This is a genomic window from Streptomyces sp. NBC_00620 (assembly GCF_026341825.1).
Classification (GTDB): domain Bacteria; phylum Actinomycetota; class Actinomycetes; order Streptomycetales; family Streptomycetaceae; genus Streptomyces.
Genome location: NZ_JAPENY010000001.1, coordinates 2,000,980 through 2,454,031, shown reverse-complemented (window position 1 = coordinate 2,454,031; position 453,052 = coordinate 2,000,980). Strand labels below are relative to the sequence as shown.

Here is a 453,052-nt window from a genome sequence, read left to right as displayed (position 1 = left end):
CGCGACTGGGGCCTCATCCTCTACGACGAGGTGCACCTGCTGCCCGCTCCCGTCTTCAAGTTCACCGCCGACCTCCAGGCGCGCCGCCGTCTCGGTCTGACCGCCACCCTCGTACGCGAGGACGGGCGCGAGTCGGACGTCTTCTCCCTCATCGGGCCGAAGCGGTTCGACGCGCCCTGGAAGGAGATCGAGGCGCAGGGGTACATCGCGCCCGCCGACTGCGTCGAGGTCCGCGTCAATCTCACCGAGACCGAGCGGCTGGCCTACGCCACCGCCGAGACCGAGGAGAAGTACCGCTTCTGTGCGACGACCGCGACCAAGCGGAAGGTGACGGAGGCGCTGGTACGGCGGTTCGCGGGGCAGCAGATCCTGGTGATCGGCCAGTACATCGACCAACTCGACGAGCTGGGCGAGCACTTGAACGCGCCCGTCATCAAGGGCGAGACGAGCAACGCCCAGCGCGAGAAGCTGTTCGGCGCCTTCCGCGAGGGCGAGATCTCCGTCCTCGTGGTGTCCAAGGTCGCGAACTTCTCCATCGACCTGCCCGAGGCGACCGTCGCCATCCAGGTGTCGGGGACCTTCGGTTCCCGGCAGGAGGAGGCACAGCGGCTCGGCCGAGTGCTGCGGCCGAAGGCCGACGGCCACCAGGCGCACTTCTACTCCGTCGTCGCCCGCGACACCATCGACCAGGACTTCGCCGCCCACCGGCAGCGGTTCCTGGCGGAGCAGGGGTACGCCTACCGGATCATGGACGCCGATGAGCTCCTTGCGGCGGACAAGGACGGCTGAGCCGCCAGCAGGGCCAGTCCCAGCAAGGGGTACGGCGAGGCCAACACCTGCTGCCACCAGGGGAGTTGCAGGTCCAGGTCGCCCTGGTGCGGGACCAGCCAGAGGGTACGGGCCGTGAAGACGACCGTCGCCGCCGCGGCCAGGTGGAGGCGGCGTTCGGCGTAGAGGACGGCGATCAGCGGTACGCACCACACCCAGTGGTGCGACCAGCTGATGGGGCAGACGAGCAGGGCCGTGGTGGCGGTGATCAGGATGCCCCAGCGGTCCTGGGGGGCGCGGCGGGCCAGCCAGAGGCCCGCGCAGGCGACGGCCACCGCGGGCAGCGCCCAGGCGAGGCCCGGCTCCCGTTCCCCCAGTGCGCGGGCGATCAGCCCCTGAAGCGACTGGTTGTCGACGATCCACACCTTGCCCACGCGCCCGGTCTCGTACAGCCGCCGGGTGAAGAAGTCGACGCTGGCGGCGGGGAGTACGAGCGCACCGAGCAGTACGGTCCCGGCGAAGGCCGACACGGCCGTGGCCGCCTCCCGTCGCCTCCCCCTGAGCAGCAGGTACGCGATGAAGAGGGCCGGCGTCAGTTTCACCCCGGCGGCGATGCCGAGCGCGATTCCCTTGCCGCGGGCGCCGGTCGGGCGGGTGAGATCCCAGAGGATCAGCACAGCCAGGGCGAGATTGATCTGGCCGAACAGGACGGTCTGGAAGACGGGTTCGAGCCAGAGGGCGAGCGCGGTGGCGGCGCAGACGGCGGGGGCTCTCGCGGGCAGGTCCGCGAGGCGGCAGGAGAGCCGGACCAGCGCGGCCAGCAGGGCCACGTTCCCGGCGGCGAAGGCCAGCTTGAGGGCGCCCAGCGGGAGCCAGGTCGTCGGTACGAAGAGGAGCGCCGCGAAGGGCGGGTACGTCGCGGGCAGCCGCCACTCGGTGACGGTGAACCCGTAGAGATCCGTGCCGTTCGCGACGGCCGCGCCCTCGGCCCGGTAGACCAGTACGTCGGCCATGGGGGCGTGCGTGACGACGCACAGCGCGGAGAAGGCGGCGAGGGAGACGATCAGCAGGGTTCGCGCGGAGGCGACTTCACTGGGTGAGCGATTGATCACGTTCCGTTGAAGCACGGAGTGACCCTAGTGTCCGGGCAGTTCGGCCCGGCGGACGGCTCACCGCTGCGGGACGGGTGTACGACTCACCGCTGCGGGTCGGTCATACGGTCACCGTCGCCGTACGCCCGCCTCCTCTCCGTACTCGCCGAGGAGGACCACGCTGAGGGCCGCACCGGCGAACACCTTGACGGCGCGCAGGGCGTCCCCGACGCGGTGGCGCTGGTGGGTTCCGGAGGCGGCGGTCGCGCCGGTGCGGACAGGGGGGCCTGGGGTGAAGGTAGCTGCGCTCATGTATCCATGGTGGAACTCGCGGTCCCGAATGGCGTCACCCCCCGGACCGAACCCCAGCGGCCCCCTCGTACACCTGCGGGCCGCCCCTCGTACGCCTCACGACGGACCCCGACCCCTAGGGCTCCTACAGGGGTACCCCTGAGGCCGCAAAAAAGGGTTGGCCCCGGCATCCCCCGCTCGCCTAGAATCTCCGCTCTTGCCCGCCTCCCCGCACGGAGCGCCGCCGTCCGGACGGAAACCGGACGGCATCCAGGAATCACCCACACCGCAGGTCTCCCGGAGGCACCCCCTTGTCCAGCCCGTCCGACCATCCGCTGCACACCGACGACCCCCTGTCCCGCGAGCGCACCCACCTCGGTGACTCGCGTGCCGCCCTGCGCGCGATGCGCGAGGACGTCAAGAACCTCGACATCAAGGACGTCACCGCGAACTGGGTGAACGCGGCGGTCCTCCAGCACCAGATCGACGAGCGCATCAAGGCCCTCGCCGACCTCAGCCACACCCCGCTGTTCTTCGGGCGGCTCGACTACCTGCACGCTCCGGGCGCCGACAAGGCGGAGGGCGCGGAGGGCGAGCGCTTCTACATCGGGCGGCGGCACGTCCACGACGCCGACGGCGATCCGATGGTCATCGACTGGCGCGCGCCGGTGTCGCAGCCGTTCTACCGGGCCTCGAAGCGGGACCCGATGGACGTCGGGCTCAGGCGCCGCTTCGGTTACACCGGCGGCGACCTCACCGCCTACGAGGACGAGCACCTCTCCGACCCCACCGAGACCGCGGCCACCAGCAAGCTGCTCCAGCAGGAGATCGAGCGCCCGCGCGTCGGCCCGATGCGCGACATCGTGGCGACCATCCAGCCGGAGCAGGACGAGATCGTACGGGCGGGACTGTCCGGCTCCGTCTGCGTGCAGGGCGGTCCCGGCACCGGCAAGACGGCCGTGGGCCTGCACCGTGTCGCGTATCTGCTGTACGCCCACCGCGAGCGGCTCGCCCGCACCGGCACCCTCGTCATCGGGCCGAACAAGTCCTTCCTGCACTACATCGAGCAAGTACTCCCCGCGCTTGGCGAGTTGGAGGTCAAGCAGGCGACGGTCGACGACCTCGTCGCCCATGTGGAGGTCCGGGGCACGGACGGCGCCACCGCCGCGGTCATCAAGGGCGACGCCCGGATGGCCGAGGTGCTGCGCAGGGCCGTCCGCTCGCATGTGACCCTGCCGACCGAGCCGGTCATGGTCGTACGCGGCTCACGGCGCTGGCGCGTCCCCGCGTACGAACTGGAGGAGATCGTCCGGGAGTTGCTCGACCGCGACATCCGGTACGGCGCCGCCCGCGAGGCGCTTCCGCAGCGGATCGCGCATGTGGTGCTGGTCCAGATGGAGCGCTCGGGCGAGGCGCCGGACGACCGGGTGCAGGACGCGGTCGCCCGCAACGCCGCCGTGAAGGCCACGGTCAAGGCGATCTGGCCGCCCGTCGACCCCGCCAAGCTGGTGCTCCGGCTGCTCACCGACGCGGACTTCCTCGCCGTACACGCGGCGGGAATCCTCGACGAGGACGAGCAGAAGGAGATCCTCTGGCAGAAGCCGGCGCGGTCCGTGAAGGCCGCCAAGTGGGCCCCGGCCGACGCCGTGCTGATCGACGAGGCGACCGACCTCGTCCAGCGGACGCACTCGCTCGGGCATGTCGTCCTCGACGAGGCGCAGGACCTCTCCCCCATGCAGTACCGGGCGGTCGGGCGGCGCTGCACGACCGGTTCGGCGACCGTGCTCGGCGACCTGGCGCAGGGCACCACGCCCTGGGCGACGCGGAGTTGGGCCGAGGCGCTCGGCCATCTCGGCAAGGGGGAGGCCGTCGTCGAGGAGCTGACGGCCGGTTTCCGCGTCCCCACCGACGTCATCACGTACGCGTCCAGGCTGCTGCCGCACATCGCGCCCGGGCTGACCCCGGTGGCGTCGGTGCGCGAGAACCCGGGCTTCTTCGACGTACGCCCGATCACGGCCACCGGTGAAGTGGTCGCCGCCTGCGAGGAGTTGCTCCGCAACGAGGGCTCGACAGGGCTGATCGCCGCGGACGCCCGGATCCCGGCGCTGGCCGAGGCGCTGACGGAGGGCGGGATCACCTACCTCGCTCCGGGCGAGGAGACGACCCTCGACACCCGCCTGACCCTCGTACCGGCCTCGCTGGCCAAGGGTCTCGAGTACGACTACGTGGTCCTCGACGAACCGCAGGCCGTGGTCGACGGCGAACCCGACGAACGCACCGGCCTGCGCCGCCTGTACGTCGCCCTGACCCGAGCGGTCTCGGGCCTGACCGTGACACACGCGGCACCACTGCCGGCCCAACTGGGTTAGGACCGGACAGCACACCTAGGGCCCGGCTACTGGTCCAGGACCCTCCGCCACTCCCCTACCGCCTCGGCCGAGACCGGCCCGGTCCAGCCGCCGGGCCGGGCGGCGCCGCCGATGTGGAAGGCGTCGATGCCCGCGGCGCGCAGCTGCGGCACGTGGTCGAGGCGCAGCCCGCCGCCCACCATGATCTGCGGCTCGTAGCCGGGTTCACCGCGGCGCGCGGCCTCGACGAGGAGGGTGGGCAGGCCGTCGTCGACGCCGTCGGGGGAGCCGGCGGTCAGGTAGGCGTCGAGGCCCGGCAGGTCCGCGAGCTGCTTGCGCAGGGCGTCGCGGTCGGCGGCGCGGTCGATCGCGCGGTGGAAGGTCCAGCGGCAGCCGTCCAGTTCGGCGACGATCCGCTCCACGGCGGTCAGGTCCACGCCGCCGTGCTCGTCGAGGAACCCGAGCACGAACTCGTCGGCCCCCGCGGTGCGCAGCTCACCGGCGACGCGTACCAGCGCGTCCACATCCCCGGCCGCGAAGCCGTCCGCGAGCCGCAGCATCACACGCAGCGAGACGTCGACGGCGGCCCGGATCCCGGCGAAGGTCTCCACGGCCGGGGTGAGCCCGTCCGCGGCCATGTCGGTGACCAGCTCGAGGCGGTCCGCGCCTCCGGCCTCAGCGGCGACCGCGTCCTCCACACCGAGGGCGATCACCTCCAGGACTGCGCGCCTACGCTTACTCATCGGACCTCTTCCCTTGGGCGGCTACAGGTCTAGTCCAATCAAAGCGTACGCGAGATCGGTTCTTCAGCCCCTCCGGGGAGGTTCCAGCCCGTCCGGCGTTTGAGGACGAGCGCGCAGCGCGACAGCGGGGTCTGGGGGCGCAGCCCCCAGGAACGGGACGGGAAGGGGCGGAGGGGGCGAACAAACCCCACCCCAGCCCACCCGGCACCCGCACAATGACCCCATGCCCGACCTCGACACCCTCCGCACCCGCTGGACCCACGCCCTGGAAGGCGCCCGCTCCCCCGGCGCACAAACCCCCGACCCCACCCCGTACGCGGACAACCTCCTCACCCGCTGGCAGGAGCCCCAGCGCCGCTACCACACCCTCACCCACCTCACAGCGGTCCTCGACCACATCGACGTACTGGAGAAGTACGCGGACGCCCCCGACCTGGTACGCCTGGCCGCCTGGTTCCACGACGCCGTCTACCTCCCGGACCGCTCCGAGAACGAGGAACGCTCGGCCCACCTGGCCGAACGGGCCCTCCCCGAAGCCGGTCTTTCCGACCCCGACGCCGCGGAGGTGGCCCGCCTGGTCCGCCTCACCGTCACCCACGCCCCCACGGACGACGACCGCAACGGCCAGGTCCTCTGCGACGCCGACCTGGCGATCCTGGCCGCGTCCCCACCGGCGTACGCGGCCTATACGACGGCCGTCCGCGAGGAGTACGCCTTCGTCCCCGCCGAGGCCTTCCGCGAGGGCAGAGCGGCGATCCTGCGCCAGCTGCTCGACCTGCCGAGACTGTTCAGAACGCCGTACGGCGAACGGGAGTGGGAGCGGCGGGCCCGCGAGAACCTGCGGACGGAGCTGACACGGCTCGGCAGCGCCCCCGGCTGAAAAATCGGGTACGTACGCGACCGCGGTCGCGCCTACCCTCACCCCATGGGAGACATGGGTGGGGACCAGGTGTCGGAGGCCGTGGCGGGCAGTGCGGCGCTGCTGCGGACGTTGAGCGGGCGGGACTGGGACGGGGTCAAGGCGGGCCGCCTGGCGTGGAGTTGCCGCGAGACCGCCGTGCACATCTGCTCCGATCTCATCGCGTACGCGGGGCAGTTGGCGGGGCGCGCCACCAAGGCGTACGTCCCGTTCGACATCACCATGGAGGACGGCACCGACAACGCGGGCGTCGTCGATGTGATCGAGACGACCGGCGCCCTGCTCGCCGCGACCGTCCGCACGACACCCCGCGAGGTGCGCGCCTTCCACCCGTACCCGTTCCGCAGCGCGAACCGCGAGGGCTTCGCCGCGATGGGCGTCGCCGAAGTCCTGCTGCACACGCACGACATCGCCGAGGGCCTCGGCGTCCCGTACGAGCCAGCGGCCGCGCTCTGCGAGGACGTACTGACCCGGATCTTCCCGCATGTCAGGCCCGGCCCGGACCACTGGCGCACCCTGCTGTGGGCGACCGGCCGCGGCGAACTGCCCGGCCGTGCCCCGGTCACCGAGTGGCGCTGGAGCAACAACCTGGTGATCGGGTCCGAGCGGCTCACGCTCCAGGGAGTCACTCCGGCGGCCGCCGCCGATCTGCGGGCGGGCGGCACGGGCGGCTTCGCGTGGGTCGAGGGCGGCCCCTTCGAGGGCACGCGGGAGGCCGCCGGGATGGTCGTGAAGGCGTACGAGGCCGGGGTGCACCGCCCCGAGTGGGGCCTCTTCGTCCTCGTACGCACCGAGGACGGCCGCGCGGTCGGCGGCATGGGCTTCCACGGCACCCCGGACGAGGAGGGCCGCGCCGAGGTCGGCTACGACCTGGCGGAGAAGGCCCGTGGCAACGGCTACGCGACCGAGGCCCTGCGCACCCTGGCCGGCCGGGCGCTCGCGCACGACGACGTGAAGGTGCTGTTCGCGGCCGTCGACCGGGACAACATCCCTTCCCAGGGCGTCATTTCACGCGCCGGGTTCACCCGGGTGAGCGAGGACGGTGAGCAGTTCGCGTACGAGCTGCGGAGCTGACTGCTCGGCGTCCGGGCGCCGACCGAAGCTACGAACTCCTCGGCCCTGCCCACCTCTTGGCCCTGCGCAACCCCGCCCCGTACAGCAGCCGCACCACCTCGCGGCTGCTGACCTGCACCGCGCCCGCGCGCACCGCGTCCTCGTACCGGTGCGAGGGGATGTCGTAGTGGTCGCGCTCGAAGGCGCGCCGCGGGGCGCCCAACTCCTCGGCGAAGGCGTGCAGTTCGTCGTACGAGACGTCGCTGATCAGGTGGGACCACAGGCGGCCGTGGCCCGGCCAGGTGGGCGGATCGATGTAGACGGTCACGAGGGCGGGGTCCCGCCGGCCGCCCCCAGCGTCCCCACCGAGGCCACCTTCACGCCCGCCTGGTGGCACACCCAGTGCGGGTCGGGACCGAGCTCGGGCTCGACCTCCAGGGCGTGCGGGTCGCCGGATTCGCAGACGGGGCACAGCGGCCAGCGCCCGTGCCGTTCGAGGAGGCCGTCCTGTACGTCCTGGGCGACGAGCCCGGCCACGTACTCCGCGCCCTCGGGCCACTGCTCGACCCACCAGCGGCGCTGCACCACCGACTCCTCGACGAGCGAGACCACGTCGGCGTCCGCGACCTCGCGCGCGGCGAGGTCGGCGAGGACGAGGGCGCGAGCCGCGTGCAACGCCTGCTCCAAGGGGCTGACGGGGCCGCTGATGGGGTTCATGCACCTATTGTGCGCACCCTTGACCGTATGCCCCAACGGAAAATATCTTTCAGTGGTGACCCGTGACGTGAAGGAAATTTTCGCCGGTGAGGCGCCGCCCGCCCCGGCCGCCCTCGCGGCCAAGGTACGGACGCTCGCCCCGTCGATGACACGCTCCATGCAGCGGGTCGCGGAGGCCGTCGCCGCCGACCCGGCGGGCTGCGCGGCCCTCACGGTCACCGGCCTGGCCGAACTCACCGGTACCAGCGAGGCGACGGTGGTCCGCACCGCCCGCCTCCTCGGCTACCCCGGCTACCGAGACCTGCGCCTCGCCCTCGCCGGGCTCGCCGCCCAGCAGCAGTCGGGCCGCGCCCCCGCAGTCACCGCGGACATCGCGGTCGACGACCCCATCGCCGACGTGGTCGCCAAGCTCGCGTACGACGAGCAGCAGACCCTCGCCGACACCGCGGCCGGGCTCGACATGGCCCAGCTCAGCGCGGCGGTCACCGCGCTCGCCGCCGCCCGCCGTATCGACATCTACGGGCAGGGTGCGTCCGGTCTCGTCGCCCAGGACCTCGCCCAGAAGCTGCTCCGCATCGGGCTCATAGCCCACGCGCACAGCGACCCGCACCTCGCCGTCACCAACGCGGTGCAGCTGCGCGCCAAGGACGTGGCGATATCGATCACCCACTCCGGCTCGACCGGCGACGTCATCGAACCTCTCCGGGTCGCCTTCGAACACGGCGCGACGACGGTCGCGATCACCGGCCGTCCGGACGGGCCCGTGACGCAGTACGCGGACCACATCCTCACCACCTCGACGGCCCGCGAGAGCGAGCTGCGGCCTGCGGCGATGTCGTCCCGGACGAGTCAGCTGCTGGTGGTGGACTGTCTGTTCGTGGGGGTCGCCCAGCGGACGTATGCGACGGCTGCGCCGGCCTTGTCGGCGTCGTACGAGGCGCTTGCCCATCGGCACAGTCCGCGGGGGCGCTCGCGCTAGCTGGGCCGGGAGACTTGATGCCGTTGGAGCGCTGCGGGCCGTCTGTGGCTGGCCGCGCAGTTCCCCGCGCCCCTGACGGGGCGCCTTACCACCCCGCGTCGAAAAGAGCAGCCCGCCATGACCTCCAACGCCAACTACCGTGACCTGCGTGCCGAGTTGGAGACGCTCACCACTGAGGCGTTCCGGCCCGAGCTGGCCGAGATCGATCAGTTGCCGACGGTTGAGATCGCCCGGCTCATGAACGGCGAGGACGCGACCGTTCCGAGGGCCGTCGCCGCGCGGCTTCCGCTCATCGCCGCCGCGATCGACGACATCACGGTGCGGATGTCCCGCGGCGGGCGCCTGATCTACGCGGGCGCGGGCACCGCGGGCCGCCTCGGTGTCCTGGACGCGTCCGAGTGCCCGCCCACCTTCAACACCGCCCCGTCCGAGGTCGTGGGCCTGATCGCGGGCGGCCCGAGCGCGATGGTCACGTCGATCGAGGGGGCCGAGGACTCCAAGGAGCTGGCCGCGCGGGACCTCACGGAACTCGCGCTGACCTCCGACGACACGGTGGTCGGCGTCTCCGCCTCAGGACGCACCCCGTACGCCATCGGCGCCGTCGAACACGCCCGCGCGCAGGGCGCGTTGACGATCGGCCTGTCCTGCAACGCGGACAGCGCGCTGGCAGCGGCAGCCGACCACGGCATCGAGGTCGTCGTCGGCCCTGAGCTGCTCACGGGCTCGACACGCCTCAAGGCGGGCACGGCCCAGAAGCTGGTCCTGAACATGCTCTCGACGATCACGATGATCCGCCTCGGCAAGACGTACGGGAACCTGATGGTCGACGTACGCGCCTCGAACGAGAAGCTCCGCGCCCGCTCCCGCCGCATCGTGTCACTCGCGACGGGCGCCACGGACGAGGAGATCGAGCAGGCCCTCGCCGCCACGGACGGCGAGGTGAAGAACGCGATCCTCACCATCCTGGGCGGCGTCGACGGGCCGACCGCCGCCCGCCTTCTGGAGGAGAGCCACGGCCACTTGCGCGCGGCGCTCGCGGCGGCGCCCCGCTGACCAGCACCCTCGGGGAGTGCGCACTCCGAACGACCCCACCGCCACCGCGGCCGCCCTGCTCCCCCTCCTCGGCGGCCCCGCGAACATCACCTCCGTGGCCCACTGCATGACCCGCCTGCGCGTGGGCCTGCGGGACCGGACCCTGGTCCAGGACGAGGCCCTGCGAGCCCTCCCCGCCGTACTCGGCCTGGTCACGGACGACGAGACGTACCAGATCGTCCTGGGCCCGGGCACGGTCGCCCGCGTGACCCCGGAGTTCGAGGCGCTGCTGACGACGACGGCATCAGCTGCAACGACAGCCGATGAACTGGCTTCGCGCGGCGCCGAGTTGAAGGAAGCGGGACGGCAGCGCAACGCCACCCCCGGCAAACTCCTGCTGCGCCGCGTCGCGAACATCTTCGTCCCCCTGATCCCCGCCCTCATCGGCTGCGGAATCATCGCGGGCCTCAACGGCCTGCTGATCAACCTGGGCCGGCTGGACGCGATCACCCCCGCCCTCGCCGCCATCGCCTCCGGCTTCATGGCGCTGATCGCCGTCTTCGTCGGCTACAACACGGCGAAGGAGTTCGGCGGCACCCCGATCCTGGGCGGCGCGGTGGCGGCGGTCATCGTGTACGCGGGGGTCGCGAAGGTGACGGCGTTCGGGATGACGCTGGCACCGGGCCAGGGCGGCGTACTCGGCGCACTGGCCGCCGCGCTCCTGGGCACGTACGTCGAGAAGTGGTGCCGCAGCTGGGTCCCGGAGGCCCTGGACGTCCTGCTCACCCCCACCCTCACGGTCCTGCTCACCGGCCTGGTCACGCTGTACGCCCTCATGTACGCGGCCGGCGAGCTGTCCTCCGCCATCGGCACCGGCGCGAACTGGCTCCTCTCCACCACCGGCGCCTTCGCGGGCCTGATCCTCGGCGGCCTCTTCCTCCCCCTCGTCATGCTCGGCCTGCACCAGGCCCTCATCCCCATCCACACCACCCTCATCGAGCAGCAGGGCTACACGGTCCTGCTGCCCATCCTGGCGATGGCGGGCGCGGGCCAGGTCGGCGCGGCCCTGGCGGTCTACGTCCGCCTCCGCCACGACCAGTCCATGCGTACGACGATCAAGTCGGCGCTCCCGGCGGGGCTGCTGGGCGTGGGTGAACCCCTCATCTACGGCGTCTCACTCCCCCTCGGCCGCCCGTTCCTGACGGCCTGCGCGGGCGGGGCGGCGGGCGGCGCCTTCGTCGGCTTCTTCGCGATGCTCGGGGACAAGGTGGGGTCGACGGCGATCGGGCCGTCGGGGTGGGCGCTGTTCCCGCTGCTGGCAGGAAGCGGGGGGCCGGCGATGACGGCCGCGATCTACGCGGGCGGGCTGCTGACCGGGTATGCCGTCGGCTTCGGGGCGACGTACGTCTTCGGTCTCGGGCCGGCTGTGAGAGGCGGCCTCGGTGCCGGTGCCGGTACTGAGGCCGGTGCCGGTGCTAGTGCTGGTGCCTCTGCCTCTGCCTCTGCCTCTGCCTCTGTCGACGGCACTGTCAGTGGTGTGTGCGACGCTTCTGACAGTCAGGAAAACGCCCGGGGAGGGAACCGAACACCGTGAACCACGCACAGCTCACCGCTCTCGGCCGCGCCCTGCGTGTGCTGGGCGAGCACGGCGACGCGCTGAACGCCGACACCCCCGACGCGAAGCTGCACGAGATCAAGGCGGACCTGAAGCGGGCCCTCGACCTGCTCGACGAGACGGTCACCACGGCCGCGCCCACCACCCGCTGCTCCGAGCACCCGAACGGCCCGGTCGACGAGGCCGCCGCCGACCTCTGCCTGCTGTGCGAGACCCGCCGCCGCGCCGCCCGCCGCTCCCAGGTGAACGGCTCCTTCTCGCACGGCCGTGGACCCGGCCCCGACGAGGCCCCCGAGCGCACGAAGTCCCGCTACGGCCTGCGCGAAGACCGCCCCCAGCCCCAGCAGCGCTGGCTCCCGGAAGTCTGGAACGGCCAAGCGTGGCAGCTCTGCGGCACCCCGCGCCGCGACCGCATCGAGGCCGAGCGCTACCTCGCCGCCGAGCGCAAGACCCCCCGCCCGGGCATGGCCTACCGCCTGATCCACGAGTTCACGGACTACGAGGTGCTGCGCATCTGGGGCACCCCCGTGAAGATCGACATCGAGCCGATGGGGAACCTGTAGACAACGCGCGCGTCGGGCGCCCTACTCCGAACTCGGCTCGGCAGCTCCGTCCGAGGTCGTTGCGGATTTCGTCTGGAGGATCTCGCGGGCCTGCTCCGCGGCGCGGGCGATGGCCTCGCTGACGAAGTCGAGGAAGCGGGCGACGTTCTCCAGGCGGGTGGCGGCCGGGGTGCCCGGAACGAGGACACCGACGCCCTGCCGTGCGATCTCGACGATCTGGGCGGTGGACCGGGCGCTGGCCATCATCGACTGGTACCAGATGTCGTCGTCGACGACATAGCGCTCACGTCGGCGCTCGTCGCGTTCCCGGCGGACCAGGCCCTGGCTCTCCAGGAACGCGATCGCCTTGGAGACGGACGCCGGGCTGACCTGGAGACGCTGGACGAGTTCGGCCGCGGTGAGGCTGCCGGTGTCGGTGACGGTGAGGCTGGCCATCACCCGGGACATCATCGTGGGCATACCCGAGCCCATCATGACGGTCGTGAACGTCTCCTCGAACTCGCGCACGGCCTCGGCATCGCGTCCGTGGGCCTGCGCCGGCGCCTCCGCACCTCGGGGCGCCGCCTGCGTGCGCCTGTGGGCACGGCGTTCAGTCGCGCGGTGGGCCACCTCGGCGCGGTAGGCGGTGGGGCCGCCGTTGCGCATCACCTCACGCGTGATCGTCGAGGTCGGGCGGTCGAGACGCCTGGCGATCTCCGCGTAGGCGAGGCCGTCGGCCAGCCCCAACGCGATCTGCTGGCGTTCCTGCTGAGTGAGCCTGCCTCCCGGCATTGCGATCTCCTTCGTTCCCCTTTGATACCTCCAGCATAGCGTTCACCTTCAATTCATTGCAACGCACAGGCGACTTTCGTTGCGTTAGCCTTGAGGATCGTTGCAACGATTTCCCGGCATTCACCTGCACTGATAGCAATTGAGCGCAACGAACACATTGAAGGATCCATGAATGCAACGTAGCTTTTCCGTCATCGGAAACGACGCGGTCCAAAGGAGCGCGCGATGCAGATGAAGGAGAGCACCATGCAGAAGTTCGACACCCCCGCCCCGGTCTCCGCCGTCCTGGACATCCCCGCCGGACGCGTCCAGTTCATCGCCGCCGACCGGGCCGACACCACCGTCGAGGTGCTGCCCACGGACGCCTCCAAGGGCCGTGATGTGAAGGCGGCGGAGCAGATCACGGTCGCCTACGCCGACGGGATCCTGCACATCGGGGCCCCGGCGGCGAAGAACCAGTTGTTCGGCGCCTCCGGATCGGTCGAGGTGACCGTCCAACTGCCCGCCGGCTCCCGCGTCGAGGGGAAGGCCTCCGCCGCCGAGCTCCGGGGCGTCGGGCGCCTGGGTGATGTCGTCTTCGAGGGCGCGTACCGCCGGATCAAGATCGACGAGGCGGCGAGCCTGCGCCTCACCGCGACCGACGGCGACGTCGAGGTCGGCCGGCTCGGCGGTCCCGGAGAGATCAGCACCGCGCGGGGCGACATCCGGATCACCGAGGCCGTGCGCGGCACGGTCGTGCTCCGCACCCAGTCCGGCGCCATCTCGGTCACGGCCGCTGCAGGCGTGTCCGCAGCCCTGGACGCCGGCACCGACTACGGCCGCGTCAGCAACGCCCTCAAGAACGACGGCACCGCCGGACTCGACATCCGCGCCACCACCTCCCGCGGCGACATCACCGCCCGCAGCCTCTAGCAGCCCGCATCCCCTGAAGGAGATCCACCATGACCAACCCGGCCATCGCCGCGAACGGGCTGCGCAAGTCCTACGGCGACAAGACGGTCCTCGACGGCGTCGACCTGACGGTGCCGACCGGCACGGTCTTCTCCCTGCTCGGCCCGAACGGCGCCGGCAAGACCACCGCCGTCAAGATCCTCTCCACCCTCATCACCGCAGACCCCGGCACCGGCGACATCCACATCGGCGGCCACAACCTCGCCACCCACCCCCAAGCCGTACGCGCCGCAATCGGCGTCACCGGCCAGTTCTCCGCCGTCGACGGCCTCATCACCGGCGAGGAGAACATGCTCCTCATGGCCGACCTGCACCACCTGACCCGAAGCGAGGGACGGCGGGTCACGGCCGAACTCCTGGAACGCTTCGACCTGGTCGACGCGGCGAAGAAGCCGGCCTCCACCTATTCCGGCGGCATGAAGCGCCGCCTGGACATCGCCATGACCCTGGTCGGCAACCCGCGGATCATCTTCCTCGACGAACCGACCACCGGCCTCGACCCGCGCGCCCGGCACAACATGTGGCAGATCATCCGCGAGTTGGTCTCCGACGGGGTGACCGTCTTCCTCACCACCCAGTACCTCGAGGAAGCCGACCAGCTCGCCGACCACATCGCGGTGCTGAACGACGGCAGGATCGCCGCCCAGGGCACCGCCGAGCAGCTGAAGCGACTGATCCCCGGCGGACACGTCCGGCTCCGCTTCACCGACCCGGCCGCCTACCAGTCCGCCGCCTCCGCACTGCGCGAGGTCACCCGCGACGACGAAGCACTGGCGCTGCAGATTCTCAGCGACGGCAGTCAGCGCGAACTGCGCTCCATCCTCGACCGGCTGGACTCGGCCGGCATCGAGGCCGACGAACTCACAGTCCACACCCCCGACCTCGACGACGTGTTCTTCGCCCTGACCGGCACCACCAAGGTCCCCAACCAGCCGAAGGAAGCAGTCTGATGAGTACCTTCTCGCTCGCCGTCCGCGACTCGAACACGATGCTGCGCCGCAACCTCCTGCACGCGCGCCGCTACCCGTCCCTCACCCTGAACCTGCTGCTCACGCCGATCATGCTGCTGCTGCTCTTCGTCTACATCTTCGGCGACGTGATGAGCGCGGGCATCGGCGGCGCCGACCGCTCCGACTACATCGCCTACATCGTCCCGGGCATCCTGATGATGACCATCGGCTCCACCGTGATCGGCGCCGCGGTGTCCGTCGCCACCGACATGTCCGAGGGTGTCATCGCCCGCTTCCGCACGATGGCCATCCACCGCGGCTCCGTGATCATCGGGCACGTCGTCGGCAGCGTGCTGCAGGTACTCGCCAGCCTGGTCCTCGTCGGTGCCGTCGGCGTGGCCATCGGCTTCCGCTCCACGGACGCAACCGCCCTGGAGTGGCTGGCGGCGTTCGGGCTGCTCGCGCTGTTCTCGCTGGCGCTCACCTGGATCGCGGTCGGAATGGGCATGGCCAGCCCGAACGCCGAGGCGGCCAGTAACAGTGCGATGCCGCTGATCCTCCTCCCGCTCATCTCCAGCGCCTTCATCCCGGCCGACACCATGCCCGGCTGGTTCCAGCCGATCGCCGAGTACCAGCCGTTCACCCCGGCCATCGAAACCCTGCGCGGCCTGCTCCTCGGAACCGAGATCGGCAACAACGGGTGGATCGCCATCGCCTGGTGCCTGGCTCTCACGGCGCTCGGCTACCGCTGGTCGACCTCGAAGTTCAACAGCGACCCGAAGTAACCGCCATGAAAGCGCGGGCCACCTCCCGCAACTCGTCCCGCCCCAGGGCGGCGTGCCCCGACACCACGTCGGAGTACGCCGCCCCTTCGGCGTACTGGGACGACTGCTTCGCACCGTGGGCCAGTCTCAGGGGAGGCGCACCTCACGGTTCCTCTCCCGTACCCGCGCCCGCAGTACCTCCCCCTGCGCCGCGGGCCTGGTCGACTCCGGCGGGCAGTCCCACTCCCGGCCCCCACCCACGGGCCGCAACTGCACCTTCCCGCCCACATGCCCCATCACCTCCCCGACCTGCCCGTCCCGTACGTCCACGACGTACGCCCCGACCGGCGGCCGCTCCCCGCGCAGCACGGACGCCAGCTTCTCGGCCGTACGTACGTTGCAGCGCCCCAGGACGACCAGAGCGAACGGCTCGTCGCTCGCGCCGGTCACGGGGTCGACACACAGGGACGGCAGAACGACACCCACGCCCGTGAGTGCGTCCCGAAGCAGGGCGACGACCTCTTCCGTCGACCGCAGCATTCCTTCACCTCCACGCAGAGTTCACTATTCGCAACACAGCGTGTCCGCCAGCCGCCTAACCTGGCCAGACAGGGCGCCCCAACAACATCGGCTGTCGGACAGGGAGTTGCCGTGGCAGGACCGAAGGACCTCGACCCGTCGTCGTCACCACGCGCGTTGCTGGGCGCCGAGCTGCGGCATGCGCGGGAGAAGGCCGGCATCAGCCAGGAGGAGTTGGGGCAACGGCTGTTCGTGAGCGGTTCGTTCATCGGGCAGCTGGAGGCGGGGACACGGCGGATGCAGCCGGAGTACGCGCGGATGCTGGACGAGGTACTGGGGACGGAGGACTTCTTCGCGCGGAACTGCGGTGCGGCGGCCAAGTCCAAGTATCCGGAGCACTTCGCGGAGGCCGCAGAGGCGGAGGCCGCGGCTACGGAGATCCGGCAGTACTCGACCATGCTCATCCCCGGGTTGCTCCAGACACCCGCGTACGCGCGAGCCGTGTGCCGCGCCTATCAGCCCACGGCGCCGGACGAGACGATCGAGGAGCTGGTGTCCGCCCGGATCGATCGGGCCCAAATCCTCGACGATCCAACAGAGCCGTTGTTGTGGGCGGTGGTTGACGAGGCCGCATTGCGCCGGGTGACGGGCGGCCGCGAGGTGATGGCGGAGGCACTGCGCCACGTCGTCGGCCTGATCCGTCGGCACCGGGTCATCGTGCAGGTACTGCCGTTCGAGGCGGGGGCACACCCAGCGATGCAGGGCCCTATCAAGCTGATGGACTTCGAGGACGCCCCTCCACTCGTCTACTTCGAGGGTGTCGGCACCGGTCGACTGGAGGACGACCCGGCCACCGTCAGGCACCACCGCCTCACCTACGAACTCCTCTCGGCCTGCGCACTGTCCCCCGAGAAGTCCCTGGCCTTGATCGAGGAGATGGCGCAGGATTACGCGCATGAGGAGCATCCCTGAGTACGACCTGGACGCGGCCACTTGGTACAAGTCCAGCTATAGCGGCGGCAGTGGCGGCGACTGCCTGGAAGTCGCCCGCTGGCGCAAGTCGACGTACAGCGGTGGCGATGGCGGCGACTGCCTCGAAGTCGCCGACGCCCACCCCACCCTCGTCCCCGTCCGCGACTCCAAAACCCCCCACGGCCCGAAGCTCGCGTTCCGGCCGGAGGCCTGGTCGGCGTTCGTCGCGGGCGTCAAGAACTCCACAGCCAAGTAATTGGCAGATGTGTCCCAACAGCCAGCCGCAAACCCGCAGGTAAAGCGGCCCCACCGTGGAACACATCTGCCAATCGCCTCCCGCCCAGGACGGCGGTCAGCCGATCAGCAGGTCCCGCTTCAGGGCGCGGAGTTCGCCCGTGTCGATGCCGAGGCCCTTCCGTAGGTAGGAGTTGAACGAGCCGTACTCCGTGCTCACCTCGGTGAAGCCGGAGTTGAGGTACTCGGGACGGACGTCGAGGAGCGGCTTGTACACCTTGGCCTGGGCGGCCGGCATCGCGGCGAGCGTGGCCGCGTTGACCGTCGCGCGGTACGTGTTGCTGGCGAGGTAGTCGTCCATCACCGTCGCGCGCGGCACGCCCAGCGCCGTGAGCAGGGCCGCGCTGGACCAGCCGGTGCGGTCCTTGCCCGCGGTGCAGTGGTAGAGCAGGCCGTGCTGGGACTCGTCGGCGACACCGGCGAACACCGCGCTGTAGGCGGCCCGCGCCGAGTCCCCGCTGACCATGAACTTCTCACCCTCCACCATCATCTCGACCGCCTCGTCCTCGGTCGTGGGCATGGTGGTGAAGGTGGCCGAACCGGCGAGCACGTCGGCGACGGTGTACGCGGCACCGGACGGCACGCGGTCGGGCGCGGACGTACGCTCGGACGCCATCCGCAGGTCGTAGACCGCCTCTATGCCGAGGCGCTCGAGCTTCGCGAGGTCGGCGTCGGTGAGCCGGTTCAGGGCGTCCGAGCGGTAGATCTCGCCCATCTTCACCCAGTGGCCGTCGGCGGTCCGGTAGCCGCCCGCGTCACGGAAGTTGACCGCGCCGTCGAGCTTGACGAGGCGGTCGGCGAGGTGGAGTGAACCGCCGCGCTGGGGCACCAGGTCGAACCACTGCCGGTCTGCGGCGGGCAGCCCGCTCACCGTGACGTCCCCGTGAGTACCGCCGCGCGCGACGACATGACCGTTGGCCCGGATGGCCACAGACCGCACGCCGGGAGCCTTCCACACGATGCGGTACGAGCCGTTGTCGTTCGCGGTCACGGTCGCGGCCGTGAAGGGGATACGGCTTGTGGCGGCCGTGTGCTTGGCCGGCGCGGCCAGGGCGGCGGGCGTGGTCAGGGAGACGGAGACAGCGGTGAGCGCGAGGGCGACACCGGCGAGCGTGAGGTTCTTCATGCGACGGATGCTGTGTGCACTCACCGACGGCGAGGTGAACGGCAAGCAGATGACAACTTCTGCCGGGATGGCAGTTTGTGCCATCCCGGCTTCCGGGCATCCGGACGGCCTGCAGAGCCCCGGGCAACGCCGGAGGGCGGCACCCCTCGGGAGAAGGGTGCCGCCCTCGACGTACAGGCAAAAAGGCAGCGGCTCAGCTGAGCGACCGCAGCGACGCCGCCTCGTACGCCCCCAGCTCTCCGAGCCGTCCGTCGAGGACCTTCGCGGCCCACTCCGGGTCCTGGAGCAGGGCGCGGCCCACCGCGACCAGGTCGAACTCGTCGCGCTCCAGGCGGTCGAGGAGGTTGTCGAGGCTCGCCGCCTGGGCGCCCTCGCCGGCGAAGGAGCGGAGGAAGTCGCCGCCGTCGAGGCCCACCGAGCCGACGGTGATGGTGGGCTTGCCCGTGAGCTTCTTCGTCCAGCCCGCGAGGTTGAGGTCGGAGCCTTCGAACTCCGGGAGCCAGTAGCGGCGGGTGGAGGCGTGGAAGGCGTCCACTCCGGCCTCGGCGAGCGGGGTCAGGAGGGCGCCGAGCTCCTCCGGCGTCTCCGCGAGGCGGGCGTCGTACGCCTCCTGCTTCCACTGCGAGTAGCGGAAGAGGATCGGGAAGTCGGGCGAGACCGCGGCGCGGACGGCGGCGACGATCTCGGTCGCGAACTTGGTACGGGCGACCAGGTCACCCCCGTACGCGTCCGTGCGGCGGTTGGTGCCCTCCCAGAAGAACTGGTCGATCAGGTAGCCGTGTGCGCCGTGCAGTTCGACCCCGTCGAAGCCGATGCGCTCGGCGGCGGCCGCGGCCTCGGCGAACGCCGCGATGACGTCGTCCAGGTCGGCCTGGGTCATCTCCTTGCCCTCGCCGGCCGTGCCGTTGATGCGCAGGCCGGACGGGCCGACCGCGGGGGCGTCCGCGAACGGCGGCTCACCCGCGCTGCGCACCATGCCGATGTGCCACAGCTGCGGCACGATCTTCCCGCCCGCCGCGTGCACGGCCTCGGCGACCTTCGCCCAGCCCGCCAGCTGCTCCTCGCCGTGGAAGCGGGGGATGCTGTCGCTCTGCCCGGCCGACTCGTGACCGATGTACGTGCCCTCGGTGACGATGAGGCCCACGCCCGCGGCGGCGCGGCGGGCGTAGTACGACGCGACGTTCTCACCGGGGATGCCGCCCGGGGAGAACTGGCGGGTCATCGGCGCCATGACGATCCGGTTCGGGACGGTCAGGCCGTTGAGGGACAGGGGGCGGGACAGGATCTGGGCCGCGCGGGAGGGGGCGAGTGTCACGTGGGGGCTCCTCGGAGGGGTCGGTCGGGCATCGGTCGATCGGACATCGGTCGATCCGGCGGAGTGATGCTCATGCATATGTGCAGGTGATTAATACTGCAGATGATGAATATGTGCATGCGCATCGATCCCGCGTCAACGTCAACCGCCTCACCCGTCACCGCATTCCGGCCCCCGGCACACTGCCCCGGGTGATCCAGGACACGCAGGCACCAGGAAGACGTACGAAAACGCCCGAGGGCGGCACCCCCTGGGAGAAGGGGTGCCGCCCTCGGTACGAAGGACGGTGATCAACCGTGGCCGGAGCCGGGGTCGATCAGAAGTCCATGTCACCGCCCGGCATGCCGCCACCGGCGCCCGCGCCGGCACCGGCCTTCTCCGGCTTGTCCGCGATGACGGCCTCGGTGGTGAGGAACAGCGCGGCGATGGACGCGGCGTTCTGCAGAGCAGAGCGCGTGACCTTCGCCGGGTCGATGATGCCTTCGGCGATCATGTCGACGTACTCACCGGTCGCGGCGTTCAGGCCGTGACCGACGGGCAGGTTGCGCACCTTCTCGACGATGACGCCACCCTCGAGACCACCGTTGACGGCGATCTGCTTGAGCGGGGCCTCCAGGGCGAGCCGCACGGCGTTGGCGCCGGTCGCCTCGTCACCCGTGAGCTCCAGCTTCTCGAAGACCGAGGAAGCCTGGATGAGAGCCACGCCACCACCGGCGACGATGCCCTCCTCGACGGCCGCCTTCGCGTTGCGAACGGCGTCCTCGATGCGGTGCTTGCGCTCCTTGAGCTCGACCTCGGTGGCGGCACCGGCCTTGATGACGGCCACGCCGCCGGCCAGCTTCGCCAGGCGCTCCTGGAGCTTCTCGCGGTCGTAGTCCGAGTCCGAGTTCTCGATCTCGGCGCGGATCTGGTTGACCCGGCCGGCGACCTGGTCGGCAGAGCCGGAGCCGTCGACGATCGTGGTCTCGTCCTTGGTGATGACGACCTTGCGGGCACGGCCCAGCAGGTCGACACCCGCGTTCTCCAGCTTGAGGCCGACCTCCTCGGAGATGACCTCGCCGCCCGTGAGGATGGCGATGTCGCCGAGCATGGCCTTGCGGCGGTCACCGAAGCCCGGAGCCTTGACGGCGACGGACTTGAAGGTGCCACGGATCTTGTTGACGACCAGCGTCGACAGAGCCTCGCCCTCGACGTCCTCGGCGATGATCAGCAGCGGCTTGCCCGACTGCATGACCTTCTCCAGGAGCGGGAGCAGGTCCTTGACGTTGGCGATCTTCGAGTTGGCGATCAGGATGTAGGGGTCGTCGAGGACGGCCTCCATACGCTCCATGTCGGTGGCGAAGTACGCCGAGATGTAGCCCTTGTCGAAGCGCATACCCTCGGTGAGCTCGAGCTCCAGACCGAAGGTCTGGGACTCCTCGACGGTGATGACGCCTTCCTTGCCGACCTTGTCCATCGCCTCGGCGATGAGCTCGCCGATCTGGGTGTCGGCGGCGGAGATGGAGGCCGTGGAAGCGATCTGCTCCTTGGTCTCGACATCCTTGGCCTGCTCGAGCAGGGCACCGGAGACGGCCTCGACGGCCTTCTCGATACCGCGCTTGAGGGCCATCGGGTTGGCACCCGCGGCTACGTTGCGAAGGCCCTCGCGGACCAGCGCCTGCGCCAGAACGGTCGCGGTGGTCGTACCGTCACCGGCGACGTCGTCCGTCTTCTTGGCGACTTCCTTGACCAGCTCGGCGCCGATCTTCTCGTAAGGGTCCTCGAGCTCGATCTCCTTGGCGATGGAAACACCATCGTTGGTGATCGTGGGGGCGCCCCACTTCTTCTCGAGGACGACGTTGCGGCCCTTGGGGCCAAGGGTGACCTTGACGGCGTCGGCGAGCTGGTTCATCCCGCGCTCGAGACCGCGCCGTGCCTCCTCGTCGAACGCGATGATCTTGGCCATGTGAAGTGGTCCTCCCGGACTGGGGTGGATTGCTCCGGACCGCGCCCGCGCCCGCGACGGACGGCCTGCCTGCCTCGTGGTTCCTTGCCCCACTTGGCCTGCGGGCCTCACTGACCCGGTCCTCGTTGTCACTCTCACCTGCAGAGTGCTAACGCCAATGATTAGCACTCGCCCCTACCGAGTGCAAGCGGCTCCGGAAGATCCCCAGGTGAAACGGGGGGCGTGCACAGGCGCGCGGGCCCGTACGCACGTACACGGGAAGACACGGGGTCCCGTACGCGCGTACACGCGAAGAGGGGACGGAGCGCCGGGAAGAGGGTACGGATCGCCTGACAGAGGGGACAGACCGCCGGACAGACCGAAGGGCTCGCACCCCCTGCCGGGGATACGAGCCCTTCGTCACGTCGAACAGAACAGTCAGTCGGCGCGTGCTTCAGCTGGTCGCCAGCCGGACCATGTCCGCCTGCGGCCCCTTCTGGCCCTGCGAGATCTCGAACTCGACCCGCTGGCCCTCTTCAAGGGTGCGGTAGCCGTCCATCTGAATCGCGCTGTAGTGGACGAATACATCCGCACCACCGTCGACCGCGATGAAGCCGTACCCCTTCTCCGCGTTGAACCACTTGACGGTGCCCTGAGCCATGCCTAACTCCCCTATTACTGGCCCTTGCACAGGACCGCACTTCGCGGGCCCGGGTCAGACCTCACCCCCCAACGATTGGGGGTGTGCGCCGGAACGCGTCGACCGCGGCTGAATGTATCTGTCCAACTGCCCTCTGCAACAGGTCAATCGGACGAGAATTCTGGGCGTGACCGATCGGGAATATGCGGAGAATTCGCAAAGATTCAGGGCAAGTCGGGCCCCATAAATGCCATAAACGGCTCAAAAGTGCAGGGCACTTTGGCTACTTCTTGTCGGACTTCGGGCAAGAACTCATATGCGCCCGGCATGAAACCAACATGGAAAGCGAAGCACGTTCCCCAACTGTACCGCGCTCAACCATACAGAATTGCCCCCTCCGCTTCTCTCACGGAGGGGGCAATCAAGTGAACTCTCGGTGATTGCGATTACCCAAGGTAACTGCAATCACTGCGCGTAATGGTCAGCCTCCGGCGACGGCCGGAATGATCGAGACGCCGGCGCCGTCCGGCGTCGCCGTCTCCAGGCCCTGCTCGAAGCGGACGTCGTCGTCGTTCACGTACACGTTGACGAAGCGGCGCAGCTTGCCCTGGTCGTCCAGGACGCGGGCGGCGATACCGGTGTGGTTCTTCTCAAGGTCGGAGATGACCTCGCCGAGGGTGCCACCCTCGGCCGTCACCTCGGCCTTGCCGCCGGTGTAGGTGCGCAGGATGGTGGGGATGCGGACATTGACGCTCATGACGCGAGGCCAGCCTCTCGGAAGGAGTCCAGGTTCGGGCGGATGGTAGCGGTGAGCCCGGTGTCCGAGGCCACCGCGTCCAGGGTCTTGAGGCCGTCGCCGGTGTTGAGGACGACCGTGGTGAGGGTCGGGTCGAGCAGACCGTTCTCGATCAGCTTCTTCGCCACACCCACCGTCACGCCACCCGCCGTCTCGGCGAAGATGCCCTCCGTCTGAGCGAGGAGCTTGATCGCCTCGACGACCTGCTCATCGTCGACGTCCTCCACCGCACCGCCGGTGCGCCGCGCGATGTCGAGCACGTACGGCCCGTCCGCCGGGTTGCCGATGGCGAGCGACTTGGCGATGGTGTTCGGCTTCTGGGGCCGTACGACGTCGTGCCCGGCCTTGTAGGCCACGGACACCGGCGAGCAGCCCTCGGCCTGGGCGCCGAAGATCTTGTACGGCTTGTCCTCGACGAGCCCGAGCTTGATCAGCTCCTGCAGACCCTTGTCGATCTTCGTGAGCTGGGAGCCGGAGGCGATCGGGATGACCAGCTGGTCGGGGAGCTGCCAGCCGAGCTGCTCGCAGATCTCGTACGCGAGGGTCTTCGAGCCCTCCGCGTAGTACGGCCGCAGGTTGACGTTGACGAAGCCCCAGCCCTCGCCGGCCGGGTCGCCGATCAGCTCGGAGCAGAAACGGTTCACGTCGTCGTAGTTGCCCTCGATGCCGACGAGCTCGCCGCCGTACACCGCGGCCATGACGATCTTGCCCTGCTCCAGGTCGTGCGGGATGAACACGCAGGAGCGGAAGCCGGCCCGGGCCGCGGCGGCACCGACGGCGCCGGCCAGGTTGCCGGTGGAGGAGCAGGAGAGGGTGGTGAAGTTGAACGCGCGCGCGGCCTCGATGGCCTGGGCGACGACGCGGTCCTTGAAGGAGTGCGTCGGGTTGCCGGAGTCGTCCTTGACGAAGAGCTTTCCGGGGGTGACGCCCAGCTCGCGGGCGAGGTTGTCGGCCTGGACGAGCTTGGTCCAGCCGGGGTTGATGTTCGGCTTCTCGGCGACGTCCGCCGGGACCGGCAGGAGCGGCGCGTAGCGCCAGATGTTCGCGGGGCCCGCTTCGATGCGCTTGCGGAGGTCCTCGGTCTCGTAGGCCGAGAAGTCGTACGCGATCTCCAGCGGGCCGAAACACTCCTCGCAGGCGAAGAGCGGACCGAGCGGTACGCGGTGTCCGCACTCGCGGCAGGAAAGCGCGGCGGCGGGGCCCAGATCGACGGTGTTCGCGGAATCCGGGGAGGTCACGGTGTTCGTGGTGCTTGCAACTGTCTGCGCAGCCATGGAGGGGAGGCCCTTTCTCCTCATCTTCCTCACGACGCACTTCGCCGTGAGACGGATTTGGCACCTTCCCGAGCCGGGAGCCTCACCACGTCGACGTGACAAGAACCAGCTGGAGGGTTGCCGGGGCTTCAACGGGCCGTATCCCTCTGCCCCTCTGGATGAGCGGTATTCAGTTGTACGCGCAACGACCCCCGACATGCGATGGTCATCAGCGTTGTTCAAGACTGTAACCGAAGGCCTGGATGGTGGAGAGAGCCGTCCGAACCGCGAGATGACAGCGACACACCAACCGCTGGCGCGGCGACGGGCACACGCATCCCAATGAACGCAAGGGAGAGCCGCACGTGCTGGAAGACGTCGAGCGCTGGCTGAGCACGCGCTCCTGGTCCGTGAGTGACCGCCCGCTCAAGAAGTTGATAGCCGCGAAGCGATCCACCAACTCCACGGTGAGCGTGGTCCTGCCCGCGCTCAACGAGGAGGCGACGGTCGGTGAGATCGTCTCCATCATCCGCCGCGACCTGATGACGGCGAAAGTCCCCCTTGTCGACGAGATCGTCGTCATCGACTCGGGTTCGACGGACCGCACCTCCGAGGTCGCCACCGCCGCGGGCGCCCGGGTTGTTCACCGGGACGAAATACTCCCCCGCATCCCGGCCGTGCCCGGCAAGGGCGAGGTCCTGTGGCGGTCACTCCTCGTGACGAGCGGTGACATCGTCTGCTTCATCGACGCGGACCTCAAGGAGTTCTCCTCGGACTTCGTCTCCGGGATCGTGGGGCCGCTGCTCACCGAGCCCGGCGTGGACCTCGTCAAGGCGATGTACGACCGCCCGCTGAACCTGCCGGGCGAGCCCACCTCCGGCAGAACCGCGGCCGGCCAGGGCGGTCGCGTGACCGAGCTGATGGCCCGCCCGCTGCTGAACATGCACTGGCCCCAGCTGGCCGGCTTCGTCCAGCCGCTCGGCGGCGAGTACGCGGCCCGCCGCTCACTCCTCGAACAGCTCCCGTTCCCGGTCGGATACGGCGTGGAGCTCGGCATGCTCGTCGACGCCCTGCACCTCGTGGGCCTGGACGCGCTCGCCCAGGTCGACGTCGGCGTCCGCAAGCACCGGCACCAGGACGGCCAGGCGCTGGGCCGGATGTCCGCGGCGATCTACCGCACGGCCCAGCTGAGGCTGGCCCGCGGCCATCTCATCCGTCCGGCCATCACCCAGTTCGAACGGGGTGATGACGGCTTCGAGCCGCGCACGTACTCCGTGGACACGGAGGAACGGCCTCCGATGGCGGAAATCTCGGAGTACCAATCACGCAAAGCGGCGTAATCGGACGGCTGTATACGCCTCCGCCGCACCCCGTCCGTACGTTTGAGCGTTTCCGGGCCGGGCTAGGTTGAGGCGTATGGCTTCTCCGTACGGCAATCATCGGATCCTCGTCGCGTCCAACCGCGGCCCGATCTCCTACGACGTCCGCGAAGACGGCGAGCTACAGGCCAAGCGCGGCGGCGGCGGCCTCGTCTCGGGCCTGTCTGCGATCGGCCCGGACAGGGACGCCCTGTGGGTGTGCTCCGCGCTCGGCGACGGTGACCGCGAGGCGGTACGGCGCGGGGTCGGCGAGGACGGCGTGCGGATGCTGGACATCGACGCCGAGGTGCACGCGGACGCCTACAACGGCATCGCGAACTCCGTGCTGTGGTTCGTCCACCACATGCTGTACCAGACGCCGCTGGAGCCGGTCTTCGACAAGGAGTTCCGGCGCCAGTGGGCGTCGTACGAGGCGTACAACCAGTCCTTCGCGCGGGCGCTGGCCGACGAGGCGGCCGAGGGCGCCGTGGTGGTCGTACAGGACTACCACCTGACCCTGGTCCCCGGGATGCTGCGGGAGCTGCGCCCGGATCTCCGCATCGGCCACTTCTCGCACACCCCGTGGGCGCCGGTCGACTACTTCCGGCTGCTCCCCGACGACATCGCCGAACAGGTGCTGCGCGGCATGCTCGGCGCGGACCGGCTGGGCTTCCTCACCCACCGCTGGGCGTCCGCGTTCACCGCGTGTGCGCAGGAGCTGGTCGGCGGTCTCGGTGACACCCGGGTCGGGGTGCACGGCCTCGGGGCGGACGCGGACTTCCTGCGGAGGCGCTCGCACGAGCCGGATGTCGCCGAGCGCATGGCCACGCTGCGTGAGCAGATCGGCGAGGGCCGGAAGGCGATCGTGCGGGTCGACCGGACCGAGCTGTCGAAGAACATCGTGCGCGGCATGCTGGCGTACCGGCAGCTCCTGGAGGACCAGCCGTCCTGGCGCGAGCGGGTCGTGCACGTCGCGTTCGCCTACCCCTCCCGGCAGGACCTCGCCGTCTACCGCGACTACACGGCCGAGGTGCAGCGGGTCGCCGACGAGATCAACTCCGCCTACGGCACGCCCGGTTGGACCCCGGTCCTCCTCCACGTCGACGACGACTTCGCCCGCTCCCTCGCCGCCTATCGTCTCGCCGACGTGGCGCTGGTGAACCCCATCCGGGACGGCATGAACCTTGTCGCCAAGGAGGTGCCGGTCGTCTCCGACGAGGGGTGCGCGCTGGTTCTGTCCCGGGAGGCGGGGGCGTACGAGGAGCTGGGCGAGGACGCGATCGTGGTGAACCCGTACGACGTGGTGGGTACGGCGGGGGCGTTGCACGAGGCGTTGGTGATGGGAGCGGGGGAGCGCGCTGAGCGAACCAAACGGCTCGCGGCCGCGGCTACTGCTCTGCCTCCGGCGCAGTGGTTTCTTGAGCAGTTGCGGGAGTTGGAGGGGTGAGGGGTTGTTCTTCGGCTGCGGGTGCGGTGTGGCTGGTCGCGCCCCGCGGCGGAGCCGCAGATGTCACAGCCCCGCGCCCCTGGAGGGGCGCTTCAGCCGGCCGGAGCTTACTGGCTGAGCCTCTTTGCCAGTGACCTCAGTAGGTGTACGACTCCTGCTGGGCCGTCGACCACCAGGTCTGCTCTGTCCGCCAGTTCGGCGACCTCTGAGCTGCCGCTGCAGACCAGGAGGCCCGGGATGCCTTCGGAGCGGAGTTTGTCGACGGCGGCGAAGGCCGGGAGGTCGCCGAGGTCGTCGCCGGCGTAGAGGACCGACTCTGCTCCGGTCTCGCGGACGTACTCCAGGAGGGCCACGCCTTTGTCCATCCCCGGTGGGCGGAGTTCCAGGACCATGCGGCCCGGTTCGACGATCAGGCCGTGCCGGGCGGCCAGGCCGGTGAGGGGCTCGCGCAGCGCCTCGAACGCGGCCTGCGGGTCCGCCGCGCGGCGGGTGTGCACGGCGACGGCCCGCCCCTTCTCCTCGATCCAGGTGCCCTCCCAGGCGCCGAACGTCTCGAGGAACCCGGGCAGCTCGGCCCGGACGGCGGCGACGCCGGGGTGCGGGGCGGGGGCACTGACCTCGCCGCTCCTGGCGTCCCAGCGTTCCGCGCCGTAGTGCCCGAGAACGACCAGGTGCTCCAGTCCCGGCACGCCCGCGAAGCCGCCGTGCTCGACCGCGACGGCGGCCGGGCGGCCGGTGACGACCGCCACGGAGGCGACCCTCGGGGCGAGGGCCGCGAGTGCCGGGACCGCGTCGGGGTGGGCCCTGGCCTGCTCGGGGTCGGGGACGATCGGGGCGAGGGTCCCGTCGAAGTCGAGGCCGATCACTGCGTGGCCCGGCCGGGCGAGGATGGCGTCGAGGCCGTCGCGGCCGGCGGGGGTGGTGGGGGTCGGCAAGGAATCGGAATCCGCATGGCTGGCCATACGGCGACCCTATCCGCGCGGGGGCTGGCGGCGAGTTTTTTCGCCCCCTCCGCCCCTACCCGTCCCTTGTCCCTGGGGCTCCGCCCCAGACCCCGCTCCTCAAACGCCGGAGGGGCTGAATCTTTCCCCGGCCGGCGCTGAAATCTTTCGCCCCCGCGGCAGATCTTTTAGTCCTGGCCGGGGGAGATCTTTCAGCCCGTCCGGCGTTTGAGGACGAGCGCGTCAGCGCGATACGGGGGTCTGGGGGCGGAGCCCCCAGGAAGCAAGGGACGGGTAGGGGCGGAGGGGGCGAAAAACCCCTACAGCAACCCCCTCACCGCTCCCCCCGGCGGGCCTCCCGCACCCTCCGCAGCCGATTCACCGTAACCGGATCATGAGCAAGCGCCCGCGGATCATCAAGCAGCGCGTTGAGCAGCTGGTAGTAGCGCACAGGCGCAAGACCCAACTGCTCCCGTATCGCCCGCTCCTTCGCCCCGGGCCCGGCGAAACCACGGCGCTCCACGGCGAGAATGGCCCGCTCGCGCGGGTTGAGCTCCTCCATGGATTCCATGGACAGCACCGTAGTCCCCGGCACGGACACCACTACGTCGCGTTGTCCGCCGCACTCGCCTCCGCCTGCAGCGCCCCCAGCACCCCGGCAGGACTCCCGTCCGCCCCCACGGCCTTACCCATCCGCTCCTTGACGTCGGCGCTGACACCGGCCCAGGAGGTCTTGTCGACGGGGTACAGCTCGGCGGTGGGGAGTTCCTCGAGGAACGGGGCGAGATCCTGATCGTCGGTGTCGGCGGTCATGGCCTCCGAGGCGGACGTGGTGACCGGGAGCAGGTCGTACTCGCGGGAGAAGGCGAGGACGTTCTTGTCGCTGTAGACGAAGTCGAGGAAGTCGCCGACCTGCTCGGCGTGGCCGTTCTGCTTGAAGGCCATCATCCAGTCGGCGACGCCCAGCGTGGACTTGCTCTGGCCGTCGGCCCCGGGCATCGGCACCATGCCGTACTTCACGCCCTTGGCGGCGGCCATCTTCATCAGCGTGGGATGCCCGCTGAGCATCCCGACCTCACCGCGGGTGAACGCGGCGAACGCGTCCGCCCGGTTGAGCTTCGCGGGCGCGGTCGGCCCGGTGAGCCCCTTGCCGACGAGTTCGTCCTTGAGCCAGGTGAACGTCTTGACGTTCTCGTCGGAGTCGATGGCGTACGTGCCGACGTCGTCGGTGTAGCCACCGCCGCCGCTCAGCATCCACTGCATCGTCTCGGCCTGCGCTTCCTCGGGCCCCAGCGGCAGCGCGTACGGGAACTTCACGCCATCGGCCTTGAGCACCTCGGCGTCGGCCGCCAGCTGGTCCCAGGTCTTCGGCGGGGTGAGACCGGCCTGGGTGAAGAGGGTCTTGTTGTAGAAGAGCAGCCGGGTGGAGGAGGCGAACGGCAGGCCGTACTGGACCCGCTGCCGCTCCCCCGCGTCGGTGAGCTGGAGCGCGAAGTTGGCCTGTACGGGTATGGAGAGCAGTTCGTCGGCGGTGTAGAGCTGGCCCTTCGCGGCGTAGTCGGCGTACGCGCCGATCTGCGCCATGTCGGGCGCCTTCCCGGCCGCGACCATCTCCTTGACCTTGCGGTCGACATCGGTCCAGGAGTAGACGCTGACCTCGACCTTGATCCCCGGGTGATCGGCCTCGTACTCCTTGACCAGCGCGTCCCAGTACTTCTGGGAGCTGTTGGCGTCGGAGTCGCCGTAGTCGGCGGCCACCAGTCTGAGGGTCACGTCTCCGGATTCGCCGGAGTTTCCGCAGCCTCCGAGGGCGGCTGTCATCCCCAGTGCGGACACCGCCGCGATCATTCCTGTCCTACGCCGCCGCACCGCTTTTGCCCCGCACTCTGTTGACCGACTGTTCGATATCTCGACATAAGGTCTACACCACGTAAGTGGACTAGACCTCTTCCGGGTTAACGGGCCACACTGTCCCTCGTGAGACATGTCATCGCCCTCGATGTGGGCGGCACCGGGATGAAGGCCGCCCTCGTCGGCGCCGACGGCGAGCTCCTCCATCAGGCGCGCCGGGCGACCGGGCGCGAGCGCGGGCCCGACGCCGTCGTCGAGGGCATCCTCGGCTTCGCGGCCGAGCTGCGCGCGTACGGCGAACGGCACTTCGGCGAGGGAGCCGCGGCCGCGGGTGTCGCCGTCCCCGGGATCGTCGACGCCGACCGCGGCGTGGCCGTGTACTCGGCCAACCTCGGCTGGCGCGACGTACCCATGCGCGAACTGCTCGGTGCCCGGCTCGGCGGCGTACCGGTGGCGCTCGGGCACGACGTGCGCACCGGCGGCCTTGCGGAGGGCCGGATCGGCGCGGGTCGGGGAGCGGACCGTTTCCTCTTCGTGCCGCTCGGCACCGGGATCGCCGGCGCGATCGGCATCGGCGGCAGCGTGGAGGCGGGTGCGCACGGCTTCGCCGGCGAGATCGGCCACATCGTCGTACGGCCCGGGGGCACCCCGTGTCCGTGCGGCCAGCGCGGCTGTCTGGAGCGGTACGCGTCCGCCGCTGCCGTCAGCACGGCATGGGCCGCGGTCTCCGGGGATCCGGAGGCGGACGCGGCGGACTGCGCGAAGGCCGTCGAGTCCGGGGACGAGCGGGCCGTACGGGTCTGGCAGGACGCCCTCGACGCGCTCGCCGACGGGCTCGTCACCGCGCTCACTCTGCTGGACCCCCGCATGCTGATCATCGGTGGCGGTCTGGCCGAGGCCGGGGAAACCTTGTTCACACCACTGCGGGCCGCGGTCGAGCGGCGCGTCACCTTCCAGAAGCTGCCGTCCCTCGTCCCTGCGGCCCTCGGGGACACCGCCGGGTGCCTGGGCGCCGGGCTGCTGGCCTGGGACCTCCTGACCACCACCGAACCGATCGAACCGACCGACGCGACCGACCCCACTGACTCCACCGACCCCTCGGAGGTAACCACCTGATGGCCACTAGCAAGGTTTTCGCCGGTGCACAGGTGGTACTGCCCACCGGGACCGTGGACGGCGGCCGCGTGATCGTCGACGGCGCGCGGATCGCCGGGAGCGCTCCCGTGGACGCGGAGACGGTGGACCTGTCCGGCCACTGGCTCGTCCCCGGCTTCGTCGACATCCACAACCACGGCGGCGGCGGCGCGTCCTTCACCTCAGGCACGGTCGAGGACGTCCTCAAGGGCATCCACACCCACCGCCTGCACGGCACGACCACGACCATGGCCTCCACCGTCACCGGCGACATGGACGGCCTCGCCCAGCGCGCCGGACTCCTCTCCGAACTGGCCGAGCAGGGCGACATCGCGGGCATCCACTTCGAGGGCCCGTTCATCTCGCCGTGCCGCAAGGGCGCGCACTCCGAGGAACTGCTGCGCGACCCCGACCCGGCGGAGGTCCGCAAGCTGATCGACGCGGCCCGGGGCCAGGCCCGCATGGTCACCCTCGCCACCGAACTGCCGGGCGGCATCGACTCCGTACGCCTCCTTGCCGAGCACGGGGTGATCGCGGCGATCGGGCACACCGACGCCACGTACGAGCAGACGGCCGAGGCCATTGAGGCGGGCGCGACCGTGGCGACGCACCTGTTCAACGCGATGCCGGCGCTCGGTCACCGCACACCGGGCCCGATCGCGGCCCTGCTCGAGGACGAGCGGATCACGGTCGAGCTGATCAACGACGGCACGCACCTCCACCCCGCCTCCCTGCAGCTGGCGTTCCATCACGCGGGCGCCGGCCGGGTCGCGTTCATCACGGACGCCATGGACGCGGCGGGCTTCGGCGACGGCCGCTACATGCTCGGCCCGCTGGAGGTCGAGGTCGCGGACGGCGTCGCGCGCCTGGTGGAGGGCGGCTCGATCGCAGGCTCCACGCTCACCCTCGACCGCGCCTTCAAGCGCGCGGTCACCATCGACAGGCTGCCGGTCGAGGACGTCGTGGCGGCACTCTCCGCCAACCCCGCCCGCCTCCTCGGCATGTACGACAAGGTGGGCTCCCTCGAGCCGGGCAAGGACGCGGACCTGGTGATCCTCGACTCCGCCTTCGAGCTCAAGGGCGTGATGCGCAGGGGCGAATGGGTGGTGGATCCCCAACTGGGCTGATTCGCACCCTCGTCGACAGCAGATCGACAGCGTTGCGGCGTACGGCGGTTGGCCCGTGGGACTGGGCCGACCGCCGTCACGTTTGGCATGATCGAGTCTCCGGAACAACCGGCAAGCGCATTCCCGGCGTCTACTTGCTGAATCTCTTCGAGGGGACCGACGTGATCCTCACCGTCACGCTGAACACCGCCCTCGACCTCACCTATCGCATACCGTCCCTGCGCCCGCACGCCTCGCACCGGGTCACCGAGGTGACCGAACGCCCCGGCGGCAAGGGCCTGAACGTGGCCCGGGTGCTCGCCGCCCTCGGCCACGAGGTGACGGCCACGGGCTTCACGGGCGGCGCGACCGGCCGCGCGGTGCAGGACCAACTCGCGTACACACCGGGGGTGGTGGACGCGCTGATCCCGACCGAGGGATCGACGCGCCGCACGATAGCCGTGGTCGACACGACGACAGGTGACACGACTCAACTCAACGAACCCGGCCCGGCGATCACACCCGCCGAGTGGTCGGCCTTCCAGGAGGCGTACGAGGATCTGTTGCGCTCCGCCTCGGCGGTGGCCCTGTGCGGCAGCCTGCCACCGGGGGTGCCGGTGGGCGCGTACGCCCAACTGGTCCGCACCGCCCGCGCGTCGGCGGTCCCCGTCCTCCTCGACACCAGCGGCGAGCCGTTGCGCCGCGCGGTCGCCGCCCGCCCCGACATCATCAAGCCCAACTCCGACGAGCTCGCCGAACTCACCGGCTCCCACGACCCGTTGCAGGCCACCCGCGACGCCCGCCGCCGTGGCGCCCACACCGTTGTGGCCTCCCTGGGCACGGAGGGCCTCCTCGCGGAGAACACGGAGGGCCGCTGGCGGGCCACCCCGCCGCACCGCGTCCGCGGCAACCCGACGGGCGCCGGCGACGCCGCGGTCGCGGGCCTGCTGTCGGGACTGGTCGACGGCCTCCACTGGCCGGGCCGCCTGGCCCGGGCCGCGGCCCTCTCGGCGGCGGCCGTACTGGCCCCCGTGGCGGGCGAGTTCGACCGCCGGACGTACGAGGAGCTGCTTGACCAGGTCACAGTCACGCGGGACGCGAGCGCGGCCTAGCAGCCACTGTCACCAGTCCTTGACCTGGCCTTCCTTCACCCGCAGCTGGTCCAGCAGGACATTGCAGCTGTCGCCGTTCTGGCAGGAGATGGAGATCGTGTTGGTGCCCTTGGTGAGGGTGGGCCAGGAGTAGGTCGTCGTCCAGCCCTTCACGAAGTCACCCTCTTGGGCCTCGGCGTAGTTCTTCAGGTTCAGCTTGCTGCCGAACTCCTTGCCATTGATGGTGAGTGTCATCTTCTGATCGCTGCCCGGCACGCTGTAGCGCGTGAAGATGGTGTAGACGCCGTCCTTGGGAATGCCGTCGACGGTCCAGGTGACCTGGGCGCCGGCCTGGTTGAGGCCCGTCACATAGACACCGCCGTCGGACTCCGCGCCCTCGATGTCAGTGGCCGTGGTCACGCCGGTGCCGAGGTTCAGCGCCTTCGCGTCGATCGTGGTCGGCTCGAGCGTGGCCGGCTCGCTCGCCGCCTCGCTCGGCGACGAACTCTGCGAGGTCGAAGGCGTCGAACTCGCCCCGCCCGCGGCGTCCTTGTCGTCGTCGCCCGAGTCGCTGCTCAGCATGGCGATGCTGATGCCGATGACGACGGCGGCGACCACGGCGATCGCACCGATGAGGAGGCCCTTGGTGTTCGGCCCGTTCGATCCGCGGCCGCGCCCGCCGCCGTCACCGACCGGTGAGTGCCGGGTCGTGGGCGCGCCACCGGGGACGGTCTCGGGTGCGGCGTAGTTCGGGTTCGGCTGGCCGTAGGCCTGGGACTGCTGCGGCACCTGCTGGCCGTAGGCCGGGGGCTGGCCGAAAGCCTGCGGCTGGCCGTACTGCGCGGTCGGGGCCTGCTGGCCGTACGCGCCCTGCCCGCCCTGCTGCGGTCCGTTGCGGCGCTCGCCTACCGCACGCACCCTGTTGACCGAGCCCGGGTAACCGTAGCCGCCGCCTCCACTGGGCGGGGTGGCTCCGTTGGCCTGGCCATCCTCGTAGAGATAGCCGAACGGGTCATCGTCCTCGGGCGTGCTCGCGCCGTTGTTGCCGGGCGTCATCCCTTGGTCTCCTAGCGGGTGCGGTACAGCTGCGGACGGTGCAGATTCACTGCATGGATGAATGGCGAGCCTACCCGGTCTCGCTGGGCCAAACGGGTGTCCTCACCGCTTCGACCCACTGACCTGCGACTTATCCGGCCCGCCGATGTGCTTTGGGACGAGACCGTTTCTCGATGTACATCCGCTCGTCAGCGGACTTCAGCACCTCGTCCGCCGTCATGCCGCAGTGTGCCCACCCGATGCCGAAGCTGGCGCCCACCCGGACGGCCCTGCCGTCGACCCTGATGGGCGGGATGATCGCGTTCCGCAGCCGTACGGCGAGGTCCTGCGCGTCGGCCCGGCCGAGCCCGTCGGCGAGCACCACGAACTCGTCGCCGCCGAGCCGGGCGACCGTGTCGCCGTCCCGGACGACGTTGGTCAGCCGGCGCGCGACCTCGATGAGAACCTCGTCACCCGCGTTGTGCCCGAACCGGTCGTTGATCGACTTGAAGCCGTCGAGGTCGCAGAAGAGGACCGCGAGCCCCTTGGTGCCGTCGTCCGTCTCGCCCTCGGGCGCGATGGTGTGCACATGGTGGTCGAAGGCGTCGTACGCCTCGGAACTGGGCCACGGGTCGAAGCTGTGCCCGTTCCCGTCGTAGCCACCCTGGCCACCGTTCCCGTCGTACGAGCCGTGCTCGCCTCCCGGCAGCTCCGCGTACTGCTGCTGCTGCCCGTGCCCGTACGCCGCGTCCAACGACTCGATCGCGCCCGGCGGGAGGGCCTGCGGGCGCTGACAGAGGCGGGAGCTGAGCCGGGAGCGCAGCTCGGCGGAGTTCGGCAGGCCGGTGAGGGAGTCGTGGGAGGCGCGGTGGGCGAGCTGGACCTCGCGGCGCTTGCGTTCCTCTATGTCCTCGACGTGCGTGAGCAGAAACCGGGGGCCGTCTGCGGCGTCGGCGACGACGGAGTTGCGCAGGGACACCCAGACGTAGGTGTTGTCGCGGCGGCAGAGTCTCAGCTCCGCGCGACCGCCCTCCGCCGAGGTCCGCAGCAGCGTGCCGATGTCCTCGGGGTGGACCAGGTCGGAGAAGGAGTAGCGGCGCATCGCGGAGGCGGGACGCAGGAGCAGGCGGCAGAGCGCGTCGTTGGTGCGGAGGATCCGCCCGTGCTGGTCGCCGCCCATCTCGGCGATGGCCATGCCGGAGGGGGCGTACTCGAAGGCCTGCCGGAAACTCTCCTCGCTCGCCCGCAGCGCCTGCTGTTCGCGCTCCAGCCGGACAAGTGCACGCTGCATATTCGCTCGTAGACGCGCGTTGCTAATGGCGATGGCGCCCTGGAACGCGTACATCTGGAGCGCCTCGCGCCCCCACGCGCCGGGCCGTCGCCCGTTGCGCGGCTTGTCCACGGACAGGACGCCGATCAGTTCTCCGCAACTGCTGCTGCCGGAGACGCCGGGCGTGTACATCGGCGCGAAGAGCCGGTCGGCGGGGTGCCACTCGTCCTCGAAGCGGGGCGCGGGACCGTCGGTGTACCACTGCGGTACGTCGTCGTCGTCGAGGACCCAGCCCTCGGTGTGCGGTATGAACCGCAGGTCGCCCCAGGCCTCGCCCATGTTCAGCCGGCGGTCCCAGGAGGCGCGGGAGCCGACACGGCCGGTGATGAGGGCCTCGGCGGCGGAGTTGCCGGCGAGCGCGGCGACCACGAGGTCGCCGTCCGGGCGTACGAGGTTGACACACGCAAGCTCGTAGCCGAGGCCGGTGACCACTCCGTCGGCGACAGTCTGCAGCGTGTCCGCGAGGCTCCGGGCGGTGTTCATGTCCGCCATCACCGTGTGCAGCTGCCGCAGGGTCGCAAGACGGACGTAGGGCTCCGACTCGGTCTCCATTCACCCTCCCCTCGAGACCTCGCAGCAACTCCAGGGTTCTCTTCGGCGTACCTGGTTCTCTTCGTCTACCGGTTGGTAGCTTCTTGCGTAGCTTCCCAGTCACTGAATCACAGCGCGCTGCTCACTCGGTACACAGGGTCAACAAAATATGGCTCCTGTGACTCAAGTCACAGCGTAACGTGAACAATTGAGTGGAGTTTCTGCAGTTTCTCCGTGCGCCTATTGAGCGCATATTTGCGCCTATTGAGCGCATATTAGGGAGCTGTGCAAGCACTGTGAGCGATTGTGTCCGATGCGGGTACGCGACTGTACGCATTCGCTAGGTCGCCGGTCCTAGGACCCGGTTCGGGCCGGGGACCGATGTGCGGCCCCGGCACCGGAGACTAGCGTTTCGGCGTGCTCAACACTCCCCCTCCCGCTCCCCCTGCCACCCCGCCCACCTCACCCGTGCATGCTGAGGGGGTGAGCAACGACGAGTTCCGCGCCGCCATGTCCCGGCTGGCCGCGGGCGTGGTCCTGGTGACCGCGCACGAGCCTGCGCTCGACCCGGACGGACCGGGCGGCGAGGACATCGGCATGACGGCGACGGCCTTCATGTCCGTCTCCCTCGACCCGCCCCTGGTGATGGTCAGCCTGCGCGACGGCTCCCGCATGGACGACCTGCTCGCCGAACAGCCCCTGTGGGCCGTCTCCGTGCTCTCCGAGAGCCAGCGCCACATCGCGGGCCGCTTCGCCATGAAGGGCCGCATCAGCGACCGCCTCCTCTTCGAGGACATCCCGTACGTACGCGGAGAGGCGTCCGGCGCACTCCTGGTGCGCGGCTCCCTGGCGACCCTGGAGGTCCGTACGGAGCAGCGGGTGCCCGCCGGGGACCACACCCTCGTCATCGGCCGCGTACTGACGGCGGGGCTGCCGAGCGGGGACGGGGGTCCGTTGACGTACTTCAAGGGCAGGTACCGGCAGTTGGGCTGAGACGGCTGCCGGTTGTCGGCTATCGGCTATCGGCTGAGCCGGCGGGGGGCTCTAACCCCAGTCCCGCCCGTTGCGGCCGCGCTTGGTGTCGGAGCGCTGCTTCTTCTCGCGGAGCCGGCGTTCGTTGATCCCCCGTGGGATACGGGTGGCCCGGCGGGGCTTGGGCGGCGGCGCGGACGCCTCGGCGAGGAGGGAGGCCAGCCGTACGGCGGCGGTCTCCCGGTTGCGCCACTGCGAGCGGTGCTCGGAGGCGCGGACGCTGATGACCCCGTCGACGAGCCGCCCGGCGAGCCTGTCGAGGGCGCGCTCCTTCCAGACGGGCGGCAGCGCGTTGGTCTTCGCGAGATCGAACCCGAGCTCCACCTGTGTGTCGCTCGTGTTCACGTGCTGGCCGCCGGGCCCGCCGGAGCGCGAGAAACGCCACATGAGCTCGGCCTCGGGGAGGGAGACGGAGCCGCGAATGACGTAAGGACCGGACATGAGGTACATGGTCGCTCGGATGTCCGGTCCACGTCACCCGCTTTTCAGCGGCTCCTCGTCTCCTAGGTAAAGAAAGTAAAGAGGGCAGGAACCTTCGGTACCCCTCGTGGCGTTCTTAGGGGTAGATGTAGCTTCGTGCCCGTACGAAGCCCAAACGTACGAGCACTGTGCACGTACGCAACGAGGGAAGGGACTCCCAACAATGGCTGTAAGCCTGTCCAAGGGTGGCAACGTCTCGCTCACCAAGGAGGCTCCGGGCCTGACCGCCGTCACCGTGGGCCTCGGCTGGGACGTCCGCTCCACCACGGGCACCGACTTCGACCTCGACGCCTCGGCGATCGCGGTCAACCCCGAGGGCAAGGTCTACTCGGACGCCCACTTCATCTTCTTCAACAACAAGCAGACCCCGGACCAGACGATCGTCCACACCGGCGACAACCGCACGGGCGAGGGCGCGGGCGACGACGAGGCGATCAACGTCAACCTGGCGGGCCTCCCCGCCGACATCGACAAGATCGTCTTCCCGGTCTCGATCTACGACGCGGAGACCCGCTCGCAGAACTTCGGCCAGGTCCGCAACGCCTACATCCGCATCGTCAACCAGGCCGGCGGCGCCGAAATCGCCCGCTACGACCTGTCGGAAGACGCCGCCACCGAGACCGCCATGGTCTTCGGCGAGCTCTACCGCAACGGCGCCGAGTGGAAGTTCCGCGCGGTCGGCCAGGGCTACGCGTCGGGCCTGGTGGGCATCGCCCAGGACTTCGGCGTGAACGTCTGACGTTCGCTGCGGCACACCGGAGTGGTCAACGGCCGCCCGGCCGGGGAGAGTTCCCCGGCCGGGCGGCCGTGCCGTTTGCACACGGTTTCCGTCGGCTCGACAAGAACGTTCGGCACCACCAACCGGGCAGGTCATAATCTGCCCCGCGTGATCCTCGAACCCCTGGCCCTACCCCTGGCCGACAGCGCCCTCCTCGCCGAACTCACCGCCCTCTACGCCTCCAACCGTGACTTCCACGCCCTCAGCGGCGACTTCCCCGACCCGGACGACGTCCGCCCGGAGCAGGTCGCGGCCGCGCTGGACAAGGAGTTGGCCAACCCGGACGTGGAGGTTCTGCTGGCCCGCGACAGTGCCGGAGGGCGGCTCGTCGGGGTCGTGATCACCCTTGCGCACCATCCCGACCTCGGCGATCCCGACCCCTGGATCGGCCTGCTCCTCGTGGATGCGAGTGAGCAACGCCGGGGGTACGGGAGGGAGTTGGCGGGGCTCGTCGAGGAGCGGTTCCGGGGTGCGGGGCGGGTCGGTGTGCGGCTTGCCGTGCTCGACAGCAATCCCAAGGGCCTCGCCTTTTGGACCGCCCTCGGGTATGAGGTCATCGGGCGGCGCGAGGACCTGCAACTCCACCGGCCCTGTGCGGTGTTGCGTAAGACGCTGCGCAAAACGCGCCGCGCGGCCCGCGTCGCCGTCCTCGACCCCGACGGCTCCGTCTTCCTCTTCCGGCACGACAACGAGGAATTGGGCGTCCACTGGGCCCTGCCCGGCGGCGGACTCGAACCAGGCGAGAGCCCGCGCGAGGGCGCCCTGCGGGAAGTGCGCGAGGAGACCGGGTGGGCCGATCTCACCCTGGGGCCGCTGCTGTGCACGTGGGAACGCGACTTCACGCGGGCCGGGGTTCCCGTGCGCCAGCACGAGCACATCTACGTGGCTCGCGGGCCGCGTCGTGAGCCGGACACCGGCGCCGATGTCAGCGCCATGCACGCCGAGGAGGGGATCCTGAACTGGCGCTGGTGGACCCGGCGGGAGCTGGCCGACGCGACGGAGGCCGTCTGGCTGCCCCGACTGACCTATCTGCTGGACGAGTTGGACGGGCACACCACGTCGACCTGAGCGGCGCTCACGGCTTCGCCGGCTTCCCCTCTCCGTACAGCCAGCCCTCCCAGATCTCGGTGAAGTCCGCGTCCGGCGCTGACTTCTCCACGTACGCCGTGAAGTCGGCGGTGTCCGCGTTGCCGTGGCGGTGGGCGGCGGCCCAGCCCTGGAGGATGTCGTAGAAGGTGTCGTCGCCGACGGTCCCCCGGATCTTGTGGAGGACCATCGCGCCGCGTTCGTAGACGGGGCTGTCGGAGATGTGTGCCGCGCTGGAGGGCTTGGCGGGCGGGAAGGACCAGAGGGCCTCGTCGAGGTCCGGGTCGTCGTAATAGTCGCCCTGGTAGAGGGAGTTGAAGGTCTCTTCGGCGGTGTCGCCGTCGTGGTCCTCCTGCCACAGCCACTCCGCGTACGTGGCGAAGCCCTCGTTGAGCCACATGTCCCGCCAGGTCTTGGGGGTGACCGAGTCGCCGTACCACTGGTGGGCCAGTTCGTGGACGAGGAGTTCGGTGTCGGGGGCGCCGGGGAAGACCGGGCGGGTCTGGGTCTCCAGGGCGTAGTCCACGTCGTCCTGGCGGTCGACGATCGCACCCGTCGAGGAGAAGGGGTACGGGCCGAAGTTGTACTCCTCCCACTCCATGATCTCGGGGATGCTCGCGAGCGCCTTCTTGCTCGCCTCGGCCTGCGTCGGGTCGACGGCGACGATCACGGGCAGGCCGTTCTTCGTCGCGGTCCGGGTGATGTCGTACGTGCCGATCGCGACCGTCGCCACATAGCTCGCCATCGGTTCGGCGGAGTGCCAGGTGAAGGTGGCGCGGCCGTTCAGCGTCGTCTCGTCCTTCAACTCTCCGTTGGAGACGGCCTGCAGGCCCTCGGGGACGGTGACCTTGATGTCGTACGACGCCTTGTCGGAGGGGTGGTGGTTGCCGGGGAACCAGGTCATCGAGCCGGTGGGTTCGCCGAGGGCGAGGGCGCCGTCGGCCGTGCGCAGCCAGCCCTCCTCCGAGCCGTCGGGGTCGGTGAGTGTCTCGGGGGTGCCGGAGTAGCGGACCGTCGTGCGGAAGGTGTCGCCCTTGTCGAGGTCGTCGTGCGGGCGCACGGTCAGCTCGTGGCCCGCGCGGTTCCAGCGGGCGTCCGCATCCTCTCCCCCAGTTCCCCCGCTTTCGACGCTTCCGACGGTGACCTCGTCGACGTCCAGGCCCTTCAGGTCGAGGTTGAAGGCGCTGAGGTCCTGGGTGGCCTTCGCCGTGATCTCCGCGGTCCCCTTCAGGCGCTTGGTGCCCGGGTCGTAGGAGAGGGTCAGGTCGTAGTGCGTGACGTCGTAGCCGCCGTTGCCCAGCTTCGGGAAGTACGGGTCGCTTACACCGGAGGCGCCGGGCTTGCCCTGCACGCCGCCGCTGCACGCGGTGAGCGCCAGGGCGATGGCCAGGGCAAAGGGGGCGGCGGCGGAGGATCGGGGCACGTCCGTGATCCTACGAGCACGTGACACCATCACCTACGTGCTCGACATCGGCTACGCCCTCTCCAACCGCTTCCCCGACCCCCCGCAGACCGACTACCGGCGTGCGGACGTTCACGCGCTGCGCCACGACCTGTTCTGCGGGGACGTCTATCTCGCCGATGCCAAGGCGGACCGGGAGTTGTCCACAGCCTGGGGATGGGTGCCGGTGCTCGACTTCGCGTGGGCGTTGTGCGACATCGTGGAGCAGCTGGACCGGGATCCGCGGGGCAGCCGGGCCTCGCGGCCGCAGCGGGCGGAGCTGGACTTCACCGAGTCGACCGACCGGATGCTCTTCGAGCGGCGCTTCGGGTGGGTGGATGTCGAGGCCGACTGGATGCGGGTCGAGGAGGCGCCGCTCACCTTCTCGCACGCCGAGCTTCGGCGTGAGGCGCGGGACTTTCTGCACGACCTGATCGCCGACCTCGTCGACCTTCACGAAGGGCTTCGCGAGAATCCGGCGGTTTGGACGCTGGAGGCTCGGTTTCCTCGGGTGCCGTGAGGTGACGGCGGGAAGTTTGTTCGCCCCCTCCGCCCCTACCCGTCCCTTGTTCCTGGGGCTCCGCCCCAGACCCCGCTCCTCAAACGCCGGAGGGGCTGGATTGTGCCGGGCGGGGCTAGAAGTTTTTAGCCCGTCCGGCGTTTGAGGACGAGCGCGTCAGCGCGATGCGGGGGTCTGGGGGCGGCAGCCCCCAGGAAGCAAGGGACGGGTAGGGGCGGAGGGGGCGAAAAACCACCCCCTACTCCACCCGCACCCCCATCTCCGCCGCCAACACCGGCGCCAGATCAATCAGTTGCCCCGCACTGATCACCGCCCCCGCCAGCCGATCCACCCCCCGCGCGATCGTGAACTCGGCGGCCCCCCGCAGGTCGACATCCGTCAGGCTCGCCCCCGTCAGATCCGCCCCCTTCAGAACACAGTCCACAAACTCGACCCGCTCCAGCCGCGCACCCCCGAAGTCCGGCTCCACCAGCACGCACCCCTGGAACACAACGTCCTTGAGGCGGGCCTTGCGCAAGTTCAGATAGTCGATCTTGCCGCCGCGCACGAGCACCCGCTCCAGGACGGAGCCGTGCAGCTGCACCCCGCCCAGGCGCGCGTCGAGCAGCTCGACATCACGCAGCGTCGACTCGGCAAGATCGGTGCCCACACCCCGTATGCCCGTCAGAACCGAGTCCAGGAAGCGCGCGTGATGCAGCCGCGTCTCGTCGAACGCGCACCCCGTCAGCGCACAGTCCATGAACCGCGCTCCCCCGCCGTCCTGCCCGACGAAGTCCACGTCCCGGAACTCGAGACCGTCGTAATCCCCGTCGGGCTCAAGTCCGGCACCGCCGTAAGGCTCCAGGGGCGGCAGCCGCAGCTCCGGCCGCCGCGCCCCCTTGACCGGTTTCTTCGCCTCGCCCGCAGCTTTGCCCACCATGCCCCCATGGTGCACCCCACCACTGACAACAGCCCTGACCTGCCAGTACCTGCCAGTTCACCTCCCCATGTCACATTCCGGCCCCCGCAATCAGTCATCACACAAGAGAGGCAGCGCACCCGGAGCAGAGGGAGACCCCAGCCATGCCCCACATCACCGTCATCGGCGGCGGCTTCGCCGGACTCACCGCCGCTGTCACCGCCGCCGAGACCGGCGCCAAGGTCACCGTGTACGAGGCCCACCACACGCTCGGCGGCCGGGCCCGCACCTCCGAGGGCCCCTACAAGACCAACGAAGGCCCGCACGCCCTGTACAGCGGCGGCCCGCACTGGAGCTGGCTCAGGCAGCGGAACCTGCTCGGGCCGCTCGCCCCGATCCCGCCTCTGGAAGCGGCCCGCCTCAGGCTCCACCACAAGGGCGCTCTGCGCCGCACCCCGCCCTTCGCGATGCTCAAGCTCCTGCGCCGTACATCCCGACAGGCGCCCGTGGACGTCGACTTCATGACCTGGGCGACGGAACAGGCGGGCGAGGAGGGCGCTTTGGCCGCGGCGCACTACTCCGCCGTCGCCCTCTTCCACCACGACCCCGGCTCCCTCTCCGCGGCCTTCGTGCAGGAACGCCTGCGCCGTGCCACGAAGTTGCCGCCGGAGGCGCACTATCCGCGGGGTGGCTGGGCGTCCGTCATCGACCGGATGGCGGCCCGCGCCTGGAATCTCGGTGTCCGGATGGAGACTCTGTCGAGGGTCGACGCGCTGCCCCAGGACGGCCCCGTCATCGTCGCGACCTCCCTCGACTCCGCCCGCCGCCTCCTCAGGGACGACTCGCTGACCTGGACGAGCGGCCGTACCGCCCTCCTCGACGTGGCCGTCCGCACCCGGCGCGGCGACGCGTTCGCCGTCTCCGACCTGGACGCGCCGGGCTGGATCGAACGCTTCACCGCGCAGGACCGCACCCTCGCCCCGGCCGGGGAGCAGCTCGTCCAGGGGCAGATCCCGATCGCCCCGCACGAGTCCCGGGCCGACGGGATCGCCCGCGCCGAGCACCTGCTCGACCTCGCCTTCGACGGCTGGCGCGAGCGCGTGACCTGGCGGAGCGAGGCCACCGCGAACGGGCGTACCGGCGCGGTGGACCTGCCCGGCACGAGCTGGCGCGACCGGCCGGCCATCGACCGCGGCGACGGCGTCTACCTCGCGGGCGACCAGGTCGCCGCCCCCGGCGTGCTCTCGGAGGTCTCCTTCAACAGCGCGCTCGAAGCCGTGACTCTGGCCCTCAGGATCCGGGAACGCCTTGACCTCAAGCATGCTTGAGGTCAGAGGCTGGCTGTACGACGACTCCGAGGAGCTCCCATGCACGCCATCCGCCAGCACGCCTTCGGCCCGGCCGAGAACCTCTCGTACGAGCGGACCGAGGACCCCCGACCGGGCCCGGGCCAGGTCCGTATCGCCGTCGCCGCGGCGGGCGTACACCTTCTCGACACCGCGATCCGGGAGGGCCTGCGGGGCCCGCTCCCGGAGCTGCCCGCCCTGCCCACGATCCCCGGCCGCGAGGTCGCCGGAACCGTCGAGTCCCTCGGCGAGGGTGTCGCCGGACTCTGGCTCGGCAAGCGCGTGGTCGCACACCTCGGCTTCGCCCCGGGCGGTTACGCCGAACTCGCCGTCACCGACGTCGACCGCCTCCACGAGATCCCCGGCAACCTGGACTTCGCGCAGGCCGTCGCGATGATCGGCACCGGGCGTACGACGATGGGGATCCTCCAGTTCGCCGAGCTCGGCCCCGACTCCGTGGCCGTGATCCTGGCGGCCGCGGGCGGCATCGGCACCCTGCTCGTGCAGTACGCGAAACACGCGGGTGCCACCGTGATCGGGCTCGCGGGCGGCCCGGAGAAGGTGGCCCGGGTGGAGAAGAACGGCGCCGACCTGGCCGTCGACTACAAAGACTCGGACTGGCCGGAGAAGGTCCGCGCCTTCCTCGGCGGCAGAGAGGCGACCGTCGTCTTCGACGGCGTGGGCGGCGACACGGCCCGCAAGTCCGTCGCGCTCCTGGGTCCCGGCGGCACGCACCTCGTCTTCGGCTGGTCCGCCGAGGGCCTGCACAACGGCACCCCGCTGCTCGTCGAGGGCGTCTCCCAGGAGGTCCTCGGTCCCGAGATGATGCGGAGGGCGGGCGGCCCCAACCCCGTCCAGACCCTGGAACTCCGCTCCCTCAGCCAGGCCGCCGCGGGCCGTCTGACCCCGGCCGTGACACGCTTCCCGCTCGCCGAGGCGGCTGCCGCCCACCGCGCCCTGGAGAACCGGGCCACGGTCGGCAAGGTGGTGCTGGAGCCGTGAATCACCACAGGACCGGAGACAGCGACCACAGGACCGGAGACATGGGCCACAAGACCGGAGAGAGCGACCAGCGGACCGGAGATGCGATACACCCGGATTCATGGTCTTCTGACCGGGTGAACGTCACCCGGACAGGTGAACCGGGCGTACCGGCGGGCGCCGACCCCCGCCGCTGGTGGGCCCTAGTGATCATCGCTCTCGCCCAGCTGATGGTCGTCCTCGACGCGACCATCGTGAACATCGCTCTCCCCTCCGCACAGAGCGATCTGAACATGTCCGACGGCAACCGCCAGTGGGTCATCACCGCGTACACCCTGGCCTTCGGCGGGCTGCTCCTGCTCGGCGGCCGCATCGCCGACCTCGTCGGCCGCAAGCGCACCTTCATCGTCGGGCTCATCGGCTTCGCCGCCGCCTCCGCACTCGGCGGCGCGGCCACCGGCTCGGGCATGCTCTTCGCCGCCCGCGCGCTCCAGGGCGTCTTCGCCGCCGTACTCGCCCCCTCCGCGCTGTCCCTCCTCACGACCACGTTCACCGACCCGAAGGAGCGCGGAAAGGCCTTCGGGATCTACGGCGCCCTGGCCGGCTCGGGATCCGCGATCGGGTTCATCCTCGGCGGCGTACTGACCGAGTACCTGGACTGGCGCTGGTGCCTGTACGTCAATGTCCCCATCGCCGTCATCGCGGTCTTCGGCGCGTTCGCGCTGCTGCAGGACCGCCCGGGAAACAAGGGTGCGCGTCTCGACGTACCCGGTGCGCTGATGGGCTGCGGCGGCCTGGTCGCCATCGTCTACGGGTTCAGCGAGGCCCAGCCGCGAGGCTGGACGGACTCACTAGTCCTGGGCCTCTTCGCGGCGGGCGTCGTACTCCTCACGACCTTCGTGTGGTGGCAGACCAGGGCCCCGAGCCCGCTCCTCCCCCTGCACATCGTCAAGGACCGCAACCGCGCCGGCTGCTTCCTGACGATGGGGCTCGCCGTCATCGGCATGTTCGGCATGTTCCTCTTCATGACCTACTACCTCCAGGTCATCCTCGGCTACTCCCCCGTGAAGACGGGCCTGGCCTTCCTCCCCATGACGGCCGCGATCATCATCGGCTCGACGCAGATCTCCGCCCGGCTGATGAACCACGTGGCGCCCCGCACCCTGATGGTCCCCGGCATGATCATCGCCGCCTCCGGCATGCTGGTCTTCACCCAGCTCACCGTCGACTCCGCCTACGCGACCCACCTGCTGCCCGGCCTGCTCCTCACCGGCCTCGGCATGGGCCTGACCTTCATGCCGGTCTTCGCCACCGCCACCGCCGGAGTCGCCCCACAGGACGCGGGCGTGACCTCCGCGACCGTCAACACCTCGCAGCAGGTGGGCGGTTCGATCGGTACGGCGCTGCTGAACACCATCGCCACCACCAGCGGCACGGCGTACATCGCCGCCCATCTGACCGACCCCGCCCAACGGGAGCTGATCACCCGCCAGGGCATCGTCCACGGCTACACCGTCGCCCTCTGGTGGGCCGTCGCCGTCCTGCTCCTGGCCGGCCTGATCGCGGGCCTCATGGTCACCGCGAAGGCCCCCAAGTACGCGGCGACCACGGCAGCCCCGGTCCCCGAGTCAGTCCCTTGAACCAGTCGGTCCCTTGAACCAGTCGGTCCCTTGGAGCCCAGTCAGTCCCGTGAACCAAGTGTCGCGAGCGCGGCATCCGTCAGCCGGTACACCGTCCACTCGTCCTGCGGCCGCGCGCCCAGCGCCTCGTAGAACTCGATGGACGGCTGGTTCCAGTTCAGCACCGACCACTCCAGGCGCTCGTACCCGCGCTCCACACAGATCCGCGCCAGCTCGGTCAGCAGCGCCTTCCCGTGCCCACCGCCGCGCGCCTCGGGCCGTACGTACAGGTCCTCCAGGTAGATCCCGTGCACCCCGCGCCACGTCGAGAAGTTCAGGAACCACAGCGCGAACCCGACCACCTCCCCCGCCGCGTCCTCGGCGACATGCGCGAACGCGGCCGGCCGCTCCCCGAACAGCGCCTCCCGCAACTGCTCCTGAGAGGCCCGCGCCTCCTCCAGCGCCTTCTCGTACTCGGCGAGTTCACGCACCAGGGCGTGGATGACGGGGACATCGGCGGGGGTGGCTGGGCGAATCATGGCCGCAGTTTCACATACGGGCGCGGGCCGGACCCAACGGGTTTCAGTCCCCCCGGGGCACGGGGTCAGTGCCGCCCCGCCACCCGATCAGCCACCCGCGCCAACCGCGACGACTCCGCGCTGTGCGTGGTCAGTTCGCGCCGGTCGGCCGTGCGGTAGGTGGCGTACATCCCGTGCACCCCGATCCAGCGGAACGGCTCCGGCTCCCACTTGCGCACCTTGTGGTTGACCCAGGGCAGCCCGGTCAGCTCCGTGGCGCCCGACTGCCCGGAGTCCTGCTGGACGAGGTCGCGCAGGGTACGGGCGGCGAGGTTGGTGGTGGCGACACCGGAACCGACGTACCCGCCGGCCCAGCCGAGCCCCGTAGAACGGTCCAGGGTCACCGTCGCGCACCAGTCGCGCGGCACACCGAGCACGCCCGACCAGGCGTACTCCACCCCCACCCCGGTGAGGGACGGGAAGAAGCGGACGAGGATCTCGCGCAGTGCCTCGACGGTCGCCGGCTGCGTACGGCCGTCGTTGTCGGTGCGCGACCCGAAGCGGTACGGGAATCCGCGGCCGCCGAGCGCGATCCGGCCGTCGGCGGTGCGCTGGGCGTACATGTACGCGTGCGCCATGTCGCCCAGGGTCTCCCGCCCCTCCCAGCCGATGGCCTCCCACTGCTCCGCGGTCAACGGCTCCGTCGCGATCATCGACGAGTTCATGGGCAGCCAGGTCCGCTTCTGACCCTTGAGGGACGCCGTGAAGCCCTCCGTGCAGCGCAGCACGTACGGCGCCCGGACCGTGCCGTACGGAGTCACCGCATGCTTCGGCCGGATCTCCGTGACCGGCGTCTGCTCATGAATCGTCACGCCCAACGCCTCGACCGCGGCGGCCAGCCCCTTGACCAGCTTCACGGGATGCAGCCGCGCCCCGTGCGGCGTCCACGTGGACCCCACCGCGTCCGCGACCCGGATCCGCTCGGCGGTCTCCACCGCGCCGTACAACTCGCGGTCCTTCTCCCCGTACGACAACTCGTGCTCATGGAAGGCCTTCAACCGCGCCAACTGCGCCGGGGTGTACGCCACTTCGAGCACACCACCCTGGTGAACATCAGCCTCGATGCCCTCCTCGGCGGCAACCCGCACCACCTCACCGACCGTCTCGTTCATGGCCCTCTGAAGGCGTACGGCCGCCTCCTGGCCGTGCAGCTTCGCGTACCGGTCCCGCCCCGCGATGCCGTTGTACAGCCAGCCGCCGTTGCGCCCCGACGCTCCGTACCCGCAGAACTTCTGCTCCAGGACGGTGATCCGCAGGAAGGGCGCCGCCTTCTTCAAGTAGTACGCGGTCCACAGACCCGTGTAGCCACCGCCGACGATGACGACGTCCGCGGAGGCGTCACCGGGCAGGGGCTCACGCGGCGCGGGAAAGCCGTCGTCCGCGTACCAGAAGGAGATGCCACCATTGACCGTGCTGCTGCTCATGCCGGGACGCTAACCCCTGAGGGCGGCCACTGTCTCCTTCGGATTCCATGCTTTTCCGCGCCCCCTGACCAGCGGATAACAGCCCAGACCGATCAGCACCGAGGTGAAATGCCCGAGATCGGTGAAGGTACGGCCGGTCACCAGCGGCACCCCGTACACGACCAGCACGACCACCACATACGGGTACCTCCAGGGCGCCGCGATCCGGTACGTCAGCACCGCGATCACCCCCGCCAGCGCGTAACTCACCCCGATGTCCAGGGTGTTGACCGCCGAATGCGGCGCCACCCCGTGCCGGATCGCAAGGAGCAGCGCCCCCTCACTGATCAACGTCGCCAGCACATGCGCGGCCACACACACCACCAGCCACCGCGCCGTACCCAGCCAGTGCTCCGCCTGCGCATGGAACACGGTGTACAGAACGGCGTACGGCAGCCAATGCCCGCCATCGATCCACATCGCACTGGAGAAAAGCACCCGCACCGGATTGCTCGACAACTCATGGATGTTGGTGGACCGCTGCCGCAGGAACTCCTCCTCGAACTCCGGCGACATGTGGTGCATCGCCACGGTCGTGATGAAGAGGATCGCCAGCCAGATGTACGTTCCCGGGGCACGGCCGATGTACGACCGGGCGGCACGCGAAACTCGACTCATGGGGTGATTGTCGTGGTGTGGGACGTCCGGCTGCTGGAACGGGGAACGGAGTTTCTCGAGCGCTGGGGCCTCCGGCAGGAGGGCCGGCCGATGAGCGGACGGGCCTCGGTCGTCCTGCCGGTGGTACGCGCCGACGGAACCCGGGCAGCGCTGAAACTCCAGAACCTCGACGACGAGACGGCCGGTGAGGCGCTCGCCCTGCGCACCTGGGGCGGCGACGGCGCCGTCCACCTCCTCGACTACGACCCGGACTCCGGCACGCTGCTCCTGGAACGCCTCGACGAGAACCGCCCACTGGCCGCCGTACCGGATGTGATGAAGGCGACCGGGATCCTCGCGGACCTCCTCACACGGCTGACGTCCGTGCCGGCCCCCACGGGGCTGCGACGGCTCGGCGATCTGACCGCGGGCATGTTCGACCGACTGCCGGCAGTGCTCGATGCTCTGCACGACGAGGACGACCAACGGCTGCTGCGGGACTGCGCCGCCGCGCTTCGCGAGGTCGCCGACGAGCCGGGAGACCGGCTCCTGCACTGGGACCTGCACTTCGAGAACATCCTCGCGGCCGACCGCGAACCCTGGCTGGCCATCGACCCCAAGCCACTCGCCGGAGACCCCGGCTTCGAACTCCTGCCCGCACTCTGGAGCCGCTTCGAGGAGGGACACCTGCTACGCCGCTTCGACCTGATGACGGAGACGCTGGGCGCCGACCGCGAGCGGGCGCGGGCCTGGACGCTGGGGCGGGTGCTGCAGAACTCGCTGTGGCGGGTGGAGGACGGGCTCGGCTTGGTCGCGGAGCAGCTAGCCATCGCAAGGACGCTGCTGGATTCGCGGGGGCGGGGCTGACTCGGGTGGAGACGCGGCCCACTCCGTGAACTCAGAACTCCTTCGCCGGCCAGTCCAGCAACCGGGCCCCGATGACCGCGGTCTGGAGCGTGTAGCGGTTCACCGGGTCGGCCGGACTCGCGCCGGTGAGCTTGTGGATACGGTCCAGCCGGTAGGTGAGGGCACGGACGCTGAGCGACAGACGCCGGGCCGCCTCCGCGGCGACACAGCCGGACTCGAAGTACGCGGTGAGGGTGTCGAGCAGCGGCTGAGCACCGCCGCGGGCCTGCCGAAGGGGGCCAAGGGTACTGAGGACCAGGTCTGCCATGGCCTGCCGGTCGCGGGTGAGGACCGGGTAGACGAGCAGGTCGGCGGCGCGCAGCACGGGGCTGTCGAGTTCCAGGCGCTCGGCCAGGTCGAGAGCGTTCAGGGCCTCCTCGTACGAGTGGACGACCCCGCCGGGACCGGGCTGGGGCCGGCCGATGGCGACCTGCCCTCCGTCCATGACGGCGTACGCCTGCTTCGCGAAGTAGGAGAGCACGTCGTCCTGGTCGCCCGGCGCGATGCACACCAGGCGCCCGTCCTTGGTCGTCACCAGGATGCTGCGCTCACCGAACCGGCCGATCAGCGCACGCTCCACCTCGCGCGGCACGGTGTCCCCCTCGTCGTACCCGGAATCACCCTGCGCCACGGCGACGGCATGCGCGTGCGACAGACGCAGCCCGAAACGTTCGGCCCGCTCGGCAAGCAGGCCCAAGTCACTGCGCCCGTACAGCAGATCGTCGATGAACTCCCGACGCGCGGCCTCCTCCTGGCGTACGGCAAGGAGTTGCGCACGCTCATAGCCCTCGGCGACGGCATCGACGGCCTGCTCCACCGCAGCCAGCGTGCTGTCGGAAGCGGCGGCCGGCCAGTGGACACGAGTAGCGGCAAGGTGCGCAACAACGAGAGCACGCAGCCCGTACCCCGCCTCAGCCGCCCGCTCACCCAACGCCCGGCGCGAGTCCAGCTCGTCACGGGTCAGCCGACGACCGGTCGCGGAGGCATCGGCAAGGATCCGCGCATACCCGTCCAGAAACTCCTCGGGTATGCCCCGCCCCGTCATCTGCGCCCCCGGATTCCTGATGAGCCGTTGACGCCTTTCTAACGCATGGGGCTGTGGCGCGACCCGACGGGGCATGGGCTCACTGCCGGGATACGGCAGCCCGAACGGCCCCCCGGGCGACGGCAGAACCCTCACCGCCGTGCGGTACGCCGACCAACGACGACGCGATCCATCCGAGGGCCGCCTCCCATCACCCTTGCCACTCAACGGGGTTGACCCCCGGTGCCGGCGTCTCCCCCGTCGACGCTCCGGCACCGGAGGTCCATCCGTCCCCCCGTTTCTGCCCTCCCATCCTGACCCGCCACCAGCACCCGCCGCATTGCCGGAACCCGGCAGCATTTACGCGCCCTTGATGCCGGACACCACTACCTCCCAACACGACGTCAAGAACGCCCAGTCGGCAGCGAACGGGTCACGATGACTGCCGATTCCAATCTTGTGTCGCGATATCGCCCCTTGAAACGATCTCCCCCGCCGGCGACGAACAGCCGGCCACTCTTAAACCACTGGGGGATGGAACACATGAAACTGACCCGTGCGGCACTCATAGTGACCGCGGGCGCACTGGCCCCGGCCCTGCTGCTCTCCACACCGACCTTCGCCGCCGACACCACGACCTCACCCGTCGCAGCGTCGGCCACGACGGCCGCCACGGAGTCGCCGTACGACTCGATGACGGACGAGGAACTCCGCATCGAGATCGCCCGCATCCTGGCGGACGAAAGCACCGGCAAGGCCGTGGCCAGAGAGGCCCAGGAGGCCCTCGACGGCACCGCCGAGGACATGCGCTACTTCCTGGAAACGGGCCGCTGGATAGCCCAGGACGAGGACAACTCCTTCGCCATAGTCAAGATCCTGGCCGACCCCACCACCGGCAAGGCCGTACGCAGAGAGGCCAACAAGGCCCTGGACGGCACCGCCGCAGACAGGACCTACTTCCTGGAAACCGGCCGAGCACTCGCCCAGGCCGAGGACGACCGAGTAGCCATCGCCACGATCCTGGCCAACCCCAACATCAGCGCAGCCCTGCGCGCGGCAGCCGAAGAGGCGATAGAGGGCACCCCGGAAGAGATGCGCTACTTCCTGGAGGTCGGGCAGTACGAGGTGGACGGCTAGGACCTGCCCGGCCCTTCACCCGAGGCCGCCGACCACCCGTACGACAAAACAAAGGACCAGGTCAGACACCGTCTGACCTGATCCCGGGTGGAGCCCCCTGTCGGATTCGAACCGACGACCCTTCCCTTACAAGGGGAATGCTCTGGCCAGCTGAGCTAAGGGGGCACCGCGCACTACAACGCCGCACGCGAAGGCGGCTCCACTGTACACAGAGCCCGTTTCCCCAAGCCACAAGGTTCGTGACTCACACTCGCCTCGAAAAGCCGCGCGTAACCATCCGAGCACCCGTTCGTTGATCGCTCTGACGTGCTGTTCCGAAGATCGGATCGTCGGGGAGGGATTCATGGGGGAGCCGGTCGAGAAGCCGAAGCCGGAAGCGGTGAAGGGCGAGGAGGCCAAGCGCATCAAGCGCGAGGACCTCGGTATCGGCGACCGCCGTAAGCACCACACGCGCAAGGCGGCTCCCTTGAAGGCGCACGCCAAGAAGCCGGACTCCCATCACCGTCTGTACCGCTTCCGCTTCTATCCGACCGAGGAGCAGGCCGAGCAGTTGCAGCGGACGTTCGGTGCCTGCCGTTGGGTCTACAACGAGGGGTTGACCCTGCGTTCCGGGGCCTGGGAGCAGCACCGGGTAAATGTCGGTTTCGCTGAGACCTGCCGGGCCTTGACCGGCTGGAAGCGGTCGGAGGGGACGGCGTGGCTAACGGAGGTGTCGTCGACTGTGCTTCAGCAGTCGCTGCGGCATCTGGATCAGGCGTATTCGCGGTTCTTCAAGGGCTCGGCGAGGTATCCGAAGCGGAAGAAGAAGGGCCGTTCGCGGGATACGGCGACCTACGTCCGGACCGGTTTCAAGTGGGTGGAGGATCCGGAGCGGCCGGGCACGGGTCTCATCACGTTGGCGAAGCAGTCGCAGCCGTTGGACATTCGCTGGTCGCGAGAGCTTCCCTCGGGGGTTGTTCCGGTGCGTTTGTCGGTGACGCGGGATCGGGCCGGACGGTACTTCGTGTCCACGCTGGTGGAGGAGCTGTTAGAGCCGCTGCCCGCCGTGTTCGAGTCGGATTCGCGGGCGCCGAAGGCGGTGGGGCTGGATCTGGGTCTGGCTTCGCTCGTGACTCTGGACGACGGAACGAAGATCGATCATCCGCGTCTGCTGAAACGCTACGCGGAGAAGCTGGCGCGGTTGCAGCGGGAGCTGCACAAGAAGGTGAGGGGATCGAAGAACCGGGACAAGGTAAGGCGGAAGATCGCGCGCCTCTACTCGCTCATCAGTGACGTACGCAGGGACATGCTGGACCAGTTGACCACCCGCCTCGTGCGCGAGAACCAAGTGCTCGTGGTGGAGGACCTGTCCGTAGTGACTCTGTTGCGTGCGGCACGGGGCAAGGGGAGGCGGCGGAAAGCGAAGCTGAACCAGGCGATTATCGACGCCGCGTGGGGCGAGTTGCTGCGGCAGCTGCGCTACAAGTGCGAGTGGTATGGCCGGAGTCTGGTGATCGTCGACCGCTTCTTCCCGTCGACGCGACGGTGCTCCGCCTGTCATACCAAGGGTCCGAAGTTGGACATCTCGGTCCGGGAGTGGACGTGCGCCGAGTGCGGGGTCGTCCATGACCGGGATGTGAATGCCGCCGTGAACCTCCGGGACGAGGGGATGCGGCTGTACTGGCTGGTGGCAGCCGGGCTGCCGCCCGCGAAGAAGGTACCGACGGTGATCAAGGCGTCGGAGCTGGAGGACTGCTCGCTGGCCGCGTAGGAGCGGCTGGCGCTGTACGGACCGACGGGCCGTCGGCCGGAATGCCTGTGGAGCCCGTGTCAGACCGATCGGGCGCAGCTCGCCAGGGCTGTGTGTGGTCGGCAGTGGGCGATGAAGCAGGAAGCCTTGGCACAAGGTCAAAAGGACCCTGCTCTGCCCTTGGCCGAGGTGTGGTCAAAAGTGAGCTGCTCTGCCCCCTCGAAAATTTCCGCGAAATTCACAACCCCCCACCTACTGACAGAACAGGCAAACGCCGGGTACCGTCGCGGCCAGTTCACTCTTGTGGACTACACCACCGGCGTGGGTCCTCCCGTGCCGGAACACCACCTTCCACTACGGATCGTCCGGCACGTTCCTGCCGGTGAAGGGGGCCCTCACCATGGCCACTGTCTCGTTCAACAAGGCGACCCGCATTTACCCGGGTGGCGACAAGCCCGCCGTCGACCAGCTCGAGCTCGATGTCGCGGACGGCGAGTTCCTCGTCCTCGTCGGTCCCTCCGGCTGTGGAAAGTCGACCTCCCTGCGGATGCTCGCGGGTCTCGAGGACGTCAACGCCGGCTCGATCCACATCGGTGACCGTGACGTCACGCACCTGCCGCCCAAGGACCGGGACATCGCCATGGTGTTCCAGAACTACGCGCTGTACCCGCACATGACGGTCGCCGACAACATGGGCTTCGCGCTCAAGATCGCCGGCGTCAACAAGGCCGAGATCCGCCAGAAGGTGGAGGACGCGGCGAAGATCCTCGACCTCACGGACTACCTGGCGCGTAAGCCGAAGGCCCTCTCCGGTGGTCAGCGCCAGCGTGTGGCGATGGGTCGCGCCATCGTGCGTGAGCCGCAGGTGTTCCTCATGGACGAGCCGCTGTCGAACCTCGACGCCAAGCTCCGCGTCTCCACCCGTACGCAGATCGCGTCGCTGCAGCGCCGTCTCGGCATCACCACGGTGTACGTCACCCACGACCAGGTCGAGGCCATGACCATGGGCGACCGGGTGGCCGTGCTGAAGGATGGCCTGCTCCAGCAGGTCGACTCGCCGCGCAACATGTACGACCGGCCGAACAACCTCTTCGTCGCCGGGTTCATCGGTTCCCCGGCGATGAACCTCGTCGAGGTCCCGATCACCGACGGCGGTGTGAAGTTCGGCAACAGCGTGGTGCCGGTCAGCCGTGAGGCGCTGTCCACCGCGGCCGACCGCGGTGACCGCACCGTCACGGTCGGCGTCCGCCCGGAGCACTTCGACATCGTCGAGCACAACGGCGAGGCCGCCAAGTCCCTGACGAAGGACACCGAGGACGCCCCGGCCGGCCTGGCCGTCTCCGTGAACGTCGTCGAGGAGCTCGGCGCCGACGGCTACGTCTACGGCACCGCGAAGGTCGACGACAAGCCCACGGACCTGGTCGTCCGCGTCAGCGGCCGTGCGGTCCCGGAGAAGGGCTCCACGCTGCACGTCGTGCCGCGTCCGGGCGAGCTCCACGTGTTCTCGACCTCCACGGGCGAGCGCCTCTCCGACTGAGGCGGGCTGAGGCGGACCGAGGCACCGCGGCCGCAAGGCCGAGGCAAGCCACGGCCGTTCAACACCCCCGTACGGGGTGAATTCACCCAAGTTGACGAAGAGGGCCCCGCAGCCTGCTGCGGGGCCCTCTTCGATGTCGACAAATACCCCGGCAGACCGGTCATTTCGATATGTGTACGTCAACGCGGTACCCCAAATTCGCCGCTTCCCCATCCCCCGAACCGGTGACTAAATGTCGCCAAATCATCACCCCGCGCTACCCTCACTCGCGTGAAGCACTCCACCACTAACCAACGGACCCGGCGTGGCCGTGGCCCCGCCCGTCGGGTCGGCCGCACCCTCGCCCTCGTTCTGCCTGTCGTCCTGGTACTTTCCGGGACCCTCGCGGTCACCCGAGTCAACTGGTCGGGGACCACCTCGAACTCGGTGCTCACCGCCGCCGAAGCGTCCTCCGCGGATGTCTCCACTCGCGCTGTGTCCCGCACCCCGCAGGACATCCTGCGCGACAAACTCCTCCTGGAACTCCAGGAGAAGAACCCGGGCGTCGCTCTCACCCACCTCCAGGAGGCGGTGAACGGCCGCCCGTCGCTCGCGAAGCACTGCGTCTCCATCGCCCGCGCACTGGGCCGCGCCGCGGTCCGTGCGTACGGCCCGACGCGCGCCCAGTCGTTCGCCAGGCCGGTCTGCGACACGTCCTTCGCCTCGGGGGTCGCGACCACGCACTTCTGAGCCGAGGGCGACCATTCAAGTACGGCCGGTTACGGAACGGTTGGGGACCGAGGCCGCGAGCGGGGTGCGACGTACAGTTCGGGCATGACCGATCCGAACGCCGCGTCGCGCCCCGTTCAAGCCGTTGTCCTGGCCGGCGGTCAGGGCTCGCGGCTGCGTCCCTACACCGACGACCGGCCCAAGCCGATGGTCGAGATCCCCGGCACGGGGACCCCGATCATCGGCCATCAGCTGACCTGGCTCGCCGAAGAGGGCGTGACCGATGTGGTCGTCAGCTGCGGTCACCTCGCCGAGGTCCTGCAGAAGTGGCTGGACTCCGCCGACCTCCCGGTGAACGTGACGACGGTCGTCGAGTCGGAGCCCCTGGGCCGCGGTGGCGGCCTCAAGTACGCCGCCGCTCACCTCCCCCACCCGGACCGGCCCTGGTTCGCGACGAACGGCGACATCTGGACCCGTTTCTCGCTGCGCGACATGGCGGACTTCCACACCGAGCGCGACGCCGTCGCGACCCTCGCGCTGGCCCGCCCGCGCATCCCGTGGGGCGCCGTGAAGACGGACGGCTTCGGACGGATCACGGACTTCATCGAGTCCCCGCCGACCCAGTACGAGATCAATGCGGGCGTGTACGTCTTCTCCCCCGAGTTCGCCGATCTGCTCCCCGAGCGCGGCGACCACGAGCGCACCACGTTCCCGCACCTGGCCCGCGAACGCCGCCTGGCCGGCTTCTCGCTCCCGCAGGGCGCCTACTGGCGCGCCATCGACACCGCGAAGGACCTCACGGAGGCGGCGAAGGAGCTTGCGGCGCTGGGGCGTTGAGCGGCCCCTGCAGAGCTACGAGGACGGGGCCCCGCACGTGAATCGTGCGGGGCCCCGTCTTCGTACCGTCGTCCAGAGGGAGTTACCCCAGGAGGCCGCCCACCAGCCCAGGCTGCCCGGTGGAGCCGCCGCTGTCGGAGCCGCCTCCCGTCGAGCCCGAGCCGCCCGTGGAGCCGCCGCTGGACGTGCCTCCGCTGGACGTCGGGCCCGCGCTGGTGCTGGGCGCCTGGTTGGCCGGTGAGGACTGCTGGGGCGGGGCCTGGCCGCTGCTGCCCTGGGTCTGGCTGGGGCCGCTGGTGGCGGTGCCCGTGCCGGTGTCGCGGGCCGCGCCCGGCGTGGTGGCCGTCGTGTCCGGCGGGGCCGAGGCGGCGCCCTGGGTGGGTGCCTCGGAGGCCGACGGGGTGGGCTTGTCGCTGCGCTTGCCGGGCGTCTCGGGGAGCGGGGAGCCGGGCAGTTCGTTGCGCGGGGCCTCGCCGGGGCCGGGGACGACGATCCGGTCGGCGTCGCGGACGGCTCCGCCGAGGAGTGAGCCGACGAGCAGTGTGACGCCGACGGCGAGGGAGGCGATGAGCGCGCCCCTGCGCAGTACGCGACGGCGCAGGTCCCAGATGTCGGCGCGCGGTCCGAGGGTTCGCCAGGCCTCGCCTGCGAGGCGTCCGTCGACGGAGTAGACGGGGGCGCCCGCGATGATCAGCGGGGACCAGGCGGCGAGGTAGATGATGTCGGGCGCGTCGTAGGCGGGCACCGTCTTCCAGCTGACGGTGAGCAGGAGCGCGGCCGACAGGAGCGCGCCGACGACGGCGGCGACCCGCTGCCACAGGCCGAGCACCGTGAGGACGCCCACGATGACCTGGAGGAAGGCGATGACGAGCCCGGCGCCGACGGGGTGCTGGAGTGCGAACTGCCGCAGTGGCTCGGCGACTTCCCAGGGGTGCAGGGTGTTGAGCCACTTGACCATGGAGCCGCGCTCGCCGCCGTCGAAGTAGACGGGGTCGCAGAGTTTGCCCATGCCGGCGTAGATGGAGATGAAGCCGAGGAAGACGCGCAGCGGGAGGAGGACGACGCCGAGGTTCATCCGGCGGCCGGGGTAGTAGGCGTGCCGCACGGGGTCGGCGCCGTGCCGCCTGGCGGGGGTGTCGCCGTCGTCGAAGCGCTCGGGGTCTTCCTCGAACTCCTCGCCCGGGTAACCGGGTTCGTCGTACGCGCTGCCCACCGAGCGCATGTTCGGCAGCAGGCGGGTCTCGCCGGAGTCGTGGCTGCGCTGGCTGCCGACGATGGGCGTCTCGACGGTTTCGACGGTCATGTCGGCGTCGTAGTCATGGTGTTCGTCGATGCGCGGGATGACCTGGGTCGCTCCGGCGTCGCCCGCCGGGGCGGGGGCGCCGTGGCCGACACTGGTGCTCCGCACGGCTTGGAGCAGGCGGTGGGCGCCGGTGTCGTCCGGGGCGGACTTCCCGCTCCAGACGACGGGGGCGCGTCGGCGGCCACCGGTGGCGCCCGCCCCACCGGCCGCGCCCGTTCTGCCCGCCGTACCGACGGCGGCGATGCGCGCGGTGTCGTCGGTGGAACTCAAGTGCCGCGCGATACGCGGGGATTGGCTCCGCGGTGGGGCGCCTAGCTGCACGCGGAAGCTCGCATGATTGACGATGACCTGCGCCGGATCGCTCGGCACCTTCACCATGCTCAGCGCGGGAGCGTCGTCGAATCCCGACGAGCGGTCCCCCGTGGGTGTGCGGGGTGTTCTGGTGTCCACACTCATCTAACCGAGTGACGTGTGTTTAGGACACTGCTTTGACTGCGCCGATGTGTCCGGACCGCGTCAACATCAACCTGAACATCCTGATTAGCCCACGGGGGTGACTACGCGCACATGCGTTCAGGCGCGTCGCCGCGCCGCTTCGTAGAGCACAACTCCCGCTGCGACACCGGCGTTCAGCGACTCGGCGCCGCCGGGCATCGGGATCCGTACCCGGTAGTCGCAGGTCTCCCCGACGAGCCGGGACAGCCCCTTGCCCTCGCTGCCGACGACGATGACGACGGGACCGCCGAGGGCCGCCAGCTCGCCGACCTCGGCCTCACCGTCGGCGGCGAGACCGACGACGGCGATGCCCGCCTTCTTGTACGCCTCCAGGGTGCGCGTCAGGTTCGTGGCGCGGGCGACGGGTGTACGGGCGGCGGTGCCGGCGGACGTCTTCCAGGCACCGGCGGTCATGCCGGCCGCGCGCCGCTCGGGCACGACCACGCCGTGGCCGCCGAAGGCGGTGGCGGACCGGACGATGGCGCCCAGGTTCCGGGGGTCCGTGATGCCGTCGAGGACGACGATCAGCGGGTCCTCGCCGGCGTCGTAGGCGGCGGCGGCGAGGTCCTCGGGGTGCGCGTACTCGTACGGCGGTACCTGGAGGACGAGGCCCTGGTGGTTGAGCCCGTTGGTCATCCGGTCCAGCTCGGGGCGCGGCGCCTCCATGAGGTGGATGCCGCCGCGGTCAGCCACGAGCTGCAGCGCCTCGCGCACCCGCTCGTCGTTGTCGATGAACTGCTGCACGTAGAGCGTCACCGCGGGCACGCCCTCGCGCAGCGCCTCCACGACGGGGTTGCGTCCGACGACCATCTCGGACGTGCCCTTGCCGCCGCGTCCCCTGGTGGGGGCGGGACGGCGCACGGCCTGCTTGGCCTTGGCGCCGGCGATGCGGTTCTTCTTGTGCCCCTTGCGCGCCTCGGCGGGCGGGGTCGGGCCCTTGCCTTCCAGGCCCCGGCGTCGCTGGCCGCCACTGCCGACCTGCGCGCCCTTCTTGCCGGACATGCGGCGGTTGTTAGCGGCCATGACCTACCCGTCTCTACTCATTGCTCGTTGCTCATCGCTCAGGGAAAAGCGTGACGCGTGCGTACGTACGTATATGCAGTGTGCCGCCCGGAGAGCCGGGCGGCACAATCGATCAAGGTCGACGGGGGTCGACCGGGGGATGTTCAGCGTGGCCCGAGTGTCCAGCGCGGGCCCTGCGGGCCGTCCTCGATGACGAGCCCGGACTGGTTGAGCTGGTCGCGGATCGCGTCGGCGGTGGCCCAGTCCTTGCGGCCGCGCGCGGCTTCGCGCTGCTGGAGCACGAGGCGTACGAGGGTGTCGACGACGCCGTGCAGGTCTTCGCCGCGGTCGCTCTCGCCGGCCCAGTGCGGGTCGAGCGGGTCGAGGCCGAGGACGCCGAGCATGGCCCGGACCTCGGCGAGGCGCGCCACGGCGGCTTCCTTGTCGTCGGCGGCCAGTGCGCTGTTGCCCTGCCGGACCGTCGTGTGCACGATGGCGAGCGCCTGCGGCACGCCCAGGTCGTCGTCCATCGCCTCTGCGAAGGCGGGCGGAACCTCGGCGGCGGGCTCGACGACGCCCCCCGCCTTCTCCACCACTCGCTGCACGAAGCCCTCGATGCGCGCGAACGCCGACTCGGCCTCGCGCAGGGCCTCTTCGCTGTACTCGATCATCGAGCGGTAGTGCGGGGTGCCGAGGTAGTAGCGCAGCACGATGGGCCGCCAGTGCTTCACCATCTCGCTGACGAGCACCGAGTTCCCGAGGGACTTCGCCATCTTCTCGCCGGCGATGGTGACCCAGGCGTTGTGCACCCAGTACTTGGCGAACTCGTCGCCGAACGCCTTGGCCTGCGCGATCTCGTTCTCGTGGTGCGGGAAGATCAGGTCGAGGCCGCCGCCGTGGATGTCGAAGGCGGGACCCAGGTACTTGTGGGCCATGGCGCTGCACTCGAGGTGCCAGCCGGGCCGGCCGCGCCCCCAGGGCGTCTCCCACGTCGGCTCGCCGGGCTTGGCGGTCTTCCACATGGCGAAGTCACGCGGGTCGCGCTTGCCGGTCTCGCCGACGCCGGACGGCTGCTGGAGGTTGTCCAGTTCCTGGTTGGACAGCGCCAGATACCCGTCGTACGACCGCACGTCGAAGTAGACGTTCCCGTCGGCCTCGTAGGCGTGCCCGCGCTCGATGAGGCCGCGCATCATCTCGACCATCTCGGTGATGTGCCCGGTGGCGCGCGGCTCGTACGTGGGCGGCAGGCAGCCGAGTACGTCGTAGCCGTCGTTGAAGGCGCGCTCGTTCTCGTACCCGATCGACCACCAAGGGCGGCCCTGCTCGGCCGACTTGGCGATGATCTTGTCGTCGATGTCCGTGACGTTGCGGATGAACGTCACGTCGTAGCCGCGGTGCTCGAACCAGCGGCGCATGATGTCGAAGTTGAGACCGGACCGGATGTGCCCGATGTGCGGTGCGGCCTGCACGGTGGCACCACAGAGGTAGATCGAGACACAGCCCGGAATGAGCGGGGTGAAGTCACGGATCTGCCGGGCGCTGGTGTCGTACAGGCGAATCGTCACCACTCCAGGGTAGTGGGCGGTGGGTAGTGCCCCGCGACCCTTCTGGCCCATGGGGCACGTATTCGTGACATACGAGGCCGACAGCTGACTCCGTCGGAGCGGGTTCGCGCCTGTACAGCGGTTTTCGCCCCCTCCGCCCCTACCCGTCCCGTTCCTGGGGGCTGCGCCCCCAGACCCCCCTGTCGCGCTGACGCGCTCGTCCTCAAACGCCGGACGGGCTAAAAGATCTCCCCCGCCCGGGGCGAAAGATTTCAGCTCCGGCCGGGGGAAGATTCAGCCCCTCCGGCGTTTGAGGAGCGGGGTCTGGGGCGGAGCCCCAGGAACAAGGGACGGGTAGGGGCGGAGGGGGCGAAAAAACCCACCCGTCAACCCACCCGCACCACCAACGCCGTAGCCACCGCCATCAGCCCCTCACCCCGACCGGGAAACCCGAGCCCATCGGTGGTCGCCCCGGAAACCGACACGGGCGCCCCCACCGCGTCGGACAGAACCTTCTGCGCCTCGTCCCGCCGCTTGCCGATCTTCGGCCGGTCCCCGACCACCTGAACAGCGACGTTGCCGATGACGAACCCGGCCGCACGCACGATCCGGGCAGCCTCCGTCAACAGCGTCACGCCCGACGCCCCGGACCACTCCGGCCGCCCGGTACCGAAGTGCGCACCGAGGTCACCGAGCCCGGCCGCGGAGAACAGCGCGTTGCACGCGGCGTGCGCGACGACGTCCGCGTCGGAGTGCCCCGCGAGCCCGGGCCCCTCCCCCTCCCACAACAGCCCGGCGCACCACAGCTCACGCCCGTCCTCGAAGGCGTGGATGTCGGTACCGATACCGACCTGGGGCAGCAGCGGACCCCCCGGCGGCAGCCGGACGTCGGACGCTTCAGAACCCATCGTTGGCCCTCCTCCGTGCGAGAACCGCCTCCGCCAGCACCAGGTCCAGCGGCCGGGTCACCTTGAACGCCTCCTCATGACCGGGCACGACCACGACCCGCAGCCCGAGCTGCTCGACCATGCTGGCGTCGTCGGTCACGTTGTCGGTGACGGTCTCGTGGGCCCGTACGAGGGTGGCCCGGTCGAACCCCTGCGGAGTCTGCACGGCCCGCAGCCGGGCCCGCTCGGGCGTGGCCACGACGGGCTCGGGCGCGCCGGGGACGGTCGCGGGCTCGACCTCTTTGACGGTGTCGGCGAGCGGCAGAGCCGGTACGACGGCGGGGGCGCCGTCCCGTACGGCCTCGATGACCGCGTCGACCGTGTCGACGGGTACGAGGGGGCGGGCCGCGTCGTGCACGAGGACGATGTCGATGCCGGGGGGCAGCGCGTCGAGGCCGTATTTCACGGACTCCTGGCGGCTGTCTCCGCCGGGGACGACGAGGAAGTCGGTCCGCTCGGGCAGTGCGTGCGCGTCGAGCAGGGTTTTCACCTCTGCGGCGCCGTCGGGCGGGGCCACGACCACGACCAGCGAGACGGCGCGGGACGCGGCCATCGCGCGGACCGCGTGGACGAGCATCGGCGTGCCGTTCAGTGCGCGGAGCGCCTTGGGTGCGCCCGGACCGAGGCGCACGCCCCGGCCGGCGGCCGGAATCACGGCCGCGGTAAGGAGGCCCGGAGGGATGGCGGCTTCCGAAGGCGAGGGACGCGAATCGTCAGACATCGGTTCCTGTCAGGTTTGTGTGCTCGGCCGAGGTGGGTATGGCCACAGCGTGCCGGGCGCGACGCCTTGACCGGACCCTTCCGTGACATCTGGTCGAGGCAGCTGCCCGGGCCCGGCACACCAAGTGCGCGGGGCTCTGGTAATTCTGGCACCGTGCAGTTCCGGTTCCCGGACCGGGTGCGGGTACGAACATGCCGCAGCGCCCGGCGACAGCTAATGCGTCATCGGGCACCGCGGCATTTCATTGCACGCATCTCAAATTGAACTGCGCAGACTTACGCGTACGTCAAGACGGCTACGACTACCGTCTCGGCGGTTGCATACGTCGGGACGATTTCCGTCTCGGCGACTGCCGGCGTCAGGACGCGAGAACCTCGTCGAGCAGGGCCTCGGCCTTGTCCTCGTTCGTGTTCTCCGCGAGAGCGAGCTCGCTCACCAGGATCTGGCGGGCCTTGGCGAGCATGCGCTTCTCACCGGCGGAGAGTCCACGCTCGCGCTCACGACGCCACAGGTCACGTACGACTTCCGCGACCTTGATGACATCGCCGGAGGCGAGCTTCTCCAGATTTGCCTTGTAACGGCGCGACCAGTTCGTGGGCTCCTCGGCGTACGGCGCACGCAGCACCTCGAAGACCCGGTCCAGCCCTTCCTGACCGACCACATCACGCACGCCGACGAACTCCGCATTGTCCGCTGGCACACGCACCGTCAGGTCGCCCTGAGCGACCTTCAGCACCAAGTAGGTCTTGTCCACGCCTTTGATCTGGCGAGTTTCGATAGCCTCGATCAGCGCGGCCCCGTGATGGGGATAGACCACGGTGTCGCCAACCTTGAACGTCATGTGACAGGTACCCCTTCCGTGGCTATCCAGGGTAACACGGAAACGGCAGCTTCTGAATGGCGTTTTCGCAGGTCAGGGCATATCTCGGGGCTTGACAACCGCAACAGGAACGTGCTGCGAGAGGCGGGCGGAAGAGGGTATTCGCAGGTCGGGGCGGCTGTCCAGGGGAAGTGAAACGCGCACGTTACACACACCGGAAGCCCCTGACCAGGGTCTTAACGTCCCGTTTTGTCCGGCCCCAAGAGATCGACTTCCGCTACTCCGTTCGATGTCCGGAGTCGGGTACGAGACGAATCCGGAATTGATCACGGCCTTCGGTGAACTGCCGATGATCTACCGATGATCAATTTTTCTGGACCGCCGGACATTCCTTGCGCGAAATCCGCAAGCGGCAGTCGGTGGGAGTTATGTGAATGACGGACGAGTGACGGCCGAGTGCGGGCTCAAAGTAGCCGAAGAGACGGAAGAGGCGGGTGCGACGGACGGGGCGCGCGCACGGCGCACGGGAGCCCGTCGGTGCGTAGGGGCGGGTCGGGTGCGGTAGCTCAGGAACGGCTCGGTAACCTAAGGCCGCTGACAGACCCTTAGGGCGGCTTTACAACGGAGCCGTCCTGCTTCGCCCACGTTCAAGGAGTTGCCGCAGCCGTGAGCAGCAGCCTTCGACGCGGCGCTCTCGCCGCCGCCGCCCTAGCGTTCTCGATTGCCTCACTCGCCGCGTGCGCCGCCGGCAACAACGCTCAGACCCTGGAAGTGAAGCCGGACAACGCCGCGACCTCCGTCGGCGACATCAAGATCCAGAACGCTGTCGTCATCACCCAGCCGGACCTGGAGGCGACGGGGCCTGCCGCGATCTCCGCGACCGTGTTCAACAACGGTGACACCGCGCAGACGCTGGACTCGATCACCGTCGCCGACAGCGGCAAGACCGCCGAGATCAAGCCCGCCGAGGGCTCCGGCAAGCTGACGATCCCGGCCGGCGGCTACGTCATCCTCGGCGGCAAGGGCAACGCCGCCGCGGTGCTGGCCAGCGGCAATGACGCCATCAAGGACGGCAACGCCCAGAAGATCACCTTCACCTTCAGCCAGACGGGTGACGTGAACCTGCGCGCGTTCGTCATCCCGGCCGAGAGCTACTTCACCGGCTGGGGCCCGAGCGACGTGCCCGCGACGCCGGAGGCCACGGCCACCGCGAGCACCGAGCCGTCCGAGTCGGCCTCGGAGTCCGCCTCGGCCTCGGAGTCGCCGGCCGAATCCGTGTCGGGTACGCCCACCGACGCGGCCTCGGCCTCGGTCTCCGCAGCCGCCCACTGAGCCACGCACGCACGAAGGGCGGTACCCCGAGGGGTGCCGCCCTTCGTCGTGCGTCAGCAGTCGACGTACGGACTCGGTATCGGTGTCGGTTTACGGCTCGAACTTGTAGCCGAGACCGCGCACCGTGACCAGGTACCTGGGCGCCCCCGGGTCCGGCTCGATCTTCGCGCGCAGGCGCTTGACGTGGACGTCGAGCGTCTTGGTGTCACCGACGTAGTCGGCGCCCCACACGCGGTCGATGAGCTGCATGCGGGTCAGGACGCGGCCCGCGTTGCGCAGGAGCATCTCCAGGAGGTCGAACTCCTTCAGGGGGAGGTCGACCTTGGAGCCGGAGACCGTGACCACGTGGCGGTCGACGTCCATCCGGACGGGCCCGGCCTCCAGGGCGGCCGGAGTGACCTCCTCCGGCTCCCCGCGGCGGCGGAGCACGGCACGGATGCGGGCGACCAGCTCGCGGGAGGAGAAGGGCTTGGTGACGTAGTCATCGGCCCCTATTTCCAGCCCGACGACCTTGTCGATCTCGCTGTCCTTGGCGGTGACCATGATCACCGGAACGTTGGAGCGGCCGCGCAGCTGGCGGCAGACCTCCGTGCCGGGCAGGCCCGGCAGCATCAGGTCGAGGAGGACGAGGTCGGCGCCATTGCGCTCGAACTCGTCGAGTCCGTCGGGCCCGGTGGTCGCGATGGCGACCTCGAAGCCCTCCTTGCGGAGCATGTACGACAGGGCGTCGGAGAAGGACTCCTCGTCCTCGACGACGAGCACACGGGTCACGGAAGGACCTCCGGGGCAGGAAGCGGGTCATACGGGGATGTGACGGTGGTCGTCCCGTCGGTGGGCTGCTCGTCCTCTTCGTCGAGTCCGGGCATGTGGTGTGTGGTCACGCGGTCGCGGGCCGGGCCCGCCTCCGGCAGCCGCAGGGTGAACGTGGAGCCCTGTCCCTCGGAACTCCACACCGTGACCTCCCCGCCGTGCGAGGCCGCCACGTGCTTGACGATCGCGAGCCCCAGCCCCGTACCGCCTGTGGCACGGGAACGGGCCGGGTCGACGCGGTAGAAGCGCTCGAAGACACGCTCCTTGTCCTTTTCGGAGATGCCGATGCCCTGGTCGGTCACGGCGATCTCGATGAGGTCTCCGCCGGGCGCGTTCACCCGGCGCGCGGCTATGCCCACCCGGGTGCGGGCGGGCGAGTAGTTGACGGCGTTCTCGACGAGGTTTCCGAGGGCGGCGGCCAGCTGGCCCCTGTTCCCCCAGATGCTCAGGTCGGCGGTGCCGCCCGCGGCCATGGTGATCTGCTTGGCACCGGCCTGGTGGCGGCAGCGGTCGATCGCCTCGGCGACGAGTTCGTCCGCCCGTACCGGTTCGGCGTCCTCGAGGGGGTCGTCGTTCTGGACCCGGGAGAGGTCGATGAGCTCCTGTACGAGGTTGGTGAGCCGGGTGGCCTCTATCTGCATCCGGCCGGCGAAGCGTTCCACCGCCTCCGGGTCGTCGGAAGCGTCCATGACAGCTTCGGAGAGCAGGCTGAGCGCGCCGACGGGGGTCTTGAGCTCGTGGCTGACGTTCGCGACGAAGTCGCGTCGTACGGCCTCGATGCGCCGGGCCTCGGTGAGGTCCTCGACGAGGAGGAGTACGAGCCGGGAGCCCAGCGGCGCCACCCGGGCGGAGACGGCGAGGGCTTCCCCGCGTCCCGTTCCCCGCCTCGGCAGATCCAGCTCCACCTGTCGTATCTCCCCGTCACGACGGGTGTCACGCGCCATCTGGAGCATCGGTTCGACGGCGAGTTTGCCGCCGCGGACCAGCCCGAGGGCGTACGCGGCGGAGCTGGCCTTGACCACGGCGTCCGCCTCGTCCAGTACGACGGCGGAGGAGCGGAGCACGGAAAGGACCGTGTCCACGCCGGGCGGAAGCACTGGGTCCGTATGCAGCGAAGTGCGGGTAGGGCGTTTCTGGTCGCGCTCGCTCCAGCGGAACGCCAGCATGGCGATGACACCGGTAAGCACTCCGGCGATCGCTGCCGCTGCGGCGACCGCCGCGTTCACGTCCATGCCCCCAGGTTAGGCATGTCGTCACGCCAGGCCACAGCCATCCGGGTGCGACCTCGAACACTCGTCGCCCAGAGTTCACCCAGGAGCCAGGGATGGTTCATTTGGGGTGACTGAAACGGACGCGTACGAGCCCGAACGTGGGAGCGTGGGGTTCACGGGGCCTGCTCGGTGGCTATTTCCGATGGTCAGGGTCCAGCCCCCGGACCCCCGAAGCTGACGTGAGAGAGGGACAACCTGATGCGGGACGCGTACCACGAGGAACTTGACTCGATCGGCGAGGGCCTGGTCGAGATGGCCCGGCTCGTCGGGTCGGCGATCGGACGCGCCACGACGGCCATCCTCGACTCCGACCTGAAGCTGGCCGAGAGCGTGATCGCCGCCGACGAGAAGGTCGACGACCTTCAGCACGAGCTGGAGGCCCGGGCGATAGCCCTGCTGGCCCGCCAGCAGCCGGTGGCGACGGATCTGCGGATCGTGGTCACCTCGCTCCGTATGTCGGCCGACCTGGAGCGCTCCGGCGACCTGGCCCAGCACGTCGCGAAGCTGGCCCGGCTGCGCTTCCCCGAGCGGGCCATCCCGCACGACCTGCACGCCACGATCCTGGAGATGGGCCAGCTCGCCCAGCGCCTGATGGCCAAGGCGGCCGAGGTCATCATCACCAAGGACGTCGACCTCGCGCTCCAGCTGGAGCAGGACGACGACGAGATGGACCTGCTGCACCGCACGCTCTTCCAGCACCTGCTGGACGACAAGTGGAAGCACGGCATCGAGACCGCCGTGGACGTGACCCTCCTGGGCCGTTACTACGAGCGCTTCGCCGACCACGCGGTGTCCGTCGCCAAGCGCGTCGTGTTCCTCGTGACGGGCGAGCACGCGGACGAGCTCCAGCCGGACATCCAGCCCGACATCCAGCCGGTGACGGGGGTCGAAGGGGCCTGATCCCGGCGGGGTGACCTGCCTGTGGGGATCTTGCTCCCGCACTCCGGGGGCGCGTGCGAGCCTCGGTGCGCCGAGCGTGCGCCGTTGATGCACCCGCCGGAGTGGGCATGAAATGGGCGACAGGAGCTGTGCGGTGCAGCGTGCCTCGCACACCTCGTGCCTGAAGGAGGGACCCATGGCCGATTCCCCCAGCACGCCCGACCCCACACAGGACAGCGACACCCAGCAGCCCGCCGAGATCAAGAACCTTCCACTGTTCGGCGCCTGCGGCTGCGGTTCGGGGTGCGGGTGCGGATGCCAGTCCGGCAATCCCTGCCAGTGCGGCTGACCGGGTAGACACGTACGTACACCGAAGGGGTCCCGTCATCGTGACGGGGCCCCTTCGCGTTGTCCCGCGGAGAGTGCGCCGGGGAACCCCGGAAGGTGGCGGTCCGTTGCGAACTCATAGAACCCTTAAGCGAGTTGGAGTCTCTGAGTCCCACCCCCACTCTTCACGGAGGCCTGGAACCATGACCCGGAACCACCGCACCCAGCCGTCCCGGCGCGCCGTTCTCGGCGGCAGCGCCCTCGCCGCACTCGCGGTCACGGCAGGCACCGGCACGGCCAGCGCCGCCGCCCCGCAGGCCTCGTGGCCGACCGAGTTCCCGCTCCCCGACGGTTTCCTCCCCGAGGGGATCACCATCGGCAGAAAGCCGTACGCGTACATGGGCTCGCGCGCGAACGGCGCCGTCCTCCGCACCGACCTGCGCACGGGCGAGGGCAAGGTCTTATTCGCGGGCGGCACCGGCCTGGTCTCCGTCGGCCTGAAGCTGGACGACGACGGCCTGCTCTACATCGCCGGAAGCACCGGCATCGCGCGGATCCACGACTCCCGTACCGGCGAACTGGTCACCACGCACCAACTGACCGAGGCGACCGGCCACTTCATCAACGACGTCATCCTGCTCGGCGACCGCGCCTGGTTCACCGACTCGCGCGACGCAGTGCTCTACGGCGTACCGCGCGGCCGCGACGGAGCGGTCCGCGCCCTGCCGCTCACCGGCGCCTGGGTCCAGACCCCGAACGTGAACAACGCCAACGGCATCGTCGGCACCCCCGACGGCCGCGGCCTGATCGTCGTCAGCAGCAGCCCGGGCGTGCTCTACAACGTGAGCGTCAAGACCGGGTACGCCACCAAGATCACGCTGGTCGGTGCGGACACCGTCGTCAACGGCGACGGCCTCGTCCGTATCGGCCGCACCCTGTACGTCGTACAGAACCGGCTCAACATCGTCACCGTCTTCGACCTCGACACCAAGGCGACCACCGCCACCCTGCGCCGCACGATCACCGACCCGCGCTTCGACGTCCCCACCACCGCCGCCCGCTTCGGCAACCGCCTCTACCTCGTCAACGCCCGCTTCACCAGCCCGCAGCTGCCTGACACGACGTTCAACGCGGTGGCTGTCTCCCTCTGACCGGATGGCTCGGTGTGTGGCCCGGCGTTTTTTCGGGACCTGGCTCACTTCTTCTGCTGGAAGAGCCAGTCCCTGATGCCCTCGATCGTGTATGCGGCCCGCCAGGTGCAGATGTGGTTGCTTCCGCTGTCGTCCGACAGGCCGGGCCACACCACCGTGCCCTTCTTCAGCGCCACGAAATTGACCGGGGTGCCCTTGGCGCTCATCTCGGCGGCCAGGGGGGCGAATTCCGAGACGGTCGACTGGCCGTCCCACACGGCACGGCTGATCTTCGCCCCCTCGTCCGCCAGGGTGTCCATGATCCCGGTCATGCCCGGGTACGCCTTCGTGTCGCCCTGCGAGACCACGGCCCAGATCTTCTGCTCGGCCAGCGGCTTGACGGCGTCGAGGTCCTCCCACTGGCCGGCCACCAGGAACGATGCGGCGAACAGGTCGGGGTAGTTGAAGTCCAGCGCGCTCGACGTCATCGCGCCGCCGGACTGGCCGGTGGTGTAGAGCCGACCCGTGTCGATGCTGTATTTGCCCGTCACCGAGTCGATCAGGCCCTTGATGGTCTTGAGGTAGGTCGTGTTGCCGTCGCTGCCCTCGTCCTCGCCGGTGAACTGCGGTGCGAGCACGAACGACTCGTGCTTGGCCTGCTCCGTCGGACTCGCCCACACCACCGCGCCGAGGCCCTGCGTCAGCGTGATCAGCGGGTTCGAGCTGACCGTGCCGGCGTCGTGCATGAAGAGGACCATCGGATACGACCTGGTCCTGTCGTAGTTCTTCGGCACGAAGAGGTTGTACTGCAGGGACTTCCCGGTCTCGGCGTCCGTGCCGTACGGGGCGCCGGCACAGCGAGGGGCACCCCTTCACAGCAAAGGGTCCCTGCTCCGAGGACGCCGGAGGCGGGGGCCCGGGAGCCGGGTTCGCGTACGCTGCGCGCCATGGAGTGGGGGACTCTCGCGGTTGCGGCACTCGGCGCTGTCTTCGGGGTGGGGGCGACGGTGGTCGCGGACGTGTTCCGTTCCCGTCGCGAGCAGAACCAGCAATGGACCGACACCAAGCGTGCTGTCTATGTGCGCTTCCTGATGTCGCTGGCCCAGGCGCACAGCCGCATGGTGGTGGTGGCATTCCGCGAACAACCGGACGCCGTGCGCCGGCAGGCCGTCCACGACGCGTTCCACAACGATCCGCAGCAGAGCGACGCCAAATCGGTGCTCCGGGAACTGGCCATCTCCGCCCCGGATCACATCTACAGAGCCGCACAGCCGGTCTACGACCAACTCCGAATCGCCCGCGACCTGCTTGCCGAACAGCCTGTCGGCGTCGAATCCGCCGAGTACCAACAGGTCATTCGGCCCTTCTTCACAAGCCTGGAAGCCCTCCAGCAACTGATGCGGGACGACCTGAAACCGACGACATCCCGCCGTGCGGGTAGGGCCTGACTCTCTGCCACGGTTCCCGGTCACGCTCTCCGCCACGGTTCCCGGTCACGCCGACGACGCACCGACGTCCCCCAATTCACCGCGACAGGGGGGAGAGCAGCCCTCCCGGGGTGCAGCCACCCACACCCTTGATTCGGTGGGGCACTCCATGGTTCCGGCAAGCGCACCACGGCATCGTTCAACCCAACGGATCCCAAAGGCTCGCAGCCCCCATCCGGAAGGAAACGACCATGAAGTCGCTGCTGTCCGCCAAGACGAGCACCACGATGGACGTCCACCCGTCCGAGATCCCCCACGAGAGCGACCTCGCCCCGCTGCTCGCCGCCTGGGATCTGGCCCACCCGGATGTCACCGACCCCGACTGGCGACACCTTCTGGACGAGATCGCCCACCCTCGCACGACCCGGGCGTTCCAGAGCCTGGCCACGGTTGCGGCTTGAGCGCACAGCAGCGAGCCCCCCGCCAGCGAAGAAACCGCAGGCAGGGGGCTTCTTCAGCTCTGCTTACTTCTTCTTGCCCTGGGTCTTGTCGGGGATCTTGGTGAGCTGGGATCTCGCAGCTCAGGGCGGGTGCCGTGTGCGGCCGAGCTGTCGTCATTGGTCGTCGTTGGTCCCTGTCGAGCAGCCTCGGACGGCCCAGGGACGGCCCAGCTATGGAGTGGATGCGCATCCTCAAAGTGCCGGCCGCAGGCGGGTAACCAGGCACATCTGCTAAGAGGTGCGCTCGGGTCGGCCTGCGCCTCAGCCCACGACAGTCAGCCACGACGGTGGGTGCGCCGACCGAGCAGGCGCGCGTGTGCCTCGCTGTACCCCCACCGGCACCGCCATGATCCGGCCGGTGACCCGGCCCTCCCCGAGAACGAGCCGATGGCTCGGAATCAAGCACCGACACGACCGGCAGGGTGAATTACGCACTCCCGCCCCCCTTTTGGCCTCTTATCTGTATGTGCTTTATGAGGCTATTGCTAGCTTTTGAGTGGTCAATAACGGCTCGTCACCTCATCGGCAGGTGCCCGCCCCAGCGTTCCTCTGTTTTCGGCTGATTCCGCGGAACCTCGACACGAGACGCGGCTTCCGGCCCGACCGGAACTCGCTACGGGGATCGGGGATCCCCTTGTGTCGGGGCGACTGAGCTCAACGGCGACAAGAAAGGTCAGTCCATGACAGCGGCCACATCGTCCCCGCCGCCAGGCAAAATCCGTATACATCGCCGGCTCAAGGCGCGTTTCGCGCTGGTGCCCGGAGTAGTACTGCTGGCCACGGCCACTGTGGCCTTGGGCACCGCGCAGGCCGCAGAAGCCCCTGTTGACCTGGGGACTGCCAAGACCTACGCGATCCTGGCCGGTTCAACGGTCACCAACACCGGCCCCTCCGTCATCAAGGGCGACGTGGGGCTCGATCCGGGCTCTTCGGTGACGGGCTTCTCGTCGTCGACGCCCTCCGGCCCCGGACAGATCTTCGGCGACCTGAACATCTCCAACGGCGAGTCCCTTACGGCGAAGGCGGATCTGGGCATCGCCTACACCAACGCGGCCGGCCGGGGACCCGGGGCTGCCATTACGGACGACCTCGGCGGAAAAGTACTGGTACCCGGCGTCTACACGGCCACGACATCGATGGGACTCACCGGAGCCCTCACGCTCAATGCCAAGGGTGACCCCAACGCCGTCTTCATCTTCCAGGCCGGATCGACCCTGACCACCGCTACGGCGAGCAGCGTCATCCTCGTCAACGGTGCGCAGCCCTGCAACGTGTTCTGGCAGGTCGGCAGTTCCGCCACCCTCGGGACCGATTCCAAGTTCGTGGGCACGATCCTGGCCCAGGAATCCATCTCGTTGACGACCGGCGCCGAGATCCAGGGCCGAGCCCTGGCGCTGACCAGCGCGGTAACGCTGGACACCAACGTCATCACGTCGCCGACCTGCGCGACTGGCCCCACCGGGCCTGCCGGTCCCACCGGACCTGTCGGCCCCACCGGATCTGTAGGTCCCACCGGACCTGAGGGTCCCCAGGGGGACACCGGGCCCACCGGGCCTCCCGGATCTGTAGGCCCCACCGGCCCCACCGGACCTGTCGGTCCCACCGGTCCCACCGGATCTGTCGGCCCCTCCGGACCTGTAGGTCCCACCGGACCTGAGGGTCCCCAGGGGGACACCGGGCCCACCGGGCCTCCCGGATCTGTAGGCCCCACCGGCCCCACCGGACCTGTCGGCCCCACCGGACCTGAGGGCCCCAAGGGAGACACCGGACCTCAAGGCCCTGAAGGGCCGCAGGGTCCTGTGGGACCTGAGGGTGGCCACGGCGAGCACGGGGAGCACGGGGAGCACGGGGAGCACGGAGACCATGAGGAGCACGGCGGTAAGCCCCCCTGCCCCAAGCACGACGGTCCTCCCCCCTGGGAGCAGCACGACAAGGGCGGGCCGGGTAAGACGCGGGCCACGTGCGAGGGCTGAGCGAAAACACGGCCTCATCTTCTTGAGGAGAAAAGCGAGTTGAGTAAGGGGCGTCCCTCCGGGAGGACGTCCCTTACTCAAAACGAGACGGACAACGTCGAAGGGCCCCGCCGTGAACGGTGGGGCCCTTCGAGTCACGACGGGACAGACGTGCCGCAGTTGCTGAGTGGCGACAGGCGCGCCGCGAGTTGTACGGATCGCTCCTCAGCGCACTCACCAAAGCCCGAGGCGAGTCATGGACGATCAGCCGGGACGATCAGATGACGAACCGGGAGCGAGCAGTGGCCCCCGCAACGTGCCCATCGCGCCCATCGGCACAGCTAACGTCGCCGCACCTGACGGCCCAGACACAACAACAAGCCCCCTACCAGCGGACAACCCGCAGGTAGGGGGCCTCTTCAGCTCTGCTTACTTCTTCTTGCCCTGGTTCTTGACCGCCTCGATCGCCGCCGCCGCAGCGTCCGGGTCGAGGTAGGTGCCGCCCGGGTTGAGGGGCTTGAAGTTGGCGTCCAGCTCGTAGGAGAGGGGGATGCCGGTGGGGATGTTCAGGCCTGCGATGTCGGCGTCGGAGATGCCGTCGAGGTGCTTGACGAGGGCGCGGAGGGAGTTGCCGTGGGCCGCGACCAGGACCGTACGGCCGGTGAGGAGGTCGGGGACGATGCCGTCGTACCAGTACGGGAGCATGCGGAGGACGACGTCCTTCAGGCACTCCGTGCGGGGGCGCAGCTCCGGGGGGATGGACGCGTAGCGCGGGTCGCCCGACTGGGAGAACTCCGTGCCGTCCTCGAGGGCCGGCGGCGGCGTGTCGTAGGAGCGGCGCCACAGCATGAACTGCTCCTCGCCGAACTCGGCGAGGGTCTGGGCCTTGTCCTTGCCCTGGAGGGCGCCGTAGTGGCGCTCGTTCAGGCGCCAGGAGCGGTGGACGGGGATCCAGTGGCGGTCCGCGGACTCCAGCGCGAGCTGGGCGGTGCGGATCGCGCGCTTCTGGAGCGAGGTGTGGACCACGTCGGGCAGCAGGCCGGCGTCCTTGAGCAGCTCACCGCCGCGCACTGCCTCCTTCTCGCCCTTCTCGTTGAGGTTGACGTCCACCCAACCGGTGAACAGGTTCTTCGCGTTCCATTCGCTCTCGCCGTGGCGGAGGAGGATCAGCTTGTACGGTGCGTCGGCCATGCGTCCGAGCGTAATGGAAGGCTTCGTCACCTCGCGCGCCTGCCCGGAAGCCGGACAGTTGACGGCATCTGTTAATTGAGTGGCCGGGCAGGGCTGCACATTTGTAAGTTGCGCTCACTGCCCGAGCCGCTTACTCCGTGGGGTCCCGATGTCATTCGCCGTCATGAGACGCGCCGTCCGCGAGAGCGTCTCCGGGCTCCCCCGCGAGTTCTGGTGGCTGTGGACCAGCACCCTCGTCAACCGGCTCGGGGCTTTCGTCGCCACGTTCATGGCCCTGTACCTGACGCTCGACCGCGGCTACTCCGCCTCGTACGCCGGTCTCGTCGCCTCTCTGCACGGCCTCGGCGGCGTCGTCTCCTCGCTCGGCGCGGGGGTGATGACCGACCGGCTCGGGCGGCGGCCCACGCTGCTGATCGCGCAGGTGTCCACGGCCCTCTCAGTCGCGCTGCTCGGCTTCATGCAGCACCCCGTGGCCATCGCCGCGGTCGCGTTTCTGGTGGGGATGGCCTCGAACGCCTCGCGGCCCGCCGTGCAGGCGATGATGGCCGACATCGTGCGGCCCGAGGACCGGGTGCGGGCCTTCTCGCTCAACTACTGGGCCATCAACCTCGGCTTCGCAGTCTCCTCCATGGCCGCCGGCTTCATCGCCGAGTTCAGCTACCTCGCGGGCTTCCTCATCGAGGCCGGCATGACCCTCGTCTGCGCGCTCGTCGTCTTCGCGAAGCTCCCGGAGTCACGGCCGGTCCAGAGCGTCAAGGAAGCCGCGGCCGAAGACGGTGTCGGGCTCGGGACCGTGCTGCGCGACCGGCGCTTCATGAGCGTCGTCGGGCTGTCGTTCCTCGTCGCGCTCGTCTTCCAGCAGGGGTTCGTCGGGCTCCCGGTCGCGATGGGCCAGGCGGGCTTCACCCCGGCCGACTACGGCATGGCGGTCGCCGTCAACGGCGTACTCATCGTCGCTCTGCAGATCCCGGTCACCCGTTTCATCGAGCACCGGGATCCCAAGCGGCTGCTCGTCGTCTCCTCGCTCCTCGCGGGGTACGGCTTCGGGCTCACCGCCTTCGCCGGGTCGGTCGGCGTCTTCGCGCTCACCGTGTGCGTGTGGACCCTGGCGGAGATCGTCAACGCGCCCACCCAGACGGGGCTCGTCGTCCGGCTCTCCCCGGTGCACGGCCGCGGCCGCTATCAGGGCATGTACACGCTGTCCTGGGCGCTCGCCGCGCTCATTGCGCCGCTGATGTCCGGCCTGGTCATCGACCGCTTCGGCGCGGAGTGGTTGTGGGGGCTGTGCGCGGTGGTGGGGACGGTGGCGGGTGTCGGGTACGGGGTGCTGATGCGGCGGCTTCCGGCGGAGGGCGAGTGGGCCACTCCGGCGCCCGTCACCGCGAAGACCGAGGTCAGCGCGGCGTGAGGACGCGGGGGCGAGCGGGGGACGGGGCGCGCGCTCGGAGTCGGTACGGCGCGCGCACCTGAGTGCTCCGCCCGCAGCGGCTGAGTACGCGTGCTCATGCCACCCCTCCCCCGCCCCGCCACGCTGGGCACATGACGAACCGAGGAACGCTTCTGTCCGCCGCCGCCGTACTGGTCACGGCCGTACCGGTCGCCGCGTGGGGGCTGCTGGGCCAGCAGAACTCCGGAGAGCTTCCGGCGTCCCAACTCGACTACGCCTTCCAGCCGTTGGGGGTCCCGGACGGCCTGGACACCGTGCTCGGCGTGGTCGCCCTGGTGCTGGCGGGAGCCGGCGCGACGCTGCTCGTACGTGCCTCGCGGAGCGGCGGGATGGACAAGCGCTGGTGGGGGGTTCTGGTTCCGCTGGTCATGGCGGGGCTGCTGGTCGGAGTGGGCTGGCGGGTGCTGACGGCCGGTGTGATCGGCGCCAACATCGGGGCCGGTCTCGTCATCGTCTTCGGCGGTCCGGTGGTGGCGGGGCTGCTGCTGTGGGCGCTGGGCCGCGGTGTGTGGCTGGCGAACCACCGCCCGGGCCACCGTCCGGGCGGTGACAACAGGGGTGGCCAGTGGACCGGTTTCGCCCCGCGCGGCGCATAGGTTCCGCAATGCTGAGCGGTGCACACGACATGGCTCGACTCCCAGGCACCCGCGTCTCAACTCCCGTCCCGGGCTGAACACTTACGGCCCGGGACGAGTACCACCAGTACCCGCACCCGCACCCGCACGACCGCCTGATGACCGCGCCGCCCCGAAAGGAACACAGCCATGGCCACACCGCTGACCGCCGCTGAGACCCTCGCCGCGTTGAAGGCCGAAGGCCTCACCGTCCACGAGCACACCGGCTGGAAGACCCACAACCGCGACTCGGCGACGGGCAAGAAGTTCGGCCCCGTCATCGGCGTACTGATCCACCACACGGCGGGACACGACGACAGAGAGCTCTGCTTCAAGGGCAGGTCCGACCTCCCCGGCCCGCTCTGCCACGCCTGGCTGGGCAAGACCGACGGCCTGTGGCTGATCGGAAACGGCCGCGCCAACCACGCCGGCTCCGTCGACCTCGACGTCCTCAACGCGCTGCGCGAGGAGACCACGCTCCCGAAGGACAACCAGGCCAACGCCGACGGCAACGATGTCCTGTACGGCCTGGAGATCGAGAACCGCGGCAACGGCAAGGACCCGTACCCGGACGCGCAGTACCGCAAGGCCGTGCTGTGGGCCGCCGCCCTGTGCCGGGCCCACGGCTGGTCCGAGAAGTCGATCGCCGGGCACAAGGAGGTCCAGCCCGGCAAGGTCGACCCCAGCTTCGACATGGACGACTTCCGGTCCGACGTGAAGAAGCAGCTCGCGGACACACCCATCAAGACCACTCCGGCCAAGCCGGGCATCCCCAAACCGACCAAGCCCGCGAAGCCCACCAAGCCCGGCACCGGTACCGCCTCGAAGCCCCGCGTCGACCTGTCCCGTCTCATCGGCGCCGCGAAGAAGGACCCGGCCGCCAAGCAGGGCCACGTCAGCTACATGGCGGGGACGAACCTCACCGAGGCCGCCCTGGTCAAGCTCGGCTACCTCGCCAAGACCTACGCCGGCGACGGTTCCTTCGGCTCGAAGACCATCGCCGCCTACGCCAAGTGGCAGCGCCACCTCGGCTACGACGGCGCCGACGCCAACGGCATCCCCGGCAAGATCTCCCTCAGCAAGCTCGGCTCGCAGAGCGGGCTGTTCGAGGTCGTCGCCTGAAGCAGGTCGTCGCCCGAGGCAGTGCGTCGCCTAAGGACCCAGGGGGCCTCAGGGATGCATCCGCGCCCCCTTCAGCACCTTGTCCACCGCGTTCCGCGGCCCGTACACCGCGAGCCCCACGAGGTCCAGATCCCCGGTCCGCACCGCCTTCACGGCCGTGCGGTTGTCCCGGTCGTTGCCGGTGGCGAACAGGTCGGAGGTGAAGACGGCTCGCGGCAGCACCCGCGTGAGGGCCCGGCCGTGCGCGGCGGTCAGGGTCTCCTTCGAGCCCTCGAAGATCAGTACGGGCTGTCGGAACATCGGCAGGTAGGGGACGCCGTCCGCATCGGCGTACGGCTCCCCGATCACCTCGGGAACCGTCGCCCCCAGGCCGCTGACCAGGAAAGCGGTCACATTCAGTCGCTGCCAGGGCTCCAGGTCGTCCCGCAGCAGGACGGCGATCTTGGTGTCGAAACGGATGGGGGCGTTGTCCGCGGCGTTGTCGGCAGGGGTCTCGGTGCTCATGCCATCGAGACTGCCGACGTCCGTACGACGACGTCTTGTACGTTCTTTGCATGGCCCCGCAGCGCCCGCAGCACCGTCCCCCGCGCCCCCAGCGGGAGATCTCCGCGTGGCGCCCGCGCGTCCCGGGTGTCGTGGAGGTGTTCCACGCCCACTACACCGAGTACGCGTACCCGATGCATGTGCACGAGGCGTGGACGCTGCTGATCGTCGACGACGGGGCCGTACGGTACGACCTCGACCGGCATGAGCACGGCACCCCGCACGACACGGTCTCGCTGCTGCCGCCGTACGTCCCGCACAACGGTTCCCCGGTCACCGAGGACGGCTTCCGCAAGCGCGTCCTGTATCTGGACCTGAGCCGACTCGACGAGAGCCTCATCGGGCCCGCGGTGGACGCGCCGGACCTGGTGGATCCCGTACTGCGGCGCCGCGTGGGGCAGTTGCACACCGCGCTCGCGCATCCCGGGGACGAGCTGGAGGCCGAGAGCAGGCTGACCCTGGTGGGGGAACGGCTGCGCGGGCATCTGCGGCCCCACCTGCCCGGAGAGCCCTCGCGCCCCGACCGCACCCTCGCCCACCGGCTGCGCGAACTCCTCGACGCACGGCTCGTCGAAGGCATCGCCCTTGAGGAGGCCGCCCGTCTCCTGCAGGCCCATCCCGCCCATCTGGTACGGGCGTTCAGCGCGGCCTTCGGGATAGCCCCGCACCAGTACCTGATGTCCCGCCGCGTCGAGCGCGCCCGCCGCCTGCTGCTCGACGGACGGCCGCCTGGCGAGGTGGCACCGGCGACCGGCTTCTTCGACCAGTCCCATCTCACCCGCCATTTCAGGAAGTTGGTGGGAGTGCCCCCGGGGCGGTACGCGCGGTCGGGAAACAATTGAATTCCGCGGGCTCCGGTGATCGCCGTAGGCTCCCGCGCATGGACTGGCACGAATGGCATGCCGCGTACGACACTCCCGGCTCCTGGCTCGAACAGCGCCTCGCGCTCGTCCAGGAGCGCGTCCGCCTCGCCCTCGACGAGGCTCCGCCGGGACCGCTCACGGTCATCAGCCTGTGCGCCGGACAGGGGCGCGACCTGATCGGCGTACTCGCCGAACACCCGCGTCGCGGCGATGTCCGGGCGCGGCTCGTCGAGTTGGATGAGCAGAACGCCCAGGCGGCCGTGCGCGCGGCCGAGGCCGCCGGGCTGACGCAGGTCGAAGTCGTCGTCGGGGACGCCTCCTTGACCGACCACTACGCGCGCGTGGCGCCCGCCGATCTGGTGCTGCTCTGCGGCGTGCTCGGCAACCTCGCCGACGCGGACGTCGAGCGCGCGATCGACCACTGCACCATGTTGTGCCGGCCGGGCGGAACGCTGGTGTGGACGCGCAGCCGGCAGATCGAGGTCACGAGGGACCTGGTCCCGCAGGTGTGCGCGTGGCTGGAGGAGCGCGGGTTCGAGCGGCTGTGGGTCTCCGACCCCGAGCTCGGATTCGCCGTCGGGGCCCACCGGTACACCGGCGAGCCCCGCCCACTGCCGCCCGGCGAGCGGATGTTCACCTTCGTCGGGTACGACGCCCTCCACTGAGTCAGAAGGCCCGCTGAGCCTCGTACAGGTTCCGCGGGCGTACGACGTCCGTCGTCCCGTACAGCTCCACGCGCGCGTGGAGGTCGCCGGTGAAGTCGGGTATGTCGATCTGGCCGAACTCCGTCACCTCGTTGATGCCGACCGTTGCGCTGTGGGGCGCGAGGCCGTCGATCTTCATCAGGCCGGCGCGGGAGTTGGTGACGCGGATGTTCCAGTGGGTGAAGCGGGCGCCGAAGAGCGGGCCCGCCGAGTAGTCGCCGCCGTGCGTACCGGTGTTGTCGACCGTGATGTCGGTGCGGACGTTGGCGAACGGCAGGCCGCGGTGGGAGTCGAAGGTGCCCATCTTCATGTCGCCGCGGGACCAGACGTTGTACGAGGAGAGGCCTTCCACGTTGATGCCGTGGAGCTGGGTTCCGGCGGGCGCCGGGACCGTGCGCTGCTCGATGGTGAAGTCCTCGACGAGGTTGTCGTGCGAGCCCTCGCGGCAGAAGTACGGGTGGTGCGCGCCGCGGCCCGTCACGCGTGTGCGGCGCAGGGTGCAGGCGGAGGCGGCGACCAGGCCGAAGCCGTTGTCCACGTGGCGTACGACCACGTCGTCGGCCCAGCAGTCGTACGCACACTGGAAGGTGACGCCGTTGTAGCCCTTGTCCAGGAGGTGGGGGCTCTGCGGGGTTTCCACCGCTTCCAGGGTGAGGCCTTCGACGCCGGAGCCCGTCAGCGGCTCGACGTGCGTGGTCAGCCGCGGGTCCCATTCGGGGCGTACGTCCAGCGGAAGTGGCCTCTCCAGGGTGACCTTTTCGCCCTGCACGCGCGCGATGCGTACGGGCCACTCGTAGGGGACGTAACTCGTCAGCTTCGTCTTGTCGTCCCAGACGTACGCCTCGGTGCCCGGGCCGCCGCCCGACATGTGCTCCAGGAGCGTGTGGTCGGCGTCGTCGGCGAGGCGCAGGAGGACTAGTTGGCCGGGCTTCAGTTTCCCGGGGTCCGCCACGCGCACCGACCGGGAGCCCTGGCGCGCCGGTGCGAGGGTCGTCAGCGTCTGCCACTCGTCGCGCTTGTTGCCGGTCCAGCCCTCGAAGGGCCATGCCTTGGCCTTGATGGCGGTCGTGAGGGTCGTGAAGCGGTCCGTCGGGCAGAGCCAGATCAGGCCGCCGGCCCAGGACCAGGACGACTTGTCGCCGCCGTAGCGGGAGCCGTAGACGCCGATGAGCTCGGTGAGGTTCCGGGTCGCGTACAGCTTCGTCACGCCGCTGCCGGCGCCGCGCAGGACGACGTTCGAGTACCCGATGCGGATCAGGTCGTCGATGCGGAAGGTGCCGGGCGGGATGAGAACCGTGCCACCGCCGGCCTTTCCGGCGGCAGCGATGGCACGGTTGATCGCGGGGGCGCAGTCCGTGGCCCCGTCGTCCGCGACGGCTCCGTAGTCGCGTACGTCGGCCACCACGGGGCGGCGGGGGAAGCGCGCTGCCCCGGCGCGGTAGCCGGCCCTGCCGACGTACGGGATCTGCGGGTGGGTGAAGGGGGTGCGGGTGAACTCGTGCCAGAGAGCGGGGACTTCGCCCCGCTGTGATGCCCCCTGGGATGCCCTTTGGGATGCGGGCGTTGCGGCCGTCGCGGTACCGCCGGTCGCGGCTGCGGCGGCCACGGCGATGGCGCTGCCGAGCAGGCCGCGTCTGCTGACCCCCATGTGCTGGTTGCCCATACCCGCCCGCCTTCCGTCGACTTCAGCTGAAGTTCATGGATGTAAACGACGTTCATGTCTGCGTCGGCGGTGAGCATGCCACGGGGACCTCAGGCGGGGAAGGGGTCGTGCAGCGCTTGATTAGCGGATGACGGAGGTCAGTTGGCGGGACGCTGGGTCAGGTGGCTGAACGCGTCCAGGTTGCGGGTCGATTCACCGCGGGACACCCGCCAGGCGTACTCCTTGCGGATCGCGGAGGAGAAACCGAGCTCGAGGAGGGTGTTGAAGGAGCCGTCGGCGGCCTCCAGGACCGAGCCGAGCAGGCGGTCGATCTCGTCCGGCGTGACCGCGGCCAGCGGCAGCTTCCCGGCGACATAGATGTCACCGAGGGAGTCGATCGCGTAACTCACCCCGTACAGCTTGAGGTTGCGCTCCAGGAGCCAGCGGTGCACACCCGGTTCGTTCTCGTCGGGGTGGCGGATCACGAAGGCGTTGATCGACAGCGAGTGCCTGCCGGCGATCAGCGAGACGGTCGTCGACAGCTTCCGGGTTCCGGGGAGCTTCACCACGAAATTGCCGGGCCCGGGGCTTTCCCAGTCGAGTTCGGCGTCCTTGAGGACCCCCTCGATGACCTGTGCTGCCTGCCGTACATCAGCCATGGTGGGAGCGTACGCGACGCCTGTGTTCCTGCATCGCGGCCGTGTAGACGTCCGCCGTGGCCGCGGCCGAGGTGTCCCAGCCGAAGCCCATCGCGTGCCGGGCGGCGGCCCCGCCCATGCGGGCGGACAGGTCGGTGTGGTCCGCGAAATCGCGCAGCACGCGCGCGTAGGCGGCGGGATCGTGCCCCTTCACCAGGAAGCCGGTCTCCTGGTCGCGGACGGCGACGGGCAGCCCGCCGACGGAGGCCGCGAGTACCGGCGTACCTGCCGCCTGCGCCTCTATGGCGACCAGCCCGAACGACTCGCTGTACGAGGGCATGACCAGCACCGAAGCGGCCCGGAACCAGTCCGCGAGCTGCTCCTGCCCGACGGGTGGGTGGAAGCGCACGACGTCGGCGATACCCAGCCGCGAGGCCAGCTTCTGCAGTCCCTCGGGCTTGGCGAGGCCGCTGCCGCTGGGACCGCCCACTACGGGGACGACGATGTTCGAGCGCAGGTCGGGACGCTCGTCGAGCAGGACGGCGACCGCGCGCAGCAGCACGTCGGGGGCCTTCAGGGGCTGTATGCGGCCCGCGAAGAGGGGGATCAGGGCGTCCTGCGGAAGGCCGAGGCGGGCGCGCGCGGCGGCGCGGCCGTCGGCGGGGCGGAAGCGGTCGAGGTTGACGCCCGGGTGGACGACGGCGACCTTGCCGCGGTCGGCCTCGTAGTGGCGTACGAGTTCGTCGGCCTCTTCGGCGGTGTTGGCGATGAGACGGTCGGCGGCGCGCACGATCTGGGTCTCACCGATGACACGCGCGGCCGGCTCGGGGGTGTCGCCCTCGGCGAGCGCGGCGTTCTTGACCTTGGCCATGGTGTGCATCGCGTGCACGAGGGGGGCGCCCCAGCGTTCGGCGGCGAGCCAGCCGACGTGGCCGGAGAGCCAGTAGTGGGAGTGCACGAGGTCGTAGTAGCCGGGCCGGTGACCCGCCCAGGCCTGCATGACGCCGTGCGTGAAGGCGCACAGCTGGGCCGGGAGGTCTTCCTTGGCGAGGCCTTCGTAGGGGCCCGCGTCGACATGGCGCACGAGGACGCCGGGGGCGAGCTCGACGGTCGGCGGGAGGGCGGCCGTGGTGGCGCGCGTGAAGATCTCGACCTCGATGTTGATCGCGGCGAGGCGCTGGGCGAGCTCCACGATGTACACGTTCATGCCGCCCGCATCACCCATTCCGGGCTGGTGCAGGGGCGAGGTGTGCACGGAGAGCATCGCGACGCGACGGGGCCTGCGGTGCAGCCTGAGGCGGCCGGACGCCGCCGGGGAGCGACGCCCGAGCCTGCTGACGTACTGGCTCACGTGGCGGTTCCTCCTCGCTGCGGGCATGCCTGCCGGAGGATGTGGGACACCCTCCAGAGAGGGAGAACGCCGGATCCGTCCGCTCCATTTCCTCTTTGCCGAATCATTACCCCCACTCGCTCAACCGTTCGAGGATCTTTTGCGTGCCGTGGGGCGGCCGGGGGCATCGGGGCCATCCGAGTCGTCCAGGTTCTCGCGGGTTCTCGCGGGTTCTGGGGGTTATCCACAGGCCCGCACGGCCTCCGCCGCGCCCGCATACCCTCGTACGCATGACAGCCCACGCCGCGTCCCGCCCCGTGGGAACAGTGACGCGCGGGACGACCAACCCCAACCGCCTGCGCCGTATGGACCGCTGGATCGCGGCCACCCACGGAGCCGAACTGCGCCGTGCCGACGACCCCGTCGCGGTCGACCTCGGCTACGGCGCCGCACCCTGGACCGCGGTCGAACTGCTCCAGCGCCTGCGTACCGTCGCTCCACGCACGCGCGTGGTGGGCGTCGAGATCGAACCGTCCCGGGTCGCGGCCGCGCACCCGTACGAGCGCGAGGGGCTGGTCTTCCGGCACGGCGGCTTCGAGGTCCCGGTGCAGGGCCGCCCCCAGCTCATCCGGGCGGCCAACGTCCTCCGGCAGTACGACGAGGAGCAGGTCGCCGCCGTTTGGGCACGTCTGTGCGCCCGCCTCGCACCGGCGGACCCCTCGACCGGGTCGCGGGGCGGCCTGCTGGTCGAGGGCACCTGCGACGAGATCGGGCGCCGGCACGTCTGGGTCGCACTCGGCCCGGAGGGCCCGCGCACGGTCACCTTCGCCACCCGACTCGGCTCCCTGGACCGCCCGTCCGACCTCGCCGAGCGCCTCCCGAAGGCCCTCATCCACCGCAACGTCCAGGGCGAGCCTGTGCACGCGTTCCTGCGCGACTTCGACCGTGCCTGGGCCGCCGCCGCGCCCTACGCCTCGTACGGCGCCCGGCAGCGCTGGATCCGGGCGGTCCGCGACCTGACGGCCGACTGGCCGGTGACGGACGGCATATCCCGCTGGCGGCAGGGCGAAGTGACGCTGCGCTGGGAGGCGTTGGCTCCCCGGGCGTGACCTGCGGGGAACGATGGGTGTGAGCCGTTCGTCACACAGGCGGGGAGATCACGGGGAGATCGTCTTGCCGGGGCGAGGAGGGGGAAAGGGAGTTCTTGCTCGCCTCTGTCGTGTTGCGCGCCGACATGGCACGATCCCGGGGGCGTCCGTAAGTTACTGACGGTCAATCAGTTTGGGGGCGGGGAAATGGGATCCGGCAAGCGGAGCCTGACCACGGTGACCATGGCGCTGGCCTGCGCATGCGCCTGTGCCTGCGCGGTACTGGCGACATCCGGCCCGGCGTACGCGAGCCCGACACCGACTCCGACATCGACCCGGACGACGAGTCCGGATCTGTCGCTGCCCCCCACTTCGCCAACCTCCGTGAGCAACAAGGAGCTTGAAGCCGTACGCACGAAGCTGGACACCCTCTATCACTCCGCCGCGGTGGCGACGGACGCGTACAACGCGGCGGAGGAGAAGGTCAAGGAGCAGTCCGCCCAGATCGTCGGACTGGCCCGCGAGATCGTCGAGGGCCAGGAGAGACTGGACGACTTGAAGGACCTCGCGGGCGCCGCGGCCCGCGCGCAGTACCGCAGTGGCGGGCTGACGCCCGAGGCGCAGCTGTGGCTGAGCGAGGACCCGCAGGAGTTCCTGGACGGCGCGGGCCGGGTGCGCCAGGGCGAGCACGCGACCGAGGGCCTGCTCGCCGAGATGACGCGCACCCAGCAGGACTTGGAGCAGTACGCGAAGGACGCCTCCGCGCAGTGGACGAAGCTGGAGTCCAACCGCGAGGCCAAGGACGAGGCCAAGAAGAAGGTCAAGCAGCAGATCGCGGCCGCGGAGAAGCTGGAGTCCCAGCTGGAGGCGGACGAGAAGGCGCGGCTGGCGAAGCTGGAGGAAGAGGCCGCGTACCAGGCGCAGACGACCTGGCTGAACTCCGGCGTCACCCTGGGCAGCGGCGAGACGTCCGCGCAGGGCAAGAAGGCCGTGGCGTACGCGACCGCGCAGATCGGCAAGGCGTACGAGTGGGGCGCCGAGGGCCCCAAGACGTACGACTGCTCGGGGCTGACCTCCCAGGCCTGGGCGTCCGCCGGCGACGGGATTCCGCGCACCTCGCAGGAGCAGTGGAAACAGCTCACCCGCATCGACATCAAGGACATGCGCCCCGGCGATCTGATCATCTACTTCGACGACGCCAGCCATGTCGCGATGTACATAGGCGACGGCGCCATGGTGCACGCTCCCCGGCCCGGGCGCACGGTGACGATCGCGGGCGCGGGTTCGATGCCGATCCTGGGGGTCGTACGTCCGGACGCGTGACGCGTGACGCGTGACCCGTGACTCGCACGGCGATGCCGGTGTCCACCCTGACCAGCGAACTGCCCGAATTGCCCTACTCGGTGCGGCCTGTCCGGAGTGACCTGTCCCACGTGACACAGCGCACGGTTGTGTTCGCCGCGCAACCTCGGTGACGTGACCTTCGTCATCCCTGTCGGAGCCCCGTCCTGTCCAAGTGCGTTACAGGATGCGGCATATGACGGTGGCTGTTTGCCAGACCCCGTGCGGTACACCATTCCGTTACGGCACCGGCTAACGCTATGGTCCCGGTCGGTGGTGCGAGGCCTTTCGCCCCACCAGCCCTCGGGGGGAGGGAAGGAACCCAGACGATGCCCGCACCCATACCGCGGCAGAGAGCGATCCCGGCCGTGGAAAGTGGTCAGGCTCCTGCCGCCTTCTCACCCGGCGGTCCACCCGGAGTCGAACCCGGCGAGCCCGCCGGGTCGGGATCGGCGACCGGCGCCGCGGCCCCTGCCGACAGCGCCGCCACGACCCACCTGACCCTCCTGGTCATCGAGGACGACCCGGCGGGTTCGCTCAGCGTGCCCGAAATGCTCGACGCCACGGGCAAGCCGATCCGGATCCGCAGCGCCCGCAACCTCACCGAGGCCGAGCGGCTGCTCACCGACGACGTCCACTGCATCCTGCTCGACCTCGCCCTGCCGGCCCCGGGCCGCTCCCCCGAGGCCGACGACGAGCTGGCCACGCTCAAGCACGTGCTGCGGCTCGCGCCCCGGCACGCCGTCCTCGCGCTCACCGCGTCCGGGGACGCCGAGCGCGGCACCGAAGCGGTGCGCGTCGGCGCCCAGGACTACCTGTTCCGCGACGAACTGGACGCACGGCTGCTGAGCCGCGCGATCCGGTACGCGGTGGAGAGGAAACGTTCCGACAGGGCCGAGCGGCGCCTCACCGAGTCCCGCCTGCGCGCCCAGGAGAACGCCCGCCTGGAGCGGGGACTGCTGCCCACGCCGCTCCTGGAGGGCTCCCCGCTCCGCTTCGCCGCGCGCTACCGCCCCGGCCGCTCCCGGGCCCTGCTCGGCGGCGACTTCTACGACACCGTCCGTACGTCCGACGGCACCGTGCACGCGATGATCGGCGACGTCTGCGGGCACGGGCCCGACGAGGCGGCGCTCGGCGTGGAGCTGCGCATCGCCTGGCGCGCGCTGACCTTCGCGGGCCTGTGCGGGGACGAGCTGCTCTCCACCCTCCAGCAGGTCCTGGAACACGAGCGCGACAACGACGAGATCTTCGCGACGCTCTGCACGGTGGACATCTCGCCGGACGGCCGCCGCGCCGGGCTCTGCCTGGCCGGCCACCCGTCCCCGCTGATCGCCCGCCCGGGCCGCCCGGCCCAGCTGCTGCCGTACGAGAACGGCGGTCCGGCGCTCGGCCTGCTGCCCGGCGCCCGCTGGCCGCGCCAGCAGGTGGAGCTGGGCGGCGCCTGGAGCCTGATGCTCTACACCGACGGCCTCATCGAGGGCCGCATCGGCCAGGGCAACCAGCGGCTCGGCCAGGACGGCATGGTGGACATGGTCCGCCGCCAGCTCGCCCAGGGCCTCGAGGGCGAGGAACTCCTGCGCGCGGCGGTGAACGAGGTGCGCGAACTCAACGGCGGGGAGCTGACCGACGACGTGGCGGTGCTGTTGCTGGACCGCAAGCAGTAACCACCACAAGCAGTAACCGCCACAGGCCGCCGTACGACTGTTGCAACAGTCGTACGGCGGCCTGTGGCGGTCTGTGGTGTTTACCGGCCGCCGTTGTAGGGGCCGTACGGGCCGTCGCTGCTGCTTCCGCCGCGGCGGCCGCCGCCACCGCCGGAGACCTGGCGGATCGCGGGGCGTACGTCCACGAAGAAGACAATCGTGGCGACCAGGCCCGCGATCTGCAGGAAGATCATCGGGACCAGGAGGTTCACGGCGACCGTGACGCCCAGGATGATCAGCCAGAACATCTTGTTCTGCTTGTCTGCGGCGCGGTACGCGTCGTCGCGGGCCAGCGCGGCCATCACCAGTGCCACCACGGCGAGCACCAGCATGGCAAGGAAGATCACCGACATGAAGCCGCTGAATGCCGTCAACAGCACAATGCCCACCGCCCGATTCGAGTCGTCTCTACGCCACCGTACCCGGAGAACGGGCCGGGAACTCTGAGAGTGCCCGGCCCGTTGTCATCGGCTTGATGCGGCCGCTGCCGTCGGCGTGACGCCGACCGCTTGCCACCGCTGCCCACTCCCGCCTACTTCGCCGGCGGAGTGGTCTTCTTGGCGGCGGTGGTCGTCTTCTTGGCAGCCGGGGCCTTCTTCGCCGCGGTCTTCTTGGCCGGAGCGGGCTCGGCCACGACCGCGACCGGCTTCGGCTCGTCCTTGACCTCGACCGGCTCGGCCTTCGGCTCGACGGCGACGGCCAGCTCCTCGATCTCCTCGGCGGCCTCGCCACGCCAGGTCTTCACGGCCTGCTCGCCCTGCTCGGCGACCTTCTCGTATGTCTCGCGGGCCTTCACGGCGTACTCGGCGGCGACGCCGACGCTGCGCAGGGCGAGGTCCTGAGCGGACTCACCGATCTTCTTCAGGTCGGTGTCGAGCGTGCTGATGAACTCCGTCACCTTGGACTGGATCGTCTCCTGCGCCTCCTTGGCGCGGGTGGCGGCCTTCTCCTGGGCGGCGTTCGGGTCGAAGCTGCGGACCGTCTCGATCCGGGCCGGGGCCTCGGTACGGATCTGCTCCACGATCCCGGGCACCTTCTTGGCCTGCTGAACGGCCAGTTCAGCGGTGCCGGCGAGGAAGTAGAGCGGGGTCGGGTCCGTGGCGGCCTTGCGGATGTCGTCGGTGATGGCCATGCGATGGTCCTCCCGGATTCGCGTTCAGCTGAGGGTTTGGTCGGTCCGCGGGGAGACCTGCCGGTCGGCGGTGCTGCCTGCGGTGCTGGCGGTGCGTGTCGTTCGCGTCAACCGGTGTTGCGTGTGGTTCTCGGCGACCGAACTGGTGTTGCTGTGGATCTCGTCAACTGGCGGTCTGCTGCGGACCGGCATCACTGCCGTCGGTCGTGCGCGGGCCGCGGACGGCGGTGTCCGCTGCGCTCCCCGGTCCCGGGTGTTCCGCATCCGATATGTCCTGATCCAGATGTACGTCGTCGTGCCGTACGTCAGCGTGCCGCACATCGGCGTCGACACCCTGATCGCCCTCGTCCACCTGGGTGATCTCGAACCCGTTCTCCTTGCGGAAGGACTCGTAGATCTGGAGCAGCACCTGCTTCTGCCGCTCGTTCAGCGTGGGATCGGCGAGGATGACGGCGCGCGTCTCCACCTCGTCCCGGTCCCGCTCGGCGTCGAGGATGCCGGCTCGCACGTACAGCGTCTCGGCGGAGATCCGCAGCGCCTTGGCGACCTGCTGCAACACCTCCGCGCTCGGCTTGCGCAGCCCGCGCTCGATCTGGCTCAGATACGGATTGGACACCCCGGCGGCATCGGCAAGCTGCCTGAGCGACAGCTGCGCATTGCGCCGCTGTTCACGCAGATACTCACCGAGATTGCCGACGTTGAGCGATGCCATGCCTCTACCCTGCCGCACCCCTGCTAACAATTGCAAGCAGCCGCTTGCAAAAGTGCGCTACGCCACGCCGGCCGCGGTGACTCGTCACGCTGCGTGTCGTTTTGGCCGACCCGTCACGCGAAACCACCAGGGCGTCGGCCCCGAACCCGGCGCTCTACTCCTCCGGCTCCCAGGCCTGAAGCAGGTCGAAGAGACCGAGGTCGCCGTCGACCTTCAGGGAGTCCGCCGGGATACGGCCGTACACGAAGAGGACCAGCTCACTGGCCGTGCCGCGGACGGAGACGCCAGGCGCGTTCGGGCCCTCGTCGGCAGCGGCGACAGGCGTCGTGCCGGGCGCGGAGATACGGGTGGAGCGCGCGCCGTCGCCGTCGACCGTGAGGCGCCAGGAGTGGCCCTCGGTGGCGTGGAAGTCGAAGGCAGTGGGCTTGTGCGGCCAGGCACTCGTCGTTGCGACGCAGGTGGACAGGAACTCCTCGACACCGTCGAGTGCCACCTCATCCGGCAGCGGCTCCGGGGCACCCACAGTGACCTGGGCGTCGTAGGTGTGCACCGCGATCTGCTGGAGCTGGTGCCGGGCGACGGCCCCACAGGTCTGCGGCGACTGGGACGCACCCCACCACGTCCAGCAACCGCGATCCGGGCCGGCCTCCCGCAATGCGTCCAGCAGCTGCTCCATGGACTCCGCCAACCAGGCCAGCAGTGCCTCGCGCTCCCGAGGCGCAGCCGGAGCGCCCTCCGCTGCGGACTTGGCCGGAGCAGGCCCCGCGGCGACGGTGGCGGCCCAGGCGCGGCGCCCCTCGCCGATGTGCTGCGCCAGATCGAACAGCGTCCACTCCGGGCAGGTCGGCACCTGCACGTCGAGGCTGGGCGCGGAGGCGACCGCGGCGCGGAAGGCGGTCGACCGTTCGTCGATCAGTCGCAGCAGGACGGCGAACTCAGGTGTCGTTGTCACGTCGACTCTCTATCACCGTGTTCCGACAACCTGCCAGCGATTTTCACAGCCGCCGCGGCGGGCTCGCGGCACGGGCCGCGCGCCCACCCGACTCGAAATCGCCACACTCGACGCCCGAAATCGGACGGGCCCGGAATTGGGCATTGCATCAACGCCCGTACGGGCATTACCTTTACCTCCATGACTGCCGGGTCGGCCTTGCGCCGCGCACGAGTTGGGCACCCGGCCTCCGAGTGAGGCCGGGGCGGGGTAGAGCCCCGCCCGCCGTTTCTTCGCACGACATCTCCTCGTGCGAATTCTCTTCGTACGACATCTCCTCGTACGACGTCTCCTCGTGAGACTTCACGTACGACTCCTGCGTGCGACCTCTACGTACGTCCTCCACGTGCGTGCGTACGTCCTCTGCGTACGACTTCCGCCTGGGCCGCCCCCTGCGCGCAGTACTTCCTCCCCTTCGGAATTCCGCGCGCCGGCGTGCCTTTACGCACCCATTCCCACCCTCCGGGTTTCCCCCTGCCCGAAAACAAAAGAAAGCAGCGAATGCCCAACCCCTTCAATCAGCAAGTCATCGATGAATTCCGCGCCAACCACGGACGGGGCGGCGGCTATTTCGAGGGAGCACGTCTGCTCCTCCTGACGACCACCGGCGCGCGCACCGGAACCCCGCACACGACCCCCGTCGGCTACTACCCCGACGGCGGCGAGCAGGTCCTCGTCATCGCCTCGGCCGGTGGCGCGCCCCAGCACCCTGACTGGTTCCGGAACCTCCTCGCGAACCCCCGGGCGACCGTGGAGGACGGCCTCTTCACCTACGAGGCGGAGGCCGTCGTACTCGAACGCGCGGAACGCGACCGCGTCTTCGCCCGGGCGGTGGAGGCCGACCCGGGATGGGCCGAGTACCAGGCGAAGACGGACCGCGTCATCCCCGTCGTGGCTCTGCGCCAGGTCCCCCAGGACGGCCCGCCGAGCATGAACGCGGGCTCCATCGCCGAGCACCTGCAGGTCGCCCACGACGCCTTCCGGCGCGAACTCGCCCTGATCCGCGAGGAGTTCAGGAAGACGGGCGCATCCCTCGGCACCCAGCTCCGCGTCAACTGCCTCACCCTCTGCCAGGGCATGCACAACCACCACACCGGCGAGGGCCTCGGCCTCTTCCCGTTCCTCGCCGACCGCCATCCCGAACTCGCCCCGACCCTGGACCGCCTGGCCAAGGAGCACGAGCGGATCGCCGAACTTCTCGAACAACTGCGCGGGGTCATCGCTGACGGGCAGCCGGAACCCGGCCGCGTACTCTCCCAGGTGGAACACCTCACAGCCGAACTCGAAGCCCATCTGACCTACGAGGAAGAGCAGTTGATCCCCCTCCTGACCGCCGTGGGAGCGCCGGAGTGATCGCGCTCGTCACCGGCGCGAACCGCGGTATCGGCCGCGAGGTCGCCCGGCAGCTGGCCGCCGCGGGGCACACCGTGCTGGTGACCGCCCGTTCGGCGGAAGCCGCCGCCGAGGCGGCCCGGTCCGTCGGCCCGAACGCGCGCCCCCTGCGCCTGGACGTCACGTCCGAGGCGGACATCGCCGAGGCGGCACGGGACCTGGAGGCCCTCGACGTACTCGTCAACAACGCGGCGATCACGTACGACACCTGGCAGCACGCGGCCACCGCCGACCTGGACGTCGTACGCGAGGTGGCCGAGACCAATCTGTACGGTCCCTGGCGGCTGACTCAGGCTCTGCTCCCCCTCCTACGCGCCAGCCCGCACCCGCGCATCGTGAACGTCTCCAGCGAGGCCGCGTCCCTCACCGGCATGGGCGGCGGCACCCCCGCGTACTCCGCCTCCAAAGCGGCCCTCAACGCCCTCACCCGCATGCTCGCCGCCGAGCTGCGCGCCGACCGCATCCTGGTGAACTCCGTCTGCCCCGGCTGGGTCGCGACCGACATGGGCGGCCCGGGCGGGCGCCCGGTCACGGAGGGCGCCGCGAGCGTCGTATGGGCGGCCACCCTTCCCGACAACGGCCCCACCGGCGGCTTCTTCCGCGACGGTCAGCCGCTTCCCTGGTAGTCGGTCATAGTCGTCAACCGTCGGTCACCACGGCAGGGGCCGCGCGTGCACCACGTCCAGCCGCGAAACCGCCCGCGTGAGCACCACGTACAGGCGGTGCGGCCCCCGCGACTCCGCCTCCGCGACGGCCGCGGGCTCGACGGCGACGACATGGTCGTACTCGAGTCCCTTGGCGAGCGTGGCAGGCAACACCGTTACCCGGGCGCCCAGTTCATCGGGTCCGGCGGTCTCGACACCCGCGGCGCGGAGCGCCTCCCGTACGCGTACGAAATCGGCATCGGCGGCGATGACGCCGATCGAGCCCTCGTGCGTGAGCGCTCCGCGCACCGCGTCGACCGTCGCGGCGCACACGTCGGACACCTGCCTGACCCTCAACTCGCCGTCCCGCCGCAGTGATTGAGCCGGAGGTACTCCCACGTCGAGCCGTGCAAGGAGCCGGTTGGCGAGTCCGACGACGGCCTCCGGGACCCGGAAGCCGATCGTCAGGGGTACGACCGGGGCCTCCGGCTTGCCCAGATGCGCGAGCAGTTCGTCCCACTCCCGCGCCGCCCACGGAGTCGTGCCCTGCGCGAGATCGCCGAGCACGGTCAGCGACCCGAACGCCGCCCGTCGCGCGATCGCCCGGCACTCCATCGGCGACAGGTCCTGTGCCTCGTCGATCACCAAGTGGCCGTATCCCTCGGGGTGTTCGATGAGCCCGGCGATCTCGTCGAGGAGGACGAGATCGGCGGCCGACCAGCGCGCCGACTTGTACGAACGCGGCGGCTTCACCCATTGGATCGCCTTCCGCTCGTCCGGGTCCAGGAGTTCGCCGACCGCCGCCTCCAACACATCGGCATCGGTGAGGAGTTCGGCGAGAAGCTCCTCGGGCAGCACCCTGGGCCACACCGCGTCGACGTACGAGCTGACGGACTTGGCCCGCGAGATCTTCCGCACCCAGGCGTTGCTACGCGGCCCGGCGCGCCGTTCCGCCCGCTCCCGCAGCCACCCCACGACCCGCGTCCGCACCCGCTCACGCCCGACGGCGTACGGAGGTTCCTCGGCTCGTACGCCGTCCACGATGCTGCGGAGCACCTCGGCCGGAACACGCCAGTGGTACGAACCGTCCGGCACGGCAAGGGAGTCGACGGGCCCCCCGACCTTTCCGTACAGGGCCCGACGCAGCACCTGCGCCATCCGGGCGTCGTGCTTGACGACGGCGGCGCGCTCGTCGTCCTGCCCCGAGACGGGATGGCGGGCGATCTCGTCCTCCACGGTCGACTGCCGTACGCCGGTCTCGCCGAGCGCGGGCAGCACCTCGGAGATGTACGACAGGAAAGTGCGGTTGGGGCCGAGGATCAGCAGGCCGCCGCGGCGGATGCGCTGCGGGTAGGTGTAGAGGAGGTACGCGGCCCGGTGCAGTCCGACGGCCGTCTTGCCGGTGCCCGGGGCGCCCTGCACACAGACCGAGGACGCGAGATCGCCTCGTACGAGTTCGTCCTGTTCGGGCTGGATGGTCGCGGCGATGTCGCGCATCGGGCCGACCCGCGGGCGCTCGATCTCACCCGCGAGGATGCGGCTCGGCTGCTGGGGGCGGGCCTGCGCGAGGTGCTCGTCCTCCAGGCCCGTGAGGTCCGCGGAGTCCCCGAGGCTCCCCGGCGCCCAGCCGAACCGCCGCCGGACGGCGACGCCCTGCGGCGCGCGGGAACTCGCCTGGTAGAAGGCGCGTGAGACGGGGGCACGCCAGTCGACGACGAGGGGCGGGGCGGCGGGGTGCTCGGTGATCCGCAGCCGCCCGAGGTGATAGCTCTGCCCGGCATGCTCGCCGGCCGCCTCGCGCGCGCTCTCGAAGTCCAGCTTGCCGAAGAACAGTGGCCCTTCGGGCAGCTCGCGCATCTCCTTGGCCTTGCTGCGCAGCACATAGCCGAGCACTTCGGCGTCGGCACCGGAGGCGGAGACGTCCTCGCCGGTGACGACGTGTTCGTCGGCACCGGCGACCATGGCGTCGAGGGCCGCGCGACAGGTGTCGTGGTAGGCACGTTCGCGGATGAGGGAGTGAGCGAGGGCCTGATCCAGGGCAGGGTGGCGTGACGTCATTCCATCCAGGGTAGCGGAATAACGTAACCGAGTAACATTTTTTACTAGGTAACGCTAGCTGGTGGAGTGCCGGTCGCCCCCGCCTGCATCCCCGCCTCCAGCCGCGCGAACGCGCGCCGGGCCGCCGCCACGGCATCCCGCCGCACCTCCGCCACCGGCTCCCCCTCCGCGATCCGCCGCCAGTTCTCCAGGGCGAGGATGCGCTGTACGGCGATGATCTGACCGGCGGCGAGCCGGGCGTCGAGGTCGCCGCCCAGGGCCTCGGCGAGCGCGGCCTCGGAGCGCTCGACGTACGCGGACATCCGTGCCGCCAGCGACGGCGTCCCGTAGAGCAGCCGGTGGAAGGCGAGGACGTTCGGGTGATCGTTGAGCCCGGTGACGGGGTCGTCGCGACGCAGGCCGTCCAGGAAGTGCTCCAGCAGAGCGTCCGCGGCCGACTGCCCCTCCGCCCGGCCGGCGACGACCCGCGCGGCCTCCGTCTCGTGATCGGCGAAGCGGTGCAGGACCAGATCCTCCTTCGCCGGGAAGTACCGGAAGAGGGTCGGCTTGGAGATCTCCGCGGCGGCCGCCACCTCGGCGACGGACACAACGTCGAACCCCTTCTCCAGGAAGAGCCCGATCGCGATGTCGGACACGGCCTGGTACATCCGCTGCTTCTTGCGCTCCCGGAGCCCGATCTCACCCATGCCCCGAGCCTACGCACGACGCCGGCCGGCCCTTGACCTCAACCGGGCTTGAGGCCGAAGACTGCGCGGCGACAGCCCTTCTGCTTGCGATGAGGTGACCCATGCGTGCGGCACAGGTGAAGGCGTTCGGCGGGCCCGAGGTTCTCCTTCCGGTGGAGATCCCGGACCCGGTTCCAGGACCCGGCGAGGTGTTGATCGATGTCGCCTACGCGGACACGATCTTCGTAGAGACCCAGATCAGAAGCGGCTGGGGCCGGGAATTCTTCCCGGTGACGCCGCCGTACGTCCCCGGGGGCGGCGTTTCGGGTGTCGTCACCGCCCTCGGCGCGGACGTCGCCGACGAGTGGCTGGGCCGGCGGGTCACCGCCTTCGTGACCGGCAGCTACGCGGAACGGGCCGTAGCCGCGACCTCGGCCCTCTCCGTCGTACCGGACTCCCTGGACCTCCTCCCGGCCGCGGCCCTGGTCCACGACGGCCTCACCGCCACGGGCCTCCTCGAACTGACCGGCGTCGGCCCCGCCGACCGCGTCCTCGTCCTCGGCGCCTCCGGAGGCATGGGCACGCTGCTGGTCCAACTGGCCCACGCGCGCGGGGCACGCGTGGTGGCAGTGGCCCGCGGCGCGGCGAAACTCGCCCTGGTACGGGAGCTGGGCGCGGACGCGGCCATCGACGCCACCGACACCGACTGGCCCTCGGCCGCCCGGCACGCCCTCGGCGGCTCCACCCCGGCCGCCGATGTCGTCCTGGACGGCGTCGGCGGCCAACTCGGCGCCACCGCCTTCCCGTTGACCGCCGAGGGCGGCCGCTTCTCGGCCCACGGCGCCCCGTCGGGCGGCTTCTCCCCCATCGACCCGGCGGAAGCCACCCGCCGCGGCATCACCCTCTTCGGCATCGCCGACGTCCAGTTCACCCCCGCCGACCTGCACCGCTACACGTCCACCGCCCTCGCGGAGGCCGCGGCGGGGCGGCTGCGGCCGGTGATCGGTGAGGTGTTTCCGCTGGAGCGGGCGGGGGAGGCGCATGCGGCTGTGGAGGGGCGGGGGGTGGTGGGGAAGGTGGTGTTGGGGGTGTGAGGGGGCGGGCTTCGGCCTCCGTCACGGGGGTGTCACTCGCCGCCAGTGCGGTACCGCCGCCAGACTCCACAGGTCGTCGAGGTGCTTGTTCCAGGTGGCGACGACGGCTTTGGAGTCGTCGCCACCGGCCCGGGACCACACGCTGAGGTCGGTGCGGTAGCCCTTGGGGTCGTAGAACTCGGGCTCCGAACTGCGCTGCACCGTCCGGGCGATCACGTTGTAGAGACCGTGCAGCACCTGCTCCCGGTTGAAGATGCAGATCTTGTCCCTCGGTATGCCGGGATAGAGGCGGTACTCACACTCCGCACTCACCCGTCCCACTGCGGTGAGCCGCTCCGCGATCGCCGACAGCGTCTGCTCGTACTCCTGGCACTTCAGCTCCAGGCGCCTGCGGAAATCGGGATCGTCGAGCGGCGCACCGTCCGGCCCCACGCGTGAGGGAACGGTCATCGGCTGCCCGAAGTCCGGAATCAGTACCCTCACTGAGACGTGTCTTGTCGGTCCGGGATCGTCGAGAAGGCCCTCCAGCCGGTGATAGAGCTCGTTGTAGAGCGTCTCCCCGGTGTAACCGAGAAACCGGATCTCCACCTCTCGGGCACGGAACGCCTCGCTCACGAAACTGCCCAGATCCCTCGACTCGACCTGGACACGCGGTGGCAGCCGGAGCGATGTGGCCAGTTCCTTCACCGAGTCGTACAGCACATAGCCGACCAGGCTGAGCAGTGCGCCACCGAGGAACGCCTTGTCCTGAAGGGCGTCTCCGACCGGTTTGACGAACTGCGCGGTCAGCCCGGTGACAAAGATCCCGATGAGCAGAACACGCGTCACCAAAGGCTCGAACCGCGCCTGATACCGCCTCAGACGTTCACCACCGCTTTCCGCCGGACCTCGCCGCGCACCGGACATGGCCGGCCCCTCTCCCCCGAGGCCCAGCGGTCCGACGCGGCACCTCACATGCCCACGGGCAACCCGGCCTGACTAGTTGTGCCATGGTCCCCATCCGGCAACGCGCGGGCAAGATAGGGGTTCGACAGCAAACGCGTAGGCAGCCCGAGCGCTCCCTTCACCATCCGCAGGGTCATCCCGTACGAATCCACCGCGCGGCTCACGTTGGGAGCGTCGAGGCTTGCGCCTGTCACCAGGCGGTCCAGGTCCACATAGGCGGAGCGGACGTTCTCGATCCACCGGTAGAGGTGCCAGTCCCGCTCCCAGTCCTTGGTGTGGGTGGCGGGCAGCGTGCTGCTCCAGCGCTGGAGCATGCGGGCGCGGATCTCGGGCCGTGTCGGGGTGAGATGCATGTGCCTGACCAGGTCGTACAGGGGGTCCCCGACCATCGCCATCTCCCAGTCGATGATCGTGAGGGCGAGCTTGTGGTCCCCTCGCACCAGGTTCCAGGGGTTCAGGTCGCCGTGCAGCAGGGTCGACTGGCGCGGCGTCACCCGGTGACGGGCCAGCATCTCCCACAGGCGGCGTGCGTTGGGCAGCCCCAGGACACCGGCCAGTTGTTGCGTCTCCTTGGGAAGCTCGTCCACCAAGTGGACGAGCAGCTCACTCAGCCAGTCGAAGAAGTGAACGTCGTTCGCGGTGGGGTCCAGCGGCCGGTAGTCCACGACGGTCAGCGCCCGGAGCTGGTCGACCAGTCCGTCCGCCTCATGCGGCAGCAGGCCGTGCACGGGGTGGCTGGGGGGCTGGTCGCTGTCGGACGGTCCGACATATGTGTGGATCGCGAAAGGGTCCTTCGCGTGGCTGGTGCCCAGCGCCAGCACCCGAGGTGCCGCAACGTCGGCTCCTGACCGCTCGATGGCCCGCAGGACCGCGTGCTCGCTGAGAAATGTGGGTTCGCGACGGCTGACGGCAGCCACCTTGCGGCGCACCATGACGGGGAAACCGACACCCGGCACAAGCACCACCGTGTTGAGATGCGCCGTGCCCTTGAACACCTGAGCGGCCGGCGCCGCGCCCTCCGCCCGCAACGCGTCGAGCACCGCGGTGTGAGGGAAGTCGGAAGGCTCCCGCAGCCTTCCGTCGGGCTGCCAGCCGATGGCGGTGACGGCCCGGTGGTCGTCGTGCCATTCCCTCCGGGACATCTGCCATCGGCGCAGGACCCGCTCGATCTCGGCCTCGTCGGGCACGTTGACGAGGCCCAGCGGCTGGGCCGCCGCCTCCAGGGCACGACGCACCGCCTGCGTCGCCATCGCCAGGCATTTCTGGTCGAGCGACGCCTCCAGCGACTTCGCCGCACGCATCACATCCGGATACACGGACTGCGCCCGTTCAAAGGCTACGTAGTGTCGGAGATCTCTGGCGAGGCCGGCAGCCGCCGCCGGCCTCGCCGTCTGAACGGCGTCGGCCCAGGCATCGACGACCTCGTCCCACTGGGACTCCGGGTAGCGCATGCGGACGAGGTGGGTGGCCAGGTCGTGCAGCGGGTCGCCGTAGGTCGCGAGTTCCCAGTCGACGCAGATCAAGGGCGGTTCGCCACGGTAAGTGACGATCACGTTGTCGCGGTGCAGATCCGTATGGAGCAGGCTGTGCGGACGGCGTGCCATTACGGGCACCCGGTCCGCCAGCCGGACCAGGGCGTCCTCTGGGATACCCAGAGCGGCGAACAGTCCGCCGAATTCACTCCAATTGGGCCGACGGATCTGCCGGTCGGTGAGATGCGCCAGCGTACGCAGGAACCCTTGACTGTCCTTGTTGCTGCGCGGCCACCCGTCCGGGAGCGGCGGTAACACCTCCCTGCGCACCCGTGACATCTGCGCCAGGAGACCCACCATCGCCTTGACCAGTACACCGTCCACAGGCTTGCCGTTGGGGCAGATCGCGGAGAGCGGGAGGCCCTCCACATAGCTGTGCACAGCCGTGCCGGCACGGCTTGCGACGCAGCGTGGTACGTGCGGCAGAGTGCCTTCGACGGCCCGGAGAATGTCCGGTTCGCGCCACGTCCTGATGACCACCGGCAGCGCTTCCGCTCTGCGCGTCCGCACGATCACCGAGGTGCCCGGATCACAGCTCACATGGCGCGCCATGGCCTCGGTGAGCGGCAGAACGTAGTTCCGGTTGTGATGGCCGCGGCTCATCAGTCCGTGCTGTTTTGCCAGCCGTACGAACGTGTCGTAGGCATCGTTGGCAATACGTTGCTCCCTGGGCACAGGCCCGGGCGCAGGAGACGCGCCCACTGGCCACTCCTGGAAGTGAAAGGTGAGCACACCCTAGCCGGGTCGTAGATCACTCACGAGCGGAGACCGGAAGCGGTTGGTCTCAATGAGGTAACCGAGGTGTACGAGACGCCTGGGATGGGCAACCGTCGGCCGGCTCCCTCACTTCGCGAGCGCACCCCAGATCGAGTCGAACCAGGACTGCATGCTGCTGACGAAGACGCTTCCTGTGTAGTCCGGGTCTTCGGTCTTCTCATAGTGGGTCAGCGTCGCCCCGAGTCCGAGGACGTCCAGCGCCAGGACCTCCTCGCCGTCGTCCAGCTCGATGTTCCGCTCGATCACCTCGTAAGGACCGTGCAGTGCCTCGCTACCGTTGAGCAGGTAGAGCTTGAATGTCGGCGCCAACGGCACATGGCGGATCGCGACATCGACGAAGGGGACCAGCCCGTCGGCCCGCAGGTCCCGCAGCGCGCTTTTCAGCGACGCCGAATGCCGCTGGGTGATTCCGTGCAGTCGGTCCTGAAGACGCAGGTCGTCGGGAGCGCCCTTGGTACTCGGGTAAGGCAGCCTCAGCTCGCTGGACGGCAGCAGCATGCGCAGAGCGATCCGCTCGGGGGAGATCTCCCGGTCGCGTATGCGTTCCGCCTGCATACGAACGTGCGCGTCCAGGGACTCCGATGTCAGCGTGTAGACGTCCAAGGTCACTTCCGACGCTTCGAAGGCCTCGTCGATGAATGATCGCAGCGTTACGGCTTGCGCGGGGCGCGCGTTCCGCGTCCCCGACGAGTGGATTCGCTGCGCCTTGACCACCCTGGATCCACTGCCCTGCCGGGTCTCGATCCACTTTTCGTTGCGCAGCGCCTTCAGGACGCGCTGCACGGTGTCCCGGGAGACCCCGAGTTCTTCGGCCAGGAAGCGCTGAGGGGGCAGCAGGGTTCCCAACGGGTAGATGCCCGCGGCCATGCGCTCCCGCAGTATGTCCGAGACCCTCTCGAACTCTCTGCCGCCACCGTCCGCGACTCCCTCTCCGCTCACAGCTGGACCGTACCGCTTCCGGACGACGAGCAAACCAATTTCAGTCAGGTGACCGGCCCAACGCGGCCGTCAGTTAAGGGATCTACGTACACGGGCAGACCCAATTCAAGGCAACCAGTCCAATTGGTCGGCCAGTTGATCGCTTCACTGAAAGTGGCAAGAAGGGTGGGGGTCCATGCTCTTTCAACTGCTGTGGAACGCTGTCGCGGTCGCCATGACACTGGTGATGCAGTGGGCGTTCGAGGCTCTGAGGCTTTGGCTCCGCAACCGACGGTCCCAACGGCTGCGGGGCGGGAGCCCTCGACCGACGACGGAGGGCATCACCCAGCCTTCGGACGGAGGCTCGGAACCGGTCTCCGAGCCTCCGGAACACCGGCTCAGGTAGGTTCGTGGTCGCTTCGCCAGCGCGTCAACGCGGCCTCGGTCTCCAACAGACCCGGAACGGACTCCAGGCCCAACGGCTCGGCGGCAGCCGTCAGCACCCCCCGTAGCTTCCAGGCCGCCCGGCGCAGCCGTTGGCGATCGAACTCCCCCTGAGTGTCCAGGATTTGCGACGCCCGGATGACATCGGTGAACACCGACTGAGCCTTCTTGAAGTCCAGCAGCCGCGGCAGATCGTCACACCAGCCCCGTGAACTGCCCGGCCGGACCTCCTCGACAATCCCGCACCACCGCTGAACGATCAGCCGTTCCTGCGCCGGCGGATACCCCATCAGGTGCAGATGGGTGGCCAGGTCGTAGAGCGGATCGCCGAACATCGCCAACTCCCAGTCGATGGCCCAGAGTTTCCCGTCCGGGTCAACGATGAAGTTCTCGCGGTGCAGATCCGCGTGGAGGAGACAGAACGGCCGGTCCCGAAGTCCCGCCACCCTCTTCCTGAGCTGCCGAAAGGCCTCGGGGTCGAGCCCGAGATCGGCGAACAGGCCTTTGTACTCGATCAGATTCCGTTCATACACCTGCTCTTGAGTGAAACAGATGAGCCTGTCGAGGAAACCCGCGCTGTCTCCGTCCTCCGCGCGGTCCTGGGGCGTACACCTCCGCTCAACGAGCAGAGTGGACGCGGTGACAGTCCCCAACTGCCTGAACAGGCCAAGGATCTGTTCGACGAGTTCGTCCGGAACGGCTCGGCCGGACGGATGCAGCGCGCCCAGCGTCGAACCCTCGATGAACCGCTGCAGGTCCACGTCGCCGCCCATCCGGGCGACCTCGGGAATGACGTCGATCCGCCGTTGCAGCTCGTACAGCAGGCGTTCCTCCGACTCGAAGCAACGCCGGTCGAACCAGAGCAGGTTCGCGCGCGGCTCGCGGCACTTCCACCGCCCCTGGAAGCCCGTCCCCGCCTCGGCCGGCAGTGGAAACACATACGTCTCGTGGTGGTATCCGCTGAGGGGACCCTCGACCGCGTCGAGGGCAGCACTCGCGGCTGCGACACGCGGCGGGATTTCGGGCGCTTCGGGTGACATCGCCCCGTTTCTCTCTGAGACCAGTCGGCGGAAGGTGGAGGCACGCTACCCCCTCGACGTGTCGTAGCGTGTCAGAACCGTTTCGTCAGATCTTGGCCGTCACTTCAGTGAGCGATAGCGCGTCCAGAACTCAGAGTTCGCCGCGCAGCACCTGGAGTACTGGCTCGAGGGAGCCGACGATCACCTCCGCGCCAGCCTTCCTCAACTCCTTCTCCTTGGTGGCGTTACGCGCGTAGCCCAGGAACGGAACCCCCGCTTCCCGGGCGGCGAGGAAGTCCGACGGAGTGTCGCCGATCATGAGGGCGGCCGAAGGGGCGGCACCCAGGGCGTTCAGCGCCCGGTTGAGGCAGTGCGGGTGGGGCTTGAGGTGGTCCAGGTTTCGGGTGCGGCCGTAGACGTTGGGGGCGAAGCACTCGGTGAGGTCGCGGCTCTCGAGGTAACGGGCCACCACACGGGGCGAGTTGTTGGTGGCCACGGCGAGGCGGACGCCGACAGCGGTCCACGTCCGTATCAGCGGATCCGCGAACGGGGTCGGCCAGGCGGACGGCACCGCCTTGAGCTCGTGCTGGGTGAGCAACTCCTCGAGTTCGACCACCAGATCGCTGTGCGGATGCCGCTTGTTGACGACGCGAAGAACGACATGCGGGTCGGGATGGACCCGCTCCTCCTCGCTGAGCAGCCCCCGCAACCCCTGCCCCTCCAGCCACGCGACCAGATCCTTCGCCACATCCTCCGCGGAATGCCCCGCGAACAGCCGGCAGATCGGCCCGTCGAAGTCGAAGAGCACGACGCGGGCGCGTTTGATCACTTCCCGCAGGTTCTCTGTCTCTGCTGTCACCGGTTCGGACTGTGTCGTATCGGGCTGCGTCGTATCAGGAGTCACTAGGAGAGTGTCAGGTCAGTGGTGATGGTTTCCCAGAGGGCATCGAACCACTTCTGGGATTCCTCCACGAACGAGGCATCGCGATGGCCGGCCTGCTTCTCGAAGGAGAAGAGCAGCGAGGTGGAGCCGAGGGCGTCGTACATGTCGAGTACTCCGCCGGTGTCCACCGTCTCCTCGCGTCTGGTGATCATGTAGTACCCCATCAGCGCTTCCGACTCGTTGAGGAGGTACAGCTTCACCGGTGGGGTGAACGGCAGGGCGCGGAAGGTCACGCGGACGTCGATCTTGTGCGAGTGGCGCAGGGTCTGGAGGTTGTGGCGCAGGACGTGGCCCTGGGCGTTGCGCTGGGCGAGCCAGCGCTTGTGGACCGGGTCGTCGTCGGTGCGGCCCTCCACCGGGACCGGGAACGCCAGGGTGATGTCCCTGGAGGGCAGCAGGATCCGGACGTCGATCGACTTCGGGAGGATGGTGCCCTCGTGGATCAGGCGCACCGGTTCACCGAGGGCCAGCATCAGGGTCTCCGCGGTGAGGCATGCCGCGTCTATGCGGACGTGCGGGGCCGCGAACGCCTCGGCGAGGCGCGGCGCCAGGCCCACCATCGTCGTCTGGGGTTCGTCGCGGACGGCCGGCACCTCGGCGATCCGCGGCGGGCTGCCCCTGCCGGTGTTGCTGAGGAGCCCGTCGCTCTGGAGGGAGCTGAGGGCCTGGCGGACGGTGCCGCGCTCGACGCCGAACTCCTCCGCCAGCTCCGCCTGGGTGGGCAGGCGGTCGCCCGCCTTGAGGTCACCGGCGCGGATGCGGTCCCGCAGGGCGTCGGCGATGTCCTGGGACGAGAAGTTTCTGCTGCCGTTCACTGCCACGTTCTCCTGGGTCACGACCAAACGCTACAACTCCCATCCATCTATGGGGAGTTGTTTGAAAGTTGTTTATGAGTACCAGCCAAGTGGGGACAACTTAAGCATAGTTGGTTGCCAACTTGGTCAAGTTGGCGGAAGTTTTGCCTCCCCTCCTCCCAACCGGCCCGTCTCCCTCAGAAGCAGGAGGAACCACCATGCCCGTCATCGCCCTCCTCTCCGCCGTCTTCGTCGTCGGCTTCGAGCAGCTCGTCCAATGGCACTACGGCCCGTCGGGCATCGTCGGACTGCTGCTGCTCACCATCGGGATCAAGGCGAAGAGCCCCACCTGCTACTCCATCGGGGCGGTCGTGCTCGCCCTGATGGTCGCGGGACCCGCCCTCTGACCCGCGTGGATCCCAACCGGACCCACTCCCACCCGGGAGACCTCAGTTCGTGAGCACCAGCTCGGAACTGATGGTCTCCCACAGTGCGTTGAACCACAGGTGGGACTGCTCGACGAAGGTCGTGTCCCGCAGCCCGGCCCCCTGTACGAAGGGGAAGAGCATGGACTGGGTGCCCTGGACGTCGTACATCTCCAGGTGCACGTGATCGATCTCCTCCTCGCGCTTGGTGAGGGTGTAGTACGCGAAGAGCGCCTCGGACCCGTTGAGCAGGTACAGCTTCACGGGCGGCGTGAAGGGAAGCGCGCGGAAGGTGACGTTGACCTCGATGCCGTGCGTGGCGCGCAGCGCGAGCAGGTTGTGGCGCAGCACCTGGCCCTGGGCGTTGCGGTTGGCCAGCCAGTTGCGCTGGAGCCGGCCGTCGGGGGGCTGGCCCTCGGCCGTCGCCTCCACCGGAGCCGGAAAGGCAAGGGGGATGTCGCCGCTGGGGAGCATGACGCGGACATCGATCCTGGCTGGTTTTATTCGCTCGGCGTGGATCTGACGCAGCGGTTCGCTCATGGCGAGGGTGAGTGAGATCGACGTCAGGCACAGCGCGTCGATCTCCACATGAGAGGCCGAGAAGGCCTCCGTTATCCGCGCGCCGAGCGCCACCGTGGTGGGCTGCGGCGGAGCTTCGGGACCGGTCAGGACCCTGCCCAGGTCGTCCGCCACGGTCGCCGGGCTCCCCTTGGACACATTGACGAGCAGACGCTCCGACTGCAGGATGCGCAGCGCCTGCCGTACGGCCCCGCGCTCGACGCCGAACTCGTCCGCCAGCTTGGCCTGCGTGGGCATGCGCTGTCCGGCCCGCAGCTGACCGGACCTGATCCGGCTGCGCAGCTCGTCGGCCACCTCGCGGTGCGACGTCAGTGGCCGTGGCGACCTGTTCCGCCCGTTGACGGCGGCGAGTTCCTGGTCCACGACCAAACCCTACAACTTCCCGCCATCTTTGGGCAGTTACCTGATAGGTGGTTATGAGTCGACCCAACGCGGAGATAACTACCATTGAGTTGGTCACCAACTTGAGCAACATGGTCAAACTTCCCGGGGGTTGGCCGCCAGGGTCGCAACTGTCGACCAGGTGGACGGATCCCAGCGGGGGTCCGCTCGCCCCGTCCCCAAGGAGGGACCGTCATGCCGCTCATCGCCATCATCGTCGCCGCCCTCGCCATCGGATTCGAACAGCTCATCCAGTGGAAGTACGGGCCGATGGGCATCATCGCGTTCGTCGCGCTGACCGTCGGCATCAAGGCCAAGAACAACATGATCAGCGGCATCGGAGCTGTGATCCTCGTGATGCTGCTCGCCCAGTCCGGCTGAACGGGCGCCACCGCCCGGACGGTCCGGCTGACCGGGCTCCCCCCTGGAGGGGAGCCGGGAGCCCGGTCAGTCAGCACCACCCACAACCACAACTGAATAGCTACGGATCAGCACAACAGCTACGGATCAACGGCTTTCGCCCGCACGGAAGGAGCACCCGGCAGGAGCCACGGAAAAAAGCACCACCCGCACACTGGTTCAGAAGATGTCCGGGCACCACGGTCGCCTGGACGTGCGCAGCAGGGCGTCGGCCACGGAGGCGGCGCCCGCTCGTTCTTCCCGGACCCGCCCCAGCGCAGCGAGCCGTACCGCCGACTCGTCCCCGAGCCACAGCCGCGCCAACTCGCCCACGTCCAGCGTGAGTTCGGCGTTCTGCGTGGTCGGCGCGCAGGCCGCCCCGTCCGGCCCGGCGTCCAGCCGGTACCGCCCGGCGGACAGCCCGTCCCGGTCGGTCACCTCCAGCACCAGCGTCCCCGTACCGCCGTACGTACGCGCCTCCAGAGCCCGTACGACATCCAGGATCCGCACCCACAGCCAGTCCGCCTGCGTGGAGATCCTGGCCGCGCGCGGGTCGGGCAGGAAGTGCGGCAGCAGGTCGTCGGGGGACCGCCAGCCCGTCTTGACCTTGGTGATCCAGTCGATCGAGCAGAGGTACTGCCACAGGGCGCGCTCCGCCGCCGGCGTCACCGCGATCAGCCAGTTCACGTCCGCCGTGTCGTGCGGCTGCTTGTCGTGCCACTTGTCGTCCGACTCGTACGAGACGAGGCCCTCGACCTCGCCGGCCGCCGAGCGGTACACGGCGTAGAACGGCTCCGTCCACGGTGCGCGGTCCAGGATCAGCACGCCGGTGTTGGTCTGCCACCAGCGCTCGTCGCGGCTGACCGCGCCCGGCTGGGTGCGCCTGAGCCGTTCGTGCAGTTCGGGGCCGATCTTGCGGACGTCCTCGCCGTCGACGAGGTCGATACGGGCGCCGTCGGCCGGGCCCGACCAGCGGGGGTCGAGGCCTGTCCTGGGTACCTCGATGGTCCACTCGGCGGCGGTGGTGGCGGGGCCGAAGCCGTACCGGCCGTAGATCGGGTACTCGGCGGCGATGAGCGTCGCCACCACGTCGCCGCGTTCCCTGGCCGCCGCGAGGTCCGTCGCCATCATGCGGGTGAGGAGGCCTCGGCGGCGGTGTGTGGCGGTCACGGTGACGTTCGTGATCGCGTCCGCCGGGACGGGGGTTCCGCCCACCGTGGTGAGCTCCTGCGGGAACGATCTGAAGGTCGCGACGCAGCGGCCTGCGTCGAACGCGGCGAGGGTTCGCTCCGGGATGATGTACGAGCTCCGGTCCGCGATCTCGGTCTCCGTCACCGCGGGGGAGCGCAGGAAGCCGGTGTTCAGGGCGCGGATCCAGTCCGGTGTCTCGGCTTCGGTGATCGCTCGTACGTCGATGGCGTCGCGGTGGGTCATGGGAACACGCTAGGTGTACGACGGTGGGGTGTCGCGGGGATTTTTCTCGCCCCCTCCGCCCCTACCCGTCCCGTTCCTGGGGGCTGCGCCCCCAGACCCCCCTGTCGCGCTGCGCGCTCGTCCTCAAACGCCGGACGGGCTAGAACCTCAGAACGCCGCCCGCACCTCCCCCACCTCCCTCCCCCCACCCGTCAACGGCTCCCGCCCGATCCGCGTCACCACCGGTGCGTCCACGCCCAGCAACCCCAACGCCCTCGCCAGCACCGGCCCCAGTGCCCGCCCCCCGCCGTCCTCGACCTTGAACGCGAGCGCCCGCCCGTCCGGCAGGGCAACCGCCTGGACGGCCTCCGCGCCCATCTTGGACAGGGCGCCCGGCACCTCGCGCATCAGCCAGGTGTCGGGACGGCGGGTGCCGGCGACGTACTCGGGGTGGGCGCGCATGGCGTCGGCGACGCGGCGTTCCGCGGAGCCGGGGGGTGCGAGGACGAAGGAGCGGAAGGCGCGGGCCAGGCCGGTCAGGGTGATCGCGAGAAGCGGCGCCCCGCACCCGTCCGTACCCACCGCGGCGACGGACTCCCCGGCCGACTCCTCGACCACGGAGTGAATCTGCCGCTGGAGCGGGTGCCCGGGGTCCAGGTACGAGTCGAGCGGCCAGCCCCGCTGCGCGCACACCGCCAGCATCGCAGTGTGCTTGCCCGAGCAGTTCATGGTGACCCGGTCGCGTACGGCGCCCGCGGCGAGGTAGGTCTCCGCCTCCACCCGGTCCAGCGGGAGGTCCGGCGGGCACTGGAGCTGCGCGGCGGTCAGCCCGTGCTCGCCCAGCATCTTCCGTACGAGGTCGCGGTGGAAGATCTCTCCGGAGTGGCTGGCGGCGGCGAGGGCCAGGCGCTCTCCGGCGAGGTCGAGCCCGGCGCGCAGTATCCCCGCCGCCTGCATGGGCTTGTTCGACGAACGCGGGAACACCGGCACCGCCGGATCGCCGAGCGCCAGCTCGACCGACCCGTCCGCGGCCAGCAGCACCAGGCTGCCCCGGTGGCGGCCCTCGACGAAACCGGAACGTACGACCTCGGCGAGGACAGGAGGTGCAAGGGGTATGGCAGACGGCACAGGGACTTCAGGGCGGGCGGCGGACATCGGCGGTGGCCTTCCGTGACGGAGACCCGCCCCGGCAGCCGTACCGGGACAGCCCCGGGATCACCGGGGCGCCACGTCACACGAACAGGTCCGTCGTACGAACACGTCCGCCACGCGAACAGGTCCGTCACATGAGCAGGTCATCGACTTGCGCTTCGCCCTCACGGTACCTGCGGGCGATCTCGGCGCTGCAGTCGTCCGCCGTGCGCTGGAGCTGCTGGCGCCGCCGGGAGACCTGCTGCTCGTACCGCACGAGCCGTCCCATTCCGGCGCCGAGCTCTTCGTCCGTACGGGCGTCGAGGTCCGACAGTTCCACCTCGGAGAGCATGTCCGAGGCCAGCCGCCGGTACTCCTCGCCGTGCGGTGTGCCCACCGTCACATGGCGGGCCGAGGAACGGTGCCGGGCGGGCGCGTCCGTGAGGATCTCCGAGAGCCGCTCGATGACCGACAGCTCCCCCGAACCGACGACCCGCGGCTGCCCCGCACCGGGCGCCCGCACTCCCCCGCGGCGCGCCAGCTCGGCCCGCAGGATGTCGATGCGCCCCTGGAGCAGCCGCCGCACATAGCTGAGGTCGGCCTCGTCCCGCTGGGCGTCCCGGCGCAGCACGCGCAGCTCGGGCAGCCGCAGCAGGGCCAGGTCGTGCTGTGGACCTTCCGGGGACAGTGGGCTGTCGATGCGCTGGACCGGCGGCCGGGCCGTCATTCCCGTCGCCCGCTCTGTCCGTCCCGCCCGCGGGCTCGTACGGGTCAGTGACACGACCCCGGGCGGCTGCCCACTACTCGGTGTGCTCATGTGCCTCTACCGTCCCCTCGACCGGCGCGGTCCATCCCATGAATGCGCCATGGATGCGCCCATGAATGCACCGCAACACCCCGCATGGTGCCACCCCGAGTGGTCGCTATGTGACCGAGTGCCCCCGATCGGCCCCAGATGGGGGTTTGGCGAACCTGAGAAATCACACGAAGGGCCCGCACCGGGTGCCCGTCCGCGCGCACGGCATGATGGTCCGCATGCGTGCGGTGGTGCAGAGAGTGGACGGCGCGAGCGTCGTCGTCGAAGGCGAGACGGTCGGCGAGATCAGCGGCGAGGGGCTGTGCGTCCTCGTCGGGGTCACCCACGAGGACACCAAGGAGAAGGCGGCCCAACTCGCCCGCAAACTCTGGTCGGTTCGCATGCTGAGCGAGGAGCGCTCCTGCTCGGACATCGACGCTCCGCTGCTGGTCATCAGCCAGTTCACCCTGTACGGCGACGCCCGCAAGGGCCGCCGCCCCACCTGGAACGCGGCCGCCCCCGGCGACATCGCGGAGCCCCTGGTCGACGAGGTCGTCGCCCAACTCCGTTCCCTGGGCGCGACGGTGGCGACGGGCCGCTTCGGCGCGAAGATGCGCGTCTCACTGACGAACGACGGCCCGTTCACGGTCCTGCTGGAGATGTAGCCGCGGCTACGGCTCGACCACGACCTCCTGCGCCGCCGCCGTGGTGTCCGCGAGCAGCGGTGCGTCCAGCGGCACGTTCCGCTTGATGACCGCAAGGGCGATCGGGCCCAGCTCGTGGTGGCGTACGGAGGTGGTGATGATGCCGATCTTCCGGCCGTCGGGGCCCTCGTCCGCGCGGCGCAACTCGGTGCCGTGCGGCGGGAGATGGACCTCGCTGCCGTCGAGGTGGAGGAAGACGAGCCGGCGCGGGGGCTTGCCCAGGTTCTGTACGCGGGCGACGGTCTCCTGACCCCGGTAGCAGCCCTTCTGCAGATGGACCGCGCTGTCGATCCAGCCCAGCTCGTGCGGGATGGTGCGGTGGTCGGTCTCGAAGCCGATGCGCGGCCGGTGGCTCTCGACACGCAGGGCCTCGTACGCGAGCAGCCCGGCCGCCGGACCGCTCTTGGCGGCGTACGACTCCAGCTCCGTACGCGGGAGGAAGAGATCACGTCCGTACGGCGTCTCGCGTACGACGACACCCTCCGGGACCTCGGCGATGGAGCCGGCCGGCAGGTGCACGACCGCGAACTCGTCCGTCCGGTCGGCGACTTCGACCCGGTAGAAGAACTTCATGGACTCCAGGTACGCGATCAGCGCGTCCTGGCTGCCGGGCTCCACATGGGCCCAGGTCGTGGTGCCGTCGTCGACGAGGTACAGCGCGTGCTCGATGTGTCCGTGCGCGGTGAGGATCAGCGCTTCGGTGGCCAGGCCCACCGGGAGGTCAGTCACATGCTGGGTGAGCAGCAGGTGCAGCCAGGTCAGCCGGTCGTCCCCGGTGACGGTGACGACGCCGCGGTGCGAGAGGTCCACGAAGCCGGAGCCGTCCGCGAGGGCACGCTGTTCGCGGAACAGGTCTCCGTAGTGGGCGGCGACGCCTTCGTCCACGCCCTCGGCTGAGACGGCGCCGGGCAGGGACAGCAGAGGGCTCTTCATATGCCTAAGCCTACGACTTGGTATGGCAACTACCCGAGGCCGAGGTCCCGGGCTTGCTGCTCAGGTCATCACTGGCGGTGATGAGGCCCGGCTGCGTCCAGCTCTCACGCGATGAGCGCGAGGGCAGGGGCCTGTGACTCGGCCCCGCGGACCCACGCCATCCAGCCGCGATCGGCGATGTTGTGGGACGCGTTCAGGTCAGCGTGCTCAACGAAGCCGCAGGACCTGCAGGTGAAGACAGCCTGGGATGGCCGGTTGCGTTTGTCGACGTGATGGCACTGGGAGCACTCGCGGCTGGTGTTCGCCGGATCGACGTGTACCAGCGGGATTCCGGCGCGCTGGGCCTTGTAGGCGATGAAGGTGCCGAGCTGGCGAAAGGACCAGGAGTGCAGCGTGACGCGTTGGGGCTTGCGTAGCCGTGCCCGCTCGCGGATACCGCCCAGGTCTTCCAGGGCGATCCCTTGTGCGGTGCGTTGAGCCTCCGCCACGATGCTCTTGCTGATCTTGTGGTTGATGTCCCGGGCCCGGCGGGCTTCCTTTCCCGCATGCCTCTTCGCCCGCCGCTTGGCCGACTTCGTGCCCTTCTTCTGCAGCTTGGAGCGCAGCTTCCGGTCCGCCTCACGGCGCCGGTTGAGATGCCGTCCGGAGTGACGCTTGCCGGTGGAGGTGGAGGCGATGTTCACGATCCCCATGTCCACCCCGAGGAAGGACGCCGGGTGGGCGTTCACCTCCGCCTCGTCGATCTCGCACGTGGCGATCAGGTACCACTGCCCGCCTCGGTAAAGCAGGTCCGACTCGCCCTTGCGGTGCGACGCCAGGACAGCGAGCTGATCGTCCTGGCCGGTGAAGGCGAGGTTCTTCATCCGGCCGGTCACAGTCCAGAGCGAAACGGTTCGGTCGGCCGTCTGCCAGGACAGGCAGCGGTCGTCGTACGGCTGGGCCGCGTCCTTACGGAAGGAAATCGGCTTGCCGGTCGCCTTGGTATACCGCTTCGAGCTGGGCTTACCAAGGTTTCCGGCCTTCAGGTTCGCCTTCAGTGTGCCGTAGGCGTCGGCGACCTTGCGCAGCACATGCAACGCGGGCTGCGCGGACAGGCCCCGCGCCTTCAACGCCGTGTAGGCCATCACCTGCAGCCGGGCCCGGGAGGTCACCTGGTGGCCGTACGCCTGGCCGGACAGCCAGTTGGCCGCTTCATTGCAGGCGTGCAGGGTCGCCTCAAGTGCCAACGCCTGCTCGGGCGTTGGCAGCAGCTTCACCCGCACCACCAGCTTCACAGCACCCGAACCTACCGTCCGACGATCAGCCCACACTCTCAGCCCGAGAGGCTTCACCGAATCAGCGACAGCGCGAACGCGTGCACGTATTTTCACGCCGTCGGCATGGCCCAGCTTGCCCCCGGCTCGGCCGGGCCTGACACCGATGCGCGCCGCGCCCCAACTAGGGCGTTCCCTTCGGATCAGTTCGCTGACCAGATGAAGACGGCAGCGAGGTGGAGGTCGACGAGGTAGATGGTGGCGGTCTTCTCATAGCGGGTGGCCAGGCCGCGCCATTGTTCGAGTTTGTTGATGCAGCGTTCGACAGTGGTCCGCCGCTTGTAGGCCTCGCGATCGAAGGCTGGCGCGCGACCTCCGAGACGGCCGCGGCGCTTACGGCTGGCGGCCTGGTCGGCGGGCTGAGGAATCACCGACCGGATCCCGCGACGCCGCAGGTGGCAGAGGATCGCTCGGGACGAGTAGGCCCTGTCCGCCAGGACCACGACCGGTGTCGTTCGTGTCCGGCCGACTCGCCGGGGCACTCTGATCCAAGCCATGACCTGCTCGAATGCAGGTGCGTCACCAGCCTGGCCCGCGGTGATGACGAACGCGAGCGGCCGGCATTGGCCGTCGGCCGCGAGGTGGATCTTTGCCGTCACTCCGCCGCGCGAGCGTCCGAGGGTATGGTCGACCAGCTCAGCCGCCGGTGCCCCCTCATTACGGGCCCCGGCGGCGTGCTGGTGAGCGCGGACGATGGTGGAGTCGACAGCGACGACCCAGTCGACGTCGCCTTCGGCGTCAGCCTGGGCAAGGACAGCGATGAAGACCTTCTCCAGGTCCCGTCGGTGGCCCACATACGCAGCCGGTTGTGGGCGCCCTTCCACGATCCGAAGTGTTCGGGCAGGCTCATCCACGGCGTGCCCGTGCGGTACGTGAACGCGATCGCGTCGATCACCTGCCGGTGATCACGCCAACATCCTCCCCGCCAACATCCTCCCCGCCGAGGCCTCCGCTCCGGCAACAACGGTTCGACCCGCGCCCACTGCGCGTCAGTCAACGACACGTATCAACCACGATCAGATGATCAGAGAGAAAGCGTTTAGCTGCAGTCCCACATGAACCGGCCTTCAAGGTGATCGGAGCTGAGGAAAAGGAAGCCGCTTCCGTAGCCGAAGTTGAGGAAGAACGGGTCCGCCTTCGCCTCACCCCGATCCTCGAACTGGCAGAGGAACAGCCAGGAGGGGTCGATACCGAAGGCCCGGTCGTTGGGATAGACGGCCTCGCCCCCCAGAAAGTCCTTGGGCCACTCCTCCTCGGGGAATTCGGCGTCTGGGCCCTCGCCCCGCAAGTACCGGGAGCAGGCCGCGGCCTGGTTCGCTACCTCGTCGAGTTCCGGCGGCATCGGAGTCAGGTCCGTCAGCCATTCGACGGGAACTTCCTCGTAGTCCGGACCCCACCGCCACAGGGTTCGCCCCCGAGTGCTGGGGGACCCGACCGACGCGAAGGACGGTATCCGCCCACCCGGCTGGACCGGAACGACGGCCTCGCCGTCCTCCGGTGCGGTGCCGCTCATGTCCATGCCCTCCTCGTGCAGGAACAGGTATGCGAGGCGCACCTCGTCGCCTGGCACCCGGAACTGGCCGATGAACACAAGGGGCTCGCCCGAACGCGGATGCACCGGCCAGGCCGGTCCATCCAGCCAGACCGGCTGCCCTCCGAACTTCGACACCGGTTCCATGACCGGCTCGCGCGCAGCCCGGAAGGACATCCGCAGCCGCGGCAAGAAGGCTGCAACGTAGGGACCCGCGGCCTGGCCCGTCGGCTCGGAGATCATTCCTCCGACGCTACGGCACCCACCGACAGCACCCAGTCCGGGCGGTCTCCTTTGATCATGCGTGACCTGCAAGATCAGAAAGAGACGGCCGAGACGGGGCTGCCACGACGCAGCCCGGGGATGCTCGCAAGAATCATGTTGAATTCTTGAGCGAGCAGTCCTTGCAGAGGCCGAAGATCGCGAAGTGCTTCATGTCGGTCTCGAAGCCGAAGGTCGCGCGGAGCTTCGCGGTGAACTCGGCGGCGACCGAGGTGTCGGCCTCGATGACGTTCTTGCACTCCCGGCACACCAGGTGGATGTGGTGGTGCCGGTCGGCCAGGTGGTACGTCGGGGCGCCGTGCCCGAGGTGCGCGTGGCTGACCAGGCCGAGCTCTTCGAGGAGCTCCAGCGTCCGGTAGACCGTCGAGATGTTCACGCCCGACGCCGTTTTGCGCACTTCGACCAGAATGTCGTCCGGGGTGGCGTGCTCCAGCGTGTCCACCGCTTCGAGCACAAGCTGCCGCTGCGGGGTCAGCCGGTAACCGCGCTGCCGCAGATCGCTCTTCCAGTCGGTGCTTACCACGCCGCCCAGTGTAGGCCGCTGCTAGGCGGTCAGGATCTGCCGTACGCGCGTGACGATGTTCTCGAGGACGAAGGGCTTGGGGAGGAAGACCACCGGGACGTCGTGGCCGTCGTCGCGCAGGATGCGGGCGACCTCCAGGCTGTCGAAGTCCGGGAGGCGGATGTCGAGGACGACGAGGTCGGGGGGCTCGGCATACGCGGTGTTCAGCGCGGCGACCCCGCTGGCGACGGCGGTGACGTCGAAGCCGGCCAGGCGGAACGTTTCCGCGAGCAGCTCGCGGACGGCGTGCTCGTCGTCGACGACGAGCACCTTGGCGCTGGGGGCGCCGGGAGCGCCGTGGGTACTGCGGGAAACAGCTGTGGGGCCGGTCACTCCAGCAGAGTTGCCGACCCCGGTCAGAACAGCGTGAAGTTCGTCTGTGTGCTGCTTAAGAGCGCCCGAAGCCGGTCCCGGGAAGATCGCCTACTTGAAGAACGCGATGCCGTCGTCCGGCATGTCGTCCGGGAGGGCCTTGGCCCAGCGCTCGACGTCCTCCGAGGTGACGACCTTCTTCAGGTGCGCGGACATGTAGGGGCGCAGCTCGACCTCGGGGGTCTGCTTCTCGCCGACCCACATGAGGTCGCTCTTCACGTACCCGTAGAGCCGCTTGCCACCGGTGTACGGGCCCGACGCGGCGGTGCGCGCCACGGCGTCCGTGACCAGGTCGATCTGCGGCTGCTTGGCGGCCAGGTCGCCGTACCAGATCTCCACGACACCGTCGTCGCGGGTCATGACGACCTCGACCTTGCGGTTGGCGTCGATCCGCCAGAAGCCGGACTCGGACTCCAGGGGCCTGACCTTGTTCCCGTCGGCGTCGAGGACCCAGGTGTGCGAGTGGTACTCCAGGAAGTCCCGCCCGTCATGGGTGAAGGTGACCTCCTGCCCGAAGTTGCACTTCTCGGAGCCGGGGAAGTCGTGGACACCCGCGCCTGCCCAGTTGCCGAGCAGGAAGGCAATGGGGAGCAGGTCCTTGTGCAGGTCGGACGGGATCTCGATCATGAGCAGCTTTTCTTCGTGGGGGTCAGCGCTGGCCCTGGTACAGCTTCTTCACGGTCAGCCCGGCGAAGGCGAGAACGCCGACACAGACAAGGGCCAGCAGGGCTTCGAAGAATGCCTCAAGCACGGGGTGCTCCTCGGGTGACACGGTGAAGGCGGTAAAGGGCCGGGCCCCAGCTTAGACGGCTGGGGCCCGGCCTTCTCTCTCAGGTCCGGGCTCAGCCGAGCAGCTGACTCTGCAGAACCACCGTCTGCTGGAACGGGATGGCCTTCGCGGTGCCCTTGCGGGACTGCAGGACCACGGCGATGGTGTCCGCCGCCGAGAGGTACGCCTGACGGACCTGTTCGGGGCCGTACGGCTTGGTCTCCGCGTACGCGTAGCGCGTGACGTCGGGGACCTGGGCGACCTCCGCGAGACCTGCGTCCGCGCTGACCAATTCGGTACCGCGCGCCGCGTACACCGGGGAGTTGAAGCTCATGAGCTCGTTGGAGACCAGCTCGTCGGCCACGGCCGCGGTGCCGAACTGCAGCAGGTAGATCCGCGTGTGCGTGCCGTCCGGCGTGGTCCACCCGCGCGCCGCGATGTGCCGCAGCCCGTAGTCGGTCAGCAGCTGCCCGACGGAGTCCCGCTCGTACTTCGTGGAGTACTCCGTCAGGAAGGTCTTCGTCGCCAGCCAGCCGTCCTCGCCGCGCAGCGCCGCGTCGGCCTTCGCGCCCTTCGGAGCCGGGAGTACGAGCTTCCGCAGGTCGGCGTAGTGGGCGCCGGCCGTGTTCTCCTCGGCGAACGGACCCGGGCTGCCGGAGGGCAGCGGCGGCTTGCTGATCGTCGGGTACTCCCAGCGCCCGTCCGGCTCGGTCGCCAGACCCGGTACGTCGGTGCGCTCCATCCGCGTGATGCCGTACGCCGCCGAGGTACCGACCGCCGCGAAGACCACGACGGCGGCGGTCCAGCGCAGGACGGCACGGAGGACCCGGCGGTCCTTCTTGACGGGCGGGACGGGCTCGAAGACCACGGCGGGCGGTGCTTCGGGCATGGGTGGCAGGGGAGCCGGCGTCTCTGCCGGAGCCTCAGCCGACTCCTCCGCCGACGCCTCAGCCGACTCCTCCGCCGACTCCTCAGCCGGAGGCTGATCCGCGACCGGCACCTGATCCTCAACCGGCACCGGCACCGGCACCGGCACCGGCACCGACGGCTCGCCCTGCTCGCCCTGCCCTGCCTGTTCACTCTGCTCGGTCGTCATACCGCCTCCCCCGGCTCCGCGATGCGGTCGAGCTGCTCGCGCAGCAGCGCGGCGACTCCCTTGGTGTCCAGTGGCTTGACCCCGTACGCGGTGGCGCTGACCAGCACGTCACCCTGGTAGGCGGAGCAGACCATCATGTCGAGCTTCTCGTCGGAGTCCGTGTCCGGCAGGAAGCACTCGGCGTTCTTGTAGCCCTCGATCTTCGGTCCCTTGCGGGAGGTGCCGAGGGCGTCGAAGAACTCGTTCTGGAACGTCGACATGCCCCGGACCGCCTTCTTGTCCTCCATCTGCGCCAGCACGATGCTCACGGTGGAGACGCCATCGGCGTAGCTGCGCATCGCCATGCCCTTGGTGCGCTGCTTGTCGATCTCTTTCTCCAGCTGCCGCCGCTCGGAACGGGGCAGGTCGCTCAGCGCCTTCTTGCGCAGGGCGGCGGCCTGGGCCCCGCTGAGTGAGGCGTCGGAGCCGTACTCGGCGATGTCCGGACCCCGGGTCCAGCCGTCGGTGTCGTACGGCACGAGCATCGCGGCCAGTCCGGAGGCCGCCTTCGCCGTCTTGGCGTCGTCCTTCGCGGCCTTCGGGAAGGTCCAGGTGGGCGCGCCCGCGTCCCGGTCGGCGTCGCCGACGGTCACGACCGTGTACCCGGCGCCCGCGACAACGGCACCGAGCAGCACCACGGAACCGGCGACGGCGGCGATACGGCCCCAGCGCACGGGCTTCTTGCCGGGCGCGGGTTCCGGTGACTCAGGAGCGGAGTCCAGTACCTCGGGTACGGGCTCCGGTACGGGCTCCACAGGGCCGAACTCACCCACAGGCCCCGGGTTCACAGGTTGCTCGATCTGCTCGCTCACAGCCGTCCCACCTGCCGCTCGGCCAAGTCCATGATCTTCGCCTTGGAGATCGGCTTGGTGTCGTAGACCCAGATCTCCACGGCGATGTCACCGCGGTAGGCGTGCGCCTCGGCCCCGTACAACGGCAGGTAGCCGGGCTCTGTATCGGCCTTGGTGTGGACGTACGCCATGCCGTCACGTGTGCCGGGAATGGCCCAGCTGTCGGTGCCGTCCTCGTCCTGCGCCCAGTAGTGGCCGTCGTCGGCCGCCTCCGCGGCGGCGAGGTACTCCTCCTGGCGGTACTGAACGAGCCGGATGTCGACGGTGTACGTGCTGCCCACGCTCCAGCCGGTCTCGGCGACGCGCCGGAACTCCTCGCCGGCCAGCTCCTCGAAGGCGCCGTCCGGCTTCTCGAACATGTCCGCGTACTCGGCGATGTCCATCCAGCCGTCACCGGTGAGCCAGTCGGCTTCCTTCGCCCCCTTCGGCTTCGCGAGCAGCAGCTTGCGCAGGTCGCCGTCGGTCTTCACCTGGTGGTCCTGCGCGGCCGACAGGGGCTCGGGTCCCTCACCCTTGGCCTGCGTCAGCACCGGCTGCGAGAGCGACGGCAGCTTGGTGGGCTCGCGGTCGGCCTGGATCAGGAAACCGGCGCAGGTACCGGCGCCGAGCCCGAGCACCGCGGCCGCGGCGATCAACAGGGTCGTACGACCCCGTCGCCGGCGCCGCGCGGGAGCGGGCACAACCTCGGGCACCGCGGATATCCCAGGTTCTTCGGATATCCCAGGCTCTTCGGGTAGTTCGGGCACTTCGGGTACTTCCACAACGTCCCCCCACGAACGCGAAGCACGGATTCCGTATCCGCGCGCACAGGAGACTCATGGCCGGCGCCTTGGGTTGCACGGGAGCTGATCACGGTTCGGACTACCGCGCGACTACGATTCGGGCATGGCGAAGAAGCTCGTGATCAAGGTGACGGCTGGGGCCGATGCGCCCGAGCGCTGCTCGCAGGCGTTCACGGTCGCGGCGGTGGCCGTGGCCAGCGGTGTCGAGGTGTCCCTGTGGCTGACCGGGGAGTCCGCGTGGTTCGCGCTGCCGGGCCGCGCCGCCGAGTTCGAGCTGCCGCACGCGGCGCCGCTGCCCGATCTGATCGACTCGATCCTGGCGGCAGGCCGCATCACCCTGTGCACGCAGTGCGCGGCCCGGCGCGAGATCACCGAGAAGGACGTCCTGGAGGGCGTACGCATCGCGGGCGCCCAGGTGTTCGTACAGGAAGCGATGGCGGAGGAGACGCAGGCGCTCGTCTACTGAGGCGGCTGAAGCCTCGGAAGCGGCTGAGGCGGCTAGGACTGCTGAGGCGTCTGCACCCAGAGGCAGAACGGATGCCCCGCCGGGTCGAGAAGGACCCGTACGTCCTCCTGCGGCTGGTAGTCGGCCAGTCTCGCGCCCTCGGCGAGGGCGCGGGCCGTCTCCGCCGCCAGGTCGTCCACCTCGATGTCGAGGTGGAGCATCATGCGCTGGTCGCCGGGGCCCGCGGGCCAGACCGGCGGGACATAGCCGCGCGAGGTCTCGAACGCGAGCGCGGTACCGCCCTGGGGCGGGCCGATCAGCATCCAGTCGGGCTCCTCCGCGCGGACCACGTAGCCGAGGAGCCGCATGTAGAACCCGGCGAGCGCATGCGCGTCGGGGGCCTCGAACGCGACGGTGGACAGCCTCACGGGCGACATGGGTCCCTTCCTACTGGCGCCGCTTCTTCCCGTCCAGCTCGTCCCACCAGTCGTCGGACTTGGGATCACCCGAAGGGTCGTCCCACCAGCGGTCGTCGGGTCCCCGCCGGTTGGCCGCCATCGCGGCCAGCGGCGGGATCACCATCGCCACCACACACATCCCCACGGCCACGGGAATCGACCAGATCCGTACGACCGCCCAGGCCAGGACGAACAACCCGATGCACGTCCCCATCATGGCGAAGTACACGTGACGCCGTCGTGCGTACATACCTCCAGCGTAGGCCCGCGCACGCCAAAGGGCCGCCCCCCGAGCGTCCAGCCCCGGGGTGCGGCCCCTCAGTGTGTTTCGGTGCCGTCAGACGGCGATGGCGACCTCGGCGAGGCCGCCCGTCTGGGCGACGACCGTGCGGTCCGCGGTGCCTCCGGGGACCAGGGCCCGTACGGTCCAGGTGCCCTCCGCCGCGTAGAAGCGGAACTGGCCCGTCGCGGAGGTGGGGACCTCCGCGGTGAACTCACCGGTCGAGTCCAGGAGGCGTACGTAACCGGTGACGGGCTCGCCGTCGCGGGTCACCTGGCCCTGGATCGTGGTCTCACCGGGCTTGATCGTCGAGGCGTCGGGGCCGCCGGCCTTCGCTCCACACATGTTTCGTTTCCGTCCTTCAGGCCTTGACTTCGAGGGTTACTTGTTGGCGCCGAGCTCGATCGGGACGCCGACCAGGGAGCCGTACTCGGTCCAGGAGCCGTCGTAGTTCTTGACGTTCTCCACACCGAGCAGCTCGTGCAGCACGAACCAGGTGAGCGCGGAACGCTCACCGATACGGCAGTACGCGATCGTGTCCTTGGCGAGGTCGACCTGCTCCTCGGCGTAGAGCTCCTTGAGCTCGTCGTCCGACTTGAAGGTGCCGTCGTCGTTGGCGTTCTTCGACCACGGGATGTTGCGCGCGGACGGGACGTGACCCGGACGCTGCGACTGCTCCTGCGGGAGGTGGGCCGGGGCGAGCAGCTTGCCGCTGAACTCGTCGGGCGACCGCACGTCGACCAGGTTCTGCGAGCCGATGGCCGCCACGACGTCGTCGCGGAAGGCGCGGATCGCGGTGTTCTGGGCCTTGGCCTTGTAGTCGGTCGCGGCGCGCTCGGGCACCTCGACGACCAGGTCGCGGGAGTCGAGCTCCCACTTCTTGCGGCCGCCGTCGAGAAGCTTCACGTTCTCGTGGCCGTACAGCTTGAAGTACCAGTAGGCGTACGAGGCGAACCAGTTGTTGTTGCCGCCGTAGAGCACGACGAGGGTGTCGTTGCCGATGCCCTTCGCCGACAGGAGCTTCTCGAAGCCCTCCTGGTCGATGAAGTCACGGCGTACCGGGTCCTGGAGGTCCTTGGTCCAGTCGATCCGGATCGCGTTCTTGATGTGGTTCTTCTCGTAGGCGGACGTGTCCTCGTCGACCTCGACGATGGCCACGCTGGGGTCTTCCAGGTGGTCCTGGACCCAGTCGGCGTCTACCAGGACGTCGCTGCGGCTCATGCTTGTTCTCCTCCGGGGCAGTTGCGGCGGGGCGGTGCGTGTGGAGAGGGGTGCGCGGTCATGCCGTTGGCGGCTGTGCGGCGCAGGGGTGGCCCCGACGCAGGAGGTCGAAGGGCCCGGCTCGCGGAAGTAACGAAGCTTCCGCTCAGAAGGTGCGACAGAGCATGGCGGCGACGCGGCACAGGTCTACTGCCCGCCGCTTCGTGAGATCCGCCTGACGCTTCATGTGTCCGATCGTAGGGACGGACAGGCGGGCATGTCACCGGCGTGTCGGATGCTGAGACGCGATCGTCCGCAATGTGGGATGAGTGGATCGACCGGGCCGTGTCCGTACGGTTTTCGGGCGCCTGTGCCCGTGTTGTATCCGCCATCACATCTGCTGGACGGACGGGAACGTCTCGCTCTTCGGACGAACAATCCACCCCGGGGAGGCCCGGGGACCCTCCTACCCGACCAGCCTGATGTCCGAACCCTTCACCGAGATGTCGACGCCGTCCTTGGCCGCCACGACCTTGTCGAGCTGGATGCCGCCGGGCAGTTCGTCGATCTTCTGCTCGAAGTCGGTGACCGTGCGGACCGTGTCCTCGGCGAGGTCGACGCCCAGATTCGGCAGCGAGTCGGCGTGCACCTTCACCGTGTCGCCTTCGACGCTGACCGAGCTGAGCACGGAGACCGGCTGGGGCAGCTTGGTGCCGAGGACGGTCGCCTCGACGGAGACCTTGATCTTGCCGTTGCCGCCGTCGGAGAGGCCGACGACCTCGGCGGTGACGCCGGTCGTGACATCCGTGGGCCCGGACTGGGCGGCCTTCAGCAGCTCGGCGTACGAGATGGTCGCGGTGCCGGTGGCGGTGCTGGCGGTGGCGGAGCTGTAGTCGCCGCTGAAGACCACGCCGTGCATCTCGGCGTTGAGGTCGTCGATGCGGATGGAGCTGACGGCGTCGCCCGTGCCGGTCGTCGACGCCTCGTAGTCCTTGATGCCGATCTTCACGTCGTCGAACTCGCCGCCGACGACCTGGGTGAGGAAGGGGAAGCCCTCGATGGACACGTCGGGGGTGCTGGCCAGGCCCTCGGTGGTCCTGATCCGGTCCGCCGCCTCGTCCTCCGCGAAACCGACCGCCACCCGGTCCGCGATGACGAACAGGCCGCCCAGGATGACAGCGACGATCAGGAATATTCGCAGTGCGCGCATGCTCGGGGTTCCCCGTCTCGGCCAGGTCTCAACGGCCTGAGTGGCCGTCCAGCGCGAGCCTAAACCCGAAGAACCCCCGAATCGGGGGCTCTTCGGGACAGTTGTCGATCACCTGTGACGATCAGCCGGTGCCTGGAGGCTCAGCCGAAGGCGCGCCCCAGCAGGTAGACGGCCGGGGCCGCGACGGCCAGCGGAAGGGCGACGCCCGCGGTGAAGTGGACGAAGCGGGACGGGTAGTCGTAGCTGGCGACGCGGTGGCCGATCAGTGCGCAGACGCCCGCGCCGAGGCCGATGAAGGCGCCCTGCGTGCCGATGTCCGTGATCCCGCCGACCGCGATTCCGGCGCCCGTGGCGGCCAGCAGTGCCACCACGACGGAGGCCGCCGTGGGCAGCGGCAGCGCGCGGGCGAGGACCGCCACGGCGACCGCGGCGGCGCCCACCGTCACGGCGTCCGGCTCGGCGGCCAGATACCCGGTCGCGACGATCGCCAGGGCCGCCGAGGCGACGGTCGCCATCAGACCGGACATGCGGGTGTCCGCGTCGGCGTGACTGCGCAGCTGAAGCACCAGGGTGAGCAGGACCCACACGCCCAGGGTGCCGAGGATCGCGGCGGGCGCGTTCTCCCGGCCCGCGGCGAGCAGCGCCACGTCCGCCGTCAGCGCGCCCGCGAACGCCAGCGCGATGCCCTGCCGGGCCGGCCACATCCCGTTCAGCCGGAACCATCCGGCCGCGGTGACGGCCTGCAGCAGTACGAGGGGTACGACGAGGGCGTACTGCCCGACCGCCGCCGTACCGGAGAGCAGCAGCCCGAGCAGCGCGGTGAGCGCGGCGGGCTGGATCCCGGGTTCGATGATCGGCGACCGGCCCTCGGCACGGGCGCGCTGGGCGTCGGTGACGCGGGGGTTGCCGGTGATGGTCGGGGGGCCGTAGTCAGGGCCGCCGCTTCCGCTGTGGGCATGCGTTCCGCTCGGGGCGGAACGGGTGGGCACAACGGAACCCGCAGCGCCGGGCTCCCTCTCCCACCCCCCGGCCGCGGCACCGGGCGCCTCATGAGCAGAGGGCTCGGGAGCAGGCGTCCACCCGTACCCCGGCGTCTCGGGCGGCAGAGGTTGCCCTACGGTTCCGTACCCCTGCGGAGGCAGATACGCCGTGTCCGCCGCGGTCACCGGAACGTGCGCCTGCGTCTCCCAGGTCTGCCCCTCCCACTGCTGCGTGTGCTGCTGCCACTCGGGCTGCGGCGCGGGCTGCTGGGGTTGCTGGGGCTGCTGATACGGGTCGTATCCCTCGTACGGGGAGTCGTACGAAGGCTCGTACGGGGGCTCATACGGCTGGTTGCTCATCGTCTCGGTCACCCTCCTGCGAACGGCGGGAGCACCTCGACCGTGCCGCCCTCGGCCAGCCGTACCGTCTCATGCCCGCGGGTCCCCACGGGGTCACCGTCGATGAGGAACGAGCATCGCCGCAGGACGCGGGGGAGTTCGTCGGGGTGTCGCTCGCGGGCCGCGTCGAGCGCCTCGGCGAGGGTCTCGGCCTCGTACGGCTCCTCGGCGACGCCGGCCGCGGACTTGGCGGCGGCCCAGTACCGCACCGTGCCCTTTGCCATCTCGTTCCTCAGTCAGTCGCGAATCAGTGGTCGGTCGTGAATCAGTGGTCGGTCGTCAATTCAGTGGTCGCTGTGAACACGGTCAGGCTAGCCCGCGTGGGTGGCTGCCCATTCCCCGATGCGGGCCAGCAGCTCGTCGTCGGCCGCGTGCTCGGCGTGACCCATTCCCCGCTCGAGCCACAGTTCCGCGTGCCCGTCGGCGGCTTCGGCAAGCATCCGCGGGTGGTCCACGGGGAAGTAGCCGTCGATGTCGCCGTGGACGATCAGCAGCGGTGTCGGCGCGATCAGCGGGACCGATTCGACCGGGGAGGCGGGGACCGGGTCCCAGCCGCGGCCGTGGATCCGGGTGTGCAGGTAGCAGCGGGTGACGGCGCGGCCCATCGGCTGGGTTACCAGCCAGTGCACGCGCCGCATAGGGGCCGTCCCCCGGTAGTACCAGCGGGCCGGTGCGCTCACCGAAACCACCGCGTCCGTACGCGCTTCCGTACGCCCCCCGTGCTCCTGCCCCGCCGCCCCGTACAGCGCCGCGTGCCGCAGCACCACGGAACCGCCCATCGAGAAGCCGACGGTCACCACCCGCTCGTGCCCCAGTTCCCGCGCCCAGGCGACCACGGCCGCCAGATCGTGGACCTCGCGGTCGCCGACGGTGGACCGGCCGCCGGATCTGCCGTGACCACGGAAGGAGAAAGTGACGACCGCCGCATTCCGGGCCAGGGCGTCCGCCGCGCGGCGCACGTGCGGGCGGTCCAGATCGCCCGTGAAACCGTGCGCGACGACGATCGCCAAGTCACCGGATGGCCGCGTTCCAGGGTCGTACGCCGCATCGATCGTGACGTCGTCGACCGTACGCAGAAACCTCCGCAAAGGGGTGCGCCGGGTCGTCTCAAGGGATGGACGATGGGGAGATCCCGTGACTTGACCTGCCGAACCTGAGCTCATGTGGGCTATTCTGACGGCCAGAGGACTCGGGCAGAGTAGCCCCCGGGTCCTTTTGTGCTTTCTTAACCGTTGTATACGAAGCGGGAAACCGCAGGTGTACGAAGGCTACGAACGCATAGCGGCTCCCAGGGGCGCGGGAGACGCGAGTACCGAGCAGTGCCGCAAACGTCCTCGCAGGGACCGAGGAGGAACCGACGTTATGGGCGAGCGAAACGTGCAAGGCCGTAAGACGACCCAGGCAGGTGGGGCGCGATGAGTTCTCTTCTGCTCCTGACCAATGCCCTTCAGCCGTCGACGGAGGTGCTTCCCGCTCTCGGCCTGCTCCTGCACAACGTGCGAGTGGCTCCGGCGGAAGGCCCCGCTCTCGTCGACACCCCGGGTGCCGACGTCATTCTCATCGACGGACGCCGTGATCTCCCTCAAGTGCGCAGCCTTTGCCAGCTGTTGCGCTCCACGGGACCCGGCTGTCCGCTGATCCTCGTCGTGACGGAGGGCGGTCTCGCGGCCGTCACCGCCGACTGGGGAATCGACGATGTCCTGCTGGACACCGCCGGTCCGGCCGAGGTCGAGGCGCGGCTGCGTCTCGCCATGGGCCGGCAGCAGATCGTCAACGACGACTCCCCGATGGAGATCCGCAACGGCGATCTCTCCGTGGACGAGGCGACGTACAGCGCGAAGCTCAAGGGCCGGGTCCTCGACCTGACCTTCAAGGAGTTCGAGCTCCTCAAGTACCTCGCGCAGCACCCGGGCCGCGTGTTCACGCGCGCCCAGCTGCTCCAGGAGGTCTGGGGCTACGACTACTTCGGTGGTACACGGACGGTCGACGTCCACGTACGACGGCTGCGCGCGAAGCTCGGCATCGAGCACGAGTCGCTGATCGGGACCGTCCGGAACGTCGGTTATCGATTCGTTACGCCGGAGAAGGTGGACCGCCCCACGGACGAGGCGAAGGCCAAGGCGGCCCAGCCAAAGCCGGAGGATGCGGACGAGACGGCGCACCTCGACGCCGTCGACTCCGCGGAGGCCACAGCTCCGGCACAGGAAGTCGCCGTACGGCCTGCCCAGCGGTAGGTCCATCCGCGTAGACTCCGCGCGTGGCCAAGGTAACTCGGGATGATGTGGCGCGGCTGGCGGGTACTTCGACCGCCGTGGTCAGCTATGTCATCAACAATGGACCGAGGCCGGTTGCCCCGGCCACGCGCGAGCGCGTTCTCGCCGCGATCAAGGAGCTGGGGTACCGGCCCGACCGGGTCGCCCAGGCCATGGCATCGCGGAGGACCGAGCTCATAGGCCTGATCGTGCCGGACGCACGCCAGCCCTTCTTCGGGGAGATGGCGCACGCGGTCGAACAGGCCGCCGCCGAGCGCGGAAAAATGGTGCTTGTCGGCAACTCCGACTACATCGCGGAGCGCGAGGTCCACTACCTGCGCGCCTTCCTCGGTATGCGGGTCTCCGGGCTGATCCTCGTCAGCCACGCGCTCAATGACAACGCTGCCGCCGAGATCGATGCCTGGGACGCCCGCGTCGTGCTGCTGCACGAGCGGCCCGAGGCCATCGACGACGTCGCGGTCGTCACGGACGACATCGGCGGCGCCCAGCTCGCCACCCGCCATCTGCTGGAGCACGGGTACGACTACGTCGCCTGTCTCGGCGGTATCGCGGAGACCCCGACCGTCGGCGACCCGGTCTCCGACCACGTCGAGGGCTGGCGGCGCGCGATGCAGGAGGCCGGCGTCTCCACGGAGGGGCGGCTCTTCGAGGCGCCGTACAACCGCTACGACGCCTACCAGGTCGGGCTTCAGCTGCTTGCCGGGCCCGATCGGCCGCCCGCCATATTCTGCTCCACCGACGACCAGGCGATCGGCGTGCTGCGGGCGGCTCGTGAGCTGCGGATCGATGTGCCCGGGCAGCTTGCCGTGGCCGGGTTCGACGACGTCAAGGAAGCGGCGTTGACGGATCCGCCGATGACGACGATCGCGTCCGACCGGTCCGCGATGGCCCGGGCGGCTGTCGATCTTGTGCTTGATGACGGGTTGCGGGTTGCCGGGTCCCGGCGGGAGCGGTTGAAGGTGTTTCCTTCGCGGCTCGTGGTGCGGCGGTCCTGCGGCTGCGAGTAGCTCCGCTGGGGGGCGGTTTTTTGACTGCGGGTGCGCTGTGGCTGGTCGCGCAGTTCCCCGCGCCCCTGAAGGGCGCTCCCTCACCTGAACCCCTGTTTTACGGGCCCCTCGCGCCTTTATATCGGGCATACGAGCTTCTATCGGGGTTCTCAGCGGGCGCTCAGGGAGCTCTCATGATGGGGCGACAGGCTCTGTTCCATGACCGAGAGCTTCCGCCGCAGCGGCGAGTACGAGCACCCCCAGCAGGGCGACGAGTCCGGGTATGTTCAGGGCCACGAGCAGCCCGCGTACCCCCAGCAGCAGCACGCTTCCTCCCCCGTGAACCCCGAGTGGCCGCCCCCGCCGGCGCACCGGCCGGCCGAGCCCGTCGCCGTTGAGCCGGGCACCACCGTGTGGCCGGGCTCCGGCTCCGGTCAGGGTGGCGACGGCGGCCAGGGCGGGGGCGCCTTCGGCGGCTACCCCGAGCCGGCCGCGGCGAGCACCGCCGTACTCACGGCCGAGCCCGTGCCCCCCACCCACCACACCCCGAAGAAGCGCGCGAAGGGTCCGCTGGCCCTCCTCGCCGCCGTGGCGATAGTCGCCGCGGCCATCGGCGGCGGCACCGCGTACGGCATCCAGGAGCTGACCGGCAACGACACCGTGTCGAGCAGCACCAGCACCAGCGTCGTACCCACCGCCGACAAGGGCACCGTCGCCGGCGTCGCCAAGGCGGTCAGCCCGAGCATCGTCGAGATCACCGCCTCCTCGAACGCCGGTGAGGCCACCGGTTCCGGCGTGATCATCACGACCGACGGCGAGATCATCACCAACAACCACGTCGTCTCGGGCGCCTCCTCGATCAAGGTGCAGCTGAGCAACGGCAAGTCGTACACCGCGAGCGTGGTCGGCACCGACAGCGCGAAGGACCTTGCGCTGATCAAGCTGCAGGACGCGCCCTCCGGTCTGACGGTCGCGACACTCGGCGACTCCTCCGGTGTCCAGGTCGGCGACGAGGTCGTCGCGATCGGCTCCCCCGAGGGCCTGACCGGCACCGTCACCAGCGGCATCGTCTCCGCTCTGAACCGTGACGTCACCGTCTCCACGGACGAGAGCCAGAGCCAGGGGCAGAGCGGCGGCAGCGGCGGCCAGTGGCCGTTCGAGTTCGGCGGCCAGCAGTTCAACGGCGACACCGGCTCGTCCACGACGACGTACAAGGCGCTCCAGACGGACGCGTCTCTCAACCCGGGCAACTCCGGCGGCGCCCTCATCGACATGAACGGCAACATCATCGGCATCAACTCCGCGATGTACTCCGCCGCCGACGCCACCTCCAGCTCGAGCGCCGGCAGCGTCGGCCTCGGCTTCGCCATCCCGATCAACACCGTCAAGTCCGACCTGGCCACCCTGCGCGCCGGCGGCTCTGACAGCTGAGCCGCCCCCCGGCGCCGGAGCAAGGAGTTCGACATGATCCAGCAGATCAAGCAGGTTTCGCACAGCACCGTCGGCAGCGACCCGGCCGGGCTCGGCCTGGCCCTGGAAGTTGCCCGTCAGCTGCACGCGCCGGTGAACCGGGCGCCCGAGGTGTCCACGGCCGCCGCCCACCGGACCCGCCGGACCCCGGCCCGCCGCCGTACCGTCGTACGAGGCTGATGCCCCGTCCGTCCATGGGGCTGATCCTTTTCCGCCCTACGACGCAGCCCGGAAACGTGCGAGGCTGAAAGCGACCGGCCCCGTCCCACCGCACCCGAGGAACCCGAGCCCATGAGCCCCGCCGAAGGCGACCGTGAAACCCAGCGCATCCTGATCGTCGACGACGAGCCGGCTGTACGTGAAGCACTCCAGCGCAGCCTCGCCTTCGAGGGATACGACACCCAGGTCGCGGTCGACGGAGCGGACGCGCTGGAGAAGGCGACCGCGTACCAGCCCGACCTGGTCGTCCTGGACATCCAGATGCCGAGGATGGACGGTCTGACCGCCGCCCGCCGGATGCGCGGCGCGGGCACCACCACGCCCATCCTCATGCTCACCGCGCGCGACACCGTCGGCGACCGCGTCACCGGGCTCGACGCCGGCGCCGACGACTACCTCGTCAAGCCCTTCGAACTCGACGAACTCTTCGCCCGCGTCCGGGCGTTGCTGCGGCGCAGCTCGTACGCGGCCGCCGCGGTCGGTGCCCCCGAGGACGACGCCCTCACCTTCGGCGACCTGCGCATGGACCTCGCGACCCGCGAGGTCACCCGCTCCGGCCGCCAGGTGGAGCTGACCCGCACGGAGTTCACCCTCCTCGAGATGTTCCTCGCCCACCCGCGCCAGGTCCTCACCCGCGAGCAGATCCTCAAGGCGGTCTGGGGCTTCGACTTCGAACCGTCCTCCAACTCCCTCGACGTGTACGTCATGTACCTGCGCCGGAAGACCGAGGCGGGCGGCGAGCCGCGCCTTGTGCACACGGTGCGGGGTGTGGGGTACGTGCTGCGGTCGGGCGGCGCGGAGTGAAATCGGTGGTACGCCGGTTCCGGTCCCTGCCGATCCGGTCCCGGCTGGCAATGCTGGTCGCCGCGGCGGTGGCGTTCGGGGTGGCGGCGGTTTCGGTCACCTGTTGGTTCATCGTGCAGGGGAAGTTGTACGACGAGATCGACAACGACCTGGCGAAGGGGATGAGGACGCCCGGGGACCAGATCGTGGTCGCGCTCAACAACTGCACCGAGACCTCGCAGGGCGGCGGTCTCTTCGGGAACACCTACTCCCAGGTGGTCAAGGAGGACGGAACCATCTGCGTCCTCCAGGGCTCCAGCGGCAAGGTCAAGGCCACCCAGGGTGACAAGGACAAGATCAAGGACGGGAACACCGACCAGATCTACTTCCGCAACGGCACCGACGGGGACGGCGACGAGGTGCGCGTGCTGACCAAGCCGCTGGGTGCCACCACCATTGGCGGGCAGACCGGGCCCAACGTCGGGCTCGTCGTCGCCGTGCCCCTGAAGAGCACACAGAACACGCTCAACGAGCTGGCCCTGATCCTCCTTCTCGTATCCGGTATCGGAGTCGTCGGCGCCGGAGTCGCGGGCCTGGGAGTGGCCCGCGCCGGCCTCCGCCCGGTCGACAAGCTCACCGAGGCGGTCGAGCACGTCGCCCGCACGGAGGACCTGTCCATCCGTATCCCCGTCGAGGAGGACAGCGAGGACGAGATCGCCCGCCTCTCCCGTTCCTTCAACTCGATGACCGCGTCGCTGGCGAACTCCCGCGAACTGCAGCAGCAGCTCATCGCGGACGCGGGCCACGAACTCCGCACCCCCCTCACCTCCCTCCGTACCAACATCGAACTCCTGGCCCGCAGCGAGGAGACGGGCCGGGCGATCCCCCCGGCGGACCGCAAGGCGCTGCTGTCGTCGGTCACCGCGCAGATGACCGAACTGGCCTCGCTGATCGGCGACTTGCAGACGCTGTCGCGTTCGGACTCGGGGCAGCAGGCGGACCGCCTTCAGGTGGTCGCGCTCCAGGAGACGGTGGACGCGGCGCTGCGCCGTGCTCGCCTGCGCGGCCCGGAGCTGACGATCAGGGCGGACATCCAGCCCTGGTACGTACGGGCGGAGCCGTCCGCCCTGGAGCGGGCCATCGTGAACATCCTCGACAACGCGGTGAAGTTCAGCCCGCCCGGCGAGGCCATCGACGTGATCCTCAAGGACGGCGAACTCACCGTCCGCGACCACGGCCCCGGCATCCCCACCGAGGATCTCCCCCACGTCTTCGACCGCTTCTGGCGCTCCCCGAGCGCACGAGCGCTGCCGGGCTCGGGCCTGGGCCTGTCGATCGTCGCGCGTACGGTGCAGCAGTCGGGCGGCGAGGTGTCCCTGACGCCCGCCCAGGGCGGCGGCACGGTGGCGACGATCCGGCTGCCGGGGGCGCCTACGGCTCCGCCCGAGGTGTCTTAGGGTGATCTAGGCTCCCTGCCAGGGGATCTCTTCCACCACAATAATCCGCCTGACCTGCACGCCATCAGGAAGGCCGACATCGGTCTCAATGCCTCGGAAAATGAGATCTTTCGCCGTGCCCAGCTCAGCGCGTGGCTTCGACCATCTCACATACATGCGTCGGCAGTGCTTCGCAGGCAGCCAGAGCATCGAGCCGCCAGTCCATCTGCCAAAGCGGCCTCATGAACCCATCAGTCACTCGCCGAGCTCCCGTTCTCGCACCCGGTAGCGAATTTTCGCCGCCTCTTCGAGGAGCGCCTTGGCTTCGGCGATATCAGTGAACTCTGAGGCCCGGTTTTCGAGATCGTGCACGTGCGCGTCCAGCTCGGCATCGCGGGCGATGGCGTAATTCTACGTCGGCCGGGACGACAAGACGATCACCGTGAAGACCCTCGCCGACCTGGAGAAATACATGATCGCTGCAGCGAGGAGACGGGGCGCCCGATCCTCCGGCGGACCGCAAGGCACTCCTGGTCACGGCGCAGGTGATCGTTAACACACTCGACAACGCGGTGAAGTTCAGTTCCGAGGGCAGCACCGTAGACGTCACGCTCAAGGACGGCGAACTGACCGTCCGGGACCTCGGTCTGTCCATCGTGGCCCGCACGGTCCAGCAGGCCAGCGGCAAGGGTCCCTGAAACCGGCTGGGGTGGTGGCACGGTGGCTACTCTGCCGGGGAGGCCGCCGAGATCATCGTTCTGGCGTAGCAAACAAGAGCCACATTGGCTCACCCGCTGGCTCTTCACATCGCTAAGGTGGAGTTGAGGTCGAGGCGAGCGTGGCCTGTGGATTCGGGGTGGCCCAGGATCACCCATCCAACACAACCGGGGTGGACTTACCTGTTGATTATAAAGCTGTCGGCGTAGATACACATATATGGCGACCGCATCGGCGATACGGTGCGCCAAAATCTCGTCTGCCTGGATTGGAGTCCAACGACTCCACCCCTCGCCCTCCTGCTCAGGGAGCGCCGTGATCCGTACAGCCCGAACCACTTCGCAGTCGGCTGCCCTCGCCGACCACCGCCGTGCGTCCCAGACCCAACTCGACGCCCCGTACAACCCCAAGAGCGCTCGAGGGGTGCGTCGTGCCCTCTCGTCCTTGGAAAACCGGAAGGGCGCGAGGATCACATTCCAGTCCTCCATCTGACGAATTCGAGTTGACTCAGAATGAGCGGTCCGCTGGTTCCGTTTCGGCAGCTCGTCCTCAAGGTGCACAGCAGATGCGATCTGGCCTGTGACCACTGTTACGTGTACGAGCATGCCGATCAGAGCTGGACTGCACGCCCCAAAGCGATCTCGGACGAGGTCACTTCCTGGACGGCTCTGCGGCTGGCGGAACACGCGAAGGACCACGCGCTTCCCTCTGTGCAGGTCATCTTGCACGGAGGCGAGCCGTTGCTGGCCGGCCCCGAGCGGCTGCGGCGAGTCTGCGAGGAACTGCGCAAGGCCCTGCGCGAGGTGTCCGAGCTCGACCTTCGTATCCATACGAACGGTGTCCAGCTCAGCGAGCGCTATCTCGATCTCTTCGTCGAGTACGGCGTCCGGGTGGGTATCTCCTTGGACGGCGACAAGGCGGCCAACGACCTGCACCGCCGCTTCACCAACCGCCGCAGCAGTCACGACAAGGTGCTGACGGCGGTGTCCCTGCTCCGGCAGGAGCGGTACCGCCATCTGTTCGCCGGCCTGCTCTGCACCATCGACTTACGCAACGACCCCGTCGCCGCGTACGACGCGCTGGCCGCACTGGAGCCGCCGCGCATCGACTTCCTGCTGCCGCACGCCACATGGGACCAGCCGCCGCCGCGCCCCGACGGCACTCCGGCAGCGTACGCGGACTGGCTGATGGCGGTGTACGACCGCTGGGAGGCGCAGGGTCGCCCTGTGTCGGTGCGCCTATTCGACTCGGTGATCAGCACGCTCGGCGGCGGACCAAGCCTGACCGAGTCCATGGGACTGGCACCCGCGGATGTTGTGGTGGTCGAGACCGACGGGACGTTCGAGCAGGCCGATTCCCTCAAGACGGCCTACGACGGCGCCCCGGTCACCGGCGAGGACGTCTTCCACCACACCCTCGACGACGTGGCCCGCCACCCCGGCATCACCGCACGGCAGCAGGGGCTGGCGGGGCTGAGCGAGCAGTGCCGGTCCTGTCCAGTGGTGCGCTCCTGCGGAGGGGGGTTGTTCGCCCACCGCTACCGAGGCGACGACGGGAGCGAGTTTGACAACCCCTCAGTTTACTGCGCCGACCTGGAAGCGCTGGTCCGCTCGATCGACGGCCGTACGGGAGCTGGCGCCTACCGGCCGGTCGAGGGCTTCGACGCATTGGCCGACGGCACCGATGACGGTTCCGCCGTGCGGGAGTTGGCGCAGGCGCGGCAGGCGGTCACCCGTGAGCTGCTCACCCTGGTCGACCAGGAACTGGGCGAGCAGGGAGGTGAGTTGTGGGAACACTCGTGGCAGCTGGCGCTGGAGCTCGGGCGACGGGACGGCGCCGCGTTGACACCCATGCTGGCCCACCCGTATACCCGGACGTGGGTCGTACGCTGCCTCGAAGAACCGGGGCCCAATGCCGCCCTGTACGCACACCTGGCCTCGCTCGTGGCCTCCGCCGCCCTACGCTGTGGCGCCACGGACTACAGGGTCAAGGCGCCGGTGGTCGACGGATTCGCGTACCTCCAAGGGCTGGGCCGCCTGCGGATCGACGAAGCCTCGGATGAAATAGCCGAGTTGACGCCTCGCCAGGTCAGTAGAGGTGCGCCCGGCTGGGAGCCCGTGCGGTGGCTGCGGGCCGACGGGCTGGAGGTCGCGCTGGACGACCTCGATCCGTACCGCGACTCCTTCGATCGGCCGGCCTCGGCCCGGCTGACGGACGAGGAGACCGAGCAGTGGCGGCATGTGCTAGCGCGGGCCTGGACGTTGATCCGCAAGACCTTGCCAGGAGTGGCCGCGGGTATGGCGGCAGGCGTACACATCGTGACACCGCTCGCGGGCCCACCGGACCGGGCCCCGGTCCCGGAAGCGACTCAAAGCGGATTCGCCGCTCTCGGTATCGCCCTCGATCCCGATCCGACGTGGCTCGCCGTCTCCCTGGTGCGTAGGTTCCGGCTCGGAGTCCTCGACGCGCTGCTGGACGTCTGCGATCTGTACGACGAGGCCGATGTGCGTACCGGTGTTCTACTGGCCGACACCTACGCGTTGATGGCCACCAACGCGCTGTGGTCGCAGCCCGCGCCGGCGCGGCGGGTTCGGTCGCATATTGAGGAGTTGGCGGACCGGGGGGCGCTGACCCTGCTCGGGCGGCGGTTCGTGGAGGGTATGCGGCGTGGCGGATGAACGAGGGCCGGACAGCGGCCGACGTCCTCGAAGCCCTGGGCGTGCGGGCCGGGGCTACGTTGCTGGTGCATGCCTCGTTGCGTCGGGTGGGAGCGGGCGTCGACTCCGTGCTGGGCGCGCTGCTTGATGTGCTGGGACCGGAGGGCACCCTGATCTTCCCCGCGCCAACTCCTCCACGCCTCCGGCGTACCGGGAGCACACGCATGGGATGACAGACCGTCGGTTGTCCGTCTTTCACGACTCCATGCCGACCTTTGACCAGCCGCGCACCCCGTCGCAGGGCCGAGGCCTGCTCGCCAAGGCGGTTCGGTGTGGGCCGTGCGCAGTGCGCATCCTCAGACCTCGTTCGAGGTGTGAGGGCACGGGCGGTGGAGCTGCTCACGGGGCACGATGAAGATGGCCATCTGGGTGAGCGCTCGCCACTGGGCCGACTGTACGCAGCCGAGGCCCAGGTGTTGCTGATCAGGTCGGTTATGAAGTGTGCAGCACCTTCCACCTTGCCGAGTGCCGGGTTGAGAGCGCGCCCTGGCGGGAGTACCGGTGTGTGGTGCTGCGGGACGGGGAACGGCGCTGAATGTCGTAGAAGGACATCGATCCGGACAAGAGTGACTTCGGGCCCTGGGCACGGCCTTCGAGGCGTACGACGGCACTCTCCCCGACCCGGCTGTCCGGTGCGGCGAACTCGGCTGGGCCAGCGCCCGGTTGCTGCCTGTGAGGGCGGCGGTGGACTTCGGCACTGGCTTGCTGGCCTGAAATCGTCCCCCTCTCCGCGCGACAAAACCAATCACAAATGGCTCCCGGCTTCCTACACTGAGTGTCCATACCCGGTGGGATTACGGGGGCGTGGGGGATCGGGGGATCGTGTGGAGCCGAGCGAGCCATTGCGGGCGGACGCCGCCGCCCCCTACTTCTTTTTGAGTTATGCTCACGCCCCCCGGCACGGCTCTGACGAGACCGACCGGGACATGTGGGTCGACCGCCTGTTCCGCGACCTGTGCGATCACATCTTCCAGATGACCGATGTGCCCGGCGGTGCGGCCGGTTTCATGGACCGCCAGATGCGCGCGGGCGAGATCTGGACCCAGGAGACCGCCCTCTCACTGGCCCGCTGCCGGGTGTTCGTGCCGCTGTATTCGCCGCGTTACTTCCGCAGCAGCTGGTGCGGAAGGGAATGGTCCCACTTCAGCCGCCGCGCCGCCCGTCATCGCTCCGGCAGGCCAGGCACACCCAGCGCGGTGGTGCCGGCGCTGTGGACGCCTGTGCAGAGTCACCAACTTCCTCCGGAATTACGGCGCGTGCACTACGCGCACACGGAAATGGGGCCCCGCTACCACACGTACGGGCTCTACGGCCTGATCAAGCTCTCATCGTTCCGCAGGGACTACCAGCGGGCGGTGATGGAGCTGGCCCGGCGCATCGTCGACGTCGGCGACAACGTCCTCGTGGAGCCCGGGCTGCGAACGCCCTTGGACCAGATGCCGGACGCCTTCGCTCCGCAGCCCAGAACGAGCGCCCGGCGGACGCTGCGGATCACCGTGGCCGCGAGTTCCCTGAACCGGCTGCCCGAGGGGCGCAGCCCCGACTACTACGGCGGATCCGCCGTGGACTGGAACCCCTTCCATCCAGAATGCCCCACGTCGCTGGGGACCTTGGCCGCCGAAATCGCCGAACGCCTCGACTACCGGCCTGAGGTGACGGCGTTCGATGACGGGCACAGCACCGCGTCCGAACCGGCCGCCCTCGACGGCCCCGAGGTCATGCTGCTCGACCGTTGGGTGCTGCGCGACCCCAAACACCGTGAGCAACTGGGCCGGTTCGACAACAGCCACCGCCCGGCGACCGGCCTCATGGTGCCGTGGAACGACGCCGATCCCGACAGTCGTGAGGCGGAGACCGAACTGTCCGCCGAGACTGAGGCGACCTTGCCGCGCAAAATCCACCAGGGGCGGCAGATATCTCGGGCCGCCGTCCAGGGCATCCACGACCACGAGTCCTTCGGCGATCTGTTGCCGCACGTCGTGCAGTGCGCGGCGGCCCAGTACCTCAAGAACCCTCCTGTTCGTCAACCGCCCGCCCGGGGTACACCGCGCTTCCGTGTGAACTCATTCGCGGAAAGCGCCCATACGGACGAGGACAGCCCACCAGCGGTGCACAGCCCGCTCGCCGAGAAGGACGACCGCGATGATCAGCGATGACGGACGTGAGGGCGGCCACGACGGCCGAATCATCACGTTCTACTCGTACAAGGGCGGTACTGGCCGGACGATGACGTTGGCCAACACCGCCTGGATTCTGGCCGCCAACGGCAAACGCGTACTCGCCGTCGACTGGGACCTGGAAGCGCCGGGCCTGCACCGCTTCTTCCACCCTTTCCTCGACCCGGCGACCGCCGCCGCCACCACCGGCGTCATCGACCTGCTCACCGAGTACGCCTGGGCCGCCGTCGCCAGCCCGGCCGAGGCCGAGCAGCGGCCGCCGGACTGGCACCGGGAGTTCGCCCGCATCCAGCGTCACGCCGTCTCCCTGGACTGGCCGTTCCCCGGCGAGGGCACCCTCGACCTGGTCTCCGCCGGCCGGCAGAACCGCGACTACTCGGCGATCGTGTCCACCTTCGACTGGGACAATTTCTACGAGCATCTCGGCGGCGGGCTCTTCTTCGATGCCTTACGCGACGACATGCGGAGCAACTACGACTATGTCCTGATCGACAGCCGCACCGGTCTGTCCGACATCGCGGACATCTGCACCGCCCATCTGCCCGACGTCCTCGTCGACTGCTTCACCCTCAGCGGCCAGAGCATTGACGGCGCGTCGGCCGTCGCCCGCCACATCGACGAACGCTTCCGCAGCCGCCGTATCCGCATCCTGCCCGTCCCCATGCGCATCGACGAGGGCGAGAAGGAGAAGGCCGACGCCGGGCGCTCGCTGGCCCGTGCCAAGTTCGACCGGTTCCCCATCGGCATGAACGAGGCCGAACTCGCCAGCTACTGGGGATCGGTGGAGATTCCGTACCGGCCCTTCTACGCGTACGAGGAGACGTTGGCGACCTTCGGCGACGAGGCGGGGAACGCCGGTTCCCTGCTGTCGGCCTTCGAGCGGCTCACCGGGGTGATCAGCGACCAGGCCGTCACGGCGCTGCCGCGCATGGACGATGAGCTGCGCCTGCGCTACAAGCAGGCGTTCACCCGCAGCCGTTCCGCCCTCCCCAGCGACCTGCACCTGAGCTATGTCTCCGAGGACCGGATGTGGGCCGACTGGATCGCCGCGCTGCTGAACCGCGCCGGCTTCCGGGTGGTGCTGAAGCACGTTGGCAGCGAGGGTGACGGCGCGGAGAGGCCCACGGACCGCACCGTTGTCGTACTCTCCCCGTCTTACCAGCGCTCGCCGCGAGCCCGGCAGGTATGGGAGAGGGCCACCGGCGGTGATCCCTCCGGCCGCCGCCAAGTGGTCGCGGTCCGGGTCAGCGACATCCGCCCGACGCCGTCGTTCAGCGAAGGGACCTCGGTCGACTTGGTCCGCCTGGACGAGCCGCAGGCCGGTTCGATCCTGCTGCGCGCACTCGGCAAACCGGCCCTGCCCGACGGGAGCTCCGCCGGCGGCATGTCCGGAGAGGCCCGCTTCCCCGGGACCGCGCCCAAGTTCTGGAACATCTCACCGCGCAACGTCTCCTTCACCGGACGCAGCGCCTTACTGGAGTGGATGCGCGACAGCCTCGGCAACAGCAGCAACGTCACCTCGCCCCCGTACGCGCTCTACGGGCTCGGCGGAGTCGGCAAGACGCAGATCGCGCTGGAGTACGTCCACCGCTTCGGCGCCGACTACGACCTGGTCTGGTGGATCCCCTCGGAGCAGAACGAGCTGATCATCCAGTCCCTGGCGGAACTGGCCGGGCGGCTCGGCCTGCGGATCGGCGACGACGACGCGCAGGCCGCCCAGGAGGCGCGGGAGCATCTGCGCCAGTCCGGTGCGGGGCTGCGCTGGCTCCTTGTCTTCGACAACGCCGACGAACCGCACGAGGTCAGCCGGCACTTCCCCGGCGGCAACGGCCACATCCTGGTCACCTCCCGCAACCAGACCTGGGTGCAGCACGGCGATGCCCTGGAGGTTGAGCCGTTCCTGCGCGACGCAAGCGTCGAGCACCTGCTGCGCCGCGTTGCCGGCATCAGCGCCGAGGATGCCGACCGCGTGGCGGCGGCTGTCGGCGACCTGCCGCTGGCGGTGGACCAGGCCGGCGCCTGGCTGGCGGAGACCGGCACCCCGGTCGACACCTACCTGGTGGAACTGGAACAACAGGCTGAGCAGGTCCTCTCGTTCGGCCAGCCAACCAACTACCCGAAGCCCGTCGCCGCCACCTGGAACCTCTCCATCGACCGCCTCAAGGAACGCTCACCAGCCGCCGTACGACTGCTGCAACTGTGCGCCTTCTTCGCCGCCGAACCGATCTCCATGAAGCTGCTCTACGGCGACGAGATGATCAAGGTCCTGTCCCACGAGGACCCCTCGCTCCAGGAGAAGATGGTCCTCGGCCGGGTGATCCGGGAGATCGGCCGCTTCGCCCTGGCCAAGGTGGACCGGGCCACCGAGTCCATCCAGGTCCATCGTCTCGTACAGGCCGTGATCCGCGCCCAGTTGAGCTCCCAGCAGCAGGACGAGGCGCAGCACGTGGTGCACCGCATCCTGGCCGGCGCCCGGCCGACCGGGGAGGAACCGGTCGACAACCCGGAGAACCACGCCGCCTTCGCCGCCATCTGGCCGCATCTGGATGCGTCCGAGGCAAGCAGGTGCGACGAGCCCGAGGTCCGGCAGCTACTCATCGACCGGGTCCGCTACCGGTGGAAGCGCGGCGACCTCAACACCGCACTTGACCTCGGCCAGCAGTTGCGGACGGCGTGGGAGACCCAACTGACCGAGCTCCGCAGTCAGGTCACGGCGCAGGAGAAGAAGATCGCCGACGCCAGGACTCGTATGGACCCGCCGGAAAAGAGTAACTTCCAGGAACTGGCCTTCCAGGAACGCTACGTCACCAATCTCCACATACAGATCCTGTATCTGTGCTTCCAAATCTCCAATGTGCTGCGCGCCCTGGGCAAGTACGCGGAGGCGGAACAGCTGGGCTCGGACACCCTGGCCCGCCAGCGCGTCCTGCTGCCCCCCGACCATCCGCACGTCCTCATGACCACCAGCGGACTGGCCATGGACCTCGGCAGCATAGGCCGCTTCGCCGAGGCCCTGGACATGGCCATCAAGGCGTACAACGGCTTCAAGGAGAACTTCGGCGAGGACCATCCGCGCACCCTCTTCGCCAACAACAACCGCGCCGTCTGCCTGCGGCTGCTCGGCCGGTACGGCGAGGCCCGCGACATCGACCAGGAGATCTACGACCGGCGGCGCGGCGACCTCGGCGCCGAGCACCCGGCGACCCTGTTCAGCGCACAGAACCTGGGCCGCGACCTACGCGAGGTGGGCGAGTACGCCACCTCGCTCTCGCTGCTGCGCAGCAGCTACGAGGCCTACCAGCGGCTGTTCGGCGATACCTATCCCGAAACCCTGCGCACCGCCAAGAGCCTCGCTGTCTCCCTGCGCAGGGCCGGGCAGGTCGATGACGGCCGCGGCATCACCCACCAGACCCGTGAGCACTACCGCGTCCGCGAGACCCCGGCCTACACCCCCGACGTGCTGGACTGCGCCCTCAACTACGCCACCGACCTGTACGCCACCGGTGCCCCCGACGAAGCTCTCGCCCTGGCGCGGGAGATCGTGCCGCAGTACCAGCAGGCCCTCGGCGTACGCCACCCGTCGGCCCTGGCCGCCGCCAACAACCTCGGTATCTTCCTGCGCGGCTCCAGCGAGCCCGAGAAGGCCCGCCTGCTGCTGGAGGAGACCCTCGCCACCTCGCGGGACGTGCTCGGTGAGAACCACCCGTACAGCCTCTCCTGCGCGGTCAACCTCGCCAATGTGCTGGCCGAACAGGGGGAGTTCCAGCGGGCCGAGGAGCTGGAGCGGGTGGCCGTCACCGGATTCCAGCCCATCCTCGGCCAGAACCACCCCGACACCATCGTGTGCCGTGCCAACCTCGCCCTCACGCTGCGGGCCCTGGGCCGCATCCCCGAGGCAGACCAACTCCAGGAGGGCGCCCGACGCGACCTCACCCGCCTGCTGGGCGAGAATCACCCGCACACGGAGAGCGTGCGCTCCGGCAAACGTATCCACCGGGACCTGGAGCCGCTGCCGGTTTAAGCCACCACGCGCACATCCGACTCGGTGAGGTCGAAGCGCAACTGGGCGAGCAGCCGCACAGGATCCCTGCGGATGGCGACGGAGCGCTTGCGCAGACTGGCCTCCAGCCGGTCCCGGGCCGGCCAGGGCCTTGGTGTACTCGCTGACGTTCGAGGCCGCCATGCCAGCGAACCAGTCCAGCCCGTCGGCGTCGCGCGGCGCGAGGCTCACCAGCACCGCGACCCGGGTCACCCGGTGCGGCAGCAGCGCGGCGCACGCCAGCGCGTGCGGGCCGCCGCCTGAGCGGCCGACTACGGCGAAGCGTTCGATGCCGAGGGAGTCCGCGATGGCCGCGACGTCGGCGGCGACATGCGAGACGCGGCGTCCGGGCAGCCGGTCCGAGGTGCCGTAACCGGGGCGGTCGTACGTGATCATCCGCACTCGCTGCTGGTAGAGCAGCATCGGCCGGGGTGCCGGGCTGAGTCTGCTGCCGGGCGTGCCGTGCAGCAGGAAAACCGGCTCACCGTTCAGATCGCCCGTGACTTCGACGGCTAATCGGCGGCCGTCCCCCGTCTGCACCGTTTCCCGCACCCGCGGCCTCCCCTCGCGCCCCGCTCACGGTCGTGCGCCGCGTGGCTGTGCCACGAGGCATTCCCTATAGTGAACAAGATCATCCCGGTGCGGGCGTTTCGGGTGCTTCCGCACGAGTTCCCGACAGCGGTCCGGCGCGGCACAACCTCTCAACCCGGTGTGGCGCCAACGGTGGGTGTCGAGGATGATCACGCAGCATGCTCTCGGCGGGCGTGGGCCTTCTCCGCCGCTATCCGAGCAACCTGCCCAAACAGAGCAGAGTGTGCACGAGAACAAAGATCCACGGGATCACCCGCTCGCCGAACCCGAGTTCGGCGTACCGCGCCCGCCTGGAGATCTCACGTGTTCGTGTCAGATGCCCCCACTCGTCGGTGAAGACCTTGACCGGGAACTGCATCTCGATCGCGTTGATGACCGCGAACTTCGCTCGGTTCAGCTCGCGATAGCTGCGCAGTTGCATCCACCAGGTCATCGAGATCGCCACCCCCGCCAGGGCGAGTACCGGCGCAGCCCACCACGGCTCCTGTCGCAGGTTCGACAGGGAGACACCGATGACGCTGACGAAGGCCGTCTGGATGGAAAGGAAGAAGACGTTCGCCTGGCCCCGTCGTGCGGAGATTCGGTCGGCCATCTCCACGGCCAGTTTGTACAGCTCCAGGACAGACTTCGACGGCTCTCGGGCCGCCTCGGACCCGTCCCCGACCGAGGACGTGACCGGGGTGCCGGACGGTGCGTTGCGCGGCTCAGGCATCACGCCGACCATGATGACGTCCCAGACCAGCAGGCGCAGTCCGCTTCTCGGAAACCGGCCGCAGCTGACGGACTGGACACCCGGGCCGCGGGACGGACGGTCACGGTGTGGCTCGGCGACTGGACACCGATGGGCCGTCTGGCACCGGCGCGGCGAGGCCGACCCCCAGCCTCCCCACACCCCTCTCCAAGCTCTCCCACAGCCCCCCGTTACACGTTTGACGGATGGCGCGGAAGATCCTGCTGGCCGATGACGACGAGGCCGTACGAGAGGGGCTCGACAGACTGCTCAGGTTCGAGGGGTACGAGACCGTTCTCGCCGGGGACGGCCGGGAGGCCCTCGATCTGGTCGCCGGGGTGGACGGGCTGCCCGACCTGGTGCTGATGGACGTCACCATGCCGGGCCTCGACGGACTGGCCGCCACGCGGCGGATCAGAGCCTCCGGGTTCACCGTGCCCATCCTGATGATCACCGGCCGGGACGCCGTCGGCGACCGTATCGTCGCCCTCGACAACGGCGCCGACGACTACCTCATGAAGCCCTTCGCGACCGAGGAACTCCTCGCGCGGGTAAGGGCGTTGCTGCGCCGCAGCCCCGAGCGGAAGCCGGCCGCGCCGCGCCCCGGCGACCAGCTCGCCTTCGACGACGTCACCATGGATCTGCGCGCCCACACGGTGACCCGCGACGGCCGGCCCCTCGACCTCACCAAGACCGAGTACGGCCTGCTCGAGTACCTGCTCCGGCACCCGGCCAAGGTTCTCAGCCGCGCCCAGATCCTCAAGGCGGTGTGGGGTTTCGACTTCGAGCCGGCGTCCAACACGCTGGACGTGTACGTGATGTATCTGCGCCGGAAGATGGAGCACCGGGGCGGACCCCGGCTCATCCACACCGTGCGGGGTCTTGGCTACACGCTCCGGACGCCCGAGGCGTCCTCGGGCAGGTACGGGACGCCGGGCCCGACTGTGAGCCCCGGCACACGCGGCACGCTCGGGATGAAGTAGCCGCCGAGCACCGGCGTCGAGTCGGCCGGCGTCTTCACCGAAGAGCCCAGTGCCACCCCCGAGCCCCCCAGCTCCGGCGTCGCCAGTCGCGCGTACGCCCCGCGCCGCTCCATCAGCTCCTCGTGGGTGCCCTCCTCCACCAACCGTCCGCCGTCCACGACGAGGATGCGGTCGGCGTCGGGGGCCAGGCTCAGATCGTGCGTGATCATGATGGTCGTACGGCCCGCCATCAGGCGTCGCAGCGGCTGCACCACCCGGCGTGCGGCGACCGAGTCGAGGCCAGTGGTGGGTTCGTCGAGGACGAGGACGGGGGCGCCGCGCAGCATGGCGCGGGCGATGGCGATGCGCTGGAGCTGGCCGCCGGAGAGGGTGGCCGTGCCGGGTGCGATCTCCGTGTCGTAGCCGTCGGGGAGCGCGCTGATGAAGTCGTGCGCGAAGGCGTCGGCCGCGGCCCGCTCGATGTCGGCCGCGGAGGCTCCCGGCCGTCCGCACCCGATGTTCTCGCGGATCGTGCCGTTCAGGATGAGGGTCTCCTGCGGCAGCAGCGCGACGTTCTCGCGCAGGAACTCCAGGGGTACGTCGGCCAGCGGGACTCCGTCCAGGCAGATCACGCCCGAGGTGGGGTCGTAGAAGCGGGTGAGGAGTTTGGAGAGCGTCGATTTTCCGGCGCCGCTCGGGCCGGTGACGATGACGAGTTCGCCGGGTGCGGCGGTGAAGGTCACGTCGTGGAGGGAGTCGCGTTCGGCGCCGGGGTAGCGGAACGAGGTGTTGTGGAGGCTGACCCAGCCGCGTACGGGCCAGGCCCGGACGGGGTCGGCGGGGTCGGTGACGGCGGGTTCGGTGTCCAGGATCTCGGCCAGGCGCTCGGCGCCCGCCGTCGCGGCGGTGAGGGTCAGTCCGAGCTGGCCGAGGCTGCGGATCGGCGGATACAGGTACCCGAGGAAGGCGGCGAAGGCGAGCAACTGGCCGAGCGACATGCGCCCCTGGGCGATCTCCCAGACGCCCAGGCCGATCACCGCGAGCACGCACAGCGTCTCGACGACCTCGACGAACTGCTCGTACATCTCGCTCGCCCGCGCCCCGCGCACGCTGGCCCGCATCCAGGCCCGGGCTTCCGTGTCGAGCCGCTTCTCCTCGGCGCCGCGGCGGTTGTACGCCTGGGTCAGCACGATGTTGCCGAGGGACTCCTCGACGACGGAGGTGATCGCACCGTCGGCGGCGCGCTCCTCCTGGGAGGACTTCTTGATGCGGCCGGCGAAGCGGCGGGCGGCGACGAGGAAGAGGGGGGCGAGGAGGAAGGTGACGAGGGCGAGGTCCCAGCGGAGCCAGAGGGCGGCTGCGGCGTAGAAGACGGCCGAGAAGGCGGCGGAGACGGTTCCGACGACGCCGGACACGACCATCTGCTCGATGGCTTCGACGTCTCCGGTGAGGCGTTCGACCAGGTCGCCCTGGCGGTGCTTCTGGAAGAAGTCGGGGGGCAGGTCCTGGACATGCCGGAAGACGCTCGCGCGCAGCCGCAGGACGAACCTCTCGGCGGTCCACACGGCGAGCGAATTGCCCAGGTAGCCGACGATGGCGCCGAGCACGGCGACCGCGAGCCAGGTGCCGGCCGGTCCCCAGAACGCACGGAGCAGACCGCGCTGAAGTGCGTGGTCGGTGAGATTCGCGAAGAGCAGGATCGAGGCCGTCTCGGCGAGTGCGGCCACGATCACGCAGGCGATGATCAGCACCAGCCATTTACGGTCGCCGCGTGTCAGCGGCCAGAAGCGTGCGAACGCCTCGCGGACTTCCCGCATGTCGGCTCAACTCCCCTTTCCGGTCCGGAACACGACCGGGGTCTTTGTCCGAACACGGCCGAGACCCTTGTCCGGAACATGGCCGAGGCGGGGTCTCCGGGAAATTCCGGAGACCCCGCCTCGTAGCGGCTGCTAGCGGCCCTGCTGGCCCACCGGGCGCTTCGGCGCGGGCTTCTTCGTGGCCTTCTTCTTCGGAGCGGGCTTGGGCGCGGCCTTGCTGCTCTTCTTGACCGGGGTGATCTTGTGGAAGCTCATGGCGTTCTCCCTTTTTCGCTGCGATGACAGCGTGTTGAATTCCTTTTGCCGTAAGCCCTGTTCGCTTTCGACATGGAAAACACTACGGGACACCGAACCCCGAAATCGCCAATTCGCCTTAGACCTCGATGAATTGCACCTGAAAACAATTTTCAGCCCGGAGCGGGAACCGACCCACCGCTCACACAGAACTTATTACGGGCCTCACTTGGAACTTACCGAGGTAATTGCCAGGATAAAACAAAGGGGCCGGTACGCATAGGCGTACCGGCCCCACTGCTCATCTTGCTGTTCCTACTTCACGATCGTGATCCGGTTCGCGGCCGGCACCGGGTACGGCGTCGTCGCGGACGAGTTGGCCGTCAGGTAGGACTCGAAGGCCGCGAGGTCGTCGCCGCCGACGAGGACGTTGGCGCCCTGGCCGAGTGCGGTGAAGCCGTCGCCGCCGCCCGCGAGGAAGGAGTTCATCGCGACGCGGTAGGTGGCGGCCGAGTCGATGGCCGTGCCGTTGAGCTTGACCGAGTCCGCGACCAGGCGAGCCGCGCCCGTCTTGGTCAGGTCCAGCGTGTAGGTGAGGCCCGCGGAGATCTGCAGGATCTTCGGGGAGGCCTCGTTCAGGCCGCTGACCTGCTGCTGCAGTGCGGTGATCACCTGGGCGCCGGTGAGGTCGACCAGGTTCACGGTGTTGGCGAACGGCTGGACCGTGTACGCCTCGCCGAAGGTCACCACCCCGTCGCCCTCACTGCCGCTCGCCGCGTAGGTGAGCCCGGCACGGATGCCGCCCGGGTTCATCACCGCGAGGTCGGCCTCGGGATCGAGGGACTTGGCGTACGCGAGCTGCGCGTCGGCGATCAGGTCGCCGAGCGGGGACTCGGTGCCGGTGCTGGGGATCTCGCCCGCGATGTAGCCGATGGGGCGGGAGGCGATCGGGGCGGAGAGGGTCTTCCACCGGTCGATCAGGGCCGTCATGTCGGCGGCCTTCGCCACGGTACGGGTGACCACGTGGTTCGCGGACTTCACCGCGGTACGGGCGATGTCGCCGGTCCAGCGGTCGTACGTCAGCGTGGTGTCCGTGTAGAGACGGCCGAAGGACGCGGCCGAGGTGACCATGCGCGGATTGCCCGCCGGGTCGTTGATCGTGCAGGCGTACGCCTGGTGGGTGTGGCCGGTGACCAGCGCGTCGACGGCCGGGGTGACGTTCTTGGCGATGTCGACGATCGGGCCGGAGATGCCGTCACCGGCGCCGGGGCTGTCGCAGTTGTAGTTGTACGCCGTCGAGGCGGGCGCGCCGCCCTCGTGGATGAGCGCGACGATGGACTTCACGCCCTGCTTCTGGAGCTCCTTGGCGTACTTGTTGATCGTCGCGACCTCGTCGCCGAACTTCAGGCCCTTGACGCCCTCGGCGGAGACGATGTTCGGGGTGCCTTCGAGGGTCACGCCGATGAAGCCGACCTTGACGCCGTTCTTCTTCCACACCCAGTAGGGCTTGAGGATCGGCTTGCCGGTCTTCTCGTTGGTGACGTTCGCCGCGAGGTAGGGGAAGTTGGCGCCCTCGAACTCCTCGCTGTCGTTGTAACAGCCGTCCGTCGGGTGGCAGCCACCGTTCTGCAGGCGGGCCAGCTCCTTGGCGCCCTCGTCGAACTCGTGGTTGCCGACGGAGGTGACGTCCAGGTCGAGGCCGTTCAGCGCCTCGATGGTCGGCTCGTCGTGGAAGAGGCCGGAGATCAGCGGGGAGGCGCCGACCATGTCACCAGCGGCGGCCGTGATCGAGTACTTGTTGTCCGCGCGGGCCTCGCGCAGGTGGGTGGCGAGGTACTCGACGCCGCCCGCGTCGACGGTCTTCGTGGTGCCGTCCGCCTGCAGCTCGGTCACCCGGCCGGAAGAGCCCGACGGGGCCTCCAGGTTGCCGTGCAGGTCGTTGAACGACAGCAGCTGTACGTCCTGGTAACGGCTGCTGCCGGGCTTGTGACCGGCGCCCTTCTCCGTGACCTGGCCGGCGCTGGCGGGCAGCGCGGCGGCGAGGGCGCCGACCGTGGCGAGGCCCGCGGCGCCCGCGAGTATGCGATAGGTACGTCTGTGCCGGGGAGTCGGCATGGGTTCCCCCCAGGGAGGTGTGAGAGCTCCGAGAGCTGAGCGGGCTCCGGGATACCTGAGAACTCCGGGAGCCGTGCGACAGCTGAGGTCTTTGCGTGCACTTTAGAATCAACGCGCGTAGCGCAACAGGGGGTTCGTGGTTACAGACAGGTTGCCGTTGCCTCTCGATCCATCCGGGCGGCTCGCCGTACCCTCATATGCATGACCAGCGACGACACCGCACAGCCCGGCCTCTCCCGCGCCATCGAGACCTACTCCGCGCTCTCCCCGGCCCAGGCCGAGGGCGTGCTCCGGCTGCTCGCGGAGGCCGCCGCGGCCGACGGGCAGCAGGCGGTGTCCGAGCAGGGGCGCCTGTATCTGAAGGGCGGCGCGCGTCCGGGAGTACGGCATCTGCTGCTGACCCTCGGCGACGAGCTGGTCGGATACGCGCAGTTGGAGGACACCGACCCGGTGGAGGCTCCGGCCGCCGAGCTGGTCGTGCACCCGGGGCACCGCGGGCACGGGCACGGGCGGGCGCTGGGCTCCGCGCTGCTCGCCGAGTCCGGGAAGCGGCTGCGGGTGTGGGCGCACGGCGGGCACTCCGCCGCGCGGCATCTCGCCCAGGTCCTCGGGCTCACCCTCTTCCGCGAACTGCGCCAGATGCGGCGCCCGTTGACCGGCCTCGACCTGCCCGAGCCGAAGCTCTCGGACGGGGTCTCCGTCCGCGCCTTCGTGCCGGGGCGGGACGACGCGGCCTGGCTCGCCGTGAACGCGGAGGCCTTCGCCCACCATCCCGAGCAGGGCTCCCTCACCCAGCGGGACCTTGACGACCGGATGGCCGAGCCGTGGTTCGACCCGTCCGGCTTCTTCCTCGCCTTCCGGGCCGGTGAACTGATCGGCTTCCACTGGACGAAGGTGCACGCCGAGGAACAGATCGGTGAGGTGTACGTCGTCGGTGTGCGCCCGGGTGCCCAGGGCGGGGGCCTGGGCAAGGCCCTCACCACGATCGGGCTCCGCCACCTCGCCGGCCAGGGCCTGCCGACGGCCATGCTCTACGTCGACGCCGACAACAAGGCGGCCGTCACGGTCTACGAACGCCTCGGCTTCCACACCCACGAGACGGACCTGATGTACCGCAGCGAGTCCTGACCCTGGGGGTGCGGGCGGGGCTTTTCTTCGCCCCCTCCGCCCCTACCCGTCCCGTACCTGGGGGCTGCCGCCCCCAGACCCCCGCTTATCGGCCTGAACGGCCTCGTCCTCAAACGCCGGACGGGCTGAGGGGGTTAGCCCCTCCGGCGTTTGAGGAGCGGGGGTTTGGGGGCGGAGCCCCCAAGGGACGGGAATGGGTAGGGGCGGAGGGGGCGAAAAACCCTCACGCCCCGCCGACGGACCGCCGCGCCGCACCGCGGACGGGCATCACCCTGCGCCTCCGCAGGGGCTCTGCCCAGGCGGCGGCCCCCACCAGCACCGCCACGACCAGAACCCCCGCCCACCGCTCATGCGCACCGTCCCACCGCGGGTCGTGAACCGACACGACGAGCGCCCACCGGTCGGGCAGCAGCAGAGCCGCGCCGAGGCCACCGCCCAGCAGCCCGGCCGACACCCCGATCCCGGGCTCGGCCGACTCCGTGAACCGCACCGCGAGCCCCGCACCGGCCAGGGCGAGCGCGGCAACGGCGGCGGCCTCCAGGGTGACGGCGCCGACCGGCGGCCGGACGTCCTCCGGTACGAGGAGCAGCACGGCCGTCCACCAGAGCGCGGCGAACGGAACGGCGAACGCCACCCGGAGGCCGATACGCACCGGCCGCCGCGTCGGCACCGCCGCGGTGGTGTGCCGGGCCGGGTCGTCGAGGAGGAAGGCCAGGCCGAGCCCGAAGGCGAGCGCGGCGGCCCGCAGGATGTTGAGGCCGGGCCAGCTGTCGCGGGAGACCGACATCAGCCACGGGGCCCCGGCGCACAGCAGCCCCAGGACGGCACCGGCGGCAAGCGCCCGGCGCGGCAGGGAGCGCCACACGGGGTGGAGAAGGGCGCGGACCACGGCGTACGTACGCTTCCTGGACGGGCCACGGGTGCCGGGCAACGTGACCCGCGCACCCTCGCCGGGAACGGCTACTCGCACGACTCGTCCTCCGTCGTGTCCGCCGATGCCTTGGACCCGGCCGGCACTCCCAGCAGCTCGGCAACCCGGGCCAGGGACGTCTTCGGGGAGGTGAGTTCCGTCCAGTGCGACTTCACCTTGGGGATGACGCTGTAGCGGGGCTTCTGGAGCAACTCCCGTACGATCCGGGCCTGTTCGGCGCTCAAGGAGATGCTGTTCGTGGGCGCGAGGGCGAGCGCGGAACCCTCGATGCTGTCGTCGAGCCGGACGTTGCGGAACGCGGTCATCGGGTCGGAGTCGTTGCCGAGCGCCAGCCACATGACGGTGACCACCCGGGCGTCGTCGCACCATTCGCCCGCGGCCGCCTCGCTGCCCGCGACCAGGACCGAGGCGACTCCGACGGCGAACTCGGGAACCCGGTTGCCGCCCCACCGCGTGCCGACGGTCACCGTGCCCGGTGTGGTGGACGCGTCGAACGTGGCGTCGTCGGTCAGGCCGTAACGGGCGTCGATCCGCTGCCGTACGGTCAGCCGCTCACCCCCGGCGGCGCCGCCCGCGAGGGACTGGACGCGGTCGACGAGCGGGGCCCAGTCGAGGGCGGCGCGGGCATCCCACTCGGGGAAGGCGCAGTACGTCGACCTGCCGTACTCGTGGCACGTCTGGAACTTCTCCGGGCTGACGGACATCTTCGTGCGGGCCGCGAGCAGGGCGGCAGAGTCACCCTGGGACTGCCCGGCGACACCCGCGACCGTGGCGGCGAGGGTGACGGCGGTGGCCGCCTGGACGATCCGGTTGCGACCGCCGCTGACCAGGACCGCGGCGCAGATCAGCACCCCGATGAGCCCCACCAGATACAGCGCGTGCCAGCCGGCCGGGCGGCCGAGGAGTTCGGACGGGAACGGGTCGGCGCCCGTCTCGGTGACGACCGGCGACAGCCACTGCTGCCAGCGCGGGCCGCCCGTGCTGGAGGACAGCATGGTGGGCAGGACGACGGCGACGACGACGGCGAGCGGGGCGACGAAGGAGGACCGGAACAGCCGCGCGAGCAGTACGCCGAGTACGCCGGACAGGAGCACGGCGAGCGGCCCCACGGCCAGTTCGGCGGGCGAGGGGTGGCCGACGGCGCCCAGCTTGTGCCCGGCCCAGACGATCTGGACGGCGACGACGAGCGCGGTGAGCGCCGCGTACGGAACGACCGACAGCGCGTGCGCGACCGTACGCCGCCACGGTTCCATGACCAGGACGTCGAAGTGCCGGTCGGTGCCGCGCCGGTGGGAGCGCAGGACGGTCCGGTTGACGCAGACGAGCAGTGCGACGCCGAGGAGCTGCGGGGCGGCCTGGGTGGCCCGGTCGACGTCCTGGAGGGCCGGGAACTCGTCCATGCCCTCGCGGCCGTTGAACAGGTCCCAGCCGGTGAAGGCGAGGTAGAACCCGAGGAAGGCGAACACCGGTATGTGGAAGAGGAGTTGGCGCGCCTCGAAGCGGGCGAGGGCGATGACGGCCGCCGCTCTGTGCCGCTTGGCCGCCGGAGCCGGCTCCACCCCCGCGGGCGCCGCTTCCTCGACCAGTTCCGTCGTGCTGCTCATGCGGCCACCCCCGTGGTCTCGTCGCTGTCGCCCGTCTCGCCCGGTTCGCCCGTCTCGCCGTCGAGGGTGAGCAGGTAGCCGTCCTCCAGGGTCGGTTCGAGGAGGTCGGCACCCTCGGGCGGGTCGCCGACGTTGCGGAAGGAGCCGGTTCCCGTGCGCCATCCGGCGCGGGCGGCCGGGTCGCGTTCCGTGCTGCTCCACACCCGGCCCGCCGCACGTGCGGTCAGTTCGGCCGGGGTGCCCTCGAAGCGGACTTGCCCGAGGGCCATGACGATCACGCGGTGGCAGAGCATCGCGACGTCCTCGGTCTGGTGGGTGGACAGCAGAACCGTCCGCCCTTCTCCCGCCTGGGCGATCAACTCCCGGAAGCGCATGCGCTGTTCGGGGTCGAGTCCGACGGTCGGCTCGTCGAGGACGAGGAAACCGGGGTCGCCGACGAGCGAGGCGGCGAGCGCGACCCGCTGGCGCATGCCGCCGGACAGCTTCTTGATGCGCTTGCTCCGTACGTCGGACAGGTCGACGGCGTCGAGCACGCGGCGCACCTCCCGGTGCCGGGCGGCGCGGTCGGTCAGTTCCTTCAGGATCGCCACGTAGTCGACGAACTCGAAGGCCGAGAAGTCCTCGTGGAACCCCGGGGTCTGCGGCAGATAACCCAGCTCGCGCCGCAGGTCCAGGCGCCCGGCAGCGGTAGCCGGGTCGTGCCCGAGCACCGTGAAGGCACCCCGGTCGGCGGGCACGGCGGTGGCGAGCACCCTCAACAGAGTGGTCTTTCCCGCCCCGTTGGGCCCGAGCAGCCCGGTGACGCCCTCGCCGAGGCGCAGCGAGACGTCGTCGAGGGCGAAGGTTCCGCCGTAGCGGAGGGTCAGGCCGGAGGCGGAGACGGTGGGCGTCATACGTACGGCGCTCCTGTCGGAGAAGTCGGCGAAGTTCGTGAAGTTCAAGTTCGTGGGGTTCGCGAAGGGGGCGGTCATACGACGCCCCCGCCGGAGAAGGGAACGTGCGCGGGCGCCGAGTCGAACCGGTCCCGTACGAGATAGAGCAGCCCGGCGGCGACCGCGGCGACCGCCCCGGCGACCCCTTGCCCCGCGGCCGTGAACGGCGCGAGCGTGGCATGGTCGGCGGCCGTCGCCTGCGCCGCGAGGAGCAGTGCGACCCAGGCCCCGCCGACCAGTGAGGGCGCGAGGACGGGGCCGAGGCGGGGCGTCAGCGCGAGCCCGGTGCCGGTGAGGGCTAGCGCGGGCAGCAGCCAGGCGAGCGCGCGCAGCCCGTAGGTGGGCAGTGCGAGGGTGGCGAGCCCGTTCAGGCCGAGGCCGACGGTGAGGACGGCGACCGTACGGATCAGCAGCAGCCGGAACCCGTGCGTCGGTGTGACGACGGCCATCTCGTACGTCGGGTCGAGCGTGGGCCCGTACGCCAGGGCGACCCCGGCGAGCGGGAGCAGCGGTGCGAGGGCGAGGAACAGCTTGGGCGTGGCCCCGGCGCCCACCGAGTAGGTGGCCGCCACGGTCATCAGGAGGACCACGGCGACCGCGCACAGCCAGGAGCGGCGCAGCACCGGGGTGGCCGCGAGCAGTCGCGCCGTGTGGTCGGCGACGCCGACCCGCACGAGCAGCGACTCCGCAAGCCTCGGTCGCGGCGCGTCCAGCTCTGCGTCGAGCCGTTCCCAGCCGGCGTCCAGCGCGACCGGATCGCTCACATCAGCCAGCGCCTGACGGCACCGCGCGCAGGAGGCGAGGTGGGTGTCGGCGGACCAGAGCCGGGGAGGGGTCAACTCGCCCTGTGTGTAAGCCCGGAGATCGGCATCGTCCACGTGCCACTGGCCGTCGGCCTCGGGCGCAGCAGCGGTTTTCGCCCCCTCCGCCCCTTCCCGTCCCGTCCTTGGGGGCGCCGCCCCCAAACCCCCGCTCCTCAAACGCCGGAGGGGCTGAAATTTGCCGCTCATGCCAGTGCCTCCCGCAACTGCTTGCGCGCACGCAGTGCCCGCGTCTTGACCGTGCCCGGCGGGATGCCGAGCAGGACGGCCGCTTCCCGGGTGGTGAGCCCGTCGATCACCGTGGCCTGGAGGACCGCGCGCAGTTCGGGCGAGAGCCGGGTCAGGGCGCCCGCGAGGTCGCCGTGCTCGACGCCGGCCAGGACGCGTTCCTCGGCGGAGACCTCGTCGCGGTGGCGCAGGCGGGTCAGCGCCTGCCGCATCCGCCCGCGCGCCCCGTCGCCGCGCAGGGTGTCGATGAGCCGCCGGGAGCCGATGCGCCACAGCCAGCCGGCGGCATCTCCCGGGGAGCCTTCCTCCCGGTAGCGGGCGGTGCCGCGCCACACGGCGAGGAACGTCTCCTGTACGACGTCGTCGACGACCCCGGCGTCGGCGCACCGGCCGCGCAGTCGCGCGGTCAGCCATGGCGCGTACCGCCGGTACAGCTCCTCGAAGGCGCGCCGGTCCCCGTCCGCCGCGATGGCCCGCAGCAGCTCCCCGTCGCTTCTCGTTTCCCTCACGCCCCCTCATCGGACGAACCCTGCCGATCGGTTCACGCCCGCCGGAAAAATCTCGTGCTTGACAGTCATGACCATTCTGCATCACCCTTTCACTACTCAATTAGTGAAAGGGTGGTTGCCGTAGTGGTGGAGTACCGCATCGACCGGCGCAGCGGTGTTGCCACGTACGTCCAGATCGTCCAGCAGACCAAGCAGGCGCTGCGCCTGGGCCTCCTTGAGCAGGGCGACAAACTCCCCACGGCCCGCGAGGTCGTGGAGGCCACCGCGATCAATCCGAACACCGTCCTGAAGGCCTACCGCGAGCTGGAGCGCGAGGGCCTGGTCGAGGCCAGACGCGGCCTCGGCACCTTCGTACGCAAGTCACTGAGCAGCACCCCCGCCGACTCGCCCCTGCGCGCCGAGCTGGACGCCTGGGCGTCCCGGGCCCGCAAGGCCGGGCTCCAACGCGAGGACGTGGCAGCGCTCTTCACCGCCGTACTCGATGAACAGTTCACCAAGGGAGACCAGGAATGACGGACACCGCCTTGGAGGCGGCCGGACTCGGCAAGCGGTTCGGGCGGCGAGGCAACTGGGCGCTGCGCGAGTGCACCTTCCGGCTCCCCGCGGGACGCGTCTGCGCCGTCGTCGGACCGAACGGCGCGGGCAAGTCGACCCTGCTGGCCCACGCGGCCGGGCTGCTCGCCCCCACCGAGGGCTCCCTGACCGTGCTCGGCACGCACCCGGCCGCCGCCCGCGAACGCATCGCGTACGTCGCGCAGAGCAAGCCGCTGTACCCGCAGCTCACCGTCGCCGACACGCTCCGCCTGGGCCAGGAGCTCAACCCGGCCCGCTGGGACGCCTCGGTCGCCGCGCGGATCGTGGCGAAGGGCGACCTCGACCCGAAGAGCAGGGTCCGCTCCCTCTCCGGCGGCCAGCGCACCCGCGTCGCGCTCGCCCTCGCGCTCGGCAAGCGGCCCGAACTCCTGCTCCTGGACGAGCCGATGGCCGACCTCGACCCGCTCGCCCGCCACGAACTGATGGGCGTCCTGATGGCCGAGGCCGCCGAACACGGCACCACGGTCGTGATGTCCTCGCACGTGGTCGCCGACCTGGAGGGCTCCTGCGACCACCTGCTCCTGATAGGCGGCGGCCGGGTACGCCTGGCGGGCGACCTGGACGACCTGCTGGCCGCGCACACCCTGATCACCGGCCCCGCGCACTCCCCCGGCACCGACACCGTCCGCGGCCTCGCCCCGCACACCGTCGTCGAGTCCCGCACCACCGGACGCCAGCTCACCGCGCTGGTACGCCCGAACGGCCCGCTCGGGGACGAATGGCAGACCGCGGAGCCCTCCCTCGAGGAGCTGGTCCTCGCGCATCTGCGCAGCCCCGACGCGCCCACGCTGACCTTCGACGCCACCCGCACCCCCGCTCAGGAGCACGCCGCATGACCGCCGTCCTGCCCTTCACCACGACACGGGTGATGCTGCGGCTGCACCGCCCCGCCCTGTACGTCTGGGCCGGAGTGTTCCTCGTCGCCGGAGCCCTGCTGCTGTGGCTGTACGGCCCGCTCACGGACGCGGCGGCCTCGGGGTGGCGGCAGTGGAACGCCTGCTCCAAGCCCGTCTGCGCCTACGACCAGGACGCGATCCTCACCTACAAGTCGCTCTCGCAGTACATGAGCATCGCGGTGAACGTCGTACCGCTCCTCGTCGCCGCCTGGGCGGGCGCCTCGCTGACCGGCCGGGAGATGGAGACCGGCACCGCGCAGCTCGCCTGGACCCAGTCGCTCTCCCCGGCCCGCTGGCTGGCGGCCAAGCTGGCCGTCCCCGCCGCGCTCGTCACCGCCGGAACGAGTGTGCTGGTCCTGCTGCACAACCTGGTGTGGTCCAAGGGCCGCGGAAAGATCGACAACGCCAAGTCCTGGACCGACCTCCTCACCTTCCACGCCAACGGCACGACGACCGTCGCCTTCGCCCTGTTCGGCCTGGCCGCCGGCGCCCTGGCAGGCCTCGTGCTGCGCCGCTCGCTGGCCTCGCTCGTCGTCACGGTGGCGGCGACGGGAGCCGTCTGGGGCGCGGTCAGCCTGGCGCGCCCCTACCTCTGGCCTTCGGTGAGGACCGTCAGCGGCCTCACCGACGACAGCCCCAGGGGTCTCGGACTCACCGTCGACGAAGGGCTCCTCACCGCCTCCGGCGCGCGCATCCCCAACCCGTACTGCGGCAGCAGCCACGTCGCCGAGTGCGGAGACCTGTACGACCGCCTCGGCGCCGTCAGCTACTACAACGACTCCCACCCCTTCTCCCACTACTGGCCCCTCCAGCTCACGGCGACCGCCCTGGTACTGGCCCTCGCCGCAGTCGCAGTCCTGGCCGCCTTCCGTCTGCTGAAGCGGCAGACGGGCGGCGCCCCCGTCGTCACCGCCAAGGAGCCCGCATGACCGCAGTCACCACCGCGCGGCCACTCGCCGAGCGCCCCTCTCCACTCAAGCCGCGCGGCGCCGTCTGGGCGGCGCTGAAGCTGCACCGCACCCCACTGCGGATCTGGTGGGCCCTGGTCGCGGTGACCGCGGCGGGCATGCTGTGGGCGTACGCCCTCGGCGCGGACGCCGTACGGGAGTGGAGCCGCTCGGTGGCCTCGTGCGCCACGGCCACCGGCTGCGTGGACACCCTCGACGGGACGTACGAGTTCTACGACCTGGTCACCGGGCTCGCCACCTCCGCCATCGCCTACCTGCCCTACCTGGTCGCCGCCTGGGCGGGCGCCACCCTGGTCGCCCGCGACCTGGAGAGCGGCACGTCCGCCCTCGCCTGGACGCAGTCCGTCACGCCCGCGCGCTGGCTGGCGGCGCAGCTCGCGGTCCCGGCCGCTCTGATCACCGCCGGCACGACCGTGCTGGTGCTCCTGCACCGCCTGGTGTGGGCCGACGGCCGCGACCTCCTCGGCGTGGACTGGTACAACTCGGACGTCTTCCGCGCCAACGGCCCGGTCGCCGTCGGCTCCGCCCTGTGCGCCCTCGCCGTGGGCGCCCTGGCAGGCCTACTGGTGCGCCGTACGCTGCCCGCGCTGGGCCTGGCCCTCGTCGTCACCGTGGCCGTGCACACCCTCGGGGACCTGTACCGGGTGAGCCTGTGGCCGTCGGTGACCGTCACCGGGGCGGCCGCCTCCAACCTCCCGGCCGATGCGGCGCCCCTCGAACACGGCGTGATCCTCACCTCCGGCGAGCGGATCGGCAACAACCTGGCCTGCGTCGACAACGACACGGCCGTCGACCTCAACAGGTGCATGAGCAAGAACGGCATCTCCGACCTGTGGGCCACCTACCACCCGCCGTCCCACTTCTGGCCCCTCCAGCTCACGGAATCCGCCATCCTCCTCACCCTCACCGCCCTCGTCGTCTTCCTGACCTTCCGGGTCCTGAAGCGGCGTACCGCCTGACAAGCGGCCTACCGCCTGAATGCGGGGTATGGACGTGTCTCCCGGCTCCACGGACGTCCGGGAGACGCCCCTCCATATCCCGCACGTCATGTCCCCGTAACCATCGATTCAGACGACCTTGCAACGCTCGACCAATGAACCCCCCCGCCGCGCCAGAGCCTCCGCCCTCCGAGGAGAGCGAGCCCCTGCCGTCGACGGTGGACGAGCACGAGCTGGTGTTGGCGAACGGGAACATCCGCCTCGCTCCGCTGCCGTTCGCGCTCTCCGACGCGCCAGTAGCGCTCCCGGGGCGGAAGAATGGGTCCATGAACCAGCCAAGCGCCCAGGCCCCGGTCCAGCACGCACAGCCGTCCGTCGGCTCCATAGCCGCGCACCGCCCGCACACGGTGGCCGCGAACGTCTCCGACCTGGAACCGGACCTCGACGCCGACCTCGACGCGTACGAGGACACGGTCGAGGACGGCATCCAGCTGCCGCAGGGCCGGTTCCTGGACCGGGAGCGCAGCTGGCTGGCGTTCAACGAACGCGTGCTCGAGCTCGCCGAGGACCCGAACACACCACTTCTGGAGCGCGCCAACTTCCTGGCGATCTTCGCCAGCAACCTGGACGAGTTCTTCATGGTCCGGGTGGCGGGACTGAAGCGCCGCATCGCGACGGGCGTGGCCACCAAGTCCGCCTCGGGCCTGCAGCCCCGCGAGGTCCTGGAGATGATCTGGGCCCGCTCGCGCGAGCTCATGGCCCGGCACGCGGCCTGCTACCAGGAGGACGTGGCCCCCGCGCTCGCGGAGGAGGGCGTCCACCTGGTCCGCTGGAGCGAGCTGACGGAGAAGGAGCAGGCCCGCCTGTTCACCTTGTTCCGGCACCAGATCTTCCCGGTCCTCACCCCCCTGGCGGTCGACCCCGCGCACCCCTTCCCGTACATCTCGGGCCTGTCCCTGAACCTGGCCGTCGTCGTACGGAACCCGGTCAGCGGCCACCGCCACTTCGCGCGCGTCAAGGTCCCGCCGCTGCTCTCCCGCTTCCTGGAGGCCTCCCCCAGCCGCTACGTCCCCATCGAGGACGTCATCGCGGCCCATCTGGAGGAGCTCTTCCCGGGTATGGAGGTGTTGGAGCACCACACCTTCCGCCTCACCCGGAACGAGGATCTCGAGGTCGAGGAGGACGACGCCGAGAACCTGCTCCAGGCCCTGGAGAAGGAGCTCATGCGGCGCCGCTTCGGGCCGCCGGTGCGCCTGGAGGTCGAGGAGTCCATCGACCGGTACGTACTCGACCTGCTGGTACGGGAGTTGAAGATCTCCGAGGCCGAGGTGTACCCGCTGCCGGGCCCCCTCGACCTGACCGGCCTCTTCGGCATAGGGGGCCTGGACCGGCCCGAGCTGAAGTACCCGAAGTTCATCGCGGGCACCCACCGCGACCTCGCGGAGGTCGAGTCGGCGTCCGCGCCCGACATCTTCGCCGCCCTGCGCGAGCGCGACGTACTGCTGCACCACCCGTACGACTCCTTCTCCACCTCCGTCCAGGCCTTCCTGGAGCAGGCGGCGGGGGACGACGACGTACTGGCCATCAAGCAGACCCTGTACCGGACCTCGGGCGACTCGCCGATCGTCGACGCGCTGATAGACGCCGCCGAGTCCGGCAAGCAGGTCCTCGTCCTGGTCGAGATCAAGGCCCGCTTCGACGAGCAGGCCAACATCAAGTGGGCCAGGAAGCTCGAAGAGGCCGGCTGCCATGTCGTGTACGGGCTCGTCGGCCTGAAGACCCACTGCAAGCTGTCCCTTGTGGTCCGCCAGGAGGGCGACACACTGCGCCGGTACTGCCATGTCGGTACGGGCAACTACCACCCCAAGACCGCCCGCCTGTACGAGGACCTTGGGCTGCTCACCGCCGACCCGCAGGTCGGCGCGGACCTCTCCGACCTCTTCAACCGGCTCTCCGGCTACTCGCGCCGCGAGACCTACCGCCGGCTGCTCGTCGCCCCCAAGTCCCTGCGCGACGGCCTGATCTCGCGGATCAACAAGGAAGTCCAGCACCACATCGCCGGACGCCCCGCGTTCGTCCGCATCAAGGTCAACTCGATGGTGGACGAGGCGATCATCGACGCCCTCTACCGCGCCTCGCAGGCCGGCGTGCCGGTCGACATCTGGGTGCGCGGCATCTGCGCGGTCCGGCCCGGCGTCACGGGCCTGTCCGAAAACATACGAGTCCGCTCGATCCTCGGCCGCTTCCTGGAACACTCCCGGGTCTTCGCCTTCGGCAACGGCGGCGAACCCGAGATCTGGCTCGGCAGCGCCGACATGATGCACCGCAACCTCGACCGCCGCATCGAGGCTCTGGTGAGGATCACCGACCCGGCCCACCGGGCAGCCCTCAACCGGCTGTTCGAAACCGGTATGTCCGACACCACCGCTTCCTGGCACCTGGGCCCGGACGGCGAATGGACCCGGCACGCGCTCGACGCCGAGGGCCAACCCCTGCGGAACGTCCAGGAGATGCTCATTGACGCCCGGAGGCGCCGGCGTGGCACAGCAACAACTTGACCCCACCGACCCCAGCACGGCCGGGCCGGTGTCCTGTGACGCCCTGGCGGGCTATCTACGGGCGCAGGCAACGGAGTTCCTCCGTTCACTGCGCCAGCACCGGGAGACCGGCGGTGCGTCCAGCGGCTCGGACGGCTCCGTCGACGCGGCGCGCGCCCTGCGCCGCTCGGCCCGCCGGATAAGCGGTTCGCTGCACACCTTCCGGCCGCTGCTCGACGCGGACTGGTCGGAGGGCATGCGCCCCGAACTGGCCTGGCTGTCGGGCACGTTGGCGCGCGAGCACGCGTACTCGGCCCGTCTGGAGCGGCTGCTCGGCGCACTGAACCGGCTGTCAGGCCCGGGCACGCCCGCCGGTTTCCCGGCGCAGGCCGGACCGGAGGCGAGCACGGAACCCAAGGGCAATCTGACCATCGGCGCGGCGAAGGCGGGCGCCCTGCTCGACCGCCAGCTGACCCTGGCCCGCACCCGGGCCCACTCGGCCGCCCTCCAGGCACTGGGCTCCTCCCGCTTCCACGCCGTCGCGGACAGCGTCGCCGTCCTCGCCAGCGAGGTGCCGCTGACCCCGACGGCGGCCATGGCCGACCTGCGCCCGTCGGCCGCCGCCGCCGAGGGCCGCCTGATCGACGCCGTCGGCACCCTGCCGCTGCTCACCGCAGGGCACCCCTACAACGCGGAGGCCCTCGTGCACGGCCTCTCCGCCGACACCGCGCCCCAGCCGCAGGACGCCCCCTGGCACCAGGTCCGCCTGCTGCTGCGCCTGCACCGCTACGCCCGCGAGGTGCTGCACGGCGAGGAGTGCCCCGTCGACCCCCGGCTGCTCGGCGCCGGCCAGGCCCTGAACCAGCACCGGGACGCCGCGGAGGCCGCCTCGGCCGCGGCCTCGGCGGCCCGCACCCCGCGCATCGCCCCGGCGACCGCTTACGCGCTCGGCGTGCTCCACGCCGACCAGCGGCACGAGGTGGAGGCGGCGCGCTTCGCGTTCCAGCAGTGCTGGCAGAAGGAAGCGGTACGCACCCCGTAGAAGACCCGCTTGAAGGGACTGGAGGTCCGATGACCGACGACGACACCATCCAGGCGGCCGGCTGCGTCCTGTGGCGCACCTCCCCAATGGACGTACCCGGCGAGCTGGAGATCTGTCTGGTCCACCGGCCGAAGTACGACGACTGGTCGCACCCCAAGGGCAAGCTCAAGCGCGGCGAGGACCCGCTCGCCGGCGCGCTGCGCGAGGTCGAGGAGGAGACCGGGTTCCGCTGCGTGCCCGGCGCCCGCCTCCCCTCGGCCCTCTACTACGTGGACGGCCGCCGCAAGCAGGTCGGCTACTGGGCCGCGGAGGCGACGGACGGCCACTTCATCCCCAACCGCGAGGTCGACCACATCAGCTGGCTCACCCCGGACGCGGCCCGCACCCGCCTGACCCAGCCCCGCGACCGCGACTTGGTGGACGCGCTGCTGAGCGCGCTGCATCTTGCGTAGTGGTGCCGGAACGTGTGCGTAGCCGATCGATTACGTAGAGTTCCCTTTCGGGTCCCCCGGTTCGGGATCTCTCCGTGTCCTCGACGTAAGCGTTCCGTGACCTCACCGCACCGCCCTCAGGGGTTCACCCCCCGTTCACTTTTGGCCATCGGCGCCTTCACCTGATCTGCCTAATTTCGGCCTTACACGGTGCGAGGCGGCCTGACGGATGTCTCCTCCGCATCACACAGACTTCGCACGCCGCCACCAGACGGCGGCTCCTGGAAGGAACACCCGAAAAGTGAAGCTTCAGCAGCGCATGAACCGGCGGGCCCTCACCCTCGGCGCTCTCGCGGTCTCCGGCGCCCTGGCCCTCACGGCGTGCGGCTCGGACGACACCGGCACCACCACGGACTCGAGCGCCACGACCGGCGCGGCCAGCTCGATCAAGTGTGACGACGCCAAGGGTCAGCTCCTCGCCGACGGCTCCTCCGCGCAGAAGAACGCGATCGACGCCTGGGTGAAGGAATTCAGCACCGCCTGTGGCGTGCAGATCAACTACAAGGGCGGCGGCTCGGGCGCCGGCGTCACCGCGTTCACGCAGGGCACGGTCGCCTTCGCCGGCTCCGACTCCGCGCTGAAGCCCGAAGAGGTCACGGCCTCCAAGGCGGTCTGCACCGGTGGCCAGGCCATCGACCTCCCGATGGTCGGCGGCCCGATCGCGGTCGGTTACAACGTCCCGGGTGTCGACAACCTGGTCCTGGACGCGACCACCATCGCGAAGATCTTCGACAGCAAGATCACCAACTGGAACGACGCCGCGATCAAGGCGCTGAACCCCGACGCCACGCTGCCCGACCTCAAGATCCAGGCGTTCCACCGTTCGGACGAGTCCGGCACCACGGACAACTTCACCAAGTACCTGATCGCCGCGACGCCGGACAACTGGAAGTACGAGGGCGGCAAGGCCTGGCAGGCCAAGGGCGGCCAGTCCGCGAGCGGCTCCAGCGGTGTCGCCGCGCAGGTCAAGCAGACCTCCGGCGCCATCAGCTACATGGAGCTGTCGTACGCCAAGGACGGCATCGCCGCCGCCTCCCTGGACACGGGTGCCGCGGCTCCGGTCGAGGCCACCGTCGACAACGCCACCAAGGCGATCGCCGCCGCCCAGGTCGTCGGCACGGGCTCGGACCTCGCGCTCAAGCTGGACTACGCGACCAAGGCCGAGGGCGCCTACCCGATCACCCTTGTCACCTACGAGATTGTCTGCGACAAGGGCAACAAGGCCGACACCCTGCCGGCCACGAAGGCGTTCCTGACCTACATCGCCAGCGAGGACGGCCAGAAGCTCCTCACCGAGGCCGGCTACGCGCCGATCCCGGCCGAGATCATCGCCAAGGTCCGCACCACCATCGCGGGCCTGAGCTAAACCCCGACGGTGCACCGCCGCCAGGAGCCCCACATCTCGTGCGACTCCGCAGACCGGAGAAATCTGATGGATATATCGACGAAGAACGACGCCGAAGCGCCTCCGCCAACCCCCCAGCCTTCCGCGGTCGAGCAGAAACGTGCCGGCCGCGGCGCCACCCGACCCGGTGACCGGATCTTCCTCGGTCTCTCCCGCGGCTCGGGCATTTTCCTGCTGGTGGTCATGGCCGCCATCGCGATCTTCCTGACCTATCGCGCCACCCTCGCGATCAGCAAGGACGAGAGCAACTTCCTCACCACGTTCGAGTGGAACCCCACCGCGATCCCGCCGGACTTCGGCATCGCCGTCCTGGCCTTCGGCACGGTGGTCTCCTCGATCGTCGCCATGGTCATCGCGGTCCCGATCGCGGTCGCCATCGCGCTGTTCCTCACGCACTACGCCCCGCGCAGGCTCAGCGGCCCCATCTCGTACGTCATCGACCTGCTCGCCGCCGTGCCGTCCATCGTGTACGGCCTGTGGGGCGCCCTCATCCTCGTCCCGCACATGAACGGCCTCTTCGGCTGGCTCGACGACTACCTCGGCTGGACCGGCATCTTCGAGTGGCAGGGCGGCGCCCCGCGCTCGATGCTCACCGTCGGCATCCTGCTCGCGATCATGATCCTGCCGGTCATCACGAACGTGAGCCGCGAGGTCTTCCGGCAGTCCCCGCAGATGATCGAAGAGGCGGCTCTCGCCCTCGGCGCCACGCGCTGGGAGGTCATCCGCATGTCGGTGATCCCCTTCGGCCGCTCCGGCGTGATCTCCGCCTCGATGCTGGGCCTCGGCCGCGCGCTCGGCGAGACGATGGCCGTCGCCACGGTCCTCTCGCCGACCTTCGACATCCAGGCCAGCCTGCTCGACCCGGGCGGCGGCACCTTCGCCCAGAACATCGCCAGCAAGTTCGGTGAGGCATCCGAGCAGGGCCGTGACGCGCTCATCGCCTCCGGCCTGGTCCTCTTCGTCATCACCCTGCTGGTCAACGGCGCGGCCCGCGCGATCATCGCCCGTCGCAAGGAGTACTCGGGGGCCAACGCATGAGCCACACCCTGAACGCGAAGCGTCCCAGCACCCTGCAGGGCGCGACGCTGCCCAAGTGGACCCCGTGGGCGATCGCCGCGGGCTCGGTCGCCCTCGGCATCGGTATCAGCGCCGCGGCCGGGCTGGACAGCAGCGTCCAGTGGGGCCTGATGGCCGCGGTCCTCTTCGTCCTCGGGACGTACGGCATCGCCGCGCGCATCGAGGGCCGTCGGCAGGCCAAGGACCGGGTGGCGACCAGCCTGGTCTGGGTCGCCTTCATCCTCGCCGTCGTGCCGCTGGTCTCCCTGGTCTGGACGACCATCGTGCGCGGTATCAAGGTGCTCGACGTCTACTTCCTGACCCACTCGATGGGAGTCGTCACCGACACCGAGCCGGGAGGCGGCATCTACGCCGCCATCATCGGCAGCCTGGAGCAGGTCGGCCTCGCCGCACTCATGGCCGTGCCGGTCGGTGTGCTCACCGCCGTCTACCTCGTGGAGTACGGGCGCGGCAACCTCTCCCGGGCCATCACGTTCTTCGTCGACGTCATGACCGGCATCCCGTCGATCGTCGCCGGCCTGTTCATCCTGAGCCTGATGCTGCAGTTCGACATGCAGCCCTTCGGCTTCGCCGGCTCGCTCGCCCTGGCGATCCTGATGATGCCGGTCGTCGTCCGCTCCACGGAGGAGATGCTCAAGCTCGTTCCGAACGAGCTGCGCGAGGCCTCCCTCGCCCTGGGTATCCCGAAGTGGCGCACCATCCTGAAGGTGGTCCTGCCGACTTCCCTCGGCGGCATCATCACCGGCATCATGCTGGCAGTAGCCCGTATCGCGGGCGAGACCGCACCGGTGCTGCTGCTGGTGTTCGGCAACCCCTTCATCAACAACAATCCGTTCGAGGGTGCGCAGGCCTCGTTGCCGCTGTACATCTACCAGCAGTACGCGAACAGCGCCGGCTCGGGCGCGGCGTACGACCGTGCCTGGGCGGCGTCGCTCACCCTGATCGCCTTCATCATGATCCTCAACCTGGCGGCTCGCGGCATCGCCCGCTGGAAGGCGCCGAAGACAGGTCGCTGACGCGGCCATATCAGCGACCGACGTCTCCCCCTCGAAAGAAGCAGTGATTGAAATGGCCAAGCGAATCGACGTAAGCGGACTGACCGCTTACTACAGCGCCCACAAGGCGATCGAAGACATCTCCATGACGGTCGAGCCGCGCTCCGTGACGGCCTTCATCGGCCCCTCCGGCTGCGGCAAGTCGACCTTCCTGCGCACCCTCAACCGCATGCACGAGGTCACCCCCGGCGGCCGTGTCGAGGGCAAGGTGCTCCTGGACGACGAGGACCTGTACGGGAGCGGGGTCGACCCCGTCGCCGTGCGCCGCACGATCGGCATGGTCTTCCAGCGCCCCAACCCCTTCCCCACCATGTCGATCTTCGACAACGTGGCGGCGGGCCTGAAGCTCAACGGCTCCTACAAGAAGTCCGAGCTGAGCGACGTCGTGGAGAAGTCCCTCAAGGGCGCGAACCTCTGGAACGAGGTCAAGGACCGCCTGAACAAGCCCGGCTCGGGCCTGTCCGGCGGTCAGCAGCAGCGTCTGTGCATCGCGCGGGCGATCGCGGTGGAGCCGCAGGTGCTCCTCATGGACGAGCCCTGCTCGGCCCTGGACCCGATCTCCACCCTCGCGATCGAGGACCTGATCGGCGAGCTGAAGGAGCGCTTCACGATCGTCATCGTGACGCACAACATGCAGCAGGCCGCCCGCGTCTCCGACCGCACCGCCTTCTTCAACCTGTCGGCGGTCGGCCAGCCCGGCAGGCTCATCGAGATAGACGACACGGAGCGCATCTTCTCCAACCCGACGGTCCAGGCCACCGAGGACTACATCTCGGGCCGCTTCGGCTGAGCCGACGCTTCAAGAACCCCTCGCGGTGCTGCATGGCGGTGCCACCGCGAGGACGAGAAGGGCCCGCCCCCGGCTACCGGGGGCGGGCCCGCTCCTTTTCTCACCGTGTTCTTACCCCTGGATGTGCCCCTCCGCGTCCGTGCGGGCCAGACTCCGGGCTCTTCGCGCCGGGCCGCGCCAGCCGCAGGTGCAGCGGGCCAGGCAGAAGCGGCCCTGCTCGACCGTTGTAGTGCGATGTTCCTGGCTCTGGGCGATCCCGTCCTGCTGTGCCACGCCAACAACGTTACCCAAGGCAAGTGAACGGAGTGCGCACGCGTGACGAGCACCCCCACACGTCGTTAAGCGGAGCGACGGGGAGGGCCCGGGACGGACCGGCTGGGGGTCGGCAGGCGATGGTGGCGCAGGTGGAGGAGGAGCGGCGGGGCGGCCGGATGATCGTCGTGGGCGCCGCGGTGGGGCTGATGGTCTGTGTCACCGGATGCTCGGGCGGTACCGGCGTCACCGAGGACGCCCGGACCGGTGCCGACAGCGTCGAGGTGCTGCACCGGGCCGCCGACTCCCTGAGGCGGGCGGGCAGCGCGAAGACCCGTACGTCCATGGAGATGGCCACCGGCGGGACCAGGGTCACCATCCGGGGCGAGGGTGTGTACGACTTCGAGGAGCAGCGGGGCCGGCTGAAGGTACTGCTGCCGCAGGACCCCGCGGGCGCCGACGAGCACCGGCCGATCACCGAACTCCTCGCGCCGGGCGCCCTCTTCATGAAGAACCGCGGCGCCGGTGTCCCCTCCGACAAGTGGGTCCGCGTCGACACGGCCGGCCTCTCCGACGGGAACCTGGTGACGGGCGGCGCCACCGACCCGTACGCGGCGGCAGAGTTGCTGCGCGGGGCGCGGACGGCGGCGTACGTCGGGAAGACCGAGGTCGCCGGGGTTCCGGTGCGGCACTACCGCGGTACGGCCGACCTCGACCTGGCCGCGAAGAGCGCGTCGGAGGGCAACCGGGACGCGTTGAAGGCGGCGGCGAAAGGGTTCGCCAGCGCCCAAGTGCCGTTCGACGCCTACCTCGACGACGAGGGGCGGCTGCGCAAGGTCCGCCACCGCTTCAGCTTCGTCAACGGACGGCAGAAGGGCACCGTCGCCGTCGCCTCGACGACCTTGCTGTACGAGTTCGGGGTCGCCGCCGACGTGACACTTCCGGAGTCCGCGGACATCTTCGCCGGGAAGATCGCGGAGTAGGAACGCCCGACCGGGGCAGGGGCGGGCGTAGGAGGAGTTGGGGGCCGGAAATGGCCCTTCCGTGCCATGCGCGGTGTGTAGGCCGCTACCTACTCTAGGAAGTCGGTGACGGCAGGAAGAGGTGATGCACGTGGCTCCGGTCGGCGGTACTGCAGTTCAGGACCACGTGGCCCTCGCCGAGATCGAGCTGTGCGGAGACCTGATCATCGCGGCCTCGGCCGCTGACGAGGACCGGCTCAGTCTTGAGAGCATCGACGAGGTGCTGAAGGTGTCCGAAGCGCGCACCTACGAGCGTGACCATCAGCAGACAAGGGACGCGGACCTGTAGCCCGTCCCGTCCGGGCGTGGCCGGGTCCCCGCCACGCCGCCCCCCATGTACGTACCCAAGTGGGCAACCCCACATCACGTACGCAGCAGTCGTCCGATCGCCTTCGTCGCTTCCTCGACCTTCGCGTCGATCTCGTCGCCGCCCTTGACGGCCGCGTCCGCGACGCAGTGGCGCAGGTGCTCCTCCAGGAGCTGGAGGGCGAAGGACTGCAGGGCCTTCGTGGAGGCGGAGACCTGGGTGAGTATGTCGATGCAGTAGACGTCCTCGTCGACCATCCGCTGCAGACCGCGGATCTGGCCCTCGATCCGGCGCAGGCGCTTGAGGTGTTCGTCCTTCTGCTTGTGGTAGCCGTGGATACCCCGGTCGTGGTCGGTCACGACCTGCTGCACGGGTTCGCCGGAGGGCGCCGTCGCGCCGGCCTCGGTGGTCGTCATCGCGTCCTCCTGATGAGTCTGTCGGCGGTCCCGGAGGGCCCCGGGGACACCTCGGGGGATATACCGGAGGCCCTTGTCGAGATCCCGTCCGGTTCGCCGCTTACATATACCCCTGGTAGGTATATGGTATCGAACTTTGCTGGGTATAGGGCCCTTGCCCGATGGCGGAGCCGGACCCTGTGCTGATCACTGTGCCTGATGGGCGACACTGGGAGACGGCCCATTAGCCGTGGCCGGATGATGCGCCTAGCATCAGCCTGACCGAACCGAAGCACCCCGAGGACCCCAACGTGCGCTTTCGTCTGACCCCCAGGGAGACGAGCTTCTACGACATGTTCTCCGCATCCGCGGACAACATCGTCACGGGCTCGAAACTCCTCATGGAACTGCTCGGGGCGGACGCCTCCGGCCGGACCGAGATCGCAGAGCGTATGCGGGCCGCGGAACACGCCGGTGACGACGCCACGCACGCGATCTTCCACCAGTTGAACTCCTCGTTCATCACGCCGTTCGACCGCGAGGACATCTACAACCTGGCCTCGTCCCTCGACGACATCATGGACTTCATGGAGGAGGCCGTCGACCTGGTCGTGCTGTATCAGGTCGAGGAGCTCCCCAAGGGTGTGGAGCAGCAGATCGAGGTGCTGGCGCGGGCGGCCGAGCTGACGGCGGAGGCCATGCCGAACCTCCGCACGATGGACAACCTCACCGAGTACTGGATCGAGGTCAACCGCCTGGAGAACCAGGCCGACCAGATCCACCGCAAGCTGCTCGCCCAGCTCTTCAACGGCAAGTACGACGCCATGGACGTGCTCAAGCTCAAGCAGATCGTGGATGTGCTGGAGGAAGCGGCCGACGCGTTCGAGCACGTGGCGAACACGGTGGAGACCATCGCCGTCAAGGAGTCCTGACCTCTTCATGGACACCTTCGCCCTGATCGTGACCATTGGCGTCGCGCTCGGATTCACATACACGAACGGCTTCCACGACTCGGCGAACGCGATCGCGACGTCCGTGTCGACGCGGGCGCTGACACCGCGGGCGGCGCTCGCCATGGCCGCGGTCATGAACCTCGCGGGTGCCTTCCTCGGCAGCGGGGTCGCCAAGACGGTCAGCGAGGGCCTGATCCAGACCCCCGAGGGCTCCAAGGGAATGGGAATCCTCTTCGCGGCCCTCGTCGGCGCGATCACCTGGAACCTGGTCACCTGGTACTTCGGTCTTCCGTCCTCCTCCTCCCATGCCCTGTTCGGCGGCATGGTGGGCGCGGCGCTGGCCGGCGGCACGACGGTCTACTGGGACGGGGTGCTGGACAAGGTCGTCATTCCGATGTTCGCCTCGCCGCTGGTCGGCCTGGTCGTCGGCTATCTGGTGATGTGCGCGATCATGTGGATTTTCCGCCGCTCCAACCCCCACAAGGCCAAGCGCGGATTCCGTATCGCCCAGACCGTCTCGGCCGCCGGCATGGCTCTCGGCCACGGTCTCCAGGACGCCCAGAAGACCATGGGCATCGTGGTGATGGCGCTGGTCATCGCCGATGTGCAGGGGCCGGGCGATCCGATTCCCGTCTGGGTGAAGATCGTCTGCGCGGTGATGCTGTCGCTCGGGACGTACGCCGGTGGCTGGCGCATCATGCGGACGCTGGGCCGGAAGATCATCGAGCTCGATCCGCCCCAGGGCTTCGCCGCGGAGACGACGGGCGCGTCGATCATGTTCGCCACGGCCTACCTCTTCAAGGCCCCCATCTCCACGACCCACGTCATCACCTCCGCCATCATGGGCGTCGGCGCCACCAAGCGCCTGAACGCCGTCCGCTGGGGCGTGGCCAAGAACATCATCCTCGGCTGGTTCATCACCATGCCGGCGGCGGCACTGGTGGCGGCGCTGAGCTTCTGGGTCGTGAATCTGGCGGTTCTGTAGGGGAGTTTCTTCGCCCCCTCCGCCCCTACCCGTCCCTTGCTTCCGGGCTACGCCCGATTTCAGCCCGTCCGGCGTTTGAGGACGAGGCCGTCCAGGCCGAAAGCGGGGGTCTGGGGGCGCAGCCCCCAGGAACGGGACGGGTAGGGGCGGAGGGGGCGAAAAAACCCACCCCCAGCCCCACCCGACCCGCAGACGCCCCGCCGGTGGAACCCCCGAACCCGGGGACCCGTCTCCCTCCACAGAACCAAGGGGAGGCGCACATGCAACGGCGTACGTTCATAGGCGGAGCCACAGCCGCACTCGCGGCGGCAGCCACAGCCGCGTGCAACGGCAAAACGGACGCGCCCCAAGGCGCGGCCGAAACAACCGGCACCCCCATACGCACGGCCACCACCAGCACAGCAACCCCCGCCAACTGGACCGCCCTGTCCAGGGACCTGGACGGCACCCTGATCCGCCCGAACGACCAGGCCTGGCCAACCGCCCACCAGCTCTACAACACCCGCTTCGACACCCTGAAGCCCACCGCAGTCGCCTACGTCGCCCACGCAGAAGACATCCGCACCACCATCGCCTACGCCCGCGCCCACGCCATCAAGGTCTCGATCCGAAACGGCGGCCACTCCTACGCAGGCTGGTCCTCCGGCAACAACCGCCTGGTCATCGACGTATCGAAGCTGAACAAGATCCGGGCAAGCGCCAACGAGGCAGTCGTGGGCGCCGGTTCCAAACTGATCGACGTGTACCGCGCCCTCGCGGCGAAGGGCGTCACGATCCCCGCCGGCTCGTGCCCCACGGTGGGCGTCTCCGGCCTCACCCTGGGCGGCGGCCACGGCGTGGTCTCCCGCGCGTACGGCCTGACCTGCGACAGCTTGACGCAGGCGACCCTGATCACGGCCGACGGCAAGCAGCTCACCGCGAACGCGACGGAGAACAAGGACCTCTTCTGGGCCCTGCGCGGCGCGGGCAACGGCAACTTCGGCATAGTCACCGAGCTCCGCTACAAGACCCACCCCGCCCCCCAGGCCGTATCGGCGTACATGACCTGGCCCTGGTCAAGGGCAGCCGCCGTGATCAAGGCCTGGCAGGAGTGGGGCCCGACCCAGCCGGACGAGATCTGGTCCTCCTGCCACCTCGCGAACGCGACCGGCGGCACGCCGACGATCTCCATCGCCGCGTTCTCCCTCGGCACGTACGTCGAACTCCAGAACGCCGTGGACCGGCTGGCCGACACGATCGGCGCCCCCGCGAGCAGCGTCTCGCTGAAGCGCCGCTCGTACGAGGACTCGATGGAGGTGTACGCGGGCTGCTCGTCCTTCTCCACGGACGCCCAGTGCCACCTGCCGGGCTCGACCCCGGGCCGCTCGACGCAGGGCGCCCTCGGTCGCGAAACGTACGCGGCCCGCTCGGATTTCTTCGACCATTCGATATCGTCGGCCGGGATCCAGGCCCTCATGAAGCAGCTCTCGACGGTCCGAGGCGGCTCGGGCAGCATCGCCCTGACGGCACTCGGCGGCGCGGTCAACCGCGTCTCCCCCACCTCCACGGCCTTCGTCCACCGCCGCTCGCGCATGCTCGCCCAGTACATCGCCGCTTGGCAGGCCGGCACCTCCGGCACCACCGCCCAGTCCTGGCTGACCACCGCCCACAAGGCCATGTCCCCCTACGCCTCGGGCGCCGCGTACCAGAACTACACGGACCCCACCCTCACCAACTGGCGCAAGGCGTACTACGGCGACGCGGCCCCCCGCCTGACAGCCCTGAAGAAGCAGTACGACCCGAACCGCTTCTTCGACTTCCCGCAGGCGCTGTAGTACGGCCGTTGCGCGGCGGTGCGGTCTTACGCGACAGCGCGGTGCGGACTCTGCGCGACAGCGCGGGCTCGGGCGGTACGGCCTCTACGCGGCCAGATCCCGATCCTCGGCCCGCTCCACCCGAGCCCCCGCGATCACCGCTTCCTCACCCGCGAGAGCCGCCCCCCGCGCCCGGATCAGCCCGCCGACCCGCGCGGACCCTTCCACGGCCTTGGCCACCGGCGTCAGCAGAAGCATGGCGAGCGGGGACAGCAGCAGGGCGACCGCCGTGCCGAGGGCGAAGCCGCCGATCACGTCGGTCGGGTAGTGCACGCCCATGTAGACCCGGCAGAAACCTTCGAGCAGCGCGAGCCCTATTCCGATCAGCCCGAACTTCCGGTTCGCGATGAAGAGCCCGACCGCGACGGCCATGGTGAGCGTCGCGTGGTCGCTGACGAAGGAGTAGTCGGTCTTGCCGGACACCAGCACGTCGAGGCCCTGGTGGTCGGCGAAGGGTCTGGGCCGCGCCACGAAATCCCGTATCGGCATGTTCACCAGCAGCGCGATCCCGGCGGCCAGCGGCGCCCACACCACCGCGGCCACGGACGACGCGGCATCCTCGCCGCCCCGCCGCCGCACGGACCACCAGCACCCGGCCACCAGCAGGACCATCGCGATCAGCAGCCCGTACTCGCCCACGAACTCGACACCCCGGTCGAACCACCGGGGCGCGTCCTTGGCCAGGCCATTGATGTCGTAGAGCAGGTCGACGTCGGGATTGGAACCGGATTCGGCGAGTCCAGCCATAGCGCTGCGGCTCCTTCGTCGTCGTGCCCGCGCGCGCAGCCTTTCGTGCGGCGCTCTGTCCCACCCCCGTGGTCGTAGATCCGCTCTACGTCAACAGGAACGCACAGTCCCCTCCAGTACGTTCCACCCTCCACCGAATGATCACTCAGACGTTATCGAAGAGAGATACATCGCCGCAGCTCAGAGGGTGGGTTCAGACCGTCGTGGGCAATGCTTTCGCGCCATCTTCGGTCACTCGCGTGGCTCCGAAGTAGTCGGGGGTGTCGACGGGGTCGAAGCGGATGACGGCCCCCGGCTTGGGCGCGTCGATCATGTACCCGCCGCCCACGTAGATGCCCACGTGCCGGATCGCCCGCGAGTTGGTGAGGTCGTCCGAGAAGAACACCAGATCGCCCGGCAGCAGCTCTTCCCGCGCGGGGTGCGGCCCGGCGTTGTACTGGTCGTTGGCGACCCGCGGAAGCGTGACCCCGACACTCTCGTACGCGGCCTTCGTCAGCCCCGAGCAGTCGAAGCGTCCGCCCTGGTCAGCGGTACCGTTCCCGCCCCACAGGTAGGGCGTGCCGAGCTTCTCCTGCGCGTACGAGATGGCCGCCGCGGCCTGCTTGGAGGGGTCGACCCGGGTCACCGGCGCGGCGAAACTCGCCTGCAGAGTGGTGATCGTCTTCACGTAGTTCTGGGTCTCCTTGTACGGCGGTACGCCCCCGTACTTGATGACCGCGTACGCCCCCGCGTTGTAGGCGGCGAGCATGTTGTGCGTCGGGTCCCCCGGCGCGTCCTTCACGTACGAGGCGAGCTCGCAGTCGTACGAAGCCGCCGATGGAATCGCGTCATTCGGATCCCATACATCGCGGTCGCCGTCCCCGTCGCCGTCGATTCCGTGAGTGGCCCAGGTCCCCGGGATGAATTGCGCTATTCCCTGCGCCGCCGCAGGGCTCTGGGCGCTCGGATTGAATCCGCTCTCCTGATAGAGCTGCGCGGCCAGCAGCGCCGGGTTGATGGCGCTGCACAGATTGCCCCACTTCTGTACGAGCGTCTGGTACGCGGCCGGCACGGCGCCCTTGGCCAGCGTGACCGCTCCGCCGGCCGCCCCACCCGCGAGGTTCCCCGCGACCAGGTAGACGCCGACGACGAGCACCATGACAAAGCCGAGCCCGGTGCCGACGGCGGCGATCGCCACGATCCATGCCTTACGCACCGTCAACCGCCCCTCGCCGCCCAGGAGTCCGCCGAGGTCAGTGTAGAGGCGGCTCCCGTGCGACGGGATGATCACACACAAGGTCGTACGGGGCGAAAACCGATGGACGCGACCGGCCGGCCGGTCCTACTCTCGGCCGGTCCAAGCGTTGTTGCTTCCGATGAGGTGCATTTGATGACGGTTCAGGCGAGCGCGGCCGAGTTCCACCGGCCGCCGACCGAAGGCATCACCACCATCGCAACCACCTTGGACCGAAGGAACCCCAGAAGTGGATCTTCCACGTATTTTCACCATCCGCGAGAGTAGCCATCGCATCCACAACCCGTTCACCAGCGAGAAGCTGGCGACTCTGGGCGAGGCGCTCAGCCCGCCGCCGGGGACTCGCATGCTCGATCTCGCCTGCGGCACGGGCGAGATGCTGTGCACCTGGGCACGCGACCACCAGATCACCGGCACCGGCGTGGACATCAGCACCGTCTCCATCGCCACCGCCCGCGCCCGAGCCGTCGAGCTGGGCGTCGCCGACCGAGTCACCTTCACGCACGGGGACGCGACGGGCCATGTCTCCGACGAACCGGTGGGCATCGCCGCGTGCATCGGCGCGACCTGGATCGGCAACGGACCGGCCGGCACCGTAGAACTCCTCCGCCGCAGCCTGGCCCCCGGCGGCATGATCCTGATCGGCGAGCCGTACTGGCGCCTCGATCCCCCGGATCAGACGACCGTCGAGGCCTGCCACGCTTCGGCCAAGGAGGACTTCCTCCCGCTGCCCGAGCTCCTCGAGCAGTTCGGCGAACTCGGCTGCGACGTGGTCGAGATGGTCCTCGCCGACCATGACAGCTGGGACCGCTTCGCCGCCGCCCAGTGGCTCAACATCCGCCGCTGGCTCGACGAGAACCCGGACGACGAACTGGCCCCCGTATTGCGCGCGGAACTCACCACCGCCCCCGCACGCCACGTCCGCTACCAGCGGGAGTACCTCGGCTGGGGAGTCTTCGCCCTGATGAATCGCTGACCCACCTCAAAGGGGGGTGTGGTGCGTGGCGTAGGCCACGCACCACACCCCTCCCGCCGTTGTGGTTCAGCTACGCGTCAGCGTGTAGTCGCCGCCGACGTTGTCGAACGTGGTCACGATGCCGTACTCGCCGGTCCGCGTCGGCGTGAAGGTCACCGAGACCGGCTGCCCACCGGAGTTGGACCCGACAGCGGACGCCACCGCGGAGCTGCGGCTCTGGACGAACGTCGACGGTGCGCTCGGATCGTCGCCCATGACGAACAGACTGGCCACCGAGATCGGGCTTGTCGTGGTCAGCGTGATCGTCACCGGCACACCCGCGGTCAGCGGCGTGTCCTGCACGGCGGCGACCTGCGAGTCGTCGAGGTGGAAGGAGGTGGATGACCCCGGCTGCAACGTGTCGAAGCCCATCACGGACTCGATGGTGTAGGTACCGGGTCCCCCCTGGAACAGGCTCACCCGTGGGTAGTAGTCGCCCACCGGCCGCAGATTCGAGTCGATCGCGACGAAATCGACCGTCTGGCCGCCCAGAGCGCTGCCGCCGAGAACCGACGTCTGCGCCCGGTCGTCGTACAGCAGGAGGTTGAAGTCGTTCGGATTCGACGGCCGCAGCGCGACCACGGACCACGAGTGGACCGCGGTGTTGAGGCTGAAGTTCTGCGGCGGCCCGGGAAAGACGAACGCGGGGAGGAACTGACCTCGGGCGTCGAGCAAGGGCTTGCGGTAGCCGTAGTCGATCGTGTTCTGGTAGAGCGACCCCAGCGAGGAGTCGGACACGTCGAATCCTTCCGTGCCACGACTGCTCCAGAACGACGCCAACGTGTTGTCGACGTGACGCGCGAGCGGGAAGAAGACGGCTCCGAAGCCCTCACTGTGCTGATCCCAGGTTTCGGCACCGCTGGAGTTGATGTCTATGAGATCCCACAACGCCCCGGCGACCCGCGTCTCCGTCACATCACCATTGCCGACACCATTGAACCCCCAGGTCGGAAACTCGAAATTCATCGAGGTTCCGATGCCGAACTGAAAAACCGGGGTGTGGTACATGGCCAGTGAGAAGAAGTCCGCCCATCCCTCGATCCACGCGCATACGGCGGTGCTGGCCTGGTTGGGAGGATGCGGCCTGGGGCAACCCACGGTCGACGGAAACGCGTCGTTGTAGACGTCGTCCATCAGCGCGTGGCCGATCTCGTGCATGACCTCCATCGGGGCGTCCGGGGTTACGGCGAGCAGCTGCACCACGTTGCCCACCTGGTCATAGAAATCCGTGTCGCCGACTGCGGTGTTCGACCAGTTGATTCGCAACTGCCGGCACGTGGTGTCCTTCGGATCCCAGCAGCCGTTCGTGTGCGGAACCCCCACCCACGCGTCGTTGGCCTCGTCGAAGGCGTGAGCGGCCCGGTGGCCCGCCGTGCCGTCGCCGGGAACCTGGGTGCCGAAGTTCACGGTGCTGCCCGCTACCGGATTGGCGCGGACCGGCGTACTCCAGTTGTAGATGTTCGTGCCGTTCTGCACCCGCCACGCGCCGTTCTCAGCCGCGAACGTGATGTACAACTGCGTGAACTGCGCGGCCGTGAAACAGATGTCGTAGCGGCCGGCGGAGTTCGTGAGCCCGGCGATCCGCGCGCCGGTCCGCAGATCCCGCACCTGGACCTGCATGTTCATCCCGTTGTGCTGCACACCGGCCTGGTCGTTGTAGGCCCAGGTGCCGACCGCGTGCGTGTCACAGGCCAGCAGCGACGGCGAAGCGCCGGAGCTCTGCTTCTGTGCCGGAAGTGCCGGAAGTGCCGGAAGTCCCGGGCTCGGCGCACTGCTCGTCGCCTGCCAGGCCGGACGTTTCGCCGCGTCGGGCGATGCCGCTACGGCGGCTGGTCCACCGCCCGAGTCCGCCCATCCGACGCCGACTCCGGGACCCACCAACGCGCACAGCACTGTCAGCACGACAACGAAGACGGTTCTTCGTGCCGCGCCAGGTGGTTTCCCGCTTGTGTTGATCAAGCTCAGTCTCATGTGGTCATCCCCCGATGACGAGAACTGGGTTGTGCGGCGACAACGTTGCCGCCGTGGGAAAGCGTGCCCGCGCAGCCGTGACAGGGGATGAGTAACTGCTACTCAACTACCCCGAGCGCCTGCGCGAGTTGGTGCCGGGTGGTGACGCCGAGTTTGGCGTAGGCGTGCTGGAGGTGGTTGTCGACGGTGCGCACCGACAGGGCCAGGACCTGGGCGATGTCCTTGCTGGCGGTGCCGACGGCGGCGAGCAGGGCGATCTCTCGTTCCCGGGCGGTGAGCGCGGCCGTGGCCTGGGCGGTGGTCAGCAACGGTGTGCGGGCGCCTTCGCAGCGGGCCCGGGCCATGGCGGCCCGCTGGGTGGCCGCGGCGGCGCGGCGGGGCCGGGCAGCCCTGCGCCAGGCGGCCGCGGCGGCGGTGGCCGCCTCGGCGTCGAGCAGGTCCGCGCCGATGGCCCGGCAGGCGTCGGCGGCCAGAAGGAGCTGGTCGGGGTCGTCGGCGGCCAGCGCCCTCGCCAACTGGGCTCGCGCGGGGGCGAGTTCGCCGTCACAGGCCTGGGCGATCGCGGTCAGTCGGCCGGTGACCTCCTTGGCCCCGCCGAGCCGGGCGACGTCGGTCAACAGCAGTGCCTCGCCGGTGACATGACCACTGGCGCGGGCGGTGGTGGCGGCAGCGGTGAGCACGGACCGGGCCCGCCCCAGCTGTCCGCGGGCGGCCAACAGCCATGCCTCGCCCAGGCGTTCCTCCCCGGCGGACAGCAACCCCGGTTCCGCCGGCGGCAGGGCGCGGTGCTCGGCCAGCGTCGCCTCGGCCGCGTCCAGGTCTCCCAGTACGGCCGCGCAGGCGGCGAGACCGCCGAGCACCAGGCGCAGGGCCATGGCGTGGTCGATACCGCGGGACACGGTGGCGGCCTCGGCCCACCAGCGGCGGGCGGTGGCGGGGTGGCCGGCCAACCAGTGCGTACGGCCCAGGAGGACGGCCAGCCAGATCCGTACGGGGGAACCCGCGGCGGTGAGTTCGGCGTAGGCGCGCTCGCCCTCCCGGCAGGCTTCGGCCGCCGGGAGGCCGGCCTCGGTGAGGGCGAGGACGAGCGGGACGCGCTGGAAGGCGGGATGGGAGGCCAGGGCCCGTTCCTGGACCCGCCGGTGCGCGTCGTGGGCGCGCCGCGCCCAGGTCGTGGCCTCGGCGGTACGGCCCACCAGGGCCAGCGCGGCGGGCTTCATCCAGGCTCCGCGCAGCCAGGCGTTGACGTCGGGCGCGTCACCGACCTCGGTCTCCAGATCCGCCAACAGGGCCAGGCCCTCGGCCGGCCGGCCGCCGACGATCCGCAGGAAACCCTCGTTGACCGTGAGCTTGCGGCGATCGGCGGGGCTGCTGACCTGTTCGCGGGCGGCGTCGTTGACCGCGAGCGCCTCGGCGACGGGGGCGTTGCTCCACAGCAGGTTCGTCGTCCGGACCAGGGCGACCGCGAGCTTGTCCTGCTCGTCGACGGCAAAGGCGTCGGCACGGGCGAGCGTCGCCTCGGCCCGGTGCCAGCGGCCCAACTCGAACAGGGCCTCGCCGAGCCTCAGGTCGGTCGCGGTGGTCCGGTACTTCTCGGGCAGGGCCTCCAGGAGGGCGACGGTCTGGGGTAAGTCGTGGGCGTGGCGTGCCAGTACGGCGGCCTGGGCGAGGAGTGCCGGGTCGGCGGTGCCGGTGGCGGCCAGCCGCCAGCTGGCGATGTGCAGCAGGTCGGCGCGGCGGCGGGCTCCGCGGGCCTCGACGCGCTCGGCCTGGTCGAGGAGCAGAACCCGGCGGCGCAGGACCGGCAGACCGGCGCGCAGCACCTCGCCGTACAGGGGATGGGCCAGGGAGACGGCGGTGCGCCGCCCGTCCTGGGTGACCCGTATCAGCCCGGCCTGTTCCAGGGCCGCCGTCACCTGCGGCGGGGCGAGCGCTTCGACGTATGTGAGGGACAGCGGCTCGCACAGCGCCAGCAACTCCAGGACGGGGCGTCCGGCGGAGTCGGCGGTGGCCAGCCGCGTCGAGATCATTTCGGTGAGCCGCGCGGTGCCCGGCAGCCGGTCCTCGACCAGATGCCAGATCTCGCCGTCCTCGGTCAGATTTCCGGCGGTCAGGGCGCCGAGGACCAGTTCGCGCAGGTAGAGCACGTTGCCGCCGCTCGCGGCCGACAGCTTGTGCAGGGGTCTTCGGGCGACCGGTCTCCCGAGCGCGGCCTGCAGCAGCGCCTCGATCTGCTCCGGGCCCAGCACGGTCAGGTCGACCCGGTACACCGCGTCCCCGCCGCGCAGCGCGGCGACGGCCTCCCCGTAGGGCTCCCCGCTGCGCACGGTGCCGATCAGCAGGAGCGCGCCGGTGTCCATCAACTGCCGCAGCAGTACGGCCGAGGCGGCGTCCAGCAGATGCATGTCGTCGACCATCAGCACCCACTGCCGCCCCGGCCCGGCGGTCAACTCCTGGGCGACAGCGTCGAATCCGGCGACCGGGTCGGACAGATCCACCCCGACCGGCAGCAGATGCGCGATCGCCCCCAACGGCACCGCGCCGGCCGCGACGCTCGCGGTGGCCCGCCCCACCCGGAACCCCGCCGCCGCGGCCCGGTCGAGACACTCCTCGGCCAGCCGGGACTTGCCCACGCCCGCTGCCCCGCCCACCACGAACCCGCGACACCCCCGGTCCGCCAACGCCGCGGCGAAGTACTCCAACTCCGCCTCACGCCCCACCAACGGCCAACGCCCCGCCCATTCCCGCACTCCGGCTCCCCCGTCCCCGGCAGCCCGTCATATGCCGCTGGGCACCATCCCATCAGCTCACGGCCCATCCTTGGGGCTGGGTTTCGGGCCATCGTTGAGGTCCGCCCACAGCAGCTTCCCGCCCTTCGAAGCCCCCAGCTCCCGAAGCACGGACACGCCCCACGCGTCCGCGCAGGCCCGTACGAGGTGCAGGCCGCGCCCGTGTTCGGCGTCTTCCGGGGGTACGAGGACGGGGGCGCCCCTCTCCGAGAAGCCCGGCGGGACGGTCGGATCGGTGTCCCAGACGGCGATACGGACCCGGTCGGGGTCGGCGGCGAGGAGGCGCAGAGCGTACGGGCCCCGGGTGTGCAGATGGGCGTTGGTCAGCAGCTCGGAGGCCAACAGCTCTGCGGTGGGGGCGAGTTCGGTGAGGTCGTGGGCGGCGAGGATGGTTCGGAGGGTGGCTCGGGCGATGCCGGGGGCGCGGGGATCGTGGGGGAGTTGAAGGGTGTAGGACCAGGTGGGGGATACGGTTGCCATCGAAATCTCCGATCACGGAGGGGAGTTGAGTGGTTTCGCTACGGTGCCCAGTGACCGCGGTCGCTCCGTCGAGCGGGGTGCTTCTGGGCGAGGCGCCTGATCTCAAAAGTAGCGCCAGCAGTTATATTCTTCACTCAATTCCCGAGAATACTAAGCACATCCATCCGTGTGGGTGACCCCTTGCACGGAGGAACGAGGAGCATGGCCGTGAGGACCAACCCGACGGGACGTCAACTGCGGCTCGGAGCCGAGCTGCGCAAGTTGCGCGAGCGGGCAGGGCTTACCTCGACAGGGGCCGCTGAGCTGCTCGGAATGAGACAAGCGCAGGTCAGCAACATGGAGTCCGGGCGGATCGGGGTAAGCGCGGAGCGGGTACGCGCCCTGGCCTGCCAGTACGAGTGCTCGGACAAAGCCCTGGTAGAAGCCGTCGCCGGGATGGTTGCCGACCGGAAGCGCGGCTGGTGGGAGGAGTACCGCGAGATCCTGCCCAGCTCCTTGCTGGACCTCGCCGAACTGGAGCACAACGCCCAGTCGTTGCGCACGACCATCACGGCACGGATCCCTGGACTGCTCCAAACCGTGGACTACGCCCGCGAGATCTTCCGCCAGGGCGTCACCGAACTCCCGCCGCCCGAGGTGGAGCACCGCCTCTCGTTCCGCATCAAGCGCCAGGCCGTGCTGTTCAGGGAAGACCCCACGCCGTACGAAGCGATCATCCACGAAGCGGCGCTACGGATGAAGGTCGGTGGCTCACCGGTGGCCCGGCAGCAGCTTCAGCACCTTCTCGGGATGAGCGAGCGCGAGCACATCACCCTCCGCGCCATCACCTTCGACGTCGGCGCCTACCCCGGGTCCGGCCAGTCGATCTACTACGCGCACGGCCCCGTCCCGGAACTCGACACGGTGCACCTCGACCAGTCCCACGGCCTCACCTTCCTGGACGCCGAAGCTCAGCTGCACAAGTACCGGATCCTCTTCGAACGGGTCGAGGCCGTCGCTCTCGACCCCGACAAGACCCGGGACCTCATCAGCAACGTCATCCACGACCTGTGAGGAAGCTCCCTTGACCCCGTACCCCTGGCAGAAGTCCTCGTACTGCTCCGAAGGTGACTCCTGCATACATGTCACCGGAACCGGCTCGATCCATCTCACCGAAAGCAGCGACCCCACCGCAGCGATACTCACCGCCACCCCCGCCACCTTCCGCACCCTCCTCCAAACCCTCAAGAAGGACCCGAACCGTGGCTGACATCCCCCCGAACCTCGACTGGGTCCGAGCCGCCCCGGACGACGCAACCGGCCCAGGCCCCTGGATCGAACTCGCCTTCGGCGAAAACGACTTGGTCTACATCCGCGAAACCGGCAACCCCACGAACATCGTCACTACAACCCAGAAGAAGTGGGACGCGTTCGTACTGGGCGTACAGGCAGGCGAGTTCGACCACTTCGTAGAGGGACTGGAGGACGAAAAATCTTAGGCACGACAACAACACGCCGAACCCTGCTCACCACGGCAACGGCAACAGCCGCACTCGCGCTCACAGCCGGACCGGCATCAGCAACCCCCCGTACCCGGAACACCACACACACCCGCCTGCGGGAACTCGAGGAACAACACGGCGCCAGAGTCGGAGCGTTCGCCCACAACCTGGGGACAAAGGCGACCGTGCGGTACCGGGCGTCGGAGCTCTTCCCGATGTGTTCGGTGTTCAAGACGCTCGCGGTCGCGGCCGTGCTGCGGGACCTCGACGACCACGGCGAGACGCTCGCCAGGCGGATCCACTACACGGCCGAGTTCGTGGAGGCGGCCGGCGGTGGAGCGGTGACCGTCAAGCCGGAGAACGTGGCGGCCGGCCTGACCGTCGAGCAACTGTCCGACGCCGCGATCCGCTTCAGCGACAACGCCGCCGCCAACCTCCTGCTCCGCGAGCTCGGCGGCCCCACCGCAGTGACCCGGTTCTGCCGCTCGCTCGGGGATCGGACGACCCGACTGGACCGCTGGGAACCGGAGTTGAACTCGGCGGAGCCGGGCCGGTCGGAGGACACGACCACCCCGGGCGCCATCGCCCGGACGTACGCACGGCTGGTACTCGGCAACGCCCTGAACGACGAGGACCGGACCCGCCTGACGGCCTGGCTCCTCGGCAACACGACCGGCGGTGAACGCCTGCGCAAGGGCCTGCCGCAGGACTGGACGGTCGGCGACAAGACGGGCACGGGCCAGTACGGGACGGCCAACGACGTGGGCATCGCCTGGACACCGGACGGCACCCCCGTCGTCGTGGCCGTCCTGACCACCAAGCCCGACCCGGCGGCCGGCGCGGACAGCCCGCTGGTCGCGAAGACGGCCACGGTTCTGGCGGAAGCGGTGAGCTGACCCGAGCGGCGGGGGCGGGCGCCTCAACAGGACACCGTGATCAGCGCGACGTCTAATGGTCGTGACTGAACGTTCCGCCTGGAGCGCTGGGAGCGACCCGTGCGACTGCGTCGGCTGGGTGAATGGTGTGCGCGGCACTTCGTGATCGTCATCGTGCTGTGGCTGGCCGCCCTCGTCGCCCTGCAGATGCTCAACCGTTCGTTCGGCGGGGAGTACGAGGACAACTTCTCCCTGTCGGGAGTGCAGTCCCAGCAGGGCCTGGACGTCCTCAAGGAGCACGATCCGGCGGCCGGCGGCTACAGCAGCCAGATCGTGCTCCAGGACAAGTCGAAGCCGCTGACCGACGTGGACTCGCAGATGTCACAGACGGTCGGCGACCTGCAGAAACTGCCACACGTCCTGGCCGTACAGAACCCGTTGCAGTCCTCCTCGGGACAGTCGAGCCAGTCCTCCTCACAGCCGAACGTCGGCCCCATCACCTCCGACGCCAAGACCGCGTACATCACCGTCCGCTTCGACGTACAGCCCTCCACCCTCGGCGACGACTACCTCACCGGCGTGGACACCTCGGTGCAGCCCCTGCGCGCGGCCGGTGTCGACGTCGAGTACGGCGGACCGCTGGGCGAGCTGGCGAGGCCCGAGGCGGACGACCGGGTCAGCGAGCTGATCGGGTTCGCGGTGGCGATCGTGGTGCTGCTCGTCGGGTTCGGGAGCGTGATCGCCGCGGGTATTCCGCTCCTCTCCGCGCTGATCAGCGTGATCGGAGGGCTGGCCTGCCTGGGACTGCTGGCGTCCGCGTTCACCTTCGCCACCGTCTCGCCGACCCTGGCCACGATGATCGGGCTCGGCGTCGGCATCGACTACGCGCTGTTCCTGATCACCAGGCACCGGCAGAACCTCATGGACGGCGCCGATCCGGTCCAGGCGGCGGGCCGCGCCACCGCCACCAGCGGCCGGGCCGTGCTGGTCTCCGGCTGCACGGTGATCATCGCCCTGGCCGGTCTGTCGGTCTCCGGCGTCTCGTTCATCGGCTTGCTGGGCGTGGCCGCCGCCGTCACGGTGGTCTCCGCGGTCCTGGGCGCCCTCACCCTCGTACCGGCGATCCTCGGCCTCATCGGCAAACGCATCGACCGCTACCACGTACGCCGCCCGGTCGCCGAGACGGACGCGGAGCCCGGAGCCCCGGCGCACGGCACCTGGCACCGCTATGCGCAGCGTGTGGAGCGACGCCCGTGGTGGTTCCTGACCGGCGGAGTCGTCGTCGTACTCGTGCTGGCGATCCCCGTGCTGTCCATCCAGCTCGGCCACATCGGGGACGGCGCGGACCCGAAGTCGTTCACGGACCGCCGGGCCTACGACATCATGGCGACGGCCTTCGGCCCCGGCTCGAACGGTCCGCTGACGGTCGTCATCGACCAGACCGACGTGCCCTCCGACCAGCGCTCCGCCCTCTCCTCCCAGGCGCAGAAGGAACTCAACGGCGTAGCGGGCGCGGCCACCGTCACCCCGCTCACCCCGACGCAGGACGGAGACGTACTCGTCGGCACGGTCTACTCGAAGGAAGCCCCGCAGAGCGCCACGACCACCGACCTCACCAACCGCCTGGTCGACGAGACCCTGCCGCAGGCCGTCTCCGGGACCAAAGCCGACGGCTATGTGACCGGCACGACCGCCGCCCAGGTCGACTTCCGCGACATCGTCGCGAGCCGCCTCCCCCTGATCATCGGGGTCGTCGTAGCCCTAGCCTTCCTGATCATCCTCATCGTCTTCCGGGGCCTCCTTGTCGCCCTGAAGGCGGCCGTCCTCAACGTGCTCTCCATCGCCGCGTCGTACGGCGTCGTCGTCGCCGTCTTCCAATGGGGCTGGGGCGGGCCCGCGTTGGGCGTCGAGGGCAAGGTGCCGATCGAGAGCTATGTGCCGATGATGATGTTCGCGATCATCTTCGGACTGAGCATGGACTACGAGATCTTCCTGCTCTCCCGCGTCCACGAGGCCTGGATCCGCACCGGCGACGCGAAGGCGAGCGTCGCGCACGCCCTGGAGATCACCGCCCGCGTGATCACCTGCGCGGCCCTGATCATGGTCAGCGTCTTCGCCGCGTTCATCGTCAGCGACAACGTGGTCGTCAAGATGCTGGGACTTGGGCTCGCGGTGAGCGTGCTCATCGACGCGACCGTCGTACGCCTGCTGCTGGTACCGGCAGTCATGACCCTGCTCGGCCACCACGCCTGGTGGACCCCCCGCTGGCTCGACCGTCTCCTCCCCCATGTGGACACGGAGGGCGAGAAGGCAGCCTGAGCTCGTATCCATAAGTCACCGGTGTGCCGCTGATGCGGCCCCGGTGACTTTCCTGTGAGCGGAGTCAAGCCGCCGTCAGCTTCCGGCCATCGAGGCGCCATTGAGCGGTAAGCGCACGGCCTTTGTTCAGTAAGGCGGAAGTCAGGATTCCAGAAGTCCCTTGTTGTCGCGTACTCAACAAGGGATGGTCATCCGCGGGCCGATCAAGCCCACCGCCGGGGACACCGGACCGGCGGCGCACGGCACCCGCACTGCCCCTGTCAACCACTCTCAGGAGCTGTACGTTGCGTATCGAATCCCCCCAAATATCTGTCACGCGTGGCAGATGGCGCCGCATAGGCGCAGCCGCTCTCGGCACCGCCGCACTGGTCATAGCCGGCCTCGGCACCGCCGCCCCCGCAGGCGCCACTCCAGCCAAGTCAGCCTCCCCCCAAGTGACTTGGACCCGAGCCTGCGCCACCCCCACCAAGGGCCAGATGGCCTGCAAGGCACTCCGCGTCACCGGCGGCACGACCGCGTTCCAGAAGGAGCAGCAGGCCCAGGCCCGCACGGACGCCGTCACCCCCAACGCGGCCGACGCGTCGACCCCCTCCGGCTACGGGCCCAGCGACCTCCAGGACGCCTACGGCCTGACCTCCGCCGCCGCCTCCAACGGCTCGGGCGAGACCATCGCGATCGTCGACGCGTACAACGACCCGAACGCCGAGGCGGACCTCGCCAAGTACCGTACGTACTACGGACTCTCGGCCTGCACCACCGCCAACGGCTGCTTCAAGAAGGTCAGTCAGACGGGCTCCACGACCTCCCTCCCCACCAGCGACTCCGGCTGGTCCGAGGAGATCTCCCTCGACCTGGACATGGCCAGCGCCGTCTGCCCGAACTGCAGCATCCTGCTCGTCGAGGCCAAGTCCGCCACCATGGCCAACCTCGGCACGGCCGTGAACGAGGCCGTCACCCTGGGCGCGAAGTACGTCTCCAACAGCTACGGCGGCTCCGAGTCCTCCTCCGACGCGACGTACGACACCTCGTACTTCAAGCACACGGGCGTCGCCATCACCGTCAGCGCGGGCGACGCGGGCTACGGCGCCGAGTACCCGGCGGCCTCCCAGTACGTGACCTCCGTCGGCGGCACCGCCCTCTCCGCCGACTCCTCCAGCCGCGGCTGGAGCGAGAGCGTGTGGGAGACCAGCAGCACCGAGGGGACCGGCTCCGGCTGCTCCTCGTACGACACCAAGCCGGCCTGGCAGACCGACACGGGCTGCACGAAGCGCACCATCGCCGACGTCTCGGCCGTCGCCGACCCGGCGACCGGCGTCTCGGTCTACGACTCCTACGGCGTCACGGCCGGCTGGTACACCTTCGGTGGTACGAGCGCCTCCGCTCCGATCATCGCGGGCGTCTACGCCCTCGCCGGCACCCCGTCCTCCGGCTCCTACCCGGCCAAGTTCCCGTACACGGCGGCCGGTACCTCGGCCCTCAACGACGTGACCAGCGGCACCAACGGCAGCTGCGGATCGACGTACCTCTGCACCGCCAAGTCGGGCTACGACGGCCCGACCGGCTATGGAACCCCGGAGGGAGTCGCGGCCTTCACGGGCTGACCTCCGGGCAACGGGGGCCGCCGACGGAAGCAGTGGGGACCACCGGCGGCACATGAGAACGGGCCGCGGCTACCAGCCGCGGCCCGTTTCCCTGTCCCACAACGACCCGGGATAGCCTTCGGACTGACGGTCACTCGGCCACACCCCGCGTACGCGCGACCGTCCGCAGTTCCATGAAGAGGGGTTAACGACGGAACCACACGACAGGTTCCGCACCGACTTCATTGCTCGGCGTAACCAGCCGTGATACACAGAGTGACCATACGATCCTTTGCATACCAAACCCGCCAATCAATGACGCCCAAGTCGACATCCGACAGCGTCATCGTCGGCGAGAATGGGCTCGACCTCTGCGCACAGGGCAGAGGGTGCGGAACTACCCACTAGGGGCGGTGACTTACATGCTTTTCGCAGCCGAAAAGGGCGACATCACCACAATCATCGGCGGGATCGCTCCGGACTGGGGTCCCTTCGGCAGCCTGGGCAACGAAGCCAAGACGATGGTCCAGGTTGTGATGGCGGTCGCCATCATGCTCTGCCTCGGGATCGCTATCTGGGGTGCGGCCAAGCAGCGCATCGGCGCGACGGCCCTCCGGGACACCTTCAGCGCCGAGCAGGGCAAGGGCCTCATCATCGCGGGCCTCACCGGCGTCTTCATCATCGGATCCCTCGGCACGCTGTTCACCATCGTGTACGGCATGGCCGTCTAGGCCGGGCCGGGTGCGCCCGGATCCTCTCTCCTCCCCCTCCGACCCACCCATCCGTCGTGCCCACCGGCTGAGGTTGCGTTTCCCTGATGTCGAGTCACCACACCGCGCCCGCGCGGGAAGCAGCACGGCTACCGTCGTACTACGCGGTCCGGCGAGAGGTTGAGGGGGCGTACGCGGCATGAGTCTCGGTGACGAACCCGGCTACGGCGACAGCTCGCGCGGCGAGGACGGTGGGTACGGCGGCTCCGGCCAGACCCGCACCCGCCTCCCCGGCGGTGGTGGCAGCGACGTGTACGGCGGTGCCCGCCGCGGGCGGTCCTCCTCGCGGAGCCTGGTCACGGTCGTCGGTGTGGTGGTCCTGCTGATCGCCGCGATCGCCTTCGCGAACCGCGGGGGCGACGATTCGTCGTCCTCCGGGGGAGGGGGCTCCGACAATGCGGGGACTTCGCCTACGGCGGCTTCGGGGGAGCGGCCGGTGGGATCGAAGGACTCGGGGATTCCTTCGGGGTTTGCGCACAGTCCGGTAGGAGCGGAGTCCGCCGCGGCGAACTACGCGGTGGCGCTGGGCTCGGCGGACATGTTCAACAAGACCAGGCGGGACCAGATCCTGTCGGCCGTCATCACCCCGTCCAAGGTCGCCGAGTTCGAGGCGTCTCTGGACCAGGCGTACACCCCGCAGTTCAACCAGAACGTCGGGCTGAACGCGGACGGCTCGACCCCCCAGGGCTACACGTTCGTCTCGCGTACAAGCCCGATCGGTACCAAGGTGACCGAGTCCTCGGCCGACGCGGCGACCGTCGAGGTCTGGTGCAGCGGTCTCCTCGGACTCGCGGGCGACAACTCCACCAATCCCGTCACCAGTACCTGGTTCACCATCACCGCGCAGCTGGAGTGGACCGCAGGCGACTGGAAGATCGTGACGCACTCTCAGAAGGAAGGCCCCGCGCCCGTACCGGGCGACGACCGGGCCTCCAGCGCCGATGACATCGCGAAGGCTGTCGAGGAGTACGGAGGGTTCACGTATGCCCGCTAACCATCGCGTACTCAAACTGACCGCCGCTGTCGGCGCCGTACAGGCCACGGTGTTGCTGCTGGCCACCCGGGCTGTCGCCGCACCCACACCGACACCGACCCCGAGCAGTGACCCTTGCAGTCTCATCAAGGGCCCCGCCAAGGACTACTGCGAAGACGGCAGCGGCAGCACCGGTACACCCAGCAACCCCGTAACCGACACCCTCGACCCCCTCTCCTCCCTCGCCCAGGGCTGCGCCGACGCCGCCTCCTGGACCATCGACAAGCTCAGCGCGGCCGTCAAGGACACCGCGAACGTCGACTTCACGAACCCGAAGTTCCTCCAGCAGTACGCGGTGGTCTTCGCGGCGTCGACGATCCTGACGCTGGTGCTGTGGCTGCTGGCCGTGGCGAAGAGGGCGGTGCGGGGCGTCCCGCTCACCACCGCGCTCGGGGAGGCCGTCGGGTTCCTGTGGCTGACGGTGCTGGCGTCGGCGTTCACCCCGCTGATCCTGTACACGGTCGTGTCGGCGACGGACGGCGTCACGGAGGTCCTGTCGGCGACGACGGGCAACCAGACGGACACGTTCTTCGGGAACTTCTCCGGCGCCCTGGCCAAGGGCGAGGACATCGGCGGCGGCCCGATCATGCTGATCGTCGTGTCGATGGTGTCGATCCTGGCGGCCGGAGTGCTCTGGCTGGAGCTCGTCATCAGAGCCGCGCTTCTCTACGTGGGCGCCCTGCTCGGCACCGTCGTGTACGCGGGCCTGGTCGACAAGAACCTGTGGGGCCACGTCCGCCGCTGGGCGGGCATCATGATCGCGGTGATCCTGGTCAAACCGGTGATCGTCATCGTGCTGGGCCTGGCCGGCGCCCTGTCCTCCGCGGACGGCCCGGACGCGTTCTCCGCCGTCGTCTCCGGCCTCGCCATCATCCTGCTCGCCATCTTCGCGAGCGCGATGATCTACCGCTTCGTACCGGGCTTCGGCGACGAGATCGCCAACTCCCGCAACAACCGCATCATGCAGGGCGCCGAGGGCAAGGCGGCAGCCGTGATGAGCTCCCCGGCGACCCTGGTCGCGCAGGGCATCAAGACCCACAGCACCCGCGCCGACAACGGCGGCGGGGGCGGTGGAGGCGGCCAGTCCCGCCCCTCCAACCCCGTCTCCGGCGGCGTGGCCGCACACAGCAGCCGTACGTCGAACGGAGGCGGCGGATCCGTCCCCTCCGCCGCGCCCGCACCCCGTGCGAACCCGACGAGTACCCCGCACGCCCGCAACAAACGCACAGGAGGTGACGGGCGTTGACGACCGAGTCCCACGTGTCCCACGTGGTCACGCCCCGCCGTACATATCTGATCGGCCGCGCCCGGCCCAACGCGATCGTCGGCCGGAACCGCGAGTCCGGCGAGATCGCGCTGATCATCGCGGGCGCGTTCCTGGGCATGATGTGCGGCCTGCTCGTCCCGGTGCTGTCCCTGCGGATCGTGCTCCTTATGGGCTTCCCGCTGGTCGCCCTCGCGGCGGTGTACGTCCCCTACAAGCGCCGCACGTTCTACAAGTGGTTCGAAATCAACCGCAGTTACAAGCGGAGCCTGCGCCGCGGAACGGCGTACCGCAGCAGTGTCATGGAGGCCGGCACGAGCGCCGACGGGCGTGAGGTCGAGATCGGGCCGCCCCCGGGCATCGGACGGATCAACTGGCTCGCGGCGCCCTTCGGCCCCGACGAGATCGCCGTACTCCTGCACGCCGACCGCCGCACGGTCACCGCGGCGATCGAGATCGAGGGCCCGGGCGTCGGCCTGCGCGACTCCGAGGACCAAGAGGCCCTCGTCGACCGCTTCGGCACGCTCCTCAAGCACGTCGCGAACGGCGACGGCTTCGTCACCCGCATCCAGATGCTCGCCCGCACCCTCCCCGCCGACCCGGACGCGCACGCCAAGGACGTCTCCGTACGCGGCGACGAGCGCGCCCCCGGCTGGCTGCAGCAGTCGTACGACCAACTCGCGTCCATGGTGTCCACGAGCAGCGAGCAGCACCGCGCGTACCTCGTCGCGTGCATGCACTTCAACCGCGAACTCGCCGCCGAGGCACAGGCGATGGCCCGCGCGGCCCGCCCGCACGGCGGCCGGAAGCTGGACCGCGACGCCGGCCTGGCCGTCGTCATGGCGCGAGAGCTGACCGACATCTGCTCGCGGCTGCAGGAAGCCGACATCCGCGTACGGCAGCCGCTGGGCCAGGGCCGGCTCTCCTCCCTCGTCCACTCCATGTACGACCCGGACCACCCCATCGACCACATCCAGGCGATGACCAAGCGCAACGCCTGGCCCGCCGAGCTCGACGCCATGGAGCCCACCTACCTCCAGGCGAAGACCCGCGAGTCCTCCACCCGCGCGCCCTGGTGCCACTCCACGGCCTGGGTGAAGGAGTGGCCGATGACACCGGTGGGCGTCAACTTCCTTGCCCCGCTGCTCGTCCACACCCCGGACGTCATCCGGACCGTGGCCGTCACGATGGACCTCGAACCCACCGAGATCGCCATCGAGCGGATGCTGACCGAGAAGACGAACGACGACGCCGAGGCCAGCCGCGCCGCCAAGATGAACCGGACCGTGGACCCGCGCGACGTCGCCGCCCACGGACGTATGGACCAGCGCGGCGAGGACCTCGCGAGCGGCGCGGCGGGCGTGAACCTCGTCGGCTACATCACGGTCAGCTCCCGCTCCCCCGAGGCCCTCGCCCGCGACAAGCGGACGATCCGCGCCTCGGCCGGCAAGTCGTATCTGAAGCTGGAGTGGTGCGACCGCGAGCACCACCGCGCCTTCGTCAACACACTGCCGTTCGCCACCGGAATCCGCAGGTAGGGGCTGATGTTCTGATGCGGGATCCGCTGTCCACGGCGACCGACGCCTTCACGTCCTTCCTCTTCGGCAAGATCGAGACGACCCGGCTCCCGGTCCGCACGTCCACCGGCCAGGCCCAGGCGGTCTATCTGCCGACCGCCGCGCCCGGCCTCGGCGACTCCGGCGTCATCATCGGCCGCGAGGTGTACTCCGGGAAGGGGTACATCTACGACCCCTTCCAGCTGTACGGGCAGCAGCTCCCGGCGCCGCACTGGCTGGTCCTCGGCGAGTCGGGCAACGGCAAGTCGGCCCTTGAGAAGACATACGTCCTACGGCAGTTGAGGTTCCGCGACCGCCAGGTCGTCGTCCTCGACGCGCAGGGTGAGGACGGCGTCGGCGAGTGGAACCTCATCGCCCAGGAGCTGGGAATAACCCCCATCCGCCTGGACCCCACCGCCGCCCTGGACATGGGCATCCGGCTCAACCCGCTCGACCCGGCGATCACGACGACCGGGCAGCTCGCGCTGCTCCGGACGATCATCGAGGTCGCGCTCGGCCACGGCCTCGACGAGCGCTCCGGCTTCGCGCTCAAGGTCGCGCACGCCTACGTGAACGAGACGATCGTCGAGCGCCAGCCGGTCCTGACCGACATCGTGGAGCAACTGCGCCACCCCGAACCGGAGTCGGCCGAGGCGATGAACGTCGCCATAGACGACGTACGGGCGTGGGGTCTGGACGTGGCCCTGGTCATCGACCGGCTCGTGGACGGCGACCTGCGGGGCATGTTCGACGGCCCGACAACGGTGGGGATCGATCTCGACGCACCCCTGATCGTCTTCGACCTCTCGCACATCGACCGGAACTCCATCGCCATGCCGATCCTGATGGCGATCGTGGGTGTGTGGCTGGAGCACACCTGGATCCGCCCCGACCGGAAGAAGCGCATCTTCCTGGTCGAGGAGGCCTGGCACATCATCAACAGCCCCTTCGTGGCGCAGCTCTTCCAGCGCCTGCTGAAGTTCGGGCGCCGCCTGGGCCTGTCCTTCGTCGCGGTCGTCCACCACTTGTCCGACGTCGTGGACGGCGCGGCGGCGAAGGAGGCCGCCGCGATCCTGAAGATGGCGTCGACGCGAACGATCTACGCCCAGAAGGCGGACGAGGCGAGGGCGACCGGGCGGGTGCTCGGCCTGCCCCGGTGGGCAGTGGAGATCATCCCCACCCTGACCCCCGGCATCGCGGTCTGGGACGTCAACGGCAACGTCCAGGTCGTCAAACACCTGATCACGGAAACCGAACGCCCCCTCGTCTTCACCGACCGCGCCATGACCCAGACCTCCGCCGAACTCATCGCCGACGACGCGCTGCACGCCGCGGAACTGGAGGCGGAGGAGCGCGCGGCGGCCTTCATGGAGCAGCACCTCGGCGATCTCGACGGTTCGTCAGAGTCCACGGTGGCGTGAGAACGGTGGCGTGAGATGAGACGCGAAGAACACCAGGAGGGACGGGGAGTCCCCGACGGCCTGCTGGTCGGGGTACTGGCCTTCCTGCTCGGCATGACCCTGATGGTATGGACGGCCACGGGCCTCGCAGGCCTGTTCTCCAAGGGCGCCTGGCCGGACGCGGTCACGTTCCCCCACACGCCCCTGGCCATGCGCCATCTCATCGGTGAGCCACACGACTTGACCGGGGCGTGGCCGGAGACACCGGCGGATCAGCTGTCGGGGTGGGGCCTGTTCTGGGGCCTGTTCATCGGCCAGTTGATGGTGCTGCTGGTACTCACGGTGTTCGTACTGGGCACGGTGGCAAGGTGGCGAGCGAGCCGAGGTGCGAACCTCAAGGCGAAGACGGTGGCGAGGGTGCCGAGACCGGCGGGCGAGCCGGACACGACGGGTGCGCCGGACACGACGACGGCCCCGCAGCCGCCGACGCACGAGCAACCACTGACGGAGACGGCTCGCTTGTCATCGGAGGGTGAACGGGCGGGCGGGCGGGAAAACGTTCGCACCGAAACCACGACGCTCCCGCAGGCGACGATGCACAGCCAACCCCTGACAGCCGCGGCGCAGCCGCTGGAACAGGCCGAACGGGCGGGCGGGCGGGAAAACATCCGACTGGGCCAGCCCCAAGACCGCCACCCCCAAGCCGTCCAGGCCATCCAGGACGCAGAGGGCCCCGCCCTGGTAGTCACCTCGAACCCCAGAACCTGGTCGGACACCAAGGACGCCAGAGCCAAGCTCGGCCCAGTCCTCCTCTACGACCCCTCGCACCTGTGCGACACCCCGGCCCGCCTCCACTGGTCCCCCTCCACCGGCTGCGAGGACAAACCCACCGCAGCGGCAAGAGCGGCAGCGCTACTCGCCCCCGTACGCCCCACCGCCAAGGTGGACCAGGCCATGGCGGACGTAGCGGAAACGCTCCTGCGCAGCTACCTGCACGCCGCCGCCGTGGAGGGCAAGCCCTTCCGCCACGTCCACCGCTGGTCCCAGGGCACACAGGTACAAGACGCAGTACGAGCCCTCCGTACCAACCCCAAGGCCGCATCCGGCGCGGCGGGCGAACTGGAGGCGGCCCTCACCTCGCACCCCCAACGCAGGGACATCGCACAGGAGCTGGCGGCCCGCGCCCTGTCCTCCCTCTTCACGGTCAACGTCCGCGAATCCTGCACCCCAAACCGAACTGACACCCTCACTCTGGATTCCTTCGTGAACGAAGGGGGCACGCTTTATGTGGTCGGTGAACCCATCGAGGACCCCCGAGCGAATCCCGGCGCCATGCCGCTCCTGACGGCCCTCGCCTCAAGCGTGGTCGAGCGCGGCCGGCGCATGGCCGAACGGTCATCCTCCGGTCGCCTCGACCCACCACTGACCCTCGTCCTGGACGACGTGGCGGCCGTGGCCCCCCTCCCCCAGCTCCCGGACCTCCTGGCCACCGGAGCGACCCGAGGCCTCCCGACCCTGGCCCTCCTCCGCTCCCACGAACAGGCCCGCTCCCGCTGGCCGCAGTACGAACTCCCGGTCTAGCTCGGACCCTTCACCGGACGATCGATCACGAACTCCAACTCCCGTTCCCCCGAATCACCCAAATCTCCCGTGTCCCCCGAACCCCCCGACGACAGCACGGTCACCCCGCTCGGCAGAAACCCCGCCTTCCGATAGAACGCCTCGGCACGCCCGTTCTTCTCGTGCACGAACAGCCGTACGCGCTCAAGCCCGACCCCCCAGCTCCACTCCAGCGCGGCATCGAACAACGCCCGGGTCACCCCGGCCCCACTCCCCCGATGCTCGGGCCGCACATACACCCCCACCAGATGCCCCTGGCGCCGCTCGACCACGCCCCCGAAGAAGTCCCGCTCCCCGGCCTCCTCCACGAGCACGGCGACAGACCCGTCCCACACCCCGCCCTGCCCCACGGCCACGAACTGCCGCCGCTCGGCCGTTCCCTCGGAGGCTCCGGCCGCCCGCTCCTGCCAGAACGCGTCCGGCCTGGCCGCGGCGTCCTCGTACGTCTCCAGGAACGCGAGATGAGCGACGGGGTCCCGCAGCGCGGCGAGCCGCAGCTCCCGCACCTGGGCCCACTCGTCGGAACGTATGGAACGGATCACGTGATTCATGGAAACCACCGTAATCCGCGCCTACGACAGCGCCCACCGGATATCGATCAGAGATCCACCCGCCACCCTGCCGACACCCACCGTCAGGCCCCCCGTCATGATCTCCCTGTAAGACGTCGAACACCCAACCCCCCATGGAGAAGCGCCGCATGCCCAAGGTCCAGCTCGACGAACTCCGCAATGTGATCCACCCGCCGGGCAAGCTGGACAGCAGGGCGGAACACTGGGCCGGCCGCCTCTACATGCGCGCCCTGTCGCTCCGGGTGACCCGTCTGATGCTCGGCACCAGCGTCTCGCCGAACCAGATCACGACGGTGATGGTGTTCGCGGGCGTGCTCTCCGGGGTGGCACTGCTCCTGCCGGGCCTGGCCGGCGCCGTACTCTCCGTGTTCTTCATGCAGCTCTATCTGCTGCTCGACTGCGTGGACGGCGAAGTAGCCCGCTGGCGCAAGCAGTTCAGCCCCCTCGGCGTCTACCTGGACCGACTCGGCGCCTACCTCGCCGACGCCGCGGTGATGGTCGGCATGGGCCTGCGCGCCTCCGAACTCGGCCTGGACCCCTACCTGGTGGCCGGCCTGGCGGCAGCCATCGGCGTCCTGCTCCTCAAGTCGTCCTCCGACCTCGTCCACGTGGCCCGCTCGGACAGCGGCATGCAGAAGGCCACCGACCAGTCCGTGGTCCCCCGCTCCAGCGGCCTGGCCCGCGTACGCCGCCTGGCCTCGTCCGTCCAGCTGCACCGCCTGTGCAACGGCATCGAGGCCACCATCCTGCTCCTGGTGACCGCGATCGTGGACACGGCACTCGGCGACCTGACAGCAACGAAGATCGCCACCGTGGCCATCACGGCGATCGTGTGGCTGCTCGTCCCCGCCCACATCGTCTCGATCGTCTCGTCGTCCCGCCTGAAGTGACCACCCGGCCCTCAGCTCCGAGGAGAGCTGAGGGCCGGGCCCCGGTCAGCTCACCGGCTTGTAGCCGAGCACGAAGGTGCTCGGCGAACCACTGCCCGGATTGCCCGGCGTATTCGGCTTGGCCAGCGAATAGACCGGCGCACCCACCGCGGCGAGAGCCTCAAGTGCCTTGTCCTGGCTCGGTGCCGCACCGTAGTAGAGGTGGAAGCTCCCCTCGACCCACGTCTCAGGTCCGGGAATGTCCGCGAGCGGCACATTGAGGTCGAAGACCGTGCCCTGGTCGTACGGACCCGCGTCGATGAAGGACCCTGAGTTGTGCAGCACCGGCCGGCCGGAGGTGGGATCGGGACCGGCGAGCCCGTAGTCGCTGGCGAACTCCACGTTCTCGTGGTCGGCCTTCACCGTCACGTACTCCTCGGTGGGCGTCGGCTCCACGTCCCAGTCGACGACCCGGCGGTACGTGATGTGCGGTACGTCCGCCTCCGGAGCCAGCGAGGTGATGGTGACCTCGACGTCGTACAGCTCCGGCCGCGAGGACGGCCGGAAATCGTGCTGCACATAGACCGGATAGTCCGTACCGACGAGCCTCACGACGGACGTGGCGGTCGTCGGCGTCGTGGTGAACGACACGATCTCGGCGTTGGCGGACAGCCCGTGCACACCGTGCGACCAGCCACTCCACTGTCCCACCCCGCCCGGCGGTGTGACCTGGATGCCCCAGCCCTCGCAGTGGCAGGCCACGGCCGATACGGCCTCGAGGTTCGTCGGCTTGTAGCGCAGCCCGACCTCGGTGGTCCTGGTGCCGGCGCTGGGCGAGCCGCCCGGCGTGATCAGGTTGCCGCCCGGCTGGACGCCGATCTCGACGTCCGTACCGCCGACGGCCCCGCCGAAGAGAGAGGTGTACGCCGTCTCCCACCGGCCTTCCTCCGACTCCTCGTCCAGGTCGCCATGACTGATCATCAGCGTCACCACGTAGCAGGTGTCGCCGCCGATCCTGGTGTCGATCGTCGCGTCCTGAGCCCGCGCGCTCTTGTCGTCGGCGTAGCAACGCTTGGGAATCCGCTCCCAGTTGACGACCGTGAAGGTGAGCCGCCGGTCGTCGTCCTGCATGGTCCTGACCGCCATGTTCCACAGCTTCGAGGGGTCCTTCTGGCCCACCAGGTCCACGTAGTGCACACCGCCGTCCTCGACAGTGGCCGCGCCCGAGGCCTTTCCGTCGGCGGGCAGAGCGATCGTCTCGTGCTTGGGCCGCGCCACGGGGAACGTGGCGTCCGAGCCACTGCCACTCAGTCTGGTGCACCACTCGGACACATCAGCGTCCTGATAACGCCAGTACGAGCCGTAGTCGGCCGCCGTACTCCCGCCGCACAACTGGTAGTTGGCGACCCCGAAGACCCGGAACTCCTCATACGGGTCCCCGCCGAAGTCGTCCTCGATCATGTCCTCGATCTGGCTCGCCGCGTCCGGGAACCAGGAGTCCCCGATCCGCTCCCACGTACGCCTGATGGCCTGCGCGCCAAGCCGTTCCTCCAGGAACTCGGCGAAGATGAACGCCCCGTACTGACGTCCCTCCCCCTCGTCGAGGTTCTTCCCGAAGCTGTCCTGATGCGTCAGCGCCTGCTCGGGCCGCTCGAAGAACAGCTTGAGAGCCGAGGCGTACGAAGTCGCCGAGGTGGCCGGCACATGGGCGAGGTCGTCCTGCAGCGCCTGATGGGCCGCCCACTCCGCGGTGGCCTCCATCCAGGCGTTCACACCGCGTACGTTGAACACGGTGCCCATGTCGATGTGCTTGTACTGCATGACATGGAAGAGCTCGTGCCGCGGCAGGTAGAACTCGTTGGAGCTCAGCCCACTCTCGTCGAAGTCACTACCGATGTGGATGACGTTCGCGCCGGCGGCCTGCGGCGGCGGTACGAAGCCCACACCCCGCTCGACCAGCCGCGAACCGATGAGCACGGCGATCTTCTGATCGGGATCCTGTTCCTCGTAGCCGAGGCCGTGGAACTTGGTCAGCGCCACCCTGAACGAACGGTCCAGCCTGTCGATGTAGTTGGGCACCCCGTTCTCCGGGATGTCTCCCCTGCTGAGGTCCGCGCCCACCGCATCGTCGTCCGGGTCCACGCTCCGCGAACCCTCGATGTTGTAGAAGATGACGAAGTCGTCCATCTGGTGGGCACAGTCGAAGACGACCGCCCCTCCGACCCCCGCAGGCAGGAAACCCCCGCACTCGACGGGCGCCGCGAGAACCGACACGTCCCCTGACGACTCCTGGGCGGATGCGGACTGGTCGACCGTCGACTCGACCGTTGACTCTTCCGTCAAGCCGTCCGTCAGGTCCTTCGGGTCCTCCTTCAGGAACCGTTGCAGGTCCTTGGCGTGTGCCAGCCGGTTCTGGATGCTCTTGCGCACCGGATGGGGCAGCTTCTCGATCTCCCGCCCGATCGCCATCCCCAGAATGATCCGCTCGCCCTCGGTCAAGGCGTCGTCCCGGTAACGGGCCGGCACCCCCTTGCTCTGGTAACCGAGCTTGGCGTAGGCGTGGTTGATGAACGCCTCTTCCTTCAGATCACCGTTCCGCAGGTCCTCGAGCATCAGCCGCAGTCCGGTGGCCCTGAGGTCCGCGTAGTCCTCGGGCTCCGGCATCGCCGGCGGCTCTTCACCTTTGCTCAGCGGTACGGGGTTGTACTCAGGAATCTCGTACGGCGCGGACTCCGCCGGTTCCGAGCCGGCCGCCACGACGCTCTGCTTCTCCACGGCCCCGGCCCCGCCAACAGCATCGTCGGCCGAAACGGAAGGCTGGAACAGAGACACCGACAACGCGGCCGCCGCCGCGATGATGAGCGATCTTCGACGCCACATCAGGGATCCTCCCCCAGGATCAACAGCCCCTGCACAACCCGGTGTCGGCAGACGACTGTGGGTGCGGTGGTGCTGGGCAGAGAGAGTAGAGGCACCTGAGGCTCATCCGCCATGCCCCTGACAAGATCGCGTCATAAAGAATCGGGCCAAAACAAATAGACCCCCGTACCGATTTCCCGGTACGGGGGTCTATTTTCTAAATTTAGTTCGGCGGCGTCCTACTCTCCCACAGGGTCCCCCCTGCAGTACCATCGGCGCTGTGAGGCTTAGCTTCCGGGTTCGGAATGTAACCGGGCGTTTCCCTCACGCTATGACCACCGAAACACGGTGAAACTTGTCAACCGGAGCCGTGGCATGGCTACGACGGTTGTTCGTGGTTTCAGAACCAACACAGTGGACGCGAGCAACTGAGGACAAGCCCTCGGCCTATTAGTACCAGTCAGCTTCGCCCATTACTGGGCTTCCACATCTGGCCTATCAACCCAGTCGTCTACTGGGAGCCTTAACCAATCTAGTTGGTGGGAATACTCATCTCGAAGCAGGCTTCCCGCTTAGATGCTTTCAGCGGTTATCCCTCCCGAACGTAGCCAACCAGCCATGCCCTTGGCAGGACAACTGGCACACCAGAGGTTCGTCCGTCCCGGTCCTCTCGTACTAGGGACAGCCCTTCTCAATATTCCTGCGCGCGCAGCGGATAGGGACCGAACTGTCTCACGACGTTCTAAACCCAGCTCGCGTACCGCTTTAATGGGCGAACAGCCCAACCCTTGGGACCGACTCCAGCCCCAGGATGCGACGAGCCGACATCGAGGTGCCAAACCATCCCGTCGATATGGACTCTTGGGGAAGATCAGCCTGTTATCCCCGGGGTACCTTTTATCCGTTGAGCGACGGCGCTTCCACAAGCCACCGCCGGATCACTAGTCCCGACTTTCGTCCCTGCTCGACCCGTCGGTCTCACAGTCAAGCTCCCTTGTGCACTTACACTCAACACCTGATTACCAACCAGGCTGAGGGAACCTTTGGGCGCCTCCGTTACTCTTTAGGAGGCAACCGCCCCAGTTAAACTACCCATCAGACACTGTCCCTGATCCGGATCACGGACCCAGGTTAGACATCCAGCACGACCAGACTGGTATTTCAACGACGACTCCACCTGAGCTGGCGCTCAAGCTTCACAGTCTCCCAGCTATCCTACACAAGCCGAACCGAACACCAATATCAAACTATAGTAAAGGTCCCGGGGTCTTTCCGTCCTGCTGCGCGAAACGAGCATCTTTACTCGTAGTGCAATTTCACCGGGCCTATGGTTGAGACAGTCGAGAAGTCGTTACGCCATTCGTGCAGGTCGGAACTTACCCGACAAGGAATTTCGCTACCTTAGGATGGTTATAGTTACCACCGCCGTTTACTGGCGCTTAAGTTCTCAGCTTCGCCACCCCGAAGAGTGACTAACCGGTCCCCTTAACGTTCCAGCACCGGGCAGGCGTCAGTCCGTATACATCGCCTTACGGCTTCGCACGGACCTGTGTTTTTAGTAAACAGTCGCTTCTCGCTGGTCTCTGCGGCCACCCCCAGCTCAAGCAGCAAGTGCTATCACCGGTGATGGCCCCCCTTCTCCCGAAGTTACGGGGGCATTTTGCCGAGTTCCTTAACCATAGTTCACCCGAACGCCTCGGTATTCTCTACCTGACCACCTGAGTCGGTTTAGGGTACGGGCCGCCATGAAACTCGCTAGAGGCTTTTCTCGACAGCATAGGATCATCCACTTCACCACAATCGGCTCGGCATCAGGTCTCAGCCTTAATGTGCGACGGATTTACCTATCACACGGCCTACACCCTTACCCCGGGACAACCACCGCCCGGGATGGACTACCTTCCTGCGTCACCCCATCACTCACCTACTACAGGTCTGGTCCGTCGGCTCCACCACTCCCCTTTGCCCGAAGGCTCCGGGGCGGCTTCACGGACTTAGCATCGCCTGGTTCAATGTTTGACGCTTCACAGCGGGTACCGGAATATCAACCGGTTATCCATCGACTACGCCTGTCGGCCTCGCCTTAGGTCCCGACTTACCCTGGGCAGATCAGCTTGACCCAGGAACCCTTAGTCAATCGGCGCACACGTTTCTCACGTGTGTATCGCTACTCATGCCTGCATTCTCACTCGTGAACCGTCCACCACTAGCTTCCGCTGCGGCTTCACCCGGCACACGACGCTCCCCTACCCATCCCAGCCCCCGTTGGGGGTATGTGCTGGAATGACACGACTTCGGCGGTACGCTTGAGCCCCGCTACATTGTCGGCGCGGAATCACTAGACCAGTGAGCTATTACGCACTCTTTCAAGGGTGGCTGCTTCTAAGCCAACCTCCTGGTTGTCTGTGCGACTCCACATCCTTTCCCACTTAGCGTACGCTTAGGGGCCTTAGTCGATGCTCTGGGCTGTTTCCCTCTCGACCATGGAGCTTATCCCCCACAGTCTCACTGCCGTGCTCTCACTTACCGGCATTCGGAGTTTGGCTAAGGTCAGTAACCCGGTAGGGCCCATCGCCTATCCAGTGCTCTACCTCCGGCAAGAAACACACGACGCTGCACCTAAATGCATTTCGGGGAGAACCAGCTATCACGGAGTTTGATTGGCCTTTCACCCCTAACCACAGGTCATCCCCCAGGTTTTCAACCCTGGTGGGTTCGGTCCTCCACGACCTCTTACAGCCGCTTCAACCTGCCCATGGCTAGATCACTCCGCTTCGGGTCTTGAGCGCGCTACTAAATCGCCCTATTCGGACTCGCTTTCGCTACGGCTTCCCCACACGGGTTAACCTCGCAACACACCGCAAACTCGCAGGCTCATTCTTCAAAAGGCACGCAGTCACGACGCACCAAGTAAACTTGATGCGCGACGCTCCCACGGCTTGTAGGCACACGGTTTCAGGTACTATTTCACTCCGCTCCCGCGGTACTTTTCACCATTCCCTCACGGTACTATCCGCTATCGGTCACCAGGGAATATTTAGGCTTAGCGGGTGGTCCCGCCAGATTCACACGGGATTTCTCGGGCCCCGTGCTACTTGGGTGTTTCTCAAACGAGCCGTTGACGTTTCGACTACGGGGGTCTTACCCTCTACGCCGGACCTTTCGCATGTCCTTCGCCTACATCAACGGTTTCTGACTCGTCTCACGATCGGCAGACCGTGAAAGAGAAATCCCACAACCCCATATACGCAACCCCTGCCGGGTCTCACACGCATATGGTTTAGCCTCATCCAGTTTCGCTCGCCACTACTCCCGGAATCACGGTTGTTTTCTCTTCCTGCGGGTACTGAGATGTTTCACTTCCCCGCGTTCCCTCCACATACCCTATGTGTTCAGGTATGGGTGACAGCCCATGACGACTGCCGGGTTTCCCCATTCGGAAACCCCCGGATCAAAGCCTGGTTGACGGCTCCCCGGGGACTATCGTGGCCTCCCACGTCCTTCATCGGTTCCTGGTGCCAAGGCATCCACCGTGCGCCCTTAAAAACTTGGCCACAGATGCTCGCGTCCACTGTGCAGTTCTCAAACAACGACCAACCACCCGTCACAACCCGCCGAAGCAGATTTTCACCGGGGCCGGCACTGAAGATCCAGACTCAAAGTCCGTACCCTCAGACACCCAACAGCGTGCCCGGCACCCTCGCCACTCATGATCAGCTTTCCACGCTCCCTTGCGAGAGCAGTACTTGCAGCCCGAGATGACTGAGAGTGCCGAATAATCAACGTTCCACCCATGAGCAACCAGCACCGGACGTACGCCGATGTACTGGCCCTGGACCACCAGACAATGCCTGGCGGCCTAGATGCTCCTTAGAAAGGAGGTGATCCAGCCGCACCTTCCGGTACGGCTACCTTGTTACGACTTCGTCCCAATCGCCAGTCCCACCTTCGACAGCTCCCTCCCCACAAGGGGGTTGGGCCACCGGCTTCGGGTGTTACCGACTTTCGTGACGTGACGGGCGGTGTGTACAAGGCCCGGGAACGTATTCACCGCAGCAATGCTGATCTGCGATTACTAGCAACTCCGACTTCATGGGGTCGAGTTGCAGACCCCAATCCGAACTGAGACAGGCTTTTTGAGATTCGCTCCGCCTCGCGGCATCGCAGCTCATTGTACCTGCCATTGTAGCACGTGTGCAGCCCAAGACATAAGGGGCATGATGACTTGACGTCGTCCCCACCTTCCTCCGAGTTGACCCCGGCAGTCTCCTGTGAGTCCCCATCACCCCGAAGGGCATGCTGGCAACACAGAACAAGGGTTGCGCTCGTTGCGGGACTTAACCCAACATCTCACGACACGAGCTGACGACAGCCATGCACCACCTGTACACCGACCACAAGGGGGGCACCATCTCTGATGCTTTCCGGCGTATGTCAAGCCTTGGTAAGGTTCTTCGCGTTGCGTCGAATTAAGCCACATGCTCCGCTGCTTGTGCGGGCCCCCGTCAATTCCTTTGAGTTTTAGCCTTGCGGCCGTACTCCCCAGGCGGGGAACTTAATGCGTTAGCTGCGGCACCGACGACGTGGAATGTCGCCAACACCTAGTTCCCACCGTTTACGGCGTGGACTACCAGGGTATCTAATCCTGTTCGCTCCCCACGCTTTCGCTCCTCAGCGTCAGTAATGGCCCAGAGATCCGCCTTCGCCACCGGTGTTCCTCCTGATATCTGCGCATTTCACCGCTACACCAGGAATTCCGATCTCCCCTACCACACTCTAGCCTGCCCGTATCGACTGCAGACCCGGGGTTAAGCCCCGGGCTTTCACAACCGACGCGACAAGCCGCCTACGAGCTCTTTACGCCCAATAATTCCGGACAACGCTTGCGCCCTACGTATTACCGCGGCTGCTGGCACGTAGTTAGCCGGCGCTTCTTCTGCAGGTACCGTCACTTTCGCTTCTTCCCTGCTGAAAGAGGTTTACAACCCGAAGGCCGTCATCCCTCACGCGGCGTCGCTGCATCAGGCTTTCGCCCATTGTGCAATATTCCCCACTGCTGCCTCCCGTAGGAGTCTGGGCCGTGTCTCAGTCCCAGTGTGGCCGGTCGCCCTCTCAGGCCGGCTACCCGTCGTCGCCTTGGTGAGCCACTACCTCACCAACAAGCTGATAGGCCGCGGGCTCATCCTTCACCGCCGGAGCTTTTAACCCCCACCCATGCGGGCAGGAGTGTTATCCGGTATTAGACCCCGTTTCCAGGGCTTGTCCCAGAGTGAAGGGCAGATTGCCCACGTGTTACTCACCCGTTCGCCACTAATCCACCCCGAAGGGCTTCATCGTTCGACTTGCATGTGTTAAGCACGCCGCCAGCGTTCGTCCTGAGCCAGGATCAAACTCTCCGTGAATGTTTTCCCGACTGCGTCTAATTAAAGACTGCGGGGCGACACCACGAGAGCGGAACCGAAGGGAGGAATAATCCCCACGGTCCACAGCGTCCTCGCTGATGTTTTACTTCAAAGGAACCTCGTCCCGGCCGAATGGCCGGAGACGGGGTATCAACAAACTTGGCGTTGATTTTTGGCACGCTGTTGAGTTCTCAAGGAACGGACGCTTCCTTTGTACTCACCCGAGAGACTCTCTCAGGCTTTCCTCCGGGCAGTTTCCCTTCGGTCTTGCGTTTCCGACTCTATCAGACCGTTTCCCGATCCGATTTCCTCGGTGCTTTCCAGGTTTCCGCTTTCGCGTTTCCCTTTCCGGCGGTTCCGACTCTATCAGATCCTTTCGGGCCTGATTCCCAGTCAGTGGGGCTTGTCTTCGCGGCTGTTGGGCCGTTCCGACGTCCCAAACTTTAGCGGATCCTCTCGGCAGTTCCTAATCGGGCTGCCGGGCCCAAATCGAATTGAATTCGGGCACGCCGAATTCGACCCCGTTGGGAGATCGTGCTGGTGGTTTGGTTGCCGCTTTTGCGGCGGAGGTGCTGCCGCAGAACCGTTACGGCCCCGTGGCAACTCGAAGAACCTTACGTGTCGGGCAAGGGGGTGTCAACCTCCCCTGTCAAGATCTTTAATCGAGGTCGGTGAGCCTGCCGCCGGCATCCGGCTGGGCGTGCTCCACGCGACGCAGGAGGCGGGTCAGGACCTCACCCAGGACACCGCGCTCGTCGGCGGAAAGGTCCTGGAGCAGGTCTTCCTCGAAGCCTGAGGCGAGGCGCATGACCTCCAGCCACTTCTCGCGACCCTCGTCGGTGAGCTCCACGATGACGCGTACGCGATTCGACTCGTCGCGCTCCCGGGTGACCAGCCCCTCCCCGACCATGCGGTCGATGCGGTGGGTCATCGCGGCCGGTGTCAGACCCAGCTGCTTGGCGAGGTCGCTCGGGCCCATGCGATAGGGGGCGCCGGAAACGACCAGGGCCTTGAGGACCTCCCACTCGGCGTTGCTGATGCCGAGCGCGGCGGTCTGGCGTCCGTAGGCGACGTTCATCCGGCGGTTGAGACGGGAGAGGGCCGAGACGATCTTCTCGACCTGGGGGTCGAGGTCCTGGAACTCGCGCTGGTAAGCGGCGATCTGTTCGTCGAGTGTCGGCTCGCTGACGCCGGGGGTGTCGCCCATGGCGGCAGTATGGCACGGCCTCACTTGGCGTTGAAGTCCTTCGATGTGTACTGTTTAGATCCTAACTTTAGCTTCGAAGTCTTCAGGTCTGCATCCTTACGCATCCTGACGACCTCACGACCAAGGCAGGTGAAAGTGACCAGGGCGATGGGCGCAGCGATGCGCCGGATCCATGTGGGCAACGCACTCAGTGCGTTCGGGCTCGGCTTTACCGTCCCCTTCCTCTACGTCTATGTGGCGCAGGTGCGGGGACTCGGCTCCATGACGGCGGGCATCGTGCTCGCCGTCTTCGCCGTGGCCGCGCTCGCCGTGCTGCCGTTCGCCGGGCGGGCCATCGTCCGGCGCGGTCCGCTGCCGGTGCTGCTCACCGCCCTGCTCACCGCCTCCCTGGGAGCGCTGAGCCTCGGGCTCGCGAACAGTGCCACGACCGTGCTGCTTTCGGCGGCCGCGCTCGGCGCCGGTCAGGCCGTGATGCAGCCGGCGCTCGCGACGATGATCGTGGACTGCTCGTCGGCGGACACCCGGTCGCGTGCCTTCGCGACGCAGTTCTTCCTGCAGAACCTGGGACTCGGCGTCGGTGGTCTGATCGGCGGCCACATCGTCGACACCTCACGCGCGAGCTCGTTCACTCTGCTGTTCTCGATCGAGGCGGCGATGTTCCTGCTGCTGGTCGTGATCATGTCGACCGTACGGCTGCCGCACGCGCCGAAGGTCGAGGGTGCGCCGCAGGCCAAGGGCGGCAGCTGGAAGCAGTTGCTCGGCAACCGGGCCATGGTGCAGCTGTCCGTGCTGGGCTTCGTGCTGTTCTTCGCCTGCTACGGACAGTTCGAGTCGGGGCTCTCGGCGTACGGCGTCGAGGCGGCCGGGATCTCCACCTCGGCGCTCGGTACGGCGATGGCGGCGAACACCGCGATGATCGTGGTCGCGCAGTTCGCGGTGCTCAAGTTCGTCGAGCGCCGGAAGCGGTCGCGGGTGATCGCCGCGGTGGGGCTCATCTGGGCGGTCGCATGGCTCACGGCCGGTTACGCGGGCCTCGGGCACGGCAGCCAGACCATGGCCACCGCCGCGTTCATCTCGACGTACGCCCTCTTCGGTCTTGGCGAGTCCATGCTGTCGCCGACCGTCGCGCCGCTGGTCGCCGACCTTGCGCCTTCGGGCATGGCGGGGCAGTACAACTCGGCCTTCGCCCTGGTGAAGCAGCTCGCGCTGGCGGTCGGTCCGGCGGTGGGCGGGCCGATGGGAGCCTCGCTGCACGGGCCGTACATCGTGACGTTCCTGCTGTTCTCGCTGGGCATCACCTACCTCGCGATACGGCTGGGCCGGCAGCTCACACCCGTACAGAATCAGCCGTCGCTCGCGAAGAGCCGGGTGGTCGCGCGGGGTGGAGCTCCGACGGAGCCCGTGCGGGCCGGGGCCTGACGGACGTACGACGGCCGCCACCACTTCTCGAAGTGGTGGCGGCCGTTTTCGCTTGCCCTCAGCGGATTCCGGTCACCAGGTTGGCCGCGAAAGGGAGGGTCGCGGTGCCGTCCGGGGCGGTGCGGTCCTTGAGGTGGGTGTGGACCGCGCGGCCTGCCTGTACGAGGGCTTCGTGGCCGCCGTGGTCGACGATGGCCTGGCCCCAGGGCACGGACGAGAGCTGGGCCGCGGCGTAGTCGGCAAGGGGCGGGAGGGCGATGCCGAAGGTGACCTCGTGGACGGTGACGTCGTGGAAGCCGGCCTCTTGGAGGGTGGTGGTGAGGCGCTCGGAGGTGCCGGAGAAGGCGGCTTCGTAGCTCGCGGCGACCTCTGGAACCCTCTCTGGAGCCACGTACTTCTTGACCGCTTCGTACTGGGCCACGAAGTACGGGATGAGGTTCCTGTCCGCCCAGGCGGTGGCCACGAAGCGGCCCTTGGGGCGGGTGACCCGGGCCGCCTCCGCGAGGGCCGCGGGCAGGTCGGGGAAGAACTGGACTCCCTGCTGGCAGACGACCGCGTCGAAGGTGGCGTCCTGGTAGGGGAGGTCGTCCGCGGAGGCCGCCGTGAACTCGATGTCCGGGTACATACGGGGTGCGTGTGTCTTGGCGACCCTGAGCATGCCCTCGTTGATGTCCGCGCCCGAGACGCGGCCGGTGGGGCCCACCCGGGCCGCTGCCGCGCGGGCCACGAAGCCGGTGCCGCAGGCGACGTCGAGGACCGTGGCGCCGGGCGAGAGGTCCGCGGCGTCCAGGATCGCCGCCACGAAGGGCGCCATGATCGGCGCGGCGTACTGCTCGTAACGCTCAGGCGCGCTGCCGCTGAGCTGAAAACCCGTTTCGTCTGCCATGGGTGAGCTACTAGCAGCGGATGGGGTGGGGGGCTAGGTGGCGCGCAGGGGTGGGTGCCGGGGGTGGGTTTTTCGCCCCCTCCGCCCCTACCCGTCCCTTGCTTCTGGGGGCTCCGCCCCCAGACCCCCGTATCGCGCTGACGCGGTCGTCCTCAAACGCCGGACGGGCTGACACCGGGCGTAGCCCGGAAGCAAGGGACGGGAAGGGGCGGAGGGGGCGAAAAAACACCCCTCGCTCACCCCTCGCCCCGCGGCAACGCGAACTCGCACCACACCGCCTTCCCCCCGCCAGGGGTACGCCGCGACCCCCAGCCGGAGGCGATCGTGGCGACGATGGCGATGCCGCGGCCGGCCTCGTCGGCGGGCTCGGCGTGGCGGCGGCGCGGGAGGTGGTCGTCGCCGTCGGTGACCTCGATGATCAGGCGGCGGTCGGTGCGGCGGAGGCGCAGACGCATGGGCGGGGTGCCGTGCTGGAGGGAGTTGGCGACGAGCTCGCTGGCGGCGAGGACGCCGAGGTCGTGCAGGTCGGAGGGAAAGCGCCAACTGGTCAGGACGCCGGAGGCGAAGGCACGCGCGCGTGGAGCCGCTTCCACCCCGCCGAGCAGCTCCAGGGCGGCGTTGCGGAAGAGGTCGGCGTCCGGGCCCGTACGAGCGGGGTGCTGAAGGACCAGGACGGCCACGTCGTCGTCGTGGTCGGCGGTGACGCCCGCCGAGCGGACCAGGCGGTCGCAGACGACCTGGGGGGTGCCGGTGGCGCCGGCGAGGGCACGCTCCAGGGAGGCGATGCCCTCGTCGAGGTCCTCGTCGCGGCGCTCGACGAGGCCGTCGGTGTAGAGGACGGCCGTCGAGCCGGGGCCGAGCGGGATCGAGCCGGAGGCGTGCAGCCAGCCGCCGGTGCCGAGCGGCGGCCCGGTGGGTTCGTCGGCGCGCAGGACGGTGCCGCTCTCGTCGCGGACGAGGATCGGGAGGTGGCCCGCGGAGGCGTAGATCAGCCTCCCCTCGTTGGGGTCGTGGACGGCGTACACGCAGGTGGCGATCTGGTTGGCGTCGATCTCGGTGGCGAGGCCGTCGAGGAGTTGCAGGACCTCGTGCGGGGGCAGGTCGAGGCGGGCGTACGCGCGTACGGCGGTGCGCAGCTGGCCCATGACCGCCGCCGCGCGGACACCGCGGCCCATGACGTCGCCGATGACAAGTGCGGTGCGGCCGCCGCCGAGGGTGATCACGTCGTACCAGTCGCCGCCGACCGCGGCCTCCGTGCCGCCGGGCTGGTAGGTGGCCGCGATGCGCAGGTCGTCGGGCTCCTCCAGCTCCTGGGGGAGCAGGGAGCGCTGGAGAGTGACGGCGGTCTCGCGCTGGCTGCGCTCGCTGGCGCGGAGCCGCTCTGCGGCCTCGGCGTGGTCGGTGACGTCGGTCGCGAAGATGAGTACGCCGCCGCCCTGGCCTTCCGGGGAGGTGTCGACGGGGGTGCAGGTGAAGGTGTACGAGCGGCCGTTGGAGGTCTTGCGGGACTTGACCGTGCGGGACTTGGCGCTGCGCAGGACCTGGTCGAGGAGCGGGAGCAGGCCGAGTTCGTCCAGTTCGGGGAGGGCTTCGCGCGCGGGCTCGCCTGCCGGCCGGGCGCCGAAGGCCGCCGTGTAGGAGTCGTTGACGTACGCGACGCGGTGTTCGGGGCCGTGGACGAGGGCGACGAGGGCTGGGACGCGGTCGAGGACGTCGCGTACCGGCAGTTCGTCGACGGCGGGCACGGGCGGCGCGTCGTCGGTCAGCTGCTCGGCGCGGGCCGCCGGCACGGGAGCGCCTTCCCCTCGCCGGTCCGGGGAGACCGTGTGCTCGGTCCGCGCCGCGGTGCGGCGCTGCGTTCCGGGGAGCCGGGCGCTCCAACGCGTGAAGTTCACTGTGGGGAAGGCCTCGTGGGTTAGAAGGGCGAGCGGTGGGCCCGCCCAAGGTCGTGGACCAGTCTGGCCGACCGGACCGACATCCGTCAGACGCCGTCCTGACCGGTGGAGTTCCAGGGTCCGGTCAGGACGACCCCTTCGGGCCGAGCTTCGGGTCGAGAGGAGGCTTTCCACCGGCCGCGAGTTCGAACTCCGCGCGGGGATGTTCGAGTGAACCGAGAGAGACGATCTCCCTCTTGAAGAGTCCCGACAGGGTCCATTCGGCGAGCACACGGGCCTTGCGGTTGAAGGTAGGCACCCTGCTCAGGTGGTAGACGCGGTGCATGAACCAGGCAGGATAGCCCTTCAGCTTGCGCCCGTAGACGTGTGCGACGCCTTTGTGCAGCCCCAGGGACGCGACCGAACCGACGTACTTGTGGGAGTACGTTTCGAGCGGCTCGCCGCGCAGGGAGTGCGCGATGTTGTCGCCGAGGACCTTGGCCTGGCGTACCGCGTGCTGGGCGTTGGGCGCCGTGTCGGTGCCGGGTTCCATGGTGACGTCGGGGACGGCGGCGGCGTCTCCCGCGGCCCACGCGTGCGTGGCGCCGTCGACGGTCAGCTGGGGGGTGCACTTGAGCCGGCCGCGCTCGTTCAGGGGGAGGTCGCTGGCGGCGAGGATCGGGTGCGGTTTCACTCCGGCGGTCCACACGACCGTACGGGTGGGGAAGCGGGCGCCGTCACTGAGGACGGCGATCCGGTCCGCGCAGGAGTCGAGGCGGGTCTCCAGGCGTACGTCGATGTTGCGGCGGCGCAGCTGGGTGACCGTGTACTTGCCCATCTCCTCGCCGACCTCGGGGAGGATGCGGTTGGAGGCCTCGACGAGGATCCACTTCATGTCCTCGGGCCGGATGTTGTGGTAGTAGCGCGCGGTGTAGCGGGCCATGTCCTCGAGCTCGCCCAGCGCCTCCACGCCCGCGTAACCGCCTCCTACGAAGACGAAGGTCAGGGCCGCGTCGCGGATCGCGGGGTCGCGGGTGGAGGAGGCGATGTCCATCTGCTCGATGACGTGGTTGCGCAGGCCGATGGCCTCCTCGACGGTCTTGAAGCCGATGGCGTACTCGGCGAGACCGGGGATCGGCAGGGTGCGCGAGATCGAGCCGGGGGCGAGGACGAGTTCGTCGTACGAGAGCTGTTCCTCGCCCGCGCCCTCTTCCTCGGTGGCGAGGGTCGTGAGAGTGACGGTGCGCTTGGCGTGGTCGATCGACCGGGCCTCGCCGATGACGATCCTGCACTGGTCCAGCACCCGGCGCAGCGGGACGACCACGTGGCGCGGCGAGATGGAGCCCGCGGCGGCCTCGGGAAGAAACGGTTGATAAGTCATGTACGGGTCCGGGGAGAGGACCGTGATCTCGACTTCGCCCCGCTTAAGTTCGGCCTTCAACTTCCGTTGGAGGCGCAGAGCGGTGTACATCCCGACGTAGCCGCCGCCGACCATGAGAATGCGCGTACGTTCCTTCACCATCCCATGACGCACCTACCTCTGGAGTTTGTCCACAGCCCCGACAATTTGTGTGACCGGCCGCCGTCAACACGCGGGGGTGAGCGAATTTCCGGAGTACGGGAAAGACGCGCAGGTCAGTGGGGGTGCATAGGGTGTCGGATGGGGGTGCAAACGGGACGTAAACGATCCATACTCCGATCGGGCGGCGCTCCGTGCGGAACCTGCCCCTTCTGAATTGACCCCCTCTCAACTATGTTCGTGTGTCGACGGGGTGTAGGGGGATGCGCTAGTCGAGTCCGTACGACGGACTCGTGCACACATGCTTGTTCCCGCACGCTCCGGCTGCCGATGGCGGGGAGAGTCTCCGGGGGGAGACGTCATTACCGGGGGAACACATATGCACATTCAGGAATCTCATTGGTCATCCGCGTCCGCCACCGCGTCCGGTGGCATGGTCGGCGCGGCAGCGGGCGGCGACGGCCGCGGTCCGGGCAACGGATCGCGTACGACGCCGCTGCGCGTGGACGCACAGCGCAATCTTGAGCACGTACTGCGCGCGGCTCGCGAGGTCTTCGGCGAGCTGGGGTACGGCGCACCGATGGAGGACGTGGCACGGCGCGCCCGGGTCGGTGTCGGCACGGTGTACCGGCGCTTCCCGAGCAAGGACGTCCTGGTCCGCCGGATAGCCGAGGAGGAGACCTCCCGGCTGACGGACCAGGCGCGCTCGGCGCTCGGGCAGGAGGACGAACCGTGGTCGGCGCTCTCGCGCTTCCTGCGTACGTCGGTGGCCTCGGGCGCGGGACGGCTGCTGCCGCCGCAGATACTGCGGGTCGGCGTCGCGGAGGACGGTACCGAGGCGGACGAGGCCCGGGTGCCGCAGCAGCGGTCCCAACTCGCTCCCGAACTGCGGCTCGTCGAGCAGCGGTCGGCGCCCGCGGACGAGGTGCTGGTCGCGGCGGCGGACGACGCCGGTGCGGCGCAGCTGCTCGACGTGGTGGGACGGCTCGTCGAGCGGGCGCGTGCGGCGGGCGAGCTGCGGGCGGACGTGACCGTGGCTGACGTACTGCTGGTGATCGCGACGGCGGCGCCCTCGCTGCCGGACCCCGCCCAGCAGGCCGCGGCCTCGGCCCGGCTTCTCGACATCCTGCTGGAGGGGCTGCGCTCGCGCCCGGCGTGAGCGGATCCTCGAACACCGGACACAGAACACCGGACACCGGGCTTTCCTGGGCGCGGGTGCCGCGCCACTCGCGTACCAGGTGCCACGGGCGACACTCCGGATATATCAGGCACGGCGCCAACTCCCCACCGGGAGCCGTTCGTTGACTATTCCCCAAAAGAGTGACCGCTAGTGCTGTCGTATGGGAAGTCCCCACGGACGAGTGGTTGGTCCGTACTGGGGCGTCACGCCCCTGAAGCCTGTGGCAGTCTTGCCCGGTATTCGGGTCCGAGTGTGCAGGCGGGGGCTTTCCGCAATGAGCGTTGACGGTCGGGACGAGTCACTCGGTGACGGTGACGCGGACGGCGACACGGAAACCGGCGGGCTGCCGTCCAAGCAGGTACCCAGCCAGGGCGGGCCGCAGGGCGGCACCCCGGGTGCCGCGCCCTCCGGTGCCTTGCCCGGTGCTTTGCCCTCCGGTGCCGCGCCCTCAGCACCTGATCCCAGCGTCCCGCCGCAGCGCGACCGGTTCGACCGGCGGGAGGGCGGCGGTGCCCTGCCACCCCCGCTCGACCTGCCGCCGTCCGACGCCGATCTGATCGAGCGGATGCGCGCGGGCGACGACACGGCGTACGAGGGGCTGTACCGGCGCCATGCCGAGGCCGTGCGCCGTTACGCCCGCACCTGCTGCCGGGACGCACACACCGCGGACGACCTCACGGCCGAGGTGTTCGCCCGCATGCTGCAGGCGGTACGCGGCGGCAGCGGCCCCGAGCACGCCGTACGCGCGTATCTGCTCACCACCGTCCGCCGGGTCGCCGCGAACTGGACGAAGACGGCGAAGCGGGAGCAACTGGTCGACGACTTCGCGGTGTTCGCCGCGCAGGCCGCCCGCGGCTCCGAGGTGTCCGACGACGACACGCTCGACCTCGGCGCGGATGTGCGCGCGATGCACGAGGCCGAACAGTCCATGGCCATGCAGGCGTTCCGGTCGCTGCCGGAGCGCTGGCAGGCCGTGCTGTGGCACACGGAGGTCGAGGACGAGTCGCCGAGCGAGGTCGCCACGCTCTTCGGGCTCGACGCCAACGGCACGCGGGTGCTGGCCAGTCGCGCCCGCGAGGGCCTCAAGCAGGCCTACCTCCAGGCGCATGTGAGCGCCACGCTCACCATGGACGGGGAGTGCGCGCGCTACGCCGACCGGCTCGGCGCCTACGCCCGCGGCGGGCTGCGTACGCGCGCCGAACGCGGGCTGCGCAAGCACTTGGAGGAGTGCGCCAAGTGCCGCCTCGCGGCGGGCCAGATCAAGGAAGTCGCGAGCGGAATCCCGGCGCTCGTGCCGATCGCGGTCATCGGCTGGTTCGGTGCCGCCGGGTACGCGAAGGTCGCCGCGCTCATCGCCGGTGGCGCCGGCGCGGGTGCGGCCGGAGCGGCGGGTGCCGCCTCCGCGGCGGCCGGCGGCTCCGGCGGAGCGAGTGCGGGTGGCGGCGCGGCGGCCTCGGAGGGGCTCGGCGCGCCGGTCAAGGCCGGTATCGCGGCGGGTGTCGTCGCGGTGGCCGCGACGGCGATCGCCCTCGCCCTGGCAGGCAACGAAGCCCCGCCCAAGAAGCCCGAGGCCAAGCCGGCCACCTCACCCGCCGTCGAGGTACCGCTGCCGTCGCCCAATCCGCCGAAGAAGGACCCTGCGCCGAAGCCGCCGGCGATGGCACCCGCGCCGGCTCCGACGCCGACCCCCACACCGACGCCCAAGCCCACCCCGAAGCCCACACCCACGCCGACACCCACCCCGGCGAAGCCGAAGCCCACACCGAAGCCGACCCCTACTCCGACCCCCACCCCCACCCCCAAACCGACGCCGCCTCCGCCCGCACCTGCCGTCTACCAGTGGAGCGAGCTGGACTACGGCGTCAACGGAGACGGCACCAAGCCCGAGATGCGGCTCGGCGAGAGCAGCTGGGTGTGGCAGCGCTACGGGGTGTCGATCGCGGACAAGCAGTACACGCACGGGGTGACCGTCCACGGCCGGTCCTCCGTCACCATCGACCTCAACCGCAGCTGCTCGGCGTACGACGCGGTCGTGGGCATCGACGACATGACGCTGGGCCTGGGCCAGGTGCGCTTCTCCGTGTACACAGACGGTTCACGCATGTGGCAGTCGCCGCTGATCAAGGGCGGCGACCCGGCGGTCCCCGTCCATGTCAACCTCACCGGCCGCAAGACCATCCGCCTCGTCGTCGAGCCCCACTCCGTCTTCGACACGACGGCGCTGGCGGACTGGGCGGAGTCGAAGTTCCTGTGCGAGTGAGCTCCTGCACGCCGCGTGGCTGGGTTCGTGCGCGAGTCAACTCCTGTGCGCCGGACAGCTGTGCTCGCGCGCGAGTGACCACCTCAGCGCCGCGCTGCTACGAGGCGGCGGCGGGATGCTCCTTCAGCGCCTCGGCCAGGTCCCGCAGGGCGTCGTCCCTGGTGAAGTCCGTACCCGTGGCTCGCTCGGACTCGTAGCCGACGGGGCCGAGGGCCGCGATCGCGGCGGCCTCCGTGCGCTCGGCCACCGCACACTCCAGGGCGGGCCGGGGATGGCCGCCACGCCATCGCGTACCGACGCCGAGCAGGCGGACCGCGCGCGGATGGTCGCCCAGCTCGGAGAGCAGGCCCGCGGCGCCCTCGACGAGACCCGCCAGCACCACATCGGCGCAGCGTCCGGCCACCGCGGCCAGCAGGGCGTCGGACAGCTTCCGCAGACCGCGCTCCTGGCCGCACTGGGCGGCCAGGACGAGCGCGTCGACCCCGTCCAGCGCCGCCACGAACTGCGGGGGCGGGGTACCACGGGCACTCTCCACGCGCGCCTGCTCGCACAGTTCGCGGGCGTAGGCGAACTCCCCGTCGTCCAGGGCTATTTGGGCACGCAGCAGATGAACGAACGCGCGGGCGTCCGGCACCCCGTACCGATCGGACGCGTCGCTCGCCTCGTCCAGAGCGGTCAGCGCCCGGGACCGTTCGCCCGCGCGGTAGGCGATCTCGGCCAGCCGCGCCAGAAGGAAGGGCGCCTCGGCGTACGCGCCCACCTCATAGGCGAGCCGCAGCGCCTCCGCGTACTCCCCTTTCGCCTCCTCGAAGAGACTGCGCGCCATGGCCGCCTCACCGGCCGCGCTGCACACCTGGGCCCGCATCCAGCGGTCGCCCACCCGACGGCTGAGCACTCGCAGCTCCGCCAGGTCGTCGTCCACGCCCGGCATCCCGCCCGGGGCGTCGACGACCATGTGCGTACGGAACATCAGGGTGACGCCGATCTCCCACTCACCGCCGTACAGACGGCAGTTGGCGACCGCCGCGTCCATGGCGGGCCGCATGTCCTCCGCGCTGCTGCCCATGAAGTGGACGGTCATCGGCCAGATGATGCCCGGAATGCTCGCCGCCACCGGACCGCCCTTCGCGAAGACGGAACGCACCCGCCCGATGTACTCAGGCATCCGCTCATCCCCATGCCGGGCGAGCGGGTCGGTCTCCACCGTCATGAACAGGTGCAGCATGCGCAGCCTCATCCGCATGCCGTACAGCGGGTGCCGTTCGTCGTGGTCGGAAGTGGGGGTGGCGAGGTAGGCGGCCACCGGGTCGACGGCTGCCAGATAGGCGAGGGGGGCGTCCCGGCCGGGGTCGCGCGAGGCACCCGGGTTGTCGCACCGACCGGGGCCGGACGGTGCGGCGCCACCGGTGACCGTGCACAGCCGCAGCACCAGGTCCGTCCATTCCGCGCCCTCCCGGCGGAAGTTGCGCAGCCACCAGAACCAGCCCACGGCGAGGACGAGGGCACCGGCCTCCTCCTCATCACGGGCGACGACGGCGCGGTAGAGGGCCGCCCGGATGTTGTCGAGCTCGGCCTCCAGGCGCCGGATCCACGGCAGTTGCTCGGCGGAGCGCAGCAGCGGCTCGGCCTCCTCGACCAGCGCGCGCACCCACGCGCGATGGCGCCGCTCGGCAGCGGCAAGCAGCTCGGGCACCTCGGCGGCACGCTCGGCGGCGTATTCGTGGATCGTCTCCAGCATCCGGTACCGCATACCGCCGACGACACCCGCACGACCGTCGCTTCCCTCACCACCACCGCTGCCACCGCCATCACTGCCCTGACCACCCTGACCGCCGTCGTACGGCGTCGCGACGATCAGGGACTTGTCGACCAGTGCTCCGATGAGGTCGGCGGCGGGTCCGGTGCACACGGCCTCCGCGGCCGCGAGGTCCCAGCCGCCCGCGAAGACGGACGCCTCGCGCAGCACGGTCCGCTCCCGCTCGTCGAGCAGGTCCCAGGACCAGTCGACGACGGCGCGCAGGGTCTGCTGGCGGGGCAGCACGGTGCGGCTTCCGGAGGTGAGGAGCCGGAAGCGGTCGTCGAGGCGGTCGGCGATCTGCCGGGCCGTGAGCATCCGCAGCCGCGCGGCGGCCAGCTCGATGGCCAGGGGCAGACCGTCGAGCCGTCGGCAGATCTCGTCCACCGCCGCGGAGTCGTGGAGCGCGGCGTCGGCGTCGGGACGTACGACCGAGGCCCGCTCCAGGAAGAGGCGACGCGCCGGATCGGGCGGCAGGGGCTCGACCGGGCGCAGCAACTCGCCGGGCACGCCGAGGGGTTCACGGCTGGTGGCGAGGATCGTGAGCCCGGGGCAGCGCGTCAGGAGGGTTTCGGCGAGTTCGGCCGCGGCGCCGATGACGTGTTCGCAGTTGTCAAGGATCAGGAGCTCGCTGCGCTGGGCGCAGTACTCGACGAGCAGGGCGACCGGGTCGTACTGCTGGGGCGCCAGCTCGTTGGTGATCAGCACGGTTTCGCGCAGACCGAGGGCGCTGACCACGGCGCCGGGGACCGCTTCCGGCCGGTCCAGCGGGGCGAGTTCGACCAGCCACGCTTGCGGAAGCCCGGCGGCGGCTTCCTCGGCGAGGCGGGTCTTGCCCGAACCCCCCGGTCCGGTCAGAGTGACCAGTCGTGCCCTCTGCACATCCGAACGGATGGCGTCGATTTCGGGTTCCCGCCCCACGAAAGAGTTCAAACGCGGACGAATGTTGCCGTTACGTGCAGCGCGGGAGGAGTCCCTGGGTGCCGCGTCCTGAGCCGACGCGCCCCGCAACATCGGATCCGCACCCGCCCGAGCCCGCGCCCCATTCACCGACCAAGTCTTCCCCGCCCAAGACCCGCCCCCCGGTCCCCCCAGCTCATCCCCCTCCCCCTCGCCCTCCCTCTCTCCCTCCCCTCCCGCCTCCAACAACTCCGCATGCAGGGCACGTAGTTCCGGCCCCGGATCCGTGCCCAGTCCGTCCATCAGGGTGCGCCGTACCCCCTCGTACGCGGCCAGGGCATGCGCGCCGCGGCCGGTCTCACGCAGGGCGCGGATGAGCAGTGCTTGCAGCGCTTCGTCGTACGGGTGAGCCTCCGTCAGCTCCTTCAACTCCGGTACGACGTCGCCGGCGCGGCCGAGTCGCAGGTCGGCCTCGACTCGGGTGCGGGTCGCTTCGAGGCGCAGTGCCTCCGGGCGGGTCGCGGCGGTGCGGTCCGGGAGGTCAGCGAGGGCGGGGCCCCGCCAGAGGGCGAGTGCGTCGCGCAGGTGGTCGGTGGCGGTCGCGGCGTCTTCGCGTGCGAGGGCGGACTTGCCCTTCCCCACGAGGTGTTCGAAGACGAACAGGTCGACGTCCTCCTTGGCGGCCCTCAGTCGGTAGCCGCCGGTCTCCGAGGTGACCGTGTCCTTCCCGACCGCCCGGCGCAGGCGGCCGATCAGGGCCTGCAGCGCGGCGGGGGCGTCCTGCGGGGGCTCGTCCGCCCACACCTCGTCGATCAGCGTCTCCGGTGCAACCGTCCGGTCGGGGCGCTGGGCCAGGGCAGCGAGCAGCGCCCGTACCCGGGGGCCGCCCACAGCCACCAGGGCCCCCCGGTCGTCCTCCACCTGGGTGACCCCCAGAATCCCGTACCGCACCCACCCATTCTCCCCGCCCCCACCCCGCGGAGCACCGCCTTTCTCCGGCGAGCCCCCGAGGCACCCCGTCGCGAGCGGGCGAACAAGCTTCTTTCGCCCCCTCCGCCCCTACCCAACCCTTGCTCCTGGGGGCTCCGCCCCCAGACCCCCGCTCGCCCGAAGGGCTCGTCCTCAAACGCCGGACGGGCTGAAAGATCTCCCCCGGGGTGAAGAGTGTGCGGCCCCATGGGTGGGTGGGGGATCTGGACGGCACCACCTCACCCCCAGACGGCGGACGGGCTGGGTGGTGCCGGAGGCGGTCCCTCCGAGGTTTGGGGAGCGGGGTCTGGGGCGGAGGGGGCGAAAAGCTCCTCAGCCGCCACAAGCCGAGACGCCCCGCAGCCGCCCACCGGCGGGAGGGGGCGTGCCGGTACGTCCAAAGCCCGTCGCGTACGCCCGCGTCACCGGACGCTTCCCTGCCCGGCCAAGGTCTGATCCGGCGGCGACGGGCGGACGTACCGGCACGCCCCCGACCCACCCACCGAGCAGCAGAGGAACCCCCGCTAACCGCGGCGAGCAGCCCCCGCCCCCAACGCCCGCCCCTGCGGCACAATCCCCGCAGGCACCGCCCGCTGCCGAGCCGGCGTCCCCGTCCAACAGGTCCCCCGCCGAGCCAGCAACCGCCGCAGCCACAGCTCCAGGGAGACCAGGTCCGCCAGCCCGTCCAGGGGCAGCGGCTCCCCCTCCGCAGCCGCCCGCAGCGCCTTGCGGACGACGCGCGCCTCCACCAGCCCCGCCTGCGCCAGCAGAGGCGTGTCGAACAGCGCGATCAGGGAATCCGCGGCCACCCGCAGCCCCGTACGCGCGGCAGCCGCCGAGGACGCGTGCGAGGGCGCGCCCCACCCGGGCGGCAGATCCCCCACGCCGGCCCCCTCCAGCACCGTACGGAGGATCGCCGCCCGGGCACCGGGCTGAACCCGCAGCGCCTCCGGAAGGGCACGGCACGCGCGTACGACCTGGTTGTCCAGGAACGGCGCGTGCAGCCGCTGGAAGCGGATCTCGGCGGCCTGTTCAAGGACGCGCAGATCGGACGCATGGCGCGCGAGAGCCGCACGCGCGCGGAAGTCGCCCGGCCGCTGGCCGGGACCGACCCCGGGCCGACCCGACGCAGCCCCCAGGCGAACCGATACTTCAGCAAGCGCCTCACCGGTCAGCCAGCGCGCCGCAGGCCCGGGCCTGGCCCAGGTGAGCGCGGCAAGCGAGGCTCCGACCGCCCCGCCCGGCTCCTCGAACCGTCGCTGCATCAGCCGGTCGGCGAGGACGTCGACCCCGGTCCGGTACGGCGTACGGGCGAGCTTGCGCGCCGCGCCGTACACGCGCGCGGGGACCATGACGGACCCGTCCGCCTTGGCCAGCGCGGCGACGGGCTTCACCAGGTGACGGCGTTTGCGGTCCATCAACAGGTCGGCGAGCCGGGCGGGATGGGCGTCCAGGACCTGCCGGGCGCCGTACCCCGTGAAGTGGTCGGCGCTCCCGGAGGAGAGCCGCGCCCGATGCCGGGCCGCGGTCACCAGCGAAGGCCCCGGCTCGTCGGTGAGCGGCCCGTCCAAGTCGGCGTAGGGAAGCGTCTCTTCACCCCCGGTGACGACTACGTGGTGCAGCCGAGGATTCGCGGCCAAGGAGCCCGCCCGCTCCAGCTCGGACTCCCGCCCGCTGACGGCGAGGTCGTTGAAAGTGACCGCGAGGAGACGCTCACCGGCCCCGGTGCCATGCCCGAGTACCGTCCCGGGCGCCCCCGGCAACCCCGCCGCGAGCAGCGCCAGCGTCCCCGAGGCAGGCCCTCCGGAGAGGTCGGCGCCGATCCCCGGAACGGGCATCCCGCGCGCGGCCCGCCGCTCGGCGGGCCCCATCCCGGGTACGGGCCCGGGGTCCACATCGGTGCCCGGCACATGCCGGGGCGCGGCGAGACGGGCACGTACGGCCTCTACGAGGGCGTCGCGCACGGCGTCCACCGCGCTGGCGGGATCGGCCGAGGGGGTGGCGACGGCGAGGGAGGCGGTCTGCTCGTAGCTTGCGATCTCGCGCGCCCCGGTGCGCAGGATCAGCGCGTGCCCCGGCGGAATGCGCCGTACGCCCTCGTACGGGGTCGAGTCGTGCACCGCGGCCGGTACGTCGGGGGCGGCGAGCAGCGCCGCCAGGTGCCCGAAGTCGAGGTTGGCCTCGATGAGGTCGGCCAGCGGCAGGGCGGCGGTCGCATACGCCGTACCGCCCGCCCAGGGGGTGTAGAAAACGGGCCGTGCCCCCGCGAGGTCGCCCGCGACCATGAGGCGACGGCCGACCTGGACGACGGCGGTGTAACTGCCGGACCAGGCGGTGAGATGGCGAAGTGCCCCTCCGCGCGCGGCGAACAGTCCCACTCGCAACTCTTCGTCGGAGGCTCCGCAGATGCCGAGTACGGCCATCCGGTTCTGCTCGTCGGCCTTCACGACGCGCACCTCGTCGGGGCGCCAGTCACCGACGGCCCAGAGCGGATCCGGGTCGCCCCACAGGAGTTGGGAACCCACCGGGTGAACGGTCTCCCCGTCGCTGCCCGTTGCGCCCGCCGAGCCGATCTCAGGCGCTCTGGCGGCGGTACTGCTCCACCCCACCAACCACCGCATCGCCGCCTCCACAGGCTGTGGACAACCAGTGCACCGTACGAACTGGGCACCATGCTGCCACGAAGGAGGCACACCGGAGGGCACCTGGGGCGGCTTGCGCTCCCTGAAGTGCGCCCCACCGGGGCTTTACCAGCGCGTCACCGGCGATGGAACGGCGACGCACCGACGACGGACCAAGAACCAACCACCGACGAATCTGCGACGTGAATGCGCCCCCGATACGCTCCCCAAAAACACCCCGCGCGCCCTCAAGTGACGTGGTAGGAGCGCTAATTGCCCGCAAAGACCACCGTCGATTTTCGGCCAAATCGACTTTTGGCGGGCAGGCGCGCACACGCTCCGTACAGGCCTTCCGCACCACTCGGCCAACGCACAGTCCGGGAGGCGGAGTTCGCCTCCCGGACCGGTCCGCCGCCCGCGGGGATGTAGGCGGCGGTGTCCCCCAGCCCACTGGATCCAGTACAGCGGGCCGACCCACGCACCATCCATGGAAGCGCTCCCCCGGTGGCCGGAGAAGAGCGCACGGACGGGCGCACGGCCACACAACGGGAGCACACCGCAACCGTCCGTACTGTCGTACGGACCACAATCCCGCCATCCGGAACTATGCCTCTTAACGCTTGGGATGCAGCGAACTACGCTGGGTTTACGAATGCCGCGTGGTTATGCCAGCGCGGCAGCCGTCTGTGTCGAGGGGTGGCGCATGTCCAGGGAGCAACGCGGGCCGAACGAAAAACTCGGCACCGTTCTCGCCCTCGCGGGAATCAGCAACGCAGGACTCGCGCGTCGCGTCAACGATCTTGGCGCTCAACGCGGGTTGACTCTTCGCTACGACAAGACGTCGGTGGCGCGCTGGGTGTCGAAGGGAATGGTGCCCCAAGGTGCCGCGCCGCACCTCATCGCGGCCGCGATCGGCCAGAAGCTCGGCCGCCCGGTGCCGCTCCACGAGATCGGCCTGGCGGACGCGGATCCCGCGCCGGAGGTGGGCCTCGCATTCCCCCGTGACGTCGGGCAGGCGGTGCGGTCGGCGACAGAGCTGTACCGCCTCGACCTCGCCGGGCGCCGGGCCGGCGGCGGTGGCATCTGGCAGTCGCTGGCCGGATCATTCGCAGTGAGCGCTTACGCAACTCCCGCTTCGCGATGGCTGATAACCCCGGCCGACAGCTCGGTGGCGCGCGAGGTGAGCCCCGGTGAGGGCTCCGGAGCACCGCAGAAAGTCGGCCACAGCGATGTGCTGAAGCTGCGCGAGGCGGCCGAGGACGCCAGGCGCTGGGACTCCAAGTACGGGGGCGGTGACTGGCGTTCGTCCATGGTGCCCGAGTGCCTGCGGGTGGAGGCGGCGCCGCTGCTGCTCGGCTCGTACTCCGACGAGGTCGGAAGAGCCCTCTTCGGGGCGTCGGCCGAACTCACCCGCCTCGCCGGGTGGATGGCCTTCGACACCGGCCAGCAGGAGGCGGCCCAGCGCTACTACATCCAGGCCCTGCGCCTGGCCCGGGCGGCCGCCGACGTGCCCCTGGGCGGCTATGTACTGGCTTCCATGTCCCTCCAGGCCACCTACCGGGGCTTCGGCGACGAGGGCGTCGACCTCGCCCAGGCCGCCCTGGAACGCAACCGCGGCCTCGCCACCGCCCGCAACATGAGCTTCTTCCGCCTCGTCGAGGCACGCGCCCACGCGCGCGCCGGTGACGCCCACGCGGCCGGCGCCTCCCTGCGGGCCGCCGAGGGCTGGCTCGAGCGGGCCCGCGACGGCGACAACGACCCGTCCTGGCTCGGCTTCTACTCGTACGACCGTTTCGCCGCCGACGCGGCCGAGTGCTACCGCGACCTGAAGGCGCCGCGCCAGGTGCGCCGCTTCACCGAGCAGGCGCTGTCGCAGCCGACCGAGGAGTTCGTACGGTCACACGGTCTGCGTCTGGTGGTCTCGGCGGTCGCCGAGCTGGAGTCGGGCAACCTGGACGCGGCCTGCGCACAGGGCGTCCGGGCCGTGGAGGTGGCCGGGCGGATTTCCTCCGCGCGCACCACGGAGTACGTGAAGGATCTTCTGCACCGGCTGGAGCCGTACGGGGACGAGCCTCGCGTGGTCGAGCTGCGGGAGCGGGCGCGGCCGCTGCTCATGGCTCCCGCCTAGGTGCCGGGTGCGTTCGCGTCTGCCTGACTGGTGCCGCCTTCGGGGTGCGGGTGATCTGTGGCTGGTCGCGCAGTTCCCCGCGCCCCTGCGGGTTTGAGGGCGTTGTCAGTGGCGCAGTGCACTCTTGAAGCCGGGAGGTGGTGCGGGTGGGGATCGGGTACGACTGCGATGTGCTGGTGATCGGTGGCGGGATCGTCGGGCTGTCGACGGCGTATGCGATCACACGTGCCGCGCCGGGCACCCGGGTGACGGTGCTGGAGAAGGAGCGGGCGCCGGCCCGCCACCAGACGGGGCGCAACAGCGGGGTGATCCACAGCGGGATCTACTACCGCCCGGACTCCCTGAAAGCCCGGTACGCGGTGCGGGGCGCCGCCGAGATGGTCAAGTTCTGCACGGAGTACGACATCGCGCACGCCGTCACCGGCAAGCTGATAGTCGCCACCGAGAAGGCCGAGCTGCCCCGGCTGCACGGACTCGTCCAGCGCGGCCGGGAGAACGGCATTCCGGTACGGGAGCTGGGGCCCGCCCAGATAGCGGAGTACGAGCCCGAGGTGCGCGGGCTCGCTGCCATCCATGTAGGCACGACCGGGATCTGCGACTTCGTCGCGGTGACCCGGCAGCTCGCGGAGTCCTCCGGGGCGGAGATCCGGTACGGGGCCGATGTCGTCCGTATCGACCGGCGGCCCGGGCTCGGGGTCGCCGTCCTCACGGCCGACGGGGCGGTCGTTCGCGGGCGCGTGCTGGTCAACTGCGCGGGGCTGCACTGCGACGAGATCGCCCGGCTCGCGGGGGACGATCCCGGGATGCGGATCGTGCCCTTCCGCGGCGAGTACTACACGCTCGCGCGGCCGGAGCTCGTCCGCGGGCTGGTCTACCCCGTGCCCGACCCGGCGTTCCCCTTCCTCGGGGTGCATCTCACCCGGGGGATCGACGGGGGTGTGCACATCGGGCCGAACGCGGTGCCCGCGCTGGCCCGGGAGGGGTACGGGTGGGGTGTCGTACGGCCCCGGGAGCTGGGCGCGACGCTGGCGTGGCCCGGGGCCTGGCGGATGGCGGGGCGGCATTGGCGGTACGGGGTGGGGGAGCTGCGGCGGTCCGTGTCCAAGTCGGCGTTCACGGGGGCCGTGCGGCGGCTGTTGCCCGCGGTGACGGCGGGCGACCTGGTGCCCGCGCGTGCCGGGGTCCGGGCGCAGGCGGTGCTCCGTGACGGGACCCTCGTGGACGACTTCCTCATCCGGGAGGGGCCCCGGACGGTGCATGTGCTGAACGCGCCTTCGCCTGCGGCGACGGCTTCGCTGCCGATCGGGCGGGAGATCGCGCGGAGGGCGTTGGCTGCGCTGGCGGGGGCGTGAGGGTTTTCGCCCCCTCCGCCCCTACCCTTCCCGTACCTGGGGGCTGCGCCCCCAGACCCCCGCTGTCGGCCTGAACGGCCTCGTCCTCAAACGCCGGACGGGCTGACACCGGGCGTAGCCCGGAAGCATGGGACGGGTAGGGGCGGAGGGGGCGAAAAACCCACCCCACACCGGCCCCCACCCGCCTCGCCTAAAATCGACCCCACTGTGTCTGAGCCCAATAACTCTCCCGAAGCCCTCCAGCCCCCCACCACCCCCCGCCCCAAGGGCGAGCCCCGTTTCCCTGATGGTCCGAAGCCCGACCCCGCCGGGTCGCACTTCGAGCGGCGGATTCGGAGTTTTCAGCCGCGGCGGAGCCGGGTGACGACCGGACAGGCGGACGCGTTGCAGCGGCTGTGGCCCAAGTGGGGGCTGGACATCGACGGGCAGCGGAAGCTGGACCTCGCCGAGCTGTTCGGCGGCGATCGTCCCGTCGTGCTCGAGATCGGGTTCGGCATGGGCGAGGCCACCGCACAGATGGCGGCCGAGGACCCGGAGACGGGGATTCTGGCCGTCGACGTCCACACACCCGGCCAGGGCAACCTGCTCAATCTCGCGGAGCAGAACGGTCTGTCCAACATCCGGGTCGCCAACGGCGACGCGATCATCCTGCTCAGGGAGATGCTCACGCCGGACTCCCTGAGCGGCCTGCGCGTGTACTTCCCCGACCCGTGGCCGAAGAAGCGGCACCACAAACGACGGCTGATCCAGCCGGAGTTCCTCAGCCTCGCCGCGGCCCGCCTCAGGCCGGACGCCCTCGTGCACTGCGCGACCGACTGGGAACCGTACGCCGAACAGATGCTCGAAGTGCTGAGCGCGCACCCGGACTTCGAGAACACCCGGCCCGAGGGCGGTTACGCGCCACGTCCGACGTTCCGGCCGCTGACCCGTTTCGAGGGCCAGGGACTGGACAAGGGCCATGTGGTGAACGACCTTCTGTTCCGGCGCGTACAGCACCGGGAGCAGCAATCCGTCGGCGACTGAGCCCGGAAGACGGCACCAGGCACTACGCACCGTCGCGGGCAGCGCCCCTCCCTCGTTAGGGTCGATGCCGTGGCCACCTGCCCTCCGTACCCGACGCACCCCACCGGCCCGGCCGAAGGTGCACCGCGGCGGCATGCGCACTGGTGGCAGAGAAAGTGGGTGCGGTACGGCGCGCTGGTCACCCTGCTCGCGATCTCCGGGCTCGTGATCCTGGCCCTGGTCCGCCGGCAGACCGGCACCGAGGGCTTCCTGGTCGGCCTCGGCCTCGCCGTGTTCCCCGTCCCACTCCTCGTCGCCGCGTTCCGCTGGCTGGACCGCGTGGAACCGGGCCCCTGGCGGAACCTGCTCTTCGCCTTCGCCTGGGGCGCGTGCGCGGCCGCGCTCATAGCGATCGTCGCCAACAGTTTCGCGACCAGATGGATAGCGACCGCGACCGCCGACCCGACCAGCGCCGACACCCTCGGCGCGACCGTCATAGCGCCCATCGTGGAGGAGTCCGCGAAGGCGGCGGCCGTCCTGCTGGTCTTCCTCTTCCGCAGGCGGGACTTCACCGGGATCGTCGACGGGGTGGTCATCGCCGGGGTCACCGCCACCGGTTTCGCCTTCACCGAGAACATCCTCTACCTCGGCACCGCCTTCGGCACCGACCAGCTCAGCGGCGACAGCGGGCTGACATCCGTCACGGCCGCGACCTTCTTCGTGCGCGTGGTGATGTCCCCCTTCGCGCACCCGCTGTTCACGGTCCTGACCGGCATCGGCTTCGGCATCGCGGCCCTGTCCGCCGAACGCCACCATGTGCGCCGCGTCCTGCTGCCCCTGGCCGGACTCGTGCTCGCCATGGGCATGCACGCCATGTGGAACGGCTCGTCGAGCTTCGGGGAGCTCGGGTTCTTCGCGGTGTACGCCACGTTCATGGTGCCCGCGTTCGCGCTGCTGACCTGGCTGGTCATCTGGACCCGGCAGCGGGAACTGCGCACGGTGCGTGCGGAACTGCCCGCCTACGCCACCGCCGGGTGGCTGTCCGCGTCCGAGCCGTACGTGCTCGGCTCGATGCACGCGCGCCGGCTCGCCCGCCAGTACGCCGCCCGCCACCTGGGAGGCAGGCCCGCCGCCCGCTCCGTCGCCGAGTACGAGGCGTACGCGACCTCGCTCGCCTTCCTGCGGCACCGGGCGAGCGACGGCCGCGCGGGCGCCGACTTCCTCGTACGGGAACGGAAGTTGCTCCACGAGCTGTGGCTCCGCCGGGATGCCGCGCGCCCGGCCCTGGCGTACGCGGCACGGGCGACGGCGCCGGTCCCGGTGGTTCCGGTGCCCCCGCCCTGGCCGACGTACGGCTACCCGCCCACGTACGACCAGCCCCACCCGGGGCCGTACGGGACCGCGGCGCCGTACCCCGCGTACAACCCGTATCGCTCGTAGAACCCTCGATCGATCCCTCGCGGGCGACGGTTAAGCCGACGCCTCAGTCAGCCTGCCCAGCTCCGCGTCCGTGAGGACGAGGTCAGCCACCCCCACAAGGGCCGGAAGCTGCTCGACCACCCGTGCCGAGGCGATCGGTGCCGCGACCGTCGGCTGGGCGGCGAGCCAGGCCAGGGCGACCGTGGCGACCGGGACGTCGTGGGCCTGGGCGGCCTCGTCGAGGGCGGCCAGCACGCGAAGGCCCCGCTCGGTCTCCAGGTGCTTGCCCGCGCCCGCCGCACGCGGGGAGTCGACCGTCGTACCCGGCCGGTACTTGCCGGTGAGGAAGCCGGCCGCGAGGGCGAAGTACGGGACGGCAGCGAGGCCCGAGCGGGAGGCGATGTCGCGCAGCGGGCCCTCGTAGGTGTCGCGCGAGACGAGGTTGTAGTGCGGTTGGAGGGTGACGTAGCGGGCGAGGCCCTCGCGGTCGGAGAAGTCGAGGGACTCCTGGAGCCGCTCGGGTGAGATGTTGGAGGCCGCGATGTTGCGCACCTTGCCGGCCTTCACCAGCTCGTCGAGCGCGCCGATGATCTCCTCGACCGGCACCTCGGGCTTGTCGAAGTGCGTGAAGTAGAGGTCGATGTAGTCGGTGCCCAGGCGGTGCAGGGACGCGTCGGCCGCGGCCTTGATGTTGGCGCCGGACAGCCCCGGGTAGTCGGGGTGCTGGCTGACCTTGGTGGCGATCACGACGTCGGCCCGGTTGCCGCGCGCCTTGACCCACTTGCCGATGATGGTCTCGGACTCGCCGCCCTTGTTGCCGTCGATCCACGCCGAGTACGAGTCGGCCGTGTCGAGGAAGTTGCCGCCCGCGGCGGCGTACGCGTCGAGGACGGCGAAGGACCGGGTCTCGTCTGCGGTCCAGCCGAAGACGTTGCCGCCGAGGGCGAGCGGGAAGACCTCGAGGCCGGACGAGCCAAGCTTGCGAAGAGAAGTCATGCTCGATCTCAACGCCACCAGCGGATGGCTGTATTCCGCACATACCTGACCGGCAGCCCTGACGTCGGGGGGTGTGTCGTCAGAACCGCCGGGGATCAGGAAACGTACGTATCAGGGATTGATGCCCTTGCTCTGCAGCCAGGCCATCGGGTCGATCCCGGTGTCGGCGCCGCCGGGGTGGACCTCGAGGTGCAGATGCGCCCCGGTGACATTGCCCGTCGCACCCACGCGCCCGATGACGTCACCGGTGGCGACCTTCTGCCCCACGCTGACGCTGATCGAGGACTGGTGGGCGAACCACAGCTCGGTGCCGTCGTCGAGCGTGAGCACCGTCTTGTAGCCGTACGACCCGTCCCAGCCTGCCGAGGTGATCGTGCCGCTGTGGATCGCCTTGATCAGCGTGCCCGTGGGCGCGGCGAAGTCCAGACCGGTGTGGTAGCCGGAGGACCACAGCGAGCCGGCCTGACCGAAGGTCGAGGTGATGGTGTACGAGGAGGTCGGCAGCGTGTAGCTCTTGGCGAGCTCGGCGAGGCGCTCGGCCTCGGCCTTGGCCGCTGCCTCCTCCGCCGCCTTCTTCTTCGCGGCGGCTTCCTTGGCATCGGCCGCCTTCTTCACGGCGGCGGCGTCGTCGGCGGCCTTCTTCACCGCGGCGGCCTGGGCGGCCTGCTGGGCCGCGGTGTCGGCCTGGTCCTTCTGGACCTCGGCCTGCTGCATGATGCGGGCGCGCAGGACCTCGCCGGCGTCCGCGGTGCCCTGCTCGGTCTCGGCAGTGGTCAGACCGGCGCTGCTGAGCGGAGTGGTGGAGCCCTCTGCCTCGTCGTCGGAGGTGTCGTCCGAGAGGATCGTGCTCACGGACGGCAGGTCGGGCAGCGAGATCGAGACCGGCGGCTTGTTGGGCGCCGCGGTGGCCATGCCGCCCGCGCCGACCGCGGCTATGACGCCGACGCCCAGAACGGTGGAGCTGCGCGCGAGTCCGCCGCCTCCGCGCTGCTTGCCGACACGGTGCCGGCCGCGGATGGGACGGAGGGAGTCCTCGGTGGGATTCCACTCCTCCCGGGGGCCCTCGTCTTCTTTGCCGTAAACGAAGGTGTGCGTTTCGCTCGGCGGATACGAGGTTGCCTGGGCAGGCGGGTTGGACGCCACGTGGGCGTGCTCCTTTCCTTCCTTCTCGCCTACCGGGTTAGCTGACGGGTTCGGAGCAGGAAGGTCTCCTACGCGCGTCAACCGCAGTGTTCCCACTGCGAAAGACGCTCGATTCACCCCAAGTTGGTGGTTCCCCGGCTCCCTTGCGGGATTAGGCGCATGCGCACGGAGCCGTCTCTCGTGACGGCTGGGACGACCGCGCTGCGTTATCGAACGTTAATAGACGCGGGCACCGGATTCCAAGCCGTTCGGACTGATCATTAACGCTTCTGGCCAGGACTTTCGGGTCATCACCGGCGTAAAACGGGCGAGTTGACCACACCTCATCAGTCACAACACTCTTGACGGTATGTCAGTTGTTATGCGGAGGGGCGTCACTCGATCACCCCCGGTGACAACGGAGGCCAGAACCCCTCGGGGCCGGAACCTTTCGGGGCCAGAACCTCTCACGGACGCCGTACGGCGAGCAGCGCCATGTCGTCCGTCGTCCCGCCGCCCGAGTGCCGGCGGACCTCGTTGGCGAGCGCGGTGAGCAGTGCGCCGGGCGCGGGGAAGGTCCGTCCGGTGAGGAACGCCGCGGGATCGTAGAAGCGCCCGCGCTCGTCGCGGGCCTCGGACAGCCCGTCGGTGTGCAGGAGCAGCGTGGCCCCCTTCGGGAACTCCGCCTCCTGCGCACGGTCGGGCAGGCTGCCCAACTCGCCCAGCCCTAGCGGCAGTGCGGGCTCCCCGGCGTCGAGTGTGACGAGCGTGCCGTCCGCGTGCAGGAGCAGCGGCGGCGGATGGCCGCGGTTGACGATCCGTACGACCTCCTCGCCGCGCGGGATCTCCGCGAGGACGGCCGTCGTGAACCCCTCGAAGGCGTCGAGGCCGTCGCGCCGGGCGCCCTCGCGCTCCAGCGCCCGCTCGAGCCGCCCGGCGACCGCCTCCAGCGTCGCCTCCTGCTCGGCGGCCTCCCGGAACGCCCCGATGACGACGGCGACGGCCGCCACGGCGCCCATCCCCTTGCCCCGTACGTCACCCACGACCAGCCGTACGCCGTACGGGGATTCCTGCACCGCGTACAGGTCCCCGCCGATGAACGCGTCCTCCTGCGCCGCCTCGTACCGCGCCGCGACATCGAGCGCGCCGATCCGCTCGCCGGGCTCCGGCAGTACGGCGCGCTGAGCGGCCTCGGCGATCTCGCGGACGGAGGCGAGGCGGGCGTTGCCGCGCCGGACGAGGACGTTGATGAGGGCGGCCAGCACGGCGGCCGTCGCCACCGTGGCCATCTCGGTGACCGCCTCGGCCTGCGTGACGACGCCGAGCCGGGTGTGGACCACCAGCGCCGCCACCACGGCCGATACGCCGGTGAGCACGGTGCCGCGCAGCGAATAGAGGGGAGCCGCCACCAGCGGGGCGGCAGTGAAGAGGGGCCCGCCGGTGAAATCCCTCGGCGTGAGGTACTCGTACAGGGCGCCGGCGGCGATGAGCAGCACGGGGAGCACCCGGACGAATCTGCGCGTGTACGAGATCCTGCGCGGGTTCGCTCCGGCCGACCGGGCGGGCTCTCCGTCACCCAGCCCGGGATCGGGCACGGGGTCCCCGGGCAGCCGCCCACCGGACCGGTCGTATGCCGGGTCGTACGAGCCGTCGCGCGGGTCGTACGGATCCCCCGCCCGCTGCGTACCTGTTCGCTGCCCCACCCGTCCAGGTTTCCCGGAGCGGGGTCGGGGGGCGACCCCTGTGGACCTTCCGGGGGATGCGTACACGTCCCCCGGAATACACCAAGGGCCGGAACTCGTGAATCCGAGTTCCGGCCCTTGGCCTTCAGTAGCGGGGACAGGATTTGAACCTGCGACCTCTGGGTTATGAGCCCAGCGAGCTACCGAGCTGCTCCACCCCGCGTCGTTAAACCCAACTATACGCCACTCGCGGGACACCCATTACCAACGTTGCCGTCACCCCTCGGTCGGCCCTCGGTCGGCCCTCAGTCGGCAGGATTCCCGGCGTGCGTGAGCGTCTCCCAGGAGACGAACAGATCGTCCGTGCCGGACGGCCTCGTCTGCTCGGCCAACCGGTGGGCGGCCGGGACGTGGACGTCGAGCCGGTCCTCCAGATGGTTGAGCGCGACCTCCAGGTCGGGCCCCATGTTCCGGTCGACCCGCCCACCGCACAGCCACCCGGGCGCCGTCTCCCCCATCTGGTACCTGGCGTGGAAGTCGAGCGCGGCCTTCAGCCGGTCCTTGACGTCGCGGTAGAGGTCGATGCCCTGGTGCCAGGCGGTCTCGGCGATGTGTGCGGTGGCGGCGAGCGAGTACCCGACGTGCTTGAAGTTGCGGCAGGTCTCCTGCGAGACACCGTCCGTGTACCGCCGCTGCCCGAACCAGTACGTGGTCAGCTTCTGCGGGGTGTCGACGGTGCTGCCGACGGGCGTCAGCGGCACCTTCCCGTCCTTGGCCAGGTAGAAGTACGCGGGCACGCGCTGCCGGAACCGCTCGACGGCGTCGCCGAACGCCTTGTGGTCGTCGAGGAACACGGCGATACCGATCGCGGCATCGGTCATGACGAGATCCCAGTTCCCGTTGAAGTCCGGGACTTTTTTGCTGACCTCGGGAAGGTAGGCGGTCCGCAGCATGCTCTGGAACCGCGCGACGCTCGCCGCCGGCCAGGTGGCTCCCGTGTGCCGCACGATCTCCCCGGCCCGCGCCCAGGTGGACCCGGCCCACGCGGTCTGCAGCCCGGCGTTCCCCGCCGTGTGCTTCTTCACCTTCCCCGACCAGGCGTCCATGATCTGAACCGCCTTGTCGGCGTGCTCCTGCTTGCCCGTGATGCTCCACAGCAATGCCTGCGTGTACGCCGCGATGGCGTCCTCGCGCTCCTCGACGCACCCGTGCCCGGCCCGGCTGCCCGGCGGGCACTCGACGGTCGCGTACGGCTCAGCCCGGTACTTGTACGACCCGTACTTGCTGTCCCGCATGTCCAGGAACGCCTGCAGCCACGGCTGCTTACCCGCGTCCACGTGCTCGCGTACGGCGGCCAGCTGGTCCTTGCTGACGAGCACCCCGGGATGCTCGAACGCCGCGTCCTCGGGCCGCGCCCGCACGGTCCGCGTCTGCCCCGTCATCCCGCACGACGCCACCAGCCCGACCATCAACGGCGCCAACAGCACCACCACCACACGCCGCCCCACTGAACCCATCGCTGCTCCTGCCTCCGAGTCGGCTCAGTTGCAGCCTGACGCGTGGGTGACGGGGCCGCAGGATCTCTTAGGCCGCACGGGCGCGGGGTGACTTTTTCGCCCCGGCCGGGGCGAAATCCAGCCCCCCCGGCGTTTGAGGAGCGGGGTCTGGGGCGGAGCCCCAGGAACAAGGGACGGGCAGGGGCGGAGGGGGCGAAAAACCCACCCCACACCAGCCCCCACGCACCCCGCCCGCGCTACCCCACCAGATGCCGATTGGGCGCCACCGCCCGCTCCTCGTACTCCGGAAGCACAACCACGTAAGCCCCCGCCCCCTCAAGAACCCCGCTCCCGTCGGCCCCCGCCACGAACGTGTCCGGCTCCCGCCAAGCGGTGACAACCCGCCGCACCCCGGCGTCAAGAATGAGCCGCGCACACGGCAGGGGCCGCGACGCCCGCCGAGCACACGGCTCAAGACTGCTGTACACCGTGGCCGACGCCAGCCGCGGATCACCGGCATCGACCTTGGCAAGCGCCGCCTCCTCCGCGTGCACCACGGAATCACCCCCCTCCCGGGAGTACCCGCGCGCCAGCTCGGTCCCGTCCGCCGCCACCACGACCGCCCCCACACTGAACGCGGTCTCCGACACGGGACACAACGCCGCCAGCTCACAAGCGACCCCCAGCCAGTGCCGGTCGGCGGCGGAGGCGAGCCCCCCGACCCCGGGCGCGGTGGGGACGTACCGAATGAGCACGACGTCCCCGACGGCCCGCGTCTCCACCATCCGCATCCGCCCGAGGGGATACGGGCCGGGCCCGAAGAGCCGAGGCGCGTCCGCCTCCCCCACGAAGAGCGGCGCGACGGCAAGCTGCAACTCGTCCGCGAGCCCCTCCCGCATCAACTGCGTGTGCACCCGCCCGCCCCCCTCGACCATGAGGCGCCGCACACCTCGTACGTCATGAAGGTGCGCAAGGACGGCCCGCCAGTCCACCTCGGTCCCGACCGGGACGACGTCGGCGTCCAGCCCCAGCGCACGCAGCCCGCGCAGCCGGTCGGCGCCCTTGTCCGTCGTATAGACGACCTTCTCGCCGCCGGTGTGCCAGAACTGCGCACCGGGATCGAGGTCACCGGACCCGCTGACCGTGACCTTCAACGGGTACTCGGAGCGCCCCGCGGCGACCCGGGCCGCGCGCCGCTCGGCCGAGTTGACCAGCAGCCGGGGGTTGTCCGTGCGGAGCGTGCCGGCGCCGACCAGGATCGCGTCGCTGGACGCCCGTACCTCGTCGACCCGGTCGAAGTCGGCCGCGCCGGAGAGCAGCAGCCGTTCGGGGCCGGTGTCGTCGAGGAAGCCGTCGAGGGAGACGGCGGCGGACAGCAGGACGTAGGGGTGGGGCATGGGGCGCACCCTCCAGCTCCGAGCTCTCGGCTCTCAGTGGTTCAAGTAGTCGATCAGGCTGATTCAAGTTGCTTCAAGTTGGTTCAACTTTTAAACAATACCTACACTGGGGGCATGACGACCCGCTGGCTCTCCCCCGCCGAACAGCGCGCCTGGCGCTCGTACATCTCCGCGACCTCGCTCCTGGAGGACGCGATCGACCGGCAGCTCCAGGCACAGGCGGGAATGCCCCACCTTTACTACTCCATCCTCGCCATGCTCTCGGAAGCGCCGGACCGGCGGCTGCGGATGACCGACCTCGCCGAGGTCCTGAAGATCACCCGCAGTCGGCTGACGTACGCCGTGACCCGGCTGGAGAACGACGGCACGGTACGCCGGGAGGGCTGCCCCACCGACAAGCGCGGGCATGTCGCCGTGCTCACGGACGAGGGCATGGCCGTCCTGGAGCGGACGGCGCCGGGGCATGTGGAGACGGTACGGCGGGCGCTCTTCGACCGGTTGACCCCCGAGCAGGTGGGGCAGCTGGAGGAGATCTGCGAGAGCATCGCGCGGGGGATCCAGGGGGAAACTCCCGGGACTTACGGGGAAGATCTGCCGTGGCGGCGGCGTTCATCCACACCATGAGGCGCGGGCCGCGCGAGCGGTGAGACGTACAAGACGCTTACAAGTGACTGCGTAAGCCGCAAAACGTATTGCTTGAACTTTAAAGCAGCGTGTACTGTCTCCCTCCAAGGATGTGCTTCAAATCTGAAACACAAGCTGGCACGAACCCGCCGGACCGGAGAGACAACATGCGCGACTACCCCACCGCCACGGTGCGCACCCGAGTCACCGTGCCCCTGCGTTTCGGCGACGGCTACTCGGTCGACGCGGAGCTGGTCACCTTCCACGGCCTCACCGACGGCCTGGAACACCTGGCCGTCGTCCTGGGCGAACCCGGGGCGAACCCGCTGGTGCGACTGCACTCCGAGTGCCTGACCGGCGACGTCTTCGGCTCGGCCCGCTGCGACTGCGGCCCGCAGCTGCGCGAGGCGGTGGAACGGATAGCGGAGCGCGGCGGCGTCCTGCTCTACCTCCGCCAGGAAGGCCGCGGCATCGGCCTCTACAACAAGCTCGACGCGTACGCCCTCCAGGACCAGGGCCTCGACACCTACGCCGCGAACGCCGCGCTCGGCCTCCCCGAGGACGCCCGCGACTACACGGCGGCCGCCCAGATGCTCCAGGCCCTGGGCATCGACTCCCTGGACCTGCTCTCCAACAACCCCGACAAGGCCGAGCAGCTCCGCGACTTGGGCATCGACGTCTCCCACCGGGTCCCGACAGGCGTCTTCACCACAGCCCACAACGTCCGCTACCTCCGCGCGAAGGTCCTCCAGACCCACCACACGCTTCCGCTCCCGGAGCTCACGGCGGGCTGACCCCTCCAACTCGCGGCACCGGACCGGCGGCCTAGGCCCCGCTGTGCCGCGTCAGGCAGGTGAAGTACACCTCTCCGCCCCACCACCCTGAGCTCTCCGCGAAGCTCAACACCGCGGCACGCGCCGGGGTCTGGCACAACACCGGAACTTCCGAGAACGCCCCGCCGTCCTCCGGCGCGTACCGCAGCAGGTCGGTGCACTGATAGGCCGGTGCCTCGATCAACAGGACCGCCTCCCTGGCGCCGCTGCTCCACGAGCCGGTGTAGACGAGGCAGAACGAGGTGGCCACATCGCCCTGGACCTTGGGCGCCTGGATCACGCTGACCTGTTCGGGCCCGGCCTCCGGCTCGGACTCCCGCAATGGCGTGCTCCCGACCGCAGATGACTTCCCGTCATCCTGCGCCGAGCTGTCACTGTCACCCTCGATGTGAGCGACAGCGGCCCCGGCAAGCGCACCGAACACGGCCACAGGCACGATCACGGCCCCCCACCACAGGAACGGCCGACGACTCGACGGAATCGGCAGCCGGACGATCGGGATGTTGTCGAGGGTGTCGCCGTTGTGGAAGCGGACGAGTTCCTCGTCGGGGCGCAACGGGCGCTGAAGCTTGTCGGTCATGGTCCCCCTCGGCGTGTGGCATGCCGCGCGGTGCGCGAGAGGGGAAGTCTTCCGCGCCGCTACGCCCGTCGCGGCCGCTATGGGGCACTGTCACCACTCCGTGCGAATCGGACGGGCGGGATGACTGCGGACCACGGACCACCCCGCCCCCGAAACACACCAAAGCCCCAGCTCAGAACGCTCTGAACTGGGGCTTCCCGGTAGACCCTGTGGGACTCGAACCCACAACCAATGGATCAAAAGTCCTGGCCAGAGCATGACGGGTGATTCCGGATGCTCTCTTGGCGTCCGAAACCGCCTGGCCAGGAGGACTTCGCCATGCGTCGGGGTTCGGTGCCTGACGGCTCCTGCCGGACCGTCCGCTCACGCCGAGCACCCCGCATGAACTGCACGGAACACCCCGGACGGGCCACGCTTGCGGATCCATCCAAGATCACAAAAATTAGGCTCGACCCTACGGACACCGGCCCGTTCGACGGGCAGCCTGGGTGCATCGGCTCAGCCTCGTTCCCGTGACGCGGATCTTCAAGATCAGCAAATGCATCAACTCTGATGCCGACCCGCGCCCTCACGGCGGCGAGTCTTGTACGCAGTGCCTTAAAGAAGCTCGGCTCGTTGGGTTCAGCCGCGTGTCCGTCTGATCGCGTGGGTGAAGCCGAGGTGATCACGAAATTTGCCCAGCGGGGTAAGGACTTCGCGGTGCGAGGCGGAGAGGCTGGTGCCCGAGGTGGGGAGCAGTCGATGAGCGGGCTCGCGGTGGAAGTCGAAGTCGTTACTGCCATTTGTGCTGCGCGGGTTCTGATTCGCCAACTCCGAGGGCTGTTGGTGGACATCGGTAACGCAATCCGCGCCTGGCGCTCCGTGCGCGACGCCTTGCGGGACGAGCAGGAGGAACACCAGGGCTGACCCCTGCGCTCGCTCCGACTTGGCTGCGGGCGGTCGGCGCCAGGCCAGGGCGCTCGGCAGCCGAGACCGCTGTCACCGCTGGGCTGGATCGCTGCGGCCGGCCTGGTGGCGAAAGGGCGCGGCGTTCCGTTCGGAGCGGAGCCGACGTTCCGAGTCGGCGCGTTCCGTTTCGGAACAGCCGCAGGTGCTGGTCAGTTCTGAACAGGCACCGCTGATCATTTACTCTGCGTCTCCGTCGGCAGCGAGTGACGGCGCACGGTCGTCAAGGGCGTGCGGACGACGGCGACACCTCGGAATCAACCCAAGGGGGTCACCGGGACGCTGCAGAAAACGGGTGAGAGCGCCGCGCGGAGCAATCTACGATCGTTCGTCATGGGCGTGTACATAGGCCGACATCGGACAGATGCGGCACCGAAGCGAGCATCAGAGTCGGATGCCGAGTTCTTCGAACGGATCGCCGGTCCGTTCTGGGACCAGGTTCGAGATGTGATCAACGAGTGGTGGTCGCACTTTCCCCCCGATACTCAGCCCGGCCTGCGTAGTCGGCTACGGGATCGCAATTCCGACGCGAACGTCTTCTCCGCGTTGTGGGAGCTGTACGTACATGAGATGCTGCTCGGCTCCGGTTGCACCGTGGAGATCGAGCAGCAAGTAGGCACAGGAGGCAAGTACCCAGACTTCCTGGTCACCCGTGGCGACAATCAATTCATTGTCGAGGCGATCTGGACAGCCGAGAATCTGGACGCAACCGGGAGCAGCTCGCTCCCGCCTCAGGTGGTGGACGCGATTGACCGCGTTCCGAGCCCAAACTTCTACGTGGCATACAAGGTTGACAGCGTTGGCTCGACCACGCCGCAGCAACGGCGGTTGAAGAACGAGCTGACACGATGGCTGGCAAGCTTGGACCCCGACCAGGTCACTGCCGAGTATGAGCAGAAGGTGCCGCTACCCAGGCATACCTGGCAGGAGGCAGGTTGGCGCCTCAGCTTCGAGGCGATCCCCCGCAGCCCCGGCAGGCGAGGCGATCCGACGAGCAGGACAATCGGCTTCCATCCCTCTGTGTGGGTCGCCGATGACTCAGATCGAGTACTCAAAGCCGTGAGAAAGAAGGGCAGCAAGTACGGCGACTTGGCGCTGCCATTCATCGTGGCGGTTGGTAATTCGGCGGTCTTTCCCGAAGATGAGGACACCGAGAGCGCGTTGTACGGGACCTCGGTCGAGTCCGTCCACCGCACCGGATCGACGTTCGGTCGCAATGCCGACGGCTACTGGACTGCTGCGCAAGATCACACCCATAGCCGGGTCAGCGGCGTACTGACCGTCGACAACCCGGCACCTTGGACCTGGGCGAAGAAGGTCCCAGTCCTCTGGCAAAGCCCCGCACCTGACTCGCTCCCGGCCCCCGTTCTCCCCACCTGGGAAACGGCACAATTGGTCGATATTCGCATCGAACGCCAGCCCGCGGCTCGCCCCATCCACACGTCTCTTGGTCTGCCTGAGCACTGGCCGATCGGGGACGCTTTTCCCCGGCGTCAGCCAAGCACCGAAAGCTGAGGGCCCGACGCGAACGGGCGGATGCGCCACCTGTGGAGAGCGCCCGGGGAGCAGAGCAGGTCCCCTTGTCGACCGGCTACTGCTCACCGTCGAACGGGCGACCGGATCCATCCCAAGACAGGGGCCACCGTCCCCAACGCGTCACCGCAGGTCGCATCTCTTCCTCCTGTATGCCCTACCTCGCGCACCCCAACTGCCAGACTGCAAAGTTCTGTTGTGCGCCCTCGGCAGACTGGCCGCGCTCTCGACGCGACCCTTGCGCTGTTCGGCTCGTAAACTTCTCTGACCACTACTACGGCACCAACTCCTCGTGCATCATGGCCTCTTGTGGAGCCGGGCTCTGATGACGCGGGCCTCGTTGTTGCCGCCTGAGGAGCCGTGAACTGCCGCGTGCCTGGCGTCATCGCAGCGCGTCGATGGCCTTCACAATCAAGGCGCGCGCATCGGCCCCGTACACGGCCATGCTGTGCAGCTGCTCGAAGGCCTTCAGGTACAGGACGATCTCCGACGGCTGCGTGATGTTCACCTCCGCCGACAGGAACTCCACCGACACGAGAGTGTCGTCGTACACATGGAACGTCTCGATGGGCCACTGCCGTCGCTCGCGCGCGGCCATGGGGACGATTCCCAGCGACACCTGAGGCAGCGCCCCAGCGGTGAGCAGGTAGCCGAGCTGCGCGGCCATCGCGTCCTCGTCACCCAGCTGCGAGTACAAGACGGACTCTTCCATGAGCAGGACGAAGCGATGCCCTGGTTCGTGGATGATGCGGGAGCGTTCGACCCGGGCAGCTGCGGCCGCGGCGCCGTCGTTGAACGGGATGCCGCGGAAGTCGGCAATGTTGCTGAGCAGCGCGGCCGCGTACCCCTCGGTCTGCAGCAGGCCCGGGACCATCGTCGAGGAGTAGACCCGGAACAGGCGGGTGTCGTGGAAGAACTGCACCACGCTGTCCTGTAGCTGCTTCATCCCCCTGCGCACCTGGTGTCGCCACTCGCTGTACATCGACTCGGCGTTCAGGGACTGGGTGATCAGGTCTTGGGCCTGGTCGGCCGCGTCGCAGGCGGTGGCCCAGGCTCGTATGTCCTTGGCCGAGGGGGCGGTGACAGCGTTCTCGACGCGGGACGTCTTGGAGTGATGCCAGCCGCACCGGCCGGCCAGCTCAACGACCGTCAGCCCAGCGTTCTTTCGGAGGTCGCGCAGCCGGAGGGCGACGACTTCGCGCGCGGCTTGGGCGGACGAGGACGGGGAGATGGGCATGAGCTGGCCTGTCCGGTGCATGCTGTCGGTCTGTCAGTGGATTTCGTACTGGTCGTGCGGGGTGGCGCGCGCCCACACCGCTTCGAACGCCTCGGTGCAGAGTTTGGCGGCGGACGGGTCGTCCGTGATTTCCTCGCCGGTCCAGGAGCCGTCGCCGGCGAAGTGGTTCCAGTGGACCCAACGCTCGTCGAAGAGCCAGAAGTCGTTGCCCGGGAGGGCGATGTCGGAGGCCCGTCGGCGTGGCAGCCACCGCACCTGCTCGCCCGCGGCGACGTTCGTGAAGGTGCCGTCGTACAGGAACTTCGTGTACTCGCTGACCGGCTCGGACACGATCCGGGACCGGCGCACGACGATGCCGCGGCCTACGGTCTCCTGGATCAGGTCCAGCCACGGACGCCACCAGGACTCGCGGTCGGCAGGGTCGTGACGGAACCCGTTCCGCCACTCGGCGAACGGACCCTCCTCGTAGTCGACGGCGTAGGAGTCACGCATCTCCAAGTGCACTGCTGACCGCGTGCAGTTGGCGATCAGCTCATCGAATGTCGGCACGCTCGACGGCATCGCACGCCTCCCTGATCATGTGCACCATCCTGGCGGGGATACGGATCACTGCCTCGCCTTCCGGGATCCCCTGCGCATGGCCGGGAACCTCGAACGCGGCGCATTCCGCCTCCAGTTCAGGCCCCGGCGTCCAACCCTGGAAGACGAGTTCTTGCTGCTCCTGGTCGACCCACACTGTGGGACTCTGCTTGTCCCCGGTGTTGGGGTCGATGCCGATGAACAGTAGCGACATGGCTGCCTCCGTCGATGGGATGTGCAGTTGTGTGCAACACCGTCACCCTGGAGGGGGAGTCGGTCAAGAGGGCAAAGTAGCCACCACTTGGGCCGATGAAGCTGCGTAAGCAGATCTGCACATTGCTGGCTACACCGCACACCGCGCTCCTAGCGTCGTGACCAGCGGCAGCCCGACCCTTCTGCCCGTGCACACGCCGCGCACCGGTGCCTGGGCACGCCCACGCCAGCGGAGGCACACGGATGAAGACGACCATGGACCCGCCCATCACGCTCGAACTTCCCCTCAGAGACCCCGACCCGGTGCCCGACTGTGGTGTCTGCCAGGCCCTCGCTCGGCAGCGGGCCGACGCTGTGGCGGCCGGGAACTCGTCGCGTGCGACGGACTGCAGTGTCGAGATCCGCAATCACCCGCACCCCGGGCGCAAGCGGCGGCGGGCGTGAGCGGCACGCGGTGGGAGTGGCGGGACTCCGGGAGCTCGTCCGGCCACATGCAGAAGGTCGCCGACAGCGGCACGTTCAACCGCGTGCAGGCCGCGTACCGCGCCTTCCTCGGCCACGCCTCAGGGTGCGGCGACTGCGGGCACGGGGCGACGCGGTGCCCGACAGCAGACGATCTGTGGCGCGCGTACCGCGCTGCGCAGAGGTAGACCGCCCGTCCCGTACCCCGTGCCCAAAGGGGGCGGGCGGGACAGCGAACGGCCCCGGACGGTTGCGCGTCTCCCGTCCCGGGGCCGTTCGTGTGAGACGGGGTCCGGCCTGGTCCGGACCCCTGTGTGGGGCAGTGACCCATGCAGGTCGAGAAGGGGAGCCCACCCGCCCACATCACCCCACAGGGTCACAACACGGCCATACCTGCCACACAACGGTGCTCCTCCCACGATGATGCGACTCCACCGCACACGTCCTGGGGGGACCCATGCGCCGCACCACTGGCACCGTCCTGCTCGTCGCTGTCCTCGCACTGGCGGGCTGCTCCAGCCCGGACGGCAACACAATGTCCGAAGCCAAACCGAGCCCCACACCGACCATCGAACCTGGCGAGAAGTTCGTCGCAGCCGTCATCGACGCGCATCTGGACTCGTACTCGACCGGCGTACCGGCGGCGGACGAGCTGCGGTTGTTCCCGCCGGAGTGGTGTTCTGCGCTGGGTGGCGGTCACAGTGTGGAGTGGATGCTCGGTGACGGGGGTCTGTATCCGGTCGGGCAGGAGTGGGGTACGGAGAAGTCTGATGCGTATGAGCTGCTGGTGTTGGGGGTGGAGTCGCACTGTCCGAAGTACTTGGAGGCGGTGTTGGAGGAGTTGCGGGCGTCGGGCGAGTACTGAGCCGTGGCGTGCAGGGCCCCGCTCCGGGAGTTGTCCAGGCGGGGCCGCTCAATGTCATGATCGTCTGCACTTCGGTTGAGCGTCGGCTGAGCTACCGATCTCCAGACCCTCAAAACGCACTCAAGGCCCAGATCAGATTGCCTCTGACCTGGGCCTTGTCGGTAGACCCTGTGGGACTCGAACCCACAACCAATGGATTAAAAGTCCACTGCTCTGCCAATTGAGCTAAGGGTCCACGCACCGGTCCACGCCGATCCCGTTGAGGATCCTGTGGCGATGCATCCCCGAGCATAGCGGGACGCGGCCGGGACTCCGATCGGGTATCGGTGACCCGGCCACGCCAAAAGCGCACAAGGTTACGGATCGACCGGTTCGGGCAGCCCCTTGCGGGCCGCCTCGCGGGCGAGGGTGCGTTCGTGGTCGGGGTTGAGGAACCAGTGGCGGGCCGAGACCAGCCACCAGGTCGTGGCGAAGCCGAGGACGACGAGGACGGCGACCGGGGCGTAGTTGAAGGTCTCCCAGGTGACCGGGGAGACCTGGGGGAGCATGAAGAGGATCGTGATCACGGCGACCCAGAGCACCGACACCACGCCGATCGGGCGGGACCAGCGGCCCAGGTGCCAGGGCCCGCGTTCGAAGGCGTCGCCCTTGCGAATCCGCAGGAGGGTCGGGATGACGTACGCGATGTAGAGGCCGATGACGGCGATCGAGGTCACCGCCGCGTACGCCGTGACGTTGATCAGGTACGGGAGGCCGAGGACCAGGGCGCCCAGCGCGGCCAGCCAGACCGCCGCCACCGGCGTCCGCGTGCGCGGGTTCACCGTGTGCCACAGGTGCGAGAAGGGCAGCGCGCCGTCGCGTGAAAAGGCGTAGATCATGCGGGAGTTGGCCGTGACCGACGCCATCCCGCAGAACAGCTGCGCGCCGATCACCACGAGCAGCAGCAGTTTGCCCGCCGTCGCGCCCAGCGCGTCGAGCAGGATCTGGGCCGGCGGCACCCCCGTCGGCGAGCCGAGGGCACCGTCGTACGACTGGATCGCGAAGGTGAAGCCGAGGAGGAGGACGAGGCCCGCTATCCAGGAGGTCCAGATCGAGCGGACGATGCCCTTGGGGCCCGCCGTCGACGCGTCGTGCGTCTCCTCCGTCATGTGGGCGGAGGCGTCGTACCCGGTGAAGGTGTACTGCGCCATCAGCAGGCCGAGGGCGACGACGTACACGCCGCTGCCCCAGCCCGTGTTGTTCACGAACTCCGTGAACACGAAGGAGGCGGACTGGTGTTGGTCCGGTACGAAGGTCAGCGCGCCGACGATGACTCCCACGCCCAGCACGTGCCACCACACGCTGACGTTGTTGAGGAGGCCGACGATGCGCACCCCGAAGGTGTTCAGCAGCCCGTGCAGGACCAGGATCCCGGCGAACAGCAGCACCGTGCGGCCCGGTGTGACCTCGAAGTCGAACTGCAGGTTCAGATAGGCGCCCAGGAAGGACGCCGCCCCGAAGTCGATGCCCGCCGTCACCGCCACCTGGCCGAGGACGTTGAACCAGCCCGTGAACCAGGCCCAGGCGGCGGCCGTACGGGACGGGGCCAGCCGGTGGGCCCAGAAGTACAGGCCCGCGGAGGTCGGATAGGCCGAACAGATCTCGGCCATCGCGAGGCCGACGAAGAGTGTCATCAGGCCTACGGCGACCCAGCCCCAGGTGATCACGGCGGGGCCGCCGGTGTTCATGCCGAACAGGTACAGCGTCAGGCAGCCCGACAGGACCGAGATGATCGTGAAGGAGACCGCGTAGTTGGAGAACGCCGACATGCGGCGGGCGAGAACCTGCGTGTAGCCGAGCTGGGCGAGCCGTTCTTCGTCAGAGAGTTGTGCATCCGACAGCCCACTCGCTCTGGCATCAGGCGTGGAGTTTGTCATGCCCCCAGCGATTCCCTCGCCGGGGGCATGACATGCGTCACGCGATGGCCGAAAACTGCGGCTAGAAGATCCCCTTGTAGCCCTGCCAGCCGGTGGCGATCTTCGTGCGGGCTCCGAACGACCCGGCGCCGTTGCCGTAGTTGCGCCAGAGGTTCCCGGCCGTGTCACGCGAGACCAGGTCGGCCTTGCCGTCGCGGTTGAGGTCACCGGCGCCGACGATGACGTTGTAGGAGCCACCCCAGTTGACGAAGACCTTCACGCGGGCCGCGAAGGTGCCGTTGCCCTTGCCGTAGTAGCGGTAGAGGTTGTTGGCCTTGTCCTGTGCAATCAGGTCACCGATGCCGTCACCGTTCAGGTCCCCGACGCCGACGACCTTCTTGTACGTCTTCCAGTTGTCGTACAGCTTCACGCGGGCGGACAGCTTGCCCGCGCTGGTGCCCTTGTACAGGTAGACCGCGCCGGTGGAGGTGTTGCGGGCGATCAGGTCCGGGAGGCCGTCCTTCGTCACATCACCGGGCGAGGTCAGCACGTCGTACTGGTTCCAGCCGCTCGCCCCGAGTGTCGTGTACGACGTCGACGGCTTCAGCGCCGCGTCACAGCCGGGCTTGTAGAGGCGCAGGGCCCCACTGCTCAGCCGTACCAGCACGTCGTTGCAGCGGTCCCCGCTCAAGTCCCCGAACGGCACCGCCTTGACACTGGTGGCCCAGCCCGAGCCGCTGACCTTCCCGGAGAACGTGCCCGTACCCGTGCCCTGCTGGAAGGTCAGGGCGCCCGAGGAGTTGAGGGTGAGCAGGTCGCCGACGGCGTCGCTGCCGAGGTGGTCGTGGCGGACGGGCTCGCCCTTCACCAGCTTGACCGTGCCGCTCACCGTCAGCGGGGCGCCGACGCCGTCGGCCGGAGTGACGGTCACGGTCCAGTCGTAGGAACCGTTCGGCAGGTACGCGTCCCCGGTCCTCTTCGGATCCAGCCCGTGCCAGCCGACGCTCAGCTCGCCCCGCGCGGCCGTGCCGTCCCTGCCGTCGCCGTAGACCTTGCCGGTCGCGCGGTTGCGCACCGTCAGGTCCCAGCCCGAGGACGGCTTCGACAGCAGGAGGGTGGTGAGGGTGTCGGGCGTCGTGTCGACGGTGTGCGCCTCTACGGACGACACGCTCTCGGCCGGCGCCAGCAGGCTCAGCGGCTGCTGCGCCGCACCGGACGGCACCAGGTGCACCTGCTCCTGATCGTCCACGTAGGCCGCGTTCGCCCCGGACTCGTCGACCGTCCAGCGCACATCGCGCTGCGAGACGCCGGTGTCGGGCAGCTCCCCGATGACCCGGCTCGCGGCCGTCCCGTCGGCGGCCGTGGTGAGCGTCAACTGCCCGGCCTGCTTGTCGTGCGTGACGACGAACCCGTCGCCGAGCTTGGCCTCGCCCGTCGGCACGGGCACGGACTTCTTCGCCGTACGGTCGTAGACGCCGGCCTTGCCGTCGCAGGTCCAGTAGAGATAGCGGCCGAGCGCCTGGAGCTCGGTGGGTGCGCACCCGGCATCGGTGGTGACGGTCTCGGTGGTCTTCTTCGTCGTCAGGTTGTACGCGGTGACGGTGCCGGGGGTCGTGCCGGCCGTCCAGAGAATGTCGCCGGACAGGGCGGCGGCGCCGGAGGTGCGGGTGACGACGGGGGTGTCCCCGCCGTCGATCTTGTAGACGTTCTGCAGGGTCGAGGTCGTGTGGATCACGTACTGGCCGGACACGTCGGTGATCTGCCCGCCGGCAGGGACACGGATCTCCCTGAAGCCGTACTCAGCAGGCCCGTTGACCCGGAGAAGGTCGTATTCAGCCGAGCCCTTCATCAGCCAGACGGCACGGTTGTCGGCGGTGCCGTAGATCCGGCAGCCGCCCTCCGCCGACGGGCAGTCGTACATCACCAGGTCGCTCCCGTCGTACGAGGAGCGCGCACCGAACTGCGGCGTGCCGGTCGCGGAGACGGTCCGGACGTAGGTGTCCCGGTACCCGGCCCAGCTCTCGTCGGCGACCAGGAGCCGCCCCTGGTCCAGCGCGAGGCCCTGGATCTCGTACGGCGGCTTCGGCAGCGCCTTGATCTGCGTGACGACGGGCGTGCCGTCCTCGCCGGCGTGGATGCGCTGGATACCCCAGTCGTCGACGCCGGCGCCGGTGCGGCCGATGACGACGGCGTTGCCGGACGGTGAGGCGGATATGCCGTCGTTGGAGGAGGTGAGCAGGGTGATCGGGTCGCCGCCCTTGATCGGAACGGCGGTCACCTTGACGCCGCCGGCGGGCCGGTGGACGAGCCAGTCGCCGACCACCGAGAGGTCGTCGGCGGGGGACACGCCGTCGGTACCGTCCAGGGTCACCTCGACGGGGGCTGCCGAGAGGTCGGCGCGGGAGTAGACGTACACCTTCGAGGCGGACGGGCCCCCGTACTGGACCAGGTAGTCGGGCGACAGCTCGGTGTAGGCAGTGCCGCTGGGCCGGGCCTGGGTCCAGCTCTGGACCTGGCCGGTCTGCGGGTCGACGGCCACCGACCGGTGGGTGCCGTCGATCGCGCCGCTGAAGATGAGCGAGGTGGCGTCAGCACGCAACGGCCCTCCGAGCTTGAGCTCCTCGGGGATACCTGAGACGACCACGTCACGGGTGGTCCCGTCGGGGCCCGCGCTCAGCAGGTGGTTGACCCGCGTAGTGGTCCCGTCCTCGGCGGTGACCGTCTCGAAGGTGGCGACGATGTCGCCGAAGGTCCCGGACCACACGCTGCGCCCCTCGGGGATCTGCAAGGTGCTCATCGTTCCGTCGACGGCGTTCCACAGGTCGACGTGACCGTCCTGGTAGCGGAACGCCGCGACGTCACTGCCCGTCCCGTCGTCGACGGCCAGGCCCGTGGAGACCGCAGGCACCTCGAAGGACTTGCCGTCCGAGTACCGCGTCCACACCAGCCGGGTGGGGTCGTAGAGCCGGTGGAAGACGCCCTGGCTGCCCGCCCCGTCCCCGCCGTAGGTCTCGTCGGAGTTGAAAAGGCTCGCCCGCGTGTAGCCGCTCTCGAGCGTCGCCGGTACCACCGTCTCCTGCGCCGCGTCCGCCGCCGAAGCGACCGGCAGCAGCGGGCTCAACCCGCCCCCGAGAACCGCGGATGCCGCCACGACGACGGCGACGCGTCTGACGCGCGAGTGACGTACGAAGGCATGACGAATCAAGGCGAACCCTCCCCAGAAGCCACGAGAGGAAGCGGGCCCTGCATCAGATGTCCCCGGCCCCGGCCGTCGCATCCCTCTCAGAAGTCGGCTGATCTTACAGCCAGTTCGAAAGCACTGGGGAGAGCTTTTTCCAAGCGGCCGCACGACAGAGCGCCGTGGCCCACCCGGAACGGGGGACCACGGCGCTCTGCCTAAATGCTTACTGCCCGGCGTCAGCCGTTGCGCTTCCAGCGCGGCTTGTCGTCACGGCGGCCGAAGGAACCGGTCGCGGTGCCGGTGCCGGTGCCACCGCGGTGGTCGTCACGACGGCCGGTCGGGCGGTCGTGGCCGCCGGAGCGGAAGCCGCCGGTGGGACGGTCGCCCTGACGGTCGCGGTTGAAGGGACGGTCGCTGCCCCGGTGGGTGGACGGACGCTCGTCACGACGGTCACGGTTGAACCCACCACCCGAGCCGCCCGAGGGACGCTCGTCGCGACGGAAGCCACCGGAGGGACGGTCGTCACGACGCTCGCTGTTGAAGCCGCCCGAGGGACGGTCGTCACGACGGAACCCACCGCGGTCGCCGCCACGGTCGTTGTCACGACGGTCGTCGCGACGGAAGCCACCACCCGACGGACGCTCGTCACGACGGTCACGGTTGAAGCCACCACCCGAGCCGCCCGAGGGACGCTCGTCGCGACGGAAGCCACCGGAGGGACGGTCGTCACGACGGAACCCACCGCGGTCGCCGCCACGGTCGTTGTCACGACGGAAGCCACCACCCGACGGACGCTCGTCACGACGGTCACGGTTGAAGCCACCACCCGAGCCGCCCGAGGGACGGTCGTCACGGCGGAAGCCGCCGGAGGGACGGTCGTCACGACGGTCACGGCGCTCGTAGTTGCCCCGGTCGTCACGGCGCGGACGCGACTCGTACGACGAGGAACGCTCCTCGCGCACCGGCGCGGCGACCGGCTCCACCACTGCGGCCTCGGCAGCGGCGGCCTCCACGACGAGCGCGGCCTCGGCGAGCGCGGCATCCGGGTCGTCCCCACGCTCACGCGCGGCACGGGCGACCAGGCGGTCGGCCTCGCCACGAAGCTCGACCGCACGACGCTGCGCGCGCTCCAGTTCCTTGGTGAGCTGCGTGACCTCACGCTCGGCCTGCTGAGCGGCGTCGCCCGCGGACTGGGCCTGGACCTCGGTCATCGACCGGGCGCCGGTGATCTCGGCGACCTCGGGCTCGAAGGCCGTACCGGAGTTGATGATGTGACGCGTGGCGTCGACGCCCGCGTCCTCCATCAGCCGGAAGATCTGGCGACGCTGGTGCGGCAGGGAGAGGGATACGACGGTGCCGCTGCGGCCCGCGCGGGCCGTACGGCCGGAGCGGTGCAGGTAGTCCTTGTGGTCGCCGGCCGGGTCCACGTTCAGGACCAGGTCGATGCCGTCGACGTGGATACCGCGGGCGGCGACGTCGGTGGCGACGAGGGCGTTGACGTAGCCCTCCTTGAAGTCGGCCAGCGTCCGCGTCCGCGCGCCCTGCGTCATTCCGCCGTGCAGCGCGTCGGCCTTCACACCGGACTCGCGAAGCTGCTCGGCGATACGGTCGGCGCCCAGCTGGGTGCGGACGAAGATGATCGTGCGGCCCTTGCGGGAGGCGATCGCGGCGGTGACCGGCGCCTTGTCCTTGGGCTTCACGATGAGGATGTGGTGCGACATGGTCGTGACGTTGCCCTGGGCGCTGTCGACCTCGTGCGTGACCGGGTTGCTCAGGTAGCGCTTGACCAGCGTGGAGATCTCGTTCTCCATCGTGGCCGAGAACAGCATGCGCTGGCCGCCGCCGGGGATCTGGTCGAGCAGCTCGGTGACCTCGGGCAGGAAGCCCAGGTCGGACATCTGGTCGGCCTCGTCGAGGACGGCGACCTGGACGTTCTCGAGCGAGCAGGCGCCGCGGTTGATGATGTCGCGCAGGCGGCCCGGGGTGGCGACGAGGACGTCGACGCCGCGCTCCAGGGCGTACATCTGGTTGCTCATCGACGTACCGCCGCAGACGACCTTCATCTTCAGGCCGAGTACGTCGCCGTACGGCTGAAGCGCGTCCGCGACCTGCATCGCGAGCTCACGCGTCGGCGTGAGGATGATGCCGCGCGGCTTCTTCTTGTCGGTGTGGCCACCGGACAGCGTCGCGAGCAGCGGCAGACCGAAGGAGAGGGTCTTGCCGGAGCCGGTGCGGCCGCGGCCGAGGATGTCCTTGCCGGCCAGGGCGTCCGGGATGGTCGCGGCCTGGATCGGGAAGGGGGCGGTCACGCCGTTCTGCGCGAGCTTGCGGACGATTCCGTCGGGGAGACCGAGGGAGCCGAAGGTGATCGCGGGGGTCTCGGGAGCGGACTCGACCGTCGTGTCGGCAACCGTCTCGACGGTCGTCTCTGTGGTCTCGACGAGCTGGGTGCCCTCGGTGTCGGCCTCGATGTTCTCGTTGTTCTCGGGCACGACGACGTGATCAGTACTGGAAACAGACATGCGAAATGCGAACCTTCCGGAGTTCTACGGCACGCGCCCAAACTCCGTGAAGTCGCAATCGACCGCCTCTATGCGGTCCGGCCACGGCAAGGGAGAGTACGCGCCACGCGACGCTCTCTTCTTGGCGCCGGGCAATTGGTATCAAACGATCTACTACCATACGCACCCCTGCCCCCCAAAGGCAAACCGAGCCTCATAAGCCCAGGTCAGGGTGGTTTTGCAGCCCGATTGGCGCTTGCGGACGAGACCGTCCAGGCCGATACGGGGTCTGCCCCTGACCATACGGGGGTCCGGACCGGGCCGACTACACGGGCTCCCCCGCCCGAGGCGCCGGCTCCCGCTCCATCAACTGAGTGGCCTGCTCATGCGCCGAGGACGACGGCTCCGCCGTACTCGGCTCGGACACCGGCGGCGAGGACACCGGCGGCGGAGGCGGCTCGGGCGTCGGCTCCGCCGTCGTACGCGTGGGACTCGGCTCCGCCTTGGTCGGCCCCGGCTCCACGGGCCGCCCCGGCCCGCCCTTCTCCGTCGCCTTCGCGGACGGCTTCACATCCGCGGACACCGACGCTGTCGGGGACGCCGACCCGGACACGGACTCACCGGGCTTCGGCGAACCACCGTCCCCCTTGGCCCCCTTCGCCCCATGGAACCCTGCACCGCCCCCACTCACCCCAGGCCCCCCGTCGGGCGCCTCGCCGCCCCGATGCCCCGCCGAATGCGACGGCGCGGGCCGGTCCCCGTCGTCACCCACGCTCATACATCCGGCGGCCGCGGCGACGGCCATGACCGTGGCGGCCAGACGGACGGGTACGTACAAGGCGCGCACGGGCAGCCACCTCCGAGGGCGGGTCGGGGAGTCCCCCTGCCCAACTCCCCCCGCCCACAAGAAGACACGCGCACCCCAAGAGCGACCGGGGGAACGGGACGAACGTCACCCGTACCCGCTCCCGCACGGCCGACGGTCACCCATAACCGAGCGCATGCAGCCGAGCGTCGTCGATCCCGAAATGATGGGCGATCAGCACTTGGTGATCACAGGGTCAGGAAATGTCGATGAGAGTCGATGAGAACCGACACCGGCTGCTGGTCGAGCTACTGCCACACCAGTTCGGCGACGCGGCGGAAGTTGCCGCCAAGGATCGCGGCGACGGCATTGTCGGGGTATCCCCGGGCAAGAAGTGCGTCTTCGACGGTCAGCAGGCCCACCGGGGGCATGAAGTTGATCGGCCCCCAGCGGGTGTAGCAGTCGGGGAACAGCTCCGGACTCTGTTCGAGCATCGCGTTGAAGTCCTCGTGGTCGAACGGGTAGTCGGTCGACACTCCGACGTGTTCCGGACCGACGAGCTCGACGGCATAGTCGATGTGCCGTACCAGCGCGTCGACGGTGGCGTCGTTGGGGCCGAGGAAGATCCCGACACCGGTGATGCCGATGACCCCACCCGTGGCGGCGCACTCCTTGGCCTGCTCGTCGGTGACGTTGCGGGGGTGGTCCCACACCGAGCGCATACAGGAGTGACTGTAGATCACCGGCTGCTCGGAAACCTCGCACATGTCCAGCCCGGTACGGGCGCCGCAGTGAGAGCCGTCCGCCACCATGCCGACGGCGTTCATCTCCCGTATCAGCGCACGGCCGTAGGCGGTGAGCCCCTCGTCGACCTCGTCCAGGCAGCCTCCGCCGGCCGCGTTGCGGTTGTTGTAGCTCGGCAGCATCGTGCGGACGCCGAGATCGTAGAAGTGGCGCACCCGGTCCAACTGCCCATCGAGCGGACCGGAATCCTCCAGGTCGAAGGCGACCGCCACGTCCCCGGCTGACCCGGCGGCTTCGACGTCGTCGACGCTCGCAGCCAGCCGCAAACGCTCATCCGCGGCGATCCGCTCCCGCCAACTCGCGATCAGACCGGTGACGTCATCAGTGCTGTGGGGGGCATAGCCCACGTTCACCGAAACGAAGCTGCCCCCCGGCCTGCGGTAGCGGGCCAGTTCGCCGACTGAACCGCACCCACTAGAGCGATCGTCCCGGACAATGGCCTAGTGCTGGAAATGACGCGCGAAGCCTTCGAAGAGCTCGTAAGCCAAGCCCTCGACCAGATCCCGCCCGAGCTGACCCGGGTCATGGACAACGTCGCCGTGTTCGTCGAGGACGAGCCTCCAGCCGACGACCCCGAGCTACTGGGCCTCTACGAGGGCACCCCGCTCACGGACCGTGGCGAGTGGTACGCGGGTGTACTCCCGGACCGCATTTCGATCTACATGGGCCCCACACTGCGGATGTGCAAGACCCCGGACGAGGTCGTGCACGAGGTAGCCGTGACCGTGATCCACGAGATTGCCCACCACTTCGGCATCGATGACGAGCGGCTTCATGAGCTGGGCTGGGGCTGATCTCGGGGCCACCCGGACCACGGGCTAGCAGCAAGCCTTACGAGCCGTTCACCCGATCAGCCGAAGGTCTTCCGAAGAGGCGTACGACGGAATCTCGTGCACACGGCCATTTCACGGTACGAAGCCCCGCTACGAGAGTCGCGGACACCCCCGTACGAGAGCCGGGGCCGCGCCGCATACCCACGCCCACACTGGGCATACGGGACCAATGGCCCGCGTCCTCGCTGCCGTGACCACCGCCCTGCACCGCATACGAAGGACTCGACGGAACCGCGCCCGGAGTCTCCGGACAGCCCCCCGAGCCCTCGCACTCACCCGCCGCTACCGCGCCCGCCGCCCCCACCCGGCGACCGAACTCGTCCACCAGCCCCACCCGTACGCCCGAGTCCTCGGCCTCATGACCGTCGTACTGCTCGGCGCCTGGCTGGGGCTGCTGATCGTGGGCAACGTACGCGTGCCGGTCGGCCCCATGGACACCACCATGACCCTGCGGCCCTCCCTCGACGGCGGCACGAAGATCAACGTGGCCCCGCTCGGCGCGCTGGAGCTGCGCAGCCACCAGGCCCCGCTGCGGCTCGACGTGGACGTGGACCGGCTCGACCCGGTGCGCTCGCAGGCGCTGGTCGATCACCCCGAGCGGCTCTCCGGCCTCCAGGAGGAGGTCGCGCAGGACGTCGAGCACGGCACGCTCGACCTGGCCGTACGGTCCTGCGTGGCCGTCGTCTCCGGCGCCACCGCGCTCGGACTCGCGGTCTACCGCCGGCCCCGCCGGGCCCTCGCGGCGGGCGGCCTGGCCCTCACCCTCCTCGCCGCCTGCGGCGGGACGGCCTTCGCCACCTGGAACCCCAACTCGGTCCTGGAACCGAAGTTCTCCGGACTCCTCTCCTCCGCACCCTCCCTCGTCGGCAACGCCCGCAGCATCGTCAGCGAATTCGACGTCTACCAGAAGGAGTTGGCACGCCTGGTGACGAACGTGACGAAGCTGTACGACGTCACCTCCACGCTCCCCGGGTACGAGCCGGACCCGACCACCATCCGGGTCCTGCACGTCTCCGACATCCACCTCAACCCGGCGAGCTGGAAGATCATCGCCTCGCTCGTCGAGCAGTACGACATCAATGTGATCGTCGACTCCGGCGACACGATGGACCACGGCACGGCGGCCGAGAACGGCTTCCTGGACCCGATCGCGGACCTGGGAGCGCCGTACGTCTGGGTCCGGGGCAACCACGACTCCCTCCTCACCCAGCGCTACCTCGAAAAGATCAAGAACGTGCGCGTTCTGGACGAGGGCCGGGCGGTCACGGTCGCGGGCCTGCGTTTCGCGGGCATCGGCGACCCGCAGTTCACCCCCGACCGGTCGGCCGACCCGGAGGGCGGCCAGGCGCAGCAGGAGGCGGGCGCGCTGCTTGCGTCGGTGCTGCGCGACCAGCGGGTGGCGGGTACGCCCGTCGACATCGCCGTCGCCCACGAACCGGAGGCGGCCCGTCAGACGGACGGCGAGGTGCCGCTGGTCCTGGCGGGGCATCTGCACCACCAGGAGATGGAGGTCATGAAGGGCGGCACCCGCCTGCGTATCGAAGGCTCGACGGGCGGCAGTGGTCTGCGTGCCCTGGAGGGCAAGTACCCCGACCCGATCGAGGCCTCGGTCCTCTACCTCGACCGGGACACCCGCCGCCTCCAGGCCTGGGACGAGATCAAGCTCGGCGGCCTGGGCCTGACAACGGCCGAGGTGAGCCGCCACCTCCCCGAGGAAAACAAACCGGGCGCCGTCCAGTCCCCCACCCAGTCCCCCACTCCCTCACCCACACCGTCGTCCTCCACGCCCCCACCCACACCGTCCCCGATCCCCTCTCCCACGTCCTCCGCGGGCACCCCCTAAACCGTTTTGGCGATACCTCCCGCCATCCCATATGCTTCTCACGTCCCCGACGCGCTGAGAAGCGCCCAGGCGGGCCGATAGCCCTCATCGTCTAGCGGCCTAGGACGCCGCCCTTTCAAGGCGGTAGCACGGGTTCGAATCCCGTTGGGGGCACGTAATACCGTGTGCGACACTGTTTTACGCATGTCGCGCACAGCAGCTTGGTCCTGTGGAGCAGTTTGGAGTGCTCGCCACCCTGTCAAGGTGGAGGCCGCGGGTTCAAATCCCGTCAGGACCGCTGAAGTTCCGCAAGGAACTTCGTGGCTGGGTAGCTCAGTTGGTACGAGCGATCGCCTGAAAAGCGATAGGTCGCCGGTTCGACCCCGGCCCCAGCCACAACCCCCGAAGACCCCGTCCACACGGACGGGGTCTTCGTCGTATGGGAAGTTGCATGAGGAGCCCCTGCCCCTCAGCCCCTGCCCGTCGGCCCTTGCCCGTCAGTCCGCCGCGTGCGCCGGCTCCGCCTCCCGCCCCCCGGGATGCCGATGCCGCCACGTCCAGAAGACCGCGCACGACACCAGGGCCCACCCGGCGAGGACCAGGAACGGGAACACGTGCTGGTGGCCGGCGAAGTACACCGCTGTGTGCTGGGCGTTGACGGAGGCGCCCGGTGGCAGCCAGCGGCCGATGTAGCCGAGCACGGACGGGAGCAGGGGCCAGGAGACGGCGCCGCCCGAGGACGGGTTGCCGAGGAGGACCATCAGGCCCCAGGTGGGGATCATCGCCCAGCGCCCGAAGAGGGTGTTGAACATGGTGAAGACCATGCCCGACGTGAACATGGTGAACGCGAGGATCAGCCAGGACTCGACGAACGGCAGATCCAGGGCGCCCAGGAGCCAGTCCACCACCGCCGCGATCGCGAACCCGCCGAACAGGGCGTACGCGGCCGTGAACGCGATCCGCTCCAGCGGGTTCAGCGCCCGCGCGTGCACGCTGAGCTGGATCGCGCCGATGAATCCGATGACCACGGCCGCGAGCGAGATGTAGAAGATCGCCAGCCCTCGCGGGTCGCCCTTCTGCAGGGGCTTGATGTCCCTGACGGTGACCGCGACCCCCGTCTCCTTGCCGACGGCCGGCGCCGCCTCCGCCAGCAGTTCCGCCACCGAGGCGCCGGACGCCCCGGAGACGTCGAGGGTGACCGCCCGCCCCGGCTCCCGCACTTCGAAGATCGCGAAGACCTTCTGGTCGTCCACCGCCTCGACGGCCGCCGCCCTGCTGTCGTACGTGTGGATCTTCAGCGAGGCGTCGAGCGCCTTCTCCATCCCGTCGAGGAACACCTTGCCCCGCGCCTCGTCGTACGCCCCCACGATCGCCGTCGGCACATGACGCGGCGTCGGATTCGCCATGGAGTACGTGTACGAGCCCGCGAACAGGCCCGCCGCCGCGGAAATGATCAGCACGAGCACCGTCGCGGGCAGGAACGGCGACTCCTTGAAGTCCGCCCAACGTTCACGACGGGTGGGCGGCTTGCCATGGGCACCGTGCGGCATCTCGGACATATCGACCAAGCTAGAGCCGTGTGAGCGATATTTCTCCGCGAGAAGGACCCGCGGCAACCCCGCCCGGCGCCCGCCACGCAAAAGCGTTCGCCAGTCATTTCGCCGAGGTGAGATCCTGGACGGCGTATGTCTACGCATCCCGCCCCCGCCCTCGGCGATCTCGCCGCCCGCCTGACCGAGCTGTCCCTGCGCGACGCGCACCGGCTCGGGCGCAGGCTCGAAGGCGCACGCAAGATCCGCAAGCCCGAAGCCCGGTCCGCCGTGCTCGCCGAGATCGACGCGGAGGTCACCAAGGGCGAGGCCCGGATGGCCGAGCGTCGTACTCGGGTGCCCGCGATCACCTATCCCGAGCAGCTCCCGGTCAGCCAGAAGAAGGACGACATCGCGGCCGCCATCCGTGATCACCAGGTCGTCATCGTCGCGGGCGAGACCGGTTCCGGTAAGACGACCCAGATCCCCAAGATCTGTATGGAACTCGGCCGTGGTGTCCGCGGCATGATCGGGCACACCCAGCCCCGCCGTATCGCCGCCCGTACCGTCGCCGAGCGCGTGGCGGACGAGCTCGACGTCCCGCTGGGCGAGGCCGTCGGCTGGAAGGTCCGCTTCACCGACCAGGTGAACCCGGACGGCACCTTCGTCAAGCTCATGACCGACGGCATCCTGCTGGCCGAGATCCAGACGGACCGCGAGCTGCGCGCGTACGACACGATCATCATCGACGAGGCCCACGAGCGGTCTCTGAACATCGACTTCCTGCTTGGCTATCTCGCTCAGCTGCTGCCCAAGCGTCCTGACCTCAAGGTCGTCATCACCTCCGCGACCATCGACCCCGAGCGCTTCTCCCGCCACTTCGGCGAGGCGCCGATCGTCGAGGTCAGCGGCCGTACGTACCCGGTCGAGGTCCGCTACCGCCCGCTGCTGGAAGAAGAGGGGGACGACTCCGACCGCGACCAGATCACCGCGATCTGCGACGCCGTCGAGGAGCTCCAGGGCGAGGGCAAGGGCGACATCCTGGTCTTCCTCTCGGGCGAGCGCGAGATCCGCGACACGGCGGACGCGCTGACGAAGAAGAACTACCGGTTCACCGAGGTCCTCCCCCTCTACGCACGGCTGTCGCACGCCGAGCAGCACCGCGTGTTCCAGCAGCACACCGGGCGCAGGATCGTTCTGGCTACGAACGTCGCCGAGACCTCGCTCACCGTCCCGGGCATCAAGTTCGTCATCGACCCGGGCACCGCCCGTATCTCCAGATACAGCCACCGCACCAAGGTCCAGCGGCTGCCCATCGAGCCGGTCTCGCAGGCCAGCGCCAACCAGCGCAAGGGCCGCTGCGGCCGTACGTCCGACGGCATCTGCATCCGGCTGTACTCCGAGGACGACTTCCTGGCCCGCCCGGAGTTCACGGACGCGGAGATCCTCCGTACGAACCTCGCCTCCGTCATCCTCCAGATGACCGCCGCCGGTCTCGGCGACATCGAGAAGTTCCCCTTCATCGACCCGCCGGACCACCGCAACATCCGTGACGGCGTCCAACTCCTCCAGGAACTGGGCGCGTTGGACCCGGCCCAGAAGGACCCGCGCAAGCGGCTCACGGAGAGCGGCCGCAAGCTCGCCCAGCTGCCCGTCGACCCCCGGCTCGCCCGGATGGTCCTGGAGGCCGACAAGAACGGCTGTGTGCGCGAGGTCATGGTGATCGCGGCCGCGCTGTCCATCCAGGACCCGCGCGAGCGCCCGGCCGAGAAGCAGGCGCAGGCGGACCAGCAGCACGCCCGGTTCAAGGACGAGACGTCCGACTTCCTCGCGTATCTGAACCTGTGGCGGTACGTCCGTGAGCAGCAGAAGGAGCGGGGCTCGTCCGCGTTCCGCCGGATGTGCAAGCAGGAGTACCTGAACTTCCTGCGCATCCGCGAATGGCAGGACATCTACACCCAGCTCCGCACGGTCGCCAAGCAGCTGGGCATCCATCCGAACGAGGACGACGCCGCCGAGCAGAGCGTCCATGTCTCGCTGCTCTCCGGGCTGCTCTCGCACGTCGGTATGAAGGACGTGAAGGAGGGCGCGAAGAACGAGTATCTGGGCGCCCGCAGCGCGAAGTTCGCGATCTTCCCGGGTTCGGCCCTGTTCAAGAAGCCCCCGCGGTTCGTGATGTCCGCCGAGCTCGTGGAGACCTCCCGTCTCTGGGCCCGCGTCAACGCCAAGATCGAGCCCGAGTGGGTCGAGCCGCTCGCCGGCCATCTCCTCAAGCACACGTACAGCGAGCCGCACTGGGAGAAGGACCAGGCCGCGGTGATGGCGTACGAGAAGGTCACGCTGTACGGCGTACCGATCATCGCCCAGCGCAAGGTCAACTACGGGCGGATCGACCCGGAGGCCAGCCGTGAGCTTTTCATCCGCAACGCGCTCGTCGAGGGCGACTGGCGTACGCACCACAAGTTCTTCGCGGACAACCGCCGACTCCTCACCGAGGTCGAGGAGTTGGAGCACCGGGCGCGGCGCCGCGACATCCTCGTCGACGACGAGACGCTCTTCGACTTCTACGACCAGCGGGTGCCCGAACACGTGGTGTCCGGGGCGCACTTCGACTCCTGGTGGAAGCACCAGCGGCACGAGGAGCCCGAACTCCTCGACTTCGAGCGGTCGATGCTCATCAACGAGCGGGCCGGGGACGTCAGCAAGGACGACTATCCCGACTCGTGGCGCCAGGGCCCGCTGAAGTTCCGTGTCACCTACCAGTTCGAGCCGGGCGCGGACGCGGACGGTGTCACCGTCCACATCCCGCTGCACGTCCTGAACCAGGTCACGGACGAGGGCTTCGACTGGCAGATCCCGGGGCTGAGGGAAGAGGTCGTCACCGAGCTCATCCGCTCCCTCCCGAAGCCGATCCGCCGCCACTACGTGCCCGCACCGAACTACGCGACGAAGTTCCTGGAGCGGGCCGTGCCCCTCCAGGAGCCGCTGCCGATGACGATGGCGCGCGAGCTGAAGCGCATGGTCGGTGTGCCGGTGAGCGCCGACGACTTCGACTGGTCCCGCGTCCCCGACCACCTGAGGATCACCTTCCGGATCGTCGACGAACGACGCCGCAAGCTCGCCGAGGACAAGGACCTGGAGGCGCTCCAGCTCCAGCTGAAGCCGAAGGCGCGCCAGGCGATCTCACAGGCCGCGGCAGCTACGGCGGAGCGCGAGGGCGGGGAGTCCCTGGAGCGCAAGGGCCTGACCGACTGGACGATCGGCTCGCTCACGCGCGTCTTCGAGACGCGGAGGGCCGGCCAGCCGGTCAAGGCGTACCCGGCGCTCGTGGACGACGGCGACACCGTCTCCGTACGGCTCTTCGACACGGAGGCCGAGCAGGCGCAGGCGATGTGGAAGGGCACGCGGCGCCTGATCCTGCGCAACATCCCGGTGAACCCGGGCAAGTTCGCCTCGGACAAGCTCACCAACGTCCAGAAGCTCGCCCTGTCCGCGAACCCGCACGGCTCGATCCAGGCCCTCTTCGACGACTGCGCGATGGCGGCGGCGGACAAGCTGATCGGGGACTTCGGGGGCCCGGCGTGGGACGAGGAGTCGTACCGGAAGCTCTACGACAAGGTGCGCGCCGAGATCGTCGACACGACGGTCCGCACGGTCGGCCAGGTGCAGCAGGTCCTGGCCGCCTGGCAGGCCTGTGAGCGCCGCCTGAAGGGCATCCAGAGCCCGACGCTCCTGGCGAACCTCACGGACGTACGGACGCAGCTGAACGCCCTTGTGAAGCCCGGCTTCGTCACCGCGACCGGGCTGCGCCGCCTGGCGGACCTGATGCGCTACCTGGTCGCGGCCGACCGGCGCCTCCAGCAGATGCCGACGAACGTCCAGCGGGACACCACCCGCATGGAGAAGGTCCACGAGATGCAGGACGAGTACGCCTGGCTTCTGGAGCAGCTGCCGCAGGGCCGGCCGGTCCCCCAGCAGGTCCTGGACATCCGCTGGATGATCGAGGAGCTCCGCGTCAGCTACTTCGCCCACGCGCTCGGCACGGCGTACCCCGTCTCCGACAAGCGCATCGTGAAGGCGATCGACACCCTGGCCCCGTAACGGCGTATGTACGGTGGGTGAGTTCGACCCCGGACCCACCCTCCTGTACAGTCTCTTTTCGCAGCCCAGCGCAAGACCGAGTGGCTGTGAAACCTGGTCCTGTGGAGCAGTTTGGAGTGCTCGCCACCCTGTCAAGGTGGAGGCCGCGGGTTCAAATCCCGTCAGGACCGCAGTGAGGAAGGCCCCGTATCCGGCAAGGATGCGGGGCCTTCTTCGTGCCCTGCATGCGACCCGACCTCGCTCGCCACCCTGTCAAGGTGGAGGCCGCGCCCGCGGCGCAGCCGCAATCGGATGCAGCAAATCCCGTCAGGACCGCATGAACGAAAGGCCCGGAGCTTCGGCTCCGGGCCTTTCGCGTGTCGTGAGCTCGTCTCCGCATGTCTTGACGTCGTCACATTCCGCCGGTACCCAGGGAACCAGGGCCCTCGACCCCGCGAGGCCCCCTGGAGGTGCGTATGGCGGCGACCGCCCGGCACGAGACGCGCGCGCTGCTCCGCGCCCATCTGGCGGCCGCTTCCGAGTACCGGCATCTGACGCGGCACTGCCCGATCTGCCACCGGCTCCTGCGGCTGGCCATGGAGCCCGCCCCGCGCGGCGTCGAGGACGTCGATGGTGTCGATGAGGCCAAGGAGGCAGCCGGGGCCGAGGCCGCCGTGAGGCCCCAACTCCCTTAGCGCAGAAGCATCACAGGCGACAAGGACTGTGGCATGTGACGGGTGTCACCGCATAGGTTTTAGAAACCGAGGAACTTACACCTCACCTACAACTGGTCAATTTAATATGTGCAATTGCACCAGCTGCTGGGGCCGCCCACAGGAGATCCGACACCCCTCCCCAGACTCCGACAAGCCCACTCACAGACCCATCACCCAGGGCACTGCCGGCGCACAAAAAAGATCGCGCTGGACCCGGCGGAGTCCAGCGCGATCTACGACGCACCCTTGTCGCTTGTGAAATTGGGTCGGGCGTGGGTCCCGTTGGGGCAGGACACGCGTCGCTTGGAGCTGTGGTTCGGGCGTGACGGCGGGTTGGGGGACCTACCGAAATGCCCTCCTATGCGCTTGTTCAGACCTCGCTGCGCTGCTGCGGGATACCCGCGAGTAGCGCGCGGACCTCAGCTTCGCGGTAGCGGCGGTGTCCGCCGAGCGTGCGGATGGACGTAAGCTTGCCGGCCTTCGCCCACCGCGTGACCGTCTTCGGGTCCACGCGGAACATCGTGGCGACCTCAGCCGGGGTCAGCAGCGGCTCGGCATCAGGGGTGCGAGCGGTCATGAGCGGCCTCCTCGGGAGAACCGAACCTTCTCGGTTCATTCCTCTAAATTCTGCACCTTGACCCGCGTTGCCCGAAATGGCGGACGCGGGCCGAGTCGGTTATAGGACGAACGGCTTGTCCTCGGCACTACAACTACACCATCCGTCCAGCCACGTCGGCCAAACCGATGGAATTGCCCTCCCAGGTGTTCATCAGCGACGGAAGCCGATGGACCATGCCATAGCGGACAGTCACGCCACTGTGACGATCAGTCACAGGGCGATCAGGAGTCACGAGACCCCCCATAGCGTGCAATGCTGAGATTCCACCCATACGTGGGCGGGCGGAGCCCTCCCCCGGGCTCCTTGTCCTATTTTGGCACGAGGATGGGCAAGGGGCGCAAGGGCCAGGTAAGTGCCATCCGTCACGCTTGACACGCCATTGACGCAAAAGACCGGATCGGGACCTACGTCCCGCGATGAGGCACCTTCAGAGCGTAAGCACGCCGGGTGAGTTCACGGCGCCGCCGAGACCGGGATCACGTCAGTTCGCCGAGCGCCGGTCCCTGACCGACCGCCAGCGTTCCACAAGCCGCCCGTACGCCTCGCCCGCCGCGGCCCCGTCCCCGGTGCGCAGCGCGTCGATGCCCTCGTGGACGTCCGCGGCCGAGTGGTCCCCCTCGAGCTCCCCCGCGGGCACGACGTGCACAAGGCCGCCGTAGTCCAGCTCGACCAGCGAGCGCGGGTGGAACTCCTCCAGCCAGCGCCCCACGTCCAGCAGGCCGTCGATGAGCGGCCCGTCCTCGATGGTGTCCTTCAGCGTCTTCAGAGCCCGCGCAGTCCGCCGCCGGGCCTGCACCATCGGCGTCCGGTACCGCAGCCCCGGCGCGGCTCCGTCGGGCCCCGCGCCCTTCTCGTACAGCCGCTCCTCGTCGGAGACGAGCACGAACCAGTTCAGCGGCACCTGCCAGGTCGAGGTGCGGATCCACGGGCGGGCGTCGGGGTTGCGCTCCAGCCAGCGTTCGTAGTCGAGGGCGGCCTGACGGCGTACGAGCGAGGGCAGGACCGCGTCGAGGACCGACTCCGGCAGTTCCTCGCCCAGCTCGCCCAGGGCCTGCCAGCCGCGCAGCCGGGTGCGCCAGGGGCACACGCAGAGCACCCCGTCGACCTCGACCACGAACGCGTCGCCGCTCTCGTGCACCGGCACGGGGATCGGCGGGGTGGGCAGCAAGTCGGCCAGGGAGCGCCGTAGTTCGTCCTGGTACGAGGGGCGCTCGGGGCGGCGGGCATAACGGGCCCAGTGGCCGCGCTCCGGCTCGGGGAAGGCGGCCAGCGGTTCGTACACGCGCAGATAGGACGCGTACGGGACGATCACGGAGGACACCTTGGGCACGCCTGCTCCCTCCCCAACCGGCCGGACCCGAAACCCGGGCTCCGATCCCGCTCGACCCACGCACACAAGACCGGGAAAACACTGCAAATCGTGCCACGGCCGAAGAGGACCGTACTCCGGTGGAAGGTGATCCTGAACACTGCGCGGATGGCGGCCGGGCACAGGCTCTAGTCTCATGCCCACGGGCGCCCGCCACCCGTACGGGACCCGCACGTCAACCGCCGCTTATTACCTGGGAGTCACCACAGTGACCGACGTATCCGACGGCGTCCTGCACACCCTGTTCCACTCGGACCAGGGCGGTCATGAGCAAGTAGTGCTCTGCCAGGACCGCTCCAGCGGCCTCAAGGCCGTCATCGCCATCCACTCCACCGCCCTGGGCCCCGCCCTCGGCGGTACGCGCTTCTACCCGTACGCGAGCGAGGAGGAGGCCGTCGCCGACGCCCTGAACCTCTCGCGCGGGATGTCGTACAAGAACGCCATGGCCGGCCTCGACCACGGCGGCGGCAAGGCCGTCATCATCGGCGACCCCGACACGCTCAAGAGCGAGGAACTGCTCCTCGCGTACGGCCGGTTCGTGGCCTCGCTCGGCGGCCGGTACGTCACCGCGTGCGACGTCGGTACGTATGTCGCCGACATGGACGTCGTGGCGCGCGAGTGCCGCTGGACGACCGGGCGGTCCCCGGAGAACGGCGGCGCGGGCGACTCGTCCGTGCTGACGGCCTTCGGTGTCTTCCAGGGCATGCGGGCGAGCGCCCAGCACCTGTGGGGCGACCCGACGCTGCGCGGCCGTACGGTCGGCATCGCGGGCGTCGGCAAGGTGGGCCGCCATCTGGTCGGGCATCTGCTCGAGGAGGGGGCGCAGGTCGTGATCACTGACGTGCGGGACGAGTCCGTCCGGCGGATCGTCGACGAGCACCCGTCCGTGGCGGTGGCGTCGGACACCGAGGCGCTGATCCGCGTCGAGGGCCTCGACATCTACGCCCCCTGCGCACTCGGCGGGGCCCTCAGCGACGACTCCGTGCCGGTGCTCACCGCGAAGATCGTGTGCGGCGCCGCCAACAACCAGCTCGCGCACCCGGGTGTCGAGAAGGACCTCGCCGACCGCGGGATCCTCTACGCGCCGGACTACGTCGTGAACGCCGGCGGCGTCATCCAGGTCGCCGACGAACTGCACGGTTTCGACTTCGACCGGTGCAAGGCGAAGGCCGCGAAGATCTTCGACACCACGCTGGCCATATTCGCACGTGCGAAGGAGGACGGGATTCCGCCGGCCGCCGCGGCCGACCGGATCGCCGAGCAGCGGATGGCCGAGGCGCGCCGCGGCTGACCCCCGGGAGGTACCCGCCGGCGGGTGTTGGAGAGAACTCTCACGTCTGTCGGCGGGTCGGCCGCCAAGAAGAGGTTAAAATCGCGGTTGACCAGCGAGGACAGGGCTCCTCGCAGGTTCTGCGCACACGCGCGTCCTGCGGGCGACGTACCGTATGGGCGCGGGAGCAGGTACCGTGGAAGCCCTACGGACCGGTCTCTTCACGGAGAGCCCGTTCCAGATCATGAACGCGTGTCAAGACTCTGGGGCCACCGAGCCCCGTATCCGAGGGGGTCGAGCCATGGGGCGCGGCCGGGCAAAGGCCAAGCAGACGAAGGTCGCCCGCCAGCTGAAGTACAGCAGCGGCGGGACTGACCTCTCGCGTCTGGCCAATGAGCTGGGCGCTTCGACTTCGCAACAGCCGCCGAATGGCGAGCCGTTCGAGGACGACGACGAGGAAGAAGACGACCCGTACGCGCAGTACGCGGATCTCTATAACGACGACGACGAGGACGAGGACGACGAGTCCGGTCCCCAGTCGCAACGTCGCGGCGCGTAGCGCTACCAGCGGGTCAGCAGGTTCGGCGTTCTCGTAGAGCCTCATAGCATCTGCACCTCACCCGGTCCGGGGTGGTTCCACACCGGACCGGGTTTTGTGCTGCCCTGGGTGCCTACTTCGCGTGCCTACTTCGCGTAGTCGCCGATCAGTGCCGCGCCCGTCGCGTGCTTGCCCCGCTCGGTGATCTCACCGGCGATCCACGCGTCCACACCGCGGTCCGCGAGGGTGGCGAGCGCCACGTCCGCCGACTCCTCGGGGACGATCGCGATCATGCCGACACCCATGTTGAGGGTCTTCTCCAGCTCCAGGCGCTCGACGTCTCCGGTCCTGCCGACGAGGTCGAAGACCGGGGCCGGGGTCCAGGTCTCGCGGTCGACGATCGCGTGCAGGCCGTCCGGGATGACGCGGGCCAGGTTGGCCGCGAGTCCGCCGCCGGTGACGTGCGAGAAGGCGTGCACCTCGGCGGTGCGGGTGAGGGCCAGGCAGTCCAGCGAGTAGATCCTGGTGGGCTCCAGGAGCTCCTCGCCGAGCGTGCGGCCGAACTCCTCGATGTGGCTGTCGAGCTTCAGCTTCGCCCGGTCGAGGAGGACGTGCCGGACGAGCGAGTACCCGTTCGAGTGAAGCCCTGAGGACGCCATGGCGATCACCGCGTCACCCGTACGGATACGATCCGCGCCGAGCAGCTGGTCGGCCTCGACCACACCGGTGCCCGCACCCGCGACGTCGAAGTCGTCCGGGCCGAGGAGGCCCGGGTGCTCGGCCGTCTCGCCGCCCACGAGGGCGCAGCCCGCGAGGACACAGCCCTCGGCGATGCCTTTGACGATGGCGGCGACGCGCTCGGGGTGGACCTTGCCGACGCAGATGTAGTCGGTCATGAAGAGCGGCTCGGCGCCGCACACCACGATGTCGTCCATGACCATCGCGACCAGGTCGTGGCCGATGGTGTCGTACACGCCGAGCTGCCGGGCGAGGTCGACCTTCGTGCCCACGCCGTCCGTGGCGGAGGCGAGCAGCGGCCGCTCGAAGCGCTTGAGGGCCGAGGCGTCGAAGAGACCGGCGAAGCCGCCGAGGCCGCCGAGGACCTCGGGGCGCTGCGTCTTCTTCACCCACTCCTTCATCAGCTCTACGGCGCGGTCGCCGGCTTCGATGTCGACGCCGGCGGACGCGTACGAGGCACCGGTACTGGTCTCAGACATTGCCTGGGATCTTTCGGGTCGGGATACGGGGCGCTTACGGGCGACGGATCGCGTCGGCCGCGGCCGTGGCGGCAGGACCTGCCGCCAGCTCGGTCTCCAGGAGCTGCTTGCCCAGCAGCTCGGGGTCCGGGAGGTCCATCGGGTACTCGCCGTCGAAGCAGGCGCGGCACAGGTTCGGCTTGTCGATGGTGGTGGCTTCGATCATGCCGTCGATGGAGATGTACGACAGGGAGTCGGCGCCCAGCGAGGTGCCGATCTCGTCGATCGTCATGCCGTTGGCGATCAGCTCCGCGCGGGTCGGGAAGTCGATGCCGAAGAAGCAGGGCCACTTCACCGGGGGCGAGGAGATCCTGATGTGGACCTCCGCCGCGCCGGCTTCGCGCAGCATCCGCACCAGCGCGCGCTGGGTGTTGCCGCGGACGATCGAGTCGTCGACGACGACCAGGCGCTTGCCCTTGATGACTTCCTTCAAGGGGTTCAGCTTCAGACGGATGCCGAGCTGGCGGATGGTCTGCGAGGGCTGGATGAAGGTCCGGCCGACGTAGGCGTTCTTGACGAGACCCGCGCCGAAGGGGATCCCGCTGGCCTCCGCGTAACCGATCGCCGCGGGCGTCCCGGACTCCGGAGTAGCTATGACCAGATCTGCCTCGACGGGAGCTTCTTTGGCGAGTTTGCGGCCCATTTCGACGCGCGAGAGGTACACATTCCGACCGGCGATGTCCGTGTCGGGACGGGCCAGATAGACGTACTCGAAGACGCAGCCCTTGGGCTTTGCCTCAGCGAATCGCGACGTACGCAGGCCGTCCGCGTCGATGGCGACGAACTCGCCCGGCTCGATCTCACGGACGAAGGAGGCGCCGCAGATGTCGAGGGCGGCGGACTCCGAGGCGACGACCCAGCCGCGCTCCAGGCGGCCGAGGACCAGCGGGCGGACGCCCTGCGGGTCGCGGGCCGCGTACAGGGTGTCCTCGTCCATGAAGACGAGCGAGAAGGCGCCCTGGACCTGCGGAAGGATCCTCGCGGAGGCCTCTTCTATGGTCAGCGGCTTGCCGTCGTCGTCGACCTGGGCGGCGAGGAGCGCCGTCAGGAGGTCGGTGTCGTTGGTGGCCGCCACGCGCGGGGAGCGGCCGTCCTGCTGCTTGGGGAGGTCGGCGACCATCTCGGCGAGCTGCGCCGTGTTGACCAGGTTGCCGTTGTGGCCGAGCGCGATGGAACCGTGCGCGGTGGCACGGAACGTCGGCTGGGCGTTCTCCCAGGTGGAGGCTCCGGTGGTCGAGTAGCGGGCGTGACCGACCGCGATATGACCCTGGAGGGAGCCGAGAGAGGTCTCGTCGAAGACCTGGGACACGAGGCCCATGTCCTTGAAGACGAGGATCTTGGAGCCATTGCTGACCGCGATCCCCGCGGATTCCTGGCCTCGATGCTGGAGGGCGTAGAGCCCGAAGTAAGTGAGCTTGGCGACCTCTTCGCCCGGAGCCCAGACTCCGAAGACGCCGCAAGCGTCCTGGGGGCCTTTCTCACCGGGGAGCAGATCATGATTGAGTCGACCGTCACCACGTGGCACGGCACCGAGTGTAGGCGAGATCGACCACTGGTCCGAATTGGGGATACGGGACCCTGACGGCTCACTTACCGGCGACAGCCGTCACGCTCTCGCCGTTTGTGCTGGTCAGCGTGAGGGAGCGGTGATCCAGTTCGTAGCCGACCTTGCTGTCGAACAGGCCGAGCAGTGTCTTCTCGGTGTCCATGAGTGAGCTGTCGCACATCATGCGGGTCGTCTTCGGCGTTCCGAGGGTGATATGTCCGTCGCTGACGGTGGCTTTCGCGGACACGTCGTTGCAGCCGAGGTGGCCGGAAACCGTCCCTTTCTCCTTGTCGAGGACGAGGTACGGTTCGGCGCCCTCCGGGAGGGACTGGGCCACTTCCCCGTCACCGAGCGCCGTGACGGCCCACTTGGTGCCGTAGAGCGGGGCGGCCTGCTCCTTGGTGAGGTGGACTCGGTCGCCTGTGCCGGTGGTGAGGGTGAGCTCGTCGCCCTTGACCGCCGTGGTGAGCGCGCCGTCGGCGAGCGTGCGGGCGAGGGTCCGCTCGAACTCCATGGGGCCTTCCTCGCAGGCCATCTCGGTCATCGACGTCTCGCCGACGTCGATGCTGCCGTCCTTGAAGGTGGCGGTCGCGCTGAAGTGGTTGCAGCCGTAGTTCCCCTGGACCTTGCCGTTCTCGCCGAACTCGACGTTCGCTCCCGCTGGGGCGGCATGACTGGTGCCGTCCACGGTGACGCTGTCGATGATCCAGTGGGCGCCGGTGACGTCCGCATTGGCGCCCGAGCCGACCGAGCCGCTGCCGGTTCCGTCGCCGGTTTCGTTGCCGCAGGCCATGGCGAGCGGGATGAGGGTCAGGGCGGTGAGGGTGAGTCGCTGCCTGTACATGCCGATGTGACGGGGCGGGTGGGGTGGTTGGTTCCATCCAGGTCAAACGGTCCCGTCCTCCCCGCCTCCGCTCAGCCCATGAGAGGCAGCAGTCCGCCCAGGTCCGCCCGCTCCCCGCTCGCGCTGACCTTGGCGTCCGCCAGCGCCGCCTGCCACTCCGTACGTCCCGTCGCGAGCCGGATCCAGGTCAGCGGGTCGGTCTCGACGACGTTGGGCGGGGTGCCCCGCGTGTGCCGCGGCCCCTCCACACACTGCACGACCGCGTACGGCGGAATCCGCACCTCCGTCGACGCGCCGGGCGCCTTCACCGCGAGCGCGTCGGCGAGCAGCCGGGTGCAGGCGGCGAGCGCCTGACGGTCGTACGGGATGTCCAGGCCGGGTACGGCGCGGTTCAGGTCGTCGGTGTGGACGACGAGTTCGACGGTGCGGGTGACGAGGTAGTCGGCGAGGGTCATCGCGCCGGTGCGGGCGGCGAGGACGCGGTCGCCGGGGGCCTCTGCGAGCCTGTGCGTGAGGCGTTCCCCGGTGCGGGCGTAGAGGGCGTCGAGGTCGGGGTTGGCCGCGGCCAGCTCCCGTGTGCCGTCGGCGATGTCACCGGCCCGCGCGGCGGTCGCGAACGGCCAGTCGAGCAGGGCGAGTTCGGCCTTGCCGGGCTCCGGCCGGTCGATGTTCCGGCTGACCGTCTCGACGGCCATCGTGATGTGCGCGGCCAACTCCCGTACGGTCCAGTCCCCGAGGCCGGCGGGAAGGGCCAACTCCTCGTCACGCAGGCCGCGTACGGCTTCGCGTACGTTCCCGAACTGGGCCAGCACCGCGGCGCGGATCTTGACGGAGTCGTACGTACGGGTGCGTCGTTTTTTGGCCGGAGGCATGGCGGTGAGCCTAGTCCGCGTGGAGGCGGTGAGCCTGGTCCGCATGGAAGGCCGGGGCGGACCCCGCGGACGTCTCACTCCTTACGCGCGTAGTTCTTGAGACCCCCCTCCACCAGCGCGAAGGCCCGCTCGGCGAGCTGGGCGGCGTCGGCGGCGACCTCGTCGACGGTTTCGCCGGCGTCGATGCGGAGGTGGTGCTCCTCGACCAGGGCCTGGCGGGCGGCGGTGAGTGTGGCGGCGGCGATCAGGGCCGGCGTGGTGTCGCCGGTCTCCTCGGTGAGCAGGTCGGCCAGTTCGCGTGCGCCCTTCTCGGACAGCAGGTACGCGCGTTCCCTGAGGACCGGCGTCGCCATGACGACCGCGCGGATCCGGCGGGCGAACGGTTCGCTGTGCAGGCCGACCGAGGGGTCGCGCGCCTCGATCATGTCCAGGAGCTGACGGCGTACGGCCTCCACCGCGGACTCGCCCGGCGCCCGCTCGCGCACGGCACGGGCGGCATCGGAGAAGTGCTCCTCCATGGGCTTGAAGACCAAGTCCTCTTTGGTGCCGAAGTAGTTGAAGACGGTCATCTTGGAGACGTCGGCGGCGTCGGCGATCTCCTGCACGGAGACGTGGTCGAAGCCCTTCTCGGCGAACAGCGCGACCGCTGTCCGGTAGATCCGCATCGCTGTCTGCAGCTTCTTGCGTTCACGCAGCCCCATCGCCTCAGCCATGAAATCACTGTACCAAGATGAAATTTGATCCCAGATAAAAGATTGACTCGGTACATATTTCTCGTTCATGGTGTTGCCCATGACCGAAACCCAGCGAAAGATCGGCTTCCTCGTCTGCCTCGTCACGATCGTCCTGGCCGTCCTGGACATGCAGATCGTGTCCGCGGCCACCGTCCCGATCGTCCGCGACCTCGATCCGGGGCACGGCATCGACAAGATCCCTTGGCTGATCAGCGCGTTCTCGCTGGCGTCGGCCGCGGTGCTGCCGCTGTACGGCAAGCTGTGCGACGTCCTCGGCGCCAAGCGGGTGTTCCTGGGAGCCGTCGGCACCTTCATCCTCGGCTCGGCGTTGTGCGGGGCGGCCCAGTCGATCGGCCAGTTGATCGCCGCGCGGGCCGTGCAGGGCATCGGCGCCGGCGGCCTGATGAGCGTGACGATGGTCGTGATCGCCCAGCTCAGAGGACCGGGCGAAAAGGACGCCAAGGGCGCGGGCATGGGCGGGATCATCGCCGGCGGTGGCATGGCGGTCGGCCCGTGGATCGGCGGTGTCCTCGCCGACCACGCGAGCTGGCGCTGGATCTTCTACATCAACCTGCCACTCGGCCTCGCCGTCCTGGCCCTCGGCGCCCTCGTCCTCAAGCTCCCCCGGCCCAACGGTGGTTGGGGCGGCCACCGCATCGACTTCCCCGGTGCGGGGCTCGCCGCCACCTTCTCCACCTCGCTGTTGCTGGTGACCGAGTGGGGCGGCAAGCAGTACGCCTGGTCGTCACCGCAGATCGCGGGCCTGGCCGTGCTGTCGGCGGCCGCCCTCGGCCTGTTCCTGTGGCGCCAGGTCACCGCCGCCGAACCGATCCTGCCGCTGTCCATGTTCCGTGTCCCGGAACTGCGCTGGGGCTTCGCGATCCAGGGCCTGATGGGCGCGGCGATGGTCGGCTCCATGTACTACGTGATGGTCTATCTGCAGGTGGCGCGGGGCGTCGCGAGTTCGTCCGCCGGGCTGTACCTGCTCCCCATGGCGTTCGGGATGACGGCCGTCGGCATCGTCTCCGCGAAGCTGGCCGAACGGGGCTGGGCGGAGCGGACGTTCACCATCGGCGGCTCGGCCGTCGCCACGGTCGCCTTCCTGCTCCTGTCCACCCTCGGCACCCACACCTCCCTGTGGCTGCTGCGCGCCGACATGCTCCTCGTCGGCCTCGGCTTCGGCATGCTCCTCGGCCAGCTCATCCAACTCGTCCAGGAGGCGTCCCCCGCCCACCAGTTGGGCGTCGTCACCACCTCCATCCGGTTCTTCCAGACCCTCGGCACGGCGTTGGGCGCGGCGCTCTTCGGCACGCTCATCACGCGCCTGTACGACGGTCCGGGCGGCGGCACCGACGCGCTGGCCTCGCTGACGGGGGCGGAGCGGGTGGCGGGGATCTCGGCCTACGTCTCCGCGATGGACACGGTGTTCCTGTGCGGGGCGGGACTGATGGCGGTGTGCGTGCTGTTGGGGCTGCTGCTGCCCAAGTCCCGCCCGGAGCAGGCGACATCGGAGGGAGCGCGGCCCGTCGCCGTCGGGACGTGAACCAGGACGTGAACAGCGAAGGCCCCGCCCGTGGAAACGGACGGGGCCTTCAACGCCGTACGGCCGAAGCTCCGTAGAGCCGAAGCCCCGTATGGCCGAAGCCCCGTATGGCCGAGGGGATTTACGCCAGCAGCGCCGGGATCGTCGCCTCGTGCGCGGTGCGCAGTTCGGTCAGGGGGAGGGTGAACTCGCCCTGGACCTCCACTGCGTCTCCGTCGACGACACCGATGCGGGTGACGGGCAGCCCCCGCGCCCCGCACATGTCGTTGAAGCGGAGCTCCTCCGAGCGCGGGATCGCGACGACCGCGCGGCCCGCCGACTCCGAGAACAGGAAGGTGAAGGCGTCGAGGCCGTCGGGCACGACCAGCCGCGCACCCTTGTCGCCGAGCAGCGCGGACTCGACCACGGCCTGGATCAGACCGCCGTCGGACAGGTCGTGCGCGGAGTCGATCATGCCGTCGCGGGAGGCGGAGATCAGGATCTCGGCGAGGAGGCGCTCACGCTCCAGGTCGACCTTCGGGGGCAGGCCCCCCAGGTGGTCGTGGACGACCTGCGACCAGGCCGAACCGCCGAACTCCTCGCGGGTGTCGCCGAGGAGGTAGAGCAGCTGCCCTTCCTCCTGGAAGGCGACCGGGGTGCGGCGGGCCACATCGTCGATGACGCCGAGGACGGCGACCACCGGCGTCGGGTGGATGGCCACATCGCCCGTCTGGTTGTAGAGCGAGACGTTGCCGCCGGTCACCGGGGTGCCCAACTGCTGGCAGGCGTCGGCAAGTCCGCGGATGGCCTCCGCGAACTGCCACATCACCGCCGGATCCTCGGGCGAGCCGAAGTTCAGGCAGTCGGAGACGGCGAGCGGCTTGGCGCCGGTCGTCGCGACATTGCGGTACGCCTCGGAGAGCGCGAGCTGCGCGCCCGCGTACGGGTCGAGCTTCGCGTAGCGGCCGTTGCCGTCCGTGGCGATGGCGACGCCGAGCCCGGTCTCCTCGTCGATGCGGATCATGCCCGAGTCCTCGGGCTGCGCCAACACCGTGTTGCCCTGCACGAAGTGGTCGTACTGGGAGGTGATCCAGGACTTGGAGGCCTGGTTGGGCGAGGCGACGAGCTGGAGAACCTGGTCCTTCAGCTCTTCTGAAGTGGCCGGGCGCGGAAGCTTGTTGGCGTCGTCCGCCTGGAGGGCGTCCTGCCACTCCGGACGGGCGTACGGGCGCTCGTAGACCGGGCCGTCGTGCGCGACCGTGCGCGGGTCGACGTCGACGATCTTGCCGCCGTGCCAGTAGATCTCCAGACGGTCGCCGTCGGTGACCTCACCGATCACCGTGGCGATGACGTCCCACTTGTCGCAGATCTCCAGGAACCGTTCGACCTTCGCCGGCTCGACGACCGCGCACATGCGCTCCTGCGACTCGCTCATGAGGATTTCCTCGGGCGAGAGAGTCGAGTCGCGCAGCGGTACGTCGTCCAGCGTCACGAGCATGCCGCCGGAGCCGTTGGACGCCAACTCGCTGGTGGCACAGGACAGTCCGGCCGCACCGAGGTCCTGGATACCGACGACCAGCTTCTCGGCGAAGGCCTCGAGCGTGCACTCGATGAGCAGCTTCTCCTGGAAGGGGTCGCCGACCTGAACCGCCGGACGCTTGCTCGGCTTGGCGTCGTCGAAGGTCTCCGACGCGAGGATCGAGGCGCCGCCGATGCCGTCGCCGCCCGTGCGAGCCCCGTACAGGATGACCTTGTTGCCCGTGCCGGACGCCTTCGCCAGGTGGATGTCCTCGTGCCGCATGACGCCGATGGCACCGGCGTTGACCAGCGGGTTGCCCTGGTAGCAGGCGTCGAAGACGACCTCGCCGCCGATGTTCGGCAGGCCCAGGCAGTTGCCGTAGCCGCCGATACCGGCGACGACGCCCGGCAGGACGCGCTTGGTGTCGGGGTGGTCGGCCGCACCGAAGCGGAGCGGGTCGACGACCGCGACCGGGCGGGCGCCCATCGCGATGATGTCGCGCACGATGCCGCCGACGCCCGTGGCCGCGCCCTGGTAGGGCTCCACGTACGAGGGGTGGTTGTGCGACTCGACCTTGAAGGTGACGGCGTAGCCCTGGCCGACGTCGACGACGCCGGCGTTCTCGCCGATGCCCACGAGCAGCGCATCGGACTGGGGCGCCTTCTCGCCGAACTGGCGGAGGTGGACCTTCGAGGACTTGTAGCTGCAGTGCTCGGACCACATGACCGAGTACATGGCGAGCTCGGCACCGGTGGGCCGGCGGCCGAGGATCTCCACGACCCGCTCGTACTCGTCCTTCTTCAGGCCCAGTTCGGCCCAGGGCAGCTCGACGTCGGGGGTCGCGGCCGCGTTCTCGACCGTGTCCAGAGGCGTGCGGCTCATGCGTTGACCAGCTTCTTGAGGATCGAGGTGAAGAAGGGGAGGCCGTCGGTGCGGCCGGTCCCGACGAGGGGCTCGACGGCGTGCTCCGGGTGCGGCATGAGGCCTACGACGTTCCCGGCGGCGTTCGTGATGCCGGCGATGTCGCGCAGCGAGCCGTTCGGGTTGAAGTCGACGTACCGGAAGACGACCCGGCCCTCCGCCTCCAGCTCATCGAGCGTGTGCTCGTCGGCGACGTACCGCCCGTCCATGTTCTTCAGCGGGATGTGGATCTCCTGGCCGGCTTCGTAGTCGGCGGTCCAGGAGGTCTCCGCGTTCTCCACCCGCAGCTTCTGGTCACGGCAGATGAAGTGCAGGTGGTTGTTGCCGAGCATCGCGCCCGGCAGGAGGTGCGCCTCGGTGAGGACCTGGAAGCCGTTGCAGATGCCGAGAACCGGCATTCCGGACTTCGCCTGCTCGATGACGGTCTCCATCACCGGCGAGAAGCGCGAGATCGCGCCGGCCCGCAGATAGTCGCCGTACGAGAAACCGCCGGGCAGCACCACGGCGTCGACCTGCTTCAGGTCCTTGTCCTTGTGCCAGAGGGCGACGGGTTCGGCACCGGCGAGCCGGATCGCGCGCTGCGTGTCCCGGTCGTCCAGGCTGCCGGGAAAGGTGACGACTCCAATACGAGCGGTCACTTTCCCGCCTCCGCGACTTCCTCGACCTTGACGGTGAAGTCCTCGATCACGGTGTTGGCGAGGAAGGATTCAGCGAGTTCATGGATGCGGGCGAGCGCGGCGTCGTCCACCGGTCCGTCCACTTCCAGTTCGAATCGCTTTCCCTGACGTACGTCGGAGACACCGTCGAAACCGAGACGCGGCAGTGCACGCTGCACCGCCTGGCCCTGGGGGTCGAGGATCTCCGGCTTGAGCATGACGTCGACTACGACGCGTGCCACTGGCACTCCCGGTGTGTGGTGCTGAGCAGGTCGCTTCAGACTACCCGCACAAAATTTCTACTCGCGTAGATTCGTAGAATCCTACGTGACCCCGATCACGATCTCGCATCGACGCGGGGGCCTCCACTGAAAATCCTGGGAAAAACCGCAGAAGAACGGCGGGACCCCATTGCGTCCTGACACGCGGAAGGATTTAGTCGGGCTTCACAATGCAATGCCGGGCACTGTACAAAGGAAATGGCAATAGCCGATACTTTGCCCAATAACAGCCGGACAGTCGACATCTCGCCGACAACTCCGTGACGTCTTCGCACGTCATGACGGTTGATCGCAGAGGTGCCGCACGAAGGGACCGATATTCGTGGCGCAGCGTGTCGTGGTCACTCTCTCTGACGACATCGACGGCTCAGAAGCGGCGGAGACGATCGCCTTCGGACTGGACGGCAAGTCGTACGAGATCGACCTGAATCCAGCCAATGCCAAGAAACTGCGTAAGGTGCTTGAGCCCTACCTGGAGGCCGGCCGCAAGCAATCGAGGTCCGGGAAGGCGTACACGCACACCGCGTTGACCCCCGACCCCGCGGCCGTCCGCGCCTGGGCCCGCTCCAACAAGCTGGACGTGCCGCCGCGCGGACGCATCCCCAAGAAGGTGTACGAGGCGTTCGCCGAGGCGCACTGAGCCGGAGCCGCGGCTCAGTGGGACCGAGGTCGGGGCTCACTGAAACCGGGGGCCCGCGGACCGGCCGAGCTCTCGGCCCGGCCGGTCATCCGCCCCTGGGAAGAGTCGACTTGCGCTGACCCCCCGCTGGTCAGCTAGAGTCTGGAGCACGCCGAGGGGCGAGGCCGCAAAGCCGAACCTCACGGGGTCACGCGGGTGTAGTTCAGTAGCAGAACATCCCCCTTCCAGGGGGAAGGCGCAGTGTGCAATTCCTGTCACCCGCTCTGCATCCCTTACCGGGCATCCATTTGGATCAGGTAAGGTGGTGCTCGCGCCGATCGGTGAGAGCCCGTCGGAGGCAATGCGGACGTAGCTCAGTTGGTAGAGCGCAACCTTGCCAAGGTTGAGGTCGCCAGTTCGAACCTGGTCGTCCGCTCCAGAGAAAACAAAGGCCCCGGTCATCGACCGGGGCCTTTGTCGTGCCTCCTCCGCTCGGTAGTGGCTTCTGACATATGTCATGCGGAGTGATGACACCGCGCACTGCTGCCGGGGGCCCTCCGCGGGGACGCTGAATCCATGAAGACGAATGAGCACAACGAGCGCGATGACGTGATCGAGGTCACGGATCTGCGGCGTGTGTACGGGGGCGACTTCGAGGCGGTGCGCGGAATCACGTTCTCCGTGGGCCACGGTGAGCTCTTCGCGCTGCTGGGGACGAACGGGGCCGGCAAGACCAGCACGGTCGAGCTCCTCGAAGGCCTCGCACCCCCGGCAGACGGGCGGGTGCGGGTCCTCGGGCACGATCCGTACGAGGAGCGGGCGGTCGTACGGCCCCGGATCGGCGTGATGCTTCAGGAGGGCGGTTTCCCCTCCGAGCTGACGGTCGCGGAGACCGTACGGATGTGGGCGGGCTGCACCAGCGGAGCGCGCCCCACGGCGGAGGCCCTGGACATGGTCGGGCTCACGCGACGGTCCGGCGTACGGGTGAAGCAGTTGTCCGGGGGCGAGAAGCGGCGCCTGGACCTGGCACTCGCACTCCTCGGCCGGCCCGAGGTCCTCTTCCTCGACGAGCCGACGACCGGACTCGACGCCGAAGGACGCCGGAGCACCTGGGAGTTGGTACGGGAGCTGCGCGACGGAGGTACGACGGTGCTGCTGACCACCCACTACCTGGAAGAGGCGGAGGAACTGGCCGACCGGCTCGCGATCCTCCACGAGGGACGCATCGCCGCCACCGGCACCCCGGCCCAGGTGACCGCCTCCCAGCCGTCCCGGATCGCCTTCGAACTTCCCGACGGCTACTTCCTGGGGGATCTGCCCCCGCTCGCCTCGCTCGGCATCACCGGGCACGAGGTGGAGGGACGTACCGTCCGGCTGCGCACGCACGAGCTGCAACGGGCCGCCACCGCACTGCTGTTGTGGGCCGAACGGACCGGGATCGAGCTGCGGGGGCTCGATGTGCGGTCCGCCTCGCTGGAGGAGGCGTTCCTGCGGATCGCGCGGGAGGAGGCGGCCGCGTCGGAGGCCGCCCGTAGGGACAAGGAGACGGTGGCGTGAGCGCGGTGGCTGTGACGAGTACGACCGGTAAGGAAGCGACCACCACGGCGGTGGGGCGGATGGCCGCCCTCGCGCGCGCCGAACTCACACTCCTGGGGCGCACGAAGGCGACGCTCTTCGCCGCGCTGTTCGTGCCGCTGGTGATGCCGTTCAGTCTCAGCTCGACGGTCGAGCAGATGGATCTGAAGAGCGCGGGGCTCTCAGTGGGCTCGGTCATCCTGCCCTCGGCCATCGGCTTCTCGCTCCTCTTCGCGGTCTACAGCTCGCTGGTCAGCGTGTACGCGGCCCGGCGCGAGGAGCTCGTCCTCAAGCGGCTGCGCACCGGGGAGCTGCGGGACGCGGAGATCCTCGCGGGGGCCGCCCTTCCGTCGGTGGCGATAGGGCTCGCGCAGTGCCTGGTCCTGACGGCCGCGTGCGCTGTACTCCTGGACGTCGGGACGCCGCAGGCACCTCAACTCGCCGTCCTGGGACTGCTGTTGGGCCTGGCGATGTGGCCACCGCTCGCTGCGCTCACCGCGATCTTCAGCAAGAGCGTGGAGGGCGCCCAGGTGGCCGCCATGCCGCTGGTGCTGGTCTCCCTGGTCGGATCGGGCACCTTCATCCCCCTCGAGTTCATGCCCGACAAGGTGGCCTGGGCCTGCGAACTGCTGCCGCTGACCCCGGTGATCACGCTGATACGCGGCGGCTGGACCGGTGACCTCTCCGCGTACGAAGCCCTGGGCGCCTTCGCCACGGCGGTGGCCTGGACCGTCGTCGCGGTGTTTGCTGTAGGACGGTGGTTCCGGTGGGAGCCGCGGCGGTGAGAGACAGCGGGGGCGGGAGTATGCGGACACCTGGGGTCTGGTGGCGGGGGAAGAGCACGCCGGCGAAGGTCGAGACGTACACCCGGTGGTCGTTCCACTTCTTCGCCGTGATCGAGATCGCCACCATCGGGCTTCCGGCGATCGGCCAGCTGGGGTCGCGCTTCGGGGGCTGGGCGCTGCTGGCGGTGTGCGTCCACGGTGTGCTCTACGCCGTGACCGCGTCCCGGGCGCTCGACTGGACTCGGGGTACGCGTGATCAGCCGGTACGTCTGCTGTGGGCACTGGGCACCATCACCGTGCTGATCGCGGTCGGCGGGGCGGTCCTCACGGAGCACGGTCCCGGCGGTGCGGACGCCGAGTCCGCGGCGGCCGTGCTGTCCGTGACGGTGCCGGCGTTCGGCGTCGGGGCCATCGCCCTCGGTATCCGCGACTGGCGGCGCGCGTTCGCCCTGGCCGCGGGCGCCGCGGTCGGTGTCGCGGGCGTGGTGTTCCTGGTGGGGGTCCCCGCGTACGCCGCGCTGGGCGCGGGAGGAGCGGAATTGTTCATGGCCGGGGTCCTCGTGTCCACCTCCGTCGTCTCCCTGTGGCTGCTCAACACCGTCTACGCACTCGACGAGGCCCGCGAGACCCGGGCCCGCCTCGCCGTCGCCGAGGAACGGCTCCGATTCGGGCGCGACCTGCACGACGTGATGGGCCGCAACCTCGCGGTGATCGCCCTGAAGAGCGAGCTCGCCGTCCAGTTGGCGCGGCGCGGACGGCCCGAGGCCGTGGAGCAGATGATCGAGGTGCAGCGCATCGCGCAGGAGTCGCAGCGGGAGGTGCGCGAGGTCGTACGCGGCTACCGGGAGGCCGACCTGGCCACCGAACTCGCGGGCGCACAGGGTGTGTTGACAGCCGCCGGCATCGACTGTGAGGTCAGCGGCCCGGTGACCGGGTTGCCCGCGCAGGTCCAGTCGGCGCTCGGCTGGGTCGTACGGGAGGCGGCGACGAACGTGCTGCGGCATGGGGACGCGGGGCGGTGCTCGGTGTCGGTGCGGGTGGCGGAGGGGCGGGTGACGCTGAGTGTGGAGAACGATGGGGTGCCGGTCGGTGAGTCGGGTGGAGGATCGGACGGGGAGCCGGGGTCCGGGCTTGTGGGGCTGCGGGAGCGGCTGAGGGAGGTGGGCGGGGTGCTGCGGGCGGGGGCTGTCGGGGGTGGTTTGTTCCGGTTGAGTGCGGAGGTGCCGTTGCCTGTGGCATCGGTGACGTCTGGGGCACCTGAGACACCTGGGGCGGACCTTTCGGAACGTGACTCTGAGTCGCGGCGGCTTCCGGCTCCGGCTCCGGCTCCGGCTCCGGTGAGTGAGGTCACTTCATGAGACCTGCCGCTTCTCCCGTACGTCTCCTGCTCGCCGATGACGAACATCTGATCCGGGGAGCGCTTGCCGCGCTGCTCGGTCTTGAGGACGACCTGGTCGTGGTGGCCGAGGCGGCGACCGGGCCCGAGGCGCTGGCGATGGCGCGGGCGCACGTGCCTGATGTCGCCGTGCTGGATCTTCAGATGCCGGGGGCCGACGGTGTGAGGGTGGCCACATCGCTGCGGGCCGAACTGCCCGGTTGCCAGGTGCTGATCGTGACGAGTCACGGGCGGCCCGGGCATCTGAAGCGGGCGCTTGCGGCGGGTGTGCGCGGGTTCGTCCCCAAGACGGTCAGCGCGCAGCGGCTCGCGGAGATCATTCGTACGGTACACGCGGGAAACCGTTATGTGGACCCGGAGTTGGCCGCCGACGCGATCTCCGCCGGGGATTCTCCGCTGACCGCGCGCGAGGCCGAGGTGCTCGAATTCGCCGCCGACGGGGCGCCCGTCGCGGAGATCGCCGAACGGGCCGCGCTGTCCCAGGGGACCGTACGGAACTATCTGTCGTCCGCCGCGACCAAACTCGGGGCCGAGAACCGTCACACGGCGGTGCGTCTCGCTCGGGAGCGAGGTTGGGTATAGTTGCTCTCGCGCCACGGCGCAGCGCGGACGTAGCTCAGTTGGTAGAGCGCAACCTTGCCAAGGTTGAGGTCGCCAGTTCGAACCTGGTCGTCCGCTCCAGAGAAGACAAAGGCCCCGGTCATCGACCGGGGCCTTTGTCGTGCGCTACGACCAGCTCGTACCCGTCAGGCGCTCGTACGCCTCGATGTACTTGGCGCGGGTCACATCCACGATGTGCTGCGGCAGCGCGGGCGGGGGCTGCTCGCTCGCCCGGTCCCAGCCGGACTCCGCGGAGGTCAGCCAGTCGCGCACGAACTGCTTGTCGTACGACGGCTGCGCGTGGCCCGGTTCCCACTGCTCGGCCGGCCAGAAGCGGGACGAGTCCGGGGTCAGCACCTCGTCGGCGAGGATCAGGTTCTCGCCCTCGAAGCCGAACTCGAACTTGGTGTCCGCCAGGATGATCCCCCGGTCGCGGGCGATGTCGCGGGCGCGGCTGTAGACGGCGAGGGTCGTCTGCCTCAGCTGTGCCGCGGTCTCGGCGCCGACCTGGCGGGCGACCTCCTCGTACGACACGTTCTCGTCGTGCTCGCCGACCTCGGCCTTGGTGGCGGGCGTGAAGATCGGCGCGGGGAGTTCGGAACCGTCGGTCAGGCCCTCGGGGAGGGCGAGGCCGCAGACCGTGCGGGTCTGCTTGTACTCGGCGAGGCCCGAGCCGGTGAGGTAGCCGCGGGCGACGCACTCGACCGGGGTCATGCGGAGCGACTTGCAGATCAGGGTGCGGCCCTCCCAGTCGGCGGGGGCGCCCTTCGGGAGTTCGGTGCTCAGCACGTGGTTGGGGACCAGGTCGGCGAGCTGGTCGAACCACCACAGAGAGAGCTGGGTGAGTGTGCGGCCCTTGTCGGGGATCTCGGTGGGCAGCACCCAGTCGAATGCGGAGATGCGGTCGCTGGCGACCATCACGAGGTCGCCCGCCTCGTTCTGGTACAGGTCACGCACCTTGCCGGTGTGCAGATGCACCAGACCCGGAACCTGGAGCGGCTCGGGCTTTTCAACGAATCCGGACACGGTTCCTCCCCGTGGTTCTGTCCAATTGGCTCGATTCTCCCGTATGCGGGGAGTGGCTTTGGCCAGGGGTGCCTGGTGGGTGGGGCGTGCGGTGCGGGTGGGGCGGTTTCAGTGGTGCTGTGGTCGTGGTGCGGTCGGGCTGCCGTCGTGGTGTCAGTCGTGTTTGCAGATGCGGTCCAGGAGGTTCGCCGTGGCTCGCTGGATGCGGGGGTCCACGTGGCCGGGGCGGTCCAGGGCCGGGGACCAGGCGAAGGTTCCGGAGGCGAAGACCAGGGCGCCGGACGGGGCGCGGTAGAGGGAGGTCTCCTGGTGGCGGAGGGTGCCCTCGCTGTCGGCGTACGGGGAGTGGGCCAGGAGGATGCGGCCCTGGTGCTCGGGGAGCGGGGTGCGCGGGAAGTAGCGGTCGGCCTCGCCCGCGACCATGCCGGTGAGCTCGTCGCCCTCGTGCGCGCCGGTCGCCTCCCAGAGCCAGTGGTCGGCGTTGCGGACGACAAGGGGGTGGGGGTCGGGGACTCTGCCCGCGTACTGGATGCCGATGAGTTGCTGTTCCGGGCGGTCGATTTCACGCCACAGGGCCGGTTTTCCGGGCCCCCTGCGCTTGAGGCAGGTGAGCAGGCGGTCGGCGACGCCGGACGGGGACGGGCCCAACTCCACTTGCCAGTACATGGTGTTGGCGGAGAGGAAGACGAGCGAGGTGCCGTGCTCGCGGGCGAGCTCCGTGGTGCGGCGCATTGTCGGCGACCAGTACTCGTCGTGGCCCGGGAAGACCAGGCCCCGGTAGCGGGTGGGGTCGACCCGGCCGGCGTGCAGGTCGCGGGCGTCGGCGTAGGCGAGGTCGTAGCCGTAGCGCTCGGCCCAGCGGATGAAATCGTAGGCGTGGCCCACGTGGAGGGGGAGGCCCGCGCCCGCGTACGGGCGGTCGAAGGAGACCGTCGTCGCGGCGTCGGCCTCGCCGAGCAGTCGGCCGTTCTCGTCCCAGGCGTGGTAGAGGCTGGCCCCCGTGTGGCCGTCCTCCGGGTAGAGGTTGTACGCCTGCCAAGTGATGTCGGGGAGCAGCAGGAGCAAGTCGGCGGGGTGGTCGTCGCGGACCGTGAAGGGGACGTGGGAGCGGTAGCCGTCGACGGTGGTGAGTACGGCGACGTACGCGCCGATGTTCCAGTAGCTCGGGATCTGCAGGCGCCAGGAGAGCCACCAGTGGTGGCAGGAGACGGTGCGGTCGGCGGTTAGCGGCGGGGGCTGGACGATGCCGGAGAGGCGGGGGCTGGTGGTGATCTTCGACGCGCCGTCGCCGCCGTAGTGGCCGATGCGGTAGATGTCGACGCTGAATTCCTGCGGCGGGTCCACCGTGATGTGGAAGTCGATGGCCTCGCCGGGGGCGGCCGCGCCGGTGGAGGTGAAACCCTTGATCTGGCGGTGGACGTCGTCGGCGGAGCGGGGGCCTCCGGCTCGGGGGTGGGGGATGGCTCCCTTGGTGGCTGCCTTGCGATCGCGTCCGGTGTCGTGGAGCTGGGTGGCGCCGGGGGCGTGGTCGATGTACCAGGGGACGACGTGGCCGGTGTCGTCGAAGTACTGCTCATCACCGCGGAGCCAGGGGACGGGGCCCTGCCCGAAGGGGTCCGTGACGGCGTGGGCGAGTGCTCCCGACTCCCAGCGGCGAATCTGCTCCGACCCCATGCCTGCTCCCCTCCCTGTTGCCCCCGTCGTCCTTGTAAGCCCTTGCCGTGTGCGCGATCGGTCCCAGCACATCACATTACGCACGCACATCGTCACCGTTCGTCGCGAATTGGCGGGAGTGGAACGGGGGGCTCCGCCTGGGGTGCCGTGTCGCCTGCGGTTGGGTGGGTGGGGGGTCGGGGCCGGGGGCCGGTACATCCGCCCGTCGCCGACGGATCAGACCTTGGCCGAGCAGGGAAGCGTCCGGTGACGCGAACGTACGCGACGGGCATTTGATGTACCGGCCCCCGGCCCCTCCCGTGCGTATGTGGCTGCGGGCGCGTGGGCGGCCGGGGGACGACCCTCCCGCAGCACCGTCCCGATCCCGCGCGCATGGGTGGGGGCTGCGCGCACCGTCCGGCCCGTCCGCCGGCTGAGGGCGAGATAGCGCTATCCCGATCCCCCGCCCACCCGTGGGGGCCGCGCTCTTCAGTCCGGGTGGGGATCCTCCGGCCGGTCGGCCGTTTGGGGGCGAGGTGGTGCCATCCCGATCCCCCACCCACCCGTCGGGGCTGGGGTTTCAGCCCGTCCGCCGTTTGACGGCGAGGTAGTGCTGCCGTCCCGATCCCCCACCCACCCGCGGGGGCCGCGCTTTTCAGCCCGGCCGGGGGACAGATCTTTCAGCCCGTCCAGCGTTTGAGGACGAGGTAGTGCCGTCCCGATCCCCCACCCACCCGTGGGGGCTGCGCATTTCAGCCCCGGGCCGGGGGAGATCTTTCAGCCCGTCCGGCGTTTGAGGACGAGCCGTTCGGGCGAGCGGGGGTCTGGGGGCGGAGCCTCCAGGAGTAAGGGTTGGGTAGGGGCGGAGGGGGCGAAAAACGCTTGGCCCACGTGCGTTGGCGGTCGCTGTCAGACCAGGCGGACCGGTTTCTCTGGGCGGACGCCGAGGTGGCGGAGCCAGTCGCGGAGGGGGGTGGGGTCGCCGGATTCGACGAGGGTGAGGACTCGGGGGGCCAGATCGGCGGCACGTACGCCGTCGACGAGGAGGGACGGGCCGTCGAGCCAGTCGAGCCCCGGCGCGGCCCCCGCCGTGTCCATCGCAGCGCAGCACACCATGGCCGTCACATGGTCGGCCAGCAGCTCCCGCCCACTCCGCGGCGGCTGAAGCGGGAAGAGGGGAAGCAGCCCGTCGTCCCAGAGAGCCCGGTCGGGCCCCGGCTCCGCGCCCCCGGTCGACGCCGACGCCAGGTCCGGTGCCGCCGCCTCCTCACGCGCCAGCTCCGCACTGAGCCCCGCCGCAAGGGCAGCCGTCCGCTCGTTCCCGAGGACGAGTTCCGCGTCGTCCTCGTCCAGGCCTATGCCCATCTCCTCGTACGCACCCCCGCGGTTGGTGGCAAGCGCACCGGCATCCAAGTCCGAGTCCGGACCCGGTACGTGCCTGTCGTCGTCCGGCGACGCCATCAGGTGGTCCAACACCCGCGCCAGCGTGGGACCACCCGAGCCCGGCGCCGCCGGATCCGTGGAGTGCCGTACACCCAGCGCGTCGAGGACCCGGTGGAGGCGCGCCGCGTCGGCACGCCATTTACGGTCGACGACCTCGTCCGGGTACTCCAGCCAGTCCACGGGTGCCCAGTCGGGCCCGGGCTCGGCGGGACCGCCGTGGAAGAGGCGGGCGGCGAGGAGCGAGGCCGCCTCGTCCACCGTGCCGGGCTCTTCGAGCAGGTCGCAGGCGGGGCGCTCGCCCAGCCGTGAGGTGAAGCCCTCGGCGAGGCGGTCGCGGCGGGACAGCTCGGTGAGGGCCGCGACGACACCCGCGTCCAGCCGGGACGGCCAGCGGCCCATCCGCCACGCGGGCAGCGCGACACGGGTCAGGAGCCGGTCCCAGCCCGCGTACGCCAGTCCCACCTGTTCCTGCGCGACGATCCGCAGGCCGTAGTCCACAGCCTGTGCACGCTCGGCCGCGGCAGCTGCCACACCTCGCTCCATTTCGGCCGCGTGGCCCCGGCAGCTGCGCAGCAGGAGGCGGGTCACCCAGCCGGCGCCGCCCAGCACCGTGCGGGTCAGCGGACCGCGCGTGGGCGCCGAGGTCACGGCCACGGCCGCGTCCAGGCCCCGTACGAAACGACGGGCCGCGGCTATGTCGGGGTGCGCCGACGGGCCCGTACCGGCGACGACCGGGGCCAGGACCGCGCGCAGTTCCCCGACGCGCATCCACCACAGGAAGGGGGAGCCGATGACGAGGACGGGGGCGGAGGGGGCCCGGCGCGGGCGCGCAGACAGCCCGCGTACGCCGCGCAGGCCTTGCAGGCCTTCCGTTTCGTCCCTGTCGCCGGGCGGCGGGCGGCCGTGCGCCAGGTGGGTGCGGTCCTCCAGCCAGCTGTCGCAGTCCGGGGTGAGCGCTATCGCCGAAGGGGCCGGGACGTCGAGACGGTCGGCCAGGTCGCGGACCATGCGGTAGAGGTCGGGCGCCGATTCCTCGGCGATGGCGATCGTGGGGCTCATGGCCGGCCGGGCGCGGGCGACGACGAGCGCGATGCCCGCGGCGGCGAGGAGAACCAGGACGGCGAGGGCGGTCACTATCCAGCGGGTGGTGTCCCAGCCCGGGCCGGTGATGTGGCCGGTGGAGCCGCCGGCCAGCAGCACCACGGCGACGGCCGCGGGCAGCAGGGCGACGGCCAGCGCCCTGCTGCGGATACGCAGCACGGCGAGAGCCTGGGAGCGCGCAGACTGCGCGCCCACCTCCACACCCATACCGGTCACGACCGGACCTCACCCCCTACGGTCCGCCCCGCCCGGGCTGTGTCGCAGCCCGTGCCGGCGGATGTCCTGGCGTTGCTCACTCCCCCACTGTGGCACCCGCCACCGACATCGCAATGCCGGTGGGCCAAGTGCCGGAACGCTTTCGCCGCACCCTAGTTGGGGCCCCGGCCCCCGTCAGCCGGATGGGGCATCGGTCACTCGATGGAATGGCTTTGGGGAAAGGTGGATGACGGTGGGCAATGATCAGGCCCCGGATTCCGTACGGAATCCGGGGCCTGGGGGTCTGCAAACGGCCTGCCGGCCGACTCGTGGCCGGTCATTGGGGCGTCACCGTGTTGACCAGGTTCTACGCCTCTTGCGCCGCCTTCGCCGCGATGTCCGTGCGGTGCTGCGAACCGTCGAGGCCGATGCGGGCGACCGCCGCGTACGCGCGCTCGCGGGCCTCGGTCAGGTCGGTGCCGGTCGCCGTGACGGAGAGCACACGGCCGCCCGCGCTGACGACCGCGTCGCCGTCGCGCTTCGTCCCTGCGTGCAGGACGTACGCGTACGGGGCGTCCTGGGCCGCCACCGCGTCGAGCCCGGTGATCGGGTCGCCGGTGCGCGGGGTGTCCGGGTAGTTGTGCGAGGCGACGACCACGGTGACGGCAGCGGCGTCGCTCCAGCGCAGGGGTTCCAGGTCGGCGAGCGTGCCGTTCGCCGCAGCCAGGAGCACGCCGGAGAGAGGGGTCTTCAGTCGGGCTAGGACCACCTGGGTCTCGGGGTCGCCGAAACGGGCGTTGAACTCGATGACCCGTACGCCTCGGCTGGTGATCGCCAGACCCGCGTAAAGAAGGCCGGAGAACGGGGTGCCGCGGCGGCGCAATTCGTCGACGGTCGGCTGGAGGACGGTCTGCATGACCTCCTCGACGAGCTTCGGGTCCGCCCAGGGCAGGGGCGAGTACGCACCCATGCCGCCGGTGTTCGGGCCCTCGTCGCCGTCCAGCGCGCGCTTGAAGTCCTGGGCGGGCTGCAGCGGGACCACGGTCTCGCCGTCCGTGATCGCGAAGAGGGAGACCTCGGGGCCGTCGAGGAACTCCTCGATGACGACGCGGTCGCAGGCGTTGGCGTGGTCGCGGGCCTTCGCGAGGTCGTCGGTCACGACGACTCCCTTGCCTGCCGCGAGCCCGTCGTCCTTCACGACGTACGGGGCACCGAAGGCGTCGAGCGCCTCCTCGACCTCGTCGGGTGTCGTGCAGACGTACGAGCGCGCCGTCGGGACGCCCGCCCCCGCCATCACATCCTTGGCGAAGGCCTTGGAGCCCTCCAGCTCCGCCGCCTCCTTGGAGGGGCCGAAGACCGGGATGCCCGCCGCGCGCACGGCATCGGCGACCCCCGCGACAAGCGGGGCCTCCGGGCCCACGATCACCAGCTCGGCACCGAGCTCGGTCGCCAGCGCGGCTACGGCGGCGCCGTCGAGGGCGTCGACCGGGTGCAGCTCGGCCACCTCCGCGATGCCTGCGTTCCCGGGGGCGCAGTACAGGGCGGTGACGTCGGGGTCGAGGGACAGGGAACGGCACAGGGCGTGTTCGCGGGCGCCGCTACCGATGACAAGGACCTTCACGGGGTCAGCCTAACCGCCGGGGGCGGGTGCCTTTGTGGGGGCTTCCGAAGCGGGGGGCCTGGAGGAATGGTGGGATCCTCCAGATTCTCCAAGGTGGGCCACCGGATGGGACCCCTCTCGCCATCCGCGCGCTACTCGTTCGAGAACTCCTCCACCACCGTCGCGCCCAGTTCGCGGACGATCAGGTCGTAGCCCGAGAGGGCGGACTCTACGAGGTCGGGGTCGTCGTCCTCGGGAATGTCGTCCTCGGGGGCGACCGGGGGTGGTTCGGGGGCGGCGGGAGCCGGATTGGGTGCCGGGGCGGGCGCGGCCGGGGCGTGGCTCATCGACTGGCCCGGCGACGCGGCGGGGCGCGATGCCGGTGCCGACTGCTGCTGGGGTGCGGAGTGGGGGGCTGTTTGCGCCCCGCCGTATCCGCCGCCGAACCCTGGACCGGCCGGAGCGGGCGGCGCCGAGCCACCTGGACCACCGGAGCCACCCGAGGTGTCGACGATCGCGTCGATCTTCCACTGGACGTTGAACTGCTCGGACAGCGCCTGCCGCAGCACCTCCTCGCTGCCGCTGCTCGCGAAGTTGTCCCGGGCGCCCGCGTTGACGAAGCCGATCTGCAGAGTCGTACCGTCGAACCCGGTCACCTGCGCGTTCTGGCTGAGCAGGATCCAGGTGAACCGGCGACGGTTCTTCACCGCCTCCAGGATGTTCGGCCACAGGAGGCGGGGGTCGGGGCCGCCGCTCGGGGGAGCCTGGGCGGCCGGTGAGGCGGCGGCAGGAGCCGGGGCGGGTGCCGAAGCCGATGGTGCCGGGGCCGAGGGCGCGGCCGGTGGCTGGCCGCCGCCGCCCGTGGGTGCCGCCGTGGGCCAACCGCCGGGACGGCGGCCGCTGCCCGCGGCCGTCGCGGTGGGCCAGGCGCCGGGCGCGGCGCCCGACGGACCGGGGGGTGCAGGGGAAGCGGCGGGCGCGGGTGCGGGCGTGGCCGGAGCTTGCGGTTGCGGCTGCTGCTCAGCCACAGGAGGCGCCGGAGTCACAGGAGGTGCAGGAGTCACTGGAGGAGCGACCGGAGCCGCCGCCGGAGGAGCGACCGGGGCAGCGGAGTCGGGGGCTGGCCCAGGCCCCGCCGCGCGCGCGGCGGCCCGAGCCGCCGCGACCCCACCGCCTGGTGGAACCGCCTGTCCTTGTGCAGCCGCTGGAGCCGCCTGACCGGCCGGGGCGGCCGGGGCGGCCGGCGAACCCCCCGTCCCACTGTGCGCAGGCCCATGCCCATAGCCATGCTGGTCAGCCCCAGGCACGTACCCCATGGCAGGTCCACCCCCGCCACCGGAGAAGTTCACGCCGCGCTCGATACGGTCCAGGCGGGCCATGACGGATCGCTCGTCCCCGTACGCGGCGGGAAGCAGCACGCGCGCGCAGATGAGTTCGAGCTGGAGTCGCGGCGAGGTGGCGCCACGCATCTCCGTCAGGCCTTCGTTGACGAGATCGGCGGAACGGCTCAGCTCGGCGGCGCCGAAAACGCCCGCCTGGGCCTGCATCCGCTCCACCACGTCGACAGGGGCGTCGATGAGCCCCTTCTCCGCGGCGTCCGGCACGGCGGCCAGGATCACCAGATCCCGCAGCCGCTCCAGCAGGTCGGCAACGAACCGCCGGGGATCGTTACCGCCCTCGATGACCCGGTCCACGATCTCGAAGGCCACGGCGCCGTCCCCCGCGGCGAAGGCCTCGACAACCGAATCGAGCAGCGACGCGTCCGTGTACCCGAGCAGCGAGGTGGCCATGGCGTATGTCACACCGGCGTCGCCCGCCCCCGCGAGCAGCTGGTCCATGACGGACATGGAGTCACGCACGGACCCGGCACCGGCCCGTACGACCAGCGGCAGCACCCCGTCCTCGACGGGAATGCCCTCATGCCCGCAGACCTCACCCAGGTACTCCCGGAGGGTCCCCGGCGGCACGAGCCGGAACGGGTAGTGGTGGGTACGCGACCGGATCGTCCCGATGACCTTCTCGGGTTCGGTGGTGGCGAAGATGAACTTCAGATGCTCGGGCGGCTCTTCGACGACCTTCAGCAGCGCGTTGAAGCCGGCCGACGTGACCATATGGGCCTCGTCGATGATGTAGATCTTGTACCGACTGCCGGCGGGCCCGAAGAAAGCCTTCTCTCGCAGGTCACGGGCGTCGTCGACACCACCGTGGGACGCGGCGTCGATCTCGATGACGTCGATCGAACCCGGCCCGTTCCTGGCCAGGTCCCGGCATGACTGGCACTCTCCGCACGGGGTCGGCGTCGGCCCCTGCTCGCAGTTGAGGCAGCGGGCCAGAATCCGCGCGCTGGAGGTCTTCCCGCACCCGCGCGGGCCGCTGAACAGGTACGCGTGATTGACCCGGTTGTTCCGCAGCGCCTGCTGCAACGGGTCGGTTACATGCTCCTGCCCGATGACCTCGGCGAACGACTCCGGGCGATAACGGCGGTACAGCGCGAGAGACGACACGCATACGAGGTTATAGGCGCCCACTGACAACCCGGACCGCAAACGCAAGCGCCCCCCACGCACCCGCCAGAGCCAACCTACCCTTGCTGCCTTCCGGCCCTGGGGGAGTTCAGTCAGATAGCGCCACGTGAGGGGCTCCGCACAGGGTACAGGATCTGAGCGGGGGGAACGAGTTCGCGAGCACTCCTCAACGTCTTGTATTGTTTGCCGCGGAGGATTCGCCTAGTGGCCTAGGGCGCACGCTTGGAAAGCGTGTTGGGGGCAACCCCTCACGAGTTCGAATCTCGTATCCTCCGCCAGTGCCTCACCGGGCACGACTCGAAGGGCCCCACCGTTCGCGGTGGGGCCCTTCGACGTTGTCGGTCTCATGTTCCGTAAATGGGTGGAGTCGGGTGCCGTCGCAGCGATGAGTCCGGCGACGCCCGCAGGTCTACCTTCCGACCGAGAAAACCAACTCATCGGGAGTACGGCATGGGCCTCATCCACGTCGAGATGTTCGCAACCCTCGACCTCGTCGGGCAGGCGCCCGGCGGCCCCGACGAGGACCCGGTGGGGTTCCCGTTCGGCGGCTGGCAGGCGCCTCTGCTGGACGAGGTCGCCGGGGCGCAGGTCGGTGATGCGTACGAGGGCACGGACGCGCTCCTACTCGGCCGGCGAACGTATGACATCTTCGCCGCCTACTGGCCGCACCAGGAGGGCGGGGAGGACAACAAGATCGCCACGCTCTTCAACAGCGTCCCGAAGTACGTGGCCTCCCGCGGCAGGCCCGACCTCTCGTGGGCCGGGTCGACGCAACTCGGCCCGGACCTGGCCGGCGCGGTGCGCGAGATCCGTGACAAGCACGAGCACGTGAAGGTCGTCGGGAGCCTGAACCTGGTGCAGGCCCTCCTGCGCGAGAAGCTCTTCGACCGTCTCGACCTCTGGGTGCACCCGATCATGCTCGGCGTCGGGAAGAAGGTGTTCGACGGTGGCGCGGTGCCCACGAACGTCACACTCCTCGAACCGCCGGTAGCCAGCCCGAAGGGCACCGTGTACCTGCGCTACGGGCTCGCCGACGGCACGCCCGGGGCGGGGGACATGAGCGCACCCGATCGCGGTGTCGGACGCGAAGACTGAAGCCGCCCTGCGCCGGGTGGGTCCGTGTCGTCGGCGGTGAATCCGCCGGGTCGGCATCCGTCACGGCGTCGGCAGTTCGAGGGGCCGACGCCGTGACTAAGTGCCTTGCCAGAGGAGCGCCGCCGTCACGCGATGGTCTTGGCAGGCCCAGTCGCCCTAGCCAGGGGACCGCAGACTCAGTCAGCCAAGTCGGTGGGTGTCTTCCAGCTCTTGCCGATCGGCAGGCAGCAGCACACCTTCGGGACGCCGAGAAACGAAGCGCCCCGTGGAGGCACGGGCACCTGTTCGACCTCAATGAGACACCCGGGCGCGGCCGACGCATCCCGTTCCAGCGCCTCGCGCCCCCGCTGATCCGTCCGCTCGATCGCTTCGGGGCCGGGACCCGAGTCGTTGCGATGCCGACGGCCGACGGCCCATGAACCCAAGTGAACGCCCCCGCACACACCCCAACAGCCCACCAACACAGTTGGAAAGCATGCGCCTTAATGCACTACGGCCGTTTGGAGAGCGGCCCGGCGTGACGCGGTCTCTGTCGATCAAGCCACTGCCGAGGAAACGCCGTGACCCATCCGTACCGGTGAACAAGGATTGCGGCCGTGACCTTCATCAACGCTCAGGGGGCAGCCGCAGGCGGGCCGTACCGCTGTCCCTGTTGCGGCTTCATCACCCTTGCCGAGCGCGGAGCGTACGAGATCTGCCATGTCTGTTTCTGGGAGGACGACGGCCAGGACGAGCACGACGCGGACGAGATCCGAAGCGGCCCGAACCGCGGGCTCAGCCTCCGAGATGGCCGCCGGAACTTCCAGGAGATCGGCGCATGCGACGAGCGCTCCACACGGTCCGTGCGTGCCCCTCTACCCCACGAGCACCCCGACAGCGGCACACCGTACGGAACGGCAACCGTCCATCCCCGTTGCTGACACCCGACCACGCACCGCTCGCCACCGCACCAGACCGAGCGGGGAACCGCGGGGAAAGCATCCAGGCCCGACTGGACCGCGCCGTGACCGTTGAGCCAGGCCCCTCCGTTGGGGCCTCGCCCCGGAGGTCAGGTCCGTCTCTGCCGTAGGTGGCGGGAGGCGGCGAGGCAGGAGGACAGCCATGTCGCCTCCTCGCGGTTGATGATCAGGTCGGCGACGGTGATCATCCCGTCCATCGGGCCGTCGAGCCGGATGGAGTGGTCGCCGACGCGGTACATCTCCCAGTCCGCGTCGCTGTGCCAGAGCCGGGCGGTGTTCTCGCCCCGACGCTGGGCGAACACGAGTTCCTCTCCGTGCTCGTTCATGAAGTACCCGACGTAGTCCTTGTCGGTGATCTCACCGCCGCACAAGCGGGCCAGGAGCGGTTCGATCGCGGGTGGTGTGTCGGTCATGCGGCGGGCTCCTCGGCCAGGTCGGGGTCTGCGTCCTGCCGTGCCGATGACAGGGCCAGCATGCGGGAGGCCGAATCCAGCAGGGTCTCGTACGTGATCACTTCAATGCGCGCCTGGTGCGTGTTGTAGGTTCGCAGCGTCTCCGCGATCTCCTGGGACGTGACGTCCCCGGTCACGTACCGCGGGTGTCCGATCACGACCGTCGCCGACGCCCGGCGGGTGTCGACTCCGTGTTCGGCCAGGATGCTCGGGCGGTTCTCGTCCATGGCCCGTAGGTAGTTCTGCGCCTGAGAGACCGCTCGATGCGCCGGGGCGCCCAGCATGAGGTGGCCGGAGCGTCGTATGACCAGGTCCTTGATGTTGGCGCGCTTGAGTTCCACCACGTGGAGGGAGCCGTCGCCACGCAGGAGAGGGATGTCGAGGATGGTGTCCGGGGTGTACTGCCGACGTGCCAGCTCGGCCACGTAGGCTCCGCCGAAGATCCACTCCTGGTTCTTCAGACAGGCATGGAGGGTGCTCTCGGAGCTGTCCGGGGCCTCCACCGCGGCACGCAGGGCAGTCAAGCCGACCTGCCTGGCCCTCAGTTCGAGCAACTGGGCCAGCATGCCCGCATCGACATCGGCCAGGATGTCGCTCATCATCCGTGCGGCCTCGGCGGAGGCGGGCCGAGGCAGGTTGCGGAGAACCATTTCCATGTGCCCGTATTCCTGGAGTCGCCTCGCCTCCTTGGTGGAGAGCCGGATCCCTCCCTCGCCGTCCCCGAGGCCCAGGTGGTCGACGGACTGGGCTATGCCGCGGAACAGGTCACGGGCGTCGGCGGCGCTTGCGTCGGGCTTGTCGCGGCACAGGACGTCCAGAGCGGCGACCGCCCTGTCAGCGCCCATGGCGGCCATCCTGCGCATGTGTCTCTCGCTGCGCTGTCGGGCCTCGTCGTCGTAGTAGTTCTCCCGTATGTCGAGGAACAGTTCGCCTCCGGCATAAGCGGCAAAGCGCTGAAAGCGCTGGGCGAATGCGAAGTCGCCCTGAAGGATGGCCTCTTGGGCCACGTCCTCCAAGGCGTTCACCAGGGGCCTGCCCTTGCCGTACGTCCCACCGAGGCCGCCCATGATGTGCAGCACCGCGTCGACGCGCTCCCAGACGCGCGCATCCTCAGTCAGTTCCCGTGCCGTCTGCACCAGTTGCCAGAGCGTGAAGCCGGATCGAAACGTCGTCACGCGGGCACACTAGGGCCGGGCACTGACAACCACGCTTGGCAGGAGTCCCGGGTGGTCCCTGGCGTACGCCGCTCCCGAGAGCATGTATCAGTAGAGATGTAATCAACGCCGGTGACGGCGGCGATGCACCACGAGCGCCGTCGCTTCGCAAGCTGAGGGGTCAGACGCATATACGCCCGTACGAGCCAGATCACGACGTCGTACGATCTGCCGTCATGGCAGATACCGGCGAGAACTCGGTTGGCTGGAGCAGTGGTACCAAGCCCAGTGCGACGGCGACTGGGAACACGAATGGGGCGTTCGGATCGAAACGCTCGACAACCCAGGCTGGACAGTACGCATCGATCTCGAGGAGACGGCGCTGTCCGGTCGTCCCTGCCTGAGTACAGACGTACAACGCAGCGACTCCGACTGGGTGATGGCGAAGGTGTCGGACGACGTCTTTGAGGCGTCCTGCGGCCCGCTCAACCTCGGGGAAGTGCTGCGCCTGTTCCGCGACTGGGCCACGTCAGTCAGCAACGAGCCCTAGCCAACGAACAAGTACGAACGGGTCGGCCCTTCTCAATTTCCTTCTCATTCAGCCCCGTTCACGACCGTTCTAGCGAGACCCCAAGTCGGAAAGCGTGTGGGTGACCACGATCGGGGGATGCGAGCTGAAGTCGTGGCATAGGGGCTCGGCCTCATCCGGAACCGGACGGGCGCAGTCACCCCCTCCGTCCCGGAGGCGGTTCGTCGAACAGGCTGAGTTCATCGCTGCTCGGGGTCTCGAAGAGCTCTGCGTACTCCTCAAGCATCTCGCGCGTGATCGGGGCCGTCCCCCGCTTGCCCTCCCCGTTGCGGGCATCGAGGCGGCGGCACAGTTCATCAATCGGCGCCGCAAGGTAGTGCAGTTCGACAGGAACTCCGAGTGCGCGCGCCCCGAGGCGCTTCTCCTCCCGCTCAGAGCGGGCCCAGAAGCCGAACTCCAGGATCACGCTCTGTCCGAGCTTCAACAGCTCCTGGGCATGCTGGGAAAAACGCCTCTCCAGCAGGTCGCGTGTTTGCGCGTCAAACAAGTCGACACCGAGATCCGCCATCCATTCGTCCGGGCACAGACGCACCGCCGGAATCTCGCGCGCCAGGCGCTTGGCCAGCGTTGTCTTCCCGGAACCAGGAAGTCCGCACAGCAAGATCAGTCTCGGCTCGCGTCCCGCGTACACCAGGTCCCTCCACAACGCCTCAGGATCATTACTGCCGTACATGCTGACGCAGCCAGGACCGACCGCAGAACTGGGTTTCAGCGACAAGCCACCGAGTCGGTCGTCTGTGACAAGCCTGGGGAACCGTCGCGCCCGGTTCGGGCGTTTTGGTTTCGTGAAGGGGGCGGTGTTTCTACGCTGGTCCTTCGGAGCGGCAAGAGGTCGGCCGCCAGTGGTCGGGGGATCAAGTGAGTGCTGAGATCGTGCAGTTGGTCGGGCAGGCGGGTCCGTATCTGACGACTGCGGTGGGTGCGTACGGGGTGGCGGTCCTGACCCGGGCCGAGGACGCGGCCGTGGACGCCACGGCGAACCTGGGGCGGCGCATGCTTCAGGCGGTCTGGCGCCGTCGTGACGCGCAGGGCCGGGCGGAGCTGGAGGCCGCGGTCCAGGACACGGCCGACGCACCCGGCGATGAGGATGCGGCGGCCGCCCTGCGTCAGCAGATCAAGCGGGCCCTGCGGGAGGACGCCGAGTTGCTGGCCGAGTTGGCCCGGATCCTGCCTGTCGGCGGGGAGACGGTGAACGTGACGGCGTCCGGTGAGCGGTCCATCGCTGCCAAGACCATCGGTACCGCCGTCACCGGGGACAACACGACGATCAGGCCATGACCGACCGTCCCGCCCCTGGGGGCAGTGGTGTGGAGGCGACGGGTGCGCGGTCCATTGGGGTGGGCGGCGATGTCGGGGTGGCCATCACCGGTGACGGTGCGCGGGTGGTGATGCTGCCGGCCGAGGCGGTGCGCTGGGCGAAGGCGGTGGACGCGCCGCCGGGAGCGACGAATCTCCCCGGGTCGGCCTCCGGGGTCTTCGTCGGACGCGAGGACGAACTCGCCCGGCTGCGCCGGCTCCTGACGGATGAGGGGGAGGCGGCGGTCACTCAGGTGTCCGGGACGCGGGCGATCCACGGGCTGGGCGGGATCGGCAAGAGCACCCTCGCCCTGCACTACGCCCACATCCACCGGCACACCTACACGCTGGTGTGGTGGCTCAACGCCGCCACCACCGAGCAGATCGTCACCGGCCTGGCCTCCCTCGCCCTGCGGCTGTGCCCGCAGTGGGCTCCAACGGCGGACGTGCAGGAGCGGGCGGCCTGGGCCATCCTGTGGCTGCAATGGCACCCCGGCTGGCTGCTCGTCTTCGACAACGTCGAACACCCCGATGACCTGCGCCACTACCTCGGCGCCCTCCCGGACGGCCACCACCTGGCCACCAGCCGCACCGCAACCGGCTGGCACGCGATCGCCCCCACCATGCCCCTGGGCCTGCTCGATGCCGACGCAGCCGTGAGTCTGCTGTGCACCCTCGCCCTCGGCGAGGGACAGACTCCCACCCCGCACCAGCGCGAGGAGGCCGACGCACTCGCCGCCGAACTCGGCTACCTGCCCCTGGCCCTGGAACAGGCGGGCGCCTACCTCTTCGAGACCGGAACCGAGCTGGCCGATTACAGGACCCTGCTGGGGCAGGTCATGGACACCGCCGTGGGCGGTATCGATCCCGAGCGCACCATCGCCCGTATCTGGCGCCACACCCTGACCGCCGTCGAACACCGCAACCCGCGCGCGGTCACCCTGCTCGACGCGATGGCCTGGCTCGCACCCGACGACATCCCCCGCACCCTGCTCGCCCCGCTGTGCCCCGACACCCGCACGCTCGGCGAAGCCCTGGGTGCGCTGCATTCCTACAACATGATCTCCTACAGCGCCGACCGCCATGCCATCAGCGTCCACCGCCTCGTGCAGACCGTCCTGCAACACCGCCCCGCCACCGGACCGGACGGACACCCACCCGGACGGCAAGACGCCGAACACCTCATCCGGCAGGCCATACCCACCGAGGACACGAACACCCCACAGTGGGAACGCCTCCTCCCCCATGTGGTCGCCCTCGCCGCATCAACACCACCCCACAGCCCCGCATCAACCGAAACCGCGGACGCCTTTCACGCCACCGCGCAATACCTGTACCGCCAGGGACGCGACGCCCACAGCATCCCGCTGCGCACAGCCGCCCTCACCCAGTACGAACAGGAGCTTGGCGACATCCACCCCGACACCCTGACCAGCCGCAACAACCTCGCGCTCGCCTATAAGTCGGCGGGGGATCTGAACCGCGCCATCCCCCTGTACGAGGCCACCCTCACCCAGCGCGAGCAGGTCCTTGGCGACATCCACCCGAGCACCCTGAACAGCCGCAACAACCTCGCGCTCGCCTATAAGTCGGCGGGGGATCTGAACCGCGCCATCCCCCTGTACGAGGCCACCCTCACCCAGCGCGAGCAGGTCCTTGGCGACACCCACCCCGACACCCTGACCAGCCGCAACAACCTCGCGCTCGCCTACCAGTCGGCGGGGGATCTGGACCGCACCATCCCCCTGCTGGAGGCCACCCTCACCCAATACGAGCAGGTCCTTGGTGACACCCACCCGAACACCCTGAACAGCCGCAACAACCTCGCGCTCGCCTACCAGTCGGCGGGGGATCTGGACCGCACCATCCCCCTGCTGGAGGCCACCCTCACCCAATACGAGCAGGTCCTTGGTGACACCCACCCGAGCACCCTGACCAGCCGCAACAACCTCGCCACCGCCTACCAGTCGGCGGGGGATCTGGACCGCGCCATCCCCCTGTACGAGGCCACCCTCACCCAATACGAGCAGGTCCTTGGTGACACCCACCCGAGCACCCTGACCAGCCGCAACAATCTCGCCACCGCCCGCAAAGCCACCCAGACCGTACAGCAACCAGATACAGCAACCCCAGCAACCACCCCTGACCTTCAGCACCCCTCAGACCCACCCGACCAACCGGAATGACCCCAAGCAACCGATCCACATAGAGCTACCGACCAGAACGCTCCTCACATCCGCAACTGACATCAACAACGCCGGACTCGGCTACCCCAACGGCTGGCATCATCGTTGGATGGCAAGCGGGCAGCTACCGGCAGGGTGGACTCTGGAAGAGATCCGCAAGGTGTCCGGCGATCAGGAGGCCACGGCTCTCGACGCCGATCGCGTAGTGATCTGGCTGGGCTGGCCGGCGCAGGATGAACGGCTCTGCCCCGAGATCGTCTTGGGGTTCCATGGGCTGTGTCTGGTGAAGCCGGTCAACGACGACGACTGGTACATGGGCAGTCTGAACGACGACGGCAGTATCGGCTGCTGGAGCGCCTACGACGATCTCTATCAGGCGCTTCGGGGTCTGTAGCCCCGAAGGCCCTCCGCTCCAGGAGCCGAGTCGCACCCATGGGCCAGCCGCCCATGAACCCAGGTGAACACCCCCGCCAGTGCCCCACCGTTCGCAGCGGAGCCCTTCGACGTTGCCCGCCTGGCCGATCCGCCCCGAGGCCCAGGCGGCCGCACAAGCTTCCGGAATCCGTCACGGACGGGCATGGTCTGAGCATGAGCATGGACTCGATCAGTCAAATGCCGCATGGGGAACGGGAGTTAGTGGACGAGCCGCCGGAGCCGCTCGGGCCTGAGTCGCTGACCTGGAAGTATCTCGGTGACTGGCGCGGGATTCTCACCGCGTTGTGGGCGGGGTCGATGCAGAACATGCATCCCGGGCTGGGCGCAGGCGTCGAAGAGCACTCGCGGTTCTTCGAGGAGCGCTGGCAGCGGCTGTTCCGCTCGCTCTATCCCATCAGTGGAGTCGTCTACGACGGCCCGCGCGCGCGGCGGACCGCGCTCGAGGTGCGTGGCTACCACGACCGGATAAGGGGCGTCGATGCCCAGGGCCGCCGGTACCACGCGCTGGACCCTGACACCTACTACTGGGCGCACTCCACGTTCTTCGTCAGCACGATCCTGATCGCGGAGCACTTCGCGGGTGGCATCGGTGAGGCGGAGAAGCGCCGGCTGTTCGACGAGCATGTGCAGTGGTACCGGATGTACGGCATGAGTATGCGGCCGGTGCCGGAGAGCTGGGAGGACTTCCAGCTCTACTGGAAGCACATGTGCGCGGAGGTCCTGGAGGACAACAAGGCCACCCGGGACGTGCTCGACATAACCGGGATCGCGAGGCCGCCGTTTCTGCCGTGGCTGCCGAACGCGGTGTGGCGTCCGGTCGGCGCGCTGATCGGGCGGACCTTCGTCTGGTTCACCGTCGGGCTGTACGACGGGGAGGTCCGCGACCTGCTCGGCTTCACCTGGTCGGGGCGCGACGCCCGGCGGCATCGCAGGGCCTGCCAGGTGATCAACTCTGTGTTCAAGCTCGTACCGCACGACCGCCGCTACCATCCGCGAGCCCGGGCGGGCTGGCGTCGCGCCCGCGGTGAACTCGCGCCGGACGCCGAGCCGGTCGGGACACCACGACGGAACCTTCCGCCGCTGTCCGAACGCGAAAAGCCGGAGCATTAGGCGCCGACTGGGCACCGGATGTCCAGCGAACCCGGGATGTGCGCACCGACTCTCCCCCGGCGAGACCTGCCCCTTTCAGAACCCTCAAGAACAGAACCCTCAAGAACAGAAAACTCACGAACAGAACATTCGAGGGCAGAACATTCGCGGGCAGATCGCTCACGAACAGATACCCCACAGGCCGCGCTAAGATCCAACGTTCGGGGGCGGGCGTGAAGCCTGCGGGGAGCACGGATTCAACGGGGGAACTACGCGTATGCGCGTCACTTTTCTGATCCACAACGGTTACGGCGTCGGCGGGACGATCCGCACGACCTGCAACCTCTCAGGCGCGCTTGCCGAGTTGGGTCACGAGGTGGAGGTGGTGTCCGTCTTTCGGCATCGCAAAATCCCCCGCTTCACCTATGACAAACGCGTACACCTCCGGCATCTCGTTGACACCGACAAGAAGAGCCCCGGATACGACGGCGAACACCCTGAATTCGAGCTCCCCGCCGACGACTTCCCCCGCAGCGACCACCGGCATCACCAGTACAGCGCTTTGACGGACCGGCGAATCGGCGAATTCCTCGCCGAACTGGATACCGACGTCGTCGTCGGCACCCGCCCCGGACTCAACGTGCACATCGCCCGCCAGGCCCCGGCCCACGTCATAAAGGTCGGCCAGGAACACCTGTCGCTCGACGCCCACCCGTCCCAGCTCAACCTCACGCTGCGCCGCGTGTACCGCCGGCTCGACGCGGTGACCACCACCACCCACGCCGATGCCGAGGCGTACCGCAGGCGGATGTGGCTGCCGGGCGTACGGATTTCCACCCTCCCCAACAGCATCCCCGATCCGGGCATCGCCCCCTCCGACGGCTCCGCCCCGCAGATCATCGCGGTCGGCCGGACCGCTCCGGTGAAGCGCTACCAGGACCTGATCGGGGCCTTCGCCCAGGTCGTGGCCGAGCGCCCGGACTGGGGACTGCGGATCTGCGGCATCGGGCCGCAGGACCGCGAACTGAAGTCACTGGTGAAGAAGTTGGGGCTCACCGACAGCATCACCTTCCTGGGCAACGTCACCCCCGTCGAACCGGAGATGGCCAAGGCGTCGATCCTGGTGCTGTCCTCACGGATGGAGTCCTTCGGCATGGCCATCGTCGAGGCCATGCGGGTGGGTCTGCCCGTGGTGAGCACCGACTGCCCGCACGGCCCGCGCGAGATCATCACCCACGGGGTGGACGGCCTGCTGGTGCCGCCCGGCGACATCGACGCCCTGGCCAAAGCGCTCCTGGAACTGATCGACGACCCGGAACGGCGCCAACTCATGGGCCGGGAAGCCCTGTCGAAGGGCATGCGGTACGACCCCGAGCCGATCGCCGCACAGTGCGCCGCCCTCTTCCAGGAACTCCTGGACGCGCGCGACGGCGGAACCGCACCCAGGCAGCCCGCCACCGCTTTCCTGAGCGCGGCCGTACACACCGCCGGGGACCTCGCCGGCGCGACCGTCTCCAAGGCGCGCCGCACACTGGGCGCCCTCAGGCGAAGGCTGCGCGCCCGTACAGGGAACTGAACGACGGGTCAGTACTCCGTCGTCCGCGACTCCAAGTAGTCCTTCAGAAAGGCGTACTTGGCGTCGCTGTCCGCCGCCGGGACGGGGGCGAAGCCGTCCCCGAGCTCCATCGACAACGGCTTCGACGTACGCAGGGCAGGCCACGCCGGCAGGGAGTGGCGGCCGTTGGGGTTACCGGTGGCGCAGAAGTTGGCCACGTACGAGGAAGTGGTGTCGGCGATGGCGTGGTCCGCTTCGGTCCAGGGGCGGTCGGTGCCGTAGAGGTTCCCGAAGAGGTAGTACTTCTCGGCGCCGTGGTACGCGCCCGCGCCGTTCGCGGGCTCGATCGGGTTGGTGGTGTCGGAGCCCGGCGGGACGTGCGTCCACCAGTAGTTGTAGACCGGGCTCCTGTTCGCGGCGGTCTCCTTGAACTGCGTGCCCCACAGGAAGGTCGAGACGCGTTCCTCGTCGCGCGCGTAGTTGTTGTACTGCGCTGCCGCCTCCTCGTCGGTGGCGGCCGGGTAGAGGGCGAGGAACTCCGTTGCCCGGTCGGCGAATTCGGACTCGGCGTACGCCTGGAACTGGGCGACCGTCATCCTCAGGTTCGGCGAGGCGCCGTTCTCGTCCTTGTTGTTGCCGGTGAGGACCGGCACATCGGCCTCGGCGCCGGACTCCATGGCCTCGGTGTACGAGGTCGGCAGTACGTACCCGTCGAGGACGTTGCCGAAGTCGGTGCCGGCGGACGGCGCGTCGGCCGCGTAGACCTTGGACACGATCTCGGCCGCGGACAGCGCCCGCAGTCCGTCCGTCGACGAGGCGCCCATGTACGCCGCGAACGCGGTGCCGTTGGCCTCGGCGGCGGCCAGCGTCCTGTAGCCGCCCGCCACATGGCCGAGCGCCGGGTCCTTGGTGTACTGCACCCCGGCGGCCAGCAGAGCCCGGTGGTACAGGCCCCGGGGCAGCCGGGAGATCATCGAGATGTTGACGAACGACGAGCCGTGCGACCAGCCGCCGATGGTCACCCGGTCCGGGTCCCCGCCGAACGCGGCGATGTTCCGCCGGATCCACTTCAGCGCCGCCACCGTGTCCAGCACACCCCAGTTGCCGGAGCCGCCGTGTCCGGACTCGGCGCTCAGGCCGGGGTGGGCGAGGTTGCCGAAGGCGCCGACGCGGTGGTTGAAGGTGACGACGACCACGCCTTTGTCCGCCAGGTTGGCACCGTCGTACACCGGCTGCGAGGCCCACATGGCGGTGTTGCGCCCACCGTAGATCCACACGAAGACCGGGCGGCGCGCACGCGAACTGGCCTCGCCCGTCCAGATGTTGAGGTTCAGGCAGTCCTCGCTCAGCGGGGGCACCTTGTCGGCGGCTATGCCCGAGACGGGCTGCGGGCATGCCGCACCCCAGGTGTCCGCCTTGCGGATGCCCTTCCAGGACGGTGCGGGCCGCGGCGCGCGCCAGCGGTTCTGCCCGGCGGTGGAGGCCGCGTAGGGGATTCCCTTGTAGACGGTGACGCCGTCGAGTGCGGCCTGAACACCGGTCACCAGACCGGACTCCGTACGCACCGGCCGCCCGGCGTCGCTGCCGACGGCGCGGGAAGCGGCCGAGGCGGGGCCGGTTTCCACACCGCCCAGGAGCGCTGCGCCGGCTGCGACACCGGCGGTACGGCCGAGGAAACCGCGGCGGCCGAGCGCCGGGAAGGCAGCGGAGTGCGGGGAAGGGACGTTTCGTAAGCTCACAGGGTCTCCCGATCGAGGGGGGTGGGCCGTTCTCGTGCGCAACGGGCGGGCCATTCACGTGCAGGACGGGCGGGCCGTCCGCAGACACATCGGACGGACCGTCCGCAGACACATCGGACGGACCGTCCGCGGACACGGCGAACAGGCCGTTCGCAGACACGACGGATCGACTCTTCGCAGGTCAAGGCCCTGTGCGCGGACCGCCCGCGAATCAGTCGCCTCATGCTGTGGCCGGCCTCGGGGAGCGGCAAGTAGCCCGGTGGTGACTCACAGCTTTCAACCGTGAAACTTAGGTTGCATGCCGTCACATGCCGTACGGCTTGACGGTTCATGCGGCCGAGGCGGTCAAGGCCCTTGCGGCCCCAGTCAGTTGGCTCCGGCGGCGCTGCGGGCCGACCACTGGAGGAGGAAGCGCAGGGCCTCCTGGGACGGGGAGTCGGGCGGGGCGGTGTAGGCGACGAGCCGCTGGTCGGGCTGGGTGTCGACGGAGAGCTGCTGGACGTCGAGGGTGAGTGGGCCCGCGACCGGGTGGTGGTAGGTCTTGGTGAGCTGCCGGGGGCCGCGCACCAGGTGGCTGCCCCACCAGTTCCTGAAGTCCGGGTCCCGCACGCTCAGTTCGCCCACCAGCACGGCCAGCGCCTGGTCCTCGGGGTGCCGGCCCGCCTCCATCCGCAGCACCGCCACGCACTCACGAGCCGCGCGCGGCCAGTCCGCGTAAAGGTCCCGGAAGGCGTCGTCGAGGAAGGTCAGCCGGATCAGGTTCCGCTCGGCCGGGGGCAGCGCGCCGAAGTCGGTCAGCAGGGCGGTGGCCGCCTTGTTCCAGGCCAGCACGTCCATACGGCGGTTCAGAACCATCGCGGGGATGTCACGCATGCCGTCGAGCAGTTGCAGCAGCGGCCGGCCGACCCTCCCCCCCGGGAGGCGCCCCGGCCCCGGCCGGCTGCCGCGCGGGGGCGGCCTGCGTCACGTCGGCCACGGCGAAGAGGTACGCGCGCTCGTCCGGGGCGAGCTCCAGCGCGTCCGCGAGCGCGTCGAGGACCGGGCGGGACACCCGGCGGGTCCGGCCCTGCTCCAGCCGTACGACGTAGTCGATGCTCACGTGCGCGAGCTGGGCCAGCTCCTCCCGGCGCAGGCCCGGCACCCGGCGCAGCCGCCCGTCGTCCGGCACACCCGCCCGACGCGGATCGAGCGCGGCACGGCGGGCACGCAGGAAGTCACCCAGCTCGTTGCCGCCGGACAGACCACTGGACGGACCACTGGGCGGACCACTGGACAGACCACTGGGCGGACCAGTGGAAGGACCACCGGACCGGCCGCCGGAAGAGACACCACCATGCTGCTCCATACCTCCAGTGTCCGCCGTACCCCGCCCCCGTGCCTGGTACTGATCCGCATAGGCAGCGCCCTCCCTGGCACCCCCCACCCCCACGGCACAACGGTGGACGCATGACAGAACACACGCCAGAACACACAACGGGACACACACCAGGCCACACACCCATCACCCTCGGCGGCGACCTCCGAACCGGCCGCGTCGGCTACGGCGCGATGCGCCTCACCGGCACCCACCTCTGGGGCGAGTACCCCGACCGCGACAGCGGGATCACGCTCCTGCGCGAGGCGGTCGAGGCGGGCGTGACCCTGATCGACACCGCCGACGTCTACGGCCCGCACACCAACGAACTGCTGATCCGCGAAGCGCTCCACCCCTACCCCGAGGACCTGGTGATCGCCACCAAGGGCGGCTTCGTACGCGGTGGCCTCGACCTCTCCTCGATCGACGCGGTCGGCAACGCCAACTACCTCCGCCAGTCCGCCCAGTTGAGCGCGCGGCGCCTCGGCGTCGAGCGGATCGACCTGTACTACCTGCACAGCGGCTGGGCGCGGGACGCCTCGTTCGAGGACCAGGTCGGCACCCTCGCCGAGCTGCGCCGACAGGGCGTGATCCGGCACATCGGCCTGTCGAACGTCACCACCGAACAACTCCGCGCGGCGCGCGAGATCACCGAAATCGCCGCCGTGACCGCCCACTTCAACGTCGTCGACCGCCACGAGGCCGCTCTGCTCGACGCGACCGTCGAAGCCGGCGCCGTCTTCGTCCCCTGGCAGCCGGTCTCCCTCACCCGGCCCGGCACCCCCACGGACACCGACGGCCCGGAAACGGTCCGACACGTCCTCGGCCCCATCGCCGCCCGGCACAACGCGACGGTCTCCCAGATCGCACTCGCCTGGCTGCTCGCCCGCTCACCGGCGGTCATGCCCATTCCCGGCACCACCAGCATCAAGCACGTCCAGGAGAACCTCGCCGCACAGGACCTCGAACTGACCCCCGAGGAGATCCGGTCGATCACCGACCTGACCCCTGAGAAGTGAGCGGCGGACCGGTGCTAGCCGATGTTCACGGTCTTCGACACCGTGACCTGGTCGATGTCAGTAGTCCGCACCGTGGCCTTCATCGTCCAGGTGCCGGCCAGCGGAAGGGTGAGGCCGTCGGTGGCCCAGTAACCGCCCTTGTCCGTGAGCTGGGCGTCGATCGGGCCGACGTCCTGCTTCGGCAGCGAGAATGTCAGGCGCAGTTCGGGGACGGTGGCGATCCCGCCGTCGGGCCCGAAGATCACGGCCTGCACGGAGTTCTCGCCCACCCGGCCGGGCGCCAGCTCGATCTGGACCTTGCCGCGCCCCCCGGGCGTACCGACATCGAAGGGAATCAGCGTCGAAGACCCGGTGGGCTGCTCCGCCGCGCTGACCGCGGCCGCCGACTCGGTGGCCGCCCGCCCCGGCTGCGTACCGGTCAGCAAGGTGGTGACCACGAGGACCACGATCCCGACGCTGACCTCGGCAAGCACGGACCGCCGCAGCCCCCGCCGATACGGACCGGCCTCGGCCACCGCCTCCCCCGCCACATCGGCTCGTACGTCCTTGGAGTCACCCGGCGCCCCAGGTGCCCCGACCACTTCCGGCACCCGCTCCCGCTCCCGCACCGCCACCGAAACGGATGCCACCGTGACCGTGGCCAGCCGCCCCGTCCAGCGCCGCGAATACCCGGCCCCCACCAGCAGAAGCAGCACCGCGCACAGCTTGACGACGAGGAGGCGGCCGTACGACGTGGACGTCAGGGCGTCCCAGGAGCCGAGGCCGCGCCAGGACTGGTAGACGCCGGTGACGGCGAGGACGGCGACCGAGGTGAGGGCGAGCCGGGAGAAGCGGGTGACGACGGCCGCCGGGACCGGTTCGGCCGGGCGGTAGAGCGCGGTGAGCAGGGCGGTCAGGCCGCCGAGCCAGACGGCCATGGCGAGCAGGTGCAGTACGGAGGAGACCATCGCCACGGGGACCTGGATCCCGGCGGACGCGTGCTCGGCGGCGGCCCAGGTGACCGCGAGGCCGAGGGCGAGCAGCCCGCCGAGTGCCCCGACGAGCCTCCTGCGCTCCCGTGCTCGTACGGGATAGAAGGCCACCGCGCCCAGCAGCACCAGCCGCGCCACCAGCGCGATCCCGGGCCTGCTCGTCAGCGTCTCGCGCAGGACGGCCGGATCGATGGCCGCGGAGAGCCCGCTGCCCCGTTCGTACGGGCCGCGCAGGAGGAGCAGGGCGAGGGTGGAGACGAGCAGCATCCACCAGCCGGCCAGCAGCAGACGGTGCACGCTGCCCGGGAATCCGCAGGCCAGGACGAAGACGGCGGCGCCGATGAGCACGGCGAGACCGCCGTACGCGACGTAGCGGGTGATGTCGTAGAGGTTGCCCGCGACGGTGTCCTCGGCGGATGCGGTGGGCAGGGCGGCGGCGGTCGCGGAGGGTTTGCCGATGGAGAAGGTGAAGGCGCCGGAGACCGGGTGGCTGTCCGCCGATACGACCCGCCAGGCCACGGTGAAGGTGCCGGTGCCCATGCCGTCCGGCAGGCTCACCGAAGCGGTGTTGGCGCGGTCCCCGACGTGCGCCGGTTTGCCCGTGTGGACGCGCCGGTTTTCCGGGGTGATCACGCGGAAGGAGTCGTCGAGGAGGCCGACGGACTCGGTGAACGTCAGCGTGATCTGCGTGGGCGCCTCCTTCACCACGCTGCCGTCCTGCGGATCGGTGCCGGTCAGGGCGGCGTGCGCGGACGCACCGCCCACCCCGCCGAAAAGCACCAGGACCAGCACGGTGCCCAGCAGCGCCAGTCCCCGGACGATGTGCCGTCGCGCTCGCTGTCCGCTCACGTACCGTCTCCGTATCCGCATTCGCTCAGTCTCGGATACGTACGGACGAAAGCGACGCAGTGCTCACCCGCCCCGCTTCAAGCCCTCCCCAAGAGCGTCTCTCGCGTCAGGAAGGCGAGCCGGGCACGCTTCTCGGGCAGGTACACCTCGGGCAGATCGATCTCGGGCAACACGATCTCCGGCCCCGGGACGAATCCCTGCCGGGTCAGCCGGGAGATGGCCTTCGTGTTGCGCGCGTCGGGCTCGACGACGACCCGCCGCCGGTCCAGGCCGACCAGCACGAACGTGGTGAACGCGGTCAGCAGCGCGGCCGACCAGCCCGGCAGCCGCCCCCCGCCGGGCCCAGGGGGCCCGATCAGCAGATGGATCCCAATGTCCCCCTCCTCGACGTCGTAGCACTCGCTGACGCGGTCGGCCTCGGGCTCGTACGACTGGAAGAGGGCGGCCGGTTCGCCGTCCTTGACCGCGAGGAAGGCATGGTGGGTGTCGAGCGAGTCCAGATGGACGTAGGTCTCCAGCACCTGTTCCTTGCTGAGCCCGTTCATGCCCCAGAACCTGGCCCGCTCCTCACTCACCCAGCCGTGGATGACATCCAGGTCGGCGTGCGGGTCGACGCGCAGGATGCGGACGGTCCCGATCCCGTCGATGACCTGCTCGTGAAGGGCGACGCGGGCAGGTGCGTACGACTCAGTGGTCATGGTTCTCCTTGTTCCCCTGGGCCAGCTTGTCCCAGTCCGTGATGACCGGGGCGAGAACTCCCTCGACCCACAAAGGGAGTTGGTCACGATGGTGGGCGGCCCCCGGAACGCCGTCGGCACCGAGCGGCACCACCCAAAGACTCTGGTCCCGGTCGGCCAGATCCCATACGTAACGGGCGGCAGGACCGCGCGCGGCGAGGTCGGTCACCCCGGGCACCGCCGAGGTGCACAGCACGCAGTCATGGTCACCCGAGAGCCCAGGTTCGTCGTACGCACTTCCAGCGAGCGCACGCCAGGGCGCGAGCCGGTGCGTGTCCCCCCACGCACGCGGCGTCCAGCCGGCGGCGGCCACATCCTCCACCGCAGCACACACGAGCGCGGTGCGATCGATGCCGTACAACTCCTCGACCCCCAAAAGGTTTTCGAGGGCAAAGCCGATACGCGGGGTGAGAGCGAGCCAGGGAAGAAAGACCTCCGGATACGCAGGCGGCTCGGCAAGAACAGCGAGCGCCGGCTCCGCCGCAAGCCGCCGCACAACAGCGCTACGAACCGCCGCGTACACCCCAGCGGAGACACTGCCGGCATCCATCCGCCGATCCCAGGCAAGCAGTTGATCCCGCAACGCACCCCCCTCCGGACTCAGCCGCTGACCACCACCACCCTCGAGATGCCCCAACAGGACGGCAGCCGAGGCGAGATGAGTGTCCACATGAATGGCAGCCATATCAGAGGCAGCCCACTCAGCCCGGGACACAAGAAGTTCGCGAATACGCGCGGCCCGATGCGGCGAAGCAAACTCAACCCCAAGCTCCTCCGCCAGCCCCCGCTGATTGGCCATGACAGCAATCCCACTCACACCCACCCGGGGCATCGCATGCCAGCCCCGCCACTCCCTCCCCTCCTCCCAGGCGTCGACAACCCTCGTCCGATTGTGCTCACTCCGCACGGGTACGCGCCCCGCGACCCGGTGCAGCAACCCACCCGCCGTGTCCGCGGCCTGGACGACGTTCACGGGCTCGGCCCAGAGGTCGAACGCCCGGTCCACATCGCCGACTTCACGAGCCCGAAGAAGCGGAAGCAGCGCACTGAAACCAAGATCTTCGGAAACGCGGGGCGGATAGCGGAGACTGATTGCTGTCTCCTCACCAGCTCCCCCGATGACCACGGGCCCCCGCTCCGTCTCGATCACCTCGACCTCGACGGACTCACCCCCGGCCACCTCCACCCGCTCCACATGCCGAGCCGCGACCCGCCACTCGCCATCGGCCCCGAGCGCCTCGACGGACGACGAGGAGCCGACCACCCGCAAGCGCTCCCGGTAGAGGTCCTGATAGTCGGCCATGGCGTTCGTGATCGCCCAGGCGACATGGCCGGTGTGGGCGAAGTGCGCGATGCCCGGGACGCCGGGAACGGCGAGGCCGACGACGTCGAACTCGGGACAGGCCAGATGGATCTGCTGATAGACGCCGGGGTCCTCGATGAACCGGTGGGGGTCGCCACCGATGACCGCGTGCCCGGTGACCGTACGCGCGCCACTCACCAGCCAGCCGTTGCTGCCGGAGGTACCGGTCCCGTCGGTAGCGAAGAGCCCCACGGCCTCGACACCGAGCCGCCGCACGACCTCCTCGCGCCAAAGCTTGGCCGGGAACCCGGCGAAGAGAATGTGCGCGGCAAGCCAGACACCGAGCGGAGTCCAGGGCTCCCAACGCCCAGGAACAAGCCCGCTCTCCGCAAATTCAGGCGCCCGCAGCCCACCCACCCCAAGCCCATCCCCTAGCCCCTCCCCAAGGCCTTCATTGACGCCGTCCACGTACGAGACGACCCACGCGGCGGTCTCGGGATCCCGTCTCTCCAGCGCGGCGAAACAGCGTCTGGCGGTGTCGTCGAGGCGGGCCTGGCGAGCGAACCGGTCCCAGGGGACGGCTTCGGCACCGAGGAACGCCGCGGAGGTGCCCTGAGAGCGGTGCCGTTCGACCTCCAGCTGCCAGGCGCGGTCCACAGCGGTGATACGGCCCTGGGCGCGGGCGAGTTCGAGTGCGCTGTCGGCACGCAGGTGCGGGATTCCCCAGGCGTCACGGTAGATCTCGACGGTCACGGTATATCCCCACTCATTTCAGGTTAGGCTAACCTAACTTCCCTTGGGAGAAATCGTACGTGAGGGGTAAAGGCGGCATGAGTCAGGGGCACGGCTAGGAGGGCGCAGTCCTGCCGACGGATGCACGCACTGGGCTACTGGCGCTACTGGCGCTACTGGCGCGCGACCTGCCCCCGTAAGCGGGATCATCGGTCCATGGACGCGACCCTTCACCTGGCCCAGCAGCCCGAAGCCGACGAACTCCTCGGACGCAGTCCGCTCGCCGCCCTCGTCGGGATGCTCCTGGACCAGCAGGTTCCGATGGAGTGGGCGTTCGCGGGCCCGTACACGATCGCCCAGCGCATGGGCCGGGACGACCTCGACGCCCACGAGATCGCCACGTACGCCCCGGAGGCCTTCGCCACCCTCCTCTCCACCAAGCCGGCCGTACACCGCTACCCCGGCTCCATGGCCAAGCGCATCCAGCAGCTGTGCCAGTACCTGGTGGAGCACTACGACGGAGACGCCGCCGCCGTCTGGAAAGACGCCACCACAGGCGACGAACTCCTCCAACGCCTCAAGGATCTCCCCGGCTTCGGCCCCCAGAAGGCCCAGATCTTCCTGGCCCTCCTGGGCAAACAACTCGGCGTACACCCCAAGGGCTGGCGCGAGTCCGCGGGCCTCTACGGCGAACAGAACTCCTTCCGCTCAGTTGCCGACATCACGGGCCCCGACTCCCTGACCAAGGTCCGAGCCCACAAACAGGAGATGAAAGCAGCGGCAAAGGCAGCAAAGGCTTCCGGCAAATAACGCACGCCCCCACGCCCCCGCAGCCGGCCGACGACGGAAGGGGGCGTGTCGGTACATCAAATGCCCGCATCCGAACGGATCCGGAACACAGGTTCACCAATCACCCACAGTCGATCCGTTCGGATGCGGGCGGATGTACCGGCGCGCCCCCGACCCACCCACCGGCAGCACCCGCCGCGTCCACCGCCAGCGCCCGCCGCGTACACCACTCGGACCACCCCGGTGGCAAGCCCCCTCAAGCCGTCGCGAGCATGAGACATGACCGAGGAAAAAGACGCACCCACCCCCCTCGAAGGCCCCCTGCACCTCCTCACCCGCAGCGCCTGGCAAGCAGTCCTGGTAGCCGGAATCGCGGCCCTCGCGCTGGGCGTCATGGTGCTGGTCTGGCCGGGCGCCTCACTCCGGGCGGCAGGCGTCCTCTTCGGCCTCTACCTGCTCTTCAGCGGCGTGCTGCAACTGGTCGCCGCCTTCGGCACACACGTGGCGACGTCTCTCCGGGTGATGGCCTTCATCAGCGGCGCCTTGTCCATTTTGCTGGGCCTGTTCTGCTTCCGAGGCGCGATGCAGTCGATCCTGCTCCTCGCCCTGTGGATCGGCATCGGCTGGCTGTTCCGCGGGATCACCCAGACACTGGCCGCCGCCTCCGACCCGGGCGCACCGGCCCGTGGCTGGCAGATCTTCCTGGGCATCGTGAGCTTCCTCGCCGGGATCGTCCTGATCGTGTCGCCCTTCGAGTCGGTCGCGGTCCTCACCCTGGTGGGCGGCTGCTGGCTCCTCGCGGTCGGCATCACCGAGATCATCACCGCGTTCCGGATCCGCAACCGCGCCCACTTCATCCCCCGCACCGCCTGACGCACACACGCACCGCACGCCGTCAACTCCACGCCCGCCCCATACGCCAAGAGGGCGGATCTCACCCCCACCAGATGAACCACCGGCCCCCGACGGGGACATGACGTGACATGAAGCTACGGGTGCTGGTCCTCCTGGTCGTCGCGATCCTCGCGACCACCCCGCACCCCGCCGCGCTCACCGCGACCCCCACCACGGTCACCACCGAGGCCCCGGCCGCCGAACACGACGTACTCGACACGGCCCTGCGCCCACCCGCCCGCCAGGGACACCGCCCCGTAACCCCCCTGCGCCCCGCACCCCGTGCCAGGTCGGAGCACCCGGACCCGAGGCCGCACCCCGCCCCCGCCCCGCCGACCCCCTCGCCCACCCTGCACGCACTCCGCTGCGTGGTCCTGCGCTGCTGACGGACCCGGCCTCCGGACCCGTAACTCACCAGCGACCACAAGGACACACGTATGCCCAAGGACCCGTACGCGGTCCTGCGCGCCCTGCTGCGCGCAGACGCCGTACGCAACGCACCCAAGCCGGAACCCCGCCGAGGCCCGGCCGACCAGAAACCACTGAGTTCCGAGGTTCCTGCCCCGAAGAAGACCGGAACCGACTAACCAGAAAGGTGGCCGCCCTCCCGGGGCGGCCACCTCCACACGGCGACCCGGGCCGGCAGCCCTACCGCTTACGCCGAGCCGTCCCGAACAACGACCGAGTGATCTCCCGCCCGATCTGCGTCCCCACCGACCGCGCAAGCGACTTGAACATCCCACTGCCAACGACCTGCTCGACAACGGAGGCATCCTCCTTGGGAGCCTTACCCCGCCCCTTGGCGGGCGCCGACCCGGCTCCGGGAGCCGCCGGCTCACGCGAGGCAGACTGACCCGCCGCCGCAGACGCACGCGCAGCCTCCGCCACCGCCAGCTTCTCGTACGCGGACTCACGATCCACCGCCTGCGCGTACCGCCCGTACAACGACGACCCTTTCACGGCCGCGTCGAGCGCCCCCGCCTCGACGGGCCCCATCAGCGACTCCGGCGCCCGCAGCCGAGTCACCGCGACCGGCGTGGGCGCACCCTTCTCGCTCAGTACGGTGATCACGGCCTCGCCGGTGCCGAGGCCGGTGAGGACCTCCTCAAGGTCGTACGGCGAATTCGGGAAGGTCTTCACCGTGGCCTTCAGCGCCTTCTGGTCGTCCGGCGTGAAGGCCCGCAACGCGTGCTGGACGCGGTTGCCGAGCTGGCCGAGGACATCGGCGGGGACATCCTTCGGGGTCTGCGTCACGAAGAAGACGCCGACCCCTTTCGAGCGAATGAGGCGGACGGTCTGCGTGATGGAGTCCAGGAATGCCTTCGAGGCGTCGTTGAAAAGAAGGTGGGCTTCGTCAAAAAAGAACACGAGCTTCGGCTTCTCGGAGTCGCCGACCTCAGGAAGATCGTGAAACAGATCGGCAAGCAGCCACATCAAAAACGTCGAGAAGAGCTGCGGCTTGTCCTGCACCTCAGGCAGCTCCAGCACGGACACGACACCCCGCCCGTCCCCCGCCACCCGCAACAGCTCGCCGGTGTCGAACTCCGGCTCCCCGAAGAAGGGACTCATGCCCTGCGCCTCGAAGGCGGTGAGGGACCGCAGGATCACCCCCGCCGTCGCGGTCGAGAGCCCGCCGATCCCCTTCAGCTCCGCCTTGCCCTCGTCCGAGGTCAGAAAGGTGACGACCGCTCGAAGGTCCTTCAGATCGACGAGCTCCAGGCCCTTCTGGTCGGCGTAATGGAAGATCAGCCCGAGCGACTGCTCCTGGGTCTGATTGAGCTGGAGCACCTTGGAAAGCAGCACCGGCCCGAAGCTCGTGATCGTGGCCCGTACGGGGATGCCGTGCCCCATCCCTCCAAGCGCATAGAACTCACTCGGAAACCCGGTCGCCACCCACTCCTGATGCACATCGGCGGCCCGCCCCTGAACCTTGTCGTTCGGGACACCGGGCGCGGAGATCCCGGAGACATCGCCCTTGATGTCGGCGAGAAAAACGGGCACACCCTGCGCCGACAGCTGCTCGGCGACGAGCTGGAGGGTCTTGGTCTTGCCGGTACCGGTGGCGCCGGCGACAAGACCGTGCCGGTTCAGCATCGGAAGCGGAATGCGGATCTGTACGTCGGGCAGGCACCGCGCGTCCCAGAGCAGGGCACCGAGATCGAGGGCGGGCCCCGAGAAGGCATACCCGGAGGCGATCTCCAGGACTTCCTTGGGGAGAGCGACGGCGCTGCCGATCACCTCGGGGGAGTTGCCGCCCGTCGCGGGAGCGCTCCCCGCCGTCTGAGCAGCGGCGGCCGCGGACGTGGTCCCGGCAGTGGCCGCAGGTACGGTCTCGCTGTCACTCATATCAGGCCCCTGTTCCCGGTTTGCCCTGATTTAAGGCGTCTTTTCCAGCGTCGCACTCCGCCGCCAAGGCTGCGCCCGGAACGTCTTGACCGGTAGGCTTTCCGTGTGATCTTCAAGCGCATCGGAAACGGCCGGCCGTACCCCGACCACGGCCGGGAAAGCACCCGGCAGTGGGCGGATGTCGCGCCGCGCCCGGTCCGCCTCGATCAGCTGGTGACGACCAAGGGCCAGCTCGACCTGGAAACGCTGCTCGCCGAGGACTCCACGTTCTACGGCGACCTCTTCGCGCACGTCGTGAAGTGGCAGGGCGACCTGTACCTGGAGGACGGCCTGCACCGCGCCGTCCGCGCGGCGCTCCAACAGCGCCAGGTGCTGCACGCGCGCGTCCTGGAACTGGGCTGACACCCGGCCCGGCACCCGGCCCGAATCGGGACGGACAGCCGGACCGAATCGGAACCGGCACCCCGCCCGGCACAGCTTTGTTGACCCTTTCGGGTTGGACTGAGCGCGGGACAATGATCATCTAGTAGTTATCGTCGCCGCGGCGCACTACGCTGCGCCCATGAGCATGCTCACTCCCCCTGGCATGGGCGGCCAGTACCGGATCACGGGGGACAAATACCCGCGGATGCGCCGACCCCGGGGGCGTCGCAGGCTCGCGTTCCTGGTCCTCGCCTCCGTCACCGCGCTCGGGCTGATCGGATGGGGAACCCTCCAGCTCATCGACGTCTTCACCGGCGGCGGCGACAAGGCCGCGGCGGCGGGACCGAAGGCGGACTGCGCGTCAACGGCAAGCCCTTCGGCGACCGCCTCCGCGACGTCCACGGCCTCCACCGCAGCCAAGGCCAAGGCCCTCCCCAAGCCCGGCCAGATCACCGTCAACGTCTTCAACGCCACGCCCCGCAGCGGGCTCGCCAAGGAGACCGCCGACGAGCTGAAGAAACGTGGCTTCCGGATCGGCGACGTGGGCAACGCGACGGACACGTACGACAAGAAGGTCGAGGGCGCGGGGATACTGCTCGGCGCGAAGACGGCCGCCCAGGCCGCGCTGCCGGTGCTCAACACCCAGCTCTCCGGCGCCCAGCTGAAGACCGACGGCCGCGCGAAGGCCGACCAGGTCGACCTGATCATCGGCACCGGCTTCAAGAACCTGACGACGAAGGAGGACGCCGACAAGGCGCTGGCCGTCCTGGCCCAGCCCCAGCCGACGCCCTCCGCCACGAAGAACAGCTGCTGAAGTCCCTGCGTACGTAGGCCCGTAGGTGCCCGCGTACGTAAAGCCCGTACGTCCCTACTCGGCAGCCCCGTACATCCGGTCGCCCGCGTCCCCGAGGCCCGGCACGATGTAGCCGTGCTCGTTGAGCCGCTCGTCGACCGACGCCGTCACGACCGTCACCGGCGTGCCCGCCAGCTCGCGCTCCATGAGCTCGACGCCCTCGGGGGCGGCGAGGAGCACCACGGCGGTGACGTCGTCGGCGCCGCGCTTGATCAGCTCGTGGATCGCCGCGACGAGGGTGCCGCCGGTGGCCAGCATCGGGTCGAGGACGTACACCTGGCGGCCGGAGAGGTCGTCCGGCATGCGGGTCGCGTACGTGGACGCCTGGAGCGTCTCCTCGTCGCGCACCATGCCCAGGAAGCCCACCTCGGCGGTCGGCAGCAGCCGGACCATGCCGTCGAGCATGCCGAGGCCCGCCCGCAGGATCGGGACGACGAGGGGGCGCGGGTAGGAGAGCTTGACGCCGGTGGTCGGGGAGACCGGGGTCACGATGTCGACCTGCTCCGTGCGCACGTCCCGGGTGGCCTCGTAGGCGAGCAGGGTGACCAGCTCGTCGGCGAGCCGCCGGAAGGTCGCGGAGTCGGTGCGAAGGTCGCGCAGAGTGGTGAGCTTATGGGCGACCAGGGGGTGGTCGACGACGTGGAGACGCATGTCCACAACAGTAACCGGGCTCCGGGCGCCCGCCACTGTCCCGCCGGGTACGGTCCGGCGTTCCCCGTCACCCGTCCGCTGGCATCAAACCGCTCATCAGGGGGAAAGTGGGAGGGACGGACCTTGGGTGGTGTGCCTGTGCGAGACGTGGAAGAGGAGTTTCCCGAGCGGCCGGAGACGGACGCCGAGCGCCGCAGGCGCCGCGCCCAGTTCCTCCGCGACCTGGCCGAGGCGCGCGAACTGCGCGACCGCGTCCAGCCCCGCCGCGCCAAGACCGCGCGCCTGCGCCACGCCATGCGCATGCGCACGTTCCGCTGGTAGCCGGTAGCCGGTAGCCACCGGCCACGCGCGCACAGCATCCGCCGAGGGCCCCGCAAGGTGCTTGCGCACCCTTCACCGGCAGCAGCACCATGTGCTTGCGCGCCATCCGCCAGTAGCCACGCCGTGCCGGTGCGCGACATCCGCAGGTAACCCGCCCGCGCGCCGCCCACGCCGTGAGGCGGGGAGGTGCGTATGTGGTGCCGACGGCCGCGTACGATCCGCTGTTAGCGATCAAAAGAGGCAGACACAGCAGGCCGAAGACGTCCCCTGAAGGCTCTGTTTCTGCCACGATTCCGAGTGGGTGGGGCTCGGAGAAACGCTCCCCGCCCACAGCCTCCGCCGGGGGGACCCCCAACCGGCACGCCTATGACAGTGGGAGAGTCACGGTGTACTTCGCCGCACTGCTCGCGCGCACCGAAGACGGGTGGGAAGCGAGCGACACAGAGCTGGACGATGTGGAGACCCTGTCGGATCTGACCGATCTGGCCCGTGAAGCCTCGGAGGAGGCCGACACGGTACTCGTACTCATCGAGCAGGAGGACGCGTGGTTCGGCGTCCTCCGCCTGGACGGCGAGGAGGACCCTCGTATCTACGTCTCGGACGCCGCCGCGGCTGCCCGCAGTTCGTACGGCGAGATCCTGCTCACCGACGAACTGCTCGGAAGGGAGCCCGGCGACGACGATGTCGCCGACCTCGACTCCCTGGACCTGGACGGCACGGAGGACGGTGAGCCCGACAACGAAAACGACTCCGACGAGGAGGACGAGGAAGCCGCCGCCTCCGGCGAGGCCGTGTCGCACAGCCCCGTCGGGGACCGCGACATCCTCGCCGACCTCGGTGTGAGCGAGAAGGAACTGCTCGCCCTGGACGAAGGCGACGCGCTCAGCACGATCGCCGACGCCCTGGGAGCGGCTGAGGTCCTTGAGACCGTCCGTTAGGTTCCTCCGCTAGGTTCCCCGGGTGAGCACAGCCAAGGAAACTCCACAACCCGATCCGGTACGCGACCGCTGGCGGGCCGCGATGCGGCTCGCCCTGGACGAGGCCCAGCTGGCTGTCCGGGGCGGGGATGTTCCCGTCGGCGCCGTCGTGCTGTCCACGGACGGTACGACGGTGCTCGCGACCGGGCACAACGAGCGCGAGGCGACCGGCGATCCGACGGCGCACGCCGAGGTTCTCGCGCTCCGCAGGGCCGCCGCCAAGCTGGGCGAGTGGCGGCTGTCCGGGTGCACGCTCGTCGTCACTCTGGAGCCCTGCATCATGTGCGCGGGCGCGCTCGTGCAGTCCCGGGTGGACCGGGTGGTCTACGGCGCCCGCGACGAGAAGGCGGGCGCGGCCGGCTCCCTCTGGGACCTCGTACGCGACCGCCGTCTCAACCACCGGCCCGAGGTGATCGAGGGCGTCCTCGCGGACGACTGCGCGCGCGTCCTCACCGACTTCTTCCGCGCCCGCTGACCCTGCCCACCGACCGTGCCCGCCGAGTCCCGGGAGTACGGGAAACGGATTTCTGACCACGCCCCACCTTGGGGTAAGGTCTCTCTCGGTAGCGTGTCCGAGCGGCCGAAGGAGCTCGCCTCGAAAGCGAGTGTGGCGCAAGTCACCGAGGGTTCAAATCCCTCCGCTACCGCTTGAGAAGGGCCCCGTCGAGAGACGGGGCCCTTCGTGCGTGCGTGGGAGGAAATGACGGAAGAAGTGGCCGGGGGAAGCGGCTTTCGGGGGCAAGCCGCTCCCCCCGATGGGGAGGGACCCTCGGGTCCGCGCCGCTGTCTCGGGGGAAGTCTGCGGCGTGGACCCCGCAGTGGGGTCCGTCCCGGCCCCGCGGTCTCCTGTCGGATCCGCCGGGGCTCACTGTCCATCGTGCGCCCCCCGGGGCGCCCGCAGGGCCCGGCAAAAGGCCTCGACCAGCGGGCCGTTGGTCCTTAAAGGGGGCGTGAAGGTTACACTCGCCGCCGTCAACAGGCGGCCGCCCACCGGGCGCAGCAATCACAGGGGAGGCCGCGATGGCGGTGAATTCGAAGAAGATAGGCGTCTTTGCGCTCGTGGTCTTCGTGGTCTACGTGATCATCACGGATCCGGCCAAGGCCGCCGACTACGTCCAGATAGGGTTCGAGGGCATATCGAACGCCGCTAAGGGCATCGGCGACTTCATGACGTGGATCGCCGACGGGGCCCAGAACTGAACCACCGCGCCACCAGGGAGTGCCCGTGATCCGCCATCTGGTCCTCTTGAAGCTCAATGAGGGCGTCGAGCGTGACGACCCGCGCGTCGTCGAGGGCGTCGCCGCCTTCCGTGCGCTCGGCGAGCAGATCCCGGAGCTGCGCTTCTGGGAATGCGACTGGAACATCACCGACCGGCCCATCGCGTACGACTTCGCGATCAACTCCGCCGTCGACGACACCGAGGCGCTGAAGCGGTACTTGGAGCACCCGGCGCACCAGGCGGGCGTCGCGCTGTGGCGTGAGTTCGCGACCTGGGTGATCGCCGACTATCCGTTCTGAGCCGTAGCGCCCCCGAGCCTCTCGCCGCAACCGGCGAGGGGCTCTTTTGCGTCCTATGCCCCAACTCTCCCTAAATCTCGTTCAACACGGCGTTATGCGGTGCTTGCACACAGTGCACATGTCTTGTGATGCTATGACCGCTTTTGACGGATGAGTTGATGGATCTGACGGATCATAGAGGTGGAGTTGACCGTGCCGGCCAGTACTGCGCCTCAAGCACCGCCCCAAGCCCCGCTACAGGCACTTCCGCAAGCACCGCCCCAGGCCCAGCCTCAAGACCAGCCCCAAGCCCACCTCCAGGCACCCCCGCAGGCGCTGCCTCAGGCACTCCCGCAGGCGCTGCCTCAGGCACTCCCGCAGACACCGCCGCAAGAAGTCGTGGTCGTGCAGGACCCGCCCCAGGAAGTCGCCCCGGAACGGCGCCGCGGTGCCGACACCCGGGCCCTCACGCAGGTGCTCTTCGGCCAGCTCAAGGGGCTCCAGGCGGGCACCAAGGAGCACAACCGCGTGCGCGGCGCTCTGATCGAGGCCAACCTCCCGCTCGTCCGCTACGCCGCCGCCCGCTTCCGCAGCCGCAACGAGCCGATGGAGGACGTCGTCCAGGTCGGCACGATCGGGCTGATCAACGCGATCGACCGCTTCGACCCGGACCGCGGCGTGCAGTTCCCGACCTTCGCGATGCCGACCGTGGTCGGGGAGATCAAGCGGTACTTCCGCGACAACGTGCGCACCGTCCACGTACCGCGTCGGCTGCACGAGCTGTGGGTGCAGGTGAACAGCGCGACGGAGGACCTCACCACGGCCTTCGGGCGTTCGCCCACCACCGCCGAGATCGCCGAGCGGCTGCGGATCTCCGAGGAGGAGGTGCTGTCCTGCATCGAGGCCGGACGCTCGTACCACGCGACCTCCCTCGAAGCCGCCCAGGAGGGCGACGGGCTGCCCGGACTGCTCGACCGGCTCGGCTACGAGGACCCGGCCCTCGACGGGGTCGAACACCGCGATCTCGTACGCCACCTCCTCGTACAACTGCCCGAGCGCGAACAGCGAATCCTGCTGCTGCGCTACTACAGCAATTTGACGCAGTCACAGATCAGCGCGGAACTGGGAGTCTCCCAGATGCATGTGTCAAGGCTGCTTGCCCGTAGCTTCGCGCGTCTTCGATCCGCAAACAGGATCGAGGCGTAACCGGTAAGAGCTAATCGCTCACCGGCGTCTTTTCCGGCTGTTCGGCGCTGAAAAACCGTCAGACCCCCTCTATCCAGGGCCTATTCACCCCCTCTGTGTCGACATGTCACTTCAGCGTGTTGCCGACATGTGACATTCTGCGGCTAGAGCGTTTGCCGCGGCCTCGCCTCCGGTATTCAGGTGGAGGCTGCGTTCCTCCGACGGGAGCGTCCGCCGCGACCGTCCGCGACCCAAAGGGGGTGGCATGTCCGCAGACCAGGGCAGCTCGAAGGTGCTCACGCTCACGAAGAGCGAACCGGCGCCCGACGCGCTTCACGATGTCCCGGCCCTTCCGGCCCCCGATGCCGCTCCGGCCGTCCCGGCCGCCGAGGCCGCCCGGGCACCCGTCACCTCGGGAGCCATCGACACCCGCACCCTGTCCCGCTCCCTGTTCCTGCGGCTCGCCGCACTGGGTGAGAACAGCCCCGAGCGCGGCTATGTCCGGGACACCCTCATCGAACTCAACCTCCCGCTCGTCCGGTACGCGGCGGCCCGCTTCCGCTCCCGCAACGAGCCGATGGAGGACATCGTCCAGGTCGGCACGATCGGCCTGATCAAGGCGATCGACCGCTTCGACTGCGAACGCGGCGTGGAGTTCCCGACGTTCGCGATGCCGACGATCGTCGGCGAGATCAAGCGGTTCTTCCGCGACACGTCCTGGTCGGTGCGCGTCCCGCGCCGGCTCCAGGAGCTGCGGCTCGCCCTCACCAAGACCAGCGACGAGCTCTCGCAGAGGCTCGACCGCTCCCCGACGGTCGCCGAACTCGCCGTCGCGCTCGGCGTGTCCGAGGAAGACGTCGTCGACGGCCTCGCGGTCGGCAACGCGTACACGGCCTCGTCCCTCGACTCGCCCGCCCCCGAGGACGACGGCGGAGAGGGCTCCCTCGCGGACCGCCTCGGCTACGAGGACACCGCCCTGGAGGGCGTCGAGTACCGCGAGTCCCTCAAGCCGCTGCTCGCCAAACTCCCGCCCCGCGAGCGCCGGATCATCATGCTCCGCTTCTTCGCGAACATGACCCAGTCGCAGATCGGCGAGGAGGTCGGCATCTCGCAGATGCACGTCTCCCGGCTCCTGACACGGACGCTCACGCAGCTGCGCGAAGGACTCATCTCCGACTGAGGGATCCGGCAGAGGGAAGTGTTCAGCGGCGGCCCGAGGGTTCATATTTGACGGAGCGTCAGCCACACTGACGCGATGCGCAGACAGTCGATACGTGGTCGCCGAGGTGCCCTCGCGGGTGCCTCGGCGGCTGTTGTGTGTCTGGGGGGCGTGCTCGTCGCCTGTGGCGCCGGGGGCGGCGGGGGCGGTTACGTCGCCGTGCAGCGCCCCGCGTCCGGCCCGGCCGTGGCGCCCACGGGGGACGTGGAGTTGGTCCCTCTGGAGAAGCCCTCGGCGTCCAAGGGTGCGGCGGGGAGCGGGACTTCGGTCGCCGCGTCCACTCCAAGCGGTGGGAGCGGCGGGAGCGGTGCGCAGGCGTCGGGGCCGGCGGCTTCGACCGGTGGTCCCGGTGACGGACGTACGACTTCACCGGGCGATGTGGACTCCGGGAGTACGGGCGGGAATCCGGGCTCGGACACGGCGACCCCCGCGACACCCGGGCCCGCCGCGCTCACCGTAGGCACCCCCGAGCGCGAGAGCGCCGATCAGCGGTGGTGTGAGCGGGTGACCGTCGTCTTCCGCAACACCGGGGGTACGGCGGTGCGTTCGGGCACGGTGACCTTCGGGACGCACATCATCGGGGCGCTCGGGATCGACTGGGCGACGATCGAGTCCGCCGAGGAGCTGCCCGTGCCGATCGCCGCGGGCGCCGAGCGGACGAAGACCTGGACGGTATGCGTCGACGCGTGGCGCGTACCGCTGGGCATGCACATCGAGACGCGGGACGTGGCCGTCCAGTGGAAGTAGCCGAAGTCCGGTGGATGTAGCTGCCGCGGCCCGGCATGGGGGAGCCGCGGCCTCCGGTGGAAGTGGCCGCGGCGCCTTTCGGTGGGCCTCCGTGCTACTTCAGCGCGAGGTAGGCCACCGCCGCGACGACCACCACGGCGAGGACGACGCCGATGATCAGGCCGATGCGGGGACCCGCCTGGGCGGCCACCTGCTGCTGTTGCCGGCCCTGGGGGGCCTCGTCGACGAATGCGCGGAACATCTGGGTGCTTCCCGCGGGGTCGTAGTTGCCCTCGGGGCCCTGGGTGTTTGCCATGGGCCAGGACACTAGCGAACGCGGGACGGTTGCCCAAGTGCGGGGGTTGCGCCCCGGGACCTCCGCTGCGATCCGAACAGCTCACGCGGGGGCCGGGACCACCCTCCCGACCTGCGAGTTTACGTTCGCCAATACTTGCCTTTGCCAAGTTTTTAGCCCCTTACCCCCGATTTAGTTTGCCTGCGGCAACCAACATATTTATGGTTGCCCTAAGCAACGAATGCGGGAGGTGTGATGGCGGAGCAGGCGCAGTACGAGGAGTTGGCTCGTCAGCTCTCTGCCATCGGTGCCGTGAAGAGGGACATGGGGCGGATCCTGCCGCCCGAATGCCCCGGCGGCTCGGCCGCCGTGCTGACGCTGCTCGGCCGGTACGGCGAGATGCGGATGAGCAGGCTCGCCGAGCTGCTCTCCGTGGACATGTCGGTGACCAGCCGGCACGTCGCGCACGTCGCGGACCGGGGCTGGATCGAACGGTCCCCCGACCCGGCCGACAAGCGCTCGCGCATCCTGCGCCTCACCGCCGCGGGCCATGAGCAGCTCGACGAGCTCTCCCGGCGCACGTCACGGCTCCTCGCCGACCGCCTGAGCGACTGGTCCGACGACGAGGTCGGACAGCTCACCCGGCTCATGACCCGGCTGCGCGAGAGCTTCGGCGAGTGCCGTACGGCAGCCCCTCATCGGCCCCCTCACCCGCACTCGTATGCGACAGAACTGACCACCCGTACACCCGCGTAAGTACGAATCCGCATACACGAATCCGGCAGATACGCATCGGCCATATACGCACCCGTATGCACGAATCCGTACGTAAGAGAAGGAAGCCCATGGCAACGACCACACCAGCCGGTGTGCGGGCACACGCCAAGCACGGAGGTGGGTCCTCCGGATCCTCCGACGGCGCTCCGATGACGCACCGGCAGATCATGGAGGCGCTCTCCGGTCTGCTGCTCGGCATGTTCGTCGCGATCCTGTCGTCGACGATCGTCACCAATGCCCTGCCCGAGATCATCGGCGACCTGGGCGGCGGCCAGTCCGCCTACACCTGGGTCGTCACCGCCTCGCTGCTGGCCATGACCGCGACCACGCCCCTGTGGGGCAAGCTCTCCGACCTGTACAGCAAGAAGGCGCTCGTACAGATAGCCCTCGTCGTCTATGTGCTGGGATCGGCCGCCGCGGGTCTGTCCCAGAACCCCGGCATGCTCATCGCCTGCCGGGTGGTCCAGGGCATCGGCGTCGGCGGTCTGTCCGCCCTGGCGCAGATCGTGATGGCCGCGATGATCTCCCCGCGTGAGCGCGGGCGTTACTCCGGCTACCTCGGCGCGACGTTCGCGGTCGCGACCGTCGGCGGCCCGCTGCTCGGCGGTGTCATCACGGACACCTCGTGGCTCGGCTGGCGCTGGTGCTTCTACGTCGGTGTGCCGTTCGCGGTCATCGCGCTGATCGTGCTGCAGAAGACCCTGCACCTGCCCGTCGTGAAGCGTGACGTGAAGGTCGACTGGGGCGGCGCGTTCTTCATCTCCGCCGCGGTCTCGCTGCTCCTTGTCTGGGTCACCTTCGCCGGTGACAAGTACGACTGGGTGTCGTGGCAGACGTACGCGATGGTCAGCGGCTCGATCGTGCTCGGTCTGCTGTTCGTGCTCGTCGAGTCCAGGGCGAGCGAGCCGATCATCCCGCTGCGGCTGTTCCGCAACCGCACCATCACCCTTTCCTCTCTCGCCTCGCTCTTCGTGGGTGTCGCGATGTTCGCGGGCACGGTGTTCTTCAGCCAGTACTTCCAGCTGGCCCGGGACAAGTCGCCGACGATGTCCGGCGTCATGACCATCCCGATGATCGGCGGCCTGTTCGTCGCCTCCACCGTCTCCGGCCAGATCATCACCAAGACCGGCAGGTGGAAGGCCTGGCTGGTCAGCGGCGGCGTCCTGATCACGGCGGGCCTCGGCCTGCTGGGCACCATCCGGTACGACACGCCCTACTGGCACGTCGCCGTCTACATGGCGCTCCTCGGCCTCGGCGTCGGCATGACCATGCAGAACCTGGTGCTGTCCACGCAGAACCAGGTGGCACCGGCCGACCTCGGCTCGGCCAGCTCCACGGTGACGTTCTTCCGTTCCCTCGGCGGCGCGATCGGCGTCTCCGCGCTGGGCGCGGTGATGGCCAACAGGATCAGCCACTACGCCACGGACGGGCTGGCGGGCCTCGACCCCAAGTACGCAGCGGCCGCAGCCAGTTCCGGCTCGGACAGCAGCATCCCGGACATGGACACGCTGCCTGGCCCGCTGCGCACCGTGATGGAGAGCGCGTACGGCCACGGCATCGCGGACGTCTTCCTGATCGCCGCCTGCACGGCGCTGCTCGCCTTCCTCGTGATGCTGTTCATCAAGGAGGTTCCGCTGCGGACCTCGGGCGCGCTGGCTCAGGCCGCCGAGGCGGAGGCTCCGGCCTCTGAAGAGAAGGTCCCGAGCTGGGCCGTCACACAGCCTGAGGCGAGCCCCGAAGCCACCCAGCAGCTCGCGGCCGCACCAGTCGCGGCAGTCGCCGCAGAGAGGGAGAGCACCCCCATGTCCAGCGGTATTCCGGTACGCGGGCACGTCCGCGGCGCCGAGAGCGCGCCCGTGCCGCAGGCCGCGGTCACGCTGATCTCGCTCGCGGGACGGCAGCTGGGCCGCTCGGTCGCGCAGGCCGACGGCTCCTACGCCGTCGACGCGCCCGGCGTGGGCAGTTACGTACTGATCGCCTCCGCCGACGGTTTCCAGCCGCAGGCCTCGACGGTCCTCGTGAACGACGAGCCGGTCACGTACGACATCCTGCTGAGCGGCACCAGCGGGCTGAGCGGTGTCGTGCGGGCCTCCGAGAGCGGGACCCCGGTCAAGGACGCCATGGTCATCGTGACCGACGTGCGCGGTGACGTATTGGCCACCGGAACCACCGGTGAGCAGGGCGAGTTCACGTTCGCCGAGCTGATCCCCGGTTCGGTGACCGTCGCGGTCAACGCCGCCGGACACCGGCCCGTGGCCCTGCCCGTCGAGGTCGGCGGCGCAGGCGTGACCCGGGTCGAGGTCGAACTCGCCTCGGGCGCCCTGGTCCAGGGTGTCGTACGGGCACCGGGCGGGCCGCTCGGCGACGCGCGGGTCACGCTGGTCGACGCGGCCGGGAACGTGGTCGGCACCGCCAGGACCGGCACGGACGGGGCGTACGCCTTCACCGACCTGGACAGCGGCGAGTACACGGTCATCGCGACGGGTTACCCGCCGGTGGCCACCGCGCTCACCGTCAACGGCCGCGGCGTCGACGCCCACGACATCGAACTCGCCCACCCCGGCGAGTAACCGGACCCCGGCCCGTGGGGCGCGCGCTCTGAGCGGAGGCGCGCCCTCACGGGCCGGTCTTTTTTGACCGACCAGCAGCACTTTTCAGTACTTTGCAGGGAGAAAACGGGATGGGACTGACCGCAAGGATTCGTACGCGGGACGGATGGGCCGTGTCGCACGCGGTCGTCACGCTGACCGACATGACCGGCGCGCAGGTGCTGCGTGCCGAGGCGGACACCGAAGGAGCCGTGCGCGACACGACCCCGCTCGCTCCCGGCGCGTACACGGTGATCGTCACGGCGGTCGGCTACGCGCCCGCGGCCTCCAGCGCCATCGTCACGGCGAGCGGACGGGCCGATGCCGGCAATGTGACCCTCGCCCGCCAGGGCGGCACCGAACTGCCGCCGCCCGGCCCCTGGACCATCGACCCCGCACACTCGTCCGTCGGAGCCGTGGCCCAGCACCTGGGCATCTCCAGCGTGCACGGCCGTTTCACCGGATTCCGGGGCCGGATCGAGATCGCCCCGGACGAGACGGCCAAGTCCCGCGTCGAGGCCGTGATCGACGCGTCCTCCATCGACACCGGCAACGCGATGCGCGACGAACACCTGAAGTCCCCGGACTTCCTGGACGTCGTCAGGTATCCCGAGATCACCTACCACTCGACGGGCCTCACTCCCGCGGGCTCCGACCGCTGGACCGTCCACGGCGAACTGACCATGCACGGCGTCGTACGCCCGGTCGACCTGAACCTGGCCTACCTCGGCACCGGCGCCGACCCCTGGGGCGGCACCCGCGCCGCCTTCCGCGCCACCGCCGACCTGCACCGCGAGGACTTCGCCATGAACTACAACCAGGTCGTCCAGGCGGGCATCGCCGCCATCGGCACGACGCTGAAGGTGGAACTCGACATCCAGGCCGTGCAGGGCGAAACGCTGCCGCAGGCGTAGGAACGGCAGGGACAGGCAGGTGGCCGTCGCAGGCCCTAGGCTGCGAGCCATGGCACCGAACACCGCGACGAACACCTCTGTCTCCCGCGACGAACTGCTGGACTTCGTACGTCCCCGGCACCGCGCCATCCTGCTCACCCGCCGCACCGACGGGAGCCCCCAGGGGTCCCCCCTGACCTGCGGGGTCGACGACTCCGGCCGCATCGTCGTCTCGACGTACCCGGAGCGCGCCAAGACCCGCAACGCCAAGCGGGACGAGCGGGTCAGCCTGATCGTGCTGAGCGACGAGTGGAACGGGCCGTGGGTCCAGATCGACGGCTACGCCGAGGTGATCGACTCGCCCGACTCCGTCGAGCCGCTCGTCGAGTACTACCGGAACATCGCGGGTGAGCATCCGGACTGGGACGAGTATCGCGAGGCGATGCTCAAGCAGGGGAAGTCGATCATCCGGGTCACGCCCGAGAGGTGGGGGCCGGTCGCCACCGGGGGGTTCCCGGCGCGGTTGGCTCCGCAGGAGTAGGAGCGTTTACTCGCCCCCTCCGCCCCTACCCGTCCCGTTCCTGGGGGCTGCGCCCCCAGACCCCGCTAAAAGACTGCGCAGTTCCCCGCGCCCCTTTTAGGGGCGCGGGGAACTGCGCGACAAGCCCCCATACACCCGCAGCCGAAAGGCTGGTACGGGACGGGTAGGGGCGGAGGGGGCGAAAACCCATTCCTCAGCCCCGCTGCACCATCGTCTCGATGCCCGCGATCAGTGTCTCCAGGGCGAAGGTGAAGTCTCGCTCGCGCATTTCCTCAACCGTGTCGCCGCCGCGGGCCTCCAGCAGGTCCGCGGAGCTGGCGACGTGCGCGGCGAACTGGGGCTGTTCGCCGATCGTGCTCATGGCCTGGCGGTAGTACTCGTCCTGGCTCATCCCCGCGGAAGCGCACCGCTGCACGAAGTGGCCCTCGATCGTGCCGAAGCCGTAGACGAACTGGAAGACCGCCGAGAGAGCGCCCATCTGTCCGTGCGGGGGCAGGCCCGTCCTGCGGATCACCTCATGGACGCGGAGCGAGAAGGCCATCGAGTGCGGGCCGATGTTCAGGAAGGTGCCGCTGAGCGGGGACACCCAGGGGTGGCGCACCAGCAGGGCCCGGTAGCCGCCGGCGAGGAAGCGCAGCTGGTCGCGCCAGTCCTCACCCGACTCCGCGTCCGGCAGCTCCAGTTCGCCGAAGACCGCGTCGAGGGCGAGTTCGAGCAGGTCGTCCTTGGTGTCGACGTACCAGTACACGGACATCGCGGTGACGTTCAGCTCGGCGGCCAGCCGGCGCATGGAGAACTTCGCCATCCCCTCCGCGTCGAGCAGCCGCACCGTGACCTCGGTGATCCGGCCCCGGTCGAGCCCCGACGGCTGACCGCCGCCCCGGGCCGAACCGCCCCGGGCGGCCTTGCCCTCCAGCCAGACACTGGTCCGCGCCGGCCGCTCGGCCCTGTCGGCTGCCCTCACCATGGCGCACCTTCCTCGGAACTCGGTACTTCAAGAGAGTGGGCCCGGAATTCACCGGTCCGCCCTTCTCGAATGATGCTAAGCGGGCGTCAGACGGACACCGCCACCACGGAGTCTCCCCGCTCCGCCCGCCGCAGCAACGCCGCCGCCAGCAGCCCCCCGAGAAGTACGGCGACCGCACCCACCAGCTGGCTGGTCTCGAGCCCCGACGAGAACGCGTCGGTGATCCGCCCCCGCTCGTCCGCCGAGCCGGCGGACGCGAGCGCCGCGGGCAGTGAGCTCGCCGCCACCGGAATGAGCGCCGCGAAACGGGAGTTGAGGACCGCGCCGAGCACGGCCACGCCCAGGCCGTTGCCGAACTCGGCCAGCGTGCCGTTGATGCCCGCTCCGACGCCCGCCTTCTCCCGGGGGATGGCGCTCATGATGGCGTGCGCCATGGCGGGGTTGGCGATGGCGCACCCCACGCCGATCAGCAGCAGCCCGAGCAGCGTGCCGACGTACCCGTGCGCGGTGAGCGTCGCGATCGAGACCAGGCCGCCCGACATCAGCACCATGCCGAGCGCGATCGACACCGGTGTCCCGAGCTTCGCCGTCCACTTCGCCGACAGGCCGGAGAAGTTCAGGGCGACGACGGCGAGCGCGAGCGGCGCGGTTCGCAGCCCGGCCTCCAAGGGCCCGTATCCCAGCACGACTTGAAGGTGCTGGGTCAGCAGGAAGAGCGCCCCGCCCATGCCGAAGGTGATGAGCACCGCGCCCGCGACGGCTCCCGTGAAGCGCCGGTCGCGGAAGAAGTGCAGATCGAGCATCGGGTACGGGATCCGGCTCTCCCAGTGGGCGAAGAGGGCGAGCACCGCCACCGCGCCCACCGCGGTGGCCATCACCCGTCCGGACGCCCAGCCGTGCTCGGGCCCGGAGATGATCGCGTACACGAGCGCGCTCATACCGATCGTGGAGAGCAGCGCGCCGAGCAGGTCAGGACGGTCCCCGCGCGGGTTTTTCGACTCCGGTACGAGGGCCACCACCGCGACGATCCCCAGCGCCACCACCGGCAGATTGACCAGGAAGATCGCGCCCCACCAGAAGTGGTCCAGCATGAACCCGCCGAGGAGCGGCCCCGTCGCGAAGCCGAGCGCGTTGACGGCGCTCCAGACGCCGATCGCCTTCGGCTGCTCGTCGGGGGTGAAGATCTGCATCGCGACGGCGAGCGTGGTCGTCAGCAGCAGCGCGCCGCCGACACCCATGCCCGCCCGCGCGGCGATCAACTGCCCTGTGGAGTCGGCGAGTCCGGCCGCCACCGACCCGATCCCGAACAGCACGAGCCCGGCGACCAGCATCTTCTTGCGGCCGTAGCGGTCGGCCGCGCTGCCCGCCGTGAGCAGCAGCCCGGACTGCACCAGGGAGTACGCGTTGATCATCCACTGGATGTCGGCGGTTCCCGCGCCGAGTTCGCGGGTGAGGGAGGGGATCGCGACGTTCAGCACGGTGTTGTCGAGCAGCACGGTGAGCTGGGCGAGGCAGATGACACCGAGGATGAGCCAGCGCTGGGGGTGTCCTTGGTAGGTCTGGGTGGGGGTGGGGGTGGTGGTCTGCGTGGGGGTGGGGGTGGTGGTCTGCGTGGGGGACATGCTGTACACCGTAGAACAGCTCCTGTACGGCGTACAACAAAGTTGTTTTCCAGGGCGTACGAAAGGGCGGTGGCCCGGAGCGAATGCCCCGGGCCACCGCCCTGAGAAGGAACCGTCAGACCCCTGAGAGGGAACCGTCAGGCCCCCGAGAGCAAACCGTCAGCTGCTGCTGGTCGGCTGCGTCAGGTCGTAGAAGGTGGCCGAACCGACCGTCACCTTCGTGTAGTTGGCCTCGACCCACGAGGTGATCTGGGAGGAGGTGCCTTCGCTGCTGCCGCCCATGCCGCCGCCGCCGGTTCCGCTGGAGATGAAGTAGTGGATCTTGCCGTCGGCCACGTACTCCTTGAACTGGGCCAGCGTCGGCGACGGGTCGGTGCCGTTGAAGCCGCCGATCGCCATCACCGGGTCACCGGTGGCGAGCTGGTAGCTCGCGGAGTTCTGGGCACCGATGGCCGCGGCCGCCCAGGTGTAGTCGTCGGCGTTCTTCTCGAGGAGCGCCTTCGCCTCGTCGGTGACGGTCGCGCCGTTGAGCAGACCCGCGGCGCCGCCGCCACCGCCCATGCCGCCTTCGCCCGTCCGGCCGCCGGTCGTACCGCCCTGGCCGTTCTGCTGGGTGTTGCCGTTCGTGCCGCCGCCGGGGAAGCCGCCGCCGGTGCCACCTGTCGGGGGCTGGCCCATGCCGCCGCCCTGCTGGGCATTGCCGCCACCCTGCTGCGTGTTGCCGCCGCCGCCCGGGAAGCCGCCGCCACCGCCCATGCCACCGCCGCCGCCACCGCGGCCGCCCATCATGCTCGCGCCGGACGGGCCGGCCGTCACGATGGACCCGGTGTGCCCGGTGTTCACCGTGCTGAGGGTGTACGCGGTCGGACCCGCGACCGAGGCCACGAAGCTCAACGCGACTGCCGCGAGGGCCAGTTGGCGGCCCAGCTTGGCCACGAAGATCAGGCCGAGGGCGCCGACCAGACCGCCGATGAGGACCAGCCACTTGAGCCAGGGCAGGTAGTCGGGGGTGCGGTTGAGGAGGACGTAACCCCAGGCCGCGGTCGCGGTGACCGAGGCGGCGAGGGTGAGCGAGGCCCAGAGCTTCGAGCGCTCTTCCCACAGCACCGTGGCGCCCATGCCGACCACCGCGGCGATGTAGGGAGCCAGGGCGATCGTGTAGTACTGGTGGAAGATGCCGGCCATGTAGCTGAAGATCAGCGTGGTCATCAGCAGCGCGCCGCCCCAGGCGAGGAACGAACTGCGCGTCAGGTCGGTCCGCTTGGCCTTGCGGGTCAGGACAAGACCCGCGACCAGCAGGATCAGCGCGGCGGGGAGCAGCCACGAGATCTGGCTGCCGATCTCGGAGTTGAACATCCGGTCCCAGCCGGTCTCGCCCCACTGCCCGGTGCCACCGGCGCCGCCTCCGCCGCCGACACTGCCGGTCTCCTCGCCGTTGATACGGCCAAGTCCGTTGTAACCGAAGGTCAGTTCAAGGAAGGAGTTGTCCTGCGAGCCGCCGATGTAGGGACGCGAGGACGCCGGCCACAGCTCGACGATCGCGACCCACCAGCCGCCGGAGACGAGCAGCGCGAGCGTCGACCAGCCCAGCTGCACGAACCGCTTCTTCAGCTTCACCGGCGCGCAGACCGCGTACAGGATGGCGAGCGGCGGCAGGATCAGGAAGGCCTGCAGGGTCTTCGACAGGAAGGCGAAGCCGACCGCGACACCCGCCCAGACCAGCCACTTCGTGCGGCCGTCCTCGAGAGCGCGGATCACGCAGTAGACCGTGACGGTCATGAGCAGCGCGAGGATCGCGTCCGGGTTGTTGAACCGGAACATCAGCGCGGCGACGGGGGTGAGCGCGAGCACGGCGCCCGCGATCAGGCCCGCTGCCGGGCTGAAGCGGCGGCGCAGGGCCGCGTACAGGACGGCGACCGTGCCGACGCCCATCAGCACCTCGGGAACGAGGATCGCCCACGAGCTGAGGCCGAAGATCTTGACCGACAGCGCCATCGGCCACAGCGAGGCCGGGGGCTTGTCGACGGTGATGGCGTTGGAGGCGTCCAGCGAGCCGAAGAAGAAGGCCTTCCAGCTCTCGCTGCCGGCCTGGACGGCCGCGGAGTAGAAGGAGTTGGCGTAGCCGGAGGCGCTCAGGTTGTACAGGTACAGCACCGCGGTGACGACCAGCAGACCGAGGAACGCGGGGCGCGCCCAGCTCGGGTCCTCGGGCCGGCCGCGCCAGAGGCGGCGCGCGAAGGGCTGCTTCGGCTCACCGGAGTCGGGGGAGGCGGCGGGCACGACCGGCTCGTGTACAGCCGTCGAGGCCGACGGCCCCACGGAGGGGTCCACGGTACTGCTGGGGGGATTCGCTCCCCCCTGATAGCTCGTATCGGACTGGGTCGTCATCGTGCGTTCCTCGGATTCGGATCGTCGTCGTACGGGCGCACGGCTTCGAGCTGCATGGTCGCGTCGCCGTAGGTGCGGTCCGCGGCTTCACCGGCGCGGAACTGGTCTGTGTGGAACTGCTCTGTGCGGAACTGCTCGTACTGCTGGTGTCCCTGGTACTGCTGCTGTCCTGGGTACGGCGGCTGTCCCGGGTACTGCTGCGGGGCCGCCGTCGAGTAGGTGGGCGAGGCCGGGTTGCGGACCGCCCCGACCGGGGAGGCGGGCTCGTCGCGCCGGTCGGGGAAGACCCAGGCCCGGAAGAGCAGGAACCGCAGGACCGTCGCCGCGAGGTTGGCGGCGATGAGCACCGCCAGTTCCGTGGAGTGCCCGGGGTTCGTTGTCGCCGCGTTCAGGGCGGCGAGCGAACCGCTGGTGAGGGCGAGGCCGATGCCGAAGACGACCAGGCCCTGCGCCTGGTGGCGGACGGCGCCGCCCCGGCCGCGTACGCCGAAGGTCAGGCGCCGGTTGGCGGCCGTGTTGGCGACGGCCGAGACCAGCAGGGCGAGCGCGTTGGCGACCTGCGAGCCCGAGAACGTACGGAAGCCGCTGTAGAGCAGCAGGTAGAACAGCGTGGACAGGGCGCCGACCACGCAGAAGCCGACGAGCTGGCGGGCCAGGCCCTTGGGCACGTCGGTCAGCTCGCGGTCGCGCGGGTCGTCCCCGAAGGGCCGGGCGAGCCGGTCGAGCGGCAGCGAACCGGTGGCGAGGGCACGTCCGACGCGCCACACGCCCTTCAAGTCGTCCGTCGCCGTCTTGACGATGTGCACGGTCGAGTCCGGGTCGTCGACCCAGTCGACCGGCACCTCGTGGATCCGGAGTCCGGCCCGCTCGGCGAGGACCAGCATCTCGGTGTCGAAGAACCAGCCGGTGTCTTCGACCAGCGGCAGCAGCACCTGGGCGACATCACGCCGGATCGCCTTGAAGCCGCACTGGGCGTCCGTGAAGCGCGCCTGCAGCGAACCGCGCAGGATCAGGTTGTACGTGCGGCTGATGAACTCGCGCTTGGCACCGCGCACCACGCGCGAGCTCCGGGCGAGCCGCGAGCCGATCGCGAGGTCCGAGTGACCCGAGATCAGCGGCGCCACCAGCGGCAGCAGGGCGTTGAGGTCGGTGGACAGGTCCACGTCCATGTACGCGAGGATCGGGGCGTCCGAGGCGGACCACACCGTGCGCAGCGCCCGGCCCCGGCCCTTCTGCTCCAGCCGGAAGGACCGTACTTCCGGAATCTCGGCGTCCAGCCGTGCGGCGACCTGCGGAGTCGTGTCCGTCGACGCGTTGTCCGCGACGGTGATACGGAACTCGTACGGGAAGGTGCGCTTGAGGTGCTCGTGCAGTCTCATCACACACGGCTGAAGGTCCTTCTCCTCGTTGTAGACGGGGATCACTACGTCCAGGACAGGCGTACCGGCGGACCCGGCCGGGAGGTGCTCCCGCGCCGGCAGGTTGCCGGGAGAAGAATCGGTTCGCATGCCAACGACTCTTGTCAAGCGCCCTGTTGCGCCCATGTGGTGGCACTGTGCTCTGACTGTGAGTACGTTTGCGAATTTGTTACAGCCGCTTGGACGGGCAGCGCGGGCAGATGCAGGGTGAACACGGTACGTCCGGGCACACTGTCCACGGTCACAGCACCTCCATGCGCTGATGCGACGGCCTGCACGATGGCAAGCCCCAGACCGGTCGAGCCGGAGGAGCGGGAGCGCGAGGAATCTCCGCGTGCAAAGCGTTCGAAGACGCGCGGAAGCAGGTCGGGGGGAATGCCCTGGCCATCGTCCTGGACGTCCACGCAGAGCCACGGTCCTTGCTGGTGGACACGTGCGGTGACGGTGGTACCCGGCGGTGTGTGCGTGCGTGCATTCGCGAACAGGTTGACCATGACCTGCTGCAGCCGTGCGGCGTCCGCGAGGACCAGCGCGGGCTCGTCCGGCAGTTCCAGGCGCCAGTTGTGATCCCGCCCGGCCGCCCGGGCGTCGCTCACGGCGTCGATGACCAGCGGTACGAGGTCGGTCTGCTCGTACTGCAGCGGCCGCCCGGCGTCGAGCCGCGCGAGCAGCAGAAGGTCCTCGACCAGGAGGGTCATGCGCCCGGCTTCGGATTCAATCCGGCCCAGCGCGTGCCGGGTGTCGGGCCCGGTCTCCTCCCTGCCGCGTCTGGTCAGCTCGGCGTATCCGCGGATCGACGCCAGTGGCGTACGCAGCTCATGGCTCGCGTCCGCGACGAACTGGCGTACGCGCGTCTCGCTCTGCTGTCTCGCGTGCAGGGCGCCGTGGATGTGGTCGAGCATCCGGTTGAGGGCCGCACCGACCTGGCCGACCTCGGTGTGCGGGTCGGCCTCGGACTCGGGCACTCGCTCGTACAGGGTGACTTCGCCGCTGTGCAGGGGGAGTTCGGAGACGCGGGTGGCGGTGGAGGCGACCTTGCGCAGGGGGCGCAGGGCGACGCCGACGAGCACGCTGCCCGCGATGGCGGCGGCGACAAGGCCGGCGCCGGTGACGCTCACCTCGACGAGGATGAGGGTGTTGATGGTGTTGGTGACGGACTTGGTGGGGATGGCGACGTAGAAGTTGCCCTTGCTGCCCTCTTTGTACGTGACGCGGTACTCGCCGAGGCCGGGCAGCTCCACGGTGTGCTCGCCGGTCTTGGACACGGAGCCGAGGGCGGCCGTCTGCGCCTCGGTGAGCTCCGGGGTGTCCATCCCGTTGAAGGTGCCGCTGCTGTCGGTCTTCTCCTTGGAGATGACCGCCTGCGTGATCCCGCCGTTCTCCACGACGGCGGCGACGGTGTTCTCCGCGCTCGGCCCCCGGGTGAGGAACTCGAATTCGTTGTCCGAGGAGTTGGCGTCGGCGATGGCCCCGGGGATCTGGGTGTTGTCCGGGTTGCCGCCCCCTGGCTTCAGAGGGCCGCCGGTCGCGCGCGCGGAGGCCTCGCCCAGCTGGCCGTCCAGTTGCTCGTACAGATGCTTCTGCAGCGCGATGGTCGTCACGGTGCCGATCACGGCACAGACCACCGCGATGAGCGCCACCGCCGAGACGACGAGCCGCGTCCGCAGCGTGCGCGGCTGTCGAAGTCGCCTCTTCTGCGCTCGCGGCCGTCGTCGTCCGCTCATGACGCCGCGGGCTTGATCAGATAACCGGCACCGCGCCGGGTGTGGATCATCGGCTCACGACCGGCGTCGATCTTGCGGCGCAGATACGAGATGTACAGCTCGACGACGTTGGCCTGGCCACCGAAGTCGTACGACCACACGCGGTCGAGTATCTGTGCCTTGCTGAGCACCCGGCGCGGGTTGCGCATCAGGAAGCGCAGCAGCTCGAACTCGGTGGCGGTGAGGTGGATGCCCTCGCCGCTCCGCGAGACCTCGTGGCTGTCCTCGTCGAGGGTGAGGTCCCCGACGACGAGCACGGAGTCGCTGCGGCGGTCGGCGGCGCCGGAGCGGCGGATCAGTCCGCGCAGCCGGGCCACGACCTCTTCGAGGCTGAAGGGCTTGGTGACGTAGTCGTCGCCGCCTGCGGTGAGCCCGGCGATACGGTCCTCGACGGCGTCCTTCGCCGTCAGGAAGAGGACCGGTACGTCGGGGAGCTCACGGCGGAGCCGCCCCAGGACGGTCAGCCCGTCCATGTCCGGCAGCATCATGTCGAGGACGACGGCGTCGGGCCGGAAGTCGCGAGCGGTCTGAATCGCTCCCGTCCCGTCACCCGCGCTGCGGATCTGCCAGCCTTCATAGCGAAGGGCCATGGACAGCAGCTCGGTGATCGACAGCTCGTCGTCCACCACAAGCACTCGGACGGGGCTCCCGTCCGGCCTCAGCAGTTCGGTGCGCCCCTGGGGCGAGGTCGTGGTCATAGCCGACACATTGCTCGGCGCCGCTGAGAACATCCTTTCTGGAACCTGTGATTTTCCTGAGAAACGCACAGCCGCCTCTCAGGGAACACCTGGGCGGGGCTCAGCACTCGCTGTGATCGGGAGGTGTCAGAGAGGTCCTGAGGTGGACACCGGGCTGTCACTGGTGGGCGCGCTCGAAGCCATGGCTGTGCTCGACCTTTGAGATGTGGATGCTGTAGCGCTCGAACCAGTGGTCGCGCCCGTGCTTCTTCGCCGCCCGGTGCTCCTGGTGGTTCCGCCACTCCTCGATGGCGGCCTCGTCCCGGAAGTAGGCGACGCTGATCCCGAGCCCGCCGGGCGTCCGCGCGTAGTCCTCCCCGAGGAAGCCGGGGATCTCCTTGACCAGCTCGCCCATGCGCTCGGCGGTCTCGCCGTAGCCGTTGTCGCCTTCCGTCCGCAGGGATGTGAACACGACGGCGTAGTACGGGGGTTCGTGGGCGGCGACGGGGGTGGCGGCAGATGCAGGGGCGTCAGGTGCAATGGCGTGATCGCTCATGTCGGCCACTCTCGGGGCGGGCGTTCCCCGGCGTCCAGCGCCTTGTCGAACGGGATCCAAACGGGATCCAAGTCTTGACCATTGCGGCCTTCATCCGCCCCTCGCCCGGATCCCCCGTCCGATGCTTCAGAAGAGCCCGTCCTGCACGGCGGCGTCCCTCAACTCCCGTACTGGCACGGTCAGTCCTGCGTCCGCGTCGGCGGCGGTCAGCTCCCATCCGGTCATCAGGCGCGTATCGAGGACGACGACCCCGCGCTCGGTGGCCAGATGCAGATCGGGCCCGGCGGCGGCAACCAGTTCCCCGCTCACCACACCCCCCGCGACAAGCTCGCCGACGACACCCCAGGCCGGCGGCAGCCCGTCGAGCCCGAAGGCACCGGCGTGATCGACCGCCTCGAACGGCATGCGCTCCAGGGACTCGGGCCACCCGCCGAGCCGTACCGCCCGCGCGTGCAGCTCACGAACTTCCGCGGCTCGAACCTCCGCGTCCGGCAGTGCACTCCGGACGGCGCGCTTGGCGTCGTAGGGAATCCGGTCCGGTACGCCGAGGACCGTACGCAAGAGCTCCTCGCTCCGCCGGGCGGCCATCAGCGGCCCCCTGCCCAGCCAGGTGAAGACAACGGCTCCCTGCTCAAGCAGCCGAGCGGAGCCACGCTCGACGGCGGTGATTCCGACCTTGACCATCCCGGGCCCGAACCAGGCCAGATAGACGGAGTAGGGCCGAAGGTCGTCCGCGATGGTGTCCGCCGCGACGGAATGGGCCCGGTCGAGGCGCCCGCACTCCTCGCACCGGGCACCGACACTCCGCCCGGACACCGCAGCACTCACGGGACACGCGTTCCCCCGCGCCCCCACACACGTACGCCCTCCCCCGTCCACCACAGCGAACGCGACCCGCTTCCCCCAGGTCAACGCACTGCTCCGCCCCCCGTCCCACACGAGCCCGGGGCCACCCCCGGCCCACCGCAGCCCCGTACATCTCCACATTTGTGCCATCACCGAAAGCGTAGAGGCCACCACTGACAACCCGGGCCGGGTGCGATGGCCGGGGACGGCGGAGCGGGCACATCACATGTCAACTCCGGTACTGAATAGGCCCGTTACGTGCATCCCGCACCCGGCGGCCGGACATCATGCACTCATGAAGCCGGAGACCAAGCGGAAATGGGCTTGGGTGGCAGGTGTGGCCACAGCCGCCCTCTTCGTCGCACTTCTGATCTGGGGCCCCTGGCTCCTCGAAGGCCGCCACATCCGCGACAAGCACGGCGAGCTCGTCTCGTCCGCGGGCATCATCATCACCGGTCTCCGCACCGCCCTCCTCGCCATCGCCGCCGGCGCCATCGCGGCCCTGGGCCTCTGGTACACCCACAAGAACCACGAACTCAGCCGCGAGGAACAGGTCACCGACCGCTACGTGGAAGCCATCAAGCTCCTCGGCTCCGAGAACCTCCACGAACGCCTGGGCGGCATCTACAGCCTCGAACGCATCATGAAGGACAGCGAGAAGGACCAGGTCACGATCATCGAGGTCCTCGCGGCGTTCATCCGCACCCCTACGTCGGAGCAGAAACAGGCACTCCTGCCGGCTGCCCAGCCGGAACCCGAGGACAGCGATCCGGAAGACTCGGCCGCCCCGTTGCCCGTCGATGTCCAGGCCGCCCTGACCGTACTCGGGCGCCGCCCGGACCCCGACGGAACACCGACCGCCGACCTCAGACGCATCGACTGGCACAACGCCGACCTGGAACACGCGAACCTCCAGCACGTGGACCTCACGGGTGCGGACCTCAGAGGAGCCCGACTCAGGGGAGCGGACCTCAAGGGAACGAACCTCACAGGGGTACGCCTCAGGGGAGCGGACCTCCGAGACGCGGACCTCCAGGGGGCGGACCTCAGGGACGTGGACCTCAGCAGGGTCGACCTCAGAGGGGTGGACCTCGGAGGAGTGGACCTCAGGGCGATGAACCTGGTGAGGGTGGACCTCACGGGCGCACAGTTGGTAGGGGCGGACCTCAGGGGAGCGGACTTCAGAAGCACGCACCTCAGGGCGGCCAACTTCACAGGCGCACAACTCATGAACGCGAACCTCACGGCCGTAGACCTCACCAAGGTGATCCTCAGAGCGGCTGACCTCAGAGGCGCCCACCTCGGCATGGCCCACCTCGTCGACGCGGACCTCAAGGAAGCCGACCTCAGGGGCGCCCAGGGACTGACGTATGAACAACTCGTCCACTCGAAGCTCTACGACGACACGAGTCTCCCCAAGGAACTCAGGACGGACCGCCGAATCAAGAACCACATCAAGAACTGCAAGGCCGAGGCCCGCTGGAGGGAGGACCTGGAAACTCCCAAGTCCTGAGGTGGTCGACGTGGTTGGTGCACGTGGTTGGTCCACCGTGGATGGGGAGGAGGCGAAGTGGAGAACGGACTGCGATGGATAGCCGGCGTGTACGACGTCGGCTACACCTTCACGCTGTGCGAGGGCATTACGCCGCAGGAGCTGCTGGTGCGGATGGGTGCGGACCCCTCACACATCCACGAGCTGACCGAAGACGCGGTCGCGGAGCTGCAGTTCCAGCCGGAGGACGGCCTTCCCAGCGATCTGGAGTTCCTGGACCGGGAGGACGAAGACCTCGTGGCAAAGCTGGAAGAGGCAGGGTTTCTGTCCCGCCCGGAGGCGATCGTCCGGGCCGGAGCCGTCCCCGGCTGGGCATACGCCATCGAGAACTTCTCGTGCCGCGCCACGTCCTGCCTGGAGGCGCTGTCACGCGGCACGCGGGCCTACACCGTGTTCCGCAGCGGAGCGGGCATGCAGCAAGTCGGCTACGCCCGTGCCGGCGAGGTACTGGCCTACTACGAACCGCAGAGTCCGAGCCAGGGCCACACCGCGACGCAAGCCACGGTGCCCGGCTTCACCCACACAGGCGAGGAGGTACCCGACATCGCCTTCCTCCGCTTCCTCGAGCAAGAGCTCGGGATCTACATCGCGTGGGAGGAAACCCTGGCCCCGCTGCCCACCGCCGCGTTCGCGCGCGCCTATCCCTGAGAGCTGGGTTTTCGCTGGTCCAGGCGCTGTGGGGCTGCGATTGAGTGATCGCCATTCGTCGTTGCCCGTCAGTGTTCGCCACTCGGCGCGTTGTCCTCCACGAACACCTTCAGCGCCCCCTGGTGCTCCTCGGCACGGGCTGTGGCCGTACCGCCCAGTTCCTGGACCCGCCGCAGAGTGCGGTCGAAAAAGTCCCGGCCGGAGGGCACGAGGACGGACAGCTCCAGGTCCTCGTAGCAGGCCAGGAGCGTGCCGTTCTCGGCCCGGAGGGTGACGGGAAACTCCTTCCGGTCGGTCCGGCCGAGGAGTTCGTCGCGGGCTCCCTCGCTGTACGACGTCCAGTGGCCGATGAACGGCATGATCAGGTCCGGCCGGGCTCTCCTCGCAAACGCGACCGTCATGGCCTGGAGGTCCTCCCACCACGGCAGCCGCAGGCGAAGCGAGTCCACCGCGTACCTGCGCCGCCCACCCTGAACGAGAAGGCAATCGCCGAACTCCTCCTCCCAGTCGTCCCCACGTTCGTCCACTTCGCGGATCTCAACCAGCGCATGACAGCCGACGGGACGGTCCGAGACGGCAGCCAGGCCTCGAAGAGGGCCACCGAGCGACACCAGATTCCGGTCGTACATGTACCCCAAGTGCCGTTCGTGGTCCGTACCGCCCAGGGACGGAGGAGCGGCCGCGCTGATCGCCTTGGGGTTGTACTCGTTGTCCGGACGGGGGACGAGTTGCACCACGACAGGCAGAACCGGCTGCTTCTTCGACCGCCCGGCGACGGCCGCCATGAAGATCCCCTTCTCCCAGCCCTCCGGCAGAGTGCCGCGGACGAACGCCCGATAGGTGTCGGCCCCTTCGGCCCGCAGCGCCACACCGAACGAGAACTCGGGGGCATTGGCGGGGATCATCAACATCCCGCTCTCGGGGTCTTCGGCTATCGATCCGGGTCTGGTGTCCACTGGCGCCGTCCTGTCGCAGTCGGTTTCCGCCCATCGCTCCTGATCAGGGCAAATGGGCGGCAGCGACGATATCGAACGACGCGACGAACGCCGAAGGGCCCCACCCGAAGCGAGGAATCTCGAAGGGCCCCACCCGAAGCGAGGAATCTCGAAGGGCCCCACCGCGAACGGTGGGGCCCTTCGAGTCGTGCCCGTGAGGCTCTGGCGAACGGGTCTCAGCGGCGGGTGAGCCACCGGCCCACGCCGATCGCCGCGGTGATCATGACGGCCAGTACGACGGCGATCGCGATCTTCGTACCGGTATCCATGACACTGAACATCTGGGTCTCCTTCTCAGGGGAACACGTCGAGTTGGTCGTGCGGGGTGGGCGGAGCGGGGAGGTCAGGATTTCCGAGGGTTCTCGGACGACGACCCGGGGCGGTAGCTGAGCAGGTCTCCCGGCTGGCACTGCAGGACTTCGCAGATCCGGGTGAGGGTGGTGAACCGGATCGCCTTGGCGCGGCCGTTCTTGAGGACGGACAGGTTGACGTTGGTCACGCCGACGCGGCTGGCGAGTTCGGTGACGGTCATACCGCGCTCGCTGAGGAGTTTGTCGAGGTGCACCTCGATGTCATGGCCCTCGTGGTCGTCGTCGGCGCCCATCAGACGACCCCTTCAAGGTCCTCGCGCATTGACGCGCCCGCGTGGGTGATCCGCGCGAAGGTCAGCAGCCCGAGACCGGTCAGTACGGCCAGGTAGGGAAACGTCCACAGGTCCAGCCAGGTCCCGGCCGAGAAGTCCGCGCTCTTCGCCAGCGCCGCGAGCAGAGCCCCTCTGGCATTGGCCTCGACGATCTCGACGACCAGGCTCCCGACCAGCAACCACCAGCCGAGCAGGCGAAGCCGCGATGCCGTCTCCGCGGTGTAGACCCCCTCGCGCGCCGCTCCCTGCAGGAGCCGGTGCAGCAGGAAGAGGCCGCTGATCAGCAGCAACGTCGATGGCAGTTCACCGAGTTCATTCACGAGGCGCAGGTACGCGTCGGGCGACTCGGCGCAGTAGCGGGGAATCGAGTCGACCTGCGCCCCGCTCTCGGCGGCGAACCCGCCGGGACTGACCGAGCTGGTGGTCGACTCGTCGGCGATGCAGACGACGACATCCCCCCAACTGCCGCGCACAACCGAGAGAACAAGCCCTGCCGTCACGAGGGCCAACATCAGGCGCAGGACGACGGACACGACCGTGGCCATGGGTTCGAGCATCTTCCGGTCTTCGGTCATGGCGCCCCGCCTCGCTTATCGTTTATCGATGTTATCGAGAAACGATAAGCGAGCGGGGTGTGCGACGCAACCCCCGCATGTCACGACGGACACGGGGCGGAAGGGGACGCGCCTTGGGCCGGCCGGCACGCGCAACGGAGGTCCGGGCTGTTCGCCGTGAGCGTCGACAGCGACCGAACCGATCGCTCGGCAGCAACCGAACCGACCACCTAACGGCCGGTTCGGCTCAGGCGGCGGCTTTGTCGCCGACGAGGTTGCCCCTCATGAGCCACGTCGGACCTTCGGCATAGGCACCGGCTTCGGCGAAGAACGCCGCGAAGTACGGGCCGACGGCATGCGCGTTGAACGCATCGACGTCCGCATAGACCTCGTTCAGGTAGAAGACATCCGGGTTCTCCTCGCCCGCGATGACCTCGAACCGATGGGAGCCGGGCTCGTTCGTGAGGGAGTCACAAGCGGTCCTGACCAACCGGCTGAAGTCGCTGGTGCAGGAAGGCGTACTCACCCGCGAGGACGACGGAGTCGGCGGTATCGAGTACCGGCTGACGGACAAGGGCGTTGCACTGTGGCCGGCCGTGCACGCACTGATGAACTGGGGGGAGGCCTTCTACTCCCCGAACGGAATGAAGCGCGTCCTCCGCCACGACCTGGACGGAGGTCTCCTCGACCACGACGGACACTGCCGAGACTGTGGTTCAGCCGTCCCGGTCCCGGAGATCCGGATCGAACCCGGACCCGGCTTCCCGCCGGTGATCCCCCCAGCCGTCTAGAGCCGCTTCAGGTTCCGGTCCAGGATCGCCCGGAGCCGATCCACGTCTTCGGGATTCTGGGCGCCCCGCTTGGGCAGGACCGCGACTCCGGCCGCGCGCTCGCCGCCCAGCAGCACGAAGAGCGCGGGCGTCTCCAGATACTCCCGGAACACAGTCCACTCCACGGTGAAAGACGCCCGCTCACCGGTACTGACCGCGCCGCGGTCGTCGGCCACCATGCGGCACTGCCCGTACGGCTCCACGACGCTGAACATCCGGCGGGCCATGGTGCGCAGCCCTCGCACGGTGCCCCAGGATGTGACTGCCACGGAGATCACCAGCGTGATGATCCACACAGCCGGCGTTTCATCGCGGAGGGCCGAGAAGACGGCCACGGCGATTACCGCCGTCATCGGCGCCATGAGCGCCTGGGCCCGGCCCGCCGGTGACCGACGGGCTCGTGCACGGAGCGCCTCCTCGAAGTCCGCGGCCGTCGGCCGGTAGACGAACTCCACGGCCGTACCGCGCTCCGTGTCCTGATGTGAGGATTCCCCGCCCCTGGTGTCCATGAGCCGGGATCCTAACGAGAGGTTGGCCCGGCGAATCAGGTCCGCCGTTCCAGGACCACTGGACACCCTCGGATCCAGTCGAAGTGGTTGCCGCCAAACACTGCCGTCAAGGCAAAAGCCAGAGGCCCCGTGGATCACTCCACGGGGCCTCTGATCTGATGTGCACTCGGCAGGATTCGAACCTGCAACCTTCTGATCCGTAGCTCTATGTGGATCGGTTGTTTGGGGTCATTCCGGTTGGTCGGGAGCGTCTGAGGGGTGCTGAAGGTCAGGGGTGGTTGCTGGGGTTGCTGTATCTGGTTGCTGTACTGCCTCGGCAACTTTGCGGGCGTGGGCGAGGTTGTTGCGGCTGTTCAAGGTCTGGGGGTGGGTGTCGCCGAGAACCTGCTCGTACTGGGTGAGGGTGGCCTCGTACAGGGAGATGGCGCGGTCCAGATCCCCCGCCGACGCGTAGGCTCCGGCAAGGTTGTTGCGACTGTTCAAGGTGCTCGGATGCGTGTCGCCGAGAACCTGCTCGCGCTGGGTGAGGCTGGCCTCGTACAGGGAGATGGCGCGGTCCAGATCCCCCGCCGACTGGTAGGCGTAGGCAAGGTTGTTGCGGCTGGTCAGGGTGTCGGGGTGGGTGTCGCCGAGAACCTGCTCGCGCTGGGTGAGGCTGGCCTCGTACAGGGGGATCGCGCGGTCCAGATCCCCCGCCGACTCGTAGGCTCCGGCAAGGTTGTTGCGACTGTTCAAGGTGCTCGGATGCGTGTCGCCGAGAACCTGCTCGCGCTGGGTGAGGCTGGCCTCGTACAGGGAGATGGCGCGGTCCAGATCCCCCGCCGACGCGTACGCTCCGGCAAGGTTGTTGCGACTGTTCAAGGTGCTCGGATGCGTGTCGCCGAGAACCTGCTCGCGCTGGGTGAGGCTGGCCTCGTACAGGGGGATCGCGCGGTCCAGATCCCCCGCCGACTGGTAGGCGTAGGCAAGGTTGTTGCGGCTGGTCAGGGTGTCGGGGTGGGTGTCGCCGAGAACCTGCTCGTACTGGGTGAGGCTGGCCTCGTACAGGGAGATGGCGCGGTCCAGATCCCCCGCCGACGCGTACGCTCCGGCAAGGTTGTTGCGACTGGTCAGAGTGTCGGGGTGCGTGTCGCCGAGAACCTGCTCGTACTGGGTGAGGCTGGCCTCGTACAGGGGGATCGCGCGGTCCAGATCCCCCGCCGACTCGTAGGCTCCGGCAAGGTTGTTGCGACTGGTCAGAGTGTCGGGGTGCGTGTCGCCGAAGACCGTCTCGTACTGGGTGAGGGCGGCTGTGCGCAGGGGGATGCTGTGGGCGTCGCGTCCCTGGCGGTACAGGTATTGCGCGGCGACGTGATAGGCGTCTGCGGTTTCGCTTGATGCCGGGCTGTGGGGTGGTGTTGATGCGGCGAGGGCGACCACATGGGGGAGGAGGCGTTCCCACTGTGAAGTGTTCGTGTCCTCGGTGGGGATGGCCCGCCGGATGATGTGTTCGGCGTCTTGCCGTCCGGGTGAGTGTCCGTCCGGTCCGGTGGCAGGGCGGTGTTGCAGGACGGTCTGTACTAGGCGGTGGACGCTGATGCTCTGCCGGTCGGCGCTGTGGGAGATCATGTTGTAGGAATGCAGCACGCCCAGGGCTTCGCCGAGACTGAGGGTGTCGGAACACAGCAGGGCGAGCAGGGCGCGGGGGATGCCGTCGGGTGCGAGCCAGGCCATCGCGTTGAGCAAGCTGACCGCGCGCGGGTTGCGGAGTTCGACGGCGGTCAGAGTGTGGCGCCAGATGCGGGCGATGGTGCGTTCGGGGTCGATACCGCCCACGGCGGTGTCCATGACCTGCCCCAGCAGGGCCCTGTAGTCGGCCAGCGCAGTTCCGGTCTCGAAGAGATAGGCGCCCGCCTGTTCCAAGGCCAGCGGCAGGTAGCCTAGTTCGGCGGCGAGTGCGCTGGCCTCCTCGCGCTGTTGCTGGGCGGGAGTCTGTCCCTCGCCGAGGGCGAGGGTGCACAGCAGACTCACGGCTGCGTCGGCATCGAGCAGGCCCAGGGGCATGGTGGGGGCAATCGCGTGCCAGCCGGTTGCGGTGCGGCTGGTGGCCAGGTGGTGGCCGTCGGGCAGGGCGCCGAGATAGTGGCGCAGGTCATCGGGGTGTTCGACGTTGTCGAAGACGAGCAGCCAGCCGGGGTGCCATTGCAGCCACAGGATCGCCCAGGCCGCCCGCTCCGGCACGTCCGCCGCCGGAGCCCACTGCGGGCACAACCGCAGGGCGAGGGAAGCCAGGCCCGCGACGATCTGCTCGGTGGTCGCCGCGTTGAGCCACCACACCACGCTGTAGGCGTGCCGGTGGAGGTGTGCGTAATGCAGAGCGAGGGTGCTCTTGCCGATCCCACCCAGCCCATGGATCGCCCGCGTACCGGACACCTGAGTGACCGCCGCCTCCCCCTCGTCGGCCAGCAGCCGGCGCAGCCTGGCAAGTTCGTCCTCCCGCCCGACGAACACCCCGGAGGCAGACCCGGGAAGATTCGCCGCACCCGGAGGCGCGTCCACCTCCCTGGCCCAGCGCACCGCCTCGGCCGGCAGCATCACCACGCGCGCGCCGTCACCGGTGATGGCCACACCGACATCGCCGCCCACCCCGATGGACCGCGCACCCGTTGCCTGCACCCCACTGCCCCCTGGGGCTGGATGGTCGGTCATGGCCTGATCGTCGTGTTGTCCCCGGTGACGGCGGTACCGATGGTCTTGGCGGCGATGGACCGCTCACCGGACGCCGTCACATGCACCGTCTCCCCGCCGGCAGGGAGGATCCGGGTCAGCTCGGCCAGCAACTCGGCGTCCTCCCGCAGCGCCCGCTTGATCTGCTGACGCAGCGCGGCCGCCGCATCCTCATCGCCGGGCGCCTCGGCCGTGTCCTGAACCGCAGCCTCCAACTCCGCCCGGCCCTGCGCGTCACGACGGCGCCACACCGCCTGCAGCATGCGCCGCCCCAGGTTCGCCGTGGCGTCCACGGCCGCGTCCTCGGCCCGGGTCAGGACCGCCACCCCGTACGCACCCACCGCAGTCGTCAGATACGGACCCGCCTGCCCGACCAACTGCACGATCTCAGCACTCACTTGATCCCCCGACCACTGGCGGCCGACCACTTTGCGGCTCCGAAGGACCAGCGTAGAAACACCGCCCCCTTCACGAAACCAAAACGCCCGAACCGGGCGTGGCGGTTCCCCATCTCTTTACAGCGACCGACCCGGCTTGCTGACCGCCGCTCAGTGCCGAGCGACCCGCCACGCGCTCAGCTTGGGAAGCTGCGGCTCCCCGGGGCCTGCTGTGGTGGTGAGCTGCTGGGCTGCGTCCTCGCCGACTTCGTCCCCTTCACTGTGATTCCGCGCCGTTCCCAGCTCGATCTCGTGCGGTTGTGGTGCAGCAGCGGTTGCTGCTCGGCACGAGGAGTGCGCTGCCTAAAGCGCTGGCCGCTCGCTCAGCCCCCGCGCAGGGTTACTGGTCTCTGCATTACACGCCGTAGAAGGTTATTAGCCCACTACACTGCCTCCATGTCTGCTGGCGCATCACTCGAAAACCTGGAAGAGCAGCTCCGAGGCGAGCGCGGAAAAGTTGATGTCGCTGTACACAACTTCTCCGTTCGCGAACTGGTGCGGATGATTGTCGACGAGGAACTTAATGCCTCGCCCAATTATCAGCGAAAGTTCCGCTGGGAAGAGTCGGATGAGGCACTGTTTGTGGAGTCTGTATTTCTCGGACTCCCCATTCCGCCAATTTTCGTGGCCACTAACGTCGGATTTCAATGGGAGGTCGTTGATGGACTTCAACGTCTTTCAACCCTAGCTCATTTCCTTGCCAAGGACGAAAATGAAGCGAAGTTCATCGGCAGGAAGAGGCCGCTATTTCTTGATGGCTTGGAGAAGCTCACCGAACTTAACGGACAGACCTTCTCTGATCTACCAAAGAACCTTCAAGTCTACTTCGGCAGGCAGCCTCTACAGGTAATTTCACTCACGGATAAAAGTGACCGCCAGGTGCGCTTTGACGTATTTGAGCGGCTCAATCGAGGCGGGATTCGACTCACCGCGCAAGAGGTGCGCGCTTGTGTTTACATGGGAACCTTCAACGACTTCATCGAGGAATTGGCGGAAGATCCTCGCCTCAAGAAGCTAGTGAAGTTGCAGCGCAGTCATGAGAACGATGGGACGCGGGCTGAGCAGGTGCTCAAATTCTTCGCTTACAAGAACAGCAGGGATGAATTTGACGGTAAGGTCGAACGGTTCTTGAACAGCTATATGGGGGCGACTGACGAAGGCTTTGACTACAAGACCGAGCGTGCGATCTTTGATCAGGCGCTTGACACCCTCTACGAGGTGTGTGACCAACGGCCCTTCTTGCGCAAGCAGACGAAGGTGACCCCGCTAGTCCAGTTCGAGGCCTGCTTGGTTGCGGCTGGCGACCTGGCCGCAGAGGGCACACCCGTAGGCGATGTCAACGCAGGTTGGCTCGAAGATCAAGAGCTGAGGATTTCCAGCGGAGCTGGATCTAACACTAAGGCAATGCTGCGTCGCCGCCTCAAGAGGGCTAAGGATCTACTCAGTGGCAATGCATGAGGTACTGGTCCTTGACGCCCAATCACAGGGGGAACGCCTCCTCAGGCGCTGCGATGACTTGAAGAAGTTTCTTGCGCTCGCAAGGAACTCCCCTCAAGGATCGCAGCCAGACGCGCGATGGAAGTCCGAGGCGAGAGATGCACGGGCCCTTTCTGTGGTTTGCAGCATGGCGGAGCTTGAGGCTTTTACCAAATTCCTCATCCAAGAGACTCATCGGGAGCTGAATTCTTCGGGTTTGCCTGTGCGCAGCTTTCGCCCCAGCCTCCGCCAACTTGCCGCGCACACGACTTTCGAAAGCCTTCGCAGCCTTTCTGACCACTCCAAGTTGTGGGAGAAGCGGAAGTATGCGACGACACTTGAAGCGTGTGGCGACCCAATAGTTTTGCCTATAGAGCTCAAACATGCGCAGCCGCCGCTAGATGGCAGGACACTGAGGCCCGAACATTTCAACCGAATCTGGGAAATCTATGGACTTCCTGATGTGGCCTTCCCTTTCGCAACATGGGGTGCTTCACTTCAAAAGATGGCACTCTTTAGGAATGATGTCGCCCACGGAAACATCCCCTACGTGGAGATCTTCCAGCAAGCAGGAAGGTCTGTAGCTGACGTCGAGCGTTACGTCAATGACATTAGCGAGTTCGCAATTCATTTAGTCGCTGCCTGGGTAGATTACTTGGAAGCTCAAGGCTACATAAGGCCATAGGATGAGGCTTCTTCGCGTTCTGCGACAGGTCGGTGGAGTCTCAGTGGGCGAGTCAACGCTTGAGTGATCTTGAAAACCATCGTGGCAGCGATGTCACAGTGGGTTCAAATCCCACACCCACCGCAGGTGAACGGCCCTCGACCAGGAAAGTCGGTCGGTGGCCGTTGTGTTGTCCGGTGCCTACGCGTACCCGCTGGCCACCGCTCGATCGGGCACGTGGGAGCACGCGTACCGACGAGTGGATCAACGGCCCGTGGAGCGTTTTGCCTGTAGTACGTAAGTCGGGCGAGCCGGTCACTCCATCCAAAGAAGCGCTCTGAACTGGCAAAAGTCGCGCGCCATAAGGTGATCGTTCGGCAAGCTGTGCAGGCCTGGTGTGCCTCAACAGTTTGTCGATCATCACACTTGATCACGGTCCGAGGATGATGATGAGCCAGTGCTCGAAACTGCGCTCACCATCTTTGGCATCGCGCTCCAAACGCTCGGGTTGGTTGCGGCTGCGACTGGCCTCTACAAGACGTTCAAGGACTGCTCGGCTCCCGGCGATCGCTTCTTCAGCAGCGTGCTCGCGACTGAGTTCGAAGTGGCCCGGCAGGTTCGGACTGCACTTGTACGCTCGATTCGACGCTTCCTTCGGCGCCCTCGACCGTCCGTGACTCACGGTCTGGGTACGGCACTGTCCGCCGGGTTTACAGGGCGCGCCAAGGGGCTCGTTCAATTCGGCCAGCTGCCGGACCCTGCGCAGGATGCCGAAGCTTTCAGGGCCGAGATTGAAAACCGATTGAACCGCCTCTTCAAGCTTGCCCAGGACGTGCAGCACGATCTGGGCCAAGAGGCGAAAGCCCGAGGCCAGGAGGCTCAACGGCTAGAGGAAGATCTTCAGGCGCGTATCGCCACCATTGATCACGAGTCGAAGCGGGCCACGATTCGAGGCTTGCGCGAGCAGGTGCTCGGGTTCTTCTGTGTTGCTCTTGGGCTAGTGGTGCAGAGCGTCCTTGACCTGACCTTCTGACCCGGGAACCAACTTCTTCCTCAACTTACGTTCGGGGATTGGCACCTGGGGCGGGACCCGGTGCGCAGTCTCTGAGCAGTACGAGAGTGGTCGGCAACCGTCGTCGTCTGTCGTCGTTGGCTGGTCTCGGACGGCCCCCAGACGGCCCGGGATGGGCCATATGCCGAAGGCCTCGCTCCCCTTCAAAAGAGGGGCGAGGCCTTCGTTAGCATCACGGCGAGATGGTGCGGGCTGGGGCTGCGGATTGCCGTCCTGTGCTGGCCTCAGCCCCCACTCACCCCTTCGGCGGGTACGGGTCGTCCCCGTAGGTGTATTCCTTCTCGATCGTGCCGTCCGCGTTGTGGATGATCAGCTGGCTGGGCGGGTTGGCGCGTGCGATGCGCTGCCCCGCCTCGACGGCCTCGTATTTGTAGTTGTAGTCCGACAGCCGCTCCTGCTCGCGGCGGAGCTGCCACGTACTTCCGCTCGGCACAACTCGGTATCGCGTTCGGGCCATAGCGCTCTCACTTCTCCTTACGTACGCCCTTGAAGGGCTTGCTGTCGCTCTTGGCGTTCAGAAACTTGCCGGTCAACGCGTCCCGCAGGGTCCACGTGCCCGTTCGGGTGTTCAGAGCCTGGCTCCGGCTCCGTACGGTCCCTCGCCGATAGCCGGCTCCCGTGTTCTTCGCCACGGCTTCCTCCATTCGGTAGCGGGCGCATGCGTGTTGCCGTGCGCCGCTCGTCCGCCGCTGTCATGATCGCGGCGCGCTTGCAGAGGGAACGCTACGCACATGCACCATCGCTCGTCAAGATCGGTCAGTATCGCTGACATCCTCAACGTTACCTGACGGTAATGTTTGTGAGGTAAACCTATCCACTGTTAGAGTTGGTGGACTTATCGCAGGGAGTGGGCATGCCGCAGCCAGACGACCCCCAGGTCGACCGTTTCTATGCGTCCGTGGGGGATCGCATCCGTGGCGCCAGGTCTGCTTCACGACTGACTCAAGCTCAACTGGCCGCATCCCTCGGTCTGGCTCGCTCGTCGATTGCAAACATCGAGAGCGGGCGACAGCGACTCCCCCTGCATATATTCGCCCTGATTGCCGAGACGCTAAATATCAAAATTGCCGAACTCCTGCCAGACGTGACCGATAATCAACCTGCGCCCGAGTTGAGCAATATCGATGAGCGGCTTCAAGGTGCAGACGAGAGCAGTCGAGACTTCGTAGAGAGCGCCCTCGCCCAACTAATTGGAAAGCCGGGGCCGAAGGAGTGAACATGTCCGATCCCGTCCAGGCTGCGCAGTCACTTCTGAGGAAATACGAGGTCGACACTTTCCCAGTACCAATTGAATCAATCGCTCGCGCCGAGGGCGTGATTATTACGCGCAAGGCGTTCGACGGCAGAGAGTCGGGGTTTGCTCTCAGGGATGGTCAAACTAGGATTATTGGTGTCAATTCGGCAACTAGTCCTAGGCGTCAACGCTTCACGATCGCCCACGAGATGGGGCACCTCGACCTCCACGAGGGAAAGCCGCTCATCGTGGATCACGCGATGAGGATTGACTGGCGCGACGACGTGTCAAGCCTGGGGACAAATGAGCAAGAGATCGAGGCCAACGCTTTTGCCGCCGAAATACTCATGCCTGTTCGAATGATTCGGTCGCAAGTATCTTCTTATGCGCGAGACGGCAACATCATCCGCGATCGATTGATCGTAAAGTTGGCCAGAGATTTTGACGTGAGCGCTGAAGCCATGGGATATCGCTTGATTAATCTCGGAATCCTCGCTTCCTGAATTCCAGCGTCGGCCTCCGTAAAGCGCCATCAACCCACCACTTACCCCGGCTCCCATCCCGTCTGCCGTCGACCCACACACCGTGGAGCGGGCGTGGTTCAGGGCGTCAAGGTGGAGCGCGCCACTGTACGAACGACCTTGACGCCCTGGGCCGCGACTGCTCGGCTCTGCCTGGGTCGATGGCGGACGGGATGGGAGCACCCCGCGCACGCCACTACGCGGCCGGCACTCGCGAACGGCGCCCCCGCCATCTCGGAGCCTGAGCGCCCCCGCCGGAGGCACTGCTTTGCCCGCGGTCGTGCCTATGCGGTGCTCGACTCATGGCTGCCCGGCCCTATCCATATGTGGGCGTGCGTCGGCGGCGGCAGCGCCGAGCGGGCCGAAGGCAGGAGCGCGGGCGCAGCCAGAGCCGGGAAGCGCGCCCGGCGGAGCGGAGCGCAGCCGGGACTTGAACCAGTAGAGAAAGTTGTAACTCAGTCGGACGCGTGGGGCTTGAAGTCGTATGCGCATGCTGGGAGTTCGGCACACTGTCGGTGTGCAAGCGGCAGGAAGATCGCTGGTCGGATAGTCCAGGTGATGCGCGTGGTGCCATGGGTGATCGCGACCGTGCAGGGCTCTCCGTGTAGGAGTGCATGGCGTGTTGCGATACGACCCTGATAGAGCCAGACCCACGCTTCGTCGGAGGCCTCGGGATCGAGCGCCGGTGAGATCGTCCGCAGTGCGACAGCAACCCATCTGTCCGCCTGGGGAGGCGAGTACGCGTCGAAGGACGCCCGGAGTGTCGGCCGCTGCTCCTGTTCTGTGAGGTCCTGGGTCCAGCATTCGCACCAGAAGCCCGGCCGGGTGCCGTTGGTCAGCATGGGTGCCCTCCCGGGTGCATGTCCGTGAAGAGCTCCGCGGTGACCGTGTGGCCGCCGTCGCTGTCGTGGACCACAACACGGTGGGCAATCGCGCTGACCATGCCCAACCCCCGGCCGTGTTCAGCCTCCTGGTCCCGGTGCTCGACCTTCGGAGCCGTACCGGCTCCCCCGTCATCCGTCACCGACAGGGCGACCACCTGCGAAGACACCGCGAGCGCGAGATGGAAGCTGCCGGACTCCCGGCCGCTCGCCGTGTGCAGGATCGCGTTCGCGCTGAGCTCGCTGACGATTAACTCGGCGTCCTCGGCCAGCGGCGAACCGCACAGGATGTCCCGCGTCCAGCGGCGGGCCCTGCTCACCTCTTCCGGAAATCCTGGGCAAGTGAGCCCCCAGACCCGCGCAGTGCTCGTATACTCGTGCATACAAGTTCCTTTATGCTGGTAGGCCGCCGTGTGCAGCGGGTTCGGGCTAGACGAGTTTCACGCCGTCGTGGGCGCGGATGGCGGGTGGGGATACCCCGCCCAGGGAGTCGAGTGCGTCCAGGACGCGGATCGCGTATGCCTCGTCGGCGAGTTCGGTGACTTCTTCGCGGGTGACCCAGCGGAGTGCGCGGGTCTCGTCCCCCGTGGTGGGCGTCCCGTCGGCGGCCTCACAGCGGAAGACCAGAGAGACGATCAGGCCCGTCATGTTCTTGTAGACGCCGGTGAGGGTCGCGGGAACCGCGACCCTGATTCCGGTCTCTTCGAGGACTTCGCGCTGGAGTGCCTCGGGAATGGTTTCGTCGCGTTCGAGAACGCCGCCCGGAGGTTCCCACTGGCCGTTGTCGCGACGCTTGATCAAAAGGGCCCGGCCCTGGTCGTCAATGATGACTCCGGCAACGCTCACGGAGTGCGGACGGTCAGTGCTCACGTTCCTCGGCCCTCTCGGATGGCTAGGCTCTCCACCGTAGCAACAAAACTCGCCCACTCGTCTAGATACCTAAAGGAGTAAACGTGACCTCACTCCCGACCAGCCAGCTCGGCGATCTGGACCCCACGAGCGATCGTGCGGTGTTCCGGCAGATCGCCGACCAGCTGCGCGAGGCCATCGACCGTGGGCGATTCACGGAGGGCGAAAAGCTGCCCTCGGAAGCCGAGCTCGTCGACCATTACGGGGTTTCCCGTATGACGGTTCGAAACTCCTTCTCCATCCTCCAGGGCGAGGGCCTGGTGCACGCGGAGCACGGCAAGGGCGTCTTCGTGCGACCGCGCCCGCCCGTCCGCCGGCTGGCCTCCGACCGGTTCGCCCGGCGCCACCGCGAGCAGGGGAAGTCCGCGTTCATCGTCGAGGCCGACGCCGCGGGCAGCCACCCCCAGGTCGACAGCCTGGAGGTCAAGGAGGAGAAGGCCAGTCAGGACATCTCCGCCCGGCTCGGGTCCGTACGGCGCGTGCTCGCGCGGCGTCGCCGGTATCTGCTCGACGGGAAGCCGGTCGAGTTCGCTACCTCGTACCTCCCGCTGGACATCGCGCGGGACACCCCGATCGCCGAGCCCAACCCCGGCCCGGGCGGCATCTATGCCCGCCTCGAGGAACTGGGCCACCGCCTCGACCATTTCGAGGAGGAGATCAGGGCCCGGATGCCCTCGCCGACCGAGGTGAAGACGCTCCGGCTGGCTGCTGGTGTGCCGGTGATCCACCTGATCCGCACCGCGTACGACACCGAGGGGCGGGCCGTGGAGGTCTGCGACACGGTCATGGCGGCTGATGCCTACGTGCTGTCGTACCAGCTCCCGGCGACGTGATCGCATGACCGGCGGTGGTGCGCGAGGCTCCTTCTCCGAACTCGTACACCCCAACAGGCATACTCGTATAGACGAGTGGGCAAGTTGTGTGGCAGGGTGGTCGTCGCTCCCGGAGATCGGGTTCGAAGACTGCAACTCATATAGACGAGTAGATAGGAAGAAATCTTGCGCACCATCCGTGTGGAGACCTCCGCCTCGACGATCCTGCTGACCGAAGCCCCTGAGCCCAAGGTCCGTGACCGTCAGACCGGCGAGATCGCCAAGGACGCCGTCAGCGGCGAAGCGTTGATGACGCTCGGCGTCGTCTACATCGAGGACGGGGAGTCCTCGCTCATCAAGGTCACCGTTCCCGAGAGCGGTGTCTCCGAGGGACTCGCCCTCGGGGCTCCCGTCTCGCTGCCGGGGCTGGTCGCCCGGCCGTGGGAGAGCGTGTTCAACGGGCAGCAGCGGCACGGCATCGCGTTCCGGGCGGCCGCCGTCACCCCGGCTGCCTTCCCGGCCGCCATAGGGGCCACGGCCTGATGACCGATCTGACGACGCTTCTGGAGGTGGGTGGTCCTGTCGCCGCGCTCGGCGGCGGGGCTGCCTACGCCCGAGCACAACACCCCGGCATCTACTGGTCCACGGTCGGCCTGCCGATATCCACGGCCCGGCTGCTCACCTCGTACAGCTCGGTCATGGAAGCGTGCGGTCTGACCGTGGCTCCCTCCCGGCTGCGGGTCATGGCGGTCAAAGCCACCACCCGCCGCGAGGTCCGTCCCGTACCGCCGCGTCGGGGCATCATCCGCCCTACGTCCACCGGGCTGCGGCTTCGTCTGCGGCTCGCCCCCGGGCAGGAACCCGCCGACGTCGCCGCCTCGGCCGAACGACTGCGGCACGCATGGGGAGTTCACGCCGTCTACGTCACGACCGTCAAGCCGGGTGTGGTCGAACTCCGGCTCGTCGGCTTCGACGTCCTGCGGAATGTGAAGATGCCACGCAAGACCGTGTCCGAACTCCTCAAGGTCCCCGTGGCTCTGCGGGAGGACGCGACCCCGTTCGTACGCGACTACCGAACCGTTCCCCACCAACTCACCCTCGGCGCAACGCTGTCCGGCAAGTCCATGTACCTGCGCCACCTCGTCACCGGACTCGCCCGGCAACCAGTCGCCCTGGTCGGCATCGACTGCAAGCGCGGTGTCGAACTGGCGCCGTTCGCCCCGCGGCTCTCGGCGCTGGCCACCGACCCGGAGCAGGCGGCCGAACTGCTGCCGGTGCTCATCAAGGAGATGGAGGACCGATACGACCTGATCAAGGCCCGGCAGGGCATCGCGCCCGGTATGCCCGCCGAGGAGATCACCTCGGACGTCTGGGGCCTGCCCGACCACGAACGCCCAGTACCGATCGTGCTGTTCGTCGACGAGGTCGCCGAACTCTTCCTCGTCGCCACGCGCAAGGACGAGGAACGGCGCGACGAGATGGTCACCCAGCTCATCCGGCTCGCTCAGCTCGGCCGTGCCGCCGGTATCTGCCTGGAGGTCTGCGGACAGCGGTTCGGCGCCGAGCTGGGCAAGGGCGCGACCATGCTGCGGGCCCAGTTGACCGGCCGCGTCTGCCACCGCGTCAACGACGAAGCCTCCGCCAAGATGGCGCTCGGTGACATCGCCCCCGAAGCGGTCTCCGCCGCCTGCGCCATCGCTCCCGAACGGCCCGGCCTGGCCGTGGCCGGTGACACGTCCGGTGGCTGGTCCCGCATACGTACGCCGTACCTGTCTCTCGGCGACGCCGCCGAGGTCTGCCGGGAGTCCGCGCACCTGGCGCCCGACCTGCCCGCGCTGAAGCCCTTTCGCCCCGACGTACCCGTACGACCTGTTCAGCTCCCGGCGCCGCTAGTCCAGCCGCGCCCGGCGACCGACTGACCTTCCCCTCCCGATCCCGGTCGGCGTGACCGCCTCGCGCCAACTCCCTACCCCTCCCATGCCCGAACCCGGAAGGAGCCGCAGCATGCGCGCCCAACTGGCCCGCGTCGACGCGGTGCTCGTCCAAGCCGTCATCGCCGCCGCGCTGTCCTTCGCCCACCTGCACGACATCGCTTCGGCGGCCGGTCAGGACGGGTGGAAAGCTTGGGCGTATCCCATCTCCGTCGACCTGCTGCTCGTCGCCGCCTGGCGTCGGCTGCGGACCGGTGAGGCGAAAGTGGCCGGGTGGTGCTGGTTCGTCATCGCGCTGACCGCGTCACTCGGCGCGAACGTCGCCACCGCCGGACTGCTCGACATGGACCAGGTGCCGGCCTGGCTGCGCATCCTCGTCGCGGGCTGGCCCGCGGTCGCCTTCCTCGGCGGAACGCTCCTCGCCCACTCGGCGCCGACAGCCGTGGAGCACGCCGTGGACCAGGAGGCCGACGTCGAACCCGAGTCACCCTCGCTTCCGGCCCCGGAAACAACACCCGCCGTATCCGTCCCAGCCGCCCTGGTCGAGCACGCCCGCAAGGTCGCCGCCGAGCACCAGGCCCGTACAGGAGCCGCCATCGACACCCCAACCCTCCGCGCCCGACTCGGCGTTCCCGCACCCATGGCCGAGGCCATCGCCGCTCACCTCTGAAAGGAGATCCGCGTGACCGCCAACCGCCGCTTCCGCTCCGTCACCCGCATCGGCCCCGTTCAGGTCGGCACGTCGTACGACGGCCGGGGCCGCGAGAAGCACACCGCCGCCTGCACCGCCCCGCGCTGCGGATTCTCCGCCGACTACGACAGCCGCGCCGCCGCCGAACTGGCGGCCCGTACCCACCGTTGCCCCGTGCGCTGAAAGGACCATCCCTTGACTGTCAGCCTGCCGCTTGTCGTCGTCCTGGGCTTCTTCGCCTGGGGAGCGGTCAAGTTCCTCGGCGTTCGTACCTGGATCGTCGTCGTGATCGCCCTGTTCGGCTTCTGGCTCTCACAGACCTTCATGGCTCCGGTCATCGAGTCCGGCACCCGCTCCGGCGTGGACGTCATAAACGGCTCACACGACTAGACGAGTAGATAAGAGGAGTTCCGCTGTGTTCATGCCCAAGTACCCCGACAGCCCGACGCCTCCGCCCGCGCATGCCCATACTCCGGCCGATCCGGCGCCCGTGCGCCGGCCGGTCCCGCAGATATCCATCAGCACCGGAGCGGTCGCGGCCGTCCTCGTCGGTGGAGTCGTACTGACCGCGCTCCTGGCCGCCGTCGCCGTCTCGGCCATCTCCGTTGCCATCGCCGCCGTGGTCCTGCGCTCGATGCTTCGCGACCAGCACCGCCGCTGAAAGCCGCTGATCAGCAGACCCCCGGGACGGCCTCGATACCGCCAAGCATCCGCCGCCCCGGGGGCCCAACCCCTCCTGACCAAAGCCAGAAGGAGAAAGCCATCATCACCCGCTCCACCCCGCCCCCACTGTCCGAACTCGGCGAACTGGCCTCACTCGGCACCATGCCCGGCCTCCTCCGCCAGCTCTCCGGCCTCGGCGGCTGCACCCACCCGATCCGCCTCGACGGCCACCGCACCGAGTACGACGTGAACACCCGCACCGGCGAGATCGGCAACGTCCTCCACCAACTCGACTCCGCCACCCTCCCGGCCGGTCACCTCCTCGTCCGCTGCAACAACCGCCGCACGACCCGCTGCGCAGCCTGCGCCGAGGTCTACCGCCGCGACACCTTCCACCTGATCACCTCCGGCCTCCGCGGAGGCAAGGGCACCCCCGAACGCGTCGCCGCACACCCCCGCGTCTTCGCCACCTTCACCGCGCCGAGCTTCGGCCCCGTCCACAACCGCCCCACCGGGCCCGCCGGTTCGGTACGCCGCTGCCGCTGCGGCGTCCACCACGACCAGGACGACGACGCACTCGGCACTCCGCTCAATCCACAGTCGTACGACTACGAAGCGGCCGTCCTCTGGAACGCGCACGCCGGTCCGCTCTGGCGCCGCTTCTCGACCTACCTGCGCCGGGAGGTCGCCAAGCGCGCCGGACTCTCACAGCGCGCGTTCCGCGGGCACGCCCGGGTGTCCTTCGCCAAGGTCGCCGAGTACCAGAAACGCGGCGCCGTCCACTTCCACGCCGTCATCCGCATCGACGGCCCCGAGGGCGGCAACACCCCACCGCCGACCTGGGGGACCGCCGAACTCCTCACCGACGCCATCAGCGCCGCCGTTGCCCACGTCCACGTGGACGGCCCGGTCATCGACGGACGCGCCCACACCTTCACCTTCGGCCGACAGCTCGACGTACGCACCATCCGCAGCGCCGACTTCGACAGCGACCAGGAACTCACCGAACGGGCCGTCGCCTCCTACATCGCCAAGTACGCCACCAAGGGCGCCGAAACCGCCACGGGAGCTCTGGACCGCCCCCTGAAGTTCCTCGCCGAACTCGCCCAGCTCGACATCACCGACCACGCCCGCCAACTCATCCGAACCGCCTGGGCCCTCGGCGCCCGCAAGGACTTAGAGGACCTCCGGCTCCGAGCCTGGGCCCACATGCTCGGCTTCCGCGGCCACTTCTCCACCAAGTCCCGCCGCTACTCCACCACTCTCGGCGCCCTCCGCGACGCCCGCGCCGCCTGGCGCCGAGAGCAGGCAGCAGCCAACGGCCCCGAGCCGGATACGACGTACGTCCTCGCCCACTGGGCCTTCGCCGGAACCGGCCTCTCCTCCGCCGAAGCCTGGCTCGCCGCAACCCTCGAACCCGCCCCCGGAACGGAAGGAGAACCGACCGCATGACTTCGGTGACGATCCACCGGAAGTGGCACACGACGGCCGAGGTCGCCGAAATGCTCGGCTTCGGCCTCTCCAAGACGAAAGCGCTCGTGCTCGCCGGAGAGATCCGCTCCGTGAAGGTCGGTCGCAACCGTCGCATCCTTCCGGCCTGGGTGGACGAGTACGTCAACCGCTGCACCGCCGACGATGAGAGGTGGTCGGCGTGAGCGGGAAGCGAGGCAACGGCGAAGGGTCCATCTACCCCTACAAGAACGGTTTCGCGGCCTACGCCTGGGTGACAACCCCGGATGGCGACCGCAAGCGGAAGTACGTCTACGGCAAGACCCGCGACGACGTCCACGAAAAGTGGATCCGCCTGCACTCCGACGCCAGCAAGGGACCCGTACAGACTCGGCACCGCACCGTGGCGGCCTTCCTGTCGTACTGGCTGGACTCGATCGTAAGGCCGAATCTCGCCCCGCTCTCCTACATCTCGTACGAGGGCTCGGTGCGCCTCTACATCGGCCCCCACCTCGGCACGAAACGGCTCGACAAGCTCACTGTCCGGGACGTGCGCGAGTGGCTGACCAAGCTGGCCGGCATCTGTCAGTGCTGTGCTCAGGGGAAGGATGCCAAGCGCGCCACGAGTCGGCGGCGGTGCTGTGCCGTTGGCGAGTGCTGCGAGGCCTACCCTTCCCGGCGGGTGATCCAGGCTGCCCGTGATGCGTTGCGGGCCGCGCTGACTCACGCGGTGGCCGAGGAGGAGATCACCAAGAACGTGGCCTCCTTGGTCAAGGTGCCCAAGCCGCGCCGCCGCCGGATCAAGCCATGGTCCGCGGCTGAGGCAGGCCAGTTCCTCGCTGATGGCCTCGCCCGCGAGGATCCCCTGTTCGCGGCCTGGGTCCTGGTCCTCTGCCTCGGTCTGCGACGTGGTGAAGTCCTCGGCCTCACCTGGAAGTCCATCGACGCCGAAGCCGGTGAACTGTACGTGGATCACCACATCCAGCGTGCGGGCCGTCAGATCCTCCACCGGGAGACCAAGACCGAGGAGTCGGACGACTTCCTGCCGCTGCCCGAACTCTGCCTCAAGGCCCTGAGGATGCGCCGCGCTCAGCAGAAAGGGGACCAGAAGGCGGCGGGTGATCTCTGGCAGGACACCCACCGCCTGGTCTTCACCACGAAGTACGGGACGCCGATCGAGCCGGGCAACCTGACCCGCATGTTCGCCCTGCGGTCCCGCCGCGCCGGGCTCCGAGTGATCCCCCTACGGAACACCCGGCACACATGCAGCTCGCTCCTGGTCGCCCTCAAGGTCCACCCGAAGATCGCTCAGCGCATCCTGCGGCACTCGCAGATCGCCATGACGATGGAGGTCTACGCGGAGGCGAGTGAGGACCAGGTGCGCGCGGCGCTCGGCAAGCTGTCCGAAGCGATGGGCGGCACCGCCACCGGCTGACATCAGCCGTTGCTGTACTTCGCTGCTGTACGCCCCCGAAACGCCAAAGGCCCCGGAGTGATCCGGGGCCTTTGACCTGTGTGCACTCGGCAGGATTCGAACCTGCAACCTTCTGATCCGTAGTCAGATGCTCTATCCGTTAAGCTACGAGTGCTTGTTTTGTTTTTGTGCCGTTTCCTGGGCTTTCGACCCGCTCGCGGCGACAGGAAGAACATTACATGACTGCCGCCGCCATGTGAAATCCGTTTGCCGCACCCCTTGTGAGCTGGGCAAACATGCTCTGGCCTGGGGTTACACCGAAGCCCCGGACCTGATGGGCCGGGGCTTCGGATCTTGGTGCGGAGGCGGAGGGATTTGAACCCTCGATGGGCTTGAAGGCCCAAACCGCATTAGCAGTGTGTTGCCCCTCGTATGAGGATGAAGGGCCGCGACTCGCCGAGACGCTCCGCCGCAGGTCACAACCGCATTGCCGTCGGACGTGGTTGGTCCTCGTCGGAACGCGTACGGGCCACTTGGTGCCAGCGCGGTGCCATCACTCGGTGCCATCTCAACTCTGGGCCGGCCGCCCGCCTTTGCGCGCGCGGCGCTCGCTGAGCTCCTGCTCGGCACGGGCGAGGTCCGCCTTGTCCTCGTCGGTGCCGTGCTCCAGGACGCGGGCCTTCATGTGCCCCAGAAGGTCGTTCGTGCGGTCGGTGTCGAGCCGCTCGCAGACACGCCCGTACGCCTTCCACATCAGCTCAGGCACTCGGATCGGGCGGGCGGGCGTGTGTCGCTTCGACGCCCCCGCGGACTGCTCGGCCATCGGTCTCCCATTCCTTGTAGACACACGGATCCTCTCACGGGGGTTGTGTATCTACAAGGTTCCGAGTACTGTGTAGATACAAGGTTAACCGCTCCGGAAACGGAGCGGCCCCCGGGCGGTGTTAGAGCACCGATCCGGGGGCCTGACGGAAGCACCTGACATCACCAGGAGATCCGCTGTGAAGCATGTTCCCACCCACCGCGAGCACCGCGCGACGCGCCGTACGCTCCGCGCCACCCTCCGCCGTCGTACGGCCGAGACCCGCGCCACCGCCCGCGCCCTTCGCGCCGTCGCCGCTGGCACCCCTCAGCCCGTCCGTACCCGCCTCGTCGCGGCCGGCCTGGACGACGCCACCGCCCGCCGCTTCGCCGGGGCCTTCTCCCGCGGCGTGATCGCCGACGACGTCCGCGAGACCCGCATCAAGCTCAAGGGCCGCGTCTGCAAGACCGTCGCCGTGAAGCTGTACACCGCCCACACCTTCGCCGCCCGGCTGATGGCGTACCGCCCCAAGGACAAGACCGCGGCCGCCGCGTTCGCCCGCGTCGCCCTGGTGGTGGCTGCCTGATGCGTACCAACCACGTCCCCGCCGTCGACACCAACACGGCCGGCCACCTGCCGTACGCCGTCCAGACCGCAGCCGCTGCCGAGTCCGCGGACCGGCACATCGCCCGCAACTACCCGCACGTGGCCGAGCTGCTGGCCGACGTCGGCGCCCGCGAGCACCCCGAGGACGAGGGCATCCTCCTCGACCTCGTCAAGGTCATCGCCGCTACGCCCAATGCGGTCCACACGGCTATGCAGAAGGCCGTGCCGGACAAGTACACCGTCGAGCTTGCCAGCCAGCTCGCTGCCGACTTGATCGCGCAGTTCAACGTCATGCGGCAGCCCGCCGCCTGCCCGGTGTACCGCGACTGCATCGAGACCGGCCCGCACTACGACCACAGCGGCCACGACCTGCTGAAGGTCATGGACGAGACCGGCCGCGAGTCTCTCCTCGACGCCGGAATGATCGGCCTGTCCAGCGACGACCCGCGCGCCACGGTCTACATCCGCAACGCGGAGTTCACCGACGCGGCCTCGGTCCGTCAGAAGACCGCGGAGCTGCGGTCCTTCCTGGACCAGGTCGACGCGCTCGCAGACCGGGTGTTCACCGACCACCAGGCCCGCGCGTAGCTCAACCAAGACGGCCCCGGGCTCAGCGACTCCACCGCTGGCCCGGGGCCTTGGCCCGAACCCCCTCGAACCAGGGAGCCAGACCCATGCAGGAACCTACCCTCGACGCGCCCGTCCGCGACCTCCTCGCCGCCATCCGCGACGCCCTCGACGTACCCCTCGCCCACCGGCCCATCGACGACACCGTCCGCGCCGACCTCCTCACCCGCCGCGCCTCCGACACCCGCGTCATCGTCGAACTGCTCCTGCAGCACGACGACATCGCCCACCACACGGCCCGCCTCCGCGAGTGGACGGCCGAGCACCCGCTCACCTACCCGACGTGGCAGGCCCGCGCCGAACTTGCCGCGGCCGAGGAGGCGGACCTCCTCGCCGACCAGGCGGCCCGCCGCTCGGTCGAGACACAGTTCCCCGTCGTAGCCGCGTTCCTCGCCGACGAGAACACCGCTCGAGGTGAAGGCCGATGAGCGAGCCCCGCACCGTCACCCTGCAGACCCTCGACCGGGGAGAGATCAGCATCCCCGAACCGGCGTGGTGCATCGGCCACCAGGACCGGCACCCCGAGGACTACGTCGACACCCTGCACCTCGGCCCCGACGTCGAACTCCGTTTCCACGGGCACCTGATCGGCACCGCAGGCCTCGTGCAGTCCCCGTACGGCGAGACCCTCACCCGCGAGCCCGGGGTGTCGGTGAGCCTGCTCAGCCAGACCCTCGACCCGGTGGCCCTGTACGAACTCGCGGCCACACTCGACGCGCACGCCGACCAACTCCGCGACCTCGCCGACCAGCTGGACACGCTCCTCGGAGGTGGCCGATGAGCGGCATGTCCGTTGGCACCCGCCGCATCCTCGTCGCGCACCTCGCCGAGCGCCGCATGAGCGTGCCCGAGATCGCCTCCGAGCTGGGAGTTTCCAAGGAAACCGTGCGCAGGGACCTCCACAACCCGCCCCCCGCCGTCGAGCCTGAGACGCCCCCGGATGTGGCGCCTCCTGCGCCCGGTCTTGTGCTCCCCGAGAGCAAGCAACTGCGGCAGGACCTGAACGTCCTCACGACCGCATTCCGCGGCAAGCCGGAGGACGTCGCACGGTTCGCCATCCACCAGGCTGCGCAGCCCATCCGGCAGCACTGGCAGGCCCGCATGGACGCGCGCGCGGAGCAGCAGGAGGCCCGCTCATGAGGTGGATTCTGCTCGGCGCGCTCCTCGGTCTGCTCCTGGTGCTCTGCCCGTCGGTCGTCCTGGCGCTGGCCGCGAACTCCCTCGTCGTCGCATTCGGTGTGGGCTTCGCGGTCCGGCCGTCCGTGGCCCGGAGCGTGCGGAGGTGGGCGCCGTGACCGAGCCCGTACAGAGACAGCAGATCGGCTACGACCTCGCGGGCAACCCGATGTACGCGGCGCCCGCCACCTACGCGCCGGCCCAGGTTGCTCAGGCGCCGTTGCAGCCGCTGAAGGCGTACCCGTGGGGCGCGTACCTGGGGGCTGGCTGCTTCGCCCTGGTCGCCCTGGTCATCGTCGGCTTTGTGATCGTGGCCATCCTGATCGGCCTGTCGATCGCGCTCGTCGTGCTGGCCATCGGCGTCGTCGCCCTCGTCATCTGCCTGCTCGTCCTGCGCTCGATGTGGCGCGACTACCAGAGGGGCCGCTGACCATGACCGACACCGTCAAGAGCCCTGCCGAGACTGCGGTACGGTCGCGCCGCCGCGTCCGTATCGACGCCCTGCGCCGGGTCGTTGTCGAGGCCCGCGAGCACACCACGTACCGGCTCCTGGTACGCCACGGCGCCTACGTACTCGGGGGTACCCGCGTCCTCACCCGACGGGCATGGGAAGCCCGCACGACCGCGATGCACTCCCGCATGATGCGCGCCGCGGAGATCGCCGGGAACGAGGAACTCGTCCGCCAGTGGGAACAGCGCGCCTACGCCTACCGGTTCGCCCGCCACAAGCGGCGCATGGACCTCTTGCAGATGCTCCTCAACGCCCCGAAAGCAATCGCCTCCGCAGTCCTCGCCACGGGCAGCGTCCTGCTCGTCCTCGGCATCATGCTGGCCTGGTACAACCACGACGTCCGAGACGTCCTCACCCCGCTCGCCACGGTGATTGAGCTGGTCGGATGGGTCGCACTCATCGCGGGCGTGCTGTGGGAGCCGCTGCTGTACTCGCTGCCCTGGCTCGCCCTCACCGGAGTGTGGGCTGTTGGCCGGCACCGCCAGACCGCCCCGTCGTGGGCACTCCCGGTCGGCGGTGACGAGCGGGACGTCGTGCCCGACGAGGGCGCCATCCTGCGGGCGCTCGGCAACCTCGGTATCGCCCCGCTCAACAAGGCCATCAAGGACGGGTGGCAACCGCGCTGGGAGCAGCCGACCACCCGCTCGGGGAACGGCTGGCACACGCAGTTGCAACTGCCCATGGGCGTCACCGTGGAAATGATCTGCGGAAAGAAGAGCGTCCTCGCGCACAACCTGCTCCGCAAGCCGGTCGAGGTGTGGCCGACCGAGCCCCCGAAGCAGCCCGGCACCCTGGACCTGTGGGTGGCCGACCAGGGCTCGCTGTCCGGGCCGGTCCCGCCGTGGCCGCTGCTCACGGAGGGCACGACCGACTACTTCAAGGGCGTGCCGGTCGCCATCTCGCAGCGCGGCGAGGCCATCATCGGGAAGCTGATGGCCGCGAACTACATGGTCGGCGGGATCATGGGTTCGGGTAAGTCGTCGCTGGTCATCGCCCTTTTGCTTGGCGCGATCCTCGATCCGATCGTCATCGTCGAGGCGTACGTCATGGCGTACAACACGGACTACGACCCGCTGAAGCCGCGCCTGAAGACACTGGTCAAGGGCGACGACGACGAGGACATCCACGCCGCGCTCAAAGCCCTGCGCAGCCTGCGCGACGAGGTCACCCTGCGGGGCAAGCTGCTCGAGGAACTCGGCGAAGGCGCCACGAAGGTGACGCGTGAGCTGGCCCTGAAGGATCCGCGGATGCGGCCGAAGGTCGTCGTCTTCGACGAGTGCCACGAGCTGTTCATGCACAAGGAGTACGGCAAAGAGGCCGCCGAGCTGGCCATCAAGGTCATGAAGAAGGCCCGCAAGACCGCCATCACCCTCATCTGGGTCACGGTCTCCCCGACCGCGGACAGCCTCCCGCGGGACGTCACCCGCAACACCTCCCACCGGGTCGCGTTCGCGGTCGGCGACCACGTGGCCAACGACGGCCTGCTCGGCTCCGGCCGCCACAAGGCCGGCGTCACCGCCACCACCCTGATCCCGGGCGAGGACGTCGGCACGGCCGTGACCGTGGGGTTCAGCAACAAACCGTTCGAGGTCGTGCGCGCCCACTACGTGGCGCGTGACCCCGACAAGGGCGTCGACGAGGTGACCCCGGTCGTCGCGCGGGCGATGGGTCTGTACGAGGGCGGCCCGGTCGTCGGCGAGCCGATGTTCCAGCCGGCCGACCCGCTCGCCGACGTCGCCGCGGTCCTCGCCGATGAGACGCGCGTGCTCGCTCAGGAGGTGCTGCACCGGCTCGCCGCGCGGAACCCGGAGGCATACGGCAGCTGGGGCCCGACGGACCTGAAGCGCGCCCTGGAGCCGTACGGAGCCGAGCAGTACAAGTCCAACGGGGTGATGGTCGTGGCCCGCGACCGCGTCCAAGACGCCGTGTTGGAGCGCCTCGCGGAGGACGTCGACGACTTCGACGAGGAGGAGGGACCCGCCTAGATCCTGGGGAGTTCTCCCCGAAGCCTCCCTGATCCCCCTCCCCCGGAGTGACCTGCACATATGCGGGTTCAGGGAGGGCAGGGAGGCCGGTCTAGGTGAGGCGAGGAAACGGGAAACAGAGGGTTCAGCCTCCCCCGACCGGCCTCCCTCCCCGTACGACAACGGCCCCCGCCTCGATGAGGACGGGGGCCGTTTCGCGTTGCTCACGCCCGCCCGCCGAGTGCCATACGAGTGCCATCACCCACACAAACCTGCAGGTCACAGCCAACACACCGCATCCCTTATGCGGTTCCACCCCTGCCTGATCTCTGCGATCAGGCAAGGGTGGAGAAGATGTTGCCGACCAGGCCGACCACGATGCCGATACCCAACACGATCGGCCCCCGGTACGCCCTGGCCCAGGACGTCTGACCATCGCCCACGACGTATCCCCGCAGCTTCGTGAACTGGTCGTCGATGGTCTCCTCGGAAGCCTTCAGGGCGCCTTGGAACTCTTTCCTGAGGCGTTCCCTCGCCTCCTCTTCCCGACGGTCGAGTTCGTCACGCAGACCGAGCTGTGCCGCCTCCAGAGCCTCGATGCGCTGCTCCACCGTCTGACCGTGCACCGTCCCAGTGGCCGTCGCCCTCAAGCCGCCAAAGAGGCCGTGAGCCGACCCGTACACGGTGCGCGGAAAATCCAGATACGACGCCAGGCGCTGGCGTGCCGTACGGATGTCCTTGATGGTCCGCCAGATGCCCCAAATCTCCAGGGCGGCGGCTATCAAGGCGAGGGTCACGGCAGCGGTGGTCATGCCGGGAGGGTAGCCCTGCACGTGGTCAGTGCAGCGCGTCGATGGCCTTCACGATCAGAGCGCGCGCGTCCGCGCCGTACACGGCCATGCCGCGCAGCTGCTCGAATGCCTCCACGTAGAGGGCGATCTCCGACGGCTGGGTGACCTGGACGCGGGCCGCGAGTAGCTCGACCGAGACGAGGCTCTCGTCATACACGTGGAACACCTCGTGAGGCCACATGGGGCGCTCCCGCGTCGCGCTGGGGATGATGCCCAGCGACACCTGCGGCAGAGCGCCAGCGGTGAGCAGGTGGCCGAGCTGGGCAGCCATCGCGTCCTCGTCGCCCAACTGGTAGTAGAGCACCGCCTCCTCGACGACCATCACGAACCGGCGCCCCGGCTCGTGGATGATGCGCGAGCGCTCCAGCCGCGCCGCCACCGCCTCCACCACATCGTCGGGGATGTCACGGAACCTCATGATCGACGACATCAGCCCCACCGCGTAGCCCTCGGTCTGGAGCAGGCCGGGAACCATGGTGGGCGAGTAGACCCGGAACATCTGCGTCGACTTGAACAGCGGGACGTAGCTGTTCTGCAGCTGCTTCAGGCCGGTGCGTACCTTGCGCCGCCACTCCATGTACATGGACTCGGCGGTACGGGACTGGGCGATGATGTCGTCGGCCTGCCCGCCGGCGCCGCACGCCTCGCACCAGCGGCGGATGTCGTCGGCCGAGGGCGGTGTGCGGGCACCCTCGATCCGGTAGGTCTTCGGGTGGGACCAGCCGCAGCGCGAAGCCAGCTCAGGCCCAGTGATCCCGGCGTCGGCGCGGAGTTCTTTCAGGCGTCCGGCGACTGCTTCGCGTGCGGCCTGGGCCGAGGAGGACGGGGAGATGGGCATGAGCTGGCCTGGTCACCTTCGCGCTAGCTGATCTTGTAGTGGTCGTGCGGGACACCGCGGTCCCACACTGCTTCGAAGGCGTCGGCGCACAGCTTTGCCGCGGCCGGGTCCTCGCTGATCTCGCCGCCGGCGGAGGCTCCCTCGCCGGTGAAGTGGTTCCACCGGATCAGGCGGCCGTCGAACAGCCAGAAGTCGTTGCCCGGCAGCGCGATGTCCGAGGCCTGACGGCGCGGCAGCCACCGCACTTGTTCGCCCGCGGCGACGTTGGTGAACGTTCCGTCGTACAGGAACCGTGTGTACTCGCTGACCGGTTCGGACACGATCCGGGCCCGGCGCACGACGACGCCGCGGCCCACCGTCTCCTGGATCAGGTCGAGCCACGGCCGCCACCAGGACGCACGGTCCGCGGGGTCGTGACGGAGTCCCGCCCGCCAGTCGACGAACGGGCCCTTCTCGTAGTCGACGGCGTAGGAGTCACGCATCTCCATGTGGATGGCCGTACTCGCTGCCGTACCGAGGAGTTCAGGGAACGTCGGGACGCTCGACGGCATCGCACGCCTCCCTGATCATGTGCACCATCCTGGCGGGGATACGGATCACTGCCTCGTGGTCCGGGACGCCCACCGCGTGGCCGGGCACCTCGAACCGTGCGCACTCCGCTTCGAGTTCCGGGCCCGGCTTCCAGCCCTGGAGCACGAGTTCCTTCGCCTGCTGGTCAACCCACACGGTGGGGCTTTCGCCGTCGCCGGTATTGGGGTCGATCCCGATGAACTGTAGGTCCATGGCCGCCTCCGCTGCTCGTTGTGTTCAGGGATGTACACCACAGTCATGCGGGCGAGTTGGCAGGTCAAGACCGCAAACAAGACGCGTGTACATCGGTGCACATTCCTGGTGGCGGCGCTGTTCACGCTCCTAGCGTCGGGAGACACAAGGAAACCCGGCGGCCGCGTGAACGGCCCCGGGCTTGGCCGACTGGTTGGAGTCGACATGCCGGAGCCTACGCAGACTGCGGGCACCGCGAACAGTCCCACTGGGTACGGCTGGTGCGCGTGGCATCAGGGGTTCGCGCGGGGCGTGCGCCTCATCGATGTGATCGAGCACAGCTCCGGGCCGGGAACCGCCGGGAGGCACTTCGCGTGTCGGCCCTGCCGCGAGTCCTACGGCCTAGTCCCGCTGGCCGACCGGCCGATGCCCCGGCCGGAGGTGGATGCGACATGATCCGGCCCCTCGTCATACGGCCCATCGCGCCCGCCGAGTACAACAAGCTCCTGAGCCACTGCGCCAGGTGCTACACGTGCCGCACCGTCCCGGAGCGCGAGTGCCCGCAGGCCGCGCCACTGCGCCGCCAGTGGTCAGCGGCCGGGCGCGCGGCCCGAAGGGGTGGCCGATGAAGATCTGCGGACGCTGCGATCAACCGATCCGCCAGGGGCCGCCATCCACGGAGCACCCTGTCGACTCGCCCTCGCTCGCCGGAACGATCGTGTACCTGCATGTGAAGCGGTGCCGGCGGGTGCCCACCCAGAGCAACCAAGTCTCCTTGCGTCACTGAGACTCCCGCCCGTCCCGTACCCCGCGCCCAGGGGACGGGCGGGACCAGGCCTCGCCCGTCCTCGGCCCCCAGGCTCAACGAGGGCGGGCGGGACCAACCCTGACGCTGCGGTGTTCGCGTGTCCGCCGCCAGCGTCACCCGGTGCTCTGCCTCCCTCGGCCAGAGCACGGCCGCCCCGCCTCCCCCGGTACGAACAGGGGCGGGGCGGCCCTCACGTTCGGGGGGCCACACCGCCCACATCACCCCGCAGGGTCACAACACGGCCATACCTGCCACACAACGGTGCTCGCCCCACGATGATGCGACTCTCCACCACACCGTCATGGGGGGACCATGAGCAACACCACGCCACCACCCGCGCCCGACTTCCCACCGCCGCTCCCGCCCGAGGCGCCGGCGCCGAAGAAGAACCACACCAACGCGATCATCATCGGCGCCGCCGCCGCCATCGTCGCCACGATCATCACCACTGGCATCGTCGTCGTGCAGTCCACAAACGACGACAGCAAGCCGGCCACCACCGCCGCGTCGAGCGTCCCGGACGAGGACGTTGCTGCGCCCGCTGCAGAGGAGTCCGAGCAGACGTACGCCGCCCTTACCCCCGCCGACTTCACGATGGAGCTGCGCACCACCGAGCGGCAGTGCTTCGGGTCGGCGGGCTGCAACATCACGGTCGAGCCGACTCTGTCCTACGTGGGCGCCTGGAACGGGGTCGATCCGGACGCGGTCTACTCGATCACCTACGAGATTCGTGGCGATGAGTCCGGGCCGGTCATCGAGACGGCTGAGCTGTCGGACGAGACGAGCCTGAACTACACGCCGTCTCTGATCAGTGCCGCTTCGGCGAGCACGAAGGTGTCTGTAGAGATCACGGACGTTACGGTTCAGGGGTACTGAGCTGAGGGTGCATGCAACGGGCCCGGCGCCCCGCCCGGAGGGGGCAGGGCGCCGGCCCTGTGGAGCGCAGCCGCACGTGTACAGGCGTGCCATCTCAGCGGCCTCCCACGGCGGCGGGGAGGCGGCGCTGTCGGCTGAGGCGGTCCACGGACTTCGTCAGCCAGTTGTCGAGTTCGATCTGGGAGCCGATGACGCCGTCGTTGTGGACGTGCAGGTGAAGGTCTCCGGCCTGGATGACGGCGGCCGTGCGGTTGCTTGTGCGTGTCGAGGACACTGCCGGTGTGCTGACGCCCGGTGCGGCGACCGCGGACATCGACGCCGGAATCCCGGACGCGACTGTCGCGGCCACCTGGCTCATGGCGGTCCGGACCGCGGGCATAGTGCGCACGATGCCGCCCTGCAGACCGATGACCGTCATCCGTCCCACCGCGTCCATGACCCGCGACGGTGACTTGATGCCGAGACTCTTCTTGATCGCCGACTGCATGCCCTTCGCGATCGAGAGCATCAGCTTCTCGATGTCCTTCTGCTGTGACTTCAGCCCGGCAAGGAGCCCCTTGCCCGCGTTCTTCCCGGAGTCGTAGAGCATGTCCGCACCCGACTTACCCAGCTTCGACGAGGCGGCGCTGATCTGTGTGTTGAGGCTGTTGTACTGCTTGATCGTCGCCTTGTCCGCACCGGCCAACGACTTGGCGAACGCGCCGCCCGCCTCGGGTCCCATCTCCAGGATCTGCCGGAGCAAGTCCTTGTTCAGACCCTTCTTCTGCAGCTTGGCCACGTTCGACGTGAACGCTTTGATCGCGTTCAACGAGGCCTGCATCTGGCCCTTGACGTACTGCGGGGAGTACGCGTCAGCCTCGACGATCGAAGCGAGACTGCCTGTAGCCCGCGACGCATTCGCCGTATCCGCAGCGAACTTGTTCGCCTCCCCGATCCGCTTGGCGATCGCGTCCCGCTTCGCCGCTAGGGCCAGGAGCTCGTTCGTTTCGCGGGTGACCATGCTCACCAGGCCGGTTTCCTTGCGGCCGGAGAACGCCGCGCGGATGTCGGCAGAGAGGTCCTTGGCGACAGACTTGATCTTGTCGCGGGACGCGGTCAGGCCGGTGATGAAGCCCTTCCCGACGTCGTTTGCCAACGCCTTCGTCACGCGCGAGGGGGAAGAGATCTGGAGTTCCTGCCGCACGCCCGTCTCGACCGCGGCCGCCATCGTCCGTGCGGCAGCGAGGACGACGCCTACCGCCCCGGTCATCCCGGAAGCCAGCCCCGCCCCTACGTCGCCTCCTGCGCCGGTCATGCCACCGGCGGCCATGCCGAGCGTGCCGTCGTTGATGGACCGGAGCAGCGGCAGGTGCTTCGCCGTCTCCTTGGCGTTGACCACGAACTCCTTGTTCGACAGCCAGGGAGCGGACACCGAGTCAGAAGTCCCGGTGCCGGGCCCGTTGACGAGACCGCCGCCCGCGTAGCCCTTGCCGCGGTACTTGAAGCCACGCCCGGTGTAGAGACCGCCAGTCGCGCCCACGATGTCGTGCTGTGAACGGCCGACCAGGTAGTTCCTGACGTAGTTCGTGGTGATCGTGACGGTCTTGCTGCTGGGCAGCGAAGCGAGGTCGCCCTTGGCGCGCCGGACCTTCGCCTGCAGGTCGGTGATCGTCGCCCGCAGTGCCGCCTGCTTGGACGGCGGGACGGTCTTCAGCTTCGCCTTGGCTTCCTCGATCTGCGACTGCCAGTTGTTGATGTTCAGCTGCAGCTTGCCTGACGCCAGCTTCGGCGCAGTCGAGGCAGCGAACTCGCTGGCCTTCTTCTGCGCAGTATCCAGACTGCTGATGTAGCCGGACTTGAACTCGTCGAAGGCCTTGTTGGCGGACTTGAGCTTCCCTCCGATCTCTGGCACCCAGCCGAACGCGTGGGCCGCGCCGGAGATGATGCCGTCGAGGGCAGTCAGCACACCCTGCGAGACCATCTTGAAGGACTGAATGATCATCGGAGCCGCGTTGATCGCAGCGCCCGTCATGGTGATCATTGCGCCGCTGAAGACCCGGGCACCCTCCAAGATGCCGATCTTGTTTTCGGCAACCCAGATGTTGAGCTTCTGCAGCGGACCGACCGCCTTGTTCACCGAGTCGCCCACCGGCAGGAACGCACCGGCGATCGCAAGCCCGGCGTCCTTCGCGGTCGGCCCGACGATCGCTGCGACATCGCGGATCGTCTTCAGCCCGAACCCGAAGTCCTTGATCAGCGGGCGCGCCAGGATCAGGGCGTTGCGCAAGGTGTCCAGAGCACCAGCCACTGCGCTGCCGCCGGCCTGGAACGTCTGCCCGAAGAGCGGTCCCAAGGTGCGGCCCGCCTCCCCGGCGAACCGGCCGATCGCACCGAGCGCGTCGTTGACCATGCTGAACAGTCCGTCGAGCATCTGCGCTGTACCGGGGATGCCTGCCTTCAGCCCGTCGAACATCGAGGGCAGACCCTTGGAGAGCAGGCCGCCGAGCCCGTTCGAGAACGACGTCAGGGTCGGCCCGGAGGCCGCGCCGAAGTCGAGCAGGGACCGCGTGAACGGGCCGAGCGATCCGGTCATCTCCTGCACGAACTGGTTGCCCAGCTTCAGGTTGGCCTGCAAGTCACCCTGGAAGCCGCTGTCCTTCATCAACCTGCCGACGCCCTCGGCCGCCTTCCCGAACCCGGCGCCCATCTCGGTCATCGACTTGCCGAGGATCTCGACGACCGGTGCGGCGTCCTTCACGGCCTTCGTGAAGCCGGGCAGCGTCGCCTTCTGGATCTCCTTGCCGATCGGCCCGAACTCCTTCTTCAGACCGACGACCGACTTCGTGAAGTCCCGCTGCTCCGGGCCCATCTTCTTCAGGGCCTCGCGGTACTTCTCGGCGTCGGTACCGGCGAGCGCCACCGCGTCCCCGACCCCGGAGAACGCAAGCTTCAGCGTGCCCGCAGCCGCCCCGACGCCGACCATCATCGGCACCACCGCGCCGAGCGCAGGCAACAACGACGCCCCAGCGAGCACGCCGACACCCTTCAGCGCCCCGCCCAGGCCGCCGGCCCCAGTGCCGACCGAGGCGGCCGCCGACGCTGCGGCTCCCGCCAGGCCCTGCGCCGCCTGCGCCACACCGTTCAAAGCGACGGCGCCGCGGTTGGCGCCGGCATTGATGCTCACGCCCATCGTCCGCGCGGCCGCCGACGCCGACACGAACCGGCCGCGGACGTCCCGCAGCCTGCCTTGCGCATCGCGGGAGAAGTCGCGCATCGCGCGGTCGGCGTCGGTGGTGTCGGCGGTGACGCGGATACTGGCGTCGCCGACAACACCGCCTGCGGGGGTGCTCATGAGCCATCCCCTTCACCGGCGAAGAACCCCGACTGCTGCAGGTGATGCACGGCCGCCGCCGCCGTCTGCAGGTCCACACCCGCCTTCGCCACCGCGCCCACGGTCTGCGTCGACCCGAGCCGCACGTGCTCCCCCAACAGCTCGACAACGGCCAGCACATGGCGACAGTTCTTGGCCAGGATGGCGAGGTCCCCAAGCTGTACGTCCATGACGGCAGGCGACTCCGGCGAGGGCGCCCCGCTGATGTCGATCCCCGTCGCGGCGTGTACCTCGCGCCGGATCCGGTCGACCTCCTCCTCGGCCTCGCGAATGACGGCGTCGACCTTCTCCTTGGTGCGGTCCAGAACCGTCATCACGCGCTCCTGCGCCTCGGCCACCAGCTCGTCGTCCCGGGGCGCGCTCACTGCGGCACCTCCTCGGGGTGCGGCAGCACACCGGCCTCGACCAGATGCCGCGTCACATCCCGCACCAGCACGGGGTTCGCGGTCTTCAGCACGGCGCCGAGCGTCCGCTCGTCGTGCTCCATCACCGGGCGCAGCAACCGCACCGCACCCTCGAAGTTCGACGCCTGCCAGGACATGCGGGCCAGGTCCGTCCAGCCCGCATCCAGGACACCCGGCCGGCGCGCAAGAAGCCGCTCCCCGGACGCCGCTTCCACCCGCTGCACCACGTCCGCGATCGCCGTATCGAAAGCAATCTCCAGCTGCGCCAGCGCCGCACGCCCGGCAGCAATCAGGTCCTCGCGGTCACTGCCGCTCAACTCCCTCATCGCTGGCCCCGCTTCGACGCGAGACGCGGGCACGTGCACCGCGCGGCGAGCAGGTGCCCGCAGCGCAGCACCCCGGCCGGGACCGGCCGCCTGTCCACCCGGGCCGCGTCCGCCGTCAACGCGTTCAGGGTCTGCCGTAGCTGGATCGCGTAGCGCTGATCGCCGGACCGCTTCGCCGCGGTGAGACGCGTCTGCACCTCACGCCGACGCCGGGCGACCAACGCCTTCCCGTCGTCCCCGTCCTGGACCGGCTGAGCACGCTGCGGGCGAGGCGCGGGAGCAGCGGGCAGAGCAGCCGCCGCAGCCTCCGCACGGGCGTCTGGCGGACGATGACGCCCCGGATGCACCCGAGTAGCCAACGAGGCCAGCACCGCCCCGTACAACTGCGGTCCGCACACCGCGCACGGTTTCTGGTCGAACAGCGCGGCGAACCCCTCCGAGTACACATCAGGCGCCCAACCACCCAAGATCCGCGCGAAGTCCTGCGCCGAGCACCACCGGCACCCGTCCTTCACGCACGCCGCCGTCAGCGCTGCGACCCCGAACAACTGCCGCGCCTCGGTCCGCACGAGGCTCAGCCGTAGTCGCTGGCGCTCCGCCTCATACTGCGGAAGCACGGTCGTATCGCGCAGCGGGAACAGGCGCTCGCGCACATCACGCGCCAAGGTCACCGGCGTCTGCCGCTTGCTGGCCAGATCCAGAATCAGGGCCTCGCGTCGCAGAAGACGCACGGTCTCCACCTGCTCGGCATCCAGCTTCGCCGAGTCTGTGCCGGGCAGGAGGAACAGCTCCTGCCGCTCGATCATCTTGCGGACGCCCGAGTCGGAGAGTCCGAGGTGGCGCGCGGTCTGCGCGATGCTGAAAGCCGTCATGCCCGGACGGTAGGAGCAATCCCCAGAAGATCATTCCGGTGTGCACACCACGGTCCGGAAACCACGGTGCGCACACCCCGCTACGCTCAAAAACAGCGCAGCCCCGGGCCGGTTTTCCTGCACGGCGCACCGGGCCCTTTCCCAGGACTGCGCGCCCGCCTCGGGGTGTCGGTCCCCGGGAGCGGACAACAACGGCCCGCCCCCGGAGCCACGTCCAGGGGCGGGCCGCTGTGCGCCACCTACCGGGAAACCCGGGAACCAGGCCGCCAGATCACCGCCGTCATCCCCGCCCCATACCGGCGACGGATCGCACGCCGCCAACGCTCGGCCTCACCCGCCACCGGAGGACGCGCTACCACCCTCGCGGCCCGCCGCTCCGCCACGTACTCCTCATGCACCTTCGTGACGTGCTCGGCCTTCAGCGAGGCGTACGCGGCCGACAGCCGGTCGAACTCCGCCTTGTCCCCACGCTTCGCCGCCCGCCGCACCCGCTTCCGCAACGCGGCCAGCTGCTCCTCCCGCTCCTCCACGGTCGGCTCACTCGGCGTCGTCATCGTCGTCCTCCTCATCTGGATCGAACCCGTTCTCCGCCGCGAACCTGCGGAAGTCCACCGTCAGATCAGGCTCCGGCGCCACCGGCGAGGGCCGGGCCGGCGGATCCTCACCCAGCAACTTCGCCTGCGCCGCAGTCAGCGCCGCCACCCTCTGCTCGTGGCTCAACTCCGGCACCGCGTCCAGCGCCGCGCCCAGCGCCTCACCAATCAGCGCACCCTCAAGATCCAGCCGCCGCTCCAGCGTCACCCGCAACGGCTCCACCGCATCGGTACCCGTCGCCTTCGCCATCCGCTCCAACACCCGCAACGCGGCCAGCACAGCCTTCGTATCGCCCTCGCGTGCGGCCGGCCACACCGCCGCCAACAAGGCGTCTGCGCGCTCCTGCGCGAGCAGCGCGGCATCCATCCGCACCGCCTCGCCGATGCTGTCGCGCACCTCGGCGAGGACCTGGCTCACACGCTGCTGCGAGATGCCATGCTCGGCCGCGATCGCCTCCTGGGTGGCACCCCCGACATACGCAGTCCAGATCTTCCCGTCCCGCCCGTCGAGCCGCTCCGTCTCCGCCACAGGGACCACCTCCTACCTAGTGAAATCTTGTGCTCTACGCATTCGTACGAGTTCCGGGAACCAGCCAAGCCCGGCCGTCCGGAGACGACCAGGCCGATGGGATCCTGAGGGTGGCCGGGCCCGATGACCGCGGGCCCGGCCGTCTGCGGAGGTCAGGCGGATGCCGGAGCACCGACCGCCCACGGATCGTTCGGCTCCGCAGCCCGCTCCGCCTGCTCGATCACCTCGGCGAGATCAGAGAGTTCGGCGGCCAGCCGGTAGACCGGGGCCAGGTTCATGCCGACCGGCGTCTCCGCGTGGCGGAAGAAGTAGGCCAGCCAGCCCTGTACGGCGTCCCGGAACACGACGGGGCTTCCCTGCTGCTCGCCGCTGTCGAGGCGCCGGAGGGCAGTCTCCGTCTCCGCCAGGATCTTCAACTCCTCGATGTTGAGGGTCTCTTCCTCCCTGGCGTAGAAGAGGTCAGTGTCGAGGCCCTCGATCATGCTGTGGATGACGCTGTCCCACAGAGCGGTGATCCGGGTGGCGGTGAAGTCGTCCACGCCGGTGATGGTCTTGCGGTGCATGGTGATTCTCCTTCGGGTTGGCCAGCCGCCGGGTGACGGCCGGAAGTCTGGGGTGCCTCGCGCGCGGGACAGGTGGAACCGGATGCGCGGCACGGCTCACGGCGGGGTCGTGGCTTCGATGCGCTCCCTGACCTTCGTCAGCGCGTCGAGGAGTTCGAGGTGGTTCTCGTCGGTGCGGGTCCAGCCGCCGAGGCCGACAACGACGTGCAGCAGGACGTCGTGTTGGCTGGCTCCGGCGAGCCAGAGGGCGCGCGCATCCTGGCCGAGCAGGTCGAGGCGGGGGGTGAGGCTGCTGGCGGGCATGCGGTGCCCCCTCACCGGCGGAAGGTGTCGGGCACGTGGCCCGCGAGGGCGCGCACCACGTCGGGCGTAGAGGGCAGCGCGCCGACCAGGACCGGGCATCCGGCGTCGTGGTGGACGGTGACGTGCACCAAGCCGGTGTCGTCGGTGCGGGTGCCGGTCTCGCTGTTGCAGTGGCCGCACCGGTACGCGGCAGCGAGGGCGTTGGGGTCGACGTCGCCGACGAGGTAGTCGGTGTGCTCGGGGTCCATGGGGCTCCTGCTTCCGTAGCAGCCTGTTGTGACTGTCTGTGGTGTCGGAACTCTGGGTGTCGGAACCCGAAGGTTCCGACAGCGGTTCGCGGAGCGACCTGGGCTTTCGCGTACCGCGTGAGTCTCAACTCGATTGTTTTGTCTTGTAATGTCCGAATCTGCGGAGAGGTGCTGTCGGAACTTTGGTTCCGACGGTTCCGACGTTCCGACAGCACCGTCAGTGACTGCGTCTACTCCGGGGCAGTCGAACCCGCAGTCAGGGCAGCTCCATCCGCCAGCGCCACCAGCCAGCCCTGTTCGCACCCGTAGCTGAGCGCCGCCGACCACAGGGATTCCGTCGCTCCGGAAGCCCTGTACCTGGCACGGTCCTTCGTCGCCACACACGACCTGTTGACGTCCCGCGCTGGCACCTCGCCGCCCTGGCGGGCGAGGTAGCGGTGCGCTCTCTTGGCGACGTTGACTACGGACGGGTGTGTGCCGTTGACGACCTCGAACACCGCTGCCTGAGACTCCGCGGCAGTCAGCACTGCCTCGGCCCGGCGCGCGTCCGCCTCGGCACGCGTCCGCCGCTGCGCCGCGTCCTGGACGCGGTCGCGGACGTTCCTGGACGTCTGCCACATCACGCTGGCCATGTCCCAGTCCTCGCCCGTGACGGTCGTTCGCCCGTGCAGGAGGGCGACGAGCGCCGCGCATTTCAGGCGCCACAGTGGCTCGTGCGTGTCGAGGGGGAACGCGGCGCCACGCCCGAAGGAGATCTCCAGCGCGAGGGCGTCGAGTTCTTCGGTGACGTGCTCGGGCACTTTGATCGTGATGTTGCGGAGGTAGGCCACCCATGTGGTGACGGGGGTCTCGGATCTGTCTCGGGCGGTGACGGTGACGGGTCCCGTAGTGGCCGGCCGCTGCTTCGGGGTGTCGGGGCCGAGGGTGGCGTGCGCCCAGGCGAGGCGCTGCGGGAGGCCGATGGACCCCATCTCCAGCAGTTTCGCCGCGGGTTCCTCCTGCACGCCGAGCGACATGGACAGGGTGTACGCGTCCTCGGGTAGGGCTCTGCGGCGCTCGACCTCGGCGTTCGAGGTGCCTTGCCGTTCGCTCATCCACGCCTTGCACAGGACGCCATTGAGGGAGGCGGCGGCGGACATCTGCGCCATGGCGTCGAGGACGCTGCCTTCGGTGGCGAGGGCGTAGCCGCGGGTCCTCTTCTGCACCAGGACCTTCTTCTTCCCGTTGTCGTCCTCGGGGTCGGTCTCCAGGTCGAGGTAGGCGGAGATGAGTCCCTGCCCGGTGGAGATGTCGATGTACGCGAGGTCGATGCTCGGGAACGGGGTGAGTTCCTTGGCCGCCTTTTCGGCCTGGCCTTTGCCGGCGCCGGATGGTCCGAACAGTCCGCAGTACCAACCGATGGTTGCTGGCTGGTGGATGCCGCTGTCTACGCGGACGGTGGGGTCGGCCATGGATGCGGTGCGGGCGAGCACCGCATGAAGGACCGCATCCGGGGAGGTGCGGCGGGCCTGGGCCATCTGACGGATCTGACGGAGTACGGCCGTGGCACTCCAGAAGGTTTCGGGGAGCCGGTCTGTGGGGCCGCTGGACTGCTCGCCGGGTTCCTCCGAGGGTTCGTCCTGCGGTCCGTCCCATGGGTCGTCTGCGATCAGTGCGCGAAGGCTCGCCTCGGTATCGCGCTCGTGTGGCCCGTCCGGCATGCACCGCCGCTGCACCTCGGCGAGGACCGTCACGGGCAGGCGACTGGCGGCGCCTCGGGTCTGTCGTCCGGCCGCCGCCCGCATGATGTCGCGCGCTGCCTCCGAGGTGTTCCCCGCGTAGTGGAGGTGCGACCACAGGGTGCCGATCGTGAGCTTCCGCCCCGACGGGAGCTGACCGACCGGCAGGTCCGAGCGCTCGGACCAGTTCACCGCGACGTGGTCATTGCACTTCAGGCTGTACGCACTGCTCGGCGCATCACCGCCTGCGGTGGGGCGAAGCCACTGCTCCCACCCGCCGCTGTGCCTGGCGTACGTCCAGCCCTCGGGTTCGAGAATCTCCCGGAACGTCAGCATGTCGGCGAGGACGTCGAGCGGTCCGTCACCGGTGTGCAGGCCGGCAGGCCGCTCGCTCCGCGGCGGGGCCAAAGGCTCACCCTTCCGCTGCGCCTTACGTTCCTGCTTCTCCCGGTCCGCCCGCTCCAGAACTTCCAACGCTGGGGGCGCGTGCTCCGTGATGAGCGCAGCCAGCTCGGCAAGGTCGTACAGGACACCGCTGCTCGGGCCGATCTTGGCCATGCGCTCGGGACAGTTCGGCTTGCGGTTGACGGTGCCCGGGAGCTTCATCAGTCGGTCGAGGTTTCCGACCTCGGTGTCCCACGACCACCCATACTGGTAGGCCTGCGCGCCGAGGATCGCCTGTACGCCGACGGTCAGATCCTTGACCCGCGCCCGGTCGTCGTCGCTCTCGATGATGAACGCCCCGTCGAGCAGCCACACGGGGTTGTAGCCGCCACCCGATTCGGTCCACCCGGTGGGTTCGGGAAGCGGCGACTCGGCAACCACCTTGACGATCGCCTCGGCGTCCGGAGGTGCGGGCAAGTCGTCTGGGCCCGGCTTGTGGCCGAGGGTCCCGTGATCCCCGTCCGCCCACAGGTGAGTAAGGCCATGGGTCGCCGCCTCCCCGCCGCGCCCCTCCGGCGGCCGTGTGGCCACGGTGGTGGACTGGAAGTAGATGCCCTCCGGCTTGCGGCGGTCGAGTCTCACGGCGTACTTCACCGCCGCTGCTCGGCCTTCGTCGGTGGTGGGGAAGAAGTCGTAGACCAGCTTCCCCTTGCCGACGGCGGCGGCGATGCTGAGCTGCCCGGCCACGTGGCGGAACACGGTGTCGAGCCACGCCCGGATCGCTTCCGGGTCTGCGGTCAGCGGCGGCTGCTCGTCGTTCACTCGGAGGCTTCCTTCTTGTTCTTCGCGGCCTGCTCGGCGATGGCGAGCAGGTCAGCGACCCATCTCCGGGCGCAGGCGCGGACGGCCCGCGGGGAGGGCTGCTCGTCGAGGTGGGCGCGGATGCTGTCGAGCACGAGGGAGCGCCGTGCGCGTTCGCGGTGGTACTGCGCGAGCAGCTGCTCGCGGTCTCGCTCGTCGGATTCCCTGGCCGCCGTGGTGGCCAGGGGTCCGGCGGCGGTGCGGCCTGTCACTCGTCGGCCCTCGCTGGGACCGCGGGCGCGCTGTCGGCCCGATGTGTCACCATGGCCACGGCGTTGTTCCGTTCTGTGAGTACGAGCCCCGGGTCGCTGGCGAGCGATGTGCCCGGGGTTTCGTCGTGTCTGGGATGGGCTGGCGTCAGGCCCCTGTCTGGACGGCAATCCAGATGGGGGCCGCTCTCACGCGCCCCGGAGAGGGCGGATCACCGCCGATTCCACAGGGGTACAACCGCATGAGGCATGCGGTGTGCTGGCTGTGACCTGCGGGTATTCGATGTGCTGGCACTGTGATGGCACGGCAGGGCTGACCTGCAAGGCAGGCTCCGAGGGGTACAGAAGGTCGACCAGATCGCGGGTCGGGATCTTCAGCTTCCGGCCGAGCGGGAGCACCCGCGTCGCGGTCCACTCGCCGCGCCGGATCAAGGCGTAGATCGTGTCCTTGTGAACGTCCAAGATCGACGCCATGGTCGGCACGTCCGTCGTCGGGCCGAGCGCCTCGACGGCTTCCCGCGTCCATGCGGCCGTCATGCCAACTCCCGCATGGCGCTGATGGCTTCGGCGTACCTGTCGAGCAGCGTGCCCCGAGGCGTGCGACGCCCGGATTCCCACAGCCCGACCGCCTGCGCCGTGACTCCGACGGCGGAGCCGACCTGCGCGAGTGTCAGGCCGGCCGCTTCACGGACAGCCTTTCGCTCGGCGGGCGCCGGGAGCTCCGGGCGCACCTGTCGGAAGGAGCGGATTCTCTCCGCAACCGTTTCGGTCATGTAGACAGCTTGCAGCCCTGATGACTTGCGTGTCAAGCATGTCTGCAAGCTGCGTTGTTGACTTGCCGTTTCGTGGCTGCGAGCATGCAGACGTGACGAATAAGAAGGACGCCAAGCAGGGCAAAGTGGTGCAGCTTGGCACCGCATATGACCACTCGCCACAGGTCACGACCGAGGTGCAGGCGACGGATGACCCTGACGTCTTCTCCTTCGCGTGCACGCCTCCCGCCGGCGACTGGTCAGCATCCGGGACCGTCCGGCGCGCCCCCAACGGGCTGATCATCGACAGCCTGGAGATCCGCCCCGGCGAGCCAACGCTGAGCGGCGTGACCGGGAACCTCCTGCGCCGGGTGCCGGTGGGCGTGATCCTCAACCACGTGCGCGCCGATGCCGCCCGTCTGTCGCAGCCGGAGCGGGAGGCGGCACCGCAGGCCGAGCGAGCGCCACGCCGCGGCGGGCGAGCAGCCCTCAGTGACGACCTGCTGCGCCGCGTTGCCGTGGCCTACCTGGGGGAGACCCGGCCCGACAAGCCGGCCGGTGCGCTGCAGCGCCTCGCCACTGAGTTCGGCCGACCTGAGGGCACGGTCCGGACATGGCTTGCCCGGGCCCGCACCGATGGCTGGCTCGGCCCCAGCGTGAAGGGCCGCGCCGGCGCCGAGCCTGGCCCGCTCCTGCGGGATCTCACCGCAGCCGAATACACCCGCATCTACTCAGCACAGACGACGCTCGAAGATCAGGCCCGCATCGTTGCGGGCGCAACCGGGGTGAGTCTCGACGAGGCGCGCCAGGACGTCTACGGCCGCGCCGGTGTCGAGCCGCCAGAGGGGGACGAAGGATGAAGCCGTACAAGGCATGCTCGTGCCGAGACTCGGAAACAAAACGGCTCCTCGGCAAGCAGTGCCCGGACATCAGCAAAAAGGGACACGGCGGCTGGTACGCCCGCTACGAAGCCCCGAAGTCCGCCGGAGGGAAGCGCCGCCAACCGCGCATCGGCCCGTACGACACGGAGCGCGAGTGCAAACAGGAGCTGGGCAGGGTGCTCGGCACGGCCGCGAACCCGAAGGCGCACGACGAACGGAAGACCACGCTCGGCCAGTACCTCGAACGCCGGTACACGTGGCGGACGTCGGAGGCCGAGACCGGCGAGGGCCTGAAGAAGAGCACGCTCGACAGCGAGCGCGAGGCCATCGACCTCTACCTGAATCCCGGCCTCGGTCACATCAAGGTCGTGGACCTGGACGACGAGCACATCCGCGAGCTGTACGCCGCGATGCGGAAGATCAACCGGCCCGACGAGCGGACCGAGCGGACCGAGGTCCTGCGCCGGCTGCAGGAAGTCCGGGCAGTGCGAGACGGGAAGCGGCTGCACAGTCGGCCCATCTCGGAGTCGCGCATCCGGCGCGTACACGCGGTGCTGCACGGGGCTCTCGCGGACGCACAGAAGCTGTCGAAGATCCGGACAGACAACCCGGCTGACGGGGTCTGGCGGTCGAAGGGCGGGAAGCGCAAGCAGGGCCGCGCGAAACCCCTGCTGTGGACGGCCGAGCGGGTCGAGCAGTGGGAGAAGACCGGGGCCATCCCAGCGAAGGTCATGGTGTGGTCGTCCGACCAGTGCGGCGCGTTCCTCGACTTCGCCGAGGCCTCCGAGGAGCGGCTGTATCCGGCGTTCCATCTGGACGCGTACTACGGGCCGCGCCGCGGCGAGCTGGTCGGCGCCGAGGAGCAGGACCTGAGCCTTGAGCGCCGGCGCCTGCACGTCCTACAAGCGCAGTCGGACGACGAGCTCGACGACACCAAGACCGAGGCCGGGTACCGACAGATCCCGCTCGACGCTGAGACGGTCCGCGTCCTGCGGGCCTGGCACAAGCGGAAGCTCGAAGAGCGGATGAAGTGGGGCGAGGCCTACCAGGATGCGGGCCGCGTCTTCTGCTACGAGGACGGCACGGCGCTGAAGCCGGAGTACCTGTCGAGCCGCTTCAAGATTCTGCTTGAGCGGTACGCCAACATCCGCGCGAAGGCCGCGGAGAAGTGGTCAGTCGAGCGGATCGCTCGCAAGTTCCGGACGTCCGAGGCGGCCGTCGAGGTGGCGCTCAGGCTGACGCTGCCGCCCATCCGCTTCCATGATCTGCGTCACGGCGCGGCGACGATGCTGATCGCTGCCGGAGTCGACGACAAGTTCGTGTCGGAGGTGCTCGGCCACGCTTCGGTGTCCTTCACGAAGGACGTGTACGCGGTCGTCGCCGAGGAGTTGTCGGAGGACGCCACGCGCCGGATCGCCGCCTTCATCCCGCGCCAGAATCGCCTTTCGGCGGTTGGTGCCAGCAACGTGCCATCAGGGGGCTGAACGTGGCTCTGAACGCAAACCAGGGAGCCCATGCCGTGAGGCACGAACTCCCTGGTCAAAGTGCGGAGGCGGAGGGATTTGAACCCTCGATGGGCTTGAAGGCCCAAACCGCATTAGCAGTGCGGCGCCATAGACCGGACTAGGCGACGCCTCCAGCACAACCACCCGCGCGAGCGCGAGTGGTGCGTGCAGATGATGACACAGCCGAGCGGGCTGTCACCAATCGCCTCCCACGGTACTAGGCGTGCAGGCCGCAGAGCAAAGTCGAGATGTGGCGGGAGCGGACGGAGGGCATGGGCTGCCGGAAGAGGGCGAGAGGGGCCGTAGGAGAGATGAGAGCGGACCTGGGGCAGGAGTGACTGGAACTGCTCGCAACCGCACGGGGTACGTGGCGTTAGTCAGGTCATGTTGCATCGCCTTGTTCTCACCTTCGCCGCGTCCGCCGCCGCGCTGTCCGCCGTACCCGCCGTGGCAGCCACCGCGCTGCCGGCCACCGCACTGCCCGCCACGACCGTCGGGTCCCCCACGAACCTCGGGTCGGTCTCGAACCTCGGGTCGGTCTCGAACCTCGGGTCGGTCTCGACCTCCGGCCTGGCCCTGATGCCCCCGCCCGCTCGCGACGAGGACTCCCGGGATCGGCTGACCGTGACCGTCCACGACTCGGGGAGTGGTGCGGACGGGACGTACGAGCTTCGGTGTCATCCCGACGGTGGCAGTCATCCCGATGTGAGTGGGGCATGCGGTGCGCTCGACCGGGGAGCGCGGTGGGGCAAGGATCCGTTCGCCCCGGTTTCGCCGGGCACCATGTGCACGATGCAGTACGGCGGTCCGGCCACCGCGCATGTCACGGGGACGTGGGCGGGGCGACCCGTCGACGCCAGATTCGACCGTGTGGACGGGTGCCAGATCTCGCGGTGGAACGCGCTCGCACCTCTCCTTCCCGACCTTCGGTCATAGCCGAGGCAGGAGCGATGCCGAGCTCTGCCGAGCGGGGCCGGAGTGGGGCAAGAGCGAGGCGGGCTCGAGACAGGGCGAGGCAGGCTCGGGACAGGGCGGAGCCACGGTGACATCATGGTTCCGCAGGGGGGCGAAGGGGACGAAATGCGCGGTCACGGCTTCTGCGTGGTTTCTGCCTAGGTTCTACGTGCGACCTCCCTCTCATCCGGCGTCGCGAGCGCAACCTCTGCCCGTAGACTCCCTCGCGTGACACGCTGCGGGACGGTTGGCAAGATGGCATCCGCGGTCGGCAAGGTGCGGTAACAGGGAGGAAGCGTCTCGTGAGCAGCAGGCCATCCCGAGGCGCTGCTCGCCTCGCAGCCATACTGGACGCGCTGCCCGATGCGTTGGTGCTGGTCAACGCCAATGGGACCGTCGTCAACGCGAACACCATCGCCCTGGAGGCCTTCGAGGCCCCGGGCACAGCGCTGGTGGGACGCGGACTGCTCGATCTGCTGCCCGAGTTCGACTCGCGGCTCATCCCCGGAAGCATGCGGCGGCCCGAGACGGTCGACCCGAGCGGGCGGACCAAGCCGGCCCGGATGATCGCACGGCGTACCGACGGCAGTGAGTTCCCTGTCGAAGTCACCAGTGCGAATCTCGAGAACGGCCAGCAGGCCTACGACAGCTACGGCCCCGCCAACGACGAGCTGCTCATGCTGGTCGTACGCGATCTGTCGGGCGCCGTCGACACCGAGGCCGAACTCGCGCGTTCGCAACGGCAGACCGAGATGATCCTGCGGGCCGCGGCCGAGGGCGTCGTGGGAACGGACACGGACGGGCGGGTCGTTCTCGTCAACCCGGCGGCCGCTCAGATACTGGGATACCGGGCCAGTGATCTGGGTGGGCAGGAACTGCACTCCCTCATCCTTCATTCGCGCGCGGACGGCGAGCCCTTCGGGTACGAGGAGTCGCCGCTCGCCGACACCCTGCGCTCCGGGCGCAAGCACCGGGTGCGCGGGCAGGTGCTGTGGTCCAAGTCCGGGGACAAGGTGTCGGTCGATCTGACGACCGCGCCGGTGCGCGACGGGGACCAGCTCGTCGGCGCCGTGATGACGTTCACCGACCGGCGGCCGTACGACACCCTCGCCGAGGAGAAGGACAAGGCCGAGGAGCGCCACGAGCAGGAGCTCGCGCGAGCCGCCGAGGAGCACGACAAGGAACTCGCCGGGCTGCGTGAGCGGCATGCCGCCGAGCTCGCCGAACTGCGCGAGCAGCACGAGGAGGAACTCGCCGCGGGCGACGAGCGGTACGCCTCGCTCGGGGAGCGTGAGAAGGACCGGTACGAGGCCCTCGCCGCCCGGCACGAGCAGTTGCTCGCCGTGCTCTCGCTGTCCCTGCGCGGGCCCCTCGACCAGCTGCGCGGCGAACTGTCCAAGCTCGCCGCCGACGACGCCGGGCAGCTGTGGCCCGAGGCCAACCAGGTCCTCCACCACCTCGCCGCCGGCTATTCGCGGATCACGACTCTCGTCGACAACGTGCTCGGCTACCAGCGGCTCGACTCCGGGGCCGAGGAGATCTCCCGTACGAACGTGATGCTCGACGCGGTCGTCGCGGCCGGTGTCGAAGGCGCCGTCGAACTGATCGGGCCCGGACGCGTGCAGTTCGCCGTACACGCGCCGCCCATCGAGGCCGAGGTCGACCCGCAGCGGCTGGCGAACGCGCTCGCGCATCTCATCGCGGACGTCGCCGGAGTCGACGCCACCGGCAACGCGCCCGTGTCCGCGGGCGGTTACATGGACAACACCGTCGTCGTGGCGGCGGCGCAGCGCGGTGAGGTCGTACGCATCGAGGTGCGCGGGCCGTACGCCGGGGGAGACCCGGTGCATGAGCCGATCGTGCGCGGGACGGTGCGCGCGCACGGCGGAGTGCTGCAGACGCACGAGGTGCCGGGAATGAGCGGCAGCGCGTTCGTGCTGGAGGTGCCGATCGGCGGTGGGGCCGGTGCGGTCCCGGCCGGCGCTGTGACCGGCTCCGAGCTCGCCCTTCCCGAGCCGGCCTCCCCCCAGGGCGGCGGCAGGCGGCGGGCCCGGCGGTCCTCCGTGGACGCCTTCCTGGAGAGCGAGGTCGCGGGGGAGACCGACCCGGCCCCCGGCGGCGACTCTGTCACTGCTCCTGCCGACGGCTCCGCTGCGCCCACCGGGCGTCGGCGGCGGCGTACGGCGGAGGAGCGGGCGGCCGGCTCGGCCGACGAGGTCGCGGTTCCGGTGCAGGGGACGGGAGTCGAGGGCTCCGGCGACGGTGGGGCCTCCGGCTCCGGTGGTACCGGGCGGCGGCGCGGGCGGCCGAGCCCGGTCGAGGGCTCGACCGACAAGGTCGCCGGTGGTGCGGCCGGCGGCGCCTCCGAGGGCGCGGTCGTCATGGCGGGCGAGCATGCGGGGACCGCGGCCGCGGGTACGGGGCTGGGTGGGACGGTGCCTCCGCAGGGGGTGCCGGTGTCCGCGCAGGGAGTGCCCGTGCCTTCCGGGCGGCGCGCGCGGCAGGGCGGCGAACAGCACGCGCTGCCTCCGGCGTTGCCCGCGGCTCCGAGTGCGCCCGGCACGCAGAACGCGGTGAGCGCGCAGGGGACTGCCGACGCCGGTGTCTCCGCGGACGGGGCGCCGTCGGCCGGACGGCGTCGGCGTGCGCTGGCCGCCTCGGCCGAGCGTGCCGCCACTCAGGACGCGGGCGCCCGTACGGTGTTCGCTCTGCCGCCCGCGGAGGCGGACCGCTCCCCCGAGTACATCGAGGCTCAGCAGCAGGCCCAGCAGCGCCTCCAGCAGGCCGAAGCCGCCGGAGTCCCGCACGGCCAGACCGACGACGGCCGCCACGACACGATGCTGCACGACCCGGCCGACGATCACACCCCGCCCCAGCCGCACCCCGTTTCCAGCCCGACGGGACGGCGGCGCGCGGTACGGACTCCGGTGCAGCAGGGTGCGGCGGGGACACCCGCGCAAGGGGTTCCGGCACAGGGAGTTCCTGCGCAGGCGGTTCCGGCACAGGCGGTTCCGGGCGCGGCCCCCGCCGGGCAGCCCGTACCCGCGTCGGCCGCTGCCGCCGCCACGGCCCAGCCCATCGCCACTCCGGCACCGGCACCGTGGCCCGGCAACACCGAGACCCCCGCAGGCGGCGTCCCCGCCCCGCAGCCCTGGCCGAACGCCAACCCGAACGCGAACCCGAACGCCCAAGACGCACCCGGCGCCGGGACCCCGGTACAACCCGGACCGGCACCGGCGCAGCCCGGAACACCGGCTCAAGCCGCGCCGAGCACCACCGGCACCCCGAGCACCGCCCTCCCGCCCGAGCGCCCCGCCCAGCCGCGCGTCGCTCAGCCGCTGCCCGCCGAGGCCGCGGCCCCTGTCGACCCCAACTCGACGCAGGCCCGCGGCATCAGCGTGCGGACGCTCGGTCAGGGCGTACCGTTCGGCCGCCAGCCCGCCCCGAACCAGCCGCAGGCCCCCCAGGCGAAGGCGCAGGCACAGCCTCAGTCGCCGACGCCTCCCCCGCACCAGACCAACGGCGGCGGCCGTCGTCGCAAGCTCGGCACACCCCCCGAGCCGACCGCCGAGCGCCCGGAGACGGCGGCCCGGCCGCACCCGCAGGGCGGGCAGGCCCCCGGGTCGCGGCTGGCCGGAGCCACCGATGGCGCCGGACGGTCCTATGCCATAGGGGCCCCGGACGAGAACGCCGACGAAGGCCCCGAGCCGCTCGACGGTCCCGGCGGTGCCGTCGAGGTCGCCGACCAGCCGCGTCTGCAGCCGATGGACGACGAACTGCCGCCGGAGCCGCTGGACAACCCGCGGCGCCTGCTCGTGTGGCCCGCGCCGGACGTCATGACCCAGCAGGCGCTGAGCGACCGCGGCTACCGGCCCGTGATCGTGCACTCGCGCGAGGAGGTCGACTCGCAGATCGCCGCCTTCCCGGCCGCGCTCTTCGTCGACCCGCTGACCGGGCCGATCACGCGCACGGCGCTCCAGTCGCTGCGTCAGGCCGCTGTCGCCGCCGAGGTGCCCGTCCTGGTGACGGCGGGACTCGGGCAGGCGACGCGCGAGGCGGCGTACGGCGCCGATCCCGCCGTACTCCTGAAGGCCTTGGCGCCTCGGGACTCGGAGCAGCACCCGCCGCGCGTGCTGCTCATCGAGGAGCACGCGGAGATCTCGCTCGCGCTCACGGCGACGCTGGAACGGCGCGGGATGCAGGTCGCGCGGGCGTCGACCGACGCGGACGCGGTGACACTGGCCTCGCAGATGCGGCCGAACCTGGTGGTGATGGACCTGATGCAGGTACGCCGCCGCCAGGCTGGGATCGTCGACTGGCTGCGTGCGAACGGGCAGTTGAACCGCACGCCGCTCGTCGTCTACACCGCCGCCGTCGACCAGGCCGAGCTGCCGCGGCTGGCCTCGGGGGAGTCGGTCCTGTTCCTGGCGGAGCGCTCGACGAGCGCCGAGGTGCAGGAGCGGATCGTGGACCTGCTGGCGCGGATCGGCACGAACTGACCGACCTGCCGCGCCGGGCACGCATCGGGGCGCGAACTGACGTCGTACATACGGGGCTTGGGCGGTGTTTCACGTGAAACACCGCCCAAGCCCCGTATACGAGCCCTAGATCTGTGTGACGTCCAGTTCACCCGCGGCGTACTGCCTGCGCAGCACCTTCTTGTCGAACTTGCCGACGCTCGTCTTCGGGACCGACTCGATGATCGTCCAGCGCTCGGGGAGCTGCCACTTGGCGATCTTTCCCTCGCTGGCGAGGAAGGCGCGGAGGGTGTCGAAGTCGGCGGTGGCGCCTTCCCTGAGGACGACAGTGGCGAGGGGGCGCTCGCCCCACTTGTCGTCGGGGACGGCTACGACGGCGGCCTCGGCGACGTCCGGGTGGGACATCAGCGCGTTCTCCAGGTCGACCGAAGAGATCCACTCGCCGCCCGACTTGATGACGTCCTTGGCGCGGTCGGTGAGGGTCAGGAAGCCGTCGGCGCTGATCGTGCCGACGTCGCCCGTCTTGAGCCAGCCGTCCTCGCTGAACTTGTCCGCGGGGCGCTGGGGTTCTGCGCCCGGGCCGCCGTAGTACGCGCCCGCGATCCAGGGGCCGCGGACCTCCAGTTCGCCGGCGGACTCGCCGTCCCAGGGGAGGCGTTCGCCGCCGGGGCCGGTGAGGCGGGCCTCGACGCCTGCCGGGAAACGGCCCTGCGTCAGCCGGTACGCGAACTCCGCGTCCGTGCCCACGGCATGGGCGGGCGCCCGGGCGATCGTGCCCAGCGGCGACGTCTCCGTCATGCCCCAGGCGTGACAGACCCGCATCCCCAGCTTGTCGAAGGCCTCCATGAGCGAGGGCGGACAGGCGGAGCCACCGATGGTGACCTGGGTGAGGGAGGAGACGTCGCGCGGCTTGGCGGTCAGTTCGCCGAGCAGGCCCTGCCAGATGGTGGGGACGGCCGCTGCGTGCGTCGGCCTCTCGCTCTCGATCATCTCGGCGAGCGGCGCGGGCTGGAGGAAGCGGTCCGGCATGAGCATGTTGATGCCGGTCATGAAGGTCGCGTGCGGCAGACCCCAGGCGTTGACATGAAACTGCGGAACGACGACGAGGGTTGTGTCCTGGTCGGTGAGGCCCATCGACTGGGCCATGTTGACCTGCATGGAGTGCAGGTAGATGGAACGGTGCGAGTAGACGACGCCCTTGGGGTCGCCCGTCGTGCCGGAGGTGTAGCACATGGCCGCGGCCGTACGCTCGTCCAGCTGGGGCCAGTCGTAGGTCGTCGGCCTGCCCGCGATGAGCTCCTCGTACTCGTGCACCCGCGCGGTCGCCCCGTCGAGCAGCGAGCGGTCACCGGGCCCCGAGATCACGACGTGCTCGACCGTCGGCAGATGGGGGAGGAGCGGCGCGAGCAGCGGAAGCAGCGAGCCGTTGGCGATGATCACGCGGTCGGCGGCGTGGTTGACGATGTAGGCGAGCTGCTCCGCGGGGAGGCGGAGGTTGAGCGTGTGCAGGACCGCGCCCATGGAGGGGATCGCGAAGTACGCCTCCACGTGCTCGGCGTTGTTCCACATCAGCGTCCCCGTCGCATGCCCCTCTTCTACTCCGAGGTCACGCAGGGCGTGCGCGAGCTGCGCGGCTCGGGCACCGATCTCGGCGTAGGAACGGCGCTGCGGCTCTCCCTCGCCGGTCCAGGTGATCACCTGTGACGTTCCGTGGATGGCCGACCCATGGGTCAGGATCCTCGAGATCAGCAGCGGTACGTCCTGCATCGTGCTCAGCACGGCGTTCCTCCCGGGGGCGACATTGCCTACGCGGTGGTAAGGGTTGGGCTGATTCTGCGCACATACCGCGTGGTATGTCACTAGTACCCGGGATGATCGATCAGGCCGTGGTGATCTTTCGGAGGTCCAGAGGGCAGGCAATCGGGACGGATGTCGAGGAGGAAGGCCGACGCCGTCCCGGGATCCGGGGTCGCTACCGGACGGGCTCCAGCTCAGGGTCCTCCCGCAGCTTGCCCAGCGCCCTCGACACCGCCGACTTCACCGTCCCGACGGAGACACCGAGCACCTCCGCCGTCTGCACCTCGCTCAGGTCTTCGTAGTACCGCAGGACGACCATCGCCCGCTGCCGCGCCGGCAGTTTCATGATCGCCCGCCACATCGCGTCGTGCAGCGCCTGCTGCTCGGCGGGGTCCCCGACGGGCGCCCCCTCCGGCTCCGGCAGCTCTTCGCAGGCGAACTCGTCGACCTTGCGCTTGCGCCACTGCGACGTCCGCGTGTTCAGCAGCGCCCGCCGTACGTAACCGTCGAGGGCCCGGTGGTCCTCGATCCGCTCCCACGCGACATACGTCTTGGTGAGTGCGGTCTGCAACAGGTCCTCGGCATCGCACGGGTTCGCGGTCAGCGACCGGGCGGTACGCAGCAGCACCGGCTGGCGGGCCTTCACGTACGACGCGAACGACGGGTAAGGCGCGTACGGAAGGGTCCGCGTCGCGGCGTTCGAAGCGCTGGTGCAGACGGGTGTGGTCATGGCTCCACGCTAGGATCGAGCCCTACTCTCGCGGATCGGCCGCAGGTCCCGAAGCGTTGTCCGCCTCAGGTTGTAGGAGGGGGGTTGCCCCCACCTCCTGAAGGTGGACGAGCGGGTCCTGCGCCCTGAGGGTTCACCCCTGAGAGACGAGTACGACGGTAGTACGCGGGGCAGTGCCGGTCTCCGCGAGTCACCTCCGCCGAAGCCGGGCGTTCTAGGGCCTGTCCGCCCCCAGGATCAACCCCGACGTGGGAACCCCGGTACCCGCGGTAACTAGGGTGTGGCGGGCGCCCGGTATCTGGTTCACGGCGGTGCCCCGCAGCTGTCGTACCGCTTCCGCCACTCCGTTCATCCCGTGCAGATACGCCTCCCCGAGCTGTCCCCCGTGCGTGTTGAGGGGCAGCCGCTCCTCGGCGACGAAGTCCGCGGCCTGCCCCGGTGCGCAGAACCCGAACTCCTCCAGCTGCATCAGCACGAACGGCGTGAAGTGGTCGTAGAGAATCCCGACGTCGATGTCCGCCGGCGCCAGCCCGGCCGTCCGCCACAGTTGGCGTGCCACTACCCCCATCTCCGGCAGCCCTGACAGGTCGTCCCGGTAGAAGCTGGTCATCTGCTCCTGTGCGCGGCCGGCGCCCTGGGCGGCGGCCGCGATCACCGCGGGGGGATGGGACAGATCGCGGGCCCGCTCCACGGAGGTGACCACCAGCGCCTGGCCGCCGTCCGTCTCCTGGCAGCAGTCGAGCAGCCGCAGCGGCTCCACGATCCACCGCGAGGCCGCGTGCTCGTCGAGCGTGATCGGTCTGCCGTGGAAGTAGGCCGCCGGGTTCGTCGCCGCGTACTTCCGGTCCACCACGGCGACATGGCCGAACGCTTCCGGCGTCAGCCCGTACGTGTGCAGATACCGCTGGGCCGCCATCGCCACCCAGGACGCGGGCGTGAGCAGCCCGAACGGGAGGGCCCACCCGAGCGCCGCCCCCTCCGCCGACGGCTCCCGCTGCTGCACCCCGGAACCGAATCTCCGCCCCGACCGCTCGTTGAACGCCCGGTAGCAGACCACCACTTCGGCCACCCCGGTCGCCACCGCGAGCGCCGCCTGCTGGACGGTCGCGCAGGCCGCCCCGCCTCCGTAGTGGACGCGTGAGAAGAAGGACAGCTCCCCCATTCCGGCCGCCTGGGCGACGGTGATCTCCGGGCTGGTGTCCATCGTGAACGTGACCATCCCGTCCACGTCCCCGGGCGTGAGCCCCGCGTCGTCGAGCGCGGCCCGCACCGCCTCCACGGCCAGCCGCAGCTCGCTGCGCCCGGAGTCCTTGGAGAACTCGGTGGCCCCGATCCCGACGATCGCCGCCCGCCCGCCGAGGGTGTCCCGCGTCCGTACGCTCATGAGGTCTCCCCGGGCGGAAGGGTGACCGTCACCGTCCCGGTCACATGTCTGCCGATGCCGTTCGCCCCGACGACCCGCACCGTCGCCGTGCCGCCCGCGATCCCCTCGACCGAGCCGGTCAACACCATCGTGTCGCCGGGGTAGTTGGGCGCTCCGAGCCGTATGGCCACCTTGCGCAGGACCGCGTCCGGGCCGAAGTGGTCGGTGATGTACCGACCGACCAGGCCGTTGGTGGTCAGGATGTTCATGAAGATGTCCGGGGAGCCCTTCTGCCGCGCCAGCTCCGCGTCGTGGTGCACGTCCTGGTAGTCCCGGGACGCGATCGCCCCGGCCACGATCAGCGTGCGCGTGACCTCGATCTCCAGCGGTGGCAGCGCGTCGCCGACCCTCACCTCGTCGGCCCTCATGTCATCCGCCCCCTCATCTGCGCCCTTCGCATCTCCGGCGCCCGCTCTCACTCCTCCGGCCCACGCACCCCCGGCCCTCATGCCTCCCCCTCCCCTCTCACGATCAACTCCCCCAGTTCCTGGAGTACTTCGCTCCCGCATCCCAGATACGCGTCCAGCTGCCTCCCCCACAGGAAGTGCCGGTGCACGGGATGCTCCAGGTCGGCCCCCGTCCCGCCGTGCAGATGCTGACCCGCGTGCACCACCCGGCGGCCCGCCTCCGACGCCCACCAGGCGGCGGTCAGTGCGTGTGTCGCGTACGGCAGCCCCTCGTCGCGACGCCAGGCCGCCTCGTACGCCGTCACCCGTATCGCCTCGGTGTCCATGTACGCGTCGGCTGCCCGGAGTTGGACCCCCTGTTTGGCGGCGAGCGGCCGCCCGAACTGCTCGCGCGCGTTGGTGTGCTCCACGGCTCGGGCCAGCGAGCCCGCGCACACCCCGGCCTGCAGCCCCGCGAAGGCGGTCCTCGCGGTGGCCAGTACGTCGTCGTACGTGGCCAGTACGTCGTCGTACGCACCCCCGGAGATCGCCTCCCCCGCCGTGCCGCCGGAGGACTCCTCCCCCGCTGCGCCGCCGAGCCGCTCGGCCGGCGTCCCGTCCAGCGTCAGCCGCCCCGCCGACCAGGGTGCCGTCAGCTCCACCGGCTCGCACGTCGCATCGGCGGTCCGCACCAGCCACAGCCGGCGCCGGTCGTCCGCGACGAGCACATGGGTGGCGTCCCGCAACCAGGGGACTACAGGGACGATGCCGCTCAACTGCCCCTGGGATCCGGCCCGTACGGCACCCGGCGCGGAAATCGCCCCGCTCACCACCACCGTCCCGTCCCCGATCCCCGGCAGCAGCCCCTCCCGCTGCTCCGGTGAACCGTGGGCCGCCACCGCCAGCAGCCCGTAGACACAACTCGCCGCGAACGGCACCCGGGCCGTGGTGCGCCCCTGCTCCTCCAGAAGGAGCACCAGGCCGAGCAGCCCTATGTCCGTCACGGCCGTCACGAGCCCGGCCGCGCACAGCGCCTTCCACAACTCGGCGTCGCTGCCGGTCCCGGCCGCGGCGAGCCGCTCGTGCGTGGAGAGGTCGCCGAAGATCCGCGCGGCCAGGTCACGGGCGGCCGCCTGCTCCTCCGTGGGCGTGAAGTCCATGTCAGCCTCCACCACCCTCGCCGGTCCCACCGGGCCGGAAGACCGGCAGCTCCAACTCCTCGTCGTACCGCTGGAATTCGAGCCGTACGGGCATCCCGATCCGCACCTTGTCGTACGGCACCCCGACCACGTTGCTCACCATCCGCACGCCCTCGGACAGCTCGACCAGGCCGACCGCATAGGGAGGGTCGAAGGCAGGGAAGGGCGGGTGGTGCATGACGACGTACGAGTAGACCGTGCCGTCCCCGCTCGCCTCGACCGTGTCCCACTCCAGGCAGCCGCACGCGTTGCACCCCGGCAGCCAGGGAAACCGCAGCACCCCGCAGCCGGCGCACCGCTGGATCAGCAGCTGGTGCCGGGCCACGCCCTCCCAGAACCCGGCGTTGTCCCGGTTGATCACCGGCCGTGGCCTTCTGCCCTTGGGATTCGATCTGTCCTTGGGACTCGGCTGCTCCGTCCGCCTGTCCTTGGGACTCGACTGCTCGGCCCGCTTCCTCTGCGCCGGTGCGTACTTGAGGATCCGGAACCGGTGGGTCCCCGCGAGCTCCCCGCCCGCCCTCACATCCATCCGAGTCGTGACGAAGTACCCCGTCCCCAGCTTGGTGGTCTTGCGCCCGGAGACCGACTCGATCAGCGCGTCGAAGGTGATCTCGTCCCCGGGGCGCAGCGGGCGCAGATACTCCTGCTCGCAGTCGGTGGCGACCACCGAGGTGTACCCCGCGCCGTCGAGGAGCGCGAACAGCTCGTCGTACGCCTCCGAACGGCCCGTGTGCCCGGAGAGGCCGCCCATCGTCCACACCTGGAGCATGGTGGGCGGCGCCATGGCGTCCGGCCCCGCGTACGCCGGATTGGTGTCGCCCATCGCCTCGCACCAGTGCCGGATCATCGGCTCGTTGACCGGGTCCTTGCCCACGCCCGCGACGGTGGCCGCACGCCCTTCGTACGCCTTGAGCTGCTCCTCGTACGCCGGCGACGGCACCGCCATCTCGTAGCTCTCGCCGTTCTCAGCGCTGTGGTCGCTCTCGTCGCTCACCGCCGCCCCCTCCGCATCCCGAGCCGCATCGTCGCCACGATCTCCCGCTGCACCTCGCTCACCCCGCCCCCGAACGTGTTGATCTGCGCCGCCCTGTTCATCCGCTCCAGCTCGCCGTCCCCGAACGCCCCCGGTGAACCGGAGCGGACCAGGGCGTCCGCTCCGACAATTTGCTGACATATTCGGTACACCGCGACCGCCGATTCGGTTCCCACCACTTTCACGCCGCTCGCATCGCCCGGGGCCAGCCGGCCCGCCCCCACATCCCCCACCAAACGCCAGTTGAGCAGGCGTGATGCCGCCATCAGGGCATGCGCCTCGGCCAGCTGAAAATGCACCCACGGCTCGTCAACCCGACGCCGACCGGTCACTGGATCGGGTGTGCGGGCGGCCTTCAGCGCGGCCGCGTAGAAGTCCTCGGCCTGCATGCCGATCGCGGCGAGCGCGACCCGCTCGTGGTTGAGCTGGTTGGTGATGAGCCCCCAGCCGCCGTTCTCCTCGCCGATGAGGTTCGCGGCGGGGACGCGGATCCCGTCGTAGTACGTGGCCGTGGTCGTCTGCCCGCCCACCGTCTCGATCGGCGTCCACGAGAAGCCGGGCGCCTGAGTGGGCACGAGGATGATGGAGATGCCCTGGTGTTTGGGCGCGTCCGGGTCGGTGCGGCAGGCGAGCCAGATCCAGTCGGCGTTCTGGGCGTTGGAGGTGAAGATCTTCTGCCCGTCGATCACCCAGTGCCCGCCCTCGCGCACTGCGCGCGTACGGAGCGAGGCCAGATCCGTCCCCGCCGAAGGCTCCGAGTAACCGATCGCGAAGACGAGGTCACCGCTCAGGATGCGCGGCAGGAAGAAGTCCTTCTGTTCCTCGCTCCCGTACTTCATGAGTGTCGGCCCGACGGTGTTCAGCGTGACCATCGACACGGGCGCGCCGGCTCGGTACGCCTCGTCGAAGAACACGAACTGCTCGTCCGCGCCGCGTCCTTGGCCGCCGTACGCGACGGGCCAGCCGAGCCCGAGCATCCCGTCGGCGCCGATACGGCGCAGCAGCGCGCGCCGGCTCCCGGGGTCGTCCTCGGGTGGTGGACCGTCGGGCATCAGGTCCCGGAAGTACGTACGGAGCTCGGCGCGCAGCCGTTGCTGGCGCTCGGTGGGGGCGAGGTGCACGGCGGCGGCCCTCCCGGACCTCGTACGAACAAGGGTTTCTGACTGTCCGTCAGACAATGCCGACTGTCAAGGTCACCGGAGCCCCGCACCGGAGCCGTCGCCGGACACACCCAAGTCCCCCCTCCGGACTCGCCCGAGCCGCTTCGCCGGACGCATCCAAGCACCCTCGCCGGACTCGCCTGGGCAGCCTCGCCGGACTCCCTCAAGCACCTGGGCAGGCGCGCGTGAACAACCTCAAGCACCCGGGCACGCGCGCGCGTAGACCCACGAAAACGCCTGCGCGACGGCACCGAAGCACCGCCGCGCAGACGTGTTACCACCCCACAGAGCACAGCCCCCCACGGGAGTTCCCGGGCCGATGAGAGCGCATCGGCCCCCGGCTCACCAGAGGTTGGTGAAGTTGACGACGTTGTTCGACTGGTCGATGGCCGTGAACGCGGAACCGTTCACCTGGGCCGTGTTGCTCTGGTTCGAGGCGCCGGAGCCGACCGCCTGCTGCTGTGTGGTGGACGAGTTTCCGAAGTTGTCACCACCGACTCCGCTGCCGCTGACGGTCGCCACCGCCGCGTTCGATCCGTCGTCCGCGAAGGCGCCGTTGTCTGCCGCCGCGACACCCGTGAAGAGGGTGGCCGCGAGGGGCAGGGCCGCGACGGCGGCGAGGACGCGGGCGGTACGGATGCTTGCCATGTGAATTCCTCCAGAAGAACCAGATGTACGCACCGGCGTGAACCGGGAAGTACGGCTTGTCCCAAGGCAGTTGGCCGACCGCCTCGGTGATGTGCACGACGTCGCGACTCCAGAGTTGCCCACCGAATCCCCGGCGAACCACCCCGGAAGCACGCATTCCCCCTGAAGCGTGAGGACAAGTCGATAAACGCCTTTCGCGACCTTCCGCCCGTCATCTCCGACTCGAAGCCGCAGGTCAAGGCCGGGGAGCGGGTTCGGATGGCAGGCGCCGCAAGGGATGAAGCGTTCCGGCACATTTTCGGCCAATCTCTCCCGCAACCTCCGAAACGCCCACCGCCGCCTCCGCGCCCTGCCGAACCCTCTTCCTTTTTTCGAACACTCGTACGAACATAGAGGCATGGCCACCACCACCGACCGGCAGGCCACGACCATGGCCCTGGCCCACGCACTGTCCGCCGCCGAGCGCGGCCTCGCAGTCATCCCGCTGTCCCGTACGAAGCTCCCCGCACTGCGCTCCCCCCACCGAACCGACCCCGCCGGCCTGCCCGTCTGCCACGGCGAGTGCGGCCGCTTCGGGCACGGCGTGTACGACGCCTCGACCGACCCTCGCCGTATCCGCGCGCTCTTCGCGGCCGCCCCCTGGGCCACCGGCTACGGCATCGCCTGTGGTCTGCCGCCGTACCACCTGATCGGCATCGACCTCGACACCAAGTCCGGTACGGAGTCGTCAGCGGCTCTGCGCGAACTGGCCCTGCGGCACCTGTTCACCATCCCGGAGACCGTGGTCATCCTCACCCCGAGCGGCGGCCGCCACCTGTGGCTGAGCGGCCCGCCGGACGTGGCCGTCCCCAACTCGGCGAGCCGACTGGCTCCCGGCATCGACGTCCGCGGCGCCGGCGGCTATCTCGTCGGCCCCGGATCCCGTACCGAACACGGCGCCTACAGCACCGCCCCGGGCACCGCCCACTTTGCTCCCGCACCCTGCCCGCCGGCCCTGCTGCGGCTGCTCCTGCCGCCACCGCGGCACGCCAAGCCGACGGCCTCGACACCGGATGACGTCCACGGGCAGGGCCAGGGCCTGATCCAGTTCGTCCTGGCGGCCCACTCGGGCCAGCGCAACACCCGCCTCTTCTGGGCCGCCTGCCGCGCCTACGAGAACGGCATCGGCCCCGCCCTGACCCCCGCCCTGATCGACGCGGCCGTCCACACCGGCCTCACACTCCGCGAGGCCCGCTCGACGGTGGCTTCGGCAGCGCGGATGACGGGGAACCGGCACTGACGAGGAACCGGCACTGACGGGAACACTCGGCCCTGGGGCGCGACCACCGATAACCGCCCACCTGGCCGAACTCGGGAGGCACCTGGATCACCGGCGTCACCGACCCGGAGAGTCGCCGGCTGCCTCCCGAGCCGTTCCGCGAGGGTCGGCGCCACGCGATGCAGCCGCTTCCAGGGGGACGACCACAACCTGGCACTCATCCTCGTAGATGATCTTTCCTGGTGCCGACGACTCCACACGCCGGCACTCGACGCCATGCGCGGCGAGGAGTTCCAGGTACCCGTCCACCCGCTTGATGAGTTCCTTGGCCGATGATTTGAACCAGGCGACGGCACCAGGGTGAGTCTCGTGGTCATAGACGAGGGGATCGTTGTCCGAGGGGTTCGGGTAATTGGCGTCGTACCAGTCGTTGTTGGCTCGCCAGAACCGGAATTGCTCTTCTGTGAGCCTGCCTTCACGTGCGAGGCCGTTGGCCAATCCGAAAACGCCGGGAAAGTGACCGCGCTCGCTGCGGATCGTCCCCTGGAACCTCACATACGACGTTTCCCGCATCAGAGTTCCGTCGACCGGGGCGCCCCGTGCCACCGCCATGTGGTGAGGGGGGGGTGGCCCGGCAGTTCGGTGCGGCCGGTGGCCCAGAGCAGGGTGGGCCAGGGGTCCGTGTTCGACGGGGCGTCCGGGAACAGCCGGTTGAGGACTCGCGAGCACAGGTCGGCGGGCGGGGTCCAGGTGAGCCCGAGTCCCTCGGCCAGATCGTGGGTGTGCACCAGGGTCTCCACGATGCCCATCGCGGCGAAGCCCTCGGGGTCCGACACCCCGAAGCTGTGGTGGGCGCGGACCCGCGACGGCGTCGTACGCACCATGGCGACCAGCAGCGCGCCGCTCGCCTCCAGCACCTGCAGCAGCCCGGCGGGCCCCGCCGCACGGTCCGCGTGAATGGCGTTCGCGGGACCGCCGGGCCTTCGGCTCTCCCAGACGAACGGCACCTCGCCCTCCAAGGGCGGTTCCTTGGGACCCAGTTGGGCGGCGTAGGCGAAGAGGTCGTCACTGAGGTGCTCGACGGTCTCCCAGCAGTCCCACTCCAGCGAGCCGGCCTTGCCGACCCAGGCCTCCGGGGGCGCCTCCCGGAGAGTACTGACGGCGAGCTGGACAGCTTGGTCCACGTCGTCCGCGGTGACAGGCAAAGGCTCGGCTTCGGTTGATCGGGGCATGGCAGGAACCGTAGCGCGTACGGAAACGGCCCCTGACCCATCTGCTGCATCCACGGCGCCTGCGAACGCGCCAACTCCCTGCCCAAGGCCACATTCAAGGCCATGCTCAAGACCATGCGCAGGGTTAGGACCGATTGCTGGGAAAGACGCAATGCGTCCACAGAGTGTTGGCTTTGCGTCGCCTTTCCCAGGAAGAGCGTTGATCGGCCTCTCGGCTCCAGAGACGATCTGCCGTCAATTGGATCTGCGCAACTATCCATCCTGGAGGGGACTTTCCATGCGGACGAGACAGAAGAGCCGGGTTTTCACACTACTGGCGGCCAGTGCACTCCTTGCCGGCGGTTCCCTCACTGTCGGGGCGACCAACGCGGCGGCTGCCGACTGGACCTTCAGCAAGAGCGCGGTGTCCGACAACGGGAGCTTCAGCATCACCTCCTACTACAACGGCACCTACGCGGGCGCCATGGTGTGGAACGCCGATCCGGGGTGCTGTGGCATCCCCGGCGACGCGTTTCAGGTGGTGGACGTGCTTTCGGACGGGCGAGGCATGGAAGCCAAAATGGTCTCTCCGGTGACGGGGCGCGTTGCCACCACGCGCGGGCACGCGGCCACCTACACCAGCCCGTGGAACACCGGAGATCTGACAGAGGGCACCGCGGTCTACATCCAGCTCTGCGCGGTCGTAGGCACATACGCGGACTGCAGTCTCGGGTACAGCGGCCGCGCGTAACCACACGCCGGCCGCCCGACCTCAGCACATCTCACCGTGCCGTTCCCCGCGAGACGGGCTGAACGAGGAAGGGGTGTCTCTCACTGAGAGACACCCCTTCTGACCAGCACATACGCTGACCTGTAAGCGGTGGGTGTGGGATTTGAACCCACGGTGACATCGCTGCCACGACGGTTTTCAAGACCTTTCGACGATCACGGGCGTCGGGGTCTCCGCCACAGGTCAGACGGGTACGAGCGCTCCCGCCGAGCCATCGTCATCGTCATCGTGCCCGCTACGTGCCCCTCGGTCGTGATCGTGCCCGTTGAACCAGGAGTCCGAGGCTTCGGCCACCTGATCATCACGTCCGGCGACAGGTCGAGCGTAGTGCCGCGTCGTGACGCTCGCGTTCGAGTGGCCGAGTCGGTGAGCGGCCGTCATCACGCCATAGCGGTCAGCGACCCAAGTCCCGTGTGAGGCCCGAAGATCGTGCGGGGTCACGTCGGTCAGATCAGCAGCCGACACCGCGGGGTCGAAGTACGCCTTGCGCCACTGGTTGTAGCGCATGGGCTTGCCTGCAGGCGTGGTGAACAGGAGCGCGTCATCCCCGCCGGCCAAGGTCTCCAGATGCTTCCCCAGCCGCTTCGCGAGCGAAGGCGCGATACGCAGGAGCCGCTTCTGATGGGACTTGGGGGTGTCGAAGACCAAGACCCCGTCCGCCTCGGCAAGGTTCTCATCCACGAGCACGAAGCCGCCGGACACGTCGATGTCCACACGCCGTAGAGCGAATGCCTCACCAACTCGCAGGCCGGCGAAGGCAAGCAAAGCGATCAACAGGTCATGCGGCTTGTCGGCACTCCGTACAACCCGAGACGCTTCGAGCGGCGTGAGGATGTGCGGCTCCGTCTCCGGCATCCGAGGTAGCTTCACGCCCCGGCACGGAGTCTGCGCGATCATGTCGTTGTCGACTGCCGACTTCATGATCTGGGACAAGACCCGGTACGCCTGTCGGATACGCGACGGACTGAGGCCCCGGGTTCGCATCTGGGCGACCCACTCAGTCACGGTGATCGGCCGAAGGCTCGTCAGCTCACGATCCCCAAGTGCCGGATTGATCAGCGAGTTGATCAGCGACCGGTACGACGCTTGTGTCGTGTGCTTGAGCTGCGGAGACACCGCAGCGAGCCAACGAGCGGCCCAGTCTCGTACGATCGTCTGCCCCTCAGCGGGGTCAAGCCCCGGCTGCGCTCCGCTCCGCCGGGCGCGCTTCCCGACTCTGGCTGCGCCCGCGCTCCTGCCTTCGGCCCGCTCGGCGCGCCGCCGCCGACGCGCGCCCACATGTGGATAGGGCCGGTAGCCATGAGCCGATCACCGCTAGCGCCGCAAGGGTCACGGCGTGCCTCCGGCGGGGGCGCTCAGGCTCCGAGATGGCGGTGGCGCCGTTCGCGAGTGCCGGCCACGTAGTGGCGTGCTCGGGGTGCTCCCATCCCGTCCACCGTCGACCCAGGCAGAGCCGAGCAGACGCGGCCCATGGCGTCCAGGTCGTTCGTACAGTGGCGCGCTCCACCTGGACGCCATGAACCACGCCCGCTCCACGGTGTGTGGGTCGACGGCAGACGGGATGGGAGCTGGGGAGAGTGGTGGGTTGGGGGAGAGACGCGGCAGTGTCCGCAGCGTAGGGAACCGTGGAATCGATTCCGGCCATGTTCAGATAGCTGCGGATTCACAGTCGCGGAAGCTGCAAGCGCCCCCGAACACGTGTTTCTCGGCGCCGCGCATACCTACCAGAGTCAGAAAAGGGACCTCACACGTCCCTGCCACATAGGGAACGTTGGCCCAAAACGACTCAGTGAACGGCATACCGGAGTCTCCTGGAACGAAGAGAGCCCGCCCCACCACACAAGCTTCCCGGCGCGCGTGTTGGAGCGGGCATCAACTCCTCAAGGAGGCGTTCCTATGAGTCTGGTCCGTTCCCACCCACCGCTGTCAAATCCGCGCCCAAAGCTCTGGGTGATCACAGTGATTGTGGTAGTGGTGCTGTCGTCTGCCCACTGCACTGAGGTTGTCAGCGCGTACGCAGACGGTGCGTCTATCGCAGCGCTCCTGGCTGGTGCTTGGAGTACAGCAACGAGGTACCGCAACCGCAGCAACCCCTCCTGTCCGGCGGCCTCTTCGTAGAGCCCAAATGTGGCCGGCATGACCGCCCCGCGACCGATCCACATGGCGCTACGGATCAGAACTTTCCCGTGCCCCTTCCGTGCCCGATCGACCGGTAACTGACGGGGAACCACGGTGGTTGACGGACATCGCACATGAGAACGGCCCCCGACCAATTCACCTGGTCAGGGGCCGTTCACCTGCGGTGGGTGTGGGATTTGAACCCACGGTGACATCGCTGCCACGACGGTTTTCAAGACCGTTCCCTTAGGCCGCTCGGGCAACCCACCTTCGCCCCGGCCCACCTGGGGCGGAGCGGGCTACAGCCTACCGGCCTCGGGAGGTGTCGTGGGCTGGTGGTCCGCGCGGGGACCTGCGGGGCGCAGAAGGGGTGCCCGCAACCAGCGGGCACCCCTTCTGATGCCGGTCAGTTCACGCCGCGCCGGACTGCGGTCAGCTGTCGCCCTCGCGCTCGCCGAGGGTGACGTTGGTCGTCTGGGTCTTGCCGTCGCGCGTGTAGGTGAGCTTGACGGTGTCGCCGGGCTGGTGGGTCCAGATCTCGCCGATGAGGGTGGGGCCGCTGTCGATCACCGTGTCGTCGAGCTTGGTGATGACGTCGCCGGCCTTGAGGCCCGCCTTGTCCGCGGGGCCGCCGGAGGTGACCGAGGCGGAGCCGCTGGCGCCCTGGTCGGTGATCTTCGCGCCGCCGGTGCCCTCTTCGAGGGAGACCGACGCGCCGATCACCGGGTAGACCGGCTTGCCCGTCTTGATCAGCTGCTGGGCGACGGTCTTCGCCTGGTTGATCGGGATCGCGAAGCCCAGGCCGATGGAGCCGGACTGGCTGGTGCCGCCGAGGCTGCCGCTGGACTGGATCGCCGAGTTGATGCCGATGACCGAGCCCTGCGCGTCCAGGAGCGGGCCGCCGGAGTTGCCGGGGTTGATGGAGGCGTCCGTCTGCAGGGCGCTCATGTACGAGGAGCTGCTGGACGTGCCGTCGCTGGAGGCCACCGGGCGGTTCTTGGCGCTGATGATGCCCGTGGTCACCGTGTTGGAGAGACCGAAGGGCGCGCCGATCGCAATGGTCGAGTCGCCGACGGCCACCTTGTCGGAGTCGCCGAGGGCGAGGGGCTTCAGGTCCGACGGCGCGTTCTTCAGCTTGATGACCGCGACGTCGTAGCCCTGGGCGTGACCGACCACTTCAGCGTCGTACTTCTTGCCGTTGGAGAAGGTCGCGGTGAGCTTGCCGTTGTCGACCGCGTCCGCCACCACGTGGTTGTTGGTGAGGATGTGGCCTTCCTTGTCGAAGACGAAGCCGGTTCCGGTGCCGCCCTCGCCGCTGCTGCTCTCGGCCTCGATGGTGACCGTGCTCGGCAGCGCGTTGGCGGCCACGCCCGCGACGGTGTCCGCGGCACGCTTCACGTCGCCGCTGCTCTGCGGGGCGGAGACCGTCGTCGAGTCGGTGGAGTCGTCGTTCCCCTTGGCCAGCGTGTAGCCGATGCCGCCGCCCACGCCGCCCGCGACCAGCGCGGCGACGAGGATCGCGGCGACCAGACCACCGCGTCCGCCACCGGACTTGGGAGCGGGCTGCTGGTAGGAGGCGCCCCAGCCGGAGCCGGAACCGCCGCCGTCCGCGTACGAGGGAGTGGCGGGCGGCGGAGGCGGCCAGCCGGCGTCCACCGCGGAGACCGGCACCCCGGCGTCGTGTCCCTGCGCGTCAGGAGCCCCGGCGCCCATAGAGGCGTACGCGGGTGCCTGATCCGGAGCGGGGTACGCCGGTGCCTGGTCCGGAGTGCCGTACGTCGGGGTCTGATCCGGCGACCCGTACGCCGGTGCCTGCTCCGGTGCGCCGGGGGCGCTCGGAGGCACCGCCGGGAGCTGAGCGGTCGGCGCGCTCTCTCCGGGCGCGCCGGTCTGCGCGGAAGCAGCGGGAGTGTCCACCGGCACAGGAGGTGCGGACGGGGCCGGGGGTACTGCAGTGCCCTCGTTCTCGGTGCTCACAGCTCTTCTCCTCAGTCCACGGCTGTTGTTCTCGGTCGCACTCGGTCACGCTCACTCACGCTTGTCGGCGGTCCGGCGCGATTCAGCTGTGCATGTGCTTTTGTCTGCCGTCAGCTTTTCCCACTGGGCGTCAGAGCACCATAAGCGGTCCCTGTGTGTCCCCGGCCAGCCTTTATAAGGGACTTGTCAGGCGAAATTAACCCATTCTCGACGTATTCGCCCTCACGCCTGCTCCGCGACGGTGGCACCATGACGCGGTGACCCACGCACGACAGCACCCGATCCAGGTCGTAGCCCACCGCGGAGCCTCCGAAGAGGCACCCGAGCACACCCTGGCCGCGTACAAGAAGGCGATCGAGGACGGCGCGGACGCCCTCGAGTGCGATGTACGGCTGACCGCGGACGGCCATCTCGTCTGCGTCCACGACCGCCGCGTCAACCGTACGTCGAACGGACGCGGAGCGGTCTCGGCCCTGGAGCTCGCCGACCTCGCGGCGCTGGACTTCGGCGCTTGGAAGAACCGCGACGAGTCCCCCGACTGGGAGTACGGCCCCGGGGACCGCGAGGACACCTCCGTCCTCACCCTGGAGCGGCTGCTCGAACTCGTCGCCGACGCGGGCCGCCGGGTCGAGCTGGCCATCGAGACCAAACACCCCACGCGCTGGGCGGGCCAGGTCGAGGAGCGGCTGCTGCACCTGCTGAAGCGTTTCGGCCTGGACGCCCCGGACTCCGCCGCCGAGTCGCCCGTACGCGTCATGAGTTTCTCGGCGCGTTCACTGCACCGCGTCCGGGCCGCGTCCCCGGCGCTGCCCACGGTCTATCTGCTGCAGTTCATCTCGCCCCGGCTGCGCGACGGACGGCTGCCCGCGGGTGTCCGGATCGCAGGCCCGTCGATGCGGATCGTGCGCAGCCACCCCGCCTACATCGAGCGCCTGAAACGCGCCGGGCACCAGGTCCATGTCTGGACCGTGAACGAACCCGAGGATGTCGATCTCTGCGTTGAACTGGGCATCGACGCCATCATCACCAACCGGCCCCGCGCGGTTCTGCGCCAGCTGGACCGCTGACCTCACACGCACATTTTCAGCCAGTTACCTTCAGTAATCCCACACAACACCATCGAGAACCGGCCACACCGCTACAGGGAGTGCACCGGCGCGTTCGCTCCGTATTCGATCGTTACGAGTGCGTCAGCAGACGTGGATTGGCCGGTTTCCGGTCCAGTTCAAAGGGGCATCCACACCGTGGCGTGGGGCAAAGGAGGTCTCGGGGGTGGCGTTGGTGGTGGCACAGGAGGTGCCCACGTCGTCGAGCATGGCCGTACCTCATGGCCCTGCGGGCGTGGGGGAAGCAAGACACCGGATGCGGGATCAGCTGCGCACCGGTGGCGTGGCGGAAACGGTCATCGACGACGCCGTACTGATCCTTTCCGAACTGCTCAGCAACGCCTGTCGGCACGGCAGGCCGCTGGGTGACGCCTTGGCGGGGGACGGCGACGTCCGCGCCGCGTGGCGTGTCGATCCGTCCGGAAGGCTCACCGTCGAGGTGACGGACGGCGGTGGTCCGACCCGTCCGGTTCCGGCCACGCCCTCGGTCACCGCGCGCGGCGGCCGCGGGCTGAACATCATCACGGCACTGGCCAAGGACTGGGGCGTCCGGGACGACGTCCACGGAGAGGTCACGGTCTGGGTCGTCGTCCAGGACAACGTGAAGGCAGCGCGCCGGCACGACGACTTCGCTACGCGCGTCGCGTCACCGGCACCGCACCGGCAGCCGCTGATACCGCGGCCGGCGATACCCGACCTGGACTTCGCGGACGCCTTCGACGACATGGACTGAGCCCCGAAGACGGCATGGACTGCTGAGCCGACGACGGCATGGACCGAGGTGTCTGAGACGCGGACAGGCGCATACGCATGCTGAAGCGCCGCTTCCGGGACGACTCGGTGCGTTGTCCACAGGGTCCCGTCGGCCCCCGTACAAACGGCTAGGCTCGCGCCCGTACGAGACGAGCCGTAACCGGGAGACAGCCACGATGGCCAAGAAGCGACCGCAGACGAAGGCCAAGCAGCCTCAGCTGAAAGATGGTGCCCGTGCCGGAGGCGCTGATGGACACTTCCCGGTTGTCGGCGCTCGCGAACCCTGCCCCTGCGGCAGTGGCCGCCGCTACAAGGCCTGTCACGGCCGGGCCGCCGCGCACGCCGCGACCGAGCTGGTGCATCGCCCCTTCGAAGGCCTGGCGGGCGAGGGCGACTGGGTCGCGCTCCGCGAGCTGGTGCCCGCCGCGACCGTCGAGCTGAAGCTCAGGGAGAGCCTTCCGGAGGGCGTTCCCTCGGTCACGCTCGCCACCGTCCTGCCGATGGCGTGGCCCGCGCTGCGCCGCGACGACGGCTCGGTCCTGATCGGCCTGCAGAACGACACGGCCTCCGGCGACATCAGCCGCGACCTCGCCGACACCCTCCAGCGCGCGCTGGCCGCGAAGCCCGGCACCCCGGTCGAGGGCCGCCGCGCCCCGGCCGACGGTCCCCGACTCCAGGATCTCCTCGACCCCGAAGGCGCGTTCGAGCCAGTTGTGCACGCGGGTTTCGAGTTCTGGGTCCCGGACGCGGAGAACGCGACGCCGGAGGTGACCGCCTCCCTGGAGCGGGCCAACGCCGCCGCCATCCCGACCGTGAAGCTCTCCGGCGTCGATGCCGCCTACTGGTGCGAGACCCCCGACAAGAACCATCTGCGCTGGGTCATGCCCTACCCGGAGGAGCGGCTTCTGGACGCGCTCGCGCGGCTGCGCGCTGCCGGGCAGTCGAGCCTCGGCGAGGGCACCCGCCTGGTCGGCTCCTTCCGTGCACACGGGCTCACCGTGCCCGTCTGGGACCTGCCGACAGGCGTCACGGCGGACGACATCGAGAAGCCGGCGGCCACCTTCGCCGAGCGCCTCACCACCGCCCTGGCCACGGACGCACCACTCACCACGGACGAGCGCCGGGCACGCGGCGGCCTCACCAACCGACAGGTGACGCTCAGCTGACACACAGGAAGGGAAACTGACCGACCGGTCAGCTGGTCAGGACTCACCAGATGGGTGACTCCTGTCACAACTCCCCGTACTGACCGGTGAATTCGTGTCCGAATAGCCAAGACCGAATTTGCGAACCGCCGATCTCTTGTTACCGTTCGAGTAGCCCGGTTGCTGGTGCATCCCCCGTCGCCAGCAACCGGGTCTTTTCATGTGCGGAGTCCGGGACAGCGCCAACCGCCTTGTTACGGCGCCGAGTTGCTCCCCGACCGCAGCAGCAGCGGCCCGTCCTCGCCGCCCTTCGCGAACTCCGCGACCGCCGCGTACGCCCCCACATCGCCCGTCGTACGCCCCCTCGGCGTCTCGCACGCCCCGGGGTCGTCCTCCGCGCCCACCGCGCAGCGCATCAGCACCGTGCGGCCCCCCGGCTCCATGAGGCTCAGTACGGAACTCAGCTCGTCACCGGTCGCGTTGCGGTAGTACGTCCGCGCCCAGGTCTCCTCACCCTGCGTCAGGACGCAGGTCTGCGCCTCGATGCCGTCGGGCGAGGAGAGTTCGGGGCCGCAGCGGGCGGCGGTGGCGAGACCGAGGCCGAGCAGCAGGGGCGATCGCGCGGGGTCGGCGGCAGGCCCCTTGTCGTTGCCGTCCTCCGAGTCCGCGGAGTCTGTGGAGTCTGCGGAGCCCGCGGAATGTCCCGCGCCGTCGGAGAGTCCGGCGTCTTCGGAGTGTTGGGAGTGCCCGGAGTCCTGAGAGCGCCCGGACGCACGTACATCCGCGGGATCCGCATCTCCGACGGGTCCCGCGGATGCCACGGCCAGTGGAAGTGCCACCGTGACCGCCACTACGCCCGCGAGTGCGAGCAGGCGAAGGTTCATGAGGCTGAAGATAACGACCGTGGGCGGGCGCCCGGTTCGCCGCGCGCCCGACACCCCTACAACTCGGGCGCGCTCACACCCGTACGAGTGAGGGCCTCGACCACCGCGTCCACCACGGCCTCCACATCGGGCACCCAGGGCGCGGCCGAGCCGGGCAGTGGTGCGCGTTCCCAGCGGATCTGGCCCTGCCCCGTCTCCGACGGAGGCAGCGCGATGTAGCCGCCCTCTCCGTGGAAGCGGAGCGAGCCGGGGACGTAGTCCTTGGCGTACAGCAGCTCGCCGAGCTGCTCCAGGGAGTACGGCGCGACGAGGATCGCCCATCGCGTGGGAGCCGCGACGACCGGGCCCAGGCGCATGCCCTGGCGGTCGAGGGCGGCGAGCGCGCGGGCCGCCGCGAGGGCGGGCAGGCTCACCGCGCAGGGGGCCTGCTCGCCGGTGGCCAGCACGATCGGTGCCGTCGGCCGGTTGGTCCACCACCAGCGCACCATGCGCTCGTCGGTGGTGGCCGCGAGGAGGCCGGGGTCGAAGGGGTGGGCGCCGGGCACCGTGCATTCCGGGTCGGGGCATCCGCAGCGGGCGCGCCCCTGCGGGTCCGATGCCACACCCGGGAGTACGGGCCACTGCCATTCGGTCGCGAAGGTCAGGGCGGACTTGAGCATCTCAGGCCTCCCGTTGTTTCGCCTGGACAGGAGCCTGCGTCGCCTTCCGAGGATCTCGCGCATGAGCGCTCGTTCCTTTCCGTTGCACGCCTGGCAACACTGTGGACCACTCACATCATGTGTCGATCACTTCACCGTGCGTACCTGCTGGCGCATCACACCCTTGCTGGAAACAAGGGGAACCCCTATGGGCCGAGCCTTGGGCTGCGTCCGCGTCCATACTGCGTGTGCCTAAAGCATGGGCATGGCGTGGGGTGGCGGCGCCTGGCGTTTTGCCGTCCCGTGTACTTCTAGCCGCCTCCGCCACGGGAGGATGGGGCACGGTCGTCGGTGGTTAAGACGCCCGGGTCCGTCGCCAGGTTCCGGGCGAATCGCAACCACCCCTGGCCTTCACCGAGTACGTACCCATCACAACCGCTGTGACGCTCCGTCGAACTAGGCCAGTCGACCTCAACAAGCCGTTACCCGAGTCAGTTTTAGGCCAACTTTACTTTCGCGCAAGGGTTACCGCCGGTCTCACGGACACCAGGAATCCCGGCAGGACAATGCTGGACATCCCCTCACGAGTGCGTGTACATGTGGAGACACTGCTTGCGGCGCAGAACGACATGGGGGTTTGCGATGCTATTGAGCAATACGCACCGGTCGGAAAGCCGGACGCCATGAGCGCCCCTCACCTTCCGAAAGTGGCTGGAATCGACTCCACGGTTCCCTCGCCCGCACACACTGTCGCGCCGACGTCCGCTGTCACGGTTACCCCTTCGGCCACCTCTTCCACCGGCCCCGGGGCCGATCTCCAAGATCGTCTCGCGGGACTGGTCTCCGATCTGACCACGCTCCACGAGCTCACCGAGCGCCTGGCGCGCACCGCGACACTGAGCGACGCACTCGAGGAGCTGCTGCGCGCCGGAGCCGCCCTGGTGGGCGCCCGGCGCGGTCTCGTCGTCATGGAACCGGGCGACGGACTCGGCCCCGACACCACGATCGGCCTGGGCCTCGCGCGGGCCGATCTCGGCCACATCGAGACGATTCCGCGCAGCTGCATGGCGTACGGGAAGCTCCTCGACACGGCGGCCGGACTGCCCGGCGGCGAGGCGGAGATCACCCAGCCCGACCTGTTCTCCGAGGACGGTCTCGACCCCCGCCACCGCGAGGTGGCCGCACAGCTCGGCTATGCCGCGAGCTACGCGCTGCCCCTGTCCACGGACGCCGCGGGCCGCCTGGGCGCCGCCGTATGGCTCTACGACGAGCCCGCCGAACCGGTCGAGCGCCAGCGCCACCTCATCGGCCGGTACGCCCGGCACGCGACCGAGCACCTGGCACGGCTGCTGGAACTGGAGCGCACGCGCGCGTGCCTCGCGACGGTCTCCGAGGAGCTGCTTCCCTCACGGCTGCCCCGGGTCTCCGGCGTCCAGCTGGCTGCCCGGCACCGCACCGGTCCGCGCGGCGGCGGCGACTGGTACGACGCGCTGCCGCTGCCCGACGCCGCGCTCGGCCTCGCGGTCGGCTCCGTCACCGGGTCCGGGCCCAGCGCGATGGCCGCGATGGGCCGGCTGAGAGCGTCCCTGCGGGCGTACGCGGTCATGGAGGGCGAGGACCCCGTCGCCGTCCTCTCCGACCTCGAACTGCTGATGCGGCTCACCGAGCCGGCCCGCTCCGCGACCGCTCTCTTCGCGTACTGCGAGCCCGCGCTGCGCAAGATCACGCTCGCCGGGGCCGGACACAGCCCGCCCCTGGTGATCGGCCCGCGGCGCACGGAGTTCGTGGAGACCTCCCTGTCGGCGCCCCTGGGCATGCTCGCCTGCTGGGAGGCGCCGAGCGTCGAGCTGACCGCCGAACCCGGGGAGACCGTCCTCCTGTACACGGACGGCTTGCTGCACCGCACCGGCGACCCCATGGACCGCGCCTTCGCGCGGCTGCACGCGGCGGCGGCGAGCGTTCCGAAGACGGTGCGCGACGATCCCGGCGCGCTCGCCGATCACGTACTACGGAGTGTGCTGCCGGACGGGCTGGACTCGGCGGACTCCGAGGAGGACGTCGTACTCCTGGCGGCGCGCTTCGAGTGAGTGGCCACGCGCCCCGCGTAACAGGTCTTCCGGCTCTGGACCCCCTTCAGTACGACCGTACGATGGTGGGGGTCCAAAGTCGTATCTAGGAGGCAGACCGTGGCGGACGAGCTCAATCCGGAGACCCCGGACGAGACTCCCGAAGAGCCGATCAAGCAGCGCAAGAACGGCCTGTACCCGGGCGTGTCCGACGAGCTGGCCGAGAGCATGAAGTCCGGCTGGGCCGACACGGAGCTGCACGGCCTGGAGCCGATCGCGCAGGCCGAGTACACCGCCACCCGGCGTGCCGCGCTCTCCGCGCGCTTCCCGGGCGAGCGCCTGGTGGTTCCCGCGGGCAACCTGAAGACCCGCTCGAACGACACCGAGTACCCCTTCCGCGCCTCGGTCGAGTACGCGTATCTCACCGGCAACCTGACCGAGGACGGCGTCCTGGTCCTGGAGCCGACCACTGACGGGCACAAGGCGACCATTTACCTGCTGCCGCGCTCCGACCGTGAGAACGGCGAGTTCTGGCTCAGCGGCCAGGGCGAGCTGTGGGTCGGCCGCCGCCACTCCCTGACGGAGGCCGGGCAGCTGTACGGCATCCCCGCCTCGGACGTCCGCGAGCTCGCCGACGCGCTGCGCGAGGCCACCGGTCCGGTCCGGGTCGTACGCGGCTACGACGCCGGCGTCGAGGCGGCACTCACCGACAAGGTGACCGCCGAGCGCGACGAGGAGCTGCGGGTCTTCCTGTCGGAGGCCCGGCTGGTGAAGGACGAGTTCGAGGCCGGTGAGCTCCAGAAGGCCGTCGACTCGACCGTGCGTGGCTTCGAGGACGTCGTGAAGGTCCTCGACAAGGCCGAGGCGACCAGCGAGCGCTACATCGAGGGCACCTTCTTCCTGCGCGCGCGGGTCGAGGGCAACGACATCGGGTACGGCTCGATCTGCGCCTCCGGGCCGCACGCGTGCACGCTGCACTGGGTGCGCAACGACGGTCCGGTCCGCTCCGGCGACCTGCTCCTGCTGGACGCCGGCGTCGAGACGCACACGCTCTACACCGCCGACGTCACGCGCACGCTGCCCGTCAACGGCACGTACACGGAGATCCAGAAGAAGATCTACGACGCCGTGTACGAGGCCCAGGAGGCCGGTATCGCGGCCGTGCAGCCGGGCGCCAAGTACCGCGACTTCCACGACGCCGCGCAGCGCGTGCTGGCCGAGAAGCTGGTCGAGTGGGGCCTCGTCGAGGGCCCGGTCGAGCGCGTCCTGGAGCTGGGCCTCCAGCGCCGCTGGACCCTGCACGGCACCGGTCACATGCTCGGCATGGACGTCCACGACTGCGCGGCCGCGCGGACCGAGACGTATGTGCAGGGCACGCTGGAACCGGGCATGTGCCTGACCGTCGAGCCCGGCCTGTACTTCCAGGCGGACGACCTGACGGTGCCGGAGGAGTACCGCGGCATCGGGGTGCGCATCGAGGACGACATCCTGGTGACCGAGGACGGGAACCGGAACCTGTCGGACGGGCTGCCGCGGCGCTCCGACGAGGTCGAGGCGTGGATGGCCGCCCTGAAGGGCTGAAGGGGTTCCCTGAGGCAGTGCTTTTCAGGGGCTGATACGAGATTGATGGCCGGGTACCTCTTGCGGTGCCCGGCCATTCACGTGCCTAGGGGGCGGCTTTTCGTGGATGACTTCTGGTCCGGTGTCGGTGTGGACCTGCATCTGGAGCCCGATGCGGGCGCGGGGCGCAGAACGGGGCTCGAACGGGCGCTGCGTGACGCCGTGCGCGACGGGCGGCTCGCGCCGGGTACGCGGCTGCCGGCGACGCGGCGGCTCGCGGCCGAGCTGGGCGTATCCCGGGGGACGGCGAAGGCGGCGTACGACCAGTTGATCGCCGAGGGGTACCTGACCGCCCGGCAGGGTTCGGGCACCGACGTGGCGGCGCTGCCCCTGGACGGCGTGTCGGCGGCTGCCGGGGCGCCACGCGCGCGTGCGCCTCTTTTCGATCTGCGTCCCGGCAGCCCGGACGTCGGAACGTTCCCGGCGGCGGCCTGGCTGCGGGCGCTGCGCCGCGCGATCGCGACGGCGCCCTCCTTGGCGTACGACTACGGGGATCCGCGCGGCCGCATCGAGCTGCGGACGGCGTTGTCGGGCTACTTGGGCCGGGCCCGGGGCGTGCTCGCGCCGCCCGAGCGGATCGTGATCACCTCGGGGTACGTGCAGGGGCTCGCGCTCCTCGCGCGCGTGCTGGACGGCGGGACGGTCGCCATGGAGGATCCCGGGCTGCCGTTCCACCGGGACGTGGTGCGGCGGGGCGGCGGGAGAGTGGTGCCGCTGCCGGTCGACGAACGTGGAGCCTGTGCGGGCCGGTTGGCCTCCGTCGAGGCGGACGCGGTCGTCGTCACGCCCGCACACCAGTATCCGACCGGCGTCACGCTGCACCCCGAGCGGCGGCGGGCGCTCACCGACTGGGCACGCGCGCGTGGCGGGCTGATCGTCGAGGACGACTACGACGGGGAGTTCCGCTACGACAGGCAGCCGGTCGGCGCCCTCCAGGGGATGGCACCGGGGCAGGTCGCGTACTTGGGCACGGCGTCCAAGACGCTCGGGCCCGCGCTGCGCCTGGGCTGGATGGTGCTGCCGCCGCACCTGGTCGACGCGGTGGCCGACGCCAAGCTGCACAGCGACCATCACACCGAGTCCATCGGGCAGTTGGCCCTCGCCGAGATGATCAACAGCCACGCGTACGACCGGCACGTACGCGCGTGCCGTCTGCGGTACCGCCGGCGCAGGGACCAGCTTCTCGGCCGGCTGGGGGCGCGGCAGAGCGTACGGGGGATCGCGGCGGGACTGCACGCGCTGGTGGAAGTGCCGGACGAGGCCGAGTCCTTGGCGCGAGCGGCGGAGGAAGGGCTCGCGGTCGGGCATCTCGGGGAGCACTGGCACACGCCGGGCGACGGCGGCCGGACGCAGGGGCTGGTCGTCGGGTACGGGACGCCGAGGGAGCGGGTCTATCCGGAGGCGTTGGAGGCGTTGGGGCGGGTGCTGGGAGGCAGCTGATGCCTTCTCCGGGGGCCTTGGCACCGGCTGACGGCCTCCCCGGAGGGCCATGAGACCGGCCGACGGCCTCACCAGAGGGGTCTTGAGGCCCGTTGACGGCCTCTCCGGCGGCGTCTGAATTGGGCCACGAATTGGCGCTCTGATTGGGCCTGTTAAGGGATCCACTGCGCTTCTAATGTCGGCCTCATGACGAACTCACTCGTCCCGCCCGCGGGTCCGCAGCGTGTCCTGGCTCTGGCCCAGTTGGCCAACTCCGTCGGTGACGGCGCCTACTACGTGACGTCGGCGCTGTACTTCACGTATGTCGTCGGTCTCGCTCCCGGGCGGGTGGGGCTGGGGCTGACCGTGGCGTGGGCGGTCGGTTCGCTGGTGGGTGTGCCGTTGGGGCGGCTGGCGGACCGGCGGGGCCCGCGCGGCACGGCGGTGCTGCTCGCGCTGGCGACCGCGGCGGCGGTGGCGTCCTTCCTCGTCGTACGGGGCTTCCTCCCCTTCGTGCTCGCGGCGTGCGCGTACGCGTCCGCGCAGTCGGGGCTGGCGGCGGCCCGGCAGGCGCTCCTTGCGGGGCTGGTCCCGGCCGGGGAGCGGACCGGGCTGCTCGCGCATCTGCAGTCGACGCTCAACGCCGGTCTGGCGGTGGGGGCGGGCCTCGGCGGGCTCGCGCTGCACGCCGGGACGCGCGCCGCGTACCTCGGGGTGTTCGCGCTGGACGCAGTGAGCTTCCTGCTGTGCGCGGCCCTGATGCTGCGGCTGCCGTCGGTGGCTCCCGTGTCGGCCGTCGTACGGCGGAACCACGGCCTCGGCGTTCTGCGCGACCGCCCCTACGTGCTGGTCACGTTCCTCAACACCGTGCTGCTGCTGCGGATGCCGCTGCTCAGCCTCGGCATCCCGCTGTGGATCACCGAGCGGACCGAGGCGCCCGCCTGGCTGGTCTCCGCGCTGTTCGTGCTCAACACGGGCGCGGTGATGGTCTTCCAGGTACGGATGGCCCGCGGTGTCACGGGTCTGGCGTCCGCCACGCGCGCGGTACGCCGGTCCGGGCTCGTCATGCTGGCGTCCTGCGCGGTCTTCGCCCTGTCGTCCGGTGTCTCGCCGTGGGTCGCGGTGGGCGTGCTGGTGGCGGGCGCTGTACTTCAGGTCGTCGCCGAGATGCAGCAGTCCGCGGGGTCCTGGCAGCTGGCCTTCGACCTCGCCCCGGCCGACCGCATGGGCGAGTACCAGGGCTTCTTCGGCACCGGTGTCACGGTGGCCCGCACGATGGGCCCCCTCGTCCTGACCGCGCTGCTGGTGGGCTGGGGAACGCCGGGTTGGCTGCTGCTCGGCGGGGTGATGCTGGCGGCCTCGTACGCGATGGGACCGGCGACACGATGGGCCACCGCCACCGCCGGTCCTTCGAAGGAGCCCGTCAGGCAGCCCGTACCGGTGAACTGACCACCACCGGCAGCGAGTCCACGAACAGGGCCCCCGCGAGAAGCCCTCCGCTGCCACGGGGGCTCCACGCGCGCGCGTGGAGGTCGTCGTCGAGGGCGGACAGGGCCTGACGGCCCGCCTCCGTGTACGTACCGCCCGCTTCGAGGACTCCGCGGGCGCCCGCCTGGACATGGCGGAGGCCGTGCGGTCCCGCCGTGTAGAGCAACTCGGTGTCCTGGAGGGTGGACATGACGGTGAGGAGGGCGTCGAGCCGGGCGTACGGCTCGGGGGCGCCCGCCGAGCGGGCGGTGCCGAGGGCGGCCAACGCCCGCCGTACGTGCGGGAATCCGGCGCGGGCCTCGCCGCGCGCCCCGGCGGCGCCGTACTTCGCCGAGACGGACGACCCCCGGGAGGGCCGCCGCGGTGCCCGCCGGTCGGTGTGCGCCGCGATCCGCTTGGCGGTCGCGGCGACGTCGCTCCCGGTGGCGCGGGGTTCGAGGGCCGCGGCGGCGACCAGCAGCCCGAGCGTCCACATGGCGCCGCGGTGTCCGCCGCCAGCCAGGGCCACCGAGTGCTCGGTGGACCGGCCGATCGCGCCCAGCTCCGTACGGAGTTCGGGCGAGGGCCCGCCGATGCGGCGTGCGGCGGCCGCCATGGCCGCGAGGCCGGGCGCCAGCGCCTTGGCCGACCAGCGCAGGGCACAGTGGTCCTGGCGGGTGGCCCGGGCGTCGAGATCGCGCGGGTCGGGCAGTCCGGGCTTGGGAGCCAGCTCCAGCTGCCAGGTCAGCGCGGCCACGGCGGCCCGCGCGAGCGTCTCGTCCTCGCGGCGGCTCATGCGCGCACCCTACGAGGAAGCCGAGGCGGACGGGGAGGCACTGTCACTCGGGGCGTCGCTCGGCGGCGTACCGGTCGGCGCGTCGCCCGGCGCACCGCTGGGGGGTGTACCACCGCCGCCGCTGCCCGCGCCGGTGCTCTCGGCGTCGGGGTCGATGCCCAGGACGATGGACCCCTTGTAGCCCTTGGACGGGTCCTTCTTGTGCACCGCCTTCAGGGTCAGCAGACCGCCAGCGGCGCCGTTGTCCTCGTAGACCATGTCGTCGGCGAGCTTGGTGTAGCTGCCGCTGTGCTGGGAGTACGGCTCCAGGGCGAAGATCTCCGCGGCGACGTCGTCGTCGAAGAACAGCTGGCCGGTGAAGTTCACCGTGCCGCCCTCATAGGTGCCGTCCTCCTTCTCCCCGCCGGTGTGCACTTTGACGTGGATGTGGCAGGTGCGCGGCGTGTACCAGCCGGGGAAGATCGTCTCGAACTTGACGACCCCGTTGGCGTTGGCGACCTGGTAACCGCGCAGATACGTCTTGTCATTGGCGGTGGAGCCGTCCTCGCTCTCGGCGGGGGCCGAGCCGCCGGGGTTGGCGGTGGTGTAGCCGGAGTAGTAGCCCCAGGCGTCGCAGTGCCAGATCTCCACCGCGGCGCCGGCGACCGGGGCGCAGGAGTCGGTGGTGTCCTGAACGGTGATGCGCAGGGTCAGCGGGACGCCGCTCTTGCCCTCGGTGATGTCCTTCCGCACCAGGGCGCCGTCCAGGTAGTACGGCCCTTCCGTGACGCTGGACATCAGCACGCACTGGCCGCTGGTGGAGCTCGCCGAGGCGGACGCGCCGGCCTCGGTGGTGGTCGTTTCGTCGGCGAACGCCGCCTGGTATCCGGCGAAGGCGATTCCGCCTGCCGCGACCGTGCCTCCGGTCACCGCGATCGCGCGGCGCCGGGTGATCGACTTCTCTTTGTGGCTTCCCGTCATGCTGGGAAAATTAGGGGCGCCACCCGTCAAGCACATGGGGCGGGGCTGTCAGTTGGCTATGTGCTCTGAGAAAGCTGAAGCCGACCGCCGAGGCCGAACTGTCACCAGGGCGGGCGTTCACCGAGGTCACCGGGCTACACCGCGATCAGCGGCGCGTCCTTCTTCCACTTCAGGATCTTGTCGAAGCTGACCACCGCGCCGCCCCGTCCCGGCTTGTTGCCGATCTGGACGTGGTCCGCGAGTTCCTGGATCAGACACAGACCCCGGCCGTGCTCGGCGTCGCTGTGGGCCGGGACCGGGCGGAGCAGGGTGCGGGTGACGCGCCCCGGCCCGAGGTCGGGGGCGGGCGGGAGGCCGGGGTCCGGCGGGAAGCCCGGGCCGGAATCGGCGACTTCGATGCGGCATTTCTCGCCGTCGAGATAGGCGGTCACGCGGTAGGCCTCCGAAGAGCCGCCGTGCGCGGTGCCCCCGCCGTGCTCGACTGCGTTGGCGCAGGCCTCGCTGAGGGCGACGGAGAGGTCGAAGGAGACGTCGGGGTCGACACCCGCTGTCTCCATGGTGCCGAGCAGCAGGCGTCTGGCGAGCGGAACGCTCGCAGCTTCACGCCGCAAATGGAGTGACCACCAGATGCTCATGCTCCAGCCTCCCGGCCGCGGCTCGACATACCGTTACGTATTGCCGCAACCACGCGTGCGCAATCGCCCACTTGACGTGATGCCGCCCATACGGCGGATGCGCGGGTGACAGGAATCGGTGTATGTGCGGGGCGATGACCGACGTCCGCGCAGGCGGCAGGGTCTGCGCCAGGTGCGTACCGCCGCCTTCCGGGCCGTACACAATCGTGCGAACCTCCGCCTTCCGGGGCCGTACACAATCGTGCGGATCTGCCGTAGGGAACGGGTGAGGGTCTCGCGGACCTGCCGTAGGGGGCGGTTGAGGCCAGTGCGATGATGAGCCCGCCATGACTGCCCCCCACAAGCGCACGGCGCGCTCCGGATGCGATCTCCGGATGCTCCGGGCCGCGGTGTTCGCCGCGGTCTGCGTCGTGCTGGCCGCGGCCGGTCATGTGCTCGCCTCCTCCGTCACGGTCCCCCTGTGGACGCTCGGAGCGGGGTTCCTCACGGTCTTCGCGGTCGCCGCGCCGCTGGCGGGACGTGAGCGTTCGCTGCCGGGCATCGCGGCGGTCCTGGCGACCGGCCAGACCGTCCTGCACACGCTGTTCGGACTCGGCCAGCACGGCGGTACGACGATGGGGGCGACCACCGCGTCGGCCACCGGGTCGGGCATGGCCGACGCCTCGCTCGTCGAGCGCGCCGCGCGCCTGGTGTGTGGCGCGACCGCGGCGGCGATCAGCCCCGCGCAGGCCCAGAAGATCCTCGCCGAGGCGCGGATCGACACGAGCATGGCGCAGTCCATGCACCACCCCGCGGACTCCATGTCGGCCACCGCGGGCTCCTCGATGTCGGTGCTGCCGTCCGTGCCGATGCTGGTCTGCCACCTGCTCGCGGCCGTCGCCGCCGGATGGGTGCTGCGCCGCGGTGACATGGCGCTGCTGCGTCTCATCCGGCTGTCCGCGCACGGGGTCGCCGAGGGGGCGCTCGTACGCTCCCTGCGCGCCGCGCTCGCACTCGTGCGCGCCCTGCGTGCGGGACTTCCGGGTACGCCCGGCGCTGCGCCGCGCACCCCGCGCCCCGTGCTGCTCGCGCCACCGAAGCCCCGTACCACCGCGCTTCAGCACACCGTCATCCGGCGCGGACCGCCGTACTCCACCTCGCTCGTCCTCGCTGCCTGACGCGACGCACCACTCCACCGAGGGGCTGCCGTCGTGCGGCACGCGCGCGTGCCCGCGTTTTGGATCGGTGCCCCCAAGGGGCGCCCCATGGGCGGTTTTCCGCACGCGCATCGCGCATCACGCGCGCCCCTACTCACCGGATTCCATCCGATGTCATCGGACTCGAAGTGTGGAGTGCTCCCTGTCATGAAGATTTCCCGTATCGCCGCCACCGGTGCCGTGGCCGCCTCGGCCGTCCTCGTCCTGTCGGGCCCCGCGTTCGCGCACGTCAGCGTGCAGCCGGAGGGCGAGGCCGCCAAGGGCGGTTACGCCACGGTCGACTTCAAGGTCCCGAACGAACGCGACGACGCCTCGACCACCAAGCTCGAGGTCAACTTCCCGACCGACCACCCGCTCGCCTCCGTCATGCCGGAGCCGGTCGCCGGCTGGACCGCCAAGGTCACCAAGTCCACGCTGGACAAGCCGCTCGAACTGCACGGCGAGACGATCTCCGAGGCCGTCACCAAGGTCACCTGGACCGCGACCGGCAAGGGCATCCAGCCGGGCTTCTTCCAGAAGTTCCCGCTCTCCATCGGCGCGCTCCCCGAGGACGCCGACGAACTCGTCTTCAAGGCGATCCAGACGTACTCCAACAAGGAAGTCGTCCGCTGGATCGAGGAGCAGAAGGAGGGCGAGGAGGAGCCCGAGAACCCGGCTCCGGTGCTCGCGCTCAGCGCGGCGACCGAGGAGGGCCACCACGGAGCCACCGGCACCGCCACCCCCTCGGACGACGCCTCAAACGCGTCCGCGGAGCAGGCGGCGGCCACCGAGGTCACCTCCGCGTCCACCGACAGCAGTGACACCACCGCCCGCGTGCTCGGCGTCGTCGGCATCGTCGTCGGCGTGGCGGGCGTGGCGTACGGCGTGCTCGCCGGCCGCCGGCGCACCAACGCCTGAGGTCCATCGCACTCTCGGTGCACACCGGAGGTCGTGCGGCATCGCCGTACTGGCCGTCGTACGACCCCGGTGCGCACCGGAGCACTCACATCTGGGACATTTTTGTATGCGCAAGAAGACGTATGCCGTGGCCGCCCTGTTCGCCGCCGCCGCTCTGACCCTCTCCGCCTGCGGCAGCGGCGAGGACAGCAACAAGCCGGTCGCCGATGTGTCGGCCGAGGCCGGCTCCGACAAGGCCGCGACGGTTCTCGACCAGCCGTTCGAGAAGCCGGACCTCGTACTCACCGACGCGAAGGGCAAGAAGTACGACCTCCGCGCGGAGACCAAGGGCGTCCCGACGCTGATCTACTTCGGCTACACCCACTGCCCCGACGTCTGCCCGCTGACGATGAACAACCTCGCCGTCGCCAAGAAGGCGCTGCCCAAGGCCGAGCAGGACAAGCTCCGCGTCGTGTTCGTCACCACCGACCCCGACCGCGACACCCCTGCCGCGCTCGGCAAGTGGCTCAAGGGCATCGACTCCGACTTCGTCGGTCTGACCGGCGACTTCGCCACGATCCAGGCCGGCGCCCGCACCCTGGGCATCTCCATCGAGCCGACGTCGAAGGACAAGAACGGCAAGCTCGTCTCCGTGCACGGCACCCAGGTCATCGCGTTCTCGCCGAAGACCGACGGGGGCTATGTGCTCTACGGCGAGGACGCCACCGTCGACGACTACATCAAGGACCTCCCCAAGCTCATCAAGGGGCAGAACCCGTGAGGCGTCGTCGGACGGGAGCCGCCGTACTGGCCGTCGCGGCCCTGGCGCTCGCGGGGTGCGGCGCGGACAGTTCCGCCAGCACCTCGGCAGAGCCCGACCTGAAGGTCACCGGTGCCTACATGCCCGCCCCGAGCATGGACACCATGGCGGCCGGCTTCTTCACCGTCACCAACTCCGGCGGCGCCGACACCCTGACCTCCGTCACCAGCGACCTCTCGGACGACGTCACCCTGCACGCCACCAAGGGCGGCACGATGGAGGAGAAGACGTCCTTCGCCGTGCCCGCCGACGGCACACTCGACTTCGCCAGCGGCGGCAACCACCTCATGTTCGAAAACCTCACCCACCAGCCGAAGCAGGGCGAGAAGGTGGCAGTGGAACTGCACTTCGCCAAGTCCGGCACGGTGAAGGTCTCCATGCCGGTGAAGTCCGCGACGTACAACCCGAAGACCGGGCACTGAGGGAGGGATCACCTGTGACGCGGACCATCGCTCCCCGTGGCGCCACACATGGCGTCGCGCGTGTACGGACGCTGCTGTTGCTGTTCCTCGCCGTCGCCGGCGCGCTGCTGGCCGGCGCCGCGCCCGCCTCCGCGCACGCCGCGCTGACCGGGAGCGACCCGATGCAGGGGACGGTGGTCGACAAGGCACCCACTCAGGTCTCGCTGACGTTCTCCGAGCAGGTCGCGCTCTCCGACAACGCCCTCCAGGTCCTCGACCCCAAGGGCGAGCGCGTCGACACCGGCAAGGCGACCAGCACGAGCGGCACCACGTACGCCGTGCAGCTGCACTCGGGGCTGCCCGACGGCACGTTCACGGTCACCTACCAGGTGGTGTCGGCGGACAGCCACCCCGTCTCGGGCGCCTTCACGTTCTCCATCGGCGCGCCCTCGCAGACCTCCGTGGCGGTCTCCGGCCAGGCGGCGGGCGGCGGATTCGTCGGTGTGCTCTACGACGCCGGGCGCTACATCTCGTACGCCGGGTTCATCCTCCTCGTCGGCGGCGCGGCCTTCGTGCTCGCCTGCTGGCAGCGGGGCGCCGGGGTCCGCCCGGTGCAGCGCCTGGTGGTCTCCGGGTGGCTCGCGCTGACCGGCGCCACCCTCGCGCTGCTCCTCCTGCGCGGTTCGTACGTCGGCTCCGGCAAGGTCGGTGACATCTTCGACCTGTCGCTGCTCGGGCAGGTGCTGCAGACCAAGGCGGGCGCGGCGCTGGTGTCGCGGCTGCTGCTGCTCGCCGCGGGCGCGCTGTTCATCGCGGTGCTCTTCGGGGCGTACGTGAAGCGGGACGAGGCGGCTGCCTCCGAGGCGGAGGCCGCCGATTCAGAAGCAGATGCCGCCGAGGACGCCGCTACCGAGAAGAAGGACCTCACCTTCGGGCTCGCGATCGGCGGAGCCGTCGTCGCGGCGGGCCTGGCCGCGACCTGGGCGATGGCCGAGCACGCCTCGACCGGCATCCAGACGGGCCTGGCGATGCCCGTCGACGTCCTGCACCTGCTGGCGGTCGCCCTCTGGCTCGGCGGGCTCTCGACGCTGCTGGTGGCCCTGTTCCGGGCGCCCGCCGACGCGCAGATCGATGCGTCGGCCGTCCGCCGTTTCTCGCGCGTCGCGTTCAGCAGCGTGATCGCGCTGGTCGCGACCGGAAGCTACCAGGCGTGGCGCCAGGTCGGTTCCTGGTCGGCGCTCACCGACACGGCGTACGGGCAGCTCCTGCTCGTCAAGATCGGCCTGGTGACGGTCCTCGTCGGCATCGCGTGGATCTCGCGACGCTGGACGGGGCAGCTGTCGGAGGTGCCGGCTCCGGAGGCCGTCGCGGCGGCCGTGGTCGAGCAGCGCGCCAAGACGCGGACGAAGGTTGCCGCGGGCTCAGGTGACTCACGGCGGGCGGCCCAGCTCGCCCGGCAGCGGGCCGCCGTGGCCACCGCGCGCGACAAGCGCCTCCGCGACTCCGACCCGCTCCGCTCGGGCCTGCGCCGCTCGGTGCTCGCCGAGGCGGGCGTCGCCGTCGTCCTGCTCGCGATCACGACGGTGCTGACCTCCACCGAGCCGGGGCGCACGGAGGAGGACGCCAAGGCGGCCACCTCGTCGTCCTCCTCCCAGCAGTCCGGACCGCTGTCGCTGAAGATCCCGTTCGACACGGGCGCCGAGGACGGCAAGGGCACCGTGGAGGTCACCCTCGACCCGGCCCGCGTCGGCGGCAACGAAATGCATGTCTTCGTAGTGCGGCCCAACGGCAAGGCCTTCGACGTCCCCGAGGTGAAGGTCGCCTTCACCCTGGAGGCGAAGGACATCGGCCCGCTGCCCGTGACCCCCGACCGCATCGCCACCGGCCACTGGACGGCGAGCGGGGTGCAGATCCCCCTGGCGGGCGACTGGAAGGTCGAGGTGACCGTGCGGACCTCCGACATCGACCAAGTGACCGTAGACAAGAACGCGAAGATCGGCTGAACCTCACCATGGCTGACCAGTCCACGTCGGAGGCCTCCAGGGAGACCGTTTCCGAAAACGCCTCCCCCGGGGAGGGCATTTCGCGGCGGCGGCTGCTGGGCACCGCCGGTGCCACCGGGCTCGTGCTCGGTGCGGCCGGCGGGGCCGCGGGTTACGCCGCCGCCCCCTCCGACAAGACCGTGCCGCTCACCTCAGTTGGCGCGGACACGGCGATGTTTCACGGGAAACATCAGGCCGGCATCACCGACGCCCTCCACGCCCGCGGCCATCTCGTCGCCTTCGACCTGACGGCGGGCGCGGGCCGCAAGGAGGCGGCCGCGCTGCTGCGCCGCTGGTCGACGACGGCCCAGCGGCTGATGGCGGGCGAGGCCGCCGCTCAGGACGACACGGATGTCGCCCGCGACGCCGGACCCTCGTCCCTGACGGTCACCTTCGGCTTCGGCCACAGCTTCTTCTCCCGTACGGGCCTGGAGAAGCAGCGCCCGGTCGCCCTGGACCCGCTGCCCGACTTCTCCTCCGACCACCTCGACAAGGCCCGCAGCAACGGCGACCTGTGGGTGCAGATCGGCGCGAACGACGCCCTGGTCGCCTTCCACGCCCTGCGCGCGATCCAGAAGGATGCGGGCAGCGCGGCCCGCGTGCGCTGGCAGATGAACGGCTTCAACCGCTCGCCCGGCGCCACCGCCCAGCCCATGACGGCCCGCAACCTGATGGGCCAGCTCGACGGCACCCGCAATCCGAAGCCGGCCGAGTCCGACTTCGACGAGCGCATCTTCGTGCCTGCCTCCGGCGACCCGGCGTGGATGGCTAACGGCTCGTACGCCGTCGTACGCCGGATCCGCATGCTCCTCGACGACTGGGAGCAGCTCTCGGTGAAGGCCCAGGAGGATGTCATCGGGCGGAGGAAGTCCACCGGGGCGGCGCTCAGCGGCGGCGACGAGACCACCGGGATGAACCTCGACAAGACCGACGCCGACGGCAACCTGGTCGTCCCCATCAACGCGCACGCCCGCATCACCAGGCCCGACCAGAACGGCGGCGCCGCGATGCTGCGCCGGCCGTTCTCCTTCCACGACGGCTTCGACACGGACGGGGTGCCCGACGCGGGCCTGCTCTTCGTCTGCTGGCAGGCCGACCCGGTCCGCGGCTTCGTCCCCGTCCAGCGCAAGCTCGACCGCGGCGACGCACTCTCCGAGTTCATCCGCCACGAGTCGAGCGGACTGTTCGCGGTGCCGGGCGGGGCGGCGGAGGGGGAGTACGTGGGGCAGCGGTTGCTGGAGGGGTGAGCGGCCCTCTCCGGGGCGGCGGCTTCCACAGGGGTGGACGTCGCTCTCCGGGATGGTTGTTTCCACAGGCGTGAGCCGGGTCCCGCAAGGCCCATTAGGGTGAGGTCATGCCAGCCAGCTACGCGTATCTCGGTCCTCAGGGCACGTTCACCGAAGTCGCCCTGCGGACGCTTCCGGAGGCTGCCACCCGGGAGCTCGTCCCGATGGTGTCGGTTCCCGCCGCGCTCGACGCCGTCCGCAACGGCGAGGCCGAGGCCGCGTTCGTGCCGATCGAGAACTCCGTGGAGGGCGGCATCACCACGACCCTCGACGAGCTGGTCGCTGGCACGCCGCTGATGATCTACCGCGAGGTGCTGCTGTCGATCACCTTCGCGCTGCTGGTCAGGCCCGGCACGAAGCTGTCCGAGATCAAGACCGTGACCGCGCACCCGGCCGCGCAGCCGCAGGTGCGCAACTGGATGAAGGCGAACCTCCCGGACGTGCTGTGGGAGTCCGCGGCGTCGAACGCGGACGGTGCGCGCCTCGTACAGGAGGGCCGCTACGACGCCGCCTTCGCGGGCGAGTTCGCGGCGGGCCCCTACGGCCTGGAGCCGCTGGAGACCGGTATCCACGACGCGGAGAACGCGCAGACCCGGTTCGTGCTGGTGGGACGGCCCGCCCGGCCCGCGGCGCCGACCGGCGCGGACAAGACCTCCGTGGTCCTGTGGCAGCGTGACGACCACCCCGGTGGGCTGCGCGACCTCCTTGGCGAGTTCGCCACGCGCGGCATCAACCTGATGCTGCTGCAGTCCCGGCCGACCGGCGAGGGCATCGGCAACTACTGCTTCTGCATCGACGCCGAGGGCCACATCTCCGACCGTCGGGTGGCCGAGGCGCTGATGGGTCTCAAGCGGATCTGCCTCCAGGTGCGGTTCCTCGGGTCGTACCCGCGCGCGGACGTGAGTGTGGAGGCCGTACGCGCTCCGCTGCGGGGGACGTCGGACGAGGAGTTCGTGGCGGCGGCCGACTGGGTCGCGCGGTGCCACGACGGCCGGTTCTAGCCCGTCGTCGGTCGTCACCAGCCGTCGCGCCGGTCCCACCAGCCCCACCAGTGCCCGCCGCGCCGGTCCTACCTGCTGATTTTCGTCATCCACAAGAGTTATCCACAGGCGCGCTTCTCGACCTGGGGACAAGTCGACAACGAAGTGCTACATCGTCGACAAATCGGCCTGCGGGCCCCTGATTCGTCCACAGGCCCGCACGTCACCCCTCGTCCACTCTTTTCCTTTGGTCAATCCTATGGAGCGAAGCATTTCCGCTCGAATCCACTCGAACGTGGGTGTAGGGATGGTTTGACCCGGGAATTCCTCACCCCGGCCGCGATTTTCGGAATGATCACTTCCGTAGTCCACAGATCATCCACACAGCCTGTGGATAACTTCACGGAGGCATAGGACCCTGTGGACAACGCCCCCCTCAAATCCCGTGCCCCCCAAGGGAATCCAGTCAACCGGCCAACCGTCACATGCCCCGATTCGGGGAGCATCGCCCTTTTTATTGACACGCATTACTGATCAAGACCCGACCAAGACCCGATCAAGAGATTCAGTCCGGCATTTCGGTCATAACGTGACAGAAGTAACGCCACGGAATATCGAGTCGTTGGCCGGAAGCACGCACCGGTAACCTTGAGGGGTGATTGACCTTCGCCTGCTCCGTGAGGACCCCGACCGTGTTCGCGCCTCCCAGCGCGCCCGTGGAGAGGACGTCGCGCTCGTCGACGCCCTCCTCTCCGCCGACGAGCGGCGCAGGTCGTCCGGCCTCCGCTTCGACGAGCTGCGCTCCGAGCAGAAGGCGCTCGGCAAGCTGATCCCCAGGGCCTCGGGTGACGAGAAGGCCGAGCTGCTGAAGAAGGCCGGTCAGCTGGCCGCCGACGTCAAGACGGCCGACGCCGAGCAGCACGAGGCGGACGAGGAGACCAAGCGGCTCCTGCTCCAGCTCGACAACCTCGTGCACCCCGACGTCCCGGTCGGCGGCGAGGAGGACTTCGTCGTCCTGGAGACGCACGGCACGATCCGTGACTTCGGCGCCGAGGGCTTCGAGCCCAAGGACCACCTGGAGCTCGGCGAGGCGCTGGGCGCGATCGACGTCGAGCGCGGCGCCAAGGTGTCGGGCTCGCGCTTCTACTACCTCACCGGTGTCGGCGCGCTCCTGGAGCTCGCCCTCGTCAACGCGGCGATCGCGCAGGCCACCGAGGCCGGCTTCATCCCGATGCTGACCCCGGCCCTTGTCCGCCCGCGCGCCATGGAGGGCACCGGCTTCCTCGGCCAGGCCGCGGAGAACGTGTACCACCTGGAGAAGGACGACCTCTACCTGGTCGGCACCTCCGAGGTCCCCCTCGCGGCGTACCACATGGACGAGATCATCGACGCCGACAAGCTGCCGCTGCGGTACGCCGGCTTCTCGCCGTGCTTCCGCCGCGAGGCCGGCACGTACGGCAAGGACACGCGTGGCATCTTCCGCGTGCACCAGTTCGACAAGGTCGAGATGTTCTCGTACGTCGCTCCCGAGGACGCCGAGAACGAGCACAAGCGGCTCCTGGACTGGGAGAAGCAGTGGCTGACCGGCCTCGAGCTGCCCTTCCAGGTGATCGACGTAGCCTCGGGCGACCTCGGCGCCTCCGCGACCCGCAAGTTCGACTGCGAGGCGTGGATCCCGACCCAGGGCAAGTACCGCGAGCTGACCTCGGCCTCGAACTGCGACGGCTTCCAGGCGCGCCGCCTGTCCGTGCGGATGCGCGACGGCAAGAAGGTGCAGCCGCTCTCGACGCTGAACGGCACGCTGTGCGCCGTACCGCGCACGATCGTGGCGATCCTGGAGAACCACCAGCTGGCCGACGGATCCGTGCGGGTGCCGGAGGTACTGCGTCCGTACCTGGGCGGCCGTGAGGTCCTGGAGCCGATCTCCAAGTGACTGGCAGCACCACTGGGGCGACGGGGTCGGCCGAGTCGATCGCGTCGACCCGGCCGTTCCCCTACAAGCTCGTCGCGACCGACCTCGACGGAACGCTGCTGCGCTCCGACGAGTCGGTCTCGGAACGTACGCGTGAGGCACTCGCCGCGGTCACCGCGGCGGGCGCCGCGCACATCGTCGTCACCGGGCGCGCGGTGCCCTGGACCCGGCACATCCTCGACGACCTCGGCTACGAGGGCCTCGCGGTGTGCGGTCAGGGCGCGCAGGTGTACGACGCGGGGGAGCACCGGCTGCTCACCTCGGTGACCCTGGACCGGCAGCTGGCCGGTCTGGCGCTCGCCAAGATCGAGGCGGAGGTCGGCCCGCTGCTGCTGGCCGCCAGCCGCGACGGCCTCGACGGCGAGGTGCTGGTCGGGCCCGGTTACCGGAGGCACGACGGCCCGCTCCCGGTCGTGCCGATCAAGGACGCGGCGGACCTCTGGTCGGCGCCCCTGAACAAGGTGTACGTGCAGCACGCGACGCTCTCCGACGACGAGCTCGCCGCGGTGGCCCTGGAGGTCGCGGGCGGTCTGGTCGGGGTGACCATGGCGGGCGCCGGGATAGTGGAGCTCCTCCCCCTCGGTCTCTCCAAGGCGACGGGGCTGTCCCTGGCGGCCCGTCGCCTCGGCGTAAAGGCCGCGGACACGATCGCCTTCGGCGACATGCCCAACGACATCCCGATGTTCGCCTGGGCGGCGCACGGCGTGGCGATGGCCAACGCCCATGAGGAACTCAAGGCGGTGGCGGACGAGGTGACGACCTCGAACGAGGAGGACGGCATCGCGGTGGTGCTGGAGAGGTTGCTGGCGCAGCCGTAGCCACCGCGCCGTCCCGCCCGCCCCTTTGCAGGGCGGACGGGAGCGGAAATCCCGCCGCGGAGCGGCGGATCGGAATGCCGCCAGATCACAGCGGCAGCGAATGGGTGGGCGGCCCGCGCGAGTGCGCGCTCGAAGCGGCCGCCCCGGGCAGCCCCCCGTGCGGAGCGGGTTCTACGGAGAGGTGGCTACTCCGGAACCCGCCGCGGGCTGCCCTGTCGGGAACTCGACGTCATGCTCCTGATGAACATCGTCGCGCTCCACTCCCAGAACATGGCGCCGACTCGAACCGGCGGCGTTGACATAACTACTGTGCCCGTACGCCGAGTTGGACGCCAACGAATAAAACCGGGCGGAACTCCCTGGCTAGCGGCGGCGCCACCTGCGCCGGCGGCCCTTGCTGAAGAACCAGCCCGCGGGCGGCTCGTCGGAGCGCCAGGGCTGCGGATCGGGTCCCCCGTCGCGCCAGCGGGCGGCGAGCATACGCGCGCGGGCCGACGGCTCGGCCGTCTCGGCGGACCGTATGAAGGCCTCGTCCAGGACGAGGTCGTCCCAGGCGTCGTCGGCCCCGGCTCCGTCCCCGGACTGCTCGCGACCGTCACCCCGTGGTTCCTCGGCTGCCATCCCCGTTCCTCCTGGCCGTGCGTCCCCGTCCGCCCAGTGTGCACAGACAGACGTGAAGCCTCTGTCAAGAAAAGAGGGCTCCACGCGTGCGTGGAGCCCCTTCTCACTCCTCGCCGGCCAGCGTCAGCGACCGCAGCCGCTGCCCGGCGTACCAGGTGGCGAGCACCGTGACCGCGACCAGCAGCACCGTTGCGGTCGTGAGTCCGACCTCCGAGGTGATGAGGTCGCCGCCGGTGACCTTGTGGCCCACGGCGAGCGCCCACTGCTGGACGCTGAGCGTGCGCGCGCCGGACACCAGGGACCCGAAGAGGGCCTCCCAGACGAGCGCGTAGACGAGGCCGAAGACGACCGCGTGCCGGGTGATCGTCCCCAGGAGCAGGAACATCGCGGCGTATGCGATCGAGGCGACGAGGGCGGCCACGGTGTAGGCAACGGCGACCTGCTGGCCATTGCCGTTGAGGATCATGCCCGCGATGAAGGTCGGCACCGCCGAGAACGCCATGGTGACGGCGATCGCGACGATCAGCTTGGTGAAGATGATCGTCGGCCGCTTCAGCGGCTTGGCGAGCAGATACACCACCGAGCCGTCGTCGATCTCGGGCCCGATGGCGCCCGTACCGGCGATGACACCGATGATCGGCACCATCGTGGCGAGCGCGAACCCGCCGAGGACGTCCGCGGCCGTCTGGTCGTCGGCCCCGGCGAGGCCGCGCACCGCGACGGCGATCACGATCAGCAGGACGGGCAGCGCGCCGAGGATGAGGGCCCGGCGACGGCCGAGCAGGGCCCGGTAGGTGAGCCGGGCGACTGTGGGGTCGTACATCTGTGGCCTCCTACGCCGCGACGAGATACGAGAAGACGGATTCGAGGGACTCGTCGGACGGCGAGACCGTGAGCAGCCGGATCCCGTGGTCCTTCGCGACCCGGGGCAGCAGGGCGGTGAACCGGCCGAAGTCGACGGCCTGGATGCGCAACGCACCCTCGGCGAGGTCGACTTCGATGCCCGCGGTCGACGGGTCGGCGATCAGGGCGGCCGCGAGGGCGCGGTCGTCGCTAGAGCGGACGAGGTAGCGGTGCGGGCGGTCGGTCATCAGCCGGCGGATGCGCCGGAAGTCGCCGCTCGCGGCGTGCCGCCCTGCGACCACCACCTCGATGTGCGCGGCGAGTTGTTCGACCTCTTCGAGGATGTGGGACGAGAACAGCACCGTGCGGCCCTCGTCGCCCATGCGCCGCAGCAGGTCCATGAGCTGCATGCGCTGGCGTGGGTCCATGCCGTTGAACGGCTCGTCGAGCAGCAGCAGCGACGGGTCGTGGACGAGGGCGCTCGCCATCTTCACGCGCTGCCGCATGCCCTTGGAGTACGTCGAGATCTTGCGGTCCTGCGCGTACTCCATCTCGACCGTGGCGAGTGCCCGCTGTGCGGCCTTCGCGCCGAGTCCGTGCAACTCGGCGTTGGCGACGACGAATTCGCGGCCGGTGAGGAAGTCGTACATCCCCTCGCGCTCGGGGACGATGCCGATCTTCTTGTAGATCTGTTCGTTGCGCCAGGTCGGCTGACCGTCGAGGGTGACGGTGCCCGTGGAGGGGGCCAGGAAGCCGCCCATCATGTTGATGAGGGTGGATTTCCCGGCGCCGTTCGGGCCGAGCAGGCCGGTGACTCCGGGGCCGACCGTCATCGTGATGTCGTTGACGGCGACCACGTTGCCGAACCAGCGCGAGACGTGGTCGATGGTGAGCGTGGTCACAGTCCGACCTTTCGGTAGCGGCGCATCAGGAGGCCGTAGCAGCCGGCGATGAGGCCCAGGACGACGAGGACGTACACGACGCCCTCTCCGTTGCTCGGGCCGGCCGCGCCGGGGAAGGAGGAGGTCGCGCCGAGGAAGGCGGTCTGTACGCCGTCGATGAGCGTGATGGGTGAGAAGAGGCCGAGCCAGGGGATGCTGCTGGAGCTGGACTGCGCGTCGGCGATGGCCTGGAGCGTGGACACCGCCCCGTAGGAGATGGTCAGCGCGGCGATGACGGCCGCGATACCGAAGCCGCGGCGCGGGGTGACCGCCGAGATGACCAGGCCGATGCCGGCGAAGAGGAGCGACAGCAGTGCCACGGAGACCAGTCCCTGTGCGAGTCCCTTCGTCTGGTCGGCGAAGTCGAGTTTGGCGAGCAGCGCCCCTACGTAGAGCACGATCAGCGGTGCGGCGGTGAGCGCGAACAGCGCGGAAGCCAGCGCCGCGTACTTGGCGCGTACGTAGTCGGCGGTCTCGATGGGACGCGAGAAGTACAGCGGTACGGTCTTGAAGCGCAGGTCGCGGGAGACCGACTGGGGTCCCTGGGAGGCCACGTAGAGGCCGATGACGGCCTGCATGATGATCGCGTAGCGCGTGTAGTCGACGGGCAGGTCCTTCGCCTTGGTGGCGACCGCGACCGCCACCATGATCAGCGCGGGAACGCACATCACCACGAAGAGCAGCATGGGCAGAACCTTGGACTTGACCGAGCGGCCGAATCCGTAGCTGCCGCGCAGGGACTGCGAGTACAGCGACCGGCGGGCGTACGCGCGGCCCAGGCGCGGGCCGTCGTAGTTGCGGTAGCCAATGTTGTGGATCCGGGTCTGCTCGCCCGGTCGGGCCGTGGGCTGGACCTGGGGCTGCTCAACCGCCATGGCCGACCGCCTCCTTCCGCTGCTCGCGCTCGCCGTTCTGGTCGCTCTCGGTGTGGAACACCTCGGCGATGTGGTGCCTGCGCTGCTCCATGCGGACCAGGCCGAGGCCTAGGTCGGCGACGACGTCGCGGACGAGGTCGTAGGTCTCCTCGCCCTCGGCGGTGAGCAGCAGGATGTGCCCGGCGCCCGGCAGGCCGCTGCCGTCGTGGGTCTCCACCCCGCGCGCGTGGAGCACGTCGCGCACCGCGCGGGTGCCGTCCGGGTGCTCGTCGGTGTCGGTGACCTCGATGGCGATGGTCGTCGTGTTCTGGGTGAAGTCCGTGGTGGAGCTGGACCGCAGCAGCTTGCCGCCGTCCACGACGACGACGTGGTCGCAGGTGCGCTCCAGCTCGCCCAGGAGGTGCGAGGTGACAAGCACCGAGATACCGAAGTCGGTGTGGATACGGCGGATGAGGCCGAGCATGTCGTCGCGGCCGACCGGGTCGAGGCCGTTGGTCGGCTCGTCGAGGAAGACCAGCTGCGGGTCGTGGACGAGGGCCTGCGCGAGCTTGACGCGCTGCTTCATGCCCGTGGAGTAGCCGCCGATGGGGCGGTACCGCTCCTCGTACAGGCCGACGTGGCGCAGCGTGTCCGCGGTGCGTTCGCGGGCCGCGGCCGGCGGGAGCCCGGACATGCGCGCCATGTGGACGACGAACTCGGTGGCCGAGACGTCGGGCGGCAGGCAGTCGTGCTCGGGCATGTACCCGACCCGCTCGCGGATGGCGGCACCTTCGGTGGCCACGTCGAGGCCCAGCACTTGCGCGCGGCCCTCGGTGGCGGGGGACAGACCCAGCAGGATCTTGATCAATGTGGACTTGCCGGCTCCGTTGGCTCCGACGAGTCCGGTCACACCGGGTCCGACGTCCACGGAGAGCCGGTCAAGAGCGGTCACCCTGGGGAACCGCTTGCTCAGGCTTTCGGTCGCGATCACAGTCACGTTTCGAAGGTAGTGGCGCACGCCACAGTGGGTCGTCAGACCTGGGAGCTGTATCGGCGTCCCTCTTCAGGTGTAGGGGCTCCGTAAGGGTCCCCCCTTAGGTCGAACAACCGGCGATGGGTTATGCACATCAGCCCGGCTGTCCACAGGGGTCGCGCAGGCCTATTGACGCAGCCTCCAACCATTGTCACATTCATCAGTGTCAAGTTACGGGCACGTACCGCGATCGTGGTGGACGGACGGTGGCATGAGCAGTGCAGCGACAAGTGAACTCTCCGCGGAGCTGCGGGGATTCCGGGAAGTGCAGCGTCTCGCCTACGAGTGCGCGGAGGCGGTCGCGGCGCAGCTGAAGCCGGGTGTGACCGAGCGCGAGGCGGCGGGAATGCAGCGTGCGTGGCTGCGCGAGCGCGGGGTGCGGGACTGGTTCCATCTGCCCTTCGCCTGGTTCGGGGACCGCACGGCGTTCGTCAACTTCCGTATCCCGCTGCAGTTCTTCCCCACCAACCGCCGTCTGAAGGCGGGGATGCCGTTCATCCTCGACATGGCCCCGGTCTACAAGGGCTTTACGGCGGACATCGGTTACTCGGGCTCCCTGGGGCTGAACCCCGTGCAGGACAAGCTGATGGCCGACCTGGAGGCGCACCGCGAGCTGATCCTGCGCGAGGTGCGCGAGCGCCGCCCGCTGCGCGAGATCTACGAGGACGTGGACCGGCTGATGGTCCGCCAGGGTTATGCGAACCGGCACCGCGCGTATCCGTTCGGAGTGATCGCCCACAAGGTCGACCGGGTGAAGGAACGCCCCTGGTCACCCCACCTGTTCGGGTTCGGCACCCAGTCCCTGAAGGGGCTGGCGGGCGACGCGCTGCGCGGGCACCGCGAGGGCTGGTCGCCGCTGTGGTCGCCGTACAGGTTCTCCGACCATCCGCCCCGGCCGGGGCTGTGGGCGGTCGAACCGCACCTCGGATTCCGGGGTACGGGCGCGAAGTTCGAGGAGATCCTCGTCGTCACCGACTCCAAGGACCCTGAGGCGAGCGCGTTCTGGCTGGACGACGATCTGCCGCACGTGCGGCGCTGGGCGGAGGACAAGTGAGTCTCACGGGGGCGCGCGAGCGCAGGGTGCGGACGGGCGGAGTCGAGCTGTGCGTCGCCGAGCTGGGCGATCCCGAGCGGCCCACGGTGGTGCTCGTGCACGGCTATCCGGACTCCAAGGAGGTGTGGGCCGAGGTCGCCGGGCGGCTCTCCGCGCGCTTTCACGTCGTGCTGTACGACGTCCGCGGGCACGGCAGGTCCTCGGCGCCGCGGCCGCTGCGGGGCGGGTTCACGCTGGAGAAGCTGACGGACGACTTCCTGGCCGTCGTGGACGCCGTCAGCCCCGGCAGGCCCGTACACCTGGTGGGGCACGACTGGGGTTCGGTGCAGTCGTGGGAGTTCGTCACGGTCGCGCGCACCGAGGGCCGCATCGCGTCCTTCACCTCGATGTCCGGGCCCTCACTCGACCACTTCGGGCACTGGATCAAGCAGCGCGTGAAGCGGCCCACTCCGCGCAGAGTCGGCCAGCTCCTCGGCCAGGGCGCCAAGTCCTGGTACGTGTACCTGCTGCACACGCCGGTGCTGCCCGAGCTGGCCTGGCGCGGCCCCCTCGGCAAGCTGTGGCCGAAGATCCTGCAGCGCATCGAGAAGGTCCCCTCGGACGGCTACCCGACCCCGTCGCTGCCCTCGGACGCGGCGCACGGAGCCTGGCTGTACCGGGACAACGTACGGGCGCGGCTGAGCAGGCCGCGCACTGACGCGTACGCACACGCGCCCGTGCAGCTCGTCACGCCCCTGGGGGACGCGTTCCTCTCCGAGCACCTGTACGACGAGCTGGAGCAATGGGCCCCGGGGCTGGTACGCCGTACGCTCCCGGCCAAGCACTGGGTTCCGCGCACCCGGCCCGATCAACTGGCGGCCTGGATCACCGAGTTCGTGCACGCCAACGAGGACGGTGTGCCCGTGGGCGACATCGCGGCCACCGGCAAGTACGCGGACCGGTTCGGCGGGCAGCTCGTGCTGGTCACCGGCGCGGGCAGTGGCATCGGGCGGGCCACCGCCTTCGCGTTCGCGGAGGCCGGCGCGCGCGTGGTGGCCGTCGACCGTGACGCGGAGGGCGCGGCCCGCACCGCGGAGATGTCCCGGCTGATCGGCTCCCCCGAAGCCTGGGCCGAGACCGTCGACGTCTCCGACGAGCAGGCCATGGAGAAACTCGCCGAGAAGGTCGCCACCGAGTACGGCGTCGTGGACGTGCTGGTGAACAACGCCGGGATCGGGCTCTCGGGGTCCTTCTTCGACACGACCCCGGAGGACTGGAAGAAGGTCCTCGACGTCAATCTGTGGGGCGTGATCCACGGCTGCCGGCTCTTCGGGAAGCAGATGGCCGAGCGCGGGCAGGGCGGCCACATCGTCAACACCGCCTCGGCGGCGGCGTACCAGCCCTCGAAGGCGCTGCCCGCCTACAGCACGTCCAAGGCGGCCGTGCTGATGCTCAGCGAGTGCCTGCGCGCGGAACTCGCGGGGCAGGGCATCGGTGTCTCGGCGATCTGTCCCGGCTTCGTCAACACCAACATCACCTCGACCGCGCACTTCGCCGGCGTGGACGCGGGCGAGGAGAAGCGGCGCCAGAAGAAGTCGGCGCGGCTGTACGGGCTGCGCAACTACCCGCCGGAGAAGGTGGCCGACGCGATCCTGCGCGCCGTCGTCCGCAACCAGGCGGTCGTGCCCGTCACCCCGGAGGCTCGCGGCGCCCACCTCATGTCCCGCTTCACACCGAGGGCGTTGCGCGCGATCGCACGAGTGGAGCCACCGCTGTGAGCGCACGATTGGAGCCACCGCTGTGAGCGAGCAGCACGCCATCACCCCGAGGCGGGTCTCCTTCGACTGGGAGAGAACCCCGCTCCACTGGATCCCGGAGGAGCCGACCGCCACCCACGTCATCAACGTGCTGCATCTGCTGCTGCCCGCGGGGGAGCGGTGGTTCGTGAAGGTCTTCAAGGAGGCACTCGCGCTCGTCGGCGACCCCGAACTCCTCAAGGACGTCAAGGGGTTCATGGGCCAGGAGGCGACGCACAGCGTGCAGCACGCGTACGTCCTCGATCATCTGGCGGCGCAGCGGCTCGACACCGCGGACTTCACGAAGTACGTCGACTTCCTCTTCGAGAAGCTGCTGGGCGAGCAACCGCCCCTGGGCGCACCGGTACCGCCCCCGGAGTGGCTGCGCTTCCGGCTGTCGGTGATCGCGGCGATCGAGCAGTTCACTGCGGTCCTTGGCGACTGGATCCTGTCGGCCGAGGGCCTGGATCTCGCCGACGCCGACGAGGTCATGCTCGACCTGCTGCGCTGGCACGGCGCGGAGGAGGTCGAACACCGCGCGGTCGCCTTCGACATGTACCAGCACTGCGGCGGCGAGGGCCTGCCCCGTTACGCGCGCCGGGTCGCCGGCATGGCGGTCACCGCGCCCGTGCTGCTCTACCTGTGGGCATGGGGCGCCGCCTATCTCATACGCCACGACCCCCAGCTCGCCGGGCGCCTGCGTTATTCGCTCGCCGCCCACAACAGGGCCGTAGGCAAGGGGCTGTTGCCCTCCTGGAAGGCGCTCGGCGCGGCGGTACCCCGCTATCTGCGGCGGTCCTACCATCCGTCGCAGGAGGGCTCGCTGCGCAGAGCGGTGGAGTATCTGGCGCAGTCTCCGGCGGCGCGTTCGGCGGCGGGGGCGATCGGGCGGGCGGCCATCGCTTAGCGAGGCGGGGAGGGCGGGATCGTGAACGAGGAGTCGGTGGACGGGGCGGGAGGGGCGGTGGGTGTCGGTCCGGCGGGTGTTGGTCCGGCGGGCCCTCTCCGTGCGGAGGCCCGTGTCGGTCCGGTGGCCGGTCCCGCGTACCGGATAGAGGACCTGGCGCACCACAGCGGTGCCACGGTCCGGACCATCCGCGCCTATCAGGACCGCGGTCTGCTCCCCCGCCCCGAGCGGCGCGGCCGCGCCAACGTGTACGCGGACGCCCATCTGGCCCGGCTGCGCCAGATAGCCGACCTCCTGGACCGGGGCTACACGCTGGCCTCCATAAAGGAACTCCTGGAGGCCTGGGACGCGGGCCGGGGCCTGGGCGGGGTCCTCGGTCTGGTCGCGGAGGTCGACGGGCCGTGGACCGACGAGGAGGCCGTACGGATCACACGGGCCGAGCTGGACGAGAGGTTCGGCGGCCGCCCTGACGACGCGGCGGTCGCCGACGCGATCGAACTGGGCGTGCTGGAGCCCGTACCGGGGGACGCGAATCTCTTCCTGGTTCCGAGCCCTCAAGAGCTCGCTGTGGCAGTCGAGTTGTACGCGGCGGGGGTTCCGCTGTCCGCAATCTCAGGCCATCTGCGGGAGTTGAGGGGTCAGGTCGAGCACATCGCCTCCCGTTTCCTGGAGTTCACGACCGAGCACGTGTTCGCCCGTTATCTGGGGGAGCACCCTCCGACGGACGCGGAAGCGACCGAGGCGGCCTCACTCGTACGACGCCTGCGGCCGCTCGCGCAGCAGACGGTGGACGCTGAACTGGCCCGCGCCATGCGGCTGTTCGCCAACCGGCACCTGCGTCAGCACCTTGGCGCGGACAAGGTGCCGCAGCCCATGCCCGAGACACATCTCGTGGCACTCCCGGCCGCTACAACAGGGGCCGTGGAGAAGCTGGTTGGTGCCGGACAGGTCGCCGCCTTCATCGCCGCGGCGGCCGAACGGGAGGTGCAGGCCCGCACCTTGGACCAGCTCGCGACAAACCATAACAAAGAACGCATAGTTGACGAACTACCCTAAATGACTTGTGTGTTGTCCACAGAATCGCCAATTCCCCTGTGGATAACCGTACTTGGCTGTGGATCAAACCTCAGGACCAAAATCAAATGCGTGATCTCCATCCCGCCAGGCACCCTTGCGGGATGGACGAAAGACGCACCGTGAAGGTGTCGAAGTACCTCTCGAAGCACCTGCGGCACCAGCCCGAACGGATCGGACTGACCCTCGGCGAGGGCGGCTGGGTCGAGATCGGGACGCTGATCGAAGCGGCGGCGACGCACGGTTTCCGGTTCACGCGCGAGGAGCTCGATCACGTGGTGGCCACGAACGACAAGCGGCGCTTCGCGGTCGAGGGCACCCGGATCCGCGCCAGCCAGGGCCACTCCGTCGAGGTCGACCTCGCACTGCCCGTGGCGACACCGCCCGCGTACCTCTTCCACGGGACGGTGGCCCGCAACCTGGACGCGATCCGCGCCGAGGGCCTCAAACCCATGAACCGGCACGACGTGCACCTCTCGCCCGACCGCGAGACCGCCACCCGCGTCGGCGCCCGCCGCGGCCGGCCCGTCGTGCTCTCCGTGGACGCCGCCGCCATGGACCGCGACGGCCATGTCTTCCACGTCAGCGCGAACGGGGTGTGGCTCACCGGGGCCGTACCGCCGCAGTACATCCGGTTCCCCGCCCCGCACTGACATCGCCTTGATGGATGATCGGGACCATGGAGCAGCTCCCCAGCACCGAGGCCGCCGTCACCGCACTCCGGGCGATCGCCGCCGAATACGCGCGTGAGATCGAGGTCACCCACGACATAGGCGCCGACCAGACGTCCCGCCGAAGCGCCGCGGGCGTCGGCGTGACCGCCGATCCGGACGGATCACTGCCGCACGAGGCCTTCGCGGAGTTCGGCGGACTGCCCCGGGTGAGCGTGCGGCTCTATCCGGAGGACGACGCGCTGATCACGGTCGAGGGCGTCGAATTCGCCGACGTCCCGCGCGACGACGTACCCGCCTTCCTGCGCTCCCTCTTCGGCGGCCTCGCATACGTCAAAGCGCGCCGGTTCCCGCCCGGCTACCGGCTCATCGTGCCGCTGCCCGGCGACCGGACGTACAAGGAACACCTGCTGATGATCCACCTCAGCCCCTGGCTGAGCGGCCGGGTGCGCTGACCGCCCGCTCCTGCCCCGGGCGGCACGCAATGAATCCTGTGCTCGTCAGCCCAGCTGAGCGAGCCCCTCGGTGGCGATGCGTTCGAAGACCGTTTCGTCGGCTGCGAAGTCCGAGTCCGGGATGGGCCAGTGGAGGACGATCTCGGTGATCCCCAGGGCGGCGTGGCTGCCCGCGAAATCGACGAAGGCGTCGACGGACTCCAGCGGGCGCTGCCGGTCCGGGGTGAAGCCGGTGAGCAGGATCTTCTCCATGGCGTCGGCGTCGCGTCCGATGTCGGCGCAGGCCTTGCCGAGCTTGTCGACCTGGTCCTGGATCGCCCTGCGGGACTCTTCGGGCGTGCCCGTTTCGTACAGCTTCGGGTCTCCGGTCGTCACCCACGCCTGCCCGTACCGGGCGGCGAGCCTCATACCGCGCGGCCCGGTGGCGGCCACCGCGAAGGGCAGCCGGGGTCGCTGGACGCAGCCGGGAATGTTGCGGGCCTCGTGCGCCGAGTAGAAGTCGCCGCCGTACGAGACGGAGTCCTCGGTGAGGAGGCGGTCGAGCAGCGGTACGAACTCGCCGAGACGGTCGGCGCGCTCGCGCGGGGTCCAGGGCTCCTGGCCGAGCGCCGTGGCGTCGAAGCCGGTGCCGCCCGCGCCGATACCCAGGGTGATCCGGCCGTCCGAGATGTCGTCGAGGGAGATCAGGTCCTTGGCGAGGGTCACCGGGTGGCGGAAGTTGGGCGAGGTGACGAGAGTGCCCAAGCGCATCCGCTGAGTCACCGACGCGGCGGCGGTCAGGGTCGGGACGGCGCCGAACCAGGGCCCGTCGCGGAAGGTCCGCCAGGACAGGTGGTCGTAGGTGTAGGCGGTGTGGAAACCGAGTTCCTCTGCGCGCTGCCATGGGGCACGGCCGCCATCGTTCCAGCGGCGGTACGGCAGGATCACGGTGCTCAGACGCAGACTCATGACTCAGAGCCTACGGCGATGCCGTCGGCGCCCCGGACCGCAGCGGGGCGGAAACGGCTCTCGCCGTGCCGCCCCCCGATGGCGGGGCGGCACGGCGAGAGGCCAGTACGACGGGAAGTCCAGTACCGGAAAATCAGTACGGGAGAGAGATCACCGTTTCCCGCACTTGTTGATGTCGATACGGACGATCTGCGGGTCGTGGTCGCTCGCCTGGTCGCTGAACTCGGCGTTGATGTGCACCACGTCGTAGTCGAACGCGGTGACGGCCGGGCTGGTCAGGATGTGGTCCAGGGTCTGCGAATTGCCGTCGTACACGTAGGTGTAGCGCTCGGCGGCGGGGAGCGTCGTGATCAGGGGCGTGAGCACCCGGCCGGCGGTGAGCGTGGTCACCGTCTGCGAGAACTCGTAGTCGTTCAGGTCGCCGAGCACGACGACCTTGGCGCTCCTGTCGGCGGCGAGCAGGCTCTTGACGAAGGTGTTGACCTCGGCGGCCTGGGCGTTCCGCTGCGTTTCCGAGCTGCGGGCGGGCGGCTGGTAGCGGCTGTGCAGCGACTGGTCGCCGCCCTTGGACGTGAAGTGGTTGGCGATCACGAAGACCTGCTCGCCCTGGAAGGTGAACTCGCCCACCAGCGGCTTGCGGCTGTTCGCCCACGCGTCGTTGCCCGGGTCGATCCGGCCCGGCGAGTAGGTGAGCTGCGCGCCCTTGCGGGTCTTCACCACGCCGGTCGCGGTGGTGGCGTCGCCGCCCGCACGGTCGGTGAAGGAGACCCGCTTGGCGTTGAAGAGGAAGACCTGGCGAATGTTGCCGCCGGGCTCGCCGCCGTCCTGGTTGTTCTCGGGCGCGACATAGCGCCAGGAGTACCGGGGGCCGCCCGCCGCGACGATCGCGTCGGTGAACCGGGTCAGCGTCGCCTCGCTGGTGACGGTGGCGTCGTTCGTGGCCCCGGTGTCGTCCTGAATCTCCTCCAGGGCGACGATGTCCGGGGACTTCAGACTGACCGCGACACCGGCGGCCAGCCGGTCGAACTTCTCCTGGGAGTCGAGCGCGTCCAGGTTCTCCACGTTGTACGTGGCGACCGCGAGCTCCTTGTTCTTCTGCTTGCGCGTCACCTCGGGCTTGAGCCCGTTGACGGTGAGTGTGCCGAGCTGGGTGGCCTGGAGGGCGTAGCCGCCGTAGGTGGTGTAGTCGAGCGGGCCGGCCGTGGTGCCCGAGAGCACGTCACCGACGTTCGCCACCGGGAACGTGGCGGTGTCGTCGATGGACATCACCTCGATACGGCCGGTGTTCTGCTGGTCGTACGAGGAGTAGAGCGTGCCGCCGCGCGAGGTCGGGTTCTCCTCGGGCTTGACCGTCACCCACAGCTCGTCATACTCGTCCGTCGCACCGGTCACACGTGTGTCGGTGGCCGCGACCCGCATGCCCTCGAGGGACTCGTAGAAGTCCAGTGCGTACACGGCCGGTTCGAGGGCGAGGGCCTCGATGCTGCCGCCGTCCGCGGTGGGCGCGTAGGCGTCCGGAACGGTGGTGGCGTCCAGGGTGACGGTCTCCGGCAGCGCGTTGCCGCTGGAGAGCACCTTGGTGGTGGGCCCTGTGATCTCGGTGACCGACTGGCTGCCGCTGCTCGGGTAGTACTCGCTGACCTTGCCGGTGGTCAGAACGCTGTCGCCGACCTTCACGGCCGGAGCCGCCGAGCCGGTGTAGACGAAGACGCCCTCGCTGGTGCGGGCGTCGGCATCGGGCGTCGGGTCCTGGAGCCAGTAGCCCTTCGAGCCGGAGGTACGCACCCCGGTGACGATGCCCGGTACCCGGGTGACCGTCTGCCCGGCGAGCGGGGACAGCCGAGTGGTCCCCTGGATGTCGTGGACCCGGACCGTGCCGGGCTCGGTCGAGCCGTCGTCTCCGCCACCGCCGCCGTCGCCGGAACCGGCCGTCTCACCGGCCGAGTTGAACGGGGAGGGCGCGCCCGTGGTGAGGTCGGCGGCGTTGTCGTCGGTGTCCGCCAGGGACTCGGCCCGCGAGACGGAGGCGGTGTTGGACGCACCGGCCGCCGGGCCGCTGCCCTCCCGTACGACCGCGCTGCCGTAGCCCACCAGGTCGACGATCCGGGTGTCGGCCGCGCAGTCCGCGGCGGTCTTGCAGGTGAGCGCCGTGGTGCCGGAGACCAGGGCGATCGTTCCGGTGGTCGCGCTCATCGCGGTGGTACCGGTCGCATCGGGGGTGGGCAGGGCCACCGTCCCACCGGTGCCCGCCGCCTCGGCTATCAGGAAGCGTCCTCCGGCGGCGACCGAGCCGGTGAGCGCGGTCACTCCCCACTGGGAGGACGCGGACGGCGAACCGGGCAGGTACTGCACGCTGTAGCCCGACAGGTCCTGCGACGCCGAGCCGGCGTTGCCGAGTTCGATGAAGTCCCTGGTGAGCGTCGCGCCCGAGTTGCCCCCACCGCCGTACACCTCGGCGACCACCAAGGTTGCGGAAGGCGTCGCGAAGGCGGCGGGGATCGCCGTCAGGACGAACGCCCCGGCCACTCCCGTCGAGATGAGGGGATAGGCGGCACGGCTCCAACGGGGTCTGCTGCGTGGCGTTTTGGACACGCTGACTGCCTCCTTGTACGTCTTGCTACGTCTTGAACGTCAACGCGCCACCGGCGGGCGGCACATGGTGTGGCTGCTGTGGGGAGTTGGCTCAAGTTACGCGCGTAGACAGGGCGCGCCAAGGTGTCGTGCGTTAAATCTGGGAAACGAGTGGGCCACGCGGGGGTATTCGCCCTCGGCGCGGGGTCGGTCCGGGGTCGGCGCGGGCTGGGTCCGAGGTCGGCGCGGACCGAGGCTCAAGGTTCCTTCGAAGACCGACCGCAGGTGGAGACCGGCGCCGCGAAAGCGGGGCGTAACTGCACTGGTGAGGACGGTAATCACTCAGATGTGCGGCCCGCCGCCCGCCCGTGCACGCATATGCGGGAGAATGGCCGGGTGACCTCAGCGACTCGACGGCCCGAGACCCCGGCCTCCATGGTTCCGCCCCGGCTGATCGCCACCGATCTCGACGGCACTCTGCTGCGCGACGACAAGTCGGTGTCCGAGCGCACGGTCGCCGCCCTCGCCGCCGCCGAGCAGGCCGGCATCGAGGTCTTCTTCGTCACCGGCCGCCCGGCCCGCTGGATGGACGTCGTCAGCGACCATGTCCACGGGCACGGCCTGGCGATCTGCGGCAACGGCGCCGCCGTGGTCGACCTGCACGGCGGCCCCGGCGCCCACCGCTTCGTCAAGATCCGCGAGCTTGCGCCCGATGTCGCCCTCGACGTCATCCAGCTGCTCCGGGCCACCGCCCCCGGCACGGTGGTCGCCGTCGAGCGCACGTACGGACTCCACCTCGAACCGGCGTACCCGTCCATGCACATGGAGCCCCCGGAGATCATCGCGCCCGCCGAGAAGCTCCTCGCCGAGGACGCCCTCGACGCCGATCAGCCGGTGCTCAAGGTGCTCGCGTACCACCCCGACATGGACCCGGACGACTTTCTCACCGTCGCCCGCCTGGCCATCGGCGACCGGGCCGGCGTCACCCGCTCCAGCCCCAGCGCCCTCCTGGAGATCAGCGGCCCGGGTGTCTCCAAGGCGAGCACGCTCGCGCTGTGCTGCGCCGAGCGCGGTATCTCCCACGAGGAGGTCATCGCCTTCGGTGACATGCCGAACGACGTCGAGATGCTCACCTGGGCAGGCCGCTCGTACGCGATGGGCAACGCCCACCCCGCCGTGATCGCCGCAGCCTCCGGGCGCACGGTCGCCAACAACGAGGACGGGGTGGCGGTGGTGATCGAGCAGATCATCGCCGAGCTGCCGGGGTAGCGGTTCCCGCCGACCACGCCCTTCCCGCGGGACTACAGCTGAACCCCGTGCTCGGCCAGCCACGGCACGGGGTCGATCCCCGAACCCAGTTCCGGCGTGACCCGCACCTCGAAGTGGAGGTGCGGCCCGGTCGAGTTGCCGGTCGTGCCCGACTGCCCGATCCACTGCCCGGCCGCGACCTGCTCCCCCTGGTCGACGGTGACGGCGGCGAGGTGCGCGTACTGCGTGTAGTAGCCGCCCGGGTGCTGGACCACGATCTCGATGCCGAAGGCGCCACCGCACGACACCTTCACCACCCGGCCCGCCCCGACCGACCGCACCGGCGTGCCGATCGGCACCGCGAAGTCCTGCCCGGTGTGCCGGCTCGCCCAGCGCTCACCGCCGCTGCCGAAACTCGCGGAGAGTTCGTACGTCTCCACCGGTGCGACCCACGCGCGCGTGGCGTCCGTTTCCGGCTGGTCGAGCCGGACGGCGCCACGGCAGGAGCCCGCCATGACCGAGGCGTCCGCCTGGCCCTGGAGTACCGACCGTGCCTCGTCCAGCTTCGCCTGGATGGTCCGCTTCATCTCGGCGAGTTCACCGTTGCGCTGCTCCAGCGCCTGCCACTCCGACTGGGCCTTCGCCTCGTCGGCTGCGAGCCTGGCCTCCGCCCGGCGGCTCTTGCTGACGGCGTTGTTGACTGCGAGATCCGCCTGCCACACGGCACGCTGACCGCGCATCAGCTCCTCGGGGCTGTCCGCGAGGAGCAGCTGCGCGGTGTACGGCAGGCCACCGCCCTGGCGGTACTGGGTGCGCGCGATCCGGCCGAGGTCGTCGTGCAGCACCGCGATGTCCTGCCGTTCCCGCGCGAGCAGTTCCTCGGCCCGCTGCGCCCTCGCTCGCTGCGCTTCCGCTTCCTGCTGTCCCGCCTCGTACTGCCGCGCCGCCACGGAGGCGTCCTCGTACAGCCGCGCCACCTGGGCGCTGATACCGGGCTCGGTCCCGGACTCGCCCTCGGCCGCGGTGGGCCGGGCCGCGAGAACCGCGACGGCGCACAGCAGAGCCGGCACGAGCAGGGGATGGCGGCGAGGTGAGCGCATGACAGCGATCGTGTCCCGTACCTGCGTCCGCGGTCCTGTTCAAGGCGTACGCCTGGGGGAACGGGCGCCACGGATGGCCCCGCCGACTGGGCCGAACAGGGGCCTGGCTTGGGCGTGTTGCCCCGAGGGGGCGTGAAGTGTGCTTGGGGGAGGCGGCGGTGCTGACTCGGCCAAGCCGTGGAGTGTGCTCGGCGGAGGCGGCGGCGAGGCCCTGGCGTGTTCTCGGCAAAGCCGCTGAAGGTGCTCAGCGGAGGCGCCGAACGCACTCAGTAGGGTGCCTGCCACACCACCGTCGTACCGCCCGCGTCCGCACCATCCGCCCCGTCCGCCGCCCCCGGCCCGTACCAGCTGTCGCCGCCCAGGGACTCGGCGCGCCGCTCGAGGTTCCGCAGGCCGCTGCGTCGGCCGCCGTCGGGGATGCCGACTCCGTCGTCGGTGACGGTCAGCCGTACGCCCTGCCGCCCGTCCGGCAGGGTCACGGTCGCGTCGACGACGACGTCGATACGGGAGGCTCCGGCGTGCCGGAAGGCGTTGGAGAGGGCCTCGCGCAGGGCGGCGATGAGGTTCTTGCCGGTGAGTTCCCCGACCACGGTGTCGACGGGTCCGACGAAGCGATGGGCGGGCTTGAAGCCGAGCGGTACGGCGGCCATGTTGATCTCCCGCAGCACCCGGGTGCGCAGTTCTGACGGCGCTTCCGTGGGGTCCTGCTGGAGCGCGAAGATGGCGGTGCGGATCTCCTGGATGGTCACGTCGAGTGCGTCGACCGCCTTGCCGACACCCTCCCGGACCTCGGGCACGACGGACCGCCGCTGGGCGCTCTCCAGCATCATCCCGGTGGCGAAGAGCCGTTGGATCACGAGGTCGTGCAGGTCACGGGCGATCCGGTCGCGGTCCTCGTACACCGCGAGCCGCTCCCGGTCGCGCTGCGCCTCGGCCATCATCAGCGCGAGCGCGGCCTGCGCGGCGAACTGTGCGGCCAGCGTCCGCTCCGTCTCCGTGAACGGGCGGGCGCCCAGCGCGCGAGGCGTGACGAGGCTCCCGAGGACACGGCCGTCGCTCTGCAGGGGAAGCAGCATCGTCGGCCCGTACGCGTGGGCGAAGTCGCTGACCATGCGCGGATCAGTGGCCGCGTCCTCGACGAACACGGCCTCCCCGTCGAGGAGTTCGGCGACGACCTCGTTCTCCGGCGGAAAGACCATTCCCAGCGTCTTCGCGGGGCGCTCCGAGGCGACGGCGACTACCTCGAGACCGCCCTCGGCGGCCGGCAGCAGCACCACCCCGGCAGCCGAACCGGAGAGCCTGCGGGCCTGTTCGGCGACGACCTGGAGGGCGTCCTCGGCGTCACCGCCCGACAGGAGTGCGGTGGTGACGGCCACCGAGCCGTCGATCCAGCGCTCGCGCTGCTGGGCTGCCTCGTACAGACGGGCGTTGCCGATGGCGATGCCCGCCTCCGTGGCCAGCACGCGGACCATATTCAGGTCGTAGTCGTTGAACTGTCCGCCGCCACGCTTCTCGCCGAGGTACAGATTCCCGAAGATCTCGCCCTGCACCCGGATCGGGACCCCCAGGAAGCTCCCCATCTGCGGATGGTGCTCAGGGAACCCGCACGAGCGCGGATCATCCGCCGGGTTCGCGAGCCGCACCGGCTCCGGGTCGTGGATGAGCGCACCCAGCAGCCCTCTGTGCCCGTCGGGCAGCCGCCCGATCAACCCGGCGGTCTCCTCCTCGACCCCGTAGAACACGAAGTCCACGAGCCCGTCCCCGTCCTCCGCCACGACCCCGATCGCCGCGTACCGCGCGTCCGCCAGCTCGGCCGCCGTCTCGCAGATCCGAACCAGCGTCGAGTGCAGCTCCAGCCCGGCCCCGACCGACCGCACAGCCTCCAGCAACTGCGGCACCCGCACGGCCAGCTCGGCGGACAGCCCCTGCGCGGGCTCGGGCGAGGCGGGTTCTGCTGACATGCCTTGAGCGTAGTTAGTCCCATTTGTCAGGGAAAGTCGACTTGAAGGGGCGAGTCGGATCGCCGGTGCTGATATCCGGCGCCAGGCGGCCGACCGAGCCGCGAGGCACGGTCAGTGAGCCACCGCACCGACCAGCAGATCCCCCGCCGCCTCCCGGTCCACCATCTCCCGCAGCGGACCCTCGACAGCCGCCAGTTCCGCGTACGGCCCCCGCTGGACCACCCGGCCCTCCGCCAGCACGATCACCTCGTCCACCGCTTCCAGCCCGGCCAGGCGGTGGGTGATCAGCAGCGTCGTACGGCCCTCGGTCGCGGCCACCAAATCGGCGGTGAGCGCGTCGGCCGTCGGCAGGTCGAGGTGTTCCGCGGGCTCGTCGAGGACGAGAACGGGGAAATCGGCGAGCAGCGCGCGGGCGAGCGCGAGACGCTGACGCTGGCCCCCGGACAGCCGGGCCCCGTGCTCTCCGATGAGCGTGTCGAGCCCGTCGGGCAGCCCGTCGGCCCAGTCGAGGAGCCGGGCCCGCCCGAGCGCGTCCCGCAGTTCGGCCTCCGTCGCGTCCTTCCGGGCCAGCAGCAGGTTCTCGCGCACCGAGCTGTCGAAGAGGTGCGCGTCCTGGGCACAGAGCCCGACCAGCCGGCGTACGGCGTCCCCGTCCACCTCGTACGCGTCCACACCGCCCAGCGTGTACGACCCCGTCCCCGCGTCCAGGAACCGCAGCAGCACCTGCGCGAGCGTGGTCTTTCCGGCCCCTGAGGAACCCACGACAGCTACCCTGCGCCCCTGTTCGAGGGTCAGATCGAACCCGGCGAGCGCGTCGCGGTCCTGTCCGGTGTGACGGGCGCCCAGTTCCTTGAGCACCAGGGGGAACGCGGACGCGGGTGCCTGTGCCGGGTCCTCCGGTTCGCGTACGGGATCGGGGGCGTCCAGCACCTCGTACACCCGCTCCGCGCTCTTGCGCACCCGCTGCCTGTGCTGGACGGCGAGCGGCAGCCCGAGGACGGCCTCGAAAGCGGCCAGCGGGGTGAGGACGACGACGGCCATCGCCACGCCGCTCAGTCGCCCGGTGGCGACGGCCTGGGCGCCCACGAGGGCGGCGGCCGCCACGGTCAGCCCGGACACCAGCGCCGTAAGCCCGTCGCCGAGCGCGGTCGCGGTGGCTGCCCGGGAGGCGATACGGGTGAGCACCGCGTCGGCCCGCCGCGTCTCGGCGGTACGGGCGGGCAGCGCACCCGCGACCGTCAACTCGGCCGTTCCCGTGAGCAGATCGGCCACCCGTGTCGCCAGGACGCCGCGCGCCGGTGCGAGCCGTCGCTCCGCACGACGCGCCACGGCGCCGGTCACCAGCGGCACGCCGGCCCCGGCCGCCAGCAGCCCCACGGCGAGAACGGCACCGGCCTCGGGCAGCAGCCACGCGGTGAAGCCGACGGAGCCGGCGGACACGAGGACCGCGGCCCCGACGGGCAGCAGCCACCGCAGCCAGTAGTCCTGCACCGCGTCCACGTCGGCGACGAGCCGCGACAGCAGATCACCGCGCCGAGTCGTCCGCAGCCCCGCGGGCGCAAGCCGCTCAAGGCGCCGGTACACGGCGACCCGGGTGTCGGCCAGCATCCGCAGCACCGCGTCGTGCGACACGAGCCGCTCCGTGTACCGGAACACGGCCCGCCCGATCCCGAACGCCCGGGTGGCCGTCACGGCCACCATCAGATACATCACCGGCGGCTGCTGAGAGGCCCGCGAGATGAGCCACCCGGAGGTGGCCATCAACCCGACGGCACTCCCGAGCGCCAGACTGCCCAGCAGGAGCGCGAGGACGAGCGACCCACGCCGGGGGACAGCCATGGCACGGACACGAGCGAGCACGCCCCCACGCCCTCGCCGGGACAGGTGCGACTCCTCCCCGGCTGCCGCGGGCGCACTCGCCACCTCAACCGCCCGGAACTCCGGCGCGCCTCCGGCGCGCACGGAACCGGACGCCGGCACAGGCACCCTGGACGCCGGAACTGCCGCGCCAGGCGCCCCCGGCTCCAGCCGCACCACCCGATCCGCCACCCCCAGCAACGCCGGCCGGTGCACCACCAACAGCACCGTCCGCCCCACAGCGAGCCGCCGCGCCGCCTCCACGACCTCGGTCTCCGTCGCCCCGTCCAGCGCGGCCGTCGGCTCGTCGAGGAGCAGCACCGGACGGTCCGCGAGGAACGCCCGGGCCAGGGCGAGGCGTTGGCGCTGGCCGGCCGACAGCCCGGCACCGTCCTCGCCGAGCACCGTGTCGACCCCGTCGGGCAGCGCGTCGACGAATCCGGCGGCGCCCGCGTCGGCCAACGCCCGCCGCACCGCCGCATCGTCCGCGTCGGGCCGCGCCAGCCGTACGTTCTCGGCGATGGACTGCGCGTACAGGTGGGGCCGCTGCGGCACCCAGGCGACCCGCGAGCGCCAGTCCGCCAGGTCGACCTCGGAGAGATCGACTCCCCCGATCCGCACCCGCCCCCCGACGGGCTCCACAAATCCCAGCAGTACGTTCAGCAGCGTCGACTTGCCCACACCGCTCGGCCCGACAAGCGCCACCGTCTCACCGGATCCGACCGTGAAGGAGACGTCCGAGACCGCATCCCCGGAGCGCCCCGGGTACCGCACGGTCACGCCCTCGAAGGCGATCCCGCCCTCCGGCGCGGGGAGCGAGCCGGTGGCGGGCACCGGGGTCTCCAGCACGGAGAAGATCTCCTCCGCCGCCGAAAGCCCCTCGGCGGCGGCGTGGTACTGCGCCCCGACCTGCCGCAGCGGCAGATACGCCTCGGGCGCGAGAACGAGGATGACGAGCCCCACGTACAGGTCCATCTCGCCGTGGACGAGCCGCATCCCGATGGTCACCGCGACCAGTGCGACGGAGATCGTGGCGAGCAGTTCCAACGCGAAGGACGACAGGAAGGCGATCCGCAGCGTCCGCATGATCGCCTGCCGGTACTCGCCGGTGATCTTCCGGATCGACTCGGCCTGCGCCTTGGCCCGTCCGAACACCTTGAGCGTGGGCAGCCCCGCGACGACGTCCAGGAAGTGTCCCGAAAGCCGTGACAGCAGCCGCCACTGACGGTCCATCTGGCTCCGGGTGGCCCAGCCGATCAGCACCATGAAGACGGGGATCAGCGGAAGCGTGCCGGCGATGATGGCCGCCGACACCCAGTCCTCGGTGACGATCCGCGCGAGCACCGCCACGGGGACCACCACCGCGAGCCCCAACTGCGGCAGATAGCGCGAGAAGTAGTCGTCGAGCGCGTCAACTCCCCGTGTGGCGAGGGCAACCAGCGAGCCCGTCCGCTGCCCGCTCAGCCAGCCGGGACCGAGCAGCGCGGCCCGCTCCAGCAGCCGCCCCCGCAACTCCGACTTGACCGCCGCGCTCGCCCGGTGAGCGGCGAGCTCGGTGAGCCAGGAGACGACCGCCCGACCCACTGCGACCAGTACCAACAAGCCCAGCGGTGTGCGGAGTTCAGCGACCGAGTGGCCGTGCTGAAAGGCGCCGACCACCACTTCGGCGATGAGCATCGCCTGGGCAATGACCAGCGCCGCCCCGGCGACCCCCAGACCGACAACCGCCGCGAGAAAGAAGCGAGTGGCGCGGGCGTACCGAAGCAGACGCGGGTCGATTGGTTTCACGTGAAACACACCCTTGGGTCATCAGGCATGTTTCACGTGAAACATGCCGTTAGTCGGACTCGGCACGCTCAGCCGGACTCAGCGCGCTTCGGAGGACTCAGTGCGCGGCATCCGCGGCGATGTGCTGCGTACCGATCCGCTTGCGGAACACCCAGTACGTCCACGACTGGTAGAGCAGGACGATCGGCGTGGCGATCCCCGCACACCAGGTCATGATCCTCAGGGTGTACGGGCTCGACGACGCGTTGGTGACCGTCAGGCTCCACTCGTCATTGAGCGAGGACGGCATGACGTTCGGGAAGAGCGATAGGAAGAGCATCGCGACCGCCGCCACGATGGTGAGCCCCGACAGCATGAACGCCCAGCCCTCACGCCCCGCCCTGACCGCCACCAGGGCGACGACGAGCGAGGCCACCGCCACGATCACCGCGACCAGGGACTTGCCGTCACCGTTGTCGACCTGGGTCCAGATCAGGAAGACAACAGCCAACACGGCCGTCACCAGACCGAGTTGCAGCGCCAGCTTCCGTGCCCGCGCCCGGATGTCTCCGACGGTCTTGAGTCCGACGAACACCGTCCCGTGGAAGGTGAACAGCGTCAGTGTGACCAGGCCGCCGAGGATCGCGTACGGGTTGAGCAGATCCCAGAAGTTGCCCACGTACTCGAAGTGCTGGTCGATCTTCACGCCGCGCACGATGTTGCCGAAGGCCACGCCCCACATGAACGCGGGGATCAGCGAGGTCCAGAAGATCGCGTTCTCCCAGTTGCGCTGCCAGTTCTCCTCGGGCCGCTTCACCCGGTACTCGAAGGCGACACCGCGCACGATCAGGCAGACCAGGATGAGCAGCAGCGGCATGTAGAAGCCCGAGAAGAGCGTGGCGTACCACTCGGGGAAGGCGGCGAAGGTCGCGCCGCCCGCGGAGAGCAGCCACACCTCGTTGCCATCCCAGACGGGTCCGATGGTGTTGATGAGGACCCGCTTCTCGGTGCGGTCGCGGGCCAGCAGCTTGGTGAGGATGCCGACCCCGAAGTCGAAGCCCTCCAGGAAGAAGTAGCCGGTCCAGAGGACCGCGATGAGGACGAACCAGACGTCGTGGAGTTCCATGACTCAGCAGCTCCCTGGGCCTAGTAGGAGAAGGCCATCGGCTTGTCGGCGTCACTGGAGTCGCCGCCGATCTTCGTGGGCGGGTTGAGGTCGGCCTCGGTGAGCTCGGGCGGTCCGGCCTTGACGTACTTGACCATCAGCTTCACCTCGACGACCGCGAGGATCGCGTAGATCAGGGTGAACACGATCAGCGAGGTCAGCACCTCGCCCTGCGAGACTCCCGGTGAGACCGCGTCCTTGATCTTCAACAGGCCGTACACCACCCAGGGCTGACGTCCCGTCTCGGTGAAGATCCAGCCCCAGGAGATACCGATGATCGGGAAGATCAGCGTCCACTGGGACAGTCGCCACCACCAGACGCCCAGCTTCGGCGTCAGCTCCATGCGCTTGGTGAGCATGAGCTTCGGCACGTCCTCGTCCCCGGTGCGGTGTTCCGCCGCCAGCCAGAACTTCCGCCGGGTCAGCCAGAGGCCGACGGTGCACAGGGCCATCGAGACTCCGCCGAAGCCGATCATCCAGCGGTACGCCCAGTAGGCGGTGGGGATGTTGGGGCGGTAGTCGCCGGGCCCGTACTTCTCCTGCTCGGCCTTGTTGAGGTCGTTGATGCCGGGGATCCTGGCGTTGAAGTCGTTCTTGGCGAGGAAGGACAGCAGCCCCGGGATCTCTATGGCGACCGTGTTGTGGCCCTCGGCGACATCGCCGTACGCGAAGAGCGAGAAGGGCGCGGGCTGTTCGGCGTCCCACAGCGCTTCGGCGGCCGACATCTTCATGGGCTGCTGCTCGTACATCACCTTGCCGAGGGTGTCGGCGCTGACGACGGTGAGGATCGTGCCGACGAGCGCGGTGATCAATCCGAGCCGCAGCGACATCCGCATGGTGCGGATGTGCTGCTTCTTGCGGAGATGGAAGATGGCGATGCCGGTCATGAAGGCGCCGCCGACCAGGATGGAAGCGCTGATGACGTGCCAGAAGTTGACGAGCGCCGTCTCCTGGAAGAGCACCTTGGGGAAGTCGGTGAGTTCGGCCCGCGTGCTGCCGTCGGCCTTCTTCACGATCCGGTAGCCGACCGGATGCTGCATGAAGGAGTTGGCCGCCATGATGAAGTACGCCGACAGGATCGTGCCGATCGAGACCATCCAGATGCAGGCGAGGTGGATCTTCTTCGGCAGCTTGTCCCAGCCGAAGATCCACAGCCCGATGAAGGTGGACTCGAAGAAGAAGGCGATCAGCGCCTCGAAGGCGAGCGGGGCGCCGAAGACGTCACCGACGAAGCGCGAGTAGTCGGACCAGTTCATGCCGAACTGGAACTCCTGCACGATGCCGGTCACGACACCCATGGCGATATTGATCAGGAACAGCTTTCCCCAGAACTTGGTCGCCCTGAGGTAGTGCTCCTTGCCTGTTCGCACCCAGGCGGTCTCCAGGATCGCCGTGAGTGCGGCGAGCGAGATCGTCAGGGGGACGAAGAGGAAGTGGTAGACGGTGGTAATACCGAACTGCCATCGCGCCAGAGTCTCCGGCGCCAGAGCCAATTCCACGTCGTCAGTCTCCTTACATCGCCGTGGTACAGCGGCAGTTTGCCCCCTTTGACGCGTACATCACGGGAGCAACCGGGACACGCTTGTGAACGCGTTCACATTCACAAGGAAGTATGCCGCATGGCCGTTCGAGGGTTGACGGGTGGGGGTGCCTAAGCGTGGATCCGCTGGTCACGGACGCATCGTCGGCAAGAAGAGGCCGGTTCGAACCAGGCCCTCCGCCAAGGCACTGCTGCTCACCTCCACAGCCCGCACCTGGGGCGAGGAGGTCTACTTCGACACCGGCGTCTCCGTCGCCCGCGAGGCCGGCGCCCAACAGGTCGTCGAGCCCGGCACGGTGGCCTTCTGGACCGACGGAGACGCCCTCGCGCTCCCCTACGAGCCCACGCCGATGTCGCGGGGCACCGAATGCCGCCTCGCGAGCCCTGCAACATCCTGGGCCGCGTCGACGGCGACCCCCGCACGCTCGCCACCGTGCGCGACGGCGACCCCGTACGCGTAGAACTCCTGGAGGGCTAAGAACCGCCCGGGGCCCTAGAGCTCCTTGCGGAACGCCTCCGTCGCCTTGAGGAAGATGTCGTTCGCCTCGTTCTCGCCGATCGTCACCCGGACCCCCTCGCCGGCGAAGGGCCGCACGACGACCCCGGCCTGCTCACAGGCGGCGGCGAAGTCGAGCGTGCGCTCCCCCAGCCGCAGCCACACGAAGTTGGCCTGTGTCTCGGGCACCGTCCAGCCCTGTCCGCGCAGCGTCTCGAGCACCCGCACCCGCTCGGACACCAGCGAGCCGACCCGGCCGAGCAGTTCGTCCTCGGCGCGCAGCGAGGCGACCGCGGCGTCCTGCGCGAGCTGGCTCACGCCGAAGGGCACCGCGGTCTTGCGGAGCGCCGCAGCCACCGGCTCATGGGCGATCGCGAAACCGACCCGCAGACCCGCGAGCCCGTACGCCTTGGAGAAGGTGCGCAGCACGCAGACATTGGGCCGCTCGCGGTAGATCGCGACGCCGTCCGGCACCTCGGCGTCGCGGATGAACTCGCGGTACGCCTCGTCCAGGACCACCAGCACATCACCGGGCACCCGGTCGAGGAACCGCTCCAGCTCGGCCCGGCGCACCACGGTCCCCGTCGGGTTGTTGGGGTTGCAGACGAAGATCAGCCGGGTCCGGTCGGTGATCGCGTCCGCCATCGCGTCCAGGTCGTGCACCTCGCCCGGCGTCAGCGGCACCTGCACCGAGGTCGCCCCGCTGACCTGCGCGATGATCGGATACGCCTCGAAGGACCGCCAGGCATAGATGATCTCGTCGCCGGGGCCGCTGGTGGCCTGCACGAGCTGCTGCGCGACCCCGACGGAGCCGGTGCCGGTGGCCAGGTCCGAGAGCGGCACTCCGAAGCGATCCGACAGTTCGTTCATCAGCCCCGTGCACGCCATGTCGGGGTAGCGGTTGAAGGATCCACTCGCGGCGGCCACGCTCTCCAGCACACCGGGCAGCGGCGGATACGGGTTCTCGTTGGAGGACAGCTTGTACGCCACCGCACCACCGGGCGCGGCAGGCTTGCCGGGCTTGTAGGTGGGGATACCCTCCAGCTCGGCACGCAGCTTGGGGCTCGTCTCGCTCACCGCAGTCCTCCTCGCGACCACCGCCGGCTCATGACCACCACCGGCTACCAATGCTTCTCACCTTATGAGGATTCGGCGCCACTGCGAATGGCCTGTGGACAACCACCTCGCCGCCGTGAACGACCTTGGTGATCATCCCGTACGAAGGTGTACGAAACGGGGGGGCGCGCTGCTGTTCCCGCTGCGCGCCGGTGGCTCACGCCGTAGCGCGCATCCCTCGTGAAGGTGAGTTGAGACCTCTTCGAAACATGGCCCTCTTGGCAGGCCCATGCGCGCCGACAAGTCACGTCCTGCCATTGGATCGTTCAACTACCTTTCTTTCCAAGGCAGTTGACCCATTTCGACCATGCAGAAACGTGCCTGTCAACGAGTGCATATGCGTCCGCACTACCCCACCGCATGAGCCCTACTATCGGCTCGCCATGACAGCAGCAGGGAAGCACCAGGTGAGCCGGGCGGAGACAACCCGCCGCGGCGGTCGGCCGGGCCGGGCGGGTATCAGAGATGTGGCCGCAGCCGCCGGAGTGTCCATCACGACCGTCTCCGACGCCCTCAACGGCAAGGGCCGGCTCCCGGACGCCACCCGACGCCATGTCCGCGAGGTCGCCGACCGGCTGGGCTACCGCCCGTCGGCCGCGGCCCGAACCCTCCGTACCGGCAAGTCGGGCCTCATCGGCCTGACCGTGACGACGTACGGGGATGAACCTTTCACCTTCACCGAGTTCGCGTACTTCGCGGAGATGGCCAGAGCCGCCACGTCGGCTGCGCTGGCCCGGGGCTACGCCCTGGTCATCCTCCCCGCGACCTCGCGGCACGACGTGTGGTCCAACGTCGCCCTGGACGGAACCGTGGTCATCGACCCGTCCGACCACGACCCGGTCGTCAGCGAGCTGGTCCGCCAGGGCTTACCGGTCGTCTCCGACGGCCGCCCGGCCGGCTCACTGCCGGTCACCGCCTGGGTGGACAACGACCACGAGGCCGCGGTCCTGGGCATCCTCGACCACCTGGCCGACGCCGGCGCCCGCCGGATCGGCCTCCTCACCGGCACCACCACCGACACCTACACCCACCTCTCCACCACCGCTTACCTGCGCTGGTGCGAGCGAGTGGGCCAGGATCCGGTGTACGAGGCCTACCCGGCGCACGATCCGTGCGCGGGAGCCGTCGCCGCCGACCGGCTGCTCGCGCGGCCCGACCGCCCCGACGCCGTCTACGGGCTCTTCGACCCGAACGGCACCGACCTGCTGGCCGCCGCCAGACGCTACGGCCTGCGCGTACCGGACGACCTGCTCCTCGTCTGCTGCAGCGAGTCCACCGTCTACGCGAACACCGAGCCGCCGATCACCACGCTCTCCCTCAAACCGCGCCGAATCGGCACAGCGGTGGTCCAGCTCCTCATCGACGCGATCGAGGGGGTCGAATCGGACCAACCGGTCGAGCAGGTGATACCGACCGAGCTGATCGTGCGGACCTCCTCCGAACGCCGTCCGCCGCGTACGACGGTGAGTCCGCCCCGATCACCCGAGAAAGGTTGACGCCCGGTAAAGAAAGGGCGGGGAAAGCCCCGCCCAATTCGGGCAAAAACCCCGGTGAACTGGGCTCCTGCCCCGATTCACCACCCCTGGGTCATCACATGGCGCGATCCGCATTCCTATGATGGGCCCACGACACCGCGGGCCGCTGCGACCAGGCAGTCCGATCCGGTGCAGATGCGGCGCGATGGTGGTGGAGGGGTCGATGACTCAGGGGGCCGGTCAGGGACCCGAGCTGGCGCGGGCGGCGACGCTGCGCGACTTCCGGGTGCCCGCGTACGTCCACGAGACCGGTCCGTACGCACAGAACACGCCACCCGACGAGGGTGCGGGACCCGGTGAGGAGCCCGAGGGCTACACGCCCACGCGACGTGATCTGCCGGTCATCAACCGGGGTGACACGGTTCAGATCGCCGTTGACCCCGCCGCTCCGGAGACCACCGACGGACCGGGGCCGCTGTACGTCGTAGGCGATGTGCACGGCTATCTCGACCAGCTCGTCGCCGCGCTCCAGGAGCAGGGCCTCATCGACTCCGCGGGCAACTGGTCCGCCGGGACCGCGCGCCTGTGGTTCCTCGGCGACTTCACCGACCGCGGCCCGGACGGCATCGGCGTGATCGACCTGGTGATGCGGCTGTCCGCCGAGGCGGCCGCGGCCGGCGGCTACTGCAAGGCGCTGATGGGCAACCACGAGCTGCTGCTGCTCGGCGCCAAGCGCTTCGGCGACACCCCCGTCAACTCCGGCGCGGGCACCGCCACCTTCCAGGCCGCCTGGCTGCTCAACGGCGGCCAGAAGACCGACATGGACCGTCTCCAGGATCATCATCTGCAGTGGATGGCCCGCCTGGACGCCATGGAGCTGGTCGACGGACACCTCCTGGTGCACTCCGACACCACCGCCTACCTCGACTACGGCGACTCGATCGAGGCGCTCAACGACACCATCCGCGAAACCCTCACCCGCAACGACGCGGACGAGTGCTGGGACCTGTTCCGCAAGTTCACCAAGCGCTTCGCCTTCCGCGACGACGGCGGCGCCGAGGCCGTACTCTCCCTCCTGGACGCATACGGCGGCACGCGCATCGTCCACGGCCACAGCCCCATCCCGTACCTGCTCGGCGAAGTGGGCTCGGAGGACGGCGAAGACAGTACGGGCCCCATCGTCGAAGGTCCGCATCTCTACGCCGACGGACTGGCCATCGCGATGGACGGCGGCGTGACCATGGCCGGAAAACTGCTGGTCCAGCAACTGCCATTGGATAACTGAGGGTTCAACGGGCAGGCGTCCCCCCACGGAGGACTGCGCTGGCCAGGGGGCAATTTCTGGAAACCCCCTGTCACGGCGTGCCGTCACCGCTCTACCATCGGACTATCCGTAGCAGGCTCCCCTCCGTTTCTGCCCAACGGCTCGTCAGCGTGCGAGCCATCAGCCCTACGGAGCATCGGGGGATGCAGATGAACAGCGTTCCGCAGCACCTGCTGAGCGAGGACCGCCAGGAATACGAGCGGATCCTCGATGAGGCGCTGCGCTCCGCACCACACCGCCCGGAACTCGCCGCTGTCGGCCAGCGGCTCAACCCGGAACAACTGCGCACCATGGCACTCAACGCCACCGCGCTCATCACGGCGGCCGCGACGGCCGAGTACCAGCACTACGTGAAGGTCCGTGAGGAACTGCGCCATCCGGCGCCGACCACCCCGCCCGTTCGCGAGGAGGCCGGCTCCGCGGAGCCGGGCTCGAGCGCGATGGGGCTCGCCGCCACCGTGGGGGAGGTCACCGAGACAGCCGGAGCGGGCGCCATCGCCGTCGTCGCGGTGCTCGCCCCCGTCCTCGCCGGCACAGCCGCGGCGATCTTCCTGCTCGTGGGGTACATCCTGAAGATGCTCGACCCCGAGCCGGCGTTCGCCAAGACCCTCCTGACCACCGGGTGGGTCTTCGGCGCGGTCACGGCGGTCGCGATTCTGGTCGCCGCGGTCGGACTGCTCCTCACGGCACTGCGCAACGGCTCGTCCTCGCTCCAGGCCGGAGCGCGCGGCGAGCTCGACGAACAGGTCGCCCGGGCCAGGGAAGCCTGGCGCGATGCCCTGCTGGCGCGCGGCATCCTGCCGTTCCTCAGGGAGGCACTCGCGGATCCGGGTGCGGCGGCAATGGGTCGTACGTCGCCCACGCCGATCAGCCGCATGCCGCAACTCGGCTACAACCGGCCGGGGTTCAGCAGCCCCGACGGCGGCCCGGCGGCAGGCCCACGGCCCAGCTACTCCAGCCCGGACTTCTCGAGCCCGGACTTCGGAGGGCCTGAACACCAGCCGGAGTGACCCCCGGTACGCCGA

The 453,052-nt window shown here is 69.4% G+C and carries 413 protein-coding genes, 16 tRNA genes, 3 rRNA genes, 1 other RNA gene, 6 pseudogenes and 2 riboswitches (1 of these 441 cut by a window edge); of the genes and pseudogenes, 220 read left to right on the top strand and 219 right to left on the bottom strand.

Features of this window, described 5'->3' with window-relative positions; translation table 11 throughout:
• Positions 1-789, top strand: the 3' end of a protein-coding gene (locus tag OG246_RS11380) for a DNA repair helicase XPB (protein ID WP_266459563.1). It extends 864 nt beyond the left edge of the window; the window shows 789 of its 1,653 coding nt (coding positions 865-1,653); the start codon falls outside the window, past its left edge; its stop codon occupies positions 787-789.
• On the opposite strand, the gene OG246_RS11375 is transcribed toward OG246_RS11380, so the two are convergent.
• A complete protein-coding gene (locus OG246_RS11375; RefSeq protein ID WP_266464110.1) occupies positions 738-1,781 on the bottom strand; it encodes a glycosyltransferase 87 family protein in 1,044 nt (347 codons plus the stop codon). The genes OG246_RS11380 and OG246_RS11375 overlap by 52 nt on opposite strands.
• Positions 1,782-1,988: 207 nt before the next feature.
• Positions 1,989-2,171, bottom strand: coding sequence for a hypothetical protein (locus tag OG246_RS11370; RefSeq protein WP_266459561.1), 183 nt, complete (start codon positions 2,169-2,171; stop codon positions 1,989-1,991).
• 290 nt (positions 2,172-2,461) lie between these two features.
• Here OG246_RS11370 and OG246_RS11365 point away from each other — a divergent pair, with 290 nt between their 5' ends.
• Entirely contained in the window at positions 2,462-4,519 is a 2,058-nt protein-coding gene (locus OG246_RS11365) for an ATP-binding domain-containing protein (protein WP_266459558.1), read from the top strand.
• Between the two features lie 26 nt (positions 4,520-4,545).
• Here the strand turns inward: OG246_RS11365 and OG246_RS11360 are convergent, their stop codons facing one another.
• Entirely contained in the window at positions 4,546-5,241 is a 696-nt protein-coding gene (locus OG246_RS11360) for a copper homeostasis protein CutC (protein WP_266459556.1), read from the bottom strand.
• Positions 5,242-5,464: 223 nt separating this feature from the next.
• Between OG246_RS11360 and OG246_RS11355 the strand changes: the two genes are divergently transcribed.
• Both OG246_RS11355 and OG246_RS11350 read left to right on the top strand, forming a co-directional pair.
• A complete protein-coding gene (locus OG246_RS11355) occupies positions 5,465-6,121 on the top strand; it encodes a hypothetical protein (protein ID WP_266459554.1) in 657 nt (218 codons plus the stop codon).
• A gap of 45 nt (positions 6,122-6,166) precedes the next feature.
• Positions 6,167-7,234 (top strand): GNAT family N-acetyltransferase, encoded by a 1,068-nt coding sequence (locus tag OG246_RS11350; RefSeq protein WP_266459552.1) that lies wholly within the window; start codon positions 6,167-6,169, stop codon positions 7,232-7,234.
• 28 nt (positions 7,235-7,262) lie between these two features.
• Here the strand turns inward: OG246_RS11350 and OG246_RS11345 are convergent, their stop codons facing one another.
• The gene (locus OG246_RS11345) at positions 7,263-7,541 is read right to left on the bottom strand and encodes a DUF4031 domain-containing protein (RefSeq protein WP_266459549.1); all 279 of its coding nucleotides are present in this window, start codon (positions 7,539-7,541) and stop codon (positions 7,263-7,265) included.
• A complete protein-coding gene (locus OG246_RS11340; protein ID WP_266459546.1) occupies positions 7,538-7,930 on the bottom strand; it encodes a hypothetical protein in 393 nt (130 codons plus the stop codon). The genes OG246_RS11345 and OG246_RS11340 overlap by 4 nt, the downstream gene beginning before the upstream one ends.
• Positions 7,931-7,985: 55 nt before the next feature.
• On the opposite strand from OG246_RS11340, the gene OG246_RS11335 reads away from it, so the two are divergent.
• The 4 genes from OG246_RS11335 to OG246_RS11320 all read left to right on the top strand — a co-directional run bounded on the left by OG246_RS11335 (position 7,986) and on the right by OG246_RS11320 (position 12,119).
• A complete protein-coding gene (locus OG246_RS11335) occupies positions 7,986-8,909 on the top strand; it encodes a MurR/RpiR family transcriptional regulator (RefSeq protein WP_266459543.1) in 924 nt (307 codons plus the stop codon).
• A 117-nt stretch (positions 8,910-9,026) separates the two neighbouring features.
• Complete coding sequence (gene murQ, locus OG246_RS11330; RefSeq protein WP_266459540.1) at positions 9,027-9,962, top strand: N-acetylmuramic acid 6-phosphate etherase; 936 nt, start codon at positions 9,027-9,029, stop codon at positions 9,960-9,962.
• Positions 9,963-9,978: 16 nt separating this feature from the next.
• Entirely contained in the window at positions 9,979-11,535 is a 1,557-nt protein-coding gene (locus OG246_RS11325; protein WP_266459537.1) for a PTS transporter subunit EIIC, read from the top strand.
• Complete coding sequence (locus OG246_RS11320) at positions 11,532-12,119, top strand: hypothetical protein (RefSeq protein ID WP_266459535.1); 588 nt, start codon at positions 11,532-11,534, stop codon at positions 12,117-12,119. The genes OG246_RS11325 and OG246_RS11320 overlap by 4 nt, the downstream gene beginning before the upstream one ends.
• A gap of 21 nt (positions 12,120-12,140) precedes the next feature.
• Here the strand turns inward: OG246_RS11320 and OG246_RS11315 are convergent, their stop codons facing one another.
• Complete coding sequence (locus OG246_RS11315) at positions 12,141-12,890, bottom strand: helix-turn-helix domain-containing protein (RefSeq protein ID WP_266459533.1); 750 nt, start codon at positions 12,888-12,890, stop codon at positions 12,141-12,143.
• A 246-nt stretch (positions 12,891-13,136) separates the two neighbouring features.
• Between OG246_RS11315 and OG246_RS11310 the strand changes: the two genes are divergently transcribed.
• The 3 genes from OG246_RS11310 to OG246_RS11300 are packed head-to-tail and all read left to right on the top strand — an operon-like array spanning position 13,137 to position 15,576.
• Positions 13,137-13,802: a DUF4097 family beta strand repeat-containing protein gene (locus OG246_RS11310; protein WP_266464105.1), complete on the top strand. Its 666-nt coding sequence runs from the start codon at positions 13,137-13,139 to the stop codon at positions 13,800-13,802.
• A gap of 29 nt (positions 13,803-13,831) precedes the next feature.
• Positions 13,832-14,791, top strand: a complete 960-nt coding sequence (locus tag OG246_RS11305) for an ATP-binding cassette domain-containing protein (protein ID WP_266459531.1) — start codon at positions 13,832-13,834, stop codon at positions 14,789-14,791.
• Positions 14,791-15,576, top strand: a complete 786-nt coding sequence (locus tag OG246_RS11300) for an ABC transporter permease (protein ID WP_266459528.1) — start codon at positions 14,791-14,793, stop codon at positions 15,574-15,576. Before OG246_RS11305 ends, OG246_RS11300 begins: the two co-directional genes overlap by 1 nt.
• A gap of 126 nt (positions 15,577-15,702) precedes the next feature.
• Here OG246_RS11300 and OG246_RS11295 read toward each other — a convergent pair whose 3' ends face one another.
• Positions 15,703-16,095 carry a hypothetical protein gene (locus tag OG246_RS11295; RefSeq protein WP_266459525.1) on the bottom strand — a complete coding sequence of 131 codons (393 nt, stop codon included), beginning with the start codon at positions 16,093-16,095 and terminating at the stop codon, positions 15,703-15,705.
• A gap of 111 nt (positions 16,096-16,206) precedes the next feature.
• Here OG246_RS11295 and OG246_RS11290 point away from each other — a divergent pair, with 111 nt between their 5' ends.
• Together OG246_RS11290 and OG246_RS11285 are read left to right on the top strand one after the other, a co-directional pair.
• Positions 16,207-17,046: a helix-turn-helix transcriptional regulator gene (locus OG246_RS11290; RefSeq protein ID WP_266459522.1), complete on the top strand. Its 840-nt coding sequence runs from the start codon at positions 16,207-16,209 to the stop codon at positions 17,044-17,046.
• Positions 17,030-17,302, top strand: coding sequence for a DUF397 domain-containing protein (locus OG246_RS11285; protein WP_266459519.1), 273 nt, complete (start codon positions 17,030-17,032; stop codon positions 17,300-17,302). Before OG246_RS11290 ends, OG246_RS11285 begins: the two co-directional genes overlap by 17 nt.
• Positions 17,303-17,398: 96 nt before the next feature.
• On the opposite strand, the gene OG246_RS11280 is transcribed toward OG246_RS11285, so the two are convergent.
• The 6 genes from OG246_RS11280 to thrC form a co-directional block, all read right to left on the bottom strand.
• Complete coding sequence (locus OG246_RS11280; protein WP_266459516.1) at positions 17,399-18,466, bottom strand: tyrosine-protein phosphatase; 1,068 nt, start codon at positions 18,464-18,466, stop codon at positions 17,399-17,401.
• A 193-nt stretch (positions 18,467-18,659) separates the two neighbouring features.
• A complete protein-coding gene (locus OG246_RS11275; RefSeq protein ID WP_266459514.1) occupies positions 18,660-19,781 on the bottom strand; it encodes an NADH:flavin oxidoreductase in 1,122 nt (373 codons plus the stop codon).
• Between the two features lie 316 nt (positions 19,782-20,097).
• Positions 20,098-21,726, bottom strand: coding sequence for a chaperonin GroEL (gene groL, locus OG246_RS11270; protein ID WP_266459511.1), 1,629 nt, complete (start codon positions 21,724-21,726; stop codon positions 20,098-20,100).
• Between the two features lie 433 nt (positions 21,727-22,159).
• The gene (locus tag OG246_RS11265; protein ID WP_164304865.1) at positions 22,160-22,366 is read right to left on the bottom strand and encodes a cold-shock protein; all 207 of its coding nucleotides are present in this window, start codon (positions 22,364-22,366) and stop codon (positions 22,160-22,162) included.
• A gap of 460 nt (positions 22,367-22,826) precedes the next feature.
• Positions 22,827-23,102 (bottom strand): MoaD/ThiS family protein, encoded by a 276-nt coding sequence (locus tag OG246_RS11260; RefSeq protein WP_266459508.1) that lies wholly within the window; start codon positions 23,100-23,102, stop codon positions 22,827-22,829.
• A complete protein-coding gene (gene thrC / locus OG246_RS11255; protein ID WP_266459506.1) occupies positions 23,099-24,415 on the bottom strand; it encodes a threonine synthase in 1,317 nt (438 codons plus the stop codon). The genes OG246_RS11260 and thrC overlap by 4 nt, the downstream gene beginning before the upstream one ends.
• A 17-nt stretch (positions 24,416-24,432) precedes the next feature.
• Positions 24,433-24,580: riboswitch (SAM riboswitch) on the bottom strand.
• Positions 24,581-24,759: 179 nt separating this feature from the next.
• Here thrC and OG246_RS11250 point away from each other — a divergent pair.
• Both OG246_RS11250 and OG246_RS11245 read left to right on the top strand, forming a co-directional pair.
• Positions 24,760-25,734, top strand: coding sequence for a glucosyl-3-phosphoglycerate synthase (locus OG246_RS11250; protein WP_266459504.1), 975 nt, complete (start codon positions 24,760-24,762; stop codon positions 25,732-25,734).
• 76 nt (positions 25,735-25,810) lie between these two features.
• Positions 25,811-27,199: a trehalose-6-phosphate synthase gene (locus tag OG246_RS11245; RefSeq protein ID WP_266459502.1), complete on the top strand. Its 1,389-nt coding sequence runs from the start codon at positions 25,811-25,813 to the stop codon at positions 27,197-27,199.
• A 107-nt stretch (positions 27,200-27,306) separates the two neighbouring features.
• Here OG246_RS11245 and otsB read toward each other — a convergent pair whose 3' ends face one another.
• From otsB to OG246_RS11230, 3 genes are all read right to left on the bottom strand, one after another.
• The gene (gene otsB / locus OG246_RS11240) at positions 27,307-28,161 is read right to left on the bottom strand and encodes a trehalose-phosphatase (RefSeq protein ID WP_266459499.1); all 855 of its coding nucleotides are present in this window, start codon (positions 28,159-28,161) and stop codon (positions 27,307-27,309) included.
• Positions 28,162-28,474: 313 nt separating this feature from the next.
• The gene (locus OG246_RS11235) at positions 28,475-28,702 is read right to left on the bottom strand and encodes a DUF3263 domain-containing protein (protein WP_266464101.1); all 228 of its coding nucleotides are present in this window, start codon (positions 28,700-28,702) and stop codon (positions 28,475-28,477) included.
• A gap of 41 nt (positions 28,703-28,743) precedes the next feature.
• Entirely contained in the window at positions 28,744-29,988 is a 1,245-nt protein-coding gene (locus OG246_RS11230; RefSeq protein ID WP_266459497.1) for an extracellular solute-binding protein, read from the bottom strand.
• 129 nt (positions 29,989-30,117) lie between these two features.
• On the opposite strand from OG246_RS11230, the gene OG246_RS11225 reads away from it, so the two are divergent.
• The 3 genes from OG246_RS11225 (at position 30,118) to OG246_RS11215 (ending at position 33,343) form a co-directional block, all read left to right on the top strand.
• Positions 30,118-31,107 (top strand): ROK family protein, encoded by a 990-nt coding sequence (locus OG246_RS11225; RefSeq protein WP_266459495.1) that lies wholly within the window; start codon positions 30,118-30,120, stop codon positions 31,105-31,107.
• On the top strand, positions 31,107-32,252 hold the full coding sequence (nagA, locus tag OG246_RS11220) for an N-acetylglucosamine-6-phosphate deacetylase (RefSeq protein ID WP_266459493.1): 1,146 nt from the start codon (positions 31,107-31,109) through the stop codon (positions 32,250-32,252). Before OG246_RS11225 ends, nagA begins: the two co-directional genes overlap by 1 nt.
• A gap of 161 nt (positions 32,253-32,413) precedes the next feature.
• On the top strand, positions 32,414-33,343 hold the full coding sequence (locus OG246_RS11215; RefSeq protein ID WP_266459492.1) for a 1-phosphofructokinase family hexose kinase: 930 nt from the start codon (positions 32,414-32,416) through the stop codon (positions 33,341-33,343).
• A gap of 9 nt (positions 33,344-33,352) precedes the next feature.
• On the opposite strand, the gene OG246_RS11210 is transcribed toward OG246_RS11215, so the two are convergent.
• Together OG246_RS11210 and cdgB are read right to left on the bottom strand one after the other, a co-directional pair.
• Entirely contained in the window at positions 33,353-34,378 is a 1,026-nt protein-coding gene (locus tag OG246_RS11210) for a carbohydrate-binding protein (RefSeq protein ID WP_266459491.1), read from the bottom strand.
• 130 nt (positions 34,379-34,508) lie between these two features.
• On the bottom strand, positions 34,509-36,239 hold the full coding sequence (cdgB, locus tag OG246_RS11205; RefSeq protein WP_266459490.1) for a diguanylate cyclase CdgB: 1,731 nt from the start codon (positions 36,237-36,239) through the stop codon (positions 34,509-34,511).
• 396 nt (positions 36,240-36,635) lie between these two features.
• On the opposite strand from cdgB, the gene OG246_RS11200 reads away from it, so the two are divergent.
• On the top strand, positions 36,636-37,211 hold the full coding sequence (locus tag OG246_RS11200) for a flavin reductase family protein (RefSeq protein WP_266459489.1): 576 nt from the start codon (positions 36,636-36,638) through the stop codon (positions 37,209-37,211).
• Between the two features lie 51 nt (positions 37,212-37,262).
• Here the strand turns inward: OG246_RS11200 and arfB are convergent, their stop codons facing one another.
• Positions 37,263-37,691, bottom strand: a complete 429-nt coding sequence (gene arfB / locus OG246_RS11195; RefSeq protein ID WP_266459488.1) for an alternative ribosome rescue aminoacyl-tRNA hydrolase ArfB — start codon at positions 37,689-37,691, stop codon at positions 37,263-37,265.
• A 202-nt stretch (positions 37,692-37,893) separates the two neighbouring features.
• Here arfB and OG246_RS11190 point away from each other — a divergent pair, with 202 nt between their 5' ends.
• Together OG246_RS11190 and OG246_RS11185 are read left to right on the top strand one after the other, a co-directional pair.
• Positions 37,894-38,469 carry a TerD family protein gene (locus OG246_RS11190; RefSeq protein ID WP_266459486.1) on the top strand — a complete coding sequence of 192 codons (576 nt, stop codon included), beginning with the start codon at positions 37,894-37,896 and terminating at the stop codon, positions 38,467-38,469.
• A 147-nt stretch (positions 38,470-38,616) separates the two neighbouring features.
• Positions 38,617-39,576 (top strand): bifunctional GNAT family N-acetyltransferase/NUDIX hydrolase, encoded by a 960-nt coding sequence (locus OG246_RS11185; protein ID WP_266459484.1) that lies wholly within the window; start codon positions 38,617-38,619, stop codon positions 39,574-39,576.
• Positions 39,577-39,583: 7 nt separating this feature from the next.
• Here the strand turns inward: OG246_RS11185 and OG246_RS11180 are convergent, their stop codons facing one another.
• Positions 39,584-41,047, bottom strand: coding sequence for a M1 family metallopeptidase (locus OG246_RS11180; protein WP_266459482.1), 1,464 nt, complete (start codon positions 41,045-41,047; stop codon positions 39,584-39,586).
• A 7-nt stretch (positions 41,048-41,054) separates the two neighbouring features.
• Here OG246_RS11180 and OG246_RS11175 point away from each other — a divergent pair, with 7 nt between their 5' ends.
• The gene (locus OG246_RS11175; protein ID WP_266464097.1) at positions 41,055-41,555 is read left to right on the top strand and encodes a hypothetical protein; all 501 of its coding nucleotides are present in this window, start codon (positions 41,055-41,057) and stop codon (positions 41,553-41,555) included.
• A 238-nt stretch (positions 41,556-41,793) separates the two neighbouring features.
• On the opposite strand, the gene OG246_RS11170 is transcribed toward OG246_RS11175, so the two are convergent.
• On the bottom strand, positions 41,794-42,474 hold the full coding sequence (locus OG246_RS11170) for a pentapeptide repeat-containing protein (RefSeq protein WP_266459480.1): 681 nt from the start codon (positions 42,472-42,474) through the stop codon (positions 41,794-41,796).
• A gap of 143 nt (positions 42,475-42,617) precedes the next feature.
• On the opposite strand from OG246_RS11170, the gene OG246_RS11165 reads away from it, so the two are divergent.
• The 3 genes from OG246_RS11165 (at position 42,618) to OG246_RS11155 (ending at position 46,420) form a co-directional block, all read left to right on the top strand.
• Complete coding sequence (locus tag OG246_RS11165) at positions 42,618-43,781, top strand: NAD(P)-binding protein (RefSeq protein WP_266459479.1); 1,164 nt, start codon at positions 42,618-42,620, stop codon at positions 43,779-43,781.
• Positions 43,782-43,820: 39 nt separating this feature from the next.
• On the top strand, positions 43,821-44,801 hold the full coding sequence (locus OG246_RS11160; protein ID WP_266459477.1) for a zinc-binding dehydrogenase: 981 nt from the start codon (positions 43,821-43,823) through the stop codon (positions 44,799-44,801).
• Positions 44,802-44,986: 185 nt separating this feature from the next.
• Positions 44,987-46,420 (top strand): MFS transporter, encoded by a 1,434-nt coding sequence (locus OG246_RS11155; protein ID WP_323178316.1) that lies wholly within the window; start codon positions 44,987-44,989, stop codon positions 46,418-46,420.
• A 41-nt stretch (positions 46,421-46,461) separates the two neighbouring features.
• Here the strand turns inward: OG246_RS11155 and OG246_RS11150 are convergent, their stop codons facing one another.
• The 3 genes from OG246_RS11150 to OG246_RS11140 all read right to left on the bottom strand — a co-directional run bounded on the left by OG246_RS11150 (position 46,462) and on the right by OG246_RS11140 (position 49,058).
• Positions 46,462-46,938: a GNAT family N-acetyltransferase gene (locus tag OG246_RS11150; RefSeq protein ID WP_266459475.1), complete on the bottom strand. Its 477-nt coding sequence runs from the start codon at positions 46,936-46,938 to the stop codon at positions 46,462-46,464.
• Between the two features lie 65 nt (positions 46,939-47,003).
• Positions 47,004-48,401 (bottom strand): FAD-binding oxidoreductase, encoded by a 1,398-nt coding sequence (locus OG246_RS11145; protein WP_266459472.1) that lies wholly within the window; start codon positions 48,399-48,401, stop codon positions 47,004-47,006.
• A 9-nt stretch (positions 48,402-48,410) separates the two neighbouring features.
• Complete coding sequence (locus OG246_RS11140) at positions 48,411-49,058, bottom strand: rhomboid-like protein (protein WP_266459470.1); 648 nt, start codon at positions 49,056-49,058, stop codon at positions 48,411-48,413.
• Positions 49,059-49,109: 51 nt separating this feature from the next.
• On the opposite strand from OG246_RS11140, the pseudogene OG246_RS11135 reads away from it, so the two are divergent.
• Positions 49,110-49,904, top strand: a pseudogene (locus OG246_RS11135) (aminoglycoside phosphotransferase family protein); the annotation flags it as partial.
• Positions 49,905-49,935: 31 nt separating this feature from the next.
• Here OG246_RS11135 and OG246_RS11130 read toward each other — a convergent pair.
• Positions 49,936-50,988 carry a CdaR family transcriptional regulator gene (locus tag OG246_RS11130; RefSeq protein WP_266459467.1) on the bottom strand — a complete coding sequence of 351 codons (1,053 nt, stop codon included), beginning with the start codon at positions 50,986-50,988 and terminating at the stop codon, positions 49,936-49,938.
• A gap of 522 nt (positions 50,989-51,510) precedes the next feature.
• Between OG246_RS11130 and OG246_RS11125 the strand changes: the two genes are divergently transcribed.
• Entirely contained in the window at positions 51,511-52,104 is a 594-nt protein-coding gene (locus tag OG246_RS11125) for an ALF repeat-containing protein (RefSeq protein WP_266459457.1), read from the top strand.
• An 88-nt stretch (positions 52,105-52,192) separates the two neighbouring features.
• Here the strand turns inward: OG246_RS11125 and OG246_RS11120 are convergent.
• Positions 52,193-52,269 (bottom strand) — tRNA-Thr (locus OG246_RS11120).
• 178 nt (positions 52,270-52,447) lie between these two features.
• On the opposite strand from OG246_RS11120, the gene OG246_RS11115 reads away from it, so the two are divergent.
• The 4 genes from OG246_RS11115 (at position 52,448) to OG246_RS11100 (ending at position 56,915) form a co-directional block, all read left to right on the top strand.
• Entirely contained in the window at positions 52,448-53,854 is a 1,407-nt protein-coding gene (locus tag OG246_RS11115; RefSeq protein ID WP_266464090.1) for an RNA-guided endonuclease TnpB family protein, read from the top strand.
• A 379-nt stretch (positions 53,855-54,233) separates the two neighbouring features.
• On the top strand, positions 54,234-55,370 hold the full coding sequence (locus OG246_RS11110; protein WP_266459456.1) for an ABC transporter ATP-binding protein: 1,137 nt from the start codon (positions 54,234-54,236) through the stop codon (positions 55,368-55,370).
• A gap of 270 nt (positions 55,371-55,640) precedes the next feature.
• A complete protein-coding gene (locus tag OG246_RS11105; protein WP_266459454.1) occupies positions 55,641-56,099 on the top strand; it encodes a hypothetical protein in 459 nt (152 codons plus the stop codon).
• A gap of 84 nt (positions 56,100-56,183) precedes the next feature.
• Positions 56,184-56,915 (top strand): nucleotidyltransferase family protein, encoded by a 732-nt coding sequence (locus OG246_RS11100; protein ID WP_266459453.1) that lies wholly within the window; start codon positions 56,184-56,186, stop codon positions 56,913-56,915.
• An 82-nt stretch (positions 56,916-56,997) separates the two neighbouring features.
• Here OG246_RS11100 and OG246_RS11095 read toward each other — a convergent pair whose 3' ends face one another.
• From OG246_RS11095 to OG246_RS11070, 6 genes are all read right to left on the bottom strand, one after another.
• Positions 56,998-58,674 (bottom strand): DoxX family protein, encoded by a 1,677-nt coding sequence (locus OG246_RS11095; RefSeq protein WP_266459451.1) that lies wholly within the window; start codon positions 58,672-58,674, stop codon positions 56,998-57,000.
• 117 nt (positions 58,675-58,791) lie between these two features.
• Positions 58,792-59,736, bottom strand: a complete 945-nt coding sequence (gene rlmB, locus OG246_RS11090; RefSeq protein ID WP_266459450.1) for a 23S rRNA (guanosine(2251)-2'-O)-methyltransferase RlmB — start codon at positions 59,734-59,736, stop codon at positions 58,792-58,794.
• A 143-nt stretch (positions 59,737-59,879) separates the two neighbouring features.
• A complete protein-coding gene (gene cysS / locus OG246_RS11085) occupies positions 59,880-61,280 on the bottom strand; it encodes a cysteine--tRNA ligase (protein ID WP_266459448.1) in 1,401 nt (466 codons plus the stop codon).
• A 365-nt stretch (positions 61,281-61,645) separates the two neighbouring features.
• A complete protein-coding gene (ispF, locus tag OG246_RS11080; protein ID WP_266459446.1) occupies positions 61,646-62,167 on the bottom strand; it encodes a 2-C-methyl-D-erythritol 2,4-cyclodiphosphate synthase in 522 nt (173 codons plus the stop codon).
• Positions 62,157-62,927 carry a 2-C-methyl-D-erythritol 4-phosphate cytidylyltransferase gene (ispD, locus tag OG246_RS11075; RefSeq protein WP_266459444.1) on the bottom strand — a complete coding sequence of 257 codons (771 nt, stop codon included), beginning with the start codon at positions 62,925-62,927 and terminating at the stop codon, positions 62,157-62,159. Before ispD ends, ispF begins: the two co-directional genes overlap by 11 nt.
• 358 nt (positions 62,928-63,285) lie before the next feature.
• On the bottom strand, positions 63,286-63,768 hold the full coding sequence (locus tag OG246_RS11070; protein WP_006380568.1) for a CarD family transcriptional regulator: 483 nt from the start codon (positions 63,766-63,768) through the stop codon (positions 63,286-63,288).
• 645 nt (positions 63,769-64,413) lie between these two features.
• Between OG246_RS11070 and OG246_RS11065 the strand changes: the two genes are divergently transcribed.
• On the top strand, positions 64,414-65,079 hold the full coding sequence (locus OG246_RS11065) for a DUF461 domain-containing protein (protein WP_266459442.1): 666 nt from the start codon (positions 64,414-64,416) through the stop codon (positions 65,077-65,079).
• 90 nt (positions 65,080-65,169) lie between these two features.
• Here the strand turns inward: OG246_RS11065 and OG246_RS11060 are convergent, their stop codons facing one another.
• Positions 65,170-65,850: a response regulator transcription factor gene (locus OG246_RS11060; protein WP_009340348.1), complete on the bottom strand. Its 681-nt coding sequence runs from the start codon at positions 65,848-65,850 to the stop codon at positions 65,170-65,172.
• A complete protein-coding gene (locus OG246_RS11055) occupies positions 65,847-67,121 on the bottom strand; it encodes a cell wall metabolism sensor histidine kinase WalK (RefSeq protein WP_266459440.1) in 1,275 nt (424 codons plus the stop codon). Before OG246_RS11055 ends, OG246_RS11060 begins: the two co-directional genes overlap by 4 nt.
• A 237-nt stretch (positions 67,122-67,358) precedes the next feature.
• Between OG246_RS11055 and phoU the strand changes: the two genes are divergently transcribed.
• From phoU to OG246_RS11040, 3 genes are all read left to right on the top strand, one after another.
• Positions 67,359-68,060: a phosphate signaling complex protein PhoU gene (gene phoU / locus OG246_RS11050; RefSeq protein WP_266459438.1), complete on the top strand. Its 702-nt coding sequence runs from the start codon at positions 67,359-67,361 to the stop codon at positions 68,058-68,060.
• 175 nt (positions 68,061-68,235) lie between these two features.
• On the top strand, positions 68,236-68,388 hold the full coding sequence (locus OG246_RS11045; protein ID WP_266459435.1) for a hypothetical protein: 153 nt from the start codon (positions 68,236-68,238) through the stop codon (positions 68,386-68,388).
• A 181-nt stretch (positions 68,389-68,569) separates the two neighbouring features.
• Entirely contained in the window at positions 68,570-69,517 is a 948-nt protein-coding gene (locus OG246_RS11040) for an SMP-30/gluconolactonase/LRE family protein (RefSeq protein ID WP_266459432.1), read from the top strand.
• A gap of 44 nt (positions 69,518-69,561) precedes the next feature.
• Here OG246_RS11040 and OG246_RS11035 read toward each other — a convergent pair whose 3' ends face one another.
• Positions 69,562-70,308, bottom strand: a complete 747-nt coding sequence (locus tag OG246_RS11035; protein ID WP_266464086.1) for a PHB depolymerase family esterase — start codon at positions 70,306-70,308, stop codon at positions 69,562-69,564.
• 135 nt (positions 70,309-70,443) lie between these two features.
• Between OG246_RS11035 and OG246_RS11030 the strand changes: the two genes are divergently transcribed.
• From OG246_RS11030 to OG246_RS42755, 3 genes are all read left to right on the top strand, one after another.
• On the top strand, positions 70,444-70,944 hold the full coding sequence (locus OG246_RS11030) for a hypothetical protein (protein ID WP_266459430.1): 501 nt from the start codon (positions 70,444-70,446) through the stop codon (positions 70,942-70,944).
• A gap of 230 nt (positions 70,945-71,174) precedes the next feature.
• Positions 71,175-71,384 carry a hypothetical protein gene (locus OG246_RS11025; protein WP_266464383.1) on the top strand — a complete coding sequence of 70 codons (210 nt, stop codon included), beginning with the start codon at positions 71,175-71,177 and terminating at the stop codon, positions 71,382-71,384.
• A 719-nt stretch (positions 71,385-72,103) separates the two neighbouring features.
• A complete protein-coding gene (locus tag OG246_RS42755; RefSeq protein ID WP_323178288.1) occupies positions 72,104-73,396 on the top strand; it encodes an ice-binding family protein in 1,293 nt (430 codons plus the stop codon).
• 408 nt (positions 73,397-73,804) lie between these two features.
• On the opposite strand, the gene OG246_RS11010 is transcribed toward OG246_RS42755, so the two are convergent.
• Positions 73,805-74,566, bottom strand: coding sequence for a phosphoglyceromutase (locus OG246_RS11010; protein ID WP_266459427.1), 762 nt, complete (start codon positions 74,564-74,566; stop codon positions 73,805-73,807).
• A gap of 148 nt (positions 74,567-74,714) precedes the next feature.
• Here OG246_RS11010 and OG246_RS11005 point away from each other — a divergent pair, with 148 nt between their 5' ends.
• The 3 genes from OG246_RS11005 to OG246_RS10995 all read left to right on the top strand — a co-directional run bounded on the left by OG246_RS11005 (position 74,715) and on the right by OG246_RS10995 (position 77,749).
• Complete coding sequence (locus OG246_RS11005) at positions 74,715-75,974, top strand: MFS transporter (protein WP_266459425.1); 1,260 nt, start codon at positions 74,715-74,717, stop codon at positions 75,972-75,974.
• Positions 75,975-76,105: 131 nt separating this feature from the next.
• Positions 76,106-76,609, top strand: coding sequence for a hypothetical protein (locus OG246_RS11000; RefSeq protein ID WP_266459423.1), 504 nt, complete (start codon positions 76,106-76,108; stop codon positions 76,607-76,609).
• Positions 76,610-76,777: 168 nt separating this feature from the next.
• Positions 76,778-77,749, top strand: coding sequence for an N-acetylmuramoyl-L-alanine amidase (locus tag OG246_RS10995; protein ID WP_266459421.1), 972 nt, complete (start codon positions 76,778-76,780; stop codon positions 77,747-77,749).
• 48 nt (positions 77,750-77,797) lie between these two features.
• Here OG246_RS10995 and OG246_RS10990 read toward each other — a convergent pair whose 3' ends face one another.
• Positions 77,798-78,253 (bottom strand): DUF2000 domain-containing protein, encoded by a 456-nt coding sequence (locus OG246_RS10990; protein ID WP_266459418.1) that lies wholly within the window; start codon positions 78,251-78,253, stop codon positions 77,798-77,800.
• A gap of 50 nt (positions 78,254-78,303) precedes the next feature.
• Between OG246_RS10990 and OG246_RS10985 the strand changes: the two genes are divergently transcribed.
• Both OG246_RS10985 and OG246_RS10980 read left to right on the top strand, forming a co-directional pair.
• Positions 78,304-79,134 carry an AraC family transcriptional regulator gene (locus tag OG246_RS10985; RefSeq protein ID WP_266459414.1) on the top strand — a complete coding sequence of 277 codons (831 nt, stop codon included), beginning with the start codon at positions 78,304-78,306 and terminating at the stop codon, positions 79,132-79,134.
• 38 nt (positions 79,135-79,172) lie between these two features.
• Complete coding sequence (locus OG246_RS10980; RefSeq protein ID WP_266459411.1) at positions 79,173-79,820, top strand: class I SAM-dependent methyltransferase; 648 nt, start codon at positions 79,173-79,175, stop codon at positions 79,818-79,820.
• A gap of 1 nt (position 79,821) precedes the next feature.
• On the opposite strand, the gene OG246_RS10975 is transcribed toward OG246_RS10980, so the two are convergent.
• The 3 genes from OG246_RS10975 to mshA form a co-directional block, all read right to left on the bottom strand.
• A complete protein-coding gene (locus tag OG246_RS10975; RefSeq protein ID WP_266459408.1) occupies positions 79,822-81,522 on the bottom strand; it encodes a glycosyl hydrolase family 28-related protein in 1,701 nt (566 codons plus the stop codon).
• Positions 81,523-81,659: 137 nt separating this feature from the next.
• Positions 81,660-82,160 (bottom strand): YbjN domain-containing protein, encoded by a 501-nt coding sequence (locus OG246_RS10970; RefSeq protein WP_266459406.1) that lies wholly within the window; start codon positions 82,158-82,160, stop codon positions 81,660-81,662.
• Positions 82,153-83,490, bottom strand: coding sequence for a D-inositol-3-phosphate glycosyltransferase (gene mshA, locus OG246_RS10965; protein WP_266459404.1), 1,338 nt, complete (start codon positions 83,488-83,490; stop codon positions 82,153-82,155). The genes OG246_RS10970 and mshA overlap by 8 nt, the downstream gene beginning before the upstream one ends.
• Before the next feature lie 269 nt (positions 83,491-83,759).
• Here mshA and OG246_RS10960 point away from each other — a divergent pair, with 269 nt between their 5' ends.
• The 3 genes from OG246_RS10960 to OG246_RS10950 all read left to right on the top strand — a co-directional run bounded on the left by OG246_RS10960 (position 83,760) and on the right by OG246_RS10950 (position 87,562).
• Positions 83,760-84,578: a class I SAM-dependent methyltransferase gene (locus OG246_RS10960; RefSeq protein ID WP_266459402.1), complete on the top strand. Its 819-nt coding sequence runs from the start codon at positions 83,760-83,762 to the stop codon at positions 84,576-84,578.
• A gap of 186 nt (positions 84,579-84,764) precedes the next feature.
• Positions 84,765-85,880, top strand: a complete 1,116-nt coding sequence (locus OG246_RS10955) for an NlpC/P60 family protein (RefSeq protein WP_266459399.1) — start codon at positions 84,765-84,767, stop codon at positions 85,878-85,880.
• Between the two features lie 347 nt (positions 85,881-86,227).
• The gene (locus OG246_RS10950; protein ID WP_266459397.1) at positions 86,228-87,562 is read left to right on the top strand and encodes a PP2C family protein-serine/threonine phosphatase; all 1,335 of its coding nucleotides are present in this window, start codon (positions 86,228-86,230) and stop codon (positions 87,560-87,562) included.
• 80 nt (positions 87,563-87,642) lie between these two features.
• Here the strand turns inward: OG246_RS10950 and OG246_RS10945 are convergent, their stop codons facing one another.
• The 4 genes from OG246_RS10945 to OG246_RS10930 all read right to left on the bottom strand — a co-directional run bounded on the left by OG246_RS10945 (position 87,643) and on the right by OG246_RS10930 (position 90,397).
• On the bottom strand, positions 87,643-87,981 hold the full coding sequence (locus tag OG246_RS10945) for a DUF2516 family protein (protein WP_266464082.1): 339 nt from the start codon (positions 87,979-87,981) through the stop codon (positions 87,643-87,645).
• A gap of 152 nt (positions 87,982-88,133) precedes the next feature.
• Positions 88,134-88,733 carry a hypothetical protein gene (locus OG246_RS10940; protein ID WP_266459390.1) on the bottom strand — a complete coding sequence of 200 codons (600 nt, stop codon included), beginning with the start codon at positions 88,731-88,733 and terminating at the stop codon, positions 88,134-88,136.
• Between the two features lie 163 nt (positions 88,734-88,896).
• The gene (locus OG246_RS10935; RefSeq protein WP_266459380.1) at positions 88,897-89,445 is read right to left on the bottom strand and encodes a helix-turn-helix domain-containing protein; all 549 of its coding nucleotides are present in this window, start codon (positions 89,443-89,445) and stop codon (positions 88,897-88,899) included.
• A 154-nt stretch (positions 89,446-89,599) separates the two neighbouring features.
• On the bottom strand, positions 89,600-90,397 hold the full coding sequence (locus tag OG246_RS10930; protein WP_266459377.1) for a maleylpyruvate isomerase family mycothiol-dependent enzyme: 798 nt from the start codon (positions 90,395-90,397) through the stop codon (positions 89,600-89,602).
• Between the two features lie 540 nt (positions 90,398-90,937).
• On the opposite strand from OG246_RS10930, the gene OG246_RS10925 reads away from it, so the two are divergent.
• Both OG246_RS10925 and OG246_RS10920 read left to right on the top strand, forming a co-directional pair.
• Positions 90,938-91,789: a nitroreductase/quinone reductase family protein gene (locus OG246_RS10925; RefSeq protein ID WP_266459375.1), complete on the top strand. Its 852-nt coding sequence runs from the start codon at positions 90,938-90,940 to the stop codon at positions 91,787-91,789.
• Positions 91,786-92,454, top strand: coding sequence for an SDR family NAD(P)-dependent oxidoreductase (locus tag OG246_RS10920; RefSeq protein WP_266459373.1), 669 nt, complete (start codon positions 91,786-91,788; stop codon positions 92,452-92,454). Before OG246_RS10925 ends, OG246_RS10920 begins: the two co-directional genes overlap by 4 nt.
• Before the next feature lie 24 nt (positions 92,455-92,478).
• On the opposite strand, the gene OG246_RS10915 is transcribed toward OG246_RS10920, so the two are convergent.
• The gene (locus tag OG246_RS10915) at positions 92,479-94,530 is read right to left on the bottom strand and encodes an AAA family ATPase (RefSeq protein ID WP_266459371.1); all 2,052 of its coding nucleotides are present in this window, start codon (positions 94,528-94,530) and stop codon (positions 92,479-92,481) included.
• 44 nt (positions 94,531-94,574) lie between these two features.
• The gene (locus tag OG246_RS10910) at positions 94,575-95,216 is read right to left on the bottom strand and encodes a TetR/AcrR family transcriptional regulator (RefSeq protein ID WP_266459369.1); all 642 of its coding nucleotides are present in this window, start codon (positions 95,214-95,216) and stop codon (positions 94,575-94,577) included.
• Between the two features lie 101 nt (positions 95,217-95,317).
• On the opposite strand from OG246_RS10910, the gene OG246_RS10905 reads away from it, so the two are divergent.
• Positions 95,318-96,289 carry a zinc-binding dehydrogenase gene (locus tag OG246_RS10905; protein WP_266459367.1) on the top strand — a complete coding sequence of 324 codons (972 nt, stop codon included), beginning with the start codon at positions 95,318-95,320 and terminating at the stop codon, positions 96,287-96,289.
• A gap of 21 nt (positions 96,290-96,310) precedes the next feature.
• Here OG246_RS10905 and OG246_RS10900 read toward each other — a convergent pair whose 3' ends face one another.
• The 6 genes from OG246_RS10900 to OG246_RS10875 all read right to left on the bottom strand — a co-directional run bounded on the left by OG246_RS10900 (position 96,311) and on the right by OG246_RS10875 (position 103,709).
• Positions 96,311-97,117, bottom strand: a complete 807-nt coding sequence (locus OG246_RS10900) for a hypothetical protein (RefSeq protein WP_266459366.1) — start codon at positions 97,115-97,117, stop codon at positions 96,311-96,313.
• A gap of 122 nt (positions 97,118-97,239) precedes the next feature.
• Positions 97,240-99,369 carry an aminoglycoside phosphotransferase family protein gene (locus OG246_RS10895; RefSeq protein ID WP_266459364.1) on the bottom strand — a complete coding sequence of 710 codons (2,130 nt, stop codon included), beginning with the start codon at positions 99,367-99,369 and terminating at the stop codon, positions 97,240-97,242.
• A gap of 240 nt (positions 99,370-99,609) precedes the next feature.
• The gene (locus OG246_RS10890; RefSeq protein WP_266459362.1) at positions 99,610-100,482 is read right to left on the bottom strand and encodes a GntR family transcriptional regulator; all 873 of its coding nucleotides are present in this window, start codon (positions 100,480-100,482) and stop codon (positions 99,610-99,612) included.
• A gap of 377 nt (positions 100,483-100,859) precedes the next feature.
• Complete coding sequence (locus OG246_RS10885; RefSeq protein ID WP_266459359.1) at positions 100,860-101,945, bottom strand: phosphotransferase; 1,086 nt, start codon at positions 101,943-101,945, stop codon at positions 100,860-100,862.
• A 130-nt stretch (positions 101,946-102,075) separates the two neighbouring features.
• Positions 102,076-102,783, bottom strand: coding sequence for an HAD family hydrolase (locus tag OG246_RS10880; RefSeq protein WP_266459356.1), 708 nt, complete (start codon positions 102,781-102,783; stop codon positions 102,076-102,078).
• A 44-nt stretch (positions 102,784-102,827) separates the two neighbouring features.
• On the bottom strand, positions 102,828-103,709 hold the full coding sequence (locus OG246_RS10875) for a winged helix-turn-helix domain-containing protein (protein WP_266459353.1): 882 nt from the start codon (positions 103,707-103,709) through the stop codon (positions 102,828-102,830).
• Positions 103,710-103,879: 170 nt separating this feature from the next.
• Between OG246_RS10875 and OG246_RS10870 the strand changes: the two genes are divergently transcribed.
• Complete coding sequence (locus OG246_RS10870) at positions 103,880-104,068, top strand: hypothetical protein (protein WP_266459350.1); 189 nt, start codon at positions 103,880-103,882, stop codon at positions 104,066-104,068.
• Positions 104,069-104,110: 42 nt separating this feature from the next.
• Here OG246_RS10870 and OG246_RS10865 read toward each other — a convergent pair whose 3' ends face one another.
• Positions 104,111-105,034, bottom strand: coding sequence for a winged helix-turn-helix domain-containing protein (locus OG246_RS10865; protein WP_266459347.1), 924 nt, complete (start codon positions 105,032-105,034; stop codon positions 104,111-104,113).
• Between the two features lie 207 nt (positions 105,035-105,241).
• On the opposite strand from OG246_RS10865, the gene OG246_RS10860 reads away from it, so the two are divergent.
• A complete protein-coding gene (locus OG246_RS10860) occupies positions 105,242-105,427 on the top strand; it encodes a hypothetical protein (RefSeq protein ID WP_266459344.1) in 186 nt (61 codons plus the stop codon).
• A 198-nt stretch (positions 105,428-105,625) separates the two neighbouring features.
• Here OG246_RS10860 and OG246_RS10855 read toward each other — a convergent pair whose 3' ends face one another.
• The 3 genes from OG246_RS10855 to OG246_RS10845 form a co-directional block, all read right to left on the bottom strand.
• Positions 105,626-106,879, bottom strand: coding sequence for a GNAT family N-acetyltransferase (locus tag OG246_RS10855; RefSeq protein ID WP_266459341.1), 1,254 nt, complete (start codon positions 106,877-106,879; stop codon positions 105,626-105,628).
• 147 nt (positions 106,880-107,026) lie between these two features.
• Complete coding sequence (locus OG246_RS10850; RefSeq protein ID WP_266459339.1) at positions 107,027-108,013, bottom strand: asparaginase; 987 nt, start codon at positions 108,011-108,013, stop codon at positions 107,027-107,029.
• A gap of 127 nt (positions 108,014-108,140) precedes the next feature.
• On the bottom strand, positions 108,141-108,806 hold the full coding sequence (locus OG246_RS10845; protein ID WP_266459336.1) for an AmfC protein: 666 nt from the start codon (positions 108,804-108,806) through the stop codon (positions 108,141-108,143).
• Between the two features lie 218 nt (positions 108,807-109,024).
• Here OG246_RS10845 and dtd point away from each other — a divergent pair, with 218 nt between their 5' ends.
• A complete protein-coding gene (gene dtd / locus OG246_RS10840) occupies positions 109,025-109,450 on the top strand; it encodes a D-aminoacyl-tRNA deacylase (protein ID WP_266459334.1) in 426 nt (141 codons plus the stop codon).
• A 6-nt stretch (positions 109,451-109,456) separates the two neighbouring features.
• Here the strand turns inward: dtd and OG246_RS10835 are convergent, their stop codons facing one another.
• The 10 genes from OG246_RS10835 to OG246_RS10790 form a co-directional block, all read right to left on the bottom strand.
• The gene (locus OG246_RS10835) at positions 109,457-110,422 is read right to left on the bottom strand and encodes a folate-binding protein YgfZ (RefSeq protein ID WP_266459332.1); all 966 of its coding nucleotides are present in this window, start codon (positions 110,420-110,422) and stop codon (positions 109,457-109,459) included.
• A gap of 104 nt (positions 110,423-110,526) precedes the next feature.
• Complete coding sequence (locus OG246_RS10830) at positions 110,527-111,696, bottom strand: transposase (RefSeq protein WP_266459329.1); 1,170 nt, start codon at positions 111,694-111,696, stop codon at positions 110,527-110,529.
• Between the two features lie 182 nt (positions 111,697-111,878).
• A protein-coding gene (locus OG246_RS10825) for an IS5 family transposase (protein ID WP_266459326.1) occupies positions 111,879-112,738 on the bottom strand; the annotation gives its coding sequence in 2 pieces (ribosomal slippage) (positions 111,879-112,501 and positions 112,501-112,738; 861 coding nt in all).
• Positions 112,739-112,774: 36 nt separating this feature from the next.
• A complete protein-coding gene (locus OG246_RS10820; protein ID WP_266459323.1) occupies positions 112,775-113,509 on the bottom strand; it encodes a hypothetical protein in 735 nt (244 codons plus the stop codon).
• Between the two features lie 133 nt (positions 113,510-113,642).
• Positions 113,643-114,071: a Fur family transcriptional regulator gene (locus OG246_RS10815; protein ID WP_266459320.1), complete on the bottom strand. Its 429-nt coding sequence runs from the start codon at positions 114,069-114,071 to the stop codon at positions 113,643-113,645.
• A gap of 21 nt (positions 114,072-114,092) precedes the next feature.
• Positions 114,093-114,443, bottom strand: a complete 351-nt coding sequence (locus OG246_RS10810; RefSeq protein WP_266459317.1) for a response regulator transcription factor — start codon at positions 114,441-114,443, stop codon at positions 114,093-114,095.
• 90 nt (positions 114,444-114,533) lie between these two features.
• Positions 114,534-115,109: an FABP family protein gene (locus OG246_RS10805; RefSeq protein ID WP_266459314.1), complete on the bottom strand. Its 576-nt coding sequence runs from the start codon at positions 115,107-115,109 to the stop codon at positions 114,534-114,536.
• 215 nt (positions 115,110-115,324) lie between these two features.
• Positions 115,325-116,140, bottom strand: coding sequence for a hypothetical protein (locus tag OG246_RS10800; protein WP_266464078.1), 816 nt, complete (start codon positions 116,138-116,140; stop codon positions 115,325-115,327).
• Between the two features lie 203 nt (positions 116,141-116,343).
• Positions 116,344-117,198, bottom strand: coding sequence for a hypothetical protein (locus OG246_RS10795; protein WP_323178287.1), 855 nt, complete (start codon positions 117,196-117,198; stop codon positions 116,344-116,346).
• Positions 117,195-117,929 (bottom strand): hypothetical protein, encoded by a 735-nt coding sequence (locus tag OG246_RS10790; RefSeq protein WP_266459311.1) that lies wholly within the window; start codon positions 117,927-117,929, stop codon positions 117,195-117,197. The genes OG246_RS10795 and OG246_RS10790 overlap by 4 nt, the downstream gene beginning before the upstream one ends.
• Before the next feature lie 193 nt (positions 117,930-118,122).
• Between OG246_RS10790 and OG246_RS10785 the strand changes: the two genes are divergently transcribed.
• Positions 118,123-118,485: a DsrE family protein gene (locus OG246_RS10785; protein WP_266459308.1), complete on the top strand. Its 363-nt coding sequence runs from the start codon at positions 118,123-118,125 to the stop codon at positions 118,483-118,485.
• Positions 118,486-118,517: 32 nt separating this feature from the next.
• Here the strand turns inward: OG246_RS10785 and OG246_RS10780 are convergent, their stop codons facing one another.
• The 9 genes from OG246_RS10780 to OG246_RS10745 all read right to left on the bottom strand — a co-directional run bounded on the left by OG246_RS10780 (position 118,518) and on the right by OG246_RS10745 (position 124,154).
• Positions 118,518-118,901: a VOC family protein gene (locus OG246_RS10780; protein ID WP_266459306.1), complete on the bottom strand. Its 384-nt coding sequence runs from the start codon at positions 118,899-118,901 to the stop codon at positions 118,518-118,520.
• A gap of 10 nt (positions 118,902-118,911) precedes the next feature.
• Positions 118,912-119,172, bottom strand: a complete 261-nt coding sequence (locus tag OG246_RS10775; protein ID WP_266459303.1) for a DUF3099 domain-containing protein — start codon at positions 119,170-119,172, stop codon at positions 118,912-118,914.
• An 87-nt stretch (positions 119,173-119,259) separates the two neighbouring features.
• On the bottom strand, positions 119,260-119,547 hold the full coding sequence (locus OG246_RS10770) for a DUF1416 domain-containing protein (RefSeq protein ID WP_054232391.1): 288 nt from the start codon (positions 119,545-119,547) through the stop codon (positions 119,260-119,262).
• Between the two features lie 36 nt (positions 119,548-119,583).
• Positions 119,584-120,423, bottom strand: a complete 840-nt coding sequence (locus OG246_RS10765) for a sulfurtransferase (protein WP_266459300.1) — start codon at positions 120,421-120,423, stop codon at positions 119,584-119,586.
• Between the two features lie 145 nt (positions 120,424-120,568).
• Positions 120,569-120,649: a putative leader peptide gene (locus OG246_RS42885; RefSeq protein ID WP_350310325.1), complete on the bottom strand. Its 81-nt coding sequence runs from the start codon at positions 120,647-120,649 to the stop codon at positions 120,569-120,571.
• A gap of 219 nt (positions 120,650-120,868) precedes the next feature.
• Complete coding sequence (locus tag OG246_RS10760) at positions 120,869-121,612, bottom strand: DUF2993 domain-containing protein (RefSeq protein ID WP_266459297.1); 744 nt, start codon at positions 121,610-121,612, stop codon at positions 120,869-120,871.
• 140 nt (positions 121,613-121,752) lie between these two features.
• Entirely contained in the window at positions 121,753-122,952 is a 1,200-nt protein-coding gene (locus OG246_RS10755) for a hypothetical protein (protein WP_266459294.1), read from the bottom strand.
• A gap of 8 nt (positions 122,953-122,960) precedes the next feature.
• Positions 122,961-123,215, bottom strand: coding sequence for a MoaD/ThiS family protein (locus OG246_RS10750; RefSeq protein WP_266459291.1), 255 nt, complete (start codon positions 123,213-123,215; stop codon positions 122,961-122,963).
• 87 nt (positions 123,216-123,302) lie between these two features.
• Positions 123,303-124,154: a S9 family peptidase gene (locus OG246_RS10745; RefSeq protein ID WP_266459288.1), complete on the bottom strand. Its 852-nt coding sequence runs from the start codon at positions 124,152-124,154 to the stop codon at positions 123,303-123,305.
• A gap of 252 nt (positions 124,155-124,406) precedes the next feature.
• On the opposite strand from OG246_RS10745, the gene OG246_RS10740 reads away from it, so the two are divergent.
• The 11 genes and pseudogenes from OG246_RS10740 (at position 124,407) to fxsT (ending at position 139,790) form a co-directional block, all read left to right on the top strand.
• Positions 124,407-125,225, top strand: coding sequence for a response regulator transcription factor (locus tag OG246_RS10740; protein WP_266459285.1), 819 nt, complete (start codon positions 124,407-124,409; stop codon positions 125,223-125,225).
• Between the two features lie 23 nt (positions 125,226-125,248).
• The gene (locus OG246_RS10735) at positions 125,249-126,271 is read left to right on the top strand and encodes a LacI family DNA-binding transcriptional regulator (protein ID WP_266459282.1); all 1,023 of its coding nucleotides are present in this window, start codon (positions 125,249-125,251) and stop codon (positions 126,269-126,271) included.
• Between the two features lie 198 nt (positions 126,272-126,469).
• Positions 126,470-127,681 carry a S1C family serine protease gene (locus OG246_RS10730; protein WP_266459280.1) on the top strand — a complete coding sequence of 404 codons (1,212 nt, stop codon included), beginning with the start codon at positions 126,470-126,472 and terminating at the stop codon, positions 127,679-127,681.
• Positions 127,682-127,714: 33 nt separating this feature from the next.
• Positions 127,715-127,900, top strand: coding sequence for a hypothetical protein (locus OG246_RS10725; protein ID WP_266459277.1), 186 nt, complete (start codon positions 127,715-127,717; stop codon positions 127,898-127,900).
• A gap of 111 nt (positions 127,901-128,011) precedes the next feature.
• Positions 128,012-128,743, top strand: a complete 732-nt coding sequence (locus OG246_RS10720; protein ID WP_266459274.1) for a response regulator transcription factor — start codon at positions 128,012-128,014, stop codon at positions 128,741-128,743.
• Positions 128,740-130,179 (top strand): HAMP domain-containing sensor histidine kinase, encoded by a 1,440-nt coding sequence (locus OG246_RS10715; protein WP_266459271.1) that lies wholly within the window; start codon positions 128,740-128,742, stop codon positions 130,177-130,179. Before OG246_RS10720 ends, OG246_RS10715 begins: the two co-directional genes overlap by 4 nt.
• Before the next feature lie 527 nt (positions 130,180-130,706).
• Positions 130,707-130,983: pseudogene (locus tag OG246_RS10710) on the top strand (hypothetical protein); the annotation flags it as partial.
• A 404-nt stretch (positions 130,984-131,387) separates the two neighbouring features.
• Entirely contained in the window at positions 131,388-133,553 is a 2,166-nt protein-coding gene (locus OG246_RS10705) for an FxsB family cyclophane-forming radical SAM/SPASM peptide maturase (protein ID WP_266459268.1), read from the top strand.
• The gene (locus OG246_RS10700; protein WP_266459266.1) at positions 133,550-133,765 is read left to right on the top strand and encodes an AAC(3) family N-acetyltransferase; all 216 of its coding nucleotides are present in this window, start codon (positions 133,550-133,552) and stop codon (positions 133,763-133,765) included. The genes OG246_RS10705 and OG246_RS10700 overlap by 4 nt, the downstream gene beginning before the upstream one ends.
• Positions 133,766-134,026: 261 nt before the next feature.
• Positions 134,027-135,748 carry a TIR-like protein FxsC gene (locus tag OG246_RS10695; protein WP_266464071.1) on the top strand — a complete coding sequence of 574 codons (1,722 nt, stop codon included), beginning with the start codon at positions 134,027-134,029 and terminating at the stop codon, positions 135,746-135,748.
• Positions 135,735-139,790: an FxSxx-COOH system tetratricopeptide repeat protein gene (gene fxsT, locus OG246_RS10690; protein WP_266459264.1), complete on the top strand. Its 4,056-nt coding sequence runs from the start codon at positions 135,735-135,737 to the stop codon at positions 139,788-139,790. The genes OG246_RS10695 and fxsT overlap by 14 nt, the downstream gene beginning before the upstream one ends.
• Before the next feature lie 2 nt (positions 139,791-139,792).
• Here fxsT and OG246_RS10685 read toward each other — a convergent pair.
• Both OG246_RS10685 and OG246_RS10680 read right to left on the bottom strand, forming a co-directional pair.
• Positions 139,793-140,360 (bottom strand): annotated as a pseudogene (locus tag OG246_RS10685) (alpha/beta fold hydrolase); the annotation flags it as partial.
• A gap of 229 nt (positions 140,361-140,589) precedes the next feature.
• On the bottom strand, positions 140,590-141,111 hold the full coding sequence (locus tag OG246_RS10680; RefSeq protein ID WP_266459262.1) for a hypothetical protein: 522 nt from the start codon (positions 141,109-141,111) through the stop codon (positions 140,590-140,592).
• A gap of 224 nt (positions 141,112-141,335) precedes the next feature.
• Here OG246_RS10680 and OG246_RS10675 point away from each other — a divergent pair, with 224 nt between their 5' ends.
• The gene (locus OG246_RS10675; RefSeq protein WP_266459260.1) at positions 141,336-142,112 is read left to right on the top strand and encodes a response regulator transcription factor; all 777 of its coding nucleotides are present in this window, start codon (positions 141,336-141,338) and stop codon (positions 142,110-142,112) included.
• Here the strand turns inward: OG246_RS10675 and OG246_RS10670 are convergent.
• The 3 genes from OG246_RS10670 to OG246_RS10660 all read right to left on the bottom strand — a co-directional run bounded on the left by OG246_RS10670 (position 142,016) and on the right by OG246_RS10660 (position 146,257).
• Complete coding sequence (locus tag OG246_RS10670) at positions 142,016-143,908, bottom strand: ABC transporter ATP-binding protein (protein ID WP_266459259.1); 1,893 nt, start codon at positions 143,906-143,908, stop codon at positions 142,016-142,018. The genes OG246_RS10675 and OG246_RS10670 overlap by 97 nt on opposite strands.
• Before the next feature lie 132 nt (positions 143,909-144,040).
• Positions 144,041-144,163 (bottom strand): hypothetical protein, encoded by a 123-nt coding sequence (locus tag OG246_RS10665; protein ID WP_266459256.1) that lies wholly within the window; start codon positions 144,161-144,163, stop codon positions 144,041-144,043.
• Between the two features lie 294 nt (positions 144,164-144,457).
• Positions 144,458-146,257 carry a bifunctional UDP-sugar hydrolase/5'-nucleotidase gene (locus OG246_RS10660; protein ID WP_266459246.1) on the bottom strand — a complete coding sequence of 600 codons (1,800 nt, stop codon included), beginning with the start codon at positions 146,255-146,257 and terminating at the stop codon, positions 144,458-144,460.
• A gap of 201 nt (positions 146,258-146,458) precedes the next feature.
• Here OG246_RS10660 and mshD point away from each other — a divergent pair, with 201 nt between their 5' ends.
• Positions 146,459-147,385 carry a mycothiol synthase gene (gene mshD / locus OG246_RS10655; RefSeq protein WP_266459244.1) on the top strand — a complete coding sequence of 309 codons (927 nt, stop codon included), beginning with the start codon at positions 146,459-146,461 and terminating at the stop codon, positions 147,383-147,385.
• Between the two features lie 223 nt (positions 147,386-147,608).
• Here the strand turns inward: mshD and OG246_RS10650 are convergent, their stop codons facing one another.
• From OG246_RS10650 to OG246_RS10630, 5 genes are all read right to left on the bottom strand, one after another.
• Positions 147,609-148,355 (bottom strand): ABC transporter, encoded by a 747-nt coding sequence (locus tag OG246_RS10650; RefSeq protein ID WP_266459241.1) that lies wholly within the window; start codon positions 148,353-148,355, stop codon positions 147,609-147,611.
• Positions 148,346-149,920, bottom strand: coding sequence for an ABC transporter permease (locus tag OG246_RS10645; RefSeq protein ID WP_266459238.1), 1,575 nt, complete (start codon positions 149,918-149,920; stop codon positions 148,346-148,348). The genes OG246_RS10650 and OG246_RS10645 overlap by 10 nt, the downstream gene beginning before the upstream one ends.
• The gene (locus tag OG246_RS10640) at positions 149,917-150,813 is read right to left on the bottom strand and encodes an ABC transporter ATP-binding protein (RefSeq protein WP_266464067.1); all 897 of its coding nucleotides are present in this window, start codon (positions 150,811-150,813) and stop codon (positions 149,917-149,919) included. The genes OG246_RS10645 and OG246_RS10640 overlap by 4 nt, the downstream gene beginning before the upstream one ends.
• 74 nt (positions 150,814-150,887) lie before the next feature.
• Complete coding sequence (locus OG246_RS10635; RefSeq protein ID WP_266459235.1) at positions 150,888-151,691, bottom strand: zf-HC2 domain-containing protein; 804 nt, start codon at positions 151,689-151,691, stop codon at positions 150,888-150,890.
• 167 nt (positions 151,692-151,858) lie between these two features.
• A complete protein-coding gene (locus OG246_RS10630) occupies positions 151,859-152,410 on the bottom strand; it encodes an RNA polymerase sigma factor (RefSeq protein WP_266459232.1) in 552 nt (183 codons plus the stop codon).
• A 123-nt stretch (positions 152,411-152,533) separates the two neighbouring features.
• On the opposite strand from OG246_RS10630, the gene OG246_RS10625 reads away from it, so the two are divergent.
• The 11 genes from OG246_RS10625 to pstB all read left to right on the top strand — a co-directional run bounded on the left by OG246_RS10625 (position 152,534) and on the right by pstB (position 164,203).
• Positions 152,534-152,923 carry a GntR family transcriptional regulator gene (locus OG246_RS10625; RefSeq protein WP_266464063.1) on the top strand — a complete coding sequence of 130 codons (390 nt, stop codon included), beginning with the start codon at positions 152,534-152,536 and terminating at the stop codon, positions 152,921-152,923.
• A complete protein-coding gene (locus OG246_RS10620; protein ID WP_266459229.1) occupies positions 152,920-153,840 on the top strand; it encodes an ABC transporter ATP-binding protein in 921 nt (306 codons plus the stop codon). Before OG246_RS10625 ends, OG246_RS10620 begins: the two co-directional genes overlap by 4 nt.
• Complete coding sequence (locus OG246_RS10615; protein WP_266459226.1) at positions 153,837-154,829, top strand: ABC transporter permease; 993 nt, start codon at positions 153,837-153,839, stop codon at positions 154,827-154,829. The genes OG246_RS10620 and OG246_RS10615 overlap by 4 nt, the downstream gene beginning before the upstream one ends.
• The gene (locus OG246_RS10610) at positions 154,826-155,827 is read left to right on the top strand and encodes a hypothetical protein (RefSeq protein ID WP_266459223.1); all 1,002 of its coding nucleotides are present in this window, start codon (positions 154,826-154,828) and stop codon (positions 155,825-155,827) included. Before OG246_RS10615 ends, OG246_RS10610 begins: the two co-directional genes overlap by 4 nt.
• A gap of 305 nt (positions 155,828-156,132) precedes the next feature.
• Complete coding sequence (locus OG246_RS10605; RefSeq protein ID WP_266464061.1) at positions 156,133-158,364, top strand: RNA degradosome polyphosphate kinase; 2,232 nt, start codon at positions 156,133-156,135, stop codon at positions 158,362-158,364.
• A complete protein-coding gene (locus OG246_RS10600; RefSeq protein WP_266459220.1) occupies positions 158,345-159,385 on the top strand; it encodes a CHAD domain-containing protein in 1,041 nt (346 codons plus the stop codon). Before OG246_RS10605 ends, OG246_RS10600 begins: the two co-directional genes overlap by 20 nt.
• A 29-nt stretch (positions 159,386-159,414) precedes the next feature.
• Positions 159,415-159,837, top strand: a complete 423-nt coding sequence (locus OG246_RS10595) for an NUDIX hydrolase (RefSeq protein ID WP_266459217.1) — start codon at positions 159,415-159,417, stop codon at positions 159,835-159,837.
• A gap of 280 nt (positions 159,838-160,117) precedes the next feature.
• Entirely contained in the window at positions 160,118-161,242 is a 1,125-nt protein-coding gene (pstS, locus tag OG246_RS10590; RefSeq protein ID WP_266459214.1) for a phosphate ABC transporter substrate-binding protein PstS, read from the top strand.
• A gap of 66 nt (positions 161,243-161,308) precedes the next feature.
• Complete coding sequence (pstC, locus tag OG246_RS10585) at positions 161,309-162,319, top strand: phosphate ABC transporter permease subunit PstC (RefSeq protein ID WP_266459211.1); 1,011 nt, start codon at positions 161,309-161,311, stop codon at positions 162,317-162,319.
• Positions 162,316-163,374, top strand: coding sequence for a phosphate ABC transporter permease PstA (gene pstA, locus OG246_RS10580; protein ID WP_266459207.1), 1,059 nt, complete (start codon positions 162,316-162,318; stop codon positions 163,372-163,374). Before pstC ends, pstA begins: the two co-directional genes overlap by 4 nt.
• 52 nt (positions 163,375-163,426) lie before the next feature.
• Positions 163,427-164,203 (top strand): phosphate ABC transporter ATP-binding protein PstB, encoded by a 777-nt coding sequence (gene pstB / locus OG246_RS10575; RefSeq protein WP_266459204.1) that lies wholly within the window; start codon positions 163,427-163,429, stop codon positions 164,201-164,203.
• A 111-nt stretch (positions 164,204-164,314) separates the two neighbouring features.
• Here the strand turns inward: pstB and OG246_RS10570 are convergent, their stop codons facing one another.
• On the bottom strand, positions 164,315-164,476 hold the full coding sequence (locus OG246_RS10570) for a hypothetical protein (protein WP_266464380.1): 162 nt from the start codon (positions 164,474-164,476) through the stop codon (positions 164,315-164,317).
• 119 nt (positions 164,477-164,595) lie between these two features.
• On the opposite strand from OG246_RS10570, the gene OG246_RS10565 reads away from it, so the two are divergent.
• Entirely contained in the window at positions 164,596-165,438 is an 843-nt protein-coding gene (locus OG246_RS10565) for a hypothetical protein (RefSeq protein ID WP_266459202.1), read from the top strand.
• Positions 165,439-165,562: 124 nt separating this feature from the next.
• Positions 165,563-165,766, top strand: coding sequence for a hypothetical protein (locus OG246_RS10560; protein WP_266459200.1), 204 nt, complete (start codon positions 165,563-165,565; stop codon positions 165,764-165,766).
• 74 nt (positions 165,767-165,840) lie between these two features.
• On the opposite strand, the gene OG246_RS10555 is transcribed toward OG246_RS10560, so the two are convergent.
• Positions 165,841-166,200: a metal-sensitive transcriptional regulator gene (locus tag OG246_RS10555; RefSeq protein WP_266459198.1), complete on the bottom strand. Its 360-nt coding sequence runs from the start codon at positions 166,198-166,200 to the stop codon at positions 165,841-165,843.
• A 290-nt stretch (positions 166,201-166,490) separates the two neighbouring features.
• Here OG246_RS10555 and OG246_RS10550 point away from each other — a divergent pair, with 290 nt between their 5' ends.
• The 3 genes from OG246_RS10550 to OG246_RS10540 all read left to right on the top strand — a co-directional run bounded on the left by OG246_RS10550 (position 166,491) and on the right by OG246_RS10540 (position 169,931).
• Positions 166,491-167,111 (top strand): DUF47 domain-containing protein, encoded by a 621-nt coding sequence (locus OG246_RS10550; RefSeq protein ID WP_266459195.1) that lies wholly within the window; start codon positions 166,491-166,493, stop codon positions 167,109-167,111.
• A 7-nt stretch (positions 167,112-167,118) separates the two neighbouring features.
• Positions 167,119-168,117 (top strand): inorganic phosphate transporter, encoded by a 999-nt coding sequence (locus tag OG246_RS10545; protein WP_266459193.1) that lies wholly within the window; start codon positions 167,119-167,121, stop codon positions 168,115-168,117.
• 260 nt (positions 168,118-168,377) lie between these two features.
• The gene (locus OG246_RS10540) at positions 168,378-169,931 is read left to right on the top strand and encodes an FAD-binding oxidoreductase (RefSeq protein WP_266459191.1); all 1,554 of its coding nucleotides are present in this window, start codon (positions 168,378-168,380) and stop codon (positions 169,929-169,931) included.
• Positions 169,932-170,015: 84 nt separating this feature from the next.
• Here OG246_RS10540 and OG246_RS10535 read toward each other — a convergent pair whose 3' ends face one another.
• Positions 170,016-170,717: a phosphatase PAP2 family protein gene (locus tag OG246_RS10535; protein WP_266459189.1), complete on the bottom strand. Its 702-nt coding sequence runs from the start codon at positions 170,715-170,717 to the stop codon at positions 170,016-170,018.
• A gap of 193 nt (positions 170,718-170,910) precedes the next feature.
• On the bottom strand, positions 170,911-171,918 hold the full coding sequence (locus OG246_RS10530; RefSeq protein WP_266464059.1) for a bifunctional lytic transglycosylase/C40 family peptidase: 1,008 nt from the start codon (positions 171,916-171,918) through the stop codon (positions 170,911-170,913).
• Positions 171,919-172,180: 262 nt separating this feature from the next.
• Here OG246_RS10530 and OG246_RS10525 point away from each other — a divergent pair, with 262 nt between their 5' ends.
• Positions 172,181-172,927, top strand: coding sequence for a cyclopropane-fatty-acyl-phospholipid synthase family protein (locus OG246_RS10525; RefSeq protein ID WP_266459187.1), 747 nt, complete (start codon positions 172,181-172,183; stop codon positions 172,925-172,927).
• Positions 172,928-172,993: 66 nt separating this feature from the next.
• On the opposite strand, the gene OG246_RS10520 is transcribed toward OG246_RS10525, so the two are convergent.
• The 3 genes from OG246_RS10520 to OG246_RS10510 form a co-directional block, all read right to left on the bottom strand.
• Positions 172,994-174,937 carry a hypothetical protein gene (locus OG246_RS10520; protein WP_266459186.1) on the bottom strand — a complete coding sequence of 648 codons (1,944 nt, stop codon included), beginning with the start codon at positions 174,935-174,937 and terminating at the stop codon, positions 172,994-172,996.
• A 98-nt stretch (positions 174,938-175,035) separates the two neighbouring features.
• Positions 175,036-177,687 (bottom strand): LuxR family transcriptional regulator, encoded by a 2,652-nt coding sequence (locus OG246_RS10515; protein ID WP_266459184.1) that lies wholly within the window; start codon positions 177,685-177,687, stop codon positions 175,036-175,038.
• 57 nt (positions 177,688-177,744) lie between these two features.
• Positions 177,745-178,206, bottom strand: coding sequence for an ATP-binding protein (locus OG246_RS10510; protein WP_266459183.1), 462 nt, complete (start codon positions 178,204-178,206; stop codon positions 177,745-177,747).
• 201 nt (positions 178,207-178,407) lie between these two features.
• Here OG246_RS10510 and OG246_RS10505 point away from each other — a divergent pair, with 201 nt between their 5' ends.
• From OG246_RS10505 to OG246_RS10450, 12 genes are all read left to right on the top strand, one after another.
• Positions 178,408-179,259 (top strand): helix-turn-helix transcriptional regulator, encoded by an 852-nt coding sequence (locus OG246_RS10505; RefSeq protein ID WP_266459181.1) that lies wholly within the window; start codon positions 178,408-178,410, stop codon positions 179,257-179,259.
• 10 nt (positions 179,260-179,269) lie between these two features.
• A complete protein-coding gene (locus OG246_RS10500; protein WP_266459179.1) occupies positions 179,270-179,455 on the top strand; it encodes a DUF397 domain-containing protein in 186 nt (61 codons plus the stop codon).
• The gene (locus tag OG246_RS10495; protein ID WP_266459177.1) at positions 179,448-179,684 is read left to right on the top strand and encodes a DUF397 domain-containing protein; all 237 of its coding nucleotides are present in this window, start codon (positions 179,448-179,450) and stop codon (positions 179,682-179,684) included. Before OG246_RS10500 ends, OG246_RS10495 begins: the two co-directional genes overlap by 8 nt.
• A 23-nt stretch (positions 179,685-179,707) precedes the next feature.
• Entirely contained in the window at positions 179,708-180,583 is an 876-nt protein-coding gene (gene bla, locus OG246_RS10490) for a class A beta-lactamase (protein WP_266464056.1), read from the top strand.
• A gap of 186 nt (positions 180,584-180,769) precedes the next feature.
• Positions 180,770-182,881, top strand: coding sequence for an MMPL family transporter (locus OG246_RS10485; RefSeq protein ID WP_266464052.1), 2,112 nt, complete (start codon positions 180,770-180,772; stop codon positions 182,879-182,881).
• A 434-nt stretch (positions 182,882-183,315) separates the two neighbouring features.
• On the top strand, positions 183,316-184,482 hold the full coding sequence (locus OG246_RS10480; protein ID WP_266459175.1) for a S53 family peptidase: 1,167 nt from the start codon (positions 183,316-183,318) through the stop codon (positions 184,480-184,482).
• Between the two features lie 401 nt (positions 184,483-184,883).
• Positions 184,884-185,192 (top strand): hypothetical protein, encoded by a 309-nt coding sequence (locus OG246_RS10475; protein ID WP_266459173.1) that lies wholly within the window; start codon positions 184,884-184,886, stop codon positions 185,190-185,192.
• Positions 185,193-185,370: 178 nt separating this feature from the next.
• Positions 185,371-186,225 carry a hypothetical protein gene (locus OG246_RS10470; RefSeq protein ID WP_266459171.1) on the top strand — a complete coding sequence of 285 codons (855 nt, stop codon included), beginning with the start codon at positions 185,371-185,373 and terminating at the stop codon, positions 186,223-186,225.
• Entirely contained in the window at positions 186,215-187,510 is a 1,296-nt protein-coding gene (locus tag OG246_RS10465; RefSeq protein WP_266459170.1) for a hypothetical protein, read from the top strand. The genes OG246_RS10470 and OG246_RS10465 overlap by 11 nt, the downstream gene beginning before the upstream one ends.
• Entirely contained in the window at positions 187,507-189,066 is a 1,560-nt protein-coding gene (locus OG246_RS10460) for an SCO6880 family protein (RefSeq protein WP_266459169.1), read from the top strand. The genes OG246_RS10465 and OG246_RS10460 overlap by 4 nt, the downstream gene beginning before the upstream one ends.
• Before the next feature lie 14 nt (positions 189,067-189,080).
• Positions 189,081-190,505 (top strand): ATP-binding protein, encoded by a 1,425-nt coding sequence (locus OG246_RS10455; RefSeq protein WP_266459167.1) that lies wholly within the window; start codon positions 189,081-189,083, stop codon positions 190,503-190,505.
• A gap of 15 nt (positions 190,506-190,520) precedes the next feature.
• A complete protein-coding gene (locus tag OG246_RS10450) occupies positions 190,521-192,065 on the top strand; it encodes a type IV secretory system conjugative DNA transfer family protein (RefSeq protein ID WP_266459164.1) in 1,545 nt (514 codons plus the stop codon).
• On the opposite strand, the gene OG246_RS10445 is transcribed toward OG246_RS10450, so the two are convergent.
• Positions 192,062-192,655, bottom strand: a complete 594-nt coding sequence (locus tag OG246_RS10445) for a GNAT family N-acetyltransferase (RefSeq protein ID WP_266459162.1) — start codon at positions 192,653-192,655, stop codon at positions 192,062-192,064. The genes OG246_RS10450 and OG246_RS10445 overlap by 4 nt on opposite strands.
• Positions 192,656-192,804: 149 nt before the next feature.
• On the opposite strand from OG246_RS10445, the gene OG246_RS10440 reads away from it, so the two are divergent.
• Complete coding sequence (locus OG246_RS10440; protein WP_266459160.1) at positions 192,805-193,566, top strand: CDP-alcohol phosphatidyltransferase family protein; 762 nt, start codon at positions 192,805-192,807, stop codon at positions 193,564-193,566.
• A 45-nt stretch (positions 193,567-193,611) separates the two neighbouring features.
• Here OG246_RS10440 and OG246_RS10435 read toward each other — a convergent pair whose 3' ends face one another.
• The 5 genes from OG246_RS10435 to OG246_RS10415 form a co-directional block, all read right to left on the bottom strand.
• The gene (locus OG246_RS10435) at positions 193,612-196,425 is read right to left on the bottom strand and encodes a hypothetical protein (protein ID WP_266459158.1); all 2,814 of its coding nucleotides are present in this window, start codon (positions 196,423-196,425) and stop codon (positions 193,612-193,614) included.
• A 205-nt stretch (positions 196,426-196,630) separates the two neighbouring features.
• A 5S ribosomal RNA gene (gene rrf, locus OG246_RS10430) occupies positions 196,631-196,747 on the bottom strand.
• Between the two features lie 87 nt (positions 196,748-196,834).
• A 23S ribosomal RNA gene (locus OG246_RS10425) occupies positions 196,835-199,958 on the bottom strand.
• A 320-nt stretch (positions 199,959-200,278) separates the two neighbouring features.
• A 16S ribosomal RNA gene (locus OG246_RS10420) occupies positions 200,279-201,806 on the bottom strand.
• The 16S, 23S and 5S rRNA genes sit together here, the layout of an rRNA operon.
• A gap of 658 nt (positions 201,807-202,464) precedes the next feature.
• Positions 202,465-203,013: a MarR family winged helix-turn-helix transcriptional regulator gene (locus tag OG246_RS10415; RefSeq protein WP_266459156.1), complete on the bottom strand. Its 549-nt coding sequence runs from the start codon at positions 203,011-203,013 to the stop codon at positions 202,465-202,467.
• Positions 203,014-203,160: 147 nt separating this feature from the next.
• Here OG246_RS10415 and OG246_RS10410 point away from each other — a divergent pair, with 147 nt between their 5' ends.
• Positions 203,161-204,432 (top strand): MFS transporter, encoded by a 1,272-nt coding sequence (locus OG246_RS10410; protein WP_266464049.1) that lies wholly within the window; start codon positions 203,161-203,163, stop codon positions 204,430-204,432.
• Between the two features lie 58 nt (positions 204,433-204,490).
• On the opposite strand, the gene OG246_RS10405 is transcribed toward OG246_RS10410, so the two are convergent.
• From OG246_RS10405 to OG246_RS10395, 3 genes are all read right to left on the bottom strand, one after another.
• Positions 204,491-205,318 (bottom strand): class I SAM-dependent methyltransferase, encoded by an 828-nt coding sequence (locus tag OG246_RS10405; RefSeq protein ID WP_266459154.1) that lies wholly within the window; start codon positions 205,316-205,318, stop codon positions 204,491-204,493.
• Positions 205,319-205,554: 236 nt separating this feature from the next.
• Entirely contained in the window at positions 205,555-207,213 is a 1,659-nt protein-coding gene (locus OG246_RS10400) for a SpoIIE family protein phosphatase (protein WP_266459152.1), read from the bottom strand.
• Between the two features lie 124 nt (positions 207,214-207,337).
• The gene (locus OG246_RS10395; protein WP_266459150.1) at positions 207,338-208,714 is read right to left on the bottom strand and encodes an NAD(P)/FAD-dependent oxidoreductase; all 1,377 of its coding nucleotides are present in this window, start codon (positions 208,712-208,714) and stop codon (positions 207,338-207,340) included.
• A 376-nt stretch (positions 208,715-209,090) separates the two neighbouring features.
• On the opposite strand from OG246_RS10395, the gene OG246_RS10390 reads away from it, so the two are divergent.
• Positions 209,091-209,870: a TetR/AcrR family transcriptional regulator gene (locus OG246_RS10390; RefSeq protein WP_266459148.1), complete on the top strand. Its 780-nt coding sequence runs from the start codon at positions 209,091-209,093 to the stop codon at positions 209,868-209,870.
• A gap of 295 nt (positions 209,871-210,165) precedes the next feature.
• Positions 210,166-212,151, top strand: a complete 1,986-nt coding sequence (locus tag OG246_RS10385) for a sigma-70 family RNA polymerase sigma factor (RefSeq protein WP_266459145.1) — start codon at positions 210,166-210,168, stop codon at positions 212,149-212,151.
• A gap of 97 nt (positions 212,152-212,248) precedes the next feature.
• On the opposite strand, the gene OG246_RS10380 is transcribed toward OG246_RS10385, so the two are convergent.
• Positions 212,249-215,797 (bottom strand): BTAD domain-containing putative transcriptional regulator, encoded by a 3,549-nt coding sequence (locus tag OG246_RS10380; protein ID WP_266459143.1) that lies wholly within the window; start codon positions 215,795-215,797, stop codon positions 212,249-212,251.
• A gap of 542 nt (positions 215,798-216,339) precedes the next feature.
• Complete coding sequence (locus tag OG246_RS10375; protein WP_266459140.1) at positions 216,340-218,436, bottom strand: asparagine synthase-related protein; 2,097 nt, start codon at positions 218,434-218,436, stop codon at positions 216,340-216,342.
• Positions 218,437-219,139: 703 nt separating this feature from the next.
• Here OG246_RS10375 and OG246_RS10370 point away from each other — a divergent pair.
• The 4 genes from OG246_RS10370 to OG246_RS10355 all read left to right on the top strand — a co-directional run bounded on the left by OG246_RS10370 (position 219,140) and on the right by OG246_RS10355 (position 224,358).
• Complete coding sequence (locus tag OG246_RS10370; RefSeq protein WP_266459137.1) at positions 219,140-220,564, top strand: MFS transporter; 1,425 nt, start codon at positions 219,140-219,142, stop codon at positions 220,562-220,564.
• Between the two features lie 137 nt (positions 220,565-220,701).
• Positions 220,702-221,916 carry an L-2-hydroxyglutarate oxidase gene (gene lhgO / locus OG246_RS10365; protein ID WP_266459134.1) on the top strand — a complete coding sequence of 405 codons (1,215 nt, stop codon included), beginning with the start codon at positions 220,702-220,704 and terminating at the stop codon, positions 221,914-221,916.
• A gap of 207 nt (positions 221,917-222,123) precedes the next feature.
• Entirely contained in the window at positions 222,124-222,939 is an 816-nt protein-coding gene (gene trmB / locus OG246_RS10360) for a tRNA (guanosine(46)-N7)-methyltransferase TrmB (protein ID WP_266459131.1), read from the top strand.
• Between the two features lie 69 nt (positions 222,940-223,008).
• Positions 223,009-224,358, top strand: a complete 1,350-nt coding sequence (locus OG246_RS10355; protein WP_266459125.1) for a PrsW family intramembrane metalloprotease — start codon at positions 223,009-223,011, stop codon at positions 224,356-224,358.
• A 30-nt stretch (positions 224,359-224,388) separates the two neighbouring features.
• Here the strand turns inward: OG246_RS10355 and OG246_RS10350 are convergent, their stop codons facing one another.
• From OG246_RS10350 to OG246_RS10325, 6 genes are all read right to left on the bottom strand, one after another.
• Positions 224,389-225,333 (bottom strand): aldo/keto reductase, encoded by a 945-nt coding sequence (locus tag OG246_RS10350; RefSeq protein ID WP_266459121.1) that lies wholly within the window; start codon positions 225,331-225,333, stop codon positions 224,389-224,391.
• 111 nt (positions 225,334-225,444) lie between these two features.
• Entirely contained in the window at positions 225,445-226,476 is a 1,032-nt protein-coding gene (locus OG246_RS10345) for a M23 family metallopeptidase (RefSeq protein WP_266459118.1), read from the bottom strand.
• An 11-nt stretch (positions 226,477-226,487) separates the two neighbouring features.
• A riboswitch (cyclic di-AMP (ydaO/yuaA leader) is annotated at positions 226,488-226,644 on the bottom strand.
• Positions 226,645-226,922: 278 nt separating this feature from the next.
• Positions 226,923-228,158: a PP2C family protein-serine/threonine phosphatase gene (locus OG246_RS10340; protein ID WP_266459115.1), complete on the bottom strand. Its 1,236-nt coding sequence runs from the start codon at positions 228,156-228,158 to the stop codon at positions 226,923-226,925.
• A gap of 128 nt (positions 228,159-228,286) precedes the next feature.
• Positions 228,287-228,360: transfer RNA gene (locus OG246_RS10335), tRNA-Met, on the bottom strand.
• An 82-nt stretch (positions 228,361-228,442) separates the two neighbouring features.
• Positions 228,443-229,654: an alginate lyase family protein gene (locus OG246_RS10330; protein ID WP_266459112.1), complete on the bottom strand. Its 1,212-nt coding sequence runs from the start codon at positions 229,652-229,654 to the stop codon at positions 228,443-228,445.
• Between the two features lie 236 nt (positions 229,655-229,890).
• Entirely contained in the window at positions 229,891-231,030 is a 1,140-nt protein-coding gene (locus OG246_RS10325) for a dihydrofolate reductase family protein (RefSeq protein ID WP_266459109.1), read from the bottom strand.
• A gap of 114 nt (positions 231,031-231,144) precedes the next feature.
• Here OG246_RS10325 and OG246_RS10320 point away from each other — a divergent pair, with 114 nt between their 5' ends.
• Both OG246_RS10320 and ribA read left to right on the top strand, forming a co-directional pair.
• The gene (locus OG246_RS10320) at positions 231,145-231,654 is read left to right on the top strand and encodes a MarR family winged helix-turn-helix transcriptional regulator (protein WP_266459106.1); all 510 of its coding nucleotides are present in this window, start codon (positions 231,145-231,147) and stop codon (positions 231,652-231,654) included.
• A 167-nt stretch (positions 231,655-231,821) separates the two neighbouring features.
• Positions 231,822-232,448 (top strand): GTP cyclohydrolase II, encoded by a 627-nt coding sequence (gene ribA / locus OG246_RS10315; protein WP_266459104.1) that lies wholly within the window; start codon positions 231,822-231,824, stop codon positions 232,446-232,448.
• Positions 232,449-232,479: 31 nt separating this feature from the next.
• Here ribA and OG246_RS10310 read toward each other — a convergent pair whose 3' ends face one another.
• Positions 232,480-233,067, bottom strand: a complete 588-nt coding sequence (locus OG246_RS10310; RefSeq protein ID WP_266459100.1) for a hypothetical protein — start codon at positions 233,065-233,067, stop codon at positions 232,480-232,482.
• A gap of 741 nt (positions 233,068-233,808) precedes the next feature.
• Here OG246_RS10310 and OG246_RS10305 point away from each other — a divergent pair.
• Together OG246_RS10305 and OG246_RS10300 are read left to right on the top strand one after the other, a co-directional pair.
• The gene (locus OG246_RS10305; protein ID WP_266459097.1) at positions 233,809-233,973 is read left to right on the top strand and encodes a hypothetical protein; all 165 of its coding nucleotides are present in this window, start codon (positions 233,809-233,811) and stop codon (positions 233,971-233,973) included.
• Positions 233,974-234,345: 372 nt separating this feature from the next.
• Positions 234,346-235,527 carry a hypothetical protein gene (locus OG246_RS10300; RefSeq protein ID WP_266459094.1) on the top strand — a complete coding sequence of 394 codons (1,182 nt, stop codon included), beginning with the start codon at positions 234,346-234,348 and terminating at the stop codon, positions 235,525-235,527.
• A 400-nt stretch (positions 235,528-235,927) separates the two neighbouring features.
• On the opposite strand, the gene OG246_RS10295 is transcribed toward OG246_RS10300, so the two are convergent.
• The 3 genes from OG246_RS10295 to OG246_RS10285 are packed head-to-tail and all read right to left on the bottom strand — an operon-like array spanning position 235,928 to position 237,575.
• Positions 235,928-236,782 carry a helix-turn-helix transcriptional regulator gene (locus OG246_RS10295; RefSeq protein WP_266459091.1) on the bottom strand — a complete coding sequence of 285 codons (855 nt, stop codon included), beginning with the start codon at positions 236,780-236,782 and terminating at the stop codon, positions 235,928-235,930.
• 33 nt (positions 236,783-236,815) lie between these two features.
• Positions 236,816-237,343, bottom strand: coding sequence for a DUF6879 family protein (locus OG246_RS10290; protein WP_266459088.1), 528 nt, complete (start codon positions 237,341-237,343; stop codon positions 236,816-236,818).
• Positions 237,315-237,575, bottom strand: a complete 261-nt coding sequence (locus tag OG246_RS10285) for a hypothetical protein (RefSeq protein WP_266459079.1) — start codon at positions 237,573-237,575, stop codon at positions 237,315-237,317. The genes OG246_RS10290 and OG246_RS10285 overlap by 29 nt, the downstream gene beginning before the upstream one ends.
• 242 nt (positions 237,576-237,817) lie before the next feature.
• Here OG246_RS10285 and OG246_RS10280 point away from each other — a divergent pair, with 242 nt between their 5' ends.
• The 3 genes from OG246_RS10280 to OG246_RS10270 all read left to right on the top strand — a co-directional run bounded on the left by OG246_RS10280 (position 237,818) and on the right by OG246_RS10270 (position 238,901).
• Positions 237,818-238,018 (top strand): hypothetical protein, encoded by a 201-nt coding sequence (locus OG246_RS10280; RefSeq protein WP_266459076.1) that lies wholly within the window; start codon positions 237,818-237,820, stop codon positions 238,016-238,018.
• Positions 238,015-238,224, top strand: a complete 210-nt coding sequence (locus OG246_RS10275) for a hypothetical protein (protein WP_266459073.1) — start codon at positions 238,015-238,017, stop codon at positions 238,222-238,224. The genes OG246_RS10280 and OG246_RS10275 overlap by 4 nt, the downstream gene beginning before the upstream one ends.
• A 269-nt stretch (positions 238,225-238,493) precedes the next feature.
• Positions 238,494-238,901, top strand: coding sequence for a hypothetical protein (locus OG246_RS10270; RefSeq protein WP_266459070.1), 408 nt, complete (start codon positions 238,494-238,496; stop codon positions 238,899-238,901).
• A gap of 162 nt (positions 238,902-239,063) precedes the next feature.
• Here OG246_RS10270 and OG246_RS10265 read toward each other — a convergent pair.
• From OG246_RS10265 to OG246_RS10240, 6 genes are all read right to left on the bottom strand, one after another.
• Positions 239,064-239,136, bottom strand: a tRNA-Lys gene (locus OG246_RS10265).
• 121 nt (positions 239,137-239,257) lie between these two features.
• Positions 239,258-240,817 (bottom strand): amino acid permease, encoded by a 1,560-nt coding sequence (locus OG246_RS10260; RefSeq protein WP_266459069.1) that lies wholly within the window; start codon positions 240,815-240,817, stop codon positions 239,258-239,260.
• Positions 240,818-240,878: 61 nt separating this feature from the next.
• Positions 240,879-244,001 (bottom strand): VCBS repeat-containing protein, encoded by a 3,123-nt coding sequence (locus OG246_RS10255; RefSeq protein ID WP_266459066.1) that lies wholly within the window; start codon positions 243,999-244,001, stop codon positions 240,879-240,881.
• 212 nt (positions 244,002-244,213) lie between these two features.
• Positions 244,214-246,499 (bottom strand): DEAD/DEAH box helicase, encoded by a 2,286-nt coding sequence (locus OG246_RS10250; protein ID WP_266459064.1) that lies wholly within the window; start codon positions 246,497-246,499, stop codon positions 244,214-244,216.
• A gap of 304 nt (positions 246,500-246,803) precedes the next feature.
• Complete coding sequence (locus OG246_RS42750; protein WP_323178286.1) at positions 246,804-247,091, bottom strand: hypothetical protein; 288 nt, start codon at positions 247,089-247,091, stop codon at positions 246,804-246,806.
• A 500-nt stretch (positions 247,092-247,591) separates the two neighbouring features.
• Complete coding sequence (locus OG246_RS10240; protein WP_266464047.1) at positions 247,592-248,479, bottom strand: dipeptidase; 888 nt, start codon at positions 248,477-248,479, stop codon at positions 247,592-247,594.
• Positions 248,480-248,530: 51 nt separating this feature from the next.
• On the opposite strand from OG246_RS10240, the gene OG246_RS10235 reads away from it, so the two are divergent.
• From OG246_RS10235 to OG246_RS10215, 5 genes are all read left to right on the top strand, one after another.
• Positions 248,531-248,881, top strand: coding sequence for a metallopeptidase family protein (locus OG246_RS10235; protein ID WP_266459059.1), 351 nt, complete (start codon positions 248,531-248,533; stop codon positions 248,879-248,881).
• A 208-nt stretch (positions 248,882-249,089) separates the two neighbouring features.
• Positions 249,090-250,763 carry a metallophosphoesterase gene (locus tag OG246_RS10230; RefSeq protein ID WP_266459056.1) on the top strand — a complete coding sequence of 558 codons (1,674 nt, stop codon included), beginning with the start codon at positions 249,090-249,092 and terminating at the stop codon, positions 250,761-250,763.
• 80 nt (positions 250,764-250,843) lie between these two features.
• Positions 250,844-250,916, top strand: a tRNA-Glu gene (locus tag OG246_RS10225).
• 49 nt (positions 250,917-250,965) lie between these two features.
• Positions 250,966-251,040: transfer RNA gene (locus OG246_RS10220), tRNA-Asp, on the top strand.
• Positions 251,041-251,064: 24 nt separating this feature from the next.
• Positions 251,065-251,138, top strand: a tRNA-Phe gene (locus OG246_RS10215).
• 101 nt (positions 251,139-251,239) lie between these two features.
• Here the strand turns inward: OG246_RS10215 and OG246_RS10210 are convergent.
• Positions 251,240-252,301, bottom strand: coding sequence for an ABC transporter permease (locus OG246_RS10210; RefSeq protein WP_266459053.1), 1,062 nt, complete (start codon positions 252,299-252,301; stop codon positions 251,240-251,242).
• A gap of 126 nt (positions 252,302-252,427) precedes the next feature.
• On the opposite strand from OG246_RS10210, the gene hrpA reads away from it, so the two are divergent.
• The 3 genes from hrpA (at position 252,428) to OG246_RS10195 (ending at position 257,046) form a co-directional block, all read left to right on the top strand.
• Entirely contained in the window at positions 252,428-256,372 is a 3,945-nt protein-coding gene (gene hrpA, locus OG246_RS10205; protein ID WP_266459051.1) for an ATP-dependent RNA helicase HrpA, read from the top strand.
• 95 nt (positions 256,373-256,467) lie between these two features.
• A tRNA-Asp gene (locus OG246_RS10200) sits at positions 256,468-256,542 on the top strand.
• A gap of 285 nt (positions 256,543-256,827) precedes the next feature.
• The gene (locus OG246_RS10195; protein ID WP_266459048.1) at positions 256,828-257,046 is read left to right on the top strand and encodes a DUF6274 family protein; all 219 of its coding nucleotides are present in this window, start codon (positions 256,828-256,830) and stop codon (positions 257,044-257,046) included.
• A 391-nt stretch (positions 257,047-257,437) separates the two neighbouring features.
• Here OG246_RS10195 and bldC read toward each other — a convergent pair whose 3' ends face one another.
• Together bldC and OG246_RS10185 are read right to left on the bottom strand one after the other, a co-directional pair.
• Positions 257,438-257,644 carry a developmental transcriptional regulator BldC gene (gene bldC, locus OG246_RS10190; protein WP_027749187.1) on the bottom strand — a complete coding sequence of 69 codons (207 nt, stop codon included), beginning with the start codon at positions 257,642-257,644 and terminating at the stop codon, positions 257,438-257,440.
• A 523-nt stretch (positions 257,645-258,167) separates the two neighbouring features.
• Positions 258,168-259,016, bottom strand: a complete 849-nt coding sequence (locus OG246_RS10185) for a hypothetical protein (RefSeq protein ID WP_266459030.1) — start codon at positions 259,014-259,016, stop codon at positions 258,168-258,170.
• A 247-nt stretch (positions 259,017-259,263) separates the two neighbouring features.
• Here OG246_RS10185 and OG246_RS10180 point away from each other — a divergent pair, with 247 nt between their 5' ends.
• Positions 259,264-260,346: a Glu/Leu/Phe/Val dehydrogenase dimerization domain-containing protein gene (locus OG246_RS10180; RefSeq protein WP_266459028.1), complete on the top strand. Its 1,083-nt coding sequence runs from the start codon at positions 259,264-259,266 to the stop codon at positions 260,344-260,346.
• Between the two features lie 280 nt (positions 260,347-260,626).
• Positions 260,627-260,884, top strand: coding sequence for a DUF3073 domain-containing protein (locus OG246_RS10175; protein WP_266459026.1), 258 nt, complete (start codon positions 260,627-260,629; stop codon positions 260,882-260,884).
• Positions 260,885-261,009: 125 nt separating this feature from the next.
• Here OG246_RS10175 and purM read toward each other — a convergent pair whose 3' ends face one another.
• The 5 genes from purM to OG246_RS10150 all read right to left on the bottom strand — a co-directional run bounded on the left by purM (position 261,010) and on the right by OG246_RS10150 (position 266,094).
• On the bottom strand, positions 261,010-262,080 hold the full coding sequence (purM, locus tag OG246_RS10170; protein WP_266459023.1) for a phosphoribosylformylglycinamidine cyclo-ligase: 1,071 nt from the start codon (positions 262,078-262,080) through the stop codon (positions 261,010-261,012).
• 34 nt (positions 262,081-262,114) lie between these two features.
• On the bottom strand, positions 262,115-263,644 hold the full coding sequence (purF, locus tag OG246_RS10165) for an amidophosphoribosyltransferase (RefSeq protein WP_266459020.1): 1,530 nt from the start codon (positions 263,642-263,644) through the stop codon (positions 262,115-262,117).
• 61 nt (positions 263,645-263,705) lie between these two features.
• Positions 263,706-264,509 carry an META domain-containing protein gene (locus tag OG246_RS10160; RefSeq protein ID WP_266459017.1) on the bottom strand — a complete coding sequence of 268 codons (804 nt, stop codon included), beginning with the start codon at positions 264,507-264,509 and terminating at the stop codon, positions 263,706-263,708.
• Positions 264,510-264,580: 71 nt separating this feature from the next.
• Positions 264,581-265,381, bottom strand: coding sequence for a maleylpyruvate isomerase family mycothiol-dependent enzyme (locus OG246_RS10155; RefSeq protein ID WP_266459014.1), 801 nt, complete (start codon positions 265,379-265,381; stop codon positions 264,581-264,583).
• A 74-nt stretch (positions 265,382-265,455) separates the two neighbouring features.
• Positions 265,456-266,094, bottom strand: coding sequence for a TetR/AcrR family transcriptional regulator (locus OG246_RS10150; RefSeq protein WP_266459011.1), 639 nt, complete (start codon positions 266,092-266,094; stop codon positions 265,456-265,458).
• Between the two features lie 79 nt (positions 266,095-266,173).
• Here OG246_RS10150 and OG246_RS10145 point away from each other — a divergent pair, with 79 nt between their 5' ends.
• Positions 266,174-267,658 carry an MFS transporter gene (locus tag OG246_RS10145; protein ID WP_266459008.1) on the top strand — a complete coding sequence of 495 codons (1,485 nt, stop codon included), beginning with the start codon at positions 266,174-266,176 and terminating at the stop codon, positions 267,656-267,658.
• A gap of 121 nt (positions 267,659-267,779) precedes the next feature.
• Here the strand turns inward: OG246_RS10145 and purL are convergent, their stop codons facing one another.
• The 3 genes from purL to purS are packed head-to-tail and all read right to left on the bottom strand — an operon-like array spanning position 267,780 to position 270,975.
• The gene (purL, locus tag OG246_RS10140; protein ID WP_266459005.1) at positions 267,780-270,038 is read right to left on the bottom strand and encodes a phosphoribosylformylglycinamidine synthase subunit PurL; all 2,259 of its coding nucleotides are present in this window, start codon (positions 270,036-270,038) and stop codon (positions 267,780-267,782) included.
• Positions 270,035-270,715 (bottom strand): phosphoribosylformylglycinamidine synthase subunit PurQ, encoded by a 681-nt coding sequence (gene purQ, locus OG246_RS10135; protein ID WP_266459003.1) that lies wholly within the window; start codon positions 270,713-270,715, stop codon positions 270,035-270,037. Before purQ ends, purL begins: the two co-directional genes overlap by 4 nt.
• Positions 270,712-270,975, bottom strand: coding sequence for a phosphoribosylformylglycinamidine synthase subunit PurS (purS, locus tag OG246_RS10130; protein WP_060898438.1), 264 nt, complete (start codon positions 270,973-270,975; stop codon positions 270,712-270,714). The genes purQ and purS overlap by 4 nt, the downstream gene beginning before the upstream one ends.
• A 361-nt stretch (positions 270,976-271,336) precedes the next feature.
• Here purS and OG246_RS10125 point away from each other — a divergent pair, with 361 nt between their 5' ends.
• The 8 genes from OG246_RS10125 to OG246_RS10090 all read left to right on the top strand — a co-directional run bounded on the left by OG246_RS10125 (position 271,337) and on the right by OG246_RS10090 (position 276,070).
• Positions 271,337-271,654, top strand: coding sequence for an Lsr2 family protein (locus tag OG246_RS10125; RefSeq protein WP_266458997.1), 318 nt, complete (start codon positions 271,337-271,339; stop codon positions 271,652-271,654).
• Between the two features lie 191 nt (positions 271,655-271,845).
• Positions 271,846-271,917: transfer RNA gene (locus OG246_RS10120), tRNA-Gly, on the top strand.
• Between the two features lie 79 nt (positions 271,918-271,996).
• Positions 271,997-272,072: transfer RNA gene (locus OG246_RS10115), tRNA-Gly, on the top strand.
• Between the two features lie 137 nt (positions 272,073-272,209).
• Positions 272,210-273,190: an ABC transporter ATP-binding protein gene (locus tag OG246_RS10110; protein WP_266458994.1), complete on the top strand. Its 981-nt coding sequence runs from the start codon at positions 272,210-272,212 to the stop codon at positions 273,188-273,190.
• A gap of 59 nt (positions 273,191-273,249) precedes the next feature.
• Positions 273,250-273,993: an ABC transporter permease gene (locus tag OG246_RS10105; protein ID WP_266464041.1), complete on the top strand. Its 744-nt coding sequence runs from the start codon at positions 273,250-273,252 to the stop codon at positions 273,991-273,993.
• A gap of 20 nt (positions 273,994-274,013) precedes the next feature.
• Entirely contained in the window at positions 274,014-275,351 is a 1,338-nt protein-coding gene (locus OG246_RS10100) for a sensor histidine kinase (protein ID WP_266458991.1), read from the top strand.
• Positions 275,348-275,971, top strand: a complete 624-nt coding sequence (locus tag OG246_RS10095) for a response regulator transcription factor (protein ID WP_266458989.1) — start codon at positions 275,348-275,350, stop codon at positions 275,969-275,971. The genes OG246_RS10100 and OG246_RS10095 overlap by 4 nt, the downstream gene beginning before the upstream one ends.
• Positions 275,972-275,994: 23 nt before the next feature.
• Positions 275,995-276,070: transfer RNA gene (locus tag OG246_RS10090), tRNA-Gly, on the top strand.
• 45 nt (positions 276,071-276,115) lie between these two features.
• Here OG246_RS10090 and OG246_RS10085 read toward each other — a convergent pair.
• The 6 genes from OG246_RS10085 to ffs form a co-directional block, all read right to left on the bottom strand.
• Entirely contained in the window at positions 276,116-277,015 is a 900-nt protein-coding gene (locus OG246_RS10085) for a phosphoribosylaminoimidazolesuccinocarboxamide synthase (RefSeq protein WP_266458986.1), read from the bottom strand.
• Positions 277,016-277,168: 153 nt separating this feature from the next.
• Positions 277,169-278,689 carry a N,N-dimethylformamidase beta subunit family domain-containing protein gene (locus OG246_RS10080; protein ID WP_266458983.1) on the bottom strand — a complete coding sequence of 507 codons (1,521 nt, stop codon included), beginning with the start codon at positions 278,687-278,689 and terminating at the stop codon, positions 277,169-277,171.
• An 888-nt stretch (positions 278,690-279,577) separates the two neighbouring features.
• On the bottom strand, positions 279,578-281,419 hold the full coding sequence (locus OG246_RS10075; RefSeq protein WP_266464038.1) for a hypothetical protein: 1,842 nt from the start codon (positions 281,417-281,419) through the stop codon (positions 279,578-279,580).
• A gap of 355 nt (positions 281,420-281,774) precedes the next feature.
• Positions 281,775-283,028, bottom strand: coding sequence for a phosphoribosylamine--glycine ligase (gene purD / locus OG246_RS10070; RefSeq protein WP_266458979.1), 1,254 nt, complete (start codon positions 283,026-283,028; stop codon positions 281,775-281,777).
• 131 nt (positions 283,029-283,159) lie between these two features.
• Positions 283,160-285,511, bottom strand: a complete 2,352-nt coding sequence (locus tag OG246_RS10065; protein ID WP_266458976.1) for a DNA polymerase III subunit gamma and tau — start codon at positions 285,509-285,511, stop codon at positions 283,160-283,162.
• A 41-nt stretch (positions 285,512-285,552) separates the two neighbouring features.
• An RNA gene (gene ffs / locus OG246_RS10060) (signal recognition particle sRNA small type) lies at positions 285,553-285,651 on the bottom strand.
• A 71-nt stretch (positions 285,652-285,722) separates the two neighbouring features.
• Here ffs and OG246_RS10055 point away from each other — a divergent pair.
• The 3 genes from OG246_RS10055 to OG246_RS42880 all read left to right on the top strand — a co-directional run bounded on the left by OG246_RS10055 (position 285,723) and on the right by OG246_RS42880 (position 287,547).
• Positions 285,723-285,810, top strand: a tRNA-Ser gene (locus OG246_RS10055).
• Positions 285,811-285,982: 172 nt separating this feature from the next.
• Positions 285,983-286,627 (top strand): dihydrofolate reductase family protein, encoded by a 645-nt coding sequence (locus OG246_RS10050; RefSeq protein WP_266458973.1) that lies wholly within the window; start codon positions 285,983-285,985, stop codon positions 286,625-286,627.
• A gap of 596 nt (positions 286,628-287,223) precedes the next feature.
• Positions 287,224-287,547: a CPCC family cysteine-rich protein gene (locus OG246_RS42880; protein WP_353962474.1), complete on the top strand. Its 324-nt coding sequence runs from the start codon at positions 287,224-287,226 to the stop codon at positions 287,545-287,547.
• 128 nt (positions 287,548-287,675) lie between these two features.
• Here OG246_RS42880 and OG246_RS10045 read toward each other — a convergent pair whose 3' ends face one another.
• Positions 287,676-287,999: a hypothetical protein gene (locus OG246_RS10045; protein ID WP_266458970.1), complete on the bottom strand. Its 324-nt coding sequence runs from the start codon at positions 287,997-287,999 to the stop codon at positions 287,676-287,678.
• Positions 287,996-289,213 carry a Shedu anti-phage system protein SduA domain-containing protein gene (locus tag OG246_RS10040; protein WP_266458967.1) on the bottom strand — a complete coding sequence of 406 codons (1,218 nt, stop codon included), beginning with the start codon at positions 289,211-289,213 and terminating at the stop codon, positions 287,996-287,998. The genes OG246_RS10045 and OG246_RS10040 overlap by 4 nt, the downstream gene beginning before the upstream one ends.
• Positions 289,214-289,418: 205 nt before the next feature.
• On the opposite strand from OG246_RS10040, the gene OG246_RS10035 reads away from it, so the two are divergent.
• On the top strand, positions 289,419-289,742 hold the full coding sequence (locus tag OG246_RS10035; protein WP_323178315.1) for an immunity 53 family protein: 324 nt from the start codon (positions 289,419-289,421) through the stop codon (positions 289,740-289,742).
• Positions 289,743-289,917: 175 nt separating this feature from the next.
• On the opposite strand, the gene OG246_RS10030 is transcribed toward OG246_RS10035, so the two are convergent.
• Entirely contained in the window at positions 289,918-290,412 is a 495-nt protein-coding gene (locus OG246_RS10030) for an ATP-binding protein (protein ID WP_266458964.1), read from the bottom strand.
• 227 nt (positions 290,413-290,639) lie between these two features.
• On the opposite strand from OG246_RS10030, the gene OG246_RS10025 reads away from it, so the two are divergent.
• From OG246_RS10025 to OG246_RS10005, 5 genes are all read left to right on the top strand, one after another.
• Positions 290,640-291,059 carry a hypothetical protein gene (locus OG246_RS10025; RefSeq protein WP_266458961.1) on the top strand — a complete coding sequence of 140 codons (420 nt, stop codon included), beginning with the start codon at positions 290,640-290,642 and terminating at the stop codon, positions 291,057-291,059.
• On the top strand, positions 291,056-293,263 hold the full coding sequence (locus OG246_RS10020; protein ID WP_266458958.1) for a tetratricopeptide repeat protein: 2,208 nt from the start codon (positions 291,056-291,058) through the stop codon (positions 293,261-293,263). Before OG246_RS10025 ends, OG246_RS10020 begins: the two co-directional genes overlap by 4 nt.
• A 109-nt stretch (positions 293,264-293,372) precedes the next feature.
• Positions 293,373-293,657: a hypothetical protein gene (locus OG246_RS10015; protein WP_266458956.1), complete on the top strand. Its 285-nt coding sequence runs from the start codon at positions 293,373-293,375 to the stop codon at positions 293,655-293,657.
• 242 nt (positions 293,658-293,899) lie between these two features.
• Positions 293,900-294,808: an oxygenase MpaB family protein gene (locus OG246_RS10010; RefSeq protein WP_266458955.1), complete on the top strand. Its 909-nt coding sequence runs from the start codon at positions 293,900-293,902 to the stop codon at positions 294,806-294,808.
• A gap of 256 nt (positions 294,809-295,064) precedes the next feature.
• Positions 295,065-296,363 carry a glycosyltransferase family 4 protein gene (locus tag OG246_RS10005; RefSeq protein ID WP_266458953.1) on the top strand — a complete coding sequence of 433 codons (1,299 nt, stop codon included), beginning with the start codon at positions 295,065-295,067 and terminating at the stop codon, positions 296,361-296,363.
• Positions 296,364-296,371: 8 nt separating this feature from the next.
• On the opposite strand, the gene OG246_RS10000 is transcribed toward OG246_RS10005, so the two are convergent.
• The 3 genes from OG246_RS10000 to OG246_RS09990 form a co-directional block, all read right to left on the bottom strand.
• A complete protein-coding gene (locus OG246_RS10000) occupies positions 296,372-298,081 on the bottom strand; it encodes a carboxylesterase/lipase family protein (RefSeq protein ID WP_266458950.1) in 1,710 nt (569 codons plus the stop codon).
• Positions 298,082-298,447: 366 nt separating this feature from the next.
• Positions 298,448-298,954 (bottom strand): hypothetical protein, encoded by a 507-nt coding sequence (locus tag OG246_RS09995; RefSeq protein WP_266458947.1) that lies wholly within the window; start codon positions 298,952-298,954, stop codon positions 298,448-298,450.
• The gene (locus OG246_RS09990; RefSeq protein ID WP_266458944.1) at positions 298,947-299,426 is read right to left on the bottom strand and encodes a helix-turn-helix transcriptional regulator; all 480 of its coding nucleotides are present in this window, start codon (positions 299,424-299,426) and stop codon (positions 298,947-298,949) included. The genes OG246_RS09995 and OG246_RS09990 overlap by 8 nt, the downstream gene beginning before the upstream one ends.
• 101 nt (positions 299,427-299,527) lie before the next feature.
• On the opposite strand from OG246_RS09990, the gene OG246_RS09985 reads away from it, so the two are divergent.
• Entirely contained in the window at positions 299,528-300,454 is a 927-nt protein-coding gene (locus OG246_RS09985) for an aldo/keto reductase (protein WP_266458942.1), read from the top strand.
• A gap of 14 nt (positions 300,455-300,468) precedes the next feature.
• On the opposite strand, the gene OG246_RS09980 is transcribed toward OG246_RS09985, so the two are convergent.
• From OG246_RS09980 to OG246_RS09970, 3 genes are all read right to left on the bottom strand, one after another.
• Entirely contained in the window at positions 300,469-302,274 is a 1,806-nt protein-coding gene (locus OG246_RS09980) for a copper resistance CopC/CopD family protein (protein WP_266458939.1), read from the bottom strand.
• Positions 302,275-302,351: 77 nt separating this feature from the next.
• Entirely contained in the window at positions 302,352-302,972 is a 621-nt protein-coding gene (locus OG246_RS09975; protein WP_266458935.1) for a GNAT family N-acetyltransferase, read from the bottom strand.
• Complete coding sequence (locus OG246_RS09970) at positions 302,962-305,067, bottom strand: penicillin acylase family protein (RefSeq protein ID WP_266458933.1); 2,106 nt, start codon at positions 305,065-305,067, stop codon at positions 302,962-302,964. The genes OG246_RS09975 and OG246_RS09970 overlap by 11 nt, the downstream gene beginning before the upstream one ends.
• A 195-nt stretch (positions 305,068-305,262) precedes the next feature.
• Between OG246_RS09970 and OG246_RS09965 the strand changes: the two genes are divergently transcribed.
• From OG246_RS09965 to OG246_RS09950, 4 genes are all read left to right on the top strand, one after another.
• Positions 305,263-305,856, top strand: coding sequence for an HhH-GPD-type base excision DNA repair protein (locus OG246_RS09965; RefSeq protein WP_266458931.1), 594 nt, complete (start codon positions 305,263-305,265; stop codon positions 305,854-305,856).
• Between the two features lie 258 nt (positions 305,857-306,114).
• Positions 306,115-306,708 carry an HdeD family acid-resistance protein gene (locus tag OG246_RS09960; RefSeq protein WP_266458929.1) on the top strand — a complete coding sequence of 198 codons (594 nt, stop codon included), beginning with the start codon at positions 306,115-306,117 and terminating at the stop codon, positions 306,706-306,708.
• A gap of 110 nt (positions 306,709-306,818) precedes the next feature.
• Positions 306,819-307,115 (top strand): hypothetical protein, encoded by a 297-nt coding sequence (locus tag OG246_RS09955; protein WP_266458926.1) that lies wholly within the window; start codon positions 306,819-306,821, stop codon positions 307,113-307,115.
• A gap of 51 nt (positions 307,116-307,166) precedes the next feature.
• Complete coding sequence (locus OG246_RS09950; RefSeq protein ID WP_266458924.1) at positions 307,167-307,316, top strand: hypothetical protein; 150 nt, start codon at positions 307,167-307,169, stop codon at positions 307,314-307,316.
• Positions 307,317-307,377: 61 nt separating this feature from the next.
• Here OG246_RS09950 and OG246_RS09945 read toward each other — a convergent pair whose 3' ends face one another.
• Positions 307,378-309,075: a helicase HerA-like domain-containing protein gene (locus OG246_RS09945; protein WP_266458913.1), complete on the bottom strand. Its 1,698-nt coding sequence runs from the start codon at positions 309,073-309,075 to the stop codon at positions 307,378-307,380.
• A 105-nt stretch (positions 309,076-309,180) separates the two neighbouring features.
• Between OG246_RS09945 and OG246_RS09940 the strand changes: the two genes are divergently transcribed.
• Both OG246_RS09940 and OG246_RS09935 read left to right on the top strand, forming a co-directional pair.
• Complete coding sequence (locus OG246_RS09940; protein ID WP_003955420.1) at positions 309,181-309,477, top strand: type II toxin-antitoxin system VapB family antitoxin; 297 nt, start codon at positions 309,181-309,183, stop codon at positions 309,475-309,477.
• 184 nt (positions 309,478-309,661) lie between these two features.
• Positions 309,662-310,312, top strand: coding sequence for a LytR C-terminal domain-containing protein (locus tag OG246_RS09935; protein WP_266464032.1), 651 nt, complete (start codon positions 309,662-309,664; stop codon positions 310,310-310,312).
• Between the two features lie 54 nt (positions 310,313-310,366).
• On the opposite strand, the gene upp is transcribed toward OG246_RS09935, so the two are convergent.
• Entirely contained in the window at positions 310,367-311,002 is a 636-nt protein-coding gene (upp, locus tag OG246_RS09930; RefSeq protein ID WP_266458900.1) for a uracil phosphoribosyltransferase, read from the bottom strand.
• A gap of 138 nt (positions 311,003-311,140) precedes the next feature.
• Between upp and OG246_RS09925 the strand changes: the two genes are divergently transcribed.
• From OG246_RS09925 to OG246_RS09885, 9 genes are all read left to right on the top strand, one after another.
• Positions 311,141-311,323, top strand: coding sequence for a hypothetical protein (locus OG246_RS09925; protein ID WP_323178285.1), 183 nt, complete (start codon positions 311,141-311,143; stop codon positions 311,321-311,323).
• 386 nt (positions 311,324-311,709) lie between these two features.
• Positions 311,710-312,261, top strand: a complete 552-nt coding sequence (locus OG246_RS09920; protein ID WP_266458895.1) for a hypothetical protein — start codon at positions 311,710-311,712, stop codon at positions 312,259-312,261.
• 82 nt (positions 312,262-312,343) lie between these two features.
• Complete coding sequence (tadA, locus tag OG246_RS09915; protein ID WP_266464028.1) at positions 312,344-312,775, top strand: tRNA adenosine(34) deaminase TadA; 432 nt, start codon at positions 312,344-312,346, stop codon at positions 312,773-312,775.
• 87 nt (positions 312,776-312,862) lie between these two features.
• A tRNA-Ser gene (locus OG246_RS09910) sits at positions 312,863-312,947 on the top strand.
• Positions 312,948-313,320: 373 nt separating this feature from the next.
• Positions 313,321-313,500: a hypothetical protein gene (locus tag OG246_RS09905; protein ID WP_266458892.1), complete on the top strand. Its 180-nt coding sequence runs from the start codon at positions 313,321-313,323 to the stop codon at positions 313,498-313,500.
• Between the two features lie 25 nt (positions 313,501-313,525).
• Positions 313,526-313,819 (top strand): Dabb family protein, encoded by a 294-nt coding sequence (locus OG246_RS09900; protein WP_266458889.1) that lies wholly within the window; start codon positions 313,526-313,528, stop codon positions 313,817-313,819.
• Positions 313,820-314,203: 384 nt separating this feature from the next.
• Positions 314,204-315,004, top strand: coding sequence for an RNA polymerase sigma factor SigF (locus OG246_RS09895; RefSeq protein ID WP_266458886.1), 801 nt, complete (start codon positions 314,204-314,206; stop codon positions 315,002-315,004).
• A gap of 244 nt (positions 315,005-315,248) precedes the next feature.
• Entirely contained in the window at positions 315,249-316,163 is a 915-nt protein-coding gene (locus OG246_RS09890) for an RNA polymerase sigma factor SigF (protein WP_266458883.1), read from the top strand.
• A 75-nt stretch (positions 316,164-316,238) separates the two neighbouring features.
• The gene (locus OG246_RS09885) at positions 316,239-316,949 is read left to right on the top strand and encodes a hypothetical protein (RefSeq protein ID WP_266458880.1); all 711 of its coding nucleotides are present in this window, start codon (positions 316,239-316,241) and stop codon (positions 316,947-316,949) included.
• 94 nt (positions 316,950-317,043) lie between these two features.
• On the opposite strand, the gene OG246_RS09880 is transcribed toward OG246_RS09885, so the two are convergent.
• Positions 317,044-317,244 carry a hypothetical protein gene (locus OG246_RS09880; RefSeq protein WP_266458877.1) on the bottom strand — a complete coding sequence of 67 codons (201 nt, stop codon included), beginning with the start codon at positions 317,242-317,244 and terminating at the stop codon, positions 317,044-317,046.
• Between the two features lie 234 nt (positions 317,245-317,478).
• Between OG246_RS09880 and OG246_RS09875 the strand changes: the two genes are divergently transcribed.
• From OG246_RS09875 to OG246_RS09860, 4 genes are all read left to right on the top strand, one after another.
• Positions 317,479-317,979, top strand: coding sequence for a MarR family winged helix-turn-helix transcriptional regulator (locus OG246_RS09875; RefSeq protein ID WP_266458874.1), 501 nt, complete (start codon positions 317,479-317,481; stop codon positions 317,977-317,979).
• A gap of 89 nt (positions 317,980-318,068) precedes the next feature.
• Entirely contained in the window at positions 318,069-320,570 is a 2,502-nt protein-coding gene (locus OG246_RS09870) for an MFS transporter (RefSeq protein WP_266458871.1), read from the top strand.
• A 110-nt stretch (positions 320,571-320,680) separates the two neighbouring features.
• Positions 320,681-321,502, top strand: a complete 822-nt coding sequence (locus OG246_RS09865; protein ID WP_266458868.1) for a YceI family protein — start codon at positions 320,681-320,683, stop codon at positions 321,500-321,502.
• A 49-nt stretch (positions 321,503-321,551) separates the two neighbouring features.
• Positions 321,552-322,022 carry a PPOX class F420-dependent oxidoreductase gene (locus OG246_RS09860; protein WP_266458866.1) on the top strand — a complete coding sequence of 157 codons (471 nt, stop codon included), beginning with the start codon at positions 321,552-321,554 and terminating at the stop codon, positions 322,020-322,022.
• A gap of 193 nt (positions 322,023-322,215) precedes the next feature.
• On the opposite strand, the gene OG246_RS09855 is transcribed toward OG246_RS09860, so the two are convergent.
• The 8 genes from OG246_RS09855 to OG246_RS09820 form a co-directional block, all read right to left on the bottom strand.
• Positions 322,216-322,989: a TetR/AcrR family transcriptional regulator gene (locus OG246_RS09855; RefSeq protein ID WP_266458864.1), complete on the bottom strand. Its 774-nt coding sequence runs from the start codon at positions 322,987-322,989 to the stop codon at positions 322,216-322,218.
• 86 nt (positions 322,990-323,075) lie between these two features.
• On the bottom strand, positions 323,076-324,611 hold the full coding sequence (locus OG246_RS09850) for an MFS transporter (protein ID WP_266458862.1): 1,536 nt from the start codon (positions 324,609-324,611) through the stop codon (positions 323,076-323,078).
• A 159-nt stretch (positions 324,612-324,770) separates the two neighbouring features.
• Positions 324,771-326,999, bottom strand: a complete 2,229-nt coding sequence (locus OG246_RS09845; protein ID WP_266458860.1) for a glycosyltransferase family 39 protein — start codon at positions 326,997-326,999, stop codon at positions 324,771-324,773.
• Positions 326,996-328,507, bottom strand: coding sequence for a bifunctional glycosyltransferase family 2/GtrA family protein (locus tag OG246_RS09840; protein WP_266458858.1), 1,512 nt, complete (start codon positions 328,505-328,507; stop codon positions 326,996-326,998). Before OG246_RS09840 ends, OG246_RS09845 begins: the two co-directional genes overlap by 4 nt.
• Positions 328,508-328,521: 14 nt before the next feature.
• Positions 328,522-330,141 carry a cell wall metabolism sensor histidine kinase WalK gene (locus tag OG246_RS09835; RefSeq protein ID WP_266458856.1) on the bottom strand — a complete coding sequence of 540 codons (1,620 nt, stop codon included), beginning with the start codon at positions 330,139-330,141 and terminating at the stop codon, positions 328,522-328,524.
• Complete coding sequence (locus OG246_RS09830) at positions 330,138-330,878, bottom strand: response regulator transcription factor (protein ID WP_266458853.1); 741 nt, start codon at positions 330,876-330,878, stop codon at positions 330,138-330,140. Before OG246_RS09830 ends, OG246_RS09835 begins: the two co-directional genes overlap by 4 nt.
• Before the next feature lie 157 nt (positions 330,879-331,035).
• Positions 331,036-331,413 carry an antibiotic biosynthesis monooxygenase gene (locus tag OG246_RS09825; RefSeq protein WP_266458851.1) on the bottom strand — a complete coding sequence of 126 codons (378 nt, stop codon included), beginning with the start codon at positions 331,411-331,413 and terminating at the stop codon, positions 331,036-331,038.
• Between the two features lie 126 nt (positions 331,414-331,539).
• Positions 331,540-332,409, bottom strand: coding sequence for a DUF2797 domain-containing protein (locus OG246_RS09820; RefSeq protein ID WP_266458848.1), 870 nt, complete (start codon positions 332,407-332,409; stop codon positions 331,540-331,542).
• Between the two features lie 76 nt (positions 332,410-332,485).
• Between OG246_RS09820 and OG246_RS09815 the strand changes: the two genes are divergently transcribed.
• The gene (locus OG246_RS09815; protein ID WP_266458845.1) at positions 332,486-333,772 is read left to right on the top strand and encodes a pentapeptide repeat-containing protein; all 1,287 of its coding nucleotides are present in this window, start codon (positions 332,486-332,488) and stop codon (positions 333,770-333,772) included.
• Between the two features lie 57 nt (positions 333,773-333,829).
• Positions 333,830-334,459, top strand: a complete 630-nt coding sequence (locus tag OG246_RS09810) for a DUF6461 domain-containing protein (RefSeq protein WP_266458842.1) — start codon at positions 333,830-333,832, stop codon at positions 334,457-334,459.
• 68 nt (positions 334,460-334,527) lie between these two features.
• Here the strand turns inward: OG246_RS09810 and OG246_RS09805 are convergent, their stop codons facing one another.
• From OG246_RS09805 to OG246_RS09790, 4 genes are all read right to left on the bottom strand, one after another.
• Positions 334,528-335,415: a hypothetical protein gene (locus OG246_RS09805; RefSeq protein ID WP_266458840.1), complete on the bottom strand. Its 888-nt coding sequence runs from the start codon at positions 335,413-335,415 to the stop codon at positions 334,528-334,530.
• A 382-nt stretch (positions 335,416-335,797) separates the two neighbouring features.
• Positions 335,798-336,058 (bottom strand): helix-turn-helix transcriptional regulator, encoded by a 261-nt coding sequence (locus OG246_RS09800; protein ID WP_266458838.1) that lies wholly within the window; start codon positions 336,056-336,058, stop codon positions 335,798-335,800.
• Positions 336,058-336,672 (bottom strand): hypothetical protein, encoded by a 615-nt coding sequence (locus OG246_RS09795; protein ID WP_266458835.1) that lies wholly within the window; start codon positions 336,670-336,672, stop codon positions 336,058-336,060. The genes OG246_RS09800 and OG246_RS09795 overlap by 1 nt, the downstream gene beginning before the upstream one ends.
• 226 nt (positions 336,673-336,898) lie before the next feature.
• Positions 336,899-337,141 (bottom strand): putative quinol monooxygenase, encoded by a 243-nt coding sequence (locus OG246_RS09790; protein WP_266458832.1) that lies wholly within the window; start codon positions 337,139-337,141, stop codon positions 336,899-336,901.
• Between OG246_RS09790 and OG246_RS09785 the strand changes: the two genes are divergently transcribed.
• A complete protein-coding gene (locus tag OG246_RS09785; RefSeq protein ID WP_266458829.1) occupies positions 337,113-337,442 on the top strand; it encodes a helix-turn-helix domain-containing protein in 330 nt (109 codons plus the stop codon). The genes OG246_RS09790 and OG246_RS09785 overlap by 29 nt on opposite strands.
• On the opposite strand, the gene OG246_RS09780 is transcribed toward OG246_RS09785, so the two are convergent.
• The 3 genes from OG246_RS09780 to OG246_RS09770 all read right to left on the bottom strand — a co-directional run bounded on the left by OG246_RS09780 (position 337,439) and on the right by OG246_RS09770 (position 341,094).
• Entirely contained in the window at positions 337,439-337,990 is a 552-nt protein-coding gene (locus OG246_RS09780; RefSeq protein WP_266458826.1) for a YcxB family protein, read from the bottom strand. The two genes, OG246_RS09785 and OG246_RS09780, sit on opposite strands and share 4 nt — an antisense overlap.
• A 228-nt stretch (positions 337,991-338,218) precedes the next feature.
• Positions 338,219-340,678 (bottom strand): tetratricopeptide repeat protein, encoded by a 2,460-nt coding sequence (locus tag OG246_RS09775; RefSeq protein WP_266458824.1) that lies wholly within the window; start codon positions 340,676-340,678, stop codon positions 338,219-338,221.
• A complete protein-coding gene (locus OG246_RS09770; RefSeq protein ID WP_266458821.1) occupies positions 340,675-341,094 on the bottom strand; it encodes a hypothetical protein in 420 nt (139 codons plus the stop codon). Before OG246_RS09770 ends, OG246_RS09775 begins: the two co-directional genes overlap by 4 nt.
• A 435-nt stretch (positions 341,095-341,529) precedes the next feature.
• On the opposite strand from OG246_RS09770, the gene OG246_RS09765 reads away from it, so the two are divergent.
• The 5 genes and pseudogenes from OG246_RS09765 (at position 341,530) to OG246_RS09745 (ending at position 344,306) form a co-directional block, all read left to right on the top strand.
• The gene (locus OG246_RS09765; RefSeq protein ID WP_266458818.1) at positions 341,530-342,591 is read left to right on the top strand and encodes a DUF262 domain-containing protein; all 1,062 of its coding nucleotides are present in this window, start codon (positions 341,530-341,532) and stop codon (positions 342,589-342,591) included.
• Positions 342,584-343,294: a HEPN domain-containing protein gene (locus OG246_RS09760; protein WP_266458815.1), complete on the top strand. Its 711-nt coding sequence runs from the start codon at positions 342,584-342,586 to the stop codon at positions 343,292-343,294. Before OG246_RS09765 ends, OG246_RS09760 begins: the two co-directional genes overlap by 8 nt.
• A gap of 31 nt (positions 343,295-343,325) precedes the next feature.
• Positions 343,326-343,417 (top strand) — tRNA-OTHER (locus tag OG246_RS09755).
• A 104-nt stretch (positions 343,418-343,521) separates the two neighbouring features.
• Positions 343,522-343,614: pseudogene (locus tag OG246_RS09750) on the top strand (phosphoribosyltransferase); the annotation flags it as partial.
• Between the two features lie 116 nt (positions 343,615-343,730).
• Complete coding sequence (locus OG246_RS09745; protein ID WP_266458812.1) at positions 343,731-344,306, top strand: hypothetical protein; 576 nt, start codon at positions 343,731-343,733, stop codon at positions 344,304-344,306.
• 274 nt (positions 344,307-344,580) lie between these two features.
• Here OG246_RS09745 and OG246_RS09740 read toward each other — a convergent pair whose 3' ends face one another.
• Together OG246_RS09740 and OG246_RS09735 are read right to left on the bottom strand one after the other, a co-directional pair.
• Positions 344,581-344,802, bottom strand: a complete 222-nt coding sequence (locus OG246_RS09740; protein ID WP_266458810.1) for a DUF2188 domain-containing protein — start codon at positions 344,800-344,802, stop codon at positions 344,581-344,583.
• 7 nt (positions 344,803-344,809) lie between these two features.
• The gene (locus tag OG246_RS09735; RefSeq protein ID WP_266458807.1) at positions 344,810-344,977 is read right to left on the bottom strand and encodes a hypothetical protein; all 168 of its coding nucleotides are present in this window, start codon (positions 344,975-344,977) and stop codon (positions 344,810-344,812) included.
• Positions 344,978-345,198: 221 nt separating this feature from the next.
• Here OG246_RS09735 and OG246_RS09730 point away from each other — a divergent pair, with 221 nt between their 5' ends.
• Together OG246_RS09730 and OG246_RS09725 are read left to right on the top strand one after the other, a co-directional pair.
• Positions 345,199-345,561, top strand: coding sequence for a helix-turn-helix domain-containing protein (locus OG246_RS09730; RefSeq protein ID WP_266458804.1), 363 nt, complete (start codon positions 345,199-345,201; stop codon positions 345,559-345,561).
• A gap of 2 nt (positions 345,562-345,563) precedes the next feature.
• Entirely contained in the window at positions 345,564-346,082 is a 519-nt protein-coding gene (locus OG246_RS09725; protein ID WP_266458801.1) for an ImmA/IrrE family metallo-endopeptidase, read from the top strand.
• 473 nt (positions 346,083-346,555) lie between these two features.
• On the opposite strand, the gene OG246_RS09720 is transcribed toward OG246_RS09725, so the two are convergent.
• The 3 genes from OG246_RS09720 to OG246_RS09710 are packed head-to-tail and all read right to left on the bottom strand — an operon-like array spanning position 346,556 to position 347,827.
• On the bottom strand, positions 346,556-346,942 hold the full coding sequence (locus OG246_RS09720) for a hypothetical protein (protein ID WP_266458798.1): 387 nt from the start codon (positions 346,940-346,942) through the stop codon (positions 346,556-346,558).
• Positions 346,936-347,364: an ATP-binding protein gene (locus OG246_RS09715; protein ID WP_266458795.1), complete on the bottom strand. Its 429-nt coding sequence runs from the start codon at positions 347,362-347,364 to the stop codon at positions 346,936-346,938. Before OG246_RS09715 ends, OG246_RS09720 begins: the two co-directional genes overlap by 7 nt.
• 46 nt (positions 347,365-347,410) lie before the next feature.
• Complete coding sequence (locus OG246_RS09710) at positions 347,411-347,827, bottom strand: NUDIX hydrolase (RefSeq protein WP_266464024.1); 417 nt, start codon at positions 347,825-347,827, stop codon at positions 347,411-347,413.
• Positions 347,828-347,934: 107 nt separating this feature from the next.
• On the opposite strand from OG246_RS09710, the gene OG246_RS09705 reads away from it, so the two are divergent.
• From OG246_RS09705 to OG246_RS09660, 10 genes are all read left to right on the top strand, one after another.
• Complete coding sequence (locus tag OG246_RS09705) at positions 347,935-348,723, top strand: GntR family transcriptional regulator (RefSeq protein ID WP_266458793.1); 789 nt, start codon at positions 347,935-347,937, stop codon at positions 348,721-348,723.
• A gap of 165 nt (positions 348,724-348,888) precedes the next feature.
• On the top strand, positions 348,889-349,245 hold the full coding sequence (locus tag OG246_RS09700; protein ID WP_266458791.1) for a hypothetical protein: 357 nt from the start codon (positions 348,889-348,891) through the stop codon (positions 349,243-349,245).
• On the top strand, positions 349,245-350,621 hold the full coding sequence (locus OG246_RS09695; RefSeq protein ID WP_266458789.1) for an FtsK/SpoIIIE domain-containing protein: 1,377 nt from the start codon (positions 349,245-349,247) through the stop codon (positions 350,619-350,621). Before OG246_RS09700 ends, OG246_RS09695 begins: the two co-directional genes overlap by 1 nt.
• An 85-nt stretch (positions 350,622-350,706) precedes the next feature.
• Positions 350,707-351,303, top strand: coding sequence for a DUF2637 domain-containing protein (locus OG246_RS09690; protein ID WP_266458786.1), 597 nt, complete (start codon positions 350,707-350,709; stop codon positions 351,301-351,303).
• Between the two features lie 12 nt (positions 351,304-351,315).
• A complete protein-coding gene (locus tag OG246_RS09685) occupies positions 351,316-351,507 on the top strand; it encodes a mobile element transfer protein (RefSeq protein WP_030673588.1) in 192 nt (63 codons plus the stop codon).
• A gap of 12 nt (positions 351,508-351,519) precedes the next feature.
• Positions 351,520-351,714 carry a hypothetical protein gene (locus OG246_RS09680; protein ID WP_266458782.1) on the top strand — a complete coding sequence of 65 codons (195 nt, stop codon included), beginning with the start codon at positions 351,520-351,522 and terminating at the stop codon, positions 351,712-351,714.
• 25 nt (positions 351,715-351,739) lie between these two features.
• The gene (locus OG246_RS09675) at positions 351,740-351,985 is read left to right on the top strand and encodes a SpdD protein (RefSeq protein ID WP_266458780.1); all 246 of its coding nucleotides are present in this window, start codon (positions 351,740-351,742) and stop codon (positions 351,983-351,985) included.
• 164 nt (positions 351,986-352,149) lie between these two features.
• Positions 352,150-353,439, top strand: a complete 1,290-nt coding sequence (locus OG246_RS09670; RefSeq protein ID WP_266458778.1) for a replication initiator — start codon at positions 352,150-352,152, stop codon at positions 353,437-353,439.
• Positions 353,436-353,642, top strand: coding sequence for a helix-turn-helix domain-containing protein (locus tag OG246_RS09665; protein WP_266458776.1), 207 nt, complete (start codon positions 353,436-353,438; stop codon positions 353,640-353,642). The genes OG246_RS09670 and OG246_RS09665 overlap by 4 nt, the downstream gene beginning before the upstream one ends.
• Positions 353,630-354,871, top strand: a complete 1,242-nt coding sequence (locus OG246_RS09660) for a site-specific integrase (RefSeq protein WP_266458773.1) — start codon at positions 353,630-353,632, stop codon at positions 354,869-354,871. The genes OG246_RS09665 and OG246_RS09660 overlap by 13 nt, the downstream gene beginning before the upstream one ends.
• 81 nt (positions 354,872-354,952) lie before the next feature.
• Here the strand turns inward: OG246_RS09660 and OG246_RS09655 are convergent.
• Positions 354,953-355,025 (bottom strand) — tRNA-Arg (locus OG246_RS09655).
• Between the two features lie 393 nt (positions 355,026-355,418).
• The gene (locus OG246_RS09650; RefSeq protein ID WP_266458771.1) at positions 355,419-355,673 is read right to left on the bottom strand and encodes a hypothetical protein; all 255 of its coding nucleotides are present in this window, start codon (positions 355,671-355,673) and stop codon (positions 355,419-355,421) included.
• Positions 355,674-355,851: 178 nt separating this feature from the next.
• Here OG246_RS09650 and OG246_RS09645 point away from each other — a divergent pair, with 178 nt between their 5' ends.
• The 8 genes from OG246_RS09645 to OG246_RS09610 all read left to right on the top strand — a co-directional run bounded on the left by OG246_RS09645 (position 355,852) and on the right by OG246_RS09610 (position 360,557).
• The gene (locus tag OG246_RS09645; protein WP_266458768.1) at positions 355,852-356,238 is read left to right on the top strand and encodes a hypothetical protein; all 387 of its coding nucleotides are present in this window, start codon (positions 355,852-355,854) and stop codon (positions 356,236-356,238) included.
• Complete coding sequence (locus tag OG246_RS09640) at positions 356,238-356,846, top strand: hypothetical protein (RefSeq protein ID WP_266458765.1); 609 nt, start codon at positions 356,238-356,240, stop codon at positions 356,844-356,846. The genes OG246_RS09645 and OG246_RS09640 overlap by 1 nt, the downstream gene beginning before the upstream one ends.
• Before the next feature lie 86 nt (positions 356,847-356,932).
• Positions 356,933-357,313: a hypothetical protein gene (locus OG246_RS09635; protein WP_266458763.1), complete on the top strand. Its 381-nt coding sequence runs from the start codon at positions 356,933-356,935 to the stop codon at positions 357,311-357,313.
• Positions 357,310-357,666 carry a hypothetical protein gene (locus OG246_RS09630; protein ID WP_266458760.1) on the top strand — a complete coding sequence of 119 codons (357 nt, stop codon included), beginning with the start codon at positions 357,310-357,312 and terminating at the stop codon, positions 357,664-357,666. Before OG246_RS09635 ends, OG246_RS09630 begins: the two co-directional genes overlap by 4 nt.
• Before the next feature lie 5 nt (positions 357,667-357,671).
• Positions 357,672-358,025 (top strand): helix-turn-helix domain-containing protein, encoded by a 354-nt coding sequence (locus tag OG246_RS09625; protein ID WP_266458757.1) that lies wholly within the window; start codon positions 357,672-357,674, stop codon positions 358,023-358,025.
• Positions 358,022-358,180: a hypothetical protein gene (locus OG246_RS09620; protein ID WP_266458754.1), complete on the top strand. Its 159-nt coding sequence runs from the start codon at positions 358,022-358,024 to the stop codon at positions 358,178-358,180. The genes OG246_RS09625 and OG246_RS09620 overlap by 4 nt, the downstream gene beginning before the upstream one ends.
• Positions 358,177-358,491: a hypothetical protein gene (locus OG246_RS09615; RefSeq protein ID WP_266458751.1), complete on the top strand. Its 315-nt coding sequence runs from the start codon at positions 358,177-358,179 to the stop codon at positions 358,489-358,491. The genes OG246_RS09620 and OG246_RS09615 overlap by 4 nt, the downstream gene beginning before the upstream one ends.
• A 2-nt stretch (positions 358,492-358,493) precedes the next feature.
• Entirely contained in the window at positions 358,494-360,557 is a 2,064-nt protein-coding gene (locus tag OG246_RS09610) for a cell division protein FtsK (protein WP_266458747.1), read from the top strand.
• Positions 360,558-360,871: 314 nt separating this feature from the next.
• Here the strand turns inward: OG246_RS09610 and OG246_RS09605 are convergent, their stop codons facing one another.
• From OG246_RS09605 to OG246_RS09590, 4 genes are read right to left on the bottom strand one after another with little or no spacing between them, the layout of a single operon-like run.
• Positions 360,872-361,348, bottom strand: coding sequence for a hypothetical protein (locus OG246_RS09605; RefSeq protein ID WP_266458744.1), 477 nt, complete (start codon positions 361,346-361,348; stop codon positions 360,872-360,874).
• Between the two features lie 25 nt (positions 361,349-361,373).
• Positions 361,374-362,225, bottom strand: coding sequence for a helix-turn-helix transcriptional regulator (locus tag OG246_RS09600; RefSeq protein WP_266458741.1), 852 nt, complete (start codon positions 362,223-362,225; stop codon positions 361,374-361,376).
• Between the two features lie 23 nt (positions 362,226-362,248).
• Positions 362,249-362,776, bottom strand: a complete 528-nt coding sequence (locus OG246_RS09595; RefSeq protein WP_266458739.1) for a DUF6879 family protein — start codon at positions 362,774-362,776, stop codon at positions 362,249-362,251.
• Entirely contained in the window at positions 362,748-363,008 is a 261-nt protein-coding gene (locus tag OG246_RS09590) for a hypothetical protein (protein ID WP_266458737.1), read from the bottom strand. Before OG246_RS09590 ends, OG246_RS09595 begins: the two co-directional genes overlap by 29 nt.
• 1,099 nt (positions 363,009-364,107) lie before the next feature.
• Between OG246_RS09590 and OG246_RS09580 the strand changes: the two genes are divergently transcribed.
• Entirely contained in the window at positions 364,108-364,671 is a 564-nt protein-coding gene (locus OG246_RS09580; protein ID WP_266458735.1) for a hypothetical protein, read from the top strand.
• Between the two features lie 94 nt (positions 364,672-364,765).
• On the opposite strand, the gene OG246_RS09575 is transcribed toward OG246_RS09580, so the two are convergent.
• The 13 genes from OG246_RS09575 to OG246_RS09515 all read right to left on the bottom strand — a co-directional run bounded on the left by OG246_RS09575 (position 364,766) and on the right by OG246_RS09515 (position 375,824).
• Positions 364,766-368,002: a hypothetical protein gene (locus OG246_RS09575; RefSeq protein ID WP_266458732.1), complete on the bottom strand. Its 3,237-nt coding sequence runs from the start codon at positions 368,000-368,002 to the stop codon at positions 364,766-364,768.
• Positions 367,999-368,406 (bottom strand): hypothetical protein, encoded by a 408-nt coding sequence (locus OG246_RS09570; protein ID WP_266458729.1) that lies wholly within the window; start codon positions 368,404-368,406, stop codon positions 367,999-368,001. Before OG246_RS09570 ends, OG246_RS09575 begins: the two co-directional genes overlap by 4 nt.
• The gene (locus OG246_RS09565; protein ID WP_266458726.1) at positions 368,403-368,771 is read right to left on the bottom strand and encodes a hypothetical protein; all 369 of its coding nucleotides are present in this window, start codon (positions 368,769-368,771) and stop codon (positions 368,403-368,405) included. Before OG246_RS09565 ends, OG246_RS09570 begins: the two co-directional genes overlap by 4 nt.
• Positions 368,768-369,643, bottom strand: a complete 876-nt coding sequence (locus OG246_RS09560) for a hypothetical protein (RefSeq protein WP_266458724.1) — start codon at positions 369,641-369,643, stop codon at positions 368,768-368,770. The genes OG246_RS09565 and OG246_RS09560 overlap by 4 nt, the downstream gene beginning before the upstream one ends.
• A 239-nt stretch (positions 369,644-369,882) precedes the next feature.
• A complete protein-coding gene (locus OG246_RS09555) occupies positions 369,883-370,197 on the bottom strand; it encodes a hypothetical protein (protein ID WP_266458722.1) in 315 nt (104 codons plus the stop codon).
• A complete protein-coding gene (locus OG246_RS09550) occupies positions 370,181-370,765 on the bottom strand; it encodes a hypothetical protein (protein WP_266458719.1) in 585 nt (194 codons plus the stop codon). The genes OG246_RS09555 and OG246_RS09550 overlap by 17 nt, the downstream gene beginning before the upstream one ends.
• Positions 370,766-370,917: 152 nt before the next feature.
• Positions 370,918-371,328, bottom strand: a complete 411-nt coding sequence (locus OG246_RS09545; protein ID WP_266458718.1) for a hypothetical protein — start codon at positions 371,326-371,328, stop codon at positions 370,918-370,920.
• Positions 371,329-371,424: 96 nt separating this feature from the next.
• A complete protein-coding gene (locus OG246_RS09540) occupies positions 371,425-371,631 on the bottom strand; it encodes a hypothetical protein (protein ID WP_266458717.1) in 207 nt (68 codons plus the stop codon).
• Positions 371,632-371,642: 11 nt separating this feature from the next.
• Entirely contained in the window at positions 371,643-371,879 is a 237-nt protein-coding gene (locus tag OG246_RS09535) for a hypothetical protein (protein ID WP_266458715.1), read from the bottom strand.
• A gap of 230 nt (positions 371,880-372,109) precedes the next feature.
• A complete protein-coding gene (locus tag OG246_RS09530) occupies positions 372,110-374,803 on the bottom strand; it encodes a hypothetical protein (protein ID WP_266458713.1) in 2,694 nt (897 codons plus the stop codon).
• The gene (locus OG246_RS09525; RefSeq protein WP_266458711.1) at positions 374,800-375,054 is read right to left on the bottom strand and encodes a hypothetical protein; all 255 of its coding nucleotides are present in this window, start codon (positions 375,052-375,054) and stop codon (positions 374,800-374,802) included. The genes OG246_RS09530 and OG246_RS09525 overlap by 4 nt, the downstream gene beginning before the upstream one ends.
• Positions 375,055-375,240: 186 nt before the next feature.
• Positions 375,241-375,588: a helix-turn-helix domain-containing protein gene (locus OG246_RS09520; protein WP_266458709.1), complete on the bottom strand. Its 348-nt coding sequence runs from the start codon at positions 375,586-375,588 to the stop codon at positions 375,241-375,243.
• Positions 375,585-375,824 (bottom strand): helix-turn-helix transcriptional regulator, encoded by a 240-nt coding sequence (locus OG246_RS09515; protein ID WP_266458706.1) that lies wholly within the window; start codon positions 375,822-375,824, stop codon positions 375,585-375,587. The genes OG246_RS09520 and OG246_RS09515 overlap by 4 nt, the downstream gene beginning before the upstream one ends.
• 92 nt (positions 375,825-375,916) lie before the next feature.
• Here OG246_RS09515 and OG246_RS09510 point away from each other — a divergent pair, with 92 nt between their 5' ends.
• Together OG246_RS09510 and OG246_RS09505 are read left to right on the top strand one after the other, a co-directional pair.
• Entirely contained in the window at positions 375,917-376,663 is a 747-nt protein-coding gene (locus OG246_RS09510; protein ID WP_266458703.1) for a hypothetical protein, read from the top strand.
• Positions 376,660-378,168 carry a site-specific integrase gene (locus OG246_RS09505; RefSeq protein WP_266458700.1) on the top strand — a complete coding sequence of 503 codons (1,509 nt, stop codon included), beginning with the start codon at positions 376,660-376,662 and terminating at the stop codon, positions 378,166-378,168. Before OG246_RS09510 ends, OG246_RS09505 begins: the two co-directional genes overlap by 4 nt.
• A 63-nt stretch (positions 378,169-378,231) precedes the next feature.
• On the opposite strand, the gene OG246_RS09500 is transcribed toward OG246_RS09505, so the two are convergent.
• A tRNA-Ser gene (locus OG246_RS09500) sits at positions 378,232-378,322 on the bottom strand.
• A gap of 251 nt (positions 378,323-378,573) precedes the next feature.
• Here OG246_RS09500 and OG246_RS09495 point away from each other — a divergent pair.
• Positions 378,574-379,125, top strand: coding sequence for an SSI family serine proteinase inhibitor (locus tag OG246_RS09495; protein WP_266458697.1), 552 nt, complete (start codon positions 378,574-378,576; stop codon positions 379,123-379,125).
• 320 nt (positions 379,126-379,445) lie between these two features.
• The gene (locus OG246_RS09490) at positions 379,446-383,642 is read left to right on the top strand and encodes a PAS domain-containing protein (protein WP_266458687.1); all 4,197 of its coding nucleotides are present in this window, start codon (positions 379,446-379,448) and stop codon (positions 383,640-383,642) included.
• A gap of 105 nt (positions 383,643-383,747) precedes the next feature.
• Here the strand turns inward: OG246_RS09490 and OG246_RS09485 are convergent, their stop codons facing one another.
• The 8 genes from OG246_RS09485 to OG246_RS09450 form a co-directional block, all read right to left on the bottom strand.
• A complete protein-coding gene (locus OG246_RS09485; protein ID WP_266458684.1) occupies positions 383,748-385,400 on the bottom strand; it encodes a long-chain fatty acid--CoA ligase in 1,653 nt (550 codons plus the stop codon).
• A 193-nt stretch (positions 385,401-385,593) separates the two neighbouring features.
• On the bottom strand, positions 385,594-386,148 hold the full coding sequence (locus OG246_RS09480) for a SigE family RNA polymerase sigma factor (RefSeq protein ID WP_266458681.1): 555 nt from the start codon (positions 386,146-386,148) through the stop codon (positions 385,594-385,596).
• Positions 386,149-386,362: 214 nt separating this feature from the next.
• Complete coding sequence (locus tag OG246_RS09475) at positions 386,363-387,532, bottom strand: lipid-transfer protein (RefSeq protein ID WP_266458678.1); 1,170 nt, start codon at positions 387,530-387,532, stop codon at positions 386,363-386,365.
• Positions 387,529-387,924 (bottom strand): MaoC family dehydratase, encoded by a 396-nt coding sequence (locus OG246_RS09470; RefSeq protein WP_266464015.1) that lies wholly within the window; start codon positions 387,922-387,924, stop codon positions 387,529-387,531. Before OG246_RS09470 ends, OG246_RS09475 begins: the two co-directional genes overlap by 4 nt.
• A gap of 92 nt (positions 387,925-388,016) precedes the next feature.
• Positions 388,017-389,117, bottom strand: a complete 1,101-nt coding sequence (locus tag OG246_RS09465) for an acyl-CoA dehydrogenase family protein (protein ID WP_266458675.1) — start codon at positions 389,115-389,117, stop codon at positions 388,017-388,019.
• A 1-nt stretch (position 389,118) separates the two neighbouring features.
• Positions 389,119-390,102: a bifunctional MaoC family dehydratase N-terminal/OB-fold nucleic acid binding domain-containing protein gene (locus tag OG246_RS09460; protein ID WP_266464012.1), complete on the bottom strand. Its 984-nt coding sequence runs from the start codon at positions 390,100-390,102 to the stop codon at positions 389,119-389,121.
• A 44-nt stretch (positions 390,103-390,146) separates the two neighbouring features.
• Entirely contained in the window at positions 390,147-391,310 is a 1,164-nt protein-coding gene (locus OG246_RS09455) for an acyl-CoA dehydrogenase family protein (protein ID WP_266458672.1), read from the bottom strand.
• 381 nt (positions 391,311-391,691) lie between these two features.
• Positions 391,692-391,997, bottom strand: a complete 306-nt coding sequence (locus OG246_RS09450; protein ID WP_266458669.1) for a hypothetical protein — start codon at positions 391,995-391,997, stop codon at positions 391,692-391,694.
• Between the two features lie 397 nt (positions 391,998-392,394).
• On the opposite strand from OG246_RS09450, the gene OG246_RS09445 reads away from it, so the two are divergent.
• Positions 392,395-393,276: a bifunctional DNA primase/polymerase gene (locus OG246_RS09445; protein ID WP_266458667.1), complete on the top strand. Its 882-nt coding sequence runs from the start codon at positions 392,395-392,397 to the stop codon at positions 393,274-393,276.
• Positions 393,277-393,372: 96 nt separating this feature from the next.
• Here OG246_RS09445 and OG246_RS09440 read toward each other — a convergent pair whose 3' ends face one another.
• Positions 393,373-393,828 (bottom strand): hypothetical protein, encoded by a 456-nt coding sequence (locus tag OG246_RS09440; RefSeq protein ID WP_266458665.1) that lies wholly within the window; start codon positions 393,826-393,828, stop codon positions 393,373-393,375.
• Positions 393,828-394,487, bottom strand: a complete 660-nt coding sequence (locus OG246_RS09435; RefSeq protein ID WP_266458663.1) for a hypothetical protein — start codon at positions 394,485-394,487, stop codon at positions 393,828-393,830. The genes OG246_RS09440 and OG246_RS09435 overlap by 1 nt, the downstream gene beginning before the upstream one ends.
• Before the next feature lie 277 nt (positions 394,488-394,764).
• On the opposite strand from OG246_RS09435, the gene OG246_RS09430 reads away from it, so the two are divergent.
• Entirely contained in the window at positions 394,765-395,217 is a 453-nt protein-coding gene (locus tag OG246_RS09430) for a hypothetical protein (RefSeq protein ID WP_266458661.1), read from the top strand.
• A 222-nt stretch (positions 395,218-395,439) separates the two neighbouring features.
• On the opposite strand, the pseudogene OG246_RS09425 reads toward OG246_RS09430, so the two are convergent.
• The 3 genes and pseudogenes from OG246_RS09425 to OG246_RS09415 all read right to left on the bottom strand — a co-directional run.
• Positions 395,440-396,432, bottom strand: a pseudogene (locus tag OG246_RS09425) (tyrosine-type recombinase/integrase); the annotation flags it as partial.
• Between the two features lie 1,124 nt (positions 396,433-397,556).
• Positions 397,557-397,643, bottom strand: a tRNA-Ser gene (locus OG246_RS09420).
• Positions 397,644-397,806: 163 nt separating this feature from the next.
• Positions 397,807-399,351 (bottom strand): S1C family serine protease, encoded by a 1,545-nt coding sequence (locus OG246_RS09415; protein WP_266458659.1) that lies wholly within the window; start codon positions 399,349-399,351, stop codon positions 397,807-397,809.
• A 257-nt stretch (positions 399,352-399,608) separates the two neighbouring features.
• Between OG246_RS09415 and OG246_RS09410 the strand changes: the two genes are divergently transcribed.
• The 3 genes from OG246_RS09410 to OG246_RS09400 all read left to right on the top strand — a co-directional run bounded on the left by OG246_RS09410 (position 399,609) and on the right by OG246_RS09400 (position 402,376).
• Positions 399,609-400,418: a glycerophosphodiester phosphodiesterase gene (locus tag OG246_RS09410; RefSeq protein ID WP_266458657.1), complete on the top strand. Its 810-nt coding sequence runs from the start codon at positions 399,609-399,611 to the stop codon at positions 400,416-400,418.
• Positions 400,419-400,536: 118 nt separating this feature from the next.
• Entirely contained in the window at positions 400,537-401,190 is a 654-nt protein-coding gene (locus OG246_RS09405) for an ATP-binding protein (protein ID WP_266458655.1), read from the top strand.
• 196 nt (positions 401,191-401,386) lie between these two features.
• Complete coding sequence (locus tag OG246_RS09400) at positions 401,387-402,376, top strand: DUF5926 family protein (RefSeq protein ID WP_266458653.1); 990 nt, start codon at positions 401,387-401,389, stop codon at positions 402,374-402,376.
• A 233-nt stretch (positions 402,377-402,609) separates the two neighbouring features.
• Here the strand turns inward: OG246_RS09400 and OG246_RS09395 are convergent, their stop codons facing one another.
• Together OG246_RS09395 and OG246_RS09390 are read right to left on the bottom strand one after the other, a co-directional pair.
• On the bottom strand, positions 402,610-403,239 hold the full coding sequence (locus tag OG246_RS09395) for a hypothetical protein (protein ID WP_266458651.1): 630 nt from the start codon (positions 403,237-403,239) through the stop codon (positions 402,610-402,612).
• 56 nt (positions 403,240-403,295) lie between these two features.
• Complete coding sequence (locus OG246_RS09390; protein WP_266458648.1) at positions 403,296-403,961, bottom strand: bifunctional DNA primase/polymerase; 666 nt, start codon at positions 403,959-403,961, stop codon at positions 403,296-403,298.
• Positions 403,962-404,443: 482 nt separating this feature from the next.
• Here OG246_RS09390 and OG246_RS09385 point away from each other — a divergent pair, with 482 nt between their 5' ends.
• The 4 genes from OG246_RS09385 to OG246_RS09370 all read left to right on the top strand — a co-directional run bounded on the left by OG246_RS09385 (position 404,444) and on the right by OG246_RS09370 (position 410,431).
• A complete protein-coding gene (locus OG246_RS09385; protein ID WP_266458646.1) occupies positions 404,444-405,964 on the top strand; it encodes a PP2C family protein-serine/threonine phosphatase in 1,521 nt (506 codons plus the stop codon).
• 99 nt (positions 405,965-406,063) lie between these two features.
• Entirely contained in the window at positions 406,064-407,524 is a 1,461-nt protein-coding gene (locus OG246_RS09380; RefSeq protein ID WP_266458644.1) for an aminopeptidase P family protein, read from the top strand.
• A 102-nt stretch (positions 407,525-407,626) separates the two neighbouring features.
• Positions 407,627-409,003: a PLP-dependent aminotransferase family protein gene (locus OG246_RS09375; RefSeq protein WP_266458642.1), complete on the top strand. Its 1,377-nt coding sequence runs from the start codon at positions 407,627-407,629 to the stop codon at positions 409,001-409,003.
• A 186-nt stretch (positions 409,004-409,189) separates the two neighbouring features.
• Complete coding sequence (locus OG246_RS09370) at positions 409,190-410,431, top strand: MFS transporter (RefSeq protein WP_266458639.1); 1,242 nt, start codon at positions 409,190-409,192, stop codon at positions 410,429-410,431.
• Here OG246_RS09370 and OG246_RS09365 read toward each other — a convergent pair.
• From OG246_RS09365 to OG246_RS09355, 3 genes are all read right to left on the bottom strand, one after another.
• On the bottom strand, positions 410,406-411,245 hold the full coding sequence (locus tag OG246_RS09365; protein ID WP_266458636.1) for a triphosphoribosyl-dephospho-CoA synthase: 840 nt from the start codon (positions 411,243-411,245) through the stop codon (positions 410,406-410,408). The genes OG246_RS09370 and OG246_RS09365 overlap by 26 nt on opposite strands.
• A gap of 9 nt (positions 411,246-411,254) precedes the next feature.
• The gene (locus OG246_RS09360) at positions 411,255-412,205 is read right to left on the bottom strand and encodes an intradiol ring-cleavage dioxygenase (RefSeq protein ID WP_266458633.1); all 951 of its coding nucleotides are present in this window, start codon (positions 412,203-412,205) and stop codon (positions 411,255-411,257) included.
• A gap of 134 nt (positions 412,206-412,339) precedes the next feature.
• Complete coding sequence (locus OG246_RS09355; RefSeq protein WP_266458631.1) at positions 412,340-412,840, bottom strand: ATP-binding protein; 501 nt, start codon at positions 412,838-412,840, stop codon at positions 412,340-412,342.
• A 326-nt stretch (positions 412,841-413,166) separates the two neighbouring features.
• Between OG246_RS09355 and OG246_RS09350 the strand changes: the two genes are divergently transcribed.
• The 9 genes from OG246_RS09350 to OG246_RS09310 all read left to right on the top strand — a co-directional run bounded on the left by OG246_RS09350 (position 413,167) and on the right by OG246_RS09310 (position 423,231).
• Complete coding sequence (locus OG246_RS09350; protein WP_266458629.1) at positions 413,167-413,997, top strand: hypothetical protein; 831 nt, start codon at positions 413,167-413,169, stop codon at positions 413,995-413,997.
• 186 nt (positions 413,998-414,183) lie between these two features.
• Complete coding sequence (locus OG246_RS09345; protein WP_266458626.1) at positions 414,184-414,933, top strand: YcnI family protein; 750 nt, start codon at positions 414,184-414,186, stop codon at positions 414,931-414,933.
• Positions 414,934-415,039: 106 nt separating this feature from the next.
• Positions 415,040-415,693 (top strand): SCO family protein, encoded by a 654-nt coding sequence (locus OG246_RS09340; RefSeq protein ID WP_266458623.1) that lies wholly within the window; start codon positions 415,040-415,042, stop codon positions 415,691-415,693.
• Positions 415,690-416,154, top strand: coding sequence for a copper chaperone PCu(A)C (locus OG246_RS09335; RefSeq protein ID WP_266458620.1), 465 nt, complete (start codon positions 415,690-415,692; stop codon positions 416,152-416,154). Before OG246_RS09340 ends, OG246_RS09335 begins: the two co-directional genes overlap by 4 nt.
• Positions 416,155-416,168: 14 nt before the next feature.
• Positions 416,169-418,136, top strand: a complete 1,968-nt coding sequence (locus OG246_RS09330; protein WP_266458617.1) for a copper resistance CopC/CopD family protein — start codon at positions 416,169-416,171, stop codon at positions 418,134-418,136.
• Positions 418,137-418,144: 8 nt separating this feature from the next.
• On the top strand, positions 418,145-419,422 hold the full coding sequence (gene efeB / locus OG246_RS09325; RefSeq protein WP_266458614.1) for an iron uptake transporter deferrochelatase/peroxidase subunit: 1,278 nt from the start codon (positions 418,145-418,147) through the stop codon (positions 419,420-419,422).
• A 107-nt stretch (positions 419,423-419,529) separates the two neighbouring features.
• Entirely contained in the window at positions 419,530-420,462 is a 933-nt protein-coding gene (pheA, locus tag OG246_RS09320; protein WP_266458611.1) for a prephenate dehydratase, read from the top strand.
• 634 nt (positions 420,463-421,096) lie between these two features.
• Positions 421,097-422,374 (top strand): serine--tRNA ligase, encoded by a 1,278-nt coding sequence (gene serS, locus OG246_RS09315; protein WP_266458608.1) that lies wholly within the window; start codon positions 421,097-421,099, stop codon positions 422,372-422,374.
• Positions 422,371-423,231 (top strand): HAD family hydrolase, encoded by an 861-nt coding sequence (locus tag OG246_RS09310; protein WP_266458605.1) that lies wholly within the window; start codon positions 422,371-422,373, stop codon positions 423,229-423,231. Before serS ends, OG246_RS09310 begins: the two co-directional genes overlap by 4 nt.
• A gap of 363 nt (positions 423,232-423,594) precedes the next feature.
• Here OG246_RS09310 and OG246_RS09305 read toward each other — a convergent pair whose 3' ends face one another.
• The 5 genes from OG246_RS09305 to OG246_RS09285 all read right to left on the bottom strand — a co-directional run bounded on the left by OG246_RS09305 (position 423,595) and on the right by OG246_RS09285 (position 427,481).
• Positions 423,595-423,852 carry a hypothetical protein gene (locus OG246_RS09305; protein WP_266458603.1) on the bottom strand — a complete coding sequence of 86 codons (258 nt, stop codon included), beginning with the start codon at positions 423,850-423,852 and terminating at the stop codon, positions 423,595-423,597.
• A gap of 103 nt (positions 423,853-423,955) precedes the next feature.
• Positions 423,956-424,675 (bottom strand): ABC transporter permease, encoded by a 720-nt coding sequence (locus OG246_RS09300; RefSeq protein ID WP_266458601.1) that lies wholly within the window; start codon positions 424,673-424,675, stop codon positions 423,956-423,958.
• 10 nt (positions 424,676-424,685) lie between these two features.
• Positions 424,686-425,597 (bottom strand): ABC transporter ATP-binding protein, encoded by a 912-nt coding sequence (locus tag OG246_RS09295; RefSeq protein WP_266458594.1) that lies wholly within the window; start codon positions 425,595-425,597, stop codon positions 424,686-424,688.
• A complete protein-coding gene (locus OG246_RS09290; protein ID WP_266458591.1) occupies positions 425,594-426,511 on the bottom strand; it encodes an ABC transporter permease in 918 nt (305 codons plus the stop codon). The genes OG246_RS09295 and OG246_RS09290 overlap by 4 nt, the downstream gene beginning before the upstream one ends.
• Positions 426,501-427,481, bottom strand: a complete 981-nt coding sequence (locus OG246_RS09285; RefSeq protein ID WP_266464008.1) for an ABC transporter ATP-binding protein — start codon at positions 427,479-427,481, stop codon at positions 426,501-426,503. Before OG246_RS09285 ends, OG246_RS09290 begins: the two co-directional genes overlap by 11 nt.
• Positions 427,482-427,734: 253 nt before the next feature.
• Here OG246_RS09285 and OG246_RS09280 point away from each other — a divergent pair, with 253 nt between their 5' ends.
• The 6 genes from OG246_RS09280 to OG246_RS09255 all read left to right on the top strand — a co-directional run bounded on the left by OG246_RS09280 (position 427,735) and on the right by OG246_RS09255 (position 433,459).
• The gene (locus tag OG246_RS09280; protein WP_266458588.1) at positions 427,735-428,577 is read left to right on the top strand and encodes a M24 family metallopeptidase; all 843 of its coding nucleotides are present in this window, start codon (positions 427,735-427,737) and stop codon (positions 428,575-428,577) included.
• Entirely contained in the window at positions 428,574-430,334 is a 1,761-nt protein-coding gene (locus OG246_RS09275) for an SDR family oxidoreductase (protein WP_266458585.1), read from the top strand. The genes OG246_RS09280 and OG246_RS09275 overlap by 4 nt, the downstream gene beginning before the upstream one ends.
• Positions 430,335-430,356: 22 nt before the next feature.
• Positions 430,357-431,259: a metal-dependent hydrolase gene (locus OG246_RS09270; RefSeq protein ID WP_266458582.1), complete on the top strand. Its 903-nt coding sequence runs from the start codon at positions 430,357-430,359 to the stop codon at positions 431,257-431,259.
• Positions 431,260-431,382: 123 nt separating this feature from the next.
• A complete protein-coding gene (locus OG246_RS09265) occupies positions 431,383-432,315 on the top strand; it encodes a MerR family transcriptional regulator (RefSeq protein ID WP_266464003.1) in 933 nt (310 codons plus the stop codon).
• Positions 432,316-432,437: 122 nt separating this feature from the next.
• Positions 432,438-432,986 carry an RNA 2'-phosphotransferase gene (locus tag OG246_RS09260; RefSeq protein ID WP_266458580.1) on the top strand — a complete coding sequence of 183 codons (549 nt, stop codon included), beginning with the start codon at positions 432,438-432,440 and terminating at the stop codon, positions 432,984-432,986.
• 14 nt (positions 432,987-433,000) lie between these two features.
• On the top strand, positions 433,001-433,459 hold the full coding sequence (locus tag OG246_RS09255; protein WP_266458578.1) for a hypothetical protein: 459 nt from the start codon (positions 433,001-433,003) through the stop codon (positions 433,457-433,459).
• A gap of 45 nt (positions 433,460-433,504) precedes the next feature.
• On the opposite strand, the gene OG246_RS09250 is transcribed toward OG246_RS09255, so the two are convergent.
• A complete protein-coding gene (locus OG246_RS09250) occupies positions 433,505-434,407 on the bottom strand; it encodes an LLM class flavin-dependent oxidoreductase (RefSeq protein WP_266458575.1) in 903 nt (300 codons plus the stop codon).
• Positions 434,408-434,557: 150 nt separating this feature from the next.
• Positions 434,558-436,933: an endonuclease/exonuclease/phosphatase family protein gene (locus OG246_RS09245; RefSeq protein ID WP_323178314.1), complete on the bottom strand. Its 2,376-nt coding sequence runs from the start codon at positions 436,931-436,933 to the stop codon at positions 434,558-434,560.
• A 423-nt stretch (positions 436,934-437,356) separates the two neighbouring features.
• On the opposite strand from OG246_RS09245, the gene OG246_RS09240 reads away from it, so the two are divergent.
• Complete coding sequence (locus OG246_RS09240; protein ID WP_266458573.1) at positions 437,357-438,247, top strand: Cof-type HAD-IIB family hydrolase; 891 nt, start codon at positions 437,357-437,359, stop codon at positions 438,245-438,247.
• Between the two features lie 32 nt (positions 438,248-438,279).
• Here the strand turns inward: OG246_RS09240 and OG246_RS09235 are convergent, their stop codons facing one another.
• The 5 genes from OG246_RS09235 to OG246_RS09215 all read right to left on the bottom strand — a co-directional run bounded on the left by OG246_RS09235 (position 438,280) and on the right by OG246_RS09215 (position 447,575).
• The gene (locus tag OG246_RS09235) at positions 438,280-439,326 is read right to left on the bottom strand and encodes a M23 family metallopeptidase (protein ID WP_266458570.1); all 1,047 of its coding nucleotides are present in this window, start codon (positions 439,324-439,326) and stop codon (positions 438,280-438,282) included.
• A gap of 266 nt (positions 439,327-439,592) precedes the next feature.
• Positions 439,593-441,287, bottom strand: a complete 1,695-nt coding sequence (locus OG246_RS09230; protein ID WP_266458567.1) for a GAF domain-containing protein — start codon at positions 441,285-441,287, stop codon at positions 439,593-439,595.
• A gap of 111 nt (positions 441,288-441,398) precedes the next feature.
• Positions 441,399-444,941, bottom strand: coding sequence for a thiol reductant ABC exporter subunit CydD (gene cydD / locus OG246_RS09225; protein ID WP_266458564.1), 3,543 nt, complete (start codon positions 444,939-444,941; stop codon positions 441,399-441,401).
• An 88-nt stretch (positions 444,942-445,029) separates the two neighbouring features.
• Positions 445,030-446,037: a cytochrome d ubiquinol oxidase subunit II gene (cydB, locus tag OG246_RS09220; RefSeq protein ID WP_266458561.1), complete on the bottom strand. Its 1,008-nt coding sequence runs from the start codon at positions 446,035-446,037 to the stop codon at positions 445,030-445,032.
• Positions 446,038-446,057: 20 nt separating this feature from the next.
• Positions 446,058-447,575, bottom strand: a complete 1,518-nt coding sequence (locus tag OG246_RS09215) for a cytochrome ubiquinol oxidase subunit I (RefSeq protein WP_266458558.1) — start codon at positions 447,573-447,575, stop codon at positions 446,058-446,060.
• 226 nt (positions 447,576-447,801) lie between these two features.
• On the opposite strand from OG246_RS09215, the pseudogene OG246_RS09210 reads away from it, so the two are divergent.
• Positions 447,802-448,094 (top strand): annotated as a pseudogene (locus OG246_RS09210) (cyclophilin-like family protein); the annotation flags it as partial.
• Positions 448,095-448,109: 15 nt separating this feature from the next.
• On the opposite strand, the gene hisC reads toward OG246_RS09210, so the two are convergent.
• Positions 448,110-449,189 carry a histidinol-phosphate transaminase gene (gene hisC, locus OG246_RS09205; RefSeq protein WP_266458555.1) on the bottom strand — a complete coding sequence of 360 codons (1,080 nt, stop codon included), beginning with the start codon at positions 449,187-449,189 and terminating at the stop codon, positions 448,110-448,112.
• A 422-nt stretch (positions 449,190-449,611) separates the two neighbouring features.
• Here hisC and OG246_RS09200 point away from each other — a divergent pair, with 422 nt between their 5' ends.
• From OG246_RS09200 to OG246_RS09190, 3 genes are all read left to right on the top strand, one after another.
• Positions 449,612-450,724, top strand: a complete 1,113-nt coding sequence (locus OG246_RS09200) for a LacI family DNA-binding transcriptional regulator (RefSeq protein ID WP_266458552.1) — start codon at positions 449,612-449,614, stop codon at positions 450,722-450,724.
• Between the two features lie 202 nt (positions 450,725-450,926).
• Positions 450,927-451,988: a metallophosphoesterase gene (locus OG246_RS09195; protein WP_323178284.1), complete on the top strand. Its 1,062-nt coding sequence runs from the start codon at positions 450,927-450,929 to the stop codon at positions 451,986-451,988.
• A 182-nt stretch (positions 451,989-452,170) separates the two neighbouring features.
• Positions 452,171-453,037 carry a hypothetical protein gene (locus OG246_RS09190; RefSeq protein WP_266458549.1) on the top strand — a complete coding sequence of 289 codons (867 nt, stop codon included), beginning with the start codon at positions 452,171-452,173 and terminating at the stop codon, positions 453,035-453,037.
• The last annotated feature ends 15 nt before the right edge of the window (positions 453,038-453,052 follow it).

What these genes read in the sequence shown, in the direction of transcription:
- OG246_RS09545 (WP_266458718.1), bottom strand. Translation starts at nt 371,328, where the DNA reads ATGCACCGCAAGACCATCACCGGCGTGGACGACTTCACCGCCACCCGG.
- OG246_RS09385 (WP_266458646.1), top strand. Translation starts at nt 404,444, where the DNA reads ATGCTGGACATCCCCTCACGAGTGCGTGTACATGTGGAGACACTGCTT.
- OG246_RS10620 (WP_266459229.1), top strand. Translation starts at nt 152,920, where the DNA reads ATGACGGACACCGCCTTGGAGGCGGCCGGACTCGGCAAGCGGTTCGGG.
- OG246_RS10160 (WP_266459017.1), bottom strand. Translation starts at nt 264,509, where the DNA reads ATGTACAGGCAGCGACTCACCCTCACCGCCCTGACCCTCATCCCGCTC.
- OG246_RS09635 (WP_266458763.1), top strand. Translation starts at nt 356,933, where the DNA reads ATGCAGGAACCTACCCTCGACGCGCCCGTCCGCGACCTCCTCGCCGCC.
- OG246_RS10560 (WP_266459200.1), top strand. Translation starts at nt 165,563, where the DNA reads ATGCACGTGGCTCCGGTCGGCGGTACTGCAGTTCAGGACCACGTGGCC.
- OG246_RS09835 (WP_266458856.1), bottom strand. Translation starts at nt 330,141, where the DNA reads ATGAGCGGACGACGACGGCCGCGAGCGCAGAAGAGGCGACTTCGACAG.
- OG246_RS11180 (WP_266459482.1), bottom strand. Translation starts at nt 41,047, where the DNA reads ATGGTGTCACGTGCTCGTAGGATCACGGACGTGCCCCGATCCTCCGCC.
- OG246_RS09450 (WP_266458669.1), bottom strand. Translation starts at nt 391,997, where the DNA reads ATGGCAAGCATCCGTACCGCCCGCGTCCTCGCCGCCGTCGCGGCCCTG.
- OG246_RS09590 (WP_266458737.1), bottom strand. Translation starts at nt 363,008, where the DNA reads ATGGACCTACAGTTCATCGGGATCGACCCCAATACCGGCGACGGCGAA.
- OG246_RS09720 (WP_266458798.1), bottom strand. Translation starts at nt 346,942, where the DNA reads ATGCTGACCAACGGCACCCGGCCGGGCTTCTGGTGCGAATGCTGGACC.
- OG246_RS11160 (WP_266459477.1), top strand. Translation starts at nt 43,821, where the DNA reads ATGCACGCCATCCGCCAGCACGCCTTCGGCCCGGCCGAGAACCTCTCG.
- OG246_RS10565 (WP_266459202.1), top strand. Translation starts at nt 164,596, where the DNA reads ATGGTGGCGCAGGTGGAGGAGGAGCGGCGGGGCGGCCGGATGATCGTC.
- OG246_RS10995 (WP_266459421.1), top strand. Translation starts at nt 76,778, where the DNA reads ATGGCCACACCGCTGACCGCCGCTGAGACCCTCGCCGCGTTGAAGGCC.
- OG246_RS09765 (WP_266458818.1), top strand. Translation starts at nt 341,530, where the DNA reads ATGTCTGCTGGCGCATCACTCGAAAACCTGGAAGAGCAGCTCCGAGGC.
- OG246_RS09975 (WP_266458935.1), bottom strand. Translation starts at nt 302,972, where the DNA reads ATGACCACTGAGTCGTACGCACCTGCCCGCGTCGCCCTTCACGAGCAG.
- OG246_RS10905 (WP_266459367.1), top strand. Translation starts at nt 95,318, where the DNA reads ATGCGTGCGGCACAGGTGAAGGCGTTCGGCGGGCCCGAGGTTCTCCTT.
- OG246_RS09290 (WP_266458591.1), bottom strand. Translation starts at nt 426,511, where the DNA reads ATGGCGGTTGAGCAGCCCCAGGTCCAGCCCACGGCCCGACCGGGCGAG.
- tadA (WP_266464028.1), top strand. Translation starts at nt 312,344, where the DNA reads ATGCGGCTCGCCCTGGACGAGGCCCAGCTGGCTGTCCGGGGCGGGGAT.
- OG246_RS10940 (WP_266459390.1), bottom strand. Translation starts at nt 88,733, where the DNA reads ATGGCCATCACCGACGACATCCGCAAGGCCGCCACGGACCCGACCCCG.
- pstC (WP_266459211.1), top strand. Translation starts at nt 161,309, where the DNA reads ATGGATATATCGACGAAGAACGACGCCGAAGCGCCTCCGCCAACCCCC.
- OG246_RS09520 (WP_266458709.1), bottom strand. Translation starts at nt 375,588, where the DNA reads ATGACGGCCGCATGGACGCGGGAAGCCGTCGAGGCGCTCGGCCCGACG.
- OG246_RS10665 (WP_266459256.1), bottom strand. Translation starts at nt 144,163, where the DNA reads ATGAGCTTCCACAAGATCACCCCGGTCAAGAAGAGCAGCAAGGCCGCG.
- OG246_RS09540 (WP_266458717.1), bottom strand. Translation starts at nt 371,631, where the DNA reads ATGCCCGCCAGCAGCCTCACCCCCCGCCTCGACCTGCTCGGCCAGGAT.
- arfB (WP_266459488.1), bottom strand. Translation starts at nt 37,691, where the DNA reads ATGTCCGGTCCTTACGTCATTCGCGGCTCCGTCTCCCTCCCCGAGGCC.
- OG246_RS10645 (WP_266459238.1), bottom strand. Translation starts at nt 149,920, where the DNA reads ATGAGCAGCACGACGGAACTGGTCGAGGAAGCGGCGCCCGCGGGGGTG.
- OG246_RS10455 (WP_266459167.1), top strand. Translation starts at nt 189,081, where the DNA reads ATGCGGGATCCGCTGTCCACGGCGACCGACGCCTTCACGTCCTTCCTC.
- OG246_RS10850 (WP_266459339.1), bottom strand. Translation starts at nt 108,013, where the DNA reads ATGTCCGCCGCCCGCCCTGAAGTCCCTGTGCCGTCTGCCATACCCCTT.
- OG246_RS09445 (WP_266458667.1), top strand. Translation starts at nt 392,395, where the DNA reads ATGGCCACCACCACCGACCGGCAGGCCACGACCATGGCCCTGGCCCAC.
- OG246_RS10720 (WP_266459274.1), top strand. Translation starts at nt 128,012, where the DNA reads ATGAGCCCCGCCGAAGGCGACCGTGAAACCCAGCGCATCCTGATCGTC.
- OG246_RS10755 (WP_266459294.1), bottom strand. Translation starts at nt 122,952, where the DNA reads ATGAGCAACCAGCCGTATGAGCCCCCGTACGAGCCTTCGTACGACTCC.
- OG246_RS11055 (WP_266459440.1), bottom strand. Translation starts at nt 67,121, where the DNA reads ATGGACGTGAACGCGGCGGTCGCCGCAGCGGCAGCGATCGCCGGAGTG.
- OG246_RS10760 (WP_266459297.1), bottom strand. Translation starts at nt 121,612, where the DNA reads ATGCGCGCACTGCGAATATTCCTGATCGTCGCTGTCATCCTGGGCGGC.
- OG246_RS09990 (WP_266458944.1), bottom strand. Translation starts at nt 299,426, where the DNA reads ATGGAGCAGCATGGTGGTGTCTCTTCCGGCGGCCGGTCCGGTGGTCCT.
- OG246_RS10895 (WP_266459364.1), bottom strand. Translation starts at nt 99,369, where the DNA reads ATGAGCCGCGGCCATCACAACCGGAACTACGTTCTGCCGCTCACCGAG.
- OG246_RS10975 (WP_266459408.1), bottom strand. Translation starts at nt 81,522, where the DNA reads ATGGGCAACCAGCACATGGGGGTCAGCAGACGCGGCCTGCTCGGCAGC.
- OG246_RS10640 (WP_266464067.1), bottom strand. Translation starts at nt 150,813, where the DNA reads ATGACGCCCACCGTCTCCGCCTCCGGCCTGACCCTCCGCTACGGCGGA.
- OG246_RS11280 (WP_266459516.1), bottom strand. Translation starts at nt 18,466, where the DNA reads ATGAAGAACCTCACGCTCGCCGGTGTCGCCCTCGCGCTCACCGCTGTC.
- OG246_RS09350 (WP_266458629.1), top strand. Translation starts at nt 413,167, where the DNA reads ATGACTGCCCCCCACAAGCGCACGGCGCGCTCCGGATGCGATCTCCGG.
- OG246_RS10845 (WP_266459336.1), bottom strand. Translation starts at nt 108,806, where the DNA reads ATGAGCACACCGAGTAGTGGGCAGCCGCCCGGGGTCGTGTCACTGACC.
- OG246_RS10955 (WP_266459399.1), top strand. Translation starts at nt 84,765, where the DNA reads ATGGGATCCGGCAAGCGGAGCCTGACCACGGTGACCATGGCGCTGGCC.
- OG246_RS10105 (WP_266464041.1), top strand. Translation starts at nt 273,250, where the DNA reads ATGGCCGCCCTCGCGCGCGCCGAACTCACACTCCTGGGGCGCACGAAG.
- OG246_RS10915 (WP_266459371.1), bottom strand. Translation starts at nt 94,530, where the DNA reads ATGACGTCACGCCACCCTGCCCTGGATCAGGCCCTCGCTCACTCCCTC.
- OG246_RS11025 (WP_266464383.1), top strand. Translation starts at nt 71,175, where the DNA reads ATGAAGTCGCTGCTGTCCGCCAAGACGAGCACCACGATGGACGTCCAC.
- OG246_RS10450 (WP_266459164.1), top strand. Translation starts at nt 190,521, where the DNA reads ATGAGACGCGAAGAACACCAGGAGGGACGGGGAGTCCCCGACGGCCTG.
- OG246_RS10310 (WP_266459100.1), bottom strand. Translation starts at nt 233,067, where the DNA reads ATGACCGACAAGCTTCAGCGCCCGTTGCGCCCCGACGAGGAACTCGTC.
- OG246_RS09845 (WP_266458860.1), bottom strand. Translation starts at nt 326,999, where the DNA reads ATGACGACCCAGTCCGATACGAGCTATCAGGGGGGAGCGAATCCCCCC.
- OG246_RS09480 (WP_266458681.1), bottom strand. Translation starts at nt 386,148, where the DNA reads ATGACCACACCCGTCTGCACCAGCGCTTCGAACGCCGCGACGCGGACC.
- OG246_RS09865 (WP_266458868.1), top strand. Translation starts at nt 320,681, where the DNA reads ATGGGACTGACCGCAAGGATTCGTACGCGGGACGGATGGGCCGTGTCG.
- OG246_RS11000 (WP_266459423.1), top strand. Translation starts at nt 76,106, where the DNA reads ATGACGAACCGAGGAACGCTTCTGTCCGCCGCCGCCGTACTGGTCACG.
- pheA (WP_266458611.1), top strand. Translation starts at nt 419,530, where the DNA reads ATGCCAGCCAGCTACGCGTATCTCGGTCCTCAGGGCACGTTCACCGAA.
- OG246_RS10695 (WP_266464071.1), top strand. Translation starts at nt 134,027, where the DNA reads ATGAAGTGTGCAGCACCTTCCACCTTGCCGAGTGCCGGGTTGAGAGCG.
- OG246_RS09855 (WP_266458864.1), bottom strand. Translation starts at nt 322,989, where the DNA reads ATGGTGAGGGCAGCCGACAGGGCCGAGCGGCCGGCGCGGACCAGTGTC.
- OG246_RS09775 (WP_266458824.1), bottom strand. Translation starts at nt 340,678, where the DNA reads ATGACCGACCATCCAGCCCCAGGGGGCAGTGGGGTGCAGGCAACGGGT.
- OG246_RS10080 (WP_266458983.1), bottom strand. Translation starts at nt 278,689, where the DNA reads ATGGGGTCGGAGCAGATTCGCCGCTGGGAGTCGGGAGCACTCGCCCAC.
- murQ (WP_266459540.1), top strand. Translation starts at nt 9,027, where the DNA reads ATGACCTCCAACGCCAACTACCGTGACCTGCGTGCCGAGTTGGAGACG.
- OG246_RS10095 (WP_266458989.1), top strand. Translation starts at nt 275,348, where the DNA reads ATGAGACCTGCCGCTTCTCCCGTACGTCTCCTGCTCGCCGATGACGAA.
- OG246_RS10470 (WP_266459171.1), top strand. Translation starts at nt 185,371, where the DNA reads ATGAGTCTCGGTGACGAACCCGGCTACGGCGACAGCTCGCGCGGCGAG.
- OG246_RS09505 (WP_266458700.1), top strand. Translation starts at nt 376,660, where the DNA reads ATGAAGCCGTACAAGGCATGCTCGTGCCGAGACTCGGAAACAAAACGG.
- OG246_RS11265 (WP_164304865.1), bottom strand. Translation starts at nt 22,366, where the DNA reads ATGGCTCAGGGCACCGTCAAGTGGTTCAACGCGGAGAAGGGGTACGGC.
- OG246_RS10960 (WP_266459402.1), top strand. Translation starts at nt 83,760, where the DNA reads ATGACAGCCCACGCCGCGTCCCGCCCCGTGGGAACAGTGACGCGCGGG.
- OG246_RS09460 (WP_266464012.1), bottom strand. Translation starts at nt 390,102, where the DNA reads ATGGCGGTGCCGTCGCCGGCGTACGAGGAGCAGCTCAAGGCGTACGAA.
- OG246_RS10765 (WP_266459300.1), bottom strand. Translation starts at nt 120,423, where the DNA reads ATGAGCCGCAGCGACGTCCTGGTAGACGCCGACTGGGTCCAGGACCAC.
- OG246_RS10110 (WP_266458994.1), top strand. Translation starts at nt 272,210, where the DNA reads ATGAAGACGAATGAGCACAACGAGCGCGATGACGTGATCGAGGTCACG.
- OG246_RS10230 (WP_266459056.1), top strand. Translation starts at nt 249,090, where the DNA reads ATGGCCCGCGTCCTCGCTGCCGTGACCACCGCCCTGCACCGCATACGA.
- ribA (WP_266459104.1), top strand. Translation starts at nt 231,822, where the DNA reads ATGCGCGACTACCCCACCGCCACGGTGCGCACCCGAGTCACCGTGCCC.
- OG246_RS10145 (WP_266459008.1), top strand. Translation starts at nt 266,174, where the DNA reads ATGACCGAAACCCAGCGAAAGATCGGCTTCCTCGTCTGCCTCGTCACG.
- OG246_RS09610 (WP_266458747.1), top strand. Translation starts at nt 358,494, where the DNA reads ATGACCGACACCGTCAAGAGCCCTGCCGAGACTGCGGTACGGTCGCGC.
- OG246_RS10445 (WP_266459162.1), bottom strand. Translation starts at nt 192,655, where the DNA reads ATGAATCACGTGATCCGTTCCATACGTTCCGACGAGTGGGCCCAGGTG.
- OG246_RS09795 (WP_266458835.1), bottom strand. Translation starts at nt 336,672, where the DNA reads ATGACCGAAGACCGGAAGATGCTCGAACCCATGGCCACGGTCGTGTCC.
- OG246_RS10950 (WP_266459397.1), top strand. Translation starts at nt 86,228, where the DNA reads ATGCCCGCACCCATACCGCGGCAGAGAGCGATCCCGGCCGTGGAAAGT.
- OG246_RS10555 (WP_266459198.1), bottom strand. Translation starts at nt 166,200, where the DNA reads ATGACGACCACCGAGGCCGGCGCGACGGCGCCCTCCGGCGAACCCGTG.
- OG246_RS09985 (WP_266458942.1), top strand. Translation starts at nt 299,528, where the DNA reads ATGACAGAACACACGCCAGAACACACAACGGGACACACACCAGGCCAC.
- OG246_RS09730 (WP_266458804.1), top strand. Translation starts at nt 345,199, where the DNA reads ATGCCGCAGCCAGACGACCCCCAGGTCGACCGTTTCTATGCGTCCGTG.
- pstB (WP_266459204.1), top strand. Translation starts at nt 163,427, where the DNA reads ATGGCCAAGCGAATCGACGTAAGCGGACTGACCGCTTACTACAGCGCC.
- OG246_RS09625 (WP_266458757.1), top strand. Translation starts at nt 357,672, where the DNA reads ATGTCCGTTGGCACCCGCCGCATCCTCGTCGCGCACCTCGCCGAGCGC.
- OG246_RS09370 (WP_266458639.1), top strand. Translation starts at nt 409,190, where the DNA reads ATGACGAACTCACTCGTCCCGCCCGCGGGTCCGCAGCGTGTCCTGGCT.
- OG246_RS10595 (WP_266459217.1), top strand. Translation starts at nt 159,415, where the DNA reads ATGACCGACGACGACACCATCCAGGCGGCCGGCTGCGTCCTGTGGCGC.
- OG246_RS09240 (WP_266458573.1), top strand. Translation starts at nt 437,357, where the DNA reads ATGCGGGAGAATGGCCGGGTGACCTCAGCGACTCGACGGCCCGAGACC.
- OG246_RS10725 (WP_266459277.1), top strand. Translation starts at nt 127,715, where the DNA reads ATGATCCAGCAGATCAAGCAGGTTTCGCACAGCACCGTCGGCAGCGAC.
- OG246_RS09605 (WP_266458744.1), bottom strand. Translation starts at nt 361,348, where the DNA reads ATGACCACCGCTGCCGTGACCCTCGCCTTGATAGCCGCCGCCCTGGAG.
- OG246_RS10175 (WP_266459026.1), top strand. Translation starts at nt 260,627, where the DNA reads ATGGGGCGCGGCCGGGCAAAGGCCAAGCAGACGAAGGTCGCCCGCCAG.
- OG246_RS10780 (WP_266459306.1), bottom strand. Translation starts at nt 118,901, where the DNA reads ATGTCGCCCGTGAGGCTGTCCACCGTCGCGTTCGAGGCCCCCGACGCG.
- OG246_RS10260 (WP_266459069.1), bottom strand. Translation starts at nt 240,817, where the DNA reads ATGACAAACTCCACGCCTGATGCCAGAGCGAGTGGGCTGTCGGATGCA.
- OG246_RS10100 (WP_266458991.1), top strand. Translation starts at nt 274,014, where the DNA reads ATGCGGACACCTGGGGTCTGGTGGCGGGGGAAGAGCACGCCGGCGAAG.
- OG246_RS10285 (WP_266459079.1), bottom strand. Translation starts at nt 237,575, where the DNA reads ATGTCGCTACTGTTCATCGGCATCGACCCCAACACCGGGGACAAGCAG.
- purM (WP_266459023.1), bottom strand. Translation starts at nt 262,080, where the DNA reads ATGTCTGAGACCAGTACCGGTGCCTCGTACGCGTCCGCCGGCGTCGAC.
- OG246_RS10910 (WP_266459369.1), bottom strand. Translation starts at nt 95,216, where the DNA reads ATGGGTGAGATCGGGCTCCGGGAGCGCAAGAAGCAGCGGATGTACCAG.
- OG246_RS10700 (WP_266459266.1), top strand. Translation starts at nt 133,550, where the DNA reads ATGAACGAGGGCCGGACAGCGGCCGACGTCCTCGAAGCCCTGGGCGTG.
- OG246_RS10150 (WP_266459011.1), bottom strand. Translation starts at nt 266,094, where the DNA reads ATGGCTGAGGCGATGGGGCTGCGTGAACGCAAGAAGCTGCAGACAGCG.
- OG246_RS09850 (WP_266458862.1), bottom strand. Translation starts at nt 324,611, where the DNA reads ATGTCCCCCACGCAGACCACCACCCCCACCCCCACGCAGACCACCACC.
- OG246_RS10305 (WP_266459097.1), top strand. Translation starts at nt 233,809, where the DNA reads ATGAGCGGGCTCGCGGTGGAAGTCGAAGTCGTTACTGCCATTTGTGCT.
- fxsT (WP_266459264.1), top strand. Translation starts at nt 135,735, where the DNA reads ATGATCAGCGATGACGGACGTGAGGGCGGCCACGACGGCCGAATCATC.
- OG246_RS10270 (WP_266459070.1), top strand. Translation starts at nt 238,494, where the DNA reads ATGCGCCGCACCACTGGCACCGTCCTGCTCGTCGCTGTCCTCGCACTG.
- OG246_RS09780 (WP_266458826.1), bottom strand. Translation starts at nt 337,990, where the DNA reads ATGGACACCAGGGGCGGGGAATCCTCACATCAGGACACGGAGCGCGGT.
- OG246_RS10925 (WP_266459375.1), top strand. Translation starts at nt 90,938, where the DNA reads ATGCCCAACCCCTTCAATCAGCAAGTCATCGATGAATTCCGCGCCAAC.
- OG246_RS09815 (WP_266458845.1), top strand. Translation starts at nt 332,486, where the DNA reads ATGTCAACTCCGGTACTGAATAGGCCCGTTACGTGCATCCCGCACCCG.
- OG246_RS10320 (WP_266459106.1), top strand. Translation starts at nt 231,145, where the DNA reads ATGACGACCCGCTGGCTCTCCCCCGCCGAACAGCGCGCCTGGCGCTCG.
- OG246_RS10405 (WP_266459154.1), bottom strand. Translation starts at nt 205,318, where the DNA reads ATGGCAGACGAAACGGGTTTTCAGCTCAGCGGCAGCGCGCCTGAGCGT.
- OG246_RS11110 (WP_266459456.1), top strand. Translation starts at nt 54,234, where the DNA reads ATGGCCACTGTCTCGTTCAACAAGGCGACCCGCATTTACCCGGGTGGC.
- OG246_RS09195 (WP_323178284.1), top strand. Translation starts at nt 450,927, where the DNA reads ATGACTCAGGGGGCCGGTCAGGGACCCGAGCTGGCGCGGGCGGCGACG.
- OG246_RS09580 (WP_266458735.1), top strand. Translation starts at nt 364,108, where the DNA reads ATGAGCAACACCACGCCACCACCCGCGCCCGACTTCCCACCGCCGCTC.
- OG246_RS09825 (WP_266458851.1), bottom strand. Translation starts at nt 331,413, where the DNA reads ATGAGCGATCACGCCATTGCACCTGACGCCCCTGCATCTGCCGCCACC.
- OG246_RS09820 (WP_266458848.1), bottom strand. Translation starts at nt 332,409, where the DNA reads ATGGCACAAATGTGGAGATGTACGGGGCTGCGGTGGGCCGGGGGTGGC.
- OG246_RS11165 (WP_266459479.1), top strand. Translation starts at nt 42,618, where the DNA reads ATGCCCCACATCACCGTCATCGGCGGCGGCTTCGCCGGACTCACCGCC.
- OG246_RS10045 (WP_266458970.1), bottom strand. Translation starts at nt 287,999, where the DNA reads ATGACCGACACACCACCCGCGATCGAACCGCTCCTGGCCCGCTTGTGC.
- OG246_RS10870 (WP_266459350.1), top strand. Translation starts at nt 103,880, where the DNA reads ATGCCCGTCATCGCCCTCCTCTCCGCCGTCTTCGTCGTCGGCTTCGAG.
- OG246_RS11235 (WP_266464101.1), bottom strand. Translation starts at nt 28,702, where the DNA reads ATGGAGGAGCTCAACCCGCGCGAGCGGGCCATTCTCGCCGTGGAGCGC.
- OG246_RS10970 (WP_266459406.1), bottom strand. Translation starts at nt 82,160, where the DNA reads ATGGCTGATGTACGGCAGGCAGCACAGGTCATCGAGGGGGTCCTCAAG.
- OG246_RS10750 (WP_266459291.1), bottom strand. Translation starts at nt 123,215, where the DNA reads ATGGCAAAGGGCACGGTGCGGTACTGGGCCGCCGCCAAGTCCGCGGCC.
- OG246_RS09945 (WP_266458913.1), bottom strand. Translation starts at nt 309,075, where the DNA reads ATGAGTGACAGCGAGACCGTACCTGCGGCCACTGCCGGGACCACGTCC.
- OG246_RS10015 (WP_266458956.1), top strand. Translation starts at nt 293,373, where the DNA reads ATGGCAAGCGGGCAGCTACCGGCAGGGTGGACTCTGGAAGAGATCCGC.
- OG246_RS09190 (WP_266458549.1), top strand. Translation starts at nt 452,171, where the DNA reads ATGCAGATGAACAGCGTTCCGCAGCACCTGCTGAGCGAGGACCGCCAG.
- OG246_RS10775 (WP_266459303.1), bottom strand. Translation starts at nt 119,172, where the DNA reads ATGTACGCACGACGGCGTCACGTGTACTTCGCCATGATGGGGACGTGC.
- OG246_RS10990 (WP_266459418.1), bottom strand. Translation starts at nt 78,253, where the DNA reads ATGAGCACCGAGACCCCTGCCGACAACGCCGCGGACAACGCCCCCATC.
- dtd (WP_266459334.1), top strand. Translation starts at nt 109,025, where the DNA reads ATGCGTGCGGTGGTGCAGAGAGTGGACGGCGCGAGCGTCGTCGTCGAA.
- OG246_RS09535 (WP_266458715.1), bottom strand. Translation starts at nt 371,879, where the DNA reads ATGGACCCCGAGCACACCGACTACCTCGTCGGCGACGTCGACCCCAAC.
- OG246_RS11040 (WP_266459432.1), top strand. Translation starts at nt 68,570, where the DNA reads ATGACCCGGAACCACCGCACCCAGCCGTCCCGGCGCGCCGTTCTCGGC.
- OG246_RS09665 (WP_266458776.1), top strand. Translation starts at nt 353,436, where the DNA reads ATGACTTCGGTGACGATCCACCGGAAGTGGCACACGACGGCCGAGGTC.
- OG246_RS11190 (WP_266459486.1), top strand. Translation starts at nt 37,894, where the DNA reads ATGGCTGTAAGCCTGTCCAAGGGTGGCAACGTCTCGCTCACCAAGGAG.
- OG246_RS10325 (WP_266459109.1), bottom strand. Translation starts at nt 231,030, where the DNA reads ATGCCCCACCCCTACGTCCTGCTGTCCGCCGCCGTCTCCCTCGACGGC.
- OG246_RS11305 (WP_266459531.1), top strand. Translation starts at nt 13,832, where the DNA reads ATGACCAACCCGGCCATCGCCGCGAACGGGCTGCGCAAGTCCTACGGC.
- OG246_RS11295 (WP_266459525.1), bottom strand. Translation starts at nt 16,095, where the DNA reads ATGCTGCGGTCGACGGAAGAGGTCGTCGCCCTGCTTCGGGACGCACTC.
- OG246_RS11285 (WP_266459519.1), top strand. Translation starts at nt 17,030, where the DNA reads ATGAGGAGCATCCCTGAGTACGACCTGGACGCGGCCACTTGGTACAAG.
- OG246_RS10835 (WP_266459332.1), bottom strand. Translation starts at nt 110,422, where the DNA reads ATGAAGAGCCCTCTGCTGTCCCTGCCCGGCGCCGTCTCAGCCGAGGGC.
- OG246_RS10020 (WP_266458958.1), top strand. Translation starts at nt 291,056, where the DNA reads ATGACCGACCGTCCCGCCCCTGGGGGCAGTGGTGTGGAGGCGACGGGT.
- OG246_RS10675 (WP_266459260.1), top strand. Translation starts at nt 141,336, where the DNA reads ATGGCGCGGAAGATCCTGCTGGCCGATGACGACGAGGCCGTACGAGAG.
- OG246_RS10375 (WP_266459140.1), bottom strand. Translation starts at nt 218,436, where the DNA reads ATGCGGTGGTTGGTGGGGTGGAGCAGTACCGCCGCCAGAGCGCCTGAG.
- OG246_RS11210 (WP_266459491.1), bottom strand. Translation starts at nt 34,378, where the DNA reads ATGACGCCCGGCAACAACGGCGCGAGCACGCCCGAGGACGATGACCCG.
- OG246_RS10540 (WP_266459191.1), top strand. Translation starts at nt 168,378, where the DNA reads ATGCAACGGCGTACGTTCATAGGCGGAGCCACAGCCGCACTCGCGGCG.
- OG246_RS10680 (WP_266459262.1), bottom strand. Translation starts at nt 141,111, where the DNA reads ATGCCTGAGCCGCGCAACGCACCGTCCGGCACCCCGGTCACGTCCTCG.
- OG246_RS09875 (WP_266458874.1), top strand. Translation starts at nt 317,479, where the DNA reads ATGGCGGAGCAGGCGCAGTACGAGGAGTTGGCTCGTCAGCTCTCTGCC.
- OG246_RS09595 (WP_266458739.1), bottom strand. Translation starts at nt 362,776, where the DNA reads ATGCCGTCGAGCGTCCCGACGTTCCCTGAACTCCTCGGTACGGCAGCG.
- ispD (WP_266459444.1), bottom strand. Translation starts at nt 62,927, where the DNA reads ATGTCTGACGATTCGCGTCCCTCGCCTTCGGAAGCCGCCATCCCTCCG.
- OG246_RS09960 (WP_266458929.1), top strand. Translation starts at nt 306,115, where the DNA reads ATGACCGAGGAAAAAGACGCACCCACCCCCCTCGAAGGCCCCCTGCAC.
- OG246_RS09880 (WP_266458877.1), bottom strand. Translation starts at nt 317,244, where the DNA reads ATGGCAAACACCCAGGGCCCCGAGGGCAACTACGACCCCGCGGGAAGC.
- OG246_RS42755 (WP_323178288.1), top strand. Translation starts at nt 72,104, where the DNA reads ATGACAGCGGCCACATCGTCCCCGCCGCCAGGCAAAATCCGTATACAT.
- OG246_RS10050 (WP_266458973.1), top strand. Translation starts at nt 285,983, where the DNA reads ATGGGCCTCATCCACGTCGAGATGTTCGCAACCCTCGACCTCGTCGGG.
- groL (WP_266459511.1), bottom strand. Translation starts at nt 21,726, where the DNA reads ATGGCCAAGATCATCGCGTTCGACGAGGAGGCACGGCGCGGTCTCGAG.
- OG246_RS09620 (WP_266458754.1), top strand. Translation starts at nt 358,022, where the DNA reads ATGAGGTGGATTCTGCTCGGCGCGCTCCTCGGTCTGCTCCTGGTGCTC.
- OG246_RS10210 (WP_266459053.1), bottom strand. Translation starts at nt 252,301, where the DNA reads ATGTCCGAGATGCCGCACGGTGCCCATGGCAAGCCGCCCACCCGTCGT.
- OG246_RS10005 (WP_266458953.1), top strand. Translation starts at nt 295,065, where the DNA reads ATGCGCGTCACTTTTCTGATCCACAACGGTTACGGCGTCGGCGGGACG.
- OG246_RS11145 (WP_266459472.1), bottom strand. Translation starts at nt 48,401, where the DNA reads ATGAGCAGCAGCACGGTCAATGGTGGCATCTCCTTCTGGTACGCGGAC.
- OG246_RS10800 (WP_266464078.1), bottom strand. Translation starts at nt 116,140, where the DNA reads ATGCCCGAAGCACCGCCCGCCGTGGTCTTCGAGCCCGTCCCGCCCGTC.
- OG246_RS09740 (WP_266458810.1), bottom strand. Translation starts at nt 344,802, where the DNA reads ATGGCCCGAACGCGATACCGAGTTGTGCCGAGCGGAAGTACGTGGCAG.
- OG246_RS10745 (WP_266459288.1), bottom strand. Translation starts at nt 124,154, where the DNA reads ATGAGCTCAGGTTCGGCAGGTCAAGTCACGGGATCTCCCCATCGTCCA.
- OG246_RS09690 (WP_266458786.1), top strand. Translation starts at nt 350,707, where the DNA reads ATGCGCGCCCAACTGGCCCGCGTCGACGCGGTGCTCGTCCAAGCCGTC.
- OG246_RS10350 (WP_266459121.1), bottom strand. Translation starts at nt 225,333, where the DNA reads ATGACTTCTCTTCGCAAGCTTGGCTCGTCCGGCCTCGAGGTCTTCCCG.
- OG246_RS09640 (WP_266458765.1), top strand. Translation starts at nt 356,238, where the DNA reads ATGCGTACCAACCACGTCCCCGCCGTCGACACCAACACGGCCGGCCAC.
- OG246_RS10395 (WP_266459150.1), bottom strand. Translation starts at nt 208,714, where the DNA reads ATGGTGAAGGAACGTACGCGCATTCTCATGGTCGGCGGCGGCTACGTC.
- OG246_RS09630 (WP_266458760.1), top strand. Translation starts at nt 357,310, where the DNA reads ATGAGCGAGCCCCGCACCGTCACCCTGCAGACCCTCGACCGGGGAGAG.
- cydB (WP_266458561.1), bottom strand. Translation starts at nt 446,037, where the DNA reads ATGGAACTCCACGACGTCTGGTTCGTCCTCATCGCGGTCCTCTGGACC.
- OG246_RS09670 (WP_266458778.1), top strand. Translation starts at nt 352,150, where the DNA reads ATGCCCGGCCTCCTCCGCCAGCTCTCCGGCCTCGGCGGCTGCACCCAC.
- OG246_RS09260 (WP_266458580.1), top strand. Translation starts at nt 432,438, where the DNA reads ATGGACGAAAGACGCACCGTGAAGGTGTCGAAGTACCTCTCGAAGCAC.
- OG246_RS09965 (WP_266458931.1), top strand. Translation starts at nt 305,263, where the DNA reads ATGGACGCGACCCTTCACCTGGCCCAGCAGCCCGAAGCCGACGAACTC.
- OG246_RS10520 (WP_266459186.1), bottom strand. Translation starts at nt 174,937, where the DNA reads ATGAGACTGAGCTTGATCAACACAAGCGGGAAACCACCTGGCGCGGCA.
- OG246_RS11300 (WP_266459528.1), top strand. Translation starts at nt 14,791, where the DNA reads ATGAGTACCTTCTCGCTCGCCGTCCGCGACTCGAACACGATGCTGCGC.
- OG246_RS10545 (WP_266459193.1), top strand. Translation starts at nt 167,119, where the DNA reads ATGGACACCTTCGCCCTGATCGTGACCATTGGCGTCGCGCTCGGATTC.
- OG246_RS11010 (WP_266459427.1), bottom strand. Translation starts at nt 74,566, where the DNA reads ATGGCCGACGCACCGTACAAGCTGATCCTCCTCCGCCACGGCGAGAGC.
- OG246_RS09355 (WP_266458631.1), bottom strand. Translation starts at nt 412,840, where the DNA reads ATGAGCATCTGGTGGTCACTCCATTTGCGGCGTGAAGCTGCGAGCGTT.
- OG246_RS10195 (WP_266459048.1), top strand. Translation starts at nt 256,828, where the DNA reads ATGGCGGCGACCGCCCGGCACGAGACGCGCGCGCTGCTCCGCGCCCAT.
- OG246_RS10985 (WP_266459414.1), top strand. Translation starts at nt 78,304, where the DNA reads ATGGCCCCGCAGCGCCCGCAGCACCGTCCCCCGCGCCCCCAGCGGGAG.
- OG246_RS10440 (WP_266459160.1), top strand. Translation starts at nt 192,805, where the DNA reads ATGCCCAAGGTCCAGCTCGACGAACTCCGCAATGTGATCCACCCGCCG.
- OG246_RS09715 (WP_266458795.1), bottom strand. Translation starts at nt 347,364, where the DNA reads ATGCACGAGTATACGAGCACTGCGCGGGTCTGGGGGCTCACTTGCCCA.
- OG246_RS09650 (WP_266458771.1), bottom strand. Translation starts at nt 355,673, where the DNA reads ATGGCCGAGCAGTCCGCGGGGGCGTCGAAGCGACACACGCCCGCCCGC.
- OG246_RS10610 (WP_266459223.1), top strand. Translation starts at nt 154,826, where the DNA reads ATGACCGCAGTCACCACCGCGCGGCCACTCGCCGAGCGCCCCTCTCCA.
- OG246_RS10705 (WP_266459268.1), top strand. Translation starts at nt 131,388, where the DNA reads ATGAGCGGTCCGCTGGTTCCGTTTCGGCAGCTCGTCCTCAAGGTGCAC.
- OG246_RS09255 (WP_266458578.1), top strand. Translation starts at nt 433,001, where the DNA reads ATGATCGGGACCATGGAGCAGCTCCCCAGCACCGAGGCCGCCGTCACC.
- pstA (WP_266459207.1), top strand. Translation starts at nt 162,316, where the DNA reads ATGAGCCACACCCTGAACGCGAAGCGTCCCAGCACCCTGCAGGGCGCG.
- OG246_RS10740 (WP_266459285.1), top strand. Translation starts at nt 124,407, where the DNA reads ATGAGTTCTCTTCTGCTCCTGACCAATGCCCTTCAGCCGTCGACGGAG.
- OG246_RS11340 (WP_266459546.1), bottom strand. Translation starts at nt 7,930, where the DNA reads ATGAACCCCATCAGCGGCCCCGTCAGCCCCTTGGAGCAGGCGTTGCAC.
- OG246_RS09830 (WP_266458853.1), bottom strand. Translation starts at nt 330,878, where the DNA reads ATGACCACGACCTCGCCCCAGGGGCGCACCGAACTGCTGAGGCCGGAC.
- OG246_RS10385 (WP_266459145.1), top strand. Translation starts at nt 210,166, where the DNA reads ATGAGCGTTGACGGTCGGGACGAGTCACTCGGTGACGGTGACGCGGAC.
- thrC (WP_266459506.1), bottom strand. Translation starts at nt 24,415, where the DNA reads ATGGCTGCGCAGACAGTTGCAAGCACCACGAACACCGTGACCTCCCCG.
- OG246_RS11045 (WP_266459435.1), top strand. Translation starts at nt 68,236, where the DNA reads ATGGCCGATTCCCCCAGCACGCCCGACCCCACACAGGACAGCGACACC.
- rlmB (WP_266459450.1), bottom strand. Translation starts at nt 59,736, where the DNA reads ATGGCCGCTAACAACCGCCGCATGTCCGGCAAGAAGGGCGCGCAGGTC.
- OG246_RS09950 (WP_266458924.1), top strand. Translation starts at nt 307,167, where the DNA reads ATGCCCAAGGACCCGTACGCGGTCCTGCGCGCCCTGCTGCGCGCAGAC.
- OG246_RS09430 (WP_266458661.1), top strand. Translation starts at nt 394,765, where the DNA reads ATGCGGACGAGACAGAAGAGCCGGGTTTTCACACTACTGGCGGCCAGT.
- hrpA (WP_266459051.1), top strand. Translation starts at nt 252,428, where the DNA reads ATGTCTACGCATCCCGCCCCCGCCCTCGGCGATCTCGCCGCCCGCCTG.
- OG246_RS10885 (WP_266459359.1), bottom strand. Translation starts at nt 101,945, where the DNA reads ATGTCACCCGAAGCGCCCGAAATCCCGCCGCGTGTCGCAGCCGCGAGT.
- OG246_RS09575 (WP_266458732.1), bottom strand. Translation starts at nt 368,002, where the DNA reads ATGAGCACCCCCGCAGGCGGTGTTGTCGGCGACGCCAGTATCCGCGTC.
- OG246_RS09495 (WP_266458697.1), top strand. Translation starts at nt 378,574, where the DNA reads ATGTTGCATCGCCTTGTTCTCACCTTCGCCGCGTCCGCCGCCGCGCTG.
- OG246_RS09935 (WP_266464032.1), top strand. Translation starts at nt 309,662, where the DNA reads ATGGGCGGCCAGTACCGGATCACGGGGGACAAATACCCGCGGATGCGC.
- OG246_RS11140 (WP_266459470.1), bottom strand. Translation starts at nt 49,058, where the DNA reads ATGAGTCGAGTTTCGCGTGCCGCCCGGTCGTACATCGGCCGTGCCCCG.
- OG246_RS09250 (WP_266458575.1), bottom strand. Translation starts at nt 434,407, where the DNA reads ATGAGTCTGCGTCTGAGCACCGTGATCCTGCCGTACCGCCGCTGGAAC.
- OG246_RS09695 (WP_266458789.1), top strand. Translation starts at nt 349,245, where the DNA reads ATGACCGATCTGACGACGCTTCTGGAGGTGGGTGGTCCTGTCGCCGCG.
- OG246_RS09555 (WP_266458722.1), bottom strand. Translation starts at nt 370,197, where the DNA reads ATGACGACGCCGAGTGAGCCGACCGTGGAGGAGCGGGAGGAGCAGCTG.
- cdgB (WP_266459490.1), bottom strand. Translation starts at nt 36,239, where the DNA reads ATGGAGACCGAGTCGGAGCCCTACGTCCGTCTTGCGACCCTGCGGCAG.
- otsB (WP_266459499.1), bottom strand. Translation starts at nt 28,161, where the DNA reads ATGGCCAGCCATGCGGATTCCGATTCCTTGCCGACCCCCACCACCCCC.
- OG246_RS10855 (WP_266459341.1), bottom strand. Translation starts at nt 106,879, where the DNA reads ATGACCCACCGCGACGCCATCGACGTACGAGCGATCACCGAAGCCGAG.
- OG246_RS11095 (WP_266459451.1), bottom strand. Translation starts at nt 58,674, where the DNA reads ATGAGTGTGGACACCAGAACACCCCGCACACCCACGGGGGACCGCTCG.
- OG246_RS10475 (WP_266459173.1), top strand. Translation starts at nt 184,884, where the DNA reads ATGCTTTTCGCAGCCGAAAAGGGCGACATCACCACAATCATCGGCGGG.
- OG246_RS10820 (WP_266459323.1), bottom strand. Translation starts at nt 113,509, where the DNA reads ATGATCTCCGAGCCGACGGGCCAGGCCGCGGGTCCCTACGTTGCAGCC.
- OG246_RS10535 (WP_266459189.1), bottom strand. Translation starts at nt 170,717, where the DNA reads ATGGCTGGACTCGCCGAATCCGGTTCCAATCCCGACGTCGACCTGCTC.
- OG246_RS11170 (WP_266459480.1), bottom strand. Translation starts at nt 42,474, where the DNA reads ATGGTGGGCAAAGCTGCGGGCGAGGCGAAGAAACCGGTCAAGGGGGCG.
- OG246_RS11125 (WP_266459457.1), top strand. Translation starts at nt 51,511, where the DNA reads ATGAAACTGACCCGTGCGGCACTCATAGTGACCGCGGGCGCACTGGCC.
- OG246_RS11130 (WP_266459467.1), bottom strand. Translation starts at nt 50,988, where the DNA reads ATGACGGGGCGGGGCATACCCGAGGAGTTTCTGGACGGGTATGCGCGG.
- OG246_RS10435 (WP_266459158.1), bottom strand. Translation starts at nt 196,425, where the DNA reads ATGTGGCGTCGAAGATCGCTCATCATCGCGGCGGCGGCCGCGTTGTCG.
- OG246_RS11260 (WP_266459508.1), bottom strand. Translation starts at nt 23,102, where the DNA reads ATGAGCGTCAATGTCCGCATCCCCACCATCCTGCGCACCTACACCGGC.
- OG246_RS09280 (WP_266458588.1), top strand. Translation starts at nt 427,735, where the DNA reads ATGAGCAGTGCAGCGACAAGTGAACTCTCCGCGGAGCTGCGGGGATTC.
- OG246_RS11070 (WP_006380568.1), bottom strand. Translation starts at nt 63,768, where the DNA reads ATGACGTTCAAGGTTGGCGACACCGTGGTCTATCCCCATCACGGGGCC.
- OG246_RS09235 (WP_266458570.1), bottom strand. Translation starts at nt 439,326, where the DNA reads ATGCGCTCACCTCGCCGCCATCCCCTGCTCGTGCCGGCTCTGCTGTGC.
- OG246_RS09475 (WP_266458678.1), bottom strand. Translation starts at nt 387,532, where the DNA reads ATGAGCGTACGGACGCGGGACACCCTCGGCGGGCGGGCGGCGATCGTC.
- OG246_RS09230 (WP_266458567.1), bottom strand. Translation starts at nt 441,287, where the DNA reads ATGTCAGCAGAACCCGCCTCGCCCGAGCCCGCGCAGGGGCTGTCCGCC.
- OG246_RS09200 (WP_266458552.1), top strand. Translation starts at nt 449,612, where the DNA reads ATGACAGCAGCAGGGAAGCACCAGGTGAGCCGGGCGGAGACAACCCGC.
- OG246_RS10505 (WP_266459181.1), top strand. Translation starts at nt 178,408, where the DNA reads ATGGCCGTGAGGACCAACCCGACGGGACGTCAACTGCGGCTCGGAGCC.
- ispF (WP_266459446.1), bottom strand. Translation starts at nt 62,167, where the DNA reads ATGGGTTCTGAAGCGTCCGACGTCCGGCTGCCGCCGGGGGGTCCGCTG.
- OG246_RS09600 (WP_266458741.1), bottom strand. Translation starts at nt 362,225, where the DNA reads ATGCCCATCTCCCCGTCCTCCTCGGCCCAGGCCGCACGCGAAGCAGTC.
- OG246_RS10485 (WP_266464052.1), top strand. Translation starts at nt 180,770, where the DNA reads ATGCTCAACCGTTCGTTCGGCGGGGAGTACGAGGACAACTTCTCCCTG.
- bldC (WP_027749187.1), bottom strand. Translation starts at nt 257,644, where the DNA reads ATGACCGCTCGCACCCCTGATGCCGAGCCGCTGCTGACCCCGGCTGAG.
- OG246_RS09725 (WP_266458801.1), top strand. Translation starts at nt 345,564, where the DNA reads ATGTCCGATCCCGTCCAGGCTGCGCAGTCACTTCTGAGGAAATACGAG.
- OG246_RS11350 (WP_266459552.1), top strand. Translation starts at nt 6,167, where the DNA reads ATGGGAGACATGGGTGGGGACCAGGTGTCGGAGGCCGTGGCGGGCAGT.
- OG246_RS09435 (WP_266458663.1), bottom strand. Translation starts at nt 394,487, where the DNA reads ATGCCCCGATCAACCGAAGCCGAGCCTTTGCCTGTCACCGCGGACGAC.
- efeB (WP_266458614.1), top strand. Translation starts at nt 418,145, where the DNA reads ATGGCTGACCAGTCCACGTCGGAGGCCTCCAGGGAGACCGTTTCCGAA.
- mshD (WP_266459244.1), top strand. Translation starts at nt 146,459, where the DNA reads ATGACCAGCGACGACACCGCACAGCCCGGCCTCTCCCGCGCCATCGAG.
- OG246_RS10615 (WP_266459226.1), top strand. Translation starts at nt 153,837, where the DNA reads ATGACCGCCGTCCTGCCCTTCACCACGACACGGGTGATGCTGCGGCTG.
- OG246_RS11030 (WP_266459430.1), top strand. Translation starts at nt 70,444, where the DNA reads ATGGAGTGGGGGACTCTCGCGGTTGCGGCACTCGGCGCTGTCTTCGGG.
- nagA (WP_266459493.1), top strand. Translation starts at nt 31,107, where the DNA reads ATGGCCACTAGCAAGGTTTTCGCCGGTGCACAGGTGGTACTGCCCACC.
- OG246_RS09565 (WP_266458726.1), bottom strand. Translation starts at nt 368,771, where the DNA reads ATGAGGGAGTTGAGCGGCAGTGACCGCGAGGACCTGATTGCTGCCGGG.
- OG246_RS10805 (WP_266459314.1), bottom strand. Translation starts at nt 115,109, where the DNA reads ATGATCGAGATCCCGTCCGACCTGCACAAGGACCTGCTCCCCATTGCC.
- OG246_RS09465 (WP_266458675.1), bottom strand. Translation starts at nt 389,117, where the DNA reads ATGGACTTCACGCCCACGGAGGAGCAGGCGGCCGCCCGTGACCTGGCC.
- OG246_RS10785 (WP_266459308.1), top strand. Translation starts at nt 118,123, where the DNA reads ATGGCGAAGAAGCTCGTGATCAAGGTGACGGCTGGGGCCGATGCGCCC.
- OG246_RS09340 (WP_266458623.1), top strand. Translation starts at nt 415,040, where the DNA reads ATGCGCAAGAAGACGTATGCCGTGGCCGCCCTGTTCGCCGCCGCCGCT.
- OG246_RS42885 (WP_350310325.1), bottom strand. Translation starts at nt 120,649, where the DNA reads ATGAAGCGTCAGGCGGATCTCACGAAGCGGCGGGCAGTAGACCTGTGC.
- OG246_RS10410 (WP_266464049.1), top strand. Translation starts at nt 203,161, where the DNA reads ATGGGCGCAGCGATGCGCCGGATCCATGTGGGCAACGCACTCAGTGCG.
- OG246_RS09515 (WP_266458706.1), bottom strand. Translation starts at nt 375,824, where the DNA reads ATGACCGAAACGGTTGCGGAGAGAATCCGCTCCTTCCGACAGGTGCGC.
- OG246_RS11375 (WP_266464110.1), bottom strand. Translation starts at nt 1,781, where the DNA reads ATGGCCGACGTACTGGTCTACCGGGCCGAGGGCGCGGCCGTCGCGAAC.
- OG246_RS09905 (WP_266458892.1), top strand. Translation starts at nt 313,321, where the DNA reads ATGGCGGTGAATTCGAAGAAGATAGGCGTCTTTGCGCTCGTGGTCTTC.
- OG246_RS11310 (WP_266464105.1), top strand. Translation starts at nt 13,137, where the DNA reads ATGCAGAAGTTCGACACCCCCGCCCCGGTCTCCGCCGTCCTGGACATC.
- OG246_RS09390 (WP_266458648.1), bottom strand. Translation starts at nt 403,961, where the DNA reads ATGCGCGAGATCCTCGGAAGGCGACGCAGGCTCCTGTCCAGGCGAAAC.
- OG246_RS09395 (WP_266458651.1), bottom strand. Translation starts at nt 403,239, where the DNA reads ATGAACCTTCGCCTGCTCGCACTCGCGGGCGTAGTGGCGGTCACGGTG.
- upp (WP_266458900.1), bottom strand. Translation starts at nt 311,002, where the DNA reads ATGCGTCTCCACGTCGTCGACCACCCCCTGGTCGCCCATAAGCTCACC.
- OG246_RS09360 (WP_266458633.1), bottom strand. Translation starts at nt 412,205, where the DNA reads ATGACGGGAAGCCACAAAGAGAAGTCGATCACCCGGCGCCGCGCGATC.
- OG246_RS09995 (WP_266458947.1), bottom strand. Translation starts at nt 298,954, where the DNA reads ATGCGTGACATCCCCGCGATGGTTCTGAACCGCCGTATGGACGTGCTG.
- OG246_RS09840 (WP_266458858.1), bottom strand. Translation starts at nt 328,507, where the DNA reads ATGCGAACCGATTCTTCTCCCGGCAACCTGCCGGCGCGGGAGCACCTC.
- OG246_RS09955 (WP_266458926.1), top strand. Translation starts at nt 306,819, where the DNA reads ATGAAGCTACGGGTGCTGGTCCTCCTGGTCGTCGCGATCCTCGCGACC.
- OG246_RS10770 (WP_054232391.1), bottom strand. Translation starts at nt 119,547, where the DNA reads ATGTGTGGAGCGAAGGCCGGCGGCCCCGACGCCTCGACGATCAAGCCC.
- OG246_RS09305 (WP_266458603.1), bottom strand. Translation starts at nt 423,852, where the DNA reads ATGGCAGCCGAGGAACCACGGGGTGACGGTCGCGAGCAGTCCGGGGAC.
- OG246_RS09800 (WP_266458838.1), bottom strand. Translation starts at nt 336,058, where the DNA reads ATGGGCGCCGACGACGACCACGAGGGCCATGACATCGAGGTGCACCTC.
- OG246_RS10155 (WP_266459014.1), bottom strand. Translation starts at nt 265,381, where the DNA reads ATGCCTCCGGCCAAAAAACGACGCACCCGTACGTACGACTCCGTCAAG.
- OG246_RS10660 (WP_266459246.1), bottom strand. Translation starts at nt 146,257, where the DNA reads ATGCCGACTCCCCGGCACAGACGTACCTATCGCATACTCGCGGGCGCC.
- OG246_RS10390 (WP_266459148.1), top strand. Translation starts at nt 209,091, where the DNA reads ATGCACATTCAGGAATCTCATTGGTCATCCGCGTCCGCCACCGCGTCC.
- OG246_RS10290 (WP_266459088.1), bottom strand. Translation starts at nt 237,343, where the DNA reads ATGCCGTCGAGCGTGCCGACATTCGATGAGCTGATCGCCAACTGCACG.
- OG246_RS11100 (WP_266459453.1), top strand. Translation starts at nt 56,184, where the DNA reads ATGACCGATCCGAACGCCGCGTCGCGCCCCGTTCAAGCCGTTGTCCTG.
- OG246_RS11360 (WP_266459556.1), bottom strand. Translation starts at nt 5,241, where the DNA reads ATGAGTAAGCGTAGGCGCGCAGTCCTGGAGGTGATCGCCCTCGGTGTG.
- OG246_RS09860 (WP_266458866.1), top strand. Translation starts at nt 321,552, where the DNA reads ATGGCACCGAACACCGCGACGAACACCTCTGTCTCCCGCGACGAACTG.
- OG246_RS11230 (WP_266459497.1), bottom strand. Translation starts at nt 29,988, where the DNA reads ATGATCGCGGCGGTGTCCGCACTGGGGATGACAGCCGCCCTCGGAGGC.
- OG246_RS11370 (WP_266459561.1), bottom strand. Translation starts at nt 2,171, where the DNA reads ATGAGCGCAGCTACCTTCACCCCAGGCCCCCCTGTCCGCACCGGCGCG.
- OG246_RS10670 (WP_266459259.1), bottom strand. Translation starts at nt 143,908, where the DNA reads ATGCGGGAAGTCCGCGAGGCGTTCGCACGCTTCTGGCCGCTGACACGC.
- OG246_RS09760 (WP_266458815.1), top strand. Translation starts at nt 342,584, where the DNA reads ATGCATGAGGTACTGGTCCTTGACGCCCAATCACAGGGGGAACGCCTC.
- OG246_RS11245 (WP_266459502.1), top strand. Translation starts at nt 25,811, where the DNA reads ATGGCTTCTCCGTACGGCAATCATCGGATCCTCGTCGCGTCCAACCGC.
- OG246_RS09440 (WP_266458665.1), bottom strand. Translation starts at nt 393,828, where the DNA reads ATGCGGGAAACGTCGTATGTGAGGTTCCAGGGGACGATCCGCAGCGAG.
- OG246_RS09870 (WP_266458871.1), top strand. Translation starts at nt 318,069, where the DNA reads ATGGCAACGACCACACCAGCCGGTGTGCGGGCACACGCCAAGCACGGA.
- OG246_RS11115 (WP_266464090.1), top strand. Translation starts at nt 52,448, where the DNA reads ATGGGGGAGCCGGTCGAGAAGCCGAAGCCGGAAGCGGTGAAGGGCGAG.
- OG246_RS10250 (WP_266459064.1), bottom strand. Translation starts at nt 246,499, where the DNA reads ATGTCTGTTTCCAGTACTGATCACGTCGTCGTGCCCGAGAACAACGAG.
- OG246_RS09345 (WP_266458626.1), top strand. Translation starts at nt 414,184, where the DNA reads ATGAAGATTTCCCGTATCGCCGCCACCGGTGCCGTGGCCGCCTCGGCC.
- OG246_RS09400 (WP_266458653.1), top strand. Translation starts at nt 401,387, where the DNA reads ATGGCCAAGAAGCGACCGCAGACGAAGGCCAAGCAGCCTCAGCTGAAA.
- OG246_RS09300 (WP_266458601.1), bottom strand. Translation starts at nt 424,675, where the DNA reads ATGTACGACCCCACAGTCGCCCGGCTCACCTACCGGGCCCTGCTCGGC.
- OG246_RS10860 (WP_266459344.1), top strand. Translation starts at nt 105,242, where the DNA reads ATGCCGCTCATCGCCATCATCGTCGCCGCCCTCGCCATCGGATTCGAA.
- OG246_RS11355 (WP_266459554.1), top strand. Translation starts at nt 5,465, where the DNA reads ATGCCCGACCTCGACACCCTCCGCACCCGCTGGACCCACGCCCTGGAA.
- OG246_RS11005 (WP_266459425.1), top strand. Translation starts at nt 74,715, where the DNA reads ATGTCATTCGCCGTCATGAGACGCGCCGTCCGCGAGAGCGTCTCCGGG.
- OG246_RS10605 (WP_266464061.1), top strand. Translation starts at nt 156,133, where the DNA reads ATGAACCAGCCAAGCGCCCAGGCCCCGGTCCAGCACGCACAGCCGTCC.
- OG246_RS10075 (WP_266464038.1), bottom strand. Translation starts at nt 281,419, where the DNA reads ATGGGTGTGGAGGTGGGCGCGCAGTCTGCGCGCTCCCAGGCTCTCGCC.
- OG246_RS11315 (WP_266459533.1), bottom strand. Translation starts at nt 12,890, where the DNA reads ATGCCGGGAGGCAGGCTCACTCAGCAGGAACGCCAGCAGATCGCGTTG.
- OG246_RS10935 (WP_266459380.1), bottom strand. Translation starts at nt 89,445, where the DNA reads ATGGCATCGCTCAACGTCGGCAATCTCGGTGAGTATCTGCGTGAACAG.
- OG246_RS11150 (WP_266459475.1), bottom strand. Translation starts at nt 46,938, where the DNA reads ATGATTCGCCCAGCCACCCCCGCCGATGTCCCCGTCATCCACGCCCTG.
- OG246_RS09890 (WP_266458883.1), top strand. Translation starts at nt 315,249, where the DNA reads ATGTCCGCAGACCAGGGCAGCTCGAAGGTGCTCACGCTCACGAAGAGC.
- OG246_RS10730 (WP_266459280.1), top strand. Translation starts at nt 126,470, where the DNA reads ATGACCGAGAGCTTCCGCCGCAGCGGCGAGTACGAGCACCCCCAGCAG.
- purL (WP_266459005.1), bottom strand. Translation starts at nt 270,038, where the DNA reads ATGAGCCGCACGCCTCTGGACACGGTCGAGAACGCGGCCGCGACCCCC.
- OG246_RS10415 (WP_266459156.1), bottom strand. Translation starts at nt 203,013, where the DNA reads ATGGGCGACACCCCCGGCGTCAGCGAGCCGACACTCGACGAACAGATC.
- OG246_RS10370 (WP_266459137.1), top strand. Translation starts at nt 219,140, where the DNA reads ATGTCCAGGGAGCAACGCGGGCCGAACGAAAAACTCGGCACCGTTCTC.
- OG246_RS09560 (WP_266458724.1), bottom strand. Translation starts at nt 369,643, where the DNA reads ATGACGGCTTTCAGCATCGCGCAGACCGCGCGCCACCTCGGACTCTCC.
- OG246_RS10300 (WP_266459094.1), top strand. Translation starts at nt 234,346, where the DNA reads ATGGGCGTGTACATAGGCCGACATCGGACAGATGCGGCACCGAAGCGA.
- OG246_RS09365 (WP_266458636.1), bottom strand. Translation starts at nt 411,245, where the DNA reads ATGAGCCGCCGCGAGGACGAGACGCTCGCGCGGGCCGCCGTGGCCGCG.
- OG246_RS10510 (WP_266459183.1), bottom strand. Translation starts at nt 178,206, where the DNA reads ATGGCAACCGTATCCCCCACCTGGTCCTACACCCTTCAACTCCCCCAC.
- OG246_RS10330 (WP_266459112.1), bottom strand. Translation starts at nt 229,654, where the DNA reads ATGGGTTCAGTGGGGCGGCGTGTGGTGGTGGTGCTGTTGGCGCCGTTG.
- OG246_RS09885 (WP_266458880.1), top strand. Translation starts at nt 316,239, where the DNA reads ATGCGCAGACAGTCGATACGTGGTCGCCGAGGTGCCCTCGCGGGTGCC.
- OG246_RS10295 (WP_266459091.1), bottom strand. Translation starts at nt 236,782, where the DNA reads ATGCCCATCTCCCCGTCCTCGTCCGCCCAAGCCGCGCGCGAAGTCGTC.
- OG246_RS10465 (WP_266459170.1), top strand. Translation starts at nt 186,215, where the DNA reads ATGCCCGCTAACCATCGCGTACTCAAACTGACCGCCGCTGTCGGCGCC.
- phoU (WP_266459438.1), top strand. Translation starts at nt 67,359, where the DNA reads ATGCGGGACGCGTACCACGAGGAACTTGACTCGATCGGCGAGGGCCTG.
- OG246_RS10980 (WP_266459411.1), top strand. Translation starts at nt 79,173, where the DNA reads ATGGACTGGCACGAATGGCATGCCGCGTACGACACTCCCGGCTCCTGG.
- OG246_RS10280 (WP_266459076.1), top strand. Translation starts at nt 237,818, where the DNA reads ATGAAGACGACCATGGACCCGCCCATCACGCTCGAACTTCCCCTCAGA.